Annotated in this window: 529 protein-coding genes, 1 tRNA gene and 33 pseudogenes (1 of these 563 cut by a window edge); 369 read left to right on the plus strand and 194 right to left on the minus strand. The window is 42.2% G+C overall.

The features are described 5' to 3' along the window. From MKP07_RS25450 to MKP07_RS25535, 16 genes and pseudogenes are all read left to right on the plus strand, one after another. Positions 1-472 (plus strand): annotated as a pseudogene (locus MKP07_RS25450) (ROK family protein); it begins 466 nt to the left of the window's first position. A gap of 575 nt (positions 473-1,047) precedes the next feature. Further along, positions 1,048-1,248, plus strand: a complete 201-nt coding sequence (locus tag MKP07_RS39550) for an alpha-L-fucosidase (RefSeq protein ID WP_262919473.1) — start codon at positions 1,048-1,050, stop codon at positions 1,246-1,248. After that, positions 1,245-2,282, plus strand: a complete 1,038-nt coding sequence (locus MKP07_RS25455; protein WP_317235894.1) for an alpha-L-fucosidase — start codon at positions 1,245-1,247, stop codon at positions 2,280-2,282. The genes MKP07_RS39550 and MKP07_RS25455 overlap by 4 nt, the downstream gene beginning before the upstream one ends. A gap of 65 nt (positions 2,283-2,347) precedes the next feature. After that, positions 2,348-2,500 carry a hypothetical protein gene (locus MKP07_RS25460; protein WP_240849965.1) on the plus strand — a complete coding sequence of 51 codons (153 nt, stop codon included), beginning with the start codon at positions 2,348-2,350 and terminating at the stop codon, positions 2,498-2,500. 307 nt (positions 2,501-2,807) lie between these two features. Beyond that, positions 2,808-3,101: a glycoside hydrolase family 88 protein gene (locus MKP07_RS25465; protein ID WP_240849967.1), complete on the plus strand. Its 294-nt coding sequence runs from the start codon at positions 2,808-2,810 to the stop codon at positions 3,099-3,101. Positions 3,102-3,109: 8 nt separating this feature from the next. Further along, entirely contained in the window at positions 3,110-3,451 is a 342-nt protein-coding gene (locus MKP07_RS25470; protein ID WP_240849968.1) for a glycoside hydrolase family 88 protein, read from the plus strand. Positions 3,452-3,548: 97 nt separating this feature from the next. Continuing rightward, entirely contained in the window at positions 3,549-3,824 is a 276-nt protein-coding gene (locus MKP07_RS25475; protein WP_240849970.1) for a hypothetical protein, read from the plus strand. A gap of 172 nt (positions 3,825-3,996) precedes the next feature. After that, positions 3,997-5,328, plus strand: coding sequence for a sulfatase-like hydrolase/transferase (locus MKP07_RS25480; protein WP_240849972.1), 1,332 nt, complete (start codon positions 3,997-3,999; stop codon positions 5,326-5,328). Between the two features lie 114 nt (positions 5,329-5,442). Further along, a complete protein-coding gene (locus MKP07_RS25485) occupies positions 5,443-6,135 on the plus strand; it encodes a hypothetical protein (RefSeq protein ID WP_240849973.1) in 693 nt (230 codons plus the stop codon). A gap of 160 nt (positions 6,136-6,295) precedes the next feature. Further along, a complete protein-coding gene (locus MKP07_RS25490) occupies positions 6,296-8,038 on the plus strand; it encodes a polysaccharide lyase family 8 super-sandwich domain-containing protein (protein ID WP_240849975.1) in 1,743 nt (580 codons plus the stop codon). 61 nt (positions 8,039-8,099) lie between these two features. Next, on the plus strand, positions 8,100-8,387 hold the full coding sequence (locus tag MKP07_RS25500; RefSeq protein ID WP_240849978.1) for a hypothetical protein: 288 nt from the start codon (positions 8,100-8,102) through the stop codon (positions 8,385-8,387). A 376-nt stretch (positions 8,388-8,763) separates the two neighbouring features. After that, complete coding sequence (locus MKP07_RS25510) at positions 8,764-9,231, plus strand: two-component regulator propeller domain-containing protein (RefSeq protein WP_240849979.1); 468 nt, start codon at positions 8,764-8,766, stop codon at positions 9,229-9,231. An 82-nt stretch (positions 9,232-9,313) separates the two neighbouring features. Further along, positions 9,314-10,390 carry a ligand-binding sensor domain-containing protein gene (locus MKP07_RS25520; RefSeq protein WP_240849980.1) on the plus strand — a complete coding sequence of 359 codons (1,077 nt, stop codon included), beginning with the start codon at positions 9,314-9,316 and terminating at the stop codon, positions 10,388-10,390. 50 nt (positions 10,391-10,440) lie between these two features. Continuing rightward, the gene (locus tag MKP07_RS25525) at positions 10,441-11,829 is read left to right on the plus strand and encodes an ATP-binding protein (RefSeq protein ID WP_240849981.1); all 1,389 of its coding nucleotides are present in this window, start codon (positions 10,441-10,443) and stop codon (positions 11,827-11,829) included. Next, the gene (locus tag MKP07_RS25530) at positions 11,823-12,302 is read left to right on the plus strand and encodes a response regulator transcription factor (RefSeq protein ID WP_240849982.1); all 480 of its coding nucleotides are present in this window, start codon (positions 11,823-11,825) and stop codon (positions 12,300-12,302) included. Before MKP07_RS25525 ends, MKP07_RS25530 begins: the two co-directional genes overlap by 7 nt. A 106-nt stretch (positions 12,303-12,408) precedes the next feature. Beyond that, the gene (locus MKP07_RS25535; RefSeq protein ID WP_240849983.1) at positions 12,409-12,513 is read left to right on the plus strand and encodes a helix-turn-helix domain-containing protein; all 105 of its coding nucleotides are present in this window, start codon (positions 12,409-12,411) and stop codon (positions 12,511-12,513) included. 294 nt (positions 12,514-12,807) lie between these two features. On the opposite strand, the gene MKP07_RS25540 is transcribed toward MKP07_RS25535, so the two are convergent. The 4 genes from MKP07_RS25540 to MKP07_RS25550 all read right to left on the minus strand — a co-directional run bounded on the left by MKP07_RS25540 (position 12,808) and on the right by MKP07_RS25550 (position 16,141). Then, a complete protein-coding gene (locus MKP07_RS25540; RefSeq protein ID WP_317236104.1) occupies positions 12,808-14,346 on the minus strand; it encodes a PIG-L family deacetylase in 1,539 nt (512 codons plus the stop codon). Next, positions 14,310-14,735, minus strand: coding sequence for a 6-phosphogluconolactonase (locus MKP07_RS39555; protein WP_262919476.1), 426 nt, complete (start codon positions 14,733-14,735; stop codon positions 14,310-14,312). Before MKP07_RS39555 ends, MKP07_RS25540 begins: the two co-directional genes overlap by 37 nt. A gap of 201 nt (positions 14,736-14,936) precedes the next feature. Continuing rightward, positions 14,937-15,647, minus strand: a complete 711-nt coding sequence (locus tag MKP07_RS25545; protein WP_240849984.1) for an MFS transporter — start codon at positions 15,645-15,647, stop codon at positions 14,937-14,939. After that, positions 15,635-16,141: an MFS transporter gene (locus MKP07_RS25550; protein WP_240849985.1), complete on the minus strand. Its 507-nt coding sequence runs from the start codon at positions 16,139-16,141 to the stop codon at positions 15,635-15,637. Before MKP07_RS25550 ends, MKP07_RS25545 begins: the two co-directional genes overlap by 13 nt. 372 nt (positions 16,142-16,513) lie before the next feature. Between MKP07_RS25550 and MKP07_RS25555 the strand changes: the two genes are divergently transcribed. The 27 genes from MKP07_RS25555 to MKP07_RS25680 all read left to right on the plus strand — a co-directional run bounded on the left by MKP07_RS25555 (position 16,514) and on the right by MKP07_RS25680 (position 38,372). Further along, positions 16,514-17,218 (plus strand): helix-turn-helix domain-containing protein, encoded by a 705-nt coding sequence (locus tag MKP07_RS25555; protein WP_240849987.1) that lies wholly within the window; start codon positions 16,514-16,516, stop codon positions 17,216-17,218. A gap of 341 nt (positions 17,219-17,559) precedes the next feature. Then, positions 17,560-19,365 (plus strand): TonB-dependent receptor plug domain-containing protein, encoded by a 1,806-nt coding sequence (locus tag MKP07_RS25560; protein ID WP_240849989.1) that lies wholly within the window; start codon positions 17,560-17,562, stop codon positions 19,363-19,365. A gap of 2 nt (positions 19,366-19,367) precedes the next feature. After that, positions 19,368-20,432 (plus strand): SusC/RagA family TonB-linked outer membrane protein, encoded by a 1,065-nt coding sequence (locus MKP07_RS25565; RefSeq protein WP_240849991.1) that lies wholly within the window; start codon positions 19,368-19,370, stop codon positions 20,430-20,432. A 310-nt stretch (positions 20,433-20,742) separates the two neighbouring features. Continuing rightward, a complete protein-coding gene (locus MKP07_RS25570; protein WP_240849994.1) occupies positions 20,743-21,024 on the plus strand; it encodes a RagB/SusD family nutrient uptake outer membrane protein in 282 nt (93 codons plus the stop codon). Then, positions 20,997-22,043, plus strand: a complete 1,047-nt coding sequence (locus MKP07_RS25575) for a RagB/SusD family nutrient uptake outer membrane protein (protein ID WP_240849995.1) — start codon at positions 20,997-20,999, stop codon at positions 22,041-22,043. The genes MKP07_RS25570 and MKP07_RS25575 overlap by 28 nt, the downstream gene beginning before the upstream one ends. Continuing rightward, positions 22,040-22,279: a hypothetical protein gene (locus MKP07_RS25580; RefSeq protein ID WP_240849996.1), complete on the plus strand. Its 240-nt coding sequence runs from the start codon at positions 22,040-22,042 to the stop codon at positions 22,277-22,279. Before MKP07_RS25575 ends, MKP07_RS25580 begins: the two co-directional genes overlap by 4 nt. A gap of 94 nt (positions 22,280-22,373) precedes the next feature. Then, positions 22,374-23,063 (plus strand): hypothetical protein, encoded by a 690-nt coding sequence (locus tag MKP07_RS25585; RefSeq protein WP_240849997.1) that lies wholly within the window; start codon positions 22,374-22,376, stop codon positions 23,061-23,063. Between the two features lie 18 nt (positions 23,064-23,081). Beyond that, on the plus strand, positions 23,082-23,588 hold the full coding sequence (locus MKP07_RS39560; protein ID WP_262919478.1) for a DUF5007 domain-containing protein: 507 nt from the start codon (positions 23,082-23,084) through the stop codon (positions 23,586-23,588). Between the two features lie 14 nt (positions 23,589-23,602). Then, complete coding sequence (locus MKP07_RS39565; protein ID WP_317236105.1) at positions 23,603-24,142, plus strand: DUF5007 domain-containing protein; 540 nt, start codon at positions 23,603-23,605, stop codon at positions 24,140-24,142. Between the two features lie 45 nt (positions 24,143-24,187). After that, positions 24,188-24,592 (plus strand): carboxypeptidase-like regulatory domain-containing protein, encoded by a 405-nt coding sequence (locus tag MKP07_RS25595; RefSeq protein ID WP_240849998.1) that lies wholly within the window; start codon positions 24,188-24,190, stop codon positions 24,590-24,592. 4 nt (positions 24,593-24,596) lie between these two features. Next, entirely contained in the window at positions 24,597-26,333 is a 1,737-nt protein-coding gene (locus MKP07_RS25600; protein ID WP_240849999.1) for a TonB-dependent receptor domain-containing protein, read from the plus strand. A gap of 182 nt (positions 26,334-26,515) precedes the next feature. Beyond that, a complete protein-coding gene (locus MKP07_RS25605) occupies positions 26,516-27,358 on the plus strand; it encodes a SusC/RagA family TonB-linked outer membrane protein (protein WP_240850001.1) in 843 nt (280 codons plus the stop codon). A gap of 27 nt (positions 27,359-27,385) precedes the next feature. Further along, positions 27,386-28,072, plus strand: coding sequence for a RagB/SusD family nutrient uptake outer membrane protein (locus tag MKP07_RS25610; RefSeq protein ID WP_240850003.1), 687 nt, complete (start codon positions 27,386-27,388; stop codon positions 28,070-28,072). 14 nt (positions 28,073-28,086) lie between these two features. After that, a complete protein-coding gene (locus tag MKP07_RS25615) occupies positions 28,087-28,830 on the plus strand; it encodes a RagB/SusD family nutrient uptake outer membrane protein (RefSeq protein ID WP_240850005.1) in 744 nt (247 codons plus the stop codon). A gap of 71 nt (positions 28,831-28,901) precedes the next feature. Continuing rightward, positions 28,902-29,159 (plus strand): hypothetical protein, encoded by a 258-nt coding sequence (locus MKP07_RS25620; protein WP_240850006.1) that lies wholly within the window; start codon positions 28,902-28,904, stop codon positions 29,157-29,159. Further along, on the plus strand, positions 29,159-29,593 hold the full coding sequence (locus MKP07_RS25625; protein ID WP_240850008.1) for a hypothetical protein: 435 nt from the start codon (positions 29,159-29,161) through the stop codon (positions 29,591-29,593). The genes MKP07_RS25620 and MKP07_RS25625 overlap by 1 nt, the downstream gene beginning before the upstream one ends. A gap of 45 nt (positions 29,594-29,638) precedes the next feature. After that, complete coding sequence (locus tag MKP07_RS25630; RefSeq protein ID WP_240850010.1) at positions 29,639-30,901, plus strand: DUF5008 domain-containing protein; 1,263 nt, start codon at positions 29,639-29,641, stop codon at positions 30,899-30,901. A gap of 2 nt (positions 30,902-30,903) precedes the next feature. After that, the gene (locus tag MKP07_RS25635; RefSeq protein WP_240850012.1) at positions 30,904-31,230 is read left to right on the plus strand and encodes a hypothetical protein; all 327 of its coding nucleotides are present in this window, start codon (positions 30,904-30,906) and stop codon (positions 31,228-31,230) included. 20 nt (positions 31,231-31,250) lie between these two features. Next, positions 31,251-32,291 (plus strand): hypothetical protein, encoded by a 1,041-nt coding sequence (locus MKP07_RS25640; RefSeq protein WP_240850014.1) that lies wholly within the window; start codon positions 31,251-31,253, stop codon positions 32,289-32,291. Further along, positions 32,288-32,941: a LamG-like jellyroll fold domain-containing protein gene (locus MKP07_RS25645; RefSeq protein ID WP_240850016.1), complete on the plus strand. Its 654-nt coding sequence runs from the start codon at positions 32,288-32,290 to the stop codon at positions 32,939-32,941. The genes MKP07_RS25640 and MKP07_RS25645 overlap by 4 nt, the downstream gene beginning before the upstream one ends. Further along, positions 32,926-33,378 (plus strand): hypothetical protein, encoded by a 453-nt coding sequence (locus MKP07_RS25650; RefSeq protein WP_240850017.1) that lies wholly within the window; start codon positions 32,926-32,928, stop codon positions 33,376-33,378. Before MKP07_RS25645 ends, MKP07_RS25650 begins: the two co-directional genes overlap by 16 nt. Positions 33,379-33,602: 224 nt before the next feature. Continuing rightward, a complete protein-coding gene (locus MKP07_RS25655) occupies positions 33,603-34,199 on the plus strand; it encodes a hypothetical protein (RefSeq protein WP_240850019.1) in 597 nt (198 codons plus the stop codon). After that, a complete protein-coding gene (locus tag MKP07_RS25660; RefSeq protein WP_240850021.1) occupies positions 34,196-34,504 on the plus strand; it encodes an alkaline phosphatase family protein in 309 nt (102 codons plus the stop codon). Before MKP07_RS25655 ends, MKP07_RS25660 begins: the two co-directional genes overlap by 4 nt. A gap of 31 nt (positions 34,505-34,535) precedes the next feature. After that, the gene (locus MKP07_RS25665) at positions 34,536-36,239 is read left to right on the plus strand and encodes an alkaline phosphatase family protein (RefSeq protein ID WP_240850023.1); all 1,704 of its coding nucleotides are present in this window, start codon (positions 34,536-34,538) and stop codon (positions 36,237-36,239) included. 49 nt (positions 36,240-36,288) lie between these two features. Continuing rightward, complete coding sequence (locus tag MKP07_RS25670; RefSeq protein ID WP_240850025.1) at positions 36,289-37,206, plus strand: TIGR03364 family FAD-dependent oxidoreductase; 918 nt, start codon at positions 36,289-36,291, stop codon at positions 37,204-37,206. Continuing rightward, positions 37,203-37,442 (plus strand): hypothetical protein, encoded by a 240-nt coding sequence (locus MKP07_RS25675; RefSeq protein WP_240850027.1) that lies wholly within the window; start codon positions 37,203-37,205, stop codon positions 37,440-37,442. Before MKP07_RS25670 ends, MKP07_RS25675 begins: the two co-directional genes overlap by 4 nt. Positions 37,443-37,472: 30 nt before the next feature. Then, positions 37,473-38,372 (plus strand): metallophosphoesterase family protein, encoded by a 900-nt coding sequence (locus MKP07_RS25680; RefSeq protein WP_240850029.1) that lies wholly within the window; start codon positions 37,473-37,475, stop codon positions 38,370-38,372. 273 nt (positions 38,373-38,645) lie between these two features. Here the strand turns inward: MKP07_RS25680 and MKP07_RS25685 are convergent, their stop codons facing one another. The 5 genes from MKP07_RS25685 to MKP07_RS25705 all read right to left on the minus strand — a co-directional run bounded on the left by MKP07_RS25685 (position 38,646) and on the right by MKP07_RS25705 (position 41,434). Beyond that, entirely contained in the window at positions 38,646-39,539 is an 894-nt protein-coding gene (locus MKP07_RS25685; protein WP_240850031.1) for an alkaline phosphatase family protein, read from the minus strand. A 24-nt stretch (positions 39,540-39,563) separates the two neighbouring features. Then, on the minus strand, positions 39,564-40,247 hold the full coding sequence (locus MKP07_RS25690; protein WP_240850034.1) for a phosphonatase-like hydrolase: 684 nt from the start codon (positions 40,245-40,247) through the stop codon (positions 39,564-39,566). 2 nt (positions 40,248-40,249) lie between these two features. Then, positions 40,250-40,588 (minus strand): FAD-dependent oxidoreductase, encoded by a 339-nt coding sequence (locus MKP07_RS42950; protein WP_394803697.1) that lies wholly within the window; start codon positions 40,586-40,588, stop codon positions 40,250-40,252. Next, entirely contained in the window at positions 40,486-40,965 is a 480-nt protein-coding gene (locus MKP07_RS25700; protein WP_240850038.1) for a hypothetical protein, read from the minus strand. The genes MKP07_RS42950 and MKP07_RS25700 overlap by 103 nt, the downstream gene beginning before the upstream one ends. A 61-nt stretch (positions 40,966-41,026) precedes the next feature. Then, the gene (locus tag MKP07_RS25705) at positions 41,027-41,434 is read right to left on the minus strand and encodes an FAD-dependent oxidoreductase (RefSeq protein ID WP_240850040.1); all 408 of its coding nucleotides are present in this window, start codon (positions 41,432-41,434) and stop codon (positions 41,027-41,029) included. 163 nt (positions 41,435-41,597) lie between these two features. On the opposite strand from MKP07_RS25705, the gene MKP07_RS25710 reads away from it, so the two are divergent. The 3 genes from MKP07_RS25710 to MKP07_RS25720 are packed head-to-tail and all read left to right on the plus strand — an operon-like array spanning position 41,598 to position 43,955. Further along, a complete protein-coding gene (locus tag MKP07_RS25710) occupies positions 41,598-42,119 on the plus strand; it encodes an alcohol dehydrogenase catalytic domain-containing protein (RefSeq protein WP_240850042.1) in 522 nt (173 codons plus the stop codon). A 38-nt stretch (positions 42,120-42,157) separates the two neighbouring features. Beyond that, on the plus strand, positions 42,158-42,685 hold the full coding sequence (locus MKP07_RS25715; RefSeq protein ID WP_240850044.1) for a zinc-binding dehydrogenase: 528 nt from the start codon (positions 42,158-42,160) through the stop codon (positions 42,683-42,685). A gap of 46 nt (positions 42,686-42,731) precedes the next feature. After that, complete coding sequence (locus MKP07_RS25720) at positions 42,732-43,955, plus strand: MFS transporter (RefSeq protein WP_240850046.1); 1,224 nt, start codon at positions 42,732-42,734, stop codon at positions 43,953-43,955. Here MKP07_RS25720 and MKP07_RS25725 read toward each other — a convergent pair. Next, positions 43,853-44,578 (minus strand): helix-turn-helix domain-containing protein, encoded by a 726-nt coding sequence (locus MKP07_RS25725; protein WP_240850048.1) that lies wholly within the window; start codon positions 44,576-44,578, stop codon positions 43,853-43,855. The two genes, MKP07_RS25720 and MKP07_RS25725, sit on opposite strands and share 103 nt — an antisense overlap. Before the next feature lie 238 nt (positions 44,579-44,816). Here MKP07_RS25725 and MKP07_RS25730 point away from each other — a divergent pair, with 238 nt between their 5' ends. The 10 genes and pseudogenes from MKP07_RS25730 to MKP07_RS25770 all read left to right on the plus strand — a co-directional run bounded on the left by MKP07_RS25730 (position 44,817) and on the right by MKP07_RS25770 (position 50,572). Continuing rightward, positions 44,817-45,224, plus strand: a complete 408-nt coding sequence (locus MKP07_RS25730) for a carboxypeptidase-like regulatory domain-containing protein (RefSeq protein ID WP_240850050.1) — start codon at positions 44,817-44,819, stop codon at positions 45,222-45,224. Positions 45,225-45,241: 17 nt separating this feature from the next. Beyond that, positions 45,242-46,906, plus strand: a complete 1,665-nt coding sequence (locus tag MKP07_RS25735) for a TonB-dependent receptor plug domain-containing protein (protein WP_240851071.1) — start codon at positions 45,242-45,244, stop codon at positions 46,904-46,906. Between the two features lie 190 nt (positions 46,907-47,096). Beyond that, a complete protein-coding gene (locus MKP07_RS25740; RefSeq protein ID WP_240850053.1) occupies positions 47,097-47,495 on the plus strand; it encodes a TonB-dependent receptor in 399 nt (132 codons plus the stop codon). Positions 47,496-47,524: 29 nt separating this feature from the next. Further along, the gene (locus MKP07_RS25745) at positions 47,525-47,848 is read left to right on the plus strand and encodes a hypothetical protein (protein ID WP_240850055.1); all 324 of its coding nucleotides are present in this window, start codon (positions 47,525-47,527) and stop codon (positions 47,846-47,848) included. Continuing rightward, entirely contained in the window at positions 47,809-48,135 is a 327-nt protein-coding gene (locus tag MKP07_RS25750; protein WP_240850057.1) for a hypothetical protein, read from the plus strand. The genes MKP07_RS25745 and MKP07_RS25750 overlap by 40 nt, the downstream gene beginning before the upstream one ends. A gap of 49 nt (positions 48,136-48,184) precedes the next feature. Next, complete coding sequence (locus tag MKP07_RS25755) at positions 48,185-48,670, plus strand: RagB/SusD family nutrient uptake outer membrane protein (RefSeq protein WP_240850059.1); 486 nt, start codon at positions 48,185-48,187, stop codon at positions 48,668-48,670. Then, positions 48,667-48,804 (plus strand): annotated as a pseudogene (locus MKP07_RS42955) (hypothetical protein); the annotation flags it as partial. The gene MKP07_RS25755 and the pseudogene MKP07_RS42955, both read left to right, overlap by 4 nt. Positions 48,805-48,807: 3 nt before the next feature. Beyond that, the gene (locus MKP07_RS25760; protein WP_240850061.1) at positions 48,808-48,945 is read left to right on the plus strand and encodes a hypothetical protein; all 138 of its coding nucleotides are present in this window, start codon (positions 48,808-48,810) and stop codon (positions 48,943-48,945) included. A gap of 2 nt (positions 48,946-48,947) precedes the next feature. Further along, positions 48,948-49,997 carry a RagB/SusD family nutrient uptake outer membrane protein gene (locus tag MKP07_RS25765; RefSeq protein ID WP_240850063.1) on the plus strand — a complete coding sequence of 350 codons (1,050 nt, stop codon included), beginning with the start codon at positions 48,948-48,950 and terminating at the stop codon, positions 49,995-49,997. A 128-nt stretch (positions 49,998-50,125) separates the two neighbouring features. Next, positions 50,126-50,572 (plus strand): DUF5018-related domain-containing protein, encoded by a 447-nt coding sequence (locus MKP07_RS25770; protein ID WP_240850064.1) that lies wholly within the window; start codon positions 50,126-50,128, stop codon positions 50,570-50,572. A 48-nt stretch (positions 50,573-50,620) separates the two neighbouring features. Here MKP07_RS25770 and MKP07_RS25775 read toward each other — a convergent pair whose 3' ends face one another. The 3 genes from MKP07_RS25775 to MKP07_RS25785 form a co-directional block, all read right to left on the minus strand. Next, positions 50,621-51,658: a metallophosphoesterase family protein gene (locus tag MKP07_RS25775; protein WP_240850065.1), complete on the minus strand. Its 1,038-nt coding sequence runs from the start codon at positions 51,656-51,658 to the stop codon at positions 50,621-50,623. A 421-nt stretch (positions 51,659-52,079) separates the two neighbouring features. Then, the gene (locus MKP07_RS25780) at positions 52,080-52,328 is read right to left on the minus strand and encodes a DUF4421 domain-containing protein (RefSeq protein WP_240850066.1); all 249 of its coding nucleotides are present in this window, start codon (positions 52,326-52,328) and stop codon (positions 52,080-52,082) included. 55 nt (positions 52,329-52,383) lie between these two features. Further along, positions 52,384-53,109, minus strand: coding sequence for a DUF4421 family protein (locus MKP07_RS25785; RefSeq protein WP_240850067.1), 726 nt, complete (start codon positions 53,107-53,109; stop codon positions 52,384-52,386). Positions 53,110-53,296: 187 nt separating this feature from the next. Between MKP07_RS25785 and MKP07_RS25790 the strand changes: the two genes are divergently transcribed. The 3 genes from MKP07_RS25790 (at position 53,297) to MKP07_RS25800 (ending at position 55,748) form a co-directional block, all read left to right on the plus strand. Continuing rightward, positions 53,297-54,352: a PCMD domain-containing protein gene (locus MKP07_RS25790; protein ID WP_240850068.1), complete on the plus strand. Its 1,056-nt coding sequence runs from the start codon at positions 53,297-53,299 to the stop codon at positions 54,350-54,352. A gap of 47 nt (positions 54,353-54,399) precedes the next feature. Next, positions 54,400-54,993, plus strand: a complete 594-nt coding sequence (locus MKP07_RS25795; RefSeq protein WP_240850069.1) for a porin family protein — start codon at positions 54,400-54,402, stop codon at positions 54,991-54,993. A 143-nt stretch (positions 54,994-55,136) separates the two neighbouring features. Next, positions 55,137-55,748: a hypothetical protein gene (locus MKP07_RS25800; RefSeq protein ID WP_240850072.1), complete on the plus strand. Its 612-nt coding sequence runs from the start codon at positions 55,137-55,139 to the stop codon at positions 55,746-55,748. 11 nt (positions 55,749-55,759) lie between these two features. Here the strand turns inward: MKP07_RS25800 and MKP07_RS41415 are convergent, their stop codons facing one another. Both MKP07_RS41415 and MKP07_RS25810 read right to left on the minus strand, forming a co-directional pair. After that, positions 55,760-57,607 (minus strand): mechanosensitive ion channel family protein, encoded by a 1,848-nt coding sequence (locus tag MKP07_RS41415; protein ID WP_240850074.1) that lies wholly within the window; start codon positions 57,605-57,607, stop codon positions 55,760-55,762. 23 nt (positions 57,608-57,630) lie between these two features. Further along, positions 57,631-58,125 carry a hypothetical protein gene (locus MKP07_RS25810; RefSeq protein WP_240850076.1) on the minus strand — a complete coding sequence of 165 codons (495 nt, stop codon included), beginning with the start codon at positions 58,123-58,125 and terminating at the stop codon, positions 57,631-57,633. 558 nt (positions 58,126-58,683) lie between these two features. Between MKP07_RS25810 and MKP07_RS25815 the strand changes: the two genes are divergently transcribed. Continuing rightward, positions 58,684-59,313 (plus strand): hypothetical protein, encoded by a 630-nt coding sequence (locus MKP07_RS25815; protein WP_240850078.1) that lies wholly within the window; start codon positions 58,684-58,686, stop codon positions 59,311-59,313. A gap of 184 nt (positions 59,314-59,497) precedes the next feature. On the opposite strand, the gene MKP07_RS25820 is transcribed toward MKP07_RS25815, so the two are convergent. Then, positions 59,498-59,779 carry a hypothetical protein gene (locus MKP07_RS25820; protein WP_240850080.1) on the minus strand — a complete coding sequence of 94 codons (282 nt, stop codon included), beginning with the start codon at positions 59,777-59,779 and terminating at the stop codon, positions 59,498-59,500. Between the two features lie 342 nt (positions 59,780-60,121). On the opposite strand from MKP07_RS25820, the gene MKP07_RS25825 reads away from it, so the two are divergent. From MKP07_RS25825 to MKP07_RS25860, 8 genes are all read left to right on the plus strand, one after another. Then, positions 60,122-60,367 carry a hypothetical protein gene (locus MKP07_RS25825; RefSeq protein WP_240850082.1) on the plus strand — a complete coding sequence of 82 codons (246 nt, stop codon included), beginning with the start codon at positions 60,122-60,124 and terminating at the stop codon, positions 60,365-60,367. A gap of 30 nt (positions 60,368-60,397) precedes the next feature. Next, entirely contained in the window at positions 60,398-61,132 is a 735-nt protein-coding gene (locus MKP07_RS25830; RefSeq protein WP_240850083.1) for an ATP-binding protein, read from the plus strand. Between the two features lie 92 nt (positions 61,133-61,224). Then, entirely contained in the window at positions 61,225-61,626 is a 402-nt protein-coding gene (locus MKP07_RS25835) for a hypothetical protein (protein WP_240850084.1), read from the plus strand. Beyond that, positions 61,620-62,579, plus strand: a complete 960-nt coding sequence (locus MKP07_RS25840; RefSeq protein ID WP_240850085.1) for a calcium:proton antiporter — start codon at positions 61,620-61,622, stop codon at positions 62,577-62,579. The genes MKP07_RS25835 and MKP07_RS25840 overlap by 7 nt, the downstream gene beginning before the upstream one ends. A 185-nt stretch (positions 62,580-62,764) precedes the next feature. Then, positions 62,765-63,232, plus strand: coding sequence for a helix-turn-helix domain-containing protein (locus MKP07_RS25845; protein ID WP_240850086.1), 468 nt, complete (start codon positions 62,765-62,767; stop codon positions 63,230-63,232). Positions 63,233-63,326: 94 nt separating this feature from the next. Then, positions 63,327-63,569 carry a hypothetical protein gene (locus MKP07_RS25850; RefSeq protein ID WP_240850087.1) on the plus strand — a complete coding sequence of 81 codons (243 nt, stop codon included), beginning with the start codon at positions 63,327-63,329 and terminating at the stop codon, positions 63,567-63,569. 247 nt (positions 63,570-63,816) lie between these two features. Then, on the plus strand, positions 63,817-64,029 hold the full coding sequence (locus MKP07_RS25855) for a hypothetical protein (RefSeq protein ID WP_240850089.1): 213 nt from the start codon (positions 63,817-63,819) through the stop codon (positions 64,027-64,029). Positions 64,030-64,151: 122 nt separating this feature from the next. Next, positions 64,152-64,343: a hypothetical protein gene (locus MKP07_RS25860; protein WP_240850091.1), complete on the plus strand. Its 192-nt coding sequence runs from the start codon at positions 64,152-64,154 to the stop codon at positions 64,341-64,343. Between the two features lie 1,075 nt (positions 64,344-65,418). Here MKP07_RS25860 and MKP07_RS25865 read toward each other — a convergent pair. From MKP07_RS25865 to MKP07_RS39580, 5 genes are all read right to left on the minus strand, one after another. Next, positions 65,419-65,631 carry a hypothetical protein gene (locus tag MKP07_RS25865; RefSeq protein ID WP_240850093.1) on the minus strand — a complete coding sequence of 71 codons (213 nt, stop codon included), beginning with the start codon at positions 65,629-65,631 and terminating at the stop codon, positions 65,419-65,421. A gap of 231 nt (positions 65,632-65,862) precedes the next feature. Next, positions 65,863-66,219, minus strand: coding sequence for a DEAD/DEAH box helicase (locus MKP07_RS42960; protein WP_394803602.1), 357 nt, complete (start codon positions 66,217-66,219; stop codon positions 65,863-65,865). After that, positions 66,150-66,320, minus strand: coding sequence for a hypothetical protein (locus MKP07_RS25870; RefSeq protein WP_240850095.1), 171 nt, complete (start codon positions 66,318-66,320; stop codon positions 66,150-66,152). Before MKP07_RS25870 ends, MKP07_RS42960 begins: the two co-directional genes overlap by 70 nt. 464 nt (positions 66,321-66,784) lie before the next feature. Then, positions 66,785-67,273, minus strand: a complete 489-nt coding sequence (locus tag MKP07_RS39575; RefSeq protein WP_394803603.1) for a fatty acid desaturase family protein — start codon at positions 67,271-67,273, stop codon at positions 66,785-66,787. Positions 67,274-67,298: 25 nt separating this feature from the next. Beyond that, positions 67,299-67,745: a fatty acid desaturase family protein gene (locus tag MKP07_RS39580; RefSeq protein WP_262919479.1), complete on the minus strand. Its 447-nt coding sequence runs from the start codon at positions 67,743-67,745 to the stop codon at positions 67,299-67,301. 1,611 nt (positions 67,746-69,356) lie between these two features. On the opposite strand from MKP07_RS39580, the gene MKP07_RS25880 reads away from it, so the two are divergent. The 3 genes from MKP07_RS25880 to MKP07_RS25890 all read left to right on the plus strand — a co-directional run bounded on the left by MKP07_RS25880 (position 69,357) and on the right by MKP07_RS25890 (position 70,835). Next, positions 69,357-69,611 (plus strand): hypothetical protein, encoded by a 255-nt coding sequence (locus tag MKP07_RS25880; protein ID WP_240850097.1) that lies wholly within the window; start codon positions 69,357-69,359, stop codon positions 69,609-69,611. Between the two features lie 732 nt (positions 69,612-70,343). Continuing rightward, a complete protein-coding gene (locus tag MKP07_RS25885) occupies positions 70,344-70,559 on the plus strand; it encodes a hypothetical protein (protein WP_240850099.1) in 216 nt (71 codons plus the stop codon). A gap of 15 nt (positions 70,560-70,574) precedes the next feature. After that, entirely contained in the window at positions 70,575-70,835 is a 261-nt protein-coding gene (locus MKP07_RS25890) for a hypothetical protein (RefSeq protein WP_240850100.1), read from the plus strand. Between the two features lie 356 nt (positions 70,836-71,191). On the opposite strand, the gene MKP07_RS41420 is transcribed toward MKP07_RS25890, so the two are convergent. The 3 genes from MKP07_RS41420 to MKP07_RS25905 all read right to left on the minus strand — a co-directional run bounded on the left by MKP07_RS41420 (position 71,192) and on the right by MKP07_RS25905 (position 72,262). After that, positions 71,192-71,479 (minus strand): OST-HTH/LOTUS domain-containing protein, encoded by a 288-nt coding sequence (locus tag MKP07_RS41420; RefSeq protein WP_317236107.1) that lies wholly within the window; start codon positions 71,477-71,479, stop codon positions 71,192-71,194. 7 nt (positions 71,480-71,486) lie between these two features. After that, positions 71,487-71,930, minus strand: a complete 444-nt coding sequence (locus MKP07_RS25900; RefSeq protein WP_240850103.1) for an NYN domain-containing protein — start codon at positions 71,928-71,930, stop codon at positions 71,487-71,489. Positions 71,931-71,995: 65 nt separating this feature from the next. Beyond that, positions 71,996-72,262, minus strand: coding sequence for a hypothetical protein (locus MKP07_RS25905; RefSeq protein WP_240850105.1), 267 nt, complete (start codon positions 72,260-72,262; stop codon positions 71,996-71,998). 1,839 nt (positions 72,263-74,101) lie between these two features. Here MKP07_RS25905 and MKP07_RS25910 point away from each other — a divergent pair. The 3 genes from MKP07_RS25910 (at position 74,102) to xylA (MKP07_RS25920) (ending at position 77,396) form a co-directional block, all read left to right on the plus strand. Next, complete coding sequence (locus MKP07_RS25910) at positions 74,102-74,953, plus strand: transketolase (protein ID WP_240850107.1); 852 nt, start codon at positions 74,102-74,104, stop codon at positions 74,951-74,953. Between the two features lie 36 nt (positions 74,954-74,989). Then, on the plus strand, positions 74,990-75,943 hold the full coding sequence (locus tag MKP07_RS25915; RefSeq protein ID WP_240850109.1) for a transketolase family protein: 954 nt from the start codon (positions 74,990-74,992) through the stop codon (positions 75,941-75,943). Between the two features lie 124 nt (positions 75,944-76,067). Continuing rightward, positions 76,068-77,396, plus strand: coding sequence for a xylose isomerase (gene xylA / locus MKP07_RS25920; RefSeq protein ID WP_240850111.1), 1,329 nt, complete (start codon positions 76,068-76,070; stop codon positions 77,394-77,396). A gap of 249 nt (positions 77,397-77,645) precedes the next feature. Here xylA (MKP07_RS25920) and MKP07_RS25925 read toward each other — a convergent pair whose 3' ends face one another. From MKP07_RS25925 to MKP07_RS39600, 14 genes and pseudogenes are all read right to left on the minus strand, one after another. Then, complete coding sequence (locus MKP07_RS25925; protein WP_240850113.1) at positions 77,646-78,998, minus strand: sialate O-acetylesterase; 1,353 nt, start codon at positions 78,996-78,998, stop codon at positions 77,646-77,648. Continuing rightward, complete coding sequence (locus MKP07_RS25930) at positions 78,935-79,435, minus strand: hypothetical protein (RefSeq protein ID WP_240850115.1); 501 nt, start codon at positions 79,433-79,435, stop codon at positions 78,935-78,937. Before MKP07_RS25930 ends, MKP07_RS25925 begins: the two co-directional genes overlap by 64 nt. Before the next feature lie 95 nt (positions 79,436-79,530). After that, the gene (locus tag MKP07_RS25935) at positions 79,531-80,583 is read right to left on the minus strand and encodes a glycoside hydrolase family 43 protein (protein WP_240850117.1); all 1,053 of its coding nucleotides are present in this window, start codon (positions 80,581-80,583) and stop codon (positions 79,531-79,533) included. Between the two features lie 86 nt (positions 80,584-80,669). Then, the gene (locus MKP07_RS39585; protein WP_262919480.1) at positions 80,670-81,161 is read right to left on the minus strand and encodes an MFS transporter; all 492 of its coding nucleotides are present in this window, start codon (positions 81,159-81,161) and stop codon (positions 80,670-80,672) included. Further along, the gene (locus MKP07_RS39590; RefSeq protein ID WP_317235895.1) at positions 81,118-81,921 is read right to left on the minus strand and encodes an MFS transporter; all 804 of its coding nucleotides are present in this window, start codon (positions 81,919-81,921) and stop codon (positions 81,118-81,120) included. The genes MKP07_RS39585 and MKP07_RS39590 overlap by 44 nt, the downstream gene beginning before the upstream one ends. Before the next feature lie 224 nt (positions 81,922-82,145). Continuing rightward, a pseudogene (locus MKP07_RS42965) lies at positions 82,146-83,275 on the minus strand (endo-1,4-beta-xylanase). 17 nt (positions 83,276-83,292) lie between these two features. Then, positions 83,293-83,699, minus strand: a pseudogene (locus MKP07_RS42970) (hypothetical protein). 59 nt (positions 83,700-83,758) lie between these two features. Further along, a complete protein-coding gene (locus tag MKP07_RS25955) occupies positions 83,759-84,181 on the minus strand; it encodes a hypothetical protein (protein WP_240850119.1) in 423 nt (140 codons plus the stop codon). After that, positions 84,163-85,275 (minus strand): annotated as a pseudogene (locus tag MKP07_RS25960) (glycosyl hydrolase 115 family protein); the annotation flags it as partial. The gene MKP07_RS25955 and the pseudogene MKP07_RS25960, both read right to left, overlap by 19 nt. A gap of 46 nt (positions 85,276-85,321) precedes the next feature. Then, positions 85,322-85,486: a hypothetical protein gene (locus MKP07_RS25965; RefSeq protein ID WP_240850123.1), complete on the minus strand. Its 165-nt coding sequence runs from the start codon at positions 85,484-85,486 to the stop codon at positions 85,322-85,324. A gap of 29 nt (positions 85,487-85,515) precedes the next feature. Continuing rightward, the gene (locus tag MKP07_RS25970; protein ID WP_240850124.1) at positions 85,516-85,884 is read right to left on the minus strand and encodes a hypothetical protein; all 369 of its coding nucleotides are present in this window, start codon (positions 85,882-85,884) and stop codon (positions 85,516-85,518) included. 95 nt (positions 85,885-85,979) lie between these two features. Further along, positions 85,980-88,143, minus strand: a pseudogene (locus tag MKP07_RS42975) (alpha-glucuronidase family glycosyl hydrolase). A 130-nt stretch (positions 88,144-88,273) separates the two neighbouring features. Further along, positions 88,274-88,768: a substrate-binding domain-containing protein gene (locus MKP07_RS39595; protein ID WP_317235896.1), complete on the minus strand. Its 495-nt coding sequence runs from the start codon at positions 88,766-88,768 to the stop codon at positions 88,274-88,276. Beyond that, a complete protein-coding gene (locus MKP07_RS39600) occupies positions 88,759-89,250 on the minus strand; it encodes a LacI family DNA-binding transcriptional regulator (RefSeq protein WP_262919481.1) in 492 nt (163 codons plus the stop codon). The genes MKP07_RS39595 and MKP07_RS39600 overlap by 10 nt, the downstream gene beginning before the upstream one ends. A 1,035-nt stretch (positions 89,251-90,285) precedes the next feature. Between MKP07_RS39600 and MKP07_RS26000 the strand changes: the two genes are divergently transcribed. The 54 genes and pseudogenes from MKP07_RS26000 (at position 90,286) to MKP07_RS26225 (ending at position 140,662) form a co-directional block, all read left to right on the plus strand. Further along, the gene (locus tag MKP07_RS26000) at positions 90,286-91,140 is read left to right on the plus strand and encodes a TonB-dependent receptor plug domain-containing protein (RefSeq protein ID WP_240850130.1); all 855 of its coding nucleotides are present in this window, start codon (positions 90,286-90,288) and stop codon (positions 91,138-91,140) included. Then, the gene (locus MKP07_RS42980; RefSeq protein WP_262919482.1) at positions 91,113-92,225 is read left to right on the plus strand and encodes a SusC/RagA family TonB-linked outer membrane protein; all 1,113 of its coding nucleotides are present in this window, start codon (positions 91,113-91,115) and stop codon (positions 92,223-92,225) included. The genes MKP07_RS26000 and MKP07_RS42980 overlap by 28 nt, the downstream gene beginning before the upstream one ends. A gap of 26 nt (positions 92,226-92,251) precedes the next feature. Further along, positions 92,252-92,623, plus strand: a complete 372-nt coding sequence (locus tag MKP07_RS26005; protein ID WP_394803604.1) for a hypothetical protein — start codon at positions 92,252-92,254, stop codon at positions 92,621-92,623. Beyond that, positions 92,538-93,455, plus strand: a complete 918-nt coding sequence (locus MKP07_RS26010) for a SusC/RagA family TonB-linked outer membrane protein (protein ID WP_240850138.1) — start codon at positions 92,538-92,540, stop codon at positions 93,453-93,455. The genes MKP07_RS26005 and MKP07_RS26010 overlap by 86 nt, the downstream gene beginning before the upstream one ends. An 18-nt stretch (positions 93,456-93,473) precedes the next feature. Beyond that, positions 93,474-94,544, plus strand: coding sequence for a RagB/SusD family nutrient uptake outer membrane protein (locus MKP07_RS41425; RefSeq protein WP_240850141.1), 1,071 nt, complete (start codon positions 93,474-93,476; stop codon positions 94,542-94,544). Continuing rightward, positions 94,439-95,401: a RagB/SusD family nutrient uptake outer membrane protein gene (locus tag MKP07_RS26020; protein ID WP_240851075.1), complete on the plus strand. Its 963-nt coding sequence runs from the start codon at positions 94,439-94,441 to the stop codon at positions 95,399-95,401. The genes MKP07_RS41425 and MKP07_RS26020 overlap by 106 nt, the downstream gene beginning before the upstream one ends. A 68-nt stretch (positions 95,402-95,469) precedes the next feature. Beyond that, positions 95,470-97,620 (plus strand): TonB-dependent receptor, encoded by a 2,151-nt coding sequence (locus tag MKP07_RS26025; protein ID WP_240850143.1) that lies wholly within the window; start codon positions 95,470-95,472, stop codon positions 97,618-97,620. Further along, positions 97,617-98,522, plus strand: a complete 906-nt coding sequence (locus MKP07_RS26030; protein ID WP_240850146.1) for a SusC/RagA family TonB-linked outer membrane protein — start codon at positions 97,617-97,619, stop codon at positions 98,520-98,522. Before MKP07_RS26025 ends, MKP07_RS26030 begins: the two co-directional genes overlap by 4 nt. Before the next feature lie 39 nt (positions 98,523-98,561). After that, positions 98,562-100,361, plus strand: a complete 1,800-nt coding sequence (locus MKP07_RS26035) for a RagB/SusD family nutrient uptake outer membrane protein (protein ID WP_240850147.1) — start codon at positions 98,562-98,564, stop codon at positions 100,359-100,361. 23 nt (positions 100,362-100,384) lie between these two features. Then, on the plus strand, positions 100,385-100,663 hold the full coding sequence (locus tag MKP07_RS26040; protein WP_240850150.1) for a hypothetical protein: 279 nt from the start codon (positions 100,385-100,387) through the stop codon (positions 100,661-100,663). 8 nt (positions 100,664-100,671) lie between these two features. Then, positions 100,672-101,424, plus strand: coding sequence for a DUF5627 domain-containing protein (locus MKP07_RS26045; RefSeq protein ID WP_240851079.1), 753 nt, complete (start codon positions 100,672-100,674; stop codon positions 101,422-101,424). A 26-nt stretch (positions 101,425-101,450) separates the two neighbouring features. Continuing rightward, entirely contained in the window at positions 101,451-102,362 is a 912-nt protein-coding gene (locus MKP07_RS26050; RefSeq protein ID WP_240850153.1) for an endo-1,4-beta-xylanase, read from the plus strand. Positions 102,363-102,420: 58 nt separating this feature from the next. Further along, positions 102,421-102,696, plus strand: coding sequence for an endo-1,4-beta-xylanase (locus MKP07_RS39620; protein WP_262919484.1), 276 nt, complete (start codon positions 102,421-102,423; stop codon positions 102,694-102,696). Positions 102,697-102,704: 8 nt separating this feature from the next. Then, positions 102,705-103,118, plus strand: coding sequence for an endo-1,4-beta-xylanase (locus tag MKP07_RS39625; protein WP_317235897.1), 414 nt, complete (start codon positions 102,705-102,707; stop codon positions 103,116-103,118). A gap of 83 nt (positions 103,119-103,201) precedes the next feature. Then, entirely contained in the window at positions 103,202-103,918 is a 717-nt protein-coding gene (locus MKP07_RS26060) for a hypothetical protein (RefSeq protein WP_240850154.1), read from the plus strand. Between the two features lie 14 nt (positions 103,919-103,932). Then, entirely contained in the window at positions 103,933-106,515 is a 2,583-nt protein-coding gene (locus tag MKP07_RS26065) for a TonB-dependent receptor plug domain-containing protein (RefSeq protein ID WP_240850156.1), read from the plus strand. Continuing rightward, positions 106,512-106,703, plus strand: a complete 192-nt coding sequence (locus tag MKP07_RS26070; RefSeq protein WP_240850159.1) for a hypothetical protein — start codon at positions 106,512-106,514, stop codon at positions 106,701-106,703. Before MKP07_RS26065 ends, MKP07_RS26070 begins: the two co-directional genes overlap by 4 nt. A 124-nt stretch (positions 106,704-106,827) precedes the next feature. Beyond that, positions 106,828-107,567: pseudogene (locus MKP07_RS26075) on the plus strand (DUF4249 domain-containing protein). Between the two features lie 13 nt (positions 107,568-107,580). Further along, the gene (locus MKP07_RS26080; RefSeq protein WP_240850161.1) at positions 107,581-107,907 is read left to right on the plus strand and encodes a hypothetical protein; all 327 of its coding nucleotides are present in this window, start codon (positions 107,581-107,583) and stop codon (positions 107,905-107,907) included. A 131-nt stretch (positions 107,908-108,038) separates the two neighbouring features. After that, positions 108,039-110,345, plus strand: a complete 2,307-nt coding sequence (locus tag MKP07_RS26085) for a hypothetical protein (protein WP_240850164.1) — start codon at positions 108,039-108,041, stop codon at positions 110,343-110,345. A gap of 391 nt (positions 110,346-110,736) precedes the next feature. Continuing rightward, positions 110,737-111,459 (plus strand): hypothetical protein, encoded by a 723-nt coding sequence (locus MKP07_RS26090; protein WP_240850166.1) that lies wholly within the window; start codon positions 110,737-110,739, stop codon positions 111,457-111,459. Next, positions 111,441-112,472, plus strand: coding sequence for a glycoside hydrolase (locus tag MKP07_RS26095; protein WP_240851080.1), 1,032 nt, complete (start codon positions 111,441-111,443; stop codon positions 112,470-112,472). Before MKP07_RS26090 ends, MKP07_RS26095 begins: the two co-directional genes overlap by 19 nt. 92 nt (positions 112,473-112,564) lie before the next feature. Next, positions 112,565-113,428: an alpha/beta hydrolase gene (locus MKP07_RS26100; RefSeq protein WP_240850169.1), complete on the plus strand. Its 864-nt coding sequence runs from the start codon at positions 112,565-112,567 to the stop codon at positions 113,426-113,428. A 96-nt stretch (positions 113,429-113,524) separates the two neighbouring features. Continuing rightward, complete coding sequence (locus MKP07_RS26105; RefSeq protein WP_240850171.1) at positions 113,525-114,601, plus strand: alpha/beta hydrolase-fold protein; 1,077 nt, start codon at positions 113,525-113,527, stop codon at positions 114,599-114,601. Positions 114,602-114,909: 308 nt separating this feature from the next. Next, positions 114,910-115,650, plus strand: coding sequence for a sialate O-acetylesterase (locus MKP07_RS26110; protein WP_240850173.1), 741 nt, complete (start codon positions 114,910-114,912; stop codon positions 115,648-115,650). A 72-nt stretch (positions 115,651-115,722) separates the two neighbouring features. Then, entirely contained in the window at positions 115,723-116,814 is a 1,092-nt protein-coding gene (locus MKP07_RS26115) for a GDSL-type esterase/lipase family protein (protein ID WP_240850175.1), read from the plus strand. After that, a complete protein-coding gene (locus tag MKP07_RS42985) occupies positions 116,736-116,909 on the plus strand; it encodes an SGNH/GDSL hydrolase family protein (protein WP_394803698.1) in 174 nt (57 codons plus the stop codon). The genes MKP07_RS26115 and MKP07_RS42985 overlap by 79 nt, the downstream gene beginning before the upstream one ends. A gap of 22 nt (positions 116,910-116,931) precedes the next feature. Further along, complete coding sequence (locus MKP07_RS26120; RefSeq protein WP_240850177.1) at positions 116,932-117,522, plus strand: glycosyl hydrolase family 8; 591 nt, start codon at positions 116,932-116,934, stop codon at positions 117,520-117,522. Next, positions 117,486-117,710: a hypothetical protein gene (locus MKP07_RS26125; protein WP_240850179.1), complete on the plus strand. Its 225-nt coding sequence runs from the start codon at positions 117,486-117,488 to the stop codon at positions 117,708-117,710. Before MKP07_RS26120 ends, MKP07_RS26125 begins: the two co-directional genes overlap by 37 nt. Positions 117,711-117,766: 56 nt before the next feature. Beyond that, complete coding sequence (locus MKP07_RS26130) at positions 117,767-118,189, plus strand: hypothetical protein (protein ID WP_240850180.1); 423 nt, start codon at positions 117,767-117,769, stop codon at positions 118,187-118,189. A 268-nt stretch (positions 118,190-118,457) separates the two neighbouring features. After that, positions 118,458-119,242 (plus strand): annotated as a pseudogene (locus MKP07_RS39630) (family 43 glycosylhydrolase); the annotation flags it as partial. Between the two features lie 90 nt (positions 119,243-119,332). Continuing rightward, on the plus strand, positions 119,333-119,833 hold the full coding sequence (locus MKP07_RS39635) for a beta-xylosidase family glycoside hydrolase (RefSeq protein ID WP_262919939.1): 501 nt from the start codon (positions 119,333-119,335) through the stop codon (positions 119,831-119,833). Between the two features lie 2 nt (positions 119,834-119,835). After that, complete coding sequence (locus MKP07_RS39640) at positions 119,836-120,009, plus strand: beta-xylosidase family glycoside hydrolase (RefSeq protein ID WP_317236110.1); 174 nt, start codon at positions 119,836-119,838, stop codon at positions 120,007-120,009. Positions 120,010-120,365: 356 nt separating this feature from the next. Further along, positions 120,366-122,303, plus strand: coding sequence for a glycoside hydrolase family 97 protein (locus MKP07_RS26140; protein WP_240850182.1), 1,938 nt, complete (start codon positions 120,366-120,368; stop codon positions 122,301-122,303). A gap of 42 nt (positions 122,304-122,345) precedes the next feature. After that, positions 122,346-122,759: a glycoside hydrolase family 95 protein gene (locus MKP07_RS42990; protein ID WP_262919486.1), complete on the plus strand. Its 414-nt coding sequence runs from the start codon at positions 122,346-122,348 to the stop codon at positions 122,757-122,759. Then, positions 122,732-123,235 carry a glycoside hydrolase family 95 protein gene (locus MKP07_RS26145; RefSeq protein ID WP_262919487.1) on the plus strand — a complete coding sequence of 168 codons (504 nt, stop codon included), beginning with the start codon at positions 122,732-122,734 and terminating at the stop codon, positions 123,233-123,235. The genes MKP07_RS42990 and MKP07_RS26145 overlap by 28 nt, the downstream gene beginning before the upstream one ends. Then, positions 123,232-124,379: pseudogene (locus MKP07_RS26150) on the plus strand (glycosyl hydrolase family 95 catalytic domain-containing protein); the annotation flags it as partial. The gene MKP07_RS26145 and the pseudogene MKP07_RS26150, both read left to right, overlap by 4 nt. A gap of 54 nt (positions 124,380-124,433) precedes the next feature. Beyond that, complete coding sequence (locus MKP07_RS42995; protein WP_394803699.1) at positions 124,434-124,811, plus strand: glycoside hydrolase family 95-like protein; 378 nt, start codon at positions 124,434-124,436, stop codon at positions 124,809-124,811. Positions 124,812-125,373: 562 nt separating this feature from the next. Beyond that, a pseudogene (locus tag MKP07_RS26160) lies at positions 125,374-126,521 on the plus strand (beta-L-arabinofuranosidase domain-containing protein); the annotation flags it as partial. Positions 126,522-126,554: 33 nt separating this feature from the next. Continuing rightward, positions 126,555-126,998, plus strand: coding sequence for a hypothetical protein (locus MKP07_RS43000; protein WP_394803700.1), 444 nt, complete (start codon positions 126,555-126,557; stop codon positions 126,996-126,998). A 26-nt stretch (positions 126,999-127,024) separates the two neighbouring features. Next, positions 127,025-127,093 carry a hypothetical protein gene (locus MKP07_RS43005; protein ID WP_394803701.1) on the plus strand — a complete coding sequence of 23 codons (69 nt, stop codon included), beginning with the start codon at positions 127,025-127,027 and terminating at the stop codon, positions 127,091-127,093. Then, on the plus strand, positions 127,090-127,317 hold the full coding sequence (locus MKP07_RS39650; RefSeq protein WP_317236111.1) for a DUF4986 domain-containing protein: 228 nt from the start codon (positions 127,090-127,092) through the stop codon (positions 127,315-127,317). The genes MKP07_RS43005 and MKP07_RS39650 overlap by 4 nt, the downstream gene beginning before the upstream one ends. A 44-nt stretch (positions 127,318-127,361) precedes the next feature. Then, positions 127,362-127,721: a DUF6805 domain-containing protein gene (locus MKP07_RS26170; protein ID WP_240850188.1), complete on the plus strand. Its 360-nt coding sequence runs from the start codon at positions 127,362-127,364 to the stop codon at positions 127,719-127,721. Between the two features lie 215 nt (positions 127,722-127,936). Next, positions 127,937-129,445: a glycoside hydrolase family 43 protein gene (locus MKP07_RS26175; RefSeq protein ID WP_240850191.1), complete on the plus strand. Its 1,509-nt coding sequence runs from the start codon at positions 127,937-127,939 to the stop codon at positions 129,443-129,445. 177 nt (positions 129,446-129,622) lie between these two features. Beyond that, positions 129,623-129,994, plus strand: coding sequence for a hypothetical protein (locus MKP07_RS26180; protein WP_240850193.1), 372 nt, complete (start codon positions 129,623-129,625; stop codon positions 129,992-129,994). Between the two features lie 28 nt (positions 129,995-130,022). Further along, positions 130,023-131,438 (plus strand): glycoside hydrolase family 43 protein, encoded by a 1,416-nt coding sequence (locus MKP07_RS26185; protein WP_240850195.1) that lies wholly within the window; start codon positions 130,023-130,025, stop codon positions 131,436-131,438. Positions 131,439-131,646: 208 nt separating this feature from the next. Continuing rightward, positions 131,647-132,572, plus strand: a pseudogene (locus tag MKP07_RS26190) (glycoside hydrolase family 43 protein). Positions 132,573-132,613: 41 nt separating this feature from the next. Continuing rightward, positions 132,614-132,895, plus strand: a complete 282-nt coding sequence (locus MKP07_RS26195; RefSeq protein WP_240851082.1) for a carbohydrate-binding protein — start codon at positions 132,614-132,616, stop codon at positions 132,893-132,895. 328 nt (positions 132,896-133,223) lie between these two features. Continuing rightward, the gene (locus tag MKP07_RS26200) at positions 133,224-133,739 is read left to right on the plus strand and encodes a glycoside hydrolase family protein (RefSeq protein WP_240850197.1); all 516 of its coding nucleotides are present in this window, start codon (positions 133,224-133,226) and stop codon (positions 133,737-133,739) included. A gap of 214 nt (positions 133,740-133,953) precedes the next feature. Beyond that, entirely contained in the window at positions 133,954-135,063 is a 1,110-nt protein-coding gene (locus tag MKP07_RS26205) for a hypothetical protein (RefSeq protein WP_240850198.1), read from the plus strand. Positions 135,064-135,133: 70 nt separating this feature from the next. Beyond that, a complete protein-coding gene (locus tag MKP07_RS26210; protein ID WP_240850200.1) occupies positions 135,134-135,334 on the plus strand; it encodes a hypothetical protein in 201 nt (66 codons plus the stop codon). 298 nt (positions 135,335-135,632) lie between these two features. Next, a complete protein-coding gene (locus MKP07_RS26215; RefSeq protein WP_240850203.1) occupies positions 135,633-136,757 on the plus strand; it encodes a ligand-binding sensor domain-containing protein in 1,125 nt (374 codons plus the stop codon). Next, entirely contained in the window at positions 136,751-139,555 is a 2,805-nt protein-coding gene (locus MKP07_RS26220; RefSeq protein WP_240850205.1) for a hybrid sensor histidine kinase/response regulator transcription factor, read from the plus strand. Before MKP07_RS26215 ends, MKP07_RS26220 begins: the two co-directional genes overlap by 7 nt. 114 nt (positions 139,556-139,669) lie before the next feature. After that, entirely contained in the window at positions 139,670-140,662 is a 993-nt protein-coding gene (locus MKP07_RS26225) for a substrate-binding domain-containing protein (protein ID WP_240850208.1), read from the plus strand. An 88-nt stretch (positions 140,663-140,750) separates the two neighbouring features. Here MKP07_RS26225 and MKP07_RS26230 read toward each other — a convergent pair. The 4 genes and pseudogenes from MKP07_RS26230 to MKP07_RS26245 form a co-directional block, all read right to left on the minus strand. After that, positions 140,751-141,313 (minus strand): annotated as a pseudogene (locus MKP07_RS26230) (LacI family DNA-binding transcriptional regulator). Positions 141,314-141,327: 14 nt separating this feature from the next. Continuing rightward, positions 141,328-141,768: a LacI family DNA-binding transcriptional regulator gene (locus tag MKP07_RS26235; protein ID WP_240850210.1), complete on the minus strand. Its 441-nt coding sequence runs from the start codon at positions 141,766-141,768 to the stop codon at positions 141,328-141,330. Between the two features lie 543 nt (positions 141,769-142,311). After that, positions 142,312-142,755 carry a fasciclin domain-containing protein gene (locus MKP07_RS26240; protein WP_240850211.1) on the minus strand — a complete coding sequence of 148 codons (444 nt, stop codon included), beginning with the start codon at positions 142,753-142,755 and terminating at the stop codon, positions 142,312-142,314. Between the two features lie 54 nt (positions 142,756-142,809). Next, positions 142,810-143,249, minus strand: a pseudogene (locus MKP07_RS26245) (fasciclin domain-containing protein); the annotation flags it as partial. A gap of 328 nt (positions 143,250-143,577) precedes the next feature. On the opposite strand from MKP07_RS26245, the gene MKP07_RS26250 reads away from it, so the two are divergent. From MKP07_RS26250 to MKP07_RS43020, 21 genes and pseudogenes are all read left to right on the plus strand, one after another. Next, a complete protein-coding gene (locus tag MKP07_RS26250) occupies positions 143,578-143,742 on the plus strand; it encodes a hypothetical protein (RefSeq protein WP_240850213.1) in 165 nt (54 codons plus the stop codon). An 826-nt stretch (positions 143,743-144,568) separates the two neighbouring features. Beyond that, positions 144,569-147,244 carry a SusC/RagA family TonB-linked outer membrane protein gene (locus MKP07_RS26255; RefSeq protein ID WP_240850215.1) on the plus strand — a complete coding sequence of 892 codons (2,676 nt, stop codon included), beginning with the start codon at positions 144,569-144,571 and terminating at the stop codon, positions 147,242-147,244. A gap of 47 nt (positions 147,245-147,291) precedes the next feature. After that, positions 147,292-147,594 carry a TonB-dependent receptor gene (locus MKP07_RS26260; protein ID WP_240850216.1) on the plus strand — a complete coding sequence of 101 codons (303 nt, stop codon included), beginning with the start codon at positions 147,292-147,294 and terminating at the stop codon, positions 147,592-147,594. Between the two features lie 10 nt (positions 147,595-147,604). Beyond that, complete coding sequence (locus MKP07_RS26265; RefSeq protein ID WP_240850217.1) at positions 147,605-149,218, plus strand: RagB/SusD family nutrient uptake outer membrane protein; 1,614 nt, start codon at positions 147,605-147,607, stop codon at positions 149,216-149,218. Next, positions 149,185-149,334, plus strand: coding sequence for a RagB/SusD family nutrient uptake outer membrane protein (locus tag MKP07_RS43010; RefSeq protein ID WP_394803702.1), 150 nt, complete (start codon positions 149,185-149,187; stop codon positions 149,332-149,334). Before MKP07_RS26265 ends, MKP07_RS43010 begins: the two co-directional genes overlap by 34 nt. A gap of 140 nt (positions 149,335-149,474) precedes the next feature. Next, positions 149,475-150,170 carry a DUF3823 domain-containing protein gene (locus MKP07_RS26270; RefSeq protein WP_240850219.1) on the plus strand — a complete coding sequence of 232 codons (696 nt, stop codon included), beginning with the start codon at positions 149,475-149,477 and terminating at the stop codon, positions 150,168-150,170. Between the two features lie 77 nt (positions 150,171-150,247). Beyond that, positions 150,248-151,384 carry a family 43 glycosylhydrolase gene (locus MKP07_RS26275; RefSeq protein ID WP_240850220.1) on the plus strand — a complete coding sequence of 379 codons (1,137 nt, stop codon included), beginning with the start codon at positions 150,248-150,250 and terminating at the stop codon, positions 151,382-151,384. 172 nt (positions 151,385-151,556) lie between these two features. Beyond that, on the plus strand, positions 151,557-151,736 hold the full coding sequence (locus MKP07_RS26280) for a hypothetical protein (RefSeq protein ID WP_240850222.1): 180 nt from the start codon (positions 151,557-151,559) through the stop codon (positions 151,734-151,736). Between the two features lie 14 nt (positions 151,737-151,750). Beyond that, positions 151,751-152,962: a sulfatase family protein gene (locus MKP07_RS26285; protein WP_240850224.1), complete on the plus strand. Its 1,212-nt coding sequence runs from the start codon at positions 151,751-151,753 to the stop codon at positions 152,960-152,962. Between the two features lie 167 nt (positions 152,963-153,129). Further along, a complete protein-coding gene (locus tag MKP07_RS39655) occupies positions 153,130-153,777 on the plus strand; it encodes a sulfatase-like hydrolase/transferase (RefSeq protein WP_262919489.1) in 648 nt (215 codons plus the stop codon). Continuing rightward, on the plus strand, positions 153,774-153,932 hold the full coding sequence (locus MKP07_RS39660) for a hypothetical protein (protein ID WP_262919490.1): 159 nt from the start codon (positions 153,774-153,776) through the stop codon (positions 153,930-153,932). Before MKP07_RS39655 ends, MKP07_RS39660 begins: the two co-directional genes overlap by 4 nt. Beyond that, positions 153,908-154,300, plus strand: coding sequence for a sulfatase-like hydrolase/transferase (locus MKP07_RS39665; protein WP_262919491.1), 393 nt, complete (start codon positions 153,908-153,910; stop codon positions 154,298-154,300). The genes MKP07_RS39660 and MKP07_RS39665 overlap by 25 nt, the downstream gene beginning before the upstream one ends. A 5-nt stretch (positions 154,301-154,305) precedes the next feature. Then, entirely contained in the window at positions 154,306-154,602 is a 297-nt protein-coding gene (locus MKP07_RS26295) for a sulfatase/phosphatase domain-containing protein (protein WP_240850225.1), read from the plus strand. Positions 154,603-154,790: 188 nt separating this feature from the next. After that, positions 154,791-155,099, plus strand: coding sequence for a hypothetical protein (locus MKP07_RS26300; protein WP_240850226.1), 309 nt, complete (start codon positions 154,791-154,793; stop codon positions 155,097-155,099). After that, a complete protein-coding gene (locus MKP07_RS26305) occupies positions 155,026-156,549 on the plus strand; it encodes a glycoside hydrolase family 2 protein (RefSeq protein ID WP_240850227.1) in 1,524 nt (507 codons plus the stop codon). The genes MKP07_RS26300 and MKP07_RS26305 overlap by 74 nt, the downstream gene beginning before the upstream one ends. A gap of 169 nt (positions 156,550-156,718) precedes the next feature. Beyond that, on the plus strand, positions 156,719-157,045 hold the full coding sequence (locus tag MKP07_RS39670) for a sulfatase family protein (RefSeq protein WP_262919492.1): 327 nt from the start codon (positions 156,719-156,721) through the stop codon (positions 157,043-157,045). Further along, complete coding sequence (locus MKP07_RS39675) at positions 157,024-157,497, plus strand: sulfatase-like hydrolase/transferase (protein WP_317235898.1); 474 nt, start codon at positions 157,024-157,026, stop codon at positions 157,495-157,497. The genes MKP07_RS39670 and MKP07_RS39675 overlap by 22 nt, the downstream gene beginning before the upstream one ends. Then, entirely contained in the window at positions 157,419-158,117 is a 699-nt protein-coding gene (locus MKP07_RS39680) for a sulfatase family protein (RefSeq protein ID WP_317235899.1), read from the plus strand. The genes MKP07_RS39675 and MKP07_RS39680 overlap by 79 nt, the downstream gene beginning before the upstream one ends. 104 nt (positions 158,118-158,221) lie before the next feature. Continuing rightward, a complete protein-coding gene (locus MKP07_RS39685) occupies positions 158,222-158,587 on the plus strand; it encodes a formylglycine-generating enzyme family protein (protein ID WP_262919493.1) in 366 nt (121 codons plus the stop codon). After that, positions 158,539-158,814: pseudogene (locus tag MKP07_RS43015) on the plus strand (SUMF1/EgtB/PvdO family nonheme iron enzyme); the annotation flags it as partial. The gene MKP07_RS39685 and the pseudogene MKP07_RS43015, both read left to right, overlap by 49 nt. Before the next feature lie 214 nt (positions 158,815-159,028). Next, positions 159,029-159,232: an SUMF1/EgtB/PvdO family nonheme iron enzyme gene (locus MKP07_RS43020; RefSeq protein ID WP_394803703.1), complete on the plus strand. Its 204-nt coding sequence runs from the start codon at positions 159,029-159,031 to the stop codon at positions 159,230-159,232. Here MKP07_RS43020 and MKP07_RS26320 read toward each other — a convergent pair. From MKP07_RS26320 to MKP07_RS26335, 5 genes and pseudogenes are all read right to left on the minus strand, one after another. Continuing rightward, a complete protein-coding gene (locus MKP07_RS26320; RefSeq protein WP_240850228.1) occupies positions 159,229-160,002 on the minus strand; it encodes a response regulator transcription factor in 774 nt (257 codons plus the stop codon). The two genes, MKP07_RS43020 and MKP07_RS26320, sit on opposite strands and share 4 nt — an antisense overlap. Beyond that, entirely contained in the window at positions 159,974-161,365 is a 1,392-nt protein-coding gene (locus MKP07_RS26325; RefSeq protein ID WP_240850229.1) for an ATP-binding protein, read from the minus strand. Before MKP07_RS26325 ends, MKP07_RS26320 begins: the two co-directional genes overlap by 29 nt. Continuing rightward, a complete protein-coding gene (locus MKP07_RS26330; protein WP_240850230.1) occupies positions 161,362-162,024 on the minus strand; it encodes a ligand-binding sensor domain-containing protein in 663 nt (220 codons plus the stop codon). The genes MKP07_RS26325 and MKP07_RS26330 overlap by 4 nt, the downstream gene beginning before the upstream one ends. A gap of 21 nt (positions 162,025-162,045) precedes the next feature. Next, a pseudogene (locus MKP07_RS43025) lies at positions 162,046-162,246 on the minus strand (two-component regulator propeller domain-containing protein); the annotation flags it as partial. 13 nt (positions 162,247-162,259) lie between these two features. Then, positions 162,260-163,117, minus strand: coding sequence for a ligand-binding sensor domain-containing protein (locus tag MKP07_RS26335; RefSeq protein WP_240850231.1), 858 nt, complete (start codon positions 163,115-163,117; stop codon positions 162,260-162,262). Positions 163,118-163,460: 343 nt separating this feature from the next. Here MKP07_RS26335 and MKP07_RS26340 point away from each other — a divergent pair, with 343 nt between their 5' ends. The 9 genes and pseudogenes from MKP07_RS26340 to MKP07_RS39710 all read left to right on the plus strand — a co-directional run bounded on the left by MKP07_RS26340 (position 163,461) and on the right by MKP07_RS39710 (position 168,066). Beyond that, on the plus strand, positions 163,461-163,910 hold the full coding sequence (locus tag MKP07_RS26340; RefSeq protein WP_240850232.1) for a sulfatase family protein: 450 nt from the start codon (positions 163,461-163,463) through the stop codon (positions 163,908-163,910). Positions 163,911-163,927: 17 nt separating this feature from the next. Next, positions 163,928-164,713 (plus strand): annotated as a pseudogene (locus tag MKP07_RS26345) (sulfatase-like hydrolase/transferase); the annotation flags it as partial. Further along, positions 164,710-164,862 carry a hypothetical protein gene (locus tag MKP07_RS26350; RefSeq protein WP_240850234.1) on the plus strand — a complete coding sequence of 51 codons (153 nt, stop codon included), beginning with the start codon at positions 164,710-164,712 and terminating at the stop codon, positions 164,860-164,862. The pseudogene MKP07_RS26345 and the gene MKP07_RS26350, both read left to right, overlap by 4 nt. A gap of 46 nt (positions 164,863-164,908) precedes the next feature. Then, positions 164,909-165,457 carry a sulfatase-like hydrolase/transferase gene (locus MKP07_RS26355; RefSeq protein ID WP_240850235.1) on the plus strand — a complete coding sequence of 183 codons (549 nt, stop codon included), beginning with the start codon at positions 164,909-164,911 and terminating at the stop codon, positions 165,455-165,457. Then, a complete protein-coding gene (locus tag MKP07_RS26360) occupies positions 165,450-166,397 on the plus strand; it encodes a sulfatase-like hydrolase/transferase (RefSeq protein WP_240850236.1) in 948 nt (315 codons plus the stop codon). Before MKP07_RS26355 ends, MKP07_RS26360 begins: the two co-directional genes overlap by 8 nt. Next, the gene (locus tag MKP07_RS26365; protein ID WP_240850237.1) at positions 166,364-166,573 is read left to right on the plus strand and encodes a hypothetical protein; all 210 of its coding nucleotides are present in this window, start codon (positions 166,364-166,366) and stop codon (positions 166,571-166,573) included. Before MKP07_RS26360 ends, MKP07_RS26365 begins: the two co-directional genes overlap by 34 nt. Positions 166,574-166,655: 82 nt before the next feature. Beyond that, positions 166,656-167,075 (plus strand): sulfatase-like hydrolase/transferase, encoded by a 420-nt coding sequence (locus MKP07_RS39700; protein WP_262919496.1) that lies wholly within the window; start codon positions 166,656-166,658, stop codon positions 167,073-167,075. Beyond that, the gene (locus MKP07_RS39705) at positions 166,991-167,425 is read left to right on the plus strand and encodes a sulfatase-like hydrolase/transferase (protein WP_262919497.1); all 435 of its coding nucleotides are present in this window, start codon (positions 166,991-166,993) and stop codon (positions 167,423-167,425) included. Before MKP07_RS39700 ends, MKP07_RS39705 begins: the two co-directional genes overlap by 85 nt. Next, complete coding sequence (locus MKP07_RS39710; protein WP_262919498.1) at positions 167,419-168,066, plus strand: sulfatase-like hydrolase/transferase; 648 nt, start codon at positions 167,419-167,421, stop codon at positions 168,064-168,066. Before MKP07_RS39705 ends, MKP07_RS39710 begins: the two co-directional genes overlap by 7 nt. Positions 168,067-168,401: 335 nt before the next feature. On the opposite strand, the gene MKP07_RS26375 is transcribed toward MKP07_RS39710, so the two are convergent. From MKP07_RS26375 to MKP07_RS26390, 4 genes are all read right to left on the minus strand, one after another. Beyond that, on the minus strand, positions 168,402-168,626 hold the full coding sequence (locus MKP07_RS26375; protein WP_240850238.1) for a substrate-binding domain-containing protein: 225 nt from the start codon (positions 168,624-168,626) through the stop codon (positions 168,402-168,404). Positions 168,627-168,667: 41 nt separating this feature from the next. Further along, positions 168,668-168,826: a hypothetical protein gene (locus MKP07_RS26380; RefSeq protein WP_240850239.1), complete on the minus strand. Its 159-nt coding sequence runs from the start codon at positions 168,824-168,826 to the stop codon at positions 168,668-168,670. Between the two features lie 77 nt (positions 168,827-168,903). Beyond that, on the minus strand, positions 168,904-169,119 hold the full coding sequence (locus tag MKP07_RS26385) for a hypothetical protein (protein WP_240850240.1): 216 nt from the start codon (positions 169,117-169,119) through the stop codon (positions 168,904-168,906). A 5-nt stretch (positions 169,120-169,124) separates the two neighbouring features. Further along, on the minus strand, positions 169,125-169,427 hold the full coding sequence (locus tag MKP07_RS26390; protein WP_240850241.1) for a winged helix-turn-helix domain-containing protein: 303 nt from the start codon (positions 169,425-169,427) through the stop codon (positions 169,125-169,127). Between the two features lie 371 nt (positions 169,428-169,798). On the opposite strand from MKP07_RS26390, the gene MKP07_RS39715 reads away from it, so the two are divergent. The 23 genes and pseudogenes from MKP07_RS39715 to MKP07_RS26500 all read left to right on the plus strand — a co-directional run bounded on the left by MKP07_RS39715 (position 169,799) and on the right by MKP07_RS26500 (position 193,055). Then, entirely contained in the window at positions 169,799-171,634 is a 1,836-nt protein-coding gene (locus MKP07_RS39715; protein ID WP_262919499.1) for a SusC/RagA family TonB-linked outer membrane protein, read from the plus strand. After that, a complete protein-coding gene (locus MKP07_RS39720; protein WP_262919500.1) occupies positions 171,525-172,976 on the plus strand; it encodes a SusC/RagA family TonB-linked outer membrane protein in 1,452 nt (483 codons plus the stop codon). Before MKP07_RS39715 ends, MKP07_RS39720 begins: the two co-directional genes overlap by 110 nt. 137 nt (positions 172,977-173,113) lie before the next feature. Next, positions 173,114-173,661, plus strand: a pseudogene (locus MKP07_RS26400) (RagB/SusD family nutrient uptake outer membrane protein); the annotation flags it as partial. 270 nt (positions 173,662-173,931) lie between these two features. Beyond that, positions 173,932-174,645 (plus strand): RagB/SusD family nutrient uptake outer membrane protein, encoded by a 714-nt coding sequence (locus MKP07_RS26405; protein WP_240851084.1) that lies wholly within the window; start codon positions 173,932-173,934, stop codon positions 174,643-174,645. Between the two features lie 97 nt (positions 174,646-174,742). Beyond that, positions 174,743-175,642, plus strand: a complete 900-nt coding sequence (locus tag MKP07_RS26410) for a DUF5017 domain-containing protein (RefSeq protein WP_240850242.1) — start codon at positions 174,743-174,745, stop codon at positions 175,640-175,642. Between the two features lie 10 nt (positions 175,643-175,652). Beyond that, complete coding sequence (locus MKP07_RS26415; protein ID WP_240850243.1) at positions 175,653-176,552, plus strand: hypothetical protein; 900 nt, start codon at positions 175,653-175,655, stop codon at positions 176,550-176,552. Positions 176,553-176,626: 74 nt separating this feature from the next. Then, positions 176,627-177,037 carry a hypothetical protein gene (locus tag MKP07_RS26420; RefSeq protein ID WP_240850244.1) on the plus strand — a complete coding sequence of 137 codons (411 nt, stop codon included), beginning with the start codon at positions 176,627-176,629 and terminating at the stop codon, positions 177,035-177,037. After that, positions 177,013-177,561, plus strand: a complete 549-nt coding sequence (locus MKP07_RS26425) for a hypothetical protein (protein ID WP_240850245.1) — start codon at positions 177,013-177,015, stop codon at positions 177,559-177,561. The genes MKP07_RS26420 and MKP07_RS26425 overlap by 25 nt, the downstream gene beginning before the upstream one ends. Further along, positions 177,543-178,256: a hypothetical protein gene (locus MKP07_RS26430; RefSeq protein ID WP_240850246.1), complete on the plus strand. Its 714-nt coding sequence runs from the start codon at positions 177,543-177,545 to the stop codon at positions 178,254-178,256. Before MKP07_RS26425 ends, MKP07_RS26430 begins: the two co-directional genes overlap by 19 nt. 33 nt (positions 178,257-178,289) lie before the next feature. Continuing rightward, positions 178,290-178,652, plus strand: coding sequence for a hypothetical protein (locus MKP07_RS26435; RefSeq protein ID WP_240850247.1), 363 nt, complete (start codon positions 178,290-178,292; stop codon positions 178,650-178,652). A 351-nt stretch (positions 178,653-179,003) separates the two neighbouring features. Then, the gene (locus tag MKP07_RS26440; RefSeq protein ID WP_240850248.1) at positions 179,004-179,843 is read left to right on the plus strand and encodes a hypothetical protein; all 840 of its coding nucleotides are present in this window, start codon (positions 179,004-179,006) and stop codon (positions 179,841-179,843) included. Next, complete coding sequence (locus MKP07_RS26445) at positions 179,840-180,259, plus strand: hypothetical protein (protein ID WP_240850249.1); 420 nt, start codon at positions 179,840-179,842, stop codon at positions 180,257-180,259. The genes MKP07_RS26440 and MKP07_RS26445 overlap by 4 nt, the downstream gene beginning before the upstream one ends. A gap of 115 nt (positions 180,260-180,374) precedes the next feature. Next, positions 180,375-181,118: a hypothetical protein gene (locus MKP07_RS26450; protein WP_240850250.1), complete on the plus strand. Its 744-nt coding sequence runs from the start codon at positions 180,375-180,377 to the stop codon at positions 181,116-181,118. Continuing rightward, positions 181,085-181,663, plus strand: coding sequence for a hypothetical protein (locus MKP07_RS26455; protein WP_240850251.1), 579 nt, complete (start codon positions 181,085-181,087; stop codon positions 181,661-181,663). The genes MKP07_RS26450 and MKP07_RS26455 overlap by 34 nt, the downstream gene beginning before the upstream one ends. After that, positions 181,653-183,074, plus strand: a complete 1,422-nt coding sequence (locus MKP07_RS26460) for an SGNH/GDSL hydrolase family protein (protein ID WP_240850252.1) — start codon at positions 181,653-181,655, stop codon at positions 183,072-183,074. The genes MKP07_RS26455 and MKP07_RS26460 overlap by 11 nt, the downstream gene beginning before the upstream one ends. Before the next feature lie 156 nt (positions 183,075-183,230). Then, positions 183,231-184,208: a hypothetical protein gene (locus tag MKP07_RS26465; RefSeq protein ID WP_240850253.1), complete on the plus strand. Its 978-nt coding sequence runs from the start codon at positions 183,231-183,233 to the stop codon at positions 184,206-184,208. A gap of 34 nt (positions 184,209-184,242) precedes the next feature. Further along, positions 184,243-185,834: pseudogene (locus tag MKP07_RS26470) on the plus strand (glycoside hydrolase family 97 catalytic domain-containing protein). A gap of 2 nt (positions 185,835-185,836) precedes the next feature. Beyond that, on the plus strand, positions 185,837-186,241 hold the full coding sequence (locus tag MKP07_RS26475) for a glycoside hydrolase family 97 C-terminal domain-containing protein (RefSeq protein WP_240850254.1): 405 nt from the start codon (positions 185,837-185,839) through the stop codon (positions 186,239-186,241). Positions 186,242-186,317: 76 nt separating this feature from the next. Continuing rightward, the gene (locus tag MKP07_RS26480) at positions 186,318-188,045 is read left to right on the plus strand and encodes a glycoside hydrolase family 88 protein (protein ID WP_240850255.1); all 1,728 of its coding nucleotides are present in this window, start codon (positions 186,318-186,320) and stop codon (positions 188,043-188,045) included. Between the two features lie 37 nt (positions 188,046-188,082). Then, positions 188,083-188,448, plus strand: coding sequence for a hypothetical protein (locus tag MKP07_RS26485; protein WP_240850256.1), 366 nt, complete (start codon positions 188,083-188,085; stop codon positions 188,446-188,448). Between the two features lie 17 nt (positions 188,449-188,465). Next, positions 188,466-189,074, plus strand: a complete 609-nt coding sequence (locus MKP07_RS26490) for a hypothetical protein (protein WP_240850257.1) — start codon at positions 188,466-188,468, stop codon at positions 189,072-189,074. 28 nt (positions 189,075-189,102) lie between these two features. Beyond that, positions 189,103-191,382: an FAD-dependent oxidoreductase gene (locus MKP07_RS26495; RefSeq protein WP_240850258.1), complete on the plus strand. Its 2,280-nt coding sequence runs from the start codon at positions 189,103-189,105 to the stop codon at positions 191,380-191,382. A gap of 212 nt (positions 191,383-191,594) precedes the next feature. Continuing rightward, positions 191,595-193,055, plus strand: a complete 1,461-nt coding sequence (locus tag MKP07_RS26500; protein ID WP_240850259.1) for a sodium:solute symporter family transporter — start codon at positions 191,595-191,597, stop codon at positions 193,053-193,055. 312 nt (positions 193,056-193,367) lie between these two features. On the opposite strand, the gene MKP07_RS26505 is transcribed toward MKP07_RS26500, so the two are convergent. Both MKP07_RS26505 and MKP07_RS26510 read right to left on the minus strand, forming a co-directional pair. Continuing rightward, positions 193,368-193,811, minus strand: a complete 444-nt coding sequence (locus MKP07_RS26505; protein WP_240850260.1) for an SRPBCC family protein — start codon at positions 193,809-193,811, stop codon at positions 193,368-193,370. Positions 193,812-193,943: 132 nt separating this feature from the next. Further along, positions 193,944-194,936 carry a GlxA family transcriptional regulator gene (locus tag MKP07_RS26510; RefSeq protein WP_240850261.1) on the minus strand — a complete coding sequence of 331 codons (993 nt, stop codon included), beginning with the start codon at positions 194,934-194,936 and terminating at the stop codon, positions 193,944-193,946. Positions 194,937-195,055: 119 nt separating this feature from the next. Between MKP07_RS26510 and MKP07_RS26515 the strand changes: the two genes are divergently transcribed. The 3 genes from MKP07_RS26515 (at position 195,056) to MKP07_RS26525 (ending at position 198,308) form a co-directional block, all read left to right on the plus strand. Then, positions 195,056-195,526: an SRPBCC family protein gene (locus tag MKP07_RS26515; RefSeq protein WP_240850262.1), complete on the plus strand. Its 471-nt coding sequence runs from the start codon at positions 195,056-195,058 to the stop codon at positions 195,524-195,526. 857 nt (positions 195,527-196,383) lie between these two features. Continuing rightward, positions 196,384-197,217, plus strand: a complete 834-nt coding sequence (locus tag MKP07_RS26520) for a sensor histidine kinase (RefSeq protein WP_240850263.1) — start codon at positions 196,384-196,386, stop codon at positions 197,215-197,217. Between the two features lie 734 nt (positions 197,218-197,951). After that, entirely contained in the window at positions 197,952-198,308 is a 357-nt protein-coding gene (locus MKP07_RS26525) for a response regulator transcription factor (RefSeq protein WP_240850264.1), read from the plus strand. Between the two features lie 309 nt (positions 198,309-198,617). Here MKP07_RS26525 and MKP07_RS26530 read toward each other — a convergent pair whose 3' ends face one another. From MKP07_RS26530 to MKP07_RS26540, 3 genes are all read right to left on the minus strand, one after another. Then, complete coding sequence (locus MKP07_RS26530) at positions 198,618-198,956, minus strand: response regulator (protein WP_240850265.1); 339 nt, start codon at positions 198,954-198,956, stop codon at positions 198,618-198,620. Positions 198,957-199,344: 388 nt separating this feature from the next. After that, positions 199,345-199,575, minus strand: coding sequence for a hypothetical protein (locus MKP07_RS26535; protein WP_240850266.1), 231 nt, complete (start codon positions 199,573-199,575; stop codon positions 199,345-199,347). Between the two features lie 28 nt (positions 199,576-199,603). Next, positions 199,604-199,894, minus strand: a complete 291-nt coding sequence (locus MKP07_RS26540; RefSeq protein ID WP_240850267.1) for a hypothetical protein — start codon at positions 199,892-199,894, stop codon at positions 199,604-199,606. A gap of 196 nt (positions 199,895-200,090) precedes the next feature. On the opposite strand from MKP07_RS26540, the gene MKP07_RS26545 reads away from it, so the two are divergent. Next, complete coding sequence (locus MKP07_RS26545) at positions 200,091-200,798, plus strand: Crp/Fnr family transcriptional regulator (protein ID WP_240850268.1); 708 nt, start codon at positions 200,091-200,093, stop codon at positions 200,796-200,798. An 899-nt stretch (positions 200,799-201,697) separates the two neighbouring features. After that, complete coding sequence (locus tag MKP07_RS26550; protein ID WP_240850269.1) at positions 201,698-202,345, plus strand: TetR/AcrR family transcriptional regulator; 648 nt, start codon at positions 201,698-201,700, stop codon at positions 202,343-202,345. 331 nt (positions 202,346-202,676) lie between these two features. On the opposite strand, the gene MKP07_RS26555 is transcribed toward MKP07_RS26550, so the two are convergent. Further along, complete coding sequence (locus tag MKP07_RS26555) at positions 202,677-203,171, minus strand: hypothetical protein (RefSeq protein WP_240850270.1); 495 nt, start codon at positions 203,169-203,171, stop codon at positions 202,677-202,679. A gap of 725 nt (positions 203,172-203,896) precedes the next feature. On the opposite strand from MKP07_RS26555, the gene MKP07_RS26560 reads away from it, so the two are divergent. Continuing rightward, a complete protein-coding gene (locus MKP07_RS26560) occupies positions 203,897-205,174 on the plus strand; it encodes a ComEC/Rec2 family competence protein (protein WP_240850271.1) in 1,278 nt (425 codons plus the stop codon). Positions 205,175-205,505: 331 nt separating this feature from the next. Here the strand turns inward: MKP07_RS26560 and MKP07_RS26565 are convergent, their stop codons facing one another. After that, positions 205,506-205,952, minus strand: coding sequence for a GNAT family N-acetyltransferase (locus MKP07_RS26565; RefSeq protein ID WP_240850272.1), 447 nt, complete (start codon positions 205,950-205,952; stop codon positions 205,506-205,508). A gap of 425 nt (positions 205,953-206,377) precedes the next feature. Between MKP07_RS26565 and MKP07_RS26570 the strand changes: the two genes are divergently transcribed. From MKP07_RS26570 to MKP07_RS26605, 8 genes are all read left to right on the plus strand, one after another. Further along, on the plus strand, positions 206,378-207,445 hold the full coding sequence (locus MKP07_RS26570) for a ligand-binding sensor domain-containing protein (protein WP_240850273.1): 1,068 nt from the start codon (positions 206,378-206,380) through the stop codon (positions 207,443-207,445). A 17-nt stretch (positions 207,446-207,462) separates the two neighbouring features. After that, complete coding sequence (locus tag MKP07_RS26575) at positions 207,463-207,714, plus strand: two-component regulator propeller domain-containing protein (protein ID WP_240850274.1); 252 nt, start codon at positions 207,463-207,465, stop codon at positions 207,712-207,714. Then, positions 207,711-208,772, plus strand: a complete 1,062-nt coding sequence (locus MKP07_RS26580; RefSeq protein WP_240850275.1) for a ligand-binding sensor domain-containing protein — start codon at positions 207,711-207,713, stop codon at positions 208,770-208,772. The genes MKP07_RS26575 and MKP07_RS26580 overlap by 4 nt, the downstream gene beginning before the upstream one ends. Positions 208,773-208,997: 225 nt before the next feature. After that, complete coding sequence (locus MKP07_RS26585; RefSeq protein ID WP_240850276.1) at positions 208,998-209,291, plus strand: hypothetical protein; 294 nt, start codon at positions 208,998-209,000, stop codon at positions 209,289-209,291. Further along, positions 209,228-209,653, plus strand: a complete 426-nt coding sequence (locus tag MKP07_RS26590; RefSeq protein WP_240851086.1) for a sensor histidine kinase — start codon at positions 209,228-209,230, stop codon at positions 209,651-209,653. The genes MKP07_RS26585 and MKP07_RS26590 overlap by 64 nt, the downstream gene beginning before the upstream one ends. A 29-nt stretch (positions 209,654-209,682) precedes the next feature. Then, the gene (locus MKP07_RS26595) at positions 209,683-209,820 is read left to right on the plus strand and encodes a response regulator (protein ID WP_240850277.1); all 138 of its coding nucleotides are present in this window, start codon (positions 209,683-209,685) and stop codon (positions 209,818-209,820) included. A gap of 73 nt (positions 209,821-209,893) precedes the next feature. After that, entirely contained in the window at positions 209,894-210,427 is a 534-nt protein-coding gene (locus MKP07_RS26600) for a response regulator transcription factor (RefSeq protein WP_394803704.1), read from the plus strand. A 130-nt stretch (positions 210,428-210,557) separates the two neighbouring features. Then, positions 210,558-211,493: an ROK family protein gene (locus MKP07_RS26605; RefSeq protein ID WP_240850279.1), complete on the plus strand. Its 936-nt coding sequence runs from the start codon at positions 210,558-210,560 to the stop codon at positions 211,491-211,493. 29 nt (positions 211,494-211,522) lie between these two features. Here MKP07_RS26605 and MKP07_RS41430 read toward each other — a convergent pair whose 3' ends face one another. The 20 genes and pseudogenes from MKP07_RS41430 to MKP07_RS26710 form a co-directional block, all read right to left on the minus strand. Continuing rightward, entirely contained in the window at positions 211,523-212,050 is a 528-nt protein-coding gene (locus tag MKP07_RS41430) for a sulfatase family protein (protein WP_317236112.1), read from the minus strand. Further along, complete coding sequence (locus MKP07_RS41435; RefSeq protein WP_240850280.1) at positions 211,939-212,304, minus strand: hypothetical protein; 366 nt, start codon at positions 212,302-212,304, stop codon at positions 211,939-211,941. Before MKP07_RS41435 ends, MKP07_RS41430 begins: the two co-directional genes overlap by 112 nt. A gap of 56 nt (positions 212,305-212,360) precedes the next feature. Further along, positions 212,361-212,885 carry a sulfatase family protein gene (locus MKP07_RS26620; RefSeq protein WP_240850281.1) on the minus strand — a complete coding sequence of 175 codons (525 nt, stop codon included), beginning with the start codon at positions 212,883-212,885 and terminating at the stop codon, positions 212,361-212,363. Between the two features lie 181 nt (positions 212,886-213,066). Then, a complete protein-coding gene (locus MKP07_RS26625; protein ID WP_240850282.1) occupies positions 213,067-213,546 on the minus strand; it encodes a polysaccharide lyase beta-sandwich domain-containing protein in 480 nt (159 codons plus the stop codon). After that, positions 213,504-214,307 (minus strand): polysaccharide lyase family 8 super-sandwich domain-containing protein, encoded by an 804-nt coding sequence (locus tag MKP07_RS26630; protein WP_240850283.1) that lies wholly within the window; start codon positions 214,305-214,307, stop codon positions 213,504-213,506. The genes MKP07_RS26625 and MKP07_RS26630 overlap by 43 nt, the downstream gene beginning before the upstream one ends. 5 nt (positions 214,308-214,312) lie before the next feature. Continuing rightward, complete coding sequence (locus MKP07_RS26635) at positions 214,313-216,157, minus strand: chondroitinase family polysaccharide lyase (protein WP_317236113.1); 1,845 nt, start codon at positions 216,155-216,157, stop codon at positions 214,313-214,315. 28 nt (positions 216,158-216,185) lie between these two features. Beyond that, entirely contained in the window at positions 216,186-216,959 is a 774-nt protein-coding gene (gene nagB / locus MKP07_RS26640) for a glucosamine-6-phosphate deaminase (protein WP_240850284.1), read from the minus strand. An 18-nt stretch (positions 216,960-216,977) separates the two neighbouring features. Continuing rightward, a complete protein-coding gene (locus MKP07_RS26645; RefSeq protein WP_240850285.1) occupies positions 216,978-218,531 on the minus strand; it encodes a sulfatase family protein in 1,554 nt (517 codons plus the stop codon). Positions 218,532-218,549: 18 nt separating this feature from the next. After that, positions 218,550-219,326: a heparin lyase I family protein gene (locus MKP07_RS26650; RefSeq protein WP_394803605.1), complete on the minus strand. Its 777-nt coding sequence runs from the start codon at positions 219,324-219,326 to the stop codon at positions 218,550-218,552. Between the two features lie 106 nt (positions 219,327-219,432). Further along, positions 219,433-219,693, minus strand: a complete 261-nt coding sequence (locus MKP07_RS26655; protein WP_240850286.1) for a hypothetical protein — start codon at positions 219,691-219,693, stop codon at positions 219,433-219,435. Between the two features lie 231 nt (positions 219,694-219,924). Then, positions 219,925-220,365, minus strand: a complete 441-nt coding sequence (locus tag MKP07_RS26660) for an MFS transporter (RefSeq protein WP_240850287.1) — start codon at positions 220,363-220,365, stop codon at positions 219,925-219,927. After that, positions 220,344-221,056 (minus strand): annotated as a pseudogene (locus MKP07_RS26665) (MFS transporter). Before MKP07_RS26665 ends, MKP07_RS26660 begins: the two are co-directional and overlap by 22 nt. A gap of 17 nt (positions 221,057-221,073) precedes the next feature. After that, on the minus strand, positions 221,074-222,027 hold the full coding sequence (locus MKP07_RS26675; RefSeq protein ID WP_240850290.1) for an ROK family protein: 954 nt from the start codon (positions 222,025-222,027) through the stop codon (positions 221,074-221,076). 52 nt (positions 222,028-222,079) lie between these two features. After that, complete coding sequence (locus MKP07_RS26680; protein ID WP_240850291.1) at positions 222,080-222,442, minus strand: hypothetical protein; 363 nt, start codon at positions 222,440-222,442, stop codon at positions 222,080-222,082. Further along, on the minus strand, positions 222,406-223,002 hold the full coding sequence (locus MKP07_RS26685) for a sulfatase-like hydrolase/transferase (RefSeq protein WP_240850292.1): 597 nt from the start codon (positions 223,000-223,002) through the stop codon (positions 222,406-222,408). The genes MKP07_RS26680 and MKP07_RS26685 overlap by 37 nt, the downstream gene beginning before the upstream one ends. Before the next feature lie 16 nt (positions 223,003-223,018). Continuing rightward, positions 223,019-223,606, minus strand: coding sequence for a sulfatase-like hydrolase/transferase (locus MKP07_RS26690; RefSeq protein WP_240850293.1), 588 nt, complete (start codon positions 223,604-223,606; stop codon positions 223,019-223,021). A gap of 36 nt (positions 223,607-223,642) precedes the next feature. Next, on the minus strand, positions 223,643-224,521 hold the full coding sequence (locus tag MKP07_RS26695; RefSeq protein ID WP_240850294.1) for a RagB/SusD family nutrient uptake outer membrane protein: 879 nt from the start codon (positions 224,519-224,521) through the stop codon (positions 223,643-223,645). Continuing rightward, complete coding sequence (locus tag MKP07_RS26700) at positions 224,455-224,850, minus strand: hypothetical protein (protein WP_240850295.1); 396 nt, start codon at positions 224,848-224,850, stop codon at positions 224,455-224,457. The genes MKP07_RS26695 and MKP07_RS26700 overlap by 67 nt, the downstream gene beginning before the upstream one ends. 5 nt (positions 224,851-224,855) lie before the next feature. Beyond that, positions 224,856-225,449 (minus strand): RagB/SusD family nutrient uptake outer membrane protein, encoded by a 594-nt coding sequence (locus MKP07_RS26705; protein WP_240850296.1) that lies wholly within the window; start codon positions 225,447-225,449, stop codon positions 224,856-224,858. A gap of 91 nt (positions 225,450-225,540) precedes the next feature. After that, positions 225,541-228,828, minus strand: coding sequence for a SusC/RagA family TonB-linked outer membrane protein (locus MKP07_RS26710; RefSeq protein ID WP_240850297.1), 3,288 nt, complete (start codon positions 228,826-228,828; stop codon positions 225,541-225,543). A 479-nt stretch (positions 228,829-229,307) separates the two neighbouring features. Between MKP07_RS26710 and MKP07_RS26715 the strand changes: the two genes are divergently transcribed. The 8 genes and pseudogenes from MKP07_RS26715 to MKP07_RS41440 all read left to right on the plus strand — a co-directional run bounded on the left by MKP07_RS26715 (position 229,308) and on the right by MKP07_RS41440 (position 234,880). Continuing rightward, positions 229,308-229,568 (plus strand): hypothetical protein, encoded by a 261-nt coding sequence (locus MKP07_RS26715; protein ID WP_240850298.1) that lies wholly within the window; start codon positions 229,308-229,310, stop codon positions 229,566-229,568. Next, the gene (locus MKP07_RS26720; RefSeq protein WP_240850299.1) at positions 229,520-230,266 is read left to right on the plus strand and encodes a glycoside hydrolase family 88 protein; all 747 of its coding nucleotides are present in this window, start codon (positions 229,520-229,522) and stop codon (positions 230,264-230,266) included. The genes MKP07_RS26715 and MKP07_RS26720 overlap by 49 nt, the downstream gene beginning before the upstream one ends. After that, positions 230,260-230,514 (plus strand): hypothetical protein, encoded by a 255-nt coding sequence (locus MKP07_RS26725; RefSeq protein WP_240850300.1) that lies wholly within the window; start codon positions 230,260-230,262, stop codon positions 230,512-230,514. Before MKP07_RS26720 ends, MKP07_RS26725 begins: the two co-directional genes overlap by 7 nt. Before the next feature lie 59 nt (positions 230,515-230,573). Next, positions 230,574-231,413, plus strand: a complete 840-nt coding sequence (locus tag MKP07_RS26730) for a heparin lyase I family protein (RefSeq protein WP_240850301.1) — start codon at positions 230,574-230,576, stop codon at positions 231,411-231,413. A 94-nt stretch (positions 231,414-231,507) separates the two neighbouring features. Further along, a pseudogene (locus MKP07_RS26735) lies at positions 231,508-232,753 on the plus strand (heparinase II/III family protein). Further along, positions 232,750-233,070 carry a heparinase II/III domain-containing protein gene (locus MKP07_RS39740; RefSeq protein WP_317235900.1) on the plus strand — a complete coding sequence of 107 codons (321 nt, stop codon included), beginning with the start codon at positions 232,750-232,752 and terminating at the stop codon, positions 233,068-233,070. The pseudogene MKP07_RS26735 and the gene MKP07_RS39740 overlap by 4 nt, the downstream one beginning before the upstream one ends. Next, a complete protein-coding gene (locus MKP07_RS39745; RefSeq protein ID WP_317235901.1) occupies positions 232,992-233,432 on the plus strand; it encodes a heparinase II/III domain-containing protein in 441 nt (146 codons plus the stop codon). Before MKP07_RS39740 ends, MKP07_RS39745 begins: the two co-directional genes overlap by 79 nt. Positions 233,433-233,687: 255 nt before the next feature. Continuing rightward, positions 233,688-234,880: pseudogene (locus MKP07_RS41440) on the plus strand (MFS transporter). Between the two features lie 314 nt (positions 234,881-235,194). On the opposite strand, the gene MKP07_RS26750 reads toward MKP07_RS41440, so the two are convergent. Beyond that, positions 235,195-235,770, minus strand: a complete 576-nt coding sequence (locus tag MKP07_RS26750) for a DUF1349 domain-containing protein (RefSeq protein ID WP_240850302.1) — start codon at positions 235,768-235,770, stop codon at positions 235,195-235,197. Positions 235,771-236,025: 255 nt separating this feature from the next. Here MKP07_RS26750 and MKP07_RS26755 point away from each other — a divergent pair, with 255 nt between their 5' ends. After that, complete coding sequence (locus MKP07_RS26755; RefSeq protein WP_240850303.1) at positions 236,026-236,541, plus strand: hypothetical protein; 516 nt, start codon at positions 236,026-236,028, stop codon at positions 236,539-236,541. Further along, the gene (locus MKP07_RS26760) at positions 236,538-236,786 is read left to right on the plus strand and encodes a helix-turn-helix domain-containing protein (RefSeq protein ID WP_240850304.1); all 249 of its coding nucleotides are present in this window, start codon (positions 236,538-236,540) and stop codon (positions 236,784-236,786) included. Before MKP07_RS26755 ends, MKP07_RS26760 begins: the two co-directional genes overlap by 4 nt. Before the next feature lie 19 nt (positions 236,787-236,805). Here MKP07_RS26760 and MKP07_RS26765 read toward each other — a convergent pair whose 3' ends face one another. The 4 genes from MKP07_RS26765 to MKP07_RS26780 all read right to left on the minus strand — a co-directional run bounded on the left by MKP07_RS26765 (position 236,806) and on the right by MKP07_RS26780 (position 238,940). Next, positions 236,806-237,129: a Rossmann-fold NAD(P)-binding domain-containing protein gene (locus tag MKP07_RS26765; protein WP_240850305.1), complete on the minus strand. Its 324-nt coding sequence runs from the start codon at positions 237,127-237,129 to the stop codon at positions 236,806-236,808. After that, positions 237,129-237,596 carry a Rossmann-fold NAD(P)-binding domain-containing protein gene (locus MKP07_RS26770; RefSeq protein ID WP_240850306.1) on the minus strand — a complete coding sequence of 156 codons (468 nt, stop codon included), beginning with the start codon at positions 237,594-237,596 and terminating at the stop codon, positions 237,129-237,131. The genes MKP07_RS26765 and MKP07_RS26770 overlap by 1 nt, the downstream gene beginning before the upstream one ends. Before the next feature lie 221 nt (positions 237,597-237,817). Further along, positions 237,818-238,120: a glycosyltransferase 61 family protein gene (locus MKP07_RS26775; RefSeq protein ID WP_240850307.1), complete on the minus strand. Its 303-nt coding sequence runs from the start codon at positions 238,118-238,120 to the stop codon at positions 237,818-237,820. A gap of 193 nt (positions 238,121-238,313) precedes the next feature. After that, on the minus strand, positions 238,314-238,940 hold the full coding sequence (locus MKP07_RS26780; protein WP_240850308.1) for a hypothetical protein: 627 nt from the start codon (positions 238,938-238,940) through the stop codon (positions 238,314-238,316). A 515-nt stretch (positions 238,941-239,455) separates the two neighbouring features. Between MKP07_RS26780 and MKP07_RS26785 the strand changes: the two genes are divergently transcribed. Beyond that, complete coding sequence (locus MKP07_RS26785; RefSeq protein ID WP_240850309.1) at positions 239,456-240,160, plus strand: SDR family oxidoreductase; 705 nt, start codon at positions 239,456-239,458, stop codon at positions 240,158-240,160. 79 nt (positions 240,161-240,239) lie between these two features. On the opposite strand, the gene MKP07_RS26790 is transcribed toward MKP07_RS26785, so the two are convergent. After that, the gene (locus tag MKP07_RS26790) at positions 240,240-240,950 is read right to left on the minus strand and encodes a hypothetical protein (protein WP_240850310.1); all 711 of its coding nucleotides are present in this window, start codon (positions 240,948-240,950) and stop codon (positions 240,240-240,242) included. A 133-nt stretch (positions 240,951-241,083) separates the two neighbouring features. Then, positions 241,084-241,488: a response regulator gene (locus tag MKP07_RS26795; protein WP_240850311.1), complete on the minus strand. Its 405-nt coding sequence runs from the start codon at positions 241,486-241,488 to the stop codon at positions 241,084-241,086. Between the two features lie 571 nt (positions 241,489-242,059). Between MKP07_RS26795 and MKP07_RS26800 the strand changes: the two genes are divergently transcribed. Continuing rightward, entirely contained in the window at positions 242,060-242,209 is a 150-nt protein-coding gene (locus MKP07_RS26800) for a helix-turn-helix domain-containing protein (RefSeq protein ID WP_317235902.1), read from the plus strand. A gap of 154 nt (positions 242,210-242,363) precedes the next feature. Beyond that, positions 242,364-242,741, plus strand: a complete 378-nt coding sequence (locus MKP07_RS26805) for a cupin domain-containing protein (RefSeq protein ID WP_240850312.1) — start codon at positions 242,364-242,366, stop codon at positions 242,739-242,741. Positions 242,742-242,776: 35 nt separating this feature from the next. On the opposite strand, the gene MKP07_RS26810 is transcribed toward MKP07_RS26805, so the two are convergent. Continuing rightward, positions 242,777-243,529, minus strand: coding sequence for a M20 metallopeptidase family protein (locus tag MKP07_RS26810; protein WP_240851091.1), 753 nt, complete (start codon positions 243,527-243,529; stop codon positions 242,777-242,779). Further along, complete coding sequence (locus MKP07_RS26815) at positions 243,411-243,998, minus strand: M20 metallopeptidase family protein (RefSeq protein ID WP_240850313.1); 588 nt, start codon at positions 243,996-243,998, stop codon at positions 243,411-243,413. The genes MKP07_RS26810 and MKP07_RS26815 overlap by 119 nt, the downstream gene beginning before the upstream one ends. A gap of 530 nt (positions 243,999-244,528) precedes the next feature. On the opposite strand from MKP07_RS26815, the gene MKP07_RS26820 reads away from it, so the two are divergent. After that, positions 244,529-245,440, plus strand: a complete 912-nt coding sequence (locus MKP07_RS26820) for a carbohydrate-binding domain-containing protein (protein WP_240850314.1) — start codon at positions 244,529-244,531, stop codon at positions 245,438-245,440. Between the two features lie 332 nt (positions 245,441-245,772). Continuing rightward, on the plus strand, positions 245,773-246,546 hold the full coding sequence (locus MKP07_RS26825) for an alpha/beta fold hydrolase (RefSeq protein ID WP_240850315.1): 774 nt from the start codon (positions 245,773-245,775) through the stop codon (positions 246,544-246,546). A gap of 51 nt (positions 246,547-246,597) precedes the next feature. Here the strand turns inward: MKP07_RS26825 and MKP07_RS26830 are convergent, their stop codons facing one another. From MKP07_RS26830 to MKP07_RS26840, 3 genes are read right to left on the minus strand one after another with little or no spacing between them, the layout of a single operon-like run. Further along, entirely contained in the window at positions 246,598-247,086 is a 489-nt protein-coding gene (locus MKP07_RS26830) for a helix-turn-helix domain-containing protein (RefSeq protein WP_240850316.1), read from the minus strand. 51 nt (positions 247,087-247,137) lie between these two features. Then, complete coding sequence (locus MKP07_RS26835; RefSeq protein WP_240850317.1) at positions 247,138-247,587, minus strand: hypothetical protein; 450 nt, start codon at positions 247,585-247,587, stop codon at positions 247,138-247,140. Positions 247,588-247,589: 2 nt separating this feature from the next. Beyond that, positions 247,590-248,216 (minus strand): tetratricopeptide repeat protein, encoded by a 627-nt coding sequence (locus MKP07_RS26840; protein WP_240850318.1) that lies wholly within the window; start codon positions 248,214-248,216, stop codon positions 247,590-247,592. A 407-nt stretch (positions 248,217-248,623) separates the two neighbouring features. On the opposite strand from MKP07_RS26840, the gene MKP07_RS26845 reads away from it, so the two are divergent. After that, the gene (locus tag MKP07_RS26845; RefSeq protein ID WP_240850319.1) at positions 248,624-249,076 is read left to right on the plus strand and encodes a DUF6923 family protein; all 453 of its coding nucleotides are present in this window, start codon (positions 248,624-248,626) and stop codon (positions 249,074-249,076) included. After that, positions 248,992-250,233 (plus strand): DUF6923 family protein, encoded by a 1,242-nt coding sequence (locus MKP07_RS26850; protein ID WP_240850320.1) that lies wholly within the window; start codon positions 248,992-248,994, stop codon positions 250,231-250,233. Before MKP07_RS26845 ends, MKP07_RS26850 begins: the two co-directional genes overlap by 85 nt. Positions 250,234-250,361: 128 nt before the next feature. Here the strand turns inward: MKP07_RS26850 and MKP07_RS26855 are convergent, their stop codons facing one another. From MKP07_RS26855 to MKP07_RS26865, 3 genes are all read right to left on the minus strand, one after another. Beyond that, positions 250,362-250,892 (minus strand): hypothetical protein, encoded by a 531-nt coding sequence (locus tag MKP07_RS26855; protein WP_240850321.1) that lies wholly within the window; start codon positions 250,890-250,892, stop codon positions 250,362-250,364. A 379-nt stretch (positions 250,893-251,271) separates the two neighbouring features. Continuing rightward, complete coding sequence (locus MKP07_RS26860) at positions 251,272-251,979, minus strand: alanine dehydrogenase (protein WP_240850322.1); 708 nt, start codon at positions 251,977-251,979, stop codon at positions 251,272-251,274. Next, entirely contained in the window at positions 251,937-252,395 is a 459-nt protein-coding gene (locus MKP07_RS26865) for a hypothetical protein (RefSeq protein WP_240850323.1), read from the minus strand. Before MKP07_RS26865 ends, MKP07_RS26860 begins: the two co-directional genes overlap by 43 nt. Before the next feature lie 180 nt (positions 252,396-252,575). Between MKP07_RS26865 and MKP07_RS26870 the strand changes: the two genes are divergently transcribed. Both MKP07_RS26870 and MKP07_RS26875 read left to right on the plus strand, forming a co-directional pair. Then, the gene (locus MKP07_RS26870) at positions 252,576-252,977 is read left to right on the plus strand and encodes an Lrp/AsnC family transcriptional regulator (RefSeq protein ID WP_240850324.1); all 402 of its coding nucleotides are present in this window, start codon (positions 252,576-252,578) and stop codon (positions 252,975-252,977) included. Between the two features lie 322 nt (positions 252,978-253,299). After that, positions 253,300-253,758, plus strand: coding sequence for a hypothetical protein (locus tag MKP07_RS26875; protein WP_240850325.1), 459 nt, complete (start codon positions 253,300-253,302; stop codon positions 253,756-253,758). A 99-nt stretch (positions 253,759-253,857) separates the two neighbouring features. Here MKP07_RS26875 and MKP07_RS26880 read toward each other — a convergent pair whose 3' ends face one another. Beyond that, the gene (locus tag MKP07_RS26880) at positions 253,858-254,217 is read right to left on the minus strand and encodes a DUF4440 domain-containing protein (RefSeq protein WP_317236114.1); all 360 of its coding nucleotides are present in this window, start codon (positions 254,215-254,217) and stop codon (positions 253,858-253,860) included. Between the two features lie 384 nt (positions 254,218-254,601). On the opposite strand from MKP07_RS26880, the gene MKP07_RS43030 reads away from it, so the two are divergent. Next, on the plus strand, positions 254,602-254,664 hold the full coding sequence (locus MKP07_RS43030; RefSeq protein WP_394803705.1) for a hypothetical protein: 63 nt from the start codon (positions 254,602-254,604) through the stop codon (positions 254,662-254,664). Here MKP07_RS43030 and MKP07_RS26885 read toward each other — a convergent pair. Both MKP07_RS26885 and MKP07_RS26890 read right to left on the minus strand, forming a co-directional pair. Next, positions 254,661-254,894, minus strand: a complete 234-nt coding sequence (locus tag MKP07_RS26885; protein WP_240850327.1) for a hypothetical protein — start codon at positions 254,892-254,894, stop codon at positions 254,661-254,663. The genes MKP07_RS43030 and MKP07_RS26885 overlap by 4 nt on opposite strands. A gap of 113 nt (positions 254,895-255,007) precedes the next feature. After that, positions 255,008-255,364 (minus strand): VOC family protein, encoded by a 357-nt coding sequence (locus tag MKP07_RS26890; protein WP_240850328.1) that lies wholly within the window; start codon positions 255,362-255,364, stop codon positions 255,008-255,010. Between the two features lie 403 nt (positions 255,365-255,767). On the opposite strand from MKP07_RS26890, the gene MKP07_RS26895 reads away from it, so the two are divergent. Genes MKP07_RS26895 through MKP07_RS26905 form a run of 4 tightly spaced genes read left to right on the plus strand, consistent with a single transcriptional unit; the run spans position 255,768 to position 258,243 of the window. Further along, complete coding sequence (locus MKP07_RS26895; RefSeq protein ID WP_240850329.1) at positions 255,768-256,388, plus strand: 7TMR-DISMED2 domain-containing protein; 621 nt, start codon at positions 255,768-255,770, stop codon at positions 256,386-256,388. Continuing rightward, positions 256,358-256,447 (plus strand): 7TM diverse intracellular signaling domain-containing protein, encoded by a 90-nt coding sequence (locus MKP07_RS43035; protein WP_394803706.1) that lies wholly within the window; start codon positions 256,358-256,360, stop codon positions 256,445-256,447. The genes MKP07_RS26895 and MKP07_RS43035 overlap by 31 nt, the downstream gene beginning before the upstream one ends. Continuing rightward, positions 256,417-257,703 carry a sensor histidine kinase gene (locus MKP07_RS26900; protein WP_317236115.1) on the plus strand — a complete coding sequence of 429 codons (1,287 nt, stop codon included), beginning with the start codon at positions 256,417-256,419 and terminating at the stop codon, positions 257,701-257,703. The genes MKP07_RS43035 and MKP07_RS26900 overlap by 31 nt, the downstream gene beginning before the upstream one ends. A gap of 54 nt (positions 257,704-257,757) precedes the next feature. After that, positions 257,758-258,243 (plus strand): response regulator, encoded by a 486-nt coding sequence (locus MKP07_RS26905; RefSeq protein ID WP_240850330.1) that lies wholly within the window; start codon positions 257,758-257,760, stop codon positions 258,241-258,243. A gap of 65 nt (positions 258,244-258,308) precedes the next feature. On the opposite strand, the gene MKP07_RS26910 is transcribed toward MKP07_RS26905, so the two are convergent. The 3 genes from MKP07_RS26910 to MKP07_RS26920 form a co-directional block, all read right to left on the minus strand. Continuing rightward, complete coding sequence (locus MKP07_RS26910) at positions 258,309-259,346, minus strand: sterol desaturase family protein (protein WP_240850331.1); 1,038 nt, start codon at positions 259,344-259,346, stop codon at positions 258,309-258,311. Between the two features lie 94 nt (positions 259,347-259,440). Beyond that, positions 259,441-259,716, minus strand: coding sequence for a DUF5123 domain-containing protein (locus tag MKP07_RS26915; protein WP_240850332.1), 276 nt, complete (start codon positions 259,714-259,716; stop codon positions 259,441-259,443). Between the two features lie 130 nt (positions 259,717-259,846). Then, the gene (locus tag MKP07_RS26920) at positions 259,847-260,992 is read right to left on the minus strand and encodes a DUF4957 domain-containing protein (RefSeq protein WP_240850333.1); all 1,146 of its coding nucleotides are present in this window, start codon (positions 260,990-260,992) and stop codon (positions 259,847-259,849) included. A 509-nt stretch (positions 260,993-261,501) separates the two neighbouring features. Here MKP07_RS26920 and MKP07_RS26925 point away from each other — a divergent pair. Then, complete coding sequence (locus MKP07_RS26925; RefSeq protein ID WP_240850334.1) at positions 261,502-261,696, plus strand: hypothetical protein; 195 nt, start codon at positions 261,502-261,504, stop codon at positions 261,694-261,696. Positions 261,697-261,921: 225 nt separating this feature from the next. Continuing rightward, the gene (locus MKP07_RS26930) at positions 261,922-262,413 is read left to right on the plus strand and encodes a DinB family protein (RefSeq protein WP_240850335.1); all 492 of its coding nucleotides are present in this window, start codon (positions 261,922-261,924) and stop codon (positions 262,411-262,413) included. Between the two features lie 114 nt (positions 262,414-262,527). Here MKP07_RS26930 and MKP07_RS39760 read toward each other — a convergent pair whose 3' ends face one another. The 3 genes from MKP07_RS39760 to MKP07_RS26940 form a co-directional block, all read right to left on the minus strand. After that, positions 262,528-262,659 (minus strand): hypothetical protein, encoded by a 132-nt coding sequence (locus MKP07_RS39760; protein WP_262919505.1) that lies wholly within the window; start codon positions 262,657-262,659, stop codon positions 262,528-262,530. Beyond that, complete coding sequence (locus MKP07_RS26935) at positions 262,656-263,477, minus strand: helix-turn-helix transcriptional regulator (RefSeq protein ID WP_240850336.1); 822 nt, start codon at positions 263,475-263,477, stop codon at positions 262,656-262,658. Before MKP07_RS26935 ends, MKP07_RS39760 begins: the two co-directional genes overlap by 4 nt. A 159-nt stretch (positions 263,478-263,636) precedes the next feature. Next, positions 263,637-265,235 (minus strand): choice-of-anchor I family protein, encoded by a 1,599-nt coding sequence (locus MKP07_RS26940; protein WP_240850337.1) that lies wholly within the window; start codon positions 265,233-265,235, stop codon positions 263,637-263,639. 241 nt (positions 265,236-265,476) lie between these two features. Between MKP07_RS26940 and MKP07_RS26945 the strand changes: the two genes are divergently transcribed. From MKP07_RS26945 to MKP07_RS26960, 4 genes are all read left to right on the plus strand, one after another. After that, entirely contained in the window at positions 265,477-265,995 is a 519-nt protein-coding gene (locus MKP07_RS26945; RefSeq protein ID WP_240850338.1) for an MFS transporter, read from the plus strand. 115 nt (positions 265,996-266,110) lie between these two features. After that, on the plus strand, positions 266,111-266,881 hold the full coding sequence (locus tag MKP07_RS26950; RefSeq protein WP_240850339.1) for an MFS transporter: 771 nt from the start codon (positions 266,111-266,113) through the stop codon (positions 266,879-266,881). Positions 266,882-267,127: 246 nt separating this feature from the next. Further along, positions 267,128-268,084 carry a YccS/YhfK family membrane protein gene (locus MKP07_RS26955; protein WP_240850340.1) on the plus strand — a complete coding sequence of 319 codons (957 nt, stop codon included), beginning with the start codon at positions 267,128-267,130 and terminating at the stop codon, positions 268,082-268,084. 23 nt (positions 268,085-268,107) lie between these two features. Continuing rightward, positions 268,108-269,061, plus strand: a complete 954-nt coding sequence (locus MKP07_RS26960; RefSeq protein ID WP_240850341.1) for an FUSC family protein — start codon at positions 268,108-268,110, stop codon at positions 269,059-269,061. Here the strand turns inward: MKP07_RS26960 and MKP07_RS26965 are convergent, their stop codons facing one another. The 5 genes from MKP07_RS26965 to MKP07_RS26985 form a co-directional block, all read right to left on the minus strand. Beyond that, positions 269,062-269,424, minus strand: coding sequence for a S41 family peptidase (locus MKP07_RS26965; protein WP_240850342.1), 363 nt, complete (start codon positions 269,422-269,424; stop codon positions 269,062-269,064). A gap of 392 nt (positions 269,425-269,816) precedes the next feature. Next, positions 269,817-270,518 (minus strand): hypothetical protein, encoded by a 702-nt coding sequence (locus MKP07_RS26970; RefSeq protein ID WP_240850343.1) that lies wholly within the window; start codon positions 270,516-270,518, stop codon positions 269,817-269,819. Positions 270,519-270,862: 344 nt separating this feature from the next. Beyond that, positions 270,863-271,015, minus strand: a complete 153-nt coding sequence (locus MKP07_RS26975) for a hypothetical protein (protein WP_240850344.1) — start codon at positions 271,013-271,015, stop codon at positions 270,863-270,865. Beyond that, positions 271,008-271,508, minus strand: a complete 501-nt coding sequence (locus tag MKP07_RS26980) for a DUF2947 family protein (RefSeq protein ID WP_240850345.1) — start codon at positions 271,506-271,508, stop codon at positions 271,008-271,010. Before MKP07_RS26980 ends, MKP07_RS26975 begins: the two co-directional genes overlap by 8 nt. Before the next feature lie 46 nt (positions 271,509-271,554). Beyond that, positions 271,555-272,262, minus strand: coding sequence for a DUF2071 domain-containing protein (locus tag MKP07_RS26985; protein ID WP_262919506.1), 708 nt, complete (start codon positions 272,260-272,262; stop codon positions 271,555-271,557). Between the two features lie 227 nt (positions 272,263-272,489). Between MKP07_RS26985 and MKP07_RS26990 the strand changes: the two genes are divergently transcribed. From MKP07_RS26990 to MKP07_RS27070, 20 genes and pseudogenes are all read left to right on the plus strand, one after another. Continuing rightward, complete coding sequence (locus tag MKP07_RS26990; RefSeq protein WP_240850347.1) at positions 272,490-274,949, plus strand: L-rhamnose mutarotase; 2,460 nt, start codon at positions 272,490-272,492, stop codon at positions 274,947-274,949. A 176-nt stretch (positions 274,950-275,125) separates the two neighbouring features. Beyond that, positions 275,126-276,229: a Gfo/Idh/MocA family protein gene (locus MKP07_RS26995; RefSeq protein WP_240850348.1), complete on the plus strand. Its 1,104-nt coding sequence runs from the start codon at positions 275,126-275,128 to the stop codon at positions 276,227-276,229. Positions 276,230-276,357: 128 nt separating this feature from the next. Next, positions 276,358-277,179 carry a sodium:solute symporter family transporter gene (locus MKP07_RS27000; protein WP_240850349.1) on the plus strand — a complete coding sequence of 274 codons (822 nt, stop codon included), beginning with the start codon at positions 276,358-276,360 and terminating at the stop codon, positions 277,177-277,179. 67 nt (positions 277,180-277,246) lie between these two features. Further along, positions 277,247-277,423: a sodium:solute symporter family transporter gene (locus MKP07_RS27005; protein WP_240850350.1), complete on the plus strand. Its 177-nt coding sequence runs from the start codon at positions 277,247-277,249 to the stop codon at positions 277,421-277,423. Positions 277,424-277,634: 211 nt separating this feature from the next. Beyond that, positions 277,635-277,925, plus strand: coding sequence for a hypothetical protein (locus MKP07_RS27010; protein ID WP_240850351.1), 291 nt, complete (start codon positions 277,635-277,637; stop codon positions 277,923-277,925). 176 nt (positions 277,926-278,101) lie between these two features. Then, positions 278,102-278,721: pseudogene (locus MKP07_RS27015) on the plus strand (alpha-rhamnosidase); the annotation flags it as partial. Positions 278,722-278,817: 96 nt separating this feature from the next. Continuing rightward, entirely contained in the window at positions 278,818-279,165 is a 348-nt protein-coding gene (locus MKP07_RS43040) for an alpha-L-rhamnosidase-related protein (protein ID WP_394803707.1), read from the plus strand. Continuing rightward, positions 279,138-280,142 (plus strand): alpha-L-rhamnosidase-related protein, encoded by a 1,005-nt coding sequence (locus MKP07_RS27020; protein ID WP_262919508.1) that lies wholly within the window; start codon positions 279,138-279,140, stop codon positions 280,140-280,142. The genes MKP07_RS43040 and MKP07_RS27020 overlap by 28 nt, the downstream gene beginning before the upstream one ends. Before the next feature lie 106 nt (positions 280,143-280,248). Beyond that, positions 280,249-281,571: pseudogene (locus tag MKP07_RS27025) on the plus strand (glycoside hydrolase family 127 protein); the annotation flags it as partial. A gap of 54 nt (positions 281,572-281,625) precedes the next feature. After that, positions 281,626-282,261, plus strand: coding sequence for a hypothetical protein (locus MKP07_RS43045; RefSeq protein WP_394803708.1), 636 nt, complete (start codon positions 281,626-281,628; stop codon positions 282,259-282,261). Between the two features lie 10 nt (positions 282,262-282,271). After that, positions 282,272-282,988, plus strand: coding sequence for a hypothetical protein (locus MKP07_RS27030; RefSeq protein ID WP_240850353.1), 717 nt, complete (start codon positions 282,272-282,274; stop codon positions 282,986-282,988). A gap of 32 nt (positions 282,989-283,020) precedes the next feature. Next, positions 283,021-284,264 (plus strand): annotated as a pseudogene (locus MKP07_RS27035) (ribulose-bisphosphate carboxylase large subunit family protein). Position 284,265: 1 nt separating this feature from the next. Continuing rightward, positions 284,266-285,582, plus strand: coding sequence for a four-carbon acid sugar kinase family protein (locus MKP07_RS27040; RefSeq protein ID WP_240850354.1), 1,317 nt, complete (start codon positions 284,266-284,268; stop codon positions 285,580-285,582). Positions 285,583-285,647: 65 nt separating this feature from the next. Continuing rightward, positions 285,648-286,340 (plus strand): aspartate/glutamate racemase family protein, encoded by a 693-nt coding sequence (locus MKP07_RS27045; RefSeq protein ID WP_240850355.1) that lies wholly within the window; start codon positions 285,648-285,650, stop codon positions 286,338-286,340. Between the two features lie 17 nt (positions 286,341-286,357). Then, positions 286,358-287,659: a bile acid:sodium symporter family protein gene (locus MKP07_RS27050; protein ID WP_240850356.1), complete on the plus strand. Its 1,302-nt coding sequence runs from the start codon at positions 286,358-286,360 to the stop codon at positions 287,657-287,659. A gap of 269 nt (positions 287,660-287,928) precedes the next feature. Further along, positions 287,929-289,314 carry a sugar-binding domain-containing protein gene (locus MKP07_RS27055; protein WP_262919509.1) on the plus strand — a complete coding sequence of 462 codons (1,386 nt, stop codon included), beginning with the start codon at positions 287,929-287,931 and terminating at the stop codon, positions 289,312-289,314. Next, positions 289,278-289,787: a glycoside hydrolase family 2 TIM barrel-domain containing protein gene (locus tag MKP07_RS39770; RefSeq protein WP_262919510.1), complete on the plus strand. Its 510-nt coding sequence runs from the start codon at positions 289,278-289,280 to the stop codon at positions 289,785-289,787. Before MKP07_RS27055 ends, MKP07_RS39770 begins: the two co-directional genes overlap by 37 nt. Continuing rightward, the gene (locus MKP07_RS27060) at positions 289,682-291,127 is read left to right on the plus strand and encodes a beta-galactosidase small subunit-related protein (RefSeq protein ID WP_240850357.1); all 1,446 of its coding nucleotides are present in this window, start codon (positions 289,682-289,684) and stop codon (positions 291,125-291,127) included. The genes MKP07_RS39770 and MKP07_RS27060 overlap by 106 nt, the downstream gene beginning before the upstream one ends. Positions 291,128-291,352: 225 nt before the next feature. Continuing rightward, on the plus strand, positions 291,353-293,611 hold the full coding sequence (locus MKP07_RS27065; RefSeq protein WP_240850358.1) for a glycosyl hydrolase: 2,259 nt from the start codon (positions 291,353-291,355) through the stop codon (positions 293,609-293,611). A gap of 46 nt (positions 293,612-293,657) precedes the next feature. Beyond that, positions 293,658-294,584: a glycosylhydrolase-like jelly roll fold domain-containing protein gene (locus MKP07_RS27070; RefSeq protein WP_240851093.1), complete on the plus strand. Its 927-nt coding sequence runs from the start codon at positions 293,658-293,660 to the stop codon at positions 294,582-294,584. Positions 294,585-294,905: 321 nt separating this feature from the next. Here the strand turns inward: MKP07_RS27070 and MKP07_RS27075 are convergent, their stop codons facing one another. From MKP07_RS27075 to MKP07_RS39775, 6 genes are all read right to left on the minus strand, one after another. Further along, positions 294,906-295,646, minus strand: coding sequence for a hypothetical protein (locus MKP07_RS27075; RefSeq protein ID WP_240850359.1), 741 nt, complete (start codon positions 295,644-295,646; stop codon positions 294,906-294,908). Positions 295,647-295,663: 17 nt separating this feature from the next. Continuing rightward, the gene (locus tag MKP07_RS27080; RefSeq protein WP_240850360.1) at positions 295,664-296,521 is read right to left on the minus strand and encodes an ArnT family glycosyltransferase; all 858 of its coding nucleotides are present in this window, start codon (positions 296,519-296,521) and stop codon (positions 295,664-295,666) included. 12 nt (positions 296,522-296,533) lie between these two features. After that, positions 296,534-297,244, minus strand: coding sequence for a hypothetical protein (locus MKP07_RS27085; RefSeq protein WP_240850361.1), 711 nt, complete (start codon positions 297,242-297,244; stop codon positions 296,534-296,536). Between the two features lie 68 nt (positions 297,245-297,312). Further along, positions 297,313-298,857 (minus strand): DUF5703 domain-containing protein, encoded by a 1,545-nt coding sequence (locus MKP07_RS27090; RefSeq protein ID WP_240850362.1) that lies wholly within the window; start codon positions 298,855-298,857, stop codon positions 297,313-297,315. A 13-nt stretch (positions 298,858-298,870) separates the two neighbouring features. Further along, positions 298,871-299,683, minus strand: coding sequence for a sialate O-acetylesterase (locus MKP07_RS27095; protein WP_262919511.1), 813 nt, complete (start codon positions 299,681-299,683; stop codon positions 298,871-298,873). Further along, entirely contained in the window at positions 299,674-300,306 is a 633-nt protein-coding gene (locus MKP07_RS39775; protein WP_262919512.1) for a sialate O-acetylesterase, read from the minus strand. Before MKP07_RS39775 ends, MKP07_RS27095 begins: the two co-directional genes overlap by 10 nt. A 230-nt stretch (positions 300,307-300,536) precedes the next feature. On the opposite strand from MKP07_RS39775, the gene MKP07_RS27100 reads away from it, so the two are divergent. Then, positions 300,537-301,439, plus strand: coding sequence for an AraC family transcriptional regulator (locus MKP07_RS27100; RefSeq protein ID WP_240850363.1), 903 nt, complete (start codon positions 300,537-300,539; stop codon positions 301,437-301,439). An 89-nt stretch (positions 301,440-301,528) separates the two neighbouring features. Here the strand turns inward: MKP07_RS27100 and MKP07_RS27105 are convergent, their stop codons facing one another. Further along, the gene (locus MKP07_RS27105) at positions 301,529-302,083 is read right to left on the minus strand and encodes a DeoR/GlpR family DNA-binding transcription regulator (protein WP_240850364.1); all 555 of its coding nucleotides are present in this window, start codon (positions 302,081-302,083) and stop codon (positions 301,529-301,531) included. Positions 302,084-302,171: 88 nt separating this feature from the next. Next, a pseudogene (locus tag MKP07_RS27110) lies at positions 302,172-302,291 on the minus strand (DeoR family transcriptional regulator); the annotation flags it as partial. 287 nt (positions 302,292-302,578) lie between these two features. Between MKP07_RS27110 and MKP07_RS39780 the strand changes: the two are divergent. Genes MKP07_RS39780 through MKP07_RS27120 form a run of 3 tightly spaced genes read left to right on the plus strand, consistent with a single transcriptional unit; the run spans position 302,579 to position 303,909 of the window. Then, positions 302,579-302,803 (plus strand): endonuclease/exonuclease/phosphatase family protein, encoded by a 225-nt coding sequence (locus MKP07_RS39780; protein ID WP_317235903.1) that lies wholly within the window; start codon positions 302,579-302,581, stop codon positions 302,801-302,803. Next, complete coding sequence (locus MKP07_RS39785; protein ID WP_317235904.1) at positions 302,797-303,183, plus strand: endonuclease/exonuclease/phosphatase family protein; 387 nt, start codon at positions 302,797-302,799, stop codon at positions 303,181-303,183. The genes MKP07_RS39780 and MKP07_RS39785 overlap by 7 nt, the downstream gene beginning before the upstream one ends. Positions 303,184-303,225: 42 nt before the next feature. After that, positions 303,226-303,909: a response regulator gene (locus MKP07_RS27120; RefSeq protein WP_240850365.1), complete on the plus strand. Its 684-nt coding sequence runs from the start codon at positions 303,226-303,228 to the stop codon at positions 303,907-303,909. On the opposite strand, the gene MKP07_RS27125 is transcribed toward MKP07_RS27120, so the two are convergent. Both MKP07_RS27125 and MKP07_RS27130 read right to left on the minus strand, forming a co-directional pair. Next, the gene (locus MKP07_RS27125) at positions 303,901-304,530 is read right to left on the minus strand and encodes a sensor histidine kinase (protein ID WP_240850366.1); all 630 of its coding nucleotides are present in this window, start codon (positions 304,528-304,530) and stop codon (positions 303,901-303,903) included. The two genes, MKP07_RS27120 and MKP07_RS27125, sit on opposite strands and share 9 nt — an antisense overlap. Continuing rightward, positions 304,527-305,606, minus strand: a complete 1,080-nt coding sequence (locus MKP07_RS27130; protein WP_240850367.1) for a 7TMR-DISM family protein — start codon at positions 305,604-305,606, stop codon at positions 304,527-304,529. The genes MKP07_RS27125 and MKP07_RS27130 overlap by 4 nt, the downstream gene beginning before the upstream one ends. Before the next feature lie 363 nt (positions 305,607-305,969). Between MKP07_RS27130 and MKP07_RS27135 the strand changes: the two genes are divergently transcribed. Further along, positions 305,970-307,058 carry an AI-2E family transporter gene (locus tag MKP07_RS27135; protein WP_240850368.1) on the plus strand — a complete coding sequence of 363 codons (1,089 nt, stop codon included), beginning with the start codon at positions 305,970-305,972 and terminating at the stop codon, positions 307,056-307,058. A 13-nt stretch (positions 307,059-307,071) separates the two neighbouring features. Here the strand turns inward: MKP07_RS27135 and MKP07_RS27140 are convergent, their stop codons facing one another. From MKP07_RS27140 to MKP07_RS27155, 5 genes are read right to left on the minus strand one after another with little or no spacing between them, the layout of a single operon-like run. Continuing rightward, positions 307,072-307,518 (minus strand): NUDIX domain-containing protein, encoded by a 447-nt coding sequence (locus MKP07_RS27140; protein ID WP_240850369.1) that lies wholly within the window; start codon positions 307,516-307,518, stop codon positions 307,072-307,074. 17 nt (positions 307,519-307,535) lie between these two features. Beyond that, positions 307,536-307,871: a diaminopimelate epimerase gene (locus MKP07_RS27145; protein WP_240851094.1), complete on the minus strand. Its 336-nt coding sequence runs from the start codon at positions 307,869-307,871 to the stop codon at positions 307,536-307,538. Between the two features lie 14 nt (positions 307,872-307,885). Beyond that, entirely contained in the window at positions 307,886-308,308 is a 423-nt protein-coding gene (locus MKP07_RS27150) for a diaminopimelate epimerase (protein ID WP_240850370.1), read from the minus strand. Between the two features lie 58 nt (positions 308,309-308,366). Beyond that, positions 308,367-308,657 carry a nucleoside phosphorylase-I family protein gene (locus MKP07_RS39790; protein WP_317235905.1) on the minus strand — a complete coding sequence of 97 codons (291 nt, stop codon included), beginning with the start codon at positions 308,655-308,657 and terminating at the stop codon, positions 308,367-308,369. After that, positions 308,654-309,235, minus strand: a complete 582-nt coding sequence (locus MKP07_RS27155; RefSeq protein ID WP_262919514.1) for a phosphorylase family protein — start codon at positions 309,233-309,235, stop codon at positions 308,654-308,656. The genes MKP07_RS39790 and MKP07_RS27155 overlap by 4 nt, the downstream gene beginning before the upstream one ends. Positions 309,236-309,302: 67 nt before the next feature. On the opposite strand from MKP07_RS27155, the gene MKP07_RS27160 reads away from it, so the two are divergent. Further along, positions 309,303-309,373: transfer RNA gene (locus MKP07_RS27160), tRNA-Cys, on the plus strand. 90 nt (positions 309,374-309,463) lie between these two features. On the opposite strand, the gene MKP07_RS27165 is transcribed toward MKP07_RS27160, so the two are convergent. Next, a complete protein-coding gene (locus tag MKP07_RS27165) occupies positions 309,464-309,955 on the minus strand; it encodes a hypothetical protein (protein WP_240850371.1) in 492 nt (163 codons plus the stop codon). 286 nt (positions 309,956-310,241) lie between these two features. Here MKP07_RS27165 and MKP07_RS27170 point away from each other — a divergent pair, with 286 nt between their 5' ends. The 34 genes from MKP07_RS27170 (at position 310,242) to MKP07_RS27330 (ending at position 340,785) form a co-directional block, all read left to right on the plus strand. After that, positions 310,242-310,697, plus strand: a complete 456-nt coding sequence (locus tag MKP07_RS27170; RefSeq protein ID WP_240850372.1) for a Gfo/Idh/MocA family protein — start codon at positions 310,242-310,244, stop codon at positions 310,695-310,697. Next, the gene (locus MKP07_RS27175) at positions 310,691-311,521 is read left to right on the plus strand and encodes a Gfo/Idh/MocA family oxidoreductase (RefSeq protein ID WP_240850373.1); all 831 of its coding nucleotides are present in this window, start codon (positions 310,691-310,693) and stop codon (positions 311,519-311,521) included. Before MKP07_RS27170 ends, MKP07_RS27175 begins: the two co-directional genes overlap by 7 nt. A gap of 204 nt (positions 311,522-311,725) precedes the next feature. Then, entirely contained in the window at positions 311,726-312,085 is a 360-nt protein-coding gene (locus MKP07_RS27180; protein ID WP_240850374.1) for a hypothetical protein, read from the plus strand. Positions 312,086-312,608: 523 nt separating this feature from the next. Further along, complete coding sequence (locus MKP07_RS39795; RefSeq protein ID WP_262919515.1) at positions 312,609-313,256, plus strand: glycoside hydrolase family 18 protein; 648 nt, start codon at positions 312,609-312,611, stop codon at positions 313,254-313,256. A 10-nt stretch (positions 313,257-313,266) separates the two neighbouring features. Further along, entirely contained in the window at positions 313,267-313,641 is a 375-nt protein-coding gene (locus tag MKP07_RS39800; protein ID WP_317236116.1) for a glycosyl hydrolase family 18 protein, read from the plus strand. 238 nt (positions 313,642-313,879) lie between these two features. After that, positions 313,880-314,080 carry a hypothetical protein gene (locus MKP07_RS41445; RefSeq protein WP_317235906.1) on the plus strand — a complete coding sequence of 67 codons (201 nt, stop codon included), beginning with the start codon at positions 313,880-313,882 and terminating at the stop codon, positions 314,078-314,080. A 44-nt stretch (positions 314,081-314,124) separates the two neighbouring features. Next, entirely contained in the window at positions 314,125-316,023 is a 1,899-nt protein-coding gene (locus MKP07_RS41450) for a glycoside hydrolase family 3 N-terminal domain-containing protein (protein ID WP_317236117.1), read from the plus strand. 89 nt (positions 316,024-316,112) lie between these two features. Beyond that, positions 316,113-316,589, plus strand: a complete 477-nt coding sequence (locus MKP07_RS27200) for a hypothetical protein (protein WP_240850375.1) — start codon at positions 316,113-316,115, stop codon at positions 316,587-316,589. Positions 316,590-316,747: 158 nt separating this feature from the next. Beyond that, positions 316,748-317,938, plus strand: a complete 1,191-nt coding sequence (locus MKP07_RS27205) for a ligand-binding sensor domain-containing protein (protein ID WP_240850376.1) — start codon at positions 316,748-316,750, stop codon at positions 317,936-317,938. Between the two features lie 14 nt (positions 317,939-317,952). After that, positions 317,953-318,513 carry a triple tyrosine motif-containing protein gene (locus tag MKP07_RS27210; protein ID WP_240850377.1) on the plus strand — a complete coding sequence of 187 codons (561 nt, stop codon included), beginning with the start codon at positions 317,953-317,955 and terminating at the stop codon, positions 318,511-318,513. A gap of 70 nt (positions 318,514-318,583) precedes the next feature. Continuing rightward, on the plus strand, positions 318,584-319,030 hold the full coding sequence (locus MKP07_RS27215; protein WP_240850378.1) for a helix-turn-helix transcriptional regulator: 447 nt from the start codon (positions 318,584-318,586) through the stop codon (positions 319,028-319,030). A gap of 291 nt (positions 319,031-319,321) precedes the next feature. Next, positions 319,322-320,983: a cellulase family glycosylhydrolase gene (locus tag MKP07_RS27220; RefSeq protein ID WP_240850379.1), complete on the plus strand. Its 1,662-nt coding sequence runs from the start codon at positions 319,322-319,324 to the stop codon at positions 320,981-320,983. A 380-nt stretch (positions 320,984-321,363) separates the two neighbouring features. After that, positions 321,364-322,119: a glycoside hydrolase family 30 protein gene (locus tag MKP07_RS27225; protein ID WP_240850380.1), complete on the plus strand. Its 756-nt coding sequence runs from the start codon at positions 321,364-321,366 to the stop codon at positions 322,117-322,119. Next, positions 322,101-322,613, plus strand: coding sequence for a glycoside hydrolase family 30 beta sandwich domain-containing protein (locus MKP07_RS27230; RefSeq protein WP_240850381.1), 513 nt, complete (start codon positions 322,101-322,103; stop codon positions 322,611-322,613). The genes MKP07_RS27225 and MKP07_RS27230 overlap by 19 nt, the downstream gene beginning before the upstream one ends. A gap of 48 nt (positions 322,614-322,661) precedes the next feature. Beyond that, positions 322,662-322,820, plus strand: coding sequence for a hypothetical protein (locus MKP07_RS27235; protein WP_240850382.1), 159 nt, complete (start codon positions 322,662-322,664; stop codon positions 322,818-322,820). After that, entirely contained in the window at positions 322,811-324,097 is a 1,287-nt protein-coding gene (locus MKP07_RS27240) for a glycoside hydrolase family 30 protein (protein WP_240850383.1), read from the plus strand. The genes MKP07_RS27235 and MKP07_RS27240 overlap by 10 nt, the downstream gene beginning before the upstream one ends. Before the next feature lie 24 nt (positions 324,098-324,121). Beyond that, positions 324,122-325,879 (plus strand): glycoside hydrolase family 9 protein, encoded by a 1,758-nt coding sequence (locus MKP07_RS27245; RefSeq protein ID WP_240850384.1) that lies wholly within the window; start codon positions 324,122-324,124, stop codon positions 325,877-325,879. Between the two features lie 30 nt (positions 325,880-325,909). After that, positions 325,910-326,677 carry a ThuA domain-containing protein gene (locus tag MKP07_RS27250; RefSeq protein ID WP_240850385.1) on the plus strand — a complete coding sequence of 256 codons (768 nt, stop codon included), beginning with the start codon at positions 325,910-325,912 and terminating at the stop codon, positions 326,675-326,677. A gap of 62 nt (positions 326,678-326,739) precedes the next feature. Then, complete coding sequence (locus MKP07_RS27255; RefSeq protein ID WP_240850386.1) at positions 326,740-327,825, plus strand: ThuA domain-containing protein; 1,086 nt, start codon at positions 326,740-326,742, stop codon at positions 327,823-327,825. Between the two features lie 8 nt (positions 327,826-327,833). Continuing rightward, positions 327,834-328,334, plus strand: a complete 501-nt coding sequence (locus tag MKP07_RS27260; RefSeq protein ID WP_240850387.1) for a hypothetical protein — start codon at positions 327,834-327,836, stop codon at positions 328,332-328,334. 44 nt (positions 328,335-328,378) lie between these two features. Continuing rightward, positions 328,379-328,726 (plus strand): hypothetical protein, encoded by a 348-nt coding sequence (locus tag MKP07_RS27265; RefSeq protein WP_240850388.1) that lies wholly within the window; start codon positions 328,379-328,381, stop codon positions 328,724-328,726. A gap of 1,188 nt (positions 328,727-329,914) precedes the next feature. Further along, positions 329,915-330,616 carry a TonB-dependent receptor plug domain-containing protein gene (locus tag MKP07_RS27270; protein ID WP_240850389.1) on the plus strand — a complete coding sequence of 234 codons (702 nt, stop codon included), beginning with the start codon at positions 329,915-329,917 and terminating at the stop codon, positions 330,614-330,616. Beyond that, positions 330,613-331,182, plus strand: a complete 570-nt coding sequence (locus tag MKP07_RS27275) for a hypothetical protein (protein WP_240850390.1) — start codon at positions 330,613-330,615, stop codon at positions 331,180-331,182. Before MKP07_RS27270 ends, MKP07_RS27275 begins: the two co-directional genes overlap by 4 nt. Next, on the plus strand, positions 331,179-333,119 hold the full coding sequence (locus MKP07_RS27280; protein WP_240850391.1) for a SusC/RagA family TonB-linked outer membrane protein: 1,941 nt from the start codon (positions 331,179-331,181) through the stop codon (positions 333,117-333,119). Before MKP07_RS27275 ends, MKP07_RS27280 begins: the two co-directional genes overlap by 4 nt. Positions 333,120-333,173: 54 nt before the next feature. Beyond that, positions 333,174-334,415, plus strand: coding sequence for a RagB/SusD family nutrient uptake outer membrane protein (locus MKP07_RS27285; RefSeq protein ID WP_240850392.1), 1,242 nt, complete (start codon positions 333,174-333,176; stop codon positions 334,413-334,415). Between the two features lie 83 nt (positions 334,416-334,498). Continuing rightward, entirely contained in the window at positions 334,499-335,107 is a 609-nt protein-coding gene (locus MKP07_RS27290; RefSeq protein WP_240850393.1) for a RagB/SusD family nutrient uptake outer membrane protein, read from the plus strand. Between the two features lie 36 nt (positions 335,108-335,143). Further along, entirely contained in the window at positions 335,144-335,686 is a 543-nt protein-coding gene (locus tag MKP07_RS27295; protein WP_240850394.1) for a TonB-dependent receptor plug domain-containing protein, read from the plus strand. Then, positions 335,665-336,789, plus strand: coding sequence for a SusC/RagA family TonB-linked outer membrane protein (locus MKP07_RS27300; RefSeq protein WP_240850395.1), 1,125 nt, complete (start codon positions 335,665-335,667; stop codon positions 336,787-336,789). The genes MKP07_RS27295 and MKP07_RS27300 overlap by 22 nt, the downstream gene beginning before the upstream one ends. After that, entirely contained in the window at positions 336,735-338,003 is a 1,269-nt protein-coding gene (locus MKP07_RS27305) for a SusC/RagA family TonB-linked outer membrane protein (RefSeq protein WP_240850396.1), read from the plus strand. Before MKP07_RS27300 ends, MKP07_RS27305 begins: the two co-directional genes overlap by 55 nt. Positions 338,004-338,024: 21 nt before the next feature. Beyond that, the gene (locus MKP07_RS27310; protein WP_240850397.1) at positions 338,025-338,966 is read left to right on the plus strand and encodes a RagB/SusD family nutrient uptake outer membrane protein; all 942 of its coding nucleotides are present in this window, start codon (positions 338,025-338,027) and stop codon (positions 338,964-338,966) included. Next, on the plus strand, positions 338,935-339,714 hold the full coding sequence (locus MKP07_RS27315) for a RagB/SusD family nutrient uptake outer membrane protein (protein WP_240850398.1): 780 nt from the start codon (positions 338,935-338,937) through the stop codon (positions 339,712-339,714). Before MKP07_RS27310 ends, MKP07_RS27315 begins: the two co-directional genes overlap by 32 nt. Before the next feature lie 38 nt (positions 339,715-339,752). Continuing rightward, complete coding sequence (locus MKP07_RS27320) at positions 339,753-339,917, plus strand: hypothetical protein (RefSeq protein ID WP_240850399.1); 165 nt, start codon at positions 339,753-339,755, stop codon at positions 339,915-339,917. A gap of 32 nt (positions 339,918-339,949) precedes the next feature. Beyond that, positions 339,950-340,333 (plus strand): hypothetical protein, encoded by a 384-nt coding sequence (locus MKP07_RS27325; protein ID WP_240850400.1) that lies wholly within the window; start codon positions 339,950-339,952, stop codon positions 340,331-340,333. Then, positions 340,330-340,785 carry a hypothetical protein gene (locus MKP07_RS27330; RefSeq protein ID WP_240850401.1) on the plus strand — a complete coding sequence of 152 codons (456 nt, stop codon included), beginning with the start codon at positions 340,330-340,332 and terminating at the stop codon, positions 340,783-340,785. The genes MKP07_RS27325 and MKP07_RS27330 overlap by 4 nt, the downstream gene beginning before the upstream one ends. A gap of 317 nt (positions 340,786-341,102) precedes the next feature. Here MKP07_RS27330 and MKP07_RS27335 read toward each other — a convergent pair whose 3' ends face one another. Further along, entirely contained in the window at positions 341,103-342,905 is a 1,803-nt protein-coding gene (locus MKP07_RS27335; protein WP_240850402.1) for a S41 family peptidase, read from the minus strand. Beyond that, complete coding sequence (locus tag MKP07_RS27340) at positions 342,863-343,147, minus strand: hypothetical protein (protein ID WP_240850403.1); 285 nt, start codon at positions 343,145-343,147, stop codon at positions 342,863-342,865. Before MKP07_RS27340 ends, MKP07_RS27335 begins: the two co-directional genes overlap by 43 nt. 598 nt (positions 343,148-343,745) lie before the next feature. Between MKP07_RS27340 and MKP07_RS27345 the strand changes: the two genes are divergently transcribed. Together MKP07_RS27345 and MKP07_RS27350 are read left to right on the plus strand one after the other, a co-directional pair. After that, complete coding sequence (locus MKP07_RS27345) at positions 343,746-344,702, plus strand: exonuclease domain-containing protein (protein ID WP_240850404.1); 957 nt, start codon at positions 343,746-343,748, stop codon at positions 344,700-344,702. Further along, positions 344,699-345,127 (plus strand): hypothetical protein, encoded by a 429-nt coding sequence (locus MKP07_RS27350; RefSeq protein ID WP_240850405.1) that lies wholly within the window; start codon positions 344,699-344,701, stop codon positions 345,125-345,127. Before MKP07_RS27345 ends, MKP07_RS27350 begins: the two co-directional genes overlap by 4 nt. An 11-nt stretch (positions 345,128-345,138) precedes the next feature. Here the strand turns inward: MKP07_RS27350 and MKP07_RS27355 are convergent, their stop codons facing one another. Together MKP07_RS27355 and MKP07_RS27360 are read right to left on the minus strand one after the other, a co-directional pair. Beyond that, the gene (locus tag MKP07_RS27355; RefSeq protein ID WP_240850406.1) at positions 345,139-345,738 is read right to left on the minus strand and encodes a DedA family protein; all 600 of its coding nucleotides are present in this window, start codon (positions 345,736-345,738) and stop codon (positions 345,139-345,141) included. Positions 345,739-345,814: 76 nt separating this feature from the next. After that, positions 345,815-346,099, minus strand: coding sequence for an MBL fold metallo-hydrolase (locus tag MKP07_RS27360; protein WP_240850407.1), 285 nt, complete (start codon positions 346,097-346,099; stop codon positions 345,815-345,817). A gap of 147 nt (positions 346,100-346,246) precedes the next feature. Here MKP07_RS27360 and MKP07_RS39805 point away from each other — a divergent pair, with 147 nt between their 5' ends. The 11 genes from MKP07_RS39805 (at position 346,247) to MKP07_RS27400 (ending at position 352,672) form a co-directional block, all read left to right on the plus strand. After that, on the plus strand, positions 346,247-347,038 hold the full coding sequence (locus tag MKP07_RS39805) for a serine hydrolase domain-containing protein (RefSeq protein ID WP_262919516.1): 792 nt from the start codon (positions 346,247-346,249) through the stop codon (positions 347,036-347,038). Further along, positions 347,017-347,598, plus strand: a complete 582-nt coding sequence (locus MKP07_RS39810; RefSeq protein WP_262919956.1) for a beta-lactamase family protein — start codon at positions 347,017-347,019, stop codon at positions 347,596-347,598. Before MKP07_RS39805 ends, MKP07_RS39810 begins: the two co-directional genes overlap by 22 nt. 137 nt (positions 347,599-347,735) lie before the next feature. Beyond that, the gene (locus MKP07_RS27370) at positions 347,736-348,008 is read left to right on the plus strand and encodes a DUF4172 domain-containing protein (RefSeq protein WP_240850408.1); all 273 of its coding nucleotides are present in this window, start codon (positions 347,736-347,738) and stop codon (positions 348,006-348,008) included. Beyond that, positions 347,978-348,835: a Fic family protein gene (locus tag MKP07_RS27375; protein ID WP_240850409.1), complete on the plus strand. Its 858-nt coding sequence runs from the start codon at positions 347,978-347,980 to the stop codon at positions 348,833-348,835. Before MKP07_RS27370 ends, MKP07_RS27375 begins: the two co-directional genes overlap by 31 nt. 224 nt (positions 348,836-349,059) lie before the next feature. Further along, positions 349,060-349,296 (plus strand): hypothetical protein, encoded by a 237-nt coding sequence (locus tag MKP07_RS41455; protein WP_317235907.1) that lies wholly within the window; start codon positions 349,060-349,062, stop codon positions 349,294-349,296. After that, positions 349,266-350,111, plus strand: a complete 846-nt coding sequence (locus tag MKP07_RS41460; RefSeq protein WP_317235908.1) for a Gfo/Idh/MocA family protein — start codon at positions 349,266-349,268, stop codon at positions 350,109-350,111. Before MKP07_RS41455 ends, MKP07_RS41460 begins: the two co-directional genes overlap by 31 nt. 197 nt (positions 350,112-350,308) lie before the next feature. Further along, positions 350,309-350,482: a hypothetical protein gene (locus MKP07_RS41465; RefSeq protein ID WP_317235909.1), complete on the plus strand. Its 174-nt coding sequence runs from the start codon at positions 350,309-350,311 to the stop codon at positions 350,480-350,482. A gap of 10 nt (positions 350,483-350,492) precedes the next feature. After that, complete coding sequence (locus MKP07_RS27385) at positions 350,493-351,203, plus strand: 3-keto-disaccharide hydrolase (protein ID WP_240850410.1); 711 nt, start codon at positions 350,493-350,495, stop codon at positions 351,201-351,203. A gap of 266 nt (positions 351,204-351,469) precedes the next feature. Further along, positions 351,470-352,102 (plus strand): sulfite exporter TauE/SafE family protein, encoded by a 633-nt coding sequence (locus tag MKP07_RS27390; RefSeq protein ID WP_240850411.1) that lies wholly within the window; start codon positions 351,470-351,472, stop codon positions 352,100-352,102. Then, positions 352,099-352,248: a hypothetical protein gene (locus MKP07_RS27395; protein WP_240850412.1), complete on the plus strand. Its 150-nt coding sequence runs from the start codon at positions 352,099-352,101 to the stop codon at positions 352,246-352,248. The genes MKP07_RS27390 and MKP07_RS27395 overlap by 4 nt, the downstream gene beginning before the upstream one ends. An 85-nt stretch (positions 352,249-352,333) precedes the next feature. After that, on the plus strand, positions 352,334-352,672 hold the full coding sequence (locus tag MKP07_RS27400; protein WP_240850413.1) for a hypothetical protein: 339 nt from the start codon (positions 352,334-352,336) through the stop codon (positions 352,670-352,672). 422 nt (positions 352,673-353,094) lie between these two features. Here MKP07_RS27400 and MKP07_RS27405 read toward each other — a convergent pair whose 3' ends face one another. Both MKP07_RS27405 and MKP07_RS27410 read right to left on the minus strand, forming a co-directional pair. After that, positions 353,095-354,579 (minus strand): heparinase II/III domain-containing protein, encoded by a 1,485-nt coding sequence (locus MKP07_RS27405; protein WP_240851099.1) that lies wholly within the window; start codon positions 354,577-354,579, stop codon positions 353,095-353,097. Between the two features lie 14 nt (positions 354,580-354,593). Next, positions 354,594-354,866, minus strand: a complete 273-nt coding sequence (locus MKP07_RS27410; protein ID WP_240850414.1) for a hypothetical protein — start codon at positions 354,864-354,866, stop codon at positions 354,594-354,596. 252 nt (positions 354,867-355,118) lie between these two features. On the opposite strand from MKP07_RS27410, the gene MKP07_RS27415 reads away from it, so the two are divergent. The 11 genes from MKP07_RS27415 (at position 355,119) to MKP07_RS27465 (ending at position 362,701) form a co-directional block, all read left to right on the plus strand. After that, positions 355,119-355,571, plus strand: a complete 453-nt coding sequence (locus tag MKP07_RS27415) for a PA2169 family four-helix-bundle protein (RefSeq protein WP_240850415.1) — start codon at positions 355,119-355,121, stop codon at positions 355,569-355,571. A 230-nt stretch (positions 355,572-355,801) separates the two neighbouring features. Next, positions 355,802-356,335 carry a response regulator gene (locus tag MKP07_RS27420; RefSeq protein ID WP_240850416.1) on the plus strand — a complete coding sequence of 178 codons (534 nt, stop codon included), beginning with the start codon at positions 355,802-355,804 and terminating at the stop codon, positions 356,333-356,335. Between the two features lie 47 nt (positions 356,336-356,382). Continuing rightward, the gene (locus tag MKP07_RS27425) at positions 356,383-356,610 is read left to right on the plus strand and encodes a hypothetical protein (RefSeq protein ID WP_240850417.1); all 228 of its coding nucleotides are present in this window, start codon (positions 356,383-356,385) and stop codon (positions 356,608-356,610) included. After that, complete coding sequence (locus tag MKP07_RS27430; RefSeq protein ID WP_240850418.1) at positions 356,607-357,269, plus strand: sensor histidine kinase; 663 nt, start codon at positions 356,607-356,609, stop codon at positions 357,267-357,269. The genes MKP07_RS27425 and MKP07_RS27430 overlap by 4 nt, the downstream gene beginning before the upstream one ends. A 5-nt stretch (positions 357,270-357,274) precedes the next feature. Next, positions 357,275-358,837, plus strand: a complete 1,563-nt coding sequence (locus MKP07_RS27435) for a CHASE3 domain-containing protein (protein ID WP_240850419.1) — start codon at positions 357,275-357,277, stop codon at positions 358,835-358,837. 32 nt (positions 358,838-358,869) lie between these two features. Beyond that, a complete protein-coding gene (locus MKP07_RS27440; RefSeq protein ID WP_240850420.1) occupies positions 358,870-359,619 on the plus strand; it encodes a sensor histidine kinase in 750 nt (249 codons plus the stop codon). A 17-nt stretch (positions 359,620-359,636) separates the two neighbouring features. Further along, positions 359,637-359,951 (plus strand): response regulator, encoded by a 315-nt coding sequence (locus tag MKP07_RS27445; protein WP_240850421.1) that lies wholly within the window; start codon positions 359,637-359,639, stop codon positions 359,949-359,951. Next, positions 359,948-360,868 (plus strand): response regulator, encoded by a 921-nt coding sequence (locus MKP07_RS27450; RefSeq protein ID WP_240850422.1) that lies wholly within the window; start codon positions 359,948-359,950, stop codon positions 360,866-360,868. The genes MKP07_RS27445 and MKP07_RS27450 overlap by 4 nt, the downstream gene beginning before the upstream one ends. Before the next feature lie 9 nt (positions 360,869-360,877). Then, a complete protein-coding gene (locus MKP07_RS27455) occupies positions 360,878-361,255 on the plus strand; it encodes a response regulator (protein WP_240850423.1) in 378 nt (125 codons plus the stop codon). Next, entirely contained in the window at positions 361,252-362,079 is an 828-nt protein-coding gene (locus tag MKP07_RS27460; RefSeq protein ID WP_240850424.1) for a CheR family methyltransferase, read from the plus strand. Before MKP07_RS27455 ends, MKP07_RS27460 begins: the two co-directional genes overlap by 4 nt. Beyond that, positions 362,057-362,701, plus strand: a complete 645-nt coding sequence (locus MKP07_RS27465) for a chemotaxis protein CheB (RefSeq protein WP_240850425.1) — start codon at positions 362,057-362,059, stop codon at positions 362,699-362,701. The genes MKP07_RS27460 and MKP07_RS27465 overlap by 23 nt, the downstream gene beginning before the upstream one ends. Here MKP07_RS27465 and MKP07_RS27470 read toward each other — a convergent pair. The 19 genes from MKP07_RS27470 to MKP07_RS27560 all read right to left on the minus strand — a co-directional run bounded on the left by MKP07_RS27470 (position 362,694) and on the right by MKP07_RS27560 (position 374,434). Further along, the gene (locus tag MKP07_RS27470) at positions 362,694-363,446 is read right to left on the minus strand and encodes a 3-keto-disaccharide hydrolase (protein ID WP_240850426.1); all 753 of its coding nucleotides are present in this window, start codon (positions 363,444-363,446) and stop codon (positions 362,694-362,696) included. The two genes, MKP07_RS27465 and MKP07_RS27470, sit on opposite strands and share 8 nt — an antisense overlap. 67 nt (positions 363,447-363,513) lie before the next feature. Continuing rightward, positions 363,514-364,689, minus strand: coding sequence for a Gfo/Idh/MocA family protein (locus tag MKP07_RS27475; RefSeq protein WP_240850427.1), 1,176 nt, complete (start codon positions 364,687-364,689; stop codon positions 363,514-363,516). Between the two features lie 426 nt (positions 364,690-365,115). Further along, entirely contained in the window at positions 365,116-365,880 is a 765-nt protein-coding gene (locus tag MKP07_RS27480) for a response regulator transcription factor (protein ID WP_240850428.1), read from the minus strand. Positions 365,881-365,882: 2 nt separating this feature from the next. Beyond that, a complete protein-coding gene (locus MKP07_RS27485) occupies positions 365,883-366,515 on the minus strand; it encodes a sensor histidine kinase (protein WP_240850429.1) in 633 nt (210 codons plus the stop codon). Continuing rightward, entirely contained in the window at positions 366,428-367,636 is a 1,209-nt protein-coding gene (locus MKP07_RS27490) for a ligand-binding sensor domain-containing protein (protein WP_240850430.1), read from the minus strand. Before MKP07_RS27490 ends, MKP07_RS27485 begins: the two co-directional genes overlap by 88 nt. Then, on the minus strand, positions 367,597-369,078 hold the full coding sequence (locus MKP07_RS27495) for a ligand-binding sensor domain-containing protein (RefSeq protein ID WP_240850431.1): 1,482 nt from the start codon (positions 369,076-369,078) through the stop codon (positions 367,597-367,599). Before MKP07_RS27495 ends, MKP07_RS27490 begins: the two co-directional genes overlap by 40 nt. Positions 369,079-369,268: 190 nt before the next feature. Beyond that, positions 369,269-369,817 carry a COG4315 family predicted lipoprotein gene (locus MKP07_RS27500; RefSeq protein ID WP_240850432.1) on the minus strand — a complete coding sequence of 183 codons (549 nt, stop codon included), beginning with the start codon at positions 369,815-369,817 and terminating at the stop codon, positions 369,269-369,271. 80 nt (positions 369,818-369,897) lie between these two features. Then, a complete protein-coding gene (locus tag MKP07_RS27505) occupies positions 369,898-370,197 on the minus strand; it encodes a hypothetical protein (protein ID WP_240850433.1) in 300 nt (99 codons plus the stop codon). Positions 370,198-370,243: 46 nt separating this feature from the next. Continuing rightward, entirely contained in the window at positions 370,244-371,068 is an 825-nt protein-coding gene (locus tag MKP07_RS27510) for a DUF5777 family beta-barrel protein (protein ID WP_240850434.1), read from the minus strand. Positions 371,069-371,177: 109 nt separating this feature from the next. Then, entirely contained in the window at positions 371,178-371,726 is a 549-nt protein-coding gene (locus MKP07_RS27515) for a YceI family protein (RefSeq protein WP_240850435.1), read from the minus strand. A gap of 14 nt (positions 371,727-371,740) precedes the next feature. Next, a complete protein-coding gene (locus tag MKP07_RS27520) occupies positions 371,741-372,157 on the minus strand; it encodes an OB-fold putative lipoprotein (RefSeq protein WP_240850436.1) in 417 nt (138 codons plus the stop codon). An 18-nt stretch (positions 372,158-372,175) separates the two neighbouring features. After that, positions 372,176-372,538, minus strand: a complete 363-nt coding sequence (locus tag MKP07_RS27525; RefSeq protein ID WP_240850437.1) for a c-type cytochrome — start codon at positions 372,536-372,538, stop codon at positions 372,176-372,178. 107 nt (positions 372,539-372,645) lie between these two features. Beyond that, positions 372,646-372,921 (minus strand): hypothetical protein, encoded by a 276-nt coding sequence (locus MKP07_RS27530; protein WP_240850438.1) that lies wholly within the window; start codon positions 372,919-372,921, stop codon positions 372,646-372,648. Beyond that, positions 372,918-373,181, minus strand: coding sequence for a hypothetical protein (locus MKP07_RS27535; RefSeq protein WP_240850439.1), 264 nt, complete (start codon positions 373,179-373,181; stop codon positions 372,918-372,920). The genes MKP07_RS27530 and MKP07_RS27535 overlap by 4 nt, the downstream gene beginning before the upstream one ends. Before the next feature lie 17 nt (positions 373,182-373,198). Continuing rightward, on the minus strand, positions 373,199-373,555 hold the full coding sequence (locus MKP07_RS27540; RefSeq protein WP_240850440.1) for a hypothetical protein: 357 nt from the start codon (positions 373,553-373,555) through the stop codon (positions 373,199-373,201). Further along, on the minus strand, positions 373,530-373,700 hold the full coding sequence (locus MKP07_RS27545; protein ID WP_240850441.1) for a hypothetical protein: 171 nt from the start codon (positions 373,698-373,700) through the stop codon (positions 373,530-373,532). The genes MKP07_RS27540 and MKP07_RS27545 overlap by 26 nt, the downstream gene beginning before the upstream one ends. Before the next feature lie 35 nt (positions 373,701-373,735). Further along, entirely contained in the window at positions 373,736-373,927 is a 192-nt protein-coding gene (locus MKP07_RS27550) for a hypothetical protein (protein ID WP_240851133.1), read from the minus strand. Continuing rightward, positions 373,911-374,231, minus strand: coding sequence for an RNA polymerase sigma factor (locus MKP07_RS27555; RefSeq protein ID WP_240850442.1), 321 nt, complete (start codon positions 374,229-374,231; stop codon positions 373,911-373,913). Before MKP07_RS27555 ends, MKP07_RS27550 begins: the two co-directional genes overlap by 17 nt. Continuing rightward, positions 374,231-374,434, minus strand: coding sequence for an RNA polymerase sigma factor (locus MKP07_RS27560; RefSeq protein WP_240850443.1), 204 nt, complete (start codon positions 374,432-374,434; stop codon positions 374,231-374,233). The genes MKP07_RS27555 and MKP07_RS27560 overlap by 1 nt, the downstream gene beginning before the upstream one ends. Positions 374,435-374,765: 331 nt before the next feature. On the opposite strand from MKP07_RS27560, the gene MKP07_RS27565 reads away from it, so the two are divergent. Both MKP07_RS27565 and MKP07_RS27570 read left to right on the plus strand, forming a co-directional pair. Then, a complete protein-coding gene (locus MKP07_RS27565; protein WP_240850444.1) occupies positions 374,766-374,975 on the plus strand; it encodes a hypothetical protein in 210 nt (69 codons plus the stop codon). Between the two features lie 703 nt (positions 374,976-375,678). Then, the gene (locus MKP07_RS27570; RefSeq protein WP_240850445.1) at positions 375,679-376,053 is read left to right on the plus strand and encodes a response regulator; all 375 of its coding nucleotides are present in this window, start codon (positions 375,679-375,681) and stop codon (positions 376,051-376,053) included. A 21-nt stretch (positions 376,054-376,074) separates the two neighbouring features. Here the strand turns inward: MKP07_RS27570 and MKP07_RS27575 are convergent, their stop codons facing one another. Continuing rightward, positions 376,075-376,449, minus strand: coding sequence for a response regulator (locus MKP07_RS27575; protein WP_240850446.1), 375 nt, complete (start codon positions 376,447-376,449; stop codon positions 376,075-376,077). 539 nt (positions 376,450-376,988) lie between these two features. Here MKP07_RS27575 and MKP07_RS27580 point away from each other — a divergent pair. From MKP07_RS27580 to MKP07_RS27595, 4 genes are all read left to right on the plus strand, one after another. Next, on the plus strand, positions 376,989-377,462 hold the full coding sequence (locus tag MKP07_RS27580) for a Crp/Fnr family transcriptional regulator (RefSeq protein WP_240850447.1): 474 nt from the start codon (positions 376,989-376,991) through the stop codon (positions 377,460-377,462). A 112-nt stretch (positions 377,463-377,574) separates the two neighbouring features. After that, positions 377,575-378,033 carry a Crp/Fnr family transcriptional regulator gene (locus tag MKP07_RS27585; protein ID WP_240850448.1) on the plus strand — a complete coding sequence of 153 codons (459 nt, stop codon included), beginning with the start codon at positions 377,575-377,577 and terminating at the stop codon, positions 378,031-378,033. 71 nt (positions 378,034-378,104) lie between these two features. Beyond that, positions 378,105-378,368 (plus strand): SDR family oxidoreductase, encoded by a 264-nt coding sequence (locus MKP07_RS27590; RefSeq protein ID WP_240850449.1) that lies wholly within the window; start codon positions 378,105-378,107, stop codon positions 378,366-378,368. Next, positions 378,365-378,859: an SDR family oxidoreductase gene (locus MKP07_RS27595; RefSeq protein WP_240850450.1), complete on the plus strand. Its 495-nt coding sequence runs from the start codon at positions 378,365-378,367 to the stop codon at positions 378,857-378,859. Before MKP07_RS27590 ends, MKP07_RS27595 begins: the two co-directional genes overlap by 4 nt. 53 nt (positions 378,860-378,912) lie before the next feature. Here MKP07_RS27595 and MKP07_RS27600 read toward each other — a convergent pair. The 9 genes and pseudogenes from MKP07_RS27600 to MKP07_RS27635 all read right to left on the minus strand — a co-directional run bounded on the left by MKP07_RS27600 (position 378,913) and on the right by MKP07_RS27635 (position 384,763). Next, positions 378,913-379,475 (minus strand): annotated as a pseudogene (locus MKP07_RS27600) (DUF4256 domain-containing protein). A gap of 38 nt (positions 379,476-379,513) precedes the next feature. Continuing rightward, positions 379,514-379,639, minus strand: a complete 126-nt coding sequence (locus MKP07_RS43050) for a YdeI/OmpD-associated family protein (RefSeq protein ID WP_394803709.1) — start codon at positions 379,637-379,639, stop codon at positions 379,514-379,516. 176 nt (positions 379,640-379,815) lie between these two features. Then, positions 379,816-380,091, minus strand: a pseudogene (locus tag MKP07_RS43055) (DUF1801 domain-containing protein); the annotation flags it as partial. A gap of 5 nt (positions 380,092-380,096) precedes the next feature. Continuing rightward, on the minus strand, positions 380,097-380,480 hold the full coding sequence (locus MKP07_RS27610; protein WP_240850453.1) for a DoxX family protein: 384 nt from the start codon (positions 380,478-380,480) through the stop codon (positions 380,097-380,099). Positions 380,481-380,486: 6 nt separating this feature from the next. Next, positions 380,487-380,954 carry an SRPBCC family protein gene (locus MKP07_RS27615; RefSeq protein ID WP_240850454.1) on the minus strand — a complete coding sequence of 156 codons (468 nt, stop codon included), beginning with the start codon at positions 380,952-380,954 and terminating at the stop codon, positions 380,487-380,489. Positions 380,955-380,986: 32 nt separating this feature from the next. Then, complete coding sequence (locus MKP07_RS27620) at positions 380,987-381,319, minus strand: ArsR/SmtB family transcription factor (protein ID WP_240850455.1); 333 nt, start codon at positions 381,317-381,319, stop codon at positions 380,987-380,989. Between the two features lie 77 nt (positions 381,320-381,396). Beyond that, positions 381,397-382,827, minus strand: a complete 1,431-nt coding sequence (locus tag MKP07_RS27625; RefSeq protein ID WP_240850456.1) for an outer membrane beta-barrel family protein — start codon at positions 382,825-382,827, stop codon at positions 381,397-381,399. Next, a complete protein-coding gene (locus tag MKP07_RS27630; protein ID WP_240850457.1) occupies positions 382,788-383,861 on the minus strand; it encodes a carboxypeptidase regulatory-like domain-containing protein in 1,074 nt (357 codons plus the stop codon). The genes MKP07_RS27625 and MKP07_RS27630 overlap by 40 nt, the downstream gene beginning before the upstream one ends. A gap of 98 nt (positions 383,862-383,959) precedes the next feature. Further along, positions 383,960-384,763, minus strand: a complete 804-nt coding sequence (locus tag MKP07_RS27635) for a helix-turn-helix domain-containing protein (RefSeq protein WP_240850458.1) — start codon at positions 384,761-384,763, stop codon at positions 383,960-383,962. Between the two features lie 300 nt (positions 384,764-385,063). Here MKP07_RS27635 and MKP07_RS27640 point away from each other — a divergent pair, with 300 nt between their 5' ends. The 3 genes from MKP07_RS27640 (at position 385,064) to MKP07_RS27650 (ending at position 387,782) form a co-directional block, all read left to right on the plus strand. Next, a complete protein-coding gene (locus MKP07_RS27640; protein WP_240850459.1) occupies positions 385,064-386,050 on the plus strand; it encodes a PAS domain-containing protein in 987 nt (328 codons plus the stop codon). Positions 386,051-386,079: 29 nt separating this feature from the next. Continuing rightward, on the plus strand, positions 386,080-386,931 hold the full coding sequence (locus MKP07_RS27645; protein WP_240850460.1) for a PAS domain-containing sensor histidine kinase: 852 nt from the start codon (positions 386,080-386,082) through the stop codon (positions 386,929-386,931). 284 nt (positions 386,932-387,215) lie between these two features. Continuing rightward, positions 387,216-387,782, plus strand: coding sequence for a hypothetical protein (locus MKP07_RS27650; RefSeq protein ID WP_240850461.1), 567 nt, complete (start codon positions 387,216-387,218; stop codon positions 387,780-387,782). A gap of 121 nt (positions 387,783-387,903) precedes the next feature. On the opposite strand, the gene MKP07_RS27655 is transcribed toward MKP07_RS27650, so the two are convergent. The 4 genes and pseudogenes from MKP07_RS27655 to MKP07_RS27675 form a co-directional block, all read right to left on the minus strand. Next, entirely contained in the window at positions 387,904-388,830 is a 927-nt protein-coding gene (locus tag MKP07_RS27655) for a helix-turn-helix domain-containing protein (protein WP_240850462.1), read from the minus strand. Positions 388,831-388,893: 63 nt separating this feature from the next. After that, a pseudogene (locus MKP07_RS27660) lies at positions 388,894-389,735 on the minus strand (SDR family NAD(P)-dependent oxidoreductase). Between the two features lie 124 nt (positions 389,736-389,859). Next, positions 389,860-391,707, minus strand: coding sequence for an alkaline phosphatase (locus MKP07_RS27670; protein ID WP_240850465.1), 1,848 nt, complete (start codon positions 391,705-391,707; stop codon positions 389,860-389,862). 183 nt (positions 391,708-391,890) lie between these two features. Then, positions 391,891-392,262, minus strand: a complete 372-nt coding sequence (locus MKP07_RS27675) for a DUF2116 family Zn-ribbon domain-containing protein (protein WP_240850466.1) — start codon at positions 392,260-392,262, stop codon at positions 391,891-391,893. A 327-nt stretch (positions 392,263-392,589) separates the two neighbouring features. Here MKP07_RS27675 and MKP07_RS39815 point away from each other — a divergent pair, with 327 nt between their 5' ends. Together MKP07_RS39815 and MKP07_RS39820 are read left to right on the plus strand one after the other, a co-directional pair. Beyond that, positions 392,590-392,733 (plus strand): single-stranded DNA-binding protein, encoded by a 144-nt coding sequence (locus MKP07_RS39815; protein ID WP_262919518.1) that lies wholly within the window; start codon positions 392,590-392,592, stop codon positions 392,731-392,733. A gap of 47 nt (positions 392,734-392,780) precedes the next feature. After that, positions 392,781-392,933 carry a single-stranded DNA-binding protein gene (locus tag MKP07_RS39820; protein ID WP_317236118.1) on the plus strand — a complete coding sequence of 51 codons (153 nt, stop codon included), beginning with the start codon at positions 392,781-392,783 and terminating at the stop codon, positions 392,931-392,933. A 381-nt stretch (positions 392,934-393,314) separates the two neighbouring features. Here MKP07_RS39820 and MKP07_RS27685 read toward each other — a convergent pair whose 3' ends face one another. The 4 genes from MKP07_RS27685 to MKP07_RS27700 are packed head-to-tail and all read right to left on the minus strand — an operon-like array spanning position 393,315 to position 395,948. Continuing rightward, positions 393,315-393,503, minus strand: a complete 189-nt coding sequence (locus MKP07_RS27685; RefSeq protein ID WP_240850467.1) for a LytTR family DNA-binding domain-containing protein — start codon at positions 393,501-393,503, stop codon at positions 393,315-393,317. Beyond that, positions 393,500-394,051: a LytR/AlgR family response regulator transcription factor gene (locus MKP07_RS27690; protein WP_240850468.1), complete on the minus strand. Its 552-nt coding sequence runs from the start codon at positions 394,049-394,051 to the stop codon at positions 393,500-393,502. Before MKP07_RS27690 ends, MKP07_RS27685 begins: the two co-directional genes overlap by 4 nt. Positions 394,052-394,059: 8 nt before the next feature. After that, entirely contained in the window at positions 394,060-394,368 is a 309-nt protein-coding gene (locus MKP07_RS27695) for a LytS family sensor histidine kinase (protein ID WP_240850469.1), read from the minus strand. Then, complete coding sequence (locus tag MKP07_RS27700) at positions 394,341-395,948, minus strand: sensor histidine kinase (protein WP_240850470.1); 1,608 nt, start codon at positions 395,946-395,948, stop codon at positions 394,341-394,343. Before MKP07_RS27700 ends, MKP07_RS27695 begins: the two co-directional genes overlap by 28 nt. A gap of 194 nt (positions 395,949-396,142) precedes the next feature. On the opposite strand from MKP07_RS27700, the gene MKP07_RS27705 reads away from it, so the two are divergent. The 8 genes from MKP07_RS27705 to MKP07_RS27735 all read left to right on the plus strand — a co-directional run bounded on the left by MKP07_RS27705 (position 396,143) and on the right by MKP07_RS27735 (position 402,014). Continuing rightward, positions 396,143-396,331: an AraC family ligand binding domain-containing protein gene (locus tag MKP07_RS27705; RefSeq protein ID WP_240850471.1), complete on the plus strand. Its 189-nt coding sequence runs from the start codon at positions 396,143-396,145 to the stop codon at positions 396,329-396,331. A gap of 131 nt (positions 396,332-396,462) precedes the next feature. Then, the gene (locus MKP07_RS27710) at positions 396,463-397,017 is read left to right on the plus strand and encodes a helix-turn-helix domain-containing protein (protein ID WP_240850472.1); all 555 of its coding nucleotides are present in this window, start codon (positions 396,463-396,465) and stop codon (positions 397,015-397,017) included. Positions 397,018-397,127: 110 nt separating this feature from the next. Next, positions 397,128-397,259 carry a hypothetical protein gene (locus tag MKP07_RS39825; protein ID WP_262919519.1) on the plus strand — a complete coding sequence of 44 codons (132 nt, stop codon included), beginning with the start codon at positions 397,128-397,130 and terminating at the stop codon, positions 397,257-397,259. A gap of 8 nt (positions 397,260-397,267) precedes the next feature. Further along, positions 397,268-397,948 (plus strand): dihydrodipicolinate synthase family protein, encoded by a 681-nt coding sequence (locus tag MKP07_RS27715; RefSeq protein ID WP_240850473.1) that lies wholly within the window; start codon positions 397,268-397,270, stop codon positions 397,946-397,948. A 267-nt stretch (positions 397,949-398,215) separates the two neighbouring features. Further along, positions 398,216-399,208, plus strand: a complete 993-nt coding sequence (locus MKP07_RS27720) for an aldehyde dehydrogenase family protein (RefSeq protein WP_240850474.1) — start codon at positions 398,216-398,218, stop codon at positions 399,206-399,208. 29 nt (positions 399,209-399,237) lie between these two features. After that, a complete protein-coding gene (locus MKP07_RS27725; protein WP_240850475.1) occupies positions 399,238-399,660 on the plus strand; it encodes an aldehyde dehydrogenase family protein in 423 nt (140 codons plus the stop codon). Positions 399,661-399,714: 54 nt separating this feature from the next. Continuing rightward, positions 399,715-400,716 carry a 4-hydroxyproline epimerase gene (locus MKP07_RS27730; protein WP_240850476.1) on the plus strand — a complete coding sequence of 334 codons (1,002 nt, stop codon included), beginning with the start codon at positions 399,715-399,717 and terminating at the stop codon, positions 400,714-400,716. Positions 400,717-400,775: 59 nt separating this feature from the next. Next, on the plus strand, positions 400,776-402,014 hold the full coding sequence (locus MKP07_RS27735; RefSeq protein WP_240850477.1) for an NAD(P)/FAD-dependent oxidoreductase: 1,239 nt from the start codon (positions 400,776-400,778) through the stop codon (positions 402,012-402,014). A gap of 19 nt (positions 402,015-402,033) precedes the next feature. On the opposite strand, the gene MKP07_RS27740 is transcribed toward MKP07_RS27735, so the two are convergent. The 5 genes from MKP07_RS27740 to MKP07_RS27760 form a co-directional block, all read right to left on the minus strand. After that, positions 402,034-402,582, minus strand: coding sequence for a hypothetical protein (locus MKP07_RS27740; RefSeq protein ID WP_240850478.1), 549 nt, complete (start codon positions 402,580-402,582; stop codon positions 402,034-402,036). A gap of 44 nt (positions 402,583-402,626) precedes the next feature. Beyond that, positions 402,627-403,442: a 3-methyl-2-oxobutanoate hydroxymethyltransferase gene (gene panB, locus MKP07_RS27745; RefSeq protein ID WP_240850479.1), complete on the minus strand. Its 816-nt coding sequence runs from the start codon at positions 403,440-403,442 to the stop codon at positions 402,627-402,629. Positions 403,443-403,490: 48 nt separating this feature from the next. Next, positions 403,491-404,381: a Ppx/GppA phosphatase family protein gene (locus MKP07_RS27750; protein WP_240850480.1), complete on the minus strand. Its 891-nt coding sequence runs from the start codon at positions 404,379-404,381 to the stop codon at positions 403,491-403,493. A 108-nt stretch (positions 404,382-404,489) separates the two neighbouring features. After that, positions 404,490-405,686 (minus strand): phospholipase D-like domain-containing protein, encoded by a 1,197-nt coding sequence (locus MKP07_RS27755; RefSeq protein WP_240850481.1) that lies wholly within the window; start codon positions 405,684-405,686, stop codon positions 404,490-404,492. After that, the gene (locus MKP07_RS27760) at positions 405,686-406,546 is read right to left on the minus strand and encodes a polyphosphate kinase (RefSeq protein ID WP_240850482.1); all 861 of its coding nucleotides are present in this window, start codon (positions 406,544-406,546) and stop codon (positions 405,686-405,688) included. The genes MKP07_RS27755 and MKP07_RS27760 overlap by 1 nt, the downstream gene beginning before the upstream one ends. Before the next feature lie 347 nt (positions 406,547-406,893). Here MKP07_RS27760 and pdhA point away from each other — a divergent pair. The 4 genes and pseudogenes from pdhA (at position 406,894) to MKP07_RS27780 (ending at position 409,856) form a co-directional block, all read left to right on the plus strand. Next, positions 406,894-407,792: pseudogene (pdhA, locus tag MKP07_RS27765) on the plus strand (pyruvate dehydrogenase (acetyl-transferring) E1 component subunit alpha). A gap of 25 nt (positions 407,793-407,817) precedes the next feature. Beyond that, positions 407,818-408,516, plus strand: a complete 699-nt coding sequence (locus MKP07_RS27770; protein WP_240850483.1) for a tetratricopeptide repeat protein — start codon at positions 407,818-407,820, stop codon at positions 408,514-408,516. 2 nt (positions 408,517-408,518) lie between these two features. Further along, positions 408,519-408,995, plus strand: a complete 477-nt coding sequence (gene ribH / locus MKP07_RS27775; protein ID WP_240850484.1) for a 6,7-dimethyl-8-ribityllumazine synthase — start codon at positions 408,519-408,521, stop codon at positions 408,993-408,995. A gap of 138 nt (positions 408,996-409,133) precedes the next feature. After that, a complete protein-coding gene (locus MKP07_RS27780) occupies positions 409,134-409,856 on the plus strand; it encodes a (Fe-S)-binding protein (protein WP_240850485.1) in 723 nt (240 codons plus the stop codon). Positions 409,857-409,860: 4 nt separating this feature from the next. Here the strand turns inward: MKP07_RS27780 and MKP07_RS27785 are convergent, their stop codons facing one another. The 5 genes and pseudogenes from MKP07_RS27785 to panC all read right to left on the minus strand — a co-directional run bounded on the left by MKP07_RS27785 (position 409,861) and on the right by panC (position 412,670). Further along, entirely contained in the window at positions 409,861-410,115 is a 255-nt protein-coding gene (locus MKP07_RS27785; protein WP_240850486.1) for a hypothetical protein, read from the minus strand. Between the two features lie 21 nt (positions 410,116-410,136). Beyond that, a pseudogene (locus MKP07_RS43060) lies at positions 410,137-411,249 on the minus strand (trans-sulfuration enzyme family protein). Between the two features lie 122 nt (positions 411,250-411,371). Then, the gene (locus MKP07_RS27805; RefSeq protein WP_240850489.1) at positions 411,372-411,521 is read right to left on the minus strand and encodes an OsmC family protein; all 150 of its coding nucleotides are present in this window, start codon (positions 411,519-411,521) and stop codon (positions 411,372-411,374) included. Continuing rightward, positions 411,518-411,799: an OsmC family protein gene (locus MKP07_RS27810; RefSeq protein ID WP_240850490.1), complete on the minus strand. Its 282-nt coding sequence runs from the start codon at positions 411,797-411,799 to the stop codon at positions 411,518-411,520. The genes MKP07_RS27805 and MKP07_RS27810 overlap by 4 nt, the downstream gene beginning before the upstream one ends. An 89-nt stretch (positions 411,800-411,888) precedes the next feature. Next, positions 411,889-412,670: pseudogene (gene panC / locus MKP07_RS43065) on the minus strand (pantoate--beta-alanine ligase). A 193-nt stretch (positions 412,671-412,863) separates the two neighbouring features. Between panC and MKP07_RS27825 the strand changes: the two are divergent. From MKP07_RS27825 to MKP07_RS27885, 13 genes and pseudogenes are all read left to right on the plus strand, one after another. Continuing rightward, positions 412,864-413,619 (plus strand): glycogen/starch synthase, encoded by a 756-nt coding sequence (locus MKP07_RS27825; RefSeq protein WP_240850493.1) that lies wholly within the window; start codon positions 412,864-412,866, stop codon positions 413,617-413,619. Between the two features lie 41 nt (positions 413,620-413,660). Next, on the plus strand, positions 413,661-414,956 hold the full coding sequence (locus MKP07_RS27830) for a DUF4270 family protein (RefSeq protein ID WP_240850494.1): 1,296 nt from the start codon (positions 413,661-413,663) through the stop codon (positions 414,954-414,956). Beyond that, the gene (locus MKP07_RS27835) at positions 414,944-415,174 is read left to right on the plus strand and encodes a hypothetical protein (protein ID WP_240850495.1); all 231 of its coding nucleotides are present in this window, start codon (positions 414,944-414,946) and stop codon (positions 415,172-415,174) included. Before MKP07_RS27830 ends, MKP07_RS27835 begins: the two co-directional genes overlap by 13 nt. 88 nt (positions 415,175-415,262) lie before the next feature. Then, positions 415,263-415,628, plus strand: a complete 366-nt coding sequence (locus MKP07_RS27840) for an S-adenosylmethionine synthetase N-terminal domain-containing protein (RefSeq protein WP_240850496.1) — start codon at positions 415,263-415,265, stop codon at positions 415,626-415,628. Next, complete coding sequence (gene metK, locus MKP07_RS27845; RefSeq protein ID WP_240850497.1) at positions 415,625-416,452, plus strand: methionine adenosyltransferase; 828 nt, start codon at positions 415,625-415,627, stop codon at positions 416,450-416,452. Before MKP07_RS27840 ends, metK begins: the two co-directional genes overlap by 4 nt. Positions 416,453-416,808: 356 nt before the next feature. Beyond that, positions 416,809-419,436 (plus strand): DNA gyrase subunit A, encoded by a 2,628-nt coding sequence (gene gyrA / locus MKP07_RS27850; RefSeq protein ID WP_240850498.1) that lies wholly within the window; start codon positions 416,809-416,811, stop codon positions 419,434-419,436. A gap of 29 nt (positions 419,437-419,465) precedes the next feature. Next, positions 419,466-419,624, plus strand: coding sequence for a hypothetical protein (locus MKP07_RS27855; RefSeq protein ID WP_240850499.1), 159 nt, complete (start codon positions 419,466-419,468; stop codon positions 419,622-419,624). 31 nt (positions 419,625-419,655) lie between these two features. Then, the gene (locus MKP07_RS27860) at positions 419,656-420,588 is read left to right on the plus strand and encodes a hypothetical protein (RefSeq protein WP_240850500.1); all 933 of its coding nucleotides are present in this window, start codon (positions 419,656-419,658) and stop codon (positions 420,586-420,588) included. Positions 420,589-420,629: 41 nt separating this feature from the next. After that, positions 420,630-420,791, plus strand: coding sequence for a hypothetical protein (locus tag MKP07_RS27865; protein ID WP_240850501.1), 162 nt, complete (start codon positions 420,630-420,632; stop codon positions 420,789-420,791). Between the two features lie 265 nt (positions 420,792-421,056). Continuing rightward, a complete protein-coding gene (gene xylA / locus MKP07_RS27870; protein ID WP_240850502.1) occupies positions 421,057-422,385 on the plus strand; it encodes a xylose isomerase in 1,329 nt (442 codons plus the stop codon). Positions 422,386-422,442: 57 nt separating this feature from the next. Next, positions 422,443-423,116: pseudogene (locus tag MKP07_RS27875) on the plus strand (FGGY family carbohydrate kinase); the annotation flags it as partial. Between the two features lie 135 nt (positions 423,117-423,251). Continuing rightward, positions 423,252-423,962: an FGGY-family carbohydrate kinase gene (locus MKP07_RS27880; protein ID WP_240851108.1), complete on the plus strand. Its 711-nt coding sequence runs from the start codon at positions 423,252-423,254 to the stop codon at positions 423,960-423,962. A gap of 79 nt (positions 423,963-424,041) precedes the next feature. Next, the gene (locus MKP07_RS27885) at positions 424,042-425,082 is read left to right on the plus strand and encodes a LacI family DNA-binding transcriptional regulator (protein ID WP_240850503.1); all 1,041 of its coding nucleotides are present in this window, start codon (positions 424,042-424,044) and stop codon (positions 425,080-425,082) included. Positions 425,083-425,120: 38 nt separating this feature from the next. Here the strand turns inward: MKP07_RS27885 and MKP07_RS27890 are convergent, their stop codons facing one another. Both MKP07_RS27890 and MKP07_RS27895 read right to left on the minus strand, forming a co-directional pair. After that, complete coding sequence (locus MKP07_RS27890) at positions 425,121-425,486, minus strand: VOC family protein (protein ID WP_240850504.1); 366 nt, start codon at positions 425,484-425,486, stop codon at positions 425,121-425,123. Between the two features lie 77 nt (positions 425,487-425,563). After that, positions 425,564-426,388 carry an MBL fold metallo-hydrolase gene (locus tag MKP07_RS27895; RefSeq protein WP_240850505.1) on the minus strand — a complete coding sequence of 275 codons (825 nt, stop codon included), beginning with the start codon at positions 426,386-426,388 and terminating at the stop codon, positions 425,564-425,566. 1,222 nt (positions 426,389-427,610) lie between these two features. Here MKP07_RS27895 and MKP07_RS27900 point away from each other — a divergent pair. Further along, positions 427,611-427,781, plus strand: a complete 171-nt coding sequence (locus MKP07_RS27900) for a hypothetical protein (RefSeq protein ID WP_240850506.1) — start codon at positions 427,611-427,613, stop codon at positions 427,779-427,781. 350 nt (positions 427,782-428,131) lie between these two features. On the opposite strand, the gene MKP07_RS27905 is transcribed toward MKP07_RS27900, so the two are convergent. Continuing rightward, positions 428,132-428,581 (minus strand): hypothetical protein, encoded by a 450-nt coding sequence (locus MKP07_RS27905; protein WP_240850507.1) that lies wholly within the window; start codon positions 428,579-428,581, stop codon positions 428,132-428,134. 512 nt (positions 428,582-429,093) lie between these two features. Between MKP07_RS27905 and MKP07_RS27910 the strand changes: the two genes are divergently transcribed. Further along, a complete protein-coding gene (locus MKP07_RS27910) occupies positions 429,094-429,939 on the plus strand; it encodes a penicillin-binding transpeptidase domain-containing protein (protein ID WP_240850508.1) in 846 nt (281 codons plus the stop codon). Between the two features lie 431 nt (positions 429,940-430,370). After that, positions 430,371-430,958, plus strand: coding sequence for a LytR/AlgR family response regulator transcription factor (locus MKP07_RS27915; RefSeq protein WP_317236119.1), 588 nt, complete (start codon positions 430,371-430,373; stop codon positions 430,956-430,958). Between the two features lie 153 nt (positions 430,959-431,111). On the opposite strand, the gene MKP07_RS27920 is transcribed toward MKP07_RS27915, so the two are convergent. From MKP07_RS27920 to MKP07_RS27930, 3 genes are all read right to left on the minus strand, one after another. Next, a complete protein-coding gene (locus MKP07_RS27920; RefSeq protein ID WP_240850509.1) occupies positions 431,112-431,456 on the minus strand; it encodes a phosphorylase family protein in 345 nt (114 codons plus the stop codon). 1 nt (position 431,457) lies between these two features. Beyond that, positions 431,458-431,715 (minus strand): nucleoside phosphorylase-I family protein, encoded by a 258-nt coding sequence (locus MKP07_RS27925; protein WP_240850510.1) that lies wholly within the window; start codon positions 431,713-431,715, stop codon positions 431,458-431,460. A 228-nt stretch (positions 431,716-431,943) separates the two neighbouring features. After that, on the minus strand, positions 431,944-432,345 hold the full coding sequence (locus MKP07_RS27930; protein ID WP_240850511.1) for a VOC family protein: 402 nt from the start codon (positions 432,343-432,345) through the stop codon (positions 431,944-431,946). Positions 432,346-432,605: 260 nt separating this feature from the next. Here MKP07_RS27930 and MKP07_RS27935 point away from each other — a divergent pair, with 260 nt between their 5' ends. From MKP07_RS27935 to MKP07_RS27965, 7 genes and pseudogenes are all read left to right on the plus strand, one after another. Further along, the gene (locus MKP07_RS27935; protein WP_240850512.1) at positions 432,606-433,436 is read left to right on the plus strand and encodes an SDR family NAD(P)-dependent oxidoreductase; all 831 of its coding nucleotides are present in this window, start codon (positions 432,606-432,608) and stop codon (positions 433,434-433,436) included. Positions 433,437-433,457: 21 nt separating this feature from the next. Further along, entirely contained in the window at positions 433,458-433,925 is a 468-nt protein-coding gene (locus MKP07_RS27940) for an AraC family ligand binding domain-containing protein (protein ID WP_240850513.1), read from the plus strand. Beyond that, positions 433,847-434,377, plus strand: coding sequence for a helix-turn-helix domain-containing protein (locus MKP07_RS41470; RefSeq protein WP_240850514.1), 531 nt, complete (start codon positions 433,847-433,849; stop codon positions 434,375-434,377). Before MKP07_RS27940 ends, MKP07_RS41470 begins: the two co-directional genes overlap by 79 nt. A gap of 58 nt (positions 434,378-434,435) precedes the next feature. After that, positions 434,436-434,648 (plus strand): hypothetical protein, encoded by a 213-nt coding sequence (locus tag MKP07_RS27950; RefSeq protein ID WP_240850515.1) that lies wholly within the window; start codon positions 434,436-434,438, stop codon positions 434,646-434,648. 51 nt (positions 434,649-434,699) lie between these two features. Next, positions 434,700-435,014, plus strand: coding sequence for a TetR family transcriptional regulator C-terminal domain-containing protein (locus tag MKP07_RS27955; protein ID WP_240850516.1), 315 nt, complete (start codon positions 434,700-434,702; stop codon positions 435,012-435,014). Positions 435,015-435,055: 41 nt separating this feature from the next. Further along, a pseudogene (locus MKP07_RS27960) lies at positions 435,056-435,846 on the plus strand (SDR family NAD(P)-dependent oxidoreductase). Positions 435,847-436,104: 258 nt separating this feature from the next. Beyond that, a complete protein-coding gene (locus MKP07_RS27965) occupies positions 436,105-436,308 on the plus strand; it encodes a hypothetical protein (RefSeq protein WP_240850517.1) in 204 nt (67 codons plus the stop codon). A gap of 100 nt (positions 436,309-436,408) precedes the next feature. Here the strand turns inward: MKP07_RS27965 and MKP07_RS27970 are convergent, their stop codons facing one another. From MKP07_RS27970 to MKP07_RS28000, 8 genes are all read right to left on the minus strand, one after another. Then, positions 436,409-438,670 (minus strand): carboxylesterase family protein, encoded by a 2,262-nt coding sequence (locus tag MKP07_RS27970; protein WP_240850518.1) that lies wholly within the window; start codon positions 438,668-438,670, stop codon positions 436,409-436,411. Beyond that, complete coding sequence (locus tag MKP07_RS27975) at positions 438,667-438,849, minus strand: hypothetical protein (protein WP_240850519.1); 183 nt, start codon at positions 438,847-438,849, stop codon at positions 438,667-438,669. Before MKP07_RS27975 ends, MKP07_RS27970 begins: the two co-directional genes overlap by 4 nt. A 221-nt stretch (positions 438,850-439,070) precedes the next feature. Further along, positions 439,071-439,910 (minus strand): endonuclease/exonuclease/phosphatase family protein, encoded by an 840-nt coding sequence (locus tag MKP07_RS27980; protein ID WP_240850520.1) that lies wholly within the window; start codon positions 439,908-439,910, stop codon positions 439,071-439,073. Between the two features lie 20 nt (positions 439,911-439,930). Beyond that, complete coding sequence (locus MKP07_RS41475; RefSeq protein WP_240850521.1) at positions 439,931-440,116, minus strand: RagB/SusD family nutrient uptake outer membrane protein; 186 nt, start codon at positions 440,114-440,116, stop codon at positions 439,931-439,933. Between the two features lie 14 nt (positions 440,117-440,130). Next, a complete protein-coding gene (locus MKP07_RS27990) occupies positions 440,131-440,535 on the minus strand; it encodes a RagB/SusD family nutrient uptake outer membrane protein (RefSeq protein ID WP_240850522.1) in 405 nt (134 codons plus the stop codon). Positions 440,536-440,552: 17 nt separating this feature from the next. Beyond that, entirely contained in the window at positions 440,553-441,557 is a 1,005-nt protein-coding gene (locus MKP07_RS27995; protein WP_240850523.1) for a SusD/RagB family nutrient-binding outer membrane lipoprotein, read from the minus strand. A gap of 26 nt (positions 441,558-441,583) precedes the next feature. After that, positions 441,584-441,706, minus strand: coding sequence for a hypothetical protein (locus MKP07_RS39840; RefSeq protein WP_262919522.1), 123 nt, complete (start codon positions 441,704-441,706; stop codon positions 441,584-441,586). 17 nt (positions 441,707-441,723) lie between these two features. Next, the gene (locus MKP07_RS28000) at positions 441,724-445,005 is read right to left on the minus strand and encodes a SusC/RagA family TonB-linked outer membrane protein (protein WP_240850524.1); all 3,282 of its coding nucleotides are present in this window, start codon (positions 445,003-445,005) and stop codon (positions 441,724-441,726) included. Between the two features lie 726 nt (positions 445,006-445,731). Between MKP07_RS28000 and MKP07_RS28005 the strand changes: the two genes are divergently transcribed. From MKP07_RS28005 to MKP07_RS28070, 14 genes are all read left to right on the plus strand, one after another. Next, positions 445,732-446,325: an RNA polymerase sigma-70 factor gene (locus MKP07_RS28005; RefSeq protein WP_240850525.1), complete on the plus strand. Its 594-nt coding sequence runs from the start codon at positions 445,732-445,734 to the stop codon at positions 446,323-446,325. A 184-nt stretch (positions 446,326-446,509) separates the two neighbouring features. Further along, positions 446,510-446,650, plus strand: a complete 141-nt coding sequence (locus tag MKP07_RS28010) for a hypothetical protein (RefSeq protein WP_240850526.1) — start codon at positions 446,510-446,512, stop codon at positions 446,648-446,650. A gap of 157 nt (positions 446,651-446,807) precedes the next feature. Continuing rightward, on the plus strand, positions 446,808-447,854 hold the full coding sequence (locus tag MKP07_RS28015; RefSeq protein WP_240850527.1) for a FecR family protein: 1,047 nt from the start codon (positions 446,808-446,810) through the stop codon (positions 447,852-447,854). Then, on the plus strand, positions 447,854-449,533 hold the full coding sequence (locus MKP07_RS28020) for a SusC/RagA family TonB-linked outer membrane protein (RefSeq protein ID WP_240850528.1): 1,680 nt from the start codon (positions 447,854-447,856) through the stop codon (positions 449,531-449,533). The genes MKP07_RS28015 and MKP07_RS28020 overlap by 1 nt, the downstream gene beginning before the upstream one ends. Positions 449,534-449,556: 23 nt before the next feature. After that, the gene (locus tag MKP07_RS28025) at positions 449,557-450,555 is read left to right on the plus strand and encodes a TonB-dependent receptor domain-containing protein (RefSeq protein ID WP_240850529.1); all 999 of its coding nucleotides are present in this window, start codon (positions 449,557-449,559) and stop codon (positions 450,553-450,555) included. 68 nt (positions 450,556-450,623) lie between these two features. Then, positions 450,624-451,040, plus strand: a complete 417-nt coding sequence (locus MKP07_RS28030) for a hypothetical protein (RefSeq protein WP_240850530.1) — start codon at positions 450,624-450,626, stop codon at positions 451,038-451,040. Positions 451,041-451,059: 19 nt separating this feature from the next. Then, on the plus strand, positions 451,060-452,469 hold the full coding sequence (locus MKP07_RS28035; protein WP_240850531.1) for a RagB/SusD family nutrient uptake outer membrane protein: 1,410 nt from the start codon (positions 451,060-451,062) through the stop codon (positions 452,467-452,469). Between the two features lie 38 nt (positions 452,470-452,507). Beyond that, a complete protein-coding gene (locus tag MKP07_RS28040; protein ID WP_240850532.1) occupies positions 452,508-453,293 on the plus strand; it encodes a DUF4843 domain-containing protein in 786 nt (261 codons plus the stop codon). Between the two features lie 30 nt (positions 453,294-453,323). Then, positions 453,324-453,791 (plus strand): PKD-like family lipoprotein, encoded by a 468-nt coding sequence (locus tag MKP07_RS28045; protein WP_240850533.1) that lies wholly within the window; start codon positions 453,324-453,326, stop codon positions 453,789-453,791. Next, positions 453,776-454,924 (plus strand): hypothetical protein, encoded by a 1,149-nt coding sequence (locus tag MKP07_RS28050; protein WP_240850534.1) that lies wholly within the window; start codon positions 453,776-453,778, stop codon positions 454,922-454,924. The genes MKP07_RS28045 and MKP07_RS28050 overlap by 16 nt, the downstream gene beginning before the upstream one ends. 16 nt (positions 454,925-454,940) lie before the next feature. Next, positions 454,941-455,678 carry a hypothetical protein gene (locus MKP07_RS28055; protein WP_240850535.1) on the plus strand — a complete coding sequence of 246 codons (738 nt, stop codon included), beginning with the start codon at positions 454,941-454,943 and terminating at the stop codon, positions 455,676-455,678. Then, on the plus strand, positions 455,678-456,334 hold the full coding sequence (locus tag MKP07_RS28060; RefSeq protein ID WP_240850536.1) for a TlpA family protein disulfide reductase: 657 nt from the start codon (positions 455,678-455,680) through the stop codon (positions 456,332-456,334). The genes MKP07_RS28055 and MKP07_RS28060 overlap by 1 nt, the downstream gene beginning before the upstream one ends. Positions 456,335-456,428: 94 nt before the next feature. Then, entirely contained in the window at positions 456,429-457,580 is a 1,152-nt protein-coding gene (locus tag MKP07_RS28065) for a thioredoxin family protein (RefSeq protein WP_240850537.1), read from the plus strand. Positions 457,581-457,588: 8 nt separating this feature from the next. Next, positions 457,589-458,818 carry a retropepsin-like aspartic protease gene (locus MKP07_RS28070; protein ID WP_240850538.1) on the plus strand — a complete coding sequence of 410 codons (1,230 nt, stop codon included), beginning with the start codon at positions 457,589-457,591 and terminating at the stop codon, positions 458,816-458,818. Positions 458,819-458,878: 60 nt separating this feature from the next. Here the strand turns inward: MKP07_RS28070 and MKP07_RS28075 are convergent, their stop codons facing one another. From MKP07_RS28075 to MKP07_RS28090, 4 genes are read right to left on the minus strand one after another with little or no spacing between them, the layout of a single operon-like run. Continuing rightward, complete coding sequence (locus MKP07_RS28075; protein WP_240850539.1) at positions 458,879-459,367, minus strand: CAP domain-containing protein; 489 nt, start codon at positions 459,365-459,367, stop codon at positions 458,879-458,881. 10 nt (positions 459,368-459,377) lie between these two features. Next, positions 459,378-459,848: a hypothetical protein gene (locus tag MKP07_RS28080; RefSeq protein ID WP_240850540.1), complete on the minus strand. Its 471-nt coding sequence runs from the start codon at positions 459,846-459,848 to the stop codon at positions 459,378-459,380. A 46-nt stretch (positions 459,849-459,894) separates the two neighbouring features. After that, complete coding sequence (locus tag MKP07_RS28085) at positions 459,895-460,437, minus strand: radical SAM protein (RefSeq protein ID WP_240850541.1); 543 nt, start codon at positions 460,435-460,437, stop codon at positions 459,895-459,897. Positions 460,438-460,475: 38 nt separating this feature from the next. Then, complete coding sequence (locus tag MKP07_RS28090; RefSeq protein WP_240850542.1) at positions 460,476-461,204, minus strand: hypothetical protein; 729 nt, start codon at positions 461,202-461,204, stop codon at positions 460,476-460,478. Positions 461,205-461,373: the final 169 nt, after the last annotated feature.

Below are 461,373 nucleotides of genomic sequence, written 5' to 3' on the forward strand. Positions count from 1 at the left end.
CGGCTACAGAAATCGCGGTGGCGAAATAGGTCACATGATATTGCATAAAGATGGTAAACGTTGCGGCTGTGGTGCAAACGGATGCTTTGAAGCTTATGCTTCTACAAGAGCATTACTTGAGCAATACCAGAACAGTAGTCCTGATAATGCACCCGTTAGTGGTGAAATGATCGTGCAGAAATTTTTAGACGCAGAAACTATTGCCGTAAATGTAATGGAGCAACATTTTGATTATATGGCAACAGGCATTGCCGGCCTGGTTAATATCTTTAGTCCGCAGCGTGTAATTATAGGCGGCGGCATCAGCGAGGCAGGAGATTTTTATATCAGCCAGATTGCTCAGCGGGTAAAAGCGATAGCAATTCCCGTGGCCCATGAATTTACACAGATCGTGCCGGCGCTCCTGGGCAACAAAGCAGGGCTATTAGGTTGTGCCAGTAAAGTATTTGAAAAAATGATATCCAATTGCTAGGGGACTTCTAAGGGATGCTGTTGCTCCATCCCCGCTGCTTAAATGGATTTTTATATTTAGGACAGCCCTTTCCTGCGTTAGCGGGACACGCTATCTGTATTTCAAACAAATGTAATTAAGCTTAGATAAAGAAGTTTAGCTGCTTGCAGGTGGGCATATGAAAAAACAAGATACTCTATATATCTGCTAACAGGCTGCATTCAATCAAATTTAAAACCATATTCGTCAAATCTAAAATTCTTAAAAGGTGGCTTTAGCTAATTTACCTCGGGTATAATGCAGAACAAAAAATGTAAGTAGCATTTTTCTGGCTATATGTTTTCGGCTGGCCGGCTTTACTATGGCATGGGGTCTTTTTGTTCTAAGAACATTTTTCAGCCACCTGCTGGCATGGAATTGTAAAGTTGGGTGGCTGCCCCGACTTATTCAGGACGCAAACTATTCAGAAATAGCCTGTTTTAACCAAAAGTTAAAAACAAATCAACAAAATTGAATCTCTACAGCAAGTGACCTGGGTATTTTCAATTATTGCATAAAACAGATTTAAGTAATAAAAATATCTAACGATTACCAGTATGAAAAAAGGACTAGCCTTACTTTTATTAACTGGCTACCTGTTTACACAGGTTCAGGCCCAACATAAGCCGAAACAGGAAACGGCCGAAGAAAGAGATAAAAGAATGACCTGGTGGCGCAATGACCGCTTTGGGATGTTTATTCATTGGGGGTATATGCTCAATTCGGCGGTTATTACCGGGGGCATTACCAGAAAGTGAATAACGGTGAATGGCTGATGAACCGTATGAAAGTGCCGGTACAGGAGTACAAGGATACGGCTGGAAATTTCAATCCTATAAAATTTGATGCCGATAAATGGGCGCGCATCGCTAAAGATGCCGGTATGAAATACCTGGTTATTACAGCAAAACACCATGACGGCTTTGCGCTGTTTGATACCAAAGCCAGTGATTGGAATATTATGGACGCTACACCTTATAAGAAAGATATTATAAAAGCTCTTGCAGAAGCCTGCCGTAAACAGGGGTTGAGATTTGGCATTTATTATTCGCAGGACCAGGACTGGGGAAATCCGGGAGGCTCCACCGGGCCCCGCCCGATGAGGCAGGGCTGGCCTAACCCTGATAGTGCCAGGATCGATGCTTATGTACAGGCACACGGGGGAAGTTGGGACCCTGTGCAAACCACCAAAACCTTTGATCAGTACTTTGATGATGTGGCCTATCCACAAATGGAAGAGTTAATGCGCAACTATGGTGATATAGCCGTTATATTCTGGGATACGCCTAACCGTATTAAACCGGAGCAGGCAGAAAGATTAATGAAAATGGTTCAGCGCTACCATCCCGGTATCATCACCAATGACCGGCTGATCAGGCGCCCTCAGTATGGAGATTATAAAACCCCTGAGAAGAAAATTCCGGATCTGGCAGAGTTGAATGGTCAGGACTGGGAAACAAATATGACCATGAATGATACCTGGGGATACAGAACTGATGATCATAAATGGAAAAGTACCGAAGTCTTGATCCGCCAGCTGATAGATATTGCTTCAAAAGGCGGTAATTTTTTGCTGAACATTGGTCCGAAGCCAGATGGCACTTTCCCACAGGAAAGTGTTGACAGGCTGAAGCAAATGGGCGGTTGGATGAAAAAGTACAGCGATGCTGTTTACGGTACACATGCCAACCCTATCGATGTGATGGATGGGGGCGCATCACAGCGAAGGATAAAAATGGAGCTACCACCCTGTATGTTGCTGTATTCAATTGGCCTGCAAATGGTAAGATAAAGCTATCGGGCTTACAAAACAAAGCGATTAGCGCAAGTGTCATAGGGGGAAAAGAAAGGTTGAAATTGCGACAAAGCGCTGAGGGCGTACTCGAAATAAGCGGATTGCCCGGGGATGCGCCTGATCCATATGCAAGCGTTATCGAAATCAGGTTAAACGGGCTTACCAAAAAGCAATATAACGCCAAAGAAAAAATGAACACCGGATCCATAGATTAGCTGGGCCAGTGGCGTATACCAATATGTCCGGGAGTTCAAAATGGAACAGGCATTTCCGGGTATTATCGTACCGCCTGGAGCTTCTGAAAAGCCTGCAATTCCCGTAATAGAATTAAGCCTTAATAAATAGTATGAACAAATATATTCGTAGAACAATGGGCACTTGTATGTTGTGCCTTATGCTGGCAGTACCCGGCCGCGGTTTGAAAGGTCAAAGTATAGTCAGTGAACAAAAATTGCCGCCATCTTTGAGCTGGAAAAAATATATCTTAACAATGCCTGGGACACAGTAAAGAGCAACGGGAGGTTGCCAAGGTCTACGCAAAGAGGTTATCAGCCTATAACCGATTGGACGGCCGGCTTTTACCCGGGCAGTCTTTGGCTCACATACGAATACACGAAGGATAAAGAGCTGCTAAAAAAAGCTGCACACGCTACTTCTTTGCTGGAGGCTGACAAAGATTTCTCCCACGATCATGATATCGGTTTTATCATGTATTGCAGCTATGGCAATGGTTACAGGCTTACGAAAAATCCCGCCTATCGCGATATACTGATTCACTCGTCTAAAACGGCCCTTAAGCGCTACTCCCCCAAGTAAAGTCGATTATGTCCTGGAATCCTAATCAGAAACGTAATTGGAAATTTCCGGTTATCATAGATAATATGATGAATCTTGAAATGTTACTGGAAACACACCGATGGACAGGCGACAGCTCTTTTTACAAGGTAGCCGTCAACCATGCCAATACAACCATGAAAAACCAGTACCGTAAAGATTACAGTTGTTCTCATGTGGTAGACTACGATCCAGTAACCGGTGTGATGCGTAAACGGGACTGGAACAATGGCGACAATGACCCAGCCACTGCAGCCTGGAGCCGTGGTCAGAGTTGGGGATTGTATGGATTTGCTTTTATGTATAAGTATACCCGCAAAAAGAATACCTGATGCAGGCAGAAAATATTGCGGCCTATATTTTAAACAATCCCCATATGCCGGAAGATATGGTGCCTTACTGGGATTATACCGGAGCAAAAAATCTACGATGCGCGATGCTTCTGCGGCTGCCTTGCTGGCTTCGGGGCTATTGGCCCTTAGCAGCTTGTCGGAAGAACACGGGAAGACGTATTTTACTGCCGCCGAAAAAATATTGGTAAGCCTGGCTTCGCCCAGGTACCTGAATGAAACTGGAAAAGGTATTTTCCTGTTAAAGCATGCTACGGGAAACTACTTGCAGCAGTCAGAGTTGGATGCAGGTCTAATATATGCCGACTATTATTTCCTGGAAGCGCTGTTGCGATACAGGGAGTTGAGAAAATAGAACAGAATTGTAAGGCCTGAAAATAGTCAAATGATTACCGGACGAATAAAAATACATATACTGATAGTGCTGATAATGGGAGGCCATTAAGGGTTGAAGTCTGAAGCTGATTTAAATGAACGGTCTGATCAGGGAAGATCTTTAAGAAAAGTATGAACAGGAAATTTATAAAATGAAAAAGCATATTCGTTTATTATTGTTAATGCTGTTAAGCTATAGTGTAAGTATAGCACAGCGCAGGCCTAATATAATTATCGTACTAACGGATGATATGGGTTATGCCGATATTGCCTGCTATGGAAATCCGCTGATCAAAACACCCTTTTTGGATGGGATGGCGCGAAAAGGAATTATGGCTACCAACTTTGTCACAACATCTCCTACCTGCTCACCATCAAGGGCATCGTTGATCACGGGCAGGTATTGTACCCGTACTGACTTAAACTGGCCGGTGGGGCCGGGAGAGAAAGACGGACTCAAAAAAGATGAAGTAACAATTGCTGAAATGCTGAAACCCGCGGGCTATAATACCGCATGCATTGGTAAATGGCATATGGGCGATCATGGTGATTACCTGCCTAATCAACAAGGTTTTGACCTGTTCTACGGTATGCTATACAGTCATGACTACCGGGCCCCATACGTACAAACTGATACGGTAATCAAAATTTTCAGGAATGAGCATCCCGAAATATATAAGCCACACGATAGTACGCTTACCAGGTTGTATACCAGCGAAAGCATCCGTTTTGTAAAGAAGGCAGCCGCCGGCAAAAAGCCTTTCTTTTTATACCTGGCTTACAATATGCCACACCTGCCGGTTGCCTGGGGGCAAAGGAGCGATATACGGGCGCAGGGTGGTGCTTTGGGTAATGTAATTGAGAACATGGATCAGAGCCTGGCAAAGCTTTGGAAATCGGTGGAAGCCGCCGGTCAGGCGGATAACACCATCTTTATTTTTACCAGCGATAATGGTCCCTGGATCAATGCGCCCGCGCGCATGTTTGAAGATGGCTCTACCCGCTTATACGATGTAGGAAGCGCCGGCATATTTCGCGGGCACAAGGCGGTGTCTTACGAAGGCGGACACAGGGTTCCCTTCATCGCTTTTTATAAAGGTCATACATTGGTAAACGAAGTGATCAGCACACCATTATCAAATATAGATGTATTGCCCACTCTGGCTCAATGGACCCATGCCGAACTGCCTTCTAATATCCTCGATGGCGAATCGGTAACAGGTTGGCTCAGCCAGAAAAATTATAGTAAAGAACACCGCCCCATCTACTACGTAAACCGGGTTTTAGAAGGAGTAAAAGACGGCGATTGGAAATTACGTATTACCACAGATACTGGTGGAGTCAAATTGTATGAAATGTATAATCTGAACCGGGATCCTTCTGAACGGGTGAACCTGTATGGCAGCAAGACCTATATAAAAGAACAGGGGCATCTAAAACGGCTTTTTGAATTATACCCCGATAAAAGGACTAAAGGAGACTAAGGATGACAGAAACTATTTTCATTAAAACTTAAATCCTTCTTATTAAAGAATATCAGGCAACTGTTGAAATAAATTGGGGAAGCGTTTGCATAAACAGAAAATAAAAATAAACAGATGATAAAATATTTACACCTTCTATTGCTGCTGTGGCTATTGCATTCAACCACGTTAACAGCACAGGAGAAAATTTTTGCAGGCTATTTTGATATATCCGCAGGCTGTGGAAAAGGTGAGCAGGTGATTGGAAAAATTCACCTGGAGCGAAATAAAGATGTACTTACAGCACCCATTCCAAAGAGCTATTACTTTGAGATTGCAAAACAAATGGATGGATTGTTTAAAGTAGAAACCATCTTCGATCCAATGGGCCGGATTACCGGTGTATTTACTGCAGCGAAGGAAATAAAAAATGCCGGCACGCAATTGTTGACGATTCGTTTAAAGGATGGTGCCCAAACGCTCAACGAGTTTCCTGTTACAATAAGGGTGGTAAAGGGAACCTTATGGCAAACCCTTTTTGGACGGTACAAAGATGTAACCCTTACTCATGCACAGGGACGAATGTATGGTCGTAAAAAACCTAAAGATGCAGAAGTTGCCGATGCAATCGAACAACTCGAAACTACTGGCGGGGAATTTAAAGAGTTTGGCTTTTACCATCAAAATCCCATAGAATATAAGCCGGTTGGCAAAAGTATCGAATATGACTGGGAGGCAGTTTGCAATAAGATCGTGGGCTCGGTTACGCCTATGCTACTTCAAAAATATATGGTCCTGAAGGAAACTCTGCAGAACGTGAAAGGTTAAAAAGAGTATTATACAGCGCACTGATTGCCTATACGAATGCGATACCTGTTGAGGGAAAAGACGTAGTAGTTAAGGGTAAGCCGATAGGCAATTGCACCGGAGATGGCTTTGCTAATCTGAAGCTTTACGATAAGATCGAAGAGCAGGTAGTAACACACCAATGGGTGATCTCAGATCCTTTGATCGTACCGGCAGTTCATATAATGCCGGATTTATTAAACGATATAAAAAAGGTGATCAACAGGCTGCAAAAGTATATTATTCCCTGGTGCGGATATACCAGACCGCAATGGCCGAAGTGGCTAACCGGAGAGCTGTTGGTGACCCGGCTGAAAGATGGGGGAAAATTACAGATACGCTACGTTCTTCCGGCGCCTGGGCCGATGCCAACCTCGGGCATAGGAGCAGAATGATGCTGGCGCTGCCGATCATCTGGGCCGATTATAACCGCCCAATGACCTATGTGCAATACTGGTACAGTGATTATTATAAAGATCAACCTTTTAAAGGATTTAGTTTTTCACCGGGCTGGAGCCCCCATGGGGTAGTGTTTGATGTGGCCCGCTGGCTCACCAAATACAATGTACCGGCTCATCAATACAAGCAATCAGGTTTTCAACCAGACGGAACTGTATCGCATCATATTGCCAATGGCACTGATGCCGCAATGGTTGCTTACGGTTTCGAGTGGTTAACGGATGCTTTTACGGGATTCAACCAGTTTAAAAATACCGAACTGAAGTTGAGCGATCCATACTATCAGTTTCCTGCTGACAGGCTGTTACATGTGTATCCTAAACTGATTTATAACGGAAGTTTCGATTTCCTGGTATCCGGAAGGTCTTACGATAGCGATATGAAAAAATTTGTGGCCTCCACTTACCTGGATGCCATTAAAGATCTGAAGCAATCGCAAAGCAAGGATACGAAAATTGCGGACCAAAAGGAATTGGACGAAACCTTTAGTACTATAAAAAATAACACCTTTCAATATTCAGGTACTGATGCCTATTGGGTCAACGAGTTCCTGGTACATCGGGGAGGATCACATGAAAAATCTTTTTATGTCTCACTGAAGCTGAAATCAAAGCGAACAGTAGGGGCAGAGGATTTTGGTAAAGTCAGGAAATCATGGTATCTGGGATACGGTATATTACCTCTAAAAGTAACAGGTGATGAATATGCAAGAAAGGTACTGTTGAATATGGATTGGCATGCGTTGCCCGGTCTTACAGAAGAATGGAGGACGGACGCTATCCCGGTGGGTCATGCACAGGCTTCCCTGCCAGGTAAAAATGATGTGTCGGGTGTAACGGCCAATGGTAAAACAGGAATGGGCATTTACCATCATCTGCCCGGGGAAACCTACAGTGCTGCTACTGCCTGTAAAACCTATCATTTCATGCCTGATAAAATTATAGCCCTCGGCAGCAGGATAGCTCGCAACAGGCCGGGACAGGGAAAAGAAATTATTACCACTATAGACCAGTCTGCATTATTGGACAAGCTGGTTATCTTTCATGATGGAAAGGAAGAGACCATATTGCCCACACAGTCTGTAAACAGGAGCTTTGAAACTGAAAAGCCGGTATGGTTTCAAACCGGTCAGAAAGGGTATATTATTTATCCTGAGGGTAATCAAACCATTATTATTAAAACAGGTAAGGAAATTAATAAAACCGATAGGAGCATCGGTGATGATACTCCCAATTATATAGTAGCCATTAATCACGGCATTCGTCCTGCAAATGGCAGCTACTATTATGTTGCTGTGCCCAATGCAAACAAAATAACTATGCCGGCGTTAGTTAATCGATATGTAAAAGAATTGATAATAAAAAAGAACGGGAAGCTCATGCTATTTATGATAATACAAATAAAGTATTGCAAGCGGCTTTTTTAGTGGAGGAAAAATTACTGTTGCAGGCAATACGATCACATCAGAACAGCCGGCGGAGCTGATATTGCAGGATGATGGCGAGCAATGGAAGCTTACGATTGCTAATCCTGTTCCGTCATTAAAACAAAAACAACTTATATTTTATGTTTCGCAGGCATTAAAACCTGGTAAGTATGAATACAGCCTCGGAGGTATATATCCCCGTAAAGGCGAATTTGTTTCGGTTACATCCCAAGACAAAGGTTCTAAGATTGTTGCAGAGCTGGCTGATGAAGATGATGAAGCCTTTTATAACTACCAGGCAGAGTTGTACAATGCCGCCCCGGTTACCATAACCATTCCTAAAAGGTGAAAGAAAGAATAGGATAAATGACAGAATAGGAATATTAACGGAGGTGCATTAAATTTGATCTTTATGCAAAAAGAATGATGTTTGTTAAAAAACTAGCTAGAATATTATTGGTAGCCTGCTTGTTTACAGCAAACCTTGCTTCATATGCCCAGGTAAACGATAGGCGGTTTAACAACTTTTCCGTTAACAACGGCTTATCGCAAAGTACAGTTTTCGCCATTACGCAGGACACCCTGGGGTTTATCTGGGTAGGCACCCAGGATGGGTTGAACCGCTACGACGGCCGTAACTTTATAGTATACCGTCCCAAAAAAACGATAACAGGGCCATCAGTTCATTCTATATCCGTACACTGTTCAGAGACGCACAAGGTTCCGTGTGGGTAGGAGGCAATGGCGGTATTGATGTCTATAATTATTTAAGTAACAGTTTTGAAAACTATGGTATAAGCCCGGGTACAGGCGAATGGTATATATCGGGTATATTACAGGATAGGGAAGGGAAAATATGGGCATGCTCCAATAGCGGTGAGTTGTATGTGTCAGATAAGCAAAGAAAAAAGTTTACTACTGTATTAACCTCTAAAACCTCCGGTATTGGCGAAGTTTACGGCCTTGTTCTTTGGAACAATCATCTGCTGCTCGGAACCGGCAGCGGCCTTTGGACCTTCGATATGCAAACCCGTACAATAACGAAGTGGCATGTGGGGTTGCCAACGGTTAGAATTAATTGTCTTTATGAAGATAAAGGGAGCTTATGGATAGGAACTGAGGGGAGGGGCTGCTTCAATGGCAGGCATCAACCCAAACCTTTAAAAATATATTTCGTCCGGCGCTGCTGGTAGCATCGCGAACAATAATGTACGTAGCGTTAAAAAAGACAAAGAAGGAAGCTTATGGGTAGGAACATTTTCAGGCTTATCTATAATGAATCAGGAGGGCTACTTTCAAAACTACTTTCACGATCCTAAAAACCAATTTACGATTGGCCAGAACTCCGTAAGGTTTATATTCCGTGACCGTCAGGATGGTATGTGGCTGGGTACTTTTTATGGTGGAATGAGTTATTATCATGACCGGCTGATTTCATTTAATACATTAGTGCAGAGCTCGGTTATGCCTTCACTCAACGATGATGTAGTGAATGTTATTAAACAGGATGGGTCGGGCAATTTCTGGATTGGCACCGAAAGCGGCGGCGTTAATTACTGGGATCCGCTTACGAGGCAGATCAGGTACTATACCAGCAATCGAACGGGTGGAGGGCTCAGTTCCAATACCATCAAGTCAATTGAATTTGATAATAGCGGAAATGTGTTCCTGGGCACACACAATACGGGATTGAACATTTTAAATCCGGCTACAGGAGCCGTTAAAAATTACAGGCATATTCCCGGAGATACATCCGGACTGTCGGGTAATATGGTCTATGCCTTGCTGCGCGATCATATGGGGAGAATGTGGGTAGGTACGCGCAATGGCCTGGATATCTATAATCCCGGAACGGATCGTTTCACACATTTTTATCGGGATAATACAGGGAGAAGTATCAGTGCAACTGAAATTACTTACCTGATGCAGGATAGCAGGAAACGTATTTGGATAGGCACTATCAATGGCGTAAGTGTTTTGGATACGGATAAGGGGATGCTGAAAAATATTTCCAATAGTTCGCTCAGCTACAATGTAATCAATGTTATCACAGAAGATCATCAAAAACGAATCTGGGTAGGTACCCGGGATGGGCTTAATCTGTATGATGAACGAACTCAGACCTTTACTAACTATAATAACAGGCCGGATCTTTTAAAAGGCAATATCAACAGCGTGGTAGCTGATCCTATAGGTAACTTATGGATCACAACTAATAACAGCCTCGTCAAGTACACGCCGGATACCAGGAGTATAATATACTATGATCAGCGTGATGGGTTACAAAACAACCAGTTCAATGTATATGCGGGCCTGAGTGCCAGGGATGGCATGTTATTGTTTGGAGGGTAGGCGGCCTGTCTTACTTTTATCCAGGGTCTTTAAACCAAAGGCCGCTGCCTATGAAAATTACATTTACCGGTTTAGAGGTGTTTAACCATCTCGTTATTCCGGGCGATAGCACCGGTATTTTAGAGCAGCATTTAAATGAAGCACGTGAACTGGTTTTTTCCAGCGACTATAAGCAGTTTACTTTGTTTTTCAATACATTTAATTATATATCCGATAATCACACAAATTATCTTTATAAGCTGGAGGGGTTTGATAAAGACTGGCAAAAGGTAGAGGGGATACCTAAAGCCACCTATACCAATCTGCAACCCGGCACCTACCAGTTTTCAGTTAAGGCCGCAGATGCCTATGGTAAAAGTAGCGACACGCGGGTATTGAAATTAATCATTAAGCCTGTTTGGTACAAAAGCAACTGGTTCTATGCATTGGTGACCCTTTTTATTTTGATCATGGTGGTATTTTTATACCGTGTGCTTACGGAAAGAATGCGCGCCGTTCATCAGCTCAGGCTTGAGCGGATTAACAGGGATAAAGCAAATTACCTTAACAAAGTAAAGATGGATTTCTTTACCAATGTATCTCACGAATTACGCACACCTCTTACCCTTATTATGGCGCCTCTTGAGGAAATACTCAATGAGCCGGAAACTGATAAAAAACAGCGTCGCCGTCATGAACTAATGATGCGCAACACAAAAAGGTTATATACCATCGTTAACCAGCTTTTCGAATTCAGAAAAACAGAGTCGGGTACCCGGGTGTTAAGGGTGGCAAAGGCAAATTTAGGAGCAGTAATCCAGGATACATACAAGTCTTTTTTACCTCTTGCCGAAAAAAAGAAGATCAATTATGATTTTGAGACGACGGTAAATGACCTGTTGGTTTTTTTTGACAAAGAAGCCATTGAAAATATCAGCTTCAATTTGTTATCGAATGCATTTAAGTATACACAGGAGGGACAAACCATTACAGTCATGCTGGATGCTTCGGCTACTCATGTTGTTCTTACTGTAAACGACACGGGTAAAGGAATAGCAAAAGAACATATACCCAAAATATTTGACCGCTTTTACCAGGTAGAAGGTGGTGAAACCAATTTAGGCTCCGGTGTGGGGCTTGCTTTTACGCGGCGTCTCGTTGAACTGCATCATGGGTTTATTGAAGTAAAAAGTCAGCCTGGCGAAGGTAGTTCTTTTGTGGTGTATTTGCCGCTAGCTGATGAAGCCTACAAGGATGATGCAAGGGTAGATGCCGTTAAAGATAATTATCGGCCGCAGCTGGAAGTTAATGCAGAGATATTGTCTGCTGCTGTTGATATAGAGGATAACATAGAATTGCCTGATAGGAATGCCGAAAAAGAAACTGTATTAATTGTAGATGATAACGCAGAAATCGTTTCTTACCTGGAAGAGTTTTTTCAACCAACTATAAGGTGGTAACAGCAAATGACGGGAGGCAGGCTCTGGGTGTTATTGATAAGATACACCCTGATGCTATTATCAGTGATGTGATGATGCCTGAAATGGATGGTCTGCATTTTTGTAAGAAGATCAAACAAAATATTCAAACCAGTCATATTCCTGTAATATTGTTAACCGCAAAATCAGAAACCGATCAGCAACTTAAAGGGCTCGAAATGGGTGCGGATGATTATGTTACCAAACCCTTTTCCATAGCGGTACTCGAAGCCAGGCTTCAGAATATATTAAGAACCCGTAAACGACTGCGGGAATATTATGCAGCCGGCAAAGAAATAGAGCCCGAAAAACTAACCTTCAATGATCTGGATGAAGAATTTCTGAAAAAGGCCATTAATATTATTGAGAATAACCTGGATGAATATAACTTTTCGGTAGAGAGGCTGAGTCAGGACCTGGGAATGAGCCGGTCTAATCTCTCTATCTTAAAATAAAGGCTATAACGGGAGAGTCGGTTACGTTTCTGATCAAACGTATCCGTTTAAAAAAGGCAGCGGATCTGATCCTTCAAAAAAATATACCGTTTCAGAAATTGCTTACATGTGCGGTTTTAATACGCCTTCCTATTTTTCTACAGCCTTCAAACAATTTTATGGCTGTATGCCTACCGAGTATTTAGATCGTAAAGCCGCAGATAAGGAGTGACGGTAGTTTTTTTGCTACTTGTGCTCAGGTTTGTGACTTTCTTTATTTAGGTATTGTCTTTTTTACAATGAGTCAGCTTTGTGTCAGTAAAAGCTGTGTCATAAAAAACTGACACAATGAAATGTGACACACAATTTTGTGTCAGTTTTTTAATTGATTCAAATTCTGGCACAATCAGGCCATCTTTACTGCTATATAAGAACTGGCTCGTTCGTTATGATGATAGAAATAAAAAATGCCGCAGGTATAGACTAACTGCGACATTTTCTGATCCGTTATTTAAGAACTGTATTTTTAATACATCCATCGTACAAAGGCTTCCATAGCGGCGTAGTGGGTCAATCCCAGGTCAGCATAGATCTTAGCGGTAGCAGCATTTCTTTCTTCTGCTCTTTGCCAGAACTCCCTGTCATCGCTACCCTGGAAGGGAACACTATCCTTTTGAGACTGGTGGATAAAAATGCCAAAACGTTTTTTAAGCACCTGTGCCGGGCTCATAGGGATGGCCATTTCGATATCCTCGATATCCCATTCCTGCCAGGCGCCTTTGTACAACCATAGCCAGCAATCATTGATCCAGGCATCTCCATCGGCTTTAATGCGTTGTAATGCCTTCAGTACTGCGTTAAAACATACCAGGTGGGTGCCATGGGGATCTGCAAAATCTCCCGCACAAAATATTTGTTGCGGTTGTACTTCGCGCAGTAATTGTATGGTCAGTTCCACATCTTCTTCACCCAGGGGCTTCTTTTCAATAGTACCGGTTTCATAAAAAGGCAGGTTTTGAAAATGTACATTATTGGGATCTATACCTACATAGTTACAGGTGGCTTTAGCTTCCCCACGGCGGATGAGCCCTTTTAAGGAACGGATGGTGGGAGAATCTACTTCCCCTGGCTTTTTACCCTTAATATAGGCCCTGGCTTCGGTTAACACCTGGCCCGGTTTATCCGAGTTGATAGCTGCGATTTCGTTAAAACCTACCGCAAAGTCTAAAAACCGGGTTACAAACTCATCGGTAACGGCGATATTGCCCGAGGTTTGATAAGCTACATGCACTTCATGTCCCTGGTCATGCAGGCGCTGAAAAGTACCTCCCATGCTGATAATGTCATCATCGGGGTGGGGAGAGAAGATGATGCATTTTTTGGGATAAGGTTCTGATCTTTCCGGATGTGCGGGAATCACTGCATTGGGCTTGCCTCCAGGCCAGCCGGTAATGCTGTCGCGCAGCATATAATACACTTCGAGGTTGATCTCGTAGGCATCGCCTTTTTCTACTAAAAGATCACTGAGGCCATTATCATTATAATCCTCGTTGGTGAGGCTCAGCACGGTTTTACCCAGCTGCAAAGCCATATTCACCACTGCTTTTTTAATATTCTTTGGGGTCCACTCACAATCGCCGGTGAGCCAGGGAGACTTAATACGGGTAAGACCGGAAGCTGCTGCTTCGTCCAGAACAAAACTTACATTATCGTGGTTTTGCAGGAAGGAGGCCGGAACGATCTCAGAATCTTCATCTTCTACGGCTTTTTTAACCGCCTGGGCTTTGGCCGGGCCCCAGGCCATCAAAATGATCTGCCTGGATCTCATGATGGTGCTGATGCCCATCGTAATGGCCATACGCGGCACTTCAGAAATATTGGCAAACTCGTAGGCATTGGCCAAACGGGTGCTGTTGGTAAGGTTTACCAGGCGGGTACGGGTGTAAATGCCCGATCCGGGTTCGTTAAAACCAATATGGCCGTTATTACCAATACCCAGTATCTGCAGATCAATACCACCAGCTGCCTCTATTTTCTTTTCATAATCGGCGCAGGCCGTTTTGATGTCTTCTTTTTTATTTCACCATTGGGAATATGAATATTCTCCGGTTTGATATCCACCTGGTCGAAAAGGTGGTTATGCATAAAGCGGTTATAGCTTTGCGGCGCTTCTTTGCTGATGGGATAATACTCATCGAGGTTAAAGGAGATCACATTGCTGAAACTTAAGCCTTCTTCTTTGTGCATGCGTACCAGTTCTGCATACAATGTTTTAGGGCTTGATCCTGTAGCGAGCCCGAGTACACAGTTTTGTCCCTGTTGCTGTTTTTCACGGATCAGGTGGGCAATAGTTTGTGCAATTACCTTTGAACCACTTTTTACATCAGCCTGGATATTGACACTGATCTTCTCAAGACTATCGATATAATTGCCTGAAGTTTGTTGTTTACTCATAATTATTTTTCCTGAGAATTAGTTATAAAAATGTAAGAATAAAGTTGATGGTTTTGAGATGCTATCCGGCCATCATCAACAAAAAATGAAGTACCGATAATACAGCCGGCTGCTTCAGAACAACAACTCATGCACCCTGACTGTTAAGTTAAACAAGCCTGTTGCCTGATAAAATAGATCTAGTTTTTTTTAAGGCCTACTCTATGACCGGCTATAGCAAAGTATAGTATGTACAAATAGCAGGGCAGTACCGTTATAAAGTATGCTAGCTGAAAATCCAAGCCTACAGTATCTTTTAACCAGGCATATATTAACGGCCATACAGCCGCCGGCAATACCCATGATCATTATCGCAGATCCCAGCTTTATAAATTTCCCCAAATGATTAATGCCTAACGGGAAAATGGCAGGCCACATTAAAGAGTTAGCAAGTCCCAGCAGTGCTATAAATACAACAGCAGTATAGCCACTGCTTAGGTAAGAGATAACGGAAAATACTATTCCTAAAAGCGCACAAATCCGAAGCGCCTTTTGTTGAGAAAGATATTTAGGAATAGTGATGATACCTATTACATAACCAATCAACATCCCTGTTAGCGTAAGCGAGGTAAAATACTTGGAAATGTCAGTGCTAATACCCAGCTCTTTTCCATATATACCAATAATATCGCCGGCCATTACCTCTGCTGCTACATATACAAATATGCAAAGCGCTCCCAGGAACAAATGCGGAAACTGAAAAATGCTTTTGTGGTGAATAACCTGGCCGCTGGCTTCATCAACCACATCTTCTTCGGGCTGTATTTCAGGGAGGTTCAGAAACTTAACAAAAACAGCAAATAAAATAAAAATAACAGCTAAAACAATATAAGGGGTGTTCACCCTCGATAATACCTCATTTAATAGCTGCACTTTTTCACTGCCTGTAGCAGCCTGTATCTTAGCCTCTGCTGCACCAGCATTTTTAGGAATACCACACCCATAATAAATGGCACAATAATGCCTGCTAACTTGTTGCAGATACCAGCCATACTAATGCGTTTAGCTGCACTGTCGATGGGGCCAATAATCGATAAGTATGGGTTTACGGCGGTTTGCAACAAGGCCAGGGCAGCACCCTGTACAAATATGCCGGTAAGAAATAAACCAAAAGAATGTGAATGGGCCGCCGGAATAAATATCAGCCCTCCCAGGGCAAGTACTACTAAACCTGCAACAATTCCATTTTTAAAACCTGTTTGCTTTAATATCCAGGAAGAGGGAATGGCCAGAAAAAATAAGCCATGTAAGACGCGGTAGCTACCAGAAAAGCGGTGGTGTCGGGCACAAACCAAATGACATTTTAAAAAAGGGATCAGTGTGCCGTTCGCCCAGGTTACAAACCCGAAAATGAAAAAAGGAAGCATATTACTGCAAGCGCGAAATTATGTGAAGGGTGGTCTTTGTTTTGCATTATTGTAGTTATTAGTAAACAAGCATTGCATTTATCATGGCAATGGCCCGAAAGTATCATTGGGTGTAGTTTTTGGCCTTTAAATTTGATGAATAGATTTGCAAAAATGTTGAATCTTTCCATCCTTCTTATTTTCATGCCCATACGGTTACGGCATTGTGGACCGGGCGAAAGACCTGGCAAACTGATAAAGCCATTAACAGCTGAAAAGTTTCCGTTTAGGAAAATTGTATTGCAATAGTTAAGAGGTATATTCTTGTGTTGGGAAGTCGTGTTAATGACCTGCAAAATGTACCTGTCAGGTTTATGCAGATATTGTGAGCGGATGAACTCTTCCGATAGACGCAATCTGCGGCGGACAACCACCGCGGAACCTGTCTGGCTGCACTATTATTCTTACCAGGGTAAGTTTTATACTATATTAGCAATAAAATACGATATGCAGGAAGAAGTGCTTTTAACCATCAGCAACCGGATAAAAGAAATAAGACTGGCAAAAAAGATCACCGCTGAGCGTTTAGCCAAAAATGCCAAAGTAAGCAAGGGGCTGATTTCTCAGATCGAGAACAACCGAACCGTACCATCATTGCCTGTATTAATTAATATCCTGCAGGCATTGGAAGTAGATCTGAATGACTTTTTCAAAAATATAAGTTTTGAGCGCGAAAGCCGCAAGACCGTGGAGCTGAAGAAGCCGAATGAATATAAAACCTTTCAAAAGGAACATGTAAAAGGGTTCCTGTATCACCGCATCTTTACAAGATCCATACTCGACAATGCCGTAGATTTTGTGTTGCTGGAACTAAAGGAGGGGGCCCGGCGAAAGAAAAAGATAGTAACTGAATCCTTTGAGTTTAATTATATGCTTAAAGGTAAACTGGAATGCGAGGTAGGCGATGAAACCTATTTTTTCAGCGAAGGTGAATCTATGTTTTTCGACAGTCGTATTGAACATAACCTTGCTAATGTTGGTGAAGGTGATGCTGTAATGCTTATCGTTTATTTTTTCATAAAACCCGATATGAAATAGCTGAGCTTATTGGTAATATTTTACCTCATATGAAACTATTTTGAACCGCGCAAACGATTGCGCGGTTTTTTTATAAGAAAAAAGTTTCCGTTTAGGAAAATTGTATTGTATATTTATACTAAACAATGGATTAGTATTTGTTAACAATAACTTCATCTGTTGTAAGAGAAAAACCAAATTACGGCAGCTATTTTCGCATCTGCAAGTAAAGACAGAAACGGGACACGGTTAGTGGACAGGGGCTTTTAAAAGCGGAGTTGAGAGCTGAATACTTAATGCTGAGGAATTACAGACTTGCTTTAACCAGACGACTATAAATATTCGGATTTAACCAAACTGATATGAATAAGAAGCGATCCAACTTATTTCTTTCGTTTTTTCTGCTGATTGCGTCAGCTCATGAGTTATCAGCGCAGGATACCAGTGCTATGAAACGTGATACAGTTCCTGAGGCCACCGCAACACAGCACATCGATTATGCGCCGGTGCAGCTCATGCAAAAGTTGCCATACAGCACATTTCCTGCTTTGATAGATGCGAAGGTGGCGGGTGTAACCTCGTTGAGCAAGTCTTCAGAGCCAGGCATTCCTTCATGGCTTTTGCTGAGAGGGTTGCATGCACCGGTATCAAAGCAAAGTGATATCTATGCTATATCACCATTGTATGTGGTGGATGGAATTCCCATTTTGCAGAACCATTCGTTCCCGTTTGGTATTAAGCAGTATGATTATGAAAGGATCGGGTCCGAAACAGATATTACCACTGCATTTAACATTAACGATATAGCATCGGTACAGGTGCTTAAAGATCCTGCTGATATAGCGGCTTACGGAGTTCAGGGCATCGACGGTGTGATACTTATTACTACCCAAAAACCCGTAGCCGGAAAGTACAGAATAAGCGTAAATATGTATGGCGGGGTAGCGCTTCAACCTCATAATATCGCTACAACCAATGGTCGTTATGAGAGAGATTTCAGAATGCCTTTTTACAATCTGTATGCAACAGCGCAACAACGGGCTTCCTTTCCCGGCTATCTTTCAGATTCCTCAAATGCAGTATATTTCGGCCCCGGCAATTGGGACGATGCTTTTTACCAATCTGGGTGGCAGCATAGCTTCAATGCAGCGATATCCGGCGGTACCGACAAAGCATATTTTCGGCTTGGTTTAGGCAATATACGGGAAAGCGGTATTATGCGTAACACCGGTCTTGACAGGTACAATGTCTCCGCAAATATCGGTATGGTGCCCTTCGACCACTTTACTGTTAGCACACAAATACAGTTGGCGCTTACCGACAGAAAAAGGAATACTTTTTTAAGAGAGCGGTTTGCGGAACAGGAGTACGTTCCTTCACTACAAGCGCCGTTGTCTCCTAATGTGGCATATTTGGATAACTACTACAGTCTTTTAGACAGGTGGTCTTTTGATAAGAACCAGGATCATTTTTTAGCGGGTTCAATTGCTGCTGCCTATGAGCTTAAGAACTGGCAGATCCGGTCTACTTTCCTGATGAACTATCATGACAACAACAGGGATGTCTATTATCCTACAACGATCAATGATGGTAACAACTTTGCGTCCTATTTCATTGGCCTCGATAAAAGAACAGCCTGGCAAAACCAGATCAGTTATCAACCAAATTTAGGTGACGATGTGAAGCTGCAACTAAGCGGTAATGCAAATATGCAATGGGACAGGAGGAAGTATGATTATATAAAAGGGTACAGGGGTGGTTCGGATTTTGTAAAGATCATCGCAGGAGGGTCGAACCCCTCTTTCCAGGACGGAACCATATTCGCATACAAAGATTACCTGGATCATAACCTCATTACTTTTTCAGGCAGGGCGCATCTTTCTGTAAAGAATACTTATGAAGCCGACCTGGTTATAAACCGGGAAGCCTCTTCTTTCTTTCAGAACGGTTACTGGTGGTTTACTTCTCCCTCAATCGGATTAGGGTGGAGTTTAAAAGATGCATTTAATTTACCGGAGGCTTTTAGTGTATTTAAACTTAAAGCGGCGCAGGGCGCAGCGGGCGTCTCTTCGATAATGACTCTTATGGCTACGGGCCGGTTTATACAGTTGATAATGGCTATAACGGGGCGCCTTTTATTCCTTCTTACGGTTCTATACCAACATTAACAATGCCTTTCAACAGGGGATATACCGGTTGGGGTATACAATGGCCTTATGCCGACCAGGGGAATGTTGGTTTTGAGCTGAGCCTGGAAAACAAATGGTATGTGGCAGCCAACGCCTATTTAAGGTACGATAAGAATCTGGTAACCCTGGTGCCGGTACCCGGTGAATACGGATTTTCAGGATCGTATAAAAACGGGCTGTCTGTTAAAAATACTGGGGTGGAGGCTAATATCGGCGCTCATTTTGGCAACGGTCATTTTAAATGGAACCCCAATGTTTTATTGCATTGGAACAATAACAGCATTACAGCGTTGCCGGATGGATTGCAGGCGCTAACCGTTAATGGGAGAAGGCTGCAGGTTGGAGAAAGGGTAGATGCGTTTTGGTTGCTGCAGAATGAAGGCCTGTATGAAAGTGATGCGGCAGTTGCTGTAAATCCTGCCGGGAATACCCCGCTAACGTACTATGGCATCACCGTTAAAAAAGGCGATCCCCGCTGGAAGGATATCAATAATGATTATACGGTAGATGACAGGGACCGGGTGTTTAAGGGAAATATGCATCCTAAGTTGAGCGGTGCATTTAACCAGTCGTTTTCCTTTAAAAACTGGGAACTGAATGTACTTACAGGTTTTGCAATAGGTAAATACCTGGTAAACGAAGCTATCGCCAACCGATTTGATTTTGTCAACAGGGAAACTGCCGGAGATATGGCGGGTGTCAAGGAAATCAGTTTTTGGACGCAGATTCCAGAGCAGGAACGGTATCCCCTGTATAATCCATGGAGCCTGGTAAGACCGTATCAACGAGATCAGGATCTTTTCCTTGAGAAAGCAGATTATGTGAAGTTGAAATCAGTGCTATTATCCTATAACCTGAAAGATCTGCCCTGGGTGAAAAGGGCAAAGATCACATCGATGAAATTATATGCCACGGGCAATAACCTGTTCACGATAACGCCCTACAGCGGAAGGGATCCGGAGCTTTCCAACTATATGGGATATGATGACGGCTATGGGACTCCATTTCCACGCACATTTAATCTTGGACTGCAGTTAGATTTCTAATTTTTAAAGATATCAAAGAACGACTATGAGAATCGTTAATACCTTACTTGTTTTCGCTATGCTGCTTTTTTGCAGTTGTAGTAATAAACTGGATCTGCCATCCCGCCACCAGATTCCTGAAGTGCAGATGGCAGCAAAGAAATGATGCCCGTTCGGGCGTATTTGCTACCTACGGCCTGATGCGTGCTGCACTTGCCAACGAAAATGCTTTTTTGCCTACGGAGAATTAAGGGCGGGAAATTTTAAATCTTCCAGCAGGGCCGATATAGCAGCGGCCGCATCTCAACAGTTAAAAGCCACATTTGCTGCAGTGGAGGAATGGAAAAGCTGGCGTCGCTTTTATGCTGTTATTGCTCAGGCAAATCTTTGCATAGAGAATCTGCCGAAAATACTGGAGAAAGATATACGCTATAACCAGCAAAACCTCAAAGTAGATGTAGCGTCGGCCCGCTTTCTGAGAGCGCTGGCTTATTTCTATATTGTACGTATATGGGGTGATGCGCCTTTGATTACTACATCTATCGACGGGGTTTTGAAACCAAGACGAGAGACCCTCAGTCGCGTTTGCTCGACTTTATTCAACAGGAGCTGACCGCCGCAGCGGCCGGCCTTCCGTGGAATTATAACGGACAGCAGCCTGAATACCTTGGCACTTATTACGATCAGGGCGGCAATTTCTGGCAGTCCCGGATTGCATCAAAAGCCGCCTGTTATGCACTGCTCGCACATCTGTATGCCTGGAGAGGCGATTATGCAGCCTGCGAAGCTTATACAAGACTGGTTTACGAAAATACCACATTGGGGAATTACACTTTTGCCAGTACGGCGAGCCTTACCGCCGAAACTTCAGGGGTATTTAACGGGTTAAATAACGGTGTTATATTCTCACTTACTGCAGATGCTAATTTCCAGGAGTCTGCGGCTAAAGGGCACCTGGAAGACTGGACTTTAGCGGCGCCATTGGTAGATAAAACAACGCCGGATGTTTATATACCCGCCGATTCTATCCTTAAAATATTTAACGAGCCGAACGATCAGCGTTTCGCCATCAGTGCCAGCGGGGTTGTCAGCGGTGGTTATTTTCAGAATTTTGCCAACCCGGTGCCTATGTTCAGTAAAATAAAAGCCCGGTCTTTTACACAGGAGCCGCTGTATAGTAATTTTCAGTCTGCAATTGTCATAACGCGCTATGAGGATATTGTGCTCCTGCGTGCCGAAGCCTTATACTATCTAAATGATTTGAATAATGCTGTTGTTTTTCTCAACGCTGTCCGAACAAGGCGTGGCCTCACTGAATTTAACGCTGCAACCGGCGGTAATGTACTGAATGCTATTTTGAAAGAACGACAAAGGGAATTATTAGGCGAAGGGCATCGCTGGTTTGATCTGCTACGTAATCAGCGTGCACACGAATTTTCGGGTATGTCACGGGAGCAAATACGACAGGGGGCGGGTTATGGCCGCTTGCCCAAAGTATACTCACCAATAACGCAGTTCTTCAGCAAAACAGTTTCTGGAAATAAAGAAAAAACAGATAAGACAAGATATCCCTGTAATACGGGGTTGTTCTCCAAAGTTCAGGAACCCCAAAAAATAAAAACATGCGGATGAAACCTATTTTCTTTTTATGCGCCCTGTTTACTCTGATATTAACAGGATGTAAGAAAAATAATACCTACCGGGACGAAATGCCTTCAAATGCGCAGTACCCTTACAGCGTTTACGAGTACCTGCAAAACCAGGCCACAGGATTCGATTCTCTTTTGTTTATAATTAACAGGTCGGGCCTCAAGGATACACTGGCTTCTAAAGATGTTACCTTTTTGCAGCCACGGATGCCAGCATAGATAAGGCGCTTATAAACTACAATGATCGCAGGCGCGGTCAGGGATTGGCTGCCGTGTCCTCCGGGATATAGACAGTTCCTCGCTCCGGCAGATTTTGTCACATTATATTATAAGAGGCAAATGGCTGACCGGGGATATAGCTGCCAATCGTGATGGCTTCTTTCTGCGTACGGTAGGTGACCGCACTATGAATGTAACACAGCAAACCAACAATGCAGAAGGTGTGGAAAAGGGAGGCAGTGAAGTACTAAAATTCAGCTTCACCTACAGCTCCAAATGGATAGAGAACTGGTCGAGCAGCCTGGCAACTACCACTAATATTAAACTAACAAACGGGGTAGTGCATATTCTGGAGCCGGCGCATATTTTCAGCTTCGGGAATTTTTATATCCGGGCTGCCGAACGCCAGAACTACTGGAGTGATTATTACTATTACTCTTATGGAACCCTGTATTTTCCGAATAATACCAACAGGCCATGGGGCCCGCAGGCTACGGCTAATATGCGCGACGGAAAACGGCTTACAGCCATATCAGATAATCAGCTTATTATGGATGGGGCAGATTTTATTGGTGATCCCGTGTTTAAAATTAAAATTACGATGGACGCAAAAGATAGCGTAACAGCCATTGCCCCTGCCACTGCTGCAGCAGATACCTCTCTTAAAAAAAGTGGTCCGAGCTATTTCGACCGGAACAAATTTACCCTATACCTGCAGTATCAGTATTTCCGTACAGACGGTATGCGAAAAGTAATTGAAGAAGTAAAGCTCAGTAAAAATTAAAAGACTAAAGTAATTGTTATGCATAAATACAACAACTGCCGGGCTATTGCATTTGCTACAATAATGGTGTTGATCACAGGGTGTAAGAAAATTCCGCCATTGACAGAATATCTTAGTGAGAATGTCAGCTTTGCTACGGATAATTACAGGCCCGTACTAGGGAGAAATACACTGGTGCTTACGCAGTTTAATGCAGATGGTTCTACCTATCCGCTGACCTTTGAACTACAGAACCTGCGTCGTGCCGATGGTTCACCTGCTGCCGAACTTATCAGCCCTGTAACGGTAAAAGATTGGGTGACACAGTACACCGGGCTCGAAACATCTTTAGCTGAAATAGAAGCAAAACGCAAGGAAGTGCAAAAGCCCTTCATCAGTATAAGGCCGGGATCGGGCGACCTGGTGTTTGCCGCGGCTTCTTCGCAGCAAATTAAATCTACCCCGGGGAAAGATTCGCTATACCTGTTTGATATTAAGATTTCCAATGCAACAGGTGCGTCAAAATTTTTACCGACCGCAAACTAATTCCCGAGAGAGAGATTGCCTATGAGCCATTCGAATATGACCGTGCTACCCGTTTGCCGCAGACGGAGAATTTTCAGATTTATCCACCCGTTAATACTACTGCTATAACGGTACCCAAAGCTGTTCGGCTTACTACTTCATCCAATTTGTATTATACTACCGATAGCTTAATGCAACCCTATATGAGCGCTGTTTACTTTAGAAAGACGGGTAATGGCAGCTCGCTTACATTTAGGTTTTTGGATAAGGACTCGGTTGCTATTAATCCGGCAAAATTCAGCAATACAAAATGGACCGAACTGGTGCACGGTTTCAATATGCAGATGTCTGCAACCCATGTTAAATACGAAGTGGCATATCCGGTGCCTTTAAGCGCTCTTGCTACCAAATACACATCAGGCGGTATGGCGCGGGTGTTATTTGAGTATCCCCGCAGAGGTTTTGGTAATTCCCTGCGTAATGGTGTGTTCGGTTTCAACTTCGCTATATATGAGCCGGGAGATTGGGAGATCGTCATTCACTTCAAAAGAAACCTCAAGTTCGAAAATGATTAATTCCTGCCATTAGAACATCAGTAAACAACTGTAGAAAATATTGACATGAAAAAAACTATTTACAATTTAATAGCTGCTATGTGCATGCTTTGTTTTTTCTCGGTTTCGGCTTTGCAGGCGCAAACTATTACGGCCTCGGGGCAGGTGGTTGCAGGTGACGACCTGAAACCTGTAAGCGGAGCTACCATTGCAGCCTGGAAGGGTAAGGCATTGAGGGCGCTCATTACCACGGATCAGCTGGGTAATTTCAGCGTTAAATTAAATCCCGGGGAAGAGATAGAAGTATCGCACATGGGCTTTGTGACAACGCATATGATACCGTCTGACACCATGATGGTAGTACTGCAACGACTGGCCAGCGATATGACGCAGGTGATGGTGGTGGGATACCAGAAAAAATCAAAGGAGACCGTAACCGCGCCGTTACACGTATTACGGCAGAAGATATAAAGATGTGCCCACATCAAATCTGGAGGAATTGATGCAGGGACGTGTACCCGGCCTGAATGTACAAATGAATACCGGTGCGCCGGGTTTTAGAGGAGCTGCTACAATCAGGGGGTTGTCCAGTATTGGCGCCTCTGGAGCTGGTACAGATGCTTATGTAACTTCCAACTCGCCCTTATATATTGTGGATGGCGTACCTATTGATGCAGATGCAGGTTTTGAATATGGCTTCCAGTCAATCGGGCCAGGCACAAGCCCGCTGTCGCTGATACCAGTGGAAGATATCGAAACAGTTGATGTTATGCTCGATGCACAGGCAACTTCTTTGTATGGGTCGAGAGGGGCCAACGGCGTAATAGTTATTACGACCAAGAAGGGTAAATCAAAAATTCCTATTGTTACCTATATCGGCAATTATTTTGTTAACACTGTGCCACCGCTTAGAAATACTATTGGAGGAAAGGAAGAGCGGGATCTTAGAGTATCCACTATTTATGGCAACGGAGATTATAATTACCTGTATCAGATCATGAATAATCCTTTTATTTCTGATAGTCTTAATCCCTTCTATAACAATTCCACCGACTGGCAGGGAATTTATTATACCCCTACTTATAACCACTCTCACAATATTTCAGTAGCGGGCGGGGACCAGATCTTAAATTATAAAACCAATCTTAACTTCTACTCTGATAGAGGTGTTATCCGCAATACCGGATTTGACCGCTATGCGGCTACTATGAGCTTAGGGTTTAACCCGAACGAAAAGTTCAGGGTGAATGCGCAGGTGTTTGCGGCCATTGGTAAGAAATTAAAGGGCAGCGGAAATGGTCTTACCGAAGTAGGAGCAGGCTCCAACATTGCATCGTCATTAATGCCGGGTCCTTCTTTCTTCCTGGATGTTTCACAATTCTCAGGAGCTATCTATAGCAGTAATGACGCTAAAACACACAACTTCAGGTCTTTTATTGATATGTCTTATGAGCTGATCAAAAATTTAAGAATCAGCTCTAACACCAGTTATGATTATACACAGGATAGCGAAGATTTTTTTAAGCCGGCCGCCGCTGATGCGAATCGAACCCGCTTATTTGGTTTGTCGGCAAGAAGGTCGGATCTCTACAACCGGAGCCAGCTAAACTATTCGGGTACATTTAATGAAAAGCATAACCTCTATACTTCGGTGTTTTCTGAACTAAGAGTAAACAACAGTACCGGGTATGTAATAGAAAACCGTAATGGACCTAACGATTATTATTGGGGACCGTTAGGCTATAACTCCTGGTATTCCAACTACTCAGGAGTGCAATACAACGGCGGTTCCGGAAGCAATCAATATACTTCGATACATACCGTGGCATTGGCTGCTAATATGCAGTATAATTTTAACAAAAAATATATACTGGACCTGTCTTTCCGGCAGGATGGTAGTTCTTATGCCGGTGAAAACAACCGCTGGGCAAGAAATCCATCTATGGGGCTACGCTGGAATATTGAAAAAGAAAAGTTTATGGAAAAAGTGAGCTGGGTTACCAGTGCGGCGCTGCGTTTTACTTATGGGGTTAACCTCCGTCCCACTACAAATATCTATGCATCGCAGGGTCAGTTTGGTGTTCGCGGCGCTTATAATAATGTTATACGGGTAGGCCCTATTTTGGGATATCTTCCCAATCCTGATCTCAGGCCGGAGAAGGTAGAAACAATTAATATCGGTGGTGACTTCTATCTTTTTCCAACAGGGTAGGGCTTACATTTAATGCGTATGAGAAAAACGTAGATGATCTTATATACGAAACACCGCTGGCGGATGCAACAGGTTTTCAGAGAACTTTTACAAACGATGCAGCACTTACCAACCGGGGGCTGGAGATCTCGCTTACGTTTCGCCCGGCCAAGCCTGGTAAGGATTTTAACTGGAATGTTTATATGAATGGTTCTGCTATCAGGCAAATAATAAGACGTTTGCCGGGCAATGCACTGGTTTGGTTTAGCGATGGCCGTTCGGTGATCTCGCGCGTTGGCGGCGGTCAGAATAATTTTCTGCTCGTGTCGGACGGGGTGTTCGCTAACGGCGCCGATGTACCGGTTGATCCTGTTACCGGGCTGGCTTTACGTAACGGTTATACAACCTCTTATTTCCAGGCCGGTGACATGCACTTCAGGGATGTAGACGGTAATTACGTGATCGATGGCAATGATATGCAGGTGGGCGGAAAATTTGAGCCCATCTTTACCGGTGGTTTTGGCGGAACGATCATGTACAAAAATTTTAATCTTACTATCAGCGGAGCCGTGCTGTTCGACAGGACCTTAAGGAACAATGCGCTGTCGCAGCGATTGCGGAATTACCAGGATCCGTTGGAGATGTTGGATGAGAATGGTGACGGATCGCCTGATGGACCTGCAACGTACGTGGATATCAGCGATGTGGATTACTATACTCTGAACAGGCCCAATGCAAAATATCCTAATCCGTTTCTGGTTAATACAGGCACTAATTCATTGCGTGATGCGCAGACGCTATTTGAAGAAGATGGATCTTATATCAAGTTCAATACATTCATCCTGGGCTATAATTTTAATAAGGGCTGGCTTGACCGCCATTTGAAGCTCCGTAATGCCAGGTTATACTTTACGGTTAAAAATCCCTTGTTGCTTTCGGGCTATTCGGGACCTAACCCCGAAACGGTAAATAGTCTGGGACGGGATTATCTGGGTAACTATCCCAATACACGGGCTTATACCATTGGTGCCAATATAGAATTTTAAAGTTATGCGTATACTAAAAAAATATACATGAAACGTTTATATCCCCTTACCCTGCTGGTTTTGATGGTGATATCAATAACCTCCTGTAAAAAATTCCTGGATGTTGAAGCAGCCGACCGAACAGGGTCCAACTCTTTCTGGAAAACAAAGGAGGATGTGGAAGCCGCTGTGATCAACTGCTATGGATTTATTTTTGAAAAATTCAATGACTTTAACTCCCCGGTGATCCCGGCCGTAGGGGACATGCGTTGCGGTGGGATCGGTGGCGCAGTGGGTGCAGGACAGTTGGGAGAAGGATTTCTTACCATTTCCCGAAATGATTTGTCGAATACAACAAGCCTCGCTGTACCTGCCCGGTATAATTTGATTCATATTGATGACTGGGCGCCTTACTTTCAATCCATAGCCAACTGTAATATTACTTTGGCTGAGATTCAGAAGATGGAGTCGTTAACAGAAACGGAAAAGAAGCGCTATGTAGCCGAAGTCAAATTTGTGCGAGCATTTACCTATTTCTATATATGCCGCCTATATGGAGATGTTCCTTATTATACAGAGCCTTATGATAAAGTGCCCCGGCCACGAACCTCTTTTATTACCATTTTTAATGACCTGATCACCGAACTGGACGCTGTTAAAGATGATCTGCCCTGGGTGCCATCAAATGCTTCTGATATAGGTGTGCGTGCAGGCGCGCTTCTCTATATACCTTAATTGCACACATGAATATGTGGGCGGCCGGATTTGATAAATCCAACCAAAGCAGGTACTGGCAAGATGCTGCTCAAAAATGTGCCGCTATCAAAAACAGCGGTGAGTTTGAGCTGCTGCCAATAGAAGAGTCCAAGCGTCTTTTTAAAGGAAAAACAAAAGAAAGTATTTTCGAATTTGAGCTCAATCGTAACTATGGCAATCTTTCGAGATATGTAAACCTGGGGCAATGGATGACTCATTCGCCCATTGTGAACTATGGCGCCAATAGCGATCTTTTCTTTACCGCACCTTTAATGGAACGCATTTACCCGCCCAATCTCCCTGATAAAAGGAGGGATACCTGGTTTTATCTGCCTTATATAAATAACCAGACATTTATGTTCCTCAAACAGATCAATGTGGCCGATCCTACCGGGGACTGGATCTTCGAAGATAACCTCATGATCTTCCGGTATGCCGATGTATTGTTGCTGGGTGCTGAAGCGCTGGCCAATAGCGGTAATAATACAGAAGCGATTAACATGCTTAATATGGTACGTACCAGGGCGGGCGCCAACCTGTATAATCCCGGTACTGAAAACCTCAGCGATGCTATTTTTTGGGAGCGCCAGAAAGAATTGATCGGGGAGGGGCACCGCTGGTACGATTTTGTGCGTACAGGCAGGGTTACAGATCCTAACCAGGCGATCACTTACCTTACACAGGAACAGTTCGACCGGGGCGCCTGGACATGGCCTATCGATCAAAGGCCAGGGTAAATAACCCTGAAATCGTATTAAACCTTTATTGGGTGAGGTAAACTGATCTATCATTTATAACAGATATAGTAATGAAAAAAATTACATTGGGAATAACTGCCGCATTACTGGCAACGATCCTCTTTCAGGCCTGTAACAAAAAGGACTACTACAGGGATACCGGCCTGCAGTCAGGTGTTTTAAAGGAAAATATTTACGAATTCCTGCAGCAAAAGCCGTTCCTGTTTGATTCGCTTGTGCAGGTAATTGATTTAGCAGGTATGAAAACTGTTCTGGAGAATGATACGATTACTTTTTTGCGCCGCCCGACAGGTCTTTACTGCTTTTAATGAATAAAGTAAACGGCAACAGGTATGGACAAGGAAAAGATAGCCTGCATATCAACGACATCCCGGGAGATATCTGGCGTAAGTACCTGGCACGATATGTTTTTAAATCAGCTTATCTCCTGAATGATATTAGCAGGATAGACTTTGCCCGTGTAGGACTATATCCGGGACAAAATATAGAATCCTTCGATGGTTATATTATGAATATGGGCGTGGTTTATGATGCTTATTCCGGCACCCAGGATGTTGGCCCCCGAACTATTTATCTCACTTCCGTAGGAGATGATCTTACAAATTTTTCTTCTTTAAACTCGGAAGTAGTGTCTACATCCAACCTGCGGCCCCGAAATGGAGTAATGCACGCTTTGAGGGGAAACATACAGTTTTCCTTTAATACCGATTTTGAAGCAGTGGTAAATGATAATGTTCCATAGCAGGTATCTATTCTTAACTCTTATTACAAACTTCAAATCAAAAAGATGTGTAAATATTATTCTATAGGTATCCTTTTATGCTGTATCCTGTTACCGGCTTGTCGCAAGGGACTGGAGCTGGGGGCCTACCCTTATGAATCATCGAAAGACGCTTTAAATGTGAAGCTGAGTACGGAAGCATTGAGGCCTGCGATAAGCGCGCCGGGCGCTACCGTAACGCTTTCCGGGAGCAGTTTTGATAATTATAAGAAAGAAGAGCTTTTAGTGAAATTTAATGGCGAGCCAGCCGAAGTGCTTAACGTTACAGCAACCAGGCTGGAAGTAAAAGTACCTCAACGAGCCAGTAGTGGCCTTATCACGCTTACCATTAATAAGCAGGTACTGCCGGGGCCGCTTCACCAGATCAGTGGTGCCGTATCGCAGGATGCGGTTTTTAAATCATTTCCTGGCGCAACAGGTGGCGCCGTAAGTGCCATACGCTTTCAGAATGATGGTAAATATATTATTGTAGGAACTTTTACAGATTATGATAACTCCGGTGATGCAGACGGTATGAATGGTATGGCCAGGCTGAATTCAGATGGTTCCATAGACCGGACCTTCAGGACCCGCAGGGGATTCAGAAGCAGCATCGTGTCAGATGCGCTTCAGTTAATGGATGGCCGTTATCTTGTTGCAGGCTCCTTTAGTAATTACCGGGCCCGTTTTATACCCAATGCCGTACAAAATATTATTACGCTGAATAGTGATGGGTCGCCGGATAGCATGCTGGTTCAATCACCGCTTCGCGATAAGCCGGATACCCTTCCTTTACTCAACCTTGGCTTTGATGCTCAGGTAAATAAATTACATCAGCAGTCAGATGGCAAAATAATACTGACAGGTTTATTCAGGCGTGTATACCGGAATACTTTCGGTGGCGTAACGGCAGACGGACTGCGTGACTCTATTAAAGTAGATACATTTCATGTAAACTACCTGGCTAGGCTCAATGCTGATTTAACCCTGGATACCACCTTTAATTACGACAAGAATTTACCCACTGGCCGGCCTTCTGTAAATGGTGTAATATTCGATTCTTATCTGACCGGGGAAGATCAGTTAATGATAGCAGGCTCCTTTACCACTTTTAACGGAACACCTGCAGCGAGAATAGCCCGCCTGGACACGCTTGGGATGTTAGACCCCGAGTTTAATGTTGGCGTGGGCCCTGACAATGATGTACGATCTATTGATCAGTTACCAGATGGCCGGGTAGTAGCTTCGGGGAACTTTATTAACGTTTCGGGGAACGTACGCAAAAAATAGCGGTGTTTTCCAACAAAGGTGTTGTTGATCTCAGTTTTGATCCCGGCGAAAGTGCAGTAGGAAATGTACTGCATACCAGGGTGCTGGATAATGGTAAAATATTGGTGAGTGGCTTCTTCGATATATTTCAGAATTATAAGCGCGATGGCCTGGCAATATTGGAACCCGATGGTAAACTGAGCGCTACGCATAACAATTTCGGCGGCTTTAAAAACGGCTTTGTTTTATCGTCGGCTGAAGTAACTGCGCGGAATTCCATAGTACTGGTTGGCGCCTTTAACAGTTTTGATCTGAGATCCGTTTCAGGTATCGTAAAGCTGAATTATTGATCTATTCTAAATTTTTAAAAATGAAACAAGCAAAGTTTGATCTTGGTCTTTCATTTGTAGCGATGGTGCTCCTGGCAGGTTTACTGGTGGCTTGTAATAAGCCTGTACTTTTGGAAGCCGGGCAGGATGACGATGATATTACACTCAACCTGAAAAAGAAAAAAGTGTTATTGATCGCGTTAGATGGCGTTGTAGGCGCTGCGCTGGAGGAGATGAAGCTGCCAGTATTTACCAGGATAGCAGAGAAGTCGGTATATTCCTATTACGGCCTTATCGATACAATAAGCAACAACGGAACGGTTTGGGCCGATTTGCTTACGGGAACCCGGCTGAACAAACACCAGGTAAAGACAGAGAATTTTTCCGGTGCTAATTTTTCTCAGTATCCCAGCTTTTTGAAAAGATTAAAAGACAGTAAAACGGATTTGAGAATGATGGCCATTACCACATTGCCTTTATTAGCCACAGGGGCTTTTGGCACCGAGCTGGAAAAGCATCTTCATTTGGCGGACAATGATATGGCGGCAAGAGACTCCGCAGTAGGCAGGTTGCAAAAGGATAATATGGATGTGCTGGTGGTAGATTTTTCCAGCGCTTTGCGCGCAGGGAAATCCTATGGCTTTGGCACAGCTGTATCTCAGTACAGAACAGCCCTGCAGCAGCTGGATACCTATATAGATGATCTTATTTATACCGTTGAGCACCGGGATACCTATGATAGCGAAGACTGGATGGTGATAGTTACCTCTACTCATGGTGGCAGGGCAGACGGGAGCTACGGTGGTAGCTCGGCCGCTGACAGGAATGTTTTTAGTTTTTACTATAGCCCCGGGCAAAAGAAGACCAGCATTCCCCGGCCACTGGTCAATGTTCCCTACGAGGGCAACTTTGTTTATTTTTCCAATCCGTTAAATAAGTCGGCCGTTACTAATAATCCTGCTTTCAAATTCGGGCAACAGGATTTTACTGTTGAATTAAGAGTGAAGACAACCGGCGGACCCTATGATCCGGTATATATTGAAACAAGGACTGGAATAGCGGAGCTAATCCAGGTTGGGTGATTTTTCGAAGTGGCACAACTACCTGGAGGATAAACCTGGGCAATGGCACATCAGCCGGCCGTCGTGACCTTTCAGGCGGTGTGATAAATGATGATAAATGGCATATGTTGTCAACCACCTTTAACCGTAAAGGCAGTCTTATCTTATACCAGGATGGCGTACAGGTAGCTGCCCAGCCCACTTTCGCAACAGTGGCCGGAAGTATTGATGGCCCTTTTCCGCTTGTGATAGGTAACGATGGTACCGCAAATTATAACCCTACCGGTGCCAACAGCATCAATAGTTATATAGCAGATGTTCGCATATGGAACACCGTATTGCCGCCCGACATCATAAAAGACTGGCAATACCTTGATATTACCAGCAGCCACCCTTTGTATGGGAACCTGGTTGGTTACTGGAAATTAAACGCGGCTTTGGGTCCTGTTTCAAAAGATTACAGTAAAACAGGGGCCGATCTTGCCTTCACCAGTACGCCTGCTCCTCCTACTACAACTTTCCTTTCTAATCTTTTAAATCCTTCGACACTTGACTCACGTTTATTAACACCCGGATTGGTTGACCATTCTTTCCGTATCATGACCTGGATGGGTATGCGTGTGGATTACCAGGCATGGGGCCTGGATGGTAAGGTTTGGAGTGGCAGTTAATGTTGGAAACTATTTTTAACCAAAAAATATACAGTTATGCGTCAAAGATTTTCATGCAATTCATTACTGGTTTTTACTTTCTTAGTTTTTGTCTCTATCGTATCCACCGCTTGGAGACTAAATCCGGAATTCCCCAAGATCCTGGGCATAGTAACGGTAGCAAGCTACTTACTTATGATTGGGAAATATATGGGCTTGAAACAGTAAATGTGGGGGACCAGGCTGTTGTTTACGAAGCTTGGCCTAAAGAAGAGTCTTCAGTGTCTCCTAGCTTCTGGGTTGTTAATGGCGGACATATTACACTAATCCGCGAAGGAAAATGGAAAATAGAAGTTGATTGGGATTACCCGGGAATTGGCAGTGTATCGGTTTACAGTTCAGATAGTAGCTTACTTGTATCTATGCCTGTAACTGTAAATGGTAGTATAATGCCATAACATATAAACTAGGATTTGGTAATAGTCAACAAATAAATAATAGTAATGCGAAACATTTTTTTCCTTTTTTACTGGCTTCTTTAAATGCAGCCGCTCAAAACCACAAAACAGAAAACATCGTTTTTATTTCGGTAGATGGCTACCGTTGGGAAGAGCTGTTCAGGGGTATAGATACGAGCCTTTCTAATAAAAGACAGTACCGTAAAGCAGACAGTACCGCATTGATGCAAAAGTACTGGGCGGCAACTACGCAGGAACGCAGGAAAAAACTAATGCCCTTCTTCTGGTCAACAATTGTGGAAAAAGGGCAACTATATGGTAACCGGGATCTGGGCAATAAAGTAAACGTACGTAACAATTTTTGGTTCAGCTACCCGGGCAGGGCTGAGACCATCACAGGTTATTTCGATCCGAAGATCAACTCGAATAGCTACCCTGATAATCCTAATATCAATGTATTCGAATTTATGAACCAGCAAAAGGGATACACCGGGAAAGTGGCCACTTTTGCCAGCTGGGATGCCGTGGTGCGAATAGTGAACCGCAACCGTAATAAAATGCCGCTTATCAATCCCTACGAAAAAGTAACGGGAACCGGCCTTACCGAAGCGCAGCAGCTGGCCAACGAAATACAGGATTTCCTGCCTAAAGAACATGGAGAGGAGGAGCGCTGGGATATGAATACCATGCCATTGCCAAAACTTATATTGCTGCCAAACATCCTAAAATGGTGTATATCGACTTCGGGGACCTGGATGTACTGGCACATGGTGGCAGGTATGACTATTACCTGGAAGCTGCACGGTATACCGACCAGATGATTGGTAATTTATGGAACATGATGCAGCAGGATCCCTATTACAAGGGTAAAACTACTTTTGTTATTTGCCCCGATCACGGTCGTGGCAGCGGCAGGGAATGGACCAGTCATGGATCTTCTGCAGCTGGTTCAGGCAATACCTGGCTGGCCGTTATAGGGCCTGATACACCTGCAACGGGCGAAATAAAAACAGGTACACAGATCTACCAAGATCAATTTGCGCAAACCATGGCGCATCTCCTGGGCTTTGAGTTTAAGGCCGAACATCCCATAGGCGAACGGGTGTTGTCTGTAACTCAAAAATAAAGGGTATGGTTTATTCAAAATCGGTTGTAATATGGAAAAATACTTTGCTATACTTTCTGTGATAACGAACGCCTGGCGGATCACCCTGTTAGCTTTTTCGACTGTTTTGCTCCTGGCCTGCGATCGTTCAATAAGCGGACCAGGAAACCCGCCTTCCGCGGACAGCTCAGGAAATAATAACGGCACCACAGTAAAAATCAAAAAAGTGCTTTTTATAGGTATCGACGGTTGTCTCTGGTCAACATTTTCTACCGCTAATACTCCCAATATCAAAGCGTTGATGGATAGCGGTTACGCCAGTACAAATGCGTTGGCAGAAGTGCCTACCTGGAGTGCTGTAGGCTGGTCGGGTTTGCTGACGGGTACCAGCGTGGCGCGTCATAAAGCTTCCGATAATTCTTTTTCAGGTTCAGATTTTATCAATAATCCTTCCTTTTTCAGCCAGGTTAAAGAGAGCCTTCCGGGGTATCGCACCGGTTCTGTAACTACCTGGGCGCCCATCAACAATACTATCATTAACAGCGCGGATATAAGTTTTAAGCTCAACCCCGGAACAGATGTCGCTACAGAGCAGGCCATGATCAATGAGCTCAGCACCCAGGACCCCGGCGTTCTGTTTTGTCATTTTGATGATGTGGATCACGCAGGCCACGCCACCGGTTTTTCTGCATCTAACACAGACTATGTAAATGCCGTAAAAGCTACTGATATCCGTGTGGGACATATCCTGGAAGCATTAAAAAAGCGTAAGTCTTTTGCTTTGGAAGACTGGCTGATCGTTATAGCCAGTGACCACGGGGGTATAGGCAATTCCCACGGAGGAAACAGCTACCTGGAGCGGAATTCTTTTATTATCCTGCATAATAAGGCTATTGCTCCCCGCCTGGTAAATCAAACGCCTGTTACAACCGTACAAACATCACCGTCATCAGTGGCTGCTCTTAATTTCGGACCTGATGTATATGGCACTTTGCCTGCTTTGTCGTCACAAACCCTGGCCCTGGATGCTAACGCAAGCTTCACAATAGAGTTTCGTGTTCGTGCTGCTGCCAACAACAGCGATCCGGTCATCATCGGCAATAAGAACTGGGCCAGCGGCTATAATAAGGGTGTTATTATCGCAAATCGTGCTGGCTCGATCAGAGTGAATTTGGGCGACGGCAGCAACAGGGTAGACCTGGATGGCGTAAACCTGTCAGACGGCTACTGGCACCATGTTTCAGTTGTTGTAAACCGCACTGCTCAATTGATGACACTTTATGATGGAGGTTTAGAAGTAGCAAGCAAAAGTATCAGCCAGGTGGGCGCTTTACAAAGCGGTACCGGCTTCAGGGTAGGTCAGGATGCTACGGAAAACTATGGTGTATACTTCTCCGGTAATATTTCTGGGATAAGAATATTCAGGTATGCTGTTGCAGCGGCTGCTGTCAATTCTTATGCATTTAAGGATATTGACAATGCACATCCCGGATTAGCGGACCTGGTCTTTTGTACAAATGGAAGGGATGGGGCAGGTGCCCGGTATGCAGGTTCCTGGGGAAGCGGGGACCTAAGCATATTAGCAAAAAATAGTGCTGCCATCAACTGGCCGGTCATCAACTCGCCGGTTTTTAAAACTGCTGCGATCGACTATCAAGGTGCGCCCTATCTGTATGATGTTGCGCCAACAATATTGAAATTCCTTGGAGTACAACGGCCGGCTAATTATTCCGGTAACAGCATAATAAATTTTTAAAGGGGCAATTATTGCCTGCTTTTTTATTCAATAACCGATCAATAAAAATATGTTTAACAAAAAAGCGATCGTAATAGGCGCCGGAATAGTTGGATTGGCTACCGCAAGAGCATTAGCCGTACGTGGTTATAAAGTTACAGTTATAGAAAGAACCCACCGGGCAGTGGGAGCATCTATCCGGAATTTCGGAATGGTGTGGCCGATAGGCCAGCCTGATGGGGAGCTGTATGAGCGGGCTAAGCTTTCGCGTAAAATATGGAAAGAAGTTTGCGACGAAGCCCATATCTGGTACGAAGAAGCGGGCTCTTTACATGTAGCTCATAATGAACATGAGTGGAAAGTGCTGCAGGAGCTTGCAGATGTATATGCTGACAGAAACTATGCACTGTTGAACGCCGGCCAGACAAAAGCCTGTTCAGCAGCTATTGTTGAAAAAGGACTAAAGGGCGGTTTGCATAGTAATGAAGAAATGATCATAGAATCGCGGGAAGCTGTTGGCGAGGTGGCTGCCTGGCTGGCGGGCAGGTGGGGCGTTCACTTTATTTGGGGAAAAGCTGTTACAGCCGTTCGGCACCCGCATGTTTATGCAGGAAAAGAGGTGTTTTCTGCAGATGAGATCTATGTGTGCAGCGGTTCAGATTTTGAGACCCTTTACCCCGAACAATTCTCAGAAGCTCCTTTTACGAAATGTAAATTGCAGATGCTGCGCATGAAAAGCCAGCCCAACAACTGGCGCATAGGACCTTCTATTTGCGGCGGTCTTTCATTGATCCATTATAAATCGTTTGCCAGCGCCGGTTCCCTCGATGCATTGCGTAGATATTACGAAGATCACTATGCCGGTTATTTAAAATGGGGCATTCATGTAATGGTATCGCAGAATAGTGCGGGTGAACTTACTATCGGCGATTCTCATGAATATGGTTTAACCCATGACCCTTTGACAAACAGATCATTAACCAGATGATACTGGAGTATTTGGGAACTTTTGCTCGTTTTGGAAACGAATTGGTTATTCAGACCTGGAACGGTATTTATCCTAAATTGACCAACGGCCAAACGGAGTGGATTGTTGAGCCTGAAAATGGTGTCATGGTTATTAATGGGTTAGGAGGTGCAGGAATGACCCTGAGTTTCGGACTGTGTGAGCAGCTGATCCAATCCAGAACTTCCAGCCAGGCTACAATTGCCCTGGCTCAATAACAATTATTATAAAGCAGTACAGATACAATAATGGAAAGAAGAAAACTGATCAGATCAATGGCTTGGGGTATGGGTGGACTTATGCTTGCACCTGAAGTACTAAAGGCAACTCCCAACAAAGTAAAAGATGTCCTTACCGTAGCACATATCACCGACGTTCATATCCGGGAAGATCTGAATGCCCCTGAAAGATTTAAGAAGAGCCTGAAGCAGATTATTGCCCGGCATAAGCCAGATTTTTTTCTGAATGGCGGTGATTCTATTTATGATGCATCTTATAGCCATGTAAAGCGGGAACGTGTTACTGCGCTGTGGGATATATGGGACGACTGTATAGCTACAATCAGCAATAAATATGAAGTATATTCCTGCATAGGAAATCATGATCCCTGGTGGGCTGCCCCGGAAAAAGATGATAACATGTATGGCATTCCTTACGTAGTAAAGCGATTAAAAATACCTGCACGGTATTACAGTATTCAAAAAGGTAAATGGCACTTTATCGTCCTCGATGGTAATAATAAAGGTATTACCCTTGATGATGAACAATATAAATGGCTGGAGGATACATTGCAGCAGGTGCCCGCTGATGAGTTTGTCGTATTGACGTCTCACTACCCCCTTTTAGGTGCCACTATACAGTTTGAAGGTGGCGGACACGGTGATTTTAAAAAGCTTAAAAACTTATTTTACAGGCAAAAGAACAAGGTGCGCTTGTTTTTAAGTGGTCATAATCATTTGCTCGATGAAACCATTTATAATAACGTTCGATATTGTTGTAACGGTGCTATGAGTGGTTTTTGGTGGGAACCCGGCAATGAGGAATCTGCCGGGCCGTCATTTTTCCAGGAGACAGCCCCCGGTTATGCCATTCTCAAACTATACCCCAATGGAACCTTAGAAAATAAATATTATTCACATGGCTTTTAAGTTGAAAAGCATGACTGCTAATGGATAGCATAAGTCTCGAAAATATAATCAAAACCGTAGCCATTATCTTATTGTATATAATGTAGAGCAAACATTTGCTTTCTTACATGCAACTTTATGAACCAATACCGGCAACTTATGTAGTTGCCGGTATTAACCTTCACATGGATTGATGCCCGTAAATCATATTAAACTAAAACGGGTTTACCTGATCATATACCGCGCGGGCGGGTAATCTTCAAAATAGTAATTAAGGGTTGTGAACAGCTGGGACTATTTAAAAACGCCTTGTGGCTTTACTCCGGTCCATGCTTTTGGTATATTCTTTATTTTAAAGATCTGTGCCAACACCATCGCGGTATTTTTGTTGCTGTTGTGAAATTCAGTCAGGCCCTGTTTCCTGATTCCCGGCCCTGTGATCGCCCAGGGAACCTGCATCTCCTGCATAGAAGTGCCTCCATGGCCTTTATTAATGCCTCCATGATCAGTTATCAGCAAAAAATAAGTGTTTTTATAGAGATCCGCTTTCTTCAGTTTATCAATAAAATGTCCGATAGCGCTGTCGGCTTTTTCCACCGCGTTAATGTATTGCGGAGACATCCATCCATAACCATGACCCGCATGGTCGGTATGAACGCTATACAAAAAAATTAACTGGGGATCTTTCCGGTAGGTGTTAAGAAACGAAATTGCTTTGTTGTAATTGCTATCGTATCCATCCTTGTATTGAAACGATAGCTCATCAATATATTTTTTATTAATAGAGTTGATGAGCTCAGCCCAGTTGTAATAGAACGCAGTTTTCACTCCCGGCACCTGCTCTTTCAATTGTTTAAATATGGATGGGTAGAAGCCTTCTGCGTCTTTATCCAAAGGAATCAAACTGTGATTTTGTAAGGTCCATGCATTGGATGTAACACCATGTTCCTCCGGCCCGGACCCCGTGAGATGGCTGGTCCAGTTAGGAAGCGTTACAGAAGGCATCACAGGTCGCGTGGTTAATGACAAAGTACCGTCTTTAAAAAGATTGTCTATATGGGGGTGTTTAATAGCCTTATAAGCTTCCGTGCTAAAGCCATCCAGCCCTATGATTACCACTCGTTGTGCTTTTAAAGCACCCAGCCCCAGGCTTATTAGAAGTATAATAAAAAGAGACAACTGTTTCATATCTGACTTGTAGGATTAATAAATTTAGTTGAATAGAATTTTTTTAAGTCCGGTTACATTATCCAGTATGTAATCCGGGGAAGCGGCTTCCAGTTGCTCACGGGTTTGAGCACCGCTTAAAACACCTATTGTAAGTCCGCAGCCTGCATTTTTTCCTTCAAGGATATCAATTTCAGAATCGCCGGCTTTCAACACGGTAGCCGGATCGCTGATATTAAATTGCTCCATGGCCTTAAAGATCATGTCGGGGTGGGGTCTCCCTTTGGTAACATCATCTGCTGTTATCAGTGCGTCATACAGCACACCCTCTTTCCATCCTAGTTTTTCAATAAGCTGTTGGGCTGTTTTTCGGTCGTAGCCGGTATTGAGCACCACCTTGATATTTTTGTCGCGAAGTTCGCCGAGTAAAGCCTCCACTCCAGGAAAAGTTCCTATAGTTTTTTCAGTATACGCCTTTTCGAGTGAAGGTTTGAAGTTCGCAAAAGCTTTGTCTGCTATCCCTTTCACATCAGGAATATGGGTACATGCCGTCAGGATATCAGTTATGGCCTGGTATTTTTCTTTACCGGCGCCATGCAGAAGAACTTCGTCAAGGCTGACTTCAAAGCCTTCGTCATTAATAACCTTCCTGACGGTTTTGTAAACCAGGTTATCTTCATCCACCGTGGTTCCGGCCATATCAAAAACAACCATTTTTATCGATATCATTTTTATAAATTTTTATTGAATAAATTGCTGATGTGTTCTTTTGAAAATCCGGCAGATCCGGTCATACCTTTACCTCCGATACCTGTTACGATATGTATGTTGCTGCCCACTGAGTGCAGGAAGATGTCCTGATCTTTGCACTGCGAGTAAATACCCAACCACCGGTTCTGAATATTAAAGTCGGGAAGAGTGAAGATCTTCTTTGCTTCATCTGTCATGAATCGGTCTATGTCGGCTCTCAGGTCAAATCCCAGGTCATCGCTGTTGCCGGCATCAGCATATTCATGAGAGTCGCCGATAATGACGGATCCATCGGCAGCCTGCTTAAAAAGTATATGAATGCCCCATTTTTTTCGAAGGATAAGGGGTTTTCTTTTTGTCGGATGGTTGGGTAAGATGGACATTCCTGGAAAGCCTCATAACGCCGTATAGACAATCCTGTCAGGATAGATCCTCTTAGCTCATAATTTTTTTGAGGTACGGTTTGTAGCATTTGCAGCTTAACCGCCTGCAGGTCGCTTTGGTTATAGATTTCGGGGTACAGGGTTTTGAACTCCGCCCCGCTGCATACAATCACTTTAGCTCCATGGATCGTTTCTCCTGAACTGGTAACCACTTTTACCAATGAGCTGGTTGATTCGCAGGCAACAACTGTACGGTTGGGCAAATAGTTCAGCTTTTTCTGTTCAACCAGGTATTCAAGCACACGATGTATCATGATCCGGGGCTCCACTGTAACTTCCTCCGGGAAAAAAGTCCCGATATTACATAGTTGGGATTTAGACCCGGATATTTTTGAGGCATTGCTCCCTGGTAAGCAGTTCAGATGGATAGTCATTACTCCGATTGATCTGAAAAAGCTCTTCGAGTAAAACGCGTTCTTCTAAATTGGAAGCCAGGTAAACCGATCCGTTTTTACGGACGCTTATATCAAACTCACTCTGTAAGGTTCCATAAATAGCGAGACTGCTTCGTCCATATAATTGCCATTTACTGTTCATGCCGGAAGGCACGACCTGTCCGAAGTTTCTCACCGTTGCGCCCATTGGTAATTCGTTTCGCTCAACAAGCGCTACCGACAAACCTCCCATGAGCGCATGGTAGGCGTGAAAAGTACCAAGTGCGCCGCCACCTACTACTACAAGGTCATATACGTTCTTAATCGAGCTGCCCGGGGATAAAATCATTTTGAAAGAATAAATTTATAATCGAATGAATCATGTAAGCGCTCAGGCAAAGATGAATCAATAAAGTTTTTTCAGGCGATTATGCAAAAGAATTAAAAATTTCTTAATAAGAAAAAAAATTCGCAAAAAGAAAATATCTTTCCTTTACAAAAGAATTAGAAAAATGAATAAAGGACAATTAATGATGTTTGAAAAACCTGGTGTGCCCATGCAGCAGGTAGCTATACAATTACCCGTACCTGGTCCGGGAGAGATCCTGGTTAGAAATAAATTTGCCACCATTTGCGGCAGTGATCTACATACCTATTGCGGCACCCGCAAAGAGCAGCTTCCTACAGTGCTGGGCCATGAAATTGTTGGTGAAATAGCTGCTTTTGGACCTGATTGCCTGTTGAAAGATCAAAAGGGAACAGACTTGTTTGTTGGAGATAGAGTTACCTGGTCGATTTTTTCAAGTGACCCGGGCTCCTATTATGCGCTGCAGGGCATGCCGCAAAAAGGTGAAGGTCTTTTTAAATACGGGCATGCACTGTTTACCGAATCAGATGCTTTTCACGGTGGCTTTAGTGAGTATTGTCTTTTAAAGCAGGGAACTGCGGTGCTTAAAATTCCGGATACGCTCCCTCTTTCCGTTGCTGCCACGCTTAATTGCGCTATTGCAACGGTAGCCGGGGAATTCGGTTAGCCGGAAATCTTGACGGTAAAAACGTATTGATTTTTGGTATGGGTTTATTGGGTTTAACCTGCGCTGCCATGTGCAGGGACGCAGGTGCTGCCGGCATAACGGCAGTTGACCTGAGTCAGGAGCGATTAAAAGAAGCCACAGGGTTTGGCGCAGACCAGATGTTTTTAATGAACGAAAACACTGAAAGTCAACTGAACGAGACCCGGAACAAATGGCCCCGCAAAGGATATGATATCGTATTTGACATGAGCGGGTCCCCGGATGCATTGGAGTTGGGAATGGAAGTGTTGGCAATAGGTGGAATTGCTATTTGGATAGGTACTGTGTTCAGGGCTAGAAAAATAGCCATCGATGCCGAAAAAGTAGTTCGTGGACTTATAACGATCAAAGGTCTTCATAATTATAATTACGAAGATTTTATTTATGCGCTCGATTTTATGACCCGTTCCTGGAAAAACTATGGGTTTCAAAATGTGGTTGAAAAGACATTTTTGCTCAGCGAGGTGAATGAGGCATTTGAATATGCGCTCCGTGAAAAACCACTCCGTGTAGGGGTTGAACTTTAACAATTAATCTATTTTATATGATGGTAGGTTCCTTCAGAAGGCAACAGTGGCAAATGCTTTTGGCAACTATGTTTTGTTACCTGTTTTTTACACCGGCAGGCATAATTTCGGCTGGGCTGCCAAAAGCCTCATCGCCGAACTGGGGATTTCTTATGCACAGCTGGGCTGGATCAGCTTTTCGATGCTTATGGGCTATGCCATAGGCCAGTTGATCAACGGTAACCTGGCTGATTATTTCAGCAGCCGCAAAATGATTCTCGCCGGGGGATTGCTGTCAGTAGCAGCAAATATTGCTATCAGCTTTTCTCATACCTATACCATGATACTCCTGTTATGGTGTTTGAATGGTTACTTTCAGTCACTGGCCTGGGCGCCGGGCACCCGTATTATCTCCAATTGGTGGCGGCGCGAAGAGCGCGGTAAGGCCTTTGGTCTTTATACGATGGCTGCGGGGCTTTCGTCTGTCGTAACCTTCCTGCTTTCCATCTTAATTGTACAGCAGGATGCTGAATGGCCTTCCTTATTCCGGATACCTGTTCTGTTTTTGCTGGGTGCTGTTCTAATCTTTTTCTTCCTGACGGCCGATAAGCCGTCAGACAGGGGTTTTGCCAACCTCTATCAGGAGAGTACTATTGGTCATTCCTCAAACTGGAAGGAGCGCTATAGGGTTGTTTTTGGTAATCGCAGATTTATGATGGCCTCCCTGGCAATGGGGTTTGAGAGCATGGCCCGTTACGGGCTCATTGTTTGGGTGCCCGTTCATTACCTGGGCAACAATTGGAAAGAAAACCCACATTATTTATGGGCTACCTTATTAATGCCGATAGGCATGTCACTGGGAGCCCTGACCTTCGGATCTATCTCAGATAAACTGCTTAAAGGTAATAGTGTTGCGGCTATACGAATGGGCATGCTGATAAGTGCCGTATTAGCGCTGCTCATTTTTAGCCTATCTGTTGAAAATTTAATAGTAAGCGGGTCTTTAATGTTTTTGGCAGGTTTCTTTGTATATGGGTTGCAGTCTAATTTCTGGCCTATGAGCCCCGAAATCCTGGGAGAGAAGTATGTAGCAACTGGTGTAGGCGTTATGAATACGGCTGCGTACATATTTGCAGCCCTGGGTGAACCACTGCTTGGATTCATCATTGATTTAACTGGTAATACGTCCTATGTGTTCCTGGCTATTACGGTGATCTGCCTGCTTTGCGCGTTGACTATTTCTGCTGTTCGCAAACCACGAATGAAGGTGCCGCTCAGCATAGTTGGGTAAATACCGGAATTAGCTGGTGAGGGAAGCTCCCCAAATAGGTATATAACCAGCAAACTCGCAGGCTTCGTTCCTTTATTATGAGGCACGTGAGGTATGTTTCCATCAAAGAATAGTGCATCTCCCTCTTTCAGCATAATCATTTCCTCATTGAGCTGATATTCAATTTTTCCCTTAAGCAGGTATAGTATTTCGTAGGCTGCTGTTGTAACAAGCGGCCTGCTACAGCCGGGTGTGAGTTGGAGTAACGATAGCTGGATAGTACCACCCTCGAAACTATTTTCAAGTATGGAGAAATAGCTGAAACCTTCGGCCTCTTCTTCTTTTTGATAGGGTTGGAAAGACCGGGCAGGAATATGAATATATCCGTCGAACTTGCTTTCAGAAACGAATTCTGTAAAAAATACATCGAGGGAGATACCTAATTTTTGAACGATGGTGAACAAGCTCGGTATAGTTGGTATCATCCTTCCATTCTCTATTTTCGACAATAACGAGGAAGTCATTCCGGTAAGTGATGCCAGGTCGATCAACTTGAGATCTTTTTCTTTTCTATACCTTCTTATGAGGCTACCCAGCCCGTGGTAATTAAAATGTTCCGTTTGCGTAGGGATGTCTTCTTTCATTGGTCGCAAAAATAGTGCATAATGAATTTACGGTCGTGGATTTTCTGAAATATTAAAATTTCATTTCAGGAAAAATAATGTCTCTAAAGTAAAATAATTGTGATTTTATTGTTTACTAAATATTAACTTTATGGAAATAAAATTTCCTTGTAGGAAAAATATATAGTTTTGACGAAGGCTTCGAAAAGCAGAAAACTACAATTGCTTCAATCATCTTTTAAATATAAACAACCACGCTATGATGCGACTATCATTATTTAAAAAATTTCGCTGCGGGTACTGGCAGGTAGGTTTGGTTTTACTGTTTGTACTCCAATGGCGGCTGCCGGCAACTGCATTGTCCGTTAAATTACCAGCTAAAATGGTCACCGGTACCATTACCAGCCAGGCTGGAGATACTTTAGCTGGTGTAAGTATTGTAGAAAAAGGTTCAACAAATGGTACCACCAGTAATGTGAAAGGTTTCTTTTCAATCAGTATAGCGGGCCCTGAATCAGTTTTAGAGATTTCTTACGTAGGCTATAAAACCCAGGAGATAAGAGTTGGGAACATGGAAGTTTTCAACATCATACTGCAGCCCGGCGTTGGTGTAGAGGCTGAGGAAGTGGTTATTACTGCTTACGGTAAAGTGAAAAAGGAAGCCTGACCGACGCGGTAGCTACAATAGGCGGTGAAAAATTAGAGAACCGGCCCTTAAGAACATTAGGCGATGGTCTTGCCGGCCTGGCCCCGGGACTAAATATCAGGATCCCTAACGGTGCTCCTGAAACCACTCCCTCAATAAATCTGAGAGGCTTTACCGGACTCAATAGCAGCGCGGCACCGTTGATCCTGGTAGATGGGGTTGAAAGGCCTATTCAGGACATTAATCCCAACGATGTGGAAACTATTTCACTGTTAAAAGATGGCGCTTCGTCGGCCATTTATGGTTCGCGCGCACCTTATGGTGTTTTATTAATTACAACCAAAAGCGGTAAAACAGGAAAAGCAACAGTAACCTATTCCTCAAATGTGCGAATAGGGAAGATGGTATTATTCCCAACCCAGCTGGATTCACCGGAGTGGGCCAGGTATGTAAATATGGCCCAAAGAAATGGCCAGCCTAATGGGTCGGGTACAGATGGTATTGATTCTATTACTATTGAACGAATGAGGGCATGGCTCAGGAAGGATTGGAGCAGTCCGGCATTCGACGATTTACGTGCCAGGTTTGGAGATAAAGCGCAATCTTACATAGAAAACGGTCAGTTTCCTACTGCTGACGTAAGTTTTAAATACTGGACCAGGGAGCAGTCGTTTGCTACCACTAAGTTGTATGACGCTTATTTAAACCGGTCAGATATCAGTGCTCAGCATAACCTGAACATCAGTGGCGGGTCTGATCGGATTCAATATTTTACCAGTATGGGATATAATGGTGGCAATGGCTTATTTAAAGGTGATTTTAATTACAATAAGCGTTATAATTTTCAAACCAAGCTGAATTACAAGGCAGCCAGCTGGTTAGATATTAGAACCGATGTTAACTATGTTCGCCAGGAAAACCAGGGAGCTAATTATCGTGCGGGAACCGCCACCGATGCAGGTACCGGAACGGTGGCTAACTATGGTGATATATTTGGAAGTATGGTTCAGTATTTTGCTACTCCTTTGAAAGTTCCTTCAGGCAACGCTTATTCATGGATCTTAGGTGCACCTGGTATTTTGGGTGAAGGAGGACTGCTTAAAAATAATAGGGACGATATTGTTCTTACCGGCGGCGCTACAATAAGACCGTTTAAATACTTCGAAATAAATGGTGATTATACCTGGAGATTAAGCAACACAAGATTTCAAAGAACCGAGAAGGTGGCTTACACCGAATGGCCTGATGGCACCAGGGTGCAGAATAACCGTTCAGCGAATAACAGTAGCATCAGTAAAACAACCGGTAATCAAAGCTATCAGTTCGCCAAGTTGAGTGGCCAGTATAAAAGAACTTTTGGTAGCAATCACAATATTTTAGCGCAGATTGGTATGCAGTCTGAAGAAAATAAATTTGAATCTCTCACGGGAAGTAAAACAGACCTGTTTGCTCCAAATGAAGTAGAAGCCATTAATGCAGCAGCCAACAATCCTTTGGCAGATGATAACTTATATGAATGGGCGACCCTGGGTTATTACGCGGTTGTAAGCTACGATTATAAGCAGAAGTACCTGGTGAAATTTGCAGGAAGAAAAGATGCCAGTTCCCGTTTTGCACCAGCATCAAGATGGGGAACATTTCCTTCGGTATCAGCCGCGTGGAATGCTGCCCGGGAAAGCTTCTGGCCATTGAAAAAATCGTAAGTGAATTTAAGCCAAGGGTTTCCTGGTCTAGTTCGGGTGACCTGACTTCAGTAGGAGCTAGTAATTATTATACTTATCTGCCGGTACTTAATTTTGGCCTTAGCCGAACCACTTTACTGGGAGGTAACTACTCTAATATTGCTACACCTCCCGGGCTTATAGTTCCGATCTTACCTGGGCTAAACCGACCGTGCTCGATTTTGGATTAGATATTACGGCTTTGAATCAAAGATTGAACATTGTATACGATTGGTATCAGCGAACGGTTATAGACCAGATTGGTCCTCCCGATCCGGTATCGCTGGTGTTGGGAACGGGCGCCCCGGTAAAAAATAACTCAGTGTCGGAAACACGTGGCTGGGAGCTTAGTATAGGGTGGAATGACCAGTTGAACCTGGCTTCAAAACCTTTTGCTTATAGTCTTCGATTTAATATAAGCGACTATGTAGGTTATGTAACCAAATACAGTGCAAATGTAAACGGAGTTAGAAGTGGCGTGTGGACACCGGGAGAGCTTTTCGGACAAAATTTTGTTTATAAGTCCGGGGAATCGCGCAGAATACCTCGGATCTGGACAACAGGGTTTTAACAGGCACCTATAATTACCCGGGTTATATCATGTATCAGGATCTGGATGGAGATGGTTACATCAATTCAGGTAACGGAGGATTCTGGTATAGTCGCGGTGACCAGGTTACTGATGGATTTAATTATCCGCGCAAAAGCTATTCTTTCTTACCTTCTTTTTCCTGGAATAATATATCGCTGTCAGCAGTATTCGAAGGAGTAATGCACTGGAAGGTTTATAGCAGCTCTCATTATGTATTTGGCTCCAGTACAGGAGCAGGCGGTGTAGCTTACTTTTTTACTCCGGCTTTTAAGGAGAGCTCTGACCTTGGATATTGGACTCCTTCCAATACGGATGCATTCTTTCCGCTTTAAACACAGGAAGCTCGCTGGCTACGGACCAATACTCACTCAACCTGGCACACCTGCGTGTTAGGAATGTGACCATAGGTTACGATCTTCCGCAACGCTGGATATCAGCGGCAAAACTCAAAAGAGCCAATGTGTATTTCAGCGGCGAGAACCTGGGTTTTATTTTCAATAAGTCCTTTATAAAATATGATCCTGAATTTTTACGTAACCAGTCAGCCTTTGGAGCTGCAAGTACCAATGGTTATCCACCTCTACGCTATTATTCTATGGGGATAAACGTTAGCCTGTAATCCTATTGCTGACTAAATAATATGCTGAGTACTTTAAAATTTAATAAAAATGAAGTTTCTAAACTGTACCATAAAAATATTGTTCGCGGGTGTTATGTTAATGGCAGCAGGTTCTTGCTCGAAAGACTTTCTAAACCGGGAACCGCTCATATCAACCGGTCCGGAAAACCTGTTCAAAACAGCAGCGGATTTGCAAACCTATGCCAATGGCTTCTACTCTAAGCTGGCGCCCCAGTATATGGCTATGTCTAACATCAATAATGTTGGACTGGATATTGGTAGTGATTTTATGATTAGCCAGACCACCATTACGGCCGGTTTGAACATGGCAGCTTCTAACTCTATTCCTCCTGAAACCAATAGTGCCTGGACCAATGGCTATTCAGCAGTCAGAAGTGATAATTTCTTTTTGCATTATGCAAAATTGAATGCTGAAAAAAATGCTTCAACGGATCATTATATAGGGGAAGGGTATTTTTTCGAGCCTGGGATTATTTTAGCCTTCTTCGTACGTTTGGCGGTGTTCCGGTTGTAACAGATATTCTAACGGAAAAGGATGATCAGGAGCTGTATAAGCCCAGGGCAAGTCGTTATGAGGTAGCCAGGCAAATTATCAGTGATCTGGATTCGGCAATAGCTAAATTACAATGGAAAGGAACTGCGGAAGGCGCTGTGTCGGGCCGTATTACAAAAGATGCAGCTTTGGCTTTAAAAGTACGTGTAGCACTTTTTGAAGGAACCTGGGAATACTATCATGGTAAAAAAATACGCCCTTTGCAGTATCCGGCAAGGATGGGCTTGATTTTATAGCTTTGATTGAGCCCGCGGCCAATGAGCTCATCACCCGCTACGGTTCGCGGATTTTTACCAACCTGGGAGACAAGTCGATGGCCTATAACCAGCTATTTGCTCAAAAAGACGCCAGTACTACAGATGGCGCAATTTTATACAAGGTGTATGATGCGTCAAAGCTGCCTGAAAGCCATAATTTCTTCTGGAAAATAATAGACCTGGGGGCTTCGATCACCGATCACCTGGTAGATATGTACCTCAAAACAGACGGTTCGCAACAAGCCGTTACAGATTCTCTGAGTGTATTGAGCCGCACGCTTGATCCCCGGTTTAAGCAAACTGTATGGACTTCCGACAGGGGGCCTTTTAACAAACTGCCTGGAAGGGGAGGCGACCATGTACCATTCCGGTATCCACTTATAGCGTTGGCAGGTTCGTATACCGAAGGGTTCACCTCTACAGGATATAGGAATTTTAAAGGCGCTGTACTGGCACAGGAATATCGGAAAGGTGAAACTGACGACATTCTGATAAGATATGAGGAAGTATTATTGTCTCTGGCCGAAGCCAAGGCCATATTAGGGACGCTTACTCAGGCTGATCTTGATAAAACTGTTAATGTTATCCGGGACCGGGCGGGTATGTTCCCCATGTTGCTGAATGCCGGAGCAGGGTTTACTTATCGTGAAGATCTGGGCTTTGACAGGTCGGAAATGCCGCTTATAAACGAAATAAGAAGAGAGCGAAACGTAGAGTTTGCTTTGGAAGGATTCAGGTTGAATGATATAAAAAGATGGGCTGTATATGATAAAGTTATTAACGGATTTCAACCCAAAGGTGCATTACTGCAGGAATTTTTAGGCTATTACAACAGGACGGCAGAACAGGAAGCGCTGGATAAAGGTGCTGATCCCTCAAAGTACAGCCAGATCAAAAAGGATGGATATAGTCTTTTTGAGACAGTAATCAGGCTAACAGTAGGCAATAATGTGAACAGCTTTCCCGATGGCAGAATTAATCCGTATTTCAGAACTGCAGAATTCAGGCCTGGGGAGGAGTTTTTTTATTGAGCCCGGAAGAGATTATTTGTCCGGCATACCATTACAACAGGTAACCCTGTACGAATCCAAGGGTGCTAAACTGGATCAGAATCCGGGATGGAGATAAATAAAAATTACTACATATTAAAAACAACATTATGAAAATGAATAAATGGTCAGCAGTACTATTCACTTTGGTGGTTACCACATTTATCGCTTGTATAAAGCCACGGGTGGAGTTGGATGACACTGTATGGGGCGATAAGGCTTATATAACCTCAGCTGTATTATTCAGATATGATACTGTTAGAAACCAGATGGGCTATGATCAGCCTGTTACCGGTTATCAAAACGTAGCAGTTGCCACTAACACCAATCTGGTTAGCCGCGAAAATGCAACTTTAACAATCGTGGCGGTCAGAGGCACTAATATAAAGCAAATAGGTATAAGGTTTTCGCATTTTGCTAAATTGATCGAACCGTTAAACGGAGCTCCCCAGGCAGGTACGGTCAGTGATTTTTCGCAGGGCCCATATAAGTATCGCCTTACTTCTGCCGACGGTACGGTTAGAGAATGGACCTTGAATATTTCAGTGGCGCCATAATATATCAGCTTAAATAGTAAAGGTCATCCATAGCAGATGACCTTTATTTTATAAAAATGTAGCATAACGTATATCAGGAGCTGATGAAATACGATCCTTATATTTTTTAAAACTTCGCCTGCCAATGTAAGGAACAATATTATCTTCCTTTAGCTGCAGGTCATCAATTTTATAGCCAAGTTCCGATGGAGACTTTCCCTGCCATTTGCTTTTTTTTCCTTCAATAGAAATTATTCTCTTCCCCGGGTTTATGGTCAGCCTGGTAAATAAGGCTTCCTGGTAGGGAAAAGTATAAGCTATCCAGGGATGAGTTTCATGAATCGACTTTGAATAGCTTTCATGTTTGTATGGATCGCCAGCCCAAAAATAAGAAGCAGAATTGATATGAATATAGTTGACGTTATCTACCAGGTATGCTCCGTCTATATGCGTATGACCATTGATAGCGAGAAGGATCTTATCGCTAAATTGACCAAGCACTCCCTGCAAAACATCGGCATTGTCGATAGCGATCGGGCCAGCCAGAGGTTGATGCGAAACTACAATAACCGGCTCCTTCGTTTCTGAGAGTTGGTCCTTTAACCAGCTTACTTGCTGCTTGCCGATATAGGAAGGGTATCCTGATTTATGTATTGGAGATCCTTTTTCATTACCATCAAGAATAATGAACCGTATTCCCCGGACGCTTTTCGAATAATAGCGGTCAGGCATTCCCCACATGCTCATCGTTTGCTGTTGTGTAAACCCTCCATCAGTATCGTGATTACCCAGAACATGCAATGATTGGGCGTGCGCCTTATTGAACTGGCTTATTATATCCCGGTTAGCTTCTTTGGGAACAGCAAAGTCTCCCATTTGTAATAAGGCGTCAGGTTTAAAACGACGTGCAGCATCCAGAAATGCCGAAAGCCTTGCGGGGGCGTCATGCATAATATCCTGGTGCAGATCGGTTATAACTGCTACCTCAATTTTATCCGTTAACAGATCGCTCAGGTGAACCGGCATGCTCAGTGCAATTCCTGCCTTCATAGATGACTCAAGAAATTGCCTCCGGTTAATATGGGAATCTTTTTTACTATTTTTCATTTTTCGAATTTTACAAACCAATGTGGGTAACCCGGTAAGGTCAATACAGGTATTCCAAAAGATAGCAACACCTTAATTTTTTGAAAAATGCTTTTCAATCCGTACACACTATTCCTGGGTTTTCCTGCCGGTTATATTGCATATCCCGGAACAATAGCTTAACCTTTAGCTGCTCAATAAGGTTTAGATACCTGCTCAAAATATTGTTTTAATGTTTGATGAAGGTTGAAAGACCGATCAAAAATGGAATTGCCCGTCAAGTTAAGATAATTTCTTTTAAAGAACTATTATTTCTTATAGAGAAACTTATAAGCAGGTTTTTAAAAATTCGGGATGCCGGATAGAGAATGGTAAAGCGGTAGTTTCAATATTATTGTTTGGGGTGCAATGCGGGCTTTAATATTGGATTTGTCAAATTATCCTATCTGGACTTTAAAAGCTTTTGCTGGAGTTGATCGATCTTCTGATCTGAGCGGAGCATTAGACTTCTCAAAATGGCGGGCGCCTGAATCCTGTAGCCAATGGTTATATGACCCATCACACGGTCGTCGGTACTGATCAGGGAAGTGTGGGCCTGCCTGAAGCTGCTACCCGTTGCTCTGGCATAAATACCTCCGAAGAACCGTTCGCCGTTATAACCCATGCCAATTGTACCGTCTAAACGGATCACCCCGTTTCGTTGATACCCTCTGGTTGAACCGGTTTGCGACCGATTTTCGATGGTACTAAAAACGATCCCCCTGCCAGGGTAAGCCCACCTGAAACATAGAATGTCTTCTTATGTACCCAGCTAAAATAATAGCCGGGCCCCAACAATAATTCAAGGTTGCGTGCTTTTTGCGTTTGTCTTCCCGGAGCAAGGGGGAGCGATCATCACTAATAGAATAACGGTAATTGAACATGGGAATGAAGCTTCCGGCGCTTAAAAGTTGCCGCTCTGTTTGCGCTATAACTGCATTAGGGGAAAAACGATTATTGAAACTGTACGCAGTAGATCCGTAAAACTGTTTGAAAATAAGCTCTGGAAACTGTATATAGGGCATGCCGCTACGCCAGGAAGGATGGTAGTCTGCCGTATTTTCTAAATAGTAACCTTTAGTGCGACTGTAAAAAGCCGATTGTTGCCAATGCTTCCGGTTTAAGTTCATGCCTATACTCCTTAGTTTTGAGGAACCTTTAGTGTAATCGCTGTTTTTTTCCTGCAGGAGTGGTGGCGCAATACTGAAACCAAAAGAAAGGTATCGGTAGCTGAAATTAAACCTGGTGGTTAGTTTTGCATTGGGCCGAAGCATAATTTTGCCAGATCCGCTATTCACCGAAAGTGCCTCAATATCATCACTTATATTAACCTTAAATGTCACAAGGCTGTCAAAGTGCTGTATGGGATCGGCCACATGTAGCGACCCTGCCTCCGTTACCTGGCTAAACAGTGGCTTTATATAAAATAACAAAATAGCAGTAAACAAAATGCTAGGCGTGGTAAGCTTCATGAAACTAAACTATGAAAAACAGCGGATTTTATTTAAATTTGTAATGACTCTAAACCTTTAAATCGAAGCAGCCGGTCTTCCAATCTCTTATAATTAGTGAGACCGGTATTCTTATGAAAAATTATAAAATTATCTTCCGATACTATTTATGCCTTTGGGGACGGCATTTACATTAATGGTGTCATCCGTGTCATCATGCATCAGGCAAGCTCCTTTAAATCCCGAGGCTGATATTGAAGTATTTGAATTAAGCAATGGAGATATGACTGGTAAAACGGTGATTGACCAGGTTAACCGGAAAATTCAGTTGTATTTGACACATGATGCTTTTAACAGAGGTGTTGCTCCGGTTATTACCGTTTCTGCCGGGGCTCATATTAGACCCGCTTCAGGAGATTCGATTCGTCCCCAAGATGGAGCTGTTGTTTATACGGTTGTTTCACAAAATGGGGCTAACTCAAAGCAGTATGTTGTAGAACTGGTTAACGTAGGAAACTGGAATTTTAACTTTGAAAACTGGGGACTGCAGGCGGAAGATGGGTATGAATTCCCTCTCGAAGCGGATGGGGTTGAAATATGGACTTCAGGAAACCCTGGTGTTGCATTTGCAGGTGTCGCAAAACAACCAGATGCGTACCCAACACGCTCAACAACTGAAGCTTATAGCGGTAGCAAGTCAGCCGAGTTGGTGACCATCAAAGGCACGCTGCTTTCTGAATTTGTGGGTGCTTATATATTTTCAGGATCCCTGTTCCTGGGTACGTTCAACGCTTCACAGGCTTTGGCTAATCCTTTAAAAGCCACTGAATTTGGTCAGCCCTACATCGGTCTGCCTAAAAGTTTTAAAGGGTACTATAAATATTTGCCAGGACCCGTTTTTCAGGATGAACATAAAAACCCGGTACCTGGCAGAACAGATGAGTGTGCTGTTTATGCAGTGTTGTTCGAAGGCCCCGAACGCCTCAATGCAACCAATATACATACATCAGACAAAGTAATCGCGATGGCTGCACTGACCGATGGAACGGCGAAAGCCAATTATACCGGTTTCAATATCCCATTTGTTTTTAAGAATGGAAAGGAGGTCTCTTCTAAAAACCTCATGATGGCCATTGTTGCTTCATCCAGTAAGGAGGGTGATTATTATCGCGGTGCCATAGGAAGCAGGCTGCTTCTGGATAGTTTGGTTATCATTCCTCAATAAATCATTACATGCGTCAAACATCAGTTTACATTTTAATTATATGCTTGTTGTGGAGTAGAAAACTGCATGCGCAGCAACACACAACAGCTAACTGGGAGCATCGGGTGCACATAGGATATAATATTGGTGGCTCAACGCCCATTCCGTTGCCCAGCAATATCCGGAAAATCGAAAGCTATTCGCCGGGTTTCTCGCCATCGGTTGGGTATGAAATTATAAGAAAGCCAAACGAAAAATGGAGTGTAGGTGCCGGACTGCGTGTGGAAATAAAAGGAATGAAAATAAAAGATAGTGTACAATATTTCCATACCCTGATTTCTATGAACGACGCTGAATTTGAAGGTGATTTTACCGGTTTGAATGAAACAGTTTCCAAAAATATGTACATTTCTCTGCCTGTTTTTTTGTCATTTAATGCTGGTAGCGGCTGGCATTTGAAAGGCGGATTGTATACCGGATATCTGCTCAGGCCTTATTTCAGAGGCACAGTTAGTGATGGCTATATTAGGAAAGGCAACTCTCTGGGAGAAAAGGTTGAAGTAGACAGGGCGATCTTTAATTTTGACAAAGAGCTGAACAAGTGGGATTGGGGTATTTTCGCAGGTGGCGAAAAAAATAGATCGTTATGTTGTGGCAGGTGATTTGCAATGGGGTATTCCATCCATATTTCCCGCATCTTTCAGGGGAGTGAATTTTAAAATGAAAAATGTCTTTTTTACACTTGGAGTGAAACGCCAATTGTTTAAATGACGAAAACTATCAAGGGGTCAATCAGAAAAAGAATATGAAAATATCAAGAGCTCTTATTGCATGCATGAGTATGATCATTGCAGCTTCTTCCTGTAACTCTTCTGCTGATAAAAAATCTACAGCAGGGGAAGATAGCCTGGTCGTGCTGAGCCGTCACGCAGAGGCAGATACGCCATCGGTAATTACTGTTAAGGATACTGTTCCTTCAAAAGATTCGGTAGCAATAAGGGTTGCAGACCAGTTAGGAAAAGTGCTTGTTAAAAAGGACCTGGCTTTACTTAATAGTGATGATCGCAAATTTACTTATACTGCAATAGATTTAAATGGCGATAACAAAAATGAAATATTTGTAGCTATGAAAGGAAGCTATTTTTGCGGTAACGCCGGTTGTACAGTTTACCTGTTGAACAACCATGCTGAAAAAATCAACTCTTTCACAATCGTAAATGGTCCAATCATTATCGGCCCCGGGAAAACTAAGGGGTGGAACGACCTGATCATTCCCAGTGGAGGTAAGACTTACAGGGTGAAATTCAACGGCAATGCGTATCCTTCCAATCCTTCTTTGCAACCTGAATATAACGAAACCGCTACAGCATTATCACCGCTTGTTTTGGCCGATACGCTGCCGGTACATATTTTTTAAATAATGTCTTCTTATTTCTGGTTACTTTCTGAGTGGTGAGGTGGTTGCTTTTTGATATCATTGGGATCCGAATGAATGTAAACGTCCTGTTGTGGAAATGGTATGGTAATGTTGTGAGCTTTAAAATGGGTGTCGATCAATATAAGGATGTCGCTCTTGATCTTCGATGATTCGCTGATCTGCTTTGCCCAAAGAAATAGCTGGAAGTCAACAGAGCTGCTGCTAAACTCTTTAACGAGTACCGATGGAGCAGGATGGGAGGCAATTCTGGTGTCGGTGTCTACGAGCTCCAGCAATAATGTACGCACTTTAGCCAGGTCAGTGCCGTAGGCAACGGAGATGTTTAATTCTATTCTTCTCGTATCGTCATTCAAGGTCCAATTTACCAGGTGTTCGTTCAGTAAGTCGCCATTAGGTATAATAATTTCAGCGCCGTCATAAGTGGTCATAATACTACTTCTGAAGCCGATCGATTTCATTACACCACTTCGACCTCTTATTTCTACCATATCGCCCACATTAACGGGTTTTTCAAATGAAATGATCAACCCGCTGATAAGGTTGTTGATAAGGGTTTGAAGACCGAATCCTATACCCACGCTGAGCGCGCCCACTATAATGGTAATTCTGTCCAGCGGTATGCCGGCGGCAGCAAAAGCCAGGAACAGACCAATGCTGACGATAGATATACGAATGAGCAATAGCCAGCTTCCTACGCCTTTAATGCGGTTACCCGACGAATCATGCTTATCAGATGCGAAAAATGAAACTACCTGTGATACGAGTGAAGCAATGATCAGGATGCCAAAAAACAATACGATATTTTCAATGGTAAATGAGTAGGCTCCTACGGAGCGGGGTGTTTCAAGAAAGTTTTTTACCGGGTTGGTGATTTTGTTGAAAGCATAAAAATTTCTTCCCAAAAGTATTGTCCAGCCGATAATCAAGAGAATCTTAAATATATTAGGTATATGGCTGCCTACCCGGTCGAAGTTGACATAGAAAAGGCTTCTTTCGGGCGTTTTATAGAGCTCATTGGCATACAATAATCCTTCATTGATGAGCCGGATAGTCCAGGCGAAGAGAACTCCCGTTATAATATTGAATATGCCTGTGGTAAGTAGCATTTTGGAGAGGTTATATCTGCCATAAATATTAGCCAGCGCAGATGCAAGTTCCAGTATGACTGCTATTCCTATGAAATAGATAATCCATTTTTCCTTTAGCTCCCTGTTCCTGCCCGTAACAAAAAATATCAGGAAAGTCAGGAATGCAATTAAAGAAACTAACAGCATGACCCATCGTTCCGGCCTTGAGGCCTGGAGAACCAGGTTAATACCAGAAACAATCAGAAAGAACATAAAAACCGCAAGCCAGAATGTCATCCAGTACCGGGTAATGAAGCCCCGGAATATGAACGTTAAGGCAGTGGCCGAGCATAGCCATATTATAAGGTTGAAAACAAAGGGCGGTTCCGGAAATATAAACTGGAATATGCTGATCACTATCAACATGGCAGACAATGCCGGGTATCGAAACACCAGCTGGCCTGACATATTCTGCACCAGGCGCCCGTCTTCAACCAGCTTTACCCGTAATCCTCTTAAAAACCAATAGGACAGGATGGTCAGAATAAAAAGCAGGATGAGTTTGCCCATGTTATTGCCTACGTAAAAATAAAGTGCAAGACTTCCTTTTAATACCGAGAAGCGAAGCACTTCTTTAAATGATCTTTGAAATTTTATGGAATCTCCAAGGTTGGAGAAATCTCTTTGAAAGGTTGTTGCAGACAATGCTGCCTGATAGTTCTCTATATTATCTGAAGCTGCCGAAAACTCGTTCACCATTTCATTGACCACCCGCTGAATAGTTTTTACATTCTCTATGGCTTTTTTACGATACTGTCTGCGGGAGCAATAGCCCTGGCGGCTATAATGAGTTCAGAAAAATATTGAGTGGCGTGAACTGAATCAGTAGGGGCTATAAATAGCGAACTGTCAGTAGCAAAAGAATCAATCCTGTTTCTGAAATTGAGTAGTTGCTTTGTATAAGTATCCAGTTGTGTTTTTCGCTGCAAAAGTCTTTTGTGCAATTCGTTAATGAGGATCCTGGAGGTAGCAAGGTTGCGATAAACCTGTGCACTACCGGCATTCACAAATATGCCGTCGACGCTGATTTTGTACCAATCAAGTATTTGTGCTAATTCCCGGGAAAGCCCTGCCGTGTCAACCCCGTTTTTTACAAAATCCCTTGCATTAAAAGTTTCCTTTTTAATTGCTTCCAGTATCTCCTGCCTCCTGGTAGACGACAGGTCCTGCCTGAATTCCAGGGCCGATTCCAGGATCTCCTTTTCTGCAAATCTTCGTGCCTTTTCCACTATAGAATTGCTGTCTTGAAATACACTGCTATTTCCTAATGAACTCGTATCCTGAGCTTTGGCGCAAAAAAGCTACCTGCAAAAAGAATTAAAAATAGCGGGGCATATAATGGCTTAGAATAACGGTTCAGGGGCATTTTTTTCAGTTGAGTGAAATAGTCGTAATTGTTGCGACCATAAATGTAGGCTGAGGAATTATAAGTAACAAAAATACCGTCCAAATATGAAATTTGATAGAAGGGGCTTAACGGTAATCGGAAAAATTATTTATGGGTGAAGCCTTGGGGGCTGTTGTTTGAGCATAAAATTTTGTACTTTTATAACTCTTCATAACTTCTAAACCACCCCTGTAATGAAAAAGTTTGTACTACTCACAGCCCACCTGTTGATTATCGTTTTTTCTCTTTTTCTCAAAATGCACAGAAACCTCAAAGTGACCTGATCTTAAAGATCAATGGTGATGAACTTCAGGGAAAAGTATTAGAAATTAATGATGATGAGGTAAAGTTTGCATATCAGGGTGAGACGCTGGCCTATAAAATAAAAAAGCAGGATATTTTGAAGATTGTGTATGCCAGTGGCCGTGTAGAGTTCTTTAACAAAGCTCCGTTGTCAACGGATAAGGCGTCCAGGGACCAACAAGGAGGGACAGGAATTCAGGATCATCACAACAAAGTGGCCATTTTGCCTTTTGCATACATAAAAAACAGCCAATCGGCCGGCGATGTTATGAGTTTAAAACCTCAAAATGATACGTACATGCTGCTAAGTAAACATGCAGGTGGCTTAACTATCATTGATCCCAGGACAACAAATGCCTTGCTGGCAAAAGCTGGTATTAATCGTGCAAACATGTCGGGATATACCATGGAAGAGTTATGCAATATACTCAGTGTAGAATTTATTGTAGATGGGACTATAACACAAAACCTGTCATCTAATACAACCAATGTCTCCTATAATAGCTCCAGCAAAAATGACAAAAATGACGCTAAACGTAGTACATATGAAACTACAAATGCTGTTAACAGGACAAATTATGAAACTTCTGTAGCTATAAACATTTATACCGATAAAAATAACGCTCTCTTTACAGAAGAGCGAAAAGCCCTGTTCGTGCAAAATGAAGGAGATTATGATAGTCCGCTGCAATACCTGTTAAAAAGATGTCCATTGTACAAAAAATAGGTATTGCCATTAAAATCTGGCTTATAGAAAAGCGGTCTGTTTCCATAGTTTACTGGTTCCCTGCTTCTTTCGCTCTGCGGGCGTAAAGCGTAACAATTGTTGAAAGAAAAAGAGATGATAAGCCCTGGAACCTGAGGATTATGCATAACTTCAGAACCCGCAACTGCACGCAACATGAATTTATCTATACTTCCACCCACCAGATCTTCTGGTCTACCAGATCATGAGACTTAATGAATAAATGATTGATATCTCCCGGAGAGGCATACATAAAGGCTGAGTGATTGATTATTAGTTCCATTACATTGGTGTTCGCATTAATAGATATTATTTGGAAGGAGTGAATCTGATCGACGTTGTTTTCCTTAAATTCATTTTCTGGCATTCCATCACAAGGATACCTTGTAACAGTATTTCCCTCCCTTAATAACAATAACTGTTCTGAGTCGATTTTTTGCTTTGACATATGTTGGATTTTAGGGTGAAGGGGAAGGTGATTGAAATATAAAGATGGAGTACAAAGAATATAAAGATACAATCTTTTGTATCGAATTAATACTTGTTGGCATTTGTAAACCTGAGCGATTATCCAATACGCAGTCATGAATTTTTCGTTCTGTTTGTTTCAATGTATGATAAGTCTTTGCAACTCTTTTCTTTAAATGAATTGATATAAGTCGATAGCTATGTAATGATCTTACATGTTGAAAATTAAATATGTGAAACATGTAACTTTTTTACAAAAAGATGTAATGATTTGGAGGGCTCTTTTTAAGACCTTTGCAGTATTGGGTTATAAATTAATAATATGTTCTTTCATTTTGGTATCATCGCACTTCGGTCTTTTCTGGTATCGAAAAATAATATCCCCAATCTTAAACGAGGAAGGAGAGCTGAAAATGACATTCAGTTTGAAGAAGCCATTAAGTGCTACGAAGAAGCCCTTATAGAATTAAACAGGTTCCGATATTATAAAAACTTGAAAAGGGAGATTGCTCAGAAAGTAAAGCTGCTGTATACGGTTGTTAACTATAATAGAAATGTTGGCACCTGAGCCGGTGCTCAAATCCATTAAATTAATGACATGAAAAGTACATATATGCCGACTAACATTGAAAATTCGCAGCTGGAAATAGAAAAACGCGATAATCTGACACCGATGATAATACATGAAATTAGAAATCCATTAACCAGTATTGTTCTTTCGATGCATATACTAAGATCTGAAATTTCTAATCATGATTTACTTGAGTATGTAGATATTATAGATCGTAGCTCTGAGAGAATTGATTTTCTTCTAAAGTCTCTCCTGGGTTTTCAGCATTTAGACGAGGTGGAAGTACCAAAAATGCTTGTTGGACAGATGTTGGACGAGGTGTTATCCCAGGCCGCTGATCGACTCTATTTGAAGCAGGTAAATGTTAATAAAATATATGACCAACAAAACTGTATTATGCCTTTTGATAGTGGCTCAATAATATTGGCTATTTCTAACATTGTCATTAATGCAATCGACGCTATGGAACCTGGGAGGGGCGTGTTAAGTGTGTCAACCAAGGCATTGGGGCCGCGGTACGTTATTCAAATTGAAGACAACGGCTGTGGCATGTCCAAAGATGACTTGAAAAACATTTTTACTCCTTTTTTCACAAAAAGAGCAGGGGGATTGGGACTGGGGCTGGCTAAAACTTACGATGTGCTCTGCTCCCTCCACATTCTTGTTGAAGTAGAATCTGAATTGCAAAAGGGAACCCGATTTATTTTGTCATTTGATGATCCTTCTTATCTCGTCCCCACTATATTGATGCACAAGGTGTAGCCACTTTGCAATCTACAAAGAGTTATCTCTACATTGAGCTAAAGGTTAAAGATGAATGACTAAAATGATTTTTCTCGCTCTATGAAAAAAAGATGTATCTGTTTTTCTGGACAATCATCATTCCCTTGCTATCATGGGCTGGGTATCTAGGCCATGCATTTTTCGACGGTCATATTTATTTGATCATTTTAAGCATTTTATTGGTCGGCTCCGTTCTGGCTGCTGTACATCATGCTGAAGTGATTGCCCTCAAAGTTGGAGAACCTTTCGGAACATTTCTCCTGGCTTTCGCTATTACTATCATAGAAGTCTCATTAATTGTGTCACTTATGATGGCCAGTGATACTGCTGAAACTAAAGCTCTCGCCAGGGAAACAGTGTTTGCGGCTGTCATGATCATTTTAAACGGGATAATCGGGTTATGCATATTAATCGGGGCACTACGTTTTAAAGAGCAGGTTTTTGAGCTAAAGGGGTTAGCGCAGCTTTGGTAACCCTGACAGCGATCCTGGTACTCTCGCTTATCTTGCCGAACTATACTACTAGCAGCACACAACGACACGGATATAATACGATACAATTAAGTTTTATAGCTGTACTTTGCCTGGTGGTGTATTTGGTATTTATAATGATTCAGGCCGTCAGGCACCGGTCTTATTTTTTATCGCCCGAAGAGTCGGATGATGAGAATCTCCTACCTGTTAAACCAACATTAAGGACTTCACTTATTAGTGCAGTATTACTGTTACTATGCCTTGGCGTTGTAGTTTTATTAGCCAAGACGCTGGCGCCTGCAATAGAAAAATCCGTCTTATATATTGGGGCGCCCAAATCTTTGGTAGGTGTTATCATTGCTGCAATTGTTCTTCTGCCGGAAGGCATTGCGGCTTTAAGAGCTGCCGTGAATAACAGACTGCAAACGAGTCTTAACTTAGCACTGGGCTCTGCGCTAGCCAGCATCGGGCTTACTATTCCTGCTGTTGCATTCACCTCAATTGTTGCAGGTATGCAGCTTACATTAGGTGTTGACCCTAAGGCAACGGTATTGTTACTATTATCTTTGTTTACCCTTGTTGTTTCGTTAGCAACTGGCCGAACCCATATACTACAGGGCATTATCCTGTTAGCGATATTCATACTTTACATTTTTTTATTTTCTACCCATAATAGCTTTTGTTTGTCACTGAGTTCGCCTTCTATCTCATTTATTCGTAAATGTATCTTAAAATTAGGTTTTAGTAACAGTTGGTTAAAACTCGGTACTTTAGAAAAGGGTAAGGTAACGGTAGTCTTTATTGCTTCCTGCGCTATAAACGTTACCTTTGCTTTGAAAGGTCAGACGATCATCCATGTAAAAGGTTCGGATAGTGGATTTTCTTCAACATTGATTGACAACATTATTTTTTTGTTACCCCTACTGAGATTTTTGTTAAACCGGTGCTATTGAGGCTGTAGTATATCCAAAAGATCTTTTTATTATTGTCTATTTCCTGGGATGCGACTCTGATTGATGAAAGCAATTTTAATACACCATTCATGATAATATATATCAAAAATATGGTCAGCCGAAGATGCTTGCTAAGGGTAATAGAAGAATTGAACAATCTGTCTATATCCTATACATCAGTTAAAATGGGAGCAATTGAATCAAACGCACTGATATCAAACAAAACAATCAATGATTTTAGGATTAATTTATTGAAGTGTGGTTTAGATCTATTAGAAGATAAAGAGCATATACTTGTGGAGCGAATAAAAAATGTTATCATTAACATGCTTGACAATGAAACGAGGGAACCTTTGGATACAAATGATTCTATATTTATCAGCACCGAACTTCATTATAACTATACTTACCTTGCAAATATATTTTCAAAGGTTGAAGGAGTTACTATTCAGCAATACATCATTTTAAATAAGATTGAACGGGCTAAAGAGCTATTGCGGTATAATGAACTTACATTAACCGAGATATCTTACCTTCTCCACTATAGTAGTGTAGCACATCTTTCGAATCAATTCAAGAAGACAACAGGCGTAAGTCCAAGGTCTTTTAAAAGGCAGGAGCAGCAAAGAAAATGCGAGATTTCAAATCTGTGATTCTTGTAACAGTAAAGAAGAATTTTGTAAGAAATCAAAGGTGAAGAAGTGGAACTTTACATTGTGAAAATTATTTCACAATTAAAATTATGTTATGCAAAATAAAGTTAACAAGCCAGAAGACGATTTTAAAGTGGTTGGTGATTGGGAAGCTCAATCCCGAATATTAAAAGAAAAATTCCCTCAGCTTACTAAAGCTGATCTGATATACGAAAAAGATCATGAAGCCGATTTGCTGGAAAGGATACAAAAGAGATTAAATAAAAAACGGGTAGAAGTGATTAATATTATTAGAAAGGGGTTATCAATTGGTGAGCGTAGAGTGGCAAGGCTTTAAGAGTCCTCTTCAGGCAGTAGCTTATTGCTAATAGTGAGTAGTGAATAAAGGTAGATCATTTTTCTGCCTTTATTTTTTTTGTATCGATTTAATCATAATCTATATCACATGGAGGATTATAAATTAACTACAGTTGTAAACTCGTAAAAGATGGTTGTTGCTTTCTGTGTTCAAACCATTTGTCGTTTTATAATAAACAATAACCACTATAACGGTTCTTTTTTGTATATTACAGGAAAGGAAAATAATGCGACAAGTAGATATTGTAAGATTTGGAGAACATAAGCTGAGGGATAAAGATAAATGGGCGGAATTATTAAGCGGAGAACAAATTATTATTACCGATTTCCAGATAGGATTGATTTGGAAGAGATGGGCCAATAGTAAAGGGGCCAAACGCCGGGATAACATTTGTTACAATATATTTTCGTTTTCTCAACCCGAAAAATTTGATATATAACTGTATTGGATCTGCCTTCCTTAAAAAATTGTACAACTCAAAATTTCATTGGTATTTATTATACCCATTACGATATGTAACTCTGAGTGTACCATTGGTATGCTATTTGCCTTGTTGGTAATATGGAAGTTTATTATGAAACACCTGGCTCGATCGCTGAGGCATTGGGTATGTTAACAGATGAAAAGGCGATATTTATTGATACCGAAGATGCGCTGGCTATTCTTAAACAATATCCGGCAAGATGCTATAAACTGCACTGGAACTCGCCTGTACAGGGGAGAGTAGTAATGATACCGCAAACAGGGAAATGATCAATAAAGGTCTTAATGTTATGTCGGGTGTCGCTAAAACAGATACTAAGTCCTGGCTAGAGGATTATAAGTTTAAATTGCTCGATATCAGATTTGGACTTAAAGAAGAATGTATGGTATTCAAAACTTTAATTCTTTTCTTCTCACGAGAAGCTCACCACGAGTGATTTAGCGCGGTCATGAAGGATCAGGTATTACTTCCCTGCCTTTAAGTAAAATGCTCCCGGCCTGGAGGCCACCCATGGTGATAAAAAGTTTACGGCTGAATCATCTCTAAATTCAAAGTCCGATTTTGGCAACGAGTGCTCTTCAGGCTTATTGCCTGAAATACGTAATATTTCAGAGGATTTGTGTGAGAGAATTATTTCCAGTATTGGTGAACCCGTTATTGACATGTCAGCGTAATAGCAGTTTTCTATTCCTCAAACTTAAAACGACTGCATGATGAGGCTTGTAGCGGAAACCTTAAAACTTCCATGCATCTATAACCTGGATAGATGCGCAGCAATCTTTAGGACTTGGAATAGGTTATTTACTTTAGGGCGTTCTGACTGATACTGTCCGTCCTTATTATATGATTAATTCTTTTAGGTCGTAAAGGTTCATCTTAATTTTATTATATCATGTAGCAGCATAATATTCCAATTCGCGAAAAATGTGGGCGGTGTCACTAGAATGGCTTTGAGGTAGGCGCTCGATTGAAAATAATCTCAACTAACACGGAGGGCATTTCATTTTAAAACTTAACGTGATGATATAAATTCGCAGACAAATGCGATATGCGATACCATATTATCTATTTAGTGATGATACATTTAATGGGAATAACTAGGTTTTTATGTTCACCTTTACAAAATAAGGTGACAGATTTGCCTTCTATCGAAACAATTGTATAGATTTTACTAGATGTAAAGGGAGGAAGTAGCTTTACATTGTCGCCAATTTGTAAAGGGCTCATAGACTTGTATGTTTTAATAGTTTATAGTAAATCACTGCATGTATTAATGGTTTTCAGAAAATTTAATATTATTGGTGAAAAATCGAACGGCTTCGCTAAAAACCAATTGTAAATTTTCTACAGAACTAATTTCCTGCCAGTTACAATAAAGTTTTCACTGTCATTATTATTTCCTCTATGCCAATCCCATAAATCTAGGTTTATGCTCCCTATATTACAATCCCAAAGCGCAATAGCATCTCCTGTAATAAATACATTTGATATAACTACATCCTGGCTTTTTGATGTAATTATTAATTCTGAAATTGCCGAAAATTCTGTTGTACTCATTTTGTAATTTTTTTGCTAATATTTTCACATTAGCGTATTAAAAAAGATTAGTTGCAGCGATTGAAATACACAGTTTACGGCAGCAGATAAAAGTGATGGTAATAAATCGTATTTGCGCGGTTTCTTATATCTTATGCATAAAGATAACATATATTTTCCGTATAAACTAAAGTTGCCTTTTTAAATGATCCGCTCTCAAATACCTGATTGTGGTATTCTTAAAGTACTCTCTTACATGTACAGAATTTTTTGCTCAATTAGTAAATAGGTTATAGTACCACTGGCACTTTTACCGCTGCTTGCTTTAATTGTTAAGGGATTTTTGACTATTTGATCGATCAGCATTTTTTTAGAATCTTTCGCAGTAGCTGAAAATAATACCGTTTGTTTTCGCTTATTTGTAAGCGAAACGATAGTCTTAACATCCTTGATAAAACCCATGTCTAGCATACGATCAAACTCGTCTAATATAAGTGCCTTAATTGATGAAAGGCAAATGGCATCAGGGTTTATCAGGTCTAATAACCTGCCCGGTGTTGCAATAATAAGATGATGTTTTCTGGCTGCGTGAGGTCTATCGGGAGCCACATCGGAGCCCCGATAAAACAGGCCGCGCTAAACTGCATACCTAGAGTAAGTGCTTTAAACTCATCAGCTACCTGTTGAGCCAACTCCTTTGTCGGTACCACTACCAGGCCTTCATTATTTTTGTTTTGTACCAGCTATGCTATCAACCGTATTAGAAAAGCAGCCGTCTTTCCCGTAGCTGCAACGCCCATAACATTAGCGCCTCCAATAATTGCTGGTATGGTATGATACTGTATTTTTATTGGCGAGGTCTATCCCTTGCTTTATATGTTCTGCTTCAATAACGGGTGGACCGGCATGTCTTTAAAAGACCAGGTTGCCGTAAAGCTTGCGGTTGTATTGTTAACCGGCTGTATCCCTATCATAGCTGGATCCATAGTTTTGAGCCTTGCCCTGCCGGTTTTTCCAGCATGTTGTTTATATTAGCTATTACTGTTTTTCATTATTTCTTTTACATTAATGTTGGTGTTGTTGAAAGTAGGTGTCATACAGCTTTTCTTCTGGTTACTTTAAATTCCCAAACTGACTTTAATAGAGTCTTTACGAGTTTTGAAGAGCCCATTGACTAATGAGCGCCTTTATAAGGCATAGAGCCTAGCTTGCGTAACATAGTGCCATGACTTTGAAGTGCAGAGAAAAAGGTAGGATAGCTGTAGTAGGGTATGCCAAATTCTTCAGTCGTTTTTTTAACAATCGGTGCCAGTCTTCTATAATGAACATGGGAGATGTGGGGAAACAGGTGATGTTCGATCTGGAAATTTAAACCTCCGATCAACCATGAAAACAGGCGGCTTCGCGGAGCAAAATTGCAAGTGGTAGCCAGCTGATGAACCAGCCGTTCATTTTCGAGTTTACCCGCATTGTCGGGCAATGGGAAAGAAGCGTCTGGCATAACATGCGCCGTTTGAAATACGATGGATATACAAAACCCCGTCACAAAGTGCATACTTAGGAATGCCACGATTACAATCCATGGCGCAAAGGAGGTAAGCAGAAGAGGCAATAACAGTACGTAGGAGAAATAAACCAGCTTCCAGAAAATAACCTTTAACAAAAGCCGCCGATACTCGGTATTACTTTTAATTAGATCTTGTTTTTGTAACGGCTAAGCCTGATAAAGTCTTTTGAAGTGATCCAAGAAATGGTGGACAGTCCGTAGAATAACCACACATAATAATGCTGAAAGGGGTGCAAGCGGTTCTTTTTAGCATGCGGAGAAAACCGGAGAAAAAGGGCGCATTGATATCGTCGTCATGTTCATCAATATTGGTGAAGCTATGATGCAATACATTATGTTGCAACTTCCATACTTCGTCGCTGGCTCCAATGATATTCATCGTATAGCCCATCCACTTGTTCAATACCTTACTTTTGGAGTAGGAGCCGTGCAACGCATCGTGCATAACGCCCATGCCTATCCCCGCCATGCCAAAGCCGCTAAGTATGAATAAGCAAAACAGTTGCCATACCTGAGTAATTCCGCTAAAGCAGATGACAGCCAGGGGTACAAAGTAAAGAGACAACATGAAACCGGTTTTAAACACCATGTCACGGTTGCCAAACCGGTTTTTGCCGTTTATCTTTAAATAATGTTGAACACGCGTTTTTAATGTGGTAGAAAAATCGGCTGCCTCCGATTTTTTGAAGGATAACTTTTTAATAAAATTTATTTTATATGTATGAATAAGTTCTTAAAGGCCAGTAGCCTTAAGCGGGTTTTTCTAAAAAAGTAGAAACTTATTACAAGAATGGAGGTATCGGGAGAAAATTTGCGTTAAAGCAAGCTAAATACTCATTGCAATTTGCAACACACTTTGAAAGAGTTTGTGTTAAATATCTACAACACCAGGCAAAGGTAGGCGAAAATATTATAACATAGTAGAATATAGATTCAAGAGCTGCTAAATGATCGTTAAATACAAGAATTTGAGGTGATAGTGATATTCTCAAAAAATAGTTCTTTTAAAAGGCAAGCTTATCCGCCGGCTGCACAATAAACGCTACAAAAGCATAGATCAACTATATTTGAGGATTATCTATTGTAGAAGATAATTCACAAACGAGCTGCGATTTGACATGGGAGAAATTTTAATGGTTTAATATGATGCTCCTATTAAAGAGGTAGCTAGGAATGACACTTGCCAGCCAACACGGTTATGGCTCTGCTTATTTTCAAACTGCGACACCAATTGAATTTTGACACCAACTATGATACCGCAATAGGGAAAAGGACAAAGGTCATAATACAACATCGGCCATCGCTAAAACAGATGGCTACACCTTAGCGCATTATAAATTTGAAATGCTCGGCTGCATATTTGACTTCAGCGAGGAGACAGCATATTCTATACTTTTATTTTTTCTTTTGGCAAGGCCTTAAACTACCAAGCTGATCGTGAATTGATTTAACGAGGTGATCAAAACTCGGGTGTTAATGCCCATGCTTTTGAGTAAAATGCTAACCAGTTTAAGTGACTCTATAGTAAGGGTATATCCGTGAATTATTTCTGAATTCAGGGTTGAATTGAACCAGCCAGTGCTCTACAAGCTGCTGTTGTATGAATTCATTCCTATCGCCATATTTGCTAATTTATTATGTCCGCCCATTTTTAAAGCGTATCTTCGTTAGACTTCGCTTGGTTAGTGAGTTGAATATTTTTTAAGTGCGCGTTAATTACTCACGAGTTTTCGATTTTAGATTGCTTCTTCCTGGGTGTTTCTTGGTTTTCGGGAACATAGCATGTAATGTGTATTGGCAATATCGCCGTTTAATTTTAGAATTTGTTTATAAGATACCTTCCTTCCGGAACTGACTATTAATGAAATTTTTGCAGACTTCGAGGTTGCTGGTTGCATACCATTTGGAAGATGAGCACCAGGTAGCGTAGGTTGGTGTTACATATCAAAAACGCTAAGATTTTACTTTTATATTTTGTGTTCCCTGCTGTTGCTGGTGTTTTCAGCTCTTCGCTCATATAACAGCAACCTGTTTCCCTATTACTATCTCTAATGTTGGAAATGGCTGGGATTGGGGTGTTCGGTTATTAGTATAAATGTAAATGGTTCGTAAAGAAATATTCTTAGAACTAGTATGTTTCTGCGATAGTTTGATGTGTAGTAATTTAATGTTATAATATATGAAATATAGTTTTAGCCTTGCTCCTTGTGAAATGTACAGAAGCGATGAAGATATAAAGGCGGATGCCCGCCGATGGGTAGTAAACAAGATAGCTTATTTAATGGAAGAGGTCAAGGTCGAAAAAGGGAAGTTGAAATGTAAAATTGACGTGGATCGTTTCCTTGTGGAGATCGAATTATGTAATGTTTCAGCGGATTTGTGTGAGAGAATTGTTTCCCGTGTTGGTGAACCAGTTATAGATGTAGCAGCTTAATGCTGGTTGTGTATTTCACACACTAGCCCAACTGCTTTATGAGGTTTCTGCCCGGAAATTTCAAAACATCCATGCTTGTTATTACGAACAAGTAAACGTGCAGTACTCTTTAGGATTTGGAATAGGTGTTTATTTTAAGGCTTTGTAGCCGATTCTGCCCACGATCAAAAGTAACAGCTACTACAACCTTACAGCTATACAACGATCCTCACCGTTAGAAGCAAATAGGTATACAACAGAAATTCAAGAGAATTCATAGATGTTTGCTATCGTCAAGAGCCTTTCGAAACTGTAGCTTTCCAGCCTTTGGAGCTGGTCGAAGAAATGATAGGTGCCATATGTTGGTTTAAATCAATAGATACAGGCCTTTGGAGTAGGCCACACTTCAATCCAGGATGGAGATCTTTGTATGTCAGTTTTTAGAGGCGGTCGTAATGGATTGTATGACAAGTAAGCATATTAGCCGTTTTATCGGTATAGCAGTGCTTAGCTCAGTTCTATTGAATGTTATACTGTTAGGGCATATTATTATTTTCGATTTCCATCGGTTGTAAAGTTTATAAGAAGATGCGAGATATAATGTTTACCTTTCAGGGAACAACAGTCAACAGAAAGAGGAATACACATCTACACCACTCTATTGCAACCTGCGCCCACTTGTGTCTTATTATTACTGCCACTGTATAATTTATCAACTTGTCCGTAATAAAAATGGACAGCAAAATATAGCGAATGAATAAAGATGATTCAATGGCCCTGTCTTTTTTAAAAGTAACGTTGAATGGTGAAGAGCTGATTCTTAGTAACGTATTTGTAACCGGTGATGCCATACCTTTTTGGCAAGCGGAAAAACAAACCCTGATAGATCTGGCTTCCTGGTACTGGTATAGAGATACGGATCGGGAAGACCCTATTTACATAGTAACGGAAAGAAAGGCACTTGGTTAAATTAAATTTGTTCTTATGACCACTAGTAAAGAAGTATTTGACTATGTTAAACTATTAAGTGCTAAAACGCTTAATCCGCAAATACGTATTCGTTTATCCGATTTATTATCTGAGTTTCCCATCTCGGCAGAAAAGGTACTTGTTCTGCTGGTAGAGTTAGAGAACAGAAGATTGATTGATATCCACAGAGGTAAGATTCCTACTATCAGTCTTACCAGGTATGGAATTCAGAATAGTAACCCAGGAGGAGGGCTTGATAGTTATGAAAACTGCTGAGGGGAAAATTAACCTGCCAGGCTTATACACCTGAAGTATATTATGAGATTTTTATGCTCACACTTTCGAAAGAGTGTAAGGTATGACCCGTTTATTGCAATAATAATATAACTGTGGTAGTGGAAAATGGGGTAAAAGTGTTATGGAATCGCCGATATTAAAACTGGGCATAATTTGAAGATACGTTTTTTATAGCTTTTCCGTTGCCCGCGTTATTTTAACACAGATCATTACCTATGAATATCGAAGCATTACTACGTTAAGATACAGTTAAGTATTTCTTTTAAAGCAGTCAGATTTCCCGGTGCACTACATTTTATTCGTCATTGGTTTTTATGTAATCTACATACGTCTTTTCATCTTTTCCTGACGAAAATATGCCTGACATTAGGAATGCCGGATTCGCGTTCATCAATTTCAAACCGGTCAATATCTTTGATCAAGGGAAGCAACTTTGAAAATCCAAAAATTCTCGGATCGAAGTCGGGTTTTTTCTTGATGATAAAATTACCAAGGTCTCCTAAAAAAGCCCATCCTGATTCATCTGCGAGATCTGCTATACTATCTGAAATTAATTTTACAGTATCAGGGTTGATATTACTGTTGGATTTGTGCTTAGCTTTTTGTTTTCGACCCGGCGAAATATTTTTTCTACCGGAGGATTATTGTTGAGAATTTCCAGGTAGATGAATTGGTCACACGCAGAAATAAAAGGCTGAGGTGTTTTTTCTCACCGAAACCAATAACCCGCATACCGGCTTCCCGTAACCTTGTAGCCAGCCGCGTGAAGTCACTATCACTTGAAACGATACAAAATCCTGTAACTTTATCTGAATATAGAATATCCATTGCATCTATGATCAGCGCACTATCGCTGGAATTCTTTCCTTTTGTATAACTGTATTGTTGAATAGGTGTTATGGCATTTTCTAATAGTACACTTTTCCACCCGGCTACTGTTGGTTTGGTCCAATCCGCATAGATGCGCTTTACGGTAGGTGTTCCCATCTTAGAAATTTCTTCCATCATGGCTTTTACGTTTGCGTAGGGCACGTTGTCTGCATCGATTAATACAGCAAGTTTATCATCGGTCATTTTGTGTAACAGTTTAAAGTTTAGATAGCTTGATTGACCAAGCTTTTCTTAAAGGTACTAATGTTTTAATTAGTGCCGTTTATTATAAATATTTTATAGGTTTTGCAACAAACAGTATCTGTGTTTATCCCGGTTCCAACAGAAGCCAAAAGAATAGTATAGCCTGGGGTTATTTCATGCCTGGACATATGATTCGTTCGTAATAAACGGAATAGGTTAGCAATAGTAGCTACTGAACTATTGCCCAGCCATATTATGCGCATAGGCATTACATTTTCAGGTACAATAGCTCCATAAAGTTTATAGAACCTTTGTGCGATCCCTTCATCCATTTCTTATAGCCTTGGTAAAAGATGGCCCTCTTACACTTTTTTTATTAAAAAATTTCTTGTCTTCGAATAGATAGGTAGAGCGTGTGAAAAATTGCCTGAAGCCCTGTATTGACGAATATTTGACACGTTTATTCGCAAAAGATCTATAGACAAAAAGTGACTATTCCAGTCTCGGGAACGATTAAATGTTAAAATCAATGATTTATAACATTTTTATTTTTATCAGTCACGTTTTTAGTCACTTTTTACCGCTTACGCCCACTTTATTTGACTAAAAAAAGGCTTACAAAATGACTGACATTTCAAATCATCTGAACCCCGAGCGTGTAAAAGCATTTGAATTCCTTTTATCCAAAAATCATCGGCAACGGTTTGACCTGCCTGGCTGGATTCCAACTGGCACACACATTTTTCAACTCCATCAGCAAGCTGCTTTCGAACAGTCTCTTAACAGAATTTCTTTAATACTTTGCAAAAGGAAAATCCAAACCAGAATACTGCTTAATACATGATTGTATCACCTTTAAAATTGTGCAGTTGTGAATATCTTAGCGATTCCGAACAGAAAAGGCGACAAAATTTATATTCGTATGATCTTGGGAGCTGGGGTGCAGGCAGTTGCATAACCACCGGTGTTTTCACATATACGAGGCCAATAAATCAAAGTCAAAAAAATCACAACGCTGAAGCAATTAAGCTACTTCCTGTTAAGAAAAGTGAAGCCATATTGAACCAGCAGTCCATCGGAAAACGGTTTATTCCAAAGCATAGATTCAAAGAAATTTCCTGAATTTATTATAAAGGGTATATCAGGAAGCACAGTTGTGATAATAACAGACATTTGCAAAATAGCTTCACGCAATTTAAAATCTTTATCGATTAGGGATATATTTCACCTACAGACATCAACGAAGAGCTTTGTTTAGATTTTAGAAAATTTCTCCTAGGATAACTTTACCGGGGAAAGGCCTATGAACTACTATGCAAGATTTAAACGAGTGGTAAAAGCCGAAACCAAGGTAAAATATTTCTTAATTAATCCGGCTGAAGATATCAACTGTAAGACTTATCATTGTGCGCGTATTAAGGAGATTGTGGAGGCTAAAGATTATCGAAAACTACTTGCAACACCTTGTCTTAACCAGGAAGTCGGCGACGCCTTTATTTTCTGCTTATATACCGGTCTCAGATGGGCAGATGTTTCGATTTTAAAAACGATACGATATAAACGGCGAATCATTAACGAACCAGCTGATTCAAGCAAAAAACCGGGAAACCTGCGGTGCTTACATTGCATCAAAATGCACGACAAATAACATCCCTAAATCTTAGGTATTTATATAAAACTTCGATTGTAATGTAACTGGCATAACAGATTCTTATTACAGCGTGGAGGTTAAGAAATGTTGGTGGCGCTAGTTCCGAGGGCTGGTGCTATAGTAATCACTTTTCATACTTAGATAGCGGGATAGTTTACCTTCCAACAAATAAAAAGGGCCAGAAATTGAAAAATTCCCAGCCCGCTGCGAACGTAAAACGATTAAATAGCTATCGCAGCAACGATTGACTAGTAAATATACAATCGATTTCATTTCAGATAGTAATTTGATTGCGTTTTATCTTGTTGCCTGTAATCGCCTTCCACAAGCATTATGTTATTGATCTATTCGATCATGGGCAGAACTGAAGAATGAGCAATTAATGCGATAAATGGGAAGTTGTTGTAATTTTAATACAATCGATTGCATTTTCATAAAATACACTTAGGTTTGCATGGATTTTTCGATAGCAGGCCGGGTTCAATTACACTTCAAAAAATAAGATTTTAAATAACATTTAATGAAAAAGGAATTTTCAATTACTGAATTGCAGGATGTTGCAACGCAGGTAAGGCGGGATATTGTCCGCATGGTTCACGGTTGCCAGTCGGGTCACCCCGGCGGATCGCTTGGGTGCACCGACTTTCTCGTTGCTCTTTATTTCAGGGTAATGAAGCATAATCCCTCATTTAATATGGAAGGGGCTAATGAGGATCTATTCTTCCTGTCTAATGGTCATATCTCCCCGTTATTATATTCGGTGTTGGCTCGCAGCGGTTACTTTGATATTGCAGAGCTCAGCACATTTAGAAAAATCAATTCAAGATTACAGGGGCATCCTACCACACATGAAGGTTTGCCGGGTATTAGGATTTCGTCTGGTTCTTTAGGTCAGGGCCTTTCCGTAGCGATCGGCGCTGCCATAACCAAGAAACGAAAGGGAGATTCAAACCTGGTTTTTTCATTACATGGCGATGGAGAATTACAGGAAGGTCAGATATGGGAGGCGGCTTTGTTTGCCCCCGCTAAAAAAATTGACAACCTCATTGTAACGGTCGATGTAAACGGACAACAGATAGATGGATCGGTAGAAGATGTATTGTCTATGGGAGATCTGAAGGCCAAGTGGTTGGCTTTTGGCTGGGATGTGGTTGAAATGAATGGGAACCTTATGGCTGAAGTTCTGGAAGGGTTGGAATTGGCTAGAAGCAAAACTTTTAAAGGAAAACCTGTAGTGATTTTGATGAAGTCTGATATGGGACATGGCGTGAGTTTCATGACGGGCTCGCATAAATGGCATGGCGTTGCGCCTAATGATGAACAGCTTGGCATTGCACTTTCCGAACTTCCTTCAACCCTGGCAGACTATTAAGACCTCACCAACCAATCATTTAAATAGCTTAAAACAATGACTAAATATACAGTTACAGATAAGAAAGATACCCGTTCCGGATTTGGTGCGGGTTTGGTAGAAGCCGCAAGAAGAAATGACAGCGTGGTAGCACTTTGTGCAGATCTGATCGGCTCTCTGAAAATGGAAGCTTTCATTAAAGAGTTTCCCGAAAGATTTACACAGGTAGGGATCGCCGAAGCGAATATGATGGGTATCGCTGCCGGAATGTCTATTGGCGGGGAAATTCCCTTTACAGGAACCTTTGCAAATTTTTCAACCGGCAGGGTTTATGATCAGATCCGGCAAAGCATTGCGTACAGTGGTAAGAATGTAAAGATGTGTGCTTCCCATGCGGGGCTTACATTAGGAGAAGATGGTGCAACACATCAGATACTGGAGGATATTGGTATGATGAAAATGTTGCCCGGAATGACGGTTATCAATCCCTGCGATTATAATCAAACTAAAGCCGCCACCATAGCGATTGCTGATTTTGAAGGACCTGTTTATTTAAGGTTTGGCCGCCCGGTAGTGCCCGTTTTTACCAGCGAAGACCAGGTTTTTGAAATAGGAAAAGCATGGATGGTGAATGAAGGATCGGATGTAAGCATATTTGCTACCGGGCATTTGGTTTGGAAAGCTATTCAGGCCGCTGAACAACTGGAAGAAATGGGCATTAAAGCAGAAATAATAAACATCCATACGATTAAGCCTTTGGATGAAGAAGCAGTTTTAAGGTCAATTGCGAAAACCAGGTGTGCCGTGAGCGCTGAAGAACATAACAGAATTGGAGGTCTGGGCGATAGTATTGCTCAACTATTAATTAAGAACGACCCGGTACCGCAGGAGTTTGTTGCAACCAACGACAGTTTTGGCGAAAGCGGCAAACCAGCGGAGTTAATGGATAAGTATGGACTGAATGCTGCCAGCATTGTAAAAGCGGCTCAAAAGGCAATGCAGCGTAGATAAACTATTTCACCGCATTTAAGCTAGGCGTATTGGCCCTGCTGTAAGAGCAGATAAGAAAGGTAGAAATATTTGATAAAACGATTTTGCTTCTATAAATTCTAAAATTTTAAACACATAATCTATTATGAGCGTATTATTAGGTGATCAGGAGTACTTTAAAAGTATTCCTCAGATAAAATATGAAGGTCCTGAGAGCGATAATCCTATGGCATTTCGCTGGTACGATGAGAACAGGGTAGTAGCTGGCAAAACATTAAAAGAGCATTTTAGGTTTGCCTGCGCCTACTGGCATTCATTCTGTAACAATGGCAACGATCCCTTTGGCCCGGGCACACATGTTTTTGGATGGAACAGTAAAACTGATGCGGTTGACAGAGCCAAAGACAAAATGGATGCGGCTTTTGAGTTCATCACCAAAATGAACCTGCCTTTTTATTGCTTTCATGATGTAGACCTGGTAGATTACGGAACAGATGTAAATGAAAATGACAGGCGTTTACAGGCAATAACAGCTTATGCTAAACAAAAGCAGGCTGATAGCGGGGTGAAGTTATTATGGGGCACTGCTAATGTGTTCTCCAACCCACGTTATATGAACGGCGCTTCTACCAATCCTGATTTTCATGTATTATCACATGCAGCGGCACAGGTAAAATCGGCTATTGATGCAACAATTGAGCTGGGTGGAGATGGTTATGTTTTCTGGGGCGGGAGAGAAGGGTATATGACCCTGCTTAATACCGATATGAAAAGGGAGAAAGAGCATTTTGCCCGCTTCCTGCATACGGCCAAAGATTATGCACGTAAGAACGGATTTAAAGGTACTTTCCTGATCGAACCCAAGCCGATGGAGCCTACCAAGCACCAGTATGATTACGACTGCGAAACGGTAATTGGCTTTTTGCGTCAGTGGGATCTGCTGGGTGATTTCAAGATCAATATAGAAGTGAACCATGCCACCCTTGCGGGTCATACCTTCCAGCATGAGCTGCAGGTATCTGCTGACGCTGGCGTACTTGGATCATTAGATGCCAACAGGGGCGATTATCAAAACGGATGGGATACCGATCAGTTCCCGAATAATTTAAATGAATTAACTGAAGCCATGCTGATCTTTATGGAAGCAGGAGGACTACAGGGTGGTGGTATTAACTTTGATGCAAAGATCCGTCGTGCATCAACTGACCCTGCTGATTTATTCTATGCACATATAGGTGGTATGGACACTTTTGCAAGAGCACTGATTACTGCAGATAAGATCCTTGCCAATTCAGATTACAGGAAATTAAAGCAGGAGCGCTATGCCTCATTTGATGGGGGCAAAGGCCAGGCTTTTGAGCAAGGGCAATTAACACTGGAAGACCTTCGTGCTTACGCGATAGAAGCCGGAGAGCCTGCTGTTAAAAGTGGTAAACAGGAATACCTGGAGAATATCATTAACAGGTTTATTTAGTTTTTAAGTTGACTTTGCAACACTTTATTCAAAAATAGCCACGCTGTAAAGTGTGGCTATTTTTTATGCGCTGGTTGAACTTATAATTGAAGCATTCGTGGTATTATTACTTCGTGTCTGTTCGGAACGGAACTGCAGGTAATCCTTCTTTATTAAATAAATTAGGATTTACGGGGTTGTCCGCCCAGGCATAGCGAACATATTTTGGCTCGGCAACATCTTCCGCCGAAACAATAATGCGATCTCCATCTATAACAGCTTTGGCCCAAACAAATTGCTTGTCGGCTCCGGCAATAGCAAACTCGAAACTGGTTCGCCATCATTAGTGACAAGACCGCTACCTGAATTGGAAAAGGTGAGTACGATCTTATTACCTTCTGCTACAGAAGATAGCAGGGTAGGGCCGGCATAAACAACATCCTTTTTGTAAGCTATTTTCTCGGCCGCCAGAGCCAGTCTTTCTCCCACTTCTTTTTTACGATCGGGATGAATATCATTCCATTCTCCTAAATCGATAGCTACGGCCATTGCTGTATTGGGTATTGCTAATGATTTTGCCTGAGCCTCCCGGAACATCGCCCAACCTGATTCTCCCGGCACATAACTATAGTCCATAAAACCGGGTAGTTGTACAAAAAAAGGGGCAGCGGGCATTGCCCATTTGGTACGCCAATCCTTGATCATGGCTGGTTGTATGCCCGAATAAGCTTCTGGTTTTCCTGCATTGCTTTCCCCCTGGTACCAGGCAAATCCTTTAAGAGAGAAGGGTATCACCGGCGATAACATCGCATTAAAAAGAGCAGCGGGCTGGTGACTGGCCTGGATGCCACCAACGCCGCTTCCCATACCGCGTACAGGCATGAAAACCTGGCCTACTTTGTATTGCCAGTAACCCGTGAGATCGAGGGTGTCTTTACCTGCTATCAACTGGTAAGCCTTATCAGGCACAAAACCACCTCTGCCGCTATTATTGGTTACCCGAATTACTACAATATTTTTTCCCGCTTTTAGCAAGCCTTCAGGAACTGCATAACGGCGTTGCGGATACATATAAGATGTGTTACCGACCCTCGAGCCGTTTATATAGCACTCGTCAGCATCAACTATCCGGCCCAGGAATACTTTGGCAGGCTTGCCGGTCATAGAGGCAGGTACTTCCACTTCTTTACGAAACCACACTACTCCGTCCAGGTTTTTAATGCCCTGGTCTTCCCAGTATCCCGGAATAGCCATGTTCCGCCATTCTTTCGTTTGATAAGAAGGATCATACCATTTTTCTTCCTGGCCTTTATCTACCGGTCGTTTAGCAGGTGTGCCGCTACCGATACCAGCGGCTCTTTTGCGTAAACTATTGATATAAGAACTGTCCTTGTTTTTTGCAATCGTACTAAGTTGCTCAGGAAACTCAGCAAACCCCTCTTCACTGGTCCATGCTTCAATGGGCGTGCCACCCCAGGTAGCATTGATGATCCCAACCGGAACCTGGTGCGCTGCTGCAATCTTGCTGGCAAAGAAATAGGCCACTACCGAAAAGTCCATCACATTGGCAGCACTAACATGCTTCCATAAGCCGGCGGGTAAATCTGCCTGCCGTTTATCCATGCTCGCCACATTAGGTATTTTAAACTGCCTGATATTGGGATTATTAGCTTGTAATATTTTTCATCAGCATAAATAACATCATGCTGGCGCATCGTATGCTCCATATTAGACTGGCCTGAAAATAGCCAGACTTCGCCCACTAAGATATCATTCAGTACAATGTTGTTTTTGCCGGATATTTCCATCCTGTAAGGCCCGCCTGCCCGGGTAGGCGCCAGTTGCGCAGCCCATTTACCTGAATTGTTGGTGGTGGTTTTATATACCTTATTATTGAATTTGATAGTAACTTTCTCCCCGGCTGAAGCCCACCCCCAAATATTTAATTTCGTATCACGCTGCAAAACCATACTATCACGAATGATCCGGGGAAGATTTACCTGCGCCGGGATTGCAAGGGAAACAGATAAGAAGCAACTAGCCAATAAAACTTTTAACATCGCTTTTGTTGAGTGGGTTATTCAGGTGATCAGCCTGATCTTGCATCAGGCACAACGCTAAAAACTTAAATTTCCGTAGGCAATTAGAAACTGTATTATGCCAGAACATTTAAATCCTGGTAAGGATCTAATGTTTTGATATATCCATTTTCATCGTGTTTAATTTTTGCAACTTTTATGCTGCGCAGATGCGTTACACCCTTACTAAGACTGCTATCATGATAAAAAAGATACCAGTCGCCTTTATATTCAGCAATAGAATGATGCGAGGTCCAGCCAACTACCGGGTTTAAAATGCGTCCCGCGTAAGTGAAAGGGCCATAAGGGTTGTCGCCAACGGCGTAACAAATATAATGGGTATCTCCGGTAGAGTAAGAGAAGTAGTATTTTCCTTTGTATTTATGTAGCCACGATGCCTCAAAGAAGCGACGATCATTATCTCCCTGCAACAAAGGCTGACCAGCTTCATCGGTTATTAAAACATCGCGGGCAGGTTCAGCGAATTCCAGTAAATCATCCGTAAGCCTTGCCACTTTAGCACATAAGGCTGGTTCGAGGTCATGGGGCAAATGCGCAAATGGGCTCTCAGGTTCTGCAGCATTATAACTACCCGTGCGCCAACGCTGCAGTTGTCCGCCCCAGATGCCACCAAAGTACATATAGTAATTTCCGTCATCATCCTTGTATACGGCCGGGTCTATTGAAAAACTATCTTTAATGGCTTCTGGTTGTGGTATAAAAGGGCCTGTAGGAGTATCGGAGACGGCTACCCCTATTTTGAAAATGCCATCGTATCCTTTCGCAGGGAAGAACAGGTAATATCTGCCATCTTTTTCATGAGCATCCGGGGCCCACATCTGTTTTTCGGCCCAGGGAACGTCGTCAACATGAAGTGCAAGGCCGTTGTCAACTGCTTCAGCCTCGGGGCTATCCATTGATATGACATGATAGTCTTCCATTGCAAAATGACTTCCAAGGTCGTCGAAGGCATCTCCAGCATCTACATCATGTGACGGATAGATATAGATTTTGCCGTTAAAAACATGAGCAGAGGGATCTGCCGTGTAAATATGTGAAATTAACGGACTTGAAATAGCTTTTTTATTGAGTTCCTCAAAGTTGATATGTTGTATACTTTCTTCAGGCATGGTGAATGGTGAGTAGTTAATAGTTAATAGGGAGTTGTGAGCATGTGTGTCTTATATTTTGTTTCTTTTTGCTTTCAGATCGGCTTCTATCTGCATTTCCATTTTTTATTGATAGAGTAAAAAAGCAGCAGCGCGCAGGCAATTAAAAACGGAATGGCCGGAAACACGCTTACCAACATCTTAGCGCCGGTAGCCACGGTTTCGGGTTGTATGGCCACCTGTGCTCCGTTGGAGGAAATATACCCGTAATATCCTATAATGGAAGCTACCAGCGCGCTGCCAACGCTCAACCCTACTTTTAGACCAACCATCATAGCTGAGAAAATAATAGCCGTTGCTCTCCGGTTATTTTTCCATTCAGAATAGTCGGCAACGTCGGCAATCATCGCCCAAAGAATCGGTGTGCTGATGCCGTAGAAAAAGCCATGCAGTATTTGCGATATAAACATCATACCGACCGATTTCGGAGGGTAAAATACAAAGAACAGTACAAATAATGTGGAGATGAACAGGGAGGTCAGGAATACATCTCTCTTACCATACTTGTCGGCAAACTTTTTTGAAAAAGTAATGCCCATAATCATCATGATAATACCACCCGGCGTTGAATAGTCCGAAACCGGCTGATTTAGGTTCCTCTCCAAAGAAATTCATTCCGATTGAATGGAAGAAGCCTGTAATAGGGGATATGAAGTGTGTCAGGCTCGTTTCATCAACATAGTTATTGAAGTAGTAGACATAAGAGCCTCCTTTCATGGCCAGGGTGATAAAAATAAAGGTAGTAACCAGTAACATGATCAACCAGGGGCGGTTACCTATCAGGTCTTTGAGATCATTTTTTAACGAAGATTCCTGCTCTGCTGTAGGTATCACCCTTTCCCTGGTGGTAAGAAAAGTGATCAGTAACATTACGGTTCCAATAATGGCCAGCCAGGTCATCACTGCTTCAATTCCGGCGGCTTTATCACCTTTGCCCACTGATAAAATAATGGGGAGCATAAAAACCTGCACGAAAAACTGGGCAAACATTACGGCAACAAACCGATAGGAGGATAGACTGTTCCTTTCTTTCATATCACCCGTGATCACGCCACTTAACGCTGCGTAAGGCAGGTTATTGGCGGCATATAAAAGCAGGAGTAAAGAATAAGTTGCGGCCGCATACATCATCTTTCCTTTGTAAGAGAAATCCGGAGTGCTGAAGGCCAGTAGCGCACATATACCCAGGGGGATCGCTGTAAACAAGATCCAGGGACGAAACTTACCCCATTTCGAGCGGGTTCTGTCTGCGATAGCCCCGATAAAGGGGTTGAAGCCGAAGCCTGCTATTAAACCCACCACCAGCGTAATAATGGATGCGTCCTCTGGCTTTAGTCCATATATATCTGTATAAAAAAAGCCAGGTAAGTTACTAATGTCTGGAAGACCAGATTCGCCGCCAGATCTCCAAGACTATAACCTATTTTTTCTGTTATCGACAGCTTTCCGGAGCCTGATATCATAAGCTTAAATTTGAATATTGATGGGGAAATTCAGAATAATTTACACTTGTTCGTTAATGATTATTTACTGGACTTGAGGGCTATAACACTATAAAATGCTGGCTTGGGTTTGCCCTGCCTGTCAAATAACAGGGGATAGTTGGTACGTCCTCTTATAGGCCAGCCATTCAACCAGCTTTGTCCGTCATGTACGCCCCACATTGTAACGCGCGAAATTTGATCGCGATATTTTAGAAACAATGTAAACAGGTTGGCGTAATCATCCGCCAGTTGTTTCTGTATGGAATCGGGTAACCCGGTTTTATAAGGATTGGATTTTTCGTCCGACTGCATACGTTGGCTAACTTCGGCACCTGTGAAGTTCCTGGGGAGTACCTCTATGTCCAATTCTGTAAATGCTACTTTTATGCCCAGCGCTGCGTATTGCTGTATACTTTCTTCTATTTCTTTAAAAGGTACTTTTCCTACATGCCAATGACCCTGTATCCCTACTCCATCAATTTTTACACCGGCTGCCTGAATTTTTTTAATGATTTCAATACAACCTGCACGTTTTTGGGCTGCTCATTGTTATAGTCATTATAATATAAATCAGCGTGGGGATCTGCGGCTGCAGTTAGACGAAAGGCATCAACAATATAGTTATCACCCAGTTTATTAAGATAAGGTGATTTACGTAAACTGCCATCTTCGTTTAATGCTTCGTTCACTACATCCCAGGACTGAACTTTACCCGCATATCTGGCTGCGACCATTTTGATATGATCGTTAAAAAAGGTTCTCAGGAGTCGGCACTTTGTATGCGGCGTGTAAATGCGGCATTTGGCTATGCCAGATAAGTGTGTGGGCATTAATCGCTATTTTATTTTTTTACCATATTCGATCAGCGCATCAGCCTGGGCAAAATTATATTCACCCCATGATGGACGCATCTCTTCCGCCTTCATCAGGTTCTCGGGTGTGGCTGCATTAAATTGTTGGGGAACGAGGGTGGCTGCGATAGGATCACGACCCTGCACCTGTGGCCAACTCAACGCGGTACCTATCAAAAAATCATCTTTATAAACTTTCTTTAAAGAAGGAATATTGCTGGTTGTAGATTTTTGAGAAGAGCTACAACTGCTTAACATTAAAACGGCGCACGCACCTGCGAAAAAATAGGCGGCTGGCTTTTTGAAATACATGCTCATTTTTTTGATTATTAAAATTACTTTTTAAGGAGTGTTTCCTCAGGTCCTAAATAGCTTGGTTTGAGGCCTCCCAGGTCAATAATTATTTTCTGAATTACCACACCCGGATCCTGTGTATAAATTCGTATAATTTGCTTGCCGGATGCAGCTAAACGATGTCTGCTGCTTTTGATATTTATATTGTTGGTTACCCACTGCGACCATGCTCTTGAGTCAACCGTTTCAGGATTAATGGAAAGGGTTTGAAGGGCATCTCCATTTACCTGTATCGTGTATTGTAGTCCTGTTTTACTGTTTTGAAAATTAAGCGCAGGGGAGAGTAATAGCTGTACTTGAATATTATTTTTCCCGAAGTATATACTTCATATTCAAGGTAAGGGGCCCGGGCAATATCAACGGAACCGGCTTTTGTAAGATCGGGCAATAATGTTATGGCATCCCCTTCTTTGCCGATACCCGAAATAGTCTTCCATTTTGAATGTCCTATATCTTTTTACGGGTATAGTTGGCTGCATTTATCGAAACATAACCGTCTTTTTCGAAGAATAAATTTCCTTTAGCTGTAGCTGGTATGAGTGATGCTGAAGTTTTTGACGCTTTTACAAAGGACGCTAACTGGCCGGATACCGGGTTTTCTACATAGTTTACCTGCGGCATTCGTTGCACACGGGGTTCAGACCATGATGTATAGCCGATGCGCTTTTGGGCCATCATGTGATTCCATTTTCCTGCATTAAGTTCGTGATATTCGATGTTAATTAAAGAGTCGTTAAGGTAAAATTGTTTTACCTGATCGGCACACCTGTTTGCCTGCGAATTATTTTGTTTTGCATAATATTGGTTCCAGGCCAGAGCTATATACATATTTTGCAGGTTGCTATAAGCTTTTACCGGGTGTAATACCAATTGATAGAAAGCCTCTTTATATACACCAGGTATTTTTTGTAAAGCTGCCCGGCTTCTTTCAGCAAGCTGTTCCAGTCGTTGGCTATCCTGTTTGCTTCATTATAGTTCTCAATACTGTATGTTCTGGCTTCCAGCAACTCGGGTTTTCTTCTGGATGAATATACGGCATATTTTTTCATGATCTGGCCGATTAGCTTAGCCTGCCTATCACCAAATTGACGTCCTGCCCAGTGTTCGTAATAGTTATCTATATTGCCGGCATTCCATTTCTTTACGTTCCATGCGAAGTCTAAAAAGAAAGAGGTGGGCAATTCCATCGGTTTCAGATCTCCTACATTTACAATCCATATTTTGTCTACACCATGATTGTAAGCGAGGTTCATTTGTTCCCATACCCTGGCAATATTATTAGTATTCAACCACCGATAGCTTCTAGGCCCTCCAACATAATCAAAGTGATAATATATACCATATCCGCCACTTCTTTTTGGCGCATGGGCTGCAGGCAATCGCCTGATGTTTCCCCAATTGTCATCGCATAATAATAAGGTAACATCGTCGGGTACTTTCATGCCCATATCATAATATTCCTGTACTTCTTTATAGAGTGCCCACATTTGGGGCGTCTCTTTTGCTGGCTTTCCGCTTATTTTCTCAATAATATTTCTTTGGTCTTTTATAATCCCTTCCAGTTGTTCATAGTTCGCCTTCATACTACCCATATCATGCATAGCTTCGTCACCATCGCCCCTCATACCTATCGTGACCATATTGTCGAAGTTCTTGTTACGCCTGAATCCATCTTCCCAGAATTTCAGTAAACCTTCTTTATTGGTATGGTAGTTCCATGCAGCGTTACCAAACTCTTTTCTGTGAGTGCCCCATTCTTTTTGGGCTCTCATCATTGGTTCATGATGGGAAGTGCCCATAACAATGCCATATTCGTCAGCCAGCCGGGGATTAGCCTCGTCATCTTCGTTAAAAGCTTTTCCCCACATTGCAGGCCATAAATAATTGGCTTTTAAGCGTAGTATCAGTTCGAACAGTTGCTCATACATTTTGCTGTTGATGCCTCCGAATTTTTCTCTTGCCCATTCACCGAAGGCGGCTCTTCATCATTGATGAAGATGCCTCTATATTTTACAGAAGGTGAGGCGTAGTGATAGGAACCGTTTTTAAAGTAGGCGGTCGTTTTCTTTTTACAGGTACATCTGCCCACCAATACCAGGGCGATACGCCTAATTGCTCCGAAAGCTCAAATATACCATAGGCTGTTCCCCGCCTGTCGCTTCCCGCTATAACCAATGCGTTTTGAATACCTGGAACCGGTGTATTTACCGTTTGTAAACTGAACGCCTCCCATTGACCCTGTATGTGCTTACATCAATTTTCTTTTTAGACACCAGGTTTTTGATAGCAGTTGAGCCAGGCAATGAACCTATAATGATGAGTTGCTTCTCCGTTGTTGATAATGAGCTGATGATAGCAGGTTTCTTACCAGTAACTGCTTCAATATCCTTTTGTAACAACGAAGCGGCTTTATGTACCAATTCTTCATCATCCGGATCTACATATAGGGCAGTAGCTTTAGAGATGCTAACGACCGGGAAACCAGAGCCATTATTTTTTTCAATAATAAAATTTTGAGCCTTTACAACGAGGCAGGCTACAATGGTAATGATCGTTAAAAATTTTCTTTTCATCTTTTCCTTTTTCCCGTCTTCCGATGATGCTATTGAGGTAAACAACCTGGATTCTATTGGGTGATTAGAATAGCTGTCCCCTTTTGTTTTGTTTGTTATAAATTTCCTCCAATGCCCGGCGCAAAGGGAAACCTCAGCGATTGGTAATAGCGAAGATCTTTATCAGGCTTCTCAAAACCGGGTGGAAATGGCATTTGAGAGAGCGTCTGAAAATACAGCAAACAGGAATTACGCCACCATACAGCCTCCTGTTCCTGAATGCCTAGTAGCATTTTTATATGCTGGTATCTTTCCTGGTCGACCAGCTTTTCTAAACCAGACCATGTTTGCTTCATCCATCGCACCGAATCCACTCCCGCATTGTACCGCAGGCATAGTTCTTCCCAAAGGGTTTTTCCTGTATTTATTTTGTAATTCCACGGTACATGGTGAAACCATAACAGGTACCTGTAATCGCAGGTATCGATATTATTCCATTGTTTTTGTACTGCAGGTGCATACTGAGAAAGCGCGTTGCTTCCTTTGGAGGTTCTATCGAAACCAACTCCGGTTGAGTCCGCCTTATGGTAGTAAACCGGGTTCCAGTCTGCTCTGCCGGCGTCTTTTACCCAAGGGCCCGGACCATAGTGATGGCTGGTTGCCATAATATGATGGAGGCCCAGCGGCGTCATATAATTTACTACCGCTTCTCTCGATGCAAGCATGATTTTTTTACTGACCCTACAAAAGCATTATTATTGTTGAATGTCTGCCGTATCCATTCTTCCGCAATAGCTTCAGAAGACAGATCGTGGTTCCAGGCTAGTCTGCCGAATGCATACCAGTTAGCTTGTCCAAAGAGATGTCCCGTCCAGTTTCTTTCATTGCCGATATTAGCCACCCCGGCAATACCACTTACTGTATGTTGATCTGTACTTCCATCGATAATTTTTGCGACTGTAGAACCCTTGCCTTTTCCATAGGTATCTGAATCCAGGCATTCCTTAAATATAGGAGCGAGGTAAGCAAGGGTTGTTGATTGGCCTAAATATTCCTGCGTGATCTGGAACTCCATCATCAATGGCGTTTGAGGCATGGCGCCAAAAAGGGGAGAGAACGGTTCTCTTGGCTGAAAATCTATTGGGCCGTTTTTAACCTGAACCAGCACATTTTTTTGAACGTACCATCCAGAGGTTTAAATTCAGCATAAGCCTGTTTAAAACGATCGCCGGACGCTATAGTTTGGGTATGAGCGCCAACTGAGCCTTCAGTAAAATGCTCTTCATCTTTTTGCACGCGTACATCATATACAAAAGCCCGCCACATCACTATTCCGCCATAAGGCTGCAGTGCATCCGCAAACATATTGGCGCCATCAGCGTGTGTTTTACCATAACCCTGCGGCCCGGGCTGACCTTCAGAATTGGCTTTAACCAAAAAACCTCCAAAGTCAGGAATAAGCGTATATATTTCGCTGCATTTATGCTTCCACCAGCTAATCACTTCCGGGTTCAGCGGGTCGGCTGTTTTTAGTCCGCCTATTTCAATCGGAGCACTGAATTTGGCGGTCAGGTATACTTTGATTCCGTAGGGTCTGAATACATCAGCAAGGGCTTTAACTTTTACAAGATATTCAGGTGTTAATACCTGTGAATTGGCATTAACATTAGTGAGTACGGTTCCGTTGATACCAAGAGGCATTGGCCCTCGCATAGTCGATATACCTTTGATCGATATATCCAGGAAGTGTGTGCCAGTTCCATATAGAAATTCCGGCATAACCTCTTTCCACGCTGCGGTTCAGGTTGTCCCAATGATTCAGCACCCGGTTTTTAATTTTAGGAACACTGGTAATGGATACATTGCTAATGGGCTGACGTGTCTGAAGTAACTGAATGAAAGCAAACACACCGTATAGCACCCCTATATCTTTATAGGCTGCAATGATGGTCGTATTAATATTATTGAATTTTCGCCGTTGTATGACAAAGCCCTCGTTACCTAAATTAAGGTTACGGGAGGCCAGCAAGTCTTTTATTTCTTTTGAACTTTCGGGGTGCCCATCAAAATGGCATTATTCATAGATGCCTTCAGGCCCGGGATTTTTCTATCCAACATCGTCTCCAGTGCCAGGCGGAGCTCTTGTTCTGCTATCTTTAACGTAGCGGACTGCCCCTTAACCAGGATCCCTGAAATGGCCTGGTTGTATTGCCGGGCCAGGTCAGGCACAGTAATTTTCTGGTAACCCAGCCATAACTTATAGCCATCATCTCCTTTCACTGAACAGCAGGAAAAGAGAATGAGAAAAATGAAGAGACTTTTTTCATAAGTATTTATATAGCTAAGGAAGAATCAGCTTTTTGATTTGTCTTTTGGGAAGACTGGCGGATGACCAGTTTAGAGCTGATGATCACTGTATTGATCTGGTTAATATTGCTAACACCTTTAAGGTGGTTAATGATAGACCTGGCTGCGATCTCACCCATCTCGATACCGGGTAATTGATGGTGGTGAGGGTAGGTGCGATTAAGTGAGAAATCGCATCATTGTTAAATCCCACCACAGCAATATCCCCTGGAACCACCAATTGGTGCTCTGTAAGCGTTTTCATAAATGCGGCTGCAACAAAGTCATTAGTAATAAATGCGCCGTCAGGTAAAGGTTTCATTTTAATTACCTGTTTTGCAGAATTGATTCCGGCATTTTCGCTCAGATCGTTTATAATTACTAACTTCTCGTCGAGCTGTATATTATGATCGAATAACGCATCTTTATAGCCACGATACCGGTCAGCATATACATTCCTTGTAAGACTGGATGTAATATGCGCGATCCTCTTGCAACCCTGATCGATAAGGTGTTTGGTTGCTTCATAGCCACATTTATAATTATCAATTACAACCACAGTATAGTCATTGTTGCGCTCAACCCGGTCAAAAAAATGACTGGAATATCCCGGTCTGCAAATTGTTTGAAGTGGTTAAGATCCCTTGTTTCGAAAGCAAGGGATGCAATAAGCCCATCCACGCGTTTATGGAAGAGGTTCCTGGCATTGGAAACTTCCTTATCGAAACTCTCTGAAGAGTGAGCGATGATCAGGTCATAACCTTCTTTGGCGGTTACTCTTTCTACGCCGGCCAGTACGGCATTGATGAAATTACTGTTCAGCTCATGAATCATGAAACCGATTGTTTTTGTTTCCTTTGTTCTTAAACTGCGAGCAAAAAGGTTGGCCTGGTAGCCCAGCTCAGTAGCCAGGTCAGCGATTCTTTTTCTTGTTTTTTTATGTACAGCCGGATCATCCTTTAATGCACGGCTAACGGTTGCTACAGATACATTGAGTTCTCTGGCAAGGTCATACATGGTAATTTCTTTACCCTTATGCATATGGCAAATAAGTGATTTTTGTAAAGGTATCAAAAAATAATTGCAATCGGTTGCTTTATTTAATCTTTATAATTACTTTAGAGAATAAATAGCTGTAGTAAAATGATTAGGATGCTCAAAGAGCCTGGCTGTATTGATTGAAAGCCTTGTTAATGCTAAGTTGGACAGGTTAATGAGGGCTTCTTCTTTTAAAATGTGCTGAAAATTTGTAATCTCAAATTAGTCACTTTTTTAACACTAAATGCGTAGTAAATCTTTTATTTTTTAGACTTCTTAAGTGTCAATGATGCAATCGATTTTACATTGGTAGACAGTAGTTCATATAGCATTTGATATTGTGGTTTTTCTTTTGCAGGTTGTTTTAATAAAAAATAAAGTCACTGGCTTTTTCTTATGAGCAGATCTTTTTCACCAAGGAGGCAATTTTGCCGGGGATAGGGGATAAGAACGCAATGCAGGCGCAAGTACAGCTCAATTTTATATGTAAGACTACTTATTGTATATAATAACCCCGGGATTTTAAGTGAAATGTTTGAAGAGGAGAAGCTTTCGTGTAAAATTCGCAATTGAAATACAATCGTTTTTATTGAATATTACTTATATTATATATTAAATATTGTGTAATCGCAAAATAATCAATTATTAATGTAATTTGTTGAATTCTTTTGTTAGAGCAATAATATTTTTTTAGAAAAAAATACAATCGATTGTATTTTTTAATTAAATATCTAACTTAGCCATATAATTGTTTTAATGACATTTATATGTAACGATTGCTTTAGCGAATCATGATGTTGATTTGAGAGAAGTATAAACTATATAACGCTGCCGTCAATAAACAGTTTTGAAATTGATTTGATAACAGTATCTGTAAATAGAAGCTTACAGACGATTACTAATTATTAATACTAAACGATCATGCTTTTCCATCTTACTGCGAACGAAGTGGTTCTCCTCGAATTATTAGTGCCCATTTAGGGGATGCTACGTCTAACGATGTCGATATCCGGAATATGTTTCAATACAAAATTTGATATGAAAAAATACAAACCTAACATGTCTCAAAGAGATTGGGGTCGAAATCCCTTAGTTAAAATTTCGACACAAATATTAATTACGTTGCTGCTGGTTGTTATGGGCGGTTCCTATGCAATTGCCCAAAATAGAATCACTGTTACGGGGAAAATACTAGCTTCAGTAAATAATGAACCTCTGTCTGGCGCAAGCATTAATGAAGAGGGCACGCAGACAATAGTTGTCTCTAATGCAAAAGGAGAATTTTCGATTGCTGTTTCGAAGGCCAGTGCAACACTGATTGTTAGCCATGTTACACACGCAACTAAAAAAATATCGCTTACTGATACTTTTAAAGATTTAGTGATAACACTCGATGGAAATCAAACTTCTTTAGACGACGTAGTAGTGATCGGTTATGGTAAAACAACCAAGGAGGGGAATGTTGCCGCTGTTTCTCAAACAGGATTTAAAGAGCTGGAGCGCGCAGGTGGTGTAACCAGTCTTGGTGCCGCGATGACCGGTAATCTTCCGGGATTAATTACAGCACAGGGCTCGGGTACACCGGGAGAAGAAGATCCACGCTTTATTATACGTGGAGTAAGTAGCTTGAATGGCTCGGATCCGCTGGTACTTGTGGATGGAGTAGAGCGTACCATTGCAAATCTGGATATTGCTTCTGTTGAAACTGTAACGGTTCTAAAAGACGCCTCGGCTACTGCCGTATTTGGATCGAGGGGTGCCAATGGTGTAATATTGGTAACTACCAAAAGAGGCCGGGCGGGTAAAGCTGCTATCAGGGCTACATTGAACACGATCATGAAGGTTCCTTCTAAGCTTCCACAAAAATGGATTCTTACGACGCATTCCGTGTAAGAAATGATGTAATCGAATATGAACTGGCCACTGCGCCGGAAGCCTGGGCTGATTATATGCCGTATGCTATTATGCAAAAATATCGTAATCCCCTTAACCTCGAAGAAGCTGAGCGGTATCCGAATGTTGACTGGGTAGATGCGTTGTTTAAAAAGCATACCTGGTCGTCCAACGCGAATTTGAATATCCAGGGAGGTACGCGGTTTGTGAAATACTTCTCCAGTGTCGACTTTGCACATGAAGGAGATATTTTTAAAATTTATGAGAATAATCGTGGTTACACTCCGGGTTATGGCTTCAATCGTATCAACTTCCGTACGAATCTCGATTTTCAGTTAACCGGAACTACGGTATTTAAAGTGAATCTTGCCGGAACTTATGGACAGAGAAAGAGCCCGTGGGCAGGAGTAAATGAATCCAGTACATGGAGTGCGGCATACTTCGCTTCTCCCGCTGCTTTCCTGCCGGTTTATGCTGACGGTTCCTGGGGATATTATGCGCCTAACGAGGCAACCTACATGAACTCTGCTATGGCCTTGGCACGAAGCGGTATCCAATACAACACCAATGCGAGGGTTGCTACCGACTTTACACTGGAGCAGAACCTGGATATGCTCATAAAAGGCTTAAAATTCAATGGAACGATTTCTTTTGACAATACCTTTTCAGAAGGGGGACGAGGTTTAAATGATGCAGATGACGTACAACGTAAGTGGATCAACCCACTTACCGGTATGGTTCAATATAGGTTTGCCAATGATAATTCGACCAACTTTGATTTCCAGTCTTTCGACAAATGGGCTGCAACCGGCGGTGGTACCGGTGGTGCTTATCGTAGAATCTTTTACAATTTGCAATTGAATTATGCCAAACGAATCAATAAGCACAATATCGCGTTAACGGGATTGATGAACCGGAATCAAACAGCTACCGGAAGTGAAATTCTAGTTATCGGGAAGATTGGGTGTTTCGTACCGTTTATGGCTTCGATAACAAGTATACAGTTGAGTATAATGGTGCTTACAACGGTTCTGAAAGGTTTGCTGCCGACAAAAGATTTGCATTCTTCTCCTCGGGTGGTTTGAACTGGATCCTTTCAAAGGAGAAATTTATGGAGAATATCCAGTTTATCGACCTGTTTAAATTCCGTACATCTATTGGGAAGACAGGTGCAGATAATGTTGGAGGCGGACGTTGGGCCTACCTTACCGAATGGCAGCGGGGTGGCAACGCTGTTATGGGAGTAATAAACGAAGGCGCGGAAGCCAGTCCCTATGCATGGTTCAGAGAAACAAGGGTAGGTAATCCTAATGTACAATGGGAAGAGGCTTTGAAATATAACGTAGGTGTAGACTTTGAGTTGTTCAAAGGATTAATCAGCGGTAAGGCAGATCTTTTTGGGATCATCGTACCAATATATATTACTACAGGGCGGTGCGCGTGCCATACCAAGCTATTTTGGAACCGCTGCTCCTGCCGTTAACCAGGGTGAAGTAAAAAATAAAGGTTACGAGTTAGAACTGCATATCAGGAAGAGTTTAAATCCCAATCTGCGTGTGTATTCAGATTTTATCATTACACATGCCAAAAACAAGGTTATCGAGGCTGATGATCCGCTACTACGCCCATCTTACCAGAAAACCGCAGGCTATGAAGTGGGTACCTGGAGAGGAAAGGTCAGCAATGGCTATTACAGCACCTGGGATGCACTTTACGGAAGTACGATGCATAACACCAACGATAATGCCAAGCTTCCGGGTAATGTTTATATAGTAGATTATAACGGGGACGGGGTTATAGATGATTTTGACAATGCGCCATGGGGCTATAGCGATTGGCCTTTGAATAGTTACAATGCCAATTTCGGTTTAGAATGGAAGGACCTCTCTCTGTTTCTTCAATTTTATGGCGTGAACAATGTAAACCGCGATGTTGCTTTTAATAGTTTAAATAATAAAAACCTGACGGTTTATGACGAAGGTACTTTTTGGTCTCCTATGAACCAGGATCCGACGCAACCTCTGCCAAGATGGTCAACGGTGCCGGCAGGTTATTTTCGCGGCAATTTCAATCGTTACGATGCATCTTATGTGCGTTTGAAGAATGCTGAAATAGCTTATACGTTTAGAAACAGCCACTGGAGCTTCGTAAGAAAAGCTAGGCTGGACAACGTAAGGCTTTATCTGAACGGTAATAACCTCATTACCTGGACCAAAATGCCGGATGATCGGGAACAAAACATTGGTGGTGCTTCTTACCAGGGCGCATATCCTACCATGCGACGTTTCAATTTGGGATTCAATCTGTTTTTCTAAACTATTATTATCAGAATTATGAAAAAGAATTATATCAAATCGATATTCTTAATAGGAATAGTTACTACTATTGTTGGATTTGCTTCTTGTAAAAAGTATCTGGACAGAGAGCCTGGCTCCATTGTCGCAAAAGAGGAAGCGTTCAAAGACTTCTTCAATTTCCAGGGATTTACCGAGGAACTGTATCAATGTATCCCTGATTTTACCAATGCTTACTGGACGAATTCCTGGAACTGGGGTGATGACGAAGTACAATCAACTTCTCAGGCTTTTCATTTTATTGTAAAGGTGGATAACGGCGATTTCTGGGGATGGCAGCGTGGTTATGATAGCTGGGGAGCAGGTTTTATGGATGGAGGCAACTTCAGTACGAATAATGATCGAATGACTAAAAAGCTATGGCCCGGTGCATGGTATGGCATAAGAAAGTGTAATCTTGGTTTAGAGAATATGAATTTGCTGACAGACGCAACCCAGGAAGAGAAGAACCTGATTAAAGGTCAGTTATTGTTTTTTCGTGGTTGGTTTCATCACATGTTAATCCAATATTTTGGAGGGTTGCCGTATATTGATAAAGTGTTGCCAAGTGACGTGAAACTGGATCTTCCACGTCTGTCTTATCATGAGTGCGCTGATAAAGCTGCTGCAGATTTTAGAGAAGCAGCTAATTTACTACCGGTTGAATGGGATAATACATTGGCCGGCAGGAGAACCTTAGGCAAGAACGACCTGCGTATTAATAAAATAATGGCGTTGGGATACCTGGGTAAAAATTATCTGTGGGCAGCCAGCCCTTTGATGAATGGAGCATCTACAGGCAATCAAAGCTATAATACAGAGTACGCAAAGAAGGCAGCTGCTGCATTTGGTGAGTTGCTAACTATTATTGATGCAGGCGGTACCAAGTATAGTTATTACCGTTTCAATATTACTATAAAAACTTTTATACCAATTTTGAAAACTGGGCCATGCCCGGTGGAAGAGTGGGCGGACCTGAACAAGGACAGGAGGCAATATTTAGAGGGCCTTATTGGAGTGCCAATAGTTCCAATTACGGAACCAGCCGCCAATACCAGCCTCAGTTCTTAATTGGGGAGGGTGAGGTGAAGTTCTTTCCCACGGCAAATTATGTTAATTATTATGGGATGGCTAACGGCTTACCTATCAATGCTGCAAACAGCGCTGCTGTAGCTGATAACGAATCGGGTTATAGTCCTACTCAGCCATGGAAAGGGCGTGATCCACGCTTTTACAATGATATTATTTACGATGGAAGAAAAATGGTGGAAGCCAGTATCCCCAGTGCAAATGAAGAGAAGTACCGGTATGCTACATTGTACTCAGGCGGGGATTACAGGGTGCCCATTACTACCAGTAGCCGAAGCGGATACCTGCTTTTTAAATTTATTCCTCCTTTGAGTAATAAATACGATTTGGGAACCAGTTACAATAAATCACTTAACGTGCATCTTCCTTATATGAGACTTGCTGATATCTATATTATGTATGCTGAGGCAGCATCAGAAGGGTATAATTCACCAATGGGCAAAGATCCTAACTATACCAAAACTGCAGTAGATGCGATCAATTTTGTAAGAGACCGTGCAGGTGTTGGACATGTGGCCGGAAAGTTTACAGGTTCACAGGATGCATTCAGAAACGAATATCGACGCGAACGCGCAGTTGAGCTTTCGTTCGAAGGGCACCGGTTTAACGATTTGCGCCGTTGGCGTTTGCTTATTCAGAAGCCTTATACTCTGAAGACCTCTTTGGAGTTTGACCGGGCGCCGGGCTTCTCAACCACAAATGCGAAAGAAAACAGGGTTGTGAATCTTAGAGAGCAGGTGATACTGGAAAGAAATTTTTCTGAAAAGCACTATTGGCTTCCATTAAGGAATGTAGATGTTATGCTTTATACGGAGTTTCCTCAGAATCCCGGATGGTAGCTGATTGTGATACAATTTGATCAAGTAATTATATTAAAAGTGTAACTAATGAAATATTTAAGAATAGGATGGGTTCTGATCACCGCATTAGCACTATTTCCCATTATGCTAACTGCACAGACTTCCTCGGAAGTTACCATAAAAGCCACAGTTTATGGTTCGGGAAAGTTCCGCTGCAAGGTGCTTTGATAAGCAGTGTGGATGATGATGATAACGAAGTAACCACAGATGAAAAAGGACGTTTTGAAATTAAAGCTTCCTACGATGCTGAATTGGGTATAGCAGCCGTAGGTTACAAAACAAAATATGTGAAAGCTGAAACAGGACTGACCGAAATAGTGCTGACACCGTCAGATGTTATTAATGATGTTAATGTACTTTTCCGGGTAAAGGCTCAAAAAGATCTGATTGGGGGAGTTAACGCTGTTGATATGAAGGAGTTGTTGAAAAAGAACTACACAACTTACAGCCTGGACCATATGGATGCTCTGGTTCCGGGTTACAACGGCAATAGCATGTGGGGAATGGGTAGTTACTTTACTTTAGTAGATGGAGTGCCCAGGGATGCCAATAATGTGATGCCTACCGAGATTGACCAAATTACTTTTCTCAAAAGTGCTGCGGCTGTAGTCTTATTCGGCACACAGGCCGCAAAGGGTGCCGTACTTATCACTACAAAAAGAGGGGAGGCTAATAACCGTCAGACTAATGTTACTTTGAATACGGGAGTGAATGTTGCAAAAAGCTATCCCGAGTACCTGGGGTCTGCAGAGTACATGACTTTATACAATGAAGCCCGCCGCAATGATGGACTGGCAGAATTGTTTACGCCTACGGAGATTTATAATTTCTCCTCCGGAAAAAATCCTTATCGTTACCCCAACCTGAATTTTTATACTCCTGAATATGTGACGAAGTCTTTTAACAGGCACGATGTTACGGCTGAGATATCTGGAGGTAATGAAAGAGCGCGTTATTATACGAACGTCAATTATTATACTGCCGGTTCCATGCTGAATTTTGGAGAAGGAAAAAGAAATGACAGAACCAATCGTTTTAGCGTCAGAGGTAATATCGACATAACGATCAATCCTTTTATATACAGCAAAATAGATATGCAGGCCACGTTCTATGATGACCGCAGCCCTAATTCGAATTTTTGGGCCGATGCGGCTACTGTTCGGCCCAACCGGTTTTCACCATTGATCCCGCTCAGCTATATAGAAGAAAATGACCTGGCTTCATGGGGATTATTAAAGAACAGTAATTATCTAATTGGCGGTAAATACTTCCTGGGCGGTACGCAATTAGAGCAAACCAACTCATTTGCGGCTATGTACGCCGGTGCCTACAGCCAGTTTGTAAGCAGGCAGTTTCAATTCAATCCGTCGGTAGGAGCAGACTTACGCAATATTGTTAAAGGACTGAAATTTCAAACAGATATGGCTATCGATTATCGGACGTCTTATAGCCAATCTTACAATAACACCTATGCGGTATTTTCTCCCGGAGGAACCGGGGCTTCAGGAACCTTGCCGGGTTGGTATACCTCAGAAGGTAAAGACTATATTACCATGCTTACCCAATACGGGCAGGATGTGGCCGATGGTGTTCAAAATGTAAATGGTACTGTATACAGGCAAACTCTGGCCTTATCTAGCTATTTTAATTACGATAATGTAATAGCGGGAGATCATCATATTACAGGTTTACTTGTTGCCAATGGCTTTCAGCAAACTACTTCCGGGCAGTATCATGCATTGGGTAGTGTCAATCTAGGCTTACAGCTGGGTTATGTATTCAGGGATAAATATATGTTTGATTTTAGCGGAGCTCTCGTTCATTCGCCAAAATTGCCCGAAGGAAAGAGAAAAGCATTTAATCCAACGCTGTCTTTAGGTTGGCGCCTGAGCAATGAAAACTTTCTTAAGTCTTCTTCAGTGATTGACGATCTTAAATTAGTTGCAAGTGCAGGTTACATCAACTCTGATATAGACATTGCTAATTATTTCATGTACATGGGCTATTACCGCCTGGATGATAATGGTCCCTGGTGGGGCTGGGACGGCGGTGGCTATTCGGGCCGCATTACCGAAGCAAGAGGAGGTTCTAATCCTCAAATGACTTTTCCCAAAAGGTATAACCTTACTGCAGGCTTTGAAGGCTCCTTTTTCAGCAGCTGCTTAAACTGGAAGCCAGCTATTTTACCAACCGGATGACTGATATCCTGGTAAATGCAGCAACTATGGCTGCAGTAGTGAACCCTAACTGGTTTAATGCCGGCAACTCTATTTTCGGAGCTAATGTTAACAGGGATATAGAAAGCAGGTCTGGCTTTGACTTTGGCGCTACTTTCAAGAAAAAGCTTAATGAAGTGAATGTTATTTTAGGCCTTAATGGTACCTACTATGTAACAAAAGCTATTAAAAGAACTGAAATCCAAAATGAGGATTACCTCTACAGGCAGGGACATGTTCTGGATGGTATCTGGGGATATGAAAATGCAGGTTTCTTCAAAGACCAGGATGATATCAAAAATTCTCCTGTACATTCTTTAGGCGTGACCGTAAAGCCAGGTGACCTGAAGTATAAGGATCAGAACGGGGATGGTATTATCAACGTGAACGACCAGGTTTTGTTAGGTAGAGGTGGCTGGTATGGGGCGCCCTTTAACCTCGGGATGCACTTTACCGCTCAATGGCGAAAGCTAACCCTGTTTGCTTTGGGAGTAGGCAGATACGGGGCGGATGGTGTAAAAAGTGGTTCCTATTTCTGGGTTGGAGGAGAAGATAAATACTCTAAAGTAGTAAGGGACCGATGGACAACAGAAACGGCAGATATTGCTACTTACCCGAGACTAACCACCCAAAGCAAGGCGCATAATTTTGTTACTTCTGATTTTTGGATGTATAAAGCTAACCGTTTCGACCTGGCAAAAGTTCAGGTGACATATGACCTTTCAAGTGCAATCAGGAAAAGCAATTTTATGAGAGAGTTGAATGTTTATGTAAGCGGCGCCAATTTATTAACGGTATCTAAAGAGCGGGAGCTTATGGAGATGAATGTTGGTGGCACTCCTCAGACCCGTTTCTACAATTTTGGCGTTAGGGCATTGTTCTAAAGAAAAATTTAAAGCAGTAAAAGTTAAAAACAACTTATTATGAATAAAGTATTATTAATGGCCGCGATAACAATCCTTCTGTTCGGAGCAGGATGCAAAAGGGATTTGTTTGAGCCGGCAATTGAAAACAACCGCCAGGTGGACGATCCCAACGCCCTGATGCCCAGCCAGGCAAGGTTTATGTATGGCCTGATAGGTAATGCGTATACCCGTATACCTAACACGGGCTGGTATCATTCTGATGTGGCTACTGACAACGCTGTCTCTAATGATTTTAATAATGAATATCTCCGCATCACTCAGGGACTTTGGTCTCCTTTATTTATTCCCTTTGGTTTCAATCGCTGGACGAATGGATACCATGCGATACAATACATAAACCAGATGCTGGAGAAAGTGAATGAGGTGCAATGGGCTGTGGATCCTAATATAGCTGAGTTGTTCAGAAGAAGGATTCGGGGTGAAGCGTATGGTTTACGCGCAGTATTTTATTCTGATTTGCTTCGGCTATTTGGAGGTGAAGCGTCGAATGGGCAAATGCTGGGAGTTCCGCTATTTTTAAGCTTCCAGGACCCACTTGCAAACTTTAATATACCGAGGTCCACTTATGAAGAATGTCTTCAGCAGATTTATAAAGACCTGGATTCTGCATCGCTTCTTTTACCTTTTGATTATGGCGACATCAATGAAGGGGGAACGGTGCCTGCAAAATTTGGAAATGTAGCCAGAACCGATTATAACCGGGTTTACGGTAATAATTTTAGGGGTGGACTTTTAAGTGGCAGAATCGCAATGGCTGTAAAAGCAAAGACTTCCATTATAGCTGCCAGCCCGGCTTTTAGCTCCGGTAATACTACTACCTGGGAGAACGCCGCTCATGATGCAGCAGCAATCCTTGATCTGATTAATGGCCCGGCTGGTCTTGCTGCAACGGGATTGGAGTGGTACGGAGGTACAACGGCAATTGCCGACCAGATAAATGGTTTATCGGTTGGAGTTAATCCTCCCGAGGTACTTTGGAGAGCAAGTTGGGAAGATAACGGCTCCGGACTTGAAAGAGACAATTATCCGCCAACAATGTTTGGTAATGGTCGTATCAATCCGACCCAGAATCTGGTAGATGCCTTTCCGGCTTTAAATGGTTATCCCATTTCTGATGCGGCAAGCGGTTATAATCCTTCCGATCCTTATACGGGCCGTGATCCACGTCTTAAAATGTTCGTGCTTGTGAATGGTGGTACTTTGTCATCCAGCACAACCGCGATAAATACAGCTGCAGATGGCCCCACCAACGATGGCTTATTGAAGCAGGCAACCTCTACCCGTACAGGTTATTATTTGAAGAAATTAATGCACAGCCGTGTAACATTTACATCTACTACAACCAGTGGTCAGCGACATATCAAACCGATCGTTCGTTACACCGAGATATTTTTAAATTATGCAGAAGCTGCAAACGAAGCCTGGGGGCCTTTAGGTAATGGCGGACATGCTTATTCTGCCTATGATGTAATAAAAGCAATACGCCGGAGAGCTGGTATTGGAATAGCCAATGGCGATGCTTACCTCGAACTGGTTAAAAATAATAAAGAAGAAATGAGAAAGCTGATCAGGAACGAGCGCCGTTTAGAACTGTGCTTCGAAGATATTCGTTTCTGGGATTTACGTCGCTGGAAAGAAAACCTGACTGAGGGAGCAAAAGGTGTAAGTATAACTGGTGGCGCTTACAATTATATTAATGTAGAATCCAGGGACTTCCAGAGTTTCATGACCACCAATCCTATACCCAATAGCGAAATGCTGAAATTTAATGCGTTGATACAAAATAAAGGATGGTAGTATAGACCATAAAATAAAATGAAATGAAAAAGAGCTTCCGAATTAATAAAAACGAGCATATGAATATTAAAACGATTATACTATCGCTGATCTTGCTACTAGCTTTGTTTACTGGCTGTAACCGCGACAGGGACTTTCCTGATTACGATTATCAGACTGTATACTTTGCGTATCAATACCCGGTACGAACGATAACTTTAGGAGAAGACGTTTCCGTTGATAACTCTTTAGATAACCAACACAAGTTTCAAATTTTTGCTGCTTTTGGGGAGGTTATAAAGCCAGGAATGATATTAACATAGGTTATAGCATTGATAATACATTACTCGGAAGCGGATTGCTATTTAGTGCTGCGGGAGGTGAAGTGTTGCCAATGCCAGCCAACTACTACACACCGGCAGCCAACAGTATTGTTATTCCATCCGGCGCAGCTGCAGGCAGTGTTGATATTCAATTAACAGATGCCTTCTTTAATGATCCTAAATCCATTAATAATACTTATGTTATTCCGATGAAGCTAACCTCACTCAGTGGTGCAGACTCAATACTTTCTGCTAAGAATTTCACGCTCTATGCGGTGAGATTTGTAAATCAGTGGCATGGTAATTATCTGCGAAGAGGTTCTGATGCTATGACCGGCGATGTTACCAAAACCGTTACGCGCCATGCTCAATATGTAGAAAGTGACCAGGTGAACAAACTCTCAACCCAATCATTGTCGGAACTGACTTTTCCGGTTTTGTTCCAGGATAATAATAACAACAACTTTACATGCACACTGCTACTTAAGTTCGATAATTCAGGCAACTGTACAATTTCTTCGGGTACAACCGGCTTTACAGCAATAGGTTCGGGTTCTTTTGTTAAGCGAGGTGAAAAAAATAGCTGGGGTAATAAAGACCGGGATGCACTGTACCTAAGCTACCAGGTAACTTATAATAGTATTACTGTTGGCACGGGAGCAAATACCAGGCAGATTAACGGTAGTATTATCACTAAAGATACTTTGGTAATGCGTGACAGGGCTGTGAAAGCTGAATGGTTTACGCCTGTAACTAAATAGTTTGTTTGACCTCATATTTAAATATCATGTTTAAAATAAATAAAACATTAGCATGCTCTTTCTCAGCAATACTTTTGCTGAACTCATGCGCCAAATTTTCATCTAATGAGTACACCTCAGTAGATAAGCCAGAAACGGTGGTATTACAGGAAGAGATTGATGCCTATCCCGGATTACAGGCAATTAAATCAGCCAACGCCGTATTGAAACTAGGAATGGCGCTTTCGTCGGCAGGGTATATCGCACAGGATGTGAGCTATCGCATTGCTGAAAGAAACTTCGACGAGCTTGTTCTGGAAACTGAGATGAGACACGGCGATGTAGTAATGGCAGATGGTGCTTTAGATTTAACCGGTGTTAAGAAGTTTTTAAATGTAGCAAAAGCCGCCGGCAAGTTTGTTTATGGAAACGTACTTACATGGCATACAGCACAAAACTCCACATATCTCAACGGTCTTATAACAGGAGCCAGCGGTATAACTACCGTCAATTTTGAATCAGATGCAGTTGGTAAAGCGTACCCGATGACCGGAAACAGCACTGCAGTTGTGGAGCTGGATCCCAAAGGCGGTGGAAGCAAGGTATTACACATAGGCAATGCTGCTACACCCGCTAACCAGTCGTTTTCTAAAATAGATATTACATTGCCGGCAGGGATAAAACTAGGTAACTGCTCTCAGGTAGCATTAGATATACTTGCTCCTGGATCGGGCGGTTTATTCGGGTCTGGTATGAGACTGGGTATCAACAACAGGGCATTAACTGTTTACGGCTCGCCCTCCAGCTTTGGAGCGGCCGACAACGTATGGCTTACCGGTGGTAAGGTTATTTTGCCTATTAGTAATTTGAATCTCACTGCTGAAGAAAAGGAACTGACAACTTTTACACTGGTTTTTGGATCAGGAACCGGCTCGGAAATTACTATATGGATAATGTGATCATTTCATGGAATGCTCAAAAAACTGCTGAAGAGAAAAAACGATTATCACCGGTGCCTTGAACAAATTTATTTCAGGGATGATCGATACGTGTAAATCGGTAGTTACTGCATGGGATGTGGTTAAAGAACCTTTCGATGACGCGAACCCTACACAACTTAAAACAGGAGTCGGGAAAACATTGGCTGCTGGAGAATTTTACTGGCAGGATTACCTGGGTTATGACTACGCCGTGACGGCATTTCAGTTCGCAAGACAGCATGCCAACGCAACCGATAAATTGTTTATTAACGACAATAATCTGGAATCAATCTTGCTAAATGCCGCGGGCTGATCAATTATGTGCAATATATAGAAAGCAAAGGGGCAAAGGTAGATGGCATTGGCACCCAAATGCATATCGACATCAATACAAATAAAGAAAATATAGCAGAACACTTCAGGTTATTGGCGGCATCAGGAAAAATAATTAAAATATCCGAATTGGATATCAGCCTGGGTGGCGTTAAAACACCACAGGCAACAGCTGCACAGTATACCGCTCAGGCAGAGATGTATCAATATGTGTTAGAAAAATACTTTGAGTTGGTTCCGCCGGCTCAACGCTACGGTATTACATTCTGGAGTCCTTTTGACAGGCCCGCTTCGTCTTCCTGGAGGTCAGGAGAACCTGTTGGTATCTGGAGAGAAAATCTTTCCAGGAAACTTTCCTACAAAACAGTTGCTGATATAATAAAAGTAAAAGCCGGCCAATAAGTAGCTTATAAAACTTGTTACAATCAAGAGGCCCCGGAAGCGCTGGTAGCCGGGGCCGTTTTTAACAAAGCAGATTGCTATATATGAAAACGATAATGATGCTAAGCCTGCTTTTGGGTGGTGCAGCTTACGCTGGTGCTCAGGTAGCTACCGGCGGAAATGCAATAGAAAATCAAAAAGTGTTAGCTCTTGCTGATTTGTATCAAAGCTATATGGGGGTGGAAGCCCCGCTATTTAATGGCCCTATTTACATAGATTATGCCCACACCATTTCTGGTAATTTACCCTTTTGGAACGGTTCGAGAGATTTTATAAAAGGTAGCGTTGTATATAATGATATATTGTATAAAGAAGTGTTGATTAATTACGATGTCTATAAGGATAAATTGCTCATTCAACATCCCGTTAATTATAAAATTTTTGAAATTCCACCTCAGGAAATTACTTATTTCGAATTCTCAGGACGTAAGTTCGTTCCTTTAACTGCATCAGAAGAAAAACTGCGAACTGGTTTTTACGAATTGGTTTTTGCTGGGCACAAAAGTGTTATTTACGGCAAACAGGTAAAAGAATTGTCGCAAGATCTTAGTGAAAACACTACCCGGTATCATTTTAAAAACAGCACTGTTTATTATGTTTACAAGGAAGGCCGGCCATTTAAAATAACCAATGTTAAAAGCCTGGTACAGGCCTATAAAAATGACCAGGTAAGAGATTTCATAAAAAGCAATAAGCCGGATATTAAAAGTGATTTTCCGGGTACTTTGAAATCTGTCGCCACTTACTATGAAAAATTATAGCAGCCATTAATAAAATGCGAAAAACCTATCAATTACTTTTCAAACGGATATACCTGGTTACAGGAATATTGTTAATGGTAGCAACCTCGAAGAGCCAGGTAGCAAAACTTCCTGCGGTTTCGGCGACATACACCGAAACCGACATACATACTTTCCTGCAATCGTTGGAAAAGCAAAGTCAATACCGGTTTTACTATAATAGTGCCGAACTGGATACATCAAAGATAACCGTAGCTTTCAGTAATATTCCATTGAACGAAGCTTTGAATATGGGATTTAAGAATACACGTCTTTTGTACTCAATAGATAAAAGAGGCTATGTATATATAACCGGCAAACAGGTTGTTCAAACCACTTTGCCTGATTGGTTTTACAATGGTGGTTCAGGTATTCCGAACAGCGATTCATTTGCAATAATCGATTCTCTTAAGCCTGCAACGATTGATCCGGAGAAAATCTACTTTGTGGAAGCAGGAAACAAAGATACAGCAACAGCCAATTTCGTAGTGCACGGTTATGTACGGGACCTGCGAAATGGTGAGCCTATGGTGGGTGCCTCCCTCAATATTGAGGGGCGAAATATAAATACGATCACAGATAGATTTGGCTTTTTTACACTTATGCTGCCGAAAGACACCAATGTCTTGAATGTTCAGAATATAGGCATGGATGATGTTCGTATGAAACTTGTTGTACGTGGTAATGGTTTGTTAAACGTAAGCATGCAAACCCGTACAATTACATTGAAGAGTGTAGTAGTTTCGGCGCAGAAAATGAATAATTTACGTACTGAACAGTTAGGTGTGCAAAAGCTGGATATCAAAACGATCAAGCAGGTGCCAGTGGTTTTTGGTGAAGCAGATATTATGCGTGTGTTACTCACAACACCGGGGGTGAAAACGGTAGGGGAAGCCAGTACTGGTCTTAATGTAAGAGGTGGTGCAGCAGATCAGAATCTGATATTGTTTAATGAGGCCAATGTGTATAATCCATCCCACTTCTTTGGAATGTTTTCGGCCTTCAACCCGGAAGTGGTTAAAGACGTAGAGCTTTTCAAGGGAAGTATACCGGCAAGGTACGGAGGCAGGCTTTCTTCGGTTGTGAACATAAATAGTCGGGAGGGTAATAAGAAAAAATTTGAGGGGTCGGCAGGTATTGGTTTGCTTACAAGTCGTTTGCAGTTGGAAGGGCCACTGGCGAAAGATAAATCGTCTTATATACTTGCAGGCCGAACCACCTATGCAGATTGGTTGCTTACGCAATTACCCCAGGAGTATAAAAATAGCAAAGCCTCTTTCTATGATATTAATGCGATTATTAATCATGAGTTCAATGATCGTAATAGTATTCATCTCAATGCCTACCTGAGTAGCGACCGTTTTAATTTGAATACAGATACTTTTTTCCATTACAAGAACCAAAACCTTTCGCTGAAATGGAAACACACTTTTAATCCGCGCTTCTATTCTGTTATTACCGGCGGCCATGACCGTTACGACTACCGCATCGACGGGGAGGGAGATCCGGTGAATGCGTACACGCTGGCGTTCAGTATTGCGCAGACCTATTTCAGGCCTCATTTTAGTTATACTATAAATAACAAACACAGCCTTGAGTTCGGCTTCAATGCTACTCTTCATAAGCTGAATTCAGGAAATTACCAGCCTGTGGGAAATGCCTCTTTGGTTTCGGGTGTCATAATGCCGGCAGAGCAGGCATTTGAAACTGCTATATATTTAGGCGATAATTTTAAGGTAACACCTGGGTTAATGTTGGATGCAGGATTACGATACTCTTTGTACGGCTATCTTGGCCCTTATTCTATTAATAACTACCCGGCTGGTGTATCAAGAAGCGTGGAGAATATTACTGGTACGTCTGACTATACCCGAAATAAGGTGATCAATACGTACCAGGGGCCAGAGATAAGGATAGGGCTCAGGCAACTCATTACATCTACTTTTTCAATTAAGGCAGGATACAATAGCCTGAGGCAGTATATTCATATGCTATCTAATACGGCAGCGATGGCTCCAACCGACATTTGGAAGTTGAGCGATCCTAATATACGTCCACAATTTGGTGACCAGCTTTCTGTAGGGTTTTACAAAAATGTTGCCTCCAATACAATTGAACTTTCGGTTGAAGGTTATTATAAAAGAGTCAAAAATTATCTCGACTTTAAAAGCGGAGCGGTGTTGCTGTTAAATCCTCATATCGAAACGGATGTGCTGGAAACAATGGGAAAAGCTTATGGTGCTGAGTTCTTAATAAAGAAAACTGCCGGTAAACTGAACGGCTGGGTTAGTTACACCTACAGCCGTATTTTATTGAAAGCCGATGATCCGCTAAACGGTGAAATAATTAACAACGGGAACTACTATCCTGCCAATTACGACAAACCGCATGATTTTACTTTTATCGGAAACTATAAGGTTTCACACCGGTTGAGTTTCTCTGTTAATACTACGTACAGTACCGGTCGTCCTATCACGCTGCCTGTAGGTAGGTTCTATTACGACGGGGAGCGAGAACGTTATATGCTGACAGAAATGCACATCGTATACCTGATTATTTCCGAACGGATCTTTCAATGAATATTGCGGGAAATCATAAGCTAACTCAGAAAACACATAATTCCTGGACTATCGGCGTATACAATCTCACAGGAAGGCGCAATCCATTCTCCGTGTATTATGTGTCTCAGAATGGAGTTGTAAATGGCTATAAGCTTTCTATATTCGGCACTGCCATTCCTTTCATCAATTTTAATATTAAATTTTAGCAAGCAGGTATTGCATTCATGTTTAAAAAAATTGTATATGCTTATATCTCCGAAATTTTATTGGCTGCTTTTCTCCGTCGTACTATTTTACGGCTGCAAGGATCGGTATTTTGCCAACTATGCCATGCCGGATACAGGATATCTGGTAATAAGCGGTTTTATCAGCAATGGCCAGGCTCCAACAGAGATCAGGTTATCGCGTACTACCCGGTTAACAGAAACGCCCTCAGAGATTATGGAAAAAAGTGCCACTGTTTCCGTGCAGAGTGATGCAGGTGATAGCTATCCTTTGCAGGAGATGTCTGAAGGTGTATATACATCTTCAGACATTCGGATAGAACCTCAAAAAAATATCGTTTAATAATACAGGCCCAAGGAAAACAGTATGAATCAGCTTATACAATGGCTCAGCAAACACCCGACATCGATAGTGTAAGCTGGCAGCAGGGCAATAACGGCATTAATTTTACAATACATACCCATGATGATTTCAACGCAGCAAGGTATTACCAGTGGCTGTTTGAAGATACCTGGGAAATTCAGGCGCGTTATATACCTACATTAAAATATTTATATGACGCAGGAAACCGCATAACAGGTGTAGCCTACAGGTTTTCAGACGAGCGTGCTGATACCACTATGAGAAGATGCTGGGCAACCGGGCGGTCGAGGGCCATGCTATTGGGTTCCACTGAAAAATTAACCAAGGATGTAATATCTGCACCTGTTCATTTCGTTCCGACAGGTTCAGAAAAGATGCAGGTTGTATACAGTTTATTGGTAAAACAGTACAAATTGAGTAAGGAGGCTTATAGTTTCAGACAAATGATGAAAAGAACTCGGGCAACTGGGCTCCGTTTTTGATCCTCAGCCTTCATTGCTGCGTGGTAATATTCGTTGTGTAAGTAACCCTGATGAAACCGTAATAGGATTTGTAGAAGTTGCGCAGCAAAAGGAAAAGCGTGTCGTAATAAAAAGAGAAGATTTAACAGGTTGGAGTTATATGGATCCCTGCTACCAGTCTGTAATTACAAATGATCCTGACAGTATCGCAAAATATGCTTCTGCATTGGTGCCTACAACTGTAGACTCTATCCATCCGGTCACTCTCCAAATAAGAAGGTATGCTGCTGCGCCTGCGCAATGTGTAGATTGCCGCCTAAATAATGCTACTAATGTGAAACCCGCCTTTTGGCCTAACTAAGCAAGTACTCATCCCGATCTTTTTTTAGCGATCATTTCCAGAAAAAAATTTATAAGAATGAAAAGGTTTGTTTTTGTCAGCTGCTTATTTATCTTGTTTAATTCACTGGCGCTGCAAGGAGAGGGCAGGCGGTGACAGGTGAAATTGCTGAACTGCTGAAGGAGTATTCTAATAACACGCTTATTGAGAAGCTATTTGTTCATACGGATAAAGAATATTATTTAAGCGGCGAATTGATATGGTTGAAAATATATGCTGCAGACGGAGCTACCAATAAACCTTTGAAATTTAGTAAAATCTGTTATGTAGAGCTTTTGGATAGCGCGAATATTCCTGTACTACAGGCAAAAATAGCCTTGAATGATGCCGCTGGAATTGGTTCGTTTTATATACCACAATCTGTTAATTCAGGTAATTATAAACTGAGGGCCTACAGCCGTTGGATGAAAAACTTTGATGCCAGCGGTTTTTTCGAAAAAAGTATCCGCATCTTAAATATAAATAGGTTGCCGGTTATTACTACAGGTACAGAGAAGCGAGTTCCATCACTTAAAATGAGCTTCTTCCCCGAAGGAGGAAACCTGCTATCGGGAGTTGATAACAAAGTCGCGTTCCAATTATATGGAGATGCTGAACACAACCAGCATTTTTATGGCTACCTGGTTGCCGGAGCGGATACCGTACAAAGATTTGAACCTGTTTATAATGGCGCTGGCTTTTTTAATTTTACGCCCGCGCAGGGAAACGCTTATCATGTTGCTATCCTAACCTCATCAGGAAAGTCTTTTGTAACAACGCTACCTCCCATATATAGCGAGGGAGCGGTGATGCAGGTTACAGAAACCGAAAGTGGATTCAACCTACGCCTCCAATCGAAGGGTAATGGTAATGGCAAGTTATATGTTTTGCTTCACTCAAAAGGACTACCTCAGAATAGCCAGGTTCTAAACATTCAGAATGGTGTGGGTAATAGTGCTATAGATAAATCCTTGTTACCCGATGGCGTATCAACGATCACCATCTTTAATGAACAGGCCACACCGCTGTGTGAGCGTATCGTTTTCAAGCATCCGTCCCGGCTAATGGACCTTAACATTGAAACTACCCGTCGTCAGTACAACATGCGGGAAAAAGTAGATATTACGTTGGTGGCTGCTCATGGACTCTCTATTGAAGATAGTGCTTCCGTCTCAATGTCTGTTTTCAGCCTGGACTCTTTGCAACAGCTGCCGGGAACAGATATATCCGCATACCTATTGCTTGCCTCTGAATTGAAGGGGCCTCTTGAAAATACAGGTATTTATTTTTCACCGGGTAACGTACGCTCAAAGATAGCCCTGGAGCTACTGTTGCTGACTCAGGGTTGGCGTAAGTTTAATTGGGATCAAGTGCTCAACCGGCAAAAGATAACTCATCAATTTGTTCCTGAATTACAGGGGCATATTATTACCGGGAAGGTTACCGATAAAACTAATGGTTCGGCAGCAGCTGGCATCACAGCGTTTATTTCTGCATCGTCTGCTACTACCTTATTCAAAACAGCCTTGAGCGATGTAGAGGGAAATATTAAAGCAGATATAAAAAGTTTCTATGGAAGTAACCAACTGATTGTGCAAAGCCAGCAGGTTAGCAATTTGTCTTTTACAATAGATGATCCTTTTAGTAAAAAATACACAGCTACTGTTCCCCGTCAATTTCTTAACCATATTAAATATCCGAATACTATTTTACGCCAGCACATTGGAACCCAGGTACGCAATATTTACAACGCCGAACAATTACAACAGCTGGCTCTGCCTGCATTCGTTGATTCGTCTGCATTTTACAGGCATGCAGATTATAATTATGATCTTGAAAAATATACCCGGTTTAGTTCAATGGAGGAAGTAATGCGGGAATTTGTATCGATTGTCGATGTACGTATAAAAAATAAGCAGGTAAACTTTCATGTGATTAATGCTCAGAAGAAAGAATACTTCCCCAATGCGCCTTTAAACCTTTTGGATGGTATTCCGGTTTTTGACTTTACCCGCTTTTTTGAGTTAGACCCTTTTAAAGTGTACAGTTTGGATGTAGTTGCCCGGCAATATGTTTTAGGTAACTCGGTATTTGACGGAGTTCTGAATTGGAAGACCTACAGGCCTGCTCTTGAAAACTATGATTTCGACAAGAGTACATTGGTGTTGAATTATGAGGCCTTACAACTACAGCGCGAGTTTTACGCACCTGTTTATGATAACGAAAAACAATTTGAAAGCCGTTTGCCCGACTTTCGTAATGTATTACATTGGAAGCCCGATATACTGTTGCAATCAGGCAAGCCCTTCCGTAGCAGTTTTTATACTTCTGATTTACCCGGGCGATACGCAGTAGTAGTGCAGGGCCTCTCTTCGGCGGGAGTAACCGGGACTGGAATAACATTCTTTGAAGTATTATAATATAATGAAACCGATTGTTTTTCTATGAAGAATTGCGGCGCGGGATAAATGAACCAGGCGGAAATTAAACCAACTTGTCCGCATTTTTTCGGCGGCTCATATACTAACGGGATGGAATTTTCCTTCCCCAATGCTTGGAATAAGCATATATATAAAGAAACAAACTGTTTTGTCTGGCTATTTTACGAAGAAATGTAGTCTTTTGATTGCTTTTGATGATGGTATAAAATTGTTGCAAAAAATAATGCAATCGATATCATTTTTAAATCCAAATTCATTACTTTAGCACTATAATTGTCGTTTTGATAATTATAAATTGATTGCTGTAACAGCTACGGTCTGTTTGCTCCTGGTAGTATGTTTAGATGTTGAGCTGCCTCAAAATCTCTTTATGAAGAAGTATCAAAAAAGTAAAAACCCCAAATCAATTTCAGTCTATTGGCCTGGTATGGGTTTAATTGTAGCCTTTTATGGGCTAATTATGCTGATCTCCTGTACAAAGAAAGGTACTCAGGAAGGAGTAAAGACTAGCAGAAATTCCTACGCATCATTTGTCACTAATACTGTTACGGCAAGGGCCGATCAGGATAGTATAAGTATCGCGATTCGCTGGTCTGGCACCAGCTGGGCAATTACAACGCAGACTGATGGTTTTATTACAGGTTTTTCACGCAGCAGCGGAGGCGCTTCGGGCGATCAGTCTATTGCTGGCAGCCTTTACGTGCGTTTAAAGCCACATTTAGGTGAGGAACAGCGTCAGCAGGACATTGTTATCAAAGATATTACAACCGGTAAAGAAGAAAAAATGGTGTTGACTCAGGCGCCGCTTTCAGGCAGTGATAAAATAACCATTAATCCATTGGTAAGGTATCAAAAGGTTACTGGGTTTGGTGGAATGATCAATCCTACGTGGACCGGTAACACACAGCTATCTCTTCAAGATATCGATAAATTGTACGGTCCGCAAGGAATTGGTTTAAATATAGGACGGCTTATGCTTTATCCGAGTATGGCCAACTGGAGCAGAGAGCTTGCAGCTGCCAAACGGGCAAGGCAACATGGCGCTATTCTTTTGCCTCCCCATGGACGCCGCCTATCCATCTTAAGTCTTTAAATACTAATGGAAATCAGAATGGAGAATATTTGTTGCCGGAGAATTATGGTGCTTTTGCTGCGCACATCAAATCCTATGTTGATTTTTATAAAGCTGAGGGGATAGAGCTGGAGGCAGTTTCCGTTCAAAATGAGCCAGACTATAAGGTGGGGTATGACGGTTGTTCCTATAGCCCCGAGCAAATGCGTGATTTTGTTAAAGGGTATGGTCGTTCCCTGGGTACAAAATTAATGGCATCCGAAACGGTTCAATTCAGAAAGGATTATACCGATATCTTACTGAACGATCCGCAGACATCTAACAATTTTGATATTGTTGCCACGCATTTATATGGTTTCAATTTTAGAACCATGGTATCCAACTATCCTCTGGCAAAACAGCATAACAAAGAGGTGTGGGTAACCGAGCATTTGTTTAATGAAGAATTTGATAAACAGGCAGCCAACAGCGAATCAAGAAACTGGCCTTTTATATGGAAATACGACTGGGAGTGGTTACCTTCTTTGAAAACTACACTGGCAGAAGAATTGCATGACTGTATGAACAACAATTTCAATGCCTATGTATACTGGTATCTTAAAAGATATTACGGAATGATGGGCGAAGATAAGGATACCGGTAATCCTGCCGGTTGGTATATCTATTCCAACGGAGAAATAACCAAACGAGGTTATATTATGTCTCATTATGCTAAATATGCCACCGGGCGAACAAGGATAGAAGCCTCCCTTGGCAGCAATATAGCTGCTGCACAGTATGCCGCAGGTCAGGCAAGCTTTCTTGTTACGGCTTATGAAGGCACAAATGATATAACCATGGTACTTATAAACAGGAGTACGGCTGCAAAAATTATAGATATTGCCGTTCCCGCTGCCGTTAGTAATGTATCTGCTGTCGAAACCACATTGGCAAAGAATATGGCTTCGTTAGACAATAGTATTAGCAGTGACAAAAAAACGGTTAGGGTGCGTATTTCCCCTGAAAGTATCACGTCATTCCGTTTGGTTTTTTAGGAAACAACATTTTATAAAAATAGTATAATGAAAAAATAATTGTCTCTTTATGTTTAGCTGCTACAATCAGCTACTCCTTTGCCCAGGATGCTGTGCAACCTGCTTCGCCGGGCTTTGATGTGGTTCGCGCCACTACAGCCAAAGGAAAAGTTGAAACCATAGCTTACCCTTCAAAAACAGTAGGGGTAGATAGAAAAGTAACGATATACACGCCTCCGGGTTTTTCAAAAACTAAAAAGTATCCGGTGCTTTATCTCCTGCATGGCATTGGTGGCGACGAATTTGAGTGGTTGAATGGCGGCACGCCGCAAGTAATACTGGATAATCTGATAGCTGATGGTAAAACAGTACCGATGATCGTGGTCATGCCCAACGGTAGAGCGATGAAAGATGATCGTGCGGGTGGAAACGTAATGGAGTCTGCAAAGGTTCAGGCTTTTGCTACTTTTGAAAGAGACCTGATAGATGACCTGATTCCTTTTATCGAAAAGAACTACCCGGTGCTTGCAGACAGGGAGCATCGTGCTATCGCCGGTCTTTCGATGGGTGGAGGGCAATCGTTGAATTTTGGTTTGGGTAACCTGGAGAAATTTGCCTGGGTAGGTGGTTTCTCGTCTGCTCCTAATACGAAACCAGCCGCTGAATTATTGCCAGATCCGGAGAAAGCAAAAAAACAATTAAAGCTCTTATTTATTTCCTGCGGTGCCAGTGATGGTCTTATCGGGTTTAGCAAGCGTACACATGACTATTTGGAAGAAAAAAATGTGCCGCACATCTATTTTATTGAACCCGGCAATCACGATTTTAAGCATTGGAAAAATGGCCTGTATATGTATTCTCAATTATTATTTAAACCGGTTAACCCCTCGGGTTTTGACGCCTACCGGAAAATGTCGGTTGAACCAGCTGTAAACCCCAATAGTTTTGGTGGCAGGCCCGGAGGTGTGAGGCCCTAGCGGTAAATATACCGGGAATGGTGTTTAACCTGGCGCGGTGCCTGAAAGAGATCGCATCATTACTTTTTAAATAGATTGACAACTAAATAGGCCATTATGACTAGAACAATGATATCGATGCTGTTAATGACCACTTTTTCCGGTGGGATTTTAATGGCGCAAACCATAAAAGAAGATTTTAAGCCCTCGCGTTTTAATCAACCTGGACAAGGCTATCCACAGGTCAACTCTCAGGGCTATGCGCGCTTTAAAGTGCATGCGCCGGCAGCTGATAGTGTTAAAGTGAGTTTGGGACTGGGTGGAAGAGGTGGAACTGTTTTGGTTAAAGGAACAGACGGATTTTTTAGCGGAACAACCGAAGGTCCAATGGATGAGGGTTTTCACTACTATAATCTTACCGTTGATGGAGGTAAGTTCAATGATCCGGGGGCATTGAATTTTTTCGGATCATCCCGTTGGGAAAGCGGCATCGAAATACCCGCTCAGGATGAGGGTTTTTATGCACTAAAGGACGTACCGCACGGAAATGTGTCGCAAATTCTTTTTCCTTCGAAAAGTACACAAACATCGCGCAGGGCTTTTGTTTACACTCCTCCCGGTTATAACAAGGATATAGGTAATCGTTACCCTGTACTATACCTTCAGCACGGTTGGGGTGAAGATGAAACGGCGTGGACCAACCAGGGGCTTGCTCATTTGATCATGGATAACCTGATTGCCGAAGGAAAAGTAAAGCCTTTTATTATTGTAATGACGTACGGAATGACCAATGAGGTTAAATGGGGTCGTATAAGGGACTTTAAAATAGATTCATTTGAAACAGTTTTGGTAAAAGAGTTGATACCTTATGTGGATACTCATTTCCGCACCATTGCCAATCAGGCTAACAGGGCAATGGCAGGTTTGTCTATGGGAGGAATGGAAACCAAAATGGTCACGCTTGCTAATCCTGATGTGTTTTCTCATTATGCGCTGCTAAGTGGCGGAACTTACGCCCCGGCAGATATAAAAGATAAATCAAAGGTAAAACTGATTTTCCTGAGCTGTGGCAGTAAAGAGAATCCTGATGGCGTAATCAAGGCCGTAGAAGAATTAAAGGCGGCAGCGTTCAATAGTGTTTCTTATGTATCTCCTAATACCGCCCATGAGTTTCAAACCTGGCGCGGAGCTTAAAGGAACTGGCTCCCCTGTTGTTCAGGTAGCAGCTGGAGAGGGCGGTTATTTTTAAGATTTAAAAAACTGATCGGTGGGTTATAAAATCATTTATGGATACTGAAAGATTACACAAGCTGGAACATACCTGGCCTGTCTGGTGTAATAGTTTGTATAATTTTTCTCAGCTACTATTTAACTAAACATAATGACTACGCTCTTTAAAAAGTACAACAGATGGATATTCCTGTTTATGCTACAGATGACAGTGAATTTTTTAACTGCCCAGGATAAAAATTTTCACATCTATTTGTGTCTCGCAGTCGAATATGGAAGGACACGCAAGGCCACAGGCCGAAGATAGCATTGGTGTGAGCGACCGGTTCAAAGTGTTGGCTGCAGTAGATTGCGACAATCGTGGCAGGCAACAGGGCAATTGGTATACCGCTTTACCTCCCTTGGTGCGCTGTAATACGGGTCTTACGCCGGTCGACTATTTTGGAAGAACTATGCTTGAAAACCTGCCGGAAAATATAATTGTGGGGGTAATTAACATTTCGGTAGGCGGCTGCAAAATAGAGTTGTTCGAAAAAGATAATTTTCAATCTTATGTTGATGACTCTCCGGATTGGTTGAAGAATACCGTTAGAGCCTATAGTGGCAATCCTTATAAAAGGCTGGTTGACATGGCACGCATAGCACAAAAATCAGGAGTGATAAAAGGTATATTATTACACCAGGGAGAATCCAACACCGGCGATACCTTATGGACAAAAAAGGTTAAAGCTGTTTACGATAACCTGTTGCAGGATTTGGACTTGAAACCTGGGTCAGTACCCTTGCTGGCTGGTCATCTTGTATCTGAAGATCAGAATGGCGCCTGCGCAAGTATGAACAAAATCATCTCCACTTTGCCGCAGGTTATTCCTAATGCTCATGTGATTTCTTCTGTTGGATGCGAAGGAGTAAAAGACAGGTTACATTTTAGCGCTGCCGGATACAGAAAGTTGGGCCGGAGGTATGCGGCAACCATGCTGGCATTGTTAGGTAAAAAGATTACTGTTGAGTAATATAGAAGGAATGCGCAAAAAAGAAAAGAAATACTAACAGGTTCTTTCGTATTACTGATTGCCTATTGCCTGTTGGCATCCTGCAGCAACAGCAGGCAATACAGCTCTTCTAAGAATAATGAGCCGAAAAAATGGGCAGGTACCTGGGCTACGGCACCGCAGCTCGTAGAACCCAACAATATGCCGCCAAAGCCAGGCCTTGATAATAACACGATCAGGCAGATAGTACGGGTCTCTATTGGCGGCGAGCGTTTGCGCCTTCGTTTTTCCAATGCCTTTAGTAAAGAGCCGGTAACAATGAAAACTGTTGCAATTGCCGTAGCAAAAGAAGGCAGTTTAATTGATGCATCCACGCAGAAGATATTGAAATTTAATGCAACAGAATCGGTTACCATGCAGCCGTCCGGCGAGGTTTACTCAGACCCGTTGACTTTTAAATTGGCCCCAGGGTCAAAGCTCGCCATTACAATATATTTTGGAGATACATCGCCCGGTACTACAGGCCATCCGGGTTCAAGAACCACATCCTATATACTTACAGGTAACCAGATAGGATCTGCCGATTTCGCTAATGCGGTAACAACCGACCACTGGTACGTTATTAACAGCATAGATGTAGAGGCTGATGCAAAGTCTTTTGCCATAGCTGCTTTGGGAAACTCCATAACAGATGGCCGGGGTTCCGGAACGAATATGCAAAACAGGTGGACTGATATCTTATCAGAAAGATTGTTGCATAATACAGCTACAAAAGGGGTAGGCATGCTGAACCTGGGTATCGGAGGTAACTGTGTTCTACGAGGGGGATTAGGACCTACGGCCCTGAGCCGCTTTGACAGGGATATACTTTCGCAAACCGGTGTAAAATGGCTGTTAATACTCGAAGGTATTAATGATATAGGTGGTATTCGAAATGCGGAACAAGCGCCCAAAGTGGCGCAGGAATTAATTGAAGCATATAGTTTGATGGCCGATAAAGCACATGCCAGAGGAATAAAAGTATACGGCTGTACGATACTGCCTTTTGAGAAGTCTTTTACGATGCTCCATACCGTCAACAGGCGCGGGATATCGTCAATAAATGGATTCGTACTACCGATAAATTTGACACAGTTATTGATTTTGACAAGATCATGCGGGATACAAATGAAACTCAGAAAATAGGCTCTGACTGGCACAATGGAGATTGGTTGCACCCTAACCAGGCTGGATATAAGAAAATGGGTGAGGCAATTGATTTGAATTTATTTACCAATTAAACTAACGATTAACAGTTCAGGTATGAAAAGAGTATATAGCTTTCTGTTATGGGTAATATTCGGCTCACCGGTTTCGTGGGCGCAAACAGGCGCTAAGCCAGCGAAAGACGCGGCTATTTTAACCGGTAAATACCGGAATCTGTTTATAGAGGTCGGATACCAGCAGAAAGATATTGATGCTAAAGTTTCCAAAGCATACAGCGATCTTTTCGAAAGCCCCAACGGAATTTATTTCGAAGTGGAAGACTCTTTGGCTTATGTATCGGATGTGAAGAACCGCGATGCGAGGACCGAAGGGTTATCGTATGGGATGATGGTGGCCGTTCAGCTGAATAAAAAAGAGGTGTTTGACCGTATTTGGCGATGGTCGAAGAAATATGCGCAGCACCAGGAAGGCCCACGTAAAGGATATTTCGCCTGGAGCATTAACCCTAAAACCAATAAGCCTAATTCACCGGGATCAGCTTCCGATGGAGAATTTTACTTTATAACGGCTTTATTGTTTGCTTCTAATAGATGGGGTAATAGTACCGGTATTGATTATTACCAGGAAGCCCGTTTTATATTAGATGAAATGTGGAAAAAGACGGCACAGGTAACATATATAACCTGATTAACACCGAACATAAACAGATCAGCTTTGTGCCGGAAGGCAATAACTATAACTGGACGGATCCTTCTTATCATTTACCTGCGTTTTACGAAGTATGGGCACAGTATGCAAAGGATGGGCATGAAGATTTCTATCGCGCCTGCGCAGACACATCAAGAGCTTTTTTAAACGCACTACTCATCCTGTAACCGGGCTCAATCCCGACTATGCTGAGTTTAGCGGCGCTCCTCATTCTACAAGATGGATGCCTGCGGCTTTCAGATATGACTCCTGGCGCGTACCTATGAATATTGCAATGGATTATGTGTGGTACGGTAAAGACAGGGAATGGCAGCGCGGCTATGCGCAACGATTTCAGAACTTTTTAAGATCCAGGGGTATCGATAATTTCTATGACCAGTTTGAGTTAGATGGCAGCCGTCCCGATTTTATCTTGCAGGCTGGTCCTGTAAAAAAACTGAGACACTCCATAGGCTTGATCGCTACTGCGGCATCGGCATCACTCATGAACAATAACAACAATAGTCTCGACTTCGTTCATAAATTATGGAATGCAAAACTCGAGCCTTTTGAAGATGGCTATTACGACGCCTATTATGATGGTTTGCTGTATTTGTTTTGCCTGATGCATTTAAGTGGCAAATACCAGATTATCCACACAAAATAGCGTCCTGTAAATTTAAAAATATAAAAAGAGTATAATGCTAAAGTTTGGTTTTTCGCAATTACAATCGCTGGCAGTAACAGCTTTGCTAATGCTGTCGTTTAACGCAACCGCACAAAAGAAGAAAAGCGTGCAGGCTGCAGTGGGTACGAATGCTCCTGTTTTTACTCAGTTTTCTTACACAGGAAATGATGCTGTTTACATCAACAATCCGTTGAAAGAAGATGAGTTTTACAATCCTGTTCTTCAGGGATGTTACCCCGATCCCAGCATGGTTCGAAGGGGCGATGATTACTTTCTGGTAGCTTCCTCTTTTTCAATGTTCCCGGGTGTTCCTATTTTTCACTCAACTGATTTGGTAAACTGGAAGCAGATCGGACACGTACTGGATCGGCCTTCTCAATTGAAGGTGGAAAAAGCAGGTATTTCGGCTGGCATTTATGCGCCTTCTATCAAGTACAATAAAGCCAATGAAACTTTTTATATGATCACCACGCAAATCGCCGGCGGAATTGGTAATATGGTTGTAAAAACGAAAGACCCATTTAAGGGATGGGGAGAGGTAAAGAAGTTGAATTTCCCGGGAATAGATCCTTCTCTTTTCTTCGATGATAATGGTAAGGCTTATGTTGTTCATAATGATGAACATGCCGATCGCTCGAAGATTTTGTATAATGGGCATCGTATTATAAGACAATGGGAGTATGATCTTGAGAAAGATGAAGTAATTCCGGGTACAGATGTGGTGCTGGTAGATGGGGGTGTAGATATTTCGCAAAAACCTATCTGGATAGAAGCACCTCATATGTATAAAAAGATGGTAAATACTATCTCATGTGTGCAGAAGGCGGAACTGGCGACTGGCACAGCGAGGTGATATTTATGAGCGATAATCCTAAGGGCCCATTTGTGCCCGCGCCTGTTAACCCTATCCTGACGCAAAGATATTTCCCCAAAGACAGGAAAGAAAAAGTGGACTGGGCAGGCCACGCTGATCTGGTAGAAGGAAAAGACGGTAAGTATTACGCTGTATTTTTGGGTATCCGACCCAATGCCAAAGACCGTGTAAATACAGGCAGGGAAACATTTCTTATCCCGGTAGATTGGTCGGGCACTTTTCCTGTTTATCAAAACGGACTGGTTCCTTTGAAACCGAAACTGAAACTTCCGAAAGGCGTAGCCAATCAAACCGGTAAGAATGGTTTCTTTCCTTCGGGCAATTTTACTTATAACGATAATTTTACGGCATCTAACCTGGATTACAGGTGGATTGCGATGAGAGGTCCACGTGAAGAATTTATTACTACTGTTCCCAAAGGAGGTGTGCGCATTCAACCATTTGAAGCCAATATTAAAGCGATAGCCCCGGTGTCGGCATTATTCCACAGGCAACAGCACGCGAGCTTTGAAGCTGCAGTAACTATGAATTATGTACCGGGATCGGGCAAAGACCTGGCAGGGATCGTTTGCTACCAGGGCGAAGCATTTAATTATGTATTCGGCATTACTAAAAAAGAAAATGATTATTACCTGGTACTTGCCAAAAATGCAAGAGAAAGACAGGCCGGACCTCCCCGCCAGGGTAGCATCGTACCGTCAACAATAATCGCCAGCACAAAAGTTGACGTAAGGAAACCTATCAATTGAAGGTGTCTGCTTCGCAGCAGGATGACTATACTTTTAGCTACTCAACAGACGGAACCAGCTTTCACAGCGTTGGCGATCCTGTGTCGGGCGATATTCTTTCCACCAATGTGGCCGGAGGATTTACCGGCGCTTTAATTGGCTTATACGCTACTACCGGTAATGATATTCAGCCATAGTTGTCGTAAAAGTAGTAGTCGCTAAAATTAGGCGGCATGCTGTTTATCTGTTTTAAGATATACCAACTTTTTTAGATGAGTTTATGTATTGGAGTACAGAACGCTTTTTGTGGGAAGTGAGGTTGCTATATTCAATTATGAAACCAAATCATTAGGCAGTTATATAAGTGTAGATGACTTTTGGTGTACTGCAAAGAAAGTATAGTGTTGGATTATTAAAATTTTATTATAACCCGGTGAATTATGGAAAAAATTGTCATACAAAAATTTTTTTCATTATGTCATAATTCTATTGGAGATTTTGGTGCGGTCAAATCTTGTTTAACGAGCACCATTTTTTAAACAAAGTACTAAGAATGAAGTGTTTTATTTTATCAGCCGCTTTGGGTTTGCTATCAGCAAATAGTTGGGCACAGGACATAACGGTATTGAGCCCCGACAAGCAATTAAGTGTAAATGTAACCCTAAATAATGGCAGGGCCGAGTATGCGGTAGCTTACAAAGGAAAAGTTATGTTGGAGAATTCTCCGCTTGGATTTAAAACCAATGAAGGCGATTTTTCTGGTGGCATAAAATACTTAAGCAAGGAAGAGGGAGTAGTTGATAAAAATTATACTCAGGACCGCATCAAGAAATCACATATTCGGTATCAGGCCAATAAACTGGTTTATTCAATAGAAAATGCAAAACAGCAAAAAGTAAATATTGTTTTCCAGGTTAGCAATAATGATATTGCATTCAGATACGAGCTGCCGGTTTGGAAAGACCGCCAGAGCTGTGTAATAGAGTCTGAAACTACAGGGTATAAATTTCCGGCGTATACCACCACATTTCTTTCCGCTATGATGGGCTCTATGACCGGTTTTGCACGTACGGCACCCAGTTACGAAAGTAGTTATGAAGCTGACGGGCCTTTAGGCAAAGCTACACGTAACAACGATGGCTATGTATTTCCCGGCTTATTTCGTATCGGAGCAGATGGCTGGGTATTGCTCTCAGAAACTGGTGTAAGCAGCTTGTATTGCGCCTCGCACTTAAGCGATGGTACTAAAGATGGTTTATATACCATCCTTTATCCTAATGCAAAACAGAATAATGGTTTTGGTAGTACAGGTGCGGCTATCAGTTTGCCAGGTGTCACGCCCTGGAGAACCATTACAGTAGGCAGCAATCTTAAACCTATTGTGGAAACAACCATACCTTACGATGTGGTTGATCCCTTATACGAGCCTTCCCTGCGGTATAAAATGGGAAAATCAACCTGGAGCTGGATTGTTTGGCAGGATGCCAGTATGAACTATAATGACCAGGTGAAATATATTGATCTGGCCGCTGCTCTCGGTTACGAGTATATATTGATGGATGCTTTCTGGGATAGCAATATTGGTAAAGAACGCATGAAAGAGCTGATAAAATATGCCCACTCAAAAAAAGTGGATGTTTTTTTATGGTATAACTCAAATGGCTCCTTTAACGATGCGCCACAGGGACCTAAAAATAAAATGAATACCTCAATCGCCCGTAAGCATGAAATGAAATGGCTGAAAGACGCCGGAGTAAAAGGTTTGAAGGTAGATTTCCTTGGCGGCGATAAACAGGAAACAATGCGCCTTTATGAAGATATATTATCTGACGCAAATGATTATGGATTGATGATCATTTTTCATGGCTCTACATTACCCCGGGGCTGGGAAAGAATGTATCCCAATTTTGTCGGTGCTGAAGCGGTAGTTGCATCTGAAATGCTCATCTTTTCTCAGGGCATACGTGAAGCAGAGGCCTATAATGCCTCCCTTCATCCTTTTATCCGCAATACGGTGGCGAGTATGGAATTTGGCGGAAGTTTATTAAACAAGTACCTGGTTAAAAGCAACGAAGGACGTAATAAGCGCCTTACCACAGATGCCTTCCAGTTAGCTACAGCTGTTCTGTTCCAAAATCCTGTACAGATGTTTGGCTTAACACCGAACAACCTCACTGATGTCGCGGCATTTGAGATTGATTTTATGAAAACCGTGCCCACAACATGGAACGAAACGGTATACATAGATGGCTATCCCGGCAAATATGCGGTTATTGCAAGACGACATAATGATCAATGGTATGTTGCTGGAGTAAACGGGCAGAAAGACCCCGTAAAAATTAAGATACAATTACCCATGTTTGCCGGCAGAAAAGTAAGTATGTATAACGATGATAAAGAAAAAATGACTTTTCTAAAAGAAATAAGTGTAAAGAAAAACGGTGAATTGGAGGTAGAGATGCAGGCTTCCGGAGGCTTTGTATTAAAGTAAATTGCTGGCTCCCGGTTTATTTAAAACACAAAATATATTATTATGGTTCAGGTTACAACCATCTCATTCGTTACAAAACAGGTCAGTGCTAAAAGAGGCTGGTGGGTTATGGTACTATTATTTGCCTTACTTTTCTTTGTTGCTGAAACTAAAGGGCAGGATATGAAACTTTGGTATAATGAACCCGCTAAAACCTGGGTTGAAGCACTGCCTTTAGGTAATTCTCGTTTAGGTGCTATGGTATATGGTATACCTCAACGGGAAGAGCTGCAATTGAATGAAGAAACGATTTGGGGTGGCGGGCCGCACCGAAATGACAATCCGAAGGCGCTGGCAGCATTACCTGAGGTTCAAAAAATGATTTTCGAAGGGAAAACCCGTGAGGCCGATAAACTGGTAAATGAAACTTTTTTACCAAAGCACACGGGATGCCCTATCAAACCGCGGGTAGTGTGATACTTAAATTTCCCGGGCATGAAAATAATAACGCTTATTACCGCGAACTGGACATCAGCCGCGCTGTGGCACTAACCCGTTATACAGTAAATGGTGTAACTTATACGCGTGAAACCTTTTCTTCTTTTGTAGATAATGTAATCATTATGCACATTACCGCCAGCAAAAAAGGAGCAGTGAATTTTGACCTAAGCTATACCAAACCGGCATCGTTTAAGGTGTCTGCTAAAAACAACGTGTTGGTAATGGAAGCTAAGGGAGCCAACCACGAGGGTGTTGAGGCTAAAATAATATATCAGACACATTCGGCCGTAAAAACCAATGAGGGTAAAGTGTCTTTTACCGACAGTACGCTTTCAGTGTCGGGCGCTACCGTAGCAACGATTTATATATCTATCGGTACCAACTTTATTGACTACAAAACAGTGGGGGCCGATTATGAAAAAAAGCAGCGGGTTACCTTTCGGCAGCGATGACCAAAGAGTATATTTCAGCCATCAAAGAGCATTCTGCGTTTTATGGTAAGCAATTTGGGCGTTTTAAATTGGACCTGGGAAAAAATATTGAAGCATCAAAATTGCCGACTACGCAACGGATCATTAATTACCGTAACACACAGGATCCTTCATTGGTTACATTGCTGGCCCAATTTGGTCGTTACCTGTTGATCTCCTCGTCTCAACCGGGTGGACAGGCTGCTAATTTACAGGGCATCTGGTGTAATGCTATGTATCCGCCCTGGGATAGTAAATATACCATCAACATCAATGCAGAGATGAATTACTGGCCAGCCGAGGTCACCAATTTGTCAGAGAATCATCAGCCATTTATACAGATGGTGAAAGAATTGAGCCAGTCAGGCCGGGAAACGGCGAAACTGATGTACGGAGCGGACGGCTGGACTGCTCATCACAACACTGATATCTGGCGGGTAACAGGTCCCATTGATTTTGCGGCCGCCGGAATGTGGCCCACCGGTGGCGCCTGGGTAAGCCAGCATCTATGGGAACATTATTTATACACCGGTGATAAGAAATACTTAGCGGATGTTTATCCTGCTATGAAAGGTTCGGCCGATTTCTTCCTCAGCTCTTTGATTAAGCATCCGGTAACCGGATGGATGGTGGTATCGCCCTCGATTTCACCTGAGCAGGGCCCGCTTTCGGCAGGAACTACGATGGATAACCAGCTGGTGTTTGATATTTTAACACGAACTGCGGAGGCCAACAAAATTTTGGGTGGTGATACGGCTTACCGTGCTAAACTCTTAGATATGGCCAAAAAACTGCCTCCCATGCAAATAGGTAAGTATACACAGCTACAGGAGTGGCTGGAAGATAACGACGATCCTAAGAATGAACACCGTCACCTATCTCATTTATACGGATTATACCCGGGCGACCAGGTATCTCCTATACGCATCCAAAATTATTTGAAGCAGCCCGCAACTCGTTGATTTACCGGGGAGATAAAGCCACCGGCTGGTCCATCGGCTGGAAAATAAATCTCTGGGCACGTTTATTAGATGGTAATCATGCTTACACGATCGTTAACAATATGCTCACCCTGGCAGGAGGAAATAATCAGGATGGAAGAACTTATCCCAATATGTTTACGGCACATCCTCCATTCCAGATTGATGGTAATTTCGGCTTAACCGCCGGCCTGGCTGAAATGATCTTGCAAAGTCATGATGGAGCGGTACATCTCTTGCCTGCGGTGCCCGATATCTGGAAAGATGGCTCCGTATCCGGGATCGTAGCCCGCGGCGGATATGAGTTCGCTATAAAATGGAAAAACGGGGAAGTGATAGAAGTTTCCGTTTTGTCGAAATTGGGAGGTAACCTGCGTCTGCGCGCTTACAACGAATTGAAAGCTGTCCATGTGAAACCAGCGAAAGGAAATAATCCTAACACGTTATTTACAAAATACTCCATAGCTGAACCGTTAATTTCGGAGAAGGCATCTTTCAGGGGAACCGGTTTAAACAAAGTGTACGAGTATGATTTGGCTACCCGTGCCGGAGTCAGTTATAAAATATATAAAAAGTAGGAGGGGCAGCAATTATTTTTCTTTGAATGCAATCGATTGTAATTTTTTGTATATTAGCTGAATAATTGTAAAACTGACAACTATTTTTACCGGGTATTTGTCAATTGCGTTTGCTGTGGGTTGCTTTGACCATTATAGAAAAAGAATCTTTTCAGCAGTATTGACTATGCTACTGCCACCGATATCAGTGGACCCTGGACCTCCGGGGCCGAATCCAGGACCCGGTTAAAAACAGCTCAACGACTCACCCGGGAGTAATCGATTTTAAGGGCAGGTCCTATTTCTTTTACCATGATGGATCAATGCCTGGCGGAGGAAGTTACAGGCGTTCTGTAAAAGTTGACTACCTGTTTTACAATGACGATGGAACAATAAAAAAATCGTAGAAACAGATACAGGGGTTGATAAAGTGAATTGATTGCACCGGTAGCTGATGGGAAACGGTATAACCAACCCCATACGAAAATGAAAAATTATGAAGTATTTACAAGAACAGGAAAGTATAAGAAAAGTGAACAGAACATCTTTGAAAGCATGCATTCTTGCCGGTGTATATGCCCTCATGTCTTACGGTGCTGTTCATTCACAGGATAAGCTCTATGGCAATACTTTTTCTTTAAACGATGTAAAAGTAACCAGCGGCATTTTTAAGCATGCGCAGGACCTGAATATAGAGGTGCTTTTAAAATACGATGTAGATAGGTTACTGGCGGGGTATCGAAAAGAAGCCGGGCTGTCAGCTAAGGCAGAGATCTATCCGAATTGGGAGGGTTTGGATGGTCATGTAGGAGGGCATTATTTAACGGCGCTGGCCATCAATTATGCAGCTACCGGTAATGCGGAGTGCAAAAAGCGAATGGACTACATGATTGCTGAACTTAAGGCTTGTATGCAGGCGAATGGTAAACTATATCCCGATTGGGCAGTGGGTTATATTGGCGCTGTACCTGATGGAAAAGCCTTATGGCCCAAAATTAAAGCAGGTGATATTGCTCCTATATGGAAGTATTGGGTTCCCTGGTATAATGTTCATAAAATGTATGCAGGGTTAAGAGATGGATGGATGTATGGAGGAAGTGACGATGCGCGAAAGCTGTTTCTGGCCTTTTGCGATTGGGCGCTTGATATTACAAGCGGGCTTTCAGATGCACAAATGGCCAGTATGCTTGGCAACGAACATGGTGGTATGAACGAGGTGTTGGCTGACGCATATCAAATGACCAGGTCTGAGAAATATCTCACCGCTGCTAAAAGTTTTTCTCATAAAGAATTTTTAGAACCACTGTCAAAAGGTATCGATAACCTGGATAATAAGCACGCCAATACACAGGTGCCCAAGGCTGTTGGGTTTGAGCGTGTTGGAGAATTATCAGGCGATCCGCAATATCAGCAGGCCGGTAGTTTTTTTGGGAGACCGTAACCGGTACCCGTTCCCTCGCTTTTGGTGGCAATAGCCGCAGGGAGTTTTTTCCTAGCGTTCCTTTTTACAGAGATTATATAAGTGATGTGGAAGGGCCGGAAAGCTGTAATACTTATAATATGCTAAAGCTGTCACAGGGGCTTTTCAGGTTACGCCCGGAGGCAAAGTATATGGATTTTTATGAGAAAGCGCTGTACAACCATGTACTGTCAACGCAACATCCACAGCATGGAGGGTATGTATATTTCACACCTGCACGTCCGCGCCATTACAGGGTTTACTCAGCGCCTAACGAAGCTATGTGGTGCTGTGTAGGAAGCGGGATGGAGAATCACGGCAAATATGGAGAGCAGATATATACACATGGCAAAGATTCTTTATTCCTCAATTTATTTATTGCTTCTGAGTTGAACTGGAAGCAAAAGGGAATCAGGCTAAAACAGGAAACTTTATTTCCTGATGAAGCCACAACCAAACTATCGGTGACCGGTGGTGCAGGCAGGTTTACGCTAATGGTTCGTTATCCTTCATGGGTAAAGGAAGGCGCTTTAAAAATTCTGGTTAATGGTAAGCAGGTTCCGTATCAGCAAAAACCTTCATCTTATATAGCCATTAATCGTTCCTGGAAGAAAGGGGATGTGATACAGGTCGAATTACCCATGCGTACCATCATCGAACCCATGCTTCATGTGCCGGAGTATGTCGCCATCATGCACGGCCCCATTTTATTAAGTGCCCGAACCGATACAAAAATATCAGAGGACTGATCGCTGATGATGGCAGATGGAGCCATATAGCTCATGGTGAGAAACTACCCGTGAATCAGGCACCTGTATTAATTTCAGATAAGAGGAAGATATAACGCAAAAACTGGTTCCTGTAAAAAGCAAGCCGCTGCAGTTTACGTTTGCACGTAACCTGAACATCGTTAACAACGCCGACTTAGTGTTAGAGCCTTTCTTCCGTATACATGATACGCGTTATATGATGTATTGGATGGCTTTAACACCTGCCCAATACAACAATTACATAGATTCTATAGCGCACGCTGAAAAAGAGAAGCTGGATCTGGAAAAAGAACGGTAGATTTTGTAGCCCCTGGCGAGCAACAGCCCGAAGTAGATCACCAAATGCAAAGCGACCGCTCACGCAAAGGAAATTCACATAACCAGGCGTTTAGAGAAGCACTTGCAGGAGGTTACTTCAGTTACAACCTGGCTACAGCTAAAGAAACTAACCTGGCTTTGAGGATTCGTTACTGGGGCGCTGAAAACGGGAACAGAACTTTTGATATTTATATAGACGATCAGAAAATACTGACTGAAAATCTAAAAGATAAGTGGAATCGTGTTGATATGGTAGAAGTAGAGTATGTTATACCAGCAGCTATGTTGAACGGGAAAGACTTTATACGGGTTAAGTTTCAGGCAACAGAGCCCAACACCGCCGGGCCTCTTTATTATATAAGATTGGTAAAACCAAAAATATAATCCCAGTTCGCTATGAACAGGGTTTAAACGATGCTTAATCAGAGCTGGCAAAATCTATATAAACAGTGCTATAATTGGCCAATTAGACGGGCTGACAAGGTTCCATCGCAGAAACTAACGGATAATAAAATTAACCATACAAGGATGAAAAAAACATATTTTTTTGCTCGCTGCTGCTCCTTTTGTTAGGTGTAGCAGGTATACAGGCGCAACAAGTGCAGAAAGCACAAAATCCCATCATTTTTGCAGATGTACCGGATATTTCCATTCTTCGGGTAGGAAAGAATTATTACATGAGCAGTACTACTATGCACATGAGCCCTGGTGTGCCCATTATGAAATCTACCGACCTGGTCAACTGGAAGCTGATTGGATATTGTTACGACACACTTAATAAGGTGGGGGTAGATGCGATGAACTTAGATAACGGCCAAAATACTTATGGACGAGGTTCCTGGGCAAGTAGTATTCGTTATCATAAAGGCACTTATTATGTATCTACTTTTGCACAAACTACCGGGAAAACCTACATCTATACCACAAAGGACATCGAAAAAGGGCCCTGGAAAGCGATAGAGTTTAAACCCATGATGCATGATCATTCCCTGGTTTTTGATGACGATGGTAAAGTTTATATGTTGTATGGAGGCGGTAAGTTAAGATTGGCTGAATTGAAAGAAGATCTTTCGGGAGTAAAAGAAGGAACCGATCGTGTAGTAATAGAGAATGCCACCTTGCCAACAACCAAAGAAGGCGCACGCGGCGGTTTACCGGCTGAAGGTTCTCAGGTATTTAAGGTGGGCGATAAGTTTTACCTGTTCAATATTTCATGGCCTCCGGGTGGACAACGTTCCGTAATTATTCACCGGGCAGATAAAATTACCGGCCCCTGGGAAGGTAAAATTGGTTTACAGGATAAAGGGGTGGCACAAGGAGGTTTAATTGATACGCCCGATGGCCGCTGGTTTGCCTACCTGTTCCAGGATTATGGTGCGGTAGGTAGAATTCCTTACCTCGTTCCTGTAAAATGGGTGGATGGATGGCCGATGATGGGTGATGAAAATGGAAAAGTGCCTATGCTCCTGGATCTTCCTGCAGGGAAAGGATTGATACCCGGCATTGTGGCCTCTGATGAGTTTACCCGCAAGAAGGGAGCGCTCCGGTTACCTTTGGTTTGGCAGTGGAACCACAATCCGGTAAATGATCTTTGGTCAGTGAGCGCGCGAAAAGGTTATTTAAGGTTAACAACAGGCCGTGTGGATACTAATTTTCTTCAGGTGCGTAATACACTTACACAACGCACCATCGGCCCTGTATCTTCGGGTGTCACTTCCATAGATGTATCGAATATGAAGGATGGTGATTTTGCAGGTATCACATTACTGCAAAGAAACTATGGTATACTGGGTGTAAAGGTTGAAGGCGATAACAAGTCACTTTTAATGATCAACGCCAGCGATAACAAACCGGTGACAGCCGCTACAGTGCCATTGCAGCAAAATGTTATTTACTTAAAGGCTACCTGCGATTTCACTAACAAGAAAGATGTCGCGAATTTCTTCTATAGCCTTGATGGTAAAACATGGACATCTATTGGCACAACTTTAAAAATGGCCTATACTATTCCCCATTTTATGGGCTATCGCTATGGACTGTTTAACTATGCTACAAAACATATGGGCGGCTTTGCCGATTTCGATTATTTCAGGATAGAGAATAAGTAATAATTACCTCGGTGTTTACTGTCAGATTTTCATTTATTAATAGAAAAATAACAATTGTATGAAACAAACATTTACACAGATTCTAATTGTTACTATCGTAACATTAGCCAGCTCCAGCTTATTCGCACAGCGTGCAGCACTCTCAGGAGACTGGAAACTGGATGAGAAAAAAGTGAGTTGGGTGAATTTGCCAGGGCAGCCACTTCTGTTAAAACGGAACAAAAAGAAGGAGCTATTACGATTACCAGAGTAACGCCTGGATTTAACGGTGGCGATCCTGTTAGCAATATTGTTACCTTAACTTTCGATGGTAAGGAAGTAGAGTCTGAAGGCTTTCGGGGATCAAAGAGAAAATCTACCGCGAAATGGTCTGACGATGGTAAAGTTTTAACGATCGTTTCTATAATGAATTTTGAAAGGGACGGGCAGTCTATGGAGTTTAAGTCTACTGAGAAATGGAGCATCACTAAAGACAACTTGCTCTCTATAGAAACCAACTCCAGCTCACCCAGAGGGGAAAGTACCGTAAAAGCTATTTACGCTAAATAACTGCAAATATCACCTTGATATGATATCCATGAAAAGAATATTAGCGGCTTCGCTTGCAGGTTGCCTGTCCGCTTTTTATGCCGGAGGACAAAACCCCGTAGTACAAACCAATTATACACCCGATCCTGCACCCATGGTATATAAAGGGCGTGTGTACATGTATACAGGCGATGATATTCCGGGCTTCGATTTTTATTACATGACGAAATGGAGAGTATATTCTTCTGAAGACATGGTTAACTGGACAGATCATGGTGTACCTATTGCATTAGAGTCTTTCTCGTGGGCTAGAGACAGAGCCTGGGCGGCGCAGTGTTTAGAGCGAAATGGTAAATTTTACTGGTATATCTGCGCGCAAACAGTAGATAATAATATGGCTATTGGGGTTGCTGTAGCAGACAGCCCTGCAGGGCCGTTTAAGGATGCAATAGGCAAACCATTGGTTACTACCGGCAGCTGGTCTAATATTGACCCTACCGCGTATGTCGATGATGATGGTCAAGCCTATATGTATTGGGGAAATGGCAGTTTATATTATGTGAAGCTTAACAAGGATATGATCTCCTATTCGGGCGATATCGTTGAAGTGCCGCAAACTATGGAAACTTTTGGTGGCATACGTCGCCCTCGAAATAATAATAATAATAATCGAAATCAGCCAACGCCTCAGGCACAACCCAACAAGGATATGTATGTGGAGGGACCATGGTTTTACAAAAGAAACGGCATCTATTACCAGATGTTTGCAGGTATGGAAAAGGGTAAAGAAACCTTGTCCTACTCAACCGGCAAGACAGCTGTAGGTCCATGGAACTACCAGGGAAGGATCATGGTGGATCAGCCTACTAACAGTTTTACCAATCATGGTGGCATAATCGATTTCAAAGGCAGGTCGTATTTATTTTATCATACCGGTTTATTAAAAGGTGGTGGAAGCTACGGCCGTTCTTCTGCAATTGAAGAATTTAAGTATAATGCAGACGGTACCATTCCGCAAATATCCATGACTAAAGAAGGTGTTCAGCCGGTAGGAACTCTTAATCCGTACAATAGGGTAGAAGCAGAGACTATTGCCTGGTCAGAAAAATGCACAACATCTGAAATGGCCAAAACAGGTGTTTATATTTCGGGGATTCGTTCGGGAGGTTATATAAAAGTGCAGGCAGTGGATTTTGGTAATGCGGCACCGAAAAGCTTTTCTGCATCGGTGGCTGCAGGACTTGATGGGGGCATCCTTGAAGTACGGGTAGACAGCATTGGCGGATCCAGGCTGGCGGCTGTTAAAATACCGCGTACAGGTGGATGGCAAAATTGGAAAACCGTAACTGAAACTGTCGTTACTCCCGTAACAGGTGTTCATGATGTGTACCTGGTATTTAAAGGAGAGAATATTACCGCAGGACGGGAACTTTTCAACTTTGACTACTGGATGTTTAAAAAATAGCTTTGTAAAGGACAGGACCTGATATTGGTAGAAGCGATAGCTAAAGTCTATTTAAGTTCGGGCAACTGATGATCATACAATTAAATAATTGAAGATGAGTTTTTCTAAGAAAATAATAACTGTAGCTATCGCAACGTGTGTGGGGGCAACGAGTATACGCGCCCAAAATCCGATTATACAAACCATGTATACGGCTGACCCGGCACCGATGGTCTACAACGATCGATTGTATGTTTATACAACGCACGACGAGGATGCATCAACCTGGTTTACTATGAATAACTGGAAGGTATATTCAACCAATGACATGACGAACTGGACCGATCACGGTGTTATTCTATCTTACTCCGACTTTGAATGGGGAAAAGGTGATGCATGGGCTGCGCAATGCGTAGAAAAAACGGGAAATTTTATTTGTATGTCCCGATGATTTCAAGAACCAATAACCGAGGTGCTATTGGTGTTGCGGTAGGTGATAGCCCGCTGGGGCCCTTTCATGATCCGTTGGGAAAGCCTTTGGTACAGAGCGAATGGGGTGATATAGATCCTACTGTCTTCATCGATGACGATGGACAGGCGCATATGTATTGGGGTAATCCTAAGCTTAAATATGTGAAATTAAACGAGGATATGATTTCCTATCCGGGCGATATAGTTGAAGTACCGATGACTGAAGCCGCTTTTGGAAAACGCGAAGGTGATCCTAAGCGGCCAACAATGTACGAAGAAGGCCCCTGGCTGTATAAGCGCAATAGTCTTTATTACCTGTTTTGGCCGGGAGGTCCTTTGCCTGAATTCATTGGTTATTCCACCAGCAAAAGTCCACAGGGGCCCTGGAAGTACGGAGGTATAGTCATGCCTGCGGAAGGAAAGTCGTTCACCAATCATCCTGGTGTTATAGACTTCAGGGGTAAACCCTATTTCTTTTATCATAATGGAGCGCTGCCCGGGGGCGGGGGCTTCACCCGATCGGTTTGTGTGGACGAGTTAAAGTTTAATAAAGATGGCTCAATTACCCCTTTTAAAATGACCTCGGGGGTTAACGCTATAGCAACTCTAAATCCGTACCAAATGGTGCAGGCAGAAACGATCTCCTGGTCAGAGGGGTTAAAGCCGGCCAGAATAGTAAAGTAGGTGTTTTTGTTACCGCAGTAAAGGATGGGGCTTATACCAGCATCAAAAATGCTGATTTTGGTACGAGCGGAGCTTCTTTATTTTCAGCGAGAGTGGGCACCACGCACAACGGCGGTGTTACATTGGAAATCCGGCTTGATAAACCGGATGGCCCATTAGCCGGGACATTGAAGATACCGATGACCGGGGGCAATGATCGCTGGGCACTTACAGATCTGAAGCTGGATCAAAAAATAAAAGGCCTTCATGATGTGTATTTTGTCATCAGAGGTAAAGCAGCGATCAACCTGATGTACTTTGATTATTGGAGATTTCTGAAATAGGAATGTGTTGCAGCATGTTAAAGATAACCTGGAAAATAGGGAGGATATATAAGCGTCTTGCCCCCGTAAATCTAATCATCATGCAACGTCCGCGATAAACAAGTATGAAAAGAAGAAGAATTTTAACTAAAAATGAAATCGATTGCATTTTTAGTTATCTTTATTTGTCTCTATTACAATTAAAGTGTGGGTAAAACATACCAGTTTACTTGCGGGTAGTTGGATAGTAACATACGCAGATAGGCCCGGTTACCGGCAATTATGTTGAGGTTGGTGCTGTGTAAAGAGCACCATGCATTAAAGATCAGCGTAACACGATATAAAAAATATGAAAAGATTAAAATTTCGATTAAGAAAGCCAGCTGCAGATTTTATCCTTGCCACAGTTGCATTATTATCGGTGATGCAAACTCAGGGTCAAAAAGCGGCCGCTTCCCAAAACGTGGCATCGAGGTTCGTGCATAAAGCTGCAGGAAATCCTTATTTGCCTTTGTGGGAACATCTGCCTGACGGTGAACCGAGAGTATTTGAAGACCCGGATAAGCCCGGTAAGTATCGTGCGTATATTATTGGTTCGCATGATCTTAGGGTAAGCAGCTACTGCGGACCGGATATCAGGATTTGGTCAGCCCCAACAGAAGACTTAACCAGCTGGCGGGATGAAGGGCCGGCTTTTACCTACCTCATCGACGGTCAATGGGACGTGATGTACGCTCCTGACCTCGTTGAAGTGAAGCGAAAAAATGGTACTAAAGAATATTATCTCTACCCACACAGCCGCGGCCGCAACAGGGAAGCTATGGTAGCAAAGGGAGCCGTCCGGACGGGCCTTTTACTCCGGTGAATTTAACTCCTGATGGTAAAAGCACCGTTCCGGGAAGTATTTTGGGATTCGACCCGGCGATATATGTTGAGTATATCAACGATCCGAAAGATCCCGACTATGAAATTGGCTTCAGGGCTTATGGTTACTGGGGTTTTCAGGGGTCATCGGCTGCGCAGTTAGATCAGAATACCATGTATTCGCTTAGACCGGGCACTACCATTTTCAGACCTTTTTGCCGGCAAGTGTACGCTATGGCGGGCCGTTGCGCGAGCCTGCAGGTACGCAGTATCCGCATATATTTCCCGGTGAAGACCTGGGGACCTTTAATTTCTTTGAGGCATCTTCCATTCGCAAAGTGGGGAATAAATTTGTTACCGTTTATAGCGGCTATTCCGGACCTGATTACGGTATGGGAAGTTCCAATTCTACATTACGTTATGCTTATGCCGACTCACCTTTAGGTCCGTGGAAGAGCGGAGGGGTTTTGGTAGATTCCCGCGCTCCCGTGCTTAACCAGGATGGTACGGCTATACAGGGAACCAATGCGGGGCATAATACCCATGGAAGCTTACAGGATATCAATGGGCAATGGTATGTATTTTATCATCGCCCGCCCAGAGGATTTGGTTTTGCACGCCAGGCGATGGTGGCTCCGGTAACCGTTACATGGGATGAACGCAAAGTGGCTGATGGCGGCGCAGTAGCCGTAAGGGCTTATGATCCTTATACAGAAGACAATATCTGGACTGCAAAAGATAACGAGGGCCGCGAGTATAAAGGCGCGGAAGTGACTTCTGAGGGCTTTCATTTTTACGGCCTTAATCCTTACCAGTATTACTCTGCAGGTTATGCCTGCTATCTTTCTAATGTTGGGCTTCAGCAGGACTCCTGGGATATATGGGACAATCACATGCCGGTTGATAAAGTTAAAAACGGCAACATTATAGGTTATAAATATTTCGGATTTGGTGGACTACCACAGGATAAGAACGGATTGAAAGCCTTCGAAGGCACTAAGGCTGGCAATCAAACGGCATTCAACCTGTTTCTTACACCCAAAACAACCTCAAGCTTTAAGGTAAACGTTTGGTTAGACGGCCCATGGGATAATGCTACCTGGAAAGGCAAAAAAATCGGAGAAATAATAGTGCCCGCCAATGCAAAGCAGGAGATAACACAATTTACTATAGATGTGGCCAAACACGTAGACCATCTGGATAAAAAACATGCTATTTACCTGGTGGCAGAGGGAGAGGTGACAGGTGAGCTTTTTGATCTGACGGGCCTTGGATTTAGTACCAATAAAAAGAAAAATAAATCGCCCCGCGGTTCCGGTTGTTAAAATTGCTGTTAATGGAAAGCATATTGATCTGCCTGCAACACCTGTTCGATCTACCAATGCTAACGGTATTATGGGATACGATATCTACGAAACAACGTATAAAGTTCCACCCGGGACAACAGTAGTGCCCAAAGTTACGGCGTCGTCTGATAATCGCTCAGTGAAGGTAACGGTTACGCAACCTGAATCAGCTTCAGGAAAAGCCATTGTAAAGTTTGATTATAAAGGTGTGGTAAAAACTTATAACGTAATACTAAATTCAGAGGGATAGATCGATGAAGTGTTCGCTTTGTCGGGCTCGCCGATGACTATTCTTGGCGTATAGCAACTTATAAATAAATATTTTCATATAGCAAAGCAAACGGGCGGCGATTGTCTAATCATCCGCCCTTTTATATAATGCATATGCGTATAATACATCGACGCTGCGTTCAGTAGGCCATCAAACTGTTTTTTTATTAAAATCATTAATGATACTTTACTGTATTCATATCTGTTACTTTTGTGTGGAGCCTTTTTAATAGAAAAAATTGTCAAATCAACCGTTTAAGTTTTTTGGTATCATAAATATGAAATCAATACTGCTTATCAGATCTATTCTGATTTTTGCTTTAAGCCTGGTATTGTGCCGTCCCTGTTTTGCACAGCAATTTGTTTTTTCTCCTTTTGAGCGCAGGGCAGAGCTGAATGAAGATCAGATAAGGTTGGTTAATCAGTTACCAGATGGCAGGTTGATTATATTAACCGAAAGTTCTACTAATTTATATAATGTAGGATCTGTAAAAAATATCCCGCTTGATACGGTTAATTTTCTGCCGGTAAATGATTACACCAATAATCATTTTTCCTATGTTGATGATCATCGTGTATGGATCAAAAATCAGAGAAGTCTAAGCATAATAAATATTGCATCAGAGAAATATGAGGAAAACCCGGGTAAGCTGTTACAGGAATTAGGTTTTTCTGAAAAGCCTAAAAATATTTTCCTGGATGAACAAAAAAATATCTGGTTACTGTCCGTTAAAGATGAGTTGTATTGCTATGATCGCAGTATCCGCCAAGTAAGGCTGGCATTGCCGGCATTCAAAATTTACCGTTCTAATGACATTGTAAATAATGTAACCAGTTCGGGCGATAAATTCTTTATTATTTACAGATCCGGATTGATCAAATGTTTTACACGGGCTACTTTTAAAGAGCTGTATACTGTTGATATCAATGAGAAAAAGGAAGTCACTTCCTGGGTGAATTTCACTATTATGTCCGGGCAGTTCTTGTTCCTTGTAACAGATGATTACCGGGGCGGTTGCAGTCTTGTGAAGTTTGATAGCCAAACCCGGCAACAGTCTACGGTGATCAGCACTCCCCAACAAAGAATCAGCCACCTGACGTTCGACAAAATTGGCGGGCTATGGGTAGCAGGTACAGATGGGTATTGGCATTTCAAAGCTGATGGTAGTTCGGGACAATTCTTTTCGGGGATTTTACTTAACGACGGGCAGCAGATACATAGTGGCATCGCTAATGTTTTTTGCGATAACCAGGAAGGGGTATGGATGAGCACCAACAAAGGGTTATATTATTACAACCCGTATAGATTCAGCTTTTCGGGGTTCAATTCCTCTTTTTTGAATTTAAGGGGACAGATGATCTCAAAGTATTCTGCTTTGAAGAACTGTCGGGCAGGTTGCTGATCGGTACTTTAAATGGCATTTACACCGAAGATGTAGACCAGGCAAACCATTCAAAAATCAGATTAATGGTTGCGGGGCTGAGATGTCATTCTATGTTCAAAAGCGCATCTGGCATTGTCTGGATTGGCGCGGAAGATGGTTTGTATTCGATGCAACCCAATGGTTCTGTGTCAAAAGTGCTCGATGTATATCCTTATAGCATTATGGAGCCAGTAGCCGGAACATTGGTTATCGGTACGTCCAATCACGGATTGTTGCAATTTGATGAAGCTTCGAAAAGCGTAGAAACCTTGTTTGCTCAAAATATTTTACCGGATATAAGACAGGTTATTAACTGGAATGGATATTGGACAGGCTTCTGTAATAATGGCTTGTTTTTCATTGATGCGTCAAAAAAGACACTTAAGTATGCCTACGAAGACCACAGGTATATGCCTGCAGGTTTGCCACCCGATGTACGTGTTTTAGTTTGTTTATTTGCCGATAAAGAAGGCCTTTTATGGTTGGGGACTTATGGAGGACTATATGTATGGGATCCGGTAAAGAGGCACATGTACAAAATAGGTACTTCTGAAGGGCTCGTAAACAACAGCGTTAAGGCCATTATACAGGATGCAGACCATTCCGTTTGGGTTACCACCTCAAAGGGGATCAGTCGTATAGAGAAGAAGCACCTGGGTACAGATTACCAGTTTACCATACATAATTATAATGAAAATGACGGCATTAGTAAACACGCTTTTGTAGGAAGAGCTAGTTATTTGTCGAACAACAATCAACTTTATTTTGGCAATTTGGATGGGTTGAATTATTTGAAGCATTCCGTTCAGGCTGGCATACCCGACATTCCGGTTACGATCTTCAACCTGAAGCTATTTGGTAGACCAGTTGAAGAAAATGTGCTGTATGATGGGAAAGTGTTATTAACGGGGCCCCTGTCTCAAACTGGTCAAATTACTTTAAATCATCATCAGAATTTTATCAGCATCCAGTTTTCCGGGTTGAATTATGTAAATCCGGGAAAAACCTATTTCAGGTACCAGCTATCGGGTGTAGATAAGCAATGGAGGGAGGAAATGCCGGGACAACATTTGGGTGAAGCTAATTATACTAATCTGCCGCCGGGTGAATATAAATTTGCTGTAATGGCTAGTTTCGACGGCGTTCATTGGCCTGTAGCTGCCAGGGAATTGATTATTTCTATTCGACCACCTATCTGGGCAACAGTTTATGCAAAAGTATTTTATTTACTTCTGGTAACTATTTCATTGTACTGGCTGGTTAAAATGTATAATACAAGACAGCAAAAGATCAGATTACAGCAGCAAGCGGAAGCGATTGAACGGGAAAAGTCAAGATTTCTAACCAATATCAGCCACGATCTCAGAACACCTCTGACCTTAATTATAACGCCGCTTCGGACTTTGATCCAAAAAGTGTCAGATATAGAGGTCAAAGATAATCTGCGACGTATAGAAAGTAATGCCGATCTCTTACTGGACACAGTCAACCAGCTGCTGGAATTCAAAAAGATCGATGAGTCCGGTGAACTGCTTCATGTAAGCTATATTGAAGACCTGTCATTCCTGTCCGAGTTGGCTTTAAATTACGATCAGTTGGCTGTAGAAAAGCAAATTGCCTTCGAAGTCAGTGTGGCCGATACAGCGGGCGTTTGGCTGGACAAGAAAAAGGTTACCCGCATGGTGATGAACCTGCTTGCTAATGCGTTTAAATTTACTCCTGGCGGAGGCAGCATTGTTTTGAAGGCGTTTATGGAAGGTAAAGATGAATTGGTGATAACCGTGGCTGATACAGGTGTAGGTATTCCTGACTCAGAAAAAGAAGCGGTCTTCGACCGGTTTTACAAAGCGCATAACCAGGATGAAGCCCAAACAGGAAGTGGTATAGGACTCTACCTGGTTAAGAAATATGCAGAATTACACGAAGGTTATGTTGAGGTTGTTGACGACGCATTGTACTCGACAGTTTTAAAAGTTGTTCTAAATGTTGGGAGGATGGAATATAAGACCGATGAAAACGGATCAAATACCAGGAAGTCTGTTCTTATTGTAGAAGACAATGCCTCATTATTGGAGTTCCTGGAGGCCGAATTAGGAAGTTATTATACCGTTTTCACAGCCAATAATGGTAAGAGAGGATTGGAGCTCGCGATTGAACGCCAGCCAGATCTGATCATCACAGATATGATGATGCCGGAAATGAACGGAATCGATTTATGTTTAGCTATAAGAGGAAATATTAATATATCGCATACACCTGTTATTATGCTTACGGCACGCGCATCCGATGACGCTCAATATGAGGGGTATGATGCAGGCGCAGATGCTTACCTGGTAAAACCTTTCGATATGGAAATGCTCAAGTTACGTATCCGTAAGTTGATGCAGCTATTTTTAGACCGGCAGAAAATGTTCAGTACCGGAAAAAATGTACAGTCTGAAGGTCTTACTACCAATTCCCTTGATAGAGACCTGTTGGAGCGTGCTGTCAATTGTGTTAACCAGAACCTGTCTAATACAGACTATACAGTGGAGAAGTTCAGTGCTGACATGCATATGGATCGAACGGGCCTTTACAGGAAATTAATGGCCCTGACCGGCCAATCTCCGCGCGATTTTATAAAAACGATTCGTCTAAATAGAGCCGCCGAATTGCTGATGCACCCAAATGCGATAGTGGGGCAGGTGGCTGAGGAAGTTGGGTTTGCCAGTATTTCTTATTTTTCCAAAAGCTTCCAGGAGAAATTCGGTGTTTCACCGAGTCAATATGGTCAATAGATTGATTTCTAAGGCTGTTTTGCATAAAATCAACATGCGTTACAATCTTTTCAACATGAGTTCTTAAGTTATTGGGCTTTGGCTTGCACTTTTGTTTTCAATAAACGATTCAAAGTGCCTTATAAAAGTGTATCCACTCAACAGCCCAAAATTGCGGTTTTCGATCTACTGAAAAACGTTTTAGGTGAAAGTAACAACGATGGCAGTCCGGCATTTCACGCTGCGCTGCGCACAAGAAGTCGCCGACCCGCTTTTTCTGCCAACGCGATCCAGATTGGAAATACTACTTGTGATACGCGATCGGTTTCAGTGCCTGCCAGAATAGCGGTATTGATTGAAAGCTTATCAGATCCTCATATCAACAAGATCATTTCCGGAGTAGAAGCCATAGCAGCTGAAGTTGGTTATGAGATTGCTATTTTAAATGTATTGGGCAAAGAGTCTCTCCGGACTGGCCTGGATAATTTTGACGGATTTATTGCCTGTTACTCAGACCAGGCAAAAGTTGACCTGAACTATTTAGACGAACTGGGCAAACCCGCTGTTATAGTGGGTAATGTGGAAAATCCGGGTCGATATCAATGTGTTAGCATTGACTACAGAAAAGGAGGACAGCTGGCTGTAAATTATTTAATCGATCAGGGTTGTCAGAAAATCATGATGGTTACATCTGCATTAACCAATACAGCGTCCGATCTGGAAAAATACCTGGGGTATCGAGATGCCATGAAAAAATCAGGGCAGGCCTTGCCGGAGCCATGGGTCGTTAGGGAGAGCACAATAGAAGCGGGAATAGAGATTGCAGCACAAATGTTCAAAACTGAAGCATTACCTGATGGGATATTTGTTACGAATGATTGGGTAGCCGCAGGATTTATTAAGTTCCTCAAGAAAGCAGGTGTCAACCTCCCTGTTAAAACGACCATTATAGGTTTTGGCAATGAATCATTCTGTCAGATAGTCGAACCCGATTTGCGCTCGATAGACTTCCGTAAAGAATTGGCCGGTTCTACAGCACTCAACCTTTTGGTGGAGCAAATCAGTAATCGAAATTTTTCAGTTGAAAGCAAGACGACGATAATCGAACCTGCATTGCCTGCCGATTAGGATCTGATAAAAAATCAACATAATGACCGTTTTGTAAGTTGAAATACTGAGATTTTTCCGTTTAATGAGCCCTACAGGAGAAGAAAGATCATCGTGAAGAGGATTCTCTCACAATCAAACGGGCTGGTAAAACAGTTTTAGAGATCTTCGGCATTTGGGGGTTTTCAATCTGAAGCAGGATATTTTGTGCAGCTACCCGGCCTATCTCATACGCTGAGTAAGTAACACTTGAAATATTAGGGTCTAAAAGTGATGCGATTGGCTCATCGTTGAAACCAACTATTGCTATATCCTTCGGAATATTGAGCCCTGCTTTTTCAGACTGGCTATACAACCAGCTGCGGAACTGTCATTTTCGAAGAATAGTCCGTCCGGCCGCTTATTCATTTTTAAAATATGAGCGGCAACATTCTTACCCGATTCTATACTGCTTAAATCTTCAAATATCAGCAGTTCTTCTTTTAATTTCTTATCACTCTCCAAAAGTGCTTTTTTGTAGCCGGCATATTTTTCTGCATAAATACTGTGATTCACATGGGTGGTTACATGGGCTATCTTTTTGCAGCCTGCTTCTATCAAATGTTTGGTAGCAAGATAAGCTGCCTGCGCATGATCTATCACAATAACCGAATTATCCGTTAGATCCGGCACATGATCGAAGAATATTAAGGGTATTTTTTTCTGGTTGACTGATCAATGTGCTCAAGACTTGTCGCATAGTCTGCTAACGATATCAAAAGCCCGTCAACCCTGTTGTCCATTAACATTTTTAAGGCTGAAATCTCTTTATCAGTTTGCCCATAGCTTTGGCCAATAATGATATTGTACCCCTTGGTACTTAGTGTGTTTTCAATTCCCGATATAGCAGACGATACAAAATGATTGGTTAGTCTGGGCACGATAACACCAATCAAAAAACTCCTCTTATTCCTCAGGCTACGGGCAAAGGGGTTACTTTGATACCCCATTTTTTGCGCCATCTGGTGAACTTTGTTGCGTGTTTTAAGCTTAACCTTAGGATCATTTTTTAAAGCACGGCTGATTGTTGAAGAAGCCAGATCTAATTCCCTGGCTATATCATATATGGTTATTTCTTTTTCTTCCATAAAACTTAAGCATAAATGTACTCATTTTTAAAGGGTAATATTATTTTTTTACAAAGAAGGTTTTAACAAGAGTTCGTAATTCGATGTTGATGGCAGTTTTATCAGGTTATGGGTTTGGAGTCGGCAGAGGGTGTCTAAAGTGCATAGGTTACAGCGAATACTTATCCATTGGTGAAATCTGTACTATTGTGGGATACAAATTTAGGGTAATGTCTTTGGTCTTTGAGTTTCCATTAAACGTGGAAGACGCCTAGAATCAAGTTTACCTTTCTGTTGTGCAGCATTTAAAAAGTAGGCGCTTTTAGTGATCCTGGAATGGCACCATTGCTTTGACTTGCCTAGTTAGGATGCTGTACTTCATGTTATCAAACTGATTCTTCAAATAAAGCGCAGATGAGCAAGTGCGTATGGTAGCTTGTAAAATTAAACATGAGAGGCCTTCGGCGATATGCGAACCAAGCTTGACAGCATTGCAACAGCTATCAAATAAAAAGTTCCGCCAAAAACCTTTGACGGAACTTTAATCCTCAATCCTACACTCATCTAGGGCATTAATACGCGGTCAATCACATGCACCACACCATTTGTTGTAACCATATCAGTGGCTGTTATAGCGGAGGCAGCCGAGTTACCGTTGCCTTTTACTTTAGCGCCGCCGGCCAGAGTGATAGTCAGTTTGCCACCATTCAGGGTTGTGGGCATAGCGCCTTCCGTGAGATCTGATGAGAAAACCCTCGCTGCTATGACGTGATAAGTCAGAATACTTGCTAATGTATTCGCATTAGCCGCTTGTATATCAGCAATGGTTGCAAAACCCGCTGCCTGAAATGCAGCATTTGTAGGCGCAAATACGGTAAGTGGTCCAGCCGCAGACAGTGCCGCCGCTACATTGGTAGTACCTGTACTTGCCCTTACCACTGCTGCTACCAGGAAGGACAGATTGGCGTTCGCCTGCGCTGCCTGCACAATATTAGCAGAAGGGGGCATCAAAACCTTATTAATTATGTGTACTATACCGTTATTGGCATTGACATCTGCAGTAGTGACCTTCGAGCCGTTGACAAATACGCCACCGGAATTTTTGGTTACATAGGTTTTTACACCAGCAACAGTATTTAACTCTGTTGTGGCAGAGGGAATAGTACCGGATGCATACTTTTCGGGAAGGGCATGGTATAAAATAATTTTTTCAGATCCTCTGCTGCAATAGCATTAATCGCAGCCTCAGTGCCCAGGCCTGCTGCCTGGAAAGCGGCATTATCCGGCGCGAAGACGGTAAAAGTACCTTTAGCTGATAAGGTTTCTGCTAGTCCGGCTCTTATTACTGCGACCTTTAATAAAGAAAGATTGGGATTCTCACTAACAAGAGCTGTAATACTTTTTGAATTGTCTGGCATCATACCGTCGTCATCCTTCCCGCAAGAAGTGAGGGCGAGAGCAGGAATGGCTGTCAGTAAGGCAATCTTTAAAATTGTGTTCATGTTGCTTAAAATTAGGGTTTGAAAATAGTTTTAAAAAGTACTTAATGTTGAAATATTAGTTTATTTAAGTACTATTTTATTCCAAATTATATGCCATAAATATAAATTTAGAAGTTTTTTATACTATTTATTTGATTTTGATTTTGAAAATCGATGAAACATAGTATAATCTTATGCGTGAAGCTATTTTATAGTATAATTATGTACTAATTGTACAACTCAGTTTAAACGCTGTGATGTACATGGTTGCAGACAGTGGTGAAACGAAGGGCAGGCTACTGGTCATGCCATTGCTGAGCCAGAATGGGAGAATAAAGAAAAGGGCGGAGTGCTGGGAGCTATACATGGTTCTGAATTTTCCAAGCAGGAGGAATTCTTTTACCTGATCAATCTTCGCTCTTATCATATAACGAGCAAAATGAAAGTAGTCATCAGGAATATACAAGGTAAACCACCCTGGTATGCAGGTTATCAACCTGCTTTTGTAGCATGAGCGGAGAATAAAAGAGGCAAAAAAATTTTTTGGATTAATAAGATTCTATACATTTGTCTACTAATAATGTAGACTAATAGCGCGAACCTTTGTCTGCTTTTTAACGCTCTAAATTATCATAATGTACTATTCACTGTACTTAAGTTCTTCATCTGAAAAAAATCAGGTTGTTGCCGGATTTTAGAACATCTACTCATTTTAACTTTTAAAGACGGCATGACCAGCTGTTGTAGCCCGATCGAGGCTAAGTAACATACACACACACACACACACTTATCTCTTAAACTGTTTGATATTACTAGTATTGACGCTCGCTGCTGATCGTTGAGTACCGGTACGTTTCAAAAGCCAGTTCCCGTTAATAAACGATTTGCTGTGCTCGAAGTAGTTGTGCGGCAATGCATAAAGGGCTTATGTTTCTGTGCATAAAAGTCTTAGGGCGGGATATAACCCGGGTGTATTGAAAGCCTGTTGAAGCTTCTTTGCAGTATAGTATTGTTACGGCTCAGGCGAAGAAATATTCAATCGTCCATCAAATGAATACAGGCGACAGAACCGGTTGCCGAGAGCCGGTAATCCTTTTTATAAATCTTTACTATGTGATACAAAATGTCGAAATATTGAACAAGTGAGCGAAGGCTTATTTAAATAATATTGTGCTTTGGCTAAACCAAAATAGCTTTTTTGACGGCCAATAGCTTGTTATATCTTCTATCTTATAATTTCCATCTTTTATGAAATTGTATACAGTATTTTCTGGATTCATGCTCTTCCTTTTTTAGTATGGACAAAAAACGGGTACGCTGCTGCAGTAACTATATCCGCAGTGCAGACACCCGACAGCCTGGTGGTTGGAGTAATTACCGATGCACAAGGAGAACCCGTTCCGGCGGTAACGGTTGCTGTTAAAGAAAAATTTGCTTCTGCAATAAGCCGCAATGACGGAGGCTATACCGTTAAAGCCGGGGCCAAGGATGTGCTGGTTTTTAGCAGTGTTGGCTACGTTACACAGGAAGTGCCGGTAAATAGCAGAACGCAGATCAGCATTGTTTTAGAGGGTGCATCTCAGTCGATGAATGAAGTGATAATAGTAGCTTACGGAGAGCAAAAGCGCCGGGATGTGACCAGCTCTATATCTACCGTTACATCTAAAGAACTAACGGTGAGCTCTGTTCCTACTGTATCGCAGGCTTTGATTGGAAAGATAGCCGGGGTAAACACAAGGGTGCCGGATGGCAGACCCGGAGCCAATGCAAGATTGCAGATAAGGAACCTGGGAACGCCGTTGTTTGTAATAGATGGCGTGCCTTCAGGTGAAGATCAATTCAATAACCTGAATCCGGAGGACATAGAAACCCTGTCTGTTTTAAAAGATGGGTCAGCGGCTATTTATGGCTTACAGGCGTCCAACGGTGTAGTACTGGTGACTACAAAAAATGGTGGTATTAATAAAGAAAATAAGGTGAACTTTAATATGTACCAGGGCTTTCAAAGCCTGACACGTTTCCCCAAACCAGCCAGTTCCGCAGATTATGTGAGGGCCCAGGCTGAGGCCGATATCAATCAGAACGGCAGCAGCGTATGGACAAGGGAAGAAGTTAACAAGTGGCAGGAGGGAGGTGCAGGTTACGAAGGCTTTGATTGGTCAAGCTACGTAAAGGATTACGCCCCTCAAACTTATCTGAATGTAAACACCACCGGCGGATCACAAAAAACAAGCTATTACCTGTCGCTGGGCAGATTGAACCAGGATGCGGTTTTTGATGGTTATAATTTTAAACGAACCAATCTTCAGGCCAATATCGATACCCGTATTGGACAGCGCATTCGCTTAGGCGTTAAAATAAACGGGAAGATTGAAAATGAGACCAGGCTGGGGCTGCCGGGCGAAGATGATTATTTTCAAGCCTTGCTGGGGCAGTTTAGAAATCTGCCTATTGAGTATCCTTACGCCAATAACAATCCTCAATACCCGGCCACAACCACCAATTTTGCAACTAATTATGCAGTGTTTCCTTTATCCGGTTATTTTGACCAGGTAAATCGAACCCTGCAAACCACTTTCGACCTGGAATATAAAACACCTGTTAAAGGTTTAACGGCTGTAGGTATGTATTCATATTTCTACAATACCTTGCTGAGAGATATTTCTGAAAAAACTTACAATACTTATGAGTATAACAGTGCTGATAATACGTATCAGGTAACAGGCGGCCAGAGAAATCCTTTCCGTACCAAGGATAATGGGCATATTACAGATAACGTTATGCGGCTGCAATTAAACTACAATGGTAAGATCGGGCTGCATTCTATCCGGGCTACAGGTGGTGTGGAGACCAAAGAGCGTATGGATAAATTATTTTGGGTACGCTCTCAACCGCTCAGCAATTTTATCGATATCATTAATCAGCCAGACGAATTCAGAGATATTACCGATAGGGCAGATGAATCTGCAAGAGCGGGTTTCTTTTTCCGGGGAAATTACAATTTCAACGAAAAATATCTGGTGGAGTTAGGCGCCCGTTATGATGGATCCTGGCGTTTTCCGGAAGAACATAGATGGGGTTTATTTCCTTTTGTTACCGCCGGATGGCGTATTACTGAGGAAGCATTCATGAAGCGGTCAAAAATTACTGAAGTTCTTACAGAGCTTAAACTACGTGCGTCTTATGGTGAAACCGGACTGGAGCCGGATATAGGAGCTTTTGCTTACCTGAGTGGCTACAATTTTGGTGCGGGAAATGCTTTCCTCGACGACCAGTTGCTGACGGGTATCGCCGCGAGAGGATTACCGATTACTACTTTAACCTGGATCAAAAGTTCAATCAGTAATATCGGTCTCGATTTCACTTTGTGGAAAGGAAAATTTGGCGGTTCGTTAGAGGTGTTCAGACGCGAACTAACGGGTATACCAGCTTCGAGATATGATGTATTAGTACCTGTTGAAGTAGGTTTTGGCCTGCCGCAGGAAAATCTCAACGCAAACTTTACGCAAGGCATGGAGATATCACTAAACTATAACGGCAAGAGTGGACCCTTTAATTTTACTGTAGGCGCTAATGCTACTTTGGCCCGTTTAAAAAACTGGTATTCATATAAGCCCAGGTTTGCAAATTCAGTAGATCATTACCGCAATTCGATTGAAAACCGGTGGGCTAATATTCAATGGGGTTACGAATATATAGGTCAGTTTCAATCGGTGGAACAAATAGCCAATTACCCGGTTGATATAGATGGTCAGAACAATACGACCCTTTTACCGGGAGATTTTATATATAAAGATCAGAATGGCGATGGAGTGATTGACGGTTTGGATGAGAGGCCTACCGGTTATGGCGAAGGGAACTTACCTTATCTCAATTTCGGTCTCAACCTGGGCGGGCGTTTTAAAGGATTCGATCTTGCCATAAATTTTGCAGGAGCTACTATGCAAAGCCGTGGCAGGGCTGCTGAAATTAAAAACCCCTTTCAGAACGATGCAAACTCCCCGACTATCTTCTGAACGACCGCTGGCATCACGAAGACATCTTTGACCCTTCCAGCCCCTGGGTGCCTGGTACCTATCCGGCACTCAAAAAAACCAACAATGAGAGCAATCAAAGGGCCTCAGATTACTGGTTCAGAAATACTTCATACGTACGTTTACGCGACTTGGTTTTAGGTTATAGCCTACCCGATAAATGGCTTCGGCGCTCGAAGATGGGAAATGCGAGAATATATATAAATGCCTTGAACCTGTTTACTATCGACAATACAACAGATATTGGTATAGACCCCGAAACGCAGTTAAATACGGGGTTACAATACCCATCTGTAAGAGTAATCAATTTTGGTGTCAATCTAACCTTTTAATAGAATGGTAATGAAAAGTATAAATAAAATAAGTCTCGTCCTGTTGGTAACGATCCTTTTGGTATCAGCTTTGGGATGCAAAAAGTTTTTACAAAGAGAACCTACAGAAATACTTTTAGATGACCAGGTGTGGAGCGATCCTAAGCTGGCGCTGGCTGTATTAGCGAACCTATATAACCGGATTCAGCCTACGGGCGGTTTTGAAGGAGGCTTACTTGCACCTACTGATACTGATGAAGCTATGTGGTCGGGCGGATTGGGTGGTAACAATGCCCGTAATACCCGTGTTAATTTTCCGTATACAGACAAACAGTTCTGGCCTTATGAATTGATGAGAGACCTGGATCTATTCCTGGAAAAACTGGAAGTGGCCGATGTAATGGAAGCGCAGGATAAAATGCAGTTGTTGGCTGAAGCCCGTTTTATCAGAGCTTACGTATACTTCCTTGCTGTGCGTAGCATGGGCGGCGTACCACTGATCTTAAAAACCTATCAATACACCGGGCCCGAAAGCGTAGAAGACATGAAAGAACCCAGAGCGACGGAAAGCGGGATTTACGATTTTATTGCAAGTGAGCTGGATGCTATTAAAGATCAAATGCCGCTTACCGAAACCAGTAAAACCAGGGCCAACAAATGGACTGCTCTTGCATTAAAAGCCCAGGCAATGATATACGCCGCCTCTATTGCCAAATATAACAACCAGCTTACAGAGCCAATTCAAACCGTAGGTGGTGAAGTAGGTATACCGGCAGATAAGGCTAACGGATATTATACACAGGCTTTGGCTGCAGCCAAAGAAATTATTATCAATGGTCCTTATTCTCTTTATAATGTGAATACAGATAAGGGGCAAAATTTTTATGATCTTTTTACTAAAAAATCAGGCAATCCTGAAGTGATCTGGGCTTTTGATTTTACACTCGAAGGCAAATATCACAGCTTTACGGTGGAGAATATCCCGCGTTCACTCAGAGAAAATGCCACCGGCAGCACCGGTTTGGTTCCTACATTAAACCTGGTAGAAGCGTTTGAACGGCTTGACGGTTCTTCAGGTACCCTGCTAACCAATACACCCAATGGGTCAGACTACATTTATTACGATAAGCCCGAGGATATATTTGAGGGTAAAGATCCCCGGATGTTTGGTACGATTATTACGCCCAATTCTACTTTCAGAGGAGAACGTATAGAAATTCAGGCAGGTGTAATGGAGTGGAATGCGGCCACTAACCGGTATGTAGAAAGAACTTCTTCGGCCCTTAACAGCATATTTACCGACGGCGGATTATTAGTGGCAGCCAATGGCCCTCAGCCTAATGCAGCAAACGTTACCAATACGGGATTTTTCCTGCGTAAATATGTAGACTCCAGGGTGGGCTCGGGCCAGGCAGGCCAGGGAAGTGATATTTGGTGGATTAGATATCGCCTTGGAGGTATATTGTTGATAGCTGCCGAAGCTGCCTTTGAGCTTAATCAGCAGGAGGAAGCGCTCAGTTATATCAACCGGCTGCGCGAACGGGCAGGTTTTGGCCCCAACAGCCTTAGTTCGCTGGATAGGACCAGGATTATAAGGAGTACCAGGTTGAACTGGCCTTTGAAGAGCAGCGTTACTGGGATTTAAAAAGATGGAGGCTGGCGCATGTTTTATTCAACGGCAGCCGGCAAACAGAAACTACATTGGCTTACGCACTCTGGCCTTACCGCGTTGTAAGGCCCGGAGAGACCGGCCAGGCATAATAAATATGTTTTTGTAAAAAAGTAGCACCCCGATTTACCCAACCGAGAAATTTTAGAATGGGTAATTATTACTCGCAGATTCCTCCTGGTGCTATTAACGCCAATCCACTAATAGTTAAAAACCCATTTCATTAAAGATTATGAAAACCTTACTTTATACCTGTTTAATGACCTTAGTTGTTTTTTGCAGTTGTGAAAAAGATAACTATGATCCGCCATCATCCCAGCTTACAGGCCGCATCACTTTTAACGGCGAACCGCTTTTTATCCGGCAAGGCATCAGTGTGCTTCAACTGTACCAGCCGGGATTTGAACTTAGAAATCCTATTAACGTAAATGTAAAACAGGATGGTACTTTTTCTTCTCTTTTGTTTGATGGAGATTATCAGTTAATAAGAGTATCAGGCAATGGTCCCTGGGAAAACAATACAGATACTATTCCTGTTAAGATAAACGGATCTACTACGCTCGATGTTTCCGTCACTCCTTATTTTACATTAAGCGATGTTAGTTTTTCTGTATTGAACGACTCTTTAAAGGCATCGTTTAAAATCAATAAACAATCGGCAGCCCGCCAGCTGGAGCGCGTATACCTTGTAGTAGGCAAAACCCAGCTGGTTGACAATCTTATTAATGTCAATCCATCCAGTCAGCAAAATCCCGATCCCGGCGGATCGCTTTCAGGAACGAATCTTGATCTGTCAAAAATCATTAATTTAAGCCATACTTTAAAAGCAGTTACATTTATACCACATGCTCATTTGTATGCCCGCATTGCGGTGAAAACCGTTGGATTTACCGAGATGAATTTTTCGGATGTATTTCAGATAAGATAAAAAGAATATTCGTAAACGGTAATATGTAAAGTAATCCTGGTTTAATCATTTCTATGTCCTATTCATTTAAAAGAAGTTTGGTAACAGTACTTGCATGTTCAGGTATATGGTCTGCAGTACTGGCTCAAGCTCCATCTCCATCGAGGCACCAGGCACAGTTTAGCGACCCCTTTGCGCCGGTGGGCAATAAAGCCCTGACTGTTCCCGGCTCTGTAACTCCTGTTCTGGATATTTGGATGCGGGATACCTATGTGATGAAGGGACCCGATAACTTCTATTACCTGACTGGTACTACAGCCACTCCGGGTAGACATTTCACGGGTGAGAAGCATTGCTGGGATCATAATGATGGTCTGTACCTGTGGCGATCGCGCGACCTGAAGAAATGGGAATCAAAGGGTCTTGTCTGGTCATTTGCTAAAGATGCAGCTGCCTGGCAAAAAAGGAAAGCCGGTAAAGCCGGGGCCAGGTCTGTTAACGGCGACCCGCTCGATTCAATTTTCCGGGCTGTATGGGCACCCGAATTACATTATATAAAATCTCAAAAGAAATGGCTGTTGATAGCCTGTCTGAATGGAGGTGGCGGATCATTTGTACTCGAAAGCATCAGTGGAAAACCGGAAGGGCCCTATCAGAATATTCCAGGTAATAAGGATAAGGCCATCTTTGCTAATATCGATCTGGGAGCTTTTGAAGATGATAATGGTGATGTGTACCTGGTTGGGCACAATCACTACATTGCGAAAATGAAGCCCGATTTGAGCGATATTGCGCAGCCATTCCAATTGTTTAAAGAAACTCCTTATGATCCCGAGCCTTATATAGAAGGGGCTACCATCAGCAAGCATCATAACAAATATCAGCTGTTACAAACCGTTTGGTCAGTGGCACGTGAAGACGGATCCTATACCTATACCGGCAATGCAGGCGGTTCTAAAAAAGTACATAGCTATGATGTAGTGGTAGCTGAAGCGGATAATATTTACGGTCCCTACAGCCCGAGGTATCCCGCTATCCTGGAAGGGGGCATAATAATCTTTTCCAGGATGCGGCGGTGCCTGGTGGTCGACCACTTTTTCAATCCGCGCGGCGTTATGGGGAAGCGGTTCCAGGTAACCTGCAGGCCGGCTCTTGTACCGGTTAAATGGCAAAGCGGCCGGCTCATGCCCGATGTTGAACGGGTGAGGAAATCCTATAAGGCTGTTCAAAGGTAAACTATGATACTTGTTTTGAAGACTGCCCCGTAAGCAATGGCTCTAGCACGGTGTAGTTGAGATGATTTAGCTAATTTATGATTAACCATAAATAGTTACGTATAGTAATTTTAATGTTGCTATGCCATAAGTTTTGGACGCTGCTATCTTTAAATAATTAAAATGTATTACCATGTCAGGTTTATGTATGATTTGCAGGTTGGTTATACCAGTAGTTTTTGTAATGCTGTCGGGTATGAGTTATGCGGCAGGCAACACTCCTGTTAAAAAGGGGCGCCCCAATATCATCATTATTATGGCAGATGACCTCGACTCCAGGCAACTGAGTTGTTACGGGGAAAGAACATCTTAACGCATAATATAGATTTGCTGGCTTCCCAGGGTATGCAGTTTAATTCAATGATTGCGTCTGAGGCTATGTGTGTACCTACCCGCGCTTCCCTGTTCACAGGCTTGTTCCCGGCCAGGCATGGCGCCTATCAGAATCATAAGCCGGTGTATGCAGGTTTAAAGAGTATCGTACATTATATGAACGAAGCAGGTTATAAGGTTGGATTAACCGGTAAGGATCATGTAACGCGACCCAAAACAATTTTCCCCTTTGAAATAGTGAAGGGCTTTGAACCTAACTGCGTATCTGCAACAGATCTCTATTTTCTCGACAGTGTAAAACAATACATGCAACAAAAGGATCCTTTTTGTCTTTTCATCATGAGTATTAATCCGCATGCGCCATGGACGGTAGGTAATCCCTCAGAATTTAATCCCCGAAAACTTGTATTGCCGGCTCATTGGGTAAATACCGATCTTACCCGCGAACAGTTTGCAAGGTACCTCGCTGAAGTGCGCGTGCTTGATAACCAGGTAGGAGATGTCTTAAAATTATTAAAGGAAAGCGGCCTGGAAGAAAATACCATTGTTATATTTTTAGGAGAACAAGGTCCCCAGTTTCCAGGCGGTAAATGGAACCTGTACGACAACGGGCAGAAGAGCTCAATGATTGTGCGGTGGCCGGGAGTAACACAAGCGGGCAGTCAAAGCAGTGCAATTATTCAGTATGAAGATATCACTCCTACATTGGTTGACATTGCGGGTGGCAAACCTGTTAAAAACCTGGATGGGATGAGTTTTAAATCTGTATTGGAAGGTCATAAATCTACCCACCGGCAGCTGGCTTTTGGTATTCATAATAACATACCAGAAGGGCCGGCTTATCCTATCAGGAGTGTGCGGGATAATAATTTTAAGTTGCTGCTTAATCTTATGCCCGATTCTACCTACAAAATAAAGTATATGATGAATCCGCAACGTAAAGAACTGGCATGGACCACCTGGGTAAAAAGTGCCGAGCAGAGCCCGGGTGATAAAAAACTGGTGAATAGGATTGCACATCGTCCCGCGATAGAATTGTATGATCTAAAAAATGATCCATACGAATTACACAATCTTGCAAACGATCCTCAATATGCCGGAGTTGTAAATAAGTATAAAACGCAATTGCATCAATGGATGCAGGACCAGGGAGATAAAGGTGTTTTAATGGACCAACCTATACGAAAGGCAAAGAATGAGCAGTAATGGTGGTGGGTTCACAGGATAATTTCGCGCTAAAAAATATTTATGAGCAGAAAATATATGATATCGATGGCACTGTTGCTGCATCTTTTTACAGTTGTTGCCGCACAGGATAAGCGCCCTAATATTGTACTCATTATGGCGGATGATATGGGCTTTTCAGACATCGGATGTTATGGCGGGGAAGTGCAGACTCGAACCTGGATAAGCTGGCCAAAAATGGCCTGCGGTTTAAACAGTTTTATAACAGTGCAAGATGTTGCCCAAGCCGCGCAGCACTTTTGACGGGCCTGTATCCGCATCAGGCAGGAATTGGTCACATGACCAACGATCCGGAAGATAGTACCGCGTTTAATTATGGGGTGCCTGCTTACCAGGGCGATATAAATAACCAATCTGTTACCATAGCGGAAGTATTAAAGTCGGCCGGCTATACAACCTTTATGACCGGCAAATGGCACCTGGGTTATCATGATCCTTCGAGATGGCCGCTACAGAGAGGGTTCGATAAATATTATGGCATTTTAGCCGGAGCTTCCAATTACTTCCATCCAACTGGTGAGCGGGGCCTGACATTGATGAATAAAAGTGTAGAGCCCGAGGGAGATGATTTTTACATTACCGACGCATTTACCAACTACGCAATTAAGTTCATCAATGAAAATAAGTCGGCTCAGCAAAAAAACCGTTCTTCCTCTACCTGGCTTACACAAGTCCTCACTGGCCGCTCAACGCATTACAGGCCGATGTCAATAAGTATAGAAACAAATACAAAGAAGGTTGGAGCGCTTTACGAAAAGCCCGCTTTGAGAAGATGAAGCAATTAGGGATCATTGATAACGGCCTGGAGCTGAGCAATGCCGACGGTGTGGACTGGGATCGTCTTTCACCGGAGAAAAAGATGAAATGGATCATCGTATGGCTTTGTACGCAGCGCAAATTGACAGGATGGACCAGAATATTGGTAAACTGATCGCTACCCTCGAAGCGAACGGTGAACTCGATAATACGCTTATCATGTTTGTTGCCGATAATGGGGCTTGTGCGGAAGGAGGACAATTGGGAGGTGGAAACAAGGAATTATTAGGAACCAGGGAAGGTTATTTTTTAAGTTATGGGCAATCCTGGGCGAACGTTTCCAATACACCTTTCCGAAAATACAAACATTGGGTGCATGAGGGTGGTATTAGTAGCCCGCTGATTATGCATTGGCCTTCTAAAATGGCCGCGGCGGCAAAAGGACGGCTTACTGATCAGTATGGCTTTTTCCAGGATATTATGGCAACTTGTGTTGAGGCCGCGGAGCTGGCTATCCGAAAAAATTTAAGGAGCATCCTATAGTTCCAATGCAGGGAGCCAGTCTCTTACCATTGGTCGCAGGTAAAGAAAAACCGGTTCATAACCAACCGGTTTTTTGGGAACATGAAGGTAATGCAGCGGTGAGACTAGGAAACCTGAAACTGGTGAAAGCTTATGATCCTCATCAAACTGATAAGTGGGAACTCTACGATGTGAATAAAGACCGCTCTGAGTTACATGACTTAGCTGCATTGCGCCCCGGGTTGTCAAAGAGCTATCTCAGAAATATAATAACTGGGCTAAACGGGTTGGCGTTATACCTTATAACGAAGTGCTACGTATAAGAAAAAACAAGGCACGCAAATAACGACCGCGTTCCATCGCCTGCATGCTGGTTTCAATGTTGGTTGTACATCATTGTACCAAAGAGCATTTGCCATTGATACGATGTGCACATGCTGACCTGGAATTTACACATATTGTGGACGGGTTGAGTATGACCGGCACTTAAAAGAATTCTTAATATCTATATATGTTAAAATCAATTTTTGGTGTTGCATTAATGATGAGTTGCAGCGCATCGTTAAAGGCTCAGCAATGGCGCATGCAGCCGGTGTCACTCAGTACTGTATGGGCGCAAAAGGTTACACCTCAAAACACCTGGCAGCAGTATCCGAGACCACAATTAAAGCGCCAGAACTGGATGAACCTGAATGGGCTGTGGGATTATAGCATTGTTGCCAAAAATAAACCGGCGCCCGAAAAATATGATGGTAAAATACTGGTGCCCTTTTTGTGTGGAGTCGGCCTTGTCGGGCGTAAAGAAAGCTTTTTTACCTAACGAACGGCTTTATTATAAAAGGAATTTTAAAGTACCTGCTGACTGGAAAGGAAAGGATATTGTGCTAAACTTTGATGCTGTTGACTGGTCGGCGGCGGTATGGGTAAATGGTGCTTTGGTGGGCGCCCATAAAGGAGCGTACGACCGCTTTTCTTTTAATATAACTCCTTATTTAACGGCATCAGGCCCGCAGGAAATAGTAGTAGCTGTAGATGATCCATCGAGCGAAGGATCTCAGGCAAGGGGTAAACAGCAACTTTCCCAGCATGGTATATGGTACACGCCGGTTAGCGGTATCTGGCAAACGGTTTGGCTGGAAGCAGTGTCGGACGATGCCTGGTTCAGCGAGATACGCGTGGTGACCGATATTGATAAAGGTACCGTAAAGATTGTGCCCCAGACTAACCGTCCTTTAAAGCCCGGTTATACTGCCCTGTTAAACATTATAGCGGATGGTAAGGAAATTAAGACCGCCAGGACTTCTGCAAACAAACAGGTTGAAATACCTTTGGAGAACGCCAGATTATGGTCACCCGAAAGCCCTTATTTATATGATCTGCAGTTAACTCTTTTGGATAAAGAAGGGAAAGAGGTGGACCAGGTAAGCAGCTATTTCGGAATGAGAAAAATAAGCGTGGAAACAAAAGAGGGCTTAAAATATATTTTTCTAAACAATAAACCGATATTCCAGTATGGAACGCTTGATCAGGGCTGGTGGCCAGACGGTTTGCACACTCCTCCTTCAGAAGAAGCGATGGTTTTTGATATTGTGAAGACCAAAGAAATGGGATTTAATATGATTCGTAAGCATATTAAGGTAGAGCCTGATTTATGGTATTATCATTGTGATAAATTGGGAATGTTGGTTTGGCAGGATATGCCATCAGGTATGGTTATTGAACAAAATGGAAATGAGAAACCGCTTCATTTGCAACATGTGGGCAGGAACGGACCCGATTTACATAGGGATGCCGAAAGCGCCGCACAATTTGAATGGGAGCTCAGAAGAATGATCGATCAGCATTACAGCATGCCAAGCATTGTAACCTGGGTGCCGCTAAATGAGGGCTGGGGACAATATGCAACCGTCAGACTTGCAAAAACCATTAAGATGCTCGACTCAACCCGGCTGGTTAATGCGGTGAGTGGATGGGCTTTACGACCTGTAGGAGATATGCTTGATATACACACTTATCAAACCACGGTGGATGTACCGCCTTTACCCAAAGACAGGGCCAGTGTAATTGGAGAGTTCGGCGGTATCGGTTATCCCCTGGAAGCGCACCTGTGGAATCCATCCATGAGAAACTGGGGATATCAGACGTATCAGTCGGCGCCGGAATTATTGAAGAATTATAAGCACAAGTTTGACCAGATTGTTGAGATGAAAAAAATAAAGGACTCTCAGCTGCGGTATATACTCAAACTACCGATGTGGAAGGAGAGGTAAACGGGCTCATGACATACGACCGGAAAGTAATAAAAATTCCTGTGCAACAACTGAAGGAAATGCATAAGGCCCTGAATGATTAAGGGTCAGATGTATAATATAATTTCTATTTTTAAGTGTAGTAATTTACTGCCAACAGATAGACATTTGCGAACGTAAAAAAGATTAAATGTATAAATCCAATCAGACTTCTAACAGAAAAAAACAACCGCTGTTGCTGGTACTGTTGTTGGCGCTATTACTTATAAATAGTAGCTATACCCATGCACAGACAAGAAAGCAGCCTAATGTTATCGTTATTTTAGTAGACGATATGGGGTACGGCGATATAGGCTGTTTTGGAGGAAATTTTGTTCCAACACCTAATTTAGACCGGCTGGCAAAAAGCGGGCTTAAACTGGAGCGGTATTATAGTGCAGCTCCTATTTGTTCGCCATCAAGGGCGGGTATGCTAACGGGTAATTACCCGGGCCGGTGGAATTTTTGTACTTTTTAGCCACAAAAGAGCACAACAGAAAAGCGGAGCAAACAGATTTTCTCTCCACCGATGCGCCTTCCATCGCCAGGTTTTTTAAAAAAGCCGGGTATGCAACCGGTCATTTTGGAAAGTGGCATATGGGCGGTGGGCGTGATGTATTTAATGCCCCGGCTTTCAGCGAATATGGATTTGACGAACATGCAAGCACTTATGAAAGTCCTCAGCCCGATCCCTTACTTACTGCTACCGACTGGATCTGGTCGGATAAAGACAGCATCAAACGTTGGGACCGTACAAAATATTTTGTAGATAAAACACTTTCTTTTTTGGCTAAAAATAAATCGAAGCCATGTTTTATCAACCTATGGCCGGATGATGTGCACACCCCTGGGTGCCAAAAGCAGATGATGATGATGGAACAGTGTATCCCAAAAACAGGGAAGGGGAGGCAGCCTTTAAGCGGGTTTTGAAAGAGTTGGATGTGCAGATAGGCCGCCTGATAGAAGGGCTTAAACAATTAAATATTGAGGATAATACGATAGTTGTTTTTACCAGTGATAACGGTCCCATGCCCAGCTTCAAGGGAAGCAGGTCCGGCGGTTTAAGAGGCTCCAAATTGTCTTTGTATGAGGGAGGGATTCGCATGCCTTTTATTATCAGCTGGCCTGGTCATATACCTGCAGGTCGCACGGACATGAACTCTGTAGTTACAGCCTTAGACTTGTTGCCCTCACTAAGTAAAATTTGCGGTGTTAACCTGCCTGCCGGCTACAAAGCTGATGGAGTAGACAGAGCTGCCGTTTTAAGAGGTAAACCTTCTGCGAGACCTGCCGATATCTTCTGGGAGTATGGACGTAACAACATCGCATACAGTTATCCAAAGGCATTAGATAAAAGTCCTGCTTTGGCCATTCGATCTGGTCGTTGGAAATTATTAATGAATGAAGATGGAAGCGATCGTGAATTATATGACATGCTTGCAGATCCCCTGGAAAAAATGAATATCGTTTCAAACAATGAAAAAATTGCTGCCCAACTACAGGTGAAATTGCAAAATTGGTGGAGCCACTTGCCCAAACTAAAAGAATAGCCCGCATGTATAAATTTCTAGGGATAATAATTCTTACAGGGGCGTTGTTGACGGGTTGTAAGGGCAGACCGGAAAAATTGCAGCCAAATGCTGTTCACAGTTGTATGCCTGCATCCAGGTTCGCTGCTGCAGTCGATTCCATGCCCACTGTTTTCCCTGCTGATTCTTCTTTATCACCAATGGTATTCATTCCGGGCGGAACATTTGAAATGGGAGGTGACAATGAGCAAGCCAGCCAGGACGAGTATCCTAAGCACCTGGTTCAGGTAAGTGCCTTCTATATGGATGTTACTGAAGTAACCAATGATCAATTCAGGACGTTTGTGGAGGCCACTGGTTATGTAACGACTGCCGAGCGTAAACCGGATTGGTCCGAATTACAAAAACACTTCCACCCGGTACTCCCAAACCAGCGGACAGTTTGCTGGTTGCGGCATCGCTTGTCTTTCTGCAATCCAACGGACCTGTAGATCTGACTGACTATAGTCAATGGTGGAAATGGGAAACGGGCGCTGATTGGAAACATCCGCAGGGGCCTGGTAGTAATATAGAAGATAAAGGCCTATACCCCGTAGTCCAGGTGAGCTGGGATGATGCTATGGCTTATTGTAAATGGGCCGGGAAGCGGCTTCCAACAGAGGCTGAGTGGGAGTTTGCCGCCAGAGGTGGATTAGTGAATAATATTTATCCCTGGGGTAATGAACCTGTAAACCAGGGAGCGCCCAAAAGTAATAGCTGGGAGGGGAAATTTCCTTACCTGAATGAAAAAAAGATGGCTATGTCACCGCCGCGCCGGTTAAATCTTTTACTCCCAATCTTTACGGATTATATGATATGGCCGGTAATGTGTGGGAATGGTGCAGCGATTTATATGATCATGATTATTATAAACAGTTAGAGGAAAATTTACCATTGATCCCAAAGGGCCTGGCAAAGCATACGATCCACAGGAACCATATTCGGTTAAGAGAAGTCTCAGGGGTGGTAGTTTCCTGTGTAATGATTCTTATTGCAGTGGTTACAGGGTGGCCCGGCGGATGAAAAGTAGCCCCGACACTGGTTTGGAACATACGGGCTTCAGGTGTGTTAAAGATAAAAACGACGAAGGTATTTAATCCTTCCATTTTGATTTAAGATGGTCAAGAAACTTTTTGGGAGATGATTGGAAATGTTTTTGAAAATTTCTTCCAAATACACTTTGAGAGTTAAAACCAACTTTATCTGCGATCTGGAAAAATTTGCTTTCATTTTCTGCAATTAATTCCGCTGCCTTTTTTATACGAATTCGGTCTATAAAATCCTTAGGCGATAATTTGCTGGCAGATTTCATTCGCCTGTAAAATGTCGGGCGGCTCATATTCATATGGTCTGCCAGATCATCAACTCCAAGATTCTTATTGTCAATATTTAATACGATGAACTGACTCACTTCCTGGAGGAAAGCTTCATCCGACCTGGATCCCAATGTATAAAGGCTTTCATCCAATGGCCTTTTTGCCACATGGTCTCGTATTTTGGTCCTGTTTTTAATCAGGTTGTCAACTTGTACCTGAAGCATTCGGGGCGAAAACGGCTTGCACATATAGGCATCTGCTCCCGTTTCAAGTCCCTCAAGTTTATCATTGTCACTCTTACGCGCTGTTAGAAGAATAACCGGAATATGATACAGAGCGACATTATCTTTAAGCAGTTTGCATAGTTCAAGTCCGTTAAGTCCGGGCATCATAATGTCGCTAATGATCAGGTCCGGCTGATTAACGTCTAATATGCCAAGTCCTGCCTCAGCATTGGAGGCCTTATAAATAACATAAGTGTCTTGCAGTATTTCGCAAAGAAATCCAAGTAATTCCTCTTCATCATCTATTATTAATATGGATGGTTTCATTTTCGATGGCTTTAGCAGGAGTCGTTTCCTGGTGGAGAGGTAAAGTTAGTTCAAATATATTTAAATTAGTAGCGCTTGCAATATACTCCAGTCTGCCGTGATGCATTTCTGTGAGCGTTTTGGCAAAAGATAGTCCAATGCCTGTTCCTCTCAGTGTAGACCTGGATGGCACGCGATAAAAAGGTTCAAAAATTTTCTTTTGACTTTCTGCCGGAATCGGCGTTCCGTCGTTTATTACTACCACCTTAAAGAATTGTGGCTCACTGTCATCTATGTATAAATTAACTTCCGCCGACGTCTCAGCATACTTGGTAGCATTGGAGATGAGGTTACTCATTATTTTTTGAAAAGCTTCCCGGTCTATCTGTGCGTAAACAGGAGCTACAGGCAGGTGAATGGTAAGGTTGATGGGCTCACTTGTACCCGCAGATTCAAAATTATCAACTATTATTTTAAGCAGTGCTGAAACATCCGTTTCCATGAACTTTGGCTGAAACTGCTGCATATCCATCTTTCTGAAATCAAGTAGTTCCGATGTAAGTTGTACCAGCCGGTTGGTATTGCGGTTGACCAGCTCCAGGTTTCGTTTTACTGTAGTAACGTCATCAAGGCGGCTTAGCGCCCATTCGAGCGGGCCTTTAATAAGCGCCAATGGTGTTTGTATTTCGTGTGCAATATTGGCGAAGAAGTTCATTTTCGTGTTATAGGTTTCACGCTCTTTTTGCATTTCAAACAACTGGTTCTTTCGAAGATTCTTTTTAACCTGGTTTTTATGGTAGATGTAGAAGAATAATAAAATGGCCAGGATACCCACCAATATATATATTGCCAAAGCAGGGGTGCTTTTCCAAAAAGGAGGCAACACGGTAATGACAAGCGTTACCGGCGCACTAACCCAGTATCCAAGATTGCTTTGCGCCTGAACGGTGAATTTATAGGTGCCCGAAGGTACATCTGTAAAGTAAGCCCGACGATTGGTAGCCAGATGCACCCATTTCTTATCGAAACCTTCCATCATATATTTGTACTGAACGGCACTTGCAGAAGCATAATCCAAAGAAGCAAACTCAATACTGAAAGTAGATTGCTCGTCGCTCATTATAATCGGATCAGCATAAGTGAAAGATTTAGGCGTTTCGTAATTAACAAAAATTCCCGTTATATGAACGGGAGGTGCTTCCTTATTAATCAGGAGGTGTTCAGGTTGAAATGCAATCATACCTTTAACTGTACCGAAGTACATTTTGCCATTTTGATCCTTGTAGGCTGAGTTAAAATTGAACTGGTCTGTAATGAGCCCGTTAGCTTTGGTATAAGTTTTAATTTTTTCAGTTTGTGTGTTAAAGCATATAAGCCCTTTCATTGAGCTGATCCACAAATTTTTATTTGAATCTTCAAGTATCCGGTATAAGCTGTTGGAGGAAGACCTTCGGTGGTTGTGTAACGTTTCACCAGTTGTCTTTGCCTGTTGATTTTAAATAAGCCTCCTGCTTCTGTTGCCAGCCATATATTGTAGTCGGTATCTTCGTATATTCCCTGAACAGTGTAGGTGTTCTTGGTGCTATCCTTTAAGCTGGCGAAGTTGATATTGCCTGATTCGCCGGTCCGGGGATTATAATAAAAAACCCCTCTGATAAGACTACCCGTCCAAATGGTGCCCGTATGGTCTTCTTCAATTGCATTAACAAAGGAATTACCGGGAATATATATTACAGGGCTCAGTTGTCCCGATCTTTCATTGTATTCAAACAACCCCGAACCTGTAGTGCCCACCAGGAGACGATTATCGGATGTTTTATAAATGCACATCACCATCGTGCTGTTTTTGCCATCTGCGGGTACCTGCGGATACCGGGCTACTATTTTATTGTCATTGAGGTTCATGACTTCAAGGCCATGGAAAAACAGTCCTACGTATAGCTTATTATTGTGCACAGATAAGCCATGAATATTATGATGAGATAATTGATTTAATGAATTGCCGTAGGGGATCTGAATAAACTTTCCGGTAGTTTTATCCAATTTATTAAGTCCCGCATCTTCAGTCCCGATCCAGATAGTACCTCTTTCGTCTTCGCAAATTTCCCTGATAGCATTGCCTGAAATAGCACCGGGTATATTAAGCGGGTAATACTTTTCGAATTGATTGTTTTCTTTTGAAAAGTAGTTGAGCCCCCCAAAAAATGTGCCCAGCCAAACGCCCTCTCTTTTGTCTTCCAGTACAGAATATATAGCGTTATCGTTGAGTGAAAAAGGGTCAGCTGGTGTTTTTTACATGAGTAATCTGTTGAGTTCCTAAATTGTAAATGTACAATCCTGATTCTGATGCAACATAACACAACTCTTTATTGACTGCAGCAACGATATCTCTGACAAAAATCTCAGTTCCTTTAAAATCTTTCAGAAGTATGTTGTGACAAATACGTTTGTTTAAATCAATTTTAAATATTCCATAAGTAGTACCTACAAAAAGATAGTTTTTAACGAGCCTGAGTTTTGTAATATTTCGATTTCCGGTTTGCGGGAGAGGGCCAACATCGAGGTCTGATATTTGATGTGTTGATGCCTTCAATAACCTGAACTGACCTTGTACTGTTGCTATCCATAAATTATCTGCCGCATCAATCTCAATAGCTGCTACCCTGATATTATAAGTTCGTGTAGTTCCTTTTTGAGGGTCAAATTTGTGTAAAGCTCCTGCAGCCACAATCCATAAATTGCCTTTACTGTCGGGCAGCATATCTTTTACATTGAAGTTTGCTAAAGCAGCTACTAAGGCAATTTGTTCAGTGGCTGGATTCATTTTAAAAACCCCGGATGTAGTGCCGATCCAGATATTGCCCTGGCCGTCTGTGCGAAGTGCCTTTATATAGTTAGAACCCACTTTGGCTTTATCAGGAAAATAACTTCTGAATGTATATCCGTCATACCTGTTCAACCCGGCCCGGGTACCTATCCATATAAAACCAAGTTTGTCCTGAACAATGGCAGTAACATTATTATGTAACAACCCCTCATCTACCTGGTAATGCCGGAAATAATAAAAAGAAGCTTCCGATTTATGGCAGGTAATGATTAAAGCTATGCTGAGCGCCAAATGTAACAGTCGTTTCACCGGATGGAATTTTAATCAGAGCATATAAGACATGACGGTTATTCAAATGTGGTCAACCGCTGTTTTCAAATATAGGCTGAATTAAAGATACCTGGTGAGCCACCTGCCGTTGATTTTCAATTTTTGAGACGAAACGGCGACCTTTTGAACTGGATCAGATAAGAATAGATTGTTATCTTGGAGCTTCTGAAACCTTTGTATAAAGTTATTACCACTTACGGAAGGTTTTTGTGTGTTTGAAAAGACATAAGTTACAGGCGATAGTTTATGCTGTTTATTTCTGTTCATGCCGGCATATATTATCAGGGAACCCGCTTATCGGAATATTTTTAAGATTGTGAGTATGATGAAAAGAATACTGTTACTATTTTGGGTATTGGGTGTTGTTCTGGCTGGTTGGGCGCAGACAGCTTCTGAGCGTCCCAATATTTTTTTCATTTTGGCAGATGACCTTAGTATGAGAGATATTGAACCATACGGAAGCACACAGGTTTACACGCCCCATTTAGCAAAGCTGCAAGCCGAAGGGATGTGCCTGGATAATATGTTTAATATGGTGCCTATTTGCGCTCCTACAAGACAGACGCTGCTTACAGGACTGGGAGCAGTAAGGAACGGGGCTTATCCTAATCACAGCCGCATTTATCCTGGAATTAAAACACTTCCGGTTTACATGAAGGAGCTGGGCTATAAAACAGCCCTGATTGGCAAAAGACATTTTGCTCCTGTAGATGCTTATCCATTTGACTTTTTGGGCGGCAGAGATCATGATGATGGCAGGGGGCGGACGTAGATTTAAGTAAGGCTGAAGCGTATATTTCGAAAGCGGGTAAGGATCCCTTCTTTTTAATGTTTACCAGCAACCAACCTCACACGCCCTGGAACCGGGGAGACAAAAAGCGATATCGGGCTACCGACCTGGTGGTGCCGCCCAATATGGTTGACACTAAGCTGACCAGGGAAAGAATGGCAGACTATTTTTCTGAAATCACTTACCTGGATAGCCTGGTGGGCGCCTGTTTGGACATAATCGAAAGATCCGGAAAGAAACAAAATACCATCGTTATTTTTGCCTCTGAACAAGGCAGTTCTTTTCCTTTTTCCAAATGGACATTATATGATCAGGGGTTGCGATCTGCATTTATAGTCAGATGGCCGGACAAGGTTTTGGCCGGTGCCCGTAGTAGTGCCATGGCACAATATACCGATATTCTTCCTACGCTGCTGGAGATAGCGGGAGCTGATCCGCAAGCTATCAACACAGGATCGGTTGACGTGGCTGGGAACAGCGGTTTTGATGGCAGTAGTTTTAGGGATGTACTGATAGGCAAACAAAATACTTTTCGTAAATATGTGTATGGTGTTAATACAACCCGTGGTATCCATAACGGTAGTGCGGCTTACGCCAGCAGGTCGGTCAGGGATGAAGACTACCTGTACATTGAAAACCTTAACTATAAGGAAGAATTTTCCAATGTGGTTACTGGTTCACCTTTATTCAGGCTATGGTTAAGCACTAATAAAAACAGGGCCTCGCAATATATAAAGCGTCCCCGTATGAATTATATGACGTGCGCAATGATCCCTGGCAATTGAAAAATCTTTCAGAGCAGGCCGGGCTGCTTTCTAAAAAGAAAAAGATGCAGGAAAAGCTGCATGCTTTTATGAAACAACAGGGTGATAAAGGTATTGCAACGGAAATGGCTGCTACAAGCCGGCAACTTAAAGGCGCTTCAGGTGATTGACCTGGTCTGTAGTAAAAATTTGTATCAAAATAATGGCAATAAAATAATGAAACAGTTTTACTTATTTATCTGTTTAGTATGGGCGGGAATGCTACCTGTAATGGCTCAGAAAGCTCTGAAAGATAAACGCCCCAATATCATCGTAATTCTCGCTGACGATCTGGGTTACTCAGATCTGGGTTGCTTTGGAGGTGAAATTCAAACACCTCATCTCGATAAGATGGCCCAAAACGGAATGAGATTTACGCAGTTTTATAATATATCAAGATGTTGCCCAACCCGGGCATCCCTTCTTACCGGTTTATATAATCACGATGCAGGTATCGGCCACATGACTTCTAAAAGAAATGACCAGGCGTACAAAGGACATTTGGGTAAGGATGTGGTGACAATAGCGGAGGTGTTGAAAGAAGCAGGATATAATACAGCTATGACGGGGAAGTGGCATGTATCTAATACAATAACGCAACCCACAAAGGAAGCGCAATTAAAGTGGCTGAGTCACCGGGAACAACATCCGCTGTTTTCACCTGCTGATCAGTATCCGACACAACGGGGTTTGATAAATATTATGGCACCATCTGGGGGTGATTGATTTTTTTGACCCCTTTAGTTTGGTGGAGGGGAGCAAGCCGGTCGAAAAAGTGAAAAGTAATTATTATCATACTGATGCGATCAATGATAAAGCGGCCGCCTATATCCGTGAAATGTCTGGAGATGATAAGCCCTTTTTTCTATATGTAGCACACAATGCGCCGCATTGGCCACTGCAGGCCTTGCCTGAGGATATTGAAAAGTATAAAAGCGTTTACCAGCCGGGTTGGGAAGCTATAAGGCAATCCCGGTATCAAAAAATGGCAAAAATGGGTTTGATCGATCCGGCTAAAGTCCAGTTATCGCCAAGGCATCCCGCTAATAAAAGCTGGGAGCAGAACCCCAATAAAGACTGGGATGCAAGGGCAATGGCAGTTCACGCTGCTATGATTGACAGAATGGACCAGGGCATCGGCAGGATTGTAGAGGCGCTCAGGAAAACAGGTCGTCTTGATAACACTCTTATCGTATTTTTAAGCGACAATGGAGCAAGTGCTGAACTGTCTGAACGCTATGGGCCTGGGTTTGACCGGCCCGATGAAACCAGGAGCGGTCAGGCAGTCTCTTACGCAACAGATAAAACAGTACTGCCCGGACCCCAAACTACCTTTTTCTCTATTGGTCCGGAATGGGCAAATGTGGCCAATACGCCTTTCCGCCTGTGGAAGTCACAATCAACGGAAGGTGGTATACATACTCCTATGATCGCTTACTGGCCCTCGGGCATTAAAAATAAAGGCAGTATTAACACAGAACGGGTGGGGCATGTAATGGATTTTATGGCCACTTTCGTTGATATCTCAAGAGCCAAATATCCTCAGGTGTACAACGGTCATCCTATTTTACCGCTTGAGGGCAAGAGCTTTGCAGCATCGCTTAAAGGAAAAAAGATCAGGGGCATACCATTTTGTTCAATGAGCACGAAGGCGCCCGGTACGTAAGAGATCATCAATGGAAGTTAGTTATGACCCAGGGCCAAAAGAAATGGTCGCTTTACAATATAAAAGAAGATCCCACCGAATTAAAGAATCTTTCAGAACAGTTTCCAGGTGAGGTGGATCGCCTTTCCGGTTTGTGGAACGATTGGGCTAATAAGCATCATGTTTTAAACAATTAGTAATGCGTATAAACTGATACGTAAATTAGTAGGTGTCCAACGACAGCCTGATTATTTATAAGAATTTAAATCGAATCATCTTTTGAAACTTAATGCTGTTTTATCTGCCTTGTACCTGCTCGTAACCGGTATTTTGTACGCACAGGGTTCCGCAAAACCCAATATCGTCCTTATCGTTGCAGATGACCTGGGTTGGGGTGATGTTGGATTTCATAAATCTGATATACGTACGCCTAACATAGATAATTTAGCGAAAGAGGGGGTGGTTCTAAATCGTTTTTATACTTCACCTATTTGCTCTCCAACCAGGGCTGGCATAATGACCGGGAGGTATCCTGAAAGAATGGGTTTAAGAGATAATGTAATTGCTCCCTGGCTGGATTTTGGCGTAGACAGTTCCGAAACTTTTTGCCCCAGATGCTGGCAACAGCTGGCTACGGTAACAGGGCTGCCATTGGAAAATGGCACCTGGGGCACTCCCGCAAGCGATACCTGCCTTTAAACAGGGGCTTTACCCATTTTTATGGTCATTATAATGGTGCTATCGACTACTTTACCCATGAAAGAGAAGGTGAACTGGATTGGCATAATGACTGGAGCACTTCTTACGACAAAGGCTATTCAACCGATCTTATAAGTACAGAAGCGGTTAAATGTATCAGCAAGTACAAAGAAAAAGGCCCCTTTTTCTTATATATAGCTTATAATGCACCCCACGGCCCGTTGCAGGCCAAAGAAGAAGATCTGTTAAATTATGGATACGACTCTTCCAAGCCAACATTTGGGAATGACAGCACTCAAAAGGAAAGGGGAGGGGCAACACAAAATGGCAAACTTATGCAGCGATGGTAACAAGTATGGATGAGGGCATAGGTCGTGTTCTGTCTGCCATACGGGACGCAGGTATAGAAAGCAATACCGTGGTTTTATTTCAAAGTGATAATGGAGCGGAACCGGCGGCAGGTGGTAGCAGCGGGGAGTTAAGGGGTCATAAATTTCAGGAGTGGGAGGGTGGTGTACGCAGCACTGCCGTAATAAAATGGCCAAAGGCGATAACAGGGGGATGGACAAGTGAACAGCTTTGTGGATATATTGATATTGCACCTACGTTATGCGCTATTGCGGGTGTTAGAGTTGATCCTTCAAAAGTATATGACGGCATAGATATTTCTTCTTCTTTACTCAATCGGGGTAACAATTTATCCAGGCAGTTATACCTGGGACATGGAAGTGTGATTGTGGACGATTGGAAGCTGGTTAAAGCTGGCGGTGGTACAGGAAAGACAAATGAAAAGGAGGACTTTCTTTTCAATATAGTTAAAGACCCGATGGAAAAAAATGATGTAAAGAGCCAATACCCGTTACAGTATCAGGAACTGCTAAAAGCAAGTAAACCTTATTCGGAAATAAAATCCAACGTAAAGGTACCACCTTATGGGCAGGGGCGGAAAACGTTTAAAGCGCCGCGCGAATGGAATATACTTCTGGACTAGAACCGTATTGGGCGAGAGTAATCATACATTGCGACAAATGATTTCATCGTTATTAAATACAGCAATTAAAATTGTGCAATCTTTAAATATACGTTTTTACCGAAGTGGGATCCTGGAATTAAATAAAGACGGAGATCGTCATAGTTTGTTAATGCTCACAAAGGATCTTTAATTATATCTAATCTTTCATCTGCTTCGTAAGTTAATGTCGCAAATGTCGACAAAACCGGTTCTGATCTTAAGCAAGCAAGGCTGGTTCAAAAATCAAAAATAGAAGACCCATATAAGGCTATATACATTGGCTCCCCTATAATTTTTTCGTTGCTGCGTTACGTTTAAAGAGACAGTCGCTTGATGACTTTTGTTGGGTTGCGTTTAACTATTTGTTTATCATCAATGATAGCCTGGGCAACAGTTTTACCCATGGCCTCAAAATCCGTAGAAATAACCGTAATGCCATTTTCGAGTATTTCTTTTACGCCCGTATCATTGTAAGAAATGAGGCCAATATCCTTCCCTAATTTAAGTTTCTTTTTCCTGGCCATTTTGATGAGCGCCACGTCATCCGTGTCATATCTGCTGAATGTTACATAGGCGTTTCCTATTCTGAAATTTTTTCATCAATTTCTGATTGTATCAGATATTGGAATTCTGTTTCGGTACAGTAATGTAAAAAGCCCTCTGCCACTAATTTAGCATGAACGGCTTCCGGGTGGGCCACCAGAATCAACCGGTTATATTTTGCAAGTTCATTTTTCAACTTGAGTAAACTGTGATAAATATCATAACCATAATCCTGGTAAATACAAGTGTAATTGCCGTTTAATCCTTGTTGGTTTAAATCGATAATAATTCTTTTTTATCAGGTATAAGATTGAGCAACTGTGCTACGTCTTCTTTCAAAAAAGTAGCTATTACATAATGGGTGTATTTTCCCAGGTTTTCCTTGATAAGCTTTTCGAAAACCTGGTAATTATGATGATGAAAATAAATATCAATATCAGCACGGGTTTGTAATTGATTAAATAGAGTTCTATAAAACTGTTCCCGCAAAATGTTCATCTTATCGAGCAATAGAAAAACCCGGAAGTTATGTTGGATCTCTTTTTTCTTACAAAATAACCTTTGCGGTACACCGACTCAATGATGCCTTTCCCTACCAATTCATTTAATCCTTTGAGTAATGTTTCCTTACTCATTTTTAACTGTTGCTGCAGCTGTTTTAATGAGGGGATCTGATCACCAATATGCAACTCATCATTTTCAATAAGTGTGATGATGTAATCAGCCAGTTGCTGATATTTCATTTTATCTTTTGGCATTTTGGCGTTTTTGATAGCTGCCGACACGTCTGCATTCATACAACCATTTTTTACAAAAGTAATAAACAAACCAAACCAGAACAGATTTAAGTCACTTTGTTTGCTGGTAAGGGCTATTCAATAAGTGGTAAGCTTATTTATTTCTCTGATTTTTTAAAAAAATTGTTTACGGAATAAATATTTTCCTATGTTTGTAATAGCAAACCAGTCCAGACCAGACTATTTAACCTAACGATTGTAAAATAAGTCAACATGTATTTTATTACTGGATGCTATAGGGTGGAAGTTCGCAACACCTGATGATGGTAGTTAAGTAAAGCCAATGTTCTCAGCTATTACTAAGTGGTATGTAAGATATATAACGAATGTTTTTTCATCCATAACCAACTTTTAAATAAGGATTATTGCATATGAATCGAAAATTAACGCTACTATTATTGTTCGCCATCGGTTTCCCGCTAGCTTGTCTGGCGCAGGCTGTCAAAACCATAGCCGGTACTGTTACAGATGAAAAAGGAAGCCCGTTGCCCAGGGTTACTATTACTATTCAGGGCAAAACTGCGTCGGTGCTTACGGATGCGCAGGGACGTTTTACACTTCCCAACATACGGGAGAATGATGTAATGATAGTCTCTATGATTGGCTACATGACGCAATCGGTTAAGATTACTACAGATAATAGCTATCCGTTGCAACTGGTAACCAATAATCAGGTGATGGATGACGTTGTGGTAATTGGATACGGGGAGGTAAAACGTAAGGATCTTACCGGTGCAGTTGGCTCCGTAAATATGAAAGATATGGAGAAAGCACCCGTTCCTTCATTTGAAGACGCGCTGGCGGGGAGAGTAGCCGGGGTACAGGTTAGTTCCAACGACGGGCAGCCGGGAAGCACGAGCAATATTGTGATCAGGGGTGGTAACTCTATCACTCAATCTAATACACCTCTATATGTTATTGATGGTTTCCCTATAGAAAATCCGGATAATAATGCCATTAATCCTGATGATATCGAATCTATAGAAGTATTGAAGGATGCCTCTTCCACGGCAATATATGGCGCCAGAGGCGCTAACGGTGTTATCATGATCAAGACCAAACAAGGTAAGACGGGGCCGCCGGTGGTATCGTATAATAACTGGCTGGGCATTCAATCTCCCCAAAAACAGATACCGGTAATGAGCGCCTATGAATTTGTAAAATACCAACTAGAACTGAATCGTCCTATAGGAGAACAAATATACTTGAGCGATGGCAAAACCTTAGAATCATATAAAGAGGAAAAGGGAATTAACTGGCAGGATTATGTTTTTCGCGATGCGTTCATGCAAAACCATAGTATCTCTTTAAGGGGAGGAACGGCGGCAACAAAATACTCTTTAAGTGGCTCTTTCCTGGACCAGGATGGAATTGTGATCAACGGAGGCTTTACACGTTACCAGGGACGCTTTCAGATAGAGCAGCGTATCGGTAAGAATTTCAGAGCGGGGGTTAATACCAACTATACACAGGCTATAAAAAACGGCCAGATCGCTAACTTAACCAGCGATGATCTCAACAGCTCTTCAGCAGGTAATGCATCGTCTTATCTTTTGTTCAGCACCTGGGGATACCGGCCTATTACGGGTACCGGTAACGAAGAGGATTTTATTGATCAGCCTTTTGACGATGTCGTAGGTAATGCCGATTTAAGAGTGAACCCAGTAGTGAACTCTAACAATATGTATATGTATGTCTTCACCAAGTCCTTTTTTACCAATGCCTTCCTGGAGTATTCATTTCTTAAATATTTTAAGTTCAGGGTTAATGGAGGTTTAACAGAAACTGATATGCGTTTTGAACGATTTAATAATTCCAAAACTGCCGCCGGAAATCCACGTACCGTATATGGCGCCACTTATGGGATCAACGGCTCTATCGACAACCTGAACGTAAGAAACCTGTTGAATGAAAACCTCCTTACGTTTAATCGTAGTTTTAACAGCAAGCATCGCTTAGATGCCGTAGCAGGGGTGACTATGCAAAGAAGCAGTACAGAGGGCAATGGTTTTGTTTCCATATTGTTACCCAATGAAGCCTTAGGTATTAAGGGGCTTGACCAGGGAACGATTATGAATAAAACCACTTCGGGTTCTTATGCTACCCTGGTTTTCTTATTTAGGTCGGGTCAATTATTCCTTCAACTCGCGATATTTATTTACAGCCTCCTTCAGAACCGACGGATCGTCAAAGTTTGCACCTGCTAACCGATGGGGTAATTTCCCTTCTGCTGCTTTTGCGTGGAACCTCGGTAACGAGCCATTTTTGAAACCGGTAAAAACTATTTCGGCTGCTAAGCTTAGAGTATCCTACGGTATTACGGGCAACAACCGGGTTTCCGATTTTGCTTACCTGAGTGTATTAGACCAGGAGGTAGGCGCCAATACGGGAAATACAAGGAGCGGTTATTATTTTAACGGTACATACGTGAAAGGTACCGTACCCGTGCTGGTAGGTAACGAAAACCTGAAATGGGAACGTACTGCTAACCTGGATGCGGGGCTTGATGTGAGCTTGCTGAAAGAAAGGATCAGCTTTACCGCAGATTACTATTATAAAAGAACAACGGATTTGCTGCTGAATGCGTCCATGCCTACATCAACGGGTTATTTAACGGCGTTTAAAAATATCGGTACTGTTTCAAACCGTGGGATAGAGCTTACCCTCAACACGGTAAACATCAATACCAAAAACTTTAACTGGACGACTAATTTCAATATTGCATTTAACCGGAACAGGATTGAAGAGCTAAATGGAGATCAGCCAAGTTTACTGACCCGGGTATCTAACTGGAACGGAAATTTCAATAATTCCTTACCTTATATTGCTCTTCCCGGAAAACCTGTAGCCTTGTTCTATGGATATGTTTTCGACGGACTGTATCAATTGAGCGATTTCAATGCCTTACCCAATGGTAACTATGAACTGAAACCCGAAGTACCTAATAACGGCGGTGACAGGGCGAATATCAAGCCCGGATTTATTAAGTATAAAGATATCAACGGTGATGGTATTGTTGATGCTAATGATCAGACAATAATAGGTAATCCCAATCCTGTTCATATAGGCGGTTTTTCCAACAATTTTCGCTACAGGCAGTTCGATCTGAATGTGTTTTTGCAATGGTCTTATGGAAATGATGTCTTAAATGCCAACCGTATCGTTTTTGAAGGAGCGGAAGCCAGGAGAGATGTTAATATGTTTAAAACCTATGAAGACAGATGGTCATTAGATAACCAGGATAGCCAGCTGCCCGTTGCCGGAGGTTATGGCCCCAATGTATATTCCAACAGGAACATTGAAGATGGATCATTTATACGTTTGAAAACAGTATCGTTCGGGTATAATTTTCCCTCAGCCCTGATGAAAAAGTGGAAGATACAATCTGCACGCCTGCATGCTTCTGCCCAAAACCTGGTAACATGGACGAACTATACCGGTCTTGACCCCGAAGTATCTGTAAGACATACGGCTCTTACACCAGGCTTTGACTGGAGCCCTTACCCAAGAGCCAGAACCATTACCCTTGGAATCAATATAACTTTTTAACGATAAATACTTTTACAATGAAACGCTTGCTCAATAACTCTTTTCATAAGAAAGTATATATAAAAATATTCCATTCGATGCAACTCAATCAATACTTACGAATGAAATCCATTTACTGTCATCTTCTTATTGTGCTGATGATATCCGGCGGCTGCAATAAGATCCTGGATACCACACCCCAGGACTTTGTTTCTCCCGTGAATTATTATAATACTGAGAAAGACCTGGAGTCTGCACTTGCAGGCGTATATGACAGGCTCGGCGATAACCGAATGTACTCCCAGGGAATGGCCTGTTACCTCGTTTTTAGCGATGAGTTTTTTATGAAGAATCAGACCTCGGGTATCAATGCCAACATTGTTGATGCGTCAACACTTGAGGTAAACCGGCATTGGGAGTCCATATACGTTGGTATAGAAAGAGCCAATATGTTGCTGGAGAATATTGATAAAGCGGCTTCGGTAAGTGAGCAGAAACGTAACGAGATCAAAGGTCAGGCTCTTTTTTAAGAGCTTACTATTATTTTATGTTAGCTGATGAGTATGGGTCGGTGCCTTTAAAACTTAAGTCAAGTAAAAGCCCCGATGAAGTACCGTTACCCGGTACACCGGTTGCTCAGATCTACGAACAGATTACCAAAGATATGAAGGAAGCTGAAGGCCTGGTAAGAACCATCACCGACTACGGGTATAACACACGGATTACCAAAACGGCTGTTCAGGGCATACTTGCACGGGTATATTTAACTATGGCTGGTGCTCCCCTCAATGATGTATCGAAGTATGCAGAGGCAAGAAAATATGCAGATAGTGTCATTCAGTCGGGTGTACATAAACTGAATGCAGATTTTAAACAGGTCTATATCAATCATGTTAAAGAGATCTTTGACATAGGGGAAGGCATTTGGGAAGTAGAGTTTAAAGGAGCTAATAAAAGTGAAATACAGGAAGGCGGCATGATCGGCAGCTACAATGGCATTGCCTGTGGCAATATAGATACCGGCTATGGATATGACTATGTTCATGCTACCGCCAAGCTTTACAATGCTTACGGGCCGGGAGACTTACGCAGGGACTGGACGGTTGCTCCTTTTAGATTTGTAACAACAGGGCAAACGGTGGTAAGAACGGCTTGGACTGCAGATCAGGTGTATGAACGTAGCAACGGGAAATGGAGAAGAGAATATGAAACCCTATTACCGCGCGACCAAAGTTATACGGGTACCAACTGGCCCTTATTACGTTATGCCGATGTATTGCTCATGTTTGCAGAAGCCGATAACCAAATTAATAATGGCCCATCGGACCTTGCATATAAAGCGATCAACATGGTGAGAAGGCGCGGCTATGGAAAAGATGTAGCTACGCCTGATGCCACGGTAGATGCAGCGCCGGCACTATCGAAGCAGGATTTCCAGGAATTAATTATCGGTGAACGTTTGCGGGAGCTGGCTTTTGAAGGAATACGGAAACACGATCTTGTAAGATGGGGTATTTATCCTTCCACTATGCAGGCTTCGGTTAGGGAATATCAGTCCAATATGCCCGCTGCTTTAAGAGACCCGGCTATTGCACAGGCCCAGAGGATAACGGAACGTTCAGTGCTATTTCCTATTCCCAACAGTGAGCTGGCCGTTAACCCCAATATTCAACAAAATCCAGGCTGGTAGAAATAGGTTTATGAAATGCCCGTGAGTGAAAATACACCCATGAAAGATGATTGTTAAGGCATTCTATTCGACCATTAAAAACATAATAAATATACGGATGAAAAAGATTATAGCTGTTATCATATTATTGGCTGCGCTTACATCCTGTGCTAAGCGTTATGAACTGGGCTCCATAGACGATTTCTCGGTTGCCCTGGAAAAATCCACTTATAAAGTGGGAGAGCCAATCCTGTTTACATTTAATGGCAAACCTGATAATGTAGTTTTCTGGTCAGGAGAACCCGGACGTAAGTATGAGTTTAGAGAACGAACGGTGGTGCAGGGAAATAGTATTTTGCTGAACTTTAAAAGCTATGCTCAATACGGGCCATCACCTGTTGATCAGAGTACATTGAAGCTGCTGGTTTCTACAGACTTTAACGGGAAGTATGATTCGGCAAATGTTCTGGCGGCAACATGGGAGGATATTACCAGTAAAGCGATACTGTCATCAGGGCAGGATCAGACCTCATCGGGCAATATTGATTTGAATGAATTTGCTGCACGCAATAAAAATATGGCCCTGGCTTTTCGTTATAAGACTGCAGTTGTAAAACCCGAATCTGCACAGAATCGCTGGGTGATCCGTTCTTTTGATCTTAAGAGCGTGAACGAGCAAAAAGAAGAAACTGTTCTGGCCAGTATGGCAACAGCCGGGTGGAGCTCATTCAACTTCAGTGGTCCTACTACCAAATGGAGTGTCACATCCGTGCAATTATTATCAGTTACCAACCCGCTTGCCCTTGATGATGACTGGGTCGTTACCAAACAATTTAATCCTAATAAAACCAATCCGGATAAAGGGGAGACCATAAAGAATATTTCCCAGAACCTGTATGAATACCGCCGGGTATATACTAAGCCAGGGGTATATAAAGTAGCATTTGTAGCCACCAATGTAAATGTTGAAGAGTCTGCATCACTAGTTAAAGAGATGGAGATAACTGTCACTCAATAAAGAAAACCTAATGAATCGATTGAGCTTATATAGTTTTAATGTGGTGGTGTTATTGTCTGCATTTTTGGCTAAAGCATACGGCCAACCGTTACAGTCACCTAAGCTGGAGAATAGTGCGTTACGTGTGAATTGGGTTCATACTAATGAGGGCTACCAGTTACAACGGGTATTGGTAAACGGGCAGCAAAATTGGCGGCCCTTATCTGATGTGTCGGGACAGTACACCGTGCTTTACAGCAGTGAACAACCAGGCATGGAAGCCCAGGTTATTAAAAATAAAAATGGCCGGGAAGTCCAGTTTCCTGAGCCTGAGTATCGTTATATCATCCCCACATGGAAGGCCAATACTTCCGCTGTTTCATTAAATAAAGAGGGACGTTCCGTTTCTTTTTATCCTCAACAATGCAAAGCTGATGGCAATGGCCTCGTGTTTACACAAAATACAGATGTGGCCGATATAGAAGCCTCCTGGAAACTCGATCCTTTGCATACCCATGATCTCCGGGTGACTATTCAGTTAACTGCGCGGGCAGCTGGCTACTATTCAATTGCCACACCGGCTTTAACTGTAAATGATAAAAAGAAATTCGGGTGGGCAATTATTCCCGGCATTTTCCAGGGAAACAGTATCAATAATAACTTTATAGATGCTTATGCATATGGCCACGGTATTCCTGGTCAACCGGTGGTAGTAAGGGAAAGGACAGCATCCGCACTTACTTCTATCTTAACGAATAAAGAAGGAGTAACGCTGGCCGTTACTGCGGAACCCGGAGCAGCCAGGCATCCCTGGTTGTCAGATAAGTCTACTCAGTCAGAATGGTTATTAGGTTTGTCTATGATCAATCGCAACCAGCAGCTGACGCCTACTCTATATCACCCGGTACTGGGGCAAAAAAATCATTCTTAAATAAAGGCGAGTCCGTATCCTTCGACTTCAGGTTTACGATTGAAGATAAAAGCTGGTATCCTGTTTATCAGCATGTGGTAAATGATGTGTACCGTTTTGATCAATTATTAGAATTAAAGCAAACTCATTTGTCTTTGTCTCAAAGAATGGCGCAGTTACTGAATTATGTAAAGAATGATAGTACCTCCAGGTGGCGCACATTTGATTATAAAGGAAAGATAATCGGCGCGCAGGAGTATTTGGGCGGCGTTTATGGCTCTGAAAAAGATGCGGTTAAAAACGCAGACTACGGGGCAATGTGGATGCTGGCAACTATAACAGGCGATTCAGTACTGCTGCGTACGCGCTTACCTCAGGCTCTTAATTTTAAATTGGCACAGCAGCATACAGCAAACGATTTTTTTAAAGGCGCGGCCGCAGGTCAGTATTATTTGTATCAATCTAAACGCTTCACTGAAGAGTGGGGGCTTATACAGAACCGATAGCCACTACTTACTATATGATGCTTGATATTGGAAACGTATTATTATTTGAACCGAAACATCAGCAATTGAAAAATGAGCTGCGATTGGCTGCTGATTGGTTGCTTTCGAAGATGAAACCGCAAGGCTTTTGGGAAGTGGCTTATGATAATGCTACTAAAAAGCCAATGTTTATAGATCAGAAAGATTACCGCCCCACTTTTTATGGGTTGTTGGTTGCTTATAAATTACTGGGAGACAAAAAGTACCTGGACGCAGCTTTACGATCGGCTGATTGGTTTATAAAAAATGCGGTAGATCAGGGCTATTTTTTAGAGTTTGCGGTGATGCGCGGTTTGCACCCGATTTTGCAACTGCCCAGAGTGCACAGGCTTTACTCGATTTGTATGATATTACAAACGAGCCGCGTTTTAAGAAAGCTGCAATTACCACGGCACAATACTACACCACTTCTATCTACTCACATCCTATTCCTGATCGTAGCGCCCGGAAAAACGGAAGCAGGGAATTGGAGGATTGGCAAATAAGCCAGGTTGGACTAAGTTTTGAACATGGTGGAACTTTAGGTTCAGCTAATCCCAGCGGGCCTATCCTGCTGGCTAGCCATGCAGGCATGTTTATCCGTTTTTTTGAACTTACTAAAGATTCTCTTTTTCTAAAGATGGCCCGAACCGCGGCATTAACCAAGGATGCTTTCGTTGACCCCGCTACAGGTGTGGCTTCTTATTACTGGAGCGCTATGAATAAAGGTGCCGGACCTTTTCCGCATCACGCCTGGTGGCAGGTAGGCTGGATCACAGATTATTTAATGTCGGAGTTGTCCCTGCGATCTGGCGGACGCATTGAGTTTCCGTCAGGATTTGTGACACCCAAAGTGGGGCCACATAAAACGTTTGGCTTTGGCACTGGTAAGATATTTGATGAGCAGGCAAGGCTGGCATTTATGGATCAGCTGGTGTCTTTTGACAACCCGAATATAGATTACCTCTGTGCCCTGAACCTGCAAACTAAAAGGTTTTACCTGTTTGTGCTGAATAATGATATTGAAACACAACATGCCGGTTTGCAAATTGACCCCTCTCATTTTATAGCGGGGCATCGTTTACAACTTCAATCCGTTAAATGTTTATCGGCTAATGCAGAACGGGTGCAGTTTTCATGGGGAGATAAAATAAACATAGCTCCTTATGGCCTTCAGGTGTACAGCTTTCAATTCGATTAAATAGAGAATATGCATTGGAGTAGAACGATAAAAATGATATTGCTTTTATTAATGATCCAGGTAAAGGCAGATCTGTATGCGCAAAAGGCAAACTATCTCTTGCTGGGAGCAGACTTTCAGTTCAAAGGAAAATGGTTTGCAGAAACAGACAGGGAAACGATGAGCGGTCAGGTTCTGCGGTATATAGGCGGTGCCGGCGATGCGGCAACCGATGCTATTACGGTAATAGATATTAAAGAGGCGGGTCGTTTTACTGTTTGGATGCGAACGCCCGATTTTGATATGAATCCCGGTACAAGGTTTATTCAACTATCTGTAGGCAACCTCTCGCTAAAAAAGCCGGAGGGCATGGGCAGCAGGGATATTTATGGGAGAAGGTGGGAGCGATTGACTTGAAAAAGCAGCAACCTTATTAAGACTTCACAATTTCAATTATGGAAGATGTGATGGCATCCTTTTCCTACAGGACAGTACAGTTAATCCTAATAAAGTAGAAAAGAACACACTTCTTTCGTGGAAAATACGACCCAATGAACAACCTGTTTTATCAGATCAGCAAGCTACAGCAAGTGCGCCGCTCTCCTTAAACGCTTCTGATAAAATAATTGCTGCTATGGAGAACCAGGTACTTCGTGTACAGTTTGTTAAAGCGGCGCCAACCAAAAAGCAATTGCCTGCCGCACGGAAATAAAAAAGGATGGTAAATGGCTACAGCTAGGCAGTTCGATAGAAGATCATAAGGTCTATTTGATCTATGGAGATACGGCTACCATTGGGTTTAATAAGTATTATCCAACCTGGGACAATAAAGCATTGAATGCACACTTTCTTTTTGAGGGTACAAAATATGAGGTACGCAAACCCGGCGACGAATTTAATCCGTTTCAGGCAGGGAACTTTAGCGAAGCTATTCCCGTATCAGCCACTGCTATTGATCAGCAAACGATCGAAGTGCAATATGTAACGCGTAATGGCTCTGTAATTACTGGTTTATGGTCGCTCGCTACAGGTAAAAAGCATATCGATCTACGTTTAACCTGTAAAACAGCGCGTGCGGGATTCTACAGCATAGGTGTTGCCGCCTTCCAGGCCATTGCCGATCAGGAGTTGCATAATGTAATGATGGCCCCGATGTTTCAATACAAACGTTTATCAGACGGACCGCAAATGATGCTTTCATCGATGATGCAACAGCCACTGGCTATTGTTTCATCAAAATCGGAACAGGGGGTTATATCCGCCTATATGGCAGCAGATCTGAAATCTTTTCCCAAAGACTGGGGTTCGGTAGACTTCGCACCGGTGGGCTTCACGCTTAAAAATTATCAAAATCAACTGCAGCCCGTAATGTTTTCGCCGGTATTTGGCATGAAAGATTCCAGATATCAGCAGGATCAGTTGATCGACCGTCACTTTGTTATAGGTATCACTCCGGGCGACTGGGATAGCGCCTTAGAAGAGGTCTCCAACGAAGTGTTCGAGGTAAAGGATTATAGAAAACAGCAGGATGTATCGCTTACAGATGCGGTATTTAATATGATTGAACTGGCAAAAAATGATAGCGCGGTGGTTGGGCGCCTGGGTTGAAGGGCTTTTATGATATTGAGGGAGATCCCAAAACTGCGCCAACCGTAGTAAACGCTACTCCGTTACTCAATGTATCGCTACCAATACTGCAAAATGATGAACAATTATATCTGTCGCGCGCACTGCCTACAATAGAATTTACGATGTCCAGGAGTGGATACCGGTGGGCGACAGATATCGTTCCTACTGCATTTAATGCTACGCGAGAAACTTTAAAGCTAAATCCGTATCAGTCGCAGTTTACTACTTCCTATTACTTAGGGTTGCACCGTTTACTGGGAGAGCTGAATCCCTGGCTCACCAATATCGCATTACCGGGAGACAGTCTCAGGGCGGTAAAAGGATATTCCACCGATTTTCACAAATGGAATCAGGCATTATGGGCTTACCGGTTAACAGGACAAAAAAATGGTTAGAAGTAGCAGAGAAGGATGCTGATAACTTTATCCGCCAGAAAATCTATACCAACACCAATAAGCTGTTGAGTCATATTCTTTTTACAATGCTTCTTTTTATGCACCCTGGTGGGATTTGCTGGATCTGTACGAAACAACAAAAGATAGTAAATGGCTGAAAGCAGCGGGGTATGGTGCTTATTTTACTATTGCAGGAATAAGAAGTTATCCGAAGGTGGAAGACCAATTGCAGACCATTCATCCGGGTGGGCATTATGATGGCGTAACACGTATCTGGTGGAAAGGAAACGGTCCATACCGCTTAGGTTTTCCTCGAAAACAGGGAGATGTGCAGGAAAAGAAAGTACCTGAATGGGTGGTGTCCCCCGTAGGTTTAGGCCTGGAGCAACCCAGTACTTATTTCACAAGGGTAAAAGGACAAAACGTGCACCCGGTATTTATGAGTAGCTGGGCTCCACACTTGTTGCGTATATTCCAGTTTACTCAAAAACCTATCTACGAGATCTATGCCCGCAATAGTGTAATTGGCCGCTACGCCAATTACCCCGGTTATTATGCAACAGGATTTACTGATGTACCTATGTCAGCAGCATTTCCATATAAAGGTCCTGATGTGAGCTCTGTGTACTACCATCATATCCCGGCTCATATTGCTTTTAGCCTTGATTATTTAATTACGGAAACTATTCAGCGGTCAGGCGGACATGTAACATTTCCTATAGTAAGCAGGAGGGATTTGTGTGGTTTAATAATCGTGTTTATGGCGGTGGTAAGGGGAAGGTCTTTGATGATGAGCAGGCAGCCTTACATATGCAAAAAGGGCTGGTGTCTGTCAGCAATCCTGAGATCAACTATGTAACTGCAATATCTGACAAGAAGTTTTGGATATTGCTTTCGTCGGAAGCCGATACAGAGCAAACCGTTAATTTGAAATGGTCGCAAAAAACACTTGCTAAAAAGAACGGTACGGCTTTGGCATATGATCGTGACGGGAAATCTGTTTCCCTTGATTTTAAAGAGGCATCTGCGAATGTTACATTACCAGCCAGGGGTTTCAAAGCAATTGCGCTCTCTTTGGAATCCACTATTGCAGCTGTGAAGTATCCCCCGGTTAAGAACGGCATGAAGGTAATAGATCTGGGAGCACCCTGGGGAAAGGTATTTCTTTTTCGTATTCGCTCGCCATTTGGGTGGGATACCTTTTATGGGTTTGCCGAAACCGCGCCTTTAAAGAATTATTCCGTTACTGTTACCTGTGATAGGAAAACACAAGAGATTAATCATTATCCCTACGAGTGGAGTTATAATAAACTGCCGATGAATGAACCGATATCTGTGGAGTTGATTTTTAAAGATGATAAATCCAGGACCATATCCAAGCAAATCGTATTCAATGAAAACTAGTCAGCTATTCAAGTATGTTTTTGTGATGGCCAGCCTTTTAATACCTTTTATAATGCTGGGACAATCTAATACTGACAAGGATAAGATCGCTGCTTCACAGGCCGGAGCTTCTCCTGTTTATTTTGAAGTAGTCGCTTCTGAGATTCCGTTGGTGGCGCCGGGTAGTTTTCAAAATGAAATAGAATGCCAGGTTAGATCGGGCATTCCTGGTTTTTTAGAAAAGGCCCAAAAAGGGCAGGACCTGGTAGTGGCTTTTATAGGAGGCAGCATTACGCAGGCTAATTCTGGTTACCGGCTTCAAACTGCCCGCTACCTGGAGCAGTATTTTCCCAAGGCTCGTTTTAAGTGGATCAATGCAGGTGTGTCTGGTACCGGTACAGATCTCGGCGCTTTCAGGATCAAAGAACAGGTGTTGCAATATCATCCCGATCTTATTTTCATTGAGTTTGCCGTTAATGGTGCTTATCCTGATGGTATGGAGGGCATGATCCGCCAAACTATCAGGCACAATCCGGGTACTGATATTTGTTTGCTCTATACTATTTTGACTGGTCAGACTGCATTTTATCAAAAGAGCGAACTGCCTGCCAATATTAAAGGGCTGGAGCGTGTAGCAGATTACTATGGCCTTCCATCTGTTCAGTTAGGCATGGAGGCAGCAAGCCTCGAAGCTGCAGGAAAGCTGGTTTGGAAAACAGGCACAGAGCGGTATGCGGACAAGATCATGTTTTCCGAAGATGGGATTCATCCTTCAACTGTCGGTGGTAATCTATATGCAGCTGCTATAGCCCGTTCTCTTTCAAAAATGGAATTACAAAAGCAGTATAGGAAACAAGAATTACCAGCTCCTTTAATTACTGCTGACTGGGATGCGGCTACTATGGTAGCGCCTATTGCTATCGCTGATCAAAGTAAGGGGTGGCAGTCGATAGCCGCTGCAGTTAATCCCCATCTTCAAAAATTCAGCGGATGGTTTACTAATATTTATACGGCATCTGCACCGGGCGCTTCTTTTAGATTTCGTTTTAAGGGTGATATGATAGGTGTCTTTGATATAGGTGGTCCGGAAGTGGGGCAACTCGAATGGATCATAGACGGTAAACCGGTTCTTCTAACCAAACAAAAACAGGGAAGCTTTATGTACTACCAGGCTGAAATCGCTGATGCTATAGGTGCAACCGCTCTAAACAGGTTTAACGCCTACTGCAACAATCGTTATCGCGGACAATTCGATGTAATAAGATTACCTGAAGGCACACACGATGTAAAGGTTTATGTGTCTTCACAAAAGTCTGATAAGTTAAAGATATTATCGCCGGACCAAAGAACAGATATTGAAGCTCATCCGGAAAAATATGATCAGTCTGTTATTTACCTGGGCCGCATTTTAATAAGGGGAACAGTACTTTAATAATGTATCCGTATAACAAATTTATTCACTGTAAAAATTTTTCACATGATTAAATTTTCATTGGTTCTATTTGCCTTTCCATTACTTTCCTACTGGAATTCGTGTAGTAAATATGACAGCCCTGTAAATGATAATCCAGAATTTAAAAAGACATCTTTGACAGCTGACTGGAGTTTTACGCTGGGCGATCGTTCTGTTTTATCCCAGAGCGCATTTCCGTCTACTGATAGCGGCTATTATACAGATGGAGCCATACCGTTGATTAAATTAGGTAGCCAATACTATGGCTTTTGGGCCAGGTATCGTAACTACAGAACTGTTGCCAGTTCCCCGCTATTACAAAATCATTTGGGTCAGCTCAATCCTTTAACGCCTGTATTTGGAGGTAACCAGCCCAATAACGGAACGGCAAATGGGTTTAATGACGGTGGCATGTGGTTTATTGGAGTAAGACAATTAAATGATGGTCGCTTAGCGGGCTTTTTCCATGCCGAAACGCATTGGTATCCCAGAACTACGCAGGGGTGGTATGCCTACAAATCTATAGGCGTAACCTATTCAAGTGACAGTGGCAGATCATGGGGAGCTCCTTACCAGATATTAAAACATGAGCTGGATAAACCCACAACACCTTCCTGGTCCGGGCTCGGGGATGGAGCTGTAATCTATAATCACCTAAATAATAAATACTATTGTTATTACACGCCTGCTACCGGAGTTACATCTATTTGTATGGCTGTTTCATCAGATCAAAACGGCTACGTAGGTTCCTGGAAAAAATGGTATAACGGATCGTTTTCCGAACCTGGTTTAGGAGGTAAGCAAACGGCATTATCTCCACTTACCACGAACCCTGGCTCTAATCCTTCCGTTCACTGGAATACTTACCTGAACAAATTTGTAATGATATGGCATGGATGGGATGGTAAATTATATATTTCGGCGAGCACCAACGCCGAAACATGGGAAAATCCAAGATTGTTATTGCAAGATGGACCTAAAGCCTGGTATCCGGCAATTATAGGAACCACCAGTGTAGAAGGAGGTCAACAGATTCAATTATACTACGCTTTTGATTTTAGAGCAGACGGCAGAAGAACCCTGGCTTCCCGTACAATCACATTTCAGCTGTAAAAAAGGACATCCGTAAGAACAGTAAATACAAAAAATGAAACAAGCAAGCAATAGAAATACTTTAACCAGATTTAATTGTTTGGTAGACGTTGCTTGTATATTTCATCTCAGGCATATTAGCCGTATCCTGGCCTTAAGCATTGGCGTATTACTTACAACATGTATAACAGGGCATAGTACTGAGCAGCCATTGATCCTTAAAAGCCCTTCGGGTTCCCTGGTAGTTAGTATAATTAAAAATGAGCAGGGTGTTTTTTATACCATATCAAAAAATGGGCAAAGGCTGATCCAAAATTCCCGCCTCGGCCTGGATATAGCAGGCATGCCTTTAATTGACAATATCACTTTTCCCGCACTTATTAAAACCAGCGATGTTCAGGAATCTTTACGTCTTCTTAAAAATAATTACAGAGACCGTTATATATCTTACAAAAGATACCAGGTAAGGATAGGTAAGGCTTTGATCGAATTTGCTGTATTTGACGATGGTTGTGCTTTTCGCTACAAGTTACCACAGGGGAAGGTGCACATTACAGGCGAGCAGACCAGTTTTGTTTTAGAGGGCGACAGACCTGTTTGGTTTTTCGAACGTACCAATAACTGGAAATTGAAATCGTATGCTGGATGGTGGATGCAAACGCGCGCGGACAGCCTGGACAAAATTTCTCCTACCGGTCCTGTGCAAGGCAAGCCGCTTGTGGTGCAGCTTCCTAAACAACAGTACCTGTTTATAACAGAAGCCGGATTGTATAATTACAGTGGTATGCGTTTGAAGGCGAAAGGCAATAGTCTTTTGGCAGATTTTACCGAGGGGGAAGCCGGCTTTTATGTAAACAGTTCGGCAAACTCTTTTACTCCATGGCGGGTAATTGGTTGGGCGGCGGATCTGAACGGGTTAGCTAACCAGCTTATCGTAGCTGCTTTAAATCCGGCTCCGGATAAAATATTATATAAAAATATCGCTTATTTAAAACCGGGGAAAAGCGCCTGGAGCTGGATCAGCCGCAGTGAAAATTACTTAGATCCCGCTACAGAGAAAAGCATTATCGATGCAGCTGCTCAATTAAATTATAACTATACATTGATTGATGACGGTTGGGAGCAGGCGTGGACAAATAAATGGGAAGTGTTAAAAGATCTTGTAGCATATGGAAGAGAAAAAGACATTCAGCTTTGGGTGTGGAAGGATTCTAAATTTCTCAGGGATACGATTTATAGAGACGCTTTCCTGGATACGCTGAGCCGTTTGGGTATTGCGGGGATTAAAATTGATTTTATGAATAGTGAGGCGAAAGACCTGATCGATTTTGAGATCGGTTTTTTAAAAGCCGCGGCAAAAAAGAACTGATGGTTAACTTTCATGGCTGCCATACTTCTACCGGGGAGTTTCGCACCTTTCCAAACGAAATGACCCGAGAAGGCGTGAGGGGAATGGAGCTGAACATAATGAATGAGCCTATTCCTGCCTCGCACAATGCTGCCCTGCCCTTTACCCGTTTTATGGTGGGGCATGCCGATTATACCCCGGCTTTTTCAGCAACAAGGGGCCTACCAGTCTTACCCACCAGTTGGCGCTTTTATACCTGCTGGAATCGCCTTTTCAATGCATTGCTGAAAATCCGGTGACGTTGCTCAACGATCCATTGTATAAACCCATTATACCGCTGATCAGAGATTTGCCTGTTACATGGGATAGTACCATTGTGCTTCCGCAGAGCAAGATGGGCAGCTGCGCTATTATAGCGAAGAAGCACGGACGCGATTGGTATGTGGCAGCCATCAATGGCGGGAATAAAGAACTGAAGATCCAATTGGACGTATCTTTTATCCGGCAAGTGCCAAAATATAAAGCCACTCTTATAACTGATTATGACAATGGCTTCAAAACTTCAAATTTCTCTTCAGAGCAGTTGAAAACAATGAAGGTTACACTTGCTCCGCAAGGTGGCTTTGTAATGTGTTTAACACCTGCTGGTGTGCAGCCTTCCGCGCATAATATCAATGCAACAAAACATAAAATTTCAAATCCGTAGTCTTATTACAATGAAGCCAATCGTTAGTCTATTTTTTGTTTTTGTTTACTGGTTTGTAATACCGGCATCGGCACAATTGAAGGTCGCAAAAAATGGCCGCATAACCCTGTCATCTGCTGGAAAATCGTATGAGTTTTCTCCTGACTTTATAGTATTGTATAGTCCGGTTGATCCTGTACTGGCATTGAAGCCAGCAGGAATACCTAAGGTCGCGTATAATATACCCACCTGGAAAACTATGGGCAATACTAATTCAGATTATGTACAACAACAAGTGAGTGAGTCGGTTGCAGGCGATGGATTTGATGATAAGATATTGAGAAGTAAAAAGGAGAACAGAACGGCTAATATTTATCATTCGGGCGCTGCCAGTTTTTTAGTGGCTAATAAGGTCATTGAAACGCAAGACTCTGTACTGCTGTTATTTCCCGAACAGCCATTGTTTACGCTTAAAGCCTGGATTAAGAAAGATATGGGTACTGATGTTCAGCTTCATTTTGTGTTGACCCCAAAAAATGATGGTTTTTACAGTGTAGGCTACACTGGTGCACCATCCTTTGATAAGGACAAGGCAGCAGAACTATGGCAGCCATTAATATGGACGGAGAAAAGAGCTCCCCGGCAGCCTTATATGACGCCCTCTTTTATGGCAACACTTCCCACAACTCTGGTGAACGACGGATCTAATTCGATTGGTGTAATGGCAGATCCAAAATACCTGCCTTTTCAGCCATTGCCTCTTTTAGAAAATAGTCAGTTTGGTATTGCATTGCTTAATAACAAAATGCAGCTACAACCCCAAGTATTTGCTCCCATTCTGGGTGGGGTTAACTCGCAGATGACGGCAGGTAAGGTCTTTTCCTTCTCTGTAAGCCTTATTGTTAAACCTCTTGATATTACCGGTACTTATGAGCATTTAGCCAGAAAAGATATGGGGTTTCGGGACTACCGCACCAATGCTACTGTATCCATGAATACCACATTGGACAATTTGATTGATTATTCAAAAACTCACTACGCATGGTTTATCGATAGCTTAAAAGGTTTTGCTTATTCAACGGATGTACCAGGTGCGGTAAAGAATGTTTCAAGTCTCAACCCAATGGAACTGGCTTTGGTGCGGGATGACAAAGAAATGTTTGAGAAAAGAGCTTACCCGTTAATGGAGTTTATGTTGTCGAGAGAGAAGTTTTTATTTACACTTGATAGTGCTCAGAAAATACAATCGCCTTCCAGGAAGTTAAAAGGCCCTATTGCGCCTTTATCTGAGTTGCAGGTATTGTATAATATCTTTGGTAAGGCGAATTCCTTTTATCCCCTGATGGCGGAGAAAGAATTCGGGAGTGCGCGAGTGCGAAACCTTGACGAGAAGCAAAAAGGACACAATTGGATCAATGCGATGTTCATGTTTAAACTAACATCCGATTCTTCCTACTTAAAGCTAAGCAAAGAATTAGCGGATATATACCTTAAAGAACGGGTTGATAAAAGAATAGAACAGTTTGGTGACCCGATGGTTAGCGCTAACTTTTTCTGGCCTACGTTTACCAACAACTGGTCTGCATTGCTGGAACTATATGAATTAACGGGTGAACAGCGTTATCTTAATGCGGCACACGACGGTGCCCGGCATTACACTTTATTCACCTGGATGGTGCCACAGATTCCGGATAGCCTGGTTACTGTGAACAAAGGAGGCAAGGCGCCTATGTATTGGTACCTTAAATCAAAAGGCCATCGCCAGATGTATTATCGAAGAAAAAGTACCTGCATGGCGTCTGTCAGAAGTAGGTCTTACACCTGAATCTTCAGGTACATCAACGGGGCACAGGGGCATATTTATGTCGAACTATGCGCCCTGGTTATTGCGAATAGGATATTACACCAAGGATAGTTTTTTGATGAATGTAGCAAAAGCTGCTATAGTTGGCCGATCGGAAAGTTTTCCCGGCTATCATATCAACACAGCGAGAACAACCGCTTATGAGAAAGTAGATTTTCCCCTTCATGAGCATAAAGATCAAAGCGTGAATTCCTTTCACTATAATCATATATTGCCAATGGCTTCGATGTTTATCGATTACCTGGTTTCCGATGCTTTTGTAAAAAGCAATGGGCAGATCGATTTTCCGAGTGAGTACATCGAAGGATATGCCTATCTGCAAAATAAATTCTATGGAGCCGCAAAAGGGATGTTTTTTCGCTGAAAGAGGCGCAACTATGGATGCCATCCCGGCTTTTAAGGACGGATGATATTGCGCTAAATTATATCAGTGCCAAAAAGGGAGACACTTTACTGCTTGCCTTTTTGAACCAGTCTTTAAAGCCCGTTACCTCAAAAGTTAGGGTTAATCCTTCCTGGGTGACATTCTCAAAACAAGCCAGTGTGCAGTTATTATCACCTTCAGGCAAGGTGCAGTCCTTAAAGGATAGTGCTTTTCAAATTGTAGTACCTGCCGCGGGTATGACAGCTGTCGCTATTTCAGGCGCCGGTATTCCGAAGGGGTTCCAGGATCAAATACTTGCAACGCAGGATGACAGCGGTAATGACTATGCGATGATTCCGGAAGGGGATACAAAGGCATTACTTTTTAAACTGGGTGCTTATAGCCGCCGCTTATATGTTTTTATGCAGGAAGATGATAGTAAGTGGAAATCCGTAAAACTGGTATACCAGGTAAATGGAAAGCAAAAGCAAGAATTGGTAAAAGGAGAATATCCGTTTGAGTTTACGATACCGGTGGACGCGAATAAGCCGGTTCGCTTTAAACTGGAGCTAACTGGTCGTGACGGGAAACTGGTGCATTCACAAGAAATAGAATTAGGCAGATAAGCCTTAATAAAAAGATAAAGAAAAAATAATGATACGTAAAGAGGTAGAAAAGAGGAGAAGCCTGAAAGTAGAAGAAGAGCGTGCGGACCTTGCCATTATCGGTGGCGGTATGTCGGGTGTGTGTGCCGCTATAACAGCTGCCCGGCAGGGCCTGAAAGTGTTACTGGTGCAGGATAGGCCTGTGTTAGGTGGCAATGCTTCCAGTGAGGTACGTCTGTGGATATTAGGAGCCACCTCACACATGGGTAATAATAACCGGTGGAGCAGGGAAGGAGGTGTGATAGATGAAATACTGGTTGAAAACACTTACAGAAATCCTGAAGGCAACCCGGTGATACTCGACATGATCCTGTTGGATAAAGTGATGCAGGAAACCAATATCCGGTTGTTACTCAATACAGCTGTATATGAGGTTATGAAAGTAACCGACGATAAGATCAAAAGCGTAAAGGCTTTTTGTAGCCAGAACTCAACCGAATACCTGATCAATGCGCCTTTGTTTTGTGATGCCTCAGGCGACGGTATATTGGGTTTTCTGGCGGGAGCCGCCTTCCGCATGGGAGCAGAAAGCCGGGAGGAATTTAATGAGCCGATGGCGCCTGATCTGAGCTACGGAGAGTTGCTCGGCCACTCTCTATATTTTTATACTAAAGATACCGGCAAACCGGTGCATTTTTCTGCTCCCTCTTTTGCAATGGATGTACAGGCTAACGTGCCAAGATATAAAAGCTTTAATGCCAAAGAACATGGTTGTAAGTTGTGGTGGGTGGAATATGGCGGCCGCCTAGATACTGTTCATGATACTGAAAAAATAAAATGGGAACTATGGAAGGTGATTTACGGAGTGTGGGATTATATTAAAAACTCAGGCAGCTTTCCTGAGGCGGCCAACTATACGTTAGAATGGGTGGGCATGATCCCTGGAAAAAGAGAGAGCCGCAGGTTTGAAGGTGATTATATTTTGTCGCAAGCCGATCTTATTGAACAGCGCACCCACCCCGATGCAGTTGCTTACGGTGGTTGGTCTATCGATCTGCATCCTGCAGACGGCGTCTTTAGCGACCGTTCGCCCTGTAATCAATGGCATAGCAAAGGTGTTTTCCAGATACCTTATCGTTCTTTATATAGTCGTAATATTAGTAACCTCTTTTTAGCGGGACGTATTATTAGTGTAAGCCATGTAGCTTTTGGCGCTACCCGCGTAATGGCCACCTGCGGCTATGTTGCCCAGGTAATTGCGGTAGCGGCGGCACTTTGCCTGAAATATAATAAAATGCCCGCTGCCTTATACAACGATGGTTTCATAACCGAGTTGCAGGCAGGTTTGATGCGTGCCGGACAATTTATCCCGGGCATGCAGTTACACGATGCCGATGACCTGGTACAGCATTGCAATATCACGGCCAGTTCTGGGTTAAGTTTTACTGGGTTCAGCGAAGAAGGGTACATGCTCAAGACCTTATCGGTGTCGGCAGGACAAATGTTACCCCTGACTGCCGGGAAAGTACCGGTATCGAAGCTGCTGGTACATGCTTTTGAAAAGACGACTTTAAAAGCTGAATTAAGAATCAGCAGTCGCTATGGTTCTTTTACTCCTGATGTAATATTAAAGCACCTGGATATTGCCATAGACCAGGGAGCTCACTACATCGAACTCGACTTTGAGGTAACAATCGATAAAGATCAGTATGTTTTTATTTGTTTCCTCACTAATGAACAATTGCAACTGGCCTATTCTCCTCAACGGATAACCGGCCTGTTATCGGTATTTAATGGTACCAATAAAGCAGTTTCCAATAATGGAAAACAGGAGGCTCCTGAAGGCTCGGCTGTAGATAGCTTTGAATTCTGGTGCCCTCAAAGACGACCCGAAGGACATAACCTGGCTTTACAACTGGATACGGTTATACCTTTTAAAGCAGCCTATGTCAGCAATGGTATTAATCGCCCCACGATACAACCGAATGCCTGGGTGGCAGACTTTTCAGATACAAAGCCTGCTATACAATTGGCCTGGGAGCAGCCTCAGCCGATCAAAAAGATGCAGCTTGTTTTTGATACCGATACTGACCATCCAATGGAATCGGTTTTGATGACACACCCCGAAACTGTGATGCCGTTCTGCGTAAGAAATTACTATATTGAAGATGATAAAGGAAACAGGGTTTATCAAAAGAGTGATAACTTCCATACCATTAATAACATCATCTTTAATGAACCTGTTATTACTGAAAAGCTTAAACTTGTGGTAGAGCATCCATCGAAGCAGGTAGCTGCATCTATCTTTTCTATAAGATGTTACTCATAAATATTAAATAATGACCGATACAATTGTAGTTATAGTATTTTCCGTTTTTATCCTGCTGGTAGGAATCAGCTTTTCTAAGACAGGCAGAAACCTCAAATCCTTCTTCGCTGGGGGAGAATCGGTGCCCTGGTTTATAGGTGGGCTTTCTTTGTTTATGAGCTTTTTTCGGCAGGTACTTTTGTAGCATGGGGAGCAATTGCTTATCAACATGGATGGGTAGCCGTCACTATTCAATGGACCATGTGCATTGGCGCCTGATCACCGGCCTTTACCTGGCCCCCAAATGGAAAGCGACGGGTAACCTTACGGCTGCTGAATTTATTAAAGCAAGGCTGGGTAATAAAGTGCAGAAAATTTATATCTACATATTTACTATTGTATCGGTGTTCATCAAAGGTTCGGTGTTATATTCCGTATCAAAACTGGTGTCAGCATCGTTAGACTATCCGTTGGTACCTGTTACCATAATACTGGGTGTATTAATGATTTCTTACACTGCAGTAGGCGGCCTTTGGGCGGTAATGGTAACTGATATCTTACAGTTCGTGGTACTTACGGCTGCTGTGATCATTATTCTTCCACTGGTATTTACCGAAGTAGGAGGGTTGGATAGCTTTCTATCCAAAGCGCCCGAAGGTTTTTTTAATTTAACCAATGGAGATTACACCTGGGGCTTCATTTTTGCATTTGCTATTTACCATATATTTTATATTGGCGGCAACTGGACCTTTGTACAGCGGTATACCAGTGTGGATACACCCAAAAGCGCTTCTAAAGTAGCTTACCTTTTTGCAGGCTTGTATATATTGAGCCCTATATTATGGATGTTGCCTCCCATGACCTACCAGGTCATTCACCCCGGTTTAACCGGTGTAGATGCAGAGAATGCTTATATAATGGTATGCAAACAGGTATTGCCGGCAGGCTTACTGGGCCTGATGCTAACGGGTATGTATTTTTCTACCTCAGCTTCTGCTAATACAGCACTTAACGTGGTGTCAGCTGTATTTACTAATGATATATACAAAGGATCGATTAATCCACAGGCTAATGATAAGAAGCTGATGTTTGTTGCCCGGGCTTCCTCCTGGTTCTTCGGATTGTTTATGATATTGATAGCACTGGGTGTGCCATACATTGGCGGTATTGTAGAGTTTACATTAAGTGTAGGCGCTATAACCGGAGGTCCGTTGTTACTGCCACCTATCTGGTCTTTATTCTCCAAAAGGCTTACGGGCAAGGCTACCATTTACATAACAACAGTATCGCTGGCAGTAAATCTTTTATTTAAAATGATTATACCTTTTACTAATGGCTATAAGCTATCCAGGGCCAACGAAATGTTGTTAGGGGTATTGCTGCCATTAATAATGTTAGTGATTTATGAGCTGTGGGTGAAAAAGAAAATTACCACCAGCGCGGACTATAACGACTACCTGAAGTATAAATCAGAAAAGAAAGCTGCTGCCGTGGATATAGACGAAGAGGAAAAGCTGGCTATCAAAAAACAGAATGTATTTGGTTTAAAGATGATCAGCTTCTCTCTGGTTTTTATGGCTGTACTATTGTTGATCTTATCATTTATTACATCAAAAGGCGGAGCTTTAGTTGCTGGTATTGCGGTTGCTATAATGCTGGGAGCTATTATACCCTGGCGGGCATCAAGGAGCTAAGATCTTTATACTTTTGGTGGATTTCTTTTCGCTGTTGACAAGTAAGATAATTGCTTAGCGGAATAGTGTTTATGAAAGTTTAAGCTGGTAGTTGTAAGTGGGCTTCATATAAAAAGCGCGCCTTAGTATTATCTTGCAAGAATTGAGGACTCAGCCTATCCACACCGTCGAGGAGCATTTCATTACATTTAGCAGCCATGAATAATGTATTTCGAAAAGTTTTATAGGTAAGTAGAGATTTTCTTTGAAATATGCTATTGAAACAAAAGCCACATTACTGTAGCTTTCATATGGTAAATTGAACCGGATCGCCTAATTGATTTCATCAATCTTCACGTCCCTCGGATTAGGCGATCCTTTAAGTTTTTCAATCAGGTCTTTTAAGCTCATCAGGAATATAGCCCACTTGGTGCTGCAGTGGTGCATGAACTCCGTTGCTTCTTTCCAGCCTTCATGCTTAAATAAAATAACCACGTAGTCATCGACTTGTTTTAGTTCCCACCGAATGACCGAACCGATCCATTGTGGTTCCCCGGCTACCACTTCCCACTCAACCAGGTTTTGGGTAACGGTTTTTACCCGCATGTCAAAACCACCGGCCATAAACCGGAAAGCGATGATGCCTTCCACGGTACCTGGCTCACCGGTGGTGTCTTCTGTCCACCAGCCTCTAAGTCCTTCGAGGGTAGTTAGTGTATGGTGAACTGCTGTAATGTCCCGGGTCTTAACAGCGATACGGTGTAAGATGTCTGCCATAATGATAACTTTAAATTTAGAGTAACTGAATAAAGACAAAATTAATGTATACAGGAAGTAGGACAGGGGCTTAAAATAGACATTTTAAAGGGGTGATTTGGACAGCTCATAGCGCTTGGCTCAGGCTATTAGTTATAGATCACTCTCCTTGTTATATTTACTTTTGTACGCTAGTGGCGACAGTCCTGTTACCTTCCTGAATATCTCGCGGAACGCCTTCATATCTGCATACCCGGTTTCATACATCACTTCGCTGATGGTCTTTCTCGTCGATTCCAGGGCCTTCTTGGCGGATTCTATCTTCACCCGTTGCAGGTATTCCAGAGGTGTATTACCGGTGGCTTTGATAAACCTGCGATCGAAATTTCTTCTGCCTACCGCATACTTCCTGGACAAAGCTTCAAAGGATATCTTTTCGTAATAATTGTCTTCAATATATTGCTGGGCTAACTTTACGACCGGGTCATCATGGGATTTTTGGCCGGCAAAGATCACAAAATCAGATTGCGTGTGGCGGTCAATATCGATCTGGAAGATCTTAGAACAATATACAGCAGTGGCGCGGTCGTAAAATTTTTCCACGAGGTATAAGATCAGGTTTAAAAACGAGTAGCCACCACCATTGGTATAAATCCCGTTTTCATCAGTAATAAGTTTATCGGGTTGCACTTTAACTTTTGGGAAGAGCCGTTTGAAATGAGCAGCAGTGTTCCAGTGTAGCGAGCAATGCCGCTGATCCAGTAGCCCCGTTGAAGCCAGCAGGTAAGCGCCCGTGCACATACACGCCAGTTCCGCTCCCTGTTTATATTGATCATTCATAAAGCGAATAAGAGGTTCATTCTCTTTAGCCAGCCCGTTAAAATCCGGCGCCACCGCCGGTATGATCACCAGGTCTGTGGCTTTAATATCTGTAACCTTACATTGGGGCTGTATCTGTAGCAGCCCTTTGATAAAACTGGATTGCATCGCTACTCCTGCCAGTTGAATATCGAATACCGGTTCATTACCTTTTTCTATTCGATAATTGTTGGCGCCCGAAAAGATATGATAGGCCCCGATAATGCAGGAAATTGTATTAGGACCTGCCTGCATATCCGGTACCAAAATAGTCAGATGCTTGCCCATAAAAATACTTTATCGCAAAGCTAGACCTTTGTTCTGTCCAAAACAACCCCTAACGATGTCTGAATTGCACCACCCTGCAGCCTTTTCCCGTTTTTACCTTTATTTGAAATTTGAAGATTATGAAGCAATCATTCTTATCTGATCCTGCTTTTGCAATCGGGCCGGCCATTCATCATCGACTGCTGATAGAGCAATCGGCCGGGGCCATATACGCAGCACTTACTACACAGGATGGTCTTGCTGGTTGGTGGACGCCACAGACGGTAGCCCTTCCTCAGGTCGGTTCTATATCACGGTTCAGCTTTGGTCCTGATTACTTTAAAGAGATGGAAGTGATGGAACTGGTAGCTTCAAGCCGGGTAAAGTGGCGTTGCCTGAAGGGTTTTGAAGACTGGATCGGTACGGTAATCACTTTTGAGCTGGAGCCTCATCCGAAAGGAACAGTGGTAACGCTGCATCATGAAGGTTGGCTTGTTTACACCAAAGAGTTTGCTTCCTGCAGCTTTGACTGGGCGCTGTTTTTACGAAGTTTAAAGTTCCTTTGTCAAACAGGTAAGGGCTTTCCTTATCCTGACTTCAATAAAGTCTGAAATTTTGCCCGGCTCATCAGTTTTGTAATTTAAAAGAAGTGTTGTCTAACTTTGTCTGGTACTTTCAGCGTTGCTAAAAATGTAAGTTGATCCTATTACTACCTCTAAACCTGGGCTGAAACAGTGCCTTTGATAATTTATAGCCTGGTTACCTTAATGCTTATAAAATAACTTTTGCCCATACTTATCTACTTTTGTGATGAAGATGTATAAGTTTAGATGATCACCTTATGGTTAATTCCGGTTTTATTTCATGTGATAAAACCCGGTCTGCTATTGCAATACAATACTTAATAAGCTGGCCTTGAATATAAGGCGCTCTGCGCGTTACTTTAGGTCGGGGTCGCATTCATTTTCTACCTTTCTAACCATATTTATACGGTTTACTTCATGCTATTTAAGCGGGTATAACTTTCTAGTACCTTGAGGAATTAAATTATGGCATGGTATTATATATACTAATGCAACATTAATGATCAGTGAGGTTCGTATACCAAATGCCGATCTCTGGAAGACCACCAAAGAATCACTTCAGCAATCTTAAGTAAAACACAATGAAGATATTTAAAGAGCGTGTTAGTAGGGCTGACACGAATCCCCGGCAAATTTGCCGGGGAGGGCTTATACCTCCTGTTTCTACAGGAGGTCTTTTTATGGCTTTTGGTTACAGCCGGGAAATGAGGGCCATAAATACCATTCGACCTGCCTGAAATATAGATGGAGAACTGTAATGATTTTAGATAGCACGCAATGTACCGAATGGTATACATTGGGTTTAAACAAATTAGCTGTTATCTTTAATTGAATTTTAGCATCGATCTATCACCGACTTTAAAGAACCGAAATCAAATTAACGTATGAACCAACTTTGGCCAGGCCTGCTAATCGTCTGTATTGTACTGACAATTTTTATAATTTATTTGTACCGGCAATTGAAGCTTGCGCGTAACCGAATCAGGTTATTAGAGGCGCTGGACCAGGAGAAAGATAAACTGTTTACCGTAATCGGCCATGATCTCAATAATTTCGTAGGTATGGGACATGCAGGTTTGCAGTTATACCGGTCAGGAAGTCTGCCGGTGACGGACGGGCAACTGATACTTGATGGGATCGAAGAAAAATTCTACACAACTTCAGTTACGTTGCAAAGTCTTCTAAACTGGGGTAAATCAGTTTTCAAAGGGGTTGCCATCCGGCAAACAGCCTTCGATGCTGCTGCATTAATTAGTGCAGAGCTGGACCTGGCCAAGACCACTATAAAAAATAAGGATCTGGGAGTAGAAAACACCCTGGCCTCAAATCTCGTTGTATACGCAGATCCGGATCATGTTAAATTTATTATTCGTAACCTGCTCTCAAATGCTATAAAATTTTCCCGTGGAGGCGGAGCCATTGCACTAGGTGGTTCGGTGACGACCCAGAAGGATTTTGCTGTGATAGCCGTTAGAGATAGCGGGGTTGGCATGTCAGAGGGACAGCTGAGAAAAGTATTTTATCCTTTCGGATCCAGCACAGAAGGTACAGCTAAAGAGAAGGGTAACGGCATCGGGCTGATGTTATGCAGGGAGTATGCGAGAACTAATGGCGGCGATCTTTGGGCAGAGAGCACTGACGGAATAGGCACTACTTTTTACCTCGCAGTAAAGACATATGATCATAATAGGAAATATCTTCATAGCAGCAATTTATAACTGAGTAAGCTGCTATTGCTTTAATATGATCGGGTAGTGGCCTATTAGTTATTACCCATCAACTATGATCTGTTATCTGTCATCTCTCACCCGTGAGCAATAAAGCATGATCTATAAAAAAGAGGAAGCTTATAAACTTCCTCCTCTTTCGAATCTCATTTTCGGGCAGGGCTTCATACGAAATGTGTAAATCGCGGCCCATGAGACCGGTGTTAGGGCTAATCCTCGGGCTATACCAATTAAGGTGTATACGTTAATTCATTGCTACCTTGGCTTCGCTTTATGCTTCATCAATAAACTTGATCACTTCTGCCAAGGGCAAGTTTCTTCAGGGATAATAATGTTTTAATGTAAATGGTTTCTGGTTTGTTTTCAATCCTATTGGCAGCTACAATTGTGCCAACTTCAACTTTACCCGCAACCTGGAACCGGCACTTTGCTCACTAAATGACTTCTGGTCATAAAACGGTCTCTTAAACAGTGATCCCATTTTTGGAAGAAAGTTTTTAAACGATAGTTCGGCTTTTATTTTCGCAGGTAAGCTCATTATTTGGATAAATCCACTGCGACTCTCCCTCGTTAGATAAAGCATCTTATTGTTGTTTTAAAAAAGCGTCGGTTAAATAGGCCAATTTATTTAGCTGGCATGCGAGTTTGGTCAAATAATTGATAGGCTACTATGACAAAATCGGCTGCTGATAAATAGTGTTATCGACAGCCAATAAATTTGATTAATGCAGCGCAAAAGAATTACGGTGGTAGAAGATGAACCGTCCATCCGGGATATCATGGATATCTTGTTAACGAGTGAGAACTTCGAGGTGACTTTATGTGCAAATGCACGTGAATTCAACGACTCGCTGAAGCGTCCCTTACCCGATCTTTTCATCCTGGACATGATGTTGCCGGATGGGAATGGTATTGACCTTTGCAGGGAACTGAGAGCCAACCTGGAGACCGTTTTGATACCCATAATGGTCATGTCTGCCAATGTGCACGCGCTGCAGGCGCTGGAATGTGGCGCCAACCGTTTCCTGCAAAAGCCATTTGATATACAAATGTTAGTGCAGTATGCAAAAGAGTTAGCGTAAGATACTACGATAAAATGTCAACTCGGTTTGCTTTATCTTAGCTGCAGAAGACATGGATCGATATAACGTATACTTATGTATAACCTGGCTTAACCTGCAACATTAGGCTTGACTAATGGATCAGCCGCTTATTTTAAAATGCCATTGCCGGAAACTGGAATATTGATAGAGCTGCAGTACAAAACAAATGCCATAGCCGACACGGAAAGCTACAGGGTCAAAAAAGCACCGTCTGCAGCGTATACGCAGTTAGCAGCGCACCTTATTTTTCGAGACGGGCGCCTTGCTCTTAATCTGCATTTTTCCTGACTACGTCCACCATATGATCCAGGTCAAAAGGTTTTTGGATATAATCATCTGCCTGGCATTGATCCGCTTTTTGGGTAGATCCATAGAAGTAGAAGTAAGCACTGCCGGCAACTCTTCAGTATCGGGGTCTTTCTTTAAATCCTCGATCACCTTTGTTCCTTTTTTATCCCCCTGGATATGTTCATCCACTACCACTACGTCGGGATCTATCTGGTCAATTTTTTCGAGAGGCTCAGTAGTCAATGAAGGCGTTACTTCAAAACCTTCCTCCTCCAATACCTTATCCATTATATCAAGGATATGATCATTATCCTGGATCAAAACAACTTTCTTTTTCATGCTTGTTAATTTTGAGCATAGCCAGGTTTCAGCCACCTGATTCCGCATATTAAATGTAATCATTTTTACAAATAATTGTATCGCTTCCATCCCGTAAATAAAAAAACTTTGCTTTCAAAGCTCGAGGGATTTTCCATTTTTCGCCAACTGAGTAAGTAAATCGCCCGGTTCAGATTCTGCTACATAATATCCGGGAGGCAGTTCGCATACTTTCGTCGAGTCTTTCCGTAGCTTCAATGTTTTCATAAAAGGAATTGAAAGTAGAAGTGATCATATTGCCTTAGCTCAAGCTGGGTAAAATTGGCCTGCAGGAGACCGACATTGTTCACTATCAGTTTCTTTTATGCCCTTACTGCATGCCGGAGCAAATGTGCTCTTTGCTCCATTCCTAACATGGTAGCCTGAGAAGCATGGCAGGCGGCGGCCAGGCAATATTTACCGACTCCACAACCGATATCCAGTATTCGTATAGTATCATCGCCGGCCAGGAACAGGGTAGCGCTGACACCACCTCCAGCGGCGTACAGTGACAGTTGGCCAGCTCGCTGACCGGGCGGGGATAGAGTCCTTCAAAAGACTCATCTGACTGAAGACAACCTTCTGTTAAATTTGATATCATTTCGCATAGTTATTGATAATCATTCACTTCAGACTTCGCTGTTCCTGTAATAGTCTTCCTGTTGCATTAACTGGTTTCGGTGATCCGGGTCCCAGGGAGTAATAATTGCGATCCATACTTCCTTTTCTGTGTTTGCCAGGACTTCGGCTCCCGTGAGACTATCATTGATCTTCAAAACATATCCATCTACAGGCATATGCATAATGATGTGGTATTCCTTGCTGAAGAGTGTAGCGAGGATTTGGCCCTCTCTTACAAAGCCTCCGGTAGCATGTAACGGTATAATCTTATCAATATGCCGGATCCCGGTGAGTTTCAAACGGCCGATGCGGCGATGGCATAGCTTTCATAAAAATCGACCCAATTGTGATCTCTTGTATACCTGCGCTCTTTAATGTCCATGTACCTGTAACTTTCGGCGCAAAGCTCCAAAGGGTTTATAATATAACAAATGAACCCGGTCAGTTTAAAAACTGACAATTATCAGCTTTAAATTTGGGTACCTTTGCATACAGATGAGTATCCGCCACCTCTTTCCGATTGACAAATTAAACTTTGGCAGGGAGTCTATTCTTTCCGCACTATCAGCAACTGAACTGGAGGCGCTGATGGAGCACCGCAAGGAACAAAGCTTTAAAAAGGGCGAGCAGATCTTCAGGGAAGGATGGTACCCACAGGGCATCTTTTACATCATAGATGGTGTAGTCAAAAAATACAAAGTAAATGACAGCGGGAGGGAGCAGATCTTCTATGTAGCTAACAGGGGAGAGTTGATCGGCTATCACGCTGTCATTTCAGAGGGGTCTTACCCGGATAGTGCTGCGGCCCTGGAGGAAAGCCTGATCGCCTTTATTCCGAAGGAGGATTTTCTAAACGTGCTCAAAAGCGCGCCTGCCTTCAACAACGGACTCTTAAAAAACCTCAGTCATGAATTTAATGTACTGGTTAATAGCCTGAACCTGATAACACAAAAGTCTGTCCGTGAACGTATGGCATTGCAGCTGATCGTACTCAGGGAAAAGTACAAGACTGGGGCAGAGCCAGGTACGACGGTTGCAATCAATATGAGTCGTGAGGATCTGGCCAGCCTGGTAGGTACTGCCACAGAAAACGCCATCCGGATCCTGGCAGAATTTAAAGAAGCAGGCATACTGGAAACCAAAGGTCGAAAGATTCTTATTAACGATATCGCCCGGCTCATTAGGATCGCTGATTACCGGTAACCCTGAAGGCATGAGCGCAGGCTCATTGTGGAAATAGGCGTATTCCCCGCTGCTGTCCATTTTTTTCAAACTTATGGTAGCCATTAGTAAGGGATGATGGAATGATGGTAAAGAGTCTGAAACCTGGAATGTACCAGCAGTAAAAAATGAACTGCACTAAAAGCAACTGTATTATACTTAAATTTTCCAATCTCGAAATTCATTTCACTGATCTCGTAAAATGGCTCCAACCACCTTCTGTTACTTTGTACGTGTTAATCAGAAGGATCAACCTTTTGCCCTAAAATACTAGAATTATGAAGCGGCGGCTTTTTCAGTGGTTCGTAATGATGGCTAGTCTCCCGGTCATTTTAGTTTTTCTATCGCCCAGGCAAGGCTATGTGGTGTCATTGGCGGACGGGCAATAAGTTCCGATAACCGATAACCGGCCTCATCAAAATGTGATCCTGGTATTGCTCCCTTCCGGGAAACAAACTATGTCTCAGATGATAATGGTTACGTCGAATTCAGGAATGCTCCTCATGTTCCTATATAATTATTGTAAAGTAACTGGGTGGGTATCTTGGCTACCCACAACCGGATTTTTGATCTGGTGGGGAAGAATAAAAAAACGACCAACCAATCTTTGACCTGTCAAAAATTGCATGATATGAATTCCCAGATAAAAGAAGGGCCCGGTTCTGGAAAGAACAGGCCGTTGCTAACCTATGAAAAACACCAGGTACAAAGGTACAGTATTTTATGATTCGATGCGATTAACGTCTCATTGATTTTAATCAAAATCAACTACAGTGTATTTTAACGTATACTTATTTGATTTGCAATAGATTATATCTTATTGTTTGGTTTAGCACGGGATAGTTTTCTGAAGTTCATCAGCAGTTATTAATTTGCATGCAATGAAGCGTAAGGAACATAAGGGGAAAGTATACGATAAAGAGCGCACTAAGGCCAGGCTGATTGCGGCAGTAGGTAAGATAGTGGTAAAAGAAGGTTTTCAGCAAATCCGGATCAATAAGGTGGAACGCATATCGAAGGTATCTAAAAAAATGATCTATGAATACTTCGGAGATTTGCAGGGGTTGATCAAAGCCTACCTGAACCAGGTTGATTACTGGAAACTAGAAGAGCAGAAAATGAACAGTGATCCTGGTTCCATAATAGCTCCAATAAATAAGGAATTTATGGCGGCCCTGCTACGCAATGATTTCGAATATCTTTTTAATTCTGTTGAAATGCAGAAGATCATCCTTTGGAGCATTTCCGAAAAAAATAAAACCATCCGTGAGTTAAGCGATGAACGGGAGGCCTTGGGCGAAAGAATCTTTGCAGGTACTGACCAGTTTTTTAATAATACGGAAGTGGATTATAGGGCTATTATTGCCATTCTGGTAGCGGCAACCTATTATACGGTGCTTCATGTGAAAAATAACGGAAGTACGATGTGTGGTATTGATGTGGCGACGACCGAAGGCAAAGCGCGCATCACATCAGCCATGGAACGCCTTCTTCATTTAACCCATCAATATGCCAATGTAAAGGTATAGACCTCCATTTTGGGTAGTAACGCTACTAGTTCGGTTTATAATGCTTCTTTGTTATAAGCAATACAAACCCGGTGTTATCTTTTATGTAAGTTCCCACTGTTTGGTGGATTTTGTATAATATATGCTATCTTTGCCTTCTCGGATTAAAGGGTCATGTCGATCTGTGGATATTCATGAAACTGAGAGGTTAATTACCCACGTGTTGATCACACATATAATCTGAAACCATTGATAAGGCCGTTGCCATCCACATACATACACCTTGTTTTCGCATCTTAATGCAGCCCCGTGTTAATCAGGTAATATGCCAAAAAAATGGTACCTGGCTCTTTCAGGGTATCGAAGTTTTTATGTTGTGATATACCATAAATCCACTGCTACTTTCCATACTTTCACTAACCTTTTTCAAAGCAGTATTCAGGTTGCCCTCAAATACTTCCTGAGGTTTATCGCAGTCATTTGTAAATACAAGTATCCAGCTACCGGCCTGAGCTGTCAACTGTTTCAGCAGTTCAGCAAAGATGTTGTCTCCGGTATACAGATCTGCTGGTTTTAAAAGACCCGCAGCCAGTTCATCATCATCGGGTGTGATAGAAATACATTGCCAGCTTTCGGATCTTATCTCAGCCGGCATCTTATTTATTACAAAGTTCGGTACGGGTCCTTTGGTCAGACTGAAATATTCAAACCTGGCCTGTATGAGATCCTGTGGATATAGTTGCCCGTTTAACCCAAGGACCATTCTTTTAAAACCGAAGCCGGTCAGCGCACAGGCTTCCGGTAAGATAAGGTCGACACAAATTTCCTGCATGAATAAAGAGTTCAATGGCTAAAAATAGAGGTGATGTAATTCATTTCAATAATAGTTATATCACCGAATCAAAGTAGCAAGATATTGAATGATTACATTCCATAAAATGATTTTAATCAGCCTTCCTTAAATAATTTTACTCCAGTACAGCTTTACGGCCATTTGAAAATTTGTTTTGGCTTTTTAGATTTTGTAAAGTGCAAAGCGGATTTTTTCAACTGCGCTGATGGCTTTGATCTTTTGACAACAAGCATGTTTTACTAATTGACAATTATCTGGGCAAATGAGTAAAAGCAGATGGTATCAGGATCAAATCCGAAAACGGAGCATTGGAGCTATGGTTTTCATTTACTAATATTTTAATAACTATCGTTATGCCAGCCATTCGGTAACGTAACATGCAAAGACATTTGGTGTTGATAATTTTGGCAAATGTTTGAGTGGCCATGAATCGTCAGACCCAGCTAAACTCTTGGAGGCAAGGCCTAATACGTTACGAACTCTTTTGCGTATGAAGATTTATACCGGGCTGCCGGATGAGATGGGCGGGTAAAATGATAACGATAAGATAAGTTAGAAGTTACTGCAACCTATTAATTATAACGATCTTTGACAGGTAGTGATTAAGAGTGTAGGCTTGATAATGTTGGCGCTGACCTCCGGAGCTGAAAGACAGGCCAAAAGCAATGCCACGCTGAAGATGACCACGTTCACTTTTTCGTTTATATTAAATCATATTGATGGTAAGGCAGGTAAGAAAGCATCTCTGTATAACCCTTTTTATTTCTTTTATCCTTCTTAGCAGGCGTGCAAATGCTCAGCTTTATAATGGCAGTGGCACTCGAAGCGAGATTGGAAAAGCGCTGGCAAAATGGGAGCAGGGCTACCTGGATATACATGCTATCAACACGGGCAGGGGTGAGTGTACTTTGTTCATCTTTCCGGATGGTACGACGATGATGGTGGATGCAGCTGGTTCCTTAATTTCACCGACAGCCGATATACCTCCACCTGCCCAAAAGCCGGACGGCAGCATATCGCCGGGCACTGCTATTGCTGATTATGTGAAGTTTTTTATTAAAACGGCCAGTAATAAGCTCAACTATATTATGTTGAGCCATTTCGATCCTGATCATATGGGCACGTTTAGTACAAGTTTACCAACGCACTGTTCAGGCGATTTCCGGATGGGAGGTGTAACCGAAGTGGGTGCTGCTATCCGGTTTGATAAGATCATTGATCGTGGTTATCCGTCTTACAACTTTCCTTCCGATTTAAAGTCCGATTCGGGTATCATTGATAATTACATCAAATTTGTTGCTTGGGCAAAGAGCAGCTATCATGCTTCGGCAGAGCAATTTGCTGTTGGGAGAAATGATCAGATCGTTTTAGTACAGCGCCCGCTAGCTTACAAGAATTTTGAAATCAGAAACCTTGTAGCAAACGGTATCGTTTGGAATGGTAATGGCACAGGCGTTACCAATGCATTACCATCCGCTTCAGAATTGGTAGCAGCCAAAGCCTCAGAAAACGTTTATAGTATTGGTTTTGAGCTCTCCTATGGAAAATTCAACTACTTTTCAGGCGGCGATTTACAATACAATGGCCGTTCTACTCACAATTGGAAAGATATAGAATCACCGGTGGCTAATGTGGTTTCAGCAGTTGATGTAATGAAAGCCAATCATCATGGTACTGCCAACTGCAATAGTGAAGCTTTGTTAAAAAAGCTAAACCCGCAAACTGTTGTAATTCATACCTGGCGTGATATACAGCCTAACCCTCAAACTATTGCGAGGATGTATGCAGTGAATAGCAATTGCCGGATTTTCACAACTAATATGACTGAAGCCAACAAGCCCCGACTGGCAACAGATTTAGCGCGGATAAAAGCGCAGCAGGGCCATGTTGTTGTGCGGGTAAAACCAGGTGGTGATAGTTATTCAATCTATGTACTGGATGATAATAACCAGGAGTACAAAGTAACAAAAATGTTTGGCCCCTATCAAAGTATATAATATCAACAGGTATTCCTAAATCAACCTCACTCACTAGGCTGATGCATAAGAACTAAGCCAAACATTATTTTATTCTGGTCGAACATAGAAATTTCTTTTGATGGTTTTACTGCCGGTACAATGTATAAGTGAATGGGCTGCCTATCTCCGGTAAATCTCCCGGAGTACTACTGAAGCAGTCTCTTGCTTTAACTGAAAAGTAAGGATTACATTTAGTGTTGTGCTCCGGTATGCCTTTAAAAATGAAGCTGATATTAAATGATACGGCTGTCAACCAGGTAGTCCGAATCTTCTGCTGTGTAACACAGCTGAAACAATACATCAAACCGCACTATTTCCACCAGTAATAATAATTGTGCAACGCATCATACTGGAACCCACAACGGGGATACAGGGAATTGCCTATATCGTTTGTTTTTTCAGTTTCAAGCATCAGTCCGCAGGCACCTGTTTCTTCACACCATTGCTTACTACGATTAATTAATGCAATAGATAAATTTTTTCCCCTGAAGTCTGGGTGTACGAATAAATCGCTTAAGAGCCATTGTTTTTGTAGTTTGATGTAGTGAAATAGTTTATACAATTGAACAAATCCAACAGGTTTACCAGCTACCACTGCCAGAAAGATGTCTGATTCACTGTTTAGAAATCTATCTTTTAGGAATAACCTGCCTTTTTCGAAATCCGGTTGCTGGCGATAAAAGATACGATACTGGTTAAACAGGTCAGCTGTTTCATCAAGATCCTCCAGCGTTGCTTTTCTGATTTCATAATTCATGCTATATAATTTTGATTGGTAAGTTGTAAAGATACCTTCGGCCTGGGGAAGCGATCTGGTCCAGATCAATCATATCCCGGTGATCCAGCATGTGTGATACTATCGTTGTTATGGTTTGTTAAATATGCTTAAAGCTACATTTGTTTGTAGTGTCCAAACCGGTACAGATGGTCGGCTGAATATTGCCATTAAAACAACAAGCCCATAAGCAACCGCCTCTCTCGTACCAGTACCCGAGTAGAAGCCGAGATGCCAGGCGCCTCAAAGCATGCAGACCGGATTATTGTAAAAAGCCTGTTTTAAAAGTGTGAACAGTTTGTGATACATTTTACGGTTGAAAATGATACAGACACAGCCGGTTAACGTAATATTGCAGCATCGTTTGTCAATAAGTTTTACCGGAGGTTTAAATACTGAATGTGTCAATGAAAAGTTTACATTTGTGGGTGGTGATCTGTTGTTTTTTGATCTCCCATGTTATTTCCGGTCAGCCAATATCAAGCACTACCGAAAACAGATATTTTAGAACTATTTCTGTTGATCAGGGATTATCGCAGAGCACTGTCTTTGTAGTGCAGCAGGATCTTCAGGGTTTTATGTGGATAGGCACACAGGATGGGCTGAATCGCTACGATGGTAAAACCTTTACGATATTCAGGCCCGATAAAAAATATCAACACAGCCTTTTTTCCAATTATATCAGGAGCTTATATACCCATAAGGATGGCATGTTATGGATTGGCGGTAATAAAGGTGTTAGTTGTTACAATTACAAAAAAGAACAATTTGATAACTATCCTTTGACAGTAAAGCCCGGTGAGTGGTTTGTTTCGGGCATTACAGCCGGCCGTGATAATAAGCTATGGGTTGCTGCCAATTCAGGTGAGCTGTATTACTATGATGACGCTTCTAATCGATTTATATCTTTTTCTTACAGGGTTAATGGTACTCCGTTTAATACCATTCAACAGCTACTTTTTATCAACGGCTTTTTATACCTGGCAACGGACAAGGGTGTATATCAACTCGATCTTACTACAAAAACAGCAAAAGCAATTCAACCGGTGCAAATCAATGCACGAATTAACGCGATGTTGCAACAGGGCGATTTATTGTGGATGGGATCTGAAAACGGTGGCTTGTTGTGCCTGAACCTGAAGAATAACCAGGTTGTAAAATATTTGCATCAACCACAGGCAGCAAATAGCCTGATAGATAATGATATCCGTAGCCTGGCCTGGGATCAAACCGGTAATCTTTGGATAGGAACGTTCAGGGGACTTTCGATTTTGGACACACGCACCACAACATTCAGTAATTTTGAGCACCAGTCTAACCGGCATCTCACACTGAGCCAGAATTCTGTACGATGCATTTTTAAAGACCGGCAAAATGGAATGTGGCTGGGAACTTTTTTCGGGGGCTCAATTATTATCATAAAGATGATATTCGCTTCAATATTCTTAGCCAGACCACGGGTAACGTATTGCTAAACGACCAGGTAGTTAATGTGATTAGTGAAGATCCCGCCGGGAAGATCTGGATAGGAACCAATGATAAAGGCGTGAACATCTGGGACAGGAAAGCGAACCAACTCATGTATTTATCTCATACGGAGAACAATCCTAACAGTATCAGCTCGAACAATATCAAGGCAATTGCATTTGATGGGGGAAACGCCCTGGTTGGCACATTCAACGCCGGCCTCAACATAATAGAGAAGAATACAGGTGCTGTAAAAAATACCTGCACGATCCTTTGAATCCTCTTTCAGTGAGCAGCGACATGGTTCACGCTTTGCTTTACGACCGGCAGGGAAGAACCTGGGTGGGCACCCGTTCAGGACTCAATAATTTCGACAGGCAGCAGGGCCGATTTACAAAATTTGAACAGGACCCCGTGGGCAGGCAGTTGAGTTCAGAAGGTATTACCTCACTGCTACAGGATAGAAAAGGGCGGATATGGATAGGTACCATCAATGGTATTAATGCGCTTAGCGCCGATTTGAACCATCTTAAAGTTTTCTCTGGCAATACACTTTCCAATGAACTGGTAAACTGCATTGCAGAAGATCAGCAAGGCCGCATCTGGGCAGGTACAAGAGATGGGTTAAATCTTTTTGATGAGCAGCAGCATCGATTTATTCCTTACACGGGTGCAGATAATTCCATCCAGGGAGCTATATCCGGCATCCAGCCCGATGACCAGGGCAGTGTCTGGGTATCTACCAGCAAAGGCCTGATCAAGCTTTACGACAGCTTCAGGAAATTGCAGGTGTTTAATAATTACACGGGCATGGGTAACATGCAGTTTAGTTTGCCTGCCTTCTGCAAAACTGCAGATGGGTTGGTGCTGTTTGGCGGCATAAACGGCCTCATCTATTTTTATCCCCAGGCTATTCAGTTAAAGCCCTTTGACCTTCGCGTTAGTTTTACCGGCCTTGATATTTTGAATGCACGTGTTGTCCCCGGCAGCAGTTACAATGTACTGGACCAGTCAATTAATAAGGCCAAAAGTTTGCGCCTTTCACATGAGCATAAACAGTTTACGGTATATTTTAGTACGTTCAATTATATCGCCCCGGCAAGTATTCAATATCGTTACCGGTTAAACGGCTTTGACAACGACTGGCAGCTATGCGATAATATTCCCAAAGCAGTGTATACGAACCTGAAGCCGGGTAGCTATACACTGGAAGTTCAGGCTACTGGACCGCTGGGAGAGCAGAGCCCGGTTCGTTCACTGTCTATCAGGGTACAGCCTCCCTGGTGGCGAAGCAACATTTTTATACCGCCCTCATATTGGTATTGGGCGCTTTAGGGTTTATCGCTTATCGCGTTATCAGGGAGCGCGTTAAAGCAAAAGCCGCTTTGAGAAAGGAGCGGAATGACAGGGAAAGGTCAGAGCACCTGAACCAGATGAAAATGGATTTTTCACGAATATCTCGCACGAATTTAAAACACCGCTAACCCTTATTGTGGCGCCACTGGAGGAAATGCTCCATAGTTCGGTTCCGGAGAAAAAGTCAGGAAGTATCACGAGCGTATGCTCAACAATGCCCAACGATTGTATCAACTCGTAGATCAGTCGATGGATTTCAGGAAAACTGAACACGGTTTGAAGAAGCTCGAATTGGCCGAAGGCGATATTGTTGGGTTTATGCGGGATATTTATGCATCCTTCCTGGAACTGTCGAGGCAAAAAATATTAAATACACTTTCAAAGCTAACCGGCCCGATTTTACCTGTTATTTTGATAGGGATGCCATTGAAAAAATATGCAATAATCTTTTATCAAATGCCTTTAAGTATACCCGTCCCGGTGATACGGTGGTATTAGGTTTCGAACAGCAAAATGACCAGATGCTGCTAACGGTAAGCGATACCGGCCTGGGTATTGCATCTGCTGACCATGAACGGGTCTTTGAGCGATTCTACCAGGTGAATTATTCCGACTCCAATTGGGGCTCGGGTGTAGGCCTGGCATTTGCAAAAAGCCTGGCAGAGTTACACCGCGGTACAATAGCTCTTGAAAGTGAGCCTGATAAGGGAACCGTCTTTACTGTCCGGCTACCTGTAACCCACGGTGAGCATGGGAGTGAGGAAATGAACAACAGCCACTACTATAGTTTGTTGGTGGATAATTATGCTGCTCCTGTTACGGATACGGATGATACAGACGAGTATGAGGCGCGGCAATAGCTGCAACTAATTTGCAACACTTGTTGATAGTGGACGACAATGTTCAGATTGTAGATTACCTGGCGGGATATTTTGAGAATCAATTCAGCGTAACCCGGGCGTATGACGGGCAGGAAGCCTTTCAACGGGTAGAAGAGCAGGCGCGGATATTATCATTTGTGATGTAATGATGCCGGGCACTGATGGGATACAGTTTTGTAAAAAGATCAAAAAAATATTATCACCTGTCATATACCCGTTATATTGCTGACGGCTAAAAGTGAACCTGCCCACCAGGTAAAGGGTCTGGAAGCAGGTGCTGACGATTATGTTACCAAGCCGTTTTCCCTTCCGGTATTGGATGCCAAGGTACAGAACATTCTACGGTCGAGGAGGCGTTTAAAAGAGTATTATTCCTCGGCAACAGAAATTGTTCCGGAAAATATAGCCCTCAATACCCTGGATGAAGAATTTTTACGTAAAGCAATCACCATTGTAGAAGAGAGTTTGAGCGATCCTGAGTTTTCTGTGCAGAAGTTTAGCCGGAATATTGGTATGAGCCGATCCAGTCTCTATCTAAAGCTAAAAGCTATAACCGGTGAATCTACTACCGATTTTATCAAGCGTATCAAATTTAAAAAGGCGGCAGAGCTACTGGAAACTAAAGCGCATTCTGTTACAGAGGTTGCTTACATGTCAGGGTTCAGTTCCCTATCTTACTTTTCAACATCATTTAAGCAATACTATGGTGTTTTGCCCACTGAATACATATCTGGCAAGCATACCCAGTCCTGAACGAATAAAAATCAACCATATCTAAATAAATAAAACCATCTTTAAAGTTCGCTTCTTGCCGCATGATGTTACTTTGAGGTAGAGGAAATAATTGTTTTCCTCAATATTTATTACATAAAAACCGACAGGAATGTATGCCATTGCCATTGACGTAGGTAGTACTTATTTAAGATGCGGCCTTATTAGCTTAAAGGGTGAGATAGCTTATTCGTTTAAAATGCCCTCAAAAGATGTGTTAACCGAAGGAGAAATAATTGCGTTAATAAATGTGGCGATTCGAAAATGTGCCGGTGCTGCCGATGGCAAAATCCTGGGCGTGGGCATCGGGTTTCCGGGTATTGTTGAAAATAATGTAATTCTTGGCGGTGCAGATAATCTGCCCGGTTTTCATCATGTAAATCTGGGGGCTGTAATTGCAGCATCAACCGGCTTAAATGTTATAGTAGACAATGATGCTAATATGATGGCCTGGGGAGAGATGCAGTTTGGTGCAGGTAAAAACTGCTCAGATGCCGTTTTTCTCAGTTTAGGAACAGGTATCGGAGGGAGTGCTATCATCAATAACAAATTGTATGGCGGTTACCGGAATAAGGGGACAGAATTCGGTCATATTATCATCAACTTTGACGGGCCTTCCTGTTCCTGTGGCGGCCGGGGCTGTTTTGAAGCTTATGCTTCTATTAAGGCGCTGATGCAGGACTACTCAAGGTTGAAAGGTATTGACAGTCCTGAAGTAAACAGGGAGCTGATCGCTGCCAAATATTTGACAGGCGAAGCTGCAGCAGTAGAAGTAATGGAAAGGCATTTTGAGTATATGGCCATTGGCATTACCAGCCTGATCCATATTTTCAGTCCTCAAAAAATGATCATTGGCGGGGGACTTTCGGACGGTACCGGTTTCTATGAGAAAGAAATCAGCAGCCGTGTGGCGAAACGGGTAATGCCTGATGCATTTACTAATTCCATGATTGTACGTGCCGGGATGGGAAACGAAGCTTGTCTTTTAGGATGCGCCAGCCGTGTTTTTGCTACGCCCATGCTCTTGAGCTCCAATGAGCGGGCTTGATAAGGCAGGAAATAACAGGTACATACAGATCATAATAACTTCTCAAACGAATCGCCATTCTTCCTGCACCATGTACCAAGGTATTGACGCATTTGTTGTAGTTGCTTTTTATATTTTGGCTTTACAGCCAGGTTATCCATTTCGCCCGGATCTTTTTGCAGGTCAAATAACTGTTCCCGTATTTGTCCTTTGCTATATACAATATATTTAAGGTTCTTAGTGATCACTGCACGCCCGCTGATGCCCAGCAATACATCGTTATCGGCAAAATCTGTTTCTATTACAAGAGTGTCCCGCAATATCGCGGCTGGGTTATTTAATCTTTTACTGATGTCTGCACCTTTCAGATAAGCAGGTGCCTTTATGCCCGCGAATCCGCAAATGGTGGGAATGATATCCGTGCCATTACATACCAGGGATTCATCAGTTTTCGATTGCCAGCTGTTCAGCTTAGATAGGATAAACGGAACACGGGCAGACTCTTCATATAGTACCTGTTTCTGATTCCAGGAGTGGGCTGCATAACCATCACCATGGTCTGCGGTGAAAAGAATGATCGTATTTTTTCGATGCCATATTTTGAAAGTGAGGACAGTACCATTTCAATATATTGATCTACTTTTTCCACCAGGCGGTTATAAGCCCAGCGATATTGTCTCCATTGATCACCCGTCCAGTTTACCGAAGGGTAAGTACGTACATTAGAGGCCTGCTGATCACGTACAATTTTTGGCTCATTGGCCGGGATAGCCCAGTTAGCGGGTAGCTGCGGGCATTGATGGGGAGGAGGAGCTGCGGCCAATACATCCATTTTTAACGCGTCTCCACGGGCCCATTCACAAATATCATGCGGGTTTAAAAAAGAAGCTACCAGTAAAAAGGTTGATCCTTATGCTCCTTAATAAACCGGGCGCAGTAGGAGGGTGTAGCTGCATCATTGTAATCCTGGAACTTAGTATTTTGTATAAAATCAAAACCATGCTGGCTGATCTTTTCCGCCGGTACCGGCAAATGCCATTTGCCCACATAGCCTGTTTGATAGCCTCCTTCCTTAAAGATCTTTCCCATCATCAGCAGGCTATCCGGCCACTGGCCATCTTTTTCAGGGGCATTACCAATAAAGCCTGTTTCAAAAGGCATTTTGCCACTGAATATAGAACTACGGGAGGGAGTGCATAGGGGTTGAGCACAATAAGCCCTTGTAAAGCGCACACCATTTGCCGCCAGCCGGTCCATCGCCGGAGTATGCAGGTCTTTGTTTCCCGCATGGCTCATAGCATCGGCGGTTTGCTGATCGGTCATAATGATCAGGATATTGGGGCGACTGTTCTGCTGGCCCCGGGCCATCACGTTGCAAAGAACCGTCAGGGCTAATAACAACCATCTATGCATATAATGATATTTAAATACTCAATAGTTAAAGGTTTAAGGTAAAAACTGCAACTGCTTTAAACTTTGAACCTGTTACCTTTAAATTAATCTTCTCCCTCTGTGCTTTCTCCGCGATGCTGCAATGGCAGATCAATACTTGCTCCATCTTTACAGAAGATGGAAAGGATCGTATGGCCATTTTTTACCATCGAAGAAACCAGCGATGGTATCTGTTGGGTAGCATGCCATTCCCCTTTACTGTTAATGTAATTACCTTTCCCTTGGCCCAGGCATTGGTAATACTGTCAGGCATATGCGACATATTATGATTCCAGCGGGCTTGTCCTATATCAGGACCGGCAACCGTTAACAGAAGATGGGTATTGGTCTCTTTAAATTGGGTCAATACAGGCGCATCGCTTTTAATCAACAGTCCACCTTTTAATACGGTATTGGGTTCAAACACGGCATAAGCCGTGATGCCGGTAGAAATGTGATGGATACTATGCGCTATATGGTCCTTCTGCAATATTTTATAAGTTTTGGATTGAAGATAGCGGTTGGGTTGCTGGTTGTGTAACAGGATGATATACTCATAACCAACTCCGGCGGGACTGGTACCATGATCCAGCCAGGCTTTCAGGTAAGCGCCTTCCACCGGGCTATAGCCGCACTCTTCCATTGGTAAGATTGTTGTTCAGCCTGTACCCAACGGATGGCCTGTCCTTTAGGGATAATATATTGAAGTCCGTTTTGATCTGTAAAGTAACCCCCATCTGCTTTTTGTAGGGTTGGTGAAGTGATAACCTTACCATTAAAATAATTAGGTCGTTTTTCGTTGGCCTGGTATTGAAAAAGTGTTGTTACGGTATTGTACCGGCTGTCGCTGTTGCGGATACCTGAGCCCAGGCAAATGATCTCATCGTCTATAAAAAACCAGGATTTCCGGGCCCGGAAACTGTTGTCAAAAAGAGACCGGTCTGTATCTGGAAAAACATCATCTCTCAGATCCAACGCGAAAAGACCATTGGTTTCTTGTTTTAAACCACTTGCAACCACACTTTCTGAAAAGTTGCGGTGTTTGCCTTCCACGTATTTTTCATCTGCCTGCGGGTAATACAGCACTTTATCTGCCGGTAGCTTTTTGGTAGTGGCACCAGGAAGCATGGACCAGTCAAACCCTTCATTTAATGCCAGCCCCATACCATCAAAACCATCTTTCTCATCACCTTGTGCCGTAACCAGCATACCGTGGCTCAGGTAACGCCCCATATTGTTTTCTCCCTTACCGCCCTCATAGTCCCACACATACTTATTGTAACCCTTTACCGTAGCAAATGCTTTGCCACGGCGATAAGCGAGCAGGCCGGAGTAAGGCATTACAGTTACACCATCTGAAGGCTTGTGTTGTATATTGTCCATTTTACGATGCAGGCGTACCATCAAGCTCAGCGTACCATAAGTGCCGGAATAAGTGAGCGCGGCAGCAGCATTTTATTGATCTCTTCAGGTTTGGCAATGGTGTAAATGTAGTTGTAGAGTGACGCCAGCTCCGGGTCGCGGATGCTATCCCCGGCCATACTCATATACGCAAAGGCAGGCATACTGTGACCATCTATAGAACTGTTGCTTAAAGGAAAGCGGCCGCTTACGCCATAATGTATTTGTACCCCGTAAGCTATCGCAGCCTGTTGTTTTAATGCTGCTGTCAGGTTATGGGTAGATACAGTACTCATGGCATATTGTGTGCCTTCCAGCAACCAGTGGATCAGCGCCATTGTATTTAAAGCGTTGGTACCATACGCATTGAGGTAAGTGCCTCTGTGATGATAAATAGAATAATCAGGCTTAAAGGTGTCGCTGTAGCCCGGTGAAAAAGATGCTACATAATCCATGTACTGTTGAAACTGCTCCAGCAACTGTTGTTTGCGGGCTCCATCTTCCATCAGTAAAATCGTAATCAGCTTCACCATCGCGCCACCGCGCACTTTATCAGAGTTTTCACCGCGCGTGGCATCCAGCTCTAACAAGCTGCCCATGCGTGTATGCCAGATCAGCATATCTAATTGTGGCTTTAGTTTGTTTTGTGCTTTTAATTCATCCCGCATCAGGAAAATAGCCGTGGCAATAGGCGTTAATCGTATCACATGATCAACGGTTCCGATGGCGCTTCCGGATGCCCATCCCTGGTCGAGAAAGTAATCCAATGCAGCCAGTAGCTGCTCTTTTGAAGAAGTGCTTTTGTTGATCCGGTAATCTACAGCCAATGGAAACAAAAGCGTTTGTGCAACGTTATCAAATACCTGACCCGCTGCAGCCGGGTGCTCGTCGCGGATGGCAAATAAAGGAACGCCGTTGACAGTGCCATTTACGCTCTTTATCTTTAATTGGTCGTAGGTGTTTCTTGCTGCTTTTAATTTGCCCTGCATCAAATTTTCTATCCCTGTATTTCGTTGCTTCCAATCTGAGCTCTGATCTCCCAGTATTAAAAACTCTAAACGTTCGGTGATCCTGCGGCTTTCGGCCGCCAGATCAGTTATATTTACCGGACTATTAAAAACAGCACTGTTATATGCTTTAAAGGGTTTTAGTATTTCATAGCCGTCAGCAGACCGTAGATTCCGTTTTTTATTTTCGAATTGAAGGTCGGAACTTCTTTTATTCGAGACGAAGTTGAGCAAGGTGAGGTGATCAATGAAGAGCTTTCCTTCGTCCTGAGTTACATTTTTCGGGAGTATGACCAACGCCTGCAAGTCATCACTTCCTTTATACCCCGGTACCCGGGCGTCTTCCTCAAAGCAAACCCATACTGTTCGCCAGCCGGTAAAATCGAGGTTGACAGAAAATCGATATTTGGGAGCATGCTTTGCTGTTGCAAGGCTGCTTCCTGCCTGAAAAACCAGCTGACCGGATGTAGGCTTCTTCTGGTACAGCCAGATCTTAATGCCGCCAAATCTGTCCCGGGCATAAAACGACGGCTCATACATTTCAGGGATACCTCCGGGGTAAGGCATGCCTGCTTCTTTCAGTCCCCTGAGACCGGTAATTTCCAGTGAGGCATCCTTTTTCCAGTTCCAGCAAAGAGAGTGTTGTCCCTCTTTGTAGTGCTCCGATGAAATATGAAGTGTGCTGTTTCGGGCCTGCCAGCTTTCGGTATCTGCATCAGTTTCAAAACCATACCGCCCCGTAACAATTTTTTCTGCTATCGTGTTTTTTGTGCTACAATACCGGTTGTTGCAAATAATGCCAACATTATTAACAGGTGCACTTTTGTCTTTATCTGCATATATTATTGCGTGGTTTAGTAATTACTTCCAACTTTTATGCTTCGGACTGCATGGGTACTTCTGAAAGTTCGGCTGCTGCTTCCTTGTCCAGTACCCATCTTACCGAAGGCCGTGTTTGCAGGTAGGATGCGGGTATATGCTCATCAACATTAGCTTCTATAGCCTTTTTAATAATAGCTGCTTTATTTTGTCCCCAGCCTGCAATAATAATTTCCCTTGCCTGCATAATAGTGGATATGCCTACAGTAATAGCTTCTGTAGGAGTAAATGATATGCTGCCAAAGTCTGCGGCTGCATCCTCAATCGTAATGTTGTGCAAAGACACAAGCCTTGTAATGGTGTCGGCACTAACAGGTGGTTCATTAAAGCCAATATGCCCTGTGCGACCAATGCCCAATAGTTGTAGGTCGATGCCGCCCGCATTTTTTATCTGGGCTTCGTATCCCCGGCAAAAAGCCGGTATATGGTTTCTGGCCAGGGCACCATCGGGTATATGAATATTTTGGGCAGATATATCAATATGGCTAAAAAGATGATGGTGCATAAACCATGCATAACTCTGGTGGCTGGATGGCCGCATGGGATAATACTCATCCAGGTTAAAAGTCACCACATGCTTGAAGCTAAGGCCTTCAGTTTTATGTATTCTTACCAGCTCCTCATATACTCCAATGGGCGTACTACCGGTAGCCAAACCCAATACAACGGGTTTATTCTCTTCCTGTCTGCGTTTTACCAAATTGGCGATATACCGTGCAATGGCCCTGGAGCCTTCCATTTTATTATCAAACACTTGTATCTGTCTCATACCGCTTTTAAAAGTTTATTATTTCCCGGTTCCGAAAATAGCTGCTGCTTCTTTATCTCCATAATGCTTGATTTGTTTTGCCAACTCTTTCTTTAAAGATGTTGCAAGTACCTTCATCTTAGGATCGGAATAAATATTTTTCATTTCCCTGGGGTCTTTTTCAAGGTCGAATAATTCCCAGCTTTCTATTTTGTTATAAAACCGGATAAGTTTATACCGGTGGGTTTTAATACCAAAATGCGGTGATACGGCATGTTCCCCGTTTTCATAATAATGATAATACAGAGTATTGCGCCCTGCGTATTTTTTATTTTGCAGTAATGGTAAAAAAGAAATGCCCTGCATCCGGTCTGGAACCGCGCCATCAGCCAGGTCAATAAAAGTAGGAGCCAGGTCAATATTCATCACATAGTCGTTGATCACGCTGCCGGGTTTGATCACACCGGGATAGCGCATTAGCATCGGTGTTCTGAAAGATTCTTCGTACATAAAGCGTTTGTCAAACCAGCCATGTTCGCCCATGTAAAATCCCTGGTCAGACATATAAATAACGAGTGTATTTTTAGAGAGACCGTTTTGATCCAGGTAGTCCAGGGTTTTGCCGATATTGCGATCCAGCGAAGCTGCTGTTGACAGGTAATCTTTCATATAGCGTTGAAATTTCCATTCAGTCAATGCATTTCCCTGGGGTGCCTTAGCATGCAGATCCGCTTTTATTTTATTGTAGTAAGCAAACCACTGTTTTTTTTGGTCTGCAGTCATCCGCTTTACACTATTTTCAATTGCCAGAGAGTCCCCCGTTTCATATATTTTCAAATCGTGTGCCATGCGCATCGTTTTAGCAATGGTCATATCCTGTGCTGCAGCAGCTTCTCGTGTTGCATAGTTGTCAAAGAAATTCTCTGGTAAGTCAAAGTTGATATTGTCATACCTGCCGAGGTCTTCCAGGGCAGGCATCCAGGTACGGTGAGTAGCTTTATGCCCTATAACGAGGCAGAAAGGTTTGGAAGGATCGCGGCGCTCCAGCCAGTTCTCTGCTTCTTCAGTAATAATATCTGTAACATAACCCTGGTAGCGCCGGGTGGTATTGCCGGTTTGTATAAAATCAGGATTATAATATTGCCCTTGTCCCGGAAGAATGCTATAGTAGTCCAGCCCTTGCGGGATACTGTCACCCAGGTGCATTTTACCTATCCAGGCAGTTTGATAACCCGATTTCTGTAAAACTTTGGCAAAGCTTTCCTGGCTAAAATTAAAATTGAAACTTACGTTGTCTTTAAAACCATTGATATGGCTGTAAGTGCCGGTAAGAATACTGGCCCTGCTGGGGCCACAAATGGAATTCGTTACATAAGCTTTATTAAATAAAGCTCCTTCCTTTGCTAACCGGTCGATACCCGGTGTTTGTATTTGCCGGTTGCCATAGGCACTGATGGTTTGAAAAGCATGATCATCTGAAAGGATCAATACAATATTCGGGCGTTGCGCATGCACGACACCGGCTAGTAATAATAGTAGCAAACCAGGTTGCAAAGCCCGCTTAGCGAAATCCCATAATTTTAACTGCTTCATCTTTTTATTTTTTTTCCTTTATCGTTGTTCCTGCCGGTATCCCGCGAGATTATAAACGACAGGCACCGTGCTGCTCCCAACCCGGTAAATACCAAACTTAAAATAATAACCGCTATCGTCGTTTCTCCCAATGGCGATCGTTTGATCATTGACAATACGATTGCTTACTTTCTTTTTACCGTTATGGTACTGCATCACAACATCCAGCTTGCCGGGCTGTTTCATTTTGTTACTGGATCCCTCATATACCGACCAGTCGATCGCTACTGTAAATGTAACCCAGGTATCTTTGGGAAAAGAATTAAATGAACTTTTGTAGGCTATGGTTGAGGTTTTATATGCAGAGCTCACCGGCACCATAATAGCATCTTTCGCTGGGTTTGCCAGTGTTCGGTCGGTTTTATCGGTCATCCATTTGCTATCCGAATTAGCCTTTATATAAAACATGTTATTGGAAAATCCGAATGCCAGCGGGGTATCCTCCCTGCTCGATCTTCCAGCCATTTTTTTGCCTGCTTTGAAATACTCTTTGCCGTTACTGTTTACTGCTTTTATTTTTTCATGTCCCTGGTCTTTTGCAAACACCATACTATCGCTCAAACCTACAAATTGTTCTGGTGTCAATAGCAAAACCCTGCCTGAGGGGTCCTGTACAAGCGTGCGGGAAGGCATTCCATGCCATTGGGCAAAGATGGTGTTGACATCGGCAGGCAAACCTGCAGGAATGTATACTGAAAAAGTATAGGTCCACTTCGAACCTTGCCCGCACTGTCCCTTACCCCTGTCGTAAACCATTTTTAGTATCTGGTCTGTTGTATATGTATTGGAGGGTAGTCCTTTATAGTCATCTGTTGTAGCATAGCAATAACAGAGTTCTGCACGACCCTTGGTACTGCCTTCTTCATAGCCTTCCAGTGAGTTGTCCTCCTTTTAACTCAAACCGGTAAGAGGGTTTCCCGTTAAAGGAAACGGCGGCATCTTTTTGTATAGAATAAGGCTTGTTGATGCCTACCGCTACCCAGGCGTTATCTACTATGTCAATTTTCCTGGCGGTATCTGCCTGTACATTTACCCTGGTTGCTACCGGGGTCGATGCGGTTTTCTGAGCCGTAGTGTGCAATGTCAATAATACCGGCGCAATGGCTAAGATTATTTTTTTCATTAGTAATTTTTGATACCGGCCTGACTATAGAAGCCGGTGTTTCTTTGTTTAGTAAGCTTCAGATCTTTGTTAATTACGTTTTCAATTGTACACTTCGTATTGCAGGTTACTTTTTAGCGAAAAGCTCTTTTACGCTCAACGTTTTATTATTAACCAGGGGTTTTGCGTACACCGCTATAAAAAACAGGTATCCCAGTGTTATGTAAAGAAATAACAGCGCATAGCGCAGGCCTATGAGGTCTCTAATGCGCCTACAATAAAAGGTACTAATGCGCCTCCAAAGATACCTGAACATAATATGCCCGAGAAAGAGCCATGATGCTTGCTGACGGAATTGAGTGCCAGTGAAAAAACGATGGAGAACATTACTGAAATAGTAAAACCAGCTGCGGGAAAGGCCCATAAGGATAATTGCCTGTTGCCCAGCAAAGCGATGCTCAATATTATTGCAGATAAGATGCAGGCCACTTTTAGTACCTGCCTGGAATCCCAGAGCTTTAATACCGCTAAACCTAATAAACAACCCATGGTCATCAATCCCCAGAACCAGGCAACCGCATTAGCACCGTCGCTGGCCGGATCTACCTGGTGGTACTGCTTTAAAAATTCCGACATCCAGTTGGCCAGTGATTGTTCGGTGCCCACATAAGCTACAATGCCCAGGAAGAACAACCAAACATCCCTTTTTGCAGGAGTTCCCGGTATGCAGAGGCTGCGCCGGACTTTTCATCTTCCTTTAATTCTACCTTAGGTATCCTTATTATTGCCAGCAATACAAGCATAATAAGAAATATCAGGCTGAATATCCAATACAGGGCCGTCCAGTGTAACCCGTTTTGTACCAGTTCTCCCAACAGGCCTGCTATTGAATGTGTAACTGGCTGCTCAGTTAGTTCCCGCATGAGATAGGTAAAGATAAACGGGCTTATAAAAGATGCCAGTCCAAAAACCAGCTGTCCCATTACTGAAAAGAACGCAAAGTTTTCTTCACCACCGGCAACACGCATCAACGGGTTAATGATAACCTGCAGCATGGCCATACCTATACCAATTATAAATAATGAGGCCAGTGCCATACCGTATTGAGGGATAAAGGCAAAGAGTAGCGCGCCAATAAGATTAAGGGTAAAAGCAATCAACATTGATTTTTTTCTCCCAGCCTTTCGATCATGATGCCTGCCGGAACCGACATGATCCCGTAAGCCAGGAAAAAGGAAAATGGGAGAAAGGCCGCCATAGTTAAGCTAAGCCGGTAGGTTTCTATAATAACGGGCATAAGTGGCCCAAGTATATTCGTTACAAAAGATATAACGAACCATATCAGTAAAATCACACCCACTAAAAAACGATTAGTTTGTTGCATGCTGAATCATTGAAGGATTATAGAAGGTTGATTATAGGATGTACTGCGTGGGACCGGAACACTTTTGCGGCGCAACCTTGAACTCCTGCTTTATTACCTAATGCAGCCGCAATCAAAGTTGTTTGCCCGCTGGTAGCCGGCATAGCGAGTTTTTTTACTCTTTCGCGTAACTCAAGGATATAAAAGTCACCGGCTTCGCTGATACCGCCACCAATCACTACCTTTTCGGGACTAAAAATATTAATGTATCCGGCAATGCCCGCTGCCATATGATCCAGGTGATAGTTCATCGCGTTTATTGCTATAGCGTCCTGTTGCCAATAACGTTCCATAATATATTTTCCGTCTGCTGATTTGGGGGCGCCCTCTTTCAGCAACCGGTAGCGGTCTATTAAAGCTGTTACGGAAGCATAAGCCTCAAAGCAGCCGCGCGAGCCACAGGAGCAGGGTATACCTTCGTGCCGGATGATGATATGCCCAAGCTCAGTGCCGCGATTTTTATAGCCACCGTATAACTGGTTATTGATCACCAGTGCTCCGCCTATACCAGTGCCAACGGTCAGGAATACTATATCGCTGCATCCTTTTGCAGCGCCATAGATCCACTCGCCCATGCCCATCATATTGGCATCATTATCCAGGAAGATGTTATAACCTGTTTTTGTTTCCAGCAATGCCCCGAGAGGCAGATCTTCAAACCCCGGCAGGTTATCAGCTCCGCCAATTACTGTGTTGTTTTCTACAATGCCCGGAAAGCCAATTCCAACGCCGCAAATAACGCCGCTGCAGCTATTGGCAGTTGATTCGGCCTGCTTAATACAGGATACTATTTGTTCGATAATGCCTGCTTCACCCGCATTTTTATCCAATGGTTCTGAGAAAGACCGGAGCAGGCTTCCATCTTCTGCTACCAGGCCGCATTTCAGTGCAGAGCCTCCTACATCTATTCCTATTGCTAATGGTTGGTTCACCGATAAATTTTTAAGCCTAAACCTGTAATCTTAAAGTTGGCGTTGACTGCAATTATTTTAAGTAATCGTATACTGAATCCAGCTTGAACTGGCGGATCGCATCTGAATTGGGATGCGCCCGTTTGTCAATATCACTAAAGTAAGGCGCCTTATCCCAAATGCTTGCATCGCCGCCTGTTGAACGTGGATCTTTGGTTTGTACCAGATACTCCTGCATTTGTGCTGCAAGCTTTTCTTTTACATTTTTATACGCCGGATCAGCGGCAAGATTATGCATCTCATCCGGATCACGAAGAATATCGAATAACTCTTCTGCGGGGCGTTTGCCCATGCCCAGCTCGAACAGCGGTTTAACCGCCGGGTTATCTTTGTTGGCGATCAGGTAAAACTTGGCCGGACCCGGATAGTTGAGCATATAGGGATCAATATCTCCATATAGGGAGGGTCGCCGGCAGCCCAACGGTTGGGTTCGTAGTTGCGAATATATAGGTATTGCGAGGTACGTATAGCACGACCCGGATAGCCCATACCATGCTGACGTACGAAAGCATGCCTTTCACGACCTAAGACTACAAATTCTCTTTTGGCAACCGTATCCCTATTATTTTTATCTAAAACAGGCAACAGGCTTTTAGCGGTAACTGCCGATGGTATAGCTACACCGGCAAGTTCGAGAAAGGTAGGTGCCAGGTCATTCAAGGTAACCAGTTCATTAGCTACAGTACCTTTGCTAAACTTGCCTGGCCAGGAAATGATCAGGGGAACATGGGTTCCAAAATCATAGAGGTTGGCCAGGCCGCGGGGCATTTGCCAGCCGTTATCACTGCATACTACCACGATGGTGTTTTCCAGCTCTCCGCTTTGCCTCAGAAGCCTGAGGGCGTCGCCCAGTTCTTTGTCGAACATTTCTATAGCGTAATAGTAATCAGCAATGTCCTTGCGCACCGAGTCATTATCCGGTAAATACCGCGGCACTTTAATCTTTGAAAGGTCAATACCTGCTTTTTCGCCACTGCTCTACTTCGTAGGGACGGTGAGGGTGCAGGCTGCTGATCCAGTAGGTCCAGGGGGCATCTTTCTTTTTCAGTTGTAGAAATTCTTCAAAACTCTTGTAGGGGTTACCGGCAGGATTATGCTTACGTCCATTAGCTTCAAAGCTGCCGGGTCCCCAGCCTTTTCCCTGGAAGCCTACTTCGTAGCCGGAAGCCTCCAGTAAATCGGTATATAAAGGATATTCGGTAGGTAAGATACTCCAGAGATTAGCACCTTCTTTTAGTCTCCAGATGTCCTGCCCCGTCAAATAACCGGCCCTGGAAGGCGTACAGGAAGGTGAGTTGCAAAAAGCATTAGTGAAGCGTACACCTTCGCCCGCTATACTATCCATTTGTGGTGTGCGTACAGTTGAGTCCCCATAAACACCTACATGGATCGCCGATTGGTTGTCGGACATAATGATCAATATATTCGGACGCTTAGCGGTTTCCTTTTCGGCAGGAGCATTACACCCGGCAACGGTCAGTAAAGCGATAGCAACGATCATCCATCGAAGGTTCTTACTACTATTGGCTATTTCATTCATTCCAAATAAGTTTAAATATGTGAACAGTATCTGCTGTTAATACCCCGGGTTTTGACGACCGATATTTTTATTAACGTCAGTTTCATTTTGCGGGAAAGGATATAACTCATGCTTGCCCGGTACGAAATTCGCTCCTGCTGGATAGGGGTAGGTAGCCCTGATCGCCTGCACCTTTTGATAGGTTTCTTGTATTTTGGTACCTAACAGGTTCCAGCGTATTAAATCTGCCCGGCGCATGCCTTCAAAACAAAGCTCTTTGGCCCGTTCGCTGATCAACGTATCCAGGAAGGCTTTCTTATTTAAGCCCGAAGGAATATTGATACTTGCGGCATCGGGCTTTGCTGCCAGCGCTGCTGTAATTACCGCACCGGTCCCGCCGCCACCTGTGATGGTAACTGTTGGAGCTGAAGTGTAACCGAAACCTGTATTGTAGAGCGTTACTTCTGTGATACGGCCACTGCTACGACCGGATACAATTGCATTTGCGTAATTACCGCCACCGCCGGTAATGGTTAAAGTGGGTGCTGATGTATAACCAGATCCGCCATTAGTAATGGAAAGAATAATTGCATTACCCGGCATATCCAGTCCGTAAGCTCTTCTGCGTACCTGGTTGATCGCGTTCAGGGCTACCTGGTTAGGTCCATCGTTCAGCTCGTTCTCTACTTCTGCCTGCATTAGTAACAGGTCAGCGTAACGCATGATTACGGTATTGATATTGGTACTGCCTATTTCTGTAGGCGAATTGGTTTGGTACTCACGGTTCCATTTACCAACAGTCCAGTTTTGATCGCCGGTTCCTGTAACAATGTATACCCGGTTTCCTGCGGCGTCAATCCTGAATCTTGCTATAGCAAAATCTTTTCTGAAGTCCCCGTTCTGAAAACTTTCATAAAAGGACGTACTGCCAGGCACCTGGCAGAAGTGCCACCATATACACCTGTTGCTGTAGCTGGTGCATTAAAGTACCCGTAACGAGACGCATTGGGTGCTTCACCGGCCGGGCCGGTTGGTGTATAAAAAGCGATTTCGAAGATACTCTCTGTAGGCTCCAATACATGCTTAGATTGATTGATAAATACCTGCGGATAACTTGTGTTCAATTTATACGGATTGGCAGCCATAATGTCATTGATCTGCTGCTGTGCCAATGTATAATATTCCTTGTAATTGTTGGGCCGCTGCATTTGCCCGTTCGGTTGCAAAGAAAAACCTCCGGCAAATAAAGCAACACGCGCCAGCATGGCTTTTACAGCCCACCTGTTGACACGCTCGTTGGTGGGGGTGCTACGGGGAGCAGGTCGGCCGCTTCCTGCATATCTTTAATAATCTGTGTATAGATGACAGACCGGTCAGTCAGCCCCGGTTTTAAATCAGCACCTGCTTTGGATGCGGTTGTTTTAAAAGGTACATCACCCCACAAGCGAACCAGTTCAGAATAGTAAAAGCCACGTAGAAATTTAGCCTCTCCAAGCATACGGTTTAATTGAGCCTTCTCTGTTTCTGTCCCGCTGGTATAAGTTTGCATCTTTGGAATTTGTTCCAATACCACATTAGCTCTGTCGATACCCTGGTACAGGGCGCTCCAGCTGCCATAAAACATATCGGTTTCGGGAATCCCGGTATAGTGTGGTATGATCCGCCAGTTATCGGCAGCAATACCTGAAGTTTGTCCGATGTCACTGTCGTTATCAAAAACCATCGGGATATTCCATCCATATCCGCTCCAGGTAGATACCGCTCCATAAATACCCAGGGTAGCCATATTGGCTTCGTCTATGTTAGAATAAAAATTATCGCTGGTAAAGTAGGAGTAAGGTTTTGTTTCCAGTACTTTTTGCAACCACCCGTTATGATAAGGCCACAAAGTGCTGCAATAGTAGTTGCCTGTCTGATTATATTTCTATGTTTCATTGTTGTAATTACTTTAATGGTTACAGGGATAGGTTTAAACCCAGTACAAATGACCTGGCCCGTGGATAGGCGCTGAAATCAACACCGGGAGTAATGGCGTTGTTAATAACGCTTACCTCAGGATCATAACCTGTATACTTGGTAAAAACATGCAGATTATAGGCCGTAAAATAAACCCGGGCATTATTGATTCTCGTTCTTTTGATCAGGGTTTTAGGCAGTGTGTAACCCAGGCTTACATTATTTACACGCAGGAAAGATCCGTCTTCAATCATCGTGTTGTAGGGCCTGTCCGAAACCATACCTATATAAGAAGGGATTGTTTTACCCTGGTTGAGTGACGCCAGTGAAACAGGATCTGTAACACGTTTTCCGTCAGCATCAATGGTCATCCAGCGCTCGGAAAAACGAGATAAAGTGTTTTTTAGATCATTACTGAGTGCCGCATTATTAAGCACATTCGCATTATAGATGTCGTTACCAACGGCGAAGTTTAAAAATACGCTCAGGTCAAGGTTTTTGTAGCTCAATGTATTGGTAAAACCACCCGTATATTTAGGATTGGCATTGCCGATGGCTGTACGGTCCAGGTCGTTGATCACTCCATCAGGTACACCATCGGGTCCACTGATATCTTTAAACTTCTGGTAGCCGGGTTGTACGGTACGGTTATCTTTTACTATACCGGCTTTCAATGTATAGGTATTGTTTGCAGCATTAAAATCGAAATCATTCACCTGGTATAAGCCATCTGCTATGTATCCATACATAATTCCGACAGGTTGCCCCACCTGCAGGATATAATCATTAAAGGTGGTGTAGCTGTTTACAATTTTTGAAGTTTCCCCGTCACTCAACTCCAACACTTTTGTTTTGGGAAATGCGATATTGAAGCTGGTATTCCAGTTAAAATCGTTGCTTTTAATATTTACGGTATTCAGTGTAAACTCAAGCCCGCGCGACAGGGTAGTTCCTATATTCTGAAACTGGGTAATAAAGCCGGAGCTGGAAGGAATACGGGTATCGAAAAGCAAATCTTTTGAACGGTTATCATAATATTCGGTAGTAAGCGTAATCCGTTGGTCAAATAAACCCAGGTCTAAACCAATATTCACCGCCTGGTTGGCTTCCCATTTTAAATTAGGATTAGGCAGGTTATTCTGGTAGGCAGAAGTGGTAATGGTGTTATTCAGCGGGTAAGACCCCGTGGTATAAATACCCAGCGCAGCATAGTTGCTGATGCGGTTATTCCCGGCTTGTCCATAGCTTACCCTCAGCTTCAGATCCGAAAATGCAGGCATCGCCTTAATAAAGTCTTCATTGATCACTCTCCAGGCAACGGCTACCGAAGGGAAGATGCCCCAGCGGTTGTTGATCCCGAATTTGGAAGAACCGTCAGCCCGCAGGCTGGCTGTTAAAAGGTATTTGCTCTTGTAACCATAATTGACGCGGCCAAAAAAGGACAGCAATTTGTCGTCTTCGGCGCGAGAGTTAGGTGTGCCGAAAATGGTTCCCAGTGAAAGGTCATCCCAGCCATTATTCACCGTAGGAAATGCTGAAGCGCTGGTGCCAAAACGTTCAAAATAGTTATAAATATATTCCTGGCCCGCTGTTACATCGAGGTTGTGCGCTCCTGCAAAATTACGCGCATAGGTAAGTGTGTTATTATAATTTAAACGGCTGTCGTTTTGTTCATCAATGCTTCCGAAAGGGCCGCCGCTACGAATAGCTACAATAGATTCCGATGTATTGAATTGTTTAAATTTATTACCTTTTGATGTGTAACTGATTAATCCACGATAGGTAAGGCTTTTAGATAACTTGTATTGGATATTGGCACTTGCATTCAGGGTATTAATCACACGCTCTCTTAAGCGGGAACGGGCACCAATGATTGGGCTTTGAAATGCCGGTGAACTTTGATTATCCAACGGGTCAGTCTCCAGCTCAAGAAGTGCTTCATCGTCTGCAGGATTTCTGCCACTTACGGGGCGGTATTGCAGTAGGGTTTGCAGGTAAGTTAACCGTGCGTTTCCGCCTTCAGTAGGAGGAAGGCCTGTTATTTTTTGGTTGGAGTAATTAGCAATGGCATTGATCGTAAACTTGTCGCCTATTTTGTGGGTCAGGGTAATTTTGCCTATATTTTTGGTTGACCCGCTATTCAACATAATCCCCTCATCGTTATTGCGTGCGTAGAATACATTAAAGCGCGTATCCTTGCTACCTCCGTTGATACTTATTTTATGATACTGGTTGTAAACGGTGTTTCCAAAAACTTCATCCTGCCAGTTTTTACCCGGCCTTCCGCCGTAAATAGTTTTCAGGGAATCGAAAGGTCCGTAGAGATTAGTAAAGCCGGCAACTCTGGCAGAGTCTCCGGCTCTGCGTTCATAATCCAGCACCAGGTAGTCATAAGCGCCCATCACCGGTATTTCGCTGGTTATTTTTTTAGCGCCAACATATCCGTCATAATTCACCGTCACTTTGCCAGCTTTAATTTGTTTGGTGGTGATCAGTACTACACCGTTTGCCCCTCTCGCTCCATAGATTGCAGTTGCTGAAGCGTCCTTTAGCACATCTACAGACTCAATATCCATAGGGTCCAGGAAAGCCAGACCATCTGTCTGGGGTACACCATCTACCACATATAATGGTTGGTTACTTTGGGTGATGGAGGTTCCGCCCCTGATTTTAATAGAGGGTTCTGCACCAGGCGAACCGTCAGCCATGGTTACCTGAACACCAGCCAAACGTCCCTGTAATGCCTGTCCCACGTTTTGTACGGGAACTTTAGCCAATTCGGTTCCGCTAACGGAACTAACAGCCCCGGTAAGATCCTTTCTTTTTTGCGTACCATAACCTACAACCACTACCTGTTCCAGGCTCTTCTCCTGTGCTGCCAGGCTGATATCGATCTGCTGGCGGTTACCAATATCAATTTCTTTAGTCTCGTAGCCAACATACGAAATTGTCAGTGTTCCACTAGGGGCTGCCTGGATGGAGTACTGACCATTCGGCTGTGTAAATACTGTTTTGTTAGTACCTTTTTCATTAATGGTAACTCCTGCCAGCGGGTCTCCGGCGGGATTGGCGATGGTACCGGTGATCTTAATGGTCTGAGCGGCCACTGTAGTGGAAACTCCCATTAATACCAGTAAAAGAATAAACGTAGACCTCATTAGATGCTTAAATTTTAAAACAGGTGAAATGATTGTTGTCAGGGGCAATTCATAAAGGGTAGTGGTCTGCAGTTCCCCGTTTGGAAAATTGCAGTCAGTCTGGCTATTGACCGTTGTAACAAATGGCATAATATACATTTTAACGTTAGTGTCACTTCTCTTAAACAGCACTTTTCAGTTATTGTCTGGTTGGCTTTTTGGGGCTTATTGGCTCCTATTTACAATTTAAGCCCGACAAAATGTCGCAAGATAAGTTTTTGCAGGGGCTCCTTATCTTTTTACAAAATCCAACAGCACAAACGGCTGTTTTATACTTCATAAATATAGAATGCCGTTTTACGGGAGGCTTTAAAAATGGGGTTTTCTTTTTTCGATTTGGGTTATTTTTCAGATTATTTACGGATTATCATCGTTGAGTTTGTTCTATGTAGTTGATTGTCAATTTTATTTTCAGTCAATTGATTTCGATACACTGTAATTAGTTTTGCCCCTTTTTGAATTTCTTTTTCTAAATTTCATCCAGTTCTAAAATTTTAAAATCAATATTGAAGGCGTTTGGCTGTGGCTAAATCTATTTTTACAGTACACATTTAAGAAAAGATAAACTCATGAAAAGACGATTTTGTGCCATTGTTTCAGGCCTTGTTTTTTTTGCCGCTAACCAACTTCATGCGCAACCGGTACCCGGAAAAGACTGGTTCCGGCATTCGGTTTCAGTTATTGAACAGCAGTTGAAAGGAGCCGCGGCAACCTTCACACCCGGCTTAAATCCCCGCTCCGTTAATGCAAATGGAACGGTGCGCACCGCTCCTTATACGGATTGGACCACAGGTTTTTTCCAGGATCCCTTTGGTATGGGTATGAATTAACCGGTAATAAAGACCTGGCTACATCAGCCCGAAAGTTCACTCTGGCCCTCGACTCTATCCGCTATGTCACCAAAACCCACGATTTGGGCTTTATGCTCTATTGTTCTTATGGAAATGCCTGGCGCATTACGGCGGATAAAGCTTATTTACCGGTTTTGGAAGATGGTGCCCAACATCTTTACCAACGGTTTAACCCCAAAACAGGCGTGATCCGCTCCTGGGATTTCGGAGACTGGAAGTTTCCTGTGATCATAGATAATATGATGAACCTGGAATACCTGTACTGGGCAGGCACGCAATTCAAAAAGCCGGTTTATAGTCAGGTTGCCAACACGCATGCGCTTACCACGATGAAGCATCATTTCAGAAAAGACTACAGTTCTTATCACGTAGTAGACTATGACCCCGTTACAGGTAAAGTGCGGGGTAAAGAAACGCACCAGGGACTTGCAGATGAATCAGCCTGGGCGAGGGGACAGGCATGGGGCCTTTACGGTTATATTATGTGTTATAATAATAGCGGCGATGCGCGGTTTTTACAACAGGCGCAGCATATTGCCCGCTTTATTATGACGCACCCAAGGATGCCAAAAAATAAGATCCCGGTTTGGGACTTTGATGCACACAATGCACTGGATGCCGACGGACGTGCCCCCGTGATGCTTCGGCTGCTGCCGTTATTGCCTGTGGTTTGTTAGACCTGAGCACTAAAGTAAAAGACGGTAAAAAATATGCTGATTATGCAGAAGATATATTAAAAGCACTATCATCTCCTGATTTTCTGGCTGCGCCCGGGGATAATCATTATTTTCTCCTGAAGCATAGTGTAGGGGCGTTCCTCTATAACTCAGAAATCGATACGCCATTGAATTATGCCGATTATTATTACCTGGAGGCGCTGAAAAAATATGCTGCGCTGAAGAAAATTGCACTGCCATTGCAATAAGCGCTTACCGCATAGTGCAGGTATTTTAATTTATTGAAGGTTAGTTTAAAACAATCAACATGAATAAACGATTACTTTCCATTCCGGTTGCGGCAGTTGCCATGCTGCTTACAGGAGTATCATCCTGTACAAAAAGCAATACGCTTAAGGGACAGGCAAGCCTTAAAACAAGTGCAAGGTCGGTTACGGCAGGCGATACTATTTTAAATGTAACTTACGAAAGTGGAACCACTGACTCCGGCATCCCGGGACTTCCGGGTAGTGATGCCACCGCGCCGGATGCTGCTTATATGGTAAGCCCCGGCGCCACAGGTAATTATGCCATAGCGCACAAAGTGGTGTATGGAGATTCTGCCTACTACTCTGATGGTAACTGGAGAAGTGAAACCACTGCGCGATCTCTAACCTATACGCATTTCACTCCGGGGCAGGAGCGGCGTTACGAATTTAGTGTTCTCTTAAAGGATTGGCCGGCCTGGACCAGTGCAGAAAGTGCTACCCGTTCAAATATATTCCAATGTCGGGTTAGCAGCAGTAGTGCATATGTACCGATAATGATACGCCTTCAGAGGAACGCCATACAACTAAGGAGAGCCGATCAATCTACCGCCACACTTGTATCCAACTATATGAATTATGCAAACCAGTGGATGCATTTCAGGGTAGATGTAAAATGGACCCTGGATAGCACGGGATATATAAAAACCTATAATAAACTTCCCGGGCAATCCGGCTACACACAAAGTTCTTCAATTGAAAATATAAGAACTTACACCGGCGATACTACTGTGAATGGAGGTGGAAAATTTGGATATGCCAAATGGGGCGTGTATGGCGTTCCCGACAATATAACAGGTATTGTTTATCATGATGATATAAGAATTATAGCATTAAATTAGAAATCGAAATCCGCCACGGCATTAGCTTTGGCGGTTCCACAATAAAAGTATAATGAAACAAACCAGGTGTATCCAACTATCTATGATGCTGATTATGGGTACTTTGTCCTATGCCCAGCAGCCTGTTGTTAAAGAAAGTTTTAATACAATTAACCTTAGTTATCCCGGGCTTGAGAAGGTAAAAGCCCAGGTGCTGGCTAAAAATTACCAGGCTGCAGCCACTACTTTGCTTGCCTATTATAGGATCAGGAGCAAAGAACCTGATTTCAGCGCTGCTGAAGAAGAAATAGAATTAAATCAGCCTGTTGCTAAAACTGCCCGGGCTGCCGCTGACAGTGCGTTGCAACACCGGTTTCAGCCTCACAAGGGTTATGGTTTTTTTAATTACGGTAAGGATATTAACTGGCAACACTGGCCGGTAAAAGACAATGAAGTACGCTGGCAATTACACCGGGTGAAATGGTGGCAATCGATGGCGCTGGTGTACCGGGCCACGGGGATGAGCGTTATGCAAAGGAGTGGATGTTACAGTTTAGCGACTGGGGCCGAAAGAATCCGCTGGGACTGTCAAAGGACAACGATAAATATGCCTGGCGCCCATTAGAAGTATCAGATAGGATACTGAATCTCGCACCTTCCTTCAATATTTTTGTTCATTCGCCTCATTTCACGCCGGCTTTCCTCATGGAGTTTCTGGGAATTATCAGCAACAGGCAAACTACCTATCGCATAATTATGCCGACAGGGGTAACCATCGCCTTTTTGAAGCGCAGCGCGTTTTATTCGCCGGCGTATCTTTCCCGGAATTCAAGAACTCAGCAAACTGGAGAGCGGGAGGCGTTGCTATTCTTAACGACGAAATAAAGAAGCAGGTATATCCCGATGGGGTGCAGTGGGAACTGTCTCCTAATTATCATGTGGCCATGATCAATACGTTTTTAAGTGCACTTCGTTCTGCGCAAAAGGCGGGTATGGAGCAGTTGTTCCCAGCCAGCTATAAAGCAACAGTAGAAAAAATGATCCTGGCTACGATCAACTTTTCTTTCCCTGATTATACCTATCCTGTCTTCAGCGATGCCAAGCTGGTGGATAAATCCTCGATGTTGAAATCTTATGTAAGTTGGGCCAGGACTTTTCCGGGAAATGAAGTTATTCAGTTTTATGCCACAGATGGCAAAAAGGGTAGGGCTCCAGCTTACCTTTCACATGGTTTGACCACTTCCGGTTTTTATACATTTCGGAATGGGTGGAACACGGATGCTACGGTAATGGTACTAAAAGCCAGTCCCCGGGAGCATTTCATGCCCAACCCGATAACGGAACTTTTGAGCTATGGGTGAAGGGACGCAACTTTACACCTGACGCAGGATGTTATGTATATGCGGGTGATTCAGCCATCATGAAGCTACGAGACTGGTATCGTCAAAGCCGTGTGCATACTACCTTAACACTGAATAATGAGAACATGGTCATTACCAAAGCTGCGTTACAACAATGGAAAACTACAAAAGATCAGGATGTTTTGACCTATATTAATCAAGCTACAACCAGCTCGATCATCAACGAACCGTATTATTTGTGGATCAGAAATATTTTGTCATTATTGACCGTGCTGTTGGTGAGGCAAAGGGCGCTGTTGGAGTTCACTTTCAGCTGAAGGAAAAGAGTAATCCTGTTTTTGATAAACAGCAGAAAAGAGTTTATACTACGTTTGGAGATGGAAATAATTTATTGATCCAAAACCTGAACGCCGGTCCTGTTTCATTAAAAGAAGAAGAAGGTAAAGTGTCTTATTCCTATCGACAGGAGTTGGCGCGTCCGGCATTTGTTTTTGAAAAAGATAAGCTAGCAACCACACCACAAACATTTATTACGGTATTGTATCCTTTCAGTGGTCAAAAGCCGCCGGTGGTAACTTTAAAAGAAGAATCAGGGAACGACTATGAAAACGGATCTCTTCGGCTTACTTTGATGGTTGATGGAAAACCCAGGAGCATTATTCAACGTATGGTACCTTAAATTGCTGCTTTAATTTAAGTGCCGTTTACTTCAATTGCGTTGTTCCAGGCATTTAAAGCAATCAATATTCATTAGTATTTCCCGCAATGCTCAGTTTATTATCCGGCATGGAATCATCAGATTTCAACCCGGGGTTTGCCTTAAATAATAAAACTGTCTTATCTTGGAAGTTTTAACGATAAGCAAAGCTCTGAGTATTGTATGACTTTACAATTGCGTTTCCAACTGTCCCTGATGATGTTCCTGGAATTTTTTATGAAAGGCTCCTGGTTCGTTACACTGGGCACTTACCTAAAAAACAACCTGGGAGCTTCTGCGCTGGAGGTTTCAAATATTTTTTCAACGCAGTCACTGGGCGCTGTGATTGCTCCGTTCTTCATTGGTTTTATTGCAGACCGATACTTTAATGCAGAACGTGTAATGGGCGTTTTGCACCTTATTGGCGCTGGTTTATTGCTGATGATGTACCGGGCCGATAGCGCCGCTGCTATCTATCCCTATGTGCTGCTTTATTTTATTGGTTATATGTCTACCCTGGCACTTACCAGTTCCGTGGCCTTCAGAAATCTCAAAGACCCTCAAAAACAATATCCCTCTATACGCATCTTCGGCACGATCGGGTGGGTCGTTGCAGGCTTTGCTATCAGCTACCTGTTTCACTGGGATACCAAAGAGGCTGTTGCTGCGGGTACATTACAGAACACCTTTTTGCTGGGTGCAACCTGCTCCGCCGTTCTTGGCATGCTTTGTTTCCTGCTGCCGGCCACCCCACCTTTAAAGAAAAATCAATCGTCATTTAATTGGGGAGATGCCCTGGGTTTACAGGCACTGAAACTATTGCGTCAAAAAGGCTTTTTGATCTTCTTTCTAACGGCCATTGTTATTTGTATACCCATTTCATTTTACTACCAGCATACTAACCCGTTCCTGGTGGCAACCGGTTTGCCCAATCCTACGGCCAAAATGGCATTGGGGCAGCTTTCTGAGGCCCTGTGTCTTTTATTGATCCCACTGTTATTTGCACGACTCGGCTATAAAAAATGATCCTGCTGGGCATCGCCGCCTGGGCATTGCGCTACCTGTTCTTTGCCTATGGCAACGGCCAGGACCTTTCATTCATGTTGATCCTGGGTATTGTATTACATGGGATATGTTATGATTTTATGTTTGTGGTAGGACAGATCTATACCAATAACATTGCAGGTGAACAATACCGGTCTTCTGCCCAGGGCCTGGTTACTGTGGCAATGTACGGTGTCGGCATGTTGATCGGTTTCTGGATCGCAGGCTTTGTCGCCGACGCGCTTAAAACCTATGAGGGAACGCAGTATTGGCGTTACCTGTGGCTCACGCCGGCAGCAATGGCAACGATATGCCTGCTACTTTTTGCCGCATTGTTTAGAGAGCAACAGTCTGGCGTTTCGAAAGAAGGGCAGTTACCATTGTAACAGGATTATTTACATAATTTCGGCGCACCTGGAGACCCGGCAGCAAGTATCGGCGTATTTATGGGATGCGACGGACCCTGGATAGCTGTTTCGATAATTTGCCCGACATTGACCAATGTAGTATGGGATGTGTTTTTGGGGCAGCGGGTGGTTTAGCCTTTATCGATACACCTGCTACGCAATCAGTTAATGGCGCGTTGAATATTGCAGTAATAAACAGGTCTGCCAAAGATTTTTGGGAATGTAGAAATGTATTTCTGCGCAATTAGTACCACATAAAAGCTTTAAAGGCGCCTCTGTTATCATCAAAATGATTACTGGTTATTTTTGAGCCAGTTCAAACGCCGCTGATCGGGCAGGTGTTTTATAGAAAAATGCTCAAAGCCGGCTTCAAAACCTTTTCCATCCGGACTTGCAGCCATCAATCCGACCTTCACCGGTGTATTATCCTGCAAGTAAGCATTGCGCATCATTACATAAACTTTGTCATCGTATGAGTAGAATACTTCCACGGCATCCAGCCTTCGTACGGCTTTGATCCATACAAATGGGGGAACCTTGTCCAATGTAATAACACTCCAGTCGCTCGTTTTATGGGTTACTACAGTACTGAGATTTAACTTTCCGTCCACAAATTCTACACCCGCCTTAATATAGTTTTCTTTATCCACTCTCAGCATAAGACCTGCCTGATCGAACCGGGCTTTGTAATTTCCGGTGATCTTTACCTTTACTTCAAATTCTCCTCCGTAAGTAGCGTAATAAAACGGCGCATCATCAACCGTAAAGCCGTAGTGTGAGATTCTCCAGTAATCGCTTTGGGGCGTTACCTGCATAATGAGTTTTTTACCTTTTATCTCCCAACCCGGAGGTTCATTAAACCAGGTCATCTTCTCGAGTGTTTGAGATAAAGCGGCTTTCGATAAGCAAAGTAGGTAGCAGCGGCTAATAATACAACTTTCATGTTTAATTTAGATTGATCAATGACCAGGAGTAGATAAATGCCGATTGGCCTGGCCAGGAATGTACCCATCTCCGTTCGTTTTTATTTAATCCGTAAAGGCATTCATTGTACATTTACAGGATGAGGGTGCAAATATATTTTCATTGGGCAGCAGCTGTCAATACTGATAAATAACCAATTTATGAAGCAGGTACAGCGTGATTTAACAAAAAAGCTTCTTGGCCAAAGCGAACGGTATTCCCAGGATAAATCGAAATCTCAATTGGAAAAGTGCCGGGGTATTGCACAAACCTTTGCTGAACTGGAAAACGGTATTGCAATTGTGAGTGATTTAAAAAATAACAGGAGCTACATTTATTCAGGCCAACTGGCCGATCGGCTGGGTATCTTTAAAAATAAGGCACAAGCAGAAATTGAAACGATCTGGGAAAGGGAGCTTTTTGATCAGCTGAACCCGGAAGATGTGCTCCGAAAACATCAGTTGGAGTTGCGCTTCTTTGAGTTTGTTCAGGGCATTACTTCCCCGGGCAGCGGGATTACTGTGTGGTCAGCCGTTTGCGGATTGCCGGTGATCATCCGCTACGATCTGTCTTGCATAAAATGTTTTACTTTTTCGACAGGCAGGACGACAGTGTGGAGCTGGCGCTATGCCTTTATAGCCTGGACTTATTTCCTTCCGGTACCTACTCAGGTATGATAGTAAATACGGCAAATGGAAATATTTGCTACCGCGCTGAGTTGGAGCATCTTTCTAAACTTTCCGGCCGGGAAAAAGAGATTTTAAAGTTGGTTCAGATAGGAAAGATCAGCAAAGAAATTGCAGAGCAGTTATTTATTAGTGTGAACACTGTGAACAGGCACCGCCAGAATATTTTGAAAAAGATGTCGGTTAGTAATATTACGCAAGCCTGCGCCCTGGCAGCAAATTTAAAATGGATCTAACGGCGTTGGCGATTATTATTTAGTGGCTGAGAAAATCACTTTGGAGATGGAAATACCTGGGGTCTGGATACAGGAATTCAAATCCAGATTCATCAATGAGTTTTTGGCAGATAACCGTTTTGCCACCCAAAGCAGGAAGGTCTTCATCGCTCACCCCAAGTTGTGCATTAATTACTGATCTTTTTGTAGGGTGAAAAGGAGCCGTCACATTATATACAGCAGAGGTAACTTGCCTGGCTATCAATAAGTGAACAATCCTGCAAATGTCCTTGAAATGTACATGATTCACACAATTGTCTATTTCGGTAACCTTGTATTTATGAAGTAACCTTTCATCACCCATTAACCCCCCAGCCTCAGGATGTTTACCTGTCTAAATAGTTTTGTTATCTCCTTTTCTCCTTCAACTTCCTTAGCAGGTAACATATCTTCTGTAACTGCCCCTGAAACTTGCTGGTAAACGCCAACAGAGCTCATTAAAGTAAGACTCCCGTTAAAGGCGGCTATAAATCGAGATATATTTCTGATCCTTGCATTCAGCCGATCGCGATCGATCCGCCTGGAAAATAAAGGCACTGTGATAATGATATGATCCAGTAAGTGTAGCTTTTCCCATGGTTGCCATCCGATGGCATCATTATTGGTTTTCTCAAAGTTGACTAGTTCAGGATGAAAGCCTTCACTTGTCAAAGTTTTAATTTTCCCAGGGCTGGTAACAGTGCTATGTATCTCAAAGTAATCTTTGAGATATTGTGCAAACCTGTATCCGAGCCAACCACAACCTATTATTCCTACCTTTTCTTTTATCATTTACTTTAATTATTAGGCCATAATACGAATGTAAGTATTTACGGAAGCCTATACTATATTCGGTAATGGGAGCTGATAACCACCTTATCGGTCGCTCGTCAAGCCTTTACCTGTTTTATGATTGCATCTTTTCGAAGCTTTCAAAAAATATGGAAAATTAGTCTCAGCTAAATATCTATTACCAATACGGAATGTGCTCGCCGCGTATACGACAGTTTTAACTAATGGAGTTTACCTAAAATTTTTTCCAGGCTTTCTTGCAGTTTAGGAATAGATACAGATAAATCCTGGTGAAGCGCATCATAATAGTCTTCAGAAATATCGGGATGGCTGTCATCTTTAAATGCAGCATATTCCATTTTCATAATCTGAACTATATAAAGAAAATAGTCGTAGGCCCAGCTTGTTGGAACCAGCTCGTATAGGAACGTACCCGGTTTGCAGAACATAATATTGGTGAAAGATGCTCCATGCGGCCCTATTATAAACGAAGCGTTCCTGTATATATCAATTTGTTCTTTCACGCTTCTTTTTTATCTTCAATGATGATAAAGTTGAATTTTTCAGCAGCTCAATCACTTCGTGCTCATTCTTAACAGCCCGCCGTGCTTTCCTGCTAATATATATTCTGTTTCCTGCAGAAGGTGTATCTGCCGTTATAGCTAAGCTTTTTTCAACATTTCGTTTTATGGAAAGTATTTCATTAACGTTGGGTTTTCAGGTTCCCATGTCTCCAAAAATGATTTTTTCAGCCGACAGCTTAAATTCCCGGCTATCGATGTAATTGGCAGGATTGAAACCCAGCAATTCCATATATTCTTTTTCATAGTTTCCTCCAAAAGAATGATAAGTGATATAGATATCCCGAAGATCTTTGTCGCCCAATGCATCCTTTATGCGACTTAGCTTGGCTGCCACCATTAATACATAATCGTAGTAGCCGGTGAGTGAGTTGAAAGTGCTAAAATCCTGGTGATGGCTTGCTAAAGGAATTAATGTGCCCACAGTCTTGCCCGGTCGCTTATCCATTTGGAATGCTTCAGCAATAATTCCCCGCTGATCCCAGTCGGTGCATAAAACTTTCCTGTTGATGATAATGGCGCCGTTTTTTGAAATAAAGCCGTTGGTGAAATCACGTTCCCATACATAAACCTCTCCGGATGAAAATGTGTTTGCCTGGTAAATTAATTCTTGTGACGAACTTTGATTAGGTACATCCGGTAGCTGAACCGCTGATGCGGGAACCGTTTTAATACAATATGGTTCGAGCTCCTGTAAAGTCTCCTGGATGGTTAACAGCTTAAAGCCTTTCAGCCGCCAGTAAGTTTCGCGAAAAGAATTCATTCCAAGTGCGCGCTTTAATTTGCTGAGTAAACTAACTGCTGGAGGTTTGAAGGCTGTCATGTGATGAGCTAAGTGTTATAATATTGGTTGTAGAATGATCAATTGTCTCAATAGACATCATAAACCTGTTCAAAGATAATTCTGCCTAATTCAACGCCCAAAATAATATTTGGTCATATTTTAATAAAAGCTCAGTACTTTTTTACGTTTTTAGTGATGGTATTAAGTTCGAAAGTACGGTGGCATCTTTGGCAAAAGTACTAATAAATAACAAGCTTGTAAGTAGATCAGACGAGCTATCCGACTGCAGTAGCGAAATTGTAATCGAAACTGCGTAGGTATTTTCAATTTTATCGAATGAACGTTAGCAGTTACCAGTTGTCTTTATGCAAAGCTCAATTGAAACAATTACTTTTACGCAAATTATTGAAATTACCGGGTAGAACATAAGCACAGGATGGGGCCGGAATCAGTTTTTGCCGGTAGAAATGCTCAATTATAAAAGTTAGATGAATATGCAAAACATAGAAAATAAAGTAGCCTACATTACAGGAGGAACAAAGGGGATCGGTTTGGGAATTGCAAAGGCTTTAACGGAAAACGGGGTAAAAGTAGCCATATCTGGTAGAAATATCAAGGCAGCTGAAGAGATCAGGCAGACTTTGGGAAATGAAAATGTGTTGGTTCTGCAAGCAGACGTAAGGAATTTTGATGATGAAGTGCGGGCGGTTGAGCAGATTGTAGCAACCTACGGAAAGTTGGATGTGGCGATCGCCAATGCGGGTGTGGGTAAATTTGCTCCGGTTGATGAATTAAGCCTCGAAGATTGGAATGCGATGATTGATACTAACCTGACAGGCATATTTCATACACTAAAAGCAACCGTTGATCAATTAAAACAAAATAAGGGTTATTATATCTCTATTGCATCATTGGCAGGCACCAACTTCTTTGCACAGGCTGCAGGCTATAATGCATCCAAATTCGGAGTAGTAGGCTTTACACAGGCTGCGATGCTGGATTTGCGTAGCTATGATATAAAATGCACCACCATTATGCCCGGCTCGGTAACCTCCGAATTTAACGGCCATGTTCCCAATGAAGAGGATGCCTGGAAAATTCAACCCTCTGATCTTGGACAGATCGTTGTAGACTTATTAAAGATGAACCCCAATGTGTTACCCAGCAAAATTGAAGTGCGCCCAACAAAGACAAAATAGCGGGCTTATATATTTTAAGCGAGCAGCATTTTACATCAACTGTCATGGGTCAACTTTCAACCTGTATTTATCGTCTGGCTCATTCTTTAACAACATATTTTAACCTGTATTCTTTTACAGCGAGTGTATCCCGTGCCTGCAATGTTTGTATAAATTGCTCATTAAACTGATTGTGTACAGTGCCAAAAGCCAGTTCTTTGCGTTCACCTTGTGCATTATAACGAACCAGTTTGTAATAAAGCAGAGACACTTCAACGGAAGGATCGCCTTCGTGAACAATATACTGGTAATTATAGGTGCCGTTTGAATTGATATCAAATTTGTATTTAAAAAGATCTGATTCTACGATAGGCACATCAGCCACTTTGTTTGTAACCCCGGACTTCATAATGCTTACACCATTAAGCCTCTCAATATTGATGATGTCAGTTACATACCTGACCTGGTCCTTGGAATGGTAGACAAAATTTGAATTGCGGTAGGAATCGGCATTGGGTTCTTTGAAGTTCGACAGATGAAGTATGGTACTGTTGCCGTTAGTGGTAACGTATTGTCTTTCCAGGAAGTTTAGCAAATTTTGCTGATTGTTTTTAGGGTCAAGTTCTGAACCTGCAACAAAAAAGCGCATTTCAGACACCGAAATAAGTTGATCAAATGCCAACTGCAGCGGATATCCGGCTGTTGTTACTTCCTCAGCATCTTTGGTACAGGAACTTTGAAAGACTACGACAAATAAGAGAAAGGGTAAAATGAATAAATGGCTATGTACAAAATGCAATCTTGAATTCATGCTTCCAGGTTTTGAATCTTATCAAACAATATGAAAGCCCTAAAAATAATAGATTGTTGTTGGTACTTGACTAAAGTAGTGTTAAACTAGTCCGAAAAAGTTATAGCTTCCTATGATACGAGGTTATATTTTTTTAAGTGTTTGCATGAAGAATGCGTTTCATTGTTTCCAATGGAATTGGCTTTTCCATTAACCCCTGGGCAATGGGATAGTCATTGATCCTGTATTTATCTTCAGGAGTGATAGATGAGGTGGCCACATAGATTTTTATCATCTTAGTAACGCTTTCAGGTAGCTTTGAAAACATTTCCAGGAATTCCCAGCCGTTGATCTCCGGCATTTCAATATCAAGAAATATGATATCGGGCAGGCGTATGGAAGGATCCTTTACAGCTGTTTGGAGTAATTCTAAACCTTCGCGGCCATTGTCAGCAAATAGTATATCTACATGGTTGCAACAGTGGGCAATCATTTTACGCATCACTAACTTGTAGACAGAGTCGTCGTCTACTATGAGTAGCTGTAATGTTGAGGGCATATATGTTTGAATTTAAGGGCCTGAATACCGGGCTAGAGTATTTCAAATTAAAGGTACAATTAAATGTATTACTAATGGTGATATATATGGACTATCTGGATAGATTGGGAAATGACTGTTTGAACGTCTATTTCAGGCATTTTACAAACATGGCTCAACCATCACAAGTAGCCGCTAATAATACGTGCTATGATATTGGAGGACATGAGAGGGGGTAGCTCAAAGAAAGATCAACGAGGGAAAAAAGTTTTGAGGATTGTATTATTGAGCTGATAGCTTTCGAGCCTGGTGTATGATCACATTTCAAATTGATTCTATGGTCTTGAAAAGGCGGTTCGCGTTTCGGAAACGATGTTGATGCTATGCATAATCTATATCCAATTCCACAAACGGATATCTCCTACAATAGTGAGCTCATCCAAAATAAAGGTTATTAGGTTACAATCTTATACGGTTTACTTGTTGCCGGTATTTAATAAGCTCATGTCACCCGAAATGGATACTCTCTAGCGTTTTAATTACATCGCTTATTCCAATGAAAACGACATTTGTGCTATAAAAATTTATAGTTATGATCAAACAAGTTAAGTTGGGAAGTCAGGGACTAACTGTTCCGGTGATTGCCTACCTGATTGGATTTGAACACCCCCAATCCTTTAAAAAACTGTTTAAAAGTAAAACCAATCAGTCTCCATTAGAGTATCGACAGTCTTTTCATTAGCCTTAAACGGATAAATCAAATGGAAACAGGGTGATTGGTACATTTTTCTCATCCACTAGGTACATACGATCTCGCCGGTATGAATTTCAAGTGCGATATAGAAGAAAGCTGTTGTTGAAAGAACTGGCTCTGTAATCTTGTCAAAAAATAGGTGATGCCTCACAATAACACAATTCAAAAGATCAATATTGTTCAGAAGCTTAATTTATTTTTTGAGTATTGGAAGCCTAAGGTAGCAGGGGAACTAAATGGCCAGCAGGTTAAGTTGGTGAAATTTAAAGGCGAATTTGTATGGCATAAGCATGATTCAGAAGACGAGATGTTCCTGGTTGTAAAAGGCAGTTTTTCTATGCATTTGCGGGATAAAGTGATTGACTTGACTGAAGGAGAATTTATCGTCATCCCTAAAGGAGTAGAACATAAGCCGGTAGCAGAGACCGAAGTTTCGGTAATGTTAATCGAACCGGCTTCTATTCTGAATACCGGGGATGTGATAAGTGATTTAACGGCTGCGGAGCTTGATCATATATAAATAAGAATAGAAAGATAGAGTCATTATCTTTCAGCTTAATTCTCACGTCGTGCCCTATTCGGGGAAACAGAATGAGCGGACAGCAACTCTAATGCTATCCATGCCATCAGCCCCGGAGCATCGCGTAGGGCGTCTTCATCAATATCGAAAAGCGGTGTATGTAAGCCCGATGTAATGCCTTTGTTTTCGTTTCCCACGCCCAATAAGTAAAAGCATGCCGGGATTTGCTGTGAGTAGCTGGCAAAATCCTCTGCTGCAGTCCATATCGCTGCCTCGCTTACAGCATCATTGCCGAGATAGGTACTGGCTGCTTTTTTAACAGATCCTGTTACGTGGCTATGGTTGTTTAAAACCGGGTAGCCCACCGTAATTTCAACATCACAGGTTGCACCCGAGGCTTCGGCTATGGAGGCTGTTGTACGGCGTATCCATTCATGTGCCTGGGTTCTCCATTGTTCATCAAAGCAACGCAGCGTTCCCTCCATAGTCACTTCGTTAGGGATAATGTTCACAGCGCCATCGGCAATAATGCGCCCGATCGATAGAACCGTAGGAGAAGTAGGATTGGCCTTGCGGCTTACAATTTGCTGAAGTGCTATTACGATCTGCGCTGCAGCATATACGGGATCTGTAAGTGTATGGGGTAGTGCGCCATGCCCCCTTTGCCCTTTACAGCAAAACGTAATTGATCCATGGATGCCATAAAAGCACCACTCCGAACTGCGATAGAACCCGCTGGTAACCGTGGATCCACATGTTGCCCGATAATAAAGTCTGGACGGGGCTATCCAGAGCACCTTCCTTTATCAACATGCTGGCACCTCCCGGCAACACTTCTTCTCCAGGCTGGAATATTAATTTGATAGTGCCTGAAAATTTTGGCCGTAATTGTTGTAGTATCCCTGCAGTTGAGAGTAAGGATGCCGTGTGAGCGTCGTGCCCGCAGGCATGCATAATGCCTGGCCTGGTTGACCTGTAAATGGCATTGTTTTCCTCCGTTATCGGTAAGGCATCCATATCAGCCCGTAGCGCGATTGTTCGTTTACCCGGCAATGCGCCCGTTATCATACCAACCACTCCCGTACCGGCCATAGGTTGCCATGGAATTCCCAGCTTATCCAGTATGGTCTTAATAAATGTACTGGTCTCTTTTTCTTCAAAAGATAGTTCCGGATGTGCGTGCAGGTGCCGGCGCATGGAAATGGTTTCGGCTCCCGAACTGCGTGCTAATTGTTTAATATCGTTTAAGGTGATCACTGGTTGATGAAGGTACGCACAAAAACCTCATCCGTCAAATAGGGATAAGTACTGATAACCCGGTTTAGCCCCTTTGTCTGGCCCGGCGATAATACTTCCTGTGGATTCAGGCTTTTTTATGAAGAAAGCCAACCAAATCCATGAAGACAGAAAGTATTCTCTTTTACATGATGCCGACCAGTTTTTGCTTATGACGGTGGCTTTAGGAGTGACTAATTTGGCCAGCCTATTAACTGGGACTTTAGCGAAACCTGGAAACTTTTATTATGGCCTCAGCCTACTGTTACTACAATAGAAACGCCATGATTTTGTAGACTACACCCGAGCGTTTTCAACCTAGCAATGCCATACGGGGAAAATCCCTTTTTTCTTTTTGTTACTTTTTCTACTTTGTTTTTGTTAATCAGTACTGATTAATCATTCTAAGCAAATGGAACCAACGGTCTACAATGGAAATGCATCAGCGAGTGTAACGGATCTCATTAGTGTTAGCTGAAATAAAAAGACAAACTAATAGCAGGTATAGTAACATGAAAAATATTTCGATAATTGTCAATAGCAGCCGGGAAGCAGCGCCCATGCTCCATGCAATGCTTAGCTCAAAATTGAAACCGAAGGAGTTTCCTTCTCCTCTAAAATTGTATAGTCCGAGAAATGAATTCACCAAAATGAAAGAACCGCGGGCCGTATTTTTAATGAATAATGGAGCCAGGGAAAGCGTAGTAGTTAAAGTATATTGTATACAGGATTTCATGTATCCGCGTGCAGCTATCGAATCGTTTAAGCTGGCCAGTTCAAATTCGCAGGAGAAGTATAGGGTGTTGCCGCATTTGATAAAAAGTGATCCCGATCTGGTTATTACTGCAGGAACTGCAGCGGGCCCGGATGCAATCTCTTTAAATGGTTCAATAATAATAGGAGGTAATTTTTTCATCCATGACGGGCAAGCCGGCAATTCTCAAGGCCATCTGACCCATCCTGATTTCGGACAGCTGCTGGCCTGTAATGTTAATGCGGGCGTATTTAATCTTGTTGACAAGGATTTTAAAAGCAAGGTAGCGCCTAAGTTTTTGCAAGCACCTTTGAATGCTGCCAAACCTGCTATTTGTAAAGCCTCCTGCCTGTATTCAGCTATTAGTACAGTGAATGTTACAGATGATGCAGAAGATGCTTGGATCGCTAGTGATCCATTGGCACATTTTAAACAGATAGAAAGTACGCTCCCTGCTAATTCCGTCGAGACAACACATGGTCTTATTAAGCTGTGCACCGACAAGCCCATACTATTTGTATCTGCTATTACGAATCGGTTGGGATGTTTTAAAGAGGAGGTAACACCTGCCCAAAATTATGTAGCATCCTTCAATGCCGGGATTTTTATGTCGCAGTTTATTGTATCACTCAATGAGTACTTTTTAAAGGGCGGAGTCCTGGATCTTTAGTGAAAAGTAGGGACACATCCTGATGTCTGCTAGACGGTCAGCCTTATGCTCTATGTTAATAAAGTTAACCTTATAAGTATTGAGCCGGATTATGCAACCACATATCTACTATCTTTACGCCAAGATGCTGTTTCCGCGCCTTTGCGATCAGCCCGGACAAGAGCATTTCAAAAAGCATGATAGTGCTGGTAAACCTGTTCTTAGAAAAACAAATAAGTATGCATTTAAAAAAGCCGGTTGTTCATTTACTGTCGACTAATTCTGCACTCCATAAAATAGTTCTGCCTGTATTTTTTCTATTTACTTTATTTTCCAGCTGCAGGTCTTTGAAATTGCGCGAGACTGATCAATACCATATAGCCACTAATTTGAAGCTGGGTTATACAACCGAAATGAAGTATTTTCAGGTAGATAAACAAAAAACGAGGAGTTTAATTACAGGTAATCCAAATGGACAGAACCTGCTACTGATTCACGGTTCTCCTTCGTCCTTGTCTGCATGGATGCCCTTATACACGGATTCAGCGTTTATGAGGACTTTTAGAATTATCGCGGTTGACAGGCCGGGATACGGCTATTCGAATTTCGGACATGTGGAAACCAGTATTGCGAAGCAAGCCGAAATAGTTGAGGCGGTAATGGACTCCCTTAACTTATCAACTACCATCCTCTTAGGCTCTTCATACGGAGGACCTGTAGCAGCACAAATAGCCATGCAACGGCCTGAGCGGGTTGAGCATTTGATATTACTATCAGCTTCTGTAAAACCTAGGGCAGAAAAGACATTCGGGATTAGTTATTTAATGACAGCACCCGTTATTAAGTATATATTTCCGGCAATATTTAGAATGTCATCCGAAGAAAAATTTTCTCATGCTACCGAGCTAGCGAAGCTTAAAAACTGGAACCAAATAAAATCCCGCACATCCATTATACATGGTGATCAGGATCGCCTGGTATATTTTTCCAATGCTGAATTTTTAAAAGAGAATATTCTTGAATCGAAGTTGTATGTAATGAAAGACAAAGGACATGCCCTTATGTTTACAGAACCTGAATACTTAAAAAAATACTTTGGGAGGTGTTGGAGAAGGATAGCTCTGTGATAAGACCAGCAAATAATTAAATGAATGGTAGTTCTTGTCTGTCGTTAGTATTTATAGTTTTACGCTTGCAGGCTCTTCCTCAGCCAGGTATTGAATGAACACCGATGGCGAAAGGCCTGTATAGGTTTTAAATATACTGGTGAACTTGCTATGGGACGAAAATCCTGCTTTTTCTGCAAGTATGCTTATCTTGTATTTTCTCCATTCAGCATCTTCCTTCAACTGTTTGATGATATAGTTGATCCGTAAATCATTGATGTAGCTGTTAAAGTCTTTCTGCTTGTACTGCTTAATCAGGTAGGAAAGGTATTTTGTATTGGTATGAAGATGCGTTGAAAGAAAAGAAAGCGAAATGCTGGTCGAAGTAAAGAGCTGTTGGTCTTCAAATTGATCTAGGCTCGTCAACAGCCGTTGCAGCGTTTCTTCCGGCATAAATAGATGATTTTCGGACTTCTTTGTAACCACCTCTCGAATGTGCTCCTCACTATCTTTTTCAGGCTCCTGGTGGGCGGAGGGGTGCTTTGCCTGTTCCAGTGGCATACTTTCCTGGTCAGCGGCCGGTACACTTATCGGCCGGTCGTTCCTTTTATTTCAAAGTCTGCCATGAACTGGGCAAATTTTCTTTTTGACTTCTCCGGTAGTAGAGAAAAGACAGGCGCCCAACACAATGACAAAAGATCCTATGACTATGGGTATATTCCTGGCCCTGATAATATGCTGGGCTTCCTGGTTTTTATGCTCGAGTCCGATCAATGCACTATCGAGAAATTGTGCCCGGCTCGAATTGATTTCATCTCTTAAGGAGTCTTGCTTTTGGCGCACTTTTTCGAAACTGGTAATGTCTTTTGTTATTAAGTAATACTTTTGCAAAGTTTTGTAAATCTCACCTTTTAAAGACAGGTGCCCGGACGCTTCAGCTACCCGTCCCGCGCTGTCGAGGTAGAGCTTTGCTTTGGTGAGCTCCTCCTTCTGGATAAGTACATCTGCTATTCCGTTATAGCAGAGGCCTTTGATAGTGTTATCCGGCATCTGCTTCATCAAGTTCAGGCTGTTTTCATAGTGGTACAGGGATCGCCGGTAGTCTGCCAGGTAAAAGTAATTGAGTCCCAATAATTGCTCGTTATTGGCGGTGAGGTAATCTTTATTTTGAGAAATTTGATTGAAGTTTTTTGCGACTCCTGTATACGCTGAATGGATGCGTAATAGTTTTTAACGGCAATGTCGTTATAAGCCAGTTCCTGGTTAATAAAACCGGTAGTACTTCTAACCATTTCAGGATTACTGATCCTGGAGATCATGGTCAGCGCTCGATCACAATACATCCTCGATTTGCCATAAAGATGTAATATTCTATACTGTGTTGCAAGAAACCCACTGATCCGCACCATCCAGTTATAATCCGGTACTTTACTTATAATAGAGTAGGCTTTTTCTGCCAGTTCGGCTGCCTGGGTTAGCTTTTGTTGCTGTTGGTACAGGGATGCAGAGAGCATCAAGCTCTTGGCCTGAAACAGTGGTGTTGTTGAAACATTAAAGAGAGAGTCTGCCATTTGTAAGGCCAGTTGCATGTTTTTGGGCGATACTTCCAGGTAAATCTTTGTATATAGCTCGTTATAGGCTTCGGGATTTTGTGCTTTTGTTGTAGCGTAAAAAAAGCAGCAAACCATCAAGATAAAAATATTGAATTTTTTCATAAGAGAAAGGAAGCTCACGTGTACCTATTAGAACGCGAAAAGATTTAAACGGTAAATGTATGAACTTTATACGGGCAAATTCTTACTAAATAGTTAAAACACAGTCAATTGTCTGTTCATTTTCCGGAATTCGGCAAATGAAAAATGCCAACTATACACATTCTCCGTGGATTTAGCCAACCTATATCCTCACAAAACTATTGTTAAGCCTTTAAATAGAGATTTATGCTATCTGTTTTCCTGAATACAGCCATACAACTTTTTTTTCAAATAGAGACCGGTTATACTTTCGCCCCGCCCGATCAAAATGATTTGATCAGTTCTGCTTCGACGGTCATACAAAAAAGGTCTCAAACAAGTTTTAAACAATAAATACCTCTTCAATGCGAATTAAAATTATTGCACTATTAACCTTACTATGGGGATATCAGTCTAAAGCCCAAACACCCACACCGGTAAACTGTCTCGATGGTCTTGCTTATATCTTAACCAATGGTGAAGGAGGCCCTAGTCTGTATTCCATGACGCTTTCCGCTACGGCTCCCACGCTTGTAGGATCTTTAGGTACAACTGCTTTCAATGCCATCGGTTACAATGCTTCCGACAATTTTATGTATGCGATCAATCAGGCGGGCGAAGTATATCGTATTGGCGCTAACAGTGCCCGTGCAGCTGTTGCAGTTTCAGATCCGAATAGCCTTTTAGGCCGGGGTACACAGCCGGAGATATTTCTTCGTCGGGTGTATATTACATGTATAATAACACAGCACAGCGTTTTGTATCTATTGATCTGGCTTCGGGCACACCTGTTGCCACGCTTGTTACCTACACGGTAGCCGCAGGTCAAACACTTAACGGAACCATCGATGATTTCGTTTTCCACCCTTCTGATGGTAATATCTACGGTGTAACCAGCACCCGCCAGTTGTTTACATTTAATATTACTACCAATGTTCTTACGGTAAAAGGCAGTGTAAGCGGAGCGCTTGCTGCCACCGGAACCAAAGGCACTGCATTTATGGATGCTGCCGGCAATATGTATGTGGGACAAAACAGCAATGGTACATTATATCGTATCGGTAACCCTGCTACAGGTAGTTCCTGGACATCCACTTCTTTCTCCACCGCACTTGCCAGCCTCGATGGCCAACCCTTTGATGGTGCGCGTTGTGCCAGTGTGGTGCCGCCAGCCGCTAACAACGATGAAAGAGAACTGACCGAGCTTACTCCGGTAACACTGGATATAGTTAACAGCAATACGCCGGGAATGGGTAAAGACGGACAAGGTACTTATCCATTGGATAATACCTCCGTTGTATTATATCCAACAGAGACAGGAGCAGCGGTAGGATCTAATTCCATCGAGCTTACAGGTAAAGGCACATTTACACTGAATCCTTCAACTGGTATCCTTACTTTTTCGCCTGTTTCAGGTTTCTCGGGCGAGGCTATTATTTGGTATACAGTAGAAGATACCAATAATAATATCTCCAACAGGGCATCGGTAAAGGTATTTGTAGCCGATGGTACTGTACTGCCTGTTCGCTTTGATGCTTTATCAGCTACGTTAACCCAGGGACAGCTAAGGGTTGATTGGACAACGATATCAGAAAATGAGAACAGCTATTTTGATATAGAAGTATCCGCCGATGGTAATGACTTTAAGTCAATAGGTACCTTAAAAAGCCAGGCGCTTAATGGCAATTCTGATATTGCTTTAGGTTATCAGTTCACGCTGGATACCAACCAAAATGCGCTTTTATTAGGAACGTCTTTCGCGATCGCTCTTATTGCTTTTGCTGCGGGAAAAAACCGGAGAAAAGCATGGGTGTTATCTGCTCTTACAATCATGATTGTCATTGGATTTGTATCCTGCTCTAAGCGGGACACAACCATTGCTACCGGTGATCAGTCATTATTGGTGCGTATTAAGCAGGTAGATAAAGATGGAAAATATGCCTACAGTAAAATCATTCGGGCTGTGGTAAAATAACCATCCTTTGTTTCCATCGAAAAGCCGTTTCAAATGCTTGAAACGGCTTTTCGTATTATTCATATTCCTGAAATTATCGGTTGTATCACTTTGTCACTATAACAGCGGATCAAACTTGCCTGGTACTTTTAAACTGTTGCACTTGTACTATTATGATACATAATAAATCCGCCGTTATTTTTTAAGCTATCGCTGATCTTTTGAAAAGCTGTTTTTAGGTTTCCTGGAAGTACTTCTTCGGGCTCATCGCAGTTAGCTGTAAATATGATGATCCATTCTTTAGCTTCACCAGTTATTTGCTGAATCAGTTCGAAAAAGATACTATCATCTGCGTAAATGTCTGCCGGTTTTAACAGGGCCGCTGATATTTGATCGTCATCTGGAACAACTGAAATGCATTGCCAGCTCTGTTCCTCAAAATGTTTTGGAATCTTTGGTAGAACAAACTTGGCTAAAGGCCCCTGTGTCAGATTGAAGTATTCATATTTCGCCTGAACAAGATCCTGCGGGTATAGCTGTCCCTGCGACTCCAATACCTGCCTTTTAAAACAAATACCCGGTGTCTCATATGTTTTCGGTACTACAATATCAACACAAATCTCCCGCATGAATTTTTTAATTTTATGATCTTTAAAACTACCTGTTTTAGTTCTGCCCAAAACCAGGACCAGGCATATTACCAATGATTGAGATTTTGGGGACATTTATATTGGTAGTGCGCATATATGGTGTTAGTATTCAATATTGATGCCTGTATCGGCTACCGGCACGAAAGGTACAAAACGATTTGTTACTGTGGAATTATTTCCATTAATAATAGTGATATATACCCTATTATCAGGCCTGCTGATCAACCCAGTTTGTGCGCGGCAAGTTAGCCGATGCCCATCGCCGATTGATATCGGGTGCAGTTAGCGCGAAAGAGATGAGTTTTTTATATAAAAAGCTACTGTAGAAGATGATCGCCTGATCGTCTCATCTACAGTAGCTGCTATTTCCTGATCTGAATAATTTGAATCAGGAATCGGATTCAATTAATTACAATACAGAAAGCTCCTCGGTTAATGGTTCATTGAGAGGAAGGTTCCATGCTTCAGCCACACCCTTGTATAATACTTTTCCATTGGCAATGTTAAGGCCTCGTTCCAGCTCTTTGTTATCCCTGCAGGCAGTTTGCCATCCTTTATCGGCCAGTTGCAAGGCGTAAGGCAAGGTGGCATTTGTTAAAGCCAGCGTAGAAGTGTAAGGAACAGCACCGGGCATGTTGGCTACACAGTAATGTACAATATCATCAATAATAAAGGTAGGGTTCTCATGCGTTGTAGGTGTACAGGTTTCAATACAACCTCCCTGGTCAACGGCTACGTCAACCAGCACTGTACCCGGACGCATGTCTTTCAGCATATCACGCGTAATAAGCAAGGGCGCCTTAGCTCCCGGAATTAGTACAGCACCTATGATCAGGTCGGCATCCTTTATCATGGCCCGGATATTATAGCTGCTAGACATCATGGTAGTTACATTGGCGGGAAGAATGTCTGAAAGCTGTCGCAGCCGCGGCAGGCTTATATCCATAATGGTAACCTGTGCGCCCAGACCGGCAGCCATCTTTGCTGCCTGTGTGCCTACAATGCCACCACCCAAAATTAGTACTTTACCAGGGGGAACACCAGGTACGCCGCCGAGCAGGATACCACGGCCTTTCAATGGTTTTTCCAGGGATTTAGCGCCTTCCTGAACCGACATGCGGCCTGCCACTTCTGACATGGGAACCAATAAAGGCAGGCTGCCATCTCTTTTTCAACAGTTTCGTAGGCCAGGCAAATGGCGCCGCTTTCAATCATCGCCATTGTCAACGGTTCTGACGAAGCAAAGTGGAAGTAGGTAAATACCAGTTGATCTTTCTTAATTAAGCGGTATTCCGACTCGATAGGTTCTTTCACTTTTATGATCATCTCAGCAATATCGTAAACCTCTTCTATCGAATCTAAGATATGAGCTCCGGCGGCTATATATTCTTCATTCGTAAAACCGCTGCCGGATCCGGCATTTAATTGAACGTATACCTCGTGCCCGTGACTTTTCATTTCGGCTGCACCAGCCGGAGTTAGAGCTACACGGTTTTCGTTATTTTTTATTTCTTTTGGAACACCTATGATCATTTTATAATTTAATTTAATGCAAAATTATTTATCAGTAAAATTTGCATGAATTGTTTAAAAAAATAATTATTTATTTCTTATTTCTCACCGTTATTGAGAAAAAATTTCTAAATTCAATATATCAGGGCCTGCCAAAAAGAAAAAAGCAGTTACCTTCTCTTATTTTAAAATATTTAGCTTATGACACTTGACGAAACAGATAAAAAAATACTACGTCTTCTGCAAGAGAATGCTCATCTTACTTATAAAGACATCGCTAAAAGAATTAATCTTTCTTTGACTCCGGTTCATGACCGTGTTAAGAAGCTGGAACGGGAGGGGGTGATACAGAAATATGTAACCGTATTAAACAAGGATAAATTAGGCAAGCAGCTCATGGTATATTGCCAGGTGAGTCTGGCAAAACAGACTTTTGATATCTCAGAGGCTTTTAATACGGCCATCAGGAATCTGCCTGAAGTGATGGAGTGCAACCTGATATCGGGAAATTATGATTATATGCTAAAGGTAGTAGTGCCTGACATGGAAGCGTATCATACATTCCATCAAAAAAGCTGTCCATACTTTCTGCGGTTTCCCTGATCAATACTGTTTTCGTAATATCTGAAGTAAAGAATTCATTCTCGCTGCCCTTATAGTATTTAAGCTTACTGACGCAAACAATTTCGGTAAGGCGGGAGATTGAAACTATACCTGTTGCCTAAAACCCCAGCCAAAATGCTCAATAACACATAATATGATGAAGATTGGCTGCTAAATGTAAATCTCTATTAGCCCTGTTTCTCGAACCTGATTTCCTTTTGAACGATTGTGATCTTTTAAGTTCGCTGCTGCGTCCGGGTAAATAAGTGGTGCGGCTTTATAAAAGCGGCAGCGTTTTTGCCTTAATTCCTAAAACTGGATAATGGCAAATACAAATACGCAGGCAACAGAAGTACTATCAGAGCAGGTAACACCACTGACCCTTGTTATCAATGAAGCGGTGGATAAAGGGTTTGACCTCATTTTCAGGATTAAAGAAAATGGTAGTCTTTGGGATCAATATGGCATTAACTATGAACCGGGGGATATGAAAATTGTATTCTCCAGGGTTTTTGAAAATAATCCCGAAGATGCCCGCCAGACCAGTGCTTCGAGGGTCTATTTGCTACGCAATAATGAGGGTGATAAAGGTATTTTGGTGGATGCTGATGGTATATACGGAGATGGGAGGATTGCCGCATGCGTCGGTACTATGGAGTATAAAGAAAACAAAAGAATGGAAAGACAGGGTGGGCTGAAAAACAAGTTAACCATTGCTGCTGCCGGTTTGTTACTGATAGGTAGCGCAATAGCATTCAGGATGCTCGGTCGCAGATCTTAAAAATGCATTGTTCTATACATGATCTGGTGCTGTAAACTGTTTCGCTGATTTCCTAACGCTATATCAAAACTAGCGATTAACCTTATTTATTCCAGCAGGTCACTTTCTGTATGCATAGCACAAAGCCAATTGTTGTTTTTCTTTCAGCCAGGTAGAAGTGCAGGTGCATTTCATGGGGGAGCCATCATAGTCAAATTCAATAAGGTAACCAATAATGGCATGGTCTGACCCGGTTTGTAGTTGTTCGCCGGAAATGCTGATCACCTTCATTTCTTTATCACTGCCTTTATTAAACATTTCTCTGTAGGCGGGCTCGCTTACGCTCATTACGCCATGCTTGCCCGCAACAATGCAAGGGAACTTTGTCAATGCTTTTAGGGTTTCATAATTTTTATGAACCATAGCATTCCAATACTTCTTTTCGAGGGGTAAAATTTCGATTTCCGTAATTTGTATTATTTGAAGTCAGTCGACAAAAGCCAGGCCTGAAACGGCTTTTGTAAAAGCATTAATAGAAAGCCTATACCTGGGTAAGCGCAGATAAAAGGATAAATTAAAGTAGCATGTTGATCATTTAAACTGAATTCAATGGCCGGCACATTTCTACACCGAATGCATCTATAGGAGTCATTGGGTTTAATGTGTGTTCCGACTTTATTGGCACCAGATTTGTCTCTTGTAACCAGGTGAGTTCAATTCATTTCTGAAAAATTTATTCACATTAAATTCTAAAATTATGAGAGGGATTTTATGGTTGGTTGCTGTAGTTTGTATAGTTATCTGGCTCTTGGGTATGCTCAATATTGTAGAAGGCATTAGCACGGCTACCTGCTACATATATTATTGGTTATTGCAATAGTGGTTATTTTGTACAATGTTATTTCAGGTAGAAAACCTTTAGACTAGGGTTTGAAAGAGGGGGGTACTGCAGTAGTATGGTTTCCGGGATTAACCCAGGTGATCAGGATATGCCCCTCATCAAATTGGGTGAATGAAAAATCGTGCTTAGTCAAGCAGTCTTTTTGCATTAATTCATGAACCATTGTCAAAAGAAGCGTGCCTTGTTGCACTATTTCATCACTATCCGATAAACGCATAGTACGAAGCACTTGTTCGTAATTGAGTTCACTTCTCATGTACCTTAGTTTGTAGAATAAAGGTAAGCGACAGTTGCTATTAATTAAAGAAAATAAGGGTATAAATTTCCTTTTTCTAAAAATCGTGGAAATTCTTCCTCAGGTTTGCTTTGTTAAAGGCTCCAGACTGCTAACTCATAACCATCCGGGTCGATGAAATGGAAACGGCGCCCGCCCGGAAAGCTAAAAATATCCAGGGAGATCAAGCCGCCGGCTTCCAATACATTTTCTCTCGTCTGTATAAGATCTAGGGAGTAAAGAATGACCAGGATGCTTCCTCTTACCGGAGTTCCTATAGTAAAGCCGCCATCTACAAAATCGCCTTCGAAAGCCGTGTAATCCGGACCATAATCAGTAAAGCTCCAGCCAAAGGCGCTGTTGTAAAAAGTTTTAGCTGCTTCAATATCTTTCGAGAGAAATTCAAGGTATTGTACTTGCTGATGTATTAATTTTTCAGGACCACTGTTCATATCCTCAGGAGTTTTTGCAAACATATCAATTCGGCTGCATCTCTTCGAAATTTTAATGGGTTTAAATTTGATAGGCCCCAGGGTATGGCCGGCCTCATTCGTTACATTTCATCATTTGCGTGCCCGTGTAACGGGTTTAAGTATGCGATTACAAAAAGCACCCCTTATAGAAATAAGCGGTGCACTCTCGAAAACTATCTGTTAAGGAAAACTATACTAAATCTTTGGGGATTTTCTCTCAAAATCACTCAATTATTCTGTAGCAAAATCAAAAAAACCTGTTTATTTTCATGGTGCAAACATAAAGGTTCAATCATCTAATCATTTTCGAAATCGGGAAAATGATTTACGAGATTGGAAAAAGTAAGCAATGGCACACATTCAGTAACTTTATCGGATGTTTATGAAGTGGAAGTATTTTCTCTTTTTACTGCTGGCTTTACTTTGTGCAACTTTTAGCTGGTCTCGATATGTTAACCTCGATCAGGGATCGCCTGCCCGGTATATCGGCAGTGAAGTCGTTTATTTTAAGGATACAACAGCAGCACTTAGCTTACCACAGGTTCAACAGGCCTATAAAGAAGGTAGATTTATTAAGGGAGCCAACGATATACTCAACTTTGGCAATACTCCAGATGCTGTATGGGTTCATTTGGCGCTTAGGAAAACAGGTAACAATGCAGCTTACCTGGTAGTGGGATACGCAAATATTGAGCAGGTAGATTGCTATGTTGGTTCAGGTAGCCGGTGGAATCATTTGAAGGCGGGATCCCTTATAGCGGCTTCGCCCGGGGTGAGGAGCACCAACCAGTATATTTTCCCGATCAATGCCCGGGAGGGGCAAGACACAGTTGAAGTATGGCTTCGTTCTAAAACCAGGAATATTATGCTTCTGCCTTTGCAAGTTGCAGGCGTTGATAATTTATATGCTATAGAAAATTCTAATAACAGGACAATTGAACTTTGCTTCGTAGGCTTCCTTTTGCGCTTCTCATCTTCCATTTATTTCTTTACTTTACAGTAAAGGACCCGGCCTATCTCTATTACTGTTTATACATATTATCTCTTGGCATTTACACCTAGGTTACCTAAGTGGATACCTGTATTTACTGGGAGATTCATTTAAAGCATTTGTCTATCAATACCCTCATATATTCTTCTCCGTGGGTTTTGCTACTTCTATCTTAATTACTAACCGTTTTTATAATATACGAGCCATATCTCTTCCGCTTTTCAGGTGGACCAATATTTTACTAGCAGGCTTGCTGGGCCTAATGGTGTTAAGCATGTTTGGTTTGAAAGCGCAGGCTGCGTTAGGCGCCCAGATTTTTGGTTTGCTGGTACCACTAACTTTAATACTTACCAGTATCTATGCTTATCGTGTAGAGCGAAAAGCAATTGTTTACCTGGGAGCTGCCTGGCTCGCATTTGTGTTGGCGGTTCTTTACTATGTATTAAGTCTGCAGGGCATTATAACTTTTAAAGCTTACAGTCCCTTAGTTCTTCAAAGCGGCGTGTTGCTGGAGTTTATGCTTTTAGCATTGGCACTTGGACAGCGCTATCAAACAATTTTGGAACGACAAAGAAAGGTAGAGTCTGAGCATTTTAAACTGATGCAGCTGCACAATACAGAGCTCGAACTGCAGGTGTCTAAGCGTACCCAAAGCTTAAATGAACTGATAGATCAGCTGAAAGCCTCAGACGAAGTAAAAAATAAGCTATTCTCTATTATAGCACACGATCTCCGAACTCCCTTTAATAGCATGCTTTCCATCCTGTCAACCGAAATTATTGATATGCTGGACGAAGATGAGCTAAAGATGATGTTACGTTCCAACAGCAATCATTTTCAGCAGTTAAAGATTATGTTAGATAATATTCTGCATTGGGCGCGATCACAAATGGAGGAAGTGCAAATAAATAAGGAGCCTTTTGACATCGTAAAAACAACTAATTTCCTGGCTACTGTTTACCAGCCGATCGCAGAGAGCAAAAAGGTAGGCATACATATAAATAGCGTGTCGGCATCCCAATTTTGCATGGCAGATAAAAATCATATCCGTTTGGTATTAAGAAATCTGTTAGATAATGCGGTAAAGTATACGGAGCCTTCCAGCGATATTTTAATTGAAATTGTTAAAGTGAGCAATGAAGTCAGCTTCAGTATTCAGAATAATTTTAATGTTAGGAATGGGCCTGGCGTTAATGTAAGAAGCGCAGGGTTGGGTATTAATTTGTGTGAGGACTATTTAAACAGGAATGGAAGCTCACTGAACAAAGAAGTGTCTGGCGGAGTAATAAGGTTTAGCTTTTTGCTACCCGCAGGTGTATTACAATAACCGGCGATAATGATGTCAATATCTGCAACTGCAGCTATCCTGTAACAAAATTCGGTGATCTTACTGAAGATAAACCCTACCTTTGGTTCGCAAAATAGCCGCGCCCGGTGTTTTCAACCCTCTAAACAAATGAACGTCAATAAGCATATTCTTATTGTAGATGATGATTACGTCTACAAGCTGGTTACGCGAAGGATGATAAATCTCTGTTGCAGTAACGCTGAAATTATTCTTGCAGAAAACGGTCGCGAAGCCATAGATATACTTCAGGCGGCTATTTACGATCCGTCTTTGCAGTTGCCCGATATTATCCTTTTGGATATAGAAATGCCTGAAATGAATGGATGGGAATTTCTAAATGCTTTTTCGTCTCTGGCCCCAGCAAAATTGAAGGGCATCAGGATATATGTAGTGAGCTCTTCTATCGATGATGTAGACCGGGAAAGAACCAGCGTTTTTCCGGCTGTTAAGGAATTGCTGGTTAAACCTTTTTCAATTGCTAAAATGGCCGGCATTATCAATTATGAAGCAAGCAGTTAATACACCTTACTATTGAGACTTTTTAAATGTACTCTTTCAGCTATTTATATTAGATATTAAATATATTAGTTAGCTTTTTGATTTACTATTTGCTTGTCTTCTTCGTGTTTCAAATGATCGTCTGTCTCCGCAAGATATCCGTTACGCACCACTTTAGCTGTTTGATGATTGCCGGTATGGCTCCAGCCAGGTGGCATTATTATATAGAGTAATTTATTTTTTATTCCAGGTGCTTTTACAACATCCCTCCACAAACAAACGATTTCTCCGAAGTAAGCATCCAGTACATTGTTGGGATTGATCTTCCGGGTAATACCATATTCTATTTTGATCTCATTTTTCTCATCCTGGTATGTTTTAAATAGCTTATCCCATATATTTAAAAGATTGCAAAAGTTCGTATCCATATACAGCGGATTTCGGGCATGATGAACACGATGATGCGAAGGTGTTAACAGAAATTTGCTTACAAATCCCAGCCTGCCATTCCTGATTATATTCTCGCCCACATGTATAAATGAACCCCACAAACCATCTATAAACATAATTAAGAATAGCAAAGGAGGGCTTACACCCAATATAATGCAAATGGAGGTTCGTATAACATCGGCATAAGGGGCTTCCAGAAAGAAGTGAGCGAAATTCACAAAAAGGTTCATTTGTTGCGGCGCATGGTGGGTAGAGTGCAGGCACCAAAGTATTCTGATCTTGTGTGCCAGGAAATGGTAGACAAAATGCGCCAGCTCCCATACTATATAACCATATATGAGCCAATACCAGGTGATATCTGTTTTAAAAATCGCCCATCGTTCAAATATCCCTATGCAAAAGCCTACAGCTGCAATGGAAATAAATCTCGAAATAAACCGGTTAAGCACAAATACCAGGAACGAAAGTTTATAGTCTTCTATCTTAAAACGTTTGTATACGATGGCCCGTATGATCTCTATAAGGAGCAGCAGCGGTATGATGGGGTATATGAGGTTCTGTATGCCAGCCCAGGTAGATAACGAGCTATAGTCGTTTTTCTTCACCATTTCAATAATGCCGCCAATACCGAAAAAACCGATGAACTCGTTGTACAATGTTTCGGGAATATTCATATGCAAAACTTTTACTGCCCACTAATTTAACTATTGTTTTTTATTAATAAAAAAGGTGTTCCAAAAGAAACACCTTTTTGTTTGGATTCTGGTACTACCACCATCGGGGATCACCAATTATTCTTTCCTGTGCATTGGCCCGTAATGGGCTTGCAGCATTCACCGCAAAATTCCCGTTTTCTCTATCCCTGTACTGAGGGTCATAGGAAAAGGGATATTCCTTTATAGAATTGGGATTAGAATGATTGGCATCATTCATCACAAAAGCTGGGGTTACCTCTGTCCATAATGTGTTAGGATGTCTGAGTTCCCAATTATGCAAGGGCATATTAGATGAGTTACTGCCATATATGGTAGACTTGGATTTCACCTTGAAAAAATTAGTAAAAACTAGTCTTTTTCAAAGTTATTAGCAGTATAGGCAAAATTCAGAAAGAAATTCCCACCCGAAGTAAGATTGGAAATGATATTGTTCTCCATAACAAATTTAGATGGAGCTTTTACTGCTTTAAAATCGAATCCACCAGCTGTGAAGCTGCTGTCAACCGTATTATTTTTAAAAGTAAAGTCAATAACATTATTGGTGTTTTTTCTGCATCAATGGCTACAAAAATTTTATTGGCCAGGTAAAAGGTAGAATTGCTGATCATTGCTTTTTTAAGCTGTGCCGCCCCTACATTTAAAAGCCCCGTTTCATTGTCGGTCCCCAGGTGATGGAGAATAGAATTATTGATGGTTACAGACTCCATCACTTTACCCGTAGTACCGCTCAGGTTAAATAATCCAGTATGATAATTGCGAACAATACAATTATCCACCTTTAGAGAAACAGTATTCTGGCCTGAACTGTGATTGACAACCCAGTCGTTCCATTGGTGATCTGCAGCATCGGGTAATTCCTGTTTATATTCATCCAGCCGGGCACCCGAAATTTCAATACCTTCGAGATTTAGACCTGAAAGACTTCCCCGTAAAGAAAGTAACCTCGAATATAATCTCGGCTTAGCCTTTACTCCATCTGCCGCTTTAATTGTAATGAGTTTATCATCGATGGATATTTCTGTGGTAGCATAATTATAAACTCCTTCGTTCAGCAAAATAATATCCTGATCTTTTGCTGCTTTTATTGCGTAAACCAGGTTGCTGTAAGGTTCCAGTTTCCAGGTATTGCCATCTGGTTGTGCATTTGTTGCAAATGCTTGAGTGCCTAATGGAAATCTGTCATTATAAATCGTTGCGACATACTGCATGTTGACAGCCAGAGATGGTACCGATGTTTGTTGTGTACTAAGATCTTGTGGAGATAAGTTGTGCTTTATCACGGCTCCTTTAAAAGGTTTAAGCTCTATATGGGTAACTTTTGTTGATAGGTTGTCACTGCCATTATCAGGGGTATTCCAGTTAAATACCACGCTATTAACTGTTACTTTGTCTTCGGTAACAGAATAAAGGATGTTATTTTCGATCGTCTCAAAGCTAAGCGCAACCCAGTTGGAGAACAACCCATTTTTGGTAGAGGCTGAACGCACACGAACATGGTAAACTTCCCCCAGTGGCAATCGCCAGAAACTGTGTTGATTGACATCCTCATTCACTTCAATAGTTTCATTGATTACGGAAAAGTCTGCTAACCTCGACAGCTCCAATTGAAATGCGTTATACCCGCTACCCTTGGGTTGCCAAGTTAGGTTTACTCTGCCATCGGATATAGCATATTGGAGGTTGGTTACAGGCTCCGGTGGGAGCGGGTTCGACACTTCTTTCCTACAGGAAAAAAGGACGCAAAAGGCATAAGCACAGCACCAGGCTGTTGAATCTCAGATATTTCATATGTAAATCGTTTTGCTAAAAGTATCGAGACGGTATGGGCATTTCAATGGAAAAAATCGTGCAAGAAATGTAAATTATTCCTACAAATTAAAGCAGGATTAAGAAACTGAAATCGGTATTAGAAAAAGTCAAAAATGTGCCTTAATCTAACTTTTTAGATTGAAAAGAAGGGAAATGCAAAGGTCGTTGGATATTTTTCGTCTAAAAAACGAAAGGCTTCTTGTGTCTGTTTAGATAGGTTATAGTTTTATGTCCACAATAGTAAATCTACAAACTCAGGGTGATATGCTTTTTTACTATATTTGTTTCGCATAACTTGAACAAAATGAACACCAACGTAACTTACCCGGAATTCGGGTATAAGGCGCATGAATTAAACAGGTATATCGAGGCTTCCGGACTTTTTAGTATTTTATTGAATTGTGGTGAGATCGTACATCATAGACCCGTGCATGTAAACGATTTTCGCAATTGGTTGAGCAGTCATAATATTGTTGATTTACGCAGTGCCGAAAACTAACCACCAGAACATCTGGTTAATATGCTCGAAAATGGAATACATGTGCCTGTAACTTCTTTTGTACTTTGCCTGTAGTTGGTAGTGCATTATTTATCTGTTTTTACCTGATACTATTGGCGGAATGCACCTTTTAAATAAATTTTAAAGTTGTTTTTTGCTGCTGACACACTGTTGTCACAGGCAGGGTGGAGCTTTGTGTTATCAATCATCAAAAAAACAAAAGATATGAGCACAGTAACTACAATCGAACGTCCACTTATTAGCGCTGAAGAATTATTAGCTGCCTGGCAAGGGCATCGCAACCTTACCCGTAAGGTAATTGAAGCATTTCCGGAGAAAGATATGTTTACTTTTTCAATCGGGGGTATGCGTCCTTTTGCCGAACTGATCAAAGAAGTGATTACCGTATCTGCTGTAGGCTTAAAACAAATAGTAACGGGTGTTATTACTCCATTTGAAGACGCCATGCCACAGATCAAAGAGAAAGCAGACCTGTTACAGGCCTGGGATGAAGCGAGCGAGCAGATTAATGTTTATTTTCCGCAGATCAGTGCAGAGAAATTTCATGAGGATATTAATCTTTTCGGAGAGTACAAGTTTCCTGCTATCGAAAATATCCAGTATTTCATCGATAATGAAATCCATCACCGCGCACAGGCTTATGTTTATCTGCGCGCTTTAGGTATTGAACCTCCTTTTTTCTGGGATAGGTATTAATTAGCTTTGAAAAATGATACATTTTAATAAGGTGAGAGTGCTACTCTTGCCTTATTGTTTTTGGTAGCGGTTCTTCGTCTTGTTGCTTATTGGCGCGATTATCGATTTCCAATGTTAGCTCTTTGAGTCTTTTTTAAGACTTTCAGGTTCGATGATATCTGATTTGTCTGCCAGTACAATAAACCAACGAAGAAAATACTCGGGTTCGTGCGGGAAATGAAAAGTCATTTCTGTTTGGGTGCTCATTTTTTTTCGGAGATAAAACCATATTGCTGGCGGCTATGTTGAACATACTTTACATACGCATTGTCCATCATAATTTTAACCACTTCGTAAGTATCGAATTGTGGTTTTTGGAGATAAGCAGAGAGCTCCTTATGCTGTAAAGTAAAGCTAATATCCAGTCCTGTAATTTTTATAATACGATCAGACCTGAAGTTGCGATGTTCTTTTCTTAAATGACAATAAGCAACCAGGTACCAGTATTCTTTGTCATGATACAACCCGATCGGTTCAATATTTCTTTCGGATGGCTGACTGGCGTCAAAGGACTGGTACCGGATATATACCTGTTTTTTATTCACAATGCCGTTCATCAGTATTTCTAAAGCATTCGGTACTTCTTTATTGAACAGGTTCTTTTTAGGTGAAACGTGAATATTAGCATTTAGTTCATCAATCCGGTCTTTATCCGTCCAGCGTAAAACAGACTTTACCTTAAACATTGCTGATTGAAATGCATTACCCAATGAACGATCGGTAAAATGCTCCATTAGTTTTTCTGCTGCTACAAAACTTACGGCTTCTTCCCGGGTAAACATTACTGGTGGCAACTTATAACCCTCTACTATAGAGTAGCCTACACCTGCTTCTCCGCTGATGGGGACACCAGAGTTTTCCAATGTTTTAATGTCCCGGTAAATGGTGCGTAGGCTTACGCCGAAACGATCAGCCAGCTCCTGCGCTTTTATAACACGCTTAGACTGTAGCTGGGTTAGTATGGCCACTACACGGTCAAACTTTTTCGGACTGTCATCGTGTATTTCATCATCTATTGCGGCCATCTGTATTAATTGTGCTGCAATTTAGAAAGCTAAGTTGAGGAATGCAAATCTTTGTAGGGATCGCAGGTATCGCATATAGAAATATACCGTACCAGCTAACAAAACAACCGTAGTATCAAAGGACACTACGGTTGTTATAGTTGAGTAGCTATTGTACTGCTAGATGGTTTTGGGTGTGTATAGGGTCACGAAGCCATCACCTTCGCTGCTCACAATAAGTAAAGATTTTTTTGTAGGGCTCATTCTTGCCGGAACAAATAATATGCCTTCCGGTGCATCTCCTGTTTTAACCAATTGCAAAAATTTAGGACTTTGCGGATTGGTAATATCATACATTGCTACTGCATCCGCTCTTTCCATACCTACAAAAGCCACATCTGTTTTTCCGACTTTCCCGATAGCTATACCTTCTGGTTCTACTGATTTGTCGTCGCTTCTGCCATCATCATAGCCGGGAATTTTATTGTCGTTGCTTCCAACACCCAGTACATCAAATGTTTTAATATCCAGCTCATTTTTGCTATCAAAAACCTGGGTACCTGTTAAACCGCTCCATACGCTGAAAGAGCGGGCGCCAAAAGAGTATAGCTCGTCAAAATCTCCGTCACCGTCTTTATCGCCCAAAGTGGTGGTAATGTTTAAACGGCCCAATACACCATTTTTCTTAAGCTCAGTTGCATTCGGGAAAATGGTAGGATCAAGAATTACATTTTTATTTCCTATCCTTTTTGCTTCAACAAATATTTCTTTTTCATTTGCGTCAATATACTCACGTGCATCTCCTTCATTGGCAGTAAATAAGTAGGGTACATTATTACGTTCTAAAACCGCAATAGCATCCGGCATATATATGCCTTTTACATTTGGCCATAAAGCAGCCAGGTATTTCTTGTCGTCATCGGTTACATCAATTTCGTTACCAGCCAGTGAGTAATCTTTAAAGCCCAAAGGGAAAATATCGGTAATCGTCTTGCTTGTAATATTTACTTTAGCTATTGCATTGTTTTCCTGCAAGGTTACCCAGGCAGTTTTTGAGTCGGCTGATATAGTAATATATTCGGGTTCGATATTCGAAGCGAAATCAGGATTGGACTGCGGACCGAAGATCCTGAAGCCTTTTGTCTTTAATGTAGCTGCCTGGCTTGCAAAGCCATCAAAGTATAAAGTGGTAACAGCATAGTTGCTGCCCGTTTCTATTATAGAAATACTTCCTTTAGGATCTACTGAATAATCGGCATTGGGCTCGCCTTCATTGGCGGTCATTATATATTTACCATCGGGAGAAAAAGTAACCATATCTGGCAATGCGCCTACGGTAATAGATTTAACCTCTGTATAATCGGTTGTTTTTATTACGGCAACTTTCCCGTTATCTGTTTTATTGGTAGATTGTATAGCAGCTGCTAATATCCCGTTATGAACACTTACACTATTTACGGCACCACCATAGGGAGCCATACTGATTGACCTGATAAAAGCAGGGGCGGACGGATTTTTAAGATCTACTACATCAATCCGGTTTACAGCTCCATCGGTACCTTCATTATTTACTACGAAAAGCCTTTGGGTTACACTGTCGTAAGCCGAGATTTCGGCTGCAGCCGTTCCGCCTATATTTATTTTACCAATTTCAGCAAATGTGGCAGGATCTTCATTTACAAAGAATTCCGGCTCCGGAATTACAGGAGTGTTATCATTCTTTTTACAGGATGCCACAGCTATAATTGCGGCAATAAGCAGCTTGCTACTATGCTTCATGATCTGGTTTTTAGGATGAAGCGCGAAAGTATTGGTGCAATGTGACGAAATCGTGAAGATAATCTTAAGTAATTGTTAGCTTACTAAGTCCGGGGTTTATAAACAGTCATTTGTCGCCGTTTTCAAATAAATTGTTATAATATTAAATATTGTATATTGTCGGTTTGGTTTAAAAAGAGCTTTGCAGCAAACGATCAGTACTCCCGGACCGTTACATCCTAGAAATCGAGTCTCATAAAAAATGAATAATACATCGCAAGATCAATCAATCAATATTAAAAAGGTATTGCCAGTAATTCTGGCAACAGCCATTTTTATGCAAATGCTGGATTCAACTATCCTGAACACCTCGCTGCCGTCCATTGCAAAAGACCTGAATGAGTCGCCTCTCAATATGCAGAGTGCCATTATTGGTTATGTACTGACCCTGGCTTTACTGATGCCGGTTAGTGGTTTTCTCGCGGATAAATTTGGTACAAAAAAGGTTTTTATTTTTTCGCTGGCCATGTTTAGCCTGGGTTCTTTGTTTTGTTCGCTCTCACAAAATCTCACGCAGCTGGTAGTGTCAAGGGTAGTGCAAGGCATCGGCGGTAGTTTGATGACACCGGTTGGTAAACTGGCATTGATTAAAACCTTTCCTAAGAAAGACCTGTTGAAGGCAATGAACTTCGCTATCATTCCAGCCCTGATAGGCCCTGTATTGGGGCCTTTGGTTGGGGATATATGGTGGATTATTTGTCCTGGCACTGGATCTTTTTAATCAATATACCGATTGGTCTCACAGGTATACTGTTGAGCCTTAAATTTATGCCGGTTTACAAGTCGCCCATTATTGATTTCGATCTCAAAGGCTTCCTTATATTCGAGCGGCGTCCTTGTTGCTTTCCATTGCATTAGAATTATTTGGAAATACGGTTACCAATACGCCGGTGTTACTTATTACGGTATTTGGTTTTTTGATGGTCTATTTCTATTACCGGCACGCCAAAAAAGATAATAACCCTATTTTTCCTTTGAACCTGTTTAAGGTAAGAACTTTTAGAGTAGGTATACTGGGAAACCTGGCTACACGCCTGGGTATTAGTTCTATTCCGTTACTGTTACCCATGATGATACAAATTGCTTATGGCCGATCGGCAGTAACTTCCGGCTGGATTATAGCACCCATGGCTCTTACCGCCATGTTTGGCAAATCAACGGTAATCCGTATCCTGAACCGTTTTGGCTATCGTACTACCTTAATGACGAATACATTTGTGATCGGTATATTGATCTGCTGCCTGGCCATTCCAGATGTACATAACTCTATATACTGGTATATACCCATAATTGCTGTTTTGGGTTTTTTCAATTCTGTACAGTTTACTTCAATGAACACCATTTCTATTGCCGATCTCAGGGCTTACCATACCAGTAGTGGCAATTCATTGATCTCCGTTAACCAGCAATTAGCCATTGGCTTTGGTGTTGCTTTTGGCCTGATTGTCTTTAAGATATTCCAGGGAGATACGAGCCTCATAAAAAATGAGATCCATAATGCATTCCGGTATACTTTTCTGGTTGTAGGTGCTTTAACTATTTTATCGGGACTAGTATTCAGAAGATTGCATCCGAAAGACGGATTGAATATGCGCTCGGAAGGTTAAGGTACAGGTTTTCTAAACAGACCTTCGGTGGCCGCTGTGCCAACATTACAAGTTGTGTTGACCTAATGTTTAATTTTGGTAGCTAATGTGGAACCGTTTTTATAAACTTCTGGTAAGCGAATATGGCGGCGATGCACTGCGCAATACGCTGGCAACCATTGTACCTGGTTTAGTGGCCGCGTACTTTTTCAACTTGACACAGGCATTGTTGTTAGCATAGGAGCCTTATTAGCTTCGCTGACGGATATGCCTGGTAGTCGTGCCGATAAATGGTTGTCTGCGAAATGGTGTATCCCGGCTTTCTTTATAGTTTCTTTCATTACAACGGCGGGTTTACATCTGTACTGGATATTAATACCCTGGTTAATGCTCATTGCCTTTGCGGCGGGCATGTTATTTGCGCTGGGTCCCCGGGTGGCTATTGTTGGCATACTCTCGTTAATAATAGCCAGCTTTACAATCGGGTTGTGGCCAGCCAGTGCATTGTCCTATAGCTGCTGGATAGTCGCAGGCGCCGGATGGTATTTTGTGATCAGCCTGCTTTTAGTGTATTATGCACCCTACCGGTCTTTAAAACATGCTTTAAAAAGAAGTACCGATGGCATAGCTGCGCTGTTAAAAACCAAAGCCTTGTTTTATAATGCCGATACATTGGTAGAAAAAGCCTATGAAGATCTGAGCGCGCTTCATATTGTAGTAAGTGAGCAGCAAGACCAGGTAAGGCTCTTATTATTAAGAGAACATAATCTGTTGCAAAAAGAAAATAAAGTGGGGCAACAATGGTTACAGCAGCTGTATGGGACGATCGATTTGTATGAGGTATTGACAGCCATTGATCACGACTATGATACCATCAGAAATTCGCTGACGGAAAGCGGTGCTTTAGAGCTGGTTAGAAAGATCATTATATTATTGGCAGACCGGGTACAGATGATTTCGGAAAACGATAATTCCTTTTCAATGCAAGCTAATGAACAGGAGATACAAAGACAGATCAGTCAACTCAATGAGATAAATGCTAATATAAGGCCCGAGTCTGTTGAGGTACTATCGGCCACTATTGCAAATATCCGTGAGATACTGGAAAAGGTTGACAGGTTATATAGTATCGCAAACAAGGGTGCAAACCTTAATGATCGGCCTCAAGACATCGATTATACCCACTTTATTCCTGCCAGCTCTGTGAGCTGGGGGCGTTATTAGTTCATTTTAACTGGAAGTCTGATGTGCTTCGTTTTGCGGTGAGATGGGCGTTGTTATTCGGAGCGGGAGGAGTAGTGGGTTTACTACTTCCCGATTTCAGGTATACTTATTGGGTGCTATTAACTATTGCCATTGTTGCCCGGCCTACATTTGCGGTCACACAACACAGAAACCTGCAGCGTATAAAAGGGACCGTTATGGGATTGCTGATCTGCCTGCCGCTTATTTATTTTTTCCATAACACATGGATCTTACTGGCAATTGCAATGTTGACTTTGTATGGTTTCTTTTTGTTTAACCAACCCAACTATACGATTAGTGTATTGTTTATTACTATTACCGCAATCGTTTTATTAAACATACATCAGGGCGCGTTCTCCGAGTTGTTGGGAAGCAGGGCCGCTTTTACTTTGCTCGGTGCTGCCTTAGCCATCCTGGGCTGGTTCCTGGTTCCCGTAAAGCAAGGTCGTCAGTTTAGTAAATTAGCGCGTTCCGTAGTGGAAGCAAACAGGGAGTATTTGGAGGTGATTGTAAAGGGTATTGATAATAGGGTTGATAATAGCCAGGAGGTTCGTTTGGCCCGTAAAAGAGCGCACGCCGCATTGGCTTCTTTTTCTGATGCCTTCAACCAGTTGCGCAGAGAACCCGGAAATAGTAGAAATGCCTGGACGCGCGAATTAGAATTTCAGGCTATAGGTTATAGAGCTAATTCCCTTGTTGTAGGGATAGCCCTTTCTGTATCAGGCAGACGATCGGGTGCAAACGCGTTGTTGCAAATTCACCTTCGTATTGACTATGTGAGGTCGCTTTTAGGGAATTGGAAAAACTACAATAGTAATGATCAGGACACCAGCTACATTGGTACAACAACCGCCTATTGGGACCAGCGAAAATATGTCGCTTTTAGTTGGAGTACTGCTGGAATCGCAGTTGCTGTTGGTAACAATTTCGTTGACATATACACAGGCAGTTTATGACTACTCCTCCAGGATATTTTTCACATACCCAACCCATTTATAACCGGGGACTTCGTTGCTGATGAAATAGTCCGGCTGTATGCCGCGATCGTCTAAAATGTATTGTGGAATGCGCTTACTTCGTGAAAGGCCATATCCTAATTCATAATTGTTACACGGTGATTTTACAGCATACATATTTGAAATATCGAGCGAGCCATAGGTAGAAATACCGAAAAGTTTTACTTTTTTACTTTGTTTTGCTGCCAGCACAAACTGCTCAGCCGTACTACCCACACCGCCATCTATTATAATACCTACCTGTTTGGGATACACATTTTTGACAGTTGTAATTTCCGACACTTCTTTAACCGGTTCATCCAAATGAACAAACGCTCCTAAATGTTGCTGTAAAGTGTCGTATGATCGCCTTGCCCATTTTTTTGCTCTTCCGTAAAAACTGCATTGTATTCAGGTTTATTAATAAAGTCGAGCATTCTTTGATTGTTGCAAGCAACGTGCTCAGGTAATCTACACCGGGTGTCGTAATAGGATTTGTTTTCAAATAAGGAATAATGCCACTGAAGCTGAAATCGCTGCCGCCGCCATTACCCCGGATATCTATGATTAGATTTGGCGTTTTTGCCAGTATTTTGTCGTTGGCGTTAAGCACGCTGTCGATTGCTTTTTTTGGCCCAGGTCAAAAGAAGGAATTCTGAAATACAAGGTGCTATCATTAAGCTGTTTCATATATGGGTTCCTGGATTCCAGCATTGTCAAGAAAAATTAACTTCCTCTTCTGTCGGAAGAACCGGCATCAGCCGCTTGAGCCAAAAGCTGGCAACCTGTAAATGATTTTGCCCCAGAGCCTGTACATAATCATTTTCAACTTTAGCATGATCGCGCATGTAAACGATTCCTTTCAGTTTGCGACCTTCATTTTTTATTTCCAGTTTTACCTGTCCTGCCTCCCAATAAGGAGGCACATCATTTATTAAAATGCCTTTGTAGCCATCTGCTGTCTTTTTAATGGCTATTTTATAGGGCGGAGAATCCCAGATGCCCTCAAAATCCTGGGTGCTCTTGTTACTTAGGTATTTTTCAAATTCCCCAAGATTGATCTGCAGTTTCGGCCAGTCTTTAAACTGATTTTTAATGGCAAGTGTATCCAATGCCTTAACAGGTGCGGTACTTCCGTTTGCAGCTTTAAGTTCCAGTGACCGAATGTAAATGTGTCCTTTCCGGAAAAAGCCTAACCATTCCTGTAAAATCGGAAGACATTCTTCCTTGGTTTTTGCGGCATTAATTTTTTCTGCGATTGTTTTATTATGATAATCAAAAGCTGCCTGCCCTTTGATCGACAATATATATTTAAATCCTGCATCGTTTTCCTCAAACGTTGTTTTCAGCCACTTGAAGGTGGTATTGCAATTACAGTCCTCACCATAGCTAAAGCTGGCAGTTAAAAAAACAGGCAAAAAAGTAACGATGGTTTTGTACGCATATCTTGTTGTAATGGATGATTATTTTAGATTATACACTCTATATCACGAAACACACCATAAATACCGAATTACCCGATGGTTGTACAGGTAGCTCATTTCAAGGACTTCATAAAAATAATACGAAAAACTGCTGTTTATGTTACAATACAGGCAAAAAAGAATATTAAAATTTGTAATCAATGTTGCCAAAACAAAACCGGGAGGTGTATATAATTACACTAATGGTTTTTGAATAGCTTCTGGTGCCGTTTTTATTATCCACCAGCTATTAAAATAGGAATTCTTTGAAGGTATAATTCCGGTTATTGCACCAGCTATCATCCATAAAAACGTTCGCAGTAATAGTCCAGCCAAGCAGGCGCATTCGTTTTGGAGAAAGTACAATTCCAGGTACCGAAATATGTTTTCTTTCTATAAGCCAAAGTAGTGCTCAGGAAATAAGCAACACGATTGAGGTTCCGATCATTCATTTTGTTTTAACGTTGATCGGATTCCAAAGTACATAATGTCCTCATGATGACAAAGCAGAGCCCATGTCAAGTCCGTATCCATAACGGTAAGATCATCGCTCCCGGGATAATAGAAACAGCCAATATATCGTATAAACAAACTCCAGGGAACCATAATTGCAAGTTCAGGCTCCCAGGATAAGAAAACCATTTGGTTGCGTGGAACGCCTTTTTCGTATAACCATTTCTGCATGTCTTTTTCTTTGTCATCTGTAAACGCTTTTTGATCGACTATGCTGAAAAAGTCTTTTTTAAACGGAAAGTCTTTATGCAGATTGGCTTTGGTTACGTAATGATGCCAGATAAACCGAGCGCCGTTTTTATTCAATGGCTTCAATTGCTCAAGATCCTGATCAGGTAAACCATTATATTTCTCGTCTGTGAAACGCCAGCTGAGGCTAAACTCAGATATTGGGATTATATATTGACCAATATTTCTAAAATTTATATTCATCAATTTTTCCTGCTAAGCTTACTTATAGTTTTAGATGTGTTATTGTTTATTTGCTAATGGCAGTTTTCCATTCATGTTCAACATTTGTCATCAATAACGCATTATCAAAAACCACCGACCCCGTTGGGAAAATTTCTGTATCGGCAAAGAAGCTTGATTGCACCTGGCTAACTTCTAAAGGTCGAACCTCCCATTTGTAGGCTTTGAGCTGTAATCCATCAAACTTATCTCCATTCGGCGAATAGCCCAGATCACCTTTTTCAAAAAAGGCTGAAGCATTTTCTACTGTTTCGAATATCGATTGCTTGTTAAATGCTGTTGTTTCTTTTGCATCAATTAGGATTTCTGTGGCATCCGAACTTTTAAACCCTACATGATAATTTCCTTCTTTTTCTTTCACATCAAATTGGGCCAAATAATGTTTGCCAGGAAAAAATCGTCCCCCAACTATTGTGTTCAACTTTAAAGAAGTATCTCTGCGGGGAATATAAACTCCGGATTTCGTCTCACCATTTTCATCCCATTCTACGGCAATTCTATGGGCACCGTTTTCCGAATTGACACCTATACAATCTGGCAATCCTTTTGGTTTAATATGTTTGAGTCGTATCAGGCATATACCAACAATTGCTTTACCCGCATATATCTTTGGCCTGAACGGAAATGGAATAATTTTCTTCACCACCGATGGGTCGGCGGTGAAATTAATGAGTATTCTTCTGTCAATATATCCATGTATCGTTGGTATCGCCATAGTTCAATATTCAATCTGTAAATATAAAAAAGCTATATCATAATCCCAACAAGGTAACCATCAGGTCGGCAGGCACTTCAATAGGAAAAAATCCATCATATCAACCAAAACCACCATGATGTTGAAAAAGCCCTTTGGTAAATTTACCTTTTCTAATAATTGATATGCATCTGCCAGTGAAACGATTGTATAAATTCGCTTTTCTTTTAATATTAATAACTGCAGCTATGGTAGCGGGGGCACAGGTATATGTTGCACCCAATGGCAGCGACGCTAATGCCGGCTCTAAAGAAAAACCCAAGGCCAGCCTGCAATCGGCACTGCGACAGGTAAGAGAATTTAGACGTTTAAACGACACAATAACTGAAGGTCCGATACAGGTTATTCTTCAGGAAGGTATTTATTGGTTGCAGGAACCGGTTGTGATCAGGGCTGAAGATGCCGGAACGCCTCAAAGTCCAACTTCTATTGAAGCTGCACCGGGTGCAAAAGTGGTATTGAGCGGTGGCGTGGTGATCAAAGGTTGGAAAAAAGCTGGCGGGATCATAACAAATTTGCCTGCTGTTGCGCAGTCGAAGGTATGGGAAGCACCATTGCCCGAGGCTTTCGATGAGTTACCTGGTTTTAGACAATTGTGGGTAAACAATACCAAAGCAACGCGTGCAAAGTGGCCTAATGGCGGAGAAATGGAACGCATTATCAGCTGGAATAAAAAAGATGAATCCTGCCAGATACCTAAACCTCCTGTACCCGTCAAAGACATCAGCGGATTGGAAATGTTCATTCATCAGTGGTGGGAGATTGCTACGCTCCGGGTAAAGCAAATGAATGTAGCCGGTGATAGTGCCCAATTACTATTCAGGCAACCCGAAAGCCGCATCCAGTCTGAGCATCCCTGGCCGGCTCCCTGGATATCTAAGGAAACCGGTAATTCTGCTTTCTATCTTTCCAACGCCATTGAATTTTTAGACGAGCCCGGCGAATGGTATATAGACAGGATGAATAAGAAGATCTATTATTGGCCGCGTACCGGCGAAGACCTTGCTACTGCCCATATCATAGCCCCTTTACTGGAAAACCTGGTTACCATACAGGGAACTATTGACGAGCCGGTAAGCCATATTCAATTTAAAAACATTGCCTTTGAGCATGTGGGGTGGAACCGTCCTTCTTTACAAGGACATGTACCGCATCAGGCAGGAATGCCAATGACCGAAGCGTATAAATTACGCCCTTCGGGTACTCCCGAAAAAGCCTCTTTAGACAACCAGGCATGGATCACCCGTCCGGGAGCTGCTGTTACTGCCTCTTTTGTACATAACCTATCCGTTGAGGGTTGTCGTTTTGAACATATGGCTTCCACCGGTTTAGATTATCACCTGGGTGTAAAGAACAGTAAGGTTATTGGAAATCTTTTTAAAGATATCGGCGGTACGGCAATACTGGCGGGCTCTTTCGCCGATGAAGGAATGGAAATACATCTGCCCTATAACCCAACGGATGAAAGAGTAGTAGCCGATTCGATCACCTTAACGAACAACCTGGTTACTAACGCCACTAATGAAGACTGGGGTGCGGTTGGTATTGGTTTGGGTTATACGCGTAATTCAACCGTATCTCATAATGAAATTGAAAATGTAAATTACTCGGGCATTAGCATGGGATGGGGATGGAGCCCGAGACCTAATGTAATGCGTAACAATAAAGTTTTGGCCAATAAGATCCATCATTTTGGTAAACAGAATTATGATTGTGCAGGTATTTATACACTAAGTGCACAACCGGGTTCCCTGATCAGCGAAAATTATATCGATAGTATTTATAAAGCGCCTTATGCACACCTGCCTTCTCATTGGTTTTACCTGTATACGGATGAAGGGTCCTCCCAGATCACTATAAAAGATAACTGGACAGCAACTCAAAAATATTTACAGAATAATAATGGTCCGGGCAATCAATGGGTGAATAACGGACCGCAGGTAAACGAAGCGATCCGGTTAAAGGCTGGGTTGCAGGATGACTATAAACACCTGCTCAAAGAAAGTACTTATAAGACCATTACATTACCCGTTAACTCAGAACATGAGGAGCTGGTAGAACTGGTGGTAACTAAAGGGAGGCTTAACCTGGTGCAGCTGCGTAATTTCTTAAGCGAAAATAAGCTGGACCCCAACAGCATCTATAAATGGAATAACCGGTATGTGATCTTTGACAAAGTGCAGGACCTGTCGGTATTCCAGGGGAAACTCAAAAAGGCCTTTCCGGATGTAACAGTGAGACCTTATTATGATATGTATTACCAATTTGACCCGAGCCGTTGTGATGATAAAGCAACAGCAAAGGAATGGGAGCATGTTCTTTTAACGGCTAACCTGGTAGCTGATTCTAAGAAGCAGAAGGAATACTTAAACTACCATGCCACACAGTTTGAACAATGGCCAGAGATTGCTAAAGGGTTTTGTAATGCCGGTTTCCAACGGCTGGTAATGTTCCGCAATGGCCGCCAGCTGATGCTGGTGATCAGTATTCCCAAAGGAAAGACATTGGATGAGTTGAATCCGAAAACAACGGAGAACAACCCGCGTGTAGGCGAGTGGAACAAACTAATGGCCCAATACCAGGAAGGAATAGAGGGAACAAAGAAAGGGGAGGTTTGGGTGTTTTTGAAGAAAGTGGTGGGGAAGTAGTGAAATGGTGAAAAATGAATAATGAGTAGTGAATTAAAATGTCCGCTTTTTTCGGGACAGAACAAAATAGGAATCGGGAAAAATATTTTACTAGTTCCGTCATTTCGAAAGTAGAACAGCGAAGTGAGAGATCTCTTTAAAAGAACAGACGGGTTGAAAAAATTTAGAATATAACAATGAGATTTAACGATATAAACAAAAAAGAAAATATTCAGGTATTAGGGATACTGGGCCTAGGCGAAGGGCGCAGCCTGATTAGTGCGGCTTTGGAAAGTAAAAAGCTGGCATTAAAAACATTGTGTGATATCAGTGAGGAAGCCTGCAAACAGCGTAGTAAGGAATTCGATTTTGATCATTATACTACCAGGTATGAAGATATGCTGAACGATCCTGACATTAACATTATTGCCATTTACACACCAGATCATCTGCATGCACAACATGTAACACAGGCTTTGCAGCATGGCAAACATGTGGTATGTACCAAGCCCTTTATCGATGATCTGAAAGATGCAAAGGCTTTATTGGATTTGCAGGCGCAAACGGGTAAAAAAGTATTTGTGGGACAGAGCTCTCGCTTTTTTGAACCCGCCAAACGCCAGCGCAGGGATTTTGAAGCGGGCGAGATAGGGGAGTTGATCACTATTGAAAGTAGCTATCATGCCGATCATCGTTGGTTCCTTGAAAAGAAATGGGCTTTGGAAGATGCTTTTAAATGGTTATACGGTGGTTTAAGTCATCCGGTTGATTTTATAAGATGGTATTTACCCGATGTAGAAGAAGTGATGGGATATGGAATGATCAGTGCAAATGGTAAAAAAGCAGGACTGAAGAATGAGGATACCATGCACTTTATTTTTAAGGCAACTGACGGAAGGGTAGCAAGAGTAAGCGGTGTATATACGTCTCCGATTCAGCCGGCATATCGCGAGAGCGGTATGACGACCGTACTACGCGGAACTGAAGGGGCCAGCCAGGCCGATTATCATGAACTGCGGTATGCGATCACTGATAAAACGGGTGAGGAGAAAACGATTACCTGGGGTGACAGTACTTTAAAGCATTATTTCCGTTTTGAAGGACAAAGCCACCACGCCGGTGAATACCAGAATTACCTGGAGTATTTTGTAGATTCTATTGAACAGGGTTTCACAGCCTACCCGGATATGAAGGAAGGAATAGGAACCGTGGCTTTATTGCAGGCAATGGATGAAAGCTTGAAGACAGGCAAACCGGTGTCGGTAAAAGAATTGTTGAAGCGTTACAACCTGGATCAGTAAATGATAGGTGACAACCATAGCACGATGTCGCCCTGAGCCTGATGAAGGATTTTACTAATTATATTCAAGACTTCGGCAAGTTCAGCCTGACAGCATGATTAAGAACACATCACTCATATTTAAAGAAAGTGAACAAAATATACGATAAGATAACAGGGATTGATCTGGCCATTGTGGCAGTCTATTTGATTGCCTTACTGGTAATAGGATACCTGGCTAGTTTTAGTGCCCGCAAGAAAAACGAGACGCTGTTCCTGGCTAATAAGTCTTTGAACTGGTATAATATCGGTTTTAATATGTGGGGCACGAATGTTGGCCCTTCGTCCCTGCTCACTTTTGCCATGATTGGTTTTACTACAGGTATCACCGGCGCTAATGTGGAACTTTACGCATTTTTATTTCTGTTGTTATTGACGATGGTTTTTGCGCCCCGTTATATTGCCAGTAAAGTAGCCACCATGCCAGAGTACATGGGCAAACTTTTCGGGGATAGTACACAGAACATCCTCGCCTGGTACGCATTGGTGAAAATACTGGTAAGCTGGCTCTCCTTAGGGTTATTTAGCGGTGGTGTTTTGGTGAGACAGATCTTGGGGATTCCCATGTGGCAATCAGCGATTGTACTGGTGGCTTTTTCCGGTTTGTTCACTTTTGCAGGTGGTTTAAAGGCGATTGCAAGAGTGAATGTGTTCCAGATGTTATTATTGATTGCGGTTTCGGTCATCATTTCTGTAGTAGGTCTGCAGCATGTCGGTGGATTTTCCGAACTGATGGCTAAAACTCCGAAAGGTTACTGGGAGTTGATCAAACCCGCTTCTGATCCCGATTTTCCCTGGCCTGCTGTATTACTCGGATATCCTGTAGCAGCCGTAGCTTTTTTTGTACAGATCAGGCAATGGTGCAAAGCGTATTGGGTGCAAAAACCTGCAGCAAGGTCAATTAGGTGTTAACCTGATCGGTTGGCTAAAAGTACTGGCATTACCCTTATTCATATTGCCCGGAATTTTATGTTTCGTATTGTTTCCTTCAGCCCAGCCTGATGAAGCCTATATGACCATGGTTACCCAGTTACTGCCTACCGGAGTTATAGGTCTTGTGATCTGTGTATTGATCGCCGTATTGGTAGCTACCATTGGTTCCTCGCTGAATGCGTTGAGCACGGTTTTTACCAATGATATCTATGTAAAAAAATGAACCCCGAAGCCTCGGTAAAAAAACAAATACAGGTGGGACGGATCGTAGTTGTGGCTGGTTGTTTTATTGCTGTGTTAATGGCAATTGCACTTGATAATGTTAAGGGGCAAAGCCTTTTTATATTTTCCAATCGATATTGGGATTCTTAGCGCCTTCTTTATCTGTAGTCTTCCTGTTGGCAGTATTCTGGAAACGGTTGACAAGAACAGCAGTGAACATTACTTTAAGCTGGGGTTCGGTATTTAGTCTTTCGGTAGGATTGGTGTATTTATGGATATTACCGAAAGATGGTAATCCATATTTTACCTGGCCCCATCCTTTTATGATTTCTTTTTACATTTTCGCTATCCTTTTTGTATTGGCTATTATCATATCATTACTAGGCAAAGCGCCAGAACCTAATGCGATAGAAGCAGAGGCGATCCCGCCAACCAGCAGTAAGGTAAAATGGTTATTTGGTTTACTCGGATTGATTATCCTTATTATTTACATCATATTCTAAAAATATAACGGTTACTTTTTATGAATAAAGGTTTACAGAATTTAAAATGCAGCATTCAAAATTTAAAATGGGCAATTTCGTTGATGGTCTTGATGCCTTTTGGGCAAACAGCAATTGCCCAAAAAGCAGAGTGGGTGTGGTATCCGGGCGATTATGAAATATGGTTATCGAACCAGATGCAGAACCGTCGTACAGAACGCGGTGTGTTTTTCCCGGTATTCTGGAAAATAGATAACCATTACCCGCTGATCGATTTTCATAAAGTATTTGAATTGACTGAACCTGAAGAAGTGGAGATCTATGTGCAGGGGCAATACAATATAAAGTTGGATGGTAAGGCTTTTGAAGGCTATCCTAAAAAGATAACCGTGCCGGCTGGAAAGCATAAGATCAATATTAAAGTGTTTAACCAGGCGCAGGTACCGGCCATTTTTGTAAGAGGAAAAAAAGTAGTGAGTGATAATACCTGGCTGGTAACATTTGAAGATAAAGAATGGATTGATGAAACAGGTAAAACCTCTGATGTGTCTACCACCAAATGGATGAATGCGGTGTTTGGGATTTTCAGGATCCAAAACAATTACCATCTGAATTTAAGCTACCTGTAAAACCGGCCGAAGCAGTATCTACAAGCAAGGAAGCCGGGGGAACAGTGATTGACTTTGGAAAAGAAACATTTGGTTATATTAAACTCCATAACCTGAAGGGTAAGGGAAAACTGGCTATCTACTATGGCGAAAGTCGCGAAGAAGCCCTTGATACCGCACATACAGAAACCTATGATAAATTGGCTATTGATCAGGCTGGAGGAGATTATACCGTTGATCTTTCCAAGGCCTTCCGGTTTATAAATATCATTGCAGATGCGGGTATCAGTTTTGATAAAGCTTCCATGTTATATGAGTATGCTGATCTGCAGGATAAGGGGTCTTTTAAATGTAATGATGAAGAGATTAACAAAATTTATGATGTAGCTAAGTACACATTTCATTTAAGCACCAAAGAATTTTTTATAGATGGTATTAAAAGAGATCGTTGGGTATGGAGCGGCGATGCTTATCAAAGCTACCTGATGAATTATTACCTGACGAATGATAATGGCACTGTAAAAAGAACCACGCTGTCTTTGAGGGGAAAAGATCCGGTAACCAGCCACATCAATACCATTATGGATTACACTTTGTACTGGTTCCTGGGGTATACGACTATTACTTGTACAGCGGCGATGCGGCTTTTGTAAAAGATAATTATGATCGTATGAAATCTTTGATGGCATATGTGTTGGGCCGCAGAAATAAAGACGGTTTGCTGGAAGGCCTGCCCGGAGACTGGGTGTTTATCGACTGGGCCGAAGGATTAAGCAAGCAGGGAGCAGTGAGTTTTGAACAACTATTATTCGCCCGCAGCCTGGAGACGATGGCGTTGGTGGCAGAACTGGTACAGGAGAAAGAAGATGCTGGCATGTATGCGAGCCTGGCTAAAGATGTTAAGAAGAAACTATTTGATTTGTACTGGAACGAACAGAAGCAGGCTATTGTGCACAGCTATGTAAATGGCAAACCAACAGATCATGTAACCCGTTACTCCAACATGTTTGCTATATTCTTTGACTACTTAAGCGATGCGCAGAAAAAGAATATCAAGAATACTGTTTTATTAAATAATAGTGTACCGCCTATTACAACGCCCTACATGCGGTTTTATGAAATGGAAGCCTTATGTGCTTTGGGCGAACAGGATTATGTAACCAAAGAAATGAAATCTTACTGGGGTGGTATGCTAAAGCTGGGCGCTACTTCTTTCTGGGAAGAGTATAATCCAAAGAAATCGGGTGCAGAACATTACGCTATGTATGGCCGTAAATATGGCAAAAGCCTTTGTCATGCCTGGGGTGCCAGTCCTTTGTATCTGCTGGGGAAATACTATCTGGGTGTAAAACCAACGGGTGCCGGTTACAGCGCGTATACTATTGAGCCCGCATTAGGTGGTTTAAAATGGATGGAAGGTAAAGTGCCTACACCAGCCGGAAATATTGAACTGTATTGTAGCACAACTAACATAAAGGTTAGTTCGCCGGTTGGTACGGGTAAGCTGGTGTTGAAAAGCAAAAGGGCGCCGTCTTCCAAAGAAGGTAGTTTCATCAATAAGGGTAATAATGTGTATGAGCTGACTTTGGAAAAGGGAAAGAACTATGATATCAAGTACCAGGCGTTGTAGGCGTGAATGGTGAATAGTCAATAATAAAAGGGATATTGAATAAGATCGTCATCTCGAACATAGGGAGAGATCTCTCGAATAAAAAGTGATGAAAAAAATGATACAGATGAAAAAGGAATTTAAATTATTGGTAGCGGGTATAGTTTGCAGCGCTGCTGTAAACGCACAGAACGCATTGGTAAACACTTCGCAAAGCAAATTTGCAAAGTTGTCTGGTGTGGGATTAGGTGATGTGCATTGGACAAAAGGATTTTGGGCTGAGCGTTTTGATGTATTAAAGAATTCAATGGTGCCTACTTTATGGCGTACCTATACCAGCGATACCATTTGTTATTCTTTCCAGAATTTCAAAGTGGCCGCTGGTTTACAGGATGGTCGTTTCAGAGGCCCTTCCTTTCATGATGGTGATTTCTATAAAACACTGGAAGCAGTGGCCTCATTATATGCTTCTACCAAAGACCCGAAACTGAATGGTTGGATGGAAGACGCTATTACAGTAATCGGCAAAGCTCAGAGAGCTGATGGATATATCTATACCAAAAACATCATTGAACAAAAGAAAACCGGCGAGCAAAAAATGTTCGATGATAAGCTAAGCTTTGAAGCTTATAATTTTGGTCACCTGATGACAGCCGGATGTGTACATTACAGGGCTACCGGTAAAAGTAACCTGCTGGATATAGCAAAAAAGCATCAGACTTCCTGATCGTCTTTTATAATAAAGCTACGCCCGAGCAGGCACGCAATGCCATCTGCCCTTCTCACTATATGGGCTTGGCGGAAATGTATCGTACCACCAAAAAAAAAATACCTCGATCTGCTGAATAAACTGATCGATATAAGAGGTACTGTTGAAGGTACAGATGACAACAGTGACCGTGCTCCCTTCAGGGATATGAAAAGAATTGTGGGACACGCGGTGAGAGCCAATTACCTGATGGCTGGAGTAGCAGACCTGTATGCTGAACAAGGCGATAAAACTTTATTGAATACCCTGGATACTTTATGGAATAATGTGATCCATACTAAAATGTATGTAACGGGCGCTTGTGGCGCTTTATACGATGGTGTTTCGGTGGATGGAACTTCCTATATTCCTGATACCGTTCAAAAAGTGCATCAGTCTTATGGACGGGATTATCAACTGCCTAATTTCAGCGCGCACAATGAAACCTGCGCCAATATCGGGAATGTGTTGTGGAATTATCGCATGTTTCTTTTAACAGGAGAAGAAAAGTATTTTGATATTGTGGAGCTGGCTCTCTACAATAGTGTATTAAGTGGCATCAGCATGGATGGTACCAGGTTCTTTTATACAAACCCATTAGCGCATACGGTAAACTACCCTTATCATCTGCGTTGGGAGGGTGGCCGTGTACCTTACATCAGCAAGTCAAATTGTTGTCCTCCGAATGTCGTGCGCACCATCGCTCAGATCAGCAATTACATGTACAGTACGGGTAAAGATGGTTTGTATATAAATATGTATGGGGGCAATAACCTTCAAACCGTATTAAACGATGGTAGTAAGATCGCTTTACAACAAACCAGTAATTATCCCTGGGATGGGGCTGTGTCATTGGCAATAACTGAAGCTCCCGCCAAGCCATTGCCGGTTCATCTGCGTATTCCCGGTTGGTGTAACAAAGCTTCGGTTAAAGTAAATGGCAAGCTTGTTAATGCGAACCTTACAGGTGGACGATATTTTACCTTAAACCAGGCATGGAAAAAGGGAGATAAAATCGAACTGGTGCTGGATATGCCAGCTACTCTGATCGAATCTAATCCGATGGTAGAAGAAACCCGTAACCAGGTAGCAGTGAAAAGAGGTCCGGTAGTGTATTGTATAGAATCAACGGATATCCCTGCTCAGAAAGTTTTCAATATAGCGATACCATCCAATATACAACTGAAACCAGTACCTACCACTATAGCCAATGGTAACATGATGGCACTTACGGGTGAAGCCAGGCTTTTAAATAATGGCGACTGGACAAGGAACCTGTATAAGGAAGTCAGCAAAAAACAAACACCGGTAAATGTTAAGTTAATACCTTACTATGCCTGGGCCAACCGCGGTGAAACCGATATGAGCGTTTGGATGCCATTAGTAAGATAAAAGTTTCAAAATGAGAATGCTGACCATCATTTGTTTATTAATAGTAGCTTCGACCACTGTTGATGGTCAGACACCTTTAAATGGCAGGCCTTACAAAAGGCTGGAGCCCGGAAATAAAGCTCCTTTTAATTATCGTATGATTGTGGACCTTCCATATGTTATTGATTTCTCGGTAGACAGTAATCAACAAACGGATGTTGGAAAGCGATATGACAGCATTTTAGCTGAAGATCCAAAACTAGATAGGAATTTTGATTTTAGGTTTCAATTAAAACAGTATCATCTCCAGGCGAATTTCGATAATGTGTTTGTACTGACCTTAAAGGACAACAAATGGAAGGCGCAATATTTTACTATGGATGTTAAACCGACAGCTGATAACGAAAGCCTCAATATTAAATTTATCGAACAATTGGAAATAGAACAATCCGGAGTAGATCAATTGTGGGAGCTGCTGGTTCAAAACAACCTGTTGAACTTACCCAGTCAGCTCAACATTAGGGAGAAAATGGTAGAGTATGTCATCGACAACACTGATTTTCAGATTAGCCAGAAAAGTATGTATATAGGAGACGGTGTTTTATACGAATTTGATCTTCAAAAATATGGAAAACAAAGGCATTATCAGTATGGAGAACCTTTTACGTATTTTAAAAAATATCTGCATATCAAAGAGTTAGCATATGCTGTAGTAAATATTTCATTGGTGCGAAAATTTTTAAAATAGCCGATGAGGTCATATTAAATTAAATAAACAAGATGGAAAGAATTTTTGGAACCTACTATATAGAAACGCCTTATGATCCTGAAAAAGCAGCGGCCGTATTGGCTGGGGAGCAATCTTCCGGAACTTTTGTTGCAGTGCCGGGAGAAACAGAAGAGCTGAAGGAGCGATTTGCGGCAAGGGTAGAGCAGGTGGAACTGTTGGAGACTGTTGATCTTTCGGCCATTCCCGGTGCTGTTAGTGATACCGGTAAGTACCATAGAGCGAAAGTTAAAGTGTCCTGGAGTATTGAAAACTTCGGCCACAACCTGCCTGTAATGGTGTCCACTTTGCAGGGTAACCTGTATGAAATTACACAGTTTACCGGGTTGAAATTAATGGACATAGAATTGCCCCCTTCTTTTGGCCAACAGTTCAAAGGACCGGAGTTTGGGATAGCAGGTTGCAGGCAACTAACCGGCGTAGTAGAGCGGCCGTTGATCGGTACCATCATCAAGCCCTCTATTGGCCTTACTGTTGAGGATACGGCTGCTATGGTTCAAACACTGGCAGAAGCCGGAATAGATTTTATAAAAGATGATGAACTCTTATCTTCCTCAGCTAATTCCCGTTTTGAGGACAGGGTTGCCGGTATCATGGAGGTGATTAATAACCATGCTGACAAAACAGGTAAAAAAATAATGTATGCTTTTAACCTGAGCGGCGAGATTGATGAAATGTTATCGCGCTATGAAACAATCGTTCTACATGGCGGTACATGTGCAATGATCAGTATTAATAGTGTGGGCTTAAGCGCTGTTAAAAAATATGCGACCAACGCCAGTTGGCTATACATGCGCACAGAAATGGATGGGGCATGCTTACAAGGCATCCTTTGCTGGGCATCGATTTCAGGGCGTATCAAAAAATATGGAGATTAGCAGGCGTGGATCAACTGCATGTAAATGGAATAAAGAATAAATTCTGGGAAACAGATGATAGTGTGGTGAATTCGATTGAAGCCTGTTTAACGCCCTTATTCGATCACAATAATGTTATCCCGGTTGTTTCGTCGGGCCAATGGGGAGGACAAGCTTTTGAGACCTGGAAGCGTACACAAACCCAGGATTTATTGTATATGGCCGGTGGAGGTATTATGGCTCATCCGATGGGACCCGCTGCCGGCGTAATTGCGTTGCAACAGGCCTGGACGGCTGCTGTGGAAGGACTGACATTGGAAGAAGCTGCCACTGCCTACCCTGAATTTGCAAAGAGTGTAGAGAAATTTGGTAAAAAATAATATGTCGGTTCTATCTCAAATACAATTGGCTTTTTATGGGGATGACTTCACAGGCTCTACCGATGCACTGGAATTTGCCTGCAGAGCAGGTGCAAGGGCTGTATTATTTATAGAGCCACCTGACGCTTCTGTATTGGCCAGGTTCCCTGGTATCGATGTAATTGGAGTAGCTGGTAAAACAAGATCGCTGGATCCTGCTGAAATGGAGGAAGTATTAACCGAAGCTTTTGGAAAATTAAAAGACTTCCATCCAAGGCATATACATTATAAAGTATGTTCCACATTTGATTCTTCGCCTTCCGTTGGAAGTATTGGTCGCGTAATGGATGTTGGAAGCCAGGTTTTTTCAAGCCCGTTAATACCGGTTTTAGGTGGAACACCCTCTTTAGGCCGGTATTGCGTATTTGGAAACCTGTTTGCAAGAATGGGTATTGGCAGTAACGGTGCTATCTATCGCTTAGACCGGCATCCGTCCATGACGAAACATCCTGTTACACCGGCTGATGAGAGCGACCTTCGTTTACATATACAAAAGCAAACCATCAAACGGCTGGCACTGATCGATATGGTTCAAATGCAAAAGCCGGTAACAGAATGGCATCATGCAATACAAGGAGAAGAAGCTGTATTAATTGATGCTGCTGAGGAGCAGCAGTTGGGAAAAATAGGTGAATGGCTGGATGCACAGGTTATTGATAACACACCTCTGTTTTCGATAGGGTCTTCAGCGGTCGAAGTGGCTTTAGGTACCGTATGGAATAAAAGAGAGAACATAGAGTCTGCTCAAAAATGGTCTGAGCCGGGAAAGGCAACACCCTTATTGGTGGTTTCAGGAAGCTGTTCACCCGTAACCGCCGTCCAGATCAATTGGGCCATAGAAAATGGATTTGAAGCGATTGTATTAGATGCCGCAACCGTTTGTAATGATGGGGTTTCTGCGTCAATCCAAGAAAAAATAAATGATATATTGAAGAGCAGGAAAAATGTACTGGTGCATACCGGATCAAAAGATGGAGCTAACCTGTCCTCGCAAAAATTAGGAACTGCCTTAGGTAGAATGGCGAGGGAGGCCGTAGAAGAATCTAAGATTAAGCGGGTAGTCATTGCTGGCGGCGATACCAGCAGCTATGCTGCAAGAGCTATGCAAATTGAAGCTGTGGAAATGATTGCACCATTGGTGGCAGGAGCGCCTTTATGCAAAGCCTATTCAGTCAACCCGGCTATAAACGGACTTGAAGTAAACTTTAAAGGCGGACAAGTAGGTGCGGCTGACTATTTTGGTGTGTTGAGAGACGGAAGAATGATGAATAATGAATAGTCAATTGTGAATGGTGAATCTTGGCATTTGAGCCAGCTACTAGCCACTCGTCAAAAAATAAAAATATGGAAAAGAATAAGAACACCTCTACTGGAGCTGGGGGTAAAACATTAGGATTAGTTCATACGTCGGCTACACTGGTACCCGTGTTTGATGAATTATGTAAGAAATATTTGCCAGGTGTAAAAGTGTTTAATATTGTAGATGATAGTCTCATTAAAAATACTATAGCCTGCGGCGAATTAACACCACAAACTTCCAAGCGCGTGGTAAACTATGCAAATTCCGCAGAAGAGGCCGGCGCTGACTATATCATGTTTACCTGCTCTTCTATTGGTGCCGCAGTTGAAACAGCGGCAACCTTAGCCGGAGTTCCTGTGTTACGTGTAGATCAGCCAATGGCAGACAAAGCGGTTGCTTCCGGAAAGAGAATAGGTGTAGTGGCTACCTTATCTACAACATTAGAACCCACAAGCGACCTGGTAAGACGGCGGGCTATAGTTGCCGGTAAAAACATAGAGCTCGTATCCCGGCTTTGCGAAGGTGCTTTTGAAGCATTAATGGGCGGCGACGCGCAAAAGCATGACGATATCGTGGGAGCTGCGTTAAAACAACTGGCTCAGGAAGTAGATGTCATTCTTTTGGCCCAGGCCTCTATGGCTCGTGTGGTGGGTAGCTTATCTGAAGAAGATAGGAAAGTACCGATATTGGCCAGCCCGCCTTTGGCTATGGAGTATTTAGCAGAAGTATTAAAATAAACCAAACGATTGCTGCCATGATTAAATTATATCGAATCGGTTTATGGATTTTCATTGTTGCTGCTGCCGGGCTACTTATTGCCTTGTTGCTACAGCAAACAGACCTTAGCAAAATACTCTCGGTAATTGCTGCGGTTTCATTGGCATTAGGCCTGGGCTCGGTGCCAGGGCTCAAAGGCTATCAATACACAGCCTGGATCATTGCCGCGGTGGTGGCCGGGATGGTTTATCCGCAAGCTTTTATGCACTGGGGACCGGTGAACCTGAGAGATAAGACCCTAATATTGGTCATTATACAATTGGTGATGTTTGGAATGGGCACACATATGAGCCTGAGAGATTTTAAAGGCTTGGCAAGTACAGGCAAAGGTGTGGCAGTAGGGCTATTATGCCACTTTTCGGTAATGCCTTTAATGGGTTTACTCCTTACTAAAGTCTTTCATTTTGAACCGGAGATTGCTGCAGGTATCATATTGATTGGTAGCTGTAGCAGCGGCCTGGCTTCCAATGTAATGGTATACCTGGCAAGAGCCAACCTGGTGTTGTCGGTAATTGTAACAGCTATGGCCACATTGGCAGCGCCTTTTTTAACACCGTTATTGATGAAAACTTTCGCTGGCACATTAATAGAAGTGAAGTTCGTGGATATGATGATCGAGATCATTAAGATCGTTATCGTACCGATCGGTGCGGCTTTATTGCACGATTATCTGAAAGGTGCCGGTAAAGCAAGAGCTAAGGGCATCGCTGTATTTTCTGTTATTGGTGCGTTGTATGCGCTGGCAGTTTTATTTTGGATATATCCGGTTGTAGCAGCGGGCGGTGCATCACATGCGGTTTTGCAATCTCTGGAATTATCAGGTTTCCTGGCGGGTGCAGTTGTGGCGGGCACATTATATCACCAGCTGTATAAAGCCTATCCGAAAATAGATCAACTAATGCCTTTCATCTCGATGTTTGGTATTATCTACTTCACTACTGTTACAACAGCGGCGGGTAGAGACAACCTGATGAAAGTTGGGTTCTTATTATTCATTGCCTCAGTCATCCATAATGCAGCGGGTTATTTCTTCGGCTATTGGTTGAGTCGGTTCTTCGGATTGGACAAAAATTCCAGTCGTACTGTAGCCTTTGAGGTTGGATTACAAAACGGAGGTATGGCTAGCGGTTTGGCCGGATCGATGGGTAAACTGGGTACCGTAGGACTTGCAGCTGCCGTGTTTAGTCCGTGGATGAATATCAGCGGTAGTATACTGGCTAATTACTGGAGGAAGAGACCTGTTGAGCCTTCGAAGGAAAAAGAGGCAGGGGGATTGTAGTGCTTAATGTGGAGAAGTTAACCGTAGAGAAATAAGTGCTCAGAGGATTACGCGGAGTTTAAATGCCCAATTCAAAGAGACCTAATGGGTAATAGGATGTTAATAAAACGCTCTGCGTAATCTCTTTTCTCTTGTTCTCTGCGGTGAATAAACGACATCAGGGATAAATGAGCAGAATTAAATATAGAATAGTATAGAAGTAAATAGGCATGACTCAAAAGATTTCATTAAAAGTGTACCGTAGTTTTTTTATAAGTATAATAAGCGCTTTGGCCATTTCGAAAGCTGAAGCACAATTAGTTGATAAGACGCCGGCTGCTGTTCCCAGCGCGCCGGCCATCTATCAAACAGAACCCTATGAAGACCCGTTAGTGAGCGGCATCAATCGCGATTTGTCGAGGGCCACTGCTTATTCATTTAGTAGTGTTGCCGATGCATTAAAAGGCGATCGCGAAAAAAGCGGCCGCTATATTTCTTTAAACGGCAACTGGGATTTTAGCTTTGCTTTAAAACCCGGCGACGAGCCGAAAGATTTTTACAAACAGAAAGTATCCGGTTGGAAACAAATACCGGTACCATCGAGTTGGGAAATGCAAGGCTATGATAAGCCTATTTATAAAAGTGCGGTGTATCCATTCCGCCCGGTAAATCCACCCTTGGTACCTAAAGATTATAATGGCGTAGGCTGCTACCAGCGCTCTTTTACAGTTCCGGCAGACTGGCGTGATAAAAACATAACGCTTCATTTTGGCGGTGTAAGTTCAGCTTACAAAGTATGGGTAAATGGAAAATTTCTGGGTTATGCTGAAGATAGTTTCCTTCCTTCTGAATTTAATATCACACCTTATTTGAAAGATGGAGAGAACATTGTTTCAGTTTGGGTGATCCGTTGGAGCGATGGCAGTTTCCTCGAAGACCAGGATCAATGGCGTTTAAGCGGCATCCACCGGGAAGTTTTTTTAATGGCAGAACCCAAACTACGTATCGCCGATTTTTTCTACCAAGCAAAACTGGATAAAGAGTACAAGGATGCTGTTTTAAGTATCCGCCCGAGATTGGAGAATCTTACCGGTAAAGAAGTACCTGGCTACAAAGTGAAAGCACAGCTATTTGATGCGGCAAATAAATCAATTTTAAAAGAAGATCTGAGTATTAGCGCTAATGCGATCATTAATGAAATTCATCCGCGTTTAGATCGGGTGAAATTTGGTTTGTTAGAAGCTAAAATTACAGATCCCTTAAAATGGAGCACGGAAACCCCACATTTATATACATTGGTATTAAGCCTGGAAGATAGTACCGGCAAAGTATGGGAAGCTAAAAGTTGTAAGCTGGGCTTTCGCAGTATTGAGTTCAGGCAGTCAGACAGCAAATTACTGATCAATGGGAAAGAGACCTACCTCTACGGAGTTAATCGCCCGGACCATCATCCTACAAGAGGAAAGGCTTTAACCCGGGAAGATATCTTACAGGATATTACCACCATCAAGCAATTTAATTTTAATACCGTACGGTTAAGCCATTACCCGTCAGATCCCTATCTTTTGGATCTTTGCGATCAGTATGGGATTATGGTCATCGATGAGGCCAATCATGAAACACATGGATTAGGAGGAAGTTGGATCATGATTCCCGCTGGACAGCCGCCTATGTAGAACGCGTGGCGCGTATGGCTTTACGCGATAAAAACCACCCTTCTATTATTATGTGGAGCCTGGGCAATGAGGCAGGTAGCGGACCTAATCATGCAGCAATGGCGGGATGGATCAAAGATTTTGATATGACCCGCCCGTTGCATTATGAGCCCGCCATGGGAAGCCCAAAAGAAGAGGGCTATATCGACCCGTCCGATCCGCGTTATTTGAAGTCTAATGATCACTCACATCGCATACAGAATCCGAAGGACCAGTATTATATTGATGTGATCAGTCGTATGTACCCGGCATTATATACAGCGCCATTACTGGTGAATCAGAAGAACGGAGATCATCGGCCCATATTTTTTGTGAGTATGCACATGCAATGGGCAATAGCGCCGGTAATATTAAAGATTTCTGGGACCAGTGGCGGAGTCTGCCGCGGGTTATTGGTGGCGCTATCTGGGAGTTTAAAGACCAGGGACTGGTGAAATATGATTCTGCAACAGGTAAACCCTACTATGCTTATGGTGGTGATTTTGGAGAAAGATACTTTGATAATTTTACGATTAAAGGTGTTGTGGCTGCAGATGGCAGACCCAAAGCTGCTATGTATGAGTGCAAACGTGTTTTTCAACCGATACAAGCTGAGTGGTCGGATAGTAGTAAGGCCATCATTAAAATAATTAATCGCAGTCCGGTATTATCCTCTGCTTATTATAACGGCTGGCTATCTATCAGGGAAAATGGAAAACTGATCTCGCGTAAACCCCTGGAAATACCAGCTATAGAAGCCGGAACTTCAATTGAGTGGAACCTGGCCAAATACCTTCCAAAGTTTAAAAGTGGCGCGGAGTACCACGCGGATATCGAATTTACTACAAAGGAAGACAAACCCTGGGCGGCTAGGGGCTTTGTGATTGCAAGTAATCAATTGTCATTAACTCCTCTAGTAAAACATGTATCCTTAAACGCCTCAGTGGCTTTTGTTGAGAAAGATCAGCAATTGGTAGCCCAGGCTGGAAATGTCACTGTGAGTATTGATAAATTAAGTGGCGCTTTAACATCTTATAAAAAAGGCAATATCGAATTGATGGGTCAGGCCTTGTTACCTCATTTTACCAGACCGCAAACGGATAACGACCGTAAAGGCTGGAAAACGCATAGAGTGTTAAAACAATGGTATGACAACCAGCCTCAATTAAAATCGGTTGCAGCAGCTGAAGCAGGCGGTCTAAAAGGTGTACAAAGTACTTACACTATGGTTAATGACAGTGTGGAACTAAAAGTGTTTTATACAGTAGATAAAGAAGGTACAGTAAAAGTCGATTATCAATTAAAAGCGAAACCCGGGTTGCCCAATATTCCAAAGGTAGGCATGCAAACCGGTGTGAATAAAGCATTTACTCAAATTCAATATTTTGGCCGGGGACCGCTGGAGAATTATATCGACCGGAATTATGGATTTAATGCGGGTGTCTTTGATGCTGATATTTATGATTTTATGGAGCCCTATGTAGTACCGCAGGAAAATGGCAATCGCACTGATGTTCGATGGATGAACTTGTATAAGAAAGGTACAAAAGACGGTATAAGCATTGTTGCAGACAGTTTATTAAGCATGAGCGCCTGGCCTTACTCGGAAAAGAACATAATAGAAGCGAAACATACCAATAAGTTATACCCTGCAGACCATATCACTTTAAATATCGACCTGATACAAATGGGTGTGGGCGGAAATGATAGCTGGAGTGAAGTGGCCGCTCCATTGGAACAATACCAGCTTAAGGCAGGGCAATATCGTTATAGTTTTTACATTCGGCCGCTTTAAATAGCGTTATTTTTGCCTTCAGTTTATAATGTGGCTAAACGATTGGGATGCCATGCTTGTCAAATAAAATTCGGGAATGGTTAGATTTACAAAGATCATAGGTTTTGCGATTGCTTTTTCTTAATTAGTTGGACCGCGGGCGCTCAAACAAAAACGGGCGGCTCCCTGGAAGATGTTTTTAAAAATCCACCTGAGTCTGCCCGGCCCTGGGTACTTTGGTATTGGATGCATGGCGCTGTTTCAAAGGAAGGAATTACAGCAGACCTGGAAGGAATACAAAAGAATGGCATTGGCGGCGTATACCTGGCTTGCATTTATGATACAGTTGCCCGTATACCTTTCGATAAACCCGCCAGGCAATTAAGTCCTGAATGGTGGGGCATGGTTAATCATGCAATGAAAGAATGTAAAAGACTGGGACTGAAAATGGCCTTTCATGTAAGTGATGGTTTTGCCTTGGCCGGCGGGCCGTGGATCAAGCCCGAACAGTCTATGCAAAAACTGGTATGGACCAAAACCTATATAAAAGCGTCTGACGAAGCCGGGATACAATTAGAGCAACCCGAAACGAAAGAAGGTTTTTACAAGGATGTTGCAGTGTATGCTTACCCGGCCAATTCATCCAATGCTTTTAGTGAAACGGTAACCATCCCCTCGGTAACTACCAGTACCGGTGAAAAAGCGCCCTACCTTGCTTTCCCTGGCGATGATAGCAAAACATTCAGAAGTGATAGCTCCTGCTGGATCCAGTATAAGTATCCAAAAGCATTTACACTGCGTTCTTTGACTACGCATACAGGGGCCCGCCAATACCAGGCTCAAAGGTTGGTGGTCCAATCCAGCAATGATGGCATTGTTTTCAATACGGTAATTAAACTAACGCCTCCACGGCATGGCTGGCAAAATGATGACGAAGATAATACCTTCTCCATTCCGCCGACCACTGCAAAGTATTTCCGTTTTGTATTTGATAAAGATGCTACCGAAGCCGGATCGGAAGACCTGGATGCCGCCAAATGGAAGCCTACCTTAAAGGTGATGGGTATTTATCTGAGCGATGAGCCCGTGATCAACCAGTACCAGGCAAAAAATGCCAGCGTATGGCGGGTGGCCGAAAATACAACCGATCAGATGGTTCCTTCGGCTGATGCAGTTCCTTTTAAAAACATCATCAACCTCTCCCATAAAATGGATAAAGAAGGTAACCTGAAGTGGAAGCCAGCCTCCGGAGAGTGGGTAATTGTGCGTATGGGTCATACTTCAACGGGGCATACGAATGCTACAGGGGGTGCCGCCAAAGGACTTGAATGTGATAAGTTTGACCCGGCTGCGATAAAACTTCAGTTTGACAGCTGGTACGGCAAAGCCTTTGAGAAAACTGATCCGGGACTGGCTAAAGAAGTATTAAAGATCTTTTACATTGATAGCTGGGAAGCCGGCAGCCAGAACTGGAATAAGACTTTTGCGGCTGAGTTCAAAAAAAGGAGAGGGTATGACCTGATGCCTTACCTGCTGGTGATGACAGGTACGCCCATTAATGATGCTGCTACTTCGGAAAAGATATTACACGATGTACGCGAAACCCTTGCAGAATTAGTGAATGATGTTTTTTATGTAACGCTTCGTAAGCTGGCAGATCAGAAAAGTTTGAGCTTTACCGCTGAAAATGTAGCTCCTACTATGGTGAGCGATGGACTGTTGCATTTTAAAACCGTGGACTTTCCCACCGGTGAATTCTGGCTGAAAAGTCCCACACATGATAAACCCAATGATATGTTCGATGCCATTAGTGCCGCACATATTTATGGAAAGAATATTGTACAGGCTGAGTCATATACCAACCTCCGGATGGAATGGAATGAACATCCGGGTAATATAAAAGTAGTAGGAGATCGCAATTTTGCCATGGGTATGAACAAACCTATTGTACATGTAATGACACATAATCCCTGGATCGATCGTAAGCCGGGGATGACCCTGGGTAGCATTGGTTTATTTTATCAGAGAGATCAAACCTGGTTTAGCCAAAGTAAAGCCTGGGTAGAATATATGGCGCGGGTATCTGCTTTATTGCAACAGGGAAAACCAGCAGCTGATGTAGCCGTATTTATTGGAGAGGAAGTGCCAAGACGTTCTATATTACCCGATCGTTTGGTTGGTACGTTGCCAGGGATATTTGGGAAAGAAAGAGTAGCTTCCGAAAAGTTAAGACTAGAAAATAAAGGGCAGCCTCAAAGAGTAATACCTGTTGGGGTAGGGCACTCTGCTAATATGGCAGATCCGGAAGATTGGACGGATGCCTTGAGGGGGTACAAATACGATTGTTTTAACAGGGATGTGCTGCTGAACGCTAAAGTAGCTAATGGTGAAGTAGTTTTTCCTTCAGGAGCCAGCTATAAAATATTGGTATTCCCCGGCAAAATACTGATGAATCCCAATAGCAACCTGATGTCGGCGGAAGTTGCAAAAAGATCCTGGATTTAAAGCAAGCTGGCGCTACCATCATTATTGAAAAAGGTCGTTAAATACAATTGGTTTAAAAGAGAAGGATGCCGCACTTCAGAAATCCTGGAACCAACTATTTGTAGAATCGGACAAGGGACGTGTTATCGAAGCGCCCTACACAAAGGAAACTTTTGAAGATCTGGGCGTAACAAGGGATATAGATGCAACCGGCAGTAACCAACCCATAGCCTGGACACATAGAAAATTGGAGGGAGCAGATCTGTACTTTATTTCCAATCAGCAAAATAAGAGCGTATCTATTCCTGTTTCTTTCAGAATAACGGGTTTTGCACCTGAAATATGGGACCCGGCATCTGGCACCATTAAAAAAATGGAAAACTGGCATATAAAAGAGGGAAGAACCTATATTGATTTGAATTTGCATGAAAATGCATCAATGTTCTTGGTATTCAGGGAAAGAACAAGTGACCTTAGTATCATTACAACTCGTGATACGCCTCGACGCCCGAATGTACCTTTAAAGTTAAACAGTAACTGGGAAGTAAAATTTGATCCGGCCTTTGGCGGACCTGAAGAGAAAATTTTGTTTCCAAGACTTACCTCCTGGAGTGAACACAACAATGAAAAAGTAAAATACTACTCTGGTATTGCAAACTATAAGAATACTTTCGTTATTGTAAATCCAGATTTTAGCACGCCATTTTATCTTACGATTGATAGCATTCACAATATTGCGTCAGTGTATATAAACGGTATCGATTGCGGTACGCTTTGGACACCTCCTTACCAACTGGATATATCCAAAGCAATTAAAACAGGAGACAATACTATTGAAATTAAAGTAAGCAATACCTGGGCCAATCGCCTGATTGGAGATATGGCACTGCCCGAAGAAAAACGGGTTACCTGGACAACCGCGCCTTTAAATTTACTACAGGGCAAACCTCTGTTAAAAGCAGGATTAGAGGGAGAAATAAAGATTTGGCAATAATACTAACGATTATGCCCGAAGATTTGTACAATGATTAATGGTAGCGTATGAGCCAAGCTTGCGCCTGGATATATATATGGGCCTGCTGGAAATAAAACAGGTTAGTAAGACTACCAGACTTTTCGATCAGGACGGTGGAAAACCTCTTTTAAAAACAGGTTTGGAGGAAATAACGTATGATATCTAGCGCCATTTTAGACGCTGCGTGGCAGTGACAAAGAAGCAACTTTAGCTAACCATAATGATCTGCTATTCTCCTGTTCCGGTTCCGCCTCCCAGATAAATAAGCATCCTATATCAGTAAGATAGCTCCATGCACCATTACGGCGCATCACTTACGTATTGGCATACATACACTGTATCAACTGCTCTTTTCGATAGCTTCCATCCCGGTTTTCCAAACTGGCCGCTGTAAAGACTGGCGCCATCGCTTACACAAAAATAGCTCAGGAGCGAGGGTTGTCCCCATATTTTAGCGAGCACTGCAAATGGCTTTTCAGAGCTTACCCGGTAAGCCGGCAAGCCCCTGGCTATCACCAGGTATTCTCCGGGCTTTCCCTGTTCAGTTTGCACAGTATGCCTGATCATACCGTTTTGTTGTGCATACCACTGCCAGGCTCCTGTTCCTGTGGCCCATACCGTACTTCCTGGTGGCATGCCTCTCATAATACCACTCGCTGTATTTTTATAGTAGAAGGCGTATTTCCAATCGGATATTCCGAGTAATAAGCTCAATACGACAGAAGCTGTTAAAGAAAATTTGACCATCCCCAGGCCGGCTTTTTCAATAATGGGCTCTGCCAGCAATAACAGAAAAGGTATGATCAATAACAGGTGCCGGATACCCATAAAGGGGGCAAATAGTATCAAAAAGGAAGATAAGGCCGCAATAAATAATACAAGAATGAACTGGGGCGATTGAACAAAGACTCTAATGGTACCCGCTTTTTGAAAGCTCTTACTTACAAAAAGGATCGTAACAAATAAGATCATTACACCATGAATGAAGAAGGAAGCATCAAGAATTGCGGTAAGATCTTTTTCATAATTACCACTGCTCATATAGTGCAACAACGCAGTTAACAGAAATATTCCGGTAATGAAGTAAACGACATAGTTTCCCGCTTTTTCTTAATAATATAAGTTAGAAAAAGGCATCCAAAAGAAGCGATGCACCCCAATGCTGAAAAATAGGTCCAGGCACGGTCCTGCAGCGTACTTCTGGTTCCTGGCCTGCGCGCAAATAAATGGCTGCCTCCAAATTCCCAGAAGTTCCAAACTGTCCACAATGCTATTAGTGCTATCGGTATGAGCAACCACAGGAGTTTTTTATATTCCGTTCTTAATAAAAACAATAATGCTACTGCGGCAAGTACGGGCAATACAGAGTATTTAATAAACAGGCCGATCGTTAAAAGTACGATAGCCATCAGGGTATTCCGGTTTTCCTGCCGGGTTGACGACAGCAGGAGGTAGTAAAAGGCCCCGATCATTAACGCCATAATGGGCACATCTGTCATTACATTCTGGCTTACAACAAATGCCGGGCACAAGCCTAACAGCGCTACCAGCAGGAGTGGTCGTTTTACTTTTAAAAGAACACAAGCTTTATAAAACCAATATAATGCTAAAAATGAGAAAGCGGCAATGAGTAAGTGCATCACAACCTCATTAAATCCAAATACGGTTGCCAGGCCTGCGATCATATAAAATAAAAGAGGAGGTTGATTTGCATGATGCATGGGCTCTGGCTCATCATTATCCCAGCGAATCATTCCGGACATGGGACGAAGCGGCTCTTCGGCTATATGTTGGGCAGCTTCCATGTGAAAGCCATCATCCATTTGAAAAGCTTTTTCAATATTTATAGCAGTGAGAAACACCCAGATCGTTAGTATGAAGACGATGGGCTTTTGAAAGTATTGTTGTAGTTTCATCAGTTTTGGTTCTTAGTAGGGCGGTGGTATTTTATTCAAACTGAATAATAATGTCTTTTTTCTTTCTGCTGGTACTACTTCCAGCGAAATAACTTTTCCATTTCTTAGTGTCGCTTCCACTGTTGTTTGTTTAGGAGCATGTAGTTTAAAATGGACGTCCCAGTTTTTGGGCCACGCCGGGAACAAATAAATCCGGTCATCTACAGTTTGCATCAGCATCTCCTGTAAGCCTATCATGCCGCTGCCGCCCCAGTTATGATCGGGCACCCAGTCAAAGCCTGGTCCCCAGAATGCGGGGAATCTCCGCTCGCTGTTTTTAAGTTTGAGACTGGTTAATCGTTGCGCTTCTTCTGTTAAACCCAGTCTTGCCGCAAATATATTGTCTTGTTTCCATCCTATATGACTACGGAATTTCAGGGCGAAGCTGTCGTTCCAATAAGTGTTCCTCGCAGTGTCAAGGCCCGCTTGTCCTACACCATATAAGCCCCACGGATATACCGGATATAGTTGCGAAGATTCTACATTGTTTACGCGGCTCCATACAGTGGCAGGAGCGATGGTAGGCTTTTCATTAAAAGTTGAAAATGGTAGGGGAGGAATACGGCTTAACAATCCTTCAAAATACGTACGTTCCGTTGCATTTAAGTTGGCGGCACTTGAATTTAAAAGTGTTGTTGTTACCACTTTTAATGCAGCAATGGTTGAACTGGCGTTGTAAGACATTTTAAAAGTTTCAGCACCGGACCCCGGGTAAAGGATCAGGCGCCCTTTTCCATCCAGGGCTTTATTGCTTAGTTTTTTTGCCTGGTACTGGTAATGCTCGTCAAAAAAATCAACGCATTTTTAATAAGAGGAAGATAGGCTGTAATGTTTTTACCGGCATAAGATTCGGTTTGCAGTATCATCATACAAAACTCCAGCACTGTGTCCCATTCATATTCCAGCCAGGCATTGTATTCAACACCTGCATCAAAACCGGCTGGCCGTTTCCATCCGTATTCTGTTGGATTGGGAAAACCGAAATTTTCTATTTGTTCATTAAAATTAGCTCCGCCATGGCCCCAATAAACTTTGGTACGTAAACGGGCTGTTGGTAGCAGACGGTTATAAAAGTCAAACTGCGGTGTCATCATATCTACATCGCCGCTTCTCAACATAGGCCAGTAAACCAGTCGTTGATTTTGCGCAGTAAATGTACCGCCGCCCCAATTGCGGTGATCGGGCGTTCCTTTTATAGAAGTATCCGTCAACACCGGATCTACTGTAAATAAGCCACCGTTAAATTTGGTAGGGTATTTCCCATAGGCATTACAGCCCAGCATATACCGGAACAACTGGTAATTACGTCCCAGCTGCCAGCTTTCGCTCTCGGTTTTTGACGGATCAATAAAAATGAAGCTTCTTTTCCAATAGTCGTTCCACCAGTCTATTGTTTTTTTAGAATCGGCCTTATAATGCTTACTGATATTTTTGAGTTGAGTTTTCCAGTCGTCTATAGTATTGGTCTGGTCATTATGTAAATAGATCTGTATTGACTGCTTTTTGACCGGTCGTTTACTGACAAGGCTCCAGCTTTTGAAAGCCGTATTCAGGTACTGTCCTTCGCCATTAGTACCTCTAACAAAATGATCGCCTTTGATCAGGCCCCCGCTTGTTAAACCTTCCAACGGATTGAACAACTGGCTTTTTAAGGAGTCTAATCCCTGTTGCTTTACCGTAGCATCAAATACGGTAGGCGATAGATTACGATGTGAGAATACGATTTCATCCTGGTCAAATACTACCTGGTCAGGGCGTGTAATGATGGGGACATGAGCAGCCCATTTCCAGGAATTAGCATTATTTTCTTTTCCTTTCTGAACACGATCGGTAAAGCGCCAGTTTTCATATACTGCCTCGGCTTTAATAGCCTTATTAGCTGAGATATCAATGTGTATTACCGGGTTAAATACATCTACCCATATCCGGAGTAAAGCATGGATGCCGTTATGCCCTGATCGTATGTCAACATAGCCATTTTTTACAATCAGCTCCTGTTTGAAATCGGCATTATTAAAGGGGTTGGGAGAAAGCCTCAGTCTTAATCTGCCACTTTTTAAGAAGGAATTATTTTCATCAAAACTGCCGCTTTGTGAGAAATAGAGCAATAATTCATCATTTTCCACCCATACATTACAACCAATACCGCCACCACCTACGGGCATCGATTCTCCGGCATTTTTACTGGGGCCTGACCATGTAATATTGTAATCATTCAGTTGTGTTTCCTGCGCAAACGCTGCAACTGAATGCAAACATAATATCAATAACACCCCATACCCGTATGCCTTCCTCATCAATAATTATATTTTATTTAAGTTCTGTAACAATATCCCAGTCATCTGTTCTAAAGGACGATGCAGGGAGCCCGGCGGTATTAAATAGCTCTCCGGGTGAATCATCTTTAAAAGCATAGCGAACGGCTACCGGATTTTTTACTTCTTTGGCTGTTACTTCTACACCACCATTTACCAGTTGTGCTGTAGCCGGGTAAAACTTCTTATCGTCACCCGCTATTTCAAATTGGGTAATGGTTTTACCATAAGAAGTAAGTCCCACCGGTGCATTTTTAAACTTCACCATAGCTTTGCCATCTTTAATGGCCATAGATTCATATAATGGACTCTCGCTCGCAAAACCTTTATAGTGGTAGGTTTTAGTCAAAGCCTGAAGTGCCAATCTTTTACCGATTTCCTGCTTTTCACGCGGATGAATGAAATCAGCATCACCTATATCCATGGTTACCGCCATACCGCTATTGGGTATTTTGTCCAGCGATTTACGTTGTGCGTCTCGCAAAAAAGCAGAATTCAGTAAAGTATCTCCTTTTTTCTTACCCCGGTTGTAGTCGAACGGGGCAATCTGTACAAAATAAAAAGGCAGCTCTCCCTGGTTAAACTGGGTTCTCAGCATTTGCACAAATTCAGGGAATAAAGATTCATACTGCTTGGGACGGTCAGCATTTGACTCGCCCTGGTACCATATAAATCCCTTTGCACCATACCCAATCAGTGGATGTATCATGCCATTATATACAACAGTAGCAATTTTGTTATTTAACCTCGATTTGTCATTAGGGTCCGGCAAAGCAAAATTATATCCTTTAAGCGATGCTATGTCCATGAACGACTCAACGGGGTGCCACCATAGCTCACATTGATCAAACCTATAGGAACCTTCAGTTGATCGTATAAGAATTTTCCAAAAGTATAACCGGTAGCACTAAAATTGGCTACATCCTCAGGGTTAGATATTTTCCAGCTAAAATTCTTACTCGTGTCTAACGGTGTGGGTTGTGTTGACCTGGGAACATTATACAGCCGGATCTGGTCGTTAGTAGAATTAAAAACAATATCATTTGAATGATTAATAGGTTGATTGTTAAATCCTTTCAACGGCATTTCCATATTCGACTGCCCGCTGCAGATCCATACTTCACCGATCAAAATATTTCTAATTTTTATGATTTGTCCATCGCTAATGCTGATTTCGTAAGGTCCACCCGCCTTAGGCGTAGCTATCGCAACTTTCCATTTTCCTTTATTGTCGGGCTGAGCCGTATATTTTTTATTGTTCCAGGACGTAGTAATGGTAACCGCGTTCTTTTTGTCCGTCCATCCCCAAATAGCAGGAGTAGACTGTTGCTGAAGTACCATATTGTCACTAAAAAACCAGGGTAATTGTAGTTTTGCCTGCGATATAAACGGCGCGGCAACTAAAAGGCAGAGTGCTGTAAAAAATTTCATAATCGTTTTTAAATGGAAGCCCGAAAATAAGAAAATTAAAAGTGGGATTAACATTTATTGGCCCCGGCTGTTTATGATAACGTATTGTTCATTTTACCGGGTAAACAATTGGTTAAAAAACGGTAATACAAATATTTTAACGTAATTTATCGTGGTTCTGCAAAATACTTTAATTTAGTTTTGCAAGAAGCGTTTTAAGGATAACTTTTGTTTGACATATATTGCCAAGTATGGATGAAATAAAGCAAGGCTCTCATAAAAATATCTGGTATGGGGTGGGAAGGCAGCGCATAGAAATTCCACGTCCTGTTATCAAATCCAATGTAATCAACAACCCGTTGTTGAACTCCCTTTACATAGCAAGTCTTGGATTTTACCCCAAGGCCAAAGGGCATTTAACCAAACGGAAGCATGGATTACACGAAAATTTTCTCTTTTACTGTGTAGATGGTTACGGCTGGTATGAGATAAACGGAGAAAAGCACGAAGTAGGACCCAATGAGTTTTTCATCCTCCCTCAAAATGAAGAACATGCTTATGCAAGTGCTGCACATGATCCCTGGAGCATTTACTGGGTGCATTTCGGCGGCATTACTTTACCCGATCTTAATAACCTCCATACGGTAAAAGAACATTTTAAGCCCCGACATATAAAAGATAACGGGGAAGCGGTAACGGTTTTTAATAAAATGTACAAAGCATTGGAGCTGGGATATAGCCTGGACAATTTGCTTTTCGCCAATCTATGTTCGCAATTTTTGTCCTTATTTATTTATAATTCAAGGCACCATCCTGCTTCCAAAACCACTAAAACCGATTGTGTGGATAATGCTATTTTGTATATGCAGGAGCATATTACTGATATGTTAACACTTAAGGATATTAGCAACTATTCTAATTATTCCGTATCACGCTTTTCTAATTTATTTAAGCAAAAAACAGGTTATGCGCCTATGGATTACTTCATGCAAATGAAGATACAGCAGGCTTGTCAACAACTGGATTTTACCGATAAATCGATTAAAGAAATCGCATTAACGCTGGGTTTTGATGATCCCTATTATTTTTCCAAAAGATTCAAGCAGGTAACAGGTATGCCGCCTATAAAGTACAGGTCGGTGAATAAGGACTAGGAGGAATATGGCTCATCGATAATGGATCATGGCCAGTTTGATATCAGTATCGAACATGAACTATGAACGATCAACTATGATCTTTCTTCTCAAACAACGGTTACTTCTACGCCCATTTCTTCCAGCGTTTTAACCGTATGCGCAGATATATTACTATCGGTAATCACCTGTTCAATATCTTCTATACCACAGATTTTACCAAACCCACGTTTTCCGAATTTGCTGGAATCGGCCAGGATAATTGTTTTCTGGGAAGCACCGATCATCTTTTTATTCAACAGCGCTTCCATCATATTGGAGGTAGTAAGACCGAAGTCAGTATCAATACCATCCACACCCAGGAATAATTTACTGCACGAAAAATCCTGTAAAATAGATTCTGCATATATACCTGTTACCGAAGCCGATGTTTTTCGCATTAAGCCTCCAAGCTGTATCACTTCTATGTTGTCTCGGTCCATTAGTTCCAATGCCACATTTAATGCAGAAGTTACTACCGTCAATCCTTGTTTGGCCAGCAGGTTCCTTGCAAAAAACTGAACCGTAGTTCCTGATGCGATCAAAATACAATCGTTGGGTTGAACCAGGCTGGCAGCATAGGCGCCAATCCTTTTTTTCGCTGGCCTGCAACGTAACTTTTTCATCAACGTGCCTGTCTGCTATATAGGGATTGGTCAGTGTAGCTCCTCCATGGGTACGAAACAATAATTTCCTGTCTTCGAGAAACTGCAGGTCTTTCCTGATGGTCACCGATGACACATTCAGGTCCGTACATAGATCAGTCACTTTAATACTTCCTTCTTTCTTAATCAGTTCGATAATATGTTGATGCCGCTCCAGTAAATTGCTCATGTGTACGTTACAATTGAATATGAGAATGTCAAAAATAACGAAAATACATTTCTATGTTTTGAATCTTCGTTATACATTTAACGCGGTTTAAATAACCTTAAATATGAATAAAAATCTTTACTATGTTTTTTTAGCACCATTCTTTTAATGGCTGCTTTTTCACTAAATGCTCAACAAACCATAAAGGTAATGACCTACAATATACATCATTGTAATCCTCCGTCAAAGCCGGGTATTATTGATATAGATGCTATAGCCAATGCTATAAAAAAGAAAATCCTGATATAGTGGCTTTACAGGAGGTGGATATCAATACCGAAAGAAGTGGTAAAGTAAATCAGGCCGCTCAACTGGCGCTTAAAACAGGTTTAAAGTCTTTTTATTTTGCCAAAGCTATCGACCACGAAGGAGGCGATTATGGAGTTGCCATTTTATCAAAGTATACTTTGGACGATATCAGAACCTACAGGCTGCCTATGGATTCTGCAACAAGAGGAGAACCCGGGTGTTAGCAGTTGCCATAGCAACACTTCCCGGAGGCAAAAAAATAAGAGTAGCCAGTACGCACCTGGATGCGCAAAAAGCGCCTGTTAACAGGCTGCTGCAAATAAAAGCTATTGACAGTATTGCCAGATCTGAGTCGTTACCTTTTATTATTGCCGGTGATTTTAATGCAGAAGAGAGCTCTGAAATAATAAAGACGCTGGATAAAGGCTTTACAAGAACCTGTAGTAATTGCGCACCTACCATTCCTGTCATTAATCCTAAAAAGGCAATAGACTTTATTGCTTACAAACCGGGAAAACTACTGGCTGTTAAAAGTCACCAGGTGATCAACGAAACATACGCCTCCGACCATTTACCGGTTATAGCCGTATTTTCGGTACAGTAATTAATAGGTATAGATAAACCGGAAAATGCATTAAGTTTACATATGCCTGCCACAGCGAAAAATACATCGAAAGCGATTAATGTGTTGATTGTAGATGATCAGCAGATTATTATCGAGGGACTTTGCGCTTTATTGAAAGATGTAAATGATATTAATATTGCTGGTTCCTGCAGTGATCCTTTGCTGCTGATGAATATGGTTCGCAAGTACACACCTGATGTTATTTTAATGGACCTTAATATGCCGGGGAAAGACGGGATAGAATGTACCAGGGAAGTACTTGATTCGTACGCTGACCAAAAGATACTAATGTTAACGGGCTACGATGATATCGCCCTGATAAGAGAGGCGCTTAAAAATGGCGCAACAGGCTATGTATTGAAAAATATAGGAAAAGATGAGTTGGTGAAGGCCATACAAACCGTAGCCGGCGGCACCCGTTTCCTCGATGCACATGTACAGGATAAAGTGATACAATCTTTTATGGATACCGATAGCAATAGTGCTGAAAACATTTCATCTAATGCAACTCAGGCCCTGCTATCAAAAAGAGAACAGGAGGTTTTGAAAATGATATCAGAGGGAAAGAAAAGTGCAGATATAGCCTCTTTGCTTTTCATTAGTATTAACACGGTAGATACCCATCGTAAAAATATACTGGCTAAATGCGAAGTAAAGAATACAGCGGAGCTGATTTTGTTTGCAACAAAAAACGGCTTAATCTAAACTTTTGAGGGGCACCGAAACAGATACAAAGGTTCCGTTCTGAGGAGAAGAGTCCATATATAAACTTCCTGCTAACATTTGTACCCTTGATTCCAGGCTGGTGATACCTATTCCGGTTTTAACTTCGCGTGTATCAAAACCAATACCGTCATCTTCTACCGAAATCACTAATGCGTCCGGGTGGTCGATAAGTTGAAGAGAAACCTCGTTGGCATTAGCGTGTTTTACTATATTGGTAAGTAGCTCCTGTATGATCCTGAAAATATTGATGGTCGCATTTTCATTAAGCCTGCGCACCGAGGTTTTACGGTAATAATGAAACCTGGTTTGAGGCGCCGCAATCCTAAATTGGTCCAGCAGCTCATCAAGAGCCGGGTAAAGGCCCAGTTTGCTCAGGGTTTTCGGCATTAGATTATGAGAGATGCTCCTGATATCCTCATAAATGCGGTCTACCTCTTTCATCAGGTCATTAATATTACCCGTTGAATCTTGTTCACTAGCTTTATCTTTCAAAAGATGCAATTTCATTTTAAGCGTCGATAAGGAAACCCCGCTGCCATCATGTAATTCCTGGGCAATCCGCTGTCTTTCTTTTTCTATGCCCGTTAAAAGTGTTCTCATGTTTTTTCTTTCTGCACAGCCAACTGCTCTATCATCATATTGTTTTCTTCATATAATCTTCTCAACCTTTTAATAATCAGCCAAAAAACAATAATCACCTCCCAAAGTACAGACCAGAAGAGGAAATTAGGTGGATGAATGGTATCAATATAAACAGGAGCTATGGCTTTAAACCAGGACTCATGATTGTTATTAAACAGGCCGAAAGGACGCAGGCAGAGTTGCAGAATGCTGATGGCATGGGGAGTGAATCCTACCATAAACCAAATACCATCAGACTTTAACGTTTTAAACCGGCTTGAAACAAATGCAACAATAAAAACCGCGACACCCGAACATATAAACATTGCCGTATTTACCTGTGCCAGCCACGGAGGAAGGCTGCTCTTAAGCAATAGTGCTATAGCTACTATTATCTCGAATACAAGTCCGCAGAAGATCAGCGCGGTCAGTACCTTATCGTAGAAAGGACTTTTGACTGCTGTGTTAAAATATCTTCTCACAAACAGCAAACCGAATACCTGGTAAATATTGGCAACAAGCAATATGCTGGCATTCTGTAAAATTGGATCGTTGGGCCAGATGTTTTTAAAAGCAAGTCCCACTTCTACATAGATATAAATAAACCCAAACAAGGCATAAATGAAATAATACCAATGGTAGCGCTGCCGCGTAAGCAAAATGGCAATACCTATTAAAAGGAGAAAGCTGATATTGATGATGAAGAAATAGCTTAGGTACTTGGTTTCCATAACCTGGTAAATGGTGCGTTGTTCCTTATCCCAGATCAGCAGGCGGAAGTCACCCGATGTAGGGCCCGCATCAATACGTAACCGGCAGGTAAGGATTTGGCCTGGTTGAAGCGAAACGAGGTACTGAAAATTGGGGTGATCCTTGGGGCGTTGGAAAAAAGGAAACATGCTACCCATTATGAGGCTGTCTTTAACCACGGATGAGTCGATTGTGTAGAACTTTACCCGCTTCAGGAACGGATTAGTGAGTTCTATTACTGCTTCTTTGCTTACAGTATCGGCATTTACTAAAAAGAATTGCACCTGGTAGTCCGTGGCACCCAATTTCAGGTTAAACCCGTATGGTTTTGGGTTGCCGGCTGTGTTATTATCTAAATAGAAACTGTCTTTAATGATGTGTAGCTTATGCGTTTGCTGTTTTTCCTGCTCTTTTTTTGCGCAGAGGTACTAAAGGCAAATAGTGTTGAAACAGCAACCAGGAGTATAACAAGCTTGCAATCCATAACTACAAATTACAAGGATTAGACACAAATACCATCGTTATTTTAAAAATACCGGAAAATGGTGATTTATTTTAAGAAGGCATAAGGCCGCTAAGTAATGGTTTAATAGGATTGGTACGATTTTTAATAAGTATTAATCATATATCTTTATTGTAAATAACTAAATAATCTTATCCAAATCTATATGCCTCAAAAAATATTTAACGAGCGAATCAAACAAATATTAATACTGGCAATTATACTGCTGCTAATCATCACCATTATCAAAGAACTGGTTGGCTTTTTGCCCGGTCTTTTGGGTGCTATCACTTTATATGTCGTGAGCCGGAAAAAATACTTCAAGTTGGTTTATGATAAAAAATGGAAGAAAGGCTGGACCGCCATGGCATTTATATTATTTTATTTGATAGTAGTGGGTATTCCTATCAGCATGGCAGTTACGCTGATCAGTCCAAAGATCAATAGTGTATTAGAAAATCCCACGCAAATATTGAATTCTGCGAAGAAAACCATTGATGTGATTCAAAATAAAGCAGGATTTGACCTCATATCAGATAACTCCATATCCAATGCCGTAAATAAAATAACCGCTTTCGTTCCAAAATTATTGAACAGCACTTTGAACCTGGTGTCCAACCTGGCCATTATGTTGTTTATTTTATATTACATGTTGTATAATGGCGCTTCTATAGAAAAGTATCTACGCAAAGCGGTGCCGCTTAAAAGAAGAAACATTAAGATACTTTCCGATGAAACCAAGAAGGTGGTGATCGCCAACGCGCTGGGTATCCCTATGATTTCTATTATACAAGGTATTGTTGCAACAATCGGTTATGCGCTGTTTGGTGTGGAAGATTGGGGATTGTATGGTTTTTTAACCGGTATATGTGCTTTCTTCCCGGTAGTGGGTACCATGATCGTGTGGGTTCCCATAGTGATATACATGTTTGCAACGGGAGATACGCTGAATGCAACCTTACTATTATTGTACCATGCTATTGTGACTGGTAATGTTGATTACATCGCCCGTATCACATTGTTGAAAAGGATAGGGGATACGCATCCGGTTATTACCATTATGGGGGTGTTGGTAGGTTTGAGCCTGTTTGGTTTTGTGGGATTGGTGTTCGGACCTTTACTGATCAGTTATTTAATTGTTTTGTATGATATTTACATGAACGAATTCGTACATAACCATCCTGATGACGATGAAGAGGCCAACCCCGAACCGTTATCACCGCAACTGGTGGAAGATAATCCTAAAAAAGCCTGACGGGTTCGCCAGGTTAGTATTTCTCACGCAATAGTTTTGCTACCACTTTATCTATAGGAAGCGTCATTACTTCCTCATTAAAATATTCCCAGTCTACAAACCTGAAAATTTCTGAAACCTGTTCGGGATAAACAGCTGCTCCGTTATTAACGGGTATGTCTAGTTCCTCCAATGGCTTTATCAGGTAGTATACGGATACGATCTGGTGTTCGGGGTTAAAGGCCGATTGCTGGAAAAAATCGGTAGTATAAATATGGTCAACAACTTCCACATCAATACCGATCTCCTCCTTACATTCCCTTATAACACAATCCCGTGTACCTTCTCCCAGCTCTAAACCTCCACCCGGAAATTTGGTTACTTCCAGGTTATTATAGTAAATGCGCTCATCGCTTACCAGTACCTGTTTTTTATCATTCACCAATACGCCATATACACGCAGGTTGATTGTAGTGATCATCGTTGTTGGTTTATTAATTAAAAACGAACGCTTCCTTCAAATACCTTCAAAGCAGGACCTTTCAGCCAGATATTGTCATAAGATCCATCTGCATTACGGTTGTAGCTTACATTGAGTTTACCCCCGAGCACTTCGATATCTACTGAATTAGGTCCTGTTTCCTGTTGATAGAATACCAGTGCAGCAGCCGTAACACCAGTACCACATGAAAAAGTCTCGTCTTCCACACCACGCTCATAGGTTCTTACTTTTAGCGAACCGGTATCTGTTGGCTCCACAAAATTTATATTAATGCCCTTTTCTTTAAACTCCTCGTTATACCTGATGCTTCTACCTTCCGTATAAACATCCATGTCAACCAAACCCGTTACTTTTTTACATAGTGAGGTGAGCCGGTATTTAATACGGCATGGGTTTCAAATGAATCTATGCCGGCAACATCCACCATTTTTAAAGATACCAGTCCATCCGCAATATCTGCAAGATGCTCTCCGTCAACTGCCAGGAATTTGAAGTTGGTTCTGTCTATTCCTATATCGTGCGCGAACTGAACTATGCAGCGTCCTCCGTTTCCGCACATACTGCCTTCACGGCCGTCGGCATTATAGTACACCATTTCAAAATCGTAACCGGGCTTATTATTCAATAGCATAAATCCGTCTGCTCCGATGCCAAAACGGCGATCGCAGATCCTGTGAATGCGCTCCTGGGAAAGGGTGCTGTGGTTCACTGCTCTGTTGTCTACAATTACAAAATCGTTCCCGGTTCCCTGGTATTTATAAAAATGCATGTAATAACTTTATCTCGTATTTAAATATTCTGTTGTAATTCAATCAACAATTCAATTATTAAAAATGTTGCACAAAAGTAGAAAGGAATGTTTTAACAAGGCTTTCTACTGCAGCTTTGCCATCTTTACTAAATTCTTTTTTAACCCTGTTGGCAACAATGGCATTTAATGCAAGGCAATGATGACCGAGTAATTTGCCCAGGCCGTAGATCGCCGAGGTTTCCATTTCGAAATTGGTAATGCGATGCTGTCCAAAGCTAAAGTCTGTAAGACGATCTATTAAGTTGGGATTGCTGATGCCTAATCGCAGTACTCGTCCCTGCGGGCCGTAAAAGCCGGGACAGGTCACTGTAATACCCTGGTGAAAACCCTGGGCGAAATGTTTGAGCAGGGAAGGAGCCGCGCCGGTAACATAGGGTTCTCCTTTAACCTGGGTATGTGTAATAAATGATTGGAGCAATTGAGCTTCTTCATCATTTTTTCATGCAGGTAAAAATTAAGCAGGTTATCAATACCCAACCCATGTGTAGACGCAACGAATTCATCAACACCGATATCGCCCTGTAAGGAGCCTGAAGTGCCCACACGGATAATATTCAGCGTTGTAAGGTTTTCTTTCACCTGGCGGCTTTCAAAATCGATGTTTACCAGCGCATCCAGCTCATTCATCACAATGTCGATATTATCCGGACCAATACCTGAGGATAGAACAGTAAGTCTTTTACCGCCAATAGTTCCGGTATGGGTTACAAACTCACGGTGCTGTTGTTGTACTTCTATATGATCAAAATATTTGCTGAATTCTTTTACGCGGTCTGGGTCTCCAACCGTTACAACAGTACCGGCCAGTTCTTCAGGTCGCAGGTCTAAATGGTACACGGCACCACGGTTATTTAATATCAGTTCGCTTTCTGCTATCCTGCTCATAATATTTTAGGTATTAGTGATGAAAATTTATCAAAAATACCCTATTTTTGCAAGCCTTCAAAGAAAAGGTCTCGTGGCCGAGTGGCTAGGCAGAGCTCTGCAAAAGCTCGTACAGCGGTTCGAATCCGCTCGAGACCTCAGAAAATAAGAAAGCCGTCTCAAAAGATTGAGGCGGTTTTTTTATTACAGGTAAATTGGAATTGGTCATGTGTTGAAGAAGTAAAAAGATCAGTACGCCGTTATATTAACCTTAATACCCATTTCAAGTGGTAACACAATAGCGCCATTCAACTCCCGGGTTATTTTATATAGCTGTGCAAATATTTTATGGAGCGTGACATCGTACAGCAGGACATTTCCATTGGGCCCTCTTTTAGGGTCTTCAATATATACAATCGGCATAATAAAGCTGGTCTCTTTTCCATTGCCCATTGCATACAAATAAGGTACTAATTTCTCGACATCTTTTCTTTCAAATACTATGGTGTCGGAAGCTGAGCCTGCATTCAGCAAGCAAGCTGTTTTGATTTGTTTATCTTTTAATTCAGCTATCAAAAAGTAGGCTTCTCCTAGGTAACTATGTTTGAGTTTCAGAGGAGATACCAGTGCTGCAACAGCAAAAGAAAGACTATCGGAACTTGCTACTTTCCCGGCAGTTTGAGCTTTGAGTGCTAGTTGAAAAAGGATTAAACAGATGATCAGGGAAAATTTGTTAGCCATTGTAGTTTTAGGTTAGTAGTCTATATTTTGTTTGGATACCATTTGACTAAACGGGTCTGATAATTTTGTAATATAATCAATTTTATTTTACCGAATAAAGCCTTCTTTTATGATCAAGGAGTATGGCCCATTGTGTCTTTTTTTGATATTATGTTTTAATACGTTGAAATAAAAGCAAACTAGCATTATCTTTAAGGACTTGTCAATAAGAAAAGAATTGTTTGTCGTTATTGTATTAATTTTTTAACGATTTTATATTAGTTCCCAATATCATTAAAACCAACTGATGAAAAGAAGAAAATTTATCGGCCAAACCTCAAAGGCTGCTCTGGCTCTTACCATTTTGCCTTCTTATGTAATGGGTGGAAAACCTAATGTAGTGGCCCCAAGTGACCGGATCAATGTAGGGTATATTGGCCTGGGTAAACAATCGGGTACCTTGTTGAGGGGTATTAGTAACTGTAAAGAAACTTATATAAGCGCTGTTTGCGATGTTGATACAAAAAAGCTGGCTGCTTTTCACCAGCTTTCTTTAAAGGCTAATGAAAATAAAGGTAGCGCAGGTGTTCAGCAGTTTAAGCACTATCGCGAACTGCTTGCCATGAAAGACCTGGATGCTGTGGTTATTGCCACACCGGATCACTGGCACGCCCAGATGGCGGTAGATGCCGCCGCCGCAGGTAAAGATATTTACTGCGAAAACCACTGGCGCTCACTATTGCAGAAGGAAGGGCCATGGTAGATGCTGCCCGAAAACATAAACGTGTTTTTCAAACGGGAAGTATGCAGCGGTCTTCCTACAATTTCAGGCAAGCGGCAGAATTAGTTTCCAATAATTACATAGGAAAGATCAAAGAAATTAATGTATCAGTAGGAGAGCCTGTAATGCAGTGCGACCTGCCTTCCTTGCCTACACCTGATTATCTTGATTGGGATCTCTGGATCGGTCCCTCGATGTATAGGGGATATAACCCGGTTTTGGCTCCACCTATCGAAGACCCTAAATGGGCCTGGTGGCGGGGATACCAGGGCTTTGGTGGCGGATATATTACCGATTGGGGGGCTCACATGTTTGATATTGTACAGTGGGCGCTGGGAATGGATCAATCGGGTCCGGTGGAATTTGTGGCCCCGGAAACACCTGCTGCCAAAACGGGCTTGTACTATGTATATGCCAATGGTGTGAAAGTGCACCACAAGAATTGGGGAGAAGGCAATGCGATCCAGTTTATAGGAGAAAAAGGCACTATTGAAGTGAGCCGATCCTTTTTGCGTAGCAATCCTGCGGATATTGTGAACACTAAACTTGGCTCGGGCGACAAGCGGCTTTACTTTAGCGATAACCACTACCAGGATTGGATCGATGCGATTAAGAAAAGATCCAAACCCATCTGCGATGTTGAAATAGGTCACCGTACGGCCACTATTTGTAATGCAGTCAATATTGCTTATGAACTACAACGCAGCTTGAAATGGAACCCTAAAAAAGAAGTTTTCAATGATGCAAGCGCCAACATGATGAGATCAAGAGCTTATCGGGGAAAATGGGATTTTAATAAGTTTTAAAAATTTTAGACAGATGATTGCTTTGTTCACCTACCAAAAACAGTCTTCTAAAATAGTTGATTGGGATTACTAGGTAAAAGCGCCTATCTTTTTTACGCGCTCTTCAAAATCTTCCCGCGCAACTTTTGACTTGTTTTCCATTTTGGAAATGGTTATACAGGATGCAATAAGGCGGATAACGGTTTAGGAGGTACTGCGCGCCTGATGTGGTACAATGCCACAGGTAGTAACACAAACGCTGTTAATTCAGGAACCTATTTTCGCCCCTATGTCTATTATAAAGATATGCCTGAAATCTGCGGAAACAGTTTTGGAAAGCAAAGTAAACAGTTAACTACCAATACCTGGTACACTATAAAGATCAGGGTGAAAAGTAATACCGGGTCTAATACAGATGGTTTGGTCTCTTATGAAGTAGATGGGGAGAATTTGCTGACACAGGCTAATTCGCTGGACAACCAATTATGCCTACTGGAAAATAAAATATATCACTTTTCATACTTTCAGGGGCGGCAGCCAGGACTACTGGCAGGCTACAACAGATGGTTTTATTTATTACGATGACCTGGTTTTTAAACGTATTGCTGAATAACATACCCGGATCGATAATATATAGATCATTTTCACGGCATCGACAATCGAATACTTCGATGCCCTAATGACCGTTCGCAAATATCTTGTTTGATCGGAAATCGGTATTAATAATATGGGCCAACACAAAGAATGCAATTATGGGTGGTTTATAGAAATGGTGTACAATTAAATTTACAGTTTTCTTTTAATTGGCTGATATTCAATAATATTTATTTCCGCTGATGCATTTTTGACGTACCATGTTTTTTGGAAAACAACCAATTGTCAATGCATATTTGTAAGCTGGTAAACGAAATGAGAATTGCTTGTTATGTGTTGAGACAATCTTTGGTAGGTGGCTTAGAAAATACCGACTTACCGCATTTAGCTCTGATATAAAATATTGTCTAATCCATTCAGCTATTCCCATGCAGGAGCAGGCCAGCCTGCTTTATTGTAGCATATCGTTCCGGTAACATGATTATTTTATTAACTGTATTATAAAAAACTAACGATGGTAAGAGTAAGCAGCTTGTTGGTAGCAATGTTATTATTATGCGCTTCAATTTGGGCCCGGCCTATTGATAAAGAAAAACCACAGAAGGTTGTTGTAGCCTATGTTACTTCATGGACACAGGCGCTGCCCGACACAAGGTTTGTAACCCATATTAATTATGCTTTCGGGCATGTTACAGAGACTTTTGATGGAGTAAGGATCGACAATCCTCAGCGTTTAAGGACAGTATCAGCTTTAAAAGCAGCGAATAAAGAATTAAAAGTGCTGCTTTCTATTGGTGGCTGGGGTAGCGGGCGGTTTAGCGAAATGGCTGCTGATGATAATTACCGCAAAAAGTTCGCCGAAGATTGCGCCCGCGTAGTTAAAGAATATGATCTGGATGGTATTGATATTGACTGGGAGTATCCAACCAGTAAAGCGGGTGGCATTTCAGCTTCTGACGATGACACAAAGAACTTTACCTTACTAATGGAGGATATACGAACAGCTATCGGAAACAAAAAGCTATTGACGCTTGCAACAGTGATGAGTGGCAAGTATATCGACTTTGCAGCCATTAAGGATGTGGTAGACTTCGTAAATATTATGGCCTACGATTCGGGAAATCCCCTAAACACCACGCTGCATTATTCCGGTCAGAAATGACAGGTTCCGGATCAGGAGAAGAGGGGTTAAAGCACATCATGCAGCCGGTATGCCCTTAGATAAATTGGTACTAGGTATACCTTTTTATGGAAGGGGTAACAATAAAGATATAAAGGGGTTTGTACACTACCGGGACCTTATCAAATTAACCGGCTTCGAAACCCAATGGGACACTGTGGCTAAAGTACCTTACCTGGTAAATGCTGCCGGAGAAATGGTATGCAGTTATGAATCGCCCGAGTCTATAAAACACAAAGCCGCTTTTATTATTGCCAATAATTTGCGCGGCGCTATGTACTGGGAATATGCAGGCGATACAGATGATCACCTTTTAAGCAGGACTGTTTTCGAAGAAGTGATGAAAACTGCACCAAAGAAAAAATAATAGCTTAACCCAATATAGCAGATAGACCTTCTATTGCAATGAATCTGTTGCGAAGAAGCGTATAGTGTCACTTATTGTACAGGAATTACCATTATTAATAAATCAATTAGTATTTTCAATGAACCGGGGAAAACTTGGATTATTTTCAGTTACATTTTTAGCCTTCTCAATCAACATGTCGGTCTATAGCCAAAATAAAGGTATTTATAAAGATAAGGTCAGATCGGAGTCAGAAAGAGTGGAGAGTTTAATCAGCCAGATGACTTTGGCCGAAAAGATCGGGCAAATGAACCAGTTAAGTTTTGATAGGATCAGCAAAGAGGTTGAGGATAAAATAAAAAGGGGAGAGATCGGTTCATTATTAAACGTCACCAATCCGGAAGAAGTAAATAAGCTCCAGGAGCTGGCATTACAACAAAGTCGCCTGGGTATTCCCTGATCATAGGTCGCGATGTTATTCACGGACTGCATACCATATTCCCTATTCCTCTTGGGCAGGCAGCATCTTTTGACGATGAGCTGGTAAAAAATGCGGCAAATATAGCGGCCGTAGAGTCTCGCGAAAAAGGCATTAACTGGACTTTTGCGCCTATGCTCGATATCAGCCGTGATGCCCGATGGGGGCGGATTGCAGAAAGTTTGGGTGAAGACCCCTACCTGGCCGGCCGTTTGGGTGCAGCCATGGTGCGCGGGTTCCAGGGCAATAAATTATCAGATCCTACGTCCATCGCAGCCTGTTTAAAACACTTTGTGGGCTACGGAGCGGCTGAAGGCGGCAGAGATTACAATAGTACCAATATACCCATACATTTACTACGGAATGCGTACCTGGAGCCTTTCAGGAAATCGGTGGAAGCAGGTGCTGCAACCGTGATGACTTCTTTTAACGACAATGATGGCATACCTGCTTCGGGAAACAGCTTCCTGCTAAAACAAGTGCTAAGGAAAGAGTGGAAGTTTGATGGCTTCGTGGTTTCAGATTGGGCTTCTATGTCGGAGATGATCCCGCATGGTTTTGCTGCGGATAGGAAGGAGGTAGCATCTCTTTCCGCTAATGCCGGTCTTGATATGGAAATGGTAAGCCAAACCTATATCCAGAATTTAGCCCAATTGGTCAAAGACGGAAAAGTATCCCTTCAAACAATCGATGAATTGGTAAAAAATATTCTGCGTATCAAATTTCGTATGGGTTTGTTTGAAAATCCCTTCGCTCCAACAGGGCAGCCTACTAAAGTTTATTCAGCAGCTCATTTGGCCGCAGCCAGAGATGCCGCTATCAAATCAGCGGTTCTATTAAAAAATAATAATCAGCTATTGCCGCTTGATGCCGGCAAAAAGATTGCTGTTATAGGCCCTATGGCGGATGCGCCACATGACCAAATGGGTACCTGGGTTTTTGACGGACAAAAAGAACATACCGTAACCCCGCTTAAAGCGTTACAGACGGAGTATAAAAACATCAATTATGTATACGAGCCGGCGCTGGCATTTAGCAGGGATAAAAATAAAGGCAATTTTGATAAAGCAATAGCTGCAGCCAAACAGGCTGATGTGGTAGTTGTTTTCCTGGGAGAAGAAGCTATTCTTTCGGGTGAAGCGCATTCTCTATCCAATATAAACCTCATAGGTGTTCAATCAGATCTGCTCGCCGCGCTAAAAGCAGCCAATAAGCCGGTGGTATTGGTGATTATGGCGGGTAGACCATTAACTATTGAGCGTGATTTACCTTACGCGGACGCCGTATTGTATAATTTTCATCCTGGTACCATGGGCGGGCCTGCTATTTTAGACCTGCTTTACGGAAAAGCCACCCCGGGTGGAAAGCTCCCCGTTACATTTGTTAGGGAAGTGGGACAGATCCCTATGTATTATAATCATAATAATACCGGCAGACCGGGGCCTAAAAATCCGATGAAGCTGGATGATATTCCCCTGGAGGCAAAACAAAGCTCACTGGGCAACAGTTCTTTTTACCTGGATTCAGGAAGAGATCCGCTTTTTCCTTTTGGCTATGGACTTTCCTATACCAGTTTTGAATATAACGATCTGAAGCTTTCAGCCGCAAAGATAGCGCCCCGAGAAAAATTGAAACTGTCTGTAACCCTGAAAAATACCGGCAAGTACGAGGGGACAGAAGTAGTGCAGCTATACGTTCAGGATGTTGCCGGATCTATAGCCCGCCCGGTTAAAGAATTAAAAGGGTATCAGAAGATCAGTTTAAAACCAGGCGAGTCGAAACTGGTGACATTTGAATTGAGCAGCGCCGACCTGGCTTTTTATGGATTAGATCTCGTAAAAAAATATGAAAGCGGCATGTTTAATATATGGGTTGGGGGTAATAGCGACTCAGGTCTTAAATCCTCTTTTTCTTTGACAGAATAATTTAAGCAGCGCATACAGCTGTCATTTAAAGACTGCATTTATCCGTAAAAACAGGAGCGGGGTTCATAAATAAATATATTTACGCTCTTTTGAGATATAAGCCAATGGTTGATTATAAGTATAACGGTTTCTTGCTGCTATTCATCGTATGGTGGATACTTCCCTGTACGGGGCAAAATGTAATAGGAAATCCTTCTATTATCAATTATTCAAAAAAGGCCTACAAGGGAGGCAATCAAAACTGGGATATAGACCAGGACGAAAGAGGCATCATGTACTTTGCCAATAACAATGGATTGCTCACTTTTGATGGTGTATATTGGCAAACCTATCGCTTACCTAATGGAATTGCGTTGCGCTCTGTTATGGTTTCAAAAAACAGGAATATTTATGTAGGAGGGCAGGGGCAGATTGGCTATTTTAAACCGGATGAACAAGGGCGCCTGGTATATCATTCGCTTAATTCCCTCTTGTCGCCTGAAGACAATTCATTCACAGATGTATGGAATATTTGTGAAAAAGATAATGCTGTTTTTTCAGAATCAACTCCAAGGTTTTTGTACTAAGCAAAGGGAAAATACAGGCGTATACCAGTAACTATTGGTCTTTCCTTGGCGATGTAGGGAACAATGTTATAGCTCATGATGCTACCCAGGGACTGCTGGTATTTGAGAAGGGTAAACATTGGAAACCGCTGCCTTTTGGAGATCAATTACCGGTCGGTGTGGCGGTACGTTCAATACTACCGGTTGGTAAAGACTCTTTGCTGATAGCAACCCAGCAATTCGGTTTTTTTATACTAGATGCTAAAGGTCTTAGAGCATTTGAAACGCCCGCCATTAAAGAGGTCGCCGGGCAAAGCATATACCAGGTGCTCATACTACCCGATAAAAACCTGCTGGTTGCAACCCGGCTAGGTGGTTGTTATGTATTGGATCAGCAGGGACAGTTATTAGAGCGTATCACGACAAATGAAGGCTTACAGAGCCAGAACACGCTTTCAGTAAAAACAGACCGACAGGGTAATATTTGGCTCGGATTGGATAATGGTATCGATGTAGTCAATTACACGGATGCGATCAAACATATTTTTCCTGAAAAAGAGAATCACAATACAGGGTTTGCTTCGGCAATATATAATCAGTATTTATACCTTGGCACTTCCGCCGGTGTTTATCATACACAGCTGGGAACTGAAACAGACATAAGCAGAACGCGCGGGCAATTTGGCCTGGTAAAAAATTCCAAAGGTGAGATATGGGGGCTTTCAGTGGTATATGATAAACTGTTTATCGCTCATGCTTCAGGAGCCTACTATGTTAATAATGGAGAAGCAGTTTTGCTGGACAAAAGTATCGGATACTGGGGGTTTCAGCCTTATGGTAATGGGAATTCCAAACAGATAATGGCCGGAACTTATAACAGCATCAGTTTTTTTGACCAGGTTAATGGAACGGTGAAGCTCCATGCTGCCGGATTACACAGCGAATCTGCCAGGTTTGTAGTTCAACATAACGGTGTAATCTGGATCGGGCATCCTTACAGAGGAATTTTCAGAGTGTTGCCTGATAAAAACCGGGCACTGGTAGTGACGGCCTATACGGATAAAGAAAAAGTCATCAGCAATAATAATAACCGGATATTTAAAATAACCGGCAAACTGATATTGGCAGATGATAACGGCATTTTTGAATATGATACAAAAAGGGATAAGTTTATCAGATCGGCATATTTCGAAAAAATATTCGGGAAGACCCCTTTAAATTACCTGATGGAAGACCGGTACGGAAATATCTGGTTTACCCAGGGAAAAAGAATTGGCGTTGCCGGCAAATCATCGGATTTACACGTAAAACCTATTTTACTGAGCTGGAAGATAAGTTTACTTATAATTTTGAACACATCAATGTTATAGATAGCAGTAATGTATTGATAGCCGCTGAAAAAGGCTTCTTTCACTTAAACCTCAGGTCTTATAACAACAGCAGAACAAAACCGGTTGTACTGATCAGAAGTGTGAAGACCCTGATTAATGAAAAGGATAGTTTGTTGTTTGGTGGTTATGCTTACGATCCGGCAAGTCCTCATATCAGGTACAGCAAATCGGGTGTCACCCTTAGTTTTACAGCCCTTGAGTATAGCCATCCGGAAGATGTAGCGTACAGTTATTTCCTGGAAGGGTTCGATCAGCAATGGTCTGGATGGGGAGAAAAAACCGAGAAGGAATTTAGTAATCTTCCTGCCGGCAAATACACGTTTTGGGTAAAATGTAAGCTGGGAGACGAAGAATCAAAACCAACTTCTTATAGTTTTATCATATTGCCTCCCTGGTATCAAAGCTGGTGGGCCTTTATTTTATACATTCTTGCAGCGATCGGGTTGTTTGGGTTGCTCTTAAAATACCAACGGCTGCGGGATTTTAAAGACCAGCAAAAAAGCTATTACAACAAAAACGGGAGCACGAAGAAAAGCAGCGCAATTTGGAACTGAGGCTAGAGCTGGAAGCCCGGGAGAATGAAAAAAGATCATACAGCTTACTGCCGATAAATTACAATCTGAATTGGACCATAGCAACAAGGAACTGGCTTCCTCCGCAATGAATCTGGTAAGAAAGATCGAGGTGATGTCTAACTTAAAAGAGAGTCTGCAATCTTATAAAAGTATGCCCGATCTTGAAAAGTCTGGCAAGGAGTTTCAAAAGATCATCAAGACAATTGATAAAGAACTCGATCAGCAACAGGAATGGGAACAATTCTCTTTTCATTTCGATAAAGTACATAATAATTACCTGCAGCATCTAAAAGATAGCTACCCCTCCTTATCAGCCAACGATCTTAAACTTTGTGCCTACCTGAAATTAAATATATCTACCAAAGAGATAGCGCAGCTGATGAATATTTCTGTACGCGGGGTAGAAACAGCCCGTTTTCGGTTACGCAAAAAGTTCCTGCTGCCCGGCGATATTCACCTGGCTGATTTTTTGATCAGGTTTGAAGGAGAATCGTAGGAGGTAATATCAAATATTTAGGATGTTCATTATTCTTCACAAAAGCAGAATGGCGTGGCTGAAATTTTAATACAGCTTACAACTGTTTGATTTTCAATTATTATTTTACCGGTTGATGCATTTTTGACGTAGCATATTTTTTGGAAAACAGTTAAACACCCGGCAAATTTGTACACTCTAAATAGTCTTTGCCTTTTACCATAATAAGAATATAAAAAAGTAAAGAGTAAAAATTGCCATAACTAAGTCGGCCGTCTTCCGGGACAGTTGCAAAGAAAATCTAACGATAATATGATAAAGTTTGTCAGGGGACTTTTGCTGGTTACCATTAGCCTCCCAGGTATTTCTTCTTCCATGGGTCAGGGCTTTTTGAAAGCCGAGGGGAAAAGAATAGTAGATAATAAGGGGAAAGAAATCATACTGAGGGGCATGGGCCTGGGTGGTTGGATGTTGCAGGAGGGCTACATGTATAGCTTAAGCAATTTAGGTCAGCAATACCGTATCCGGGAGAAAATCGAAGCCTCTGTAGGAACCGAAAAAGCTGCTGAGTTTTATGAAAGATGGTTAACAACGCATACTACAAAAAAGGATATTGATGCATTGGCTTCGTTGGGTTTTAATTCTATCAGGCTTCCCATGCACTATGCTTTATATACGCTACCGGTAGATAAAGAGCCCGTAGCCGGAAAAGACACCTGGCTGGAGAAAGGCTTTGCTTTAACAGACAGTTTGCTGAAATGGTGCGGCGCCAATAAGATATACCTGATACTGGACCTGCACGCAGCGCCGGGTGGGCAAGGCAACGACCTTGCTATTGCCGACCGGGATCCTGCTAAGCCATCATTATGGGAAAGTGACGCGAACCGGAACAAAACCATTGCACTCTGGAGAAAACTGGCAGCACGTTATGCAACAGAACCCTGGATAGGTGGATACGATATTTTGAACGAAACGAACTGGGGATTTCAGGATGCAAAAGATACAAGAGGAACCAATGAGCAGCAAAATATCCCGTTAAGAAAACTATCAGAGGATATTACCAAAGCCATACGGGAAGTTGATACCCAACATTTGATCATTATAGAAGGAAACGGTTTTGGAAATAATTACAGGGGAATGCTACCTCCATGGGACAGCAATATGGCATTAAGCTTTCATAAGTATGGCAACTTCAACACTACTAAAACGATCCAGCATTTTTTAGATCTGAGAGATCAATACAATATTCCAATATGGCTGGGTGAATCAGGCGAAAACTCTAATACCTGGTTTAGTGAAGCTATAAAATTGTGTGAAGAAAACGGCATTGGCTGGGCCTGGTGGCAGCATAAGAAAATGAACATTAATAATCCATTCGAAATTAAGAGGCCTGAAGGATACGATAAATTACTGGCAGACTGGTCAGGTAAAGGACCTAAGCTACCTAAGGAAGAAGCCTGGAATATACTCGATCAATGGTTGAATAATGCAGTATTGGAGCATAACGTATTTCACGCAGATGTTGCTGATGCTATGTTCAGGCAGGTACAAAATAACACGGCGATACCGTTTAAGCAGCATGAATTAAACACGGGTTCTCTTATTATTAAAGCAGTAGATTTTGATATGGGTGCTCAAAGGGTAGCTTATTTCGACAGAGATACTGCCAGCTATCATTATACCCCAGGTGTTAATACGGCCGGTAACCGGGGATGGACCTACCGCAATGATGGCGTTGATATAAAACGGGAAAACGATGATCACTACATCTTTCATATTGAAGATGGTGAATGGCTGCAATACACGGTTTCGGTGAAGAAAGCCGGCAATTACCGGTTTGAGTTTCGCACAAGGTCAGATAGCGCCCGGGGAGCGTTGACAATTTTGGATAATGAAAAAAGCTGGCCCGGGTTGATCTGCCTGCATCATCCGCAAAACAGTGGGGCAAAACCTCAACCACAGCGGTACGATTAACAAAAGGAGTACATGGGTTAAAGATTTATATAGAAAAAGGCGGATTTGAATTCCTGGATTTTACGGTGTCACCGTCATCCAAGTAAAGCGCGCCAGGTTACGCTTCTCATTGTTTGTTCAAATATGCGTGATGGGTCGGAGAACATGATAATTTCTGTTGCTGATCTTAAATAATAAATAAATTGTATGACTTATAAACGAAATATAGCGGCCATCAGCTTGATTGCATTGGTGTCGATTTATGCGCAATGCAACAAATCTGCCAGTCCCGGTGCTGGTACGCCGCCTCAGCCGCCATTACCGGGCAAGGGTTCTTTAACTGTTTGGGCAACCAGGGCTGATTCCTCAGTGTTGCTAAAAAAATAAATACGATCCAGTTCGTGCCAGGTACTGCTACGGGCCCGGTCTTCCAGATAGATACAGCACAGTCTTTCCAGGGTATAGATGGCTTTGGTTATACGCTCACAGGCGGAAGTGCAACATTGATCAACCAACTCAGTCCCTCCGTAAAGACAGCTTTATTACAGGAACTTTTCGGTAATGATGAGAATAGCATCAGTGTTAGCTATCTGCGTTTAAGCGTTGGCGCATCTGATCTTGATCCTGCTGCTTTCAGTTATAACGACCTGCCCTCCGGACAAACGGATATTAACCAGGACAAGTTCAGCATCGCTCCGGATAAAAAGGATCTGATCCCGGTATTAAAAAACATACTCGCTATCAACCCAAAAATCAAAATACTGGTATCACCCTGGAGTCCGCCTGCCTGGATGAAAGACAATGGCGCCACGAAGGGAGGCAGCCTGAAAAGAGAATATCATGAATCATATGCCAGGTACTTTGTAAAGTATATACAGGCGATGAAGGCAGAAGGTATTACAATCGATGCGCTAACTATTCAGAATGAGCCGTTACATCCGGGTAATAATCCCAGCTTATTAATGCTGGCAGATCAACAGAGGGATTTTATTAAAGAAGCGTTGGGCCCCGCTTTCAGTACAGCAAATATTAAAACCAAGATAATATTATATGATCACAACCTCGACCGGCCTGATTATCCCATCAGCATTCTCAATGATCCGGACGCAAAAAATACATCGACGGTTCAGCATTTCATTTGTATGCGGGCAATGTAAGTGCCATGAGCCAGGTGTATAACGCGCATCCTGATAAGAATCTCTACTTTACTGAACAATGGACCGGCTCTACCGGTACCTTTAGCGGTGACCTGAAATGGCATACAAAAAATGTGATCATAGGTACTATGAAAAACTGGAGCCGTGTGGCTTTGGAATGGAACCTTGCCAGCGATCCGGCTTATAAACCCCATACCCCGGGAGGTTGTACACAATGTAAAGGTGCATTAACGATTAATGGAGATCATGTAAACAGGAACGTGGGGTATTATATTATTGCCCATGCTTCAAAATTTGTACCCGATGGCTCTAAGCGTATATTCAGTACAGAAGTTGAAGGCTTATCTAATGTGGCCTTTGTAACACCGCAGGGCAAAAAGGTTTTATTGGTACTAAACGAGCAAAATACTGATAAAGATTTCTTTATCAACTTTAACGGCAAACAGGCCTCTTATACTGTAACAGCTAATACGATAGTCACTATAGTTTGGTAATTCAGCGTCATTCAAATTTATTATTAAGAATTTAAAATTGTTTTATTAATGAGCAAGTGGATCTCATTGTTTACAGCTTTTGTATGTATAGCAGCCAACGCGCAACAAGTACCGTTGTCTAAAAGAACGATCAATGTATTTACTACAGCGGAGAGTACCGGGGAAAAGATAAGCAAAACGGTATCAGGAAAAGCTTTTTGCCATTAGAGCAACCGAAAGAAACGCAGGTTTGTGTTTTTGTTGATCCCACCAAAACCTTCCAGAACTTCGTAGGCATAGGAGGCGCTATTACTGATGCATCGGCTGAAACTTTTGCTAAACTTTCAAAAGATAAACAACAGGACTTATTGACAGCCTATTACGATTTGAACAAGGGTATAGGCTATTCCCTTGCGAGAACAAATATCAACAGCTGCGACTTCTCCAGTGACATGTATACTTATGTGAAAGATAACGATGTATCACTAAAAAGTTTTGATATATCGCACGACAAGCAGTTTAAAATTCCTATGATCAAACAAGCTATGTCAGCTACAGGTGGTAAGCTTAATTTATATGTAAGTCCCTGGAGCCCTCCGGCCTGGATGAAGGATAACAATAATATGCTTTCCGGTGGCAAGTTACTGAAGCAATATTATCAACCATGGGCCAATTATTATGTAAAATATATAAACGCGTTAAAGCAGGAAGGCGTTCCGGTTTGGGGGCTTTCGGTACAAAACGAGCCTATGGCAACGCAGCGCTGGGAAAGTTGTATTTACACAGCAGAAGATGAAGCCGATTTTATAAAAACAGCTTTAGGACCTACCCTGCAAAAAGCCAATATGGGCGACAAAAAATTAATCATTTGGGATCATAACCGCGACCTGATTTACCAGCGGGCCAGTGTTACTTTAAAAGATCCCGCGGTTGCCAAGTATGTTTGGGGTATCGGTTTTCACTGGTACGAAACCTGGACGGGTAGCGATATGATGTTTGACAACCTGAAAAGAACCGCAGAAGCATTCCCCTCCAAGAACCTGATATTTACAGAAGGCTGCAAAGAAAAATTCTCCATGGATAGTATCAATAACTGGAGCCTGGGAGAACGTTATGGCATGTCGATGATCAACGACTTTAATGCCGGAACGGTTGCCTGGACAGATTGGAATATACTGTTAGACGAAAATGGAGGTCCTAACCATGTGGGTAATTTTTGCTTTGCACCTGTACATGCCGATACAAAAACTAATAAGCTCATTTATACCAATGCCTATTTCTATATCGGTCATTTCTCTAAGTTCATACGCCCAGGCGCTAAACGTATTATAGCTTCTGTAAATCGTACTAATTTGCTGACTACAGCTTTTAAAAATCCCGATGGTACAATCGCCATTATAGTGATGAATAAAAGTAATGAAGCATTAACGTATAACCTATGGATAGCCAATCACGCGGTTGAAGTGCGGTCACCGGCACACTCCATTCAAACGATTATGCTGTAGTATGAAAAAGATCTTGGCGGCGCTTTGTTTTTATTTTTGATTTACCCTGGCTTGTGTGCTGGTGCCGGTGGGGTAGAGATATTTGTTAACCAGGTAGCCTATGAGCAAAACGGTTATAAAACAGGCATTGTAAAAACCAATAACCCCGCTACCATTCATACCAGGTTTGAGCTGGTAGAAAAGAGCAGTGGTAAAGTAGTGTTTAACGGCTTACTGCAGGCTTCACAGCAGGTAAAAGATTGGTCAGATAAAGACTGGTATGCGGTGGCTGATTTTTCCGCCTTCAAATCACCCGGAACTTACTGCCTGGTGGTGAAGCTGGCAGAGAAGGCGGATAGCTCTTATTATTTCTCTATTCAACAGCATGCTCTTCCAGCAATAGGTATTCCGGCTATCCTGCAGTTCTTTCAGCATCAAAGGGCTGCATCTCCCGAAGAGTTGGGAGCCGACAAGCATGTGTTGCTATATGGATCTGAGAAACGGGTGGACCTGCGTGGGGGCTGGTGTGACGCATCGGGTGATGTAAGTAAATACTTTTCCCATTTGGCTTACACCAATTTTATGCTGCCTCAACAAATACCCATGGTTACCTGGTCTTTTATTAATACAGCTGAACAACTTCCGGGTTTTATACGGCAAGCCGGCATTGAAGCCGCCTTTAAGGATGAAGCTTTATACGGAGCTGACTATTTACTACGCTCACTTTCTGATGAAGGTTATTTTTATATGACGCTCTTTTCTTACTTTAAAAAAGACCCTGAAGAAAGAAGGGTAGTAGGACTACTGGCTGATAGTAAAACAACCTCCGATTACCAGTGTGCCTGGAGAGAGGGCGCAGGAATGGCTATCGCCGCATTAGCGCGTATCTCCACCTGGAAAAAGAACCGGGACTACAATTCGGCCCAATATCTTGCCGGTGCCGAAAGAGCATTTGCGCATGTAATGGTTAATAGTCTGAAATATGCTGATGACGGTAAGGATAATATTATCGACGATTACTGTGCACTGATGGCTGCCAGCGAACTATGGCTGGCCACCGGCAGAAAGGTTTACCAGGCGGAAGCCCGGCAACGAGCATCCAATCTGAACAGGCGTTTATCAGCCGACGGTTATTTTATTGCTGATGATAAAAACAGGCCCTTTTGGCATGCAGCTGATGCCGGATTACCTGTAATATCATTAGCCCGTTACCTGGATATGGAAAAGAACGCAGACTTCCGAAAGCAGGCATTGCGTACTATTAAGACGGCTATTGATTATAATTTGAAAGTTACTGCGGGCACTGCTAATCCGTTTGGTTACGCACGTCAGCACTTCAGTGTAAATGGCAGGTTGAAATCAGGCTTTTTTATCCCGCACCAAAATGAAAGTGGCTGGTGGTGGCAGGGTGAAGATGCCCGGCTGGCCTCACTTACAGCAGCGATGATCGTTGGCGGCCGCCTGGTATATCCTTCTAACAACGAATGGGGTGTTCAATCTCAATTGCTGAAATATGCATTCGACCAGGTAGCATGGATCCTGGGTAAAAATCCATATGGGATGTGCATGATGTATGGATATGGCCATAAGAATGTGCCTTATATGGCATCTATGTACGGGCACGGATCGGGTAAAGGCGGTATCTCTAACGGTATTACCGGTAAAGATGGAAATGCTGACGGCTCAGGCATCGATTTTAAAGTGGAGGATAATGGGAACGAATGGCGCTGGAGCGAGCAATGGATTCCGCATACGGGTTGGTTTCTGCAGGCTGTAACTGCTTTAGCGCCAAAAGAAAAATAACTGCAATTTTCTGATCAAAAAAACTTGTACATGAAACGAGTCTTCTTTACTATTTTAATTAGTTGGATTGCGTGCATTTCATTAAATGCCGCGCTGCCTCATCCTCCGGCAAAAACCAAAGTATTGGTATTAACGGAAAGAGGAGGAGGACATGAGGGTTTTGTTGCTGCTGCATTAGATTGGTTAAAAGCATTCGCGGACAAAAACAAGCTGGAGTTAAAAGTGATCAACCATCCGCGCGAGATAGAGCATGACTCGCTTGCCTGCTATCGTCTTTTTATACAACTAAATTATCCTCCATACAATTGGACACCCAAAACAATGGCAGCTTTTGAAAGGTATATCGATCAGGGCCTTGGATCATGGATCGGTTTTCATCATGCTACACTCTTGGGCGAATTTGATGGTTACCCTATATGGAATTGGTTCTCAGATTTTATGGGAGGCATTCGCTTCAAATCCTATATCGCCAAAAAAGCTACAGCAAATGTATGGGTGGAAGCAGCTGGTCACCCAGTAATGAAAAGCCTGCCACGCTTGTTTTCCATTCCGGATGATGAATGGTATACTTTTGATAAGAATCCCCGCACCAACGTAAATGTACTGGCAACGGTAGATGAATCCAGCTATCAGCCTGCATCTGACGTAAAAATGGGCGATCACCCGGTGATCTGGAGCAACAGCAAGAAGAAAGCAAAGAATGTTTATTTCCTCATAGGTCATAGCGCTTCGTTGGTAGCAACACCAGCGTTTACCCAAATGTTTGCCAATGCTATTAAATGGGGTTTAAAGAAATAATAGCAGGCGATCTTTCCTTGGTTCCTCAACTCATACATCCATTCAATCAAAATAGATATAAAATGAAAAAACTAGTTTCATTGATCTTGACAGTTGCCCTTATGAGTACCTGTATTAATGCACAGGCACAGCGTTATCCTCGTTTTAAAGTGCTCGCCTTTTATAATAAACATGTAGAACGGGCACATGTGGAATTTGCAGATGATGCTATAAAATTTTTTAAGGGACTTACCATAGGAAATGGCTTCGTGTTCGATACTACCAGCCGCATGTCTGACCTTACTGACGAGAAGATAAAGGACTACCAGTTGCTGATGATGATCAATGATTTTCCCCACAGCAACGAACAACGAAAAGCCTTTGAAAAGTATATGGAAACGGGCGGCGGATGGTTGGGATTTCATGTAGCCGCCTATAATGATCGTACCACTAACTGGCCCTGGTTTGTCAATTTCCTGGGCGGCGGCGTATTCAACCGCAATAGCTGGCCTCCTTTACCGGCCAAGCTGGTGGTAGATGATAACAAACACCCTGTAACTAAGGCTTTGCCATCTACTTTTATTGCTCCGCTAAATGAGTGGTACCAATGGAAACCCAGCCCACGCGAAAATAAAAAAGTAAAAGTGTTGGCCAGCCTATCAGTAGATAATTATCCATTAGGTCTTAAGGATATTTTACCGGATGGAGATACGCCCGTGGTTTGGACCAATACGGATTATCGCATGATATACCTGAATATGGGCCATGGCGATAATATTTTTTCTGATGCTACACAGAATAAATTAATTATAGATGCATTTCGTTGGGTTGTAGGTGCTGATAAAAAGGCGATCCATTTAAAAAATAGTATAATGACACAGGCTACCACACCTTCAGGCAGGGTTTTTTCGATCGATATTATGCGGGGCATAACCCTATGCCTGATGTTATTGGTGAATGATCTCTTTGAGCCAGGCGTTCCTTCGTGGATGGTGCATACAAAGGCCGAAACAGACGGTATGGGATTGGCCGACTGGGTGTTTCCGGGGTTTCTTTTTATGGCAGGGCTTTCCATCCCTTATGCTATGGCAGCCCGGCAGAAAAAGGAGATACCCGGTTCCGGCTGTTATTGCATGTGTTATTTCGAGCGGTTAGCTTACTCATCATAGGTGTTTTGATGTTGAACGGCAGCCGGGTCAATGAAGAGCTAACAGGTATGCCTGAACTACTTTGGAAAGTGTTGATGTATAGCTGCGTGTTCCTGGTATGGAATGCCTATCCCCGTAAAAAGGGTTTACAACCATTGTTTGTTATACTGCAATTGGCTGGGTTTGCCGGATTAATATACCTGGTTGCGATTTTTAAGGCAGGTTCGCCTGGTGATATCCAATGGCTGGAAACAGGCTGGTGGGGTATATTGGGTTTGATCGGTTGGGGATATCTCACCGCAGCACTGGTGTATTTACTGATAGGAGAGCGATTGGTTATGGCTGCTGTATCATGGGGGCTATTTGTTGTACTAAATATTCTAGCACAATCCGGCCAGCTACATATCGGAGGTGTTGCCGGTAACATCTTTGGAGTAGTGCTTAATGGTAATGTTCCATCTATTGTACTGGCGGGTTTGACCATAGGCATATTGATCAAACAACAGCAGGCAGAAAAAAACGACTATTAAAGTGGCTGCTGCTGGCTGGCATTCTAGCTGTTATAGGCGGTTTTATGCTTCGTAATTGGTTTATTATATCTAAGATCTATGGGACTCCCAGTTGGGCAATGCTTTGTAACGGTATCAGCATACTACTATTTGCCATTGTATATTATTGTACCGATGTGCTGAAAATAGTAAAATGGGCAACACTCTTTAATATAGCCGGCAGAAACTCTTTGACTACTTATTTAGCGCCGGATCTTATTTATTTTGCCTGCTGGGGCTGGGGTATCCCGTTATTTTTTTATAAGCAAAGCGAAAATATGTTACTGGCCATTGGCGGCTCAGTTGCCTGGACTATATTAATGGTATTGTTTGCACATGGCTTGTCTAAAATCCATATCAAATTGAAACTATAAGATTATTGGCCAAATTATTTGATCAGAGCTATCGCGTAAAGCATACCATTTAACCAGAGAAACTGATTGCAATGTAATGGCATGCTTTATACCTGACCATCTTATTATTTTTCAATTTAATTTATCCAGGTTATAATGGCAGCTGTCTCCGGTATAGCCTGTTTAAAGGTCGATCTCTTTACCGGCAGCCAATGCCGTCTGCGATTCTTATATCGTTATTTCAGTCCTCCTGTTTGTCGATTTGTTTGTGCAGCATAGTATGTCCGTCCGTTATAGTTGAAGATCGGCATGATCATATTTTACAAAAGGGCTTAATTAGATCTTGAAACCAGCGATCTGAGCAAAAAACGGGAAAGCGTAGTGTTGAAAAACAATAGACGCACTTAACATATTGAAAATCAATCAATAAATTTCCTGTTAACGTATTTTTAACGTAGCCCTTTTTTTGGAATAGGGTGCTTGAAACACCAAATTTGTACCAGACTTTTAAATGATGATGCTTGCTTTAAGCCGGAATTGTTGCCAGGATCGTTCTTAATCAAAAATTGCTTTGGGTAAAAAGGAGATTGTAATAAAAGGGAATAAAGCGTTTTGAAAAGTCTGAAAATCCAACGATTGCAAAAATATTTTCAGAGATGGAAAAGATAGTCCCGGCGTAACAGTCAGGCCGGTAATTAACTGCTTGTTCAAAATTTCAGCATCGGAATGAAGGATGAACAACCGGTAACTAAACAGTATCGGCTGGCGATGTTGTCGTTAAACTTAAACGCCGCGGTTACGACAATCGGTAGAGGGACCATTGATAAAAGTATTGTAAAGCCATTGATAAATCAAAATTGAGAAAATGAGAAAAAACCAACATTGAATTGCCGATCCCACTAAACGCGATCTGCATGTTGCAGAACGTTTGCATTGCTTAAGCTAAACTTTTTAACAAAAAATGTAAAGAACCTCTTTACGATTACAAACACAAGAAATTATGTTTTATAAGGTGTATGCTGATTTAAAAAGGCGAAAAGCTAAAAGAACGCCTAACAGGTTCTGGCGGCTTTTTCTATCAACCCTGCTGTTACTAACAACGGCCTCTTGTATCCAGGAGGCATCTGCTGAGGTTGAACCGCTCAAAAAAGATAAAAGTGCTATTCCCCGGTCTTACCAAAAAACAAATCAAATGCCGCTTTTACGGTATTGGATATAGTTGGTCGTGTTACTGACACAGCGGGCGTAGCGCTGAGTGATGTATCTGTAGCTGTTAAAGATTCGAAAGTAGGTACGGCTACTAATACTTCGGGGCAGTATTCGCTATCCGGCATCAGCGAAAATGCTGTCCTGGTATTTTCCTACGTAGGATACACTACCCAGGAAGTGCCTGTGGACGGGCGAAACCGTATTGACGTGGTAATGCGAACTGTTGAAGACAGCCTGAATGCCGTAATTATCAACGTGGGTTATGGTCGTCAACGAAAGGAATTCCTGACTTCTTCGGTAAGCACTGTATCGGGTGCCGAGCTGGTAAAAGCGCCGGTTCCTAATATCAGTACGGCTTTAAAAGGCCAGTTAGCCGGCCTTGTGGCCATTCAGAGCTCGGGTAAACCCGGATCAGATGGCGCATCATTAAACATACGTGGTACAGGTACTTACACCGGCCAAACATCTCCACTCATTATGGTGGATGGTATCGCGCGGGATACCTACGATGATATTGATCCGAACGAAGTAGAAAGCATCAGTATTTTAAAGGATGCTGCTGCAACATCGGTTTATGGTGTACGGGGCGCCAACGGTGTAATCCTGATCACCACTAAAAGAGGTCTGAACAGTACAACCCCTCCATCAACTTCACGGGTCAAACAGCCCGGTCATCTTTTACCAATTTACCGCGCTTTGTGAACTCCTACGAATATGCAACCCTGCTTAACGAACAGGCTTTAGGCGACTACTGGGTAAAACATGCAAAAGATCCGGACATCAAAACCTGGGACGATTTTGTACGGAAGCGGGATGCTAACTGGCGCACAGATGGGTCTATTAACTTTAGCGATAATGATCTTCGCTATTTTCAAAATGCGCATACGCCCACACTGGCTAATGGAGAGCGCAACCCCTGGTATGATCCATACTTTCATCCTGATACTGATTGGAAGAAAATGTTATTCAGAGATGCCACCAGCACTTCGCAGGCTAACGTAAATATGCGCGGCGGCAGCAAGTCGATGCGGTACTTTGTATCGCTGGGATATTTAAACCAGGACGGTTTGTTCCGTACAGATTATATGGCCTATGATAAAGACATGCAGTTTAACAAAAAACGCTATAACCTGCGTGGTAATCTTGACTTTGATGTGACGGAAGATTTTAAAATCGAACTCAATCTCGGTACCCAGTTCGTTACCATCGGCGGTATGGATAATGATGCCTATATCTGGGAAAAAGGATTCTATGGGCTTTTCCAATGAGCTCGCCGGGCCTGGTGAATGGAAAATATGTAGTTCCGTTAAACGCCAATGGGGATGATCGTTATAATCCCATGTATGCAACAGAAAACTCCAACTATTGGAACAAAACCAATAACAGTATTTTAAACTCAGCCGTGTTAGCAACCTATAAGCTCGACAAAATTACACAGGGTCTGCAGGTACGCGTGATCGGCTCTTATGATAGCTATTTCGCCAGCAGAAGTTACGGCCGTTACCTGCCGCTATTATATGATATGCGGCCCAACCCAAATGGCGATCCGCTAGATCCGATTTTATCTCAGCGAAACGAACTGCAGCCACCTACTATTAATTCCGACTTTTTCCTGGGCAAATGGCGTAAGATGTACCTGGAAGGAACCATTAATTACAACCGCAGCTTTGGTAAGCATGCCGTTTCTGGGATGTTGCTTGCCAACAGGGAAAAGCGTTTTGACCCTAATCTGCAATTTCAACTGCCTGCTGGCTATCAGGGCACAACAGGTCGTTTAGGTTATAACTATAACGGCAAATACCTGTTTGAGTACGCAGTTACTTATAACGGTTCTGAGAACTTCCCTGAGGGTAGCCGCTATGGACTATTTCCCTCCTATTCCGGTTCATGGATCATAACCAACGAAGGGTTCTATCAAAAAAATGATATTGTTAGCTTCCTTAAACTCCGGGGTTCTTATGGTGAAGTGGGTAACGACCGTATTGGTGGTGCGCGGTACCTGTACCTCCCTGATACCTGGAAAAATAATACGGGCTATACTTTTGGCGATCGTAACACGCCACGTTATATCAATGGAGTGGATGAAGCAGCTTTAGGAAACCCCAATGTAACCTGGGAAGTGTCTAAGGAAATAAACCTTGCCGTGGATACCCGGTTTTTCAGGAGCAAGCTTTCCATAACATACGAGTATTTCATCAGAAATCGTTCTGATATTCTTTCCTACAGGGGTACAGTTCCTTCGATCGTTGCTGCAAACCTGCCCCCATACAACCTGGGTAAGGTAAAAAGTTGGGGACATAATTTCGAGGTTCGCTATAACGAAAATATCGGAGGCTTTAATTTCTTTTTAAATGCCAATGGTGCGATACAGAGAAACAAGATCATTTTCAGAGACGAGGCTGTTTTCCCTGGCCTGGAGTACCAGGCATCTACGGGCAGGCCCAATGGTCAGCAGCTTTTGTTAACGGCAGATGGTTTGTATACTTCCTGGTCGCAGTTTTATGCTATTGATGGTAATGGTAATCCTATTCTTTCTCAACCGGTATTGGCTTTAAAAGATGGTAAAACCTATAACGACGTAAATGGTAACCCGGTTTATGTTAAAGACCTGGGCTTTGGCGGCCGCTCTTTACAACCTGGTGATATTCGCCTGGTAGATGTTAATGGCGATGGCCTGATCAATGAGAAAGATCGTGTAAGACAAGGTTACTCAACTGCGCCTATTTATAGTTATGGTGTAACCCTTGGTTTCCGGTTTAAAGGTTTCGACGTATCAGCTCTATTTGCAGGAATGGCCGGCGTAGCAAGAGGCGCTATGAATACCTATCATTTCGATAAACAGCAAGCCTTGTTTGATGTAGATATGTATCGCTTCAGCCTGGATCGTTATAATAATGGAGATCAAATTATTTTCCCTTCTCCCAGCTACGACAAAGGTGCTTCGGGCTTTGGGGCAGAGAATGCCGGCAATACTTATTTCCTGATCAATACTTCCTATACCCGTTTACAGAACATGACTATTGGATATACGCTTACCAAAGCCTTTATGACCCGCCTGGGTGTGAAGTCCGCCCGCATTTATGTAAATGGAGACAACCTGTATACCTGGTCGAAAGCAAAGATCTGGGGCGACCCGGAGAATCTGGGAAACCAGGGATATCCATTGTATAAAACATATAATATGGGTGTCAATTTGAATTTCTAAAGAAATCAAAGATTCAGACTAAAAGAACGATTGTTTGATTTTTAAACTTAACAAATGAAACGAAACGTACATAATTCACACAACGATTATATAAACGATAACTGTTCGGACTCCTCTTCGGAAGAGCCTATTGTTTCGATGAAACTAAAACAGACACACTATTGGGTGATTGCTGCTGTTCTGATAAGTGCTGCTTTGCTTTGTGTTGGGTGCAATAAGAATTTCCTGGAAAAACCGAATGGCGGCACTTTTACAGTGGATACAGTTTTTAGTACACAAATTAATGCGGATATGGCTGTAGCCCGTATGTATAATCTTTGCATCCCTTCCTGGTTTCCGCGTGATAATGGTAATGAAATGCCACGGCCGGATATGCTAACAGACGCTGTTTATTATATATTCCCCACTTATAGCTGGGTAGGGCTGTCTAACAATGCAGCGGCTTATACAACCGGTAATCAAACTGCAGATGGTAACGTAGATCGTGGCGGTTTTGGCAATCATTACTCAGGCATTCGCCAGGCCAATATCATTTTAAAGAAGATCGATGATGTAAGCGATGCTTCTCAATCCTGGAAAGACCAGGTAAAAGGCCAGGCGTTATTTTGCCGCGCCTTCCAGCATTTTGAATTGTTTCGTCAGTATGGAGGTATCCCTATTGTGGTAGAACCGCTGGATGGTACAAAAAAACTGGATGTGCGGCGCAGCGCGGTTAAAACGGTAACGGATAGCATTGTTAGCTGGTGCGATCAGGCAGCCCGTTTATTGCCTGCCACCTGGGGACCAGCCGATTTTGGCAGGATCACAAGTGTAGCTGCAAAAGCGCTGAAAGCCCGTATGCTGCTATATGTTGCCAGTCCATTATATAATACGCCTGTTAGTATGACCGCTGAGATAGCGGAAGCCCGTTACGGAGATGGACGTGATACGGTATTGGCTTATCCATCTTATGATAAAGAGCGTTGGAAGATTGCTGCAGATGCGGCTAAAGAGGTGATTGACGCAGCAATTGCGGCAGGCGGAGGCATTTACCAAACGGGTAAAGCTGAAACAACGCCACGGACAGATAATTTCGAAGGATTGGGTGATTATGAAGCCACTTTTAATGTGAATGCCAATAAGGAGCTGATTCTTGTAAACACTGCTCACATGTGGATATCGAATAACGGATGGCTATTCGGCAAATACCTTATGTCGAAAGTGCGTATGGGCGGCTGGGCTGTTAAAAACAATGTTCCTATTGAGTTTGCGCAGCTGTATGAAAAAAGGACGGTACTAAATGGACAATACCTTTAACAGCTACCGGCGTTGACTTTCCTACCTGGATACAGGAACAGAATTTAGATCCCCGCTTTTATCAAACCTTTACCTATGATGGCATGTGGTACAATAGCCAGATAGGTACTATTCCGTATTATATCGGTGATGGCGGTAAATCACCCACCACTGATTACGGACGTAGTGATGCGGGTGAAGATGGCTATGCACTGGAAACGTATAAATATGTTGCCCGTATCAATAACTGGGATGACCGGAATTTTGCCTGGACTATTTTTCGGCTGGCTGAGTTCTATCTCAATTATGCCGAAGCTATGAACGAATATGCCGGACCGGGTGGACTGCCGACAACCTACCTGAACATGATCCGTAAAAGAGCGGGTATGCCTGATAAAAATCCGGGATCAGTAGAAGCCTTCAGAGAAGCTGTACAAAATGAAAGATCCGTTGAGCTGGCTTACGAAGGGCACCGGCTGAATGACCTGCAACGTTGGTTGAAAGCCTATTCTACGCTGAATGTTGTTTTACACGGGTTTCAAACCAAAGCAAACAATACTTCAGGTGCCTTACAACGCAACTGGAAGATTGTTTCATTTATGAACAGGGTTTGGCCAAAGAAATATTATTACCTGCCTTTCTCTAACGCACAGGTAAGCAATAATTATTTGGGAGATGGTGCAGGCTGGTTGGGACAAAATCCTGGTTGGTAGCAGGTAATCATTGACATAATTCTAATTCAATATCAAATGATAAAAAAATATAGATCGCTGCTTGCTTTATTGGGTGTGTTATGTAGTGTAGGTGTTGTTAATGCACAGACAGTTGCTACAGACCGCTCAAAAGAAGAGCAGTTTAAAGACAGCTCGGAGTTGAACCGCCTGGTAGACCTGGGCTTAAGAAAGGAAAGGAGCTGGAGAAATACAGCGGCCACTTTCACACTTTCCGGCAGGGAGCTGGAAAAAATGTTTTCAGGCAACCTGCTGAACACACTACAGGGTCGTATTCCGGGCCTTACGGTTAATACGGGTTCTGGCGAGCCAGGATATGATAATCCTAATTTGTTTATGCGGGGACGAACCACCTGGAATAATGGTGCTGCTCAGCAGTTGATTTTGCTGGATGGGTTCCAGGTAGATCTAAGTGCTCTAAGCGCTTTTTCTCCTTACGAAATCGAATCCATTACGTTATTGAAAGATGCAGCGGCTACAGCAATGTTCGGCCTGCAGGGAGCTTCCGGTGTTATTAGCGTTTCAACAAAAAGGGTAGGGTGTCAACAAAAAATGAGTTGACGATCAATGCCCGCTATGGCGTCCAAACGCCGGTGAACCTGCCCGAAGCCATGAGTGCATACGATTATACCAGGCTATATAACCAGGCATTGGCTAATGACGGATTGCCTCAAAAATATCCCGATCCCGATTTATATAAATCAGCCAATGATCCTTTTCATCCCAATGTAAACTGGTACGATGAATTGCTGAAGAAGAACTCAACCATTCAGAATTATAACCTTTCCTTTAGAGGAGGTAACAGAACCGCACGTTACTATGTGTTAATGGATTACATGAACTATGATGGTTTATATAAAAATGCAACTGCTATTAATAAAGATTTTGGAACCAACGCTAAATACAGCAAGATCAATTTACGTGCAAATGTAGAATTGGATCTAACCAAAAGTCTTTATGTAGCAGCAAACGTGTCTGGTATTATTGAAGATCGTAACACCCCTTCAGGTTTTACCGCTTCCCAGGTATTTGACAACCTGATGCGTATTCCGGCAGCTGCCTTCCCGGTGAAGAATCCAAATGGTACCTGGGGAAATAGCTCCGTATATAATTTTAATCCCATCCAGTTGCTGCAACAAAATGGAATATACAGTGCTCATACCCGAACCATACAAACCAATTTTAAAATACGGGAAAAACTGGATCTGATCACCCCGGGCTTAGCAGCAATCGGAGGCGTGTCGTTTAACAATCAATATACAGGCACCCGGCAAACGCTGTATTCGGTTATGTCTTTTGAGATCCTGAAGGATAATAATGATCAGCCGGTTTTGGATGGGCAGGGCAATCCTACCTATCGTACTATCGGCACCAACACGCCTCAAACAACCAATGAAAGCGGTAATGGTCACTGGAACCGCAATACATTCCAGGCAGGGCTAGATTATAATAGAAGTTTCGGTAAAAGTACTTTCAGCGGGATGTTGTTAGGCAGAAGAGTGAATTATACCCGCATTGGCCAAACCTACGCAGTAAGGGTGCAAGGTATTGCCGGCAACCTTACCTACGACTATGCAAAAAATACATACTCGATTTTATCTCTTCTTACATGGGATCAGCTGATTTTGCACCTGGAAATAAATACGGTTTTTTCCCTGCATTAAGTGCTGGCTGGATACTGTCTAACGAAAGTTTCCTGCAGAGCAATGAGATAATCAACTTTTTAAAATTGAGAGCTTCTTATGGCAGCGCCGGAAGCATCAATGATGCTTATCGCTTCCTGTATCAGGAACGAGCCGGTGGCGCATCCGGTTGGATCACGGGAACCAGCAATACGGGCCGTGGCGGTATGACCGTAGGAGCATTTGCTAACCCCGATGCTACATGGGAGCTAAAAAAGACTTTCAATATAGGCTTAGAGGCTACACTGTGGGACAAACTATCTGCAACTATCGATGTATTTAATGAAAACCGCAGCGGCATTTATGAAATTCCTTATGCCAATGTTGCAGCTTATACCGGTTTTAACCTGCCTTTCTTAAATACAGGCAAGGTAAATAATAAAGGATTCGAAACGGTATTGACTTATAATAATCAATCAAACGAGTTTAAATATTTTGTTACGGGTACTGCAACCTTCGCCAGGAACAGGATTATGGAAAAATCAGAAACAGCCCAGCCTGCCGACCGGCTTTATGAAAGAGGATTTTCTATTGGCCAGGTGAAGGGCTTAGTATTCGATGGCTTTTACCAATCGTCTGATTTCGACGCCAATGGCAGCCTGAAACAAGGTATTACTACATCTTCTTATGCCCAGGTAAAACCGGGCGATCTGAAATTTAAAGACCTCGATGGCAACGGGGTAATCAACGAATATGACCGCGCTCCATGGGGATATAATAATGTACCAGAAGTTACGCTTGGATTTAATCTGGGTTTTAATTACAAGGGATTCGATTTCAGCGCTTTTGTACAGGGAGTAATGAATCGCACCATTAGTATGCTGGGAGCCGCTTATAACTACACGCATCCTTTTGTAAACAATAACAATATCTCTGCCTTTTCCAACAATGCCTGGACTCCTGAAACAGCTGCTACAGCAACCTCTCCCAGGCTATCCACTCTGGCCAATCTAAACAATAATGTAGGCGCGGATTTCTGGTTCCGGAACGGTAATTTTTTCAAACTACGCAGTATCGAATTAGGATATACAATTCCGCAAATCGGTGTATTGAAAAAAATTGGCGGTATCCGTGTATTTGCTAATGGAACCAATTTGTTTGTATCCAATATGATCGACGGCCTGGAGCCGGAGAACCTGTCGATGGGTTACCCTGTGACAAAGGTGGTGGATTTTGGATTTAATGTAAAATTTTAGAACAACGTTGAATTATCAGCCATGAAAAGAAATATAATAATCGTTCAACTTTTAGCAGTTGTCCTGTTTTTCTCTTCCTGTGAGAAAGATTTTATGACAGTTAACCGGGTGGACGCGTTCATCCCTTCGGACCAGTTTTATACCAATTATAATTATGCGCAGCAAGCTGTCTGGAACGTCTACAGCTATCTTCCCAACGGACTGGGCACGCTGAATTATGAAGCCATCACCGACAATGCCGAAGCAACTAATGTTACAGATATGTCGAATGTCTTTAACCAGGGCGTATGGAATCAATATGTCAACCCGGAAGATGTTTGGAACAAAAACTTTAATGCCATAAGAGCAGCCAATCTATATCTGAAAAATAAGGATAAAGCTGATATTGAATACATTAAAAACCGTATTGTTACCAACGACTCTACTCCCTATTTTAATGCCAGAAATAACGTAAAGTTTATGGAAGGAGAAGTGCTTTTCCTGAAAGCTTATTTCTACCTGGAGTTGATCAAAAGATATGGAGGTGTGCCCATTCTAAGAGAGGCCTTCGAATACAAATCTGACGACTGGAAAAATGTACCAAGAAATACATTGGATGAATGTGTAAGGTACATTGTAGAGCTGTGTGATGCAGCCTCCACTATTATCCCCCAAAACCTAAGTACCTATTCCTGGTACGATATAGGCCGTGTTACTTACGGGGCGATCAAAACCTTAAAAGCAAAAGCCCTGCTTTATAGTGCCAGTCCGTTGTTTAAGGGCGCTGGTACAACTGCAACCTGGGAAGATGCTGCCAAAGCTTACAGCGATGTTATTGCATTGAATGTATATACGCTTGATGCCAATTTCAACAATGTATTTGGAGCTGGTGGTCTTAACTCCAAAGAGATGATCTTCTTCCGCCAGTATGGCAACAACAACTCGGTAGAATTTGCTAATTTCCCCATCAGTTTCAGGGGCTAATGGAAACAGTGTAACGCCTACCCAGAACCTTGTAGATCAGTTTGAGGTATTGATAAAGGACGGTTCGGGTGTAGTAACCGGCTCCAGGCCTTTTAGCTGGTCGAATCCCGCCGACGCTGCCAATCCATACGCTAACAGGGACCCTCGTTTAAATAATACAGTTATACTAAATAGTACCACCTTTTCAGGTGCTGTTATTGAAACCTTCGAAGGGGGTGCCGCCGGGTTTCCCAAATTAAATGCTACAAAAACCGGCTACTACCTGAAAAAATGGGTAAACCCTTCCATCAACCTGGTAACCAGTACCAGCGCGGTTCATACCTGGGCCTATTTCAGGTATGGCCAGTTGTTACTAGACTATGCGGAAGCGGCTTTTAATGCTTATGGAGCCGAAGGCAAACCGGTAGGCGCATCATTAACCGCTTTGCAGGCTATTAACCTGGTGCGGGCCAGATCAACCATGCCCGCGCTTACCGCAAGCCAGGTCAACCAGGCCAGCATAGAACATGAGCGCAATGTGGAAATGGCTTATGAAGATCAGCGGCTATGGGATGTAAGACGCTGGAAAAAAGGAAGCAACTATTTCAATCAGCCAGTGAATCGCATTAAGATAACTAAAACAGGTACCACCTTTACTTACCAGGTAAATAAGTTAGAGGACCGGAAATTTGAAACCCGAATGGATTGGTACCCGATTCCTCAGGATGAAATTGTTAAAACGGGTTGGACACAAAATCCTGGATGGTAACAATAATCCTTAACCATTAATTTTTAAAAGAAAGTATTATGAATAAAAAGCTTCTACTGGCATTTTCAGGGATTGGATTCGCTATGATGGTGCTATTCACAGGCTGTAAACAAGATGCTATTATTGGTGAGCGTGTGCCGGAAAACGGCAAAGTGTTTTTTCGCTTGCTGACAGTACCGGAACCAGGGGGATCAATGGGGTAAGTACCTGGGCACATGATACAGTTGCCAAAACAGTGGCAATTGCTGCTACCATTTATAGAGGTGGTTTTACCGAATTAAGTCCCTTTAACGTAAAGGTACAGGCAGATAATAGTGCTGTTGATAAGTTGATCAGCGCAGGAAAATTACCTGCCAATACGGTAAAGCTGGCGGCTGCTGATTACGTATTGGATGAGCTGTCAACCATTGAGTATAAAGATGGCGTAATGAAAGGTACCGTACTACCCAAAATTAAAATATCCAGCTTGAGCGCCAACCAGGGTAAATACATTGCATTGGGCCTTTCAATTGCATCCGCTGAACGATTTGGTATCAATGAAGCACGCAATAAAATAGTCGTTTATGCAAACGTAGATTCTTTACTGGATGCTATTATACCCCGAAAAACCAGATATTGAACGATGCCTGGCAGGTGCTGAAGATAGCCAATAATGAAAATGTAACTGTAACACCGGCGGCTAACGGATCCTTTGTATTCGCGGGTGGCAGTGGCGGTCATGTCGGTATTTATCAATCCGTAGATGTACAAGCCGGCAGAAAATATTCTTTCACTTTTAATGTGAAAGGATCAGGCGCTACCGATACCTGGTTTGAAGTATACATTGGATATGGAGCGCCTGTTACCGGTGTAGATTATAACGAAGGTGGCGCACGCATGGGTTTAAATACCTGGACGGGTTGTGGTAAAACACCGTTCGATGACTTATTATCCAAAGTAGGTTGTGCAGGATCGGGGCCGGTCTTTACGGCGCCTACAACGGGTAAAGTATACCTGGTGATTCGTACAGGAGGAGCCAACCTCGGAACCGGAGGTATTACCGCTTCAAAATTTGTGTTTATACGGCAGTAAGCATAATATTCAAAAGATTTTTAGGAATGGGATGTCAAAATTGGCATCCCATTTTTTAAAGGTCAGGCTCTTTCTTTATTTGGCATGGTGCTAGTTGCTTTATCTGGTAAACCCTCAAGCAAAGCGTTTTCTATTGAAAGTGAATGGCCACAAATATTCTTATTGAAGTATCACTTCTTTCGCCTTATCCAGTATTTCATCCCTACCTGCTATTATTCCTGCTACGGTAGGTCGTACAATGATATCCGGTATAATTCCTATTCGTTGTGTCGGTCTTCCGTCCGGATAGAATATGCCAATGCCGCTAAACCTGGTTTTTACAAAGCCTGGAAGTATGATCTCGAAACATTTCCGTCTGCACCGGCAGAATGTGTACCAATAACCGTACAATCAGCGGCAGTTCTATAAGCCATGGCATGATATTCTGAAGAACTTTGCGTCGTTTCATCAATTAATAGCACCACTTTTCCCCGGTAGTAATCGGATCTTACATTTCCTGTTTTTAATGGAGCGGCATAAGAGAAAGAACCAGGATTTCGGATACCGGGTACCAGGATTTTCACAAATGGTCTTAGTTCGGGCAACAGGAATTCTGGAAGTGTATATATCAGGTGATCTGATGGATAATTTCTTAAGTCGATAATAATACCCCTGGCTTCTTTAAACTGTTCAAAAACTGCTGCGAGATCCCTGGTTTTAAGTTTTCCATGATCAATATAGCCGACTTTATTTCCCACCCATTTGTAAGGGATATTTAGCATACTGAATTCTTTCCTGGCCTGAAACGTTCCCGGATTGTAGCTCGATACCGTTTTCTGCTTTTGTTTGCCACTTCTAATAATGTCCACGCTTAGTATAGAATCATTGGTTCTTACAAGACTTCCGGCTATATCTCTTAATTGTGTCCAATTGTTTGAGGCGGGTGTATAGGGTCTCAGATTATTCGCAATAGTTTCAACAGGCTGTCCGTTTATTTTAACCAGTATGTCACCTATTTGAAGATCGTTTTTTTGAGCAAGGGTTTCGTCTGAAAAGCCGGCTACAACCGGCTGATTGTTGATGAATTTAAGCCAGACAAGCAATCGCCTGTTACCTAAAAAATTGTTTATAGCATAATCAAAGTCAAAAAACGCATGTGAATCACGTATCTGTCCTGCCAGCTCTAATAGAGCAAGCTTATAGGATAATTCGGTTTTCGCATTTAGAAACTTAGGAATAAATTTCTTTAAAGTTATTTTCCAGTCTGCGCCGATATCAGCTTTGTACGGGAAGAAATATTCTATAATATTCCAATAGCGGTATAAAGCTAAAATCCGGTATCCATCGTCTGTAAAAGGCATCTGCATATAGGGACGTTCATGCTCTATACTCACATTAGAAGCACGCCCTTTACTTACATAGTACTGGTCTTCAGCTGAACTTTCTAATGAACTTAAACCTAGCAATACCCTTTGGAGATTCTCCGAAAACCCAGATCGGTTAATCCAGCTTAAATCAGGTTGTATACTAATACTATCGGTGACTGCTTTTTTAGTAGCTTTGGGTACCTTACCCAGTGTATCAATCCAATTTAGTAAAATATCATCTCTTTTACCAGCCGGAGTCTTTAGCAGTTCAGGCAACACTCTAAACAATTCATAGTCCCAGTTATAATTGCCTTTGATTACGTTTGGATGACGATATTTTAAGTATCCCCATACCAGACCCAGTTGATACAAAGTGTGAATGGTATTGCTGTCTCTATCATTTATAGTTACCAACGATCCCCTGTCAAATTCACGATCTTCTTCGGCGGGAGCAGTTATCATAGGTTGCAATTCTGAAATATCTTTTCCATCAATAGATATTTTAAGATCATCCAGCCACATTTTTCCTTTGCCTACTAACATGCCTCCAAAAACAATCTTATCAGTTTTTTTCGGGTCTAGCGGAAGTGTTATCCTGTACTCAGTCCAATCGGTGGTACCTTTCGCTCCTCTCTGGTGCATATTGTCAAAGGCTATATAAGGATCAATGCGCATCCAAAGGCCCGCATATCCATCCGTTACATTTTCGGTTTTTATAAATCCTGAAAAGGTTATGCTATCGCCTGCATATTTTTTGTTAGGTAGCGTGCCCAAGTACTAAACTGCGGCTTTCCGCCTTCGAATGCAATGGAAGCAGAGTAGGCTCCGGATCGGAAAATTCGAGAGTCCAGTTTTGCCGTGTAGATGGTACTATCTTTGAGCGTATACCCCTTCCAACCGATAGCCGAGTCTTTGTAAATATCTTCAAAGCCCAGGTTGTAACCGTCAGATTGCCGGGGCGATTTACATGAAAAAAGAGAGCAAACAAACAACAGGATAAATAAAGATGATCTCATAATGTATATAGTTGGTTAGTCAATAGGTTGCACCACAAGTACGATAGATCTCTTGCTAACTTTACCGATACTTGTGCAACTTATGTGTTTATAACAATAAATATATTGATATATTTAAAAGCCAAGTGTTGATGGTTAGCTAATATTTTCTTAATGCTTAAGCTGCCATTACAATAAGCATTCTATAAAAAGCAGGTTGCAATTGGAAGTACTAACTGAAAATTATAAGTTTGTTACTCATTTAAAGCCCCTTAAACATGAAACCTCTAAAAAATACTGCTCAGGCAGTAAAAAAGCAATGGATTACTCCGGAAATTACAACAATTCAAATCAATGGTAACGGCGTTGCCGGCTTCGATTTCGCTAGTGAACAAGTGAGCTAACAAAGGGTAAACACGGTGTGAGTTTTAGAACAGTTTAAAGAACAGGAAGGAAATTGCTGTCAGCAACGGGAGTTCGTAATGACCGACTGATGTCTACCTGCTATTCAATGAATCAGGCAGCCCGAAAAAGCCCGGGTAGCAGATTGATGCCTAATAAATCATTTTGATCTGCAAATTAATTTAGTATACATTTGCTAAATTTTTGAGCGATATCCATGGAGTATGCTATTGTAGATATAGAAACTACTGGTGGGAATGCCGGTTCCGGAAGCATTACCGAAATTGCCATACGTGTTTTTGATGGCAACAAAGTTATTGAAAGCTATGAGACTTTGGTGAAACCAGCTCATGCCATACCGCCGTACGTTGCATCGCTTACGGGCATTAATGATGCTATGGTCGAAAACAGCCTTTCATTTGGTGATATCGCCAAAGATGTTTTTGCTATACTGGAGGGGAGAACATTTGTAGCCCATAATGTTAATTTCGATTACTCTTTTATAAAGCATCAACTAAATATTGCAGGTTACAATTATGCATCAAAAAAGCTATGTACCATAAAAATGACCCGGAGGATCAGGCCCGGACTGCCATCTTATAGCCTGGGCAATTTGTGCGATGCCCTGGATATTAGAATAGCAAGCAGGCATAGGGCAGGAGGTGATGCAGATGCTACAACAATGCTGTTTTCAAAATTACTGGCATGGGACTTTGATGGCGTTATCCCGGAAATGTTGAACGAGGTTGAAGAAGAGCGGCAATTATCTGTAGCCCTCAGAAACGATTTTGATAGGCTACCCAATGTTCCGGGTATATATTATTTTTATAATGACAGCGATGAAGTCATTTACATCGGGAAAGCCAGAGATCTGAAGAAAAGGGTAGGACAGCATTTTGCCATACATAGTCCCAATCGAAAAGGCTCAAAATTTGTAAAGAAAATAGCCCGCATTAGTTATGAAGCATGTGGAACCGAACTGATCGCATTGATAAGGGAAGTGTTGGAAATTAAAAGGGTTTATCCCCAATATAATACGGCGCTCAAAAAGTATGAGGCAAAGGCCGGGTTATTTGTTTATGAAGATGAGAATGGCTACCAGCGAATGACCATTGCCAGATCAAAAAAGGATCAGACCCTGTTCAGGTATTTACAACACGCCAGGGTGGGATGAATAAATTGCGTGAACTCTCGAGGCGTTTTGGGCTTTGTGCTTCGCTATGCCGCTTAAATAGTTGTGAGCTTTGTGATCTGGTGGATAAGAAAAAAGAGCTCCTATGCACGGCTAATCAGCCTGCTGATATATACAATCAAAAAGTTGACCAGGCGCTTTCTTTTTTAAAAGAAAACGAACAAGGTTTTTACATTATTGATAAAGGGAGGCATGCGAATGAGAAGAGCTGTGTTTGGGTGGAGAATGGCCAGTTCTACGGAATGGGCTATATTGATAACGCCGCTGATATCCATTCACTTGATGATATCAGGGATAGTCTCACCAGGTATAACGGGGATCATTATACGATGCAGCTGATCATTTCCTATGTGTGTAAGTATCCGCGAAAGGCTGTGCCCATTGCCGTTAAAGCAACTGCTTATTAAAGCCAGACGTATTAAGAGTCAACTGGTTTTCTCATTGTTTTAATCACTTTTATTATCAGGGGTACCGTCACTACAAGAACGAAGAATGCAATGATATATTTTAACCAGGGTTGCAGGAGTGGAATACTTGCCATTAAATATCCCATCAGTACAAATACCAGTATAAAAATAGTTGATCCAATAGCGCTCAAAATAACAAACCTTTGAGCCTTTACTCCAATTATGCCAGCCAATACCGGTGCAAATGTTCGCACAATCGGTAAAAAATAGCTGCCCACTATTGCCAATGGTCCGTGCTTTTTATAAAAAGATTCGGTAGAAGTTAAGTAACTCCGGCGAAAAAAGCGGGATTCCGGCCGGGAATAGAAAAACTTTCCGGAGCTACGCCCAATACTATAACCTGCAATGCTTCCTGCCACACTTGAAATGACCAGGAGAAAGCATACAACGGGTAAAGAAGGTAACAGATCATCTTTTGCAGCAAGCAGTCCCACAGTGAACAGCAAGCCACCAATGGGCAAAAAGAAGCAAAAAAATAAACCGATTGAACCAAATACCAACAGACATACCAGTATTAACCCACCATATCTGATTATTGATTCAGCATCCATAATAATTTCAAGTATTGTTTGAACAAGGTAATACTTTAAAGCTAAAAACCAGAGTATCTGGTTCCGCGAGCAATTATTAGACAGAGAAAAAGTCACCTATTTTTAGGATCTTTAGCTCACCGGTGATTTTTCTTTCGGCATTCAACTTGTTCAGTATTTGCCCGGTTTCGCCTATTGGTTCATCACCTACATCAAAAGTTCCATAGTGGAAAGGAACAACGACTTTAGCCCGGGTGTCTTTAAAAACCTGCAAAGCATGGTAAGGATTCCGGTGTTTTTTCTGATAAACCAGGCTGGCGAATAAGCACGGCCCCCCAATAATGCAACTGGTACAGTCAGCAATAATCTGTTGACAAAGCATGTTGCTATGCTGATTATAACAGTGCGTGCTAATGGCTTTCTGTATACGGATGGCCTATTTGCTTTATCCTGTATGCAACTCCATTGTCTTTAAGAACGTCCGACTAAAACAAACGATAGTATACCTCAACTCCAACAAATTGCATATATGAAACAATTGCTGCTCTCCGGTTTAGCCCTTATTGCTGGTATCACGATAAAAGCGCAGGATATCCTGGTACAACGCATCGATTCTTTGATGAATGCTTCAATAAAGCCAGGTCAGCCGGGCTGTGCCGTATTGGTGGCAAAGGCTGGCGATATCATTTATAACAAAGCTTTTGGTAGTGCTCAAACAGAGTTGAATGTGCCACTGAGGCCGGATATGGTTTTTAAAATTGCTTCGGTTACCAAGCCTTTTACCGCTGTTGCTATACTGCAGTTGGTGGCACAGGCAAAGATTGGGTTAACGGATACTATTCAACAGTATATTCCTGATTTTCCTGTAAAAGCAGCGCCGGTCTCTATCGAACATTTGCTTACCCATACATCCGGCATACCTGATTATATGCAGCTGGATTTTCAAACGCCTTACCTCGAGCGTCGTGATTTTAAACCTGCGGAACTGATCGACAGCTTTAAAATGCTTCCCCTGGAATTTAAACCTGGTGAGCAGTACAGGTATAGTAATTCTGGTTATTATCTTTTGGGATATATTATCGAAAAAGTTACCCGTCAGTCTTATCCCGCTTATTTGCAGGAGCATATTTTAAAACCCCTTGGTTTAAAGCATACCTATTTTGATAGTACCGGCACTCTGATCCCTGGCCGGGTTAATGGCTATCGAAGGGAAAAGGGGGCTTTCAAAATGCAGATTTCTGGAGCCCTACCATTGCGTATGCCGCAGGCGGACTGCTGTCGACAACGGAAGACCTCGGCCTGTTTTTACAGGGATTGTTAAGTTACAGGATTCTTCCAAAAGAGCTATTGGAAAAAGCCTGGACGCCACATATACTGGTAAACGGCGTAAAAACAAATTACGGATATGGCTGGACACTTAATAACCTGAATCAATTGCGCTCTATAGAGCATGGCGGTCATATGAATGGTTTTACTTCTAGCTTAATTTACTATCCGGATGAACAAATAACTATTGCTTTGCTATTTAATGACCAGGATGCTCCCAGAGATAAGCTATCTCGCCTGCTCTCAGAACTGGTGCTGGGCAGGTCGCTGGAAATGGAAAGTAAATCCGTTGATCCGCAGGTGATGGAAAGCTACACGGGTATATATGCTTTAACAGGAAATAAAAGTAGAACCATTACAGTTTCAAAGACAAAAGGAGGTTTGGTCGCTAAAGTCTCCGGACAGGATGGCTTTGAGATACTGTTTACTGATGCCTCTCATTTCAGGCTTAAGAATATTTCTGACGCCACGGGCGAATTCAAACTCAAAGATGGGAACGTGGCTTCTATGATCATCAACCAAAATGGTGTTTTTGAGTGGATCAAAATTAAGTAATGGTGGCCGCTTAATGGTTTCCGCGCCCGGCGAATAAGTAATTCCCAATCATTTTCTCGTCAGTATGAGGCAATTAATTTACCTAATTGCCTCATATTTTAACTATATTTGAGGCAATTAATTTTGATAATTGCCTCATGACCTATAATTGGCAACTTCCTGACTGGGCAAATTTCACTTATGATGATGATGTGATAGACCCTTTAATAATTGAGTTTGCTCTTGAAACGGGCGAACTAAGGGGTTTGCTGGCCACTCAGCCAGATGACATACAACAAGATACTATTCTTCAGTTTATGATTACGGAAGCGCTCAAAACTTCTGAAATTGAGGGAGAATTTTTAGCAGGCAGGACATTATGTCGTCCCTTAAAAAGCAATTGGGAATTGCGGATAACATTACTCACATAAAAGATAAAAGGTCGCAGGGGATCACAGCTTTGCTGGTTAATGCAAGAAAGTCATTCCATGATAAGCTGACAGAGTCGGCATTAAAAAGCTGGCACCACGACCTCATGAAAGGGAATTCCTATATCAATGCGGGAGTATACCGAACCGGTAAAGGACCTATGCAGATTATTTCAGGAGCTATTGGTAAAGAGGTGGTTCATTTCGAAGCGCCCCCTTCGAATGAGGTTGCAGGCGAAATGAAAAAGTTTGTGAAATGGTATAATAGTTTCGAAACTTCGAGAAATGATATCAGGAATATTTTTATCAAGACCTCTATATCTCATTTATATTTTGAGAGCGTACATCCTTTTGAAGATGGAAACGGAAGAATAGGGAGGGCAATTGCTGAAAAATGCTTATCGCAATCTCTGGGAAGACCCGTTCTGATGAGTCTTTCACGTACTATTGAAAAAGACAGAAAGAAGTATTATAACGCCCTTAAATATGCTCAGCGAACATTAGATATAACTGAGTGGATACTGTACTTCTCTAAAGTTATTCTTGAATCTCAGAAGAACGCAAAACAAATGGTTCTTTTTACGATAGGTAAAGCTAAATTTTTGGATATTCACAAGCATCACTTAAATGAGCGGCAGCTAAAGACGATAATGAAAATGTTTGATGTAGGTATTGCAAAGTTTGAAGGTGGGATGACTTCTCAAAAGTATGTTTCTATTACCAAAGCATCGAGAGCCACTGCCACAAGAGACCTGCAAGATCTGGTGTATAAGAATATTCTCATACAAAAAGGGGAGGGTAGAAGTGTGAGGTATGATCTCAATATATAGAATGAACACCCCGTTTTGGTCACGTAACAGTTCTTTTATTTTTCATCCACTTTTCCTGGTCAATCTATACTTTCCCATCTGTTTTATATACAATTCCATCAGGTTTTACCTGCCATATTACTTCAAAAAGCGCGTTGAAGCGATTTAAGTTCCAAATACAACTCAATAATATTATCTTAGAACCCAAATATTAAATACCCCCTAACGAGTATTCACATCAGCAAATGAAAAATAGACGCGATTTTATAAAAAATGCGGCAGTAGTATCTACAGCATTTATGATTGTACCACGCCATGTACTGGGTGGGAAAGGTTTTGTAGCACCCAGCGACAAACTACAGGTGGCCAGTATTGGCGTTGGTGGAAGAGGCAGCGCCAATGTCAATAAAATAGGTGCGCATGCTAAAGTGGATATGGCTTTTTATGCGATGTGGATGACCAACGGGCCACTCCCAGTGTAACAAAATTCCCCAAGGCGAAGTACTATAAAGATTATCGCGAAATGCTGGATAAAGAACAACGGAATATAGATGCCGTGGCAATTTCTTCACCCGATCATCAGCATACCATTCAATGCCTGGCCGCCATGCAGCTGGGTAAACATGTGTATGTTGAAAAACCGGCGGCACATGATATTTGGGAAGCCAGGGTGTTAACCCATGCGGCAAAACGCTATAAAGTGGTTACGCAAATGGGTAACCAGGGCGCTTCGGATGATGGTCCGAGGTTGGCTAAAGAATGGTTTGAAGCTGGACTGGTAGGAGATATCCATACCGTGTATTGCTGGACGGATCGCCCCGTATGGCCGCAGGGCATTGCCTGGCCTAAACAAACCGCCTCAGTGCCCAAGCACCTGGACTGGGATCTGTGGTTGGGTACAGCTCCTCAAAAAGAATATATCGACAAACTGGTTCCTTTTAACTGGCGCGGTTGGTGGGATTATGGCACAGGTGCCTTAGGCGACATGGGCTGCCACATGCTGGAAGTGCCTTTCAGCGTTTTAGGTTTACAATATGTGCAAGATGTGGAAGCCAGTGTGGGTACCGTGTATGTAGATGAATTTAAAAGAGGATATTTCCCGGAAGCTTGTCCACCTTCGAGCCATGCCACTTTAACCTTTCCCAAAACTTCCAAAACTAAGGGACCTATCAAATTGCACTGGATGGACGGCGGTATACAACCTACCCGCCCGGTGGAGTTGGGTGCTAATGACCTGTTTGGGAGATGGAGGCAATGGCATATTGATGGAAGGAACAAAAGGAAAAATGCTGTTTGATACATACGGGCAAAAAGCCAGGCTATTACCTGCATCTCTAAATGAAAAAGCTAAAAAGTAAAACAACGCTATCAGCGCGTAGAAGGAGGAGCGGGCGGCCACCAGGCGCAATGGGTGGATGCCTGTATTGCCGGTTATGGTAAAAGGAAGTAAGCTCACCCTTTGAAATTGCCGGTCCGTTAACAGAAGCCTTGTTAATGGCCAACCTGGCTATTCGCGGTGCGGATCTGAAAATAGATAATAAATACCCCGCACGTAACCTGAAATTATTATGGGATAAAAATGCCATGCGGGTGACTAACTTTGATGCCGTAAACCAGTTTGTAAAAAGAACCTACAGGCCGGGTTGGGAAATCAATTATCAATTATAAAAATGAAATAATGAAACGTACATTAATGATCAGTGGCCTGTTTGCTTTATTGTTGACGGGCTTTACTGCAACTGCACAGAAAAAAGGAAAATGGATAACGCTGTTTGATGGCAAAACGACGAAGGGCTGGAAGGGATATAATATGACGACCGTGCCCAACGCCTGGACGATTGAGGATGGTGCTTTAAAGATCAACGCAAAAACGCCGACAACCAATGAACGGGGTGATCTTTTGTTTGATAAGAAGTTTAAAAATTTTGAGCTGCAGCTAATGTACAAGGTAGATAAAGGTGCCAATAGCGGAATACTATACCTGGGGCAGGAGCTGCCGGGTAAGAAGATCTATCAATCTGCTCCTGAATTTCAGGTGCTGGATAATGAAAACCATCCTGATGCGAAGGCCGGCAAAAACGGCAACCGCAAATCTGCCTCATTGTATGATATGATTCCCGCCACACCACAGGTGGACAAAGGCTTTGGTCAATGGAACGAAGCGAGGATCATTATTAAAGACGGGCATGTACAACATTATCTGAATGGTAAGAAAGTAGTAGAGTACACCCTTTGGAATGAGGATTGGAAAAATATGGTGTTGAACAGCAAGTTTAAAGACTGGGCTGATTTTATGAACGCTGGCGGTGATTCTCGTTCGGGCTATATTGCCTTGCAGGATCATGGTAATAATGTTTGGTTTAAGAATATTAAGTTAAGAGAGCTATAAGCTATATTGTATTTCGTGACATATCAAAGACCTTTCGCCCGTTCGTAACAGAACGGGCTTTTTCGTTGCTCACTTTACCGGGTAAGCCTTTAAATACCTTAAACAGATGTGTATTGTATATAAGCGATCTTGTCTTTATCTGCATTTTGGTTGCTATTGATAATGTTAAAAGAAGACCAACTGGCAGGAGCCCGAACATAGAATAGAAGTTTATTTGTTCCCTTTAAAAGCGCAGTGTATGTTTGAGCGTAACAGCTTACCTAATTGTGAGCGACTGCGAAACTATGGATATTGGAATATTATTGTTTTTATCGGGAATATTGGCTGGTGCAATGAACGCTGTTGCTGGTGGTGGCTCGTTTGTCAGCTTTCCTGTTTTGCTTTCAGTAGGTATTTCACCTGTTACGGCTAACGCTTCCAACACTGTAGCACTACTGCCGGGTAGCCTGGCCGGAGCCTGGCAATACCGGGAATACGCTGGTAATTTACAGGGTATTTCTTTAACCAAAATGATCCTGCTTACGTTAGGAGGTGGTGGCGTAGGCGCATTATTGCTGTTGTATACGACCGCCTCCCAATTTACCAAATTCATTCCCTGGCTCTTATTAGTAAGTTCTCTGACCTTTGCTTTTGGAAAACAGTTGGGACATTATATTCGTAAAACGCGGCAGATAAGCCGAACCACCGTAATGACCGGGCAATTTATATTAGGCATTTATGGTGGCTATTTTGGCGGGGCAGTGGGTATTATGATGATGGCTGTATGGAATATATTTGGCATGACGGATATTAAACAGATCAACGCCAATAAGAATTTACTGGTAGCTGCGGCTAATGCGGTTGCCGCCGTTCTGTTTTCATTGCCGGTAAAATTGCCTGGTATGAAACAGCTATATTGATCGTAGCAACAGTGTTGGGTGGTTATGCTGGTGGCTATTACAGCAAGCGCATTAACGCAGCACTTCTAAGAACCATTATCATTGCTTTTAACTTTATCATTACAGCGCTATTCTTTGTAAAGACCTATGTAGTGACCGCCTCCTGATTGAATGAATACTATTGCTTAAAACTTAACATTGGAATTCAACAGAGTGTGTTAATTTTATATTATTAAATTGTTACCAATAGTTATGGCAAAAAAATCAAAAGAACAGGAACAGTCACCTAAGAAATTAATACAGAACAAAATTATTACGCATTTATTGCAGGAGTTTCAGCAGCTGGAAACATTAGTGGGCAAAAAAGAATGGACAAAAAGATTAAAGAAATCGGCAAAGATCATTACCCAGGGTTTAGAGTTTGAAGAAGCTACTAAAGAAGACATTGCAGAAGAAAAACCAGCAGCGGCAGCGCCAAAGAAGTCAGCTGCAAAAAAACTGCGACTGCTAAACCAGCCATTAAAAAAGTATCAAAAAAATGGCGACACAGAAAGCCGGAGCAAAGGCAACAACAAAGAAAGCCGCTTCTAAAAAGGCTAAGCCGGGGACAGCAGCTTAGCTACTTGTCCCATACTCTTGCTGAGCTTTTAATGAACATTGTTCTACCAGTATTCTTGATCATTTTTCAATTGTATATAAGCAATAGGCGTAGCCAATAAAGCTAGCCACGGATGCCTCGGATGATAAAAGTATCTGTGTATCCGTGGCTTTTGTAAATTGCTTAATCTAAGTAAGTCTACTTTACCGTTGAGTAGGCAGTTGTTACTACTGATACCTCATAGTGCCCACTTATTTCGTATCCATTTTTAATGTAACGGTAAACTTACCCTGTTGATGAGCCGGTAGATTTGCATCAAAGCCAATCATAATAGTTCCTTTATTGAGCTGGTTGTAGCTGGCGTAGTTATAATCGCCATACTCACATTTATAGGCTTCGGGATTTTCACAAGGTCTTATAACCAGCTTAAAGGGGTATTGCTTTTAAAACTTACCTGCATGGTTTTTCCTTTTTGCATAAGGCGAATGGTATGAGCGTTAACAATGGTAGCTGTAGCAGGCGTAACCATATTCCATCGCATATCTGTGTTGTCCGATCCGGCTTCAATAATATCTTCCACCTGTAAATAATCTTCGTTGATAATAACTGCTTTTCGGGTAGCGGAGCGCAGTTCATTGTTGAGGTTTAATGCTGGTGTAAGGTCAATAACAGCTCCCAATTCTTTTCCTTTTTCAAGGGTTTTTACCAGTGTGGCTTTGCCCTTTACATTATGCCGCTGGTTATTAATGCTGATCGTATTATGGTTAAGATTATTGTACCGGAATATATCCCAACGTGGTGAGTTTTGTTTCATGTTCCAGAGATCAACGCCTTTTGACTCCAGGGTGATATAGCTTTGCATACCGAAATCCATGGCCCATCTTAGGCCTGCTTCGTCATACACAAAACTACCCTGGTCCATGTGTGCGTGTCCATCGGCCGCGCTGCCTCCTTTAATGCCGAGGTATTTACCCTGGTCATCCTTCCAACTGGTGCGAACAATGGCCACAGGCGTAATGCCCTGCCCCGAATATACTTTTTGGTCAGGTATAGGCGGCTCTGAGAGATTTATACTCCTGGCGAAAATCAAAGTAGCTGGCAGAATGCGATCTTCGTCTGCTCCTTCTTTGGTGTAACGTCCCTTTTTAATAAGTGACATTTCGTTATAGATCAGCGCAGGCTCCTTTAACTTTTCGGCAAACCAAAACATAATCGGGGAGGGAGCTACGGCAGTACCACAATCATAGTAATTATAATAAATACCCGATGGTCCCTGCGAAAAGAGCATGTAATAAGCAGATTGCATAAAGCCGGGTGCTTTCGATAGATCGTTGTCGGAACCCAGCGCACTTTCAAGCGCAGCCGATAATAGTACCTGAAAACTGGTGCCATAGTTCCAGTAACCGGGTCCTTCAGGATAATTGCCATCTGGTGCAAATGTTTTCAGTGGCAGTAGGTTTGATTGGAGTGAACGTTCTATGATTCCAATAGATGCTTCTTTCTCTTCATCCAATATAGCCAGCGCTCCAAAAACAAGCCCGGCATTACATACAGAATTCCAATTGCTATGCGCATTAAGAAACCAGGCTTGCTGTTGATTGTACGAGGGTTTAAAGGCTTTTTCTACAATGGCCGTGCGCACCTTTTGTTTGGTGCTTTCGCTTAACTGGTCATACAGCCAATCGTAGGCAATGGCAACCGCCATACACATTTCACCTACATCCAGAAAGTGAGAGGGGTTCCAGCTTTCAAAATTGCAAATGGCATTCAATTCCAGCTCAGCACGTTGTACATACTTCTTATCTCCGCTCATCCGAAAGCTGTAAGACAGGTAAAACAAACGTGCGAGCGCCTCTCTTGATACGGCCAGCAATCGTTTACCTTCTTCTTTTTTAAACACCAATGGCAGCTGATTTAAAAAACATCTGAAACCTGGTGAATATAGCCGTCCACCTTTTTTAATTCGGTGTTTTTGTATATGGAAGACTGAACCTGTAGTTCTTCACCCTTTTTGAGTAATAGCCTGGGATGCTCACTAACCTTTGAATAATTATAAGACTGGTTGCCGGTAGTTTGCTGTGCCGTAGCCGGTAAAGAAAAGAGGAAGATGTGTAGAAAAATCGCCCCATATAGTATACTTACATAGCTGTTTCGATGTATTAACCGGGTCAGGACTTTTATAAACATTATATTTTATTATTCTTGAGTTGAGTTGCAAGAGCAGCTGTAAACCTGTAAAGGGGCTGCTATTGTTATCTATAAATATAAACAGCTTTGAGGTAATTTAAGTAATCGTTTGAAAGAAAGACGATTGCCTTTTTAATTTACCTGCTTTGGTATAGTTGTTGAGCAAATTTGAAAGCCAGGATTTTTATTAACGGATTCAATTTCTATTATGAAGTATATAGACGACTATGAAAAAAAGAAGCGGTTGCTGATGTGGTCAATGATCTGATCAAGATCAATAATGATCGGATAGAAGGTTATGAAAAGGCGAATGTTGAAATAAACGAAGATGACGAGCAGGGGCTAAAGCCATTATTTGATGGTATGATAGCAGAAAGTAAGCAATTTAAAACAGAGCTGGAAGCGATCGTAACCATTAATGATGGCGAAGTTGCAAAAGGCGCTTTGGTAACGGGAAAATTGTACCGGGCATGGATGGGTGTTAAATCCATTTTAACTGCGGGTGGCAGGCGTACTATTTTAAGCAGTTGCGAAACGGGCGAAGGCGCTGTTCAACAAGCTTATCGACAGGCACTGGAAAGTGAGGATTTGCCTGACGGTGTAAAGCTTTTGATTGAAGAACAACAGTCAATACTGAAAGCATCCTATGATACCATTAAGGAGCTACTGGACAGAGCAGTAGCCGCGACTGAGCAAAAGAGCTAATATGCATTTTATGTAACACTACATTGGGTTAAGGATAGTACAGAATTTCAGATATTTTTTTATAATATGCAACAAGAAATAACGTATAACTGCCTGTTTTGTAGAATTATTGCTATTATATTTCCTACGAAAAGATGGTTTTTCATTATTTTCGAAGGCTGATAACTATACCCATCTGATTGGGATAATAGCGTTTTGCTTTTCTAAACATATCAAAGCTGTAGTGACCCATGATTTTAATTGTTGATGACCAGATTGAGAATATTTATTCCCTGAATAAATTATTAAAATCCTGGGATTTTGAAGTGGATACCGCCCAATCTGGTGAGGAAGCGCTTAAAAAAGTACTAAAACATGACTATGCACTTATTATACTGGATGTGCAGATGCCCGGTATTGATGGATTTGAAGTTGCCGAAACATTATCGGGTTATAGTCGTACCAAAGAAATACCTATCATATTTTTAACTGCCGTTAATACTGATAAAAAATTTATTACAAAGGGCTATGCGTCCGGGGGTATAGATTATATAACCAAACCAGTTGACCCGGACATACTGATTTTAAAAGTAAGAACCTTTTATAGATTGTACGAGCAAACTTTGGCGCTCAGCGATTCGCAAAAAATTCTAAAGTCTGAAATAGAGGCGCGCAAAAAGGCTCAGCAGGAGTTAAATGATAAAGTAGAGCATCTACATACCACATTGGAGAGCCTGCCCCAGATTGCATTTCGGGCAGACGCATTTGGGAATGTTTTTTTGTAAATAAAAACTGGTTTGAATATGCCGCCAGCGCTACAACATTCCCTGAAGTGCATCCGGAAGATACAACCATGGACATGATCTGGAGCACCTGTATGAAGCGTTTGCAGCCCCAGGAAGTGGAAGTTCGTATTCGCCAGCTTCAATCAGGCTTGTTCCGTTTCCATTTGTTAAGAATTATACCGGTTAAAGATGAAACCGGTATTAAAAACTGGGTAGGCACTTTTACAGATATAGATGATCAAAAACAGGAGGAAAGAAAAAAGATGAGTTTTTGAGCATAGCCAGTCATGAATTGAAAACGCCGCTTACCAGTATCAAGGCGTATATACAGTTGATAGAACGCATGGAAAATAAGCAGCCGGAAAGTAAGGTCGCTACCTACATACATCGCGCTCACGACCAGGTTTCTAAACTGGACGGGCTTATTAATGATCTGCTGGATGTTTCCAAGATAGAAAATGGAAAACTAAAGATTAATAAGAAGCCGTTTGATTTAGAGCAGCTGATTTCGGGAGTTATTGAAACGATCCAGTATACCAGCGCCCAGCCCGGTTTAAAAGTCGAAAGGCAAGGGGCTCTGATCGCAAAAGAAATTAATGGGGATGCTTTCCGTATAGAGCAGATACTGATCAATTTCTTTACCAATGCCATTAAATATTCACCGGGAGCCGAGAAAGTTGTATTGCATACCAGTGTAGAAAAAGACCATATTTATATAGGTGTACAGGATTTTGGAATTGGGATTCCCGATCATAAGAAGAAGAATGTATTTACCAAATTCTACCGTGTAGAAGAATCTTCGGTACAATTCCAGGGACTTGGTATTGGCCTATATATATGTGCTGAAATCATAAAACAGCATAATGGTACTTATGGTGTTGAATCGACCCTGGGTGAAGGAGCCACATTTTATTTTACACTGCCAACCAGCTAAAAAATATGTCTAAAAAGCTTATCAGAAAACTACAGGTCGGATTTGGTATCTCGCTGCTTATCTTGTTGCTGAGCTCATCAGCCTCCTATATAAGTATAAAAGAGCAGATCAACAGCAGAACACAGGTGATGCATACGCAACGCACCATGCGGTCGGCCAACCAAATTTTAATGGATCTGCAGAACGCTGAAACCGGGCTGAGGGGATTTCTGCTTACTGGTACCTACAGTTTTCTTGATCCATATTACCAGAGTGTAAAATCGCTTCCCACGGCCCTGGAAAAAGCGCGCAACCTGGTACAAGATAATCCACAACAGGTAGAGCGTGTGGATAGTATACATGTATTGGTGGATAGCAGTCTTCATTTATTGGAACGATTGATCGCGCTCAAAAATGAAGGAACGATTATTAGAGTAGATCAGCTGGTGCGGGGCAAGCAAATTATGGACGCCTGCAGAACGATGATTGCGCGTTTTACAGATGTAGAATCGGCATTGCTGCAAGTCAGAAACGAGAAGATGCACAGAAGTTCCAATACCACCTCCATATTCATCGTTGCCGCCGCACTGATATCGATCTTTATTACCCTGTACTTTTATCTGCAGATACGTGAAGAGTTTAAGAAGAGGGAGCAGATGCAAAAGGCCCTGAAGCAAAAAGATGAAGATATATCAAAGCGCCTTAATATTATTCAACACATCGCGCAGAAGATATCGTCCGGTGATTTTTCTGTTCGGGTTAACGATGAAGAACAGGACGAGCTGGGGAGCATAGGCGTATCGTTGAATACAATGGCAGCCTCCTTACAGGAATCTTTTGACGAGATCAATAGTAATGAATGGAAGCAGGCCGGCCTGGTGAACCTGAACGAGATAACAACAGGAAATAAATCAGAGCAGGTTATTGCAAAGGAGGCACTTGCCCACCTGGTTCAATACGGAGATTGTTTAAATGGAGCTATTTATCTCTTAGATACAGGCAGCCTTCACCTGCGAAGTGCCTACGGCCTCGAAGACTATATGAAGCAGCAATATGCTCCTGGGGAGGGCATTGTGGGGCAGGTATTTAACGACCGGGCGATGCGTCAATTAACCAATCTGTCCGAAACAGATTTTACTGTGGGTACTTCTGCAGGAGCTGTGAAAGTCCACAACCTCATCTGGCTGCCGCTACTGGCCAAAGGCCAATGTTTTGGAGTAATAGAATTAGGTGCAGCCCATTCATTTGAAGAAGCCGATCTTGATTTTTACCAGGAAGCCGCCAGGATTATTACCCTTGAAATATTGGCTGCTAAGGCCCGGAAGCAGGTGCAGACATTATTGGAAGAAACGCAGGCTCAGTCAGAAGAGTTGCAAACCCAACACTCAGAACTCGAAAACCTGAATACCGAACTGGAAGCGCAGACACAAAAGCTGCAGGCTTCGGAAGAAGAATTGCGCGTTCAGCAGGAGGAGCTACTACAATCTAACCAGGAACTGGAAGAACGGTCCCGGTTATTGGAAGAAAAGAACGAACTGATTGCCAGCCGCAACCTTGAGGTACAGAAAAAGCAGAAGAACTGGCACTAAGTACCCGGTATAAATCGGAGTTCCTGGCAAATATGTCCCACGAACTTCGTACGCCACTTAACTCTATCCTTTTATTATCAAGGTTGATGGTGGAAAATGGTGATGATAATTTGAATGAAGACCAGGTGGAATCGGCCAGGGTTATTCAAAGTTCAGGATCGAGCTTGTTGAGTTTAATTGATGAAATTCTCGACCTGTCGAAAATAGAAGCGGGTAAAATGGAACTGGAACTCGGCTCGGTTCCACTGTCAGTGCTTAAAAATGATCTGCAGAACTTGTTCTCACCTGTAGCGAGAGAAAAGGGTTTAGACTTCACTATAGATTTGTATCCTGATGAAGCGGGTAAAGATATTTTTACAGATAAGCTAAGGCTGGAACAGGTACTGAGGAACCTACTTTCCAATGCGCTTAAGTTTACTACGCAAGGTTCAGTTACCTTAAAAATTAAACCTGCAGCGAACGATGCTGATCACGTTCAGTTTTTAGTGGAAGATACCGGTATAGGGATTAGCGCAGAAAATCAAAAGATCATTTTCGAGGCTTTTCAACAGGCCGATGGCTCTACCCGCCGGAAGTTTGGTGGTACGGGATTGGGACTTTCGATTAGCAGGGAGTTGGCCCGCTTACTGGGAGGCGAAATAACGGTAGCCAGCGCATTAGGTACCGGAAGCGCTTTTAGTTTTATTATTCCAAGATCTAAAAATGCTACAGGCGTCAAATCTCTTCCGGAAAATAAAACAGAAACCGTTGCAGCGAATCTGGTAGAAGACGCGCGGCGCTGATCAATACCAGCAACCTGGTGGTTACAGAAATACCCGAAGATGTGCCAGATGACCGAGGCAATATCGACCCCACAGACAAAGTTATTTTAATTGTTGAAGACGATACCAATTTTGCAAAAGCATTATTGAAGTATACGCACCAGCGGGGATATAAAGGTGTTATTATTGTAAGAGGAGATATGGCTGCGCCTGCGGCCCTGCAGTACAGGCCATCAGCTATCCTGCTGGACATCCAATTACCTGTGAAAGATGGCTGGCAGGTGATGGATGAAATCAAAACCAACCCCAGGACTCGTCATATACCCGTGCATATCATGTCTTCCTGGAAGTGAAAAAAGAAAGCCTGCTAAAAGGTGCTATCGACTTTATTAATAAGCCTGTTGCACTTGAACAGATCAGCAAGATCTTCCGGAAGATAGAAGATGCTTTAACAGGCTATCCTAAAAAAGTGCTGATTGTTGAAGAAAACCCCAAACATGCTACCGCTTTATCTTATTTCCTCAGCAACTTCAATATCGTTTCTGAAATAAAAGATAATGTAGACGATAGTATTTCGGCACTCATGTCCGATAAAGTAAACTGTGTGATACTGGATATGGGTATTCCTGACAAAACAGGGTATGAAACCCTTGAAGCGATCAAACAAAAGCAGGGGCTGGAGGATCTGCCCATTATTATTTTTACCGGCAAAAATCTTTCTCATGCCGAAGAGCTTAAAATTAAACAGTATGCCGACTCAATCGTTATTAAGACGGCACATTCTTTTCAGCGCATATTAGACGAGGTAGGTCTGTTCCTGCATTTGGTAGAAGAGCATAATCCGTCGGTCGAAAAACGCAAGATCAATAAGCTGGGGTCGTTAAATGAGGTATTGAAAGACAAGACAGTTTTAGTTGCTGATGATGATGTGCGAAATATATTTTCGCTTACAAAAACATTAGAGCAGTATCAAATGAACGTGGTTTCTACCATTGATGGTAAAGAGGCATTAATGCAACTGGAAGCCCATCCTGAAACATCGATCATATTAATGGACATGATGATGCCGGAAATGGATGGATATGAAACAATACAACGCATCCGTAGTAAGCCGGAATATGCTAAACTTCCCATTATTGCGGTAACGGCGAAAGCAATGACGGGTGATAGGGAACGATGCATTAGGGCCGGGGCTTCCGATTATATTTCCAAACCGGTTGATAAAGACCAGCTGTTATCCCTGCTAAGAGTTTGGTTGTACGAAAACTAAAGGTCCATCATGCACAATAAAGAAAAACCTATCCTTATCATTGATGATGACAGTCGTAATATTTTTGCGCTGGAGCTTACGCTCAAGGCCAGAAAATTTAACTATCTGTCCTGCAATACCGCTGCCGAAGGTTTACAAATACTTCGAACCGATAAGGCTATTGGCCTGGTGTTGATGGATATGATGATGGCTGAAATGGATGGTTATGAAACAATAAGGATTATACGAGCTACGGATGAGTACCCTGATGTTCCCATTATTGCAGTGACAGCTAACGCTATGAGCGGCGACAGGGAAAAATGCCTGCAAGCTGGTGCTAATGGATATATTTCCAAACCTATCAATGTGGACCAATTATTGGATATGATTGAAAAATGGTATAGATGATTGAACCGGATATTATAAGGGATGAGGAAATGGAATTGTTGCTCAGGGATATTGCAGACCTGTACGATTATGACTTTACGCAATACACGCGATCGTCTTTGAGAAGGCGTTTGAACCGTATTTGTATGCTGGATAAATTCACCAGCTTTGCTGAATTAAGATACAGGATCACCAAAGACCCTGCCTACCTTACGCGCTTTATTGAAGAGGTTACAGTCAACGTAACCGAAATGTTTCGCGATCCTGGTTTCTATAAAACCCTGCGGGACCATATATTGCCCACACTAGGTACCCATCCGTTTATTCGCGTGTGGGTGGCGGGCTGCTCTACCGGGGAAGAAGCTTATTCTGTCGCCATACTTTTAAAAGAGGCAAAGCTTTATCATAAATCGCTGATTTATGCTACCGATATTAACCCGGGCGTTATAGAAAAAGCATCCCGCGGCATCTTCCAGGCCGGGCCTATAAAACAATATTCGGAAAATTACATGTTATCCGGCGGTACAGAAGATTTCTCATCGTATTATTTGTCACGATATGATGTCGTAAAGTTTGATGAAGCATTAAGTGAGAAGATGATCTTCTCCACGCATAACCTGGTGTCAGATTCTTCTTTCAATGAGTTTCAGCTTATTTTATGCAGGAATGTATTGATCTATTTTGATAAAGATCTTCAAAGCAAGGTATTGAAGCTTTTTGACGACAGCCTTCAAACATTCGGATTCCTGGCGCTGGGTTCTAAAGAAACACTGAGACACTCTGTGGTAGAGTCTAAATACAAACAATTGTCTGGGAAAAAATATGGAAGAAAACCAGTTAAATAGCATACCGTTACCTGATAAGCCTGCTACAGAAATATTGCTGATCGGTGGCTCTGCAGGTAGCATTAGTGTGCTGCTGGAGATAATACCCCAACTGGATAAAGAACTTTCGTTCCCTGTTATCATCATATTACACCGCAAGGCTCATCCTGAAAGTAATTTGAGCGAGCTGCTTCAATTTCACAGTAGTTTACCACTGTTTGAAGTGGAAGATAAAATGATCCTGAATAATGGCTGCATTTACCTGGCTCCGGCAGATTACCATCTTTTATTAGAAAATAAAGGACAAATAGCCCTGGATAGTTCGGAAAAAATCAATTATTCCAGGCCTTCCATTGATGTAAGCTTTCAGTCGGCTGCAGTTTTATTTAAACAACATACTGCAGGCTTACTTCTGTCGGGTGCTAATGCTGATGGGATGGAGGGACTTAGATGCATTGAACAGTATAAGGGATTGGTATTGGTACAGGATCCCGTTTCGGCTGAATTTGGTTATATGCCCAAACAAACACTGCTCAACCTTGAAGCGGATGCAGTTTTAAAGCCTGCACAAATGGCCTTCTTCATCAATAGGCTTAATAAAAAGAGCAACCTTAATGAGTTGCTCTTATACAATTTTATTTGATTTCCCTGATCTTTATATTTCGATAGCTTACTTCGTTTCCGTGATCCTGTAACAGGATATGTCCCTTATCTGCCTCCCCGAAATTCTTCCAGTTTTTATACTTGCTGATCTTAACCAGTTCTTTAAACTCAGGAGACTTACGTTCATACTCCAGTACTTTTACACCGTTTAGCCAATGCTCAACATGATTATTAGGGTATACGATTACTTTTCCGGTGTTCCATTCTCCAATAGCATGTGTGGCGCCTTCTTTTGTAGAAGTTTTCAAATCATAAAGCGAAGCCAGTGTACGATTACCGGCACGACCGAGTTTGGCATCTGGGTGTACAGCGTCATCCAGTATCTGGTATTCTAACCCAATAGCAGATAAACCGGTTTGCTCTTTTAAGGTAACAAAATACTTAACACCACTATTAGCGCCCCGGGTTAGTTTAAAATCAAAACTCAGTTCAAATGCACCATACTGATTAGTAGTTACAATATCGCCTGCGTTTTGAGACTCTGCTCCATCCGAAGATTGTATGGTTAATAAACCATCCTTAATAATCCAGCCATTGGCAGAAGTAGGGAAGGTATCGCTTTTGGCACTTCTCCATCCCTTATTGGTTTTACCATCGAATAATAATTTCCAGCCGGCTTTCTTCTCTTTAGAGGTAAGCGTATTTACCTGTGCATTTAAAAAATTACCTGAACCTAAAAGTAAAAGGGCTAAAGCGGATGTAGTAAAAATTTTCCTGATTTTCATAATATTTGATCCTGTTATATATCTGTTTTATACTGTTATGGAATAAATAGAGACTGTTTATTGATCGTTAGTATTTAAATACTTTACCATTTACCATTACTTCCTGTGTCTTTTCGTCAAAAGTGGCTTTGGCGCCTGTATGTGCAGCTGCTGTAGTCATAATATTGGCAATGCTATGGCTGTAACCCGCTTCCACAGGTGCGTTCGGTTGCTTTCTGCTACGGATGCATTCCATCCAGTTGCGTACGTGGTTGGAGGTAAGAATATCACCTCCTGTATTAGCCGAAGCTACCACCTGCTCGTTATTAGGCAAGCTGATTTTAGGTAAGAGGTTTGCTTTCATACCCATCGCAGCCGCCATCTTCTCTGTAAGACCTCCTTGTGGAGATATTTTATTGGTGATCAGATTGAGCTCGCCACCATTCGAATAATAGATCTCAGCCGGGCGTTCGTCACCATTGTGCATTCTCGATCCGAAAGTTACCTGGAAGCCTTTAGACAAGTCATCCAATGGTCCATAATCAAACGCCGCCAACAAGGTATCCCAGTTTCTCCTGCCATCCTTCCATTGATAAATGCCTCCATTGGCTACCACACTGCGTGGATGCTTTAACCCGGTAAACCAATGCACCGTGTCTATCTGGTGGCTCATCCACTGGCCGGGAAGGCCGGATGAATATGGCCAGAATAAACGATATTCCAGGTAGATGCGGGGATCAAATTTTTCAAAAGGCCGGTTCATGATAAAGCGTTTCCAGTCAGTATCCTGCTCCTTTAACTCTTTCAATAATTCAGGGCGACGCCAGCGTCCGGGCTGATTTACGTTCCATGTTAGTTCTACCATAGTAATAGGACCAAACTGCCCGGATTTTATAAAGTCATTAGCTGCATGATAATTGGTGCCGCTACGACGTTGTGAGCCGATCTGCACGATCTTACCGGTTTCTTTTACCGCTTTTAATGCCGCCTTATTATCTTCCATCGTTTCTGCAAAAGGCTTTTCTACATAAGCATCACAACCCGCTTTTACTGCCTCAATGGTATGTAATGCGTGTTGAAAATCAGCTGTGCCAATAAACACGGCATCAACCGTTTTGCTTCCATATAACTCTTCATTATTACGATAGGCTTTTACTTCATTACCCATTTTTTGTTTCCACATGGCAGCGCCCTGTTCACGCCTCAGTTTCCATATATCCGAAACTCCAACCACTTCAAAATTGAGCTCCTTGTAGTGATTCATAAAACAAGGCATGTGAGAGGAGCGATGACGGTCAGAAAAACCAACTACGCCAACACGCACCCGGTCATTCGAGCCTAAAATTCTATCATAGCTCTTAGCGCTGAATACACTATTGGATACCAGAACACCGCACCGCTATAGAAGCCTGCCTGATAAAATTGCGACGTGATTTTTTCATTGAACTTATAAGAGTTTTGAGTAATCAATAACATGGCAATTGTGCTGCATTTATACTTATGGCATGCAAACAATTTGCAATGAAATTAGTAAAAACACTTTAGCAAATTAACAATTCGGCCATACCTTTCTTATATGTTCTAATGTATTTAATTGAAATACATATCGTTACCGCTAAAATGAAGCTGTTTATTGGAACGAATAAACAAATCATTGAACAGGCTTTTTTGCATTTTGAGGACTTCTCTGCTATTCGCGGGGCAATGAATTCAGGTATTCGATGGGGGATACTTTGAAGTATTTCTGGAAATTTCTGCTGAAAAGGCTTTGCGAACTATAGCCCACCATTTTTGATATATTGAACAGGGAAAATTCGTTCTGGGCAATAAGGCTCGCTGCAGTTTTCAGTCGGGTAATATCTATCAACTCTTTGGGCGATAAAGATGATAATGATTTTATTTTCCGGTAAAAAGTAGTACGACTCATGAACACATGTTCAGCCAGGTCATCTATGTCTATATTGGGGTTCTTAATATTTGTCTTTATATAATCATCCAGCTTTTTCAGAAAAACTTCGTCCGTTTTAGAGTGTGCCATTACTCGCACATCTTCAAAAGGAGAGCTGGCAAAATGTTCTTTTATTTTCAGCCGGTTTTTTAAGAGATTAGAAATCTGCACCTGTAATAGCTCCGGTGAAAAGGGTTTTTGTATATAGGCGTCGGCGCCTACTTCTAAACCTTCAATATGCGCTTTGTGCGTATTTTTTGCAGTTAACAAAATAATCGGAATATGACAATATTCAACTTTCGATTTGATCAACCTGCAAAGTTCAAATCCATCAATGCCGGGCATCATAATATCTGATACGATCAGATGCACGGTTTCGTTATCAAGAATATTCTGGGCAATTTCTCCATTGGCGGCCAGGTGAAGGTTATAGCTGTCCCCCAATACCTGGGACAGGAATTCCAGGATATCCTCGTTATCATCAATAATCAATATGCTTTCTGTCATTACTACTTCTTTTTCCAGCTGCTTAATTTAAATTCAATCTTTTGCCTTATTGGTAGTTTTAGCTCGAAGATAATTAAATTGGTTTCACCTGAGGTTAAATGAATGCTTCCATGATGTAGGTCGGCCAATGATTTGGCCAGTGACAAACCGATACCTGTGCCAGGTTTTTCATTACCACGAACCCGGAAGAAGGGTTCAAATATCCGATCCCGGAACTCCAGGGGAATACCTTTTCCGTCATTTATAAATTGAATGGCAAAATGATCTTCTGTCGCAGGAGCAGGGAGGGCGATCACTTTAACGTTCGTAGCTGCATATTTTATGGCGTTCGACAGCAGATTGGTAAAAATCTTAACCAGGGCTTCAATATCTACAAAAGCAACGATGGATTCTTGAGGCAGTTCTATATTCAATTGTACCCCGTTTTTTATTGCTTCCTGCCTGAAGTTATTAATCTGCTCTGTTAGCAGTGCTGAGATATCTGCTTTTACAAAGCTTAAACCAAACTGGTCGGCTTCGGTTTTCCTGAAATCGAGCAATTGACTGGTTAGTTCGGCCAGCCGGTGCGCATTTCTCTCTGCCAGAACAAGGCTTTTTTGATGTCTGGCTGGTTTTCTACTTTCTTTACCACCCATTTAATGGGGCCCATAATCAAGGTAAGGGGTGTTTGTATCTCATGCGCTATATTGGTAAAGAACTCTATTTTGGCCTGGTAAATCTCCTTTTCTTTCTCATGCTCAAAAAGCACCAACCGGTTGTGGTTTTTTCGCTCAAGGTAATTACGGTAATAGCGAATGGAAAAATAGAAAGTGGCAGCTAACAGGAGCACATAAACCAGGTAAGCAAGATTACTCTTCCAGAACGGGGGATGGATCTTAATAAACAGATGCTTTTCCTTTCCAATCCAGTTACCTGTATTGCTTTCGGCCTGAACAACGAATGTGTAATTGCCTGGCGCCAGATCAGTAAAATAAACATCACGGTTGGTATTCAGATAAGTCCATGAGTTATCCAAACCTGCCATCCTGAATTTGTAACGGGTAACATCGGGCGATGCATAGTTTAACGCAGCAAACTCAATGCTGAAATTATTCTGGTTATAAGATAGCACGATTGTATCTGTATACAAGATTGAGCGTTTCAAAGGACTATTCGCTTCATTGGCTACCATTTCTTTACTGTTCACCCTGAAACCCGTAATGTAGGTGGGAGGACTTACCAGCTTTTGTCCCAGCTCTGAGGGATTAAACGAAATCAAACCTTTCACAGAACCAAAATATAATGTACCATCAACATCTTTATGGGCAGAACTATAATTGAACTGATCGGTAATAAGACCGTTAGAACGGGTGTAAACACAAATTTTTCCCGTTTTTTTATCCATGCATACAAGCCCTTTTAATGAACTTATCCATAACCGGTTCGATTGGTCTTCGAGAATGCTGAAAACAACGTTGCTTAGCAAGCCGTCTTTTACAGTAAATCTTTTAAAGGATTGATGGTCCTTATTCAGTCTTATCAGCCCACCGCCATTAGTAGCAAACCACATGTTGTGGTCGCTATCTTCCATTATGTTGTAAACTGCAAACTCATCAATGATTTTATCTTTTACCTTGTTACCAAAACGTATATTGCCTTGCTTACCTGTTTTGGGATTATAAAAGAATGCTCCCTGCGATACGGAGCCTGTCCATATATTTCCCTGGCTGTCTTCCTTTATATCAAATGTGTATACATTGAACGGGATTTGAGACACGGGATCGAAAGTTTTTTTTGCTGGTTATAAGTAAATAAACTGGAGCCATGGTAGGCTGTACCCACCAATAAGGTGCTATCTTTTGTAAGGTAGATGCTGGAAACAAAGTCGCTTTTATTACTGCTATCTCCAACAAGCGGAAACCTGCCGGTAACCTTCCCGGTTTGCATATTCAGAATTTCCAGGCCGTGAAAGAACGGCCCCACGAAAAGTTGATTCCCCAAAGCCAGTAATCCGTGTATGTTTGGATATGAAATGTCTCCAGGCTTTCCAGTTGCTGTATAATTCACAAACTGCCCCGTTGAAGGAGTGAATTTGTTGATACCCGCATCTTCGGTACCTATCCACAAATTACCTTTGCCGTCAGGCACAATTTCCCTCACAGCATCCCCCGAAATAGAATTAGTACCAGGCAGCGGATAATACTTTTTAATTTTCGCATTTTCTTTTGAGTAGTAATTTAATCCACCAAAATAGGTGCCGATCCACATACCTTCCTGGTTATCCTTGCAAAAAGTATAAACAGCATTATCTGCAATAGCGTAAGGGTCGCCCGCTCGTTTACGCAAATGTTCTAGCTTATTACTCACTTTATCATAAATATATATTCCCGATTCTGTTGCCACCCAGTATTGCTGACCCGAGCCCCTGATAATATCTCTAACATAAATGGACGCATGTTTATCCTGAGTGAGGGGTAACGCGTTTACCTTACCGGTTTTTATATTGTAAGTTTTTAATCCTTGTTTAAAGCAGCCAATCATTAGCTCCTGGTCATTCATGGCATATATTTTACTGATGGAGCGCAAATCCCTGGGTACTTTCTGATCCACCATGCTCTGATAGCTGATTGGTTTTTTATCAGACTGATACATACCTATCATGCCATCATCATTGCCAACCCATAAATTCATTTGTTTGTCCAGCGCAATACAGGAAGCCGATACATTTAAGTCTCTTACTTCACCCCGTTTCGGGTCGTATTGATGAAGGCGGTATCCTGATAAAAACCATAGATTATCTCTATTATCAATTACAAGATGACTGATATAGTTTTGCGATGGCATTTCAAGTTCTGTAAAAACCTCCTGGTAGGGGTCGTATTTGAAAATACCCTTCCCCGTACCTATCCATAACATGCCCCTGGTGTCTTCAACAATTGCGGTAATAATATTATTACCAATATTTCCGAGCTTGCTGCTTTTATTGTTAAATGATTTAAAAGTGTAGCCATCAAATCGGTTTAATCCACCGCCGCGTGTTCCCATCCATATTAGCCCCTTACGATCCTGGAGAATGGTAATTACTGCATTATGCACCAGGCCGTCATCCACCTGGTAGTGCTTAAAATAATATTGTCCGTAGCAGGATAGAGTTGTAAGCTTTAGCAAGAGAAGGGCAGTAATAAAATAATAGAAACGGCGCATAATTCGTTGATCCAAATATATAAAATGGACATTACAAAAAAGAAAGTCAGCTACCTTTTATCAAGATAACTGACTTTAATTACTTGTGCGAATTGGTTGGAATGGAAGCTATACAGCCAGCTTTTCAATATTTTGGCACAATTCGACAAAATATTAAAAAAACCGGGCTCGGGGTGGTCTAATGGAATCCCTTACGGAGTGTGCATTACTGAGCAGGAGCCAGGCGTAAACCACGTGTGGCAACGGGCCATATGCCCGGACCTGGTACTGATACGCCCTTATTGGCGCCCATAGCCATGGCATCTTCTCCAAAGTAGTATAAAGGCCATCCTTTATAAGTGAGCTGTTTTTTACCGAATACATCGATTACTCCAAATAAAGATTTATCAAGTGCCGAGGGTACTACAATTTTGTCCATTTCATAAATGGGCCAGACCGCATTTTTAGCCAGGTCAGTGGCACTCGTGTAAGTGTTTTTATTTTGCTTGTCAGGCCTGAAAATATATAAGGTAACACCTTTGGCATCGGTAAAGTATATGGATTTTCCATTGTTTTCTGTGTATGTGGGCGTAGGTGTGCCTGTAGTATCAAAAGTATATTTTTTAGTGTCCTTACCTACCAGCTGCGCCCGGGTTAGCATAATGGTATAATCGGGCTTAGCTACAAACCAAACTCCTCCAAATGCTTCCCCGCCGGTAAGCCCGGCAACTTCCGGCGTATTGGTTCCCCCTGAAACAGGAGCGTAGTAGTACAAGGGTCTTCCTTTATAAGTGGTTTGTTTAACATTAGCGGCGGTAGTGATCTGGCTAAAGTCGGCAAGGTTTAGGCCTGCACCTAAGTCTGTTGCCGAAATAGATGGTGCGTTAAAAACGGGCCATAGTAGCGCACAGCCTCCGGCGCAGGTGTTAACAGACGCAGAGTCATTAGCAAAAAATACAATGTTCTCCCATCTTTATCCGTCAAATAACTGCCAAGTGTAGCGTTGTTTTGCAACTGAACCACATAGGTTTTAGGTGGTGTATAGTCATCTTTATGATGACAACTGAACAATACGACTGGGATAATTAACAGGATGAGTTGTTGTAGAGAGGCTTGTATGTTTCTTCCTTTTATAAGAGTAATTTGTGTGTCCATGGTATTATCTTTTAGATGAAATAGGATTGTGGTACTGCTGCCGAATTTATGGGTGTAATTCGCCGGCCATTTTCTTTTTGCCCATGGTAAAAACGCGCGAAAGATTAAATCCAAACCTGATCTCTCCGTGTCCCCAGCTATTAGTGGTATTGGTGATAAAGGCTTTTTCATTCATGCCCGTGGCATTGGAAAAATGTAGTTGAAACACATGCCCGCCCGTTTCTATATCAAAACCAATGGACAGCGGATTACTATATGCATCTTTATCAAGACCTGAAATAACGTAATGATAGTCGGCAACAAACGCTACACGTTTTGAAAGCTTAACCCTTGAACCTATACCAAGCGCATAGGTATCATTAAAATCTGTGGTAGCCGGAACGGCATTCCGATGTACATAGGTAGGAGAGAGCTGCAGGCTAAAGAGATCGTTAAACTTACGCCCAATAATTACCTGGCTGTAGTAAGCTATGCGATGTTTAGTATCCGTTAGTGCGGCATCCGAAGCCAATTGTGCAGTAGCAATAGTACTTCCAGCTACCAATATTACAGATACCGGTATGTTTCTTTTTCCCTTAGATTGTTGAATTGGCCTGTACTTGATAAAACCATCAAGCTCCTTAGCCAGAGTGCTGCGTCCAACACCTATGGTTAGGTTTTTGGTGATTCCATAATCAAATCCAAGTCTCATGCTTGCCTGGTCCAGTCCAAACAATTCGCCGATGCCATCCTTAATAATACCAAAACGGTGCAGGATGCGAACATCCAGTACATTCCGGCCAATAAAATCCATCGAGTGGCCGTTGATGACACGGCTGGATTTAAAGGCGCCTGTAACCGGTTCTGATTTTTCATCTGTTGAGTCAACCAACGATAAAAGATCATCCTGGGCTGATATATTTTGTGCAAAGGAAAGCAGCAGCAGGATTACGAAGTACCCTGGTCGTTTCCGATGGAATATTTTTTGACTTTTTTCATAGCTATTTATTGAATGGTGTATAATTACAATTCACTGACACCTTAACTAACGGCGATATTTTATCCCTCACCACGCCCGGTATGGTTATTTTGAAATCGTTGGTATTAAGATTAAACACGGATATCACCTGGACCGATTGAGCACTTACTTTTATAGTACCTTTAGCAATAGTTTCTTTCTTTACACCATGAATCTCCATAATGCCTTTAACGGTGGCGTTATAAACACCCGGTTTATTAAAATTGATAGTTTCGGCTATACTACCTTTAAATACGGCCTTAGGGTATTTACTGCTTTCCATGTAATTTTCATTAAAATGTTCCTGCATCAGGTCGCGCTTAAATTCAAAGCCTTTTATCAAAACAGCTAATTCTATTTTGCCGGTTGCTGCATCAATAACACTTGTAGCTGATTTGTTGATAGCGTCAATGTCTTCCAGCGCGGTGCCTGCACTAAAACTGATGATACCGTTTTTTGTAAAATATTTCTGGGCTGAAACCTGAAATACAGTGATCAGGACCACCGAGCATAAGGTTAATAGTTTTTTCATGTCGTTGTTTTAAATTATTGGGTGATACTGCATTTGTTAAGCACTATGTCCATCAACCTACCCGTACATACGCCTTTGATTTTTACGGTGGCTCCGGCTTGAAGGCTTCTGAGAGCTGCGCTTTCTGTTTCATAAAAACTGCAGTTAACCGATGCCATTGGATTACCCGTTTCGAGGAAAACAGTGGGATTGCTGCTATCGGCATCTATCTTACTGATAACGCCCTCAACCACAATAACCTTATCAAGGTATTTGGCGTTGGCGGTCGATTCGTCCTTATCAAAATCAGCGAGTAAAGCAGAAGCCGTTGTCTCATAATAGGCAGCGGACTTTCTTATGTCAGGTGGCTTTTTATAATAAAAACAGAGGGCCAGTCCCGCAGCAATGAGTACCGTAATGAACAGCGTTACCAAAACTTTTTTCCAATTCATAATTCAATGTATTCGTGATTAATTGTCTTTCTTACCTGCATCTATCCAGGCTTTGATCAGCGCCTTTTGGGTGGCTGATAAAGCAGGGCCTCCTTTGGGCATACGGTCTGCTTGTATTGCGTTGTAAGCTGCGGTAGCATTAGCTGATATCTGGGCAAAGCTGGTTAGTGAAATGCCGTTTGGTGGATTAGTAACTCCATGGCATCCGCTACAGCTGGTTTGAAAAATAGGTAGAACCTGTGTTGAGAATTTTACTTCTGCAGCCGGGGGATTAGGAGGAGGAGTGACCACATCTTCTTTATCGGCCGAACAACTAAGCACCAGGGATGACGTGTACATCAATGCAAGTTTTAAGAATACCGTTTTTGTAGTTTTCATCATTTATAGTTTTTAGTTTAAAAAATATCGGGCAATAGAGGGCATGTTGATGCTACGACATCAATTTTTTATTGAACCTGTACTGTGATAAGTTTAAAGAGGTCTCTTTTCTATAAGTCTCTTTTAATAGATACCTGTGTGCCAATACCGCCCAGGCTAAGATTTCCGTACCCTATTTCGCTCATAGGTATTTTTAAATAAGGGGCTACCTGTACCGAAGTCTTGTTCCATTTTTGTTCATAGCCTACCGACACATTGGCCACGGCATAAAAGTTCTTTCCCTGACCCGTAACATCCCGGTCTATAAGACGTGTGCCGTTTTCATCGGTATAATCATACACATAACTTTGCTTAACCATTACCGTGGGCGACACGCCGGTGCTCACAAAAGCTTTTCTTTTTTAGAATGAACCATGTCATAGCGTACGTTAACCGGTACGTCAATCATAGTACAAGACCCCGAAATGTTAGACACTTTCGATGAAACAGGCCTGCCGCCCGGGTTAAAGTACTCATTTGCTACAGCATAGGTCATGTTCTCATAAATAACTCCCGACTCAATCGACACCCTCGAATCATTGATCCTATGCTGAACCAGGATGCCTGTATTAAGTCCCGGAGTGGAAGAAACATCTCCTTTTACCATTGCTATATTAGCGCCACCTACAAGCCCCAGCTGCCATCTGCCTGAGCTGCTTCTTTTTGCGGTTCTTTCCCCGTTGCAAAAAAGTTATTTGTGGTATAGTTGTCTTTAATGGAGTTTCCCCTTGGATCTGTTGCAAGGTCTATCTTTTTACGATCGCCTTGCTGCTCATGGTTTGTAATAGAATTATCTTTTTGCCCCGGTAAAACAGCTATAGGAGGTATAACCGCATCTCTTCCAATATTGGATGAACTATTACGGCCTCCGTACACTACATGAGGGGGCTGGTTATGGGAACTTTTATTCGATGCATCAGTTAAATGCCCGGCTGCGATAGACGGATCTCCTTCATTAAAAAAGCCTGGGAGAAATGCCACTGGTATCTTTGGCTATATCCATTGTCAAAGCTGTAGCTGTGTCATTAGATGCATTGGGTTTAGGTTGCTTAGTGGCAATAGCCCCGTCCGTTGTTTGTTTTGAAACGATGACCCAAACGATAGAGCAGGCAGCAAAAAGAATCAACAGGACCGCCGCAACCTTGTATGCCTTAGTCCATGTTAGAAAAGGAGTGATTTTTTATCAAGGTCTTCTACTGAGGTCGCTCCCTTATCTTTTAGTTGCTGCGCGTTCTTTGTATAAAATACTTCCCATGCTCCCTCCGGAGGATTGCTGTTCCTGAAATTTTCTGCTGCATCCCTAAAAAGCCTGTCAAGCTCTTCGTCTGTCATATTTTTATACTTTTTCGGCATTGGCAACTTCTAGCATTTTTCGTAAATTTTTTCTGGCTTTTAGTAAGTTGGATTTTGAAGCCCCAACAGAAATGCCCATCATACCCGCAATTTCTTCATGCCGGTATCCGTCAATTACATACAGGCAAAATGTATTTCGATACGCTGGACTCAACCTCTGTATCAGTTTCACCAGTTCTTCATATGCCAGCTGATCAGAATCGGTATGTCGGGCGTAGGCATCTGTATTATCCAGGGCCTCCGCTACATGAATAGCAGAAACTTTATGCACTGCTTTGAAGTAGTTGATACCTGTATTGATCATTATTTTTTTAACCAACTCATAAACAACCTGGATAATTCATCATCGCCGCCGGGTTCTGCAAATCCCGAAATGCTTCTGAAAACCTTTACAAATCCATCATTTAATATTTCCATAGCCTCGTCATTGTTTTTGGCGTAACGCAGGCATACCGACAATCCAAAACCAAAAAAACGTTCGTACAATAGCCTCTGTGCAACAGGCATATCTTGCTTGCAGCCCAATATGAGGTCATAGAGGCTATGGTCAGTACTTAAAGCTATTCTCAAAAGTGTTTGCGTGATTTAATTAATGTTTCAACATTTGTATATACAGCAAGATTAAATAAATGGTTGCTTTATGTATTGTTTTTATTTAAAACCCAAAAAATGTTTGCAAGCAGGATTGAAGTTTAGGTAAAGTGAAAATCTTTTATTTTCCAGATCATCGAAAAAGAGTCGCCGGAGCTCAGAGGATATTCGATAGCTCATTTTATTTGGCATATGCTTTGCCTTACAGAAAAAGTAAACTATTTAAGCTAATCATAAATACTTAAGCATGACTACACTGAACGATATTCTCAACAATGGCTTCATTGAGTTAAAAAATAATCCGGCGACTTTTGATGAATATGCACATGGAATGGTTAAAGTACATGTAAGTGCGGGGGTAGTGGTTAACGTGTTTGTTACCGATATCAAAGTGAAAGGGGTAGAAGATATTGATGAGTTAATGTATATGTGTAAGCGTGTTAATCAGTATGCTTAGGTATGAAGGAAACTAACCTACTAATCTTGCACCTCTCTTACGATATTATACACTGTGTTCGGATTTCTTTCATAATCGTAAACTTTTTGACACATTCCCTTTCCAGTTTACAATTTAAACAATGTTGAACCAAAACAACCTCGCCAGATAATTTTGTCAAATCAGCAGTTTGCTATCATAAGGATTTTCTTTCAATTTTAAACTAAGCCTAATTCGTCGTCCACCTGCATCAATGTGCCTAAAATTCTTTATCAAAGCGTTTACTCTTGCTTGAAAACTTTAAAGTGTGATAAAACTGTTTTTCAAAGCTCTATGGCTGATTAAAAATAATGTGATATTTGGTCACATTACTTATATTCGTATTGTGTTAATAGAGGGTTAACACAAAAACCCGGCTTACGCCGGGAATGGGCAACTCCTCTGTTTCAGAGAGGGCTTTTTCTATACTTAAAAGTACGTAAATTACAGATAATCACACATTAATACAAAAAAAGTAATCCTGACATTTTTAACATTCTCTAATTAAATGATTTATGTAAACAGCTGTTTAACAAATAACATGATACTTACTTATTTACGTAATTAATATAACAATGGTTTTTTTACAAATTTTTAAATGACTCTAAAAAAATGTTAGTTCATTCAAATGAAAATTATTCCGGATTAAATCTTCGTCAATAATAAGTCGTTAACTTCACGCTTTATGAATGAGGAGATTAAAAGTTTAGCCATATTTGACGATGATGAAGATATCTTATCCATTTGTCATTATGTATTGCAGGATCAGGGTTGGGAGGTGAGCACTTTTGCTAATTGCGATGATATAGTTAATAAGCTTAAAGAATGTAAGCCACAGGTTATATTCATGGATAACTGGATCCCTCCCAAGGGCGGTATTGTTGCTACCCAGGAAATTAAAAATGACAATTCGTTAAAAAATATTCCTGTTATTTATTTTTCCGCGAACAGCGAAATTTCTAAACTGGCAAGTACCGCAGGCGCGGAACATTTCCTTGCCAAACCTTTCGATCTCGATCACCTGGCCGAGGCAATCAATACCGTTTTGAAATTAAAATAATTATACGTTCGCGAAAATCTACTAATTTCCCTGATTGGCCGAAGCATAAACGGATTGTATATGGTTAATCAGATCGTCTATTTCAAAGGGTTTAGCAATAAACCCGTCTGCACCCGATTCTTCCGCTATGCTCCTGATATCGCTATTGGCCGACATCAGAATAACCGGGATATTACGGGTTAAGTCGTCCGATTTTAGTTGCTTACAAATATGACGTCCATCTGTGCCCCCCATCCATATATCCAATAAAATAAGGCCTGGAGGATCTTCCTGCACCTGTAAAACATGTAATGGATCTACTGTCGATGTCACCTCATAGCCTTCAGACTCCAATATAATGCTTACTACTTCGAGAATGCCGGGATTGTCATCGGCTATCAGGATTCTTTTTCTCATGCTTGCCAGAGCTCTTTTATATAAAAATTTCTATTCCTTCGTATTGACGCCCTTTAATGTCCGGTTTTCCCTTGAACGGTAAAACGCCGTTAAGCTTTGCCTGCTTTGTATGCAAAGTAGACAGTTGCAGTTCTTGAACAAACCGTTGAAGGTGTGTTTGGCTATATTGGCAACTTAGAAGGCTCATGTTTATTGAAGGTAATTATTCCTGAAAGCCAGGTTGCGCAAAAGTACATACTTATTCGTCAGGTTTTCATGAAAGGATGTCCTTTATATATCCTGCCGTATTTACATCAATTTTGGCTTTATAAAAAGCTACTGCGTCTCCGTTGCTAAAAGCTCGCTTTGTTTAGCAACAATATCATCGCATTCGACAAATAGCGGATGCATATTTTAATTAGATTTGCTTTCGCCGGTCATAAGCGGTTTTATTCATTGCATCCAGTTATACAACATATAAACAAAATCAACGCTCAGCCTGTAACGGACGCTGCAAAAATATTATCATTTTTTGAGGCCTATTCATTTCGAAAAAGGAAATGTTGCTGGAAGAAGGCAGACGCTGTACGACTTATTTTTTTGTAGTAAAAGGTTGTCTTCGTTTATATTTCACGGATGCAAACGGCGTTGAGCAAACTTTGCAGTTTGCCCTGGAGAATTGGTGGATGACCGATCTGGATGCTTTTCGCTCCGGGAAGAATTCGGGTTATGCTATACAGGCACTGGAACCGACCGAGGTTTTATGCATCTCTTACAAAAACTATGAGTTACTCCTGCGAGACAATTCAATAATGGAGGAATATTTCAGAAGGGTGTATGAACGCGCTTACGCTGCATCATTATTGCGTATTCAATTGATCTCACGTATGCCTAAGCAAGAGTTTTATGAGAACTTTGAGTCGAAATATCCGGATTTTTTACAACGCATACCTCAAAAAGTAATGGCTTCATTTCTAGGATTTACGCCTGAATATCTAAGCGAACTACGTAAAAACAGAAAGGTAAAAAAATAATGATAGACAGCCTGCTGCAACATATACAAAACCTGCTGCCTGGCAGCGACTTCAGTAAGGAAGATCTGCAGCCTTTTATACAAGTTCGCGCTGTGAAAAAGAAGAAATTCTTTTGAGAGAGAATGAGCATTGTGAATTCATCTATTTTGTGGTGAAGGGTGCTCTTTATTTGTATTATGAACAGGAAGATACCCGTCAGGTTATTCATTTTGCGCTGGAAAACTGGTGGCTCACAGATTATAAAACCTTTGCTACAGGTAGTCCTGCTGTTTACAGCATAGCAGCCATGGAGGATGCCGAACTCATTGTAATGAGCCGCCAACAATATGAAGCGCTTTTAAATCAATTTCGGGTTGTTGCGCTCTATTTCAACAAAATTCATGAGCGGGCCTACGGCGCCGCCCAGCTCAAGCAAAAAACCTATGCGACCTTGCCAAAAATAGATTTTTACCGGTATTTTCAAAATACTTATCCGGAAATCATCAGCCGGATTCCAGACGCAATTTTTGCATCTTATATGCAGGTTAGTTTAGAGGAGTTGATGAAATTAAAGCAGCTAAGTATTTCTTAAACCAGCTTAAGTTTTTCAGCCGAACTGCCGCTCATCTTTGTGTTATACAAATCACCTCTAAAAAAACAAAGATGAAAATAGTTATTATCGGCGGTACCGGCCTTATTGGTAGTCAATTGGTAAATCAATTACGGCAGACAGCACATGAGGTCATCGCTGCTTCTCCCAGCTCTGGTGTAAATACACTTACTGGCGAAGGCGTAAAAGAAGTTTTAGTAAATGCGGATGTAGTTATCGACGTTTCGAATTCGCCTTCTTTCGAAGCAACAGCAGTGATGAACTTCTTTAAAACTTCTAACGGGAATTTGCTGGAGGCCGCAAAAGAAGCGGGGTGAAGCATCATATCGCCTTATCGGTAGTGGGCACCAGCCAACTTCAGGAAAGTGGTTATTTCCGTGCCAAACAGGTACAGGAAGATATGATCAAAGCTTCAGGCATACCTTACACTATTGTTCATGCCACACAGTTTTTTGAGTTTGCAGGTAGCATTGTGCAAATGAGTGCAGCCGAAGGAAAAGTGGTTGTGCCTGATGCCAATATTCAACCCATTGCAAGTAAAGATGTGGTAAGCTTCCTGGCTAAAACGGCTTTAGAGCAACCAGCTAATTCTATACTCGAGATAGGCGGGCCTGAAAAATTCGGTATGGCAGGCTGGATCGGTGATTATATAAAAGTTACCGGCAAGGGGATTGAAGTGGTAGCAGACGCAAAAGCTTTATATTCAGGTTCACCCTTAGAAAAAGATACATTGGCGCCACAATCGCCGGTTTATTTAGGAGCGAGCCACTATGCTGAGTGGATAGCAGACACTGCGAATCAACGTTAGTGACGAGCTTTTTTATTAATTAAGCCCGGATTTTGCCGGGCTTAATTTTGGGGTTATACTTTTAAAGAGCCGCGAAATCCTCTTGCTCCATAATAAGATTCAGCTCCGTTATGGTAAAGGAAAACGGCATCATATCGCCGGTCGCAAAAAGAGCGCCTCCTAGTTTTCTAATGGGCGCCGGAGTTAGGATCCAGCTAGAGGTTTTTAAATCAAAATTACCTAATTGCTGGAGCTCTCTATACTGTTCTTCTGTAAGTATTTCAATGCCCATATCCTCTGCCATGCCCAATGCACTGTCTTTAGGTTTATGTTCTTTCCTCGACGCCAATGCATCGCCATCATAGCAGATACTTCTACGGCCTTTGGGACTTTCAACTGAACAATCGTAGAAAATATACTCCCCGGTTTTCTGATCAACGCCTACTACATCCGGTTCTCCTTCGGTTATCTCCATTTCATTTAAAGACCATAATTTGGCTGGATTTGCTTCAAGCTTCACTGCAACCTTTTCCCAGTCAATACTTTTATGCCGGTTCTTATTTTTCTCAAACCGCTTCTTTAGAATGCCTAAAAGTTCATCTTTTACAGAAGCAGGGAGTTCTTTTTTATTTTTCATAATGTACCATTATTATTTAAAGGATAATAATCCATTGATCAATCATCCAATCCTTTTCCTTCCATTATCAGAGGTATATATTTTTCTACCCGTGCTGCTCTTGTTTTTGATTGTTTAGCCTGGGCGAAATGAAACAGGTAAGCGCGCTGCCTCCCGGCGTTAATGCCTCAAAAGCTTTTCTTAATGGAGGCTTTTTATCCAGCTGTTCTTTAAATTCATCCGGAACTTCAAATGCTTCTGTCTTTTTCAAAGGAACCTTTAAGCCCATCATTTCTACCTCAATTGCTTCATAAATATAAGACCTGATAGCTTTTGCCTTTTGCTTTACTTCTTTTAAGCTGGTAAATCGTAATTGCCTTGCCGACTGTACGTTCTCAGTCTGCTGGATCAATATCCGTTCAGGATCTTTTAGTAAAGCGCCCTTGAAAAACAGGATCGCACAATATTCTTTAAAGCCATGTATTAAAATAATATTGGCTTTGCCCAGGCAGTAGCAGGGCTGTCCCCATTTTAATTCTTCTGCTAACCCGCAGTCAAGCGCAAGCTCCCTCATATGTAAAAACTCCGACTGCCAGGCTCCATCTTTATCAAAGAAGAAATCAACTTTTGGATTCATAACTATTAGTGATTTTGCAAAACAACCTTTCTGTTTACCGGTCTGAAATACCAGGATACAAAAGTAAGTATCAGCAGCAATACCGGGCCGAACAAGTCTTTGGCTGCATCGCCGGCAGCCAAATGCGAAAATACAGCCCCCGACATTACAAAGAAAAAGCCCGCATAAGCCCATTCTTTCAGTAAGGGCAATCTGGGTAATAGCACAACGATCACACCCAGTATTTTCCATACTCCTATAATGATTAAGAAGTATGCAGGATATCCCAACCTTATCATCATTGCGGTTTCTGCCTTTAGTTGAATTACCTGCACAATTCCGGTAGATAGCATGCCTAATGCGAGCCAGGCCGTGCTAATCCAGTAAATGATCTTGTTTCTTTTTAACATAATGGGTTATTTTAAGGTGGGCGCTATTTTTTCAAGGCGGTCATGCGCCATATTGATACCATATTCAAAAGGCATTTTTAATTGTTGCTCACGAAGCTCTACAGACCGGTATATTATCTGCATAGTCAGTTTACTGGTATCAGCAGTTAAAGGCTCAAATTCCAGGTATTCCAGTTGTACATCAAAAGGCACATTTTCCATTTCAAAAGTGCGCACCATTTTCCGGTTAGGTATTAAAGAGTGTATCACTCCATTCGCACGGAACAGCATATTTCCGTTGGCGTCAGTCGTCTCAAACTGGTATCCTCCGTGTGGTACTGCTTCAAATTTCAGTACCTTATTACCCATCCACTGTTCTATAATAGCGGCATCGGTATGTGCTTCCCACAATAATTCTACCGGCAGATCAAACTCCCGGGTTATGGTTAATTCCTGCCTGTCCTTTTCTGCATGTATTTTTGTTTTTCTTTCCATTGGTAGTGGCTTATTTAGTATAATCGAGTTGTTTAATCATGTTTCTTTTTTGCTCTTTGCTTCATAATTGCTTCCAGTTTACTGAAGCGGTCATCCCACATTTGACGAAAGGGCTCTATAAAATCATCAATCTCTTTCATTTTTTCAGCGTTTAATTGATAATACATTTCACGGCCATTTTGTTCCGACTGCAGCAGTTCACAGGCTGTGAGTATTTGCAAATGTTTTGATACCGTAGGCCTGGCTGTATCGAAGTTGGCTGCAATAGCGCCCGCCGTAAGTGATGGCGTAACTGTCAACAATAATAATATGGCTCTCCGTGTAGGATCGGCAATGGCTTGAAATACGTCTCTTCTCAGGTTCATTATGTAGCTATTTGGCTACAAATTTATGTGTAGTTATTTGACTACGCAAATTTATTTTTAAAAGAAGGTGACCGGATCTATAAAAGATTAAAATTCTTTTTCGCCCATTTCACTTTGGGGAGTACTATTTTGCGGTTTTTGCGTGACAGATTAAATCCTACGGAAAATTGTAGTTGATCAGGCTCGTAGATATAATGTGTAGTAGTATAAAAGTCATTACCCCAGGTGGTGATGCGTTGTCGATTGGAGATATTTAAACCAGCATCCATATTCAGCCACTGAAACTGGAAGTACCATCGTTTATTCGCCGTTGTTTTTTTAACGGTGAAATGAGGGGTAAGGAAGGCGCCATCTTCACCCTGGGCGGTAGCCCGCTGAGAAATATAATTGATACTGAGTTGCAGCAGCCAGTTTTGAGGTAGGTTAAATGATTGGGTACTATTGATGCTATAAACCAGGCTGCGGTTTTGCACCTGTAATGCTCCGTTGAATATCCTTCCTTTAATCTGGTAATCGTACAAATTGCCCCCCAATATAAATTGCCACACCCTTCCTAGCCCGATATTCAGGTTGGCTTCCAGACCGGTTTGTAAAGCGCTGCCGGCATTAGTAAATACGCGGTTTAGTATAGTATCTGCAAAAACGCTATTCACCCTTTGTATAGGATTGGCAATTCTTTGATGATAAAGGGTTGCAAACAGTGTGTTCTTTCCAAAACTGTATTCAATACCCGCTTCATAAGTACCGGTAAACTCCGGCAACAGATCAGGATCTCCTTGCTCCAGCGTTTCGGAGTGTTCCCGCTCTGGCACCGGATTCAGTTCAAAATTATTGGTGCGTTTCACCCTTTTGTTATAACCTACCTTCAATATGCTGTGTTCAGACAGGGCATATCTTATTTGAAATGAAGGGAACAGGTTGGTAAGCCGCAATTGATTTTGACGCCCCGTATTAGATAATAGCAAATCTCTTTCAGAACGTTCCAATCTTAGTCCTGCAGCATAGTTGAACGCTTTTGATGAACCGTTGTATTGTACATAGCCTGCATGAATGCGGTTACTTACACGTACTGAGCTACTGAAATTGGGATCCGTAACAAACTGCTTGCTGCCATTGACCAAGGTTTGGTAAAGAAACTCACCCTGCTGGTGGTCGTATCTGAATTGGTAACCTGTTTGAAAGCTGCAGCTTCCTATCGTTTTCTGATAATCCATTTTAGCACGGTAGGCATTAAGCGGGTTGGTATTAGGATTGACGGTGTATTGGATGGTGTCATTGATGTTTGGATATTGCACATTCAGATTATAGGTGATTCCCGAAAGATCCGCACGCTCAAATAATCCTGAAAAGCTTAACCTCGAGTCTTTGCTAAAATCATGGCTATAGTCCAGGTTCACTAACGTAAAAATGCCTTCCTTGTTCTGTGTATTCTCGTTATAATAAGTAAAAGACGACAGATTGCCCGTACTCAGGTTTTGCCTTGTATTGTGGTACACGAGATCAGCCACCCGGCTCTGAAATTTTTGCCGGTATAAAAACCACCTGTAAAGCTGTTACGGGGATCTGGTTTAAAACTCACAGAAAATCTTCCGCCGTAATTATAACGCCAGAAGCTGCGCTCACCCGAAGAAGGAAAGCTCGTTTTGATGCCATTGCTGATTGTATATACATCGCCTTCCCTAAAACCGGCTATGTCGTTTCTCAGGTAGTTAAGTCCCAGGTTCCAGTTCCATTTCTTTTTGTTGTAGCTCGTTACCAGATCTATTCCATAACGTTGAGGCTTATTGTACCGTTTGTTATCAAAGTCATTTAACGGCGGGGCTCCGCCCATTATAGTAGCCTGTACCATCCAGCCATCTTCCACGCCGGTTTTCGTTACAATATTAATAACCCCGCTTTTACCGTCGGCATCATAGGCGGCACCAGGACTGGTGATTACTTCAACACGCTCAATTGCGCCAGCCGGCAACTGTCCCAGCACCAGTGCGGGGTCTGCCTGTGTAGGTTTTCCATTTAATAAAAGCAAAAAGCTACCCGAGCCTCTGAATGCAATATCGCCCTGGGCATTAACGGATACCGAGGGTAAATTTCTTAATACATGTGCGCCGGTTCCGTTAGCGGCATTGCCAAACTGTGATGCCTGGTAAACCTGCCTGTCAATCTTAAAAGAAGACGGTGCTTTTCGGCCATCCACTACTATGGCAGCCAAAGACTGTATCCGCGGCACCAATTGTATCGTACCTATATTCCAGTTTGAACCAGTGTAGAGCGGTAAAGTTATTTCAACTTCTTCGTAGGACGCATGGCTTAGTTTCAGTTTTACGGGCGGTTTGTCCATTAACATTATTGAAAAAGCGCCGCGTTGATCAGTTGTACCGCTTGCCATAATAGCAGATGCTTTTTCGACAACACGTACTGTAACGTCGCTCAATGGTTTTTGATCTGAGCTATCAATAACAAGCCCTTTAATTGTGATCGTTTGCGCCATGCAAAATAACTGTGCAAGGAGCATGGATAAAAGAAAGATAAGCCGTGTCATCATATTTCAAATTTCTCTGTGCCCGCAAAATTTATGAATCAGGACAATAAAAAATGGTCTATTTGAAAATACACTGGTGTGCCGAAAGTGTTAGGGGTGTCTTAGTTGTGAGGGGGTAGAGCCCGTATTTTTTTGAAGTATTTAGTAAAATGAGAATTGTCTTTAAAGCCCAACTGGTAGGCAATTTCAGAAACAGACTGTTGGGTATATAGCAGTAGTCTCGAGGCTTCTGATACTATATATTTTGATAAAATGACTGAAGCAGGTTTCCCGGTTTCTTTTTTACAAGCTGCATTTAAGTTTTGAGGGGATGTATGGAGCAGCCTCGCGTAATAAGCAACATTGTTGATCAATTCATTCGAAGCAGCAAGCTGTTCGTGGAATGACAGGTATAAGCTTCCCCGCGATTTTTGGCCTGGAGACAGTGCCTGCTGCAATAGTTTTGTAAATAACGCTTTCATAAGGTGTATCAAAACAGTATTTTGTTTTTCTGTTACGGCATTTTCCCTGGTTAATAAGTCAAATAAAGATTCTATAACCGGTGCGTCTTCCAAATCGATATTCAGCGCACAATCAGCGCTTATCCGGGACAGTAAATAGTTGAGCTCATGATCAAAATATTGGTCAACAAATGTTTTTTTCAATATCAACACATAACCTTCCGGCTCCGAATCCATATTCCAGAAGTGTAGTTGGTCCTGCTTAATAATATGTAAAACAGGTGGCCTGATAAAAAGAGTGTCGGCATCAATAGTGTGATAGCCCGAACCCGCGGATAAATATACCAGTTCAATATAACTGTGGTGTTTGTGCGGTACTGTTGTTCTTACATTTTTTCTGAAGGCTTCTATTTTAATACCCTTTTTATTTGCCTTGTCCTTTATCTCAATCGCATAATTCATCATTCTTTTTTAAAGGTCAGTTCACCCGTTAAACTGAAGTGTGGAAAATACAAAAAGTTTCCAGTATTGTAAGTTATTTGCAAGTCTAACATCATTTAACGTGCTTTTATTAGGCTGATGGAATTGTTTTCAGGTTTACACGCTCCTGGTTCAATAGAGTTTACTAAATTAGCAACACCTTGTTTTAGTTAAAACAGTCATGAATTATAGCAATCGTCAACACCAGGAGTATTTTCCTGACAAATCTGGTGAAATGGGTTTCAACCGGCAGGTACAGGATGGTGAAACCTTGCTGCTTTTGTTTTGGACTCTTCTCTTGATATCATTCAGGCTTTTGATGCCGTGAGAGATGATTCGGGGGTTATTGTTGATTTCATCTGGAAAGTTCAGAACAAAAAAGGCCGGCAACAAAATGGTGACGTAATCGGCAAAAGCCTTTTGCTGCAAAATCCTGGTGTGCTGTCTTCAGGAATTTTCAGTAGAATGATACAGGTAGTGGAGACCGGAACAGCCAGTGAACAGGAACAATATTATTATCAGGAACAATTCGAGGGCCAGTGGTTTTATCAGGCTTTGGTAAAGCAGGGCGACGGTGTAACCATGACCACCAGAGATATTACTGCACAGAAAAAGGCTCAGCTCGATACGGAATCTGCCAAGAACCGGCTGGAAGCAATTATTAATGTATCGGCTATTGCACTTGCAAAACTGGTTGCCATTCGTAACCCGGAGGGACGGATCATTGACTTTATGTACGACTGGCTTAACGACGCTGCAATAAGAATCAGTTTTGATGCAACGCATAAAAGTATGTTGCAATCTTTTCCTTATACAGCTACCAGCGGTTTATTTGATTTGATGGTAAAGGCTGCGGAAACGGGAGAAATGCAACAGACAGAACTCCATTATTCCTCAGATGGATATGATCTCTGGCTTTATTACAAAATAGCAAAATTAGACGATGGCGTGATGTTTTCCTGCGATAATATCACGGATCGTAGAAAAAATGAGCAGGAAGTGTTAGAGTTGAAAGACAAGATGGCCCAAAAGACTAAAGACCAGCTAAAGCAAAGTGAAACACTGTTGGCCAGCATATTCAAAGCTTCACCAATTGGCCTTGGTTTTTTTGATATGAAGGGAGAGCCTGTTTTACTAAATGATGAAATGAGGCGTTTTTTGCCAACAGGTGCCATGCCTTCGCGTGATAAAAAAATGTCGACAAGTGGCTGGCTTTTAACCCTGACGGGAGCAGGATTGAACCACATAATTATCCCGGAGCCAGGGCTTTGAGAGGAGATCCCATTCTACCTTTTCTCGAAATGCAATATCTAGGGGATAATGCAGCGCCTGTTTGGGCGCGAGTTAGTTCTGTACCTTTTCTCGATGATACCGGCGTTGTACTTGGTTTTATATCGGTAATAACAGATATTAATGAATTAAAACAAACAACTGAAGAACTGAGGGAAAGCGAGCAGCAGTTGAAGCAGTTGCTGAGGCAAAAAGATGAGTTTATCAGTACAGCCAGCCACGAACTTAAAACACCTGTCACTAGCATTAAAGCTTATGCGCAACTGGTACAGGCAAACCTTGAGCGATCGGGCGACCCTCAGAATGGAGACTTATTGTCCAGGCTCAACAGGCAAATTGACCGCTTGATCAACCTTATCAATCAATTACTGGATCTTACACGCGTGCAGGAAGGAAAATTGGAGTTGCGGCTGGAAAAAACAGATATATGCGAATTACTATTGGAGCATATAGAAGAAATAAGGCCTACAACTCTTAATTCACTGGTTTTAGAAGCTGCGCACCTGCCCCTCATAAAAATAGATCGGGAAAGGATAGGACAGGTGATTACGAATCTCTTGTCTAACGCTATAAAGTATTCTTCGCCAGGTACGCAAATTAGAATTGCAGCTGAGGCCTTACAAGAGGGCATTCTCATTAGTGTTCAAGACCAGGGGAGGGTATTTCTGAAAAAGACCAGCAAAAAGTATTTGAACGGTTTTTTCGCACTACAGATGTCCATACCCACCTGGCGCCGGGTATGGGACTGGGTTTGTATATTTCAGAGCAAATTATCCGACGACATGGGGGTGCTTTTTCGCTTGAAAGTAAAAAGGGAGAGGGGTCTGTTTTTTCGTTTCTGCTACCTTTTTAAAGAAGAGTAACTACTTCGCAAAAAGGTAAGTTGACTTGAATACATACTACCCGCAGTGAAATATCATAAATTGTCTCGGCCCTTCTGAATTTCTTCCACTTAAATCCACTGCTGTTACCAACACTCACCACACGGATGCGGGGAGATACCGACCGTATGTTATTGAAAGAAATATTTAATCAATTAGGCGAAAAATAGGCTACTAAAAAAATAATTAACTGTTTTTATTGTTTACTTTGTATTTCAAAGTACTTTTGTATTAGAGATTCTTTATTAACGTATAATACAATAATTATGAAAAAACAGGCAACATTATTCCGGTCGTTGACAACGGTGGCAATAGTTACGATTGCTTTGCTGCTAGTACCTTTTATTTCCATGCAATTTACCAGCCAGGTAAACTGGAGTGCAGCCGACTTTTTAATTATGGGTGCTCTGATATTTGGCATCGGGCTATCCTATGTAATCATCAACCGATTTGCGCCCAATTGGGTGTACCGTATTGCTATCACCTTAGCCCTGATGGCCACGTTTTTAATGATATGGGTTAATATGGCCGTGGGTCTAATTGGCAGCGGACCCAATGCTGCTAATATAATGTATGGAATTATTGTATTGGTTGCAGTTGTCGGTGTTACTGTTTCGCGTTTAAGAGCCGCTGGTATGGAGCGTACTATGTACGCGATGGTATCTATGTTGATGCTGCTTACCGGTGTTGCTTTACTTGCAGGTATGGATCAATATCCCGGTAGTTCATCCAAAGAAATACTAGCAGTAGGGGCTTTTTTCTCTGTACTGTTTTTCGTTTCCGGCAGGCTTTTTAATGCTGCTAAAAATCCGCGGTTTTCGCAGAATGTATAATTTTAAATATAAATAATAATTTTATATTAAAACTCATTAATTATTATTTATCAAAGGTTTAAAAAATTTTACCTATTATTTAATTTAATATAAAAATAAGACTTCGGCCGTTGCTCACCTATTAATTAAACTGTTGCCTGAACTCAAGAGGCGATAAACTGGTTTTGGTTTTAAAAAGCTTGCTGAAAGATTGGGCATATTCAAACCCCAGCATATAAGCCACTTCACTTATCGACAAATTGGTGGTAGACAGCATTTCCTTTGCTTTTTCAATCAACCGGGCGTGTATATGTTGCTGTGCATTTTGCCCTGTATGTGCACGTAACATGTCGCTAAGATAGCTGGGAGAAATGTTGAGCTGACCGGCCAGGTGAGCTACTGTAGGTAAACCCTGGTTTAAAGCAGCCTCGCTGGTAAAATAATTTTCGAGCAAAGTTTCGAGTTTTTCCAGCAAGCTATTGTTAGCTATTTTGCGCGTAATAAACTGTCGCTTATAAAACCTGTTGGCAAAATTGAGCAGTAGCTCTACTTGTGCGATCACAATTTCCTGGCTAAAGTCGTCTATTCGGCTTTGTAGCTCTTTATCCATCATAGCAAACAATGAAAAAATAGTAGCCTGTTCTTCGTCGGATAAATGCAGCGCCTCATTTGCTGTATAAGAAAAGAAACCATACTGCTTTATAGTGCGCGCCAACGCGTGACCCAGGAAAAAATCGGGGTGTATAAGCAATGTGAAATAGCAATTACCAACCGGTTCGGGCTTAACTGCATGACCGCCGATTACCTGCTGTGGCGCTGCAAACATAAGTCCTCCACCATTAAAGTCATAATAGTCCTGGCCATATCGTAGCTTAGCGCTTGCCGGTGGCTTAAACGATATTTTATAAAAGCTCAGCACATGTGAACTTCCCAGTGCCTGTGAACAAATGGGTAAATGTTCGCCATTGATTAAGCTAATGAGCGGATGCTTTGGTTGGGGTAATCCCATTAACCGATGCGCCTCTGATATTGAAGCAAATTGCTGATGGATGGATACTTCTTTTTTCATTCAATGTATAAAACAACGATAACCGGCATCGGGTTCAACGCCGGCTATCGTTTTAGGGAATAGTTATTTTGTAACACTTTGCGCAGTATTGGAGACTTCGGCCCAGGCTTCCCATTCTGCCAGGCGCTGGTGGTAGGCACTGCGGGTCCAGGGTAATGCCTGGTTGCCCAAAAAGAACCTTAGTGGAGGTGCGGGTGCATCCACTATGGTAAACAACGCCTGAGGGGTTGCAGCAGGATCTCCTTTTTCCAGGTTCTGCAGGTTTTCCGCAAAGCTGGCTTTTAGATCGGAGTAAATATCAAGGCTTTCAGCAAATTTTAAGGACTGCTGACTGCCAAATTCGGTAGCATAGGCACCTGGCTCTATTATAGTTACTTTGATGCCAAAATGCTTAACTTCTTCCGCCAGGCTTTCATGAATAGCTTCGAAAGCCCATTTGGAAGAACAATAGTAACCAATTACAGGAAGCGTTACGTGACCAAGGTTGCTCGAAACACCTAATATATGTCCATGGCCCTGCTGCCGAAGCAGTGGCAGCGCGGCCTGTATTACCGCCACGGGTCCCAGAACATTGGTTTCATATAATGCGCGTATCTCCTCAGCCCGGGCTTCTTCTATGGTACCTACCAGGGAGTAGCCTGCGTTGTTCAGCACTATATCCAGCTTGCCAAAATGAGCATGCGCCTGTTGCACGACTTTTTTACCTTTTCTGCATTGGTCACATCCAGCGCAAGGGTTAATACCCGGTTGCCATACTTTTCGTTGAGGTCAGTGATGCTATCCACACTGCGTGCCGTAGCTGCTACCCGGTCCCCACGTTCCAGGGCTGCTTCTGTCCATACCCGGCCAAAACCACGAGAAGCACCCGTAATCAGCCATACTTTACCAGTTGTTGTCTCTGTCATATTAATTATTTAGAGACCAAAGGTTGTAATTGCTATAAAACTCCGCCTAGGCTAAACGAGGTACTTTGTGTTCAAATTGCGGATAAGAGAAATTAGGCTCAACAGGAATAATGACCCGCACGGGTTACTCTGGTTGACTTATTTTTAAAGCTTGTAATATTTTATGGAAAATGGCTGTGTTTTCGTAAACACCCCTGAATAACTGTGATTGTGGTCCGTAAGCGAATACAGGAACCGGTATAGCGGTGTGATCACCGGTAGAAAACTGGCCGCTAATAAAGTTACGGCAATAATCGCCGGCAGTTAAGGTGAGACCACCTGTTTCATGATCACCCGTTACAATTACCAGCGTTTCGCCATTACCATCTGCAAAACGCATGGCAGCGCCAACAACCTGATCAAAGTCTTTTAACTCCGTTACCACATCTGGTAATACATTCGCATGCCCTCCATGATCAATTTGTGCTCCCTCCAACATTAATAGGAACCCATTTTTGTTTTTGGATAACCGCTGCAGGCTTTTTTCAAATACCTGTGAGGACCAGTCTTTACGACCTTTTGATGTTCTCAAAGAGGCAACGCTGTCAGCAATAATTAATGGCTTAGCCTGCGACCAATCTGTACCGGAAACCGAGTTGGATATGGCAAATCTTTTCGCCAGATCGGAGAAGACAGGGTCTTTTTGGATGGCGCCGGCGCCGGCCAATATATCCACAGGGGCACTCAATAGGTCTTTTAGTATACCGGGGTAGTTGCTACGTTCGGCACGATGGCCATAGAAAGCAGCCGGAGTAGCGTCGCGCATGTCGCCACTGGTAATAATTCCGGTTTTCATATTTTTCCGGGCGATAATCTCCGTTAAAGAAGGACGAACCAACCCTGTGTGGTCAACACCAACTGAACGATTATTGCCCTTGTAGCCAGATGAAATAGCCGTTGCACCCGGGGCGGAATCAGTAATATAATTATCATAGGAGCTGGTTTTAGACAAGCCTATCTGCATCATATTAAATACATTCAGCGACTGGTTATTGGCCGTATAGCCCGCATACCATTGCGCCAAACCAGTACCATCACCTATTAATATAATCAGGTTTTTCACTGGCTTGTCGAGACCGTCATTGCGATATGCAGGTTGATAAACAATATGCGTTTCGTCCGCTTTATAATAACGGTTGGGAAGGGTTTGCAAAAAACCGGTAAGCAACTCAATATGATCGGTATTAATTAAATCTACCCCCATGTCAAGGTAACTGTACCAGCTATTGACTATGTCGGGCGCGTTCCAGAAACGGATCCTTTTGTGCTGACGATGCGCCAGGGCAATGGCATTATTTATTTTGTTTTTTTCACTTTCCGGTATTCTGCCTTTGCCATTCCATTTGGTATAGTTTGCAAAATTGTCACTGAATAAAGCGATTTTGGAAAGAGCAGCAGGATCATATGATAGGGATAGGTCTCCGTCGAAAAGGAGCCAGGAAGGATATTGGTTGTAACTTTCTACCGATGGACGATTACCTGTAATAACAAAATGTAAGGTTTTACAGGCCGTGAGATCAGGATATTGTTTAAGCTGCTCCAGCAATACCTGTAAGGTGGGCATGGCCGGAGTCTTTAAATCGATCAATAATTGCAGGTGGCGTGAACTGTCTGCGTATACATGCCCATTATTTTTACGAACAACAGCTTGCAGCGGTCTTAAATACAACTCATCCAGCGTGCGGGTAGTCTCTATTTCTTTGACCGTATGCGCCACCATCAGGTTACCGCCCTGTAGAAAGATGTCGGTTTCAATAGATCCGAACCCTTCATGATAGGCCTGCCAAAAGGGAAATTTCTGTAGGTAATCATTATGAGAATGGGCCTTTTCGGAGGTGACCTTCGAAAATTGGGACTGGGCGTTCAATGCCAGGCCGTTTAATACTAACAAAGCCAGTGACAAAATTTTGTGTAAAAGCAATAACTGTTTCATGTACTAAAATGATCTTTGGGGTAATTGTGCAATTTCAACTGATACGTACGCAAAATTGCATTTAAAAAAATCAAAGATTCATTATCTCTGCCCAAATAATACATCATTTAGATTACGAAACTGTTATATAATGGTAATCTGTTTTGATGGCTGCTTTTAAACGTATGTGCATGTTAATACAGTTTACTTGTGCTCTTTGCCTTTTACAACAAGATATACATCATTCTCGATAGGCAAATAGCCATAATCATAGCAATAAAAGTAAATCTGCCCATTTTGGTTGGTATATTGATGGGTCATCCATCTGAATTTGAAGCCCAGGTCAATCAATCTCGACTTGGGTGTGATAACAGTTTCATGATCGTTTTGCAGAAGCGATGCCAGTATTTGCCTGTTCTTCTTAAGATCATTGTTAATGTTACGTATAACTTCCGTATTCACGCCGTTCGCACGGTTGTTATAAGCATTACGACAATAGTCATCACAAAATTTCTTGTCACTTCGTCCTTTTACGGGTTTGCCACAGGCCAGGCAATTCTTGGAGTGCATTTCCATAATCAGCAATTTTTTGAAAGTAAATCTTAGGTTATTGGTAAGGTCGATTCTAAAGCCCTGGAATAGTTTTAGAACGACCTAAAAAATCTATATGAAAATTACGAAAATGATTACGTATATAAAAAAATATCGATTGATTTTCAGATGTTTGAAATTTTGTAGCCGTTTTTAAACGCTTATAAACGTTTATTGTCGTAAGTAAACGTTTAAAATACGACTATGGGGTTTTGCCAATAGCATCTTTGTGTTGTCAATCAGTGGCGCCACTGAGAGATTGAGATAAAAAATTTTTAACCGTCCGTTTTAGCGGATACAAAACTTAAAGTTATGTACGCATTAAAAAACAAAGTTCAGTTAATTGGAAATTTAGGTGCAGCTCCTGAAATCAAGACTATGGAGAGTGGTAAAAAGATGGCCCGTTTCAGTATAGCAACCAGCGAAACCTATAAGAATAGTAAGGAGAGCGCGTAAAAGAAACCCAATGGCATAATGTAGTAGCCTGGGGGCAGGTTGCCGAAATAGCCAATAAATATTTAACCAAGGGGAAAGAAGTAGCCATCGAAGGCAAATTGATCAGCCGCAATTACACTGATAAAGCCGGTGTAAAGAAATATACTACAGAGGTACAAGCTAGTGAATTGTTACTGCTTGGAAGTAAGAGCTCGGAATAATTAGAAAGAGTTCGATCCTGTTAAAATGTAATGGGGTAAACCACTATTGGAGATGTTTCAATCGGAAAATGTCAGTACAATGAGCTAACCTATGACGACCACCAATGCAGTTCCGGTATTACACCGGGCTGCATTTTTCTTTTTAATAGATTGTACGCCGCCACCATTCCCTTCAACTGTAGGTAGGAGCTAAACATATTTCTCGGTTTTTGCTTTGCTATTTTCACAGGAAAATTAGCGACCCTTAGTAGTTGATAAGATTAGAATTCCACTACAATAGATTATGAAATGTGCTTAGAAGAAAAACGGTAGCGCATTAAACGATTTTTAGAACTACAAGTTAGTATTTACGTATTGATTTAAACATGTATTTTAAAAATACTAGCCGATGCTTTCGATGTAATCGATAACGACCTGGCGTTTTCTATCGGAGACCGGTATCTTATCTCCGTTTGTCATTTCCAGGTACCCGTCTTTAAAATATTTCCTGATATAAGCAGTGTTCGCCAGATAGGACTGATGGCAACGAATAAAAATATTTTCTGATAAGATGCTTTCGTATTCTTTCAATATTTTACTAACCAATATTTTACTGCCATCCTCCAGAAAAAAGTAGTGTATCCCTTATCACTCTGACAGTAAATAATATCTTTTACAAATACTATTTGCGTAAAGTCAAAACTTTTCAGCGCAATCCGTTCAAGTTGTGCAACGCCTGTGTATCGCCTTGCGGCAATTTCCATCTGCTGTCGATTAAATTTATAGGCCTGATCTTTTCGATAACACCGGTCAATGGTTTCTTCAAAGGCAGAAGGATCAATAGGTTTGAGCAAATAGCCAAATGCGCCTATATTTAAAGCATCAATAGCATATTGGTTATAGGCAGTTATGAAAATGACATGAGCGTTTGTTTCGACAGTGCTTAACAAGGTAAAGCTATTGCCATCTTTTAGCTGTATATCAGCCAGAATTAATTCTGGCTGATATTGGAGAATTTCATTTTTAGCTTTTTGAATATCGGCCGCATAACCTACAACCTGCAGGTAAGGTATTTTATCTACAAGAGAAAGAAGGTATTTTAAAATATTTACCTCGTCTTCTAATATGTATACTTTCATTTTCCTGTTTAAACAATGATTAATGGGATATGTATCCGGGCGGTCCATCCTTGCTGATCCATGTTGGGGCCCGCCTCAAACCATGCTTTCTTTTCCTGCCGGTTAAACAATACGTCCAGGCGCTCCTGTATAATAACTTTAGAAAGAGATTTTTTAGGTGTAATGGTCTGCGCCTGCTGATGCTGTAGTCCAACTCCATTATCGATAATTTGTATTAACAATTGATTGGCCTCTTCTCGCAAGCTGATTGTAAGTATACCACCATAGTCGATACTCTTAAAACCGTGCTCTATACTATTTTCAATAAATGGCTGCAATAACAAAGGGGTATCATTGTAGTTTCTAAGTCTACATTACCAGTATCAATATTATAATCGAATTGGTTCTCAAATCGCATTTGCTGCAGGTGTATATAGTTTTTTAAAGACTCAATTTCTTCGGAAAGCGTAATATATTCATTTCGGTTTAATTCCAAAAAGTTACGCATTAGCCTGGAGAAAGAGACCAGGTAGTTATTAGCTTTAACCTTATTGTCGCTGCTGATAAGTCCTTGTAAATTAGCTATAGCATTATAAATAAAATGAGGGTTTAGTTGCATTTGACTGGTTTTTTGCTCTAAAACCAGTCTTTTATTTTCAATTTTTAGCTTTTCGTTTTTCTCCTTTAAAATGCGCTTTTTCGAGTAACTATAAAGATATAGGCCTAAAACAATAATCAGTACTGCTATCGAGAAGAATATCCATCTTTGTTGAAAAATAATTCTTTGATTGAGAATATTAGTAGTGTTTAGGGCCGCTATTACCTGGTCTTTCTTTTCGGTTTGATATTGTGTGTGTATTGCCTCAATTTTTTCATTTTGTATCCTTGTTGTATTCCTCTTATATATCTGTAGCGCAGAATCCGCAACAATCATAGCGTTTCTATAGTCGCCTTTAGCTCTATACATATCTCTAAGGCCGTTGTAAAATGGAAATAAACTTACATTGGGATCGAACTGCCTGGACCATTGAATGCCCCTGTTGTAATAGTAGATGGCAGAATCCACCTGGCCATCTTTGTTAAAACTGGTAGCCAGATTATTGAACCAATAAGTAGATAGGAGGTTATGGCGGGAGAAGTATTCAAAAAATAGCCTGCTTTTAACCAGCGCCTCTTTAGTTTGACCCTTAAGCGCATATAACTGCGATTCATAATCATAGGTACGCATTAATGCGGTGCTGTCTTTTATATGCAACGCCAGGCTACGGCTGCTATCGAGGGATTGACGCATAGCCAAAGTGTCATGCATGGTTTCCGCAAGCATAAAAGAAATATCGTGGAAGCGCTGGGCTATAATCGGATGAGATCGGAAAGGATGATTTTGGTAATAGAGATCTGTATACTCTTTTGCTTTTTTTATATTATGGTTGTTGTAATAAGCTTTTGCCAACAGATCGTACAATCGATAGGTAAAGCTACTTTGGGAGGATTCTGCCTGTTTTATTACATCGAGTATCCTGATCATTATATCCGATGCCACGGTGCCTTGCTGATTGATAAGAATACTCAATTCCTGGTATTGTTTTAATATAGTCCACTCGCTTAATTTTTCCGGAATATTTATCTTGTCATAGTAGGAAGCTGCACTGTCGGGCTGGTTTTTCAGGGAGTACTCATATCCCCTGAAGTAATTATAATATAGGTCATTTTTGACACTCTTCTTTCTTAAGCCCGTAAGTACAGAGTCTATCAATGCCAGGCGTTGTGGCGTATTAAGGGTATCTACACAAAGTGCCATATCCAGATACTGCCGGTCATTTGAGACAGAGGTTTCGCTTATCTCTCCGTCGATGTTTTTACAGGATACCATACAAAGCAGCAACAATATAATCAGTGATGGTAAGTTTATATTCAACATTTTGCAATAACAGATTCTATTTTTGATAGAATAAATCTTTAAAAATATAAATATAGTATGCAGGCTGGTCAACTAGTAAATTTCCGCCCATTATTATAAATATTTGTATCATTTAAAGTTATAAGTTAAGTTAATGGGCCTTATAAAGTCGTATTAGTTTTATTATATAAGCTTCGTATATTCACTGCATGAATGTGTTACAGTTTACAATACCCGTTTCTCACGATAAATCTGTAATCAGCCAGGAGGAACAGCTCCCGTATTTTTATCCCTATCTGCACCGGCATCTTGAAATTCAACTCACATGGATCATTGAAGGTGTGGGCAGTTTTGTAGCAGGAACCAACGTATATTCCTTTAATGCAGGCGATATCTTTTTATAGGCGCCAATCAACCTCATCTGTTTAAAAGCGGACCTGAATACTTTACCGCCGATCCCAATAAAATCATTCGCTCACTTACCATCTTCTTCGATCCCACTGAAAAGCTTAAATTTCTTTTTGCAGCCCCGGAAATGAAAATGCTCAAAAATTTCCTGGACAGGCATAACAGTGGTTTTAAAATCCCTGATGCACATAGGGATCATGTTGCCGACAAAATGCTGGCCCTGAATAGCGCCCGTAATGCAGACAGGCTTATTTACTTTTTCGAACTACTTCAGTACCTGAACGCCATTAATAAAGAGCTTGAACCTCTATCGACGAGGGTTCCTGATAAGGTAAGCGATACGGAGGGCATCCGAATAGGCCAGGTATACGACTATATTATGCAGCATTATCACAGCGATATTCCTTTAGAAAATGTCGCTGCTGTTTCGCATATGACACCTCAGGCTTTTTGCCGTTATTTTAAAAAGCAAACCGGACATACTTTTGTAGGATTTTTAAATGAAGTAAGAATTAACGAAGCATGTAAGAAATTAACAGCCGCTGATTTCGAAAGCGTGTCTACTGTTGCCTATACATCCGGATTCAACAGCATTACCAACTTCAACCGTGTTTTTAAAACCGTAACAGGCAAGTCTCCTCTCGAATACCTGAAAGAGTACCGGGACGCCTCAGGTAATTAGTATACTTACTCATTTTTAGTTTCTGATAAAATATGGTTTAAAAAGGATAAATTTTGTTTAGTCCCTGATAAGACGTCATTCTATTTTTGCTGAAACAAAATTTAAACGCTATGACATTTCAATGGAAAGGTGTGATGCCTGCTTTAACCACCAAGTTTACCGACAATGATGAGTTAGATTTCGCTTTGTTTGAAAAAATCTGGATGCACAGCTGGCTGCCGGGATTGAGGGCGTTATTTTAGGTGGCACTTTGGGAGAGGCGAGCGTTTTAACGATCAGCGAGAAAGAGCGCTTAATCAAATTTGCTATAGAAAAAATACAGGGACGGGTTCCGGTGATTCTAAATATCGCGGAAGGCAGTACCAAACTGGCTTTGGAACAAGCTGCATTGGGAAAACAATGGGGTGTAGATGGACTGATGATGTTGCCGCCTATGCGTTATGTACCCGATCATCGCGAATTGGTGACCTATTTTAAAACGGTTGCAGATAGTACCAATCTACCTATCATGATCTATAATAATCCTGTTGATTATAAAACATTAGTGACCCTTGATGCCTTTGAAGAATTGACAGCCTGTGCAAATATTACTGCGGTAAAAGAAAGCACCAGGGATGTTTCGAATGTAACCCGGATGAAAACCAAATTCGGCGACCGTTATGCCGTTCTTTGTGGCGTTGACACATTAACCCTGGAAGAGTTGGTAGCAGGCGCCGATGGATTAGTAGCCGGGTTGGTTTGTGCGTTCCCAGCAGAAACGGTAGCCTTATATAAGTTGATCAAAGCCGGGCGTTTGGCTGAAGCTATAGAAATCTATAGGTGGTTTCTTCCATTATTGGAGCTGGACATTCATGTAAAACTAGTACAATACATTAAATTAGCGGAGCAACAAACAGGTATTGGCAGCGAGTATGTGCGCGCCCCCGATTAACTTTGATAGGAGAGGAAAGGGAGCGTATTCTTCATTTGATTAATCAAGGTATTGCCAATCGTCCTGATGTTACTCATATTATCGGCAAAAAAGAAGCAATTGCAGAATCAGCATCACTATAGTATAGTGGTATTAATATTGTGCTATATTAGTTAACACCGTTCGACTATTTATAAGACCAGGCGAACAGTGAAAACCATTTTAAATAGATAATTACAAATTAGACGAATGTTTCAGGATTCAACCCCAGAAAAAATTAACCAGTTTATGGAAAGCGCATGGAGCGCTTTTCATGTTTATAGAAAATGTTCCCTTAAGGAAAGAGCCCATTTTATGCGCACTATAGCTGTAGAAATAGAAGCGCTGGGTGATGAGTTGATAGTAGTGGCGGGCAAAGAAACCAATTTGCCGGAAGCTAGATTAAAAGGTGAACGGGCACGTACCATTTTTCAGCTAAATTCTTACGCAGAAGCTTGTGAAAGAGGAGAGTGGCTGGAAGCAAGGATTGATACCGCTATACCAGATAAAACTCCTCCCAAGCCCGATATCCGCAAAATGCTGGTACCGTTAGGACCTGTAGTAGTTTTCGGTGCCTCTAATTTTCCCTTTGCTTATTCAACAGCGGGTGGAGATACGGCGACTGCCTTTGCTGCGGGTTGCCCCGTAATTGTAAAAGCGCATCCGGCGCATGCACAAACCAGTGAACTGGTAGCTAAAGCGATAACCAAAGCTGTGGTAAAAGCCGGCTTACCTGTTGGCGTTTTTACACATGTGCATGGAAAAAGTTTTGAAGTAGGACAGGCCTTAATAGAACACCCTTACACGAAAGCAGTGGGTTTTACAGGTTCTTTCACAGGCGGCAAGCAGCTGTTCGACTGGGCTAATGCGCGAAAAGAGCCCATTCCTGTATTTGCGGAAATGAGCAGTATTAATCCCGTATTTCTGATGCCGGAAAAAATGAAAATGGCTGCTTCAGAAATAGCAAAGCAATATGCCGGTTCTATCACATTAGGTGTAGGCCAGTTTTGCACCAATCCGGGGTTATTGATTGGCATAGAAGGAGATGATCTGGAACAATTCATGGCTACTTTGGCTAGGGAAATTCAATCCATTCCCCGGCCACGATGTTGCATGAAGGCATCAGCAAAAACTATAGTCAAAAACGGGAGCAAGCCATTGCTCAACCAGGTGTCGATACTTTATCTGTATCAACGATTGAGGTTGCCGCAAACCAGGGACAACCCACTATCACGGCTGTAAGCGCTGCTACGTTCATTAACAACCCGGTATTGCACCAGGAAGTGTTTGGTCCTTACTCCTTAATTATCCGTTGTAAAGATCTGCAGCAAATGCTGGAAGTTACGAAGCACATCGAAGGCCAGCTAACAGCCACATTGATGGCTACCGATGCAGATATTGTTAACAATCCGGAACTCGTCGATGCTGTTCAAAATATTTGTGGACGTTTTATTTTAAACGGTGTTCCAACCGGTGTGGAAGTTTGCTTAAGCATGCAGCACGGTGGTCCGTTTCCTTCAACTACGGACTCCCGGTTTTCTTCCGTAGGAGCGGACGGTATTAAACGCTTTGTAAGACCGGTGGCTTTTCAAAACTGGACTGACGCACTGTTGCCTGATGAACTGAAAAATGAAAACCCTTTAGGTATTTGGAGAACTGTAAACGATACACTTACCCAAGAACCTGTTAATTAATAACTGTAAGTTGACAAGAAAGTTTGTGTAATAGACTAAGATTTCGGATAAACAATGAAGTATACTTTTGATTGTGTAGATGCTCATACCTGTGGCAATCCGGTACGACTGGTAAAAAAAGGTGGTCCGGAATTGCAGGGCCATAATATGAGTGAAAAACGGCAACATTTTTTACGCGAATATGATTGGATAAGAACCGGGCTGATGTTTGAGCCGCGTGGTCACGATATGATGAGTGGCAGTGTTCTATACGCACCTCATGATCCTGCAAATGATGTAGCAGTGTTGTTTATTGAAACCAGCGGCTGTTTACCCATGTGCGGTCATGGCACTATAGGTACTATTACCATTGCTATCGAAGAAGGGTTGATACAACCGAAGACACCTGGTATTGTACGGATGGAAGCTCCGGCCGGGCTGGTGATGATAGAATATAAGCAGGTTGAAGGCAAAGTGAAAACAGTGAAACTAACCAATGTTCCGGCGTTTTTACACTCTACAGAACTGGTAGTTAATTGTCCTGAACTGGGTGAGTTGGTTGTGGATGTTGCTTACGGGGGCAATTTCTATGCCATTGTAGATGCCCAAAAAAACTACAAAGGTATTGATGAATATAGTGCCGACAAATTAATTGCCTGGGCGCGGGAATTGCGTAAGAATATCAATGACAAATATGAGTTTGTACATCCGGATGATCCGACGATCAATGGCTGTTCGCATATTTTATGGACCGGCGATACCATAGATAAGACCTCCACTGCACGCAATGCAGTATTCTATGGCGATAAAGCAATAGACCGAAGTCCTTGCGGAACTGGTACTTCAGCCCGTATGGCACAATGGTATACAAAAGGGAAGTTGAAAAAAGGTGATGAATTTATACACGAAAGCATTATCGGTAGTAAGTTCATCGGCAGGATAGAAGAGGAAACCTCCCTTGCGGGTAAAGCTGCTATCAGACCATCTGTTGAAGGCTGGGCAAAACTGTATGGCTATAATACGATATGGATTGATAAAGAAGACGATCCTTACGCACACGGATTCCAGGTGATCTGATGAGTGATCTGTAATGAGTAATGAGAGAAGAAAGGAAGAAGGAATAAAATTATTATAAGATGAATGTTGTAATTATTGGTGGAGGTATCATTGGTTTGGCTGGAGCCTATTATTTAAGAAAAGCCGGACTGGAAGTATCAGTAGTTGATAAGAATGATATCACTGATGGCTGTTCATTTGGTAATATTGGTTATATATCACCTTCCCATTTTATTCCTTTAGCAACACCAGGAATTATTAAACAAGGTATGAAATGGATGATGAGTTCTTCTTCTCCATTTTTTATTAAGCCACGGTTAAATGCAGACCTGGTAAGATGGGGACTCGCATTCCGGAAGTCAGCTAACAAATCACTGGTAGAAACAAATGCACCACATTTGAATAACCTGTTGCAGCTTTCACGTCAGCTAATGACGGATCTGAAAAACGACCTGGAGGATTTTGACCTGCTTGAAAAAGGCGTCTTTATGCTTTATAAATCCGAGCTCACGGGTCATCATGAAAAAGAAATGGCCGAACAGGCCGCGTTATTCGGACTTAAAACAGTTGTTTGCAATAAACAACAGGTACAAGACTATGAAACCGAAACGGAAGTAGATGTGGCCGGGGGAGTTCTTTACCTCGATGATTGTCACGTAAATCCTGCAAAATTAATGCAGGCTTTATACAGACGTTTGCGGGAGATGGGCGTTCATTTTTATTTAAACGCTGAGGTGACAGACTTTGAAAAAACAGGTAATAAGATCACATCCGTGGTTACCCATACCCAACCTATTCCGGCTGATGAAGTGATCATTGCCAACGGCTCGTGGATGGGTGAGTTATCAAAACTCCTGGGCATCAGAATATTATTACAGCCTGGCAAGGGTTACAGTATGGTGTATGATCAGTTAGCTCATAACCTGCAATATCCATCTATACTAGTAGACGATCGGGTTGCCACTGCACCCATCGATCGTTGGCTGCGCATTGGTGGCACCATGGAAATGAGCGGTCATAGCGATAACATTCTTCCTAAAAGAGTACAATCCATTTATGATGCATTTAAAAAGTACTATCCTAAAATGAACCTGCCTCAGCCGGATACCAGCAAAGCCTGGTTTGGTTACAGGCCTGTAAGTCCCGATGGGTTACCTTATATCGGCAGGCACCATCAATATAAAAACCTCACTTATGCAGGAGGACATGCCATGATGGGCGTGAGTTGCGCTACCGGAACGGGTATATTATTGAATGAAATTATTCAGCATCAACCTACCAGCATTAAAATTGATGCTTTCAGTCCGGAGCGATTTTAACAGGAGCAAATAAAATAATCTATCGCGACCAAATAGTGTCTTGACAGTCTGTGGTAATTAATTTTGCTTTCGCAAGAAACGAATTTTGAAAATGATGAGACTGAGTAAGAGATTGTAGTTGTGTTTTCAGCTTTTCGCAAGCCTGTCTATAGTTTAAGTTTTTATACTCGTTGTTAGGAAGATTAAAATAGGTATTTTCATGCTCAGACAACAAAGCCGCATTGATGATAGTTTTACCATCTTTTGAATAAGTCTTTTCACCCCAAAAAACAAGAGTGTAAGTATTGTCCGGACCTGATTTGATATCCGTTCCATAAAAAATGCCGAAATTATAGCGATCGAAAGCTGCGGCAGGGCCTTCTCTTTGATAAATATGATCCAACCATTCCTCCAAAGTTTTAAACCGTGATACAAAGCCAGGAGGTGGCGGATCCATTTCTTGTGTGGAGTAATAGCCTGCAGATATGGTTTCCCTGACAATAGACAGGTCTTGACCCGTGTTTTGCTGATGATTACAGGATACGCAAAACACGATGAGCAGAATAGGCCACCAGGAAACAATCTTCATCTTAGATTTACATTTTTAGAACGATCACCGCCGGATCCGGCTCATCAATACTGCTCCTTCTCGTTGGGGAAATCATTACTTTTTACATCATTCACGTATGATTTAACTGCTTCTGTAGCCTGCTCAAAAATATTCAGGTATTGACGGAGAAATTTAGGTTTAAACTCAGTATTAATGCCCAGCATATCATGCATCACCAATACCTGGCCATCGCAATATTTACCGGCCCCGATACCAATTACGGGAATATGAATACTTTCAGTCACTTCTTTTGCTAGTGAAGCCGGTATCTTCTCCAATACCGTAGCAAAACAACCGGCTTCTTCCAGCAATTTAGCGTCTTCTTTTAATTTAGCCGCTTCTGCTTCTTCTTTGGCGCGTACAGCGTAAGTACCAAATTTATAAATGGATTGAGGTGTAAGTCCGAGGTGGCCCATTACGGGGATACCTGCAGAAACTATTTTTTTAATAGACTCAATGGCTTCTTCTCCTCCTTCGAGTTTAATCGCATGGGCGCCGGTTTCTTTCATGATTCGAATAGCCGAAGCAAGAGCTATCTCAGAATTGGATTGATAAGTACCAAAAGGAAGATCCACGACTACCAGGCATCTTTGCACACCACGTATTACAGAGGACGCATGGTAGATCATCTGGTCTAAGGTAATAGGCAAAGTGGTTTCGTGCCCCGCCATTACATTAGAAGCAGAATCACCCACTAATATTACATCTATACCTGCGCTATCAATGATACGGGCAAACGAATAGTCGTATGCCGTAAGCATGGATATTTTTTCACCCGCCTGCTTCATCATCATCAGGGTATTGGTAGTAATGCGTTTTACTTCTTTATTTATGGACACGATTATGTATTTTGAAAAGTGAAATTGAATATTAGCTAACGGAACCGGCTATTCGAGGCTTTTTATTACTTCATCATATAAAGCATGGGTAAGACCATCAGCCAATCCTATTTTAGGAACCAGTATTTCTTCTGCGCCGCCCCATTTTAATACATTGATGTAAATAAGCAGGGCGGGAATGATTACATCGGCACGGTCCTCGCGTAGCTTATAAGCGCTCATGCGTTCCTGGAGGTTGAGGCTGCTCATTTCTTTATAGAAATCGCGTAGTAGCATCAAAGGCAATGGGCGGCCTTCTTTTCTTTTGGAAAGTGAAAATACCTTATTAATATTACCGCCGCTACCAATTCCCATAACGCTCCTGGCGTCCTTTACCTGGGCTTTTATTGTTTCTTTCATTTCCTCCCACTGCTCTTCCTTTACCTGCTGTTTTAAAAGACGAATGGTACCGATATTAAAAGATTGTTTAAAGATCACTTTCTCATTAAGAAAAAATGTAATTTCTGTACTACCACCACCTACATCAATATAAAGGTAAAGTACATCTTTCTCCAATCCTTCCGCTATATGTGTTTCATAAATCAGCGCAGCTTCTATATCGCCCGAAATAATTTCTATATCAATTCCGGTTTCCTTTTTTACTCTATTTATGATCTCTTTGGAGTTCCGTGCGTCTCTCATGGCCGAAGTAGCACAGGCTTTCAGGTGCTTTATATCATAAGCGTCCAGTAAATTCCGGTAGGCTTTCATGGTTGAGATAAGTCTACCGGCCCTTTCGTCTGATATTTCGCCTGTTTCAAATACATCAAAGCCAAGGCGAAGGGGCACACGTATGAGGTTCGATTTTATAAATTCGGGCTGCTTTCTTTTGCTATGAAATACATCTGTGATCAATAATCTTGCTGCGTTACTTCCTATATCGATGGCTGCCAGTTTCATCCGTTCATCATTTATAAATTATAGCCTTTTAAATAGACCGGCATACCAAAGTATCCCTATCATTTACTCAAAAATAGGAATATCTCAGTTTGCTTGATGCTGCAAATATCAGTAAGATTTATTAGCAAGGTAATTGTAAATTTCTTCCTGTGATCTTACTTCGTCTTTGTTTTTCCTTTTAACGTACTCATTATCGAGTTCATTATTCAAAATCCTTGCCTTAGTATTGTCTTTGAGCTGAATATTCAGAATATCGATCAATTCCTGTTTCAGGTCCTCGTTTTTAATAGGGCAGGTGGCTTCTACCCGATGCTCAATATTGCGGATCATCCAGTCTGCAGAAGAGATGTACACTTTCTGATCTCCGCGGTTATGAAATACCCAAACCCGGGCATGTTCGAGGTATTCGTCTATAATGCTGATAGCTTTTATGGGCGTTTTAAACTTCTTACTTTCCGATTGCATACAAAAGATACCTCTCACAATCAACTTGATCACAACGCCTGCCTTGGCCGCCTCGGTTAATTTTTCAATCAACTTAGCATCTGCCATGGAGTTCATTTTGAGGATGATTTCTGCAGGATGTCCTTTACGCGCCGCAGCTACTTCTGCATCAATCAGCTTATTTAGCTCGGTCCGTATAAATCCAGGACTGGGAACTAAGGTCCGGCATTTTTCGAGGAAATGAAATCCGGTTTCGGGTTTCTCCAGGAAATTAAAAATACGGTTAACATCTGCCATGATAAATCTGTTGGAGGTCAACAAGCAATGATCTCCGTATAACCTCGCCGTTTTTTCATTTACATTGCCCGTACTTACAAAACCATGGTAATGTGTTTTACCCTTAATACGCTTCTTGATTACGCAGATCTTGGCATGCACTTTCATATCCTGTATACCCGTCAATACTTTTGCGCCTACGTCTAAAAGCACCTGTTGCCACTGCAGGTTGGCTTCTTCATCAAAACGAGCTTTTAGCTCCATCATCACCGTTACCTCTTTTCCATTGCGAACGGCATTCACCAGTGCATTAACAATTTTAGATTGTGAAGCGAGGCGGTAACAGGCTATTTTAATAGAAACCACGTCGGGGTCAAAGGCAGCTTCCCTGATCATATCAACAACGGGAGTGAAGCTGTGATAGGGAAAATTCAACAATACATCCCGCTTCATCAGCACGTCTCCAACACGCTCATCTTGCAATACAGGGTGAGTGAAGGGTTGTTTGCGCTTTGCTTTATAAGTAAAGACCTGGGATGGGAAATCCATAAAATGCCTGAAATTGTGGATGCTTCCTCCGGGCATCAGGTTATCTTTTTGGTTAAACCCAGCCTGGCCAGCAGGTACTCCAAAAATCCCGGATCCATATTTTCATCGTAAGCGAGGCGAATAGGCTTACCTTTTTTGCGATTTCTCAGCCCTTTTTCCAGTTTCTGTATAATAGTAGTAGTATCGGAATTGTCGATATCTAATTCAGCATCCCTGGTAAACTTAAAAATATGCGCCTGAAACTCATCGTACCCCATAAAGCTAAAGATATCAGGCAGGTTAAACTTGATGGCATCTTCCAGCAGCATGATGTCATGCGTACCTTCTTTTGAGGGTAATACAATGAAACGGCTGCCGACTGCGGTAACCGGTACTTCTATAATAGCATATTTACGGTCGGCTTTATCTGAGCTTTTAGACATAACCACCCCAAGGAAAATAGATTTATCTCTCAGGTTGGGGAATTTTTTAATATTCTCCACCATGAGCGGCACTATGTTAGCGCTTACCTCGTTATCAAAAAAGTCTAAAATGAATTTTTTCTGTTCGGAATTCAGTTGTTTGTCGTTCTTAAGGAAAATGTTCTGGTTATTCATTTCCGTTAACACTTCAGCCCATACCCGTTCAAAGGCGGCCTGGTGTTCGGCATTAACACGCTGCACTTCATCCAGGATTTTCTGAGGATTTTTCTCAGAATGCATCTTCATCTTGGTTTCTATTTGTAACATCCTTTTAAGTGATGCTACACGCACGCGAAAGAATTCATCCCGGTTATTGGAAAAAATGCCGAGAAACTTAACCCGCTCTCTTAAAGGCACGGTATGATCCGATGCTTCCTGCAAAACTCTTTCATTAAACGATAGCCAGCTGATATCTCTTGGAATAAGTTTCAACATTGTAATTTAAGTTTTCAATATATAAAAAATATCCGATAAATATAGGACACCTGCCTATAGCCAATTAAAAACCAACTTTAAGTATTTATTATTTTTTTATATAAGTGAAGCGGGAACTCATAAGCAGGTATTTAATAAGGGAGAAAACCTCTTATAGGGTGCAAAACCTTCACCTATAGCTATTGGTTTTAAACGCTTTTTTCCCTTACTTTGCACTCCACGAAGGAGTTCTTCGGACAAAAATTTAGCGAGTGGCAACAAAATTTTCTAAAGAAACATATTTATACTGGTACGAATTGATGCAATTGATTCGCCAGTTTGAACTTACAGCGGAAGAAAAGTATAAAATGGAAGGTAAAATACGCGGATTTTTTCACGCGTATGTGGGTCAGGAAGCTATTGCAGCAGGTTGCATGACGGCAACAAGACCTGATGACATGTTCATTACAGCTTATCGCGATCACGGATTAGCTATTGCAAAAGGTGTATCCGTAGATAGCTGTATGGCTGAACTGTATGGAAAAGCTACTGGTTGTGCAAAAGGTAAAGGCGGAAGCATGCACTTTTTGGTAAAAAAGAAAACTTCTATGGTGGTCATGGCATCGTAGGTGCTCAGATTGGTACCGGTACCGGGCTTGCTTTTGCAGAACACTATAAAGATACCGACAATGTAGTGCTTTGCTTTTTTGGAGATGGTGCAGCAAGACAGGGTATCTTACACGAAAGCTTTAACCTGGCCATGCTTTGGAAATTGCCGGTAATTTACATTTGCGAGAATAACAACTACGCAATGGGTACATCTGTTGAGCGTACTTCGAATGTAACAGATATCTATAAATTAGGTGCAGGTTTTGATATGCCATCGGCTGTGGTGGATGGAATGAATCCTGAATCAGTACACGATGCTATTGCTGAAGCAGTAAAACGTGCACGTGAAAAAGGTGGCCCAACCTTACTGGAAATAAAAACCTACCGTTATAAAGGTCACTCTATTAGTGATCCTCAAAAATACAGGACTAAGGATGAAGTTGATGAGTACAAATCCAAAGATCCTATCTCCATCCTGAAAAAGAACATCCTGGATAATAACTACGCTACAGAAGAATCGTTGACGGAAATAGATAGCCGTTGTGAAGAAGTGGTAGCTAATTCTGTGAAATTTGCAGAAGAAAGCCCGATTCCGAATGATGACGAGGTATTAAAGGATGTTTACATGGATCAGAACTATCCTTTCATAGTTGATTAATATTTAAATTTCCATCAAGAATAAAATGGCAGATAACATAAACCAACAAGCTGGTAACGAAACGCTTGAGCAAAACGAAGCTGTAGAAAAAGCGAAGCAGGTTTGGAGCAAAAATGGCAAAAACATCTCACTTTTCTTAGGTGTGGTAGTTGTTGCAGTAGGTGGTTTTTTCGCTTACAAACATTTTGTAAAAGGCCCTAAAGAAGCAGAAGCTGCTGATAAAATTTACAAAGCAGAGCAGTATTACGAAATGGATTCCGTTAACCTCGCTTTAAATGGCGACGGAGTAAATCCCGGCTTTATTAAAGTGGCTGATAATTACAGTGGAACCGTAAAAGGAAACCTGGCTAATTTTTATGCAGGTAGCTGTTATATTAAATTGAATCAGAACGATAAAGCTGTTCAGTATCTGAAAGAATTCAGCACAGATTCCAAGCAGATTCAACAGCGCGCTTACCTTTTATTAGGCGATGCTTATGGTGACCTGGGCAAGGGAGCCGAAGCTTTGGATTATTACAAAAAAGCAGCACATCATTTTGAAGCAGATCCTCAACAGAGTTCTGACGCGCTTTTCAGAGGTGCATTTTTAGCACAGAATGTGCTAAATAACAAAGATGAAGCAATTGCACTTTTCAAAGAATTAAAAGAAAAATATCCCCGCACGCAGCAAGGTTTTGAAGCTGATAAGTACCTGGCACAGTTAGGGGTGTATAATGTTAATTAATAATGGCATCAACTGGTAACAGTAATTTATTAAATACCAATAAAGGCATCTTTAAGCAGGATGCCTTTATTGTTTTAGTAAAAACAGAATGGAACGCACATATTGTAGACGAGCTGGAAGCCGGCTGTCTTCGCGTATTAAAACAATATAATGCAAGGATAGAAGTACTGATTGTACCTGGCTGCGTAGAAATACCCTTCGCTGTTAACCGGCACTGGAACAAAGCCAAACAGCAATTTGACGAACCTCATGCTTATATAGCACTTGGTACGGTTGTAAAGGGCGATACACCCCATTTTGACTATGTATGTAAAATGGTGGCCGATGGTATATTACAACTAAACCTGATGTTGCCTGTACCAACTATATTTGGCGTGCTAACAGTAAATACGGAAGAACAGGCCATTGAAAGAATAGGTGGAAAACATGGACATAAAGGTGAGGAAGCAGCTATCACAGCGCTAAAAATGTTGGACTAGCATTACATAAATGTGCGATTTAATATGTACGTTGTAAGATGTATATACTAACTAGCTACCTTGCGATGATACATCGTACCTCTTACGTGTCAAACATCATTCATACTCTAGTCATCTGTCAAACTTTGAACTTAAATAATGTATAACGTTCATATTTTTATACCTTGTTTTGTAGACCAGTTATATCCTGAAACGGGATTTAATATGGTGAAAGTGTTGGAGAAATTCGGTTGTACAGTTCAATACAATGCCAATCAAACCTGCTGTGGTCAGCCTGCTTTTAATGCCGGCTTCTGGGATCAATCCAAGGCCGTATGTAATAAGTTTATCAATGATTTTAAGGATGCTGAGTATATAGTGGCGCCCAGTGCCAGTTGTGTGGGCTTTATACGTAACTATTACCAGAAGCTATTTGATAACTCATCCCTGCACAACGAGGTCAAATCGATGGCTTCCCGGACCTTCGAGTTTTCTGAATTTCTCCTTAACGTCTTAAGGGTGGAGAATTGTGGGGCTGAACTAAATGGCCTGGCCACCTATCATGACAGCTGTGCTGCTTTAAGAGAATGTAAGATTAAGCAAGGGCCGAGGCAATTACTTGGTAATGTAAAAGGCTTATACCTTACAGAAATGAACGATGTAGAAACCTGCTGTGGTTTTGGTGGTACTTTCGCAGTAAAGTTCCCGGGTATATCCGTTGGAATGGGAGAGCAAAAAGTAGAGAATGCCATAGCCACAGATGCGGATTATATTATCAGCACGGATTTGTCCTGCCTGATGCACCTGCAGGGATATATCAATGGCAAAGGCTACCGTATTAAACCTATGCACCTGGCCGATGTATTAGCAAGTGGCTGGTAAAACCCTACTTTATTTTTCGTGATTTTAGTTCTGCATTAATTTGCCCCAGTCTCATAAAACTGGGAAGCAATGACAACATAGCAACTGGTATCACGAATATCACCATGTAATTCTTGCTTTTCAATACAAGATAAAACAGTATCAGGCAAGCTGCAATCATCACTATACCCAGACCAAAGGCTACGCCGGTAAGCAATTTTTTCTGCTTAACTAATTCCTCCGTACTTAATTCAGTTACATCATTGGTCTTTGTCTTCATTAGTTGATCAGTTGTTTCGGTTTAATTAATGCTGTTTAAGGCCTGTTCAATATCGTAGATGACATCATCAGGATGCTCTAGTCCTACAGAAATACGGATAAGACCCGGTGTAATACCAACCTTCAAACGCTCTTCTTCACTCAGTTTAGAATGCGTGGTACTGGCGGGATGCGAGGCGATGCTACGTGAATCACCCAGGTTAGGCGTTAGAGACAACAATTGCAGGGCGTCCATAAATTTCCGGCCTGCTTCAACGCCGCCTTTTATCTCGAAACAAACAATACCACCACCGCGCTCATCTGTTTTTTTGCTATTTCGTGTTGAGGGTGCGAGGGGAGAAAAGGATACTTCACCCATTGCAATTTAGCGTTTTTTTCGAGAGTTTCTGCCACTTTTAAAGCATTGGCCGAATGGCGGGTGATACGTACATCTAAAGTCTCCAGGCTTTTGGTCAACACCCAGGCATTAAAGGCCGAGAGGGTAGGACCTGAATTGCGACAGAACAGGTATACTTCATTGATCAGCTCTTTTTGCCGGCAATAACACCTCCTAAAACGCGTCCCTGTCCATCAATCCATTTAGTAGCGGAGTGGATAACCAGATCAGCGCCAAAATCTGTAGGCGTTTGCAAAAACGGGGTAGCAAAACAATTGTCTACATTAAATATCAGGTTATGTTTTTCGCCAGTTGGCCTGCCTTTTCGAGGTCAATCAGCTCTAATTGAGGATTGGTGGGAGTTTCAAGATAAAGCATTTTCGTATTGGGCTTTACCGAAGCTTCCCAGTTATCGATATCCGCTGCATCAACCAACGTAAATTCAATACCGAATTTCCCCAAAAATTTGGTAACAACCGTGTTGGTACCGCCAAACATAGAACGGCAACACAACAAATGATCTCCCGTTTTTAAAAGTGCCATAAAGGAGTTGAATACAGCCGCCATACCGCTGGCAACTGCAAAACCTGCTTCACACTTTTCCAGCAACGCAATTTTATGTGCAAATTCATCTACCGTAGGATTACTGTAACGGCTGTAAATATTATCATCCGACTCATCGGCAAATGCTGCGCGCATCGACTCCGCGTTTTCAAAAGTAAAGCTACTCGTTAAAAACAAGGGAGTAGAATGCTCCATTTGGTAGGTGCGTTCTGTTTGTGTTCTAACTGCAATGGTAGAGGGATGAAGGGATCGTTTGTTACTCAACGTATAGTATTTAAATTCGGGGTCTTTTAATTATTGTATTTGAAATCTGCCGATTAACTAGGTTTATTAATGATCACCTGGGTTTTAATTTCGGCTCCCGCTTTAGCCAGGGTAATAGCTACCGAACAATATTTGGTGATAGAAATTTCAACCGCACGTTTGGCTTTATCTTCATCTACATTACCGGTGATTTCAAAAATCATTTCAATATGCTTCCACAAAGAAGGCTCCACATTGGGTTGCGTTCGCCGTTAACAGTTACTTCGTAGTCGGTCACCTCCTGGCGCTGTTTTTTCAATATACTGATCACATCAATACTCGAGCAGGCCGCTAGAGCATTTAGTAAAAGCTGCATCGGTCGCGCACCGTATTCAAGGCCACCCATATTCGGGTTGGTATCCGTTTTTACTACTGTTCCATTCTCATTAATGGTATCAAAACCATATTCTCCATTTACCCTTTTTAATTTCACTGTATTCATCAGTATATTATTTTAACAGTTTGAGCAAGATACTTTACCGGGCTTGCGTTTGCGCGGGCAAAAGTATTTCAATTAAGGCAGCTTTCCAACTAAGCAATAACCAAATTATCTATCAGCCTTACTGGTCCTAAAAATGCAGCAATTAACGCCACTATTGACTTTTTACCATCCCATTCCTCCACTGGTTCGAGTGTAACAGCATCGGCTATTCCCACATAATCTGTAACAAAGCCTTTTTCCTGCAATTTTGCAACGGCTAACGAGATAGCACCCGTTACAGGACCTCGCCTAAGCTCGTCTTTTAGAAACAACAATGTCTGGTAAATTGTTGGTGCAATCAACTTTTCTTCTTCAGAGAGACGCATATTTCGACTGCTCATTGCCAAGCCATTAGCTTCACGCATAGTGGGCGCAATCGTCATTTCAATTGCGTTGAATGCAGGCGTTGTTTCAATCAGTCTTTTGATCACCATACATTGCTGGTAGTCTTTTTGCCCAAAAAACACCTGTTGTGGCTGAACAATGGAAAAAGCCTGTCTACTACCTGGCAAACGCCCTGGAAATGCCCCGGCCTGTAAGTCCCTTCAAACAGGTTTTCAAGATTTTGCAAATCATAAATTCTTGTTATTTCTCCGGGAGGATATATTTCAGCTGCATCGGGGTAAAATAAAACATCGCAGCCCGCGCCAATTAGCATGGTCATATCTTTTTCGATGGTACGGGGATATTTTTCAAGGTCTTTGGGGTCATTGAACTGGGTTGGATTCACGAAAATGCTTACTACTGCTATATCACAGCTTGCTTTACAGGTATGTAACAGGCTAAGGTGTCCTTCATGTAAAGCGCCCATGGTAGGTACAAATCCTATCATCAGGCCCTTTTCTTTTGGTCCTGCAGGTGCAACTGTAAGTCTGTTATCTTTTTAAATACTTTCATTAGTATAATTTATAATACAAGGCGGTTTGCCTATAAATATGTAACTTCGCAAACTTTAAAAATTGCTAAAGCATGTCAACAAAGAAAAGAATTTTATTTATTGCCAATGAAATGTCCCCTATTTAGAGTTGACTGAATTTTCTGAAATTGTTAATAAACTCGCCATAAAAGCCAATGATAATGGTTTTGAGGTGCGCTGCATTATGCCGCGTTTCGGAGTTATTAATGAACGCAGACACAGACTTCACGAAGTAGTTCGACTTTCTGGTATCAACGTAACGGTTGATAACGACGACATGCCATTGCAGATCAAGGTGGCATCTTTACCCAGCGCACGTCTTCAGGTGTATTTTTTGGAAAACGAGGAGTTGTTCAAAAGAAAGACCTTGTTTCATGATGATGAAGAGAAATGGTTTGCCGATAATGACCTGAGAACTGTTTTTTATTGTAAGGGCGCCCTGGAAACCGTGAAAAAGTTTGGCTGGAGCCCCGATGTGATACACTGCAGTGGCTGGATGACAGGGCTGATTCCTGCATATCTTAAAACGATTTACAAGAAAGAGCCGGTTTTTGCGCATAGTAAAATTGTGTATACCATTGGTGAAAATACTTTTAAAGAAAAGCTGGGCAAAGGCTTTATACCTAAAGCGCTTATTCATCCGTCTCTGAAAGAAAAAGACCTGGAGCCTTTTAAAGAAGGAACCAATGTGGCCTTGATGAGAGGGGGCGCCACTTATGCCGACGCGATCACTTTTGGTGCACCTAATGTAGACAAAAAGTTACTGGCAGAGTTTACCAAAGTACGTGGTAAAAAGACGCTGCAGTTCAAGGAAGATTCTGATTTAACAGACTATTTACAACTGTATAACGATCTTGCGGAATAATTTTCTAAAACTTACCGTATCAATTTTTCAAAAATATCTGTGTGAATAAATTTATTTCGTCGGCACTGGGAATATGCACCTTAGCTATCGTTTTATTAGTTTCCTGTAATAAGATCAACTTAGCAACCGATATGGGCCAGGACCTGATTCCACCGGTTGATAATATCCATACTTTCGATACAACATTGGAGGTAGAAACCTACAACGGTTTATTTGATCCGGCGTTGGATTCTTTTCGGTCTGTATACACTTTCACTAAGCTATTAGGAGTGATTTCGAATGACCCGATATTCGGAAAAACTGATGGACAATTATTTTTTCAGGTTTCTCCAGGTGGTGTTTTTCCATTCAGAAATCGTCCGGGTTCCTTATACTTAGATTCTGTGGTACTCGTTCTTGATCATAGTTTCACCTATGGTGACACACTAACACCTCAAACGATTCAGGTATCAGAAATACAACAATCTAACGACTTCAGATATGACTCGCTTTACGGAATCAACCAGTTATTCACGACATCAACTTTATTAGGAAGTAAGACATTTATCCCAAGGTCAACCAGTGACTCTATTCAGGTAGTGAATTATCCTACTTATGGAGATACATCGACGGTTGCGAGGCAAATTCGCATTAAGCTGGATCCTAGCTTTGGACAGCGTTTATTAGAATACGACTCTACAGGCGTTAATAATGCTTACAGCTCGGATTCTATTTTCAGAACTAAATTCAAGGGGTTTGCTTTAAAGTCAACGGGCGGAGGCAACGGATTGATGGGGATTTATATAAATGATGCCACTACCCACCTCGCAGTGTATTACCGGTATAATAATACGACTACACCAACTGATATTGATACAGCTGTAGCTTCCTTTACTTTTTATAACGGAGCAAATGCCAACTCTAACTATATAAGCAGAAATTATACTGGAACACAGGTGTTGACTGGTATAGGTGATCAGGTAAAAGATCCAATTGTGTACATGCAGAATACGCCAGGTACATATACCAACATTCGTATCCCGGGTCTTGCAGGATTACCCAACTGTGTTGTTCATTTGGCTGAATTGCAGGCTCAAAGTATATATGATGTTTCGGATACAATATTTTCCGCGCCGCCCAATGTATTTGTAGACGTGTATGACTCTACTGCAGCTAAGTTCAAACTCATACCATCTATTTTTAGCTTTTCACAAGGAACTACCGAATATCTGATATCTGGACTGGAGAATTTTTACAGCAGTAATTCAATTAATCAAACTTTTTCAATACAACAGATCCTTCTGGCAATCGGATACGTTATTGGCGTTTTAATATCACCCGCTATTTGCAAAATGTAGTAGCAGATAAAATTCCAGCCTATAGTATGAGAATGTATGCACCAGCTGCAACCACATTGCCATTAGGAGATTTGGCGCCTCTTATTCCAAATAATTTGCGCATCCCTAGTACCCAATCTAGTTTTTACGGTTTGGCTGGAATTGGCCGCGCCCGCATAGGCGGCGGTAATCACCCTACACAGAAAATGAAACTGAGAATTGTTTATTCAAAACTCTAATGACAGAATTATAAATTTTATTAACAGGGGTGCAGATACTATATTTGCACCCTATTTATTTTATAGACTATAAATTCATTATTTCACGATGCCTTACTTATTTACTTCCGAGAGTGTTTCTGAAGGACACCCAGATAAAGTGGCGGACCAGATTTCTGATGCGCTGATTGATAATTTTCTTGCTTTTGACCCCCAGTCTAAAGTGGCTTGCGAAACCTTGGTTACTACAGGTCAGGTAGTATTGGCGGGTGAAGTAAAATCCAAAGCTTACTTGGATGTGCAGGATATTGCCCGTAAAGTGATCAGCAAGATCGGGTATACCAAAAGCGAATACATGTTCGAAGCGAATTCCTGCGGTGTGCTGTCTGCTATTCACGAGCAATCTTCAGATATCAACCAGGGTGTTGATCGTAAAAAAAAGAAAGAAGAGCAGGGTGCGGCGACCAGGGAATGATGTTTGGCTATGCGACTAACGAAACGGCCAACTATATGCCATTGGCATTAGACCTGGCTCATACCTTGTTGATCGAGTTGGCAGAGTTGAGAAGAGAAAATAAACAAATCAAGTACCTGCGCCCCGATTCAAAAAGCCAGGTTACCTTAGAATATGATGATAATAACAAGCCGGTAAGAATCGATGCGATCGTTATCTCTACGCAGCATGATGATTTTGATAAGGAAGCTAAAATGTTAACAAAGATCCATGAAGACGTTACAAAGATTCTGATACCGCGCGTTATCAAGAAATACCCACAATACAAGCATTTGTTCAATAATAAGATCAAATATCATATTAATCCAACTGGTAAGTTCGTAATTGGCGGACCTCACGGTGATACAGGTTTGACAGGCCGTAAGATCATCGTAGATACTTATGGTGGAAAAGGCGCTCATGGCGGTGGTGCTTTCAGTGGTAAAGATCCCAGCAAAGTAGATAGAAGCGCTGCTTATGCAACGCGTCATATCGCTAAAAACCTCGTAGCTGCAGGCTTGTCTGACGAAGTATTGGTGCAGGTTTCTTACGCCATTGGTGTGGCTAAACCAACCAGTATCAATGTAAATACTTATGGAACAGCGAAAGTAGATTTAACAGATGGCGAGATCAGCAAGATCGTAGAAGGCATTTTCGATATGCGTCCTTACTTTATCGAGCAAAGACTGAAATTACGTAATCCTATTTACAGCGAAACAGCTGCTTACGGGCACATGGGACGTGAAGCTACCACTGTAGAAAAAGTGTTTATCTCGCCTGATGGCAAGAAAGTTTCAAAAAAGTAGAGCTTTTTACCTGGGAGAAATTAGATCATGTTGCAAAGGTGAAAAAAGCATTCAAGCTTAAATAACATCCGGTAATTTATTACACATAGAGCCGCTTCAGATTGGAGTGGTCTCTTTTTCTCACAGGTCGCGGTTAAAATCGTGACCTGTTTGCGCTTGGTCTAACCTTAACCTCCTCTCAACGATTCAATGAATGAAAAACAGGTTGATCCTAATGAAAAAACCGCCTGTCAAATAGGTGCATAAACTGGTGAAAAATCATTATGTATTCGGCACATTTCAGTTATAAAAAGATTAAATTTGCAAGCATTGTAAATGCCATTTTACTTTTAAATTTTAAGAACAGCAATAATTAGATGGAAGAGAATCTGGAGCCACAAGGAACACAGGATAATAACCGAATTATTCCCGTAAATATAGAAGAGCAGATGAAAACGGCCTACATCGATTACTCGATGAGCGTAATCGTAGGTCGCGCACTCCCTGACGTAAGAGATGGTTTAAAACCCGTACATCGCAGGATATTATACGCAATGAACGAACTCGGGTTAAACGCTAACAAGCCTTACAAGAAATCTGCCCGTGTAGTAGGGGAAGTATTAGGTAAGTATCACCCGCATGGTGATAGCTCTGTATACGACGCTATGGTGCGTATGGCCCAGGAATGGAGCATGCGTTACACTATGGTGGATGGCCAGGGTAACTTTGGTAACCAGGATGGGGACGGACCGGCGGCTATGCGTTATACCGAGGTAAGGCTGGAGAAGCTGGCTGAGCACATGCTCGATGATATTGAAAAAGATACTGTTGACTTTCAATTGAACTTTGACGATTCTGAGAAAGAGCCTACTATTCTGCCTACACGTATTCCGCAGTTATTGGTGAACGGGTCCAGTGGTATCGCCGTAGGTATGGCCACCAGCATCATGCCGCATAACCTGAGTGAGGTAATTGATGGTTGCGTAGCCTATATCGATAACAACGACATTACCATTGACGAGCTGATGCAACATGTAAAAGCCCCGGATTTTCCAACCGGCGGTATTATTTACGGTATGGAAGGCATTAAAGCGGGTATGCATACAGGTCGTGGCAGAGTGGTGGTACGCGGCAGGGTTCATGTGGATACAAAAGCAAGTGGTCGTGAACAAATTATCATAACCGAAGTGCCCTACCAGGTAAACCGTGATGCCTTAACCAATCGTATTGGTGAGCTGGTAAATAATAAAGTTATCGAAGGTATTGTACACGTAAACAACGAGTCCAACAAAGATGGTACCCGTGTAGTATTGGATCTGAAGCGTGATGCCATTGCTAATGTGGTGATCAATCAGCTGTATAAAAACACCGATCTTCAAACTTCTTTTGGTATCAATAATGTGGCGATCGTTAAAGGTCGTCCAAGGGTATTGAACGTAAAAGATATGATTGCCGAATTCGTAGAGTTCAGGCATGAAGTAGTGGTGCGTCGTACGAAATTCGAATTAAAGGAAGCCGAAAAGCGAGCCCATATTCTACAGGGTTATTTGATTGCGCTGGATCACCTGGATGAAGTGATTCGCCTGATCAGGAGCTCTGCTACGCCAGATATCGCCAAGGAAAACCTGATCAATGCAGGCTGGGGCCTGGATGAGATACAGGCCAAAGCCATACTGGAACTGCGTTTGCAGCGGTTAACAGGAATGGAGCGCGAGAAGATCAAAGAAGAATACGAGGAGCTGATGAAACTGATCGCTCACTTAAAGGATATTCTCTCCAACGAAACTTTACGATTCGATATCATCAAAACGGAGTTGCTGGAAATCAAACAGAAATTTGGTGACGAGCGTAATACCGAAATTACTTACCTGAATGATGAAGTAAGTATTAAAGACCTGATCAAAGAAGAAGATGTAGTAATTACTATTTCTCATTTGGGTTATATCAAACGTACCTCGGCAGATGAGTTCCGCGCACAAAAACGTGGAGGACGTGGTGTACGTGGTGGTAAAACGAGGGATGAGGATTATATCGAACATCTGTTTGTAGCCTCTACACATCACACTTTGTTATTCTTTACCGAAAAGGGAAGATGTTACTGGTTGAATGTATATGAGGTTCCGGAAGGAGAAAAGACGGGTAAAGGACGTGCCATACAAAACCTGATGCAATTGCCGCCTGATGATAAGATCCGCGCCATTATTGACATCAAAGATCTGAAAGACGAAGAGTTTGTAAAAGCGCATAATATCCTGCTTTGCACCAAAAAAGGTATAATCAAAAAAACAAGTCTGAGCGACTTTAGCCGCCCAAGGCAGACGGGTGTTAATGCCATCACTATCGTAGAAGGCGATCAACTGCTGGAAGCTAAACTTACCGATGGTACCTCTGAAATCATGCTGGCAGTTAAAAGTGGTAGAGCTATTCGCTTCTCTGAGGAGAAAGTGAGGGCTACTGGCCGCGGTGCCATTGGTGTTGGAGGAATTGAAGTAGATGATGAGAAAGATGAAGTAATAGGCATGATTTGTGTACCAACAAACGCTGAAATTACACCGGGAGTACTGGTAGTCAGCGAAAAAGGTTTTGGTAAAAGAACGGCTGTTGATGAATACAGATTTACAAATCGTGGTGGTAAAGGTGTAAAAACCATTAACATAACAGATAAAACCGGTAATTTAGTCGGACTTTTAGATGTGTTTGAAAACCAGGATCTGTTAATTACCTGCAAAAGTGGTATCACTATACGGATGCCGGTTAGCGGTATCAGTGAGTTGGGCAGAGCTGCGCAAGGTGTGAAGCTGATCCGTATTGATGAGGGAGATGAAATAGCCGCTATTACCAAGGTAGATGAGCAGGAGGAAATTGAGGAGACTGAGAATGGTGAAGAAGCAACGGCAATTGCCGATAATCCGGCAGAATCATCCGATAATGCAACCCCTTCCGACGATGAGCAATCTAATACTGATAGCGGAGAAGCTACAGATGAGCCGACTGAAGAAAATTAGTGTTTAAAAAATAGTAAAAATATATACGAATGAAAAAGTTATTTTCCTGGCAGGTATTGTTGCTTTTTCAACAACAGGAGCTTTTGCACAGAAGTATGATGATATTAAAGGACTTCTGGCACTGGGGCAGATTGCTAAAGCAAAAGAATCTTTCGATAAGAACTCTACTAACGAGAAGTTTTTACTAAACCCGAAGGATATCTTTTAAAAGCTGCGCTTTTGGCTAATATTTCTTTAGATAGCACTAAAGCTGCAGAAGCCGACAAGAACAGATCTGAGGCAGATGCTGCATTAGCAAAGTATAAAGAGATGGATGCCGATATGAAATTGTTAATGGAGGATCCGACTTATAAGAATACCCCGTTTAATTTATATGCAGGCTATTTTAACGCAGGTATTGCCGATATTAATAATAAAGCTTATGAGCCGGCTTATGAAAAGTTTAAAAAGACTGTAGACTATTCTGAACTTTTGATCGCTAAAAAGATCATGAATAAACAAATGGATACAGCGGCTATATACTATGCAGGCCTGTTGGCTGAAAATACCAAGCATGCTGACGATGCGCAGAAATATTATGCAAGAATTGCAGATGCGAAAATTAAGGAATATAACGAGGCTTCTTACGAAAGTGTATACCAGGGACTAGTGCGTTATTATGCAGGTAAAAATGATAACGCTAATTTTGAAAAGTATAAAGCAATCGGTAAAGAATTATTTCCTCAGAGTGAATTTTTCACCTATTCTTTACTTGACTTCGCGGTAGGAGGTAGTTCCGATTTCAATGAGAGAGTGGCCAGCCTGGAGAAGCATGTAGCTTCCAACCCTGAAGATTATAAATCTAATATCACGCTGGCTGAGATCATTTATGATACATTGGATTCAAGAAAAGCCAACGCTGTAGTTCCTGGTAATGCTGAAGAATTAGAAGTTAAAATGTTGGCCGCTTTAAACAAAGCTTCCAGCCTCAAACCCGGAGAAATGCAGCCTTATCTCTTGTTGGGTGACCATTACCTGCTTAAATCCGAGAAATTCAGGGATGCTATGGTTACTGCGGAAACAAATGTTACCAAGAAAGGTGCAAAAGCAACTGCAGATGATAAGCAGCAACTGGCAGAAGCCAAAAAACATACGGCGCTAACTATGAGTTAGCAAAAACAAACTACGAAAAAGCAGCAGAGATCTTTGCAAAAATGTCTAACCTCGATGCAGGACAAAAACGTAGTTATCGCGCCATCGCAGGTAACCTTGCAGAGTATTATTCTTACAAAATTGAAGACTCGAAAGGAGCAGACAGGGATAAATTTATTGCCCTGGAGAAAAAATGGGACGATATCTTTAGCAAATTGAGATAAGAGTGTCCTGGTTTTCAAAAATATTAACCGCTTCGAAAGGAGCGGTTTTTTTGTGCCGGTATTAAATATTGAAGGGACTTCAAAAGCACATGTAATCCGATTGCAAATGATGGGTTTGTTTTGTGCAGAAATGCATGAAAAATAAAAGGAAATATTTATGAAACCGATTACAATTTATTTATTATTAATATTGTGTTGATTTTACACTAACGGTTAAAGCTTGAACAATCATTTTAAAAGACACACAACAAATCAATAATCAACTATGAGCGTATTATTAGGTGATCAGGAGTACTTTAAAGGTATTCCTCAGATAAAATATGAAGGTCCTGAGAGCGATAATCCTATGGCATTTCGCTGGTACGATGAGAACCGGATAGTGGCTGGCAAAACATTAAAAGAGCATTTTAGGTTTGCCTGCGCCTACTGGCATTCGTTCTGTAACGATGGCAACGATCCCTTTGGCCCGGGCACACATGTTTTTGGATGGAACAGTAAAACTGATGCCGTTGACCGAGCCAAAGATAAAATGGATGCGGCTTTTGAGTTCATCACCAAAATGAACCTGCCTTTTTATTGCTTTCATGACGTAGACCTGGTAGATTATGGAACAGATATAAATGAAAATGACAGGCGTTTACAGGCAATAACAGCTTATGCTAAACAAAAGCAGGCTGATAGCGGGGTAAAATTATTATGGGGCACTGCTAATGTGTTCTCCAACCCACGTTATATGAACGGCGCTTCTACCAATCCTGATTTTCATGTATTATCACATGCAGCGGCACAGGTAAAATCGGCCATTGATGCAACAATTGAGCTGGGTGGAGATGGTTATGTTTTCTGGGGCGGAAGAGAGGGGTATATGACCCTGCTTAATACGGATATGAAGAGAGAGAAAGAGCATTTTGCCCGTTTCCTGCATACGGCCAAAGATTATGCACGTAAGAACGGATTTAAAGGTACTTTCCTGATCGAACCCAAGCCGATGGAGCCTACCAAGCACCAGTATGATTACGACTGCGAAACGGTAATTGGCTTTTTGCGTCAGTGGGATCTGCTGGGTGATTTCAAGATCAATATAGAAGTGAACCATGCCACCCTTGCGGGTCATACCTTCCAGCATGAGCTGCAGGTATCTGCTGACGCTGGCGTACTTGGATCATTAGATGCCAACAGGGGCGATTATCAAAACGGATGGGATACCGATCAGTTCCCGAATAATTTAAATGAATTAACTGAAGCCATGCTGATCTTTATGGAAGCAGGAGGACTACAGGGTGGTGGTATTAACTTTGATGCAAAGATCCGTCGTGCATCAACTGACCCTGCTGATTTATTCTATGCACATATAGGTGGTATGGACACTTTTGCAAGAGCACTGATTACTGCAGATAAGATCCTGTCTAATTCAGACTACAGGAAATTAAAGCAGGAGCGCTATGCCTCATTTGATGGGGGCAAAGGCCAGGCTTTTGAGCGGGGGCAATTAACACTGGAAGACCTTCGGGCTTACGCGATAGAAGCAGGGGAACCTGCTGTAAAGAGTGGTAAACAGGAGTACTTAGAGAATATTATTAATCGGTATATTTAGTCTAGGTTGGTAGTCCACGGTATATGAACCGTGGACTACTAACAAAAAATCAGAATAATGCTACTATTAGGCATCGATGTAGGTACTTCATCCATAAAAGTATCAGTAGTAGATGGCGCTACACAAAAAACGGTAGCTGCTGCTCAATACCCGGATACAGAACGGGACATTATTTCTCTAAAGTCTGGGTGGGCCGAGCAATCGCCGCAACAGTGGTGGAGCGACGTAAAAGAAGCAATTAAAAAGTCAACCAGTCTGGAGCATATAATACAAAAGACATTGGAGCTATTGGTATATCTTACCAGATGCACGGGCTGGTATTGTTGGATAAAGAGGGTGCTGTACTCCGCGATAGTATTATCTGGTGCGACAGCCGTGCGGTGCCTTATGGGGACAAAGCATTTAGGGAAATGGGTGATGAGTATTGCCTTGAAAGATTATTGAATTCTCCCGGTAATTTCACGGCAGCCAAACTAGCCTGGGTAAAAGAACAGGAGCCCGGGATATTTGAAAAAATTGATAAGATCATGCTGCCTGGTGATTTTATTGCGCAACGGTTTACTGGGCATATTACAACCACTCCATCGGCGCTTTCTGAAGGTGTTTTCTGGGATTTTTCTGAAAACAAGCCATCACAAAAACTGATGCAGCAATTCGGCTTCAGTAATGATATTATTCCTGATATTCAGCCTGTATTCGCCGATCATGGTCGTTTGGTAAAATCGTTAGCAGATGAACTGTCATTGACTGAAGGTATTCCCGTAACCTATAAAGCGGGTGATCAACCTAACAATGCGCTTTCTTTGAATGTATTTGAACCAGGTGATGTTGCTGCCACAGCGGGCACATCCGGCGTAATATATGGTGTGAGTGATGAGTTGACGTACGATCCCCAAAGCCGGGTTAACAGCTTTGCTCATGTCAACCATCAGCATGATCTAACCCGTGTGGGCGTACTGCTTTGCATTAACGGTACAGGAATTCTTAACCGCTGGATCAGGAACCTAAGCGGAAATATTTCTTATGCGCAAATGAACGATATAGCTGCCACCGTGCGACCAGGTAGTGACGGGCTGGTTATTTTGCCTTTTGGTAATGGTGCCGAGCGTATGCTGAACAATGAAATAGTGGGTGCACATTTACAAAATATAGATCTCAATAAACACACTCTGGCGCATTTGGCGAGGGCGTCCCAGGAGGGAATTGCATTTGCATTTCGTTACGGCCTGGATATTATGCGTAGCAATGGTATGCAGCCGGCCGTTATTAAAGCAGGCAAGGCCAACATGTTTTTAAGCCCCGTATTCACAGAGGCGTTTGTAAATGCCACTAATGTGCCGGTTGAACTATATGATTGTGATGGTAGTGTAGGCGCTGCTTTAGGCGCGGGAATCGGTGCGGGGTATTACCAGGCGCCGGCCGAAGCTTTTCAGAAAAGACAAGTTTTAAACATGATACAACCCTCCCAGGCCGGTGCGTATGATGAGCTGTATGAACAATGGAAAGCGGCTTTATATCAGCATATTGGTTTGCAAAAAGATATAATACTGGATAAGAGTTTACAGCTTCAGCGCTGACCGTTAAAATAATTTATCTGTTACTGCTAATGGTGCTAGTGCATTTTACCTACTTTTACGCACCTAATTTTATTTCCGCATGAAGAAGGGAAAAGAAGTAACGATATATGATATTGCCAGCGAGTTAAAAATTTCTGTAGCTACCGTTAGCCGGGCATTGAAAGATGATCCCGTTGTAAGCAAAAAAACCAAGAAAAAGATTTTTGAGCTGGCAGAAAAAATGGGGTATCGTACTAACCATTTTGCCCGTAGCCTTCGTACACAGGAAACCAATACCATTGGTTTTATGATACATGAGCTCAATAGCAATTTCGCCAATTCCGTATTATTAGGTGTGGAGAAAGTAACTACCGAAGCGGGTTACGATCTTATCATTGCCCACTCATCGGAGAGCTATGATAAAGAAGTGGCCAATGCCCGCAACCTCTTTCATAAGCGGGTGGATGGACTGATCGCATCTTTGTCTTTTGATACTAAGCAATACGACCATTTTAAACAGTTTAAAGATAAGGGCGTTCCTGTAATATTTTTCGACCGCGTAGAAAAAGGGAATGACAATACTGTGGTGGTAATCGATAACTATAAATGCGGTTATGAAGCAACCCGGCATTTGATAGAACAGGGGTGTAAACGAATCGCGCACATCACTTCCAATCTTAACCGTAACGTGTATGCAGAACGTTACAGGGGCTATAAAGACGCGCTGACGGATAATGGCCTGGATGTAGATGAAAGCTTGTTGCTGGTAGACAACCTGAGCGAGAAAGCCGGCATTGATTCTGCCCATAAACTGCTAAAGCAAAAACGTCGTTTCGACGGTGCTTTTATTACTAATGATTTTGTGGCAGCTGCCTTCATCAAAACATTAAAAGAAAATGGTCTGAAGGTTCCGGAAGATGTAGCCGTAGTCGGTTTTAATAATGATGCCATTGCGCATTTGATCGAACCATCTTTAACTACTATTAATTATCCGGGCGTCGAGATGGGGGAGATTGCTGCCAGAACTTTGATCAACCATATCAAAGGCGTAAGCAACCTTCAACAGCTCAACACGCTTATCATTAACTCCGATCTGATTATTCGCGAATCATCTCAAAAGAAAAAGAAGAGTAAAGCTTAGAGCCTTATATAGAACAGACGTAATATCAATATGACGTTTTATTCGGCATCAGCCTCAATAAAATGCCAGCAAACACCTGCGGGATCAATGATATTTACTTCTTTCCCATAAGGCTGTTGTACAGGCCGACCTATAACCGGGACACCGAATTTTCCGGGAAGGTCTTTCTTATTTACGCGCTCCCAAAAGGCATTAACATCATCGATTTTTACAGATAGCATCAGGTTTTCTGCAAATGCTTTATTATCGTACTGTTGCAGAATAAATGAACAGTTGCCTTGCCGGAAGCCAGCTAGGCCTTCCTCTTCCCATTCCTGTTCAAAACCCAGTTCCTGGAAAAAGAGTTTGGCCTTCTCATAATTATTTCCTGAAGGAATAAATGGCTCAAGTGATATAAAATTCATATAGACTAATTAAGGAGTTACAATCATTATGCTGGGAAAACTGCTCTATATCAATTAATAGCTACACCGGAAATTTCTCAGAATAAAGTCAACTGCCCTAAGGATGGCAGGATTTGGGAAGTAGATGCACTAATCCCGCCAACTCTGTATACCGGTGTTTCAGCGTATCGGGAAGCCACTATGATATGTGTGCCGTTGGCTTGTTCTGTAAAAAGATCACGAACAAGATCCGGGTGATTATTATCCGCGGAAAGATGGGAGAGAAGGAGATGGCTCATGTGCGCCGGTTTGCAGGAAAGAAACAGATCCAACGCTTCTTTATTAGATAGATGACCACGACCACCCCTGATCCTGTTTTTAAGGTGATAAGGATAGCGGCCATTCTGTAGCATTACTTCGTCGTAGTTGGCTTCCAGGAAAGCCGCATGACATCTTTTAAAATGGGTGCTCAGGTTATCACAAACCTTGCCGATATCGGTAAATATTCCAACACAGGTTTTATTATTCTCCACCGTAAAACTATGGGGATCCGCAGCATCATGATATTTTACAAAGGCGTTGATCAACAAAGCTCCAATAAGCACAGTAGTACCCGCTACCAGTGGACGTAAAAGACCGGAATCTAATTCAAGACCCGAGTTTTGAAGCGTAGCTGACGAAATATATACAGGCAGCTGATGTTTCCGGGACAGTACTTCGAGCCCACGGATATGATCGCCATGTTCATGAGAAATAAATATGGCTTTTACTTTCTTCATAGGCAGCCCCAACCTGTGCATTCTCTTTTCGGTTTCACGGCAGGATAAGCCGGCATCTATTAAAATAGCCTCTTCATCGTTACCAATATAGTAACAATTACCGTTGCTGCCTGAGTTGAGAGATGTTAAATAAAGACTGGTCACGACGCAAATTACCTTTTTTCAGAAATGATCGTATCTGGATCATTAAAGCCACTTATCTTATTGATTCTAAACTGCTAAATAAATAACTATATGCCCTGATACAAATGAACAATAAATAGAAACGTTCGGCAAAGATATTTTTTCCAGCTTGGTGTACTTTCGAATTGGATAGAAAAAAATACTGGATGATACGTATGTTGGTTTAAAGCGTACTACTCAGTATTACAGCTCTGGTTTTAATTTTTGTCGAATAATGCAGATTCTGTTAACAGTTAATTCAATTGTTACAATATCTGTGGCAACTACAGGTTTTGATAAACCAAATAGCCTGTTTACTGCCTTTAGACAGTAGAAAGATAACAGAGCACATCTTACATCAAAGTAACAGTAGTTACGAGGTATGATAAGACACTTAATGAAAACCTGAACATTTCTATTTATAATAGTAATAGTAGTGAATGGGAAAGAAACTAGAGTTAGGGCTTACAGCAAGTGGATCTCCTGATTTCTTAAAATCGAGGTTTTCCACTATTTTAAAAATGAAGATATTAAAGAAATTATAGCATAAAGTAATGATAGCAAATTGATGATAGAACTATTGTTACAGCAAAATTTTTGTTTAGAAGGTAGAAGGTGGTCTCCGGGTCTTTTCAGGCCAGGGTTTCCACCCTCTTGTTTTTAAACACTTTGAGTTGACGAGATATCTATGATCATTACTAAAAAGTCATATCCCGGAGGTATTATTTATTAAGGTTACTTGCTCATTTTATTTGATACCTGCAGGTTGCCCACCTCCACCAAAAATATTCTATTTGCCACACGATTCAACCAATTATAACTTCCCCTTATTTTAGTTAAATTTAAATATAATGATGACATACATCAGAAAACCTGCGGGCTTCGGCAAGACGTGTTGTTTTATAATATTGCAATGCCACGAAAAAACAGTAGGCTGATAGCTTTTAAAGACCGTCAGATAGACAGACTTATCTGTCCTGCAATTTTCGCGAAAAGCGATAGCGTATATTGTTTAGAATTTTGAAAGACGCCTCGCAGCAGGTTTTGTAGAACTATCCGAAAAGCAGGCTAGCCTGAGGCATGGTTATAAACTGTGGCAAGAAACCAAACTATTAAAATATTCCGGAAGGAAAGTATGCAAAAGGCCTATCTTGATTACCCGAAAGATTTCTTTTCGGACGAGTAAATGGCACCTAGCAATCAGTTGATCCAAAAAAGATCGCGTATCATTAACCGGGTAATCGAAGAAAGATTTATCTCATCGGCAAAAAAGCTATACCTGCTTAGACGTAACGAGGCCTTACCTACGCCGGGAGAGCCCGAAACCTCGGATTGGAACGGAACAGCAAAAACAGCATATGGTGAAAGCACTTAATAACATCCAAAGAAGGGCTTGTTAAATATGAGGGCGAATTGAAAGTCATCCTAATGTCCTTTCTTATCAAAAAATCTGATAACATCTCCGATCAGTATTCGTCAGGGTGCATATTTACATGGGCGAATACTTCAACAATGACTAAAGCCGGATTTAAACAATTAACTGATGAATGATTGACTGCACATTAATTGCCAAAGAGATAGATGAGTTTTTTGGGCATCCCTTCAATCTCTTGTTGCGGAACCGGCTTAAGTGCCTCCATCATTGCCAACCAACCTGTAACAGGTCCGTTGCTTTACTTGAGAAAAATTTAGATCAGCCTGTCGTCAGGCTGATCGTATAGAAGCCTATTTATCGCCTCTTTTATGTTTTGCTACTAATTCGGTATCCCCGCTGTTGTTGGCATTGATATGCGTATAGTAGTTCTCATCTTTTAAAACAATACGGTAGTTAACGCCGTTCTTGTTAGTAACCTCTGTTACACCAAATATTTCTTTACCCTTGTAGTCACTTTTTACATTGTAAAGTACATTCGCCGGTAAACTGTTTTCTTTATAATAACGAATAGTCTGTATCAGGTTACCTTTGGCATCAATAGTTACACGTGTTTTGATGCCCTCACTATCAAAGAAAGCCTCATAGCTTTCACCAGCTTCACTCCATTTTACATTATCTGCGTCTTTAAAAAGCAGGTTAAAAGTTTTCTGAGCTTTATCGTTAACCGGTTTTGCTGTAGCAGCAGAGGCGTTAAAAGATAATGTCAGGATTACTGCGGCAGAGAGGATTAAAGTTTTCATTTTATTTATTTTTTAGTAGTTATTTATTATTTGTTTTACAAACATACGGCTGGTTAAAGCCCGGGTACAAGAGCAAAAGGATGAACAGCATTCATATTACCGGTGAACAGCAGTTTTGCCGAGGTGAAAAGTAATTGCATGTTGCCGGTCGTTTCATTGAATGGATAAGTTGTGATCATTTTTCCGATGCTTTATATCTATTATTCGCATAAGCGCTCTACATGTTACACTTGTTGAACTACACTTGCAGGAGTTAACAATTATTTAAGGAACGACTTAGCCTATTATATTTCCTGAAACGATATATATAGCCTACGCTCCATTCAAAACAAGGAGTGGATAGTAAAGGATATCATCTTAAGTTTTTGGAAGCAGGACTACAAACGAAACTATTATTATGGCGTAAACACTTACCGGTATTGAAAAAAGATTCAATGCATTAGTTTGTAAAATTGCCACGGAAGCTGGAAATTTACAGGAATTATAGACCCCTAGATTATTCAAAATAAAAGATGAGACAGGTTTTCCCGTTGCTATCAGCGATCACTGTATTAATATTAATAACCCTTCATAGTAGCGGGCAATCGGTGCCGCCAGCAGATAACTATATTGTCCGGCCTGACTTCAAATGCTATTTCTATCAATGCCAGGTAGATGGTTCGCTGGTTATCTTCGATCATACAAAACAACAGTGGATTGTTTCTGACACCAGCTCTGTTCATACGCGTAATTTACCGGCATCAACCTTTAAAATTATTAACCTGCTTATTTTCCTGGAAACGAAAACGATTCCCGATGAAAATTATGTGGTGAAATGGCCGGGCGCCACCGATACGGTGAAGTATGGCTACCGGCCCGATATATACCACGACATCAGTGTGAAAAATGCATTTGAACTATCGGCTGGCTGGGCATTTATTGAACTTGCCAAAAAAATAAACCGGAATGTATATAAAGACTACCTGGTTCGCTGCGGATATGGTAATGCCGATGTTTCCTTTGCTGAAGCTGACTTCTGGAATTTTGGTCCTTTAGGTATTTCGCCAGTAGAGCAAATAAGACTGCTTAAAAATCTGTATGATGGAAAACTACCATTTTCTAAAAAGAATATGGATATCGTAAAGCGGGTGATGATCACCGAACAAAATAGGCTTCACACTATACACTCCAAAACCGGTTGGACCATGGCTGATGGCATTAACACGGGTTGGTGGGTAGGTTACCTGGAGAAAAAGGGAAACGCGTATTTCTTTGCCACCCGGTTATTACAGAACCGCAGCAACAACCGGGCAGATTTTTCCCGTTGCCGGAAAGATATTACAAGATCTGCGTTAAAAGACTTACGGATCTTGGACTAGCTCGCTCTACAATGAAATTGCAATAATCCCGGAAAACACTTCGGAATTGACCTTGGCGTAGTAGGGCAATCCTTGCCACAATTTCTTGCCATTTTCCACTTTTTTATTCTTTGATTACTGCGTCAAATCGTGCCGTACACCCATCCATATTTGCGCTAAAACGCAATCAAAGAAGGACAAAACAATCATTTATTTGCATTATTAGTGTTTTGTCCTTTATTTTGCACTTATTGAGCAAAGCTGCGGTTAGTATAACTACCCGGTGTTTGTAAAACAGAAGTTAGCCCGGATGCCAGGTTGCAGCACGTTTTCCGGGAGGACTATGAAGCTGCAACCTGGCGAATAAGATAACAAACCAAACGGAATAAGATGGCTATCAGCGTTCAGATCGTTGAAAAAGTAGAGCGGCGTATGACCTAATAAAGTACTGGATTGAAAACACCGCCTTTAAAAAATTCACCTTTTTACCTTATGCAACGCCTGAGGAAGCGGGTAGCATATTTTTATCCGGAAAGCCTGATGTTTTGGTGATCGATCTGTCTATTTCGAAGATGTTTAATTATGGGGCTGCCGGAAAACTCAGCAGAAATCCTACAAAAGTAATTGTATTAGCCGCTAAAGAGGGAATGGAAGCCGTACAGCAATTTATAGAAATAGGCATCAGTGCATTGGTAATGAAGCCTATTCAGCAGGACCCTTTTACAAGGGCTGTTAATAAAGTGGTTGAACAGATCAGCTGCGAAGAAGATAAGCCGGGGCCTGGCCAGTTCGTGAGCTTTAAATCGCATCAGTCGATGCTATACCTGAATGAGCTGGATATTGTGTTTATAGAATCCGAGCGAACCAGTTCTAAGTTGACCCTTAAAAATGGAGAATGTCAGACCGTAAATGAAGGCATCTCGGGCATAGAGCAACATCTTAAAGCAAGAGAGCTTGTTAGAGTGGATAAAAGTACTATTATCAATTTGTCGCGCATCACCTACCTGGGAGACGATATCAACGGAGGGGATGCCTGCTAAGGCTCAATAATGGCAGCGAGATCAGGAGATCTTTAAGTAAGGTAGCACTAAGCAGCCTGTATAAGATCTTTCCGCGGGACAATAGCTCGGTAAGTGTAAAAGGGAAGGATCACAATGGGCACGAAAGCAGGGCCTCCTGGTGATCTTGAGTGATTATTCAGCAGGCGTTTTCACCTTCAGCTTTAATATATCGCCATAAGCTACTGCAGCTTTATGAACCTGAACTGTCCAGTCCTCAGCAGCATCGTCATCTGCTCCATCTGAAATATACTTTAAACAGAGAAAGGGTATATTTTCTTTCATAGCTATCATGGCTAAAGCATAAGACTCCATATCCACCACATTGTAAGCTGTAGCCGCATGATCCATTTCGAAATTGTCGCCTGTTCCGCAAACAGCTTCAGGCAAACCATCCATTGCCAGTCCATACTCCAACACAACCGGCATATCCGATAACGGTGTTTTATATAACTCATATCCCAATCCTCTAACATCCATATCACGCTGTATAAATTTGGTACAGCATACACACACTGCCCTTAGGAAAATGGCTGCTTCCGGCAGATCCCAGGTTAACGATAAGATCCGGTTTTCGCCTACAAACCGATTTGGTCAATTCATAAGCTGCGTTCACTTTACCAATACCAGTAATAAGTACGGGATGCCCGGTAAATACCTCTGCCGCTTCAGAAGCCAATGCAAAACAAAATACCGCATTTTCGGCGGGGTAGGATAAGGTGGAATTTATCTTAATCATTATAATGCTGTTAGAGTACCTGCTGTTTTATGGCTGGCGAAACTAGTAAAAATTAAGATAAAGAGTAATTTTACCGGTTATTTAGCATTGATACTAAATCCGGGATAAAGAACTAATTGAATAGAAAGGTGCCTGGGGTGGTATTAAAACGACCCCAAAAAGGGTAATATAACATCTCTTCCGGATGATACAGTTTCTGCGAATATACTTTTCCGTGATCCACCAAAATCAGGCGGTATGTTTTTGAGCTTGTGACGCGCGTAAACCTACAAATGCAATTTTGTTAGATTCGGTGTCCTCAAAAATAATAAAAACCCCTTCTTCCGGGTATACATCTGTTTTCATGGAAAGGATATGGCCTCCACAAGCAGTAATCAGGCTGGCCACTTCATCTACATCACCAAAAGCGTAAATGTAAATCAGTGCAGGTTTCAACTCTTCGGTGGCTAAGTTCCGTTCTACCATGCTTCCACAATAACCACCATTAATGGTATCCGGAAAATAAACGATAGGAGTATCTCCGGCTTTCGATTCTACGGCTGATAGTTGTAATACCCGGGAATAGAAATTGCCGGCTCTATGCCTGTCATGCACAGGTATAGTGATAAAATTTGTAATTTCTAAATGCATATATGCTGGTTTGATAGAAGGTTAGGGCTAAACAATCTTTTCAAATACTTAACAAATCTCAGGCCAAAATGATGGTACTGATGCAGATAGCCCATTACGAGTCAGCTTATATTTCATTTCAGATATATATAGGTTACCTATTTTTTATACATTTCATCGGACTTGGCACACACAAGCGGTGATATAAACACAAGGATCCCCGATTGGAATACAATCCCCTTCTGGCTAAAAAATAACTTTGTATTTATAAAACAAAATACATGAATAAACAAAAAGTATGGCTGATCACCGGTGCATCAAGAGGAATGGGATTGGAAGTGGCCAAAGCAGTTCTGGCCAACGGCGATAAAGTAGTTGCCACATCCCGTAATTTGCAGGAACAGGTAAAAGCTATCGGCGATGTATCGGGAAATTTCCTTCCATTAAAAATGGATATTACAAACGACGCCGAAGTAAAAACATGTATTGCGAAAGCTATTGAGGTTTTTGGAACGATCGACGTAGTGATCAATAATGTGGGTTACTACCTGGTGGGCAGCATAGAAGAAATCAGCGACCAGGAATTCAGAAAGACGTTTGAAGTAAATGTTCTGGGTATGGTAAATGTAATTCGCAATACGATGCCTTATTTGCGTAAGCAGCGATCCGGGCATATTATTAATATCTCTTCAAATATGGGCTACATAGGATATGCCAACACAGGAAGTTACAATGCTTCCAAATTTGCAGTGATCGGGTTATCAGAAGCCTTGGCACAGGAAGTAAAACCTTTCGGAGTGAAAGTTACAGTGGTTGCCCCGGGTATGTTCCGTACCGGTTTTATAAGCGATGCGAACCTGGCTGTTGCAAGCAATACAATTGCCGACTATAACGTAGCAACGCATGTAAAGATGTTACATGGTTTTAACGGAAATCAACCCGGTGATCCTAAAAAGCTGGCAGGGGTTCTTCTTAATATCGTGCAGATGGAAGAACCTCCCGTACACCTGCCTCTGGGATCGGATGCGTATCAATCTATTATTGAGCAGCGAAAAAACGAAGCCCTCGAATTAGAACAATGGAAGCATCTTTCCCTATCTACCGATTTCTGATTTAATCGTAAATTTACTTTTATGAAGAAAGCAGTTGCAGCACCCTATTTCATCAAATCCATTTCGGAACTGCACCGACTTTTTGCACTTCCCCAACCTGATCACCCGCTGGTAAGTGTTATTAATTTTGAACTGTTGAGCTACCGGCATAGTGAGGTGTGGAAACATTTTGCCAATGACTTTTATTGTATCACTGTCAAAAAAGGGTCAAAGGGCGCTTTTAAGTATGGACAACGGGACTATGATTTTAACGAAGGGATGATGACCTTTACTAAACCGGGCCAGGTATTTTCTGTAAACACCACGGGAGATAACCCGGTGAAGGGCTATATGCTGGTATTTAAGCCCGACTTAATTCGCCCGTATTCATTGGGAAAGCAGATCAGTAGTTATGGCTTTTTTCTTACGCTGTGGCAGAGGCTTTACATCTTTCTGATAAAGAAGAAACCATCATTTCATCATTATTGCTCCAAATGCAGGAGGAGCTGAAGAATAATATTGACCACTACAGCCAGGATGTGATCGTATCGCATCTTGAGCTGTTGCTTAGTTATTCCAACCGTTTTTATAATCGCCAGTTTCTAACAAGAAAAGCGGTGAACAATGATTTAGTTGCCCGGCTGGAACAAATGATTGATGGGTATTTCGATTCCGGAACTTCTTTAAACAAAGGTTTGCCAGGCGTTGAATTAATTGCCGGCCAACTCAATATATCGCCCGGATATTTAAGCGATTTGTTGCGTAATATTACCGGTCAAAATACCCAACAGTATATTCAATACCGTTTGATTGAGAAATCCAAGGAATTACTGAGCACTTCTACCATGACGGTGAGTGAGATTGCTTACCAGCTTGGTTTTGGGTACTCCCAATCCTTCAGCAAGTTATTTAAGAAGGTTACCAGCCAAACGCCGCTGGCATACCGGAAGCTATTTAATTAAGAAGTTGGACGCTTCTGCTAAATTTTCTTATTTTTGTATCAATCATTACAATAATAAAATGAAAGGCAGGCCTAATATTTATCAGGACGAAGAACTGATTTTAAAAGCACAGGAGCTATTCTGGAAGAAAGGCTATAATGCAACCTCGTTATCAGATCTGAGCAATGTTACCGGAGCGGTGCAGGAAGTATCTACAATGCCTTCAAGGGAGGAAAAAAGAACTTTTCGGCAAAGCACTGCAACAGAGGAGAGACGCGTTAAGGGCATTTAGAAAAGTTGTAGAAAGCAGTACAAAACCTGTTGCGCTTATAAAAAAGTTTTTTTGGAAATCGCTGATGCTGATCCTGTAGCCCATCAGAAGGGTTGTATAGTGGCTAATACCATTGTTGAAATGAGCTTTGTTGATGAGGATCTGAAACAGGTAGCAGTGGAGATATTAAAAGAAACGGAAACCTTTTACAGGGAGATCATCGCAAAAGAGCAGGAACGGGGTAATATATGTTCAAAGTTACCTGCGGCAACCCTGGCCCGACACCTGATCACTTTTTGGTGCGGCATCAACTCCCTACTAAGAATGTATCCTGATAAAAATACATTAAGAACGCAAATAAAACTGAATCTGGAGCTGCTGGACTAAAATTTTTTAACTATTTTTTTAATAATCATTACAAAAATAAAATGGATTTACGACTCAAAGGACAAAGAGCTTTCATCAGCGGTTCTACACAAGGCATAGGGCTTTCAATTGCAAGAAAACTGCTACAGGAGGGAGCCTCAGTAATTATTAATGGCAGAAATCCTGTAAAGACTAATGAGGTTAAGGAAATACTTCAAAGCCAGTTTCCCGGCGCGTCGGTATCTGCACTCGCCGCCGATTTTTCAGACCCATGGCAAGTTGAACAGCTCTTGTCAGCATTAAAGGATATTGATATTCTTATTAATAATGTGGGCATTTTTGGAATCAGCGATTTCTACGAAACAGCGGATGAAGAATGGTACAGGTATTTTGAAATAAACCTGATGAGTGGTATGCGATTATCAAGACAGCTGCTCCCCGGCATGATTGCCAGGAAAAAGGACGAATTATCTTTATCAGCAGTGAGTCGGGAGTGAATGTACCGGAACACATGATTCATTATGGTATGACTAAAGCTGCCATGAGCGCACTCAGTAATGGCTTATCTAAATTGACAAAAGGTACATCTGTAACGGTTAATACTATATTAGGTGGACCCACTTATTCTGACGGGGTAGCCGGCACGGTACAACATATTGCAGGATTACAGAACCAGGATATAGAAGATGTGAAAGAGGTCATCATTCGACAATCTAACCCTCATATCCTTTTACAGAGATTTATCGATCCTGATGAGATAGCTAATCTTGCTGTTTACCTTTCCAGCCCGCTTTCGGTGGCAACAAACGGAGCTTCTTTAAGAGCGGACTCTGGGGTGCTAAAAGTAATTTAAACCTTATACACAGTATCAGAGGTTAGGAATAGATACACTGGTTAGAATGTTAAACGGCTGTAACAACCTGGACAATTCAACACGTTATTAATTGTAACGGCTATTCTACACTGTGGCCTTTATTCCCCAAATAGGAAGGTTGAGAGGTCTTTGTTTTCTGTTTTTTAGAAATAATGATATGGCATTTCTAATACGGTTACTACGGTATGGAATTTGGGATGGTTCTAACTTTATTTTCTAAACCATCAATTTATTTTTATGAAAATTTTATTTCTAGCCATGGCCCTGGCAGTTTTTGCCAGCTGTAACAACAGTGCTGATAAGGATGCTGAAGTGTCGGACACAACACTGGTGACTCCTAACAGTGATATGAGTACCGCACCTTTACCGGACACCACTCAAAGTAGCATAGGTGATACCAGTACCTTCGAAGGTGCCGCTAATGATTCCATTGGTAAATAAGTTATAGGCTATTGTATTAAGATTTGTTTCCCCGCTGGCGTTTCAAGCAGCGGGGAAACAAATTTCTATTGTGGGATTAAATGTTTTCCGGCAAGGCATTCTATTGCGTAGTTTCCGCCATTTCATCCTTACTTAAACGCCAGCTATTATCGAAAAAGCCAGCAAGCTTCACACCTGCAGCGCCAGTCTTAAGCATCTCATCCGTAAAGATCATAAAGTCGGGAAAGCCGCTGCCTCCTGCAAAATACTGGTTGGCATAAGCTGCCTTCATTCCCTTTTCTCCTGTAGCCGATACTACACCAACTAATAATGCTGGGTTTAGCTGTGGCCATACAAAGTAGCTGGCAAGGTTATCGCCGTTCCAAACTTTATCTCCAACGGTCAACGTATTTCTTTTTACCTGTATCGGGCTTTTGGATAGCAACAATTTCCAGGCGCTGTTATTATCTGCATTGCCAAACAATATAATATTTCGCCCCGTGTATTTAGATGTGTTATAGTCTACATCTCTTATGATATCTATTGCACCGTTACCCCGGTAATACCAGCTTTCAGCATCATAAATGGCTTTATTACGATTGGCTTCATTTTCTGTATCACTACCTTTAGTGCCTATTACAAATACCACGCGGTGATTAAATGCCTCCTTAAAAGTTCCATATCGCTGTGGATTTTTATAGTCTGCGGGAGGCGGAGTAGACAGGGACCAGCCTGAACCAGTGTTCTGAAGAAACAGGCTATCATTAGTTGATATTACCCGATGAGATAATGGCGGCGTATTATCTAACCGGATACTTATAGTAGTACCTGTACTAAAGTCTTTTAAAGAGAGTTTAAGTAAAGCTACATTTTCCGTGGAGCCTGAAATACTTGCTGCTGCTATATTCCGGCGTAACTGTATCCTGCTGTATTGAAGCGGGTGCAGCTGCTGGTTTACCGTTGCCCAGCGATGGGTAGCCGATATACCCGGATTGCTGGTGATAAAATCGATCTCGTGTGTTGAGGAATCAGGTAGTCGTTGGTGCCATTTAAAATAATCGAACATAGGTGGCCAATCCACGCTTTGGTCGCCAAACCAATGTTCACCTCCGGGGTATTCATAATAACTAAAATCTTTATGAAAACCGGCCAATACCTGCCTCATCTGCCGGGCATAGGTTACAGGAACCACCCGATCGCTGTCGCCATGTAAAATATAAACACCCAGCGGCTGGTAATTGGTTGCCAGTTTGGGAACATCGCTTTGGTTGCCGGATCGTAATAATAGCCGCTCCACGCTATCACGCGCGCTATCAGGTATACGGCCGTCTGCTGATCCGTAATCTTTCAAAGAAGCATATCCCGCAGCAGGGCCGATGGCCGCCCATTGGTCGGGATAGGTAGCACCCAGGAACCAGGTACCGTGGCCGCCCATTGAATGACCTGTAAGATAGATCTTCGAAGGATCGGGTTTAAATTGCTCTTTTGCGAGCTTCAATACTTCGAGCGCATCCAGTCGCCCCCAGTCTTCCCAGTTAAACCCGCGGGGGCGGCGGTTAGTAGCTGCCACCAGGTTGCCCCAGTCTTTCGATTTGTAAGCACGTGCCTGCCCAATGGCTTCCACACCTGCACCGTGCACGGATAGAAAGAGCGCCTGTTGTTCTTTATGGCCATTGAGCTGTGGGGCAACGGCATAATACTGCAGGCTCCCGTCTATATTACTCAGGAAAGTGTTGCTATAATGTTCCGTTGGTAAAACAGCTTCGAGGGTAATCTTTGCTGTGCTCGCCGGTTTTGAATTATTTTTCAATACCAGCTGGCAATCGTATTTACCTTTCCGGCTAATAGCTGATGCATCTGCTTCGAAAAAGACCTTTCTTGTGGTTAAGGCAGGAATGGCCGGGATAGCAGTTGTAATGGTTTTGCTCTCTATTGTTGTAGAAATGGAAAGCGCCGTGGCGGGACTATTGGCAACATTGCTCACTACCAAGGCTACTTTAAGACGACTGTTGTTTTTGTTAAGCACTATATGCGGTGCTGTAACATCATCGGTATGGATATGCAGCGTCTCTTGAACGGGTATAAGCTCGGGTAACACATTTGCTCCGCGCACATAAATCTCGTTCAAACCTTTCTTTAATAATACCGGGATGTGCATATAGCCTGCGCTATACGGGTCACCCATATGAGGAGCTCCGTTTACATAAATGCCTGCGCTGCCCTGCACCCGCAATAAGGCAGCCTGTTCTTTGGGAGCGTTATAGGTTACATACAGGTAATCAGCACCTCGATCTACAGCGCCCGGATTCAGAAAGGGATTATTGGAGCGTTGAAAATTGCGTCGGCCAAAAACGCGGAACCGGCCGCCTTCTTCGGCATTCACTTCTCTCCAGTAAATGGAGTCGCCTCCTGCTGTAAAGTTAAATAGTTCGCGGCTCTGGGGCTTAGAGCGCCGTTTAATAACCGGTAGCTAAGCTGATCGGTATAAATGGCTTCACGTCCGTAGCGACTGCCCGATTGTACAGCAAGTGCTTTTTTGAAGCGGATAGTGTCCTGAGCCATTAAGGATTGCGTTGCCAGCAGAAGGGTCAGAAGAGCGGTTGATTTCATTAAACAGGGGGTTGAGTGAACGATTGTATAAAGTTAAGTGAATACCCAAACCTGCGGGAAATAAAGGACAAACTTTAAAAAGTACTACAGCATGCAATGATCGGCGGATACTGGCGACATAAAAAATATCCCGGGGTACACCCCGGGATATCGCCTGTAAAGAAGTAAATCTATTATTTAAGTTCAACTTCAGCAAGAACGGGAAAATGATCAGAAGGGAATTTACCGAAATAGGTATCGGTTAATATGCCCCATCTGCTGGCATCAAATTGTTGGGTCGCGAATATATGATCAATAACTGCGTTGCCGCGGGGAACTCTGAAACCATTGGCCGATGAATTATTGGCATAGGGGAACTTCACTTTTGTATACACATCGGTTAGTACACCCGAGGTGGCCAGATGCTGGTACCATTCGCTTTCCCGATTGCCATTGAAATCGCCGGTTAACAGTACCGGGTTAGTACCCGCTATTTCGCTGATTTTTTTAAGGATCAGCTTGCTGCTTTCACGTCGGGCAACAACAGCCTGGTGATCGTAATGTACATTGAAGGTATAGAACTTTTTACGCGTCTTCTGGTCTTCCAGGTATACCCAGGAGCAGATGCGGTTACAGCAGGTAACATCCCAGCCCTTGCCAGGTTGGTCAGGTGTTTCAGATAGCCAGAAATCGCCACTCTTCAACAGCTTAAAACGGTCTTTCTTATAAAAGATAGCAGAGTGTTCACCTCCATCCTTACCATCGTCCCGACCTTTTCCATAACGGGCATATTCGGGTAACGCGGTGCTCATGTCTTCCAGTTGATTGATCAACCCTTCCTGTACACCCAATATGTCAAAGCCGTGAAAGCGTATGAGGTTGGAAACAACAGGGGCTCGGTCCTTCCAAAGGTTGCCCGAATCGCGCGGATTATCATAACGGATATTAAAAGTGCCTACCGTTATCTTCTGTGCATTAAGGCTGCAGGTGGTTGCCAGCATAAAAGCTGCAACGGTCCATGTTTTTAAATTCATATACTGTTTTTGAGGGTATCTTATTCCCAGCCCGGGTTTTGTTTTAAATTAGGATTACGTTGCAGATCGTTCAACGGAATGGGGTAGTAGTAGTTACGCTCGTTCCATTTCCTGGGTATTTCGTTCATCCAGGTTAGTTCGCCGGATGTGCCGTTTTTCAATAACTGGGAATTGACAGCCGCACCAATCCTGGCGGATACATCCACATAAGTTACACCGCTTACACCTGGGCTGGGGCGGGTGCCCTGGAAAAAGCCACATCCAATATGCCGTCTTCGTTTAAGTCCATAGGTGTATTTAAAGCGGGTACATAAAAGCCGTTCCATTCCTGCTGCATCAATTCACCTCTTTTCCATCTTAACAGATCAGCAAAGCGAAGTCCTTCCAGGCTTAGCTCGATTCCTCTTTCCCGTCTTACTTCCAGTATAGAAGGATCAGTAATACCGGGGAAGTAGTTCGCCACGAGGTAAGGATCAGCCACAGTGGGCTTGGTAGTTAAACCACCTGTAATACCAGCTCTTGATCTTAAAGCGCCTACGGTTAGCGCCCAATCCGCATCGGTTAATGTGCCCAGTTCAGCTTTTGCTTCTGCATAGTTCAATAATACTTCTGCATAGCGAAACAAAGCAATGGCATTGGTGTTTAAAGCACCGCATCAAATGCCATATCATCCAATGTCCATTTTATGGGCTGGTAACCGGTAAAGGTATAGGAGAACACGGGTGGTGCTGGAACCTGTTGCCCGTTGCTGATCCTTTTATAATCGCCCAGGCGAATGGTTTGTTTTAAACGCAGGTCTCTGTTCTTTACCTCATCCTTAAATAAAATCGTACGATAGTTCGGATCGTTGGTAAAAGGTGTACCATCCAGTTTCAGATAAGTATTGATAAAGGTGCGTATAAAACTGGCCTTGGCTCCATAGGTACCGCTGGTCCACCACCAGTTGGCCTCGTTAAGCACGCCAAGGTTTACGTCGGCCACCGCTGCCTGTAATACTTCACTTGCCACCGGTGTATTGCTGGTAAATACCTGCCTGTAAGATACACCGGCACCACCTGCCGTGTTTAACGAAAAGCCTCCGTTTTTAATAACCTGGTCGGCAGCAGATGCTGCTTCGGTCAGCCATTTGGCAGCTGAGCCTGTAAGATTTAAACCGGTATGGTATTTTCTGAAAGTACCTTCAAATAAACATACCCTCGATTTGAATGCGTGAGCTACCCATTTGGTAATGGTAGTGCGGCTCGCATCATTGGTGGTTATAATATTATTGCAGGCAAAATCAAGATCGGCCAATACCGAATCCATTACCAGTTCCCGCTTGTCTCTTCCCGCTGTTAATGCAGGATCATCAATGTTCATGGCTTTACCGATCCAGGGTACATCGCCAAAACGCTTTACCTTATCCCAGTAAAAATAAGCCCTGAAATAACGGGCAATACCCAGGTAGTTATTACGGGTAGCTTCAGGTACCGCCGGATCGTTGCAGTTTTCAATAAAGTAATTGATATTCCTTAGGTCCGTCCAGGTCCACCCCGAACTGTTATTAGCCGCAAAGCCACCTTCGCGAATAAAATTCTGAACATCTCTTACCGCCAGGTAGTCTGACATGGCATCCTGGCTGGTAGAGTTTTTAGGAAGAAAACCCATCCCATAAAATGAGTTGGTATACAATTTCAGCCCATTCTCTGTACCAAATACAGCTCCCTGGTTGCGGTAGACTGTGGTACCTGGTCCAGCTTATCGCAGGCAGCAAAACCCAGGCTACCCAGCAAAATTCCTATATATATTTTTTTCATTTGTTGTTTTTTATGCGTTAAAACCCAACGTTTAGTCCAAAAGAGAAGCTTTTCAGCATCGGGTAATTATAACCATCACCGTTAGTGCTGTTAGCATTTAGATCCTGGTCAGACGGAACGGCATTTTCTACGTCGATTGTATTCTTAACAATTTTGTACATAGGAGAGTGGGTGAATAAATTTTCTCCTGAGAAAAACACTTTTACCGAGCGGGCCCCAATCCGGTTGATCCAGCTGGAAGGCAGGTTGTAACCGATCTGGATGTTCTTCATCCTTACATAAGCTACGTTTTGCAGGTAACGGGTTTGTGCTACACCGAGGGTACGATTGGTATTGCTTGATGCTGCTCTCGACATGGTTCTCGGGAAATAAGCATCTGTGTTCTCGGGGGTCCACATATTACCCAGATGGAAAGTGGGAATATTATTATAAGGCCTGTTGTACTGTCCCCAGAACATTTCAGTTTCGGTGCTGGGGTACCACTGTTGTTTACCCACTCCCTGGAAGAAAACAGAGAAGAAAATATTGTTCCAGTCTGCGCCCAGGTTTACACCATACATATACCGTGGAGCTGAGTTGCCTATTATTCTGCGGTCGCCGGAGTTACCTACTTTATTTTCACCTACGTTAATAAAGCCATCACCATTCAGGTCTCTTAATTTAATATCGCCGGGGAACCAAAGTCCAGAAGGAGAAGCCCTCATTTGTGGATTTTGCTTGGCATGCGAAGCAATATCTGCTTCGTCAATAAAGAAGCCCTCTGTTTCATAACCCCATATTTCGCCCAGTGTTTGCCCTTCATAATAATCGCTTAACAACTTATCCGGGTTATTGTATTTATCAATTTTCGTTTTATTGTCAGACAGCATCAGTCTTACATTGTAACGGAAAGGTTTCTCTGAGCTGCCAAACTGATCATTCCAGGTAAGTGAAGCTTCCCAACCCCTTGTTGTCAGGTCTGCAAAGTTTCCTTTGGGTACATCGGCGCCGAATACAGCAGGAGGTGTTAAGCCGAATGTAAACATGTCGGTAGTTTTACGTACATATGCATCACCCATAAAAGTCAGTCTGCCTGATAAAGTAGTCAGGTCCAGACCAATATTCGTAGTGGTGGATGTTTCCCAGGTGAGCCCCTCTGGTACCACGGCCGGGTTGCGGGTGGTTTGAGGCCTGGTGCCATTTAAGATCACGCCCGACTGGCTAATATTAAATACTTCCTGGAAGGCGTAAGAAGCAATATTACCATTACCCAGCGCACCGTAAGAAGCTCGTATTTTAAGGTCGGAAATAGCTTTTTGCGAAACATTCCAGAAAGATTCTTTATTAATTCTCCAACCTGCAGATACGGATGGGAAGAAGCCATAACGCTGGTTAGCCGGGAACTTGGAAGAGCCATCATAGCGTGCGTTTACCTCAACGAGGTAACGGTCTTTGAAGGAGTAATTCAACCTGGAAAAGCCTCCTAATATAGCCCATTGCTCGTAACCACCACCGGTAGTAATAGCCTGGCCCAATGCCAGGTTCAGATCATTGGCATCTTCGAAAATGATACCATTACGCTGAACAGCCGTGCGGTTATAGGTAGATTGTTCATAGTTATAACCCACCATTGCTTTGAGGTAATGATTGTCGCCAAAGCGATTCTCATACTCTGCATAAATATTCGTGGCCCAATACCTGGTTTCGCGCAGGTCGGACAACAGGTCATTAGTGGTTGTACCAATATAAGAGGTAATACCTACAGAATTGCTGTAAGGCACTTGCACGCGTTTTTGCTCGCGGTTATTATCTGTATTGCGAAAGGTGAAATCTGCATTGACCCTGAACTTATTGTCAAAGAAATGGCTTCTCAAACCGGTGATATTGCGAAATACTTCCCTGCGGGTATCGATACCGTTTTTACCATAAATAAAATCACCAACGGTGTAAGCAGCAGCAAAAGTGAGGCTGCCGTCTGGGTTAAACATGGGCATCGTAGGTTTACCCTCGTCAGCAATATTTCTCCATATGCCACCTCCTTCACCTACGTTAATAGGGTTGTGGTAATTCATAATGGAGTAGTCTGTATTGTTCTCAATACTTAACCAGGGAAATACCTGTATGGTACCTCTGGCACGGATGTTTTTCATGTCGTAATCATCGCTGTTGTAACGAAACAAACCATCCTGCTTTAAAAAACGACCCGATACCAGGAACGTAGCTTTATCGCTTCCGCCGCTCACCGAAATATTATTATCAAAGGCTGCTGTATTATTTTTATACAATTCAGCATAGTAGTCGGTACTGCCATAATAAGTATACTCTCCCGTAGTTGGATTTACCTCTATAGTATTGTAAGGTTGTCCTGATTCAACTCTTCTTTTAAACTCATCCAGGTAAGCCTGAGAGAACTTCTGCGTTTTATTGGCGTTTTGCGGGAAAGCGCCGTCGCCATTTACAAAAGCCTCTGCAAACATTTTCGCCCAGGTATAACCGTCCGTTACAAAATCAGGACGGGTTACCGGCGATTTTAATGCATAGTTGGTGCTGTACGAAACGTTGGTTCTGCCTTTAACTCCCTTTTTGGTGGTGATCAGTACAACGCCAAACACACCCCTCGCTCCGTAAATAGCTGCAGACGCCGCATCTTTCAATATCGAAACAGTTTCGATATCATTAGGATTAATGAGGCTGGGATCCCCTTCAAACCCATCGATCAACACCAATGCGCTACCTCCCTGGCCAATAGAAGTAGTACCTCTTATATTGTAGCTGGGTGACTGGGTAGGCTTACCATCCATCATCTTCAGGTTGAGGTTGGGCAACATACCCTGCAAGCCTTGTGTAAGGTTGGTTACGGGTCTGTTCTCCAAACTTTTTGAGGTAATCTGGTCTACCGCACCTGTAGCATTTTCTCTTTTCTGTGTACCGTATCCCACTACAATTACTTCTTCCAGGGCCGCATTAGATGTAGAAGATAGCTCCATTGTAATAGGAGTGTTGCTACCGGCTTTTACTTCGTAATTATTAATAACCGGTGCCTGGTAACCAATATAGGTTGCTTTAAACCGGTAAATAGTGCCCGCAATCAATTGTGTGAAGGTAAATGCACCCTTCTCATTAGTAATGGTACTGTTTTGTAAAGTACTGTCCGATACATTAATCGCCGTAACAGTTACACTAGGCATTACGGCGCCGGTTTGATCACGTACCGTACCGGTAACTGTTGTGTTTGTTTGTGCCCAGCCCGTAAGCGAAATGCCGAGCAGGAGCAATAGGAGGGCACCCAGATAGCGGTGCCGCTTCAGTCCAATTTTCATTGTTTGATTGTTTAGTTAATTATATTTTACCTGGATACTTGTATGTGATTATTGGTAAATTCTTTTGAATGAAGGTTTTGTTTTTAGGGAATATTAAGTTCTCATGTTTATAAAAGGGCCTGAACGCATAACATTTGTTAAGGTTCTGGTTGCATACGCAAAGGCCGTGAATTGAAGTGCAAACGTATTAACATAAATGTTACAGCAGCCGATTTGTACTTTAAGAAATTATAAACAATTTGTTACCTGCCCTCTTTATTTATTGAATGCTCATTTAACTTACAAATAGTTTAAAAATAATTTCCCGAAGGGAGAGGCACTTGGAACGGATTTATAAAAGCATACCTGGAGACCACTATAAGCGGCTCCCTTTTTCTATAATTGTACTAAGAGGTGAAAAGCATAATACCCGTTTTTAATTACTTCAAAAATGTATTACTGTGTTGATCAGGATGATGATGGATATAAAATACCGGGCGCAGTGGGAGCCCTTATGATCAGGTTACAGATGTATAAAAAACAAACACACGTTAGTTGACTAAAGAATGTAGTAGGATACGCTGGTAGTATATTAAAGATAAATGAGCGATGCCAGCCATTTACCCTTATAGTTATGGGTATTCTTTTCTCGTGTAACAGTTCCACTGCAAGATACAAACAGCTGATTTTTAATATTTCAACAATCATTTGAATAAATTATAACATTTTATTCATCATTAATTAATTTTGCGGCTACTCGACGCTATGGATGATCTTTCCAAAACGGACTCCTTTTTAGGTGACAGCGCATTGTTGCGGTCTGATGACGAGCGAAATTTTCGCTTGTTATATAATCGTTATTGGAAAGATCTATACCAAAAAGCTATGAGCAGGCTGGATAATTCCAACGATGCGGAAGAAGTGGTACAGGATATTTTTGTGAGTTTGTGGAACAACCGCTATAGCGTGGTGATAGAAGAATCCTTAAGAGCCTACCTGTTTACTGCGGTAAAATACGCAGTAATAAAAAAGGTGCAAAGAGAACAGGTAAGAGGACGCATTTTTCCTTTAAATATCGAAGCGATCGAACAAATAACGCTTTCCAACGAGGAAATGCTTTATTATAAACAGCTGGAAGCGCTTATTGACAGCGAAGTGCAGCTGCTTCCTGAAAGAATGCAGGAAGTATACCGGCTTAGCCGCAATGAGCATTTGCGAAATAATGAAATTGCACAGCAACTCAATATTTCTGAGCAAACGGTGAAAAATATACTCTCGGAATCTTTAAAGCGGCTGAGAGCCCGGCTTTCCGGTTATAAGTTTGCAATTTTCCTGGTATAGTAATCAGGCTATTCTTCTTTTGCACACTTTCTTTCCTAACGGTCATATGACGAAACAGGTGGACTATGTGTCCCTATTAGGGACCATTTATTATATTACAATTAAAAAAATGTTATCTTTTTTTGAATTCGAATAGTACTACTCTATCTATTATGGTATTCTATAAAGTAGCAAAGCTGTTTACATGACGAAAGAGGCCTTTACAACCATACTCAACAAATATATAGAGGGAAATGCATCTCCGTTAGAAACGGCTTATGTAGAAAAATGGTACGAGCAGGTGGAAGAGCTGAAAAACCTGGAGGAAGGGATATTAATACAATAGGCGATGACATATACAACCGTATACAGGAGCAGATAAGTCCTCGCAAAAACAAACTTGTAATTTCTTTCAATTGGCTGTACAGGGTGGCTGCCGTCTTGCTGTTGGTATTGGCAGGTGCGCTTTTTACCAATATGTTTTACAAACAGACCGGCATACTGTGGCTCATAGTATAGTACCCGGCACCGAAAAAGCCCTGCTGAAGCTCGATGATGGTACGGTGATAGAATTGGACAGTACCGGAGCTGGAAATGTGGCGTCTGAAGGCGGCTCTGAAATTGTAAAATTAAAAGATGGCACTATAGCCTACAATAATGTCTCGGCCAACCAGGAGGTAAAATTCAACGAAGTAAGTATACCGGCGGGAGGGAGCTATAAGCTTCGTTTACCCGATGGCACTATGGTATGGTTAAACGCGGTATCCTCTATCCGGTTTCCAACCCGGTTTACGGGACCTGAGCGAAAGGTTGTTGTAAAAGGAGAAGCTTACTTTGAAGTAGCGCATAATAAAAAACAACCTTTTATTGTAGATATACCAGGCAGGCAGCAGATCTCTGTGTTAGGTACTCATTTTAACGTAAATGCCTATGAGGATGAGGCCGCAGTTAAAACCACCTTAATACAGGGTAGTGTGAAAGTGCACACACTTAGCTCCGGCAAAAATGTTGTACTAAAGCCAGGGCAACAAACAGTGGTGCGTGCCGGTAGGGGCATTGAAACCCTTACAGGCATTGATGTAGAAAAAGTGATGGCATGGAAAAATGGCTACTTTGATTTTGATCAAACCGAGATATCTGAAATCATGAGGCAGGTATCCCGATGGTATAATGCAAATATAGAACTGGATCCCAGGCTAAAAGGGCTCACGTTTAGTGGCAGACTACCACGAAAAGAGAACGTACAAAAACTGCTTAAAATGTTTGAAGCTACCAGCACCGTCAGGTATCATGTAGCTGGCAACCAAATAAAAGTTTATCAAAAAAATAGGTGCGTCTTTTTCAGGGCGTGTCAGGGATTACAATTTTTAAATGCTTATTTCATTATGAGATTGACGACCTTTCTATTACTATTTTCCTGTATCCAGGTATTCGCCGGAACCAGTTACAGCCAGTACGTAACCATCAGCTGCAAAAATGAGCGAATACAGCTTGTTCTTCAAAAAATAGAAAAACAGACGGGATATTCCTTTTTTATAATGACCAGCTGATGCGTAATGCAGAAAAGATAACATTGTCTGTTGATCGTGCGCCATTGGCAGATGTTTTAAACAGGGTGTTGGCGCCAAACGGTTTGGGGTATTCGATCGATGATAAAATTGTAATTATCCGGAAGATAACCGAAAAAGTAGTGGTACGTAAAAAGGAAGTTGCGCCGGTTACTATGGCGCCTGTAGAACCCGTGCGCACGATTGTTCGGGGTACGGTTAAAAACGAAGATAATGATCCTGTTTCCGGCGCCTCCATTATTGTTGAGGGTACAAAAAGAGGAACATCTACAGATGGCAAAGGAGAATTTTCTTTAGATGTAGATCCGGGCCAGACCTTACTGGTATCTGCTGTGGGGTACAATACTACACGTGTAAAAGTGGGCAGTTCTCTAACGCTCCATATTATTTTAAAACTGATAGATAAAACGGAAGAAGTAGTAACGGTTAATACAGGGATGTATACCCGTAAAAAGGAAACCTATACCGGCGCTGTGGCTACATTTTCAGGTGCAGATTTAAGAAAGGTGGGTAACCAAAACCTCGTTCAGAGTCTCAGGAGTGTGGATCCCTCTTTTTTAATCATGGAAAATAATTTTCAGGGATCTAACCCCAATGTGTTGCCAACTATTGAATTAAGGGGGCAAAGCAGCCTGACTACTTCTACCAACTCGCTTGTAGATGAGTTTGCCGATAATCCTAACCAGCCATTATTTGTTCTGGATGGTTTTGAAACCTCTCTAAAAACAATTACTGAACTGGATGTAACACAGGTAGCATCGATCAATATTTTAAAAGATGCTTCCGCTACAGCAATCTATGGGTCGAGGGCATCGAATGGAGTTATAGTAGTGGAAACAATAAGACCTCAGTTAGGAACCGTTAGGTTAAGATACACGGGTGATTTTAGTTTCGAATTACCCGATTTGTCTGGATACAATATGATGAATGCCCGCGAAAAGCTGGAGTTTGAAAGGTTGTCGGGAGCCTTTAGAGCATCTGTTGGAATGCCCGAGCTGGCTAATTCTTATTATGGACCGCTCTATTCAGAAAAATTGCAGTTTGTAGAGAGTGGAGTGAATTCTTATTGGTTAACCGATCCGTTGCAAACGGGATTTTTTCAACGTCATTCTTTATACGCCGATGGTGGAAACCAGTACCTAAGTTTTAATGTAGGCGGCACCTATAAAGCTCAACAGGGGGTAATGATTGGGTCTGGTAATAAGGAATGGAGTGGACGTGTTAACCTTACCTACCGGAAAAATAAAATCAATATTAATAACAACCTTTACATAAACGGGTATAAGCAGGATAATTCTAACTATGGTTCTTTTTCTACCTGGGTAAATACGAATCCATATTTTGAGAAAGCTGCTGCCGATGTAAAATACCTTTATGAGTTTTATAACTGGAATACGGAGTATGGCAATGGCTATGAATACATGAGAGCTGCAAACCCTTTTTATAATGCCAGCCTCAACAGTTTTAATAATGCGAAAAGTTACACGATTACCAATAACCTCCAGTTAAATTACAATGTTACCAATAACCTGCGTATCCAGGGGGCTTTACAGGTTGGCGGATCGAATACTGAGGCCAATGTTTTTAAATCGCCCCTGCACACCGATTTTGACAATACAACTACTTTGAAAAAGGTACTTATAACTACACCAATACGATGAGGTTCAATTATACGGGTAATTTAATGATATCCTATGCAAAGAATATCAGTAAAAACCACATGGTGCAAACCAACCTTAGAACAGAACTGGCAAGTACTGAAAACAGGAGGAAAGGATTCGATGCAGAAGGATTCCCGCTCAGCAGTAACGGCAACCCGAAGTTTGCTTATGGGTATAGAGATAATGGGCTGCCTTCATCTGCCGCCAGCATATCCCGGAGGCACTCTGTAGTAGGTAACGTTTTTTATTCTTATAAATCGAAATATAATGCAGATGTATCGGTTACCTACGATGGTTCTACTTCATTTGGTCAAAAAAACCTATATCAGCCATTTACCTCTTTCGGAGCAAGCTGGAATATGAACAAAGAAAAGTTCCTGGAGAATATAGCATGGATCGATAATTTAAAAGTGCGTGGTTCTTATGGTATTACCGGTAACCAAAGCTTTGCTTCCACCTCTTCCATATCTACTTATAACTATTTTAACTCGTACAATTACTTTGGGCAAGGCGTTTACCTTGGTACATTAGGAAACCCTGATCTTAAATGGCAGAATACTTTTCAAACTAACCTGGGATTGGACGCAACTTTTTCAGATGGCCGTTTTAATATGACATTAGATGCCTACAAGCGTCGTACAGACCCTCTGGTATTGGCATTGTCCTTACCATCCTCTACGGCACTGGTAGCTTATCCAATGAATTTGGGAACGCTGACTACAAAAGGCGTAGAGTTTAATGTAAGGTATGCGCCGATCTATAAAAAGAAGGAACGGGTGATGTGGTTTATCGGTGTTTTAGGAACAGCGCTTAAAGGAACTTACGGAGGATTTAATAACCGGTTGGATGCACTCAATGATTATGAGACGTCTAACAATTCACTCATGCAGTATCGTGACGGTTACGATTCTTATGATCTGTGGGCCGTGCCTTCCTTAGGTATTGATCCGGCCACTGGTAAAGAGATATTCCTGAAAAAGATGGCAGTCAAACTTTTGTTTTTAGCTATGATGACCGGGTAAGGATAGGCAATAAAAGACCGGCATTACAGGGCGTTATTAATAACTCTTTCACTATTAAAGGTTTTTCGTTGAACATGTTCTTCCGTTATATCTATAAGCAGGATATATGGAATAATGCATTGTATGATAAAGTTGAAAATATTTCATTAGGCGATGTGATTTCCTACAACCAGGACAAAAGAGCCTTGTACGACAGGTGGCAACAGGTGGGAGATCAGGCTGAGTTTAAATCTATTTCCCTCACTACAACTACTCCTATGTCATCGAGGTTTGTTCAAACAGAAAATACACTTTCGTTTGAGTCGATTAATGTGGGTTACGAGATTACTCAAAAACCTTGGTTAAACAGGGCGGGGCTTTCTGCACTTAGGTTTACTGCTTATACCGGCGAGATTTTCAGGTTTTCAACCATCCGCCGTGAAAGAGGGATCGACTACCCCTATGCCCGTTCATTTTCTCTAGGTATCAATGCCAACTTTAAATAACTCCAATAACAAATCAACTATGCGTTTGTATTTATATATCTTAATAAGCATTGTAGCTCTTACTCATATCTCCTGTACCAGGTGGCTCGATGTAAAACCCGAGGATAAATTTACTGAAGATCAGATCTATACTACAAAAGCTGGTATAGCGGAAGTAATGAACGGCCTCTACATAAAAATGGCTACTCCCCAGCTTTATGGAAGAGATCTCACATTGGATAAATTAGATCTGTTTGCCCAGCGTTATTATGGTATTACCCCAGATTATTCGTTTTATGAATACATCAATAGGAACTATGAAAATATAGCGGTGAAAAATACATTGGCATCCATATGGGATAACATGTACCTGATGATAGGCAATGCTAACCAGTTCTTATCTAATTTAGATAAGCTTGCAATAAATGTATTAACAGAATCTGAACGCAATCAATACAAGGGAGAGGCCATTGCCATACGCAGCCTGGCTTATTTCGACCTGCTGAAGATGTACGGGCCCGTCTTTAAACTGGATTCAACAGCAGTATCGATTCCCTACTACCGGGTGCTGGGCCGGGATATAGGCGACTTTTTGCCGGCCAATGAAGTGATAGAAAATATTGTCAGGGACCTGGACACTGCGATCAATTATCTGAAAAATGACCCTATTGTAAGCCAGGCCGGGACGCTCAATTATAATAGTTACAGAATAAATCTATATGCTGCAAAATTGCTGAAGGCCAAAGTACTGCTTTGGCGCGGAGACAACCAGGGCGCATTAATGGTTGCGAAAGAAGTGATAGCTCAGGCAGCTAAATTTCCCTGGGTTACACATGAGGCTGCAACCGGCTCTTCAGCAACCGCCGACAGGATTTTTTCAACTGAGGTATTATTTGGAATTTTTAATAATGGTTTGTATGATACCTATGATGAAATATTCAGCTCAGCTATCACAGAACGATCGATCATAGCCACAGGCCCGTCAAATTATGTTTCTACCGTTTTTGAAAACAATAGCGGTGATTATCGTTATGAATACAGCTGGATCTTCGGATCGGAAGGCGTTCCATTCAGAACATTTATTAAATACAGGAATTTAATCAGCCAGGAAACTTTTACCAGGCGCTATACCATTCCTGTTATGAGGCTAAGCGAAGCTTATTATATAGCAGCCGAAACGGAGACCAACCCGCAATTGGCATTGAGTTACCTGAATACAGTCCGCCAGAAAAGAAACCTGCCGTTGAATATTGAAGACCCCGCGCTTTTAAGAGCTGAACTGACGAAAGAGTATGAGAAGGAATTTTATGGTGAAGGCCAGTTATGGTATTACTATAAACGAAATGCTGTTACAACCGTGAGAACTCCGAATACGGTTAATGGAACCATTGCTATCGCAACCGGCTCTTACGTATTTCCTATCCCGGATTCTGAAACCGGTTCCAGGTAACCACAACTTAATAGTTAATGTAAATAAATATGAAGCTGATGAAGAATATAATTTCAAAAACTTATTTGTTGCTTTTGATAATAATGCTGGTGTCTTGTAAACAGGATACATTGCTTGTCTTTGATCAGGAAGCGTCAGGAGCAAATATTTATTTCCCCGAGACCGTAACCAAAAATGATACAGTAAGCCAGTTGATCTCTTTTGGATATGTTGGATATTCTACTATCGATTCCCTTGTGCGTATTCCGATACAGACCACCGGAAACCCTGTGGACCATGACCGGTTGGTAGCATATGAATATGACACGAGTAATACAGCCAGGGAAAACGAACATTTTTTATACGAAAGAGCGCCCATCATCAGGGCCGGAAGGATAAACGATACCATACTGCTGCGGGTTAAAAGAACGGCTGATATGACGGCCTCTCAGTTTAAACTCAGGTATAAACTGTTAGCTAATGAAAATTTCAATGTGAATCTTCCGGGAAGAGCACTGGCCAGCGGGCGCTGGGTGCCTTTTGTTTACTATAACATTTACATGGATGACATGGCCGGCGTTTCTTATCTCTGGACCACATTTGCAGGAAGGACAACAGTTGCACTTTATTTCGGCGCTTACTCCCGTAAAAAAGTAGACCTGATGCTGGAAGTGCTGGGGGTAAGCTCCGCTATCTTTTACGATCCTAAAACAGGCCTGCAGGTTTCTCAATTGGTAAACTGGTCAAAGTACATGGCCTGGTGGTTAAAAGAAGAAGAGAATAAGGGCAAAGTCTATTACGACGAAAATGGCGCTAAGATAACGATGGGCACTTCTGCCGGCTAAACAAAATGTAACACATTAAAACCATAGATAGTGAATAATATTTCAAGATTACAAAAGGGGGTATTTTTTGCCTTGCCACTATTAACACTTGTTGCCGCTATTTTATTTAGCGGGTGCAGAAAAGACCTGGGCAACTATTCCTACAACCGGGTAGACACATTGGTTTTTGGTAATTTTCAGGGATCTTATAATGTACAATTAGGGACGAGCCCGGGAATCCTTCCTGTGTTGACCTTTAAGCAGGGTACACCGTTCGTTGACAGTAATTATACTTACGAGTGGGTTTGTTATAATAATTCTGTAGCCACTGCTTCAGAACGAAGAAGCACTTTACATCGCTTAAAAAACCTGGATGTTGTATTAGGTTTGAGTGTTGGCTCCTATAGTTGTTATTATGTAGTAACCGACAAATCCAATGGTGTTACCTGGCAGAAAGCATTTATCCTTACTGTTTCCGGTAGTATAAAAAAGCAGGGTGGTTTGTGCTCAACGAAATAGATTCGGCCGCCAGGTTGGATTATTACCAAGAAGATCAGGCCAATTGGGGTACTTTTCCAACCATCTACAAAAACCTGCCCGCTCTTATTAAAGACCAGACTAACCCGGCATTATCCCTTGAAATAACCGGGAAGCCATTGTCGATAGAAACCTTTACCAACAGGGATCCTGTTAATACTGCCAATAAATATTGGTTGTATATTAATACTACAGCTTCTACTGAGAAAATCAATATTACTGATGGTTTTCTTTGGAATAAAGTGAAATACCTTTTTGCGAATGAAACTGTTATCGGTGAACCTAAAAGAGCTGAAGTTTTGCTTCCAACCAGTGGCGGAACGTCTTATGCTTTTGCCGATGGAAACCTGTATTTATATAATTATGCTATCCTGTCGTACTATGGTACACCAATTAATAAAACAGGAGCCACAGGTATTACGTTTAAAATAGCACCTTATTTTGCGTCTCCTGTTACCGCTTATATGCATAATATATTCTTCGATGCAGATAACAGGCGTTTCGTAAGAACTTCAAGCAACAGCTCCGGTGCTTCTATTATCAGTACGCCCACACAGGCTTTCGATTTGCAGTATGTGGCCAAAGACCTGGTATGGCTGGGTTTTACGAGGGCATTTAACGGGCAGGCAGTAGCTGTTTTAAAAGATGGCGGTCAATACTACCTGGCAAGAATTGCTTTTAGCTATACAGCCAGTTCTCCAACCATCACAGCCATATCTATTGAAAATTTAACTACTTTTTTAACTGGTATTGCCAATGCAGACCGGTTTGTATTGGATCAGCAATATGGGTACCTGTTCTACTCAGTTGGCAGTAAGCTCTACCAGTATGATATGGACAATAAAATACTTAAAGAAGCTTACGATTTTGGTACAAGAAAAATCTCAATGTTAAAAGTCAATCGTCTCATGACAGCTTATACTGTTACCGGTCGTTTTGCCGCTCCGGGTTACGCAATTATAGTAGCAACCTATGATGCTGCTGCCCCCAATACTACCGGTCAGGTCGAGTTTTTTAAAGCCCCTGAACTACTGGGTGCTTTAACCAAGTACCAGGAGCCTTTTACAGGATTAGGCAAGGTGGTAGATGTTAAATACAGCGAATTAAGTAATTAAATCAATAAAAGCGTTTATGATGTATTATAAAAAAATGTTCCGTAAAAAATACACAACGGCAATGCTGCTGGGGCTTTCTTTATCGGCAAGCGCGCAAAAGCCCGTTACCATTGAGGGATCTTTTGCCCGGGAAAAATTTGCGGAGGTAAAACTCTTTAAAGTAGAAGACGGCGTAAGTAAGCCTGTTGCTACTGCGCAGCCTAATAGCAAAGGGAAATTCGGATTCCAGTTTTTTCCGGAATACGAAGGTTTGTATTTGCTAGGCACAGGAACCAATGTCAATCCCCAGGGTAATTACAAGTTCTGGCTAAAAGGCGGAGATAAGCTGGGTATTTCCATCAATGATACGGCCTATAGTTTAACAGGCGTTTTGAATTCTAAAGAGAACCAGGTTTTGACCCAGTGGTATAAAATGTCCTGGGCGGTAGAGTGGAAATCTATTTACTTTAACAGGAGTCATAGCACTTATGTAGATTTTTTCCCGGAGCTAAACAGCTTATTGCCTAAAGCCAAAGCCTGGTTAGCTGTGCCAAAAGCAACCGGTAACAAAAAGTTTGAAGCGGCTTTAAAAGATATCGTAAACCTCGACCTGGCATTTTTTGCTGTCAATTTTTTAAATACACCGCGCAGTGCCCATCCTGATAAAGAAGAGCTTCCTGATTATTACACATCAGTGTCGGTTAACAATACTTTCCCTACGGCCCAAAAGGCATACAATTATCCCTGGGGATACGCGCTTTTTCAACTATCCTGATGCGTGACCGTATGAAAAGCGGGGAAAAACCCAAGACAGGTCTGGAAGGTACCAAAGCCGTATTTATGCTGATCAGCAACGATACGTTAAAGGGTGATTTTGCGCTTGAGCAGGCCGCCGCTATAAAAGACTACGGAAAATATCTTGAGTTTAAAACCGGCGTAGAAGAATATATACTCACTGAAACCCAGAAGCAGCGCGAGTTCCAGATCAATAGCGCACTTGCCACTTTAAAACCGGGAGATAAAGGTTATGAATTTAAGTTTGAGGACAAAAACGGCAAGAATGTTTCCTTCTCTGACCTGAAAGGTAAAGTGGTTTTGATCGATACCTGGGCTACCTGGTGTGGACCTTGTAAAGTAGAAATTCCTCATCTGAAAAAACTGGAAGAAGCAATGCAGGGAAAAGACGTGGCAATCGTCAGTATTTCAGTTGATGAGGAAAAGGATAAAGACAAATGGAAAAAAATGATCGAAGATCAAAGTTTGGGTGGCATACAGCTCTTTGCCAGTGGGTGGAGCGATATCACTAAATACTATAAAATTACAGGTATCCCACGTTTTATGGTTTTTGATAAGCAAGGCAAGATCGTTACCGTTGATGCGCCCCGGCCTTCTTCACCCGACCTAAAACCATTGCTGGAAAAATATCTTTAATCTGGTACATCTATACCGGGTTCCATAAAATCTATAACGGTAGTTAGCTGTTTAACTACCGCTATTTCTCAAATAGTATTATAAAATAATAGTGATGAAAAAACTGTTCATGTTTTTCATAGTGTTCTTATTGTGCGGGTACCTAAAGGCCCAGGAGCCGGAAGTGTTACAACATTTTTCAAGCTGGAACGAAGTACTTGCAAAAGCCAGGCAAAGCAATAAGCTCATATTTATTGATGTATACTTTACAGGCTGCCACCCCTGTGCCGTTATGGACAAAGAGGTCTTCACGAATAAACAGGTAAAAGAGAAATTGACGAATGAGTTCATTGGTGTAAAAACCGATATCCTGAAAGAGCAATTGGGCGACTCTATTGTGCGTAAATATCAAACAATGGGATTTCCCACCTTCCTCGTACTGTCAAAAGACGGCGATTTAATTGCCGCTACTAACGGTTTTGCCGATGTTGGCGTGTTGATGAAATTTATGACCAAGGCTGTGGGGCTAAATCAGCAGAAAACGTATCTCACGGGCTTTTCTCCTGCCTTAAATGTAGCTTATCCACAGGTATACCTCGACTATTTCGGCAAAGAACGCAGGCGTATAGAGGACTCAGTTGCCAACAGTTGGATCATTCAAAAAAAGGCACTTAACAGGGAAGCAGCCGATATGCTGTTTATGGTAACCCGCAAACCCGCTCCACAGTTACAGGAAGACTTTATTAAGAACTATAACGGGTATCGGGCATTGTACGGGGACGCCCTTGTACTAGGTAAAGCCGCCAACATTCTTACTGCCAATTTAAAGGAAAAACTAAATGAACGTAACGACGAATTATTTATCAGCTTCCTGAAGACATACGAGAACAAATTTCCGGCAGAAGATTGGAAGATTATCCGGTTTTTACTGGCAGATCATTATTATAATGGTATTGCCAAAAACACAGATGCCTTCCTGGGTTTTATTGCTGTTAACCCGGTTTTATACAAAAACTATTATGGCGCAATGGTAAGTACACTTACCGGCAAGCAACCGGTTACTGCGGAAAGACTTTCATTGCTGGGCCGTTGGGGCGCAGCGGGAATTGATGAAAATACCGCTTTTGAAACAATTCTGGCCATTGCCAAAATACATAAACAGCAAAATGATATCGAAGGCTATAAGAAATATGTAAGCCTGGCTATTGAAAAGGCTGGTAAATACGAAGTGGATACAAAAGCCTATGAAGCTATGTTGACCAATTAAAAAAATAAATGATAAAGAAGATTTTTTTAGGTATCAATTTATTGTTCCTGGGTGTGGCTGTACAGGCACAGGAAGCTGAATTGAAAGCCAGGATAGAGAAAGTGAGCGCCGCATTTTTGATGCATACAGATAGCCTGATGCGCCCTTTTCTTGCAAAAGATTTTTCTGTAGGGGCTTACATGGGCCGGGCAGCCCTGAAAAACCTGAATGCTGTTTTGAGCAATTATAAATTAAACACCCTCGTGTATGACCGGCTGCAGCAAAAGGATTCCACCTGGCTGGTATCAGCAAAAGGCCACAATACAGATAGTTTCGTTACTCATTTTTACTTTAATAAGAATCTTGAATTGCGGCACTTCGATATCGCTGATCAATTATATGGGATGAACCGCAATACCGAAAGCCGAAAAGTAGCCACCATCCCCTTTGAAAGCCGCAATGGGTCTATCATTCTTACGGTTACGCTTAACAAAAGTCAAAGGCCTTTGAAATTACTTTTCGATACCGGCGCAGATGGCATGATGATCCATAAGGCACTAGCCGATACATTGGGGCTTGTTGTTTCTCATCAGCAACAGGCTTCTGTGGTAGGCGGTAATATTGATATTACGATATCCCGAAATAACACGGTGCACTTAAATGGTTTTGCTATTGATCAACAAAGTATTGCCATATTTGGTAACCGGGAGTCGGGAACAGATGGCATTATTGGTAATACCATTGCCAAACGTTATATCACTTATGTAGACTATGATAGGAAGGAAATAACGCTTTATACCTTCGGAAAATTCAATGATTTTCAAAATGGAGAAAGAGTACCGGTAGATGTATCCTCGGGTAATATGCAAATGGATGCCATATTAAGCGTGCAAAAAGAAAAGCCAATAGACGCAAAGTTTATTTTAGATACCGGAGCAGGATACGACCTGATTGTTTTTCGGCCACTGGTTTTAAAACACAAATTATTGGTAGATGGATTTAAGGCAGACTCGTCAGGCGCTACAGTAAGTATGGGTATATCTACACCGGTTTTTTACGGAAAAGCCAGTCAGCTAAAACTATTGCCCGGCCTTACTGTAAATAATTTACCTGTTACCTTAATGGGGAGCGGTTCCAGCGCTGCCTCCTGGCGACCAGGAACGGATGGTTCGCTCGGGATCCGGTTTATTTCGAGGTACAATTTTGTAATCAACCTGATGGAAAAGTACGTAGCTTTTGTTCCCCTGAAAAAGAGCTAAGCTTTCTAATCGACCTTTAAAAACAATCTTTACACTGTAAGCATATTCAATCGGCGCTGTTTATAACCCACTTGCAAATACCTGGGTCCAGTAAGCTCCTGCTTTAGCGGCGCCCATTTCTGTAGCATTTCTATTCATAATGTTTTTGCAATGGCCCGTACTGTTCAGCCAACTATACATAACATCATCAACAGTTTGCTGGCCCATGGCAATGTTTTCGGCAAAAAAACTCCATTTATAGCCGGCAGCAGTAATGCGGGTTCCGGGATTGGAATTGCGGTTGCCGGTATGGCTGAGCTTCTTTCGGCTGTTCATATAATTGCTATGAGCTTGGGCTGCCGATTCAAGCCGGTCATTCCATTTTAAAGGTTTAACAGGTGGCATGCTGGCGCCACCGCATTTACAGCCTTTACTACGTATTTTATTAACTGCCTGCAGCAGGTCGCGCGGGTTGGCAGAATTGGAGCCGTTTTGTCCCGATTGTGCGGTAGAACAACTAAAGCTAGTAAAAAGCAGGCTAAATAGCAGGATAGGGGCAGTGATCTTCATTGCAGGAAGATTATTGTTTTTTATGTTCTTTTTTATAAGCAGCGCTCAGCGCTTCCAGCTTTTCAAGAAAAGGACGAATAGTTGAAACCGCCTCGTTGGAGCTGCCGCCGTAAGAAATGGAATGAGTATAATTTTTGTCTTTGAGTGTTACCCTCACATCACAGCCATCGGCGCAAACATTGCAAAGATTGATATGAATGTTATTAAACTGCTCTTTATTGACAAGGGCGCTTAATTCTTTCCATAGTGTTTTATCTGTAGCGGTAACAGTTTCCGTTGTTTGTGCCTGGTCGCAGGAAGGGTAGTAACGGTATACTGATTGATCGGCATTGATAACGAGTGAATCTCCACCCGTACACCAGCCACAAACTGTGCTGATGCTGATGGTAAGATCATTGTTGGAAACCAGCGCAGATTTTCTCTGGCAACCGGCGGCTGCCAGTACAATAGAAATAATAAATACGACGATCGGGTATCTCATCAGCTAAAAACTGTTTAAGCGTTGTACACCCTACACTTCAAAAATGCTACCAATGTGCAAAGTCCAGCTCGTAATTTCCTTTGATTCTCTCCATCGGCGGGTTAAAATAGCCGTACTTCAGGTCGGGGAACTCGTTGCGTATTTCCTGTAGTAATTGTTGTACACCCATGCATTCACCGGTATCGGTAGCGCCAATCTTGCCCAGGTACCAATCGGGATCGATATTAAAATTACGCCACTGTATCATTTTAAGATTCGTGTCTTTGATTAGTTTGCGCAGGGCTTCATATTCTGCAATGCTATCCGTCATACCCGGGAATACGAAATAGTTGATCGAGGTCCAGCCGCCAAAACTGTTCACCACTTTCAGGCTCTCAATAATATCTTCAAATTCGTAATTATTAGGACGGTAATAGGGCATGTATACTTCCGGACGCGCGCTGTTGGTACTTACCCTAATGGAGTTCAAACCAGCTTCGCATAATCTTTTAACGGCATCTGGTTTCGATCCGTTGGTATTGATATTAATGCTGCCTTTATCAGTATGCTTTCTTATTTCTATAATTGCCTTTTCGATGGTTTCCCACATCAGGAGCGGTTCGCCCTCACAACCCTGTCCAAAACTGATCAGTGGGAAGGGAGCTGTTTCAAATGCGGTACCGTAAATTCTACGATTTCCTCCACCGATGGTTTAAACTTCAGGCGATCCTGCGTAGAAACGATGGTTTCTTCATCAGGCTGCAGGGAAATGCATCCTACACAATTCGCATTACATGCCGGCGATGCGGGTACCGGGCATTCCCATCTGCCCATAAAATAATTACGGGCGGCCGGGCAATGATAGGTAAGGGCACAATTCTCAGCCAGGTGCTTCACCAGCCTGTTATGGGGGTAAGCGCTGATCAGGTGCTCCACACCGGTCTCTACTTTTTCGGTATTAAAGCCGCTGCATTCCTGCCTGATGTCCTGCTCAATACGCATGGCCGGCACATAAAACTTTTCATCCTGCCAACCTACAGCGGTGTAACAAAAGAGTGGAAGGGTAGGCGCGTCAGGTGCGGTTTCGTAAGCAGAGAGGTAAAAGCCGGTATGTGCAGGCGGAATAAAAGCCGCTACAGCCCAACCTTTTTCACAAAGCCTCATATCGCCGGTTTCTACATCAATACCGATACCTCTGCGACCCGGCAACTCGTATAAAGAACCGCCATCGGGTAGCTCAATCCACTCGTCCTCAGGAATGGGCATGGCATCCCAGCCGGTACGGCCGGTAACATATAAAGAAGTATCCTCGAAAATATTGCCTTTTCCGTCAGAGTATAAAATATAGGGAGATGATGTGAGGCTATTATGTTTCAATTACTCAATTTTAATGATAACAGGTGACAGATGACAGCAGTACTGTCAACTGCGAACTGTCAATTGTCAAACTAACTTTGTCCTGCAAAAGTCGTTAAATTCCTGTTCATTTACCGCATTATCTGCATATTCTATTTCATGCTGGTAAATTTTATTGTTTTTGAGATCG

It is taken from the genome of Paraniabella hibiscisoli, assembly GCF_022512515.1.
Lineage (GTDB): Bacteria > Bacteroidota > Bacteroidia > Chitinophagales > Chitinophagaceae > Niabella > Niabella hibiscisoli.

Excerpts from the sequence above, each read along its gene's own strand:
- MKP07_RS39550 (WP_262919473.1), top strand. The coding sequence starts at position 1,048 with ATGAAAAAAGGACTAGCCTTACTTTTATTAACTGGCTACCTGTTTACA.
- MKP07_RS25470 (WP_240849968.1), top strand. The coding sequence starts at position 3,110 with ATGTCCTGGAATCCTAATCAGAAACGTAATTGGAAATTTCCGGTTATC.
- MKP07_RS25475 (WP_240849970.1), top strand. The coding sequence starts at position 3,549 with ATGCGCGATGCTTCTGCGGCTGCCTTGCTGGCTTCGGGGCTATTGGCC.
- MKP07_RS25480 (WP_240849972.1), top strand. The coding sequence starts at position 3,997 with ATGAAAAAGCATATTCGTTTATTATTGTTAATGCTGTTAAGCTATAGT.
- MKP07_RS25485 (WP_240849973.1), top strand. The coding sequence starts at position 5,443 with ATGATAAAATATTTACACCTTCTATTGCTGCTGTGGCTATTGCATTCA.
- MKP07_RS25490 (WP_240849975.1), top strand. The coding sequence starts at position 6,296 with ATGGGTGATCTCAGATCCTTTGATCGTACCGGCAGTTCATATAATGCC.
- MKP07_RS25520 (WP_240849980.1), top strand. The coding sequence starts at position 9,314 with ATGAATCAGGAGGGCTACTTTCAAAACTACTTTCACGATCCTAAAAAC.
- MKP07_RS25525 (WP_240849981.1), top strand. The coding sequence starts at position 10,441 with ATGAAAATTACATTTACCGGTTTAGAGGTGTTTAACCATCTCGTTATT.
- MKP07_RS25535 (WP_240849983.1), top strand. The coding sequence starts at position 12,409 with ATGTGCGGTTTTAATACGCCTTCCTATTTTTCTACAGCCTTCAAACAA.
- MKP07_RS39555 (WP_262919476.1), bottom strand. The coding sequence starts at position 14,735 with ATGAGTAAACAACAAACTTCAGGCAATTATATCGATAGTCTTGAGAAG.
- MKP07_RS25550 (WP_240849985.1), bottom strand. The coding sequence starts at position 16,141 with ATGCTTCCTTTTTTCATTTTCGGGTTTGTAACCTGGGCGAACGGCACA.
- MKP07_RS25555 (WP_240849987.1), top strand. The coding sequence starts at position 16,514 with ATGAACTCTTCCGATAGACGCAATCTGCGGCGGACAACCACCGCGGAA.
- MKP07_RS25560 (WP_240849989.1), top strand. The coding sequence starts at position 17,560 with ATGAATAAGAAGCGATCCAACTTATTTCTTTCGTTTTTTCTGCTGATT.
- MKP07_RS25565 (WP_240849991.1), top strand. The coding sequence starts at position 19,368 with ATGCCTTTCAACAGGGGATATACCGGTTGGGGTATACAATGGCCTTAT.
- MKP07_RS25580 (WP_240849996.1), top strand. The coding sequence starts at position 22,040 with ATGAAACCTATTTTCTTTTTATGCGCCCTGTTTACTCTGATATTAACA.
- MKP07_RS39560 (WP_262919478.1), top strand. The coding sequence starts at position 23,082 with ATGCATAAATACAACAACTGCCGGGCTATTGCATTTGCTACAATAATG.
- MKP07_RS25595 (WP_240849998.1), top strand. The coding sequence starts at position 24,188 with ATGAAAAAAACTATTTACAATTTAATAGCTGCTATGTGCATGCTTTGT.
- MKP07_RS25605 (WP_240850001.1), top strand. The coding sequence starts at position 26,516 with ATGAATGGTTCTGCTATCAGGCAAATAATAAGACGTTTGCCGGGCAAT.
- MKP07_RS25610 (WP_240850003.1), top strand. The coding sequence starts at position 27,386 with ATGAAACGTTTATATCCCCTTACCCTGCTGGTTTTGATGGTGATATCA.
- MKP07_RS25615 (WP_240850005.1), top strand. The coding sequence starts at position 28,087 with ATGTGGGCGGCCGGATTTGATAAATCCAACCAAAGCAGGTACTGGCAA.
- MKP07_RS25620 (WP_240850006.1), top strand. The coding sequence starts at position 28,902 with ATGAAAAAAATTACATTGGGAATAACTGCCGCATTACTGGCAACGATC.
- MKP07_RS25625 (WP_240850008.1), top strand. The coding sequence starts at position 29,159 with ATGAATAAAGTAAACGGCAACAGGTATGGACAAGGAAAAGATAGCCTG.
- MKP07_RS25630 (WP_240850010.1), top strand. The coding sequence starts at position 29,639 with ATGTGTAAATATTATTCTATAGGTATCCTTTTATGCTGTATCCTGTTA.
- MKP07_RS25640 (WP_240850014.1), top strand. The coding sequence starts at position 31,251 with ATGAAACAAGCAAAGTTTGATCTTGGTCTTTCATTTGTAGCGATGGTG.
- MKP07_RS25655 (WP_240850019.1), top strand. The coding sequence starts at position 33,603 with ATGCAAAAGTACTGGGCGGCAACTACGCAGGAACGCAGGAAAAAACTA.
- MKP07_RS25660 (WP_240850021.1), top strand. The coding sequence starts at position 34,196 with ATGATTGGTAATTTATGGAACATGATGCAGCAGGATCCCTATTACAAG.
- MKP07_RS25665 (WP_240850023.1), top strand. The coding sequence starts at position 34,536 with ATGGAAAAATACTTTGCTATACTTTCTGTGATAACGAACGCCTGGCGG.
- MKP07_RS25670 (WP_240850025.1), top strand. The coding sequence starts at position 36,289 with ATGTTTAACAAAAAAGCGATCGTAATAGGCGCCGGAATAGTTGGATTG.
- MKP07_RS25675 (WP_240850027.1), top strand. The coding sequence starts at position 37,203 with ATGATACTGGAGTATTTGGGAACTTTTGCTCGTTTTGGAAACGAATTG.
- MKP07_RS25680 (WP_240850029.1), top strand. The coding sequence starts at position 37,473 with ATGGAAAGAAGAAAACTGATCAGATCAATGGCTTGGGGTATGGGTGGA.
- MKP07_RS25685 (WP_240850031.1), bottom strand. The coding sequence starts at position 39,539 with ATGAAACAGTTGTCTCTTTTTATTATACTTCTAATAAGCCTGGGGCTG.
- MKP07_RS25690 (WP_240850034.1), bottom strand. The coding sequence starts at position 40,247 with ATGATATCGATAAAAATGGTTGTTTTTGATATGGCCGGAACCACGGTG.
- MKP07_RS25700 (WP_240850038.1), bottom strand. The coding sequence starts at position 40,965 with ATGATACATCGTGTGCTTGAATACCTGGTTGAACAGAAAAAGCTGAAC.
- MKP07_RS25705 (WP_240850040.1), bottom strand. The coding sequence starts at position 41,434 with ATGATTTTATCCCCGGGCAGCTCGATTAAGAACGTATATGACCTTGTA.
- MKP07_RS25710 (WP_240850042.1), top strand. The coding sequence starts at position 41,598 with ATGAATAAAGGACAATTAATGATGTTTGAAAAACCTGGTGTGCCCATG.
- MKP07_RS25715 (WP_240850044.1), top strand. The coding sequence starts at position 42,158 with ATGGGTTTATTGGGTTTAACCTGCGCTGCCATGTGCAGGGACGCAGGT.
- MKP07_RS25725 (WP_240850048.1), bottom strand. The coding sequence starts at position 44,578 with ATGAAAGAAGACATCCCTACGCAAACGGAACATTTTAATTACCACGGG.
- MKP07_RS25730 (WP_240850050.1), top strand. The coding sequence starts at position 44,817 with ATGATGCGACTATCATTATTTAAAAAATTTCGCTGCGGGTACTGGCAG.
- MKP07_RS25745 (WP_240850055.1), top strand. The coding sequence starts at position 47,525 with ATGTATCAGGATCTGGATGGAGATGGTTACATCAATTCAGGTAACGGA.
- MKP07_RS25755 (WP_240850059.1), top strand. The coding sequence starts at position 48,185 with ATGAAGTTTCTAAACTGTACCATAAAAATATTGTTCGCGGGTGTTATG.
- MKP07_RS25770 (WP_240850064.1), top strand. The coding sequence starts at position 50,126 with ATGAAAATGAATAAATGGTCAGCAGTACTATTCACTTTGGTGGTTACC.
- MKP07_RS25775 (WP_240850065.1), bottom strand. The coding sequence starts at position 51,658 with ATGAAAAATAGTAAAAAAGATTCCCATATTAACCGGAGGCAATTTCTT.
- MKP07_RS25790 (WP_240850068.1), top strand. The coding sequence starts at position 53,297 with ATGCCTTTGGGGACGGCATTTACATTAATGGTGTCATCCGTGTCATCA.
- MKP07_RS25800 (WP_240850072.1), top strand. The coding sequence starts at position 55,137 with ATGAAAATATCAAGAGCTCTTATTGCATGCATGAGTATGATCATTGCA.
- MKP07_RS25820 (WP_240850080.1), bottom strand. The coding sequence starts at position 59,779 with ATGTCAAAGCAAAAAATCGACTCAGAACAGTTATTGTTATTAAGGGAG.
- MKP07_RS25825 (WP_240850082.1), top strand. The coding sequence starts at position 60,122 with ATGTTCTTTCATTTTGGTATCATCGCACTTCGGTCTTTTCTGGTATCG.
- MKP07_RS25830 (WP_240850083.1), top strand. The coding sequence starts at position 60,398 with ATGAAAAGTACATATATGCCGACTAACATTGAAAATTCGCAGCTGGAA.
- MKP07_RS25835 (WP_240850084.1), top strand. The coding sequence starts at position 61,225 with ATGTATCTGTTTTTCTGGACAATCATCATTCCCTTGCTATCATGGGCT.
- MKP07_RS25845 (WP_240850086.1), top strand. The coding sequence starts at position 62,765 with ATGGGAGCAATTGAATCAAACGCACTGATATCAAACAAAACAATCAAT.
- MKP07_RS25850 (WP_240850087.1), top strand. The coding sequence starts at position 63,327 with ATGCAAAATAAAGTTAACAAGCCAGAAGACGATTTTAAAGTGGTTGGT.
- MKP07_RS25855 (WP_240850089.1), top strand. The coding sequence starts at position 63,817 with ATGCGACAAGTAGATATTGTAAGATTTGGAGAACATAAGCTGAGGGAT.
- MKP07_RS25860 (WP_240850091.1), top strand. The coding sequence starts at position 64,152 with ATGGAAGTTTATTATGAAACACCTGGCTCGATCGCTGAGGCATTGGGT.
- MKP07_RS25865 (WP_240850093.1), bottom strand. The coding sequence starts at position 65,631 with ATGAGTACAACAGAATTTTCGGCAATTTCAGAATTAATAATTACATCA.
- MKP07_RS39580 (WP_262919479.1), bottom strand. The coding sequence starts at position 67,745 with ATGTTGTCTCTTTACTTTGTACCCCTGGCTGTCATCTGCTTTAGCGGA.
- MKP07_RS25880 (WP_240850097.1), top strand. The coding sequence starts at position 69,357 with ATGAAATATAGTTTTAGCCTTGCTCCTTGTGAAATGTACAGAAGCGAT.
- MKP07_RS25885 (WP_240850099.1), top strand. The coding sequence starts at position 70,344 with ATGAATAAAGATGATTCAATGGCCCTGTCTTTTTTAAAAGTAACGTTG.
- MKP07_RS25890 (WP_240850100.1), top strand. The coding sequence starts at position 70,575 with ATGACCACTAGTAAAGAAGTATTTGACTATGTTAAACTATTAAGTGCT.
- MKP07_RS25900 (WP_240850103.1), bottom strand. The coding sequence starts at position 71,930 with ATGACCGATGATAAACTTGCTGTATTAATCGATGCAGACAACGTGCCC.
- MKP07_RS25905 (WP_240850105.1), bottom strand. The coding sequence starts at position 72,262 with ATGGATGAAGGGATCGCACAAAGGTTCTATAAACTTTATGGAGCTATT.
- MKP07_RS25910 (WP_240850107.1), top strand. The coding sequence starts at position 74,102 with ATGAAAAAGGAATTTTCAATTACTGAATTGCAGGATGTTGCAACGCAG.
- MKP07_RS25915 (WP_240850109.1), top strand. The coding sequence starts at position 74,990 with ATGACTAAATATACAGTTACAGATAAGAAAGATACCCGTTCCGGATTT.
- xylA (WP_240850111.1), top strand. The coding sequence starts at position 76,068 with ATGAGCGTATTATTAGGTGATCAGGAGTACTTTAAAAGTATTCCTCAG.
- MKP07_RS25925 (WP_240850113.1), bottom strand. The coding sequence starts at position 78,998 with ATGGATAAACGGCAGGCAGATTTACCCGCCGGCTTATGGAAGCATGTT.
- MKP07_RS25930 (WP_240850115.1), bottom strand. The coding sequence starts at position 79,435 with ATGTTAAAAGTTTTATTGGCTAGTTGCTTCTTATCTGTTTCCCTTGCA.
- MKP07_RS25935 (WP_240850117.1), bottom strand. The coding sequence starts at position 80,583 with ATGCCTGAAGAAAGTATACAACATATCAACTTTGAGGAACTCAATAAA.
- MKP07_RS39585 (WP_262919480.1), bottom strand. The coding sequence starts at position 81,161 with ATGGGCATTACTTTTTCAAAAAAGTTTGCCGACAAGTATGGTAAGAGA.
- MKP07_RS25970 (WP_240850124.1), bottom strand. The coding sequence starts at position 85,884 with ATGAAAAGAAAATTTTTAACGATCATTACCATTGTAGCCTGCCTCGTT.
- MKP07_RS39600 (WP_262919481.1), bottom strand. The coding sequence starts at position 89,250 with ATGCATAAGGGTAAAGAAATTACCATGTATGACCTTGCCAGAGAACTC.
- MKP07_RS26000 (WP_240850130.1), top strand. The coding sequence starts at position 90,286 with ATGAAAAAATACAAACCTAACATGTCTCAAAGAGATTGGGGTCGAAAT.
- MKP07_RS42980 (WP_262919482.1), top strand. The coding sequence starts at position 91,113 with ATGGATTCTTACGACGCATTCCGTGTAAGAAATGATGTAATCGAATAT.
- MKP07_RS26005 (WP_394803604.1), top strand. The coding sequence starts at position 92,252 with ATGGAGAATATCCAGTTTATCGACCTGTTTAAATTCCGTACATCTATT.
- MKP07_RS41425 (WP_240850141.1), top strand. The coding sequence starts at position 93,474 with ATGAAAAAGAATTATATCAAATCGATATTCTTAATAGGAATAGTTACT.
- MKP07_RS26025 (WP_240850143.1), top strand. The coding sequence starts at position 95,470 with ATGGGTTCTGATCACCGCATTAGCACTATTTCCCATTATGCTAACTGC.
- MKP07_RS26030 (WP_240850146.1), top strand. The coding sequence starts at position 97,617 with ATGACTGATATCCTGGTAAATGCAGCAACTATGGCTGCAGTAGTGAAC.
- MKP07_RS26035 (WP_240850147.1), top strand. The coding sequence starts at position 98,562 with ATGAATAAAGTATTATTAATGGCCGCGATAACAATCCTTCTGTTCGGA.
- MKP07_RS26040 (WP_240850150.1), top strand. The coding sequence starts at position 100,385 with ATGAAAAAGAGCTTCCGAATTAATAAAAACGAGCATATGAATATTAAA.
- MKP07_RS26050 (WP_240850153.1), top strand. The coding sequence starts at position 101,451 with ATGTTTAAAATAAATAAAACATTAGCATGCTCTTTCTCAGCAATACTT.
- MKP07_RS26060 (WP_240850154.1), top strand. The coding sequence starts at position 103,202 with ATGAAAACGATAATGATGCTAAGCCTGCTTTTGGGTGGTGCAGCTTAC.
- MKP07_RS26065 (WP_240850156.1), top strand. The coding sequence starts at position 103,933 with ATGCGAAAAACCTATCAATTACTTTTCAAACGGATATACCTGGTTACA.
- MKP07_RS26070 (WP_240850159.1), top strand. The coding sequence starts at position 106,512 with ATGAATATTGCGGGAAATCATAAGCTAACTCAGAAAACACATAATTCC.
- MKP07_RS26090 (WP_240850166.1), top strand. The coding sequence starts at position 110,737 with ATGAAGAAGTATCAAAAAAGTAAAAACCCCAAATCAATTTCAGTCTAT.
- MKP07_RS26105 (WP_240850171.1), top strand. The coding sequence starts at position 113,525 with ATGACTAGAACAATGATATCGATGCTGTTAATGACCACTTTTTCCGGT.
- MKP07_RS26110 (WP_240850173.1), top strand. The coding sequence starts at position 114,910 with ATGGAAGGACACGCAAGGCCACAGGCCGAAGATAGCATTGGTGTGAGC.
- MKP07_RS26120 (WP_240850177.1), top strand. The coding sequence starts at position 116,932 with ATGAAAAGAGTATATAGCTTTCTGTTATGGGTAATATTCGGCTCACCG.
- MKP07_RS26130 (WP_240850180.1), top strand. The coding sequence starts at position 117,767 with ATGCCTGCGGCTTTCAGATATGACTCCTGGCGCGTACCTATGAATATT.
- MKP07_RS26140 (WP_240850182.1), top strand. The coding sequence starts at position 120,366 with ATGAAGTGTTTTATTTTATCAGCCGCTTTGGGTTTGCTATCAGCAAAT.
- MKP07_RS42990 (WP_262919486.1), top strand. The coding sequence starts at position 122,346 with ATGGTTCAGGTTACAACCATCTCATTCGTTACAAAACAGGTCAGTGCT.
- MKP07_RS26145 (WP_262919487.1), top strand. The coding sequence starts at position 122,732 with ATGCCCTATCAAACCGCGGGTAGTGTGATACTTAAATTTCCCGGGCAT.
- MKP07_RS42995 (WP_394803699.1), top strand. The coding sequence starts at position 124,434 with ATGATCTTGCAAAGTCATGATGGAGCGGTACATCTCTTGCCTGCGGTG.
- MKP07_RS43000 (WP_394803700.1), top strand. The coding sequence starts at position 126,555 with ATGGAGAATCACGGCAAATATGGAGAGCAGATATATACACATGGCAAA.
- MKP07_RS26170 (WP_240850188.1), top strand. The coding sequence starts at position 127,362 with ATGCAAAGCGACCGCTCACGCAAAGGAAATTCACATAACCAGGCGTTT.
- MKP07_RS26185 (WP_240850195.1), top strand. The coding sequence starts at position 130,023 with ATGAAAAGAATATTAGCGGCTTCGCTTGCAGGTTGCCTGTCCGCTTTT.
- MKP07_RS26200 (WP_240850197.1), top strand. The coding sequence starts at position 133,224 with ATGAAAAGATTAAAATTTCGATTAAGAAAGCCAGCTGCAGATTTTATC.
- MKP07_RS26210 (WP_240850200.1), top strand. The coding sequence starts at position 135,134 with ATGGGATACGATATCTACGAAACAACGTATAAAGTTCCACCCGGGACA.
- MKP07_RS26215 (WP_240850203.1), top strand. The coding sequence starts at position 135,633 with ATGAAATCAATACTGCTTATCAGATCTATTCTGATTTTTGCTTTAAGC.
- MKP07_RS26235 (WP_240850210.1), bottom strand. The coding sequence starts at position 141,768 with ATGGAAGAAAAAGAAATAACCATATATGATATAGCCAGGGAATTAGAT.
- MKP07_RS26240 (WP_240850211.1), bottom strand. The coding sequence starts at position 142,755 with ATGCCCCCTTCTGCTAATATTGTGCAGGCAGCGCAGGCGAACGCCAAT.
- MKP07_RS26265 (WP_240850217.1), top strand. The coding sequence starts at position 147,605 with ATGAAAAGTATAAATAAAATAAGTCTCGTCCTGTTGGTAACGATCCTT.
- MKP07_RS26270 (WP_240850219.1), top strand. The coding sequence starts at position 149,475 with ATGAAAACCTTACTTTATACCTGTTTAATGACCTTAGTTGTTTTTTGC.
- MKP07_RS26280 (WP_240850222.1), top strand. The coding sequence starts at position 151,557 with ATGTCAGGTTTATGTATGATTTGCAGGTTGGTTATACCAGTAGTTTTT.
- MKP07_RS39655 (WP_262919489.1), top strand. The coding sequence starts at position 153,130 with ATGTTATGGCGGGGAAGTGCAGACTCGAACCTGGATAAGCTGGCCAAA.
- MKP07_RS39660 (WP_262919490.1), top strand. The coding sequence starts at position 153,774 with ATGAAGCAATTAGGGATCATTGATAACGGCCTGGAGCTGAGCAATGCC.
- MKP07_RS39665 (WP_262919491.1), top strand. The coding sequence starts at position 153,908 with ATGGACCAGAATATTGGTAAACTGATCGCTACCCTCGAAGCGAACGGT.
- MKP07_RS26295 (WP_240850225.1), top strand. The coding sequence starts at position 154,306 with ATGCAGGGAGCCAGTCTCTTACCATTGGTCGCAGGTAAAGAAAAACCG.
- MKP07_RS26300 (WP_240850226.1), top strand. The coding sequence starts at position 154,791 with ATGTTAAAATCAATTTTTGGTGTTGCATTAATGATGAGTTGCAGCGCA.
- MKP07_RS26305 (WP_240850227.1), top strand. The coding sequence starts at position 155,026 with ATGATGGTAAAATACTGGTGCCCTTTTTGTGTGGAGTCGGCCTTGTCG.
- MKP07_RS39670 (WP_262919492.1), top strand. The coding sequence starts at position 156,719 with ATGTATAAATCCAATCAGACTTCTAACAGAAAAAAACAACCGCTGTTG.
- MKP07_RS39685 (WP_262919493.1), top strand. The coding sequence starts at position 158,222 with ATGCCTGCATCCAGGTTCGCTGCTGCAGTCGATTCCATGCCCACTGTT.
- MKP07_RS26320 (WP_240850228.1), bottom strand. The coding sequence starts at position 160,002 with ATGAAACCATCCATATTAATAATAGATGATGAAGAGGAATTACTTGGA.
- MKP07_RS26325 (WP_240850229.1), bottom strand. The coding sequence starts at position 161,365 with ATGAAAGGGCTTATATGCTTTAACACACAAACTGAAAAAATTAAAACT.
- MKP07_RS26340 (WP_240850232.1), top strand. The coding sequence starts at position 163,461 with ATGATGAAAAGAATACTGTTACTATTTTGGGTATTGGGTGTTGTTCTG.
- MKP07_RS26355 (WP_240850235.1), top strand. The coding sequence starts at position 164,909 with ATGAAACAGTTTTACTTATTTATCTGTTTAGTATGGGCGGGAATGCTA.
- MKP07_RS39705 (WP_262919497.1), top strand. The coding sequence starts at position 166,991 with ATGCTGGCAACAGCTGGCTACGGTAACAGGGCTGCCATTGGAAAATGG.
- MKP07_RS39710 (WP_262919498.1), top strand. The coding sequence starts at position 167,419 with ATGGTAACAAGTATGGATGAGGGCATAGGTCGTGTTCTGTCTGCCATA.
- MKP07_RS26390 (WP_240850241.1), bottom strand. The coding sequence starts at position 169,427 with ATGAATGCAGACGTGTCGGCAGCTATCAAAAACGCCAAAATGCCAAAA.
- MKP07_RS39715 (WP_262919499.1), top strand. The coding sequence starts at position 169,799 with ATGAATCGAAAATTAACGCTACTATTATTGTTCGCCATCGGTTTCCCG.
- MKP07_RS39720 (WP_262919500.1), top strand. The coding sequence starts at position 171,525 with ATGCTACCCTGGTTTTCTTATTTAGGTCGGGTCAATTATTCCTTCAAC.
- MKP07_RS26405 (WP_240851084.1), top strand. The coding sequence starts at position 173,932 with ATGATCGGCAGCTACAATGGCATTGCCTGTGGCAATATAGATACCGGC.
- MKP07_RS26410 (WP_240850242.1), top strand. The coding sequence starts at position 174,743 with ATGAAAAAGATTATAGCTGTTATCATATTATTGGCTGCGCTTACATCC.
- MKP07_RS26415 (WP_240850243.1), top strand. The coding sequence starts at position 175,653 with ATGAATCGATTGAGCTTATATAGTTTTAATGTGGTGGTGTTATTGTCT.
- MKP07_RS26435 (WP_240850247.1), top strand. The coding sequence starts at position 178,290 with ATGATATTGCTTTTATTAATGATCCAGGTAAAGGCAGATCTGTATGCG.
- MKP07_RS26460 (WP_240850252.1), top strand. The coding sequence starts at position 181,653 with ATGAAAACTAGTCAGCTATTCAAGTATGTTTTTGTGATGGCCAGCCTT.
- MKP07_RS26485 (WP_240850256.1), top strand. The coding sequence starts at position 188,083 with ATGTCGAACTATGCGCCCTGGTTATTGCGAATAGGATATTACACCAAG.
- MKP07_RS26490 (WP_240850257.1), top strand. The coding sequence starts at position 188,466 with ATGCCATCCCGGCTTTTAAGGACGGATGATATTGCGCTAAATTATATC.
- MKP07_RS26495 (WP_240850258.1), top strand. The coding sequence starts at position 189,103 with ATGATACGTAAAGAGGTAGAAAAGAGGAGAAGCCTGAAAGTAGAAGAA.
- MKP07_RS26500 (WP_240850259.1), top strand. The coding sequence starts at position 191,595 with ATGGGTAGCCGTCACTATTCAATGGACCATGTGCATTGGCGCCTGATC.
- MKP07_RS26505 (WP_240850260.1), bottom strand. The coding sequence starts at position 193,811 with ATGGCAGACATCTTACACCGTATCGCTGTTAAGACCCGGGACATTACA.
- MKP07_RS26510 (WP_240850261.1), bottom strand. The coding sequence starts at position 194,936 with ATGGGCAAGCATCTGACTATTTTGGTACCGGATATGCAGGCAGGTCCT.
- MKP07_RS26515 (WP_240850262.1), top strand. The coding sequence starts at position 195,056 with ATGAAGCAATCATTCTTATCTGATCCTGCTTTTGCAATCGGGCCGGCC.
- MKP07_RS26520 (WP_240850263.1), top strand. The coding sequence starts at position 196,384 with ATGAACCAACTTTGGCCAGGCCTGCTAATCGTCTGTATTGTACTGACA.
- MKP07_RS26525 (WP_240850264.1), top strand. The coding sequence starts at position 197,952 with ATGCAGCGCAAAAGAATTACGGTGGTAGAAGATGAACCGTCCATCCGG.
- MKP07_RS26530 (WP_240850265.1), bottom strand. The coding sequence starts at position 198,956 with ATGAAAAAGAAAGTTGTTTTGATCCAGGATAATGATCATATCCTTGAT.
- MKP07_RS26535 (WP_240850266.1), bottom strand. The coding sequence starts at position 199,575 with ATGATATCAAATTTAACAGAAGGTTGTCTTCAGTCAGATGAGTCTTTT.
- MKP07_RS26545 (WP_240850268.1), top strand. The coding sequence starts at position 200,091 with ATGAGTATCCGCCACCTCTTTCCGATTGACAAATTAAACTTTGGCAGG.
- MKP07_RS26550 (WP_240850269.1), top strand. The coding sequence starts at position 201,698 with ATGAAGCGTAAGGAACATAAGGGGAAAGTATACGATAAAGAGCGCACT.
- MKP07_RS26560 (WP_240850271.1), top strand. The coding sequence starts at position 203,897 with ATGGTAAGGCAGGTAAGAAAGCATCTCTGTATAACCCTTTTTATTTCT.
- MKP07_RS26565 (WP_240850272.1), bottom strand. The coding sequence starts at position 205,952 with ATGAATTATGAAATCAGAAAAGCAACGCTGGAGGATCTTGATGAAACA.
- MKP07_RS26570 (WP_240850273.1), top strand. The coding sequence starts at position 206,378 with ATGAAAAGTTTACATTTGTGGGTGGTGATCTGTTGTTTTTTGATCTCC.
- MKP07_RS26585 (WP_240850276.1), top strand. The coding sequence starts at position 208,998 with ATGCTCAACAATGCCCAACGATTGTATCAACTCGTAGATCAGTCGATG.
- MKP07_RS26605 (WP_240850279.1), top strand. The coding sequence starts at position 210,558 with ATGTATGCCATTGCCATTGACGTAGGTAGTACTTATTTAAGATGCGGC.
- MKP07_RS41435 (WP_240850280.1), bottom strand. The coding sequence starts at position 212,304 with ATGGATGTATTGGCCGCAGCTCCTCCTCCCCATCAATGCCCGCAGCTA.
- MKP07_RS26620 (WP_240850281.1), bottom strand. The coding sequence starts at position 212,885 with ATGCATAGATGGTTGTTATTAGCCCTGACGGTTCTTTGCAACGTGATG.
- MKP07_RS26625 (WP_240850282.1), bottom strand. The coding sequence starts at position 213,546 with ATGGAAGAGTGCGGCTATAGCCCGGTGGAAGGCGCTTACCTGAAAGCC.
- MKP07_RS26630 (WP_240850283.1), bottom strand. The coding sequence starts at position 214,307 with ATGGTACGCCTGCATCGTAAAATGGACAATATACAACACAAGCCTTCA.
- nagB (WP_240850284.1), bottom strand. The coding sequence starts at position 216,959 with ATGAGACAGATACAAGTGTTTGATAATAAAATGGAAGGCTCCAGGGCC.
- MKP07_RS26645 (WP_240850285.1), bottom strand. The coding sequence starts at position 218,531 with ATGAAGCAGTTAAAATTATGGGATTTCGCTAAGCGGGCTTTGCAACCT.
- MKP07_RS26650 (WP_394803605.1), bottom strand. The coding sequence starts at position 219,326 with ATGGTTTACGACAGGGGTAAGGGACAGTGCGGGCAAGGTTCGAAGTGG.
- MKP07_RS26655 (WP_240850286.1), bottom strand. The coding sequence starts at position 219,693 with ATGAAAAAAATAATCTTAGCCATTGCGCCGGTATTATTGACATTGCAC.
- MKP07_RS26680 (WP_240850291.1), bottom strand. The coding sequence starts at position 222,442 with ATGCTCAACTATCCGGGTCCGGCCAAGTTTTACCTGATCGCCAACAAA.
- MKP07_RS26690 (WP_240850293.1), bottom strand. The coding sequence starts at position 223,606 with ATGAATGAAATAGCCAATAGTAGTAAGAACCTTCGATGGATGATCGTT.
- MKP07_RS26700 (WP_240850295.1), bottom strand. The coding sequence starts at position 224,850 with ATGCTGGCGCGTGTTGCTTTATTTGCCGGAGGTTTTTCTTTGCAACCG.
- MKP07_RS26710 (WP_240850297.1), bottom strand. The coding sequence starts at position 228,828 with ATGCCATTTGTTACAACGGTCAATAGCCAGACTGACTGCAATTTTCCA.
- MKP07_RS26715 (WP_240850298.1), top strand. The coding sequence starts at position 229,308 with ATGAAAAGACGATTTTGTGCCATTGTTTCAGGCCTTGTTTTTTTTGCC.
- MKP07_RS26730 (WP_240850301.1), top strand. The coding sequence starts at position 230,574 with ATGAATAAACGATTACTTTCCATTCCGGTTGCGGCAGTTGCCATGCTG.
- MKP07_RS26750 (WP_240850302.1), bottom strand. The coding sequence starts at position 235,770 with ATGACCTGGTTTAATGAACCTCCGGGTTGGGAGATAAAAGGTAAAAAA.
- MKP07_RS26755 (WP_240850303.1), top strand. The coding sequence starts at position 236,026 with ATGAAGCAGGTACAGCGTGATTTAACAAAAAAGCTTCTTGGCCAAAGC.
- MKP07_RS26760 (WP_240850304.1), top strand. The coding sequence starts at position 236,538 with ATGATAGTAAATACGGCAAATGGAAATATTTGCTACCGCGCTGAGTTG.
- MKP07_RS26765 (WP_240850305.1), bottom strand. The coding sequence starts at position 237,129 with ATGGGTGATGAAAGGTTACTTCATAAATACAAGGTTACCGAAATAGAC.
- MKP07_RS26770 (WP_240850306.1), bottom strand. The coding sequence starts at position 237,596 with ATGATAAAAGAAAAGGTAGGAATAATAGGTTGTGGTTGGCTCGGATAC.
- MKP07_RS26780 (WP_240850308.1), bottom strand. The coding sequence starts at position 238,940 with ATGAATTCTTTTCGCGAAACTTACTGGCGGCTGAAAGGCTTTAAGCTG.
- MKP07_RS26785 (WP_240850309.1), top strand. The coding sequence starts at position 239,456 with ATGCAAAACATAGAAAATAAAGTAGCCTACATTACAGGAGGAACAAAG.
- MKP07_RS26790 (WP_240850310.1), bottom strand. The coding sequence starts at position 240,950 with ATGAATTCAAGATTGCATTTTGTACATAGCCATTTATTCATTTTACCC.
- MKP07_RS26795 (WP_240850311.1), bottom strand. The coding sequence starts at position 241,488 with ATGCCCTCAACATTACAGCTACTCATAGTAGACGACGACTCTGTCTAC.
- MKP07_RS26800 (WP_317235902.1), top strand. The coding sequence starts at position 242,060 with ATGATCAAACAAGTTAAGTTGGGAAGTCAGGGACTAACTGTTCCGGTG.
- MKP07_RS26805 (WP_240850312.1), top strand. The coding sequence starts at position 242,364 with ATGCCTCACAATAACACAATTCAAAAGATCAATATTGTTCAGAAGCTT.
- MKP07_RS26820 (WP_240850314.1), top strand. The coding sequence starts at position 244,529 with ATGAAAAATATTTCGATAATTGTCAATAGCAGCCGGGAAGCAGCGCCC.
- MKP07_RS26830 (WP_240850316.1), bottom strand. The coding sequence starts at position 247,086 with ATGCCACTGGAACAGGCAAAGCACCCCTCCGCCCACCAGGAGCCTGAA.
- MKP07_RS26845 (WP_240850319.1), top strand. The coding sequence starts at position 248,624 with ATGCGAATTAAAATTATTGCACTATTAACCTTACTATGGGGATATCAG.
- MKP07_RS26850 (WP_240850320.1), top strand. The coding sequence starts at position 248,992 with ATGTATAATAACACAGCACAGCGTTTTGTATCTATTGATCTGGCTTCG.
- MKP07_RS26860 (WP_240850322.1), bottom strand. The coding sequence starts at position 251,979 with ATGTCGGTTCAGGAAGGCGCTAAATCCCTGGAAAAACCATTGAAAGGC.
- MKP07_RS26865 (WP_240850323.1), bottom strand. The coding sequence starts at position 252,395 with ATGATCATAGGTGTTCCAAAAGAAATAAAAAATAACGAAAACCGTGTA.
- MKP07_RS26870 (WP_240850324.1), top strand. The coding sequence starts at position 252,576 with ATGACACTTGACGAAACAGATAAAAAAATACTACGTCTTCTGCAAGAG.
- MKP07_RS26875 (WP_240850325.1), top strand. The coding sequence starts at position 253,300 with ATGGCAAATACAAATACGCAGGCAACAGAAGTACTATCAGAGCAGGTA.
- MKP07_RS26885 (WP_240850327.1), bottom strand. The coding sequence starts at position 254,894 with ATGAGAAGTGAACTCAATTACGAACAAGTGCTTCGTACTATGCGTTTA.
- MKP07_RS26890 (WP_240850328.1), bottom strand. The coding sequence starts at position 255,364 with ATGAACAGTGGTCCTGAAAAATTAATACATCAGCAAGTACAATACCTT.
- MKP07_RS26895 (WP_240850329.1), top strand. The coding sequence starts at position 255,768 with ATGAAGTGGAAGTATTTTCTCTTTTTACTGCTGGCTTTACTTTGTGCA.
- MKP07_RS26910 (WP_240850331.1), bottom strand. The coding sequence starts at position 259,346 with ATGAATATTCCCGAAACATTGTACAACGAGTTCATCGGTTTTTTCGGT.
- MKP07_RS26925 (WP_240850334.1), top strand. The coding sequence starts at position 261,502 with ATGAACACCAACGTAACTTACCCGGAATTCGGGTATAAGGCGCATGAA.
- MKP07_RS26930 (WP_240850335.1), top strand. The coding sequence starts at position 261,922 with ATGAGCACAGTAACTACAATCGAACGTCCACTTATTAGCGCTGAAGAA.
- MKP07_RS39760 (WP_262919505.1), bottom strand. The coding sequence starts at position 262,659 with ATGAGCACCCAAACAGAAATGACTTTTCATTTCCCGCACGAACCCGAG.
- MKP07_RS26935 (WP_240850336.1), bottom strand. The coding sequence starts at position 263,477 with ATGGCCGCAATAGATGATGAAATACACGATGACAGTCCGAAAAAGTTT.
- MKP07_RS26940 (WP_240850337.1), bottom strand. The coding sequence starts at position 265,235 with ATGAAGCATAGTAGCAAGCTGCTTATTGCCGCAATTATAGCTGTGGCA.
- MKP07_RS26945 (WP_240850338.1), top strand. The coding sequence starts at position 265,477 with ATGAATAATACATCGCAAGATCAATCAATCAATATTAAAAAGGTATTG.
- MKP07_RS26955 (WP_240850340.1), top strand. The coding sequence starts at position 267,128 with ATGCCTGGTAGTCGTGCCGATAAATGGTTGTCTGCGAAATGGTGTATC.
- MKP07_RS26975 (WP_240850344.1), bottom strand. The coding sequence starts at position 271,015 with ATGAATGATCGGAACCTCAATCGTGTTGCTTATTTCCTGAGCACTACT.
- MKP07_RS26980 (WP_240850345.1), bottom strand. The coding sequence starts at position 271,508 with ATGAATATAAATTTTAGAAATATTGGTCAATATATAATCCCAATATCT.
- MKP07_RS26985 (WP_262919506.1), bottom strand. The coding sequence starts at position 272,262 with ATGGCGATACCAACGATACATGGATATATTGACAGAAGAATACTCATT.
- MKP07_RS26990 (WP_240850347.1), top strand. The coding sequence starts at position 272,490 with ATGGTAGCGGGGGCACAGGTATATGTTGCACCCAATGGCAGCGACGCT.
- MKP07_RS26995 (WP_240850348.1), top strand. The coding sequence starts at position 275,126 with ATGAGATTTAACGATATAAACAAAAAAGAAAATATTCAGGTATTAGGG.
- MKP07_RS43040 (WP_394803707.1), top strand. The coding sequence starts at position 278,818 with ATGTTATATGAGTATGCTGATCTGCAGGATAAGGGGTCTTTTAAATGT.
- MKP07_RS43045 (WP_394803708.1), top strand. The coding sequence starts at position 281,626 with ATGTATGGGGGCAATAACCTTCAAACCGTATTAAACGATGGTAGTAAG.
- MKP07_RS27030 (WP_240850353.1), top strand. The coding sequence starts at position 282,272 with ATGAGAATGCTGACCATCATTTGTTTATTAATAGTAGCTTCGACCACT.
- MKP07_RS27040 (WP_240850354.1), top strand. The coding sequence starts at position 284,266 with ATGTCGGTTCTATCTCAAATACAATTGGCTTTTTATGGGGATGACTTC.
- MKP07_RS27045 (WP_240850355.1), top strand. The coding sequence starts at position 285,648 with ATGGAAAAGAATAAGAACACCTCTACTGGAGCTGGGGGTAAAACATTA.
- MKP07_RS27050 (WP_240850356.1), top strand. The coding sequence starts at position 286,358 with ATGATTAAATTATATCGAATCGGTTTATGGATTTTCATTGTTGCTGCT.
- MKP07_RS27060 (WP_240850357.1), top strand. The coding sequence starts at position 289,682 with ATGGGCAATAGCGCCGGTAATATTAAAGATTTCTGGGACCAGTGGCGG.
- MKP07_RS27065 (WP_240850358.1), top strand. The coding sequence starts at position 291,353 with ATGCATGGCGCTGTTTCAAAGGAAGGAATTACAGCAGACCTGGAAGGA.
- MKP07_RS27075 (WP_240850359.1), bottom strand. The coding sequence starts at position 295,646 with ATGAGCAGTGGTAATTATGAAAAAGATCTTACCGCAATTCTTGATGCT.
- MKP07_RS27080 (WP_240850360.1), bottom strand. The coding sequence starts at position 296,521 with ATGAAACTACAACAATACTTTCAAAAGCCCATCGTCTTCATACTAACG.
- MKP07_RS27085 (WP_240850361.1), bottom strand. The coding sequence starts at position 297,244 with ATGTCTTACAACGCCAGTTCAACCATTGCTGCATTAAAAGTGGTAACA.
- MKP07_RS27090 (WP_240850362.1), bottom strand. The coding sequence starts at position 298,857 with ATGAGGAAGGCATACGGGTATGGGGTGTTATTGATATTATGTTTGCAT.
- MKP07_RS27095 (WP_262919511.1), bottom strand. The coding sequence starts at position 299,683 with ATGGACATAGCATCGCTTAAAGGATATAATTTTGCTTTGCCGGACCCT.
- MKP07_RS39775 (WP_262919512.1), bottom strand. The coding sequence starts at position 300,306 with ATGAAATTTTTTACAGCACTCTGCCTTTTAGTTGCCGCGCCGTTTATA.
- MKP07_RS27100 (WP_240850363.1), top strand. The coding sequence starts at position 300,537 with ATGGATGAAATAAAGCAAGGCTCTCATAAAAATATCTGGTATGGGGTG.
- MKP07_RS27105 (WP_240850364.1), bottom strand. The coding sequence starts at position 302,083 with ATGAAAAAGTTACGTTGCAGGCCAGCGAAAAAAAGGATTGGCGCCTAT.
- MKP07_RS27120 (WP_240850365.1), top strand. The coding sequence starts at position 303,226 with ATGCCTGCCACAGCGAAAAATACATCGAAAGCGATTAATGTGTTGATT.
- MKP07_RS27125 (WP_240850366.1), bottom strand. The coding sequence starts at position 304,530 with ATGAGAACACTTTTAACGGGCATAGAAAAAGAAAGACAGCGGATTGCC.
- MKP07_RS27135 (WP_240850368.1), top strand. The coding sequence starts at position 305,970 with ATGCCTCAAAAAATATTTAACGAGCGAATCAAACAAATATTAATACTG.
- MKP07_RS27140 (WP_240850369.1), bottom strand. The coding sequence starts at position 307,518 with ATGATCACTACAATCAACCTGCGTGTATATGGCGTATTGGTGAATGAT.
- MKP07_RS27145 (WP_240851094.1), bottom strand. The coding sequence starts at position 307,871 with ATGGATGTTTATACGGAAGGTAGAAGCATCAGGTATAACGAGGAGTTT.
- MKP07_RS27150 (WP_240850370.1), bottom strand. The coding sequence starts at position 308,308 with ATGCATTTTTATAAATACCAGGGAACCGGGAACGATTTTGTAATTGTA.
- MKP07_RS27155 (WP_262919514.1), bottom strand. The coding sequence starts at position 309,235 with ATGAGCAGGATAGCAGAAAGCGAACTGATATTAAATAACCGTGGTGCC.
- MKP07_RS27165 (WP_240850371.1), bottom strand. The coding sequence starts at position 309,955 with ATGGCTAACAAATTTTCCCTGATCATCTGTTTAATCCTTTTTCAACTA.
- MKP07_RS27170 (WP_240850372.1), top strand. The coding sequence starts at position 310,242 with ATGAAAAGAAGAAAATTTATCGGCCAAACCTCAAAGGCTGCTCTGGCT.
- MKP07_RS27175 (WP_240850373.1), top strand. The coding sequence starts at position 310,691 with ATGGTAGATGCTGCCCGAAAACATAAACGTGTTTTTCAAACGGGAAGT.
- MKP07_RS27180 (WP_240850374.1), top strand. The coding sequence starts at position 311,726 with ATGTGGTACAATGCCACAGGTAGTAACACAAACGCTGTTAATTCAGGA.
- MKP07_RS39795 (WP_262919515.1), top strand. The coding sequence starts at position 312,609 with ATGGTAAGAGTAAGCAGCTTGTTGGTAGCAATGTTATTATTATGCGCT.
- MKP07_RS27220 (WP_240850379.1), top strand. The coding sequence starts at position 319,322 with ATGATAAAGTTTGTCAGGGGACTTTTGCTGGTTACCATTAGCCTCCCA.
- MKP07_RS27235 (WP_240850382.1), top strand. The coding sequence starts at position 322,662 with ATGAGCAAGTGGATCTCATTGTTTACAGCTTTTGTATGTATAGCAGCC.
- MKP07_RS27250 (WP_240850385.1), top strand. The coding sequence starts at position 325,910 with ATGAAACGAGTCTTCTTTACTATTTTAATTAGTTGGATTGCGTGCATT.
- MKP07_RS27255 (WP_240850386.1), top strand. The coding sequence starts at position 326,740 with ATGAAAAAACTAGTTTCATTGATCTTGACAGTTGCCCTTATGAGTACC.
- MKP07_RS27260 (WP_240850387.1), top strand. The coding sequence starts at position 327,834 with ATGTTGAACGGCAGCCGGGTCAATGAAGAGCTAACAGGTATGCCTGAA.
- MKP07_RS27265 (WP_240850388.1), top strand. The coding sequence starts at position 328,379 with ATGCTTCGTAATTGGTTTATTATATCTAAGATCTATGGGACTCCCAGT.
- MKP07_RS27280 (WP_240850391.1), top strand. The coding sequence starts at position 331,179 with ATGAGCTCGCCGGGCCTGGTGAATGGAAAATATGTAGTTCCGTTAAAC.
- MKP07_RS27285 (WP_240850392.1), top strand. The coding sequence starts at position 333,174 with ATGAAACGAAACGTACATAATTCACACAACGATTATATAAACGATAAC.
- MKP07_RS27290 (WP_240850393.1), top strand. The coding sequence starts at position 334,499 with ATGTGGTACAATAGCCAGATAGGTACTATTCCGTATTATATCGGTGAT.
- MKP07_RS27295 (WP_240850394.1), top strand. The coding sequence starts at position 335,144 with ATGATAAAAAAATATAGATCGCTGCTTGCTTTATTGGGTGTGTTATGT.
- MKP07_RS27305 (WP_240850396.1), top strand. The coding sequence starts at position 336,735 with ATGGGATCAGCTGATTTTGCACCTGGAAATAAATACGGTTTTTTCCCT.
- MKP07_RS27310 (WP_240850397.1), top strand. The coding sequence starts at position 338,025 with ATGAAAAGAAATATAATAATCGTTCAACTTTTAGCAGTTGTCCTGTTT.
- MKP07_RS27320 (WP_240850399.1), top strand. The coding sequence starts at position 339,753 with ATGAATAAAAAGCTTCTACTGGCATTTTCAGGGATTGGATTCGCTATG.
- MKP07_RS27340 (WP_240850403.1), bottom strand. The coding sequence starts at position 343,147 with ATGAGATCATCTTTATTTATCCTGTTGTTTGTTTGCTCTCTTTTTTCA.
- MKP07_RS27345 (WP_240850404.1), top strand. The coding sequence starts at position 343,746 with ATGGAGTATGCTATTGTAGATATAGAAACTACTGGTGGGAATGCCGGT.
- MKP07_RS27350 (WP_240850405.1), top strand. The coding sequence starts at position 344,699 with ATGAATAAATTGCGTGAACTCTCGAGGCGTTTTGGGCTTTGTGCTTCG.
- MKP07_RS27355 (WP_240850406.1), bottom strand. The coding sequence starts at position 345,738 with ATGGATGCTGAATCAATAATCAGATATGGTGGGTTAATACTGGTATGT.
- MKP07_RS27360 (WP_240850407.1), bottom strand. The coding sequence starts at position 346,099 with ATGCTTTGTCAACAGATTATTGCTGACTGTACCAGTTGCATTATTGGG.
- MKP07_RS39805 (WP_262919516.1), top strand. The coding sequence starts at position 346,247 with ATGAAACAATTGCTGCTCTCCGGTTTAGCCCTTATTGCTGGTATCACG.
- MKP07_RS27370 (WP_240850408.1), top strand. The coding sequence starts at position 347,736 with ATGACCTATAATTGGCAACTTCCTGACTGGGCAAATTTCACTTATGAT.
- MKP07_RS41455 (WP_317235907.1), top strand. The coding sequence starts at position 349,060 with ATGAAAAATAGACGCGATTTTATAAAAAATGCGGCAGTAGTATCTACA.
- MKP07_RS41465 (WP_317235909.1), top strand. The coding sequence starts at position 350,309 with ATGGCCAACCTGGCTATTCGCGGTGCGGATCTGAAAATAGATAATAAA.
- MKP07_RS27385 (WP_240850410.1), top strand. The coding sequence starts at position 350,493 with ATGAAACGTACATTAATGATCAGTGGCCTGTTTGCTTTATTGTTGACG.
- MKP07_RS27400 (WP_240850413.1), top strand. The coding sequence starts at position 352,334 with ATGGCAAAAAAATCAAAAGAACAGGAACAGTCACCTAAGAAATTAATA.
- MKP07_RS27410 (WP_240850414.1), bottom strand. The coding sequence starts at position 354,866 with ATGTTTATAAAAGTCCTGACCCGGTTAATACATCGAAACAGCTATGTA.
- MKP07_RS27420 (WP_240850416.1), top strand. The coding sequence starts at position 355,802 with ATGATTTTAATTGTTGATGACCAGATTGAGAATATTTATTCCCTGAAT.
- MKP07_RS27435 (WP_240850419.1), top strand. The coding sequence starts at position 357,275 with ATGTCTAAAAAGCTTATCAGAAAACTACAGGTCGGATTTGGTATCTCG.
- MKP07_RS27440 (WP_240850420.1), top strand. The coding sequence starts at position 358,870 with ATGTCCCACGAACTTCGTACGCCACTTAACTCTATCCTTTTATTATCA.
- MKP07_RS27455 (WP_240850423.1), top strand. The coding sequence starts at position 360,878 with ATGCACAATAAAGAAAAACCTATCCTTATCATTGATGATGACAGTCGT.
- MKP07_RS27460 (WP_240850424.1), top strand. The coding sequence starts at position 361,252 with ATGATTGAACCGGATATTATAAGGGATGAGGAAATGGAATTGTTGCTC.
- MKP07_RS27465 (WP_240850425.1), top strand. The coding sequence starts at position 362,057 with ATGGAAGAAAACCAGTTAAATAGCATACCGTTACCTGATAAGCCTGCT.
- MKP07_RS27470 (WP_240850426.1), bottom strand. The coding sequence starts at position 363,446 with ATGAAAATCAGGAAAATTTTTACTACATCCGCTTTAGCCCTTTTACTT.
- MKP07_RS27475 (WP_240850427.1), bottom strand. The coding sequence starts at position 364,689 with ATGAATCACTACAAGGAGCTCAATTTTGAAGTGGTTGGAGTTTCGGAT.
- MKP07_RS27480 (WP_240850428.1), bottom strand. The coding sequence starts at position 365,880 with ATGACAGAAAGCATATTGATTATTGATGATAACGAGGATATCCTGGAA.
- MKP07_RS27485 (WP_240850429.1), bottom strand. The coding sequence starts at position 366,515 with ATGGGTGGTAAAGAAAGTAGAAAACCAGCCAGACATCAAAAAAGCCTT.
- MKP07_RS27505 (WP_240850433.1), bottom strand. The coding sequence starts at position 370,197 with ATGGACACACAAATTACTCTTATAAAAGGAAGAAACATACAAGCCTCT.
- MKP07_RS27515 (WP_240850435.1), bottom strand. The coding sequence starts at position 371,726 with ATGAAAAAACTATTAACCTTATGCTCGGTGGTCCTGATCACTGTATTT.
- MKP07_RS27520 (WP_240850436.1), bottom strand. The coding sequence starts at position 372,157 with ATGAATTGGAAAAAAGTTTTGGTAACGCTGTTCATTACGGTACTCATT.
- MKP07_RS27525 (WP_240850437.1), bottom strand. The coding sequence starts at position 372,538 with ATGATGAAAACTACAAAAACGGTATTCTTAAAACTTGCATTGATGTAC.
- MKP07_RS27535 (WP_240850439.1), bottom strand. The coding sequence starts at position 373,181 with ATGGTAAAAGGAGATGTTTCTTCCACTCCGGGACTTAATACAGGCATC.
- MKP07_RS27550 (WP_240851133.1), bottom strand. The coding sequence starts at position 373,927 with ATGCCGAAAAAGTATAAAAATATGACAGACGAAGAGCTTGACAGGCTT.
- MKP07_RS27555 (WP_240850442.1), bottom strand. The coding sequence starts at position 374,231 with ATGATCAATACAGGTATCAACTACTTCAAAGCAGTGCATAAAGTTTCT.
- MKP07_RS27560 (WP_240850443.1), bottom strand. The coding sequence starts at position 374,434 with ATGCCTGTTGCACAGAGGCTATTGTACGAACGTTTTTTTGGTTTTGGA.
- MKP07_RS27565 (WP_240850444.1), top strand. The coding sequence starts at position 374,766 with ATGACTACACTGAACGATATTCTCAACAATGGCTTCATTGAGTTAAAA.
- MKP07_RS27570 (WP_240850445.1), top strand. The coding sequence starts at position 375,679 with ATGAATGAGGAGATTAAAAGTTTAGCCATATTTGACGATGATGAAGAT.
- MKP07_RS27575 (WP_240850446.1), bottom strand. The coding sequence starts at position 376,449 with ATGAGAAAAAGAATCCTGATAGCCGATGACAATCCCGGCATTCTCGAA.
- MKP07_RS27580 (WP_240850447.1), top strand. The coding sequence starts at position 376,989 with ATGTTGCTGGAAGAAGGCAGACGCTGTACGACTTATTTTTTTGTAGTA.
- MKP07_RS27590 (WP_240850449.1), top strand. The coding sequence starts at position 378,105 with ATGAAAATAGTTATTATCGGCGGTACCGGCCTTATTGGTAGTCAATTG.
- MKP07_RS27610 (WP_240850453.1), bottom strand. The coding sequence starts at position 380,480 with ATGTTAAAAAGAAACAAGATCATTTACTGGATTAGCACGGCCTGGCTC.
- MKP07_RS27615 (WP_240850454.1), bottom strand. The coding sequence starts at position 380,954 with ATGGAAAGAAAAACAAAAATACATGCAGAAAAGGACAGGCAGGAATTA.
- MKP07_RS27620 (WP_240850455.1), bottom strand. The coding sequence starts at position 381,319 with ATGAACCTGAGAAGAGACGTATTTCAAGCCATTGCCGATCCTACACGG.
- MKP07_RS27630 (WP_240850457.1), bottom strand. The coding sequence starts at position 383,861 with ATGATGACACGGCTTATCTTTCTTTTATCCATGCTCCTTGCACAGTTA.
- MKP07_RS27635 (WP_240850458.1), bottom strand. The coding sequence starts at position 384,763 with ATGATGAATTATGCGATTGAGATAAAGGACAAGGCAAATAAAAAGGGT.
- MKP07_RS27645 (WP_240850460.1), top strand. The coding sequence starts at position 386,080 with ATGCAATATCTAGGGGATAATGCAGCGCCTGTTTGGGCGCGAGTTAGT.
- MKP07_RS27650 (WP_240850461.1), top strand. The coding sequence starts at position 387,216 with ATGAAAAAACAGGCAACATTATTCCGGTCGTTGACAACGGTGGCAATA.
- MKP07_RS27655 (WP_240850462.1), bottom strand. The coding sequence starts at position 388,830 with ATGAAAAAAGAAGTATCCATCCATCAGCAATTTGCTTCAATATCAGAG.
- MKP07_RS27670 (WP_240850465.1), bottom strand. The coding sequence starts at position 391,707 with ATGAAACAGTTATTGCTTTTACACAAAATTTTGTCACTGGCTTTGTTA.
- MKP07_RS27675 (WP_240850466.1), bottom strand. The coding sequence starts at position 392,262 with ATGGAAATGCACTCCAAGAATTGCCTGGCCTGTGGCAAACCCGTAAAA.
- MKP07_RS39815 (WP_262919518.1), top strand. The coding sequence starts at position 392,590 with ATGTACGCATTAAAAAACAAAGTTCAGTTAATTGGAAATTTAGGTGCA.
- MKP07_RS27690 (WP_240850468.1), bottom strand. The coding sequence starts at position 394,051 with ATGAAAGTATACATATTAGAAGACGAGGTAAATATTTTAAAATACCTT.
- MKP07_RS27700 (WP_240850470.1), bottom strand. The coding sequence starts at position 395,948 with ATGTTGAATATAAACTTACCATCACTGATTATATTGTTGCTGCTTTGT.
- MKP07_RS27710 (WP_240850472.1), top strand. The coding sequence starts at position 396,463 with ATGAAAATGCTCAAAAATTTCCTGGACAGGCATAACAGTGGTTTTAAA.
- MKP07_RS39825 (WP_262919519.1), top strand. The coding sequence starts at position 397,128 with ATGACATTTCAATGGAAAGGTGTGATGCCTGCTTTAACCACCAAGTTT.
- MKP07_RS27720 (WP_240850474.1), top strand. The coding sequence starts at position 398,216 with ATGGAAAGCGCATGGAGCGCTTTTCATGTTTATAGAAAATGTTCCCTT.
- MKP07_RS27730 (WP_240850476.1), top strand. The coding sequence starts at position 399,715 with ATGAAGTATACTTTTGATTGTGTAGATGCTCATACCTGTGGCAATCCG.
- MKP07_RS27735 (WP_240850477.1), top strand. The coding sequence starts at position 400,776 with ATGAATGTTGTAATTATTGGTGGAGGTATCATTGGTTTGGCTGGAGCC.
- MKP07_RS27740 (WP_240850478.1), bottom strand. The coding sequence starts at position 402,582 with ATGAAGATTGTTTCCTGGTGGCCTATTCTGCTCATCGTGTTTTGCGTA.
- MKP07_RS27750 (WP_240850480.1), bottom strand. The coding sequence starts at position 404,381 with ATGAAACTGGCAGCCATCGATATAGGAAGTAACGCAGCAAGATTATTG.
- MKP07_RS27755 (WP_240850481.1), bottom strand. The coding sequence starts at position 405,686 with ATGCCCGGAGGAAGCATCCACAATTTCAGGCATTTTATGGATTTCCCA.
- MKP07_RS27760 (WP_240850482.1), bottom strand. The coding sequence starts at position 406,546 with ATGTTGAAACTTATTCCAAGAGATATCAGCTGGCTATCGTTTAATGAA.
- MKP07_RS27770 (WP_240850483.1), top strand. The coding sequence starts at position 407,818 with ATGGCAGATAACATAAACCAACAAGCTGGTAACGAAACGCTTGAGCAA.
- ribH (WP_240850484.1), top strand. The coding sequence starts at position 408,519 with ATGGCATCAACTGGTAACAGTAATTTATTAAATACCAATAAAGGCATC.
- MKP07_RS27780 (WP_240850485.1), top strand. The coding sequence starts at position 409,134 with ATGTATAACGTTCATATTTTTATACCTTGTTTTGTAGACCAGTTATAT.
- MKP07_RS27785 (WP_240850486.1), bottom strand. The coding sequence starts at position 410,115 with ATGAAGACAAAGACCAATGATGTAACTGAATTAAGTACGGAGGAATTA.
- MKP07_RS27805 (WP_240850489.1), bottom strand. The coding sequence starts at position 411,521 with ATGATTTTTGAAATCACCGGTAATGTAGATGAAGATAAAGCCAAACGT.
- MKP07_RS27810 (WP_240850490.1), bottom strand. The coding sequence starts at position 411,799 with ATGAATACAGTGAAATTAAAAAGGGTAAATGGAGAATATGGTTTTGAT.
- MKP07_RS27840 (WP_240850496.1), top strand. The coding sequence starts at position 415,263 with ATGCCTTACTTATTTACTTCCGAGAGTGTTTCTGAAGGACACCCAGAT.
- metK (WP_240850497.1), top strand. The coding sequence starts at position 415,625 with ATGATGTTTGGCTATGCGACTAACGAAACGGCCAACTATATGCCATTG.
- gyrA (WP_240850498.1), top strand. The coding sequence starts at position 416,809 with ATGGAAGAGAATCTGGAGCCACAAGGAACACAGGATAATAACCGAATT.
- MKP07_RS27855 (WP_240850499.1), top strand. The coding sequence starts at position 419,466 with ATGAAAAAGTTATTTTCCTGGCAGGTATTGTTGCTTTTTCAACAACAG.
- MKP07_RS27865 (WP_240850501.1), top strand. The coding sequence starts at position 420,630 with ATGTCTAACCTCGATGCAGGACAAAAACGTAGTTATCGCGCCATCGCA.
- xylA (WP_240850502.1), top strand. The coding sequence starts at position 421,057 with ATGAGCGTATTATTAGGTGATCAGGAGTACTTTAAAGGTATTCCTCAG.
- MKP07_RS27885 (WP_240850503.1), top strand. The coding sequence starts at position 424,042 with ATGAAGAAGGGAAAAGAAGTAACGATATATGATATTGCCAGCGAGTTA.
- MKP07_RS27890 (WP_240850504.1), bottom strand. The coding sequence starts at position 425,486 with ATGAATTTTATATCACTTGAGCCATTTATTCCTTCAGGAAATAATTAT.
- MKP07_RS27905 (WP_240850507.1), bottom strand. The coding sequence starts at position 428,581 with ATGAAAACTTTAATCCTCTCTGCCGCAGTAATCCTGACATTATCTTTT.
- MKP07_RS27910 (WP_240850508.1), top strand. The coding sequence starts at position 429,094 with ATGAGACAGGTTTTCCCGTTGCTATCAGCGATCACTGTATTAATATTA.
- MKP07_RS27920 (WP_240850509.1), bottom strand. The coding sequence starts at position 431,456 with ATGGATGTTAGAGGATTGGGATATGAGTTATATAAAACACCGTTATCG.
- MKP07_RS27925 (WP_240850510.1), bottom strand. The coding sequence starts at position 431,715 with ATGATTAAGATAAATTCCACCTTATCCTACCCCGCCGAAAATGCGGTA.
- MKP07_RS27930 (WP_240850511.1), bottom strand. The coding sequence starts at position 432,345 with ATGCATTTAGAAATTACAAATTTTATCACTATACCTGTGCATGACAGG.
- MKP07_RS27935 (WP_240850512.1), top strand. The coding sequence starts at position 432,606 with ATGAATAAACAAAAAGTATGGCTGATCACCGGTGCATCAAGAGGAATG.
- MKP07_RS27940 (WP_240850513.1), top strand. The coding sequence starts at position 433,458 with ATGAAGAAAGCAGTTGCAGCACCCTATTTCATCAAATCCATTTCGGAA.
- MKP07_RS27950 (WP_240850515.1), top strand. The coding sequence starts at position 434,436 with ATGAAAGGCAGGCCTAATATTTATCAGGACGAAGAACTGATTTTAAAA.
- MKP07_RS27965 (WP_240850517.1), top strand. The coding sequence starts at position 436,105 with ATGAAAATTTTATTTCTAGCCATGGCCCTGGCAGTTTTTGCCAGCTGT.
- MKP07_RS27975 (WP_240850519.1), bottom strand. The coding sequence starts at position 438,849 with ATGGCTCAGGACACTATCCGCTTCAAAAAAGCACTTGCTGTACAATCG.
- MKP07_RS27980 (WP_240850520.1), bottom strand. The coding sequence starts at position 439,910 with ATGAATTTAAAAACATGGACCGTTGCAGCTTTTATGCTGGCAACCACC.
- MKP07_RS27995 (WP_240850523.1), bottom strand. The coding sequence starts at position 441,557 with ATGGGTTTTCTTCCTAAAAACTCTACCAGCCAGGATGCCATGTCAGAC.
- MKP07_RS39840 (WP_262919522.1), bottom strand. The coding sequence starts at position 441,706 with ATGAAAAAAATATATATAGGAATTTTGCTGGGTAGCCTGGGTTTTGCT.
- MKP07_RS28000 (WP_240850524.1), bottom strand. The coding sequence starts at position 445,005 with ATGAAAATTGGACTGAAGCGGCACCGCTATCTGGGTGCCCTCCTATTG.
- MKP07_RS28010 (WP_240850526.1), top strand. The coding sequence starts at position 446,510 with ATGACGAAAGAGGCCTTTACAACCATACTCAACAAATATATAGAGGGA.
- MKP07_RS28020 (WP_240850528.1), top strand. The coding sequence starts at position 447,854 with ATGCGTAATGCAGAAAAGATAACATTGTCTGTTGATCGTGCGCCATTG.
- MKP07_RS28025 (WP_240850529.1), top strand. The coding sequence starts at position 449,557 with ATGATATCCTATGCAAAGAATATCAGTAAAAACCACATGGTGCAAACC.
- MKP07_RS28035 (WP_240850531.1), top strand. The coding sequence starts at position 451,060 with ATGCGTTTGTATTTATATATCTTAATAAGCATTGTAGCTCTTACTCAT.
- MKP07_RS28040 (WP_240850532.1), top strand. The coding sequence starts at position 452,508 with ATGAAGAATATAATTTCAAAAACTTATTTGTTGCTTTTGATAATAATG.
- MKP07_RS28055 (WP_240850535.1), top strand. The coding sequence starts at position 454,941 with ATGATGTATTATAAAAAAATGTTCCGTAAAAAATACACAACGGCAATG.
- MKP07_RS28060 (WP_240850536.1), top strand. The coding sequence starts at position 455,678 with ATGCGTGACCGTATGAAAAGCGGGGAAAAACCCAAGACAGGTCTGGAA.
- MKP07_RS28065 (WP_240850537.1), top strand. The coding sequence starts at position 456,429 with ATGAAAAAACTGTTCATGTTTTTCATAGTGTTCTTATTGTGCGGGTAC.
- MKP07_RS28070 (WP_240850538.1), top strand. The coding sequence starts at position 457,589 with ATGATAAAGAAGATTTTTTTAGGTATCAATTTATTGTTCCTGGGTGTG.
- MKP07_RS28075 (WP_240850539.1), bottom strand. The coding sequence starts at position 459,367 with ATGAAGATCACTGCCCCTATCCTGCTATTTAGCCTGCTTTTTACTAGC.
- MKP07_RS28080 (WP_240850540.1), bottom strand. The coding sequence starts at position 459,848 with ATGAGATACCCGATCGTCGTATTTATTATTTCTATTGTACTGGCAGCC.
- MKP07_RS28085 (WP_240850541.1), bottom strand. The coding sequence starts at position 460,437 with ATGTGGGAAACCATCGAAAAGGCAATTATAGAAATAAGAAAGCATACT.